The following is a 458,148-nucleotide window of genomic DNA, read 5'->3' as shown; positions in this document are numbered from 1 at the left end:
CGACATGATCAAGGCCGTCGACCGCGGCGCCGTCATCACCGGGATCCGCGTCCTGGCGAAAGAGGGCGGCAGGAGCGGCTCGTGGAGCCGGTCGTGAGCCGCACCGCGGTCGCGGTGGTCGCCTCCACCCGCGCCGCCTCGGGCGTCTACGAGGACCGCACCGGTCCGGCGCTGCTGACCTGGTTCGAGAGCCGCGGCTGGAGCGGCCGCGTGGTCGTCGTCGCCGACGGCGACGCGGTGGGCGAGGCGATCTCCGACGCCCTCTCGGCCGGCATCGACGTCGTGATCACCACCGGCGGCACGGGTGTCGCACCGAGCGACGTCACTCCGGAGCAGACCGCGCCGCTGCTCGAGCGCGAGCTGCCCGGACTCGCCGAGGCGATTCGCGCGCGCGGGGCCGGCCACGTGCCCACCGCGGTGCTCAGCCGCGGGCGCGCCGGGGTCAGCGGCCGGAGCGTCATCGTGAACCTGCCCGGCTCTCCCGGCGGCGTCCGCGACGGCATCGAGGTGCTCGAGCCGATCATCGGCCACGTGCTGGACCAGCTGGGCGGGGGCGATCATGTCCGCTGATCCCGTCGCCCTGGCCCGGATCGCCCGCGACCCCGTCACCGTCGACGAGTGCGAGCACGCCGTCGAGTCGCCGACCCACGGCGCCGTCGTCACCTTCGCCGGGATCGTCCGCGACCACGACGAGGGCCGCGGGGTGCTGCGCCTCTCCTACGAGGCGCACCCCGAGGCGCCTGCCGCCCTGCTCGCCTCGGCCCGGCGGATCGCCGAGCGGTTCCCGGAGGTGCGCGTCGCCGCGGTGCACCGCGTCGGCGACCTCGTGGTCGGCGACCTCGCGCTCGCCTGCGCCGTCGCCTCCGCCCATCGCGCCGCGGCCTTCGAGGCCTGCGCGGCGCTGGTCGACGACATCAAGGCGACCGTGCCGATCTGGAAGGAGCAGTCGTTCGTCGACGGCAGCTCGGAGTGGGTCGCGTCGCTCGGCTGAGCCTCCGCGGCGGGCTCGGAAACACGAGCGTCACACGTCTGGGGTTCACTGGACGGAGCGCGCCGTCGGCGCACGGAGCGGAGGGCGCGGCATGGACCTGAACACGATCCAGCGCGTGCGCGTCGTCCGCGAGCGCGCCGAGCTGGCCGGGATGGGTCCGCGCACCGCGGTGATCGGCGGCGGCTCCTGGGTGTTCTCGCTCCCGCACGACCACCTCGACGAGCTGCTCGACCTGCAGGGCTTCGGCTGGGAGCCGTACCGCGAGACGGCCGAGGGCCTGTCGATCGCGGCGACCTGCACGCTCGCCGAGCTGTCGGCCATGCCGGACGGCGGTCGGCCCGCGCACCCGCTCTTCTTCCAGTGCTGCACGGCACTGCTGGGCTCGTTCAAGATCTGGAACGTCGCGACGGTCGGCGGCAACATCGCCAACGCACTCCCGGCCGGGCCGATCATCAGCCTCGCCGCGGCGCTCGACGCCGAGGCCCTGGTCTGGCGCGCGGACGGCTCCGACGCTCTCGTGCCGGTGGCCGAGCTGGTGACCGGCAACATGACGACCGCGCTCGGGCACGGCGACGTGATCCGGTCGGTCGAGTTCCCGCGCCGGGCGCTGGCGGCGCGGACCGCGTACCGCAAGATCGCGCTGTCGCCGCTCGGGCGCTCCGGAGCGCTCGTCATCGGCCGGGTGGACGCCGACGGTGGGTTCGTGCTCACGGTGACGGCCGCGACGATCCGGCCCGAGGTGCTGCGATGGGCCGAGCTCCCGACGTCCGAGGAGCTCGACGCCGCGCTCGGCGCGATCGCGACCTGGTTCACCGATCCGCACGGCGCGGCCGACTGGCGGCGCGCGGTGGTGGGCGTGCTGGCCGAGGAGATCCGCGGTGAGCTGGACGGAACGGGCGAACCGGCGACGAGCGGCGAGACCAACCCGACCGCGGGAGGCGCCGCATGAGATTCACCGTCAACGGCGAGCCGGTCGACGCGTCGCCCCGCCCCGGCCAGGTGCTGCGGACGCTGCTGCGCGACCACGAGCACTTCGAGGTCAAGAAGGGCTGCGACGCCGGCGACTGCGGCGCCTGCTCGGTGCTCGTCGACGGCACGCCCTTCCACTCCTGCCTCTACCCCGCGCACCGCATGGAGGGGCGCGAGGTCACCACCGCCGCGGGACTCGGCACTCCGGAGGAGCCCGGTGCGGTGCAGCAGTCGTTCGTCGACCACGCCGCCTTCCAGTGCGGCTTCTGCACGGCGGGCATGGTCGTCACCGCGAGCGCCCTCGAGGGGGCGCGCGAGGAGGACCTCCCGCGGCTGATGAAGGGGAACCTCTGCCGCTGCACCGGCTACCGGCCGATCCGCGAGGCGGTGTCCGAGCACGTCTGCGAGCCGCCCACCGGGCTGACCCCCGTGCGCCGCACCGGGCGCACCTCCGCCGACGAGTCACGGGTGGGCCGCTCGCTCGGCGCCCCGGCCGGCCGCCGCATCGTCTCCGGCCAGGAGCCGTACACGCTCGACGTCGCCGTGCCCGGGCTGCTGCACCTCAAGGTGCTGCAGAGCCCGCACGCGCACGCCCGCATCCTCTCGATGGACACCGCGGTCGCCGCGACGATGCCCGGCGTCGTCGCCGTGCTGACGGCCGCGGACGTGCCGGACATCCTCTACTCCACCGCGCGGCACGAGTCGCGACTGGACGACCCGGACGACACCCGGATGCTCGACACCGTTGTGCGCTTCCGCGGCCAGCGGGTCGCTGTCGTCGTCGCCGAGTCGGTCGGAGTGGCCGAGGCCGCCTGCCGGGCGATCGAGGTCGAGTACGAGCTGCTGCCCGCGGTCTTCGACCCGGAGGAGGCGCGCGCACCGGGCGCCCCGCTCCTGCACGCGGACAAGGACCCGATCGCCTCGCGCATCGCCGACCCCGGCTCGAACGTGGTCGCCGAGCTGCACGGCGAGTACGGCGACGTCGCCGCCGGCCTCGCCGAGGCGGACGTCGTCGTCGAGGGCCGGTGGACCACCTCCCGCGTCGCGCACACCGCGCTGGAGACCCACGGCACGATCGGCTGGCTCGAGGGCGACGAGCTGGTGCTGCGCACCTCCACCCAGGTGCCGTTCCTCGTCCGCGACGAGATCGCGCGGATCTTCGACCGCGACCCCGCGAGCGTGCGGGTGTTCACCGCGCGGGTCGGCGGCGGCTTCGGCGGCAAGCAGGAGATCCTCACCGAGGACGTCGTCGCGCTGGCTGTGCTGGCGACCGGGAGGCCGGTGCAGTTCGAGTTCACCCGCTCCGACGAGTTCACGATGGCGCCCTGCCGGCATCCGATGCGGGTCGACGTGACCCTCGGCGCGCGCAGCGACGGGCGGCTGACCGCGCTGAGCGTCGACGTGCTCTCCGACACCGGCGCCTACGGCAACCACGGCCCCGGCGTGATGTTCCACGGCACCTCGGAGTCGGTCGCGACCTACACGGCGCCGAACAAGCGCGTCGACGCGCAGGCCGTCTACACGAACAACCTGCCCTCGGGCGCGTTCCGCGGCTACGGACTCGGCCAGGTGATCTTCGGCATCGAGTCGGCGATGGACGAGCTCGCCGGCGAGCTGGGCATCGACCCGTTCGAGCTGCGGCGGATCAACGCGGTGAAGCCCGGCGAGCCGCTCGTGGTGACCCACGTAGAGGGCGACGACATCGGCTTCGCCTCCTACGGGCTCGACCAGTGCCTCGATCTCGCGGAGGCGGCGCTCGACCGCGCGACGGGGGCCGCTGCCCCCGAGGGACCGGGCTGGAGCACGGGGCGCGGCATGGCGGTGGCGATGATCGCGACGCTGCCTCCGCGCGGCCACTTCTCGGAGGCGACCGTCTCGGTCGACCCCGACGGCGTGCTCACCATCGGAGTCGGCACCGCGGAGTTCGGCAACGGGACGACGACCGTGCACACGCAGCTCGTCGCGAGTGCGTTCGGGGCTTCGGCGGACCGGGTGCGGATCCGTCAGTCGGACACGGCTGCGGCGCGGTACGACACTGGCGCGTTCGGTTCGGCGGGGACGGTGGTGGCCGGCAAGGCCGTGTACAGCGCGGCGCTGCGGCTCCTCGCCGACCTGCGCTCGCTGGCGAAGCGGCTCACCGGTCACGACGGGAGCGAGTTCGAGCCGGACGACGAGGGGCTCCTCGCCGCCGACGGCACCCGGGTGAGCTACGCGGACCTGGTGCTCGCGGCCGGCGGACCGGTGTCGGCGACCGGCAGCGAGGACGGCGCGCAGCGGTCGCTCGCGTTCAACGTGCAGGGCTTCCGCGTCGCGGTGCACGCGCCGACCGGCGAGGTGCGGATCCTGCAGTCGGTGCAGGCGGTGGACGCGGGCTTCGTGATCAATCCGGCGCAGCTCCGCGGGCAGGTCGAGGGCGGCGTCGCCCAGGCGATCGGCTCGGCGCTGTACGAGGAGGTGATCCTCGACGGCGAGGGCACCGTGACCACGGCGATCCTGCGGAACTACCACATCCCGCAGATGGCCGACGTGCCGCCGACCGAGGTCTACTTCGCGGATACGGCGGACGACCTGGGCCCGTTCGGCGCGAAATCGATGAGCGAGGCGCCCTACAACCCGGTGGCCCCCGCCCTCGCCAGCGCCGTTCGCGACGCCGTCGGCGTCCGGCCGCACGCCCTGCCGATCTCCCGCGACCGCGTCTGGCGCCTGCTCCACCCCGACGCGGCCCCCGTGCCGACGGTCGACGCGGGCGCACCCCCCGGCTGACCCCGCACGCGCCTCGCGCCGACCGCGGCCGCGGCCGCGGCCTCGGCGAACCATGCTGGTCGAGTAGCCCCGCAGGGGCGTATCGAGACCCACCACCGCCAGAACGCGGTGTCTGCAGACCGCCCCACGAACGGGCGTGGCTCTCGATACGCCCGCTCCGCGGCCTACTCGATCAGCATGCGCACCCATGCGGGTCGAGTAGCCGCGGAGCGGCGTATCGAGACCCGCCGTCCTCAGCACACCGCGCCGAGGCGTCAGACGCGCGACGCCAGCTCCGCGCTCGCGAGGGCGACCTCGCGGGCGATCGCGTCCTCGTCCGCGGTGACGAGGCGGCTGTCTGCGACCACGGGCCGCCCGTTGACGAGCAGCAGGGTCAGCGGCGGCTGCGCACCGAGCGCGAGCGCCGCGACCGGGTCGGCGATGCCGGCGTGCTCGACCCCGTCGATCCGCCAGAGCGCCAGGTCGGCGAGCTTGCCCACCTCGATCGAGCCGATCTCGTCCTGGCGCCCGAGCACCCGGGCACCGCCGATCGTCGCGATCGAGAGCGCCTGCCGGGCGCTCATCCGGTCGGCGCCCGCGCGCAGCCGGTTCATCAGCACCGCCGCGCGGATCTCGGAGCCGAGCTGCCCGGACTCGTTCGACGCTGCCCCGTCCACGCCGAGCCCGACCGAAGCCCCGGCCGCCAGCAGCTGCGGGATCGGCGCGATGCCCGCCGCGAGCCGCGCGTTCGAGGACGGGCAGTGCGCGACTCCGGTGCCCGTAGCCGCGAACTTCGCGATCGCGTCGTCGTCGAGGTGCACGCCGTGCGCCATCCAGACGTCGTCGCCGAGCCAGCCGAGCGACTCCAGGTAGTCCGTGGGCGACATCCCGAAGGCCTCGCGGGTGTAGGCGTCCTCCTCGACCGTCTCGGAGCCGTGCGTGTGCAGGCGCACGCCGAGCTGCCGGGCGAGGACCGCCGACTCGCGCAGCAGGTCCGGCGTCACCGAGAACGGCGAGCACGGCGCGATCGCGACGCGCACCATCGCGTCGAACGAGGTGTCGTGGTACCGCTCGACGGCTTCGCCGCTGGCCTGCAGTGCCGCCGCGGTGGTCTCGACCGCGAAGTCCGGCGGCAGCCCGCCCTGAGACTCGCCGAGGTCCATCGAGCCGCGCGTCGCGTGCAGCCGCAGACCCAGGGTCGTGGCGGCGTCGACGATCCCGCCGACGATGTCGCCGGAGCCGCGCGGGAAGACGTATTGGTGGTCGCCCACGGTGCTGCAGCCCGAGCGGGCGAGCACCCCCATCGCACCGAGTGAGGCGGACCGGGTCAGATCCGCGTCGATCCGCGACCAGGCGGGGTACAGCGCGACGAGCCAGTCGAAGAGGATCGAGTCCTGCGCCCAGCCGCGGGTCAGCCACTGGTACAGGTGGTGGTGAGTGTTGACGAGTCCGGGGGTCAGCAGGTGGCCCCGGCCGTCGACCCGGGTGAGCACGACCGGCTCCGCGGACGGGAGCCCGGTCGGCGCGCGGCCGTCCAGGGCCCAGGCGGGCGGCTCCCCCGCGCCGACGGCGACGATCCGCCGGTCGTCGACGACCACGTGGCCGCCGGGGTGCTCGGCCCCGGCGGCGTCGACGGTGGCGACGTGGGCTCCGGTGATGACATGACGCTGCATTCCCCGAGCATGGCAGCGCGGTGTTTCGCGGTGGTTTCCGTGGGCCGGCGCGCCCCGGGTCGAGCGGCCGCTCAGCGGGTGAAGAGGTACGCCGGGAAGGGCGGAGCCTGCCAGGAGCGCGTCGGGGTGCGGACGGTCATCCGCCGATCGGAGCGGGCGGGCGAGGAGGACGGAGAGACACGAGGCCTCCTGGGTGACGAACGCCGGGGCTACCGGCTGCTGGAAGGGATGGGCAGATGGAAGGTGAACGTCGGTGAGACGTACCAGCCCGTCGGTGTCCGGGGCGCCCACGCACGCGAGGAGGTCACGTATCCCCGCTCGAGGTCCTCCGCGTCGACGGTGCGTCCCCTGCTGACGAACTCGTAGGACCAGCCGACCTCCAGGTGCTCGTGGCCCGGACCGACGTCGTCGAGCGGGACGTTCCCGGTGTTCGTGAATCGGTAGGTGAAGACGACAGGGGTGCCGACGGTGACCGATCGACCCGGCCGGACCTCGAAGGCTCCCGTGGTCACGACGTTCAGAGCGGGGCGCTCCTCGACGGCGGCCGAGCTCGTGGCGACATCGCTCCGCACGGCCGGGGCGCGGCCCTCCGCATGAGCGGTCGGGGCGATGCAGCTGACCAGACCTGCGGTCAGAGCGAGGGACGCGGCGACGGCCGGAAGGCTCGTTCGCCGGACGCTAGCGCGGGCAGGATCGGGACGGCGCGGTGACATGAGGACTCCTTGATGGTCGTGCGGAAGGGCTGAACGAAGAGGCGGTCGGGAGGACCCGGCCGGCCGGGGCAGCGGAGCGGAGCGGAGCGATGACAGCATCGAACCGCGCACCGCTCCCTGTCCATTTCCTGGCGGGATCCGATCGGGCCGTCAGGATCACTGCCCGACGAGCGCCTCCTGCAGGCCGGGCACGCAGTGGAACGCGGCCTTCCCGGCCGGTGCCGACCGCCCGATCGCCGCGGCACCGCCGGGAGTGGACGATCGGGCGGGCGCCGACGGCGGTCGCTAGTCGAGCGTCCCGGGGAGGGGGATGCTCTCGATGCTGGTCGGCGTGGTGTAGGAGCCCGTCGGCGTCCGCACCGTCCACGAGCTCGACAGCGTCACGACGCCGGACCGGAGGTCGTCCGCGGTGACCACGCGGCCCGTCACGAAGGCGGCCCGGCTCTCCTGGACGTCCAGCCGGACCCGATCGGGACCGACCTCGTCCAGCGGGACGGTCCCCGTGTTCGTGAACGTGTAGGCGACGGTGATCGGCGTGCCGAGCCCGACTGCTCCGTAGGGTGCGACATCGAAACGGGCCCGGGTCGTCACCGTCAGCCCGGGGCCGGCGGTCGCCTCCCCGGAAGCGCCGGAGTCGGGGCCCGCGGCAGCACTCGACGGAGCCGGTGCGCCCGCCTTCGCCGACGCGGCCGGATCGACGCCGCCGCCGGTGCCCGTGACGTCGAAGCTCTTCGCCGGGCCCGTCAGGGCGAAGGCGTCGACGGCCGGGCCTCCGAGAGCGGACTGCACCGCGCTCGTCAGTGCGGGGACCTCGACGGCCGGATCGGCGAGCGCGGCGGGCGCGAGGCACCCCGCCAGACCGGCGGCGAGCGCGAGCGCCGCGGCGACGGACGGACGCCGCCTCCGGTCGCGGCGGGAGGAGGCGGAGGGGCGCGTGGCTGCGGACATGGGGACTCCTTGATCATCGTGCAGACAGGGTGGGCGGCGGAGCGCGATCATGGTCGCACCGCGGCCGCTCGGCACCGAGTCCCTGGCACGATCCGACTCCGGCGGCAGAGCCGCCGCCGTCATGGCAGCACTCGGCCCGACCCGGCAGGATGCGTGCCGTCCGTCAGCGCGAGGTGTGGATCGGCCCCGACCGCCCCGCGAGCGGCGCCCCGGACGCCCCGGCGCGCACCGCCAGCACCTCCGCGAGGATCGAGACCGCCGTCTCCTCCGGCGTCGACGCGCCGATGTCCAGGCCGATCGGCGAGTGCAGCCGGGCGAGCGACTCCTCCGCCACCCCGGCCTCGCGCAGCAGCCGCAGCCGCCGCTCGTGCGTGCGCCGGGAGCCCATCGCGCCGATGTAGGCGGCCGGCAGCGTCAGCGCCGTCTCGAGCAGCGGCACGTCGAACTTCTCGTCGTGGGTGAGCACCGCGATCACCGTGCGCTCGTCCACCTCCGTCGCCGCGAGGTAGTCGGACGGCCAGTCGACCACGACCTCGTCGGCGCCAGGGAACCGCTCCGCCGTCGCGAACACCGGCCGCGCATCGCAGACCGTCACCCGGTAGCCGAGCAGCGCCCCGGCCGCGCAGAGCGCCGCGGAGAAGTCGACGGCGCCGAAGATCAGCAGGCGCGGCTTCTCGGCGCTGACGACGTAGGTCACCTCGAGCTCGACGCCCTGGCAGGCGATCTCCACCGTCGCCGAGCGGCCCGAGGCCAGGCGCGCCGCCCGCTCGGCCAGGATCCGGCGCACCGTGTCCTCGTCCAGCGACGGCCCCACCACGTCCTGAGCGCGGGTCGCGCCGGTCAGCACCAGGCCGACGAGCGCGTCCGGCCCGCCGACGATCATCGCCAGTCCCGCCGGCCGCCCGGCCCGCGCTGCCCGCAGCTCGGCCAGCACGGCCCCCGAGCTCGCGTCGACGACGTGGCCGAAGACCCGCAGCTGCCCGCCGCAGGAGAGACCGGCTGCGAAGGCCGCCTCGTCGTCGAAGCCGAAGTGCTCGGAGCCGGAGCCGCCCGAGCCGAGAACCTCCTGCGCGAGCGCGTAGGCCTGGGCCTCGACGCAGCCGCCCGAGATCGAGCCGATGGCGCTGCCGGCCGCGTCGACCGCCATCGAGGAGCCGAGGGCGCGCGGCGCCGAGCCGAAGACGTGCGTGACAGTGACCACGGCGACGCTCTCGCCCGCCTCGACGCGCGCGAGGAGCGGTACGGCGAGTTCGAGCACGGCGGCCTCCGACGTCGACGGGCGGGAGGGCGCGGAGCCGGGTCGTGCGGCCGGCGGGCGCTCACACGCGGGAAACATGCCGAGTATATGGTCGAACCCATGCCCGACGACTCCCCCTCGCTCGACCTCGTGATCCGCTCCTCCGCCGTCCTCACCGAGAACGGGACGCGGCCCGCCAGCGTCGCCGTCGCGGGCGGTCTCATCGTCGCCGTCGGCGACATCGACGCCCCCTGGAAGACCCTCGAGGAGGTCGTCCTCCCCGCCGGCCAGGTGCTGCTGCCGGGGATCGTCGACACCCATGTGCACGTCAACGAGCCCGGCCGCACCGAGTGGGAGGGCTTCGCCTCCGCCACTCGTGCGGCAGCGGCCGGCGGCGTCACCACGATCATCGACATGCCGCTCAACTCGATCCCGCCGACGACCACCGTCACGGGGCTGGACGCCAAGAAGGCCGCGGCCGGGCCCCAGGCGCTCGTCGACGTCGGCTTCTGGGGCGGGGCGATCCCGGAGAACCTCGGCACCCTGCGCGAGCTGCACGACGCGGGCGTCTTCGGCTTCAAGTGCTTCCTCTCGCCCAGCGGTGTGGACGAGTTCCCGCACCTCAGCACCGAGCAGCTCTTCGCGGCGATGCGCGAGATCGCCGCGTTCGACGGCCTGCTGATCGTGCACGCCGAGGATCCGGACGAGCTCGAGGCGAGCGCGAACAGCGGCGGCACCTCCTACGACGACTTCGTCGACTCCCGGCCGCCCGCCTCGGAGAACTCGGCGATCGCCAGCGTGATCCAGGCCGTCCGCGAGACGGGCGGGCGCGCGCACATCCTGCACCTCTCCTCCGCCGAGGCGCTGCCGCTGCTGCGGGAGGCGAAGGCCGAGGGGCTGCGGATCACCGCGGAGACCTGCCCGCACTACCTCACCTTCGACGCCGAGACGATCCCCGACGGCGGCACGCAGTTCAAGTGCTGCCCGCCGATCCGGGACGAGCGCAACCGCGAGCTGCTCTGGAAGGGCCTGCTCGACGGAACGATCGACCTGATCGCCTCCGATCACTCCCCCGCCACCGCCGCGCTCAAGTTCGCGCACGACGGCGACTTCGGCCTCGCCTGGGGCGGGATCTCCGGGCTCGAGCTGAGCTTCCGCGCGGTCTGGACGGGCGCGCGCGAGCGCGGGATCCCGCTGGAGCAGGTCGTCGCCTGGATGTCGACGGCGACCGCCGCCTTCGCCGGGCTCGGGCAGAAGGGGCTCCTGCGGGCCGGAGCGGACGCCGACCTGGTCGCTTTCGAGCCGGAGGCGGCGTCGCCGGTGGACGTCGACGCGCTCTCGCACAAGAACAAGGTCTCCGCCTACGACGGCCGCGTGCTGCGCGGCGCCGTCGCGGCGACCTGGGTCGGCGGAGTCCGGGTCACGGGCGGCAGCGAGGCGCCGGTCGGCCGGCTGCTCGACCGGCCCTGACCCGTCACCGGAAGCGGAGTCGGAGCGACGGGGCCGGGCCGCGTGTTCCGGTCACGTTTCCGCCGTGTGAACTCCCGCGGTTCCGGGCGCGGTTCCGGGCGGATCGCACAAGACTCGGGTGACGCGGGCGCCGGACGCTGAGCGCTCCGCCGGTGCGACGGGCTCGCCGCGCGCGGCATCCTGGCAGACGGGCACCGCTCGGCCGCGCGACCGCGGCCCCCGCGGAGCCCCACGAACCACCGAACGCGAACAGGAGCGGACATGTCGATCATCCTCGGAGACCACCAGTACGGGAAGGCCGAGAACCGCGTCGTCCGGATCTACCGCGACAGCCCCCGGCACGAGATCCACGACGTGAACGTCTCGACCGCCCTGCGCGGCGACTTCGCGGCCGCGCACCTGACCGGCGACCAGTCCGCGGTCCTCCCCACCGACACCCAGAAGCAGACCGCCTACTCCTTCGCGAAGGAGAAGGGGCTGCGCTCGATCGAGGCGTACGGCCTCGAGCTGGCCCGGCACTTCGTCGACGGCACCGAGACCGTGCACGGCGCGCGGATCGAGATCGAGGAGTTCGCCTGGGAGCGCGTCCTGGTCGACGGCGCCGAGCACGACCACACCTGGGTCCGCAAGGGCCAGGAGGTGCGCACCGCCTCCGTCACCGTCGAGGGCACCGGCGACGCGCAGCAGGTCTGGATCACCGGCGGCTTCAAGGACCTGACGATCCTCAAGTCCACCGGCTCGGAGTTCCACGGCTTCCTCACCGACCCGTACACGGTGCTCCCGCCGACCCGGGACCGCGTGATGGCGACCTCGCTGGTCGCGAAGTGGCGCTTCGCCCTCAGCGACGAGGAGATCGCCGCGAGCGACTGGGAGGCCGTCTACGCCGGAGTGAAGGCGCTGATGATCAGCCGCTTCGCCACCGTGCACTCGCTCGCCCTGCAGCAGACGCTCTTCGAGATGGGCAAGGCGGTGCTGGAGGAGTTCCCGCAGATCGTCGAGGTGCGCCTCTCGGCCCCGAACAAGCACCACTTCCTCTACGACCTCTCGCCCTTCGGCGTCGAGAACGACAACGAGGTCTACCACGCCGCCGACCGGCCCTACGGGCTCATCCAGGCCGCCGTCACCCGCGACGACGCGCCGGACGCCGGGCCCGCCTGGTACGCGTACTCGGGACTGGTGTGAGCGGAGGGTCCGGTCAGGGCGCCGGCCGGCGCGGCGTGCACCGCGGCCACGTCCTGCACGTGGCCGGCCGGCCCACCGTCGAGACGGCCGCGGACGCGCTGGTGTCGATCCCGGACGGCGCGCTCGTCGTCGGCGACACCGGGACGATCCTCTGGGTCGGACCGCACGCCGCACTCCCCCGCGACTACGCGGACTGGCCGGTCACCGGCGACGCGGGCGCGTTCCTCCTGCCGGGCTTCGTCGACACGCACCTGCACTTCCCGCAGACGTACTCGACCGACGCGTTCGGCGGCGGGCAGCTGCTCGAGTGGCTCGACACCGCGATCTTCCCGGCGGAGTCGCGGCTGGCCGACGAGGAGTTCGCCGGCCGCATCGCGCGGGCCTTCACCCGGCGACGGGTGAGCGCCGGGACGACCGCGGCGATGGTCTTCGGCTCGGCGTTCCCGCACGCGCAGGACGCGCTGTTCGAGCGGAGTGTCGAGGCGGGGCTGCGCACGGTGTCCGGTCGCGGACTGCAGACGGTCGGGCCGCCGTCGGCCGCGGCGCTGCTGACCGGCGAGGACGAGGCGCTCGCGCTCGTCGCCGAGGAGATCGACCGCTGGCACGCGGTCGACACCGGTGACCCCTCGACGGCGCTGCAGCAGGTCGCGATCGTCCCCCGCTTCTCGCTGTCGGTGAGCCCGACGACGCTCGCCGGGCTCGGCGAGCTCTACGACGGCGTCCGCGACCGCGGCGTGTACGTGCACAGCCACCTCAACGAGAACGACCGGCCGGGCGACGGCGAGATAGCGGCGGTCCTCGCGAGCTTCGGCACCCGCAGCTACCTGGACACCTACGACGGGCTGTTCCTGCCCGGCTCGCGGCGCGGCGGGTCCTCGCTGCTCGGCCGGCGGACGATCCTCGCGCACGCCGTGCACTGCCAGGACGCGGAGCTGCACCGGATGGCCGCGACCGGCACCTCGATCGCGCACTGCCCGACCTCGCAGCAGTTCCTCGGCTCGGGGACGATGCCGTGGCGGCGCACCGCTGCGGCGGGCGTGACGATCGCGCTCGGCAGCGACATCGGCGCCGGCGACGAGTGGCTGCTCGCGCGGGTGGCGAACGACGCCTTCAAGGTGCACCTGTCGGAGGAGGGCGACGCGTCGATCGCGCTGCACCCGGCCCAGCTGCTCTTCACCGCGACGCTGGCCGGTGCGCGGGCGCTGGACATGGAGGAGCGCTTCGGCAACTTCGACCTCGGCAAGGACGCGGACTTCCTCCGCATCGAGCCCCACCGCTGGGAGCCGCTCGCGGAGGTCCTCGCCCTCGGCGTCCGCGCCGACGATCCGGAGGAGGCGACGGCCCAGCTGCTGTTCGCCCTGCTCCTGGGCCTGCGCGAGCCCGCCATCGCGGCGGTCCACGTGCAGGGCCGCCGCGTCGTCGCTCCGGCGGAGTGACGGGCCGTCGTCCCCGTCCACGCGGTCTCCGCTCGAGTCGTGATCCCGATGATCCTGTCCCCGGGCGGAGCAGCGCGCTAGCGTCGGGCCATGACCCGTCGACTCGCCCCGGTTCTCGCCTCCGCGCTGCTGGGCCTCGTGCTCGCCGGCTGCGCGTCGTCTCCGACACCGGCGTCGACGCCCGACGCGAGCGCCGCGCCCAGCGCCGGTGACCTGGTCGCGGCAGCCGTCGACGTCCGATTCACCGGCGACGCGATGCGCCTCTGCCCGTTCGACGGCGATCCCGGCTTCACCATGGGACCGTCCCCGTGCGAGGACGGGCTCTCCCTCACCGGGATCGCACCCGACGACCTCCGCTCGCAGAGCGCGGCGCAGGGGTTCCGGCCGCGGACCGAGGACGGCGTCGAGACGATCCCCGCCTACGTGGTCGGACGCCTCTCGGGACGCTCCTTCGACTTCGTCAGCGCCGACGGCGAGCGGTACGTCCCCGTGGGCAGCAGCACGCCGACCGCCGCGCCGACGCCGGCTCCGAGCTTCGCGACGGACGAGGAGAAGATCGCCTACTCCGACGCCCAGCCCGTCCCGCAGCCCGAGGGCTGCACCGCTCCGGCGGGCGGCTGGCGGTCGATGGCGGCGCTCGGGCTGCACGAGGCCGCCGCCTACCAGCAGGCGCACCCGCGCGCCGTGCTCGGCAACGCGCAGACGTTCGTCGACCACAGCACGCAGATCGCACTGCTGTCCGTCGCGGCGGACGCCGACCCCGCGGTCGTCGCGGCGGATCTCGCCACGGCCTACCCGGGCGCACTCTGCGTCCTGCAGACGGACATCACCGCCGACGACCTGGACCGCGCCCAGGTCGACCCGGTCCTCGCCGCAGCCGAGACCGTCCTGTCCTCGAGCCTCTGGCAGCCGAGCGAGACGAGCGGCGACGATCCCGACCCGGTCTTCACGGTCCGGATGACCGTCCTCACCGACGAGGCGATCGAACGCGCGGCCGAGTACCCGGACGGACTCGTCGAGCTGCAGGCCTGGTTCGAACCCGTCGTCGACCGCGACGCCTCCTGAGCAGGCCGGCTCAGCCGCAGCGCCTATACGTCGAGGACCCCCCGAGGGCGAGCCTCCATGCTGGTCGAGTAGCCCCGCCAGGGGCGTATCGAGACCCACGCGTGCAAACGCAGCGGATCTCGATACGCGCGCTGCGCGCGCTACTCGATCAGCAAGAAAGAGTGCACCCAGCAAGAAAGAGTGCACCGACGTCCGGATCCTCGCCCCTTTCATGCTGGTCGAGTAGCCCCGCCAGGGGCGTATCGAGACCCACGCGTGCAGACGCCGGCGGATCTCGATACGCGCGCTTCGCGCCCTACTCGATCAGCATGAGCAGGGACGCTCAGCGCAGCCGCAGCGCCAGGAAGAGGTCGGCGCGGTCCGACGTGTTCGAGAGGTCGCGCTGGGTCAGCTCCTCCACGCGGGCGATGCGGTAGCGGACCGTGTTGAGGTGCAGGTGCGTCTGCTCGGCCGCGCGCACCCAGGAGCCGCCGCAGTCGAGGAACGCCGAGAGCGTCGCCACCAGCTGCGAGTTGTAGCGCGCGTCGTGCTCGAGCAGCCGGCCGAGCACCAGCTCGACGAACACCGCGCGCAGGTGGTCGGGCACCGTGCTCAGCAGCTGCACGGCCGAGGTCACCTCGCCCGCCGTCCCGATCCGCACCGGCGACGCGTCGCCCGGCGCCGACGGCAGCCGCAGCGCGTACCGCGCCGACCGCAGCGCCCCACCGAGCGCGGCCAGCGGACTCGGCGCGCTCACTCCGACCCGCAGCACCGCTCCGTCGAGCGCCGCACCGGCCCGGCGCAGCGCCGCGGTCACGACGGCCAGGGCTTCGTCGTCCGCCACTGGGACCAGCGCCACCGCGCCGTCGGCATCGCGCCCCACCACGGCCCGGCCCAGGTGCGCCACCGCGTCCGTGATCACGGCTCGCGCGAGCTCGCCGTCGCCGTCCGCCGCCGCCGCCAGCACCGCGAAGCGCTCGACGCCGCCGAGGCCCAGCTGGCGGAGGTAGACCGCCGTCTCGGGCTGCTCGCTGTCCTCCTCGATCAGCTCGAGCAGCCGGTCGGCGAGCGCCGCGTCGGCGAGCAGGGCCGCTTCGCGCTGCAGCCGGTAGAGCCCGATGACGCCGGTCAGCTCGGTGATCGCGTCGAGCAGCGAGGGGTGCCACTCGTTCCAGTCACCGGCGACGACGACGAACCACGAGGCGGCGCGGTGCTCCTCCGCTCCCGCGACGGCGAGGATCGACAGCACTCCTCCGTGCGCGTCCGGCACCGTCACCGGGGTGCGGCGCGTGGTCAGCGCGGCGTGCACGACGCGGTCGACCTCGTCGCTGCTCAGCGGGTCCGCGGTCGCGGCGGCCGAGCGCCCGGTCGCGGTCAGCACCCGCACCGGCCGCCCGAGCTCGGTCGAGGTGCGGGCGATCAGCTCGTCGAGCAGCTGCCCGCGGTAGACCTCGGTCAGCAGCTGCCGCTGGCGCGCGAGCCCGGCGGTCAGCCGCGCGACCCGATCGCCCGCCAGCGCATTGGAGAGGTGCGCGGTGATCGAGGCGAAGGACACGTCGGCCGGCACGGCGAACAGCGCGACCCCGTGCGCGCGGCAGGCGGCGACAAGGTCGTCGGGCACGAAGCCCAGGAGCCCCTCGCCGGCCAGCAGCGCGACGGCGCCGGAGGAGGCGACCGCGGCCACGAAGGTCTCGCTGTCCTCGGCCGTGCGCCGCCACATCATGCCGGTGAGCACGAGCTGGTCGCGCGCGAGGTAGCGGCGCGGGTCGAGCAGATCGGTGGTGAAGGTCCAGTTCACCTCGCGCGCGAGCGCCTCCTCGGTGGTGTGCACGGCGCGGATCCGCAGCGTCGGTGCGTCGAGGAGCTCCCGGAGCTGCACGCTCAGCTCCCCCGGTAGGTCGAGTAGGCGAACGGGCTGAGCAGCAGCGGGATGTGGAAGTGCGCGGCCGTGTCCTCGAGGTGGAACGCGACGACGACCTCGGGGTAGAACGACTCGGTGCCCGAGCGCTCGAAGTACGCGGCGGTGTCGAAGACGACGCGGTAGATCCCCGCGGGCAGCTCGGCAGGTCCGAACTCGGCCACGCGGCCGTCGGCGTCCGTCCGCGCGCTCGCGACCGGCTCCCAGCCGGATCCTCGTCGCGCCTGGAGCGCGACCGGCACGTCCTGCGCCGGCCGGCCGAGCACGGCGTCGAGCACGTGCGTCGTGACGTGACTGCGGTGCGCGCTCATCGACCCGCCTCCACGACGGCGCCGGTCTCCGGGCCGAGCGCCCGCACCCGCAGCACCGTGATCTCGCGCAGCTGGTCGGCGACGATCCCGCGCTCGGTCTCCTCGTCGAGGGCGAGCCGGCGCTCCAGCTCGGCGACGATCTCCGATCGGTCGCGTCCGGCTGCGCGGATGAGGAACACCCGCCCGAACCGCTCCTCGTAGGCCCGGTTGCCGGCCAGCAGCCGCTCGGCCAGCGCCTCATCCGGCGAGAGGCTCGACGCCTGCTCGGCGGCGGAGAAGTCGGAGGAGCGTCCGGTCCCCGCGTGCTTCTCGCCGATCCGGGGGTGGTCGGCCAGCGCCGCCTCCACCTCGTCGGCGGTCAGCGTGCGCGCGCTCGCGTCGGCCGCGTCGGAGAGAGCCTCGGTCGAGGCGTAGGGCGCGCCCGCGGCGACCTCGTCGGCCCAGCGCGGGACGGCGAGGCACGCCAGCAGCGCGTCGCGGAGGGTGGTGGGGTCGGTCATGCGGTCTCCTCGTCGGGCCGGGCGTGCGGCACGATGGTCGGATGGACGTGGTGGGGGTGGTGCTCGCCGCGGGCGCCGGCCGCCGGGCGGGCGGACCGAAGGCGCTGCGGGTCGATGCGGAGGGCGTGAGCTGGGTCGAGCGTGCGGTGGCGCGCCTCGGGGCCGCGGGCTGCGGGAGCGTGCTCGTGGTGCTCGGCGCCGGGGCCGAGGAGGCGCGGCCCCTGGTCCCGGAGCGCGCCGGCGTCGTCGTCGCGGAGGACTGGGCCGAGGGGCTGTCGGCCTCCCTGCGCACCGGGCTGCGGGCCGCGCACGGCGACGCCGCCCTGGTGACGCTCGTCGATCTGCCGGACGAACCCGCCGCGGTCGGCGAGCGCGTCCTCCGGGACTCCCCCGTCGGTCCGGCGGTGCTCGCGCGGGCGACCTACCGCGGTCGCCCCGGTCATCCGGTGCTGCTGGGCAGCGCGCACTGGCGGCCGCTCGCGGCAACGCTCACCGGCGACTCCGGCGCCCGCGACTACCTCGCGCGGCACGGCGCCGTCGCGTTGGAGTGCGGCGATCTCTTCTCGGGAGCCGACCGCGACGGACCCGGCTGACGCGGTCATCCGAGCCCGCTCTCGTCGAGCGCGTCGCGCAGGGCGCGCCAAGCGAGCGTGGCGCAGACCGAGCGCACCGGGTTCGCGGCGACCAGCAGCAGCGCCGCCTCGTCGCCGAGCGGCCCGTCCGCGACCGATTCCGCCCCGCGTCCGGACACCGCGTCGTGCGCCGCCATCGCGTCGAGGAAGGCGGTGACGCGCCCGCGGACCGTCACCGCGTCGAGCCCGTCGAGCTCGTCCGCGAGCAGCGACGCGGAGCCCTGCGACACCTCGCAGCCGCGCCCGCTCCAGCTGATCGCCAGCGCCGCCGCATCTCCAGAGACCCGGACCTCGATCCGGTCGCCGCAGGTCGGGGTGAGCAGCTCGGCGCGGCCGAGCACCTCCGCCGGCATCGCGTCGTCGCGCCCGACCGGATGCCGCGCGTGCGCCCGGATCAGCTCGGCCGCCTCGGCGCTCACGGCCGCTCCTCGAGCTCCGCCAGCTCGGCGTAGAGCGTGCTGATGCCCGCTATCCGCTCGCGCGACTCCCGCGGCACTGCGCCGAGCACCCCGGCGGCCAGCACGGCGACCGCGCTCATCGCCGCTGCGTAGCTGTCGAAGGCCGCCTCGCTGTCGACGGGGCACTCCAGCCAGACGGCGCAGCGATCCGCGAAGCGCCGTGCGTGAGCGTCGGCGAGCAGCACGACGGGCACCCCGTGCGCGGCCAGCACCTCGACGACGGCCGCGAAGGAGGCGGGCCGCCGCCGGAAGCCGACCAGCACCACCGCGTCCTCCGCGCCGAGCCCGGCGATCTCCTCGCCGAGCGACTGCCCGGGCTGCGGCGCGATCCGCACCCGGGCGCGCGCCTGGGCGAGCTGCTGGCGCAGGTGCAGCGCGACCGGGTAGCTGTTGCGCAGGCCGATCACGACGACCTCGCGGGCGCCCGAGAGCAGTCGGACGGACTCCTCGAGCCGCCCGTCGGCGAAGGTCGTGGCGAGGCGGCGGAGGTTCGCGTGCTCGCTCTCGAGGTGCGCGGCCAGCGCGTCGGCGGGGGCACCGGCCGAGGCCGGGCCGACCGGCACCCCGGAGCTGCGCAGCGCGCGGGCGTGCTCGCGCACCTCCTGCGAGTTGGAGAAGCCCAGCCGGCGGAAGAGCCGCGAGACCGTGGCCTTCGAGACTCCGCTGTGCTGCGCGAGCTCGGTGGCGGTGTAGCTGGCGAGGTCGCCGAGGTGGTCGAGGATGAAGTCGGCCGCGCGCTGCTCCTGCCGCGAGAGCGAGGCGTAGCCCGCGTCGATCCGGTGTCCGATGCTCGGTGCGGAGGCGTCGGTGCGGTGCTCGGCGATCGGCGCCGAGGCGGTCACACCCGTCCTGCCCGCGCCTCGGCGAACGCGTGCACCGCCGCCTCGAAGGCGTCCAGCGCGGTCGCGACATCGGCCTCGGTCACGTTCTCCTCGGGGTGGTGGCTGACGCCGCCCTCGCAGCGGACGAAGAGCATCGCGTACTCGGTGAGGTCGGCGATCGCCATCGCGTCGTGCCCGGCCTTGGAGAACAGCACCATCGGCTCCGCGTCGCCGGTCGCGCGGATTCCGGTGCGGACGACGTCCTGCAGCCAGTCGGCCGCGACGACGGCGGGCGCTCCGTGCGTCTCCTCGACGGTCAGCGCGAGTCGGCGGCGGCGGGCCGTCTCCGACATCGCGTGCTCGATCCCGTCCCAGACGGTGTCGCGGACGTCGTCGAACTCGGCCCGCAGATCGAGCGAGAACTCGACCCGGCCCGGGATGACGTTGACCGCGCCGGGGAACGCCTCGAGGCGACCGACGGTGGCGATCGCCCCGTGCTCGCGGGCGATGCGCTCGACGGCGAGCACGGCCTCGGCGGCCCCGGTCAGCGCGTCGCGGCGGCGGTCGAACGGCACGCCGCCCGCGTGCCCGGCCTTGCCGGTGAGGGTCAGCGCGAAGCGGCGGGCCCCGGCGATGGAGGAGACGACGCCGAGGGCGCGGTCCGCCTCCTCCAGGTACGGGCCCTGCTCGATGTGCGTCTCGAGGTAGGCGAGGACGTCGGCCGCGTCGCGCGCCGCGGTCGAGATGCGCGAGGGGTCGAGACCGAACTCGTGGAACGCCTCGACGAGGGTCGTGCCGTGCGCGTCCTCCAGCTCCCACCAGTGCTCGTCCCAGGTGCCGGCGACCGCGCGGGAGCCGAGCAGGGCCGTGCCGAAGCGGGTGCCCTCCTCGTCGCCGAACGCGACGACCTCGACGGCGAACGGCAGGCGCGTGCCCGCGGCGTTCAGCCGGGAGACGACGGCGATCGCGAGCATCACGCCGAGGATCCCGTCGTAGCGCCCCGCATCGGGCACGGTGTCCAGGTGCGAACCGAGCAGCAGCGCGGGCAGCCCGGGCGTCGCGCCCTCGTAGCGGCCGCACTGGTTGCCGGCCGCGTCCTGCCAGGTGCGCATGCCGGCGTCCTCCATCCAGCGCGCGGCCATCGCGTTGACGCGGGCGTGCTCGGGAGAGAGGTAGACGCGCTCGATCGCACCGCGGGTGCTCGACACCGCGGCGAGCTCGTCGCAGCGCGCCATGATCGCGGCGGCGTCGACGACGCTCACGCCGCGCCTCCCCGTGCCGAGTCGTAGACGCCGTACGCGCCCGCGACGCCGCCGCCCGGAGCGACGGTCGCGCCCGCGCGCCGCAGGACCGCCTCGAGCGCGGCGAGAGTGGTCAGCACCGTGTCCTGGCGGGCGTTGTAGCCCATGGTGCCGATCCGCCAGACCTTGCCGTGCAGCGGCCCGAAGGAGGTGCCGATCTCGATGCCGAAGTCCTCCAGCATCGCGCCGCGCACCGCATCGCCGTTCACGCCGTCCGGGATGTGCACCGCGACGACGTTGTTCATCTTGTGCGCGAGGTCGCCGAACACGCGGAGGCCGAGCCCCTGGACGCCGGCGAGCATCGCCGCACCGTGCAGCTCGTGCCGCGCGATGGTGGTGTCGAGGCCCTCCTCGACGATCAGCCGGGCGCACTCGCGCGCGCCGTAGAGCATCGTCGTGGCCTCGGTGTGGTGGTTGAGCCGGCGCGGGCCCCAGTAGTCGAAGACCATGCCGAGGTCGAAGTAGTTGGAGCGGACCGGGTGCGCGCTGACCGCGTCGCCCTCGTCGCGGATCCCGGCCTCGATGCTCTTGCGCGCCTCGATCACGGCGACGGCGCGCTCGGAGAAGGTGACGGGAGCGGAGCCGGAGGGCCCGCCGAGGCACTTCTGCAGGCCGGCCGAGACGGCGTCGAGGCCGAGCTCGTCGGCGCCGAACGCGTTGCCCGCGAGCGACGCGGTGACGTCGGTGTAGAACAGCACGCCGTGATTCTCGCAGACCGCGCCGAGCTCCTCGAGCGGCTGCGCCATCGTCGTCGAGGTGTCGCCGTGCACGACCGCGAGCACCTTCGGGCGCACGCGCTCGATCGCCTCGGTGATGACCGAGACCGGGAACACCTGGCCCCACTCCGCCTCGATCACGTGCACCTCGGCGCCGCAGCGCTCGGCGATCTCGCGGAGGAGATGTCCGAAGCGGCCGAAGACGGGCACGAGCACTCTGTCGCCCGGCTCGAGCATCGAGACGAGCGCGGCCTCGATGCCGGCGCGGCTGGTGCCGTCGACCAGCATCGTCTTCTCGTTCGAGGTGGCGAAGACGCGGCGGTAGAGCTCCTGCGTCTCGTTCATCATCGAGGTCATGAACGGGTCGTACTGGCCCACCAGCTGCGCGGACATCGCGCGGAGCACGCGCGGGTCGGCGTTGATCGGGCCGGGGCCCATCAGCAGCCGGGGCGGCGGGTCGATGGGGAGGAACGTCGAGATCGCGGGCGCGGTCGGAATGGGAGCCACCTTCTTCGCAGTCGGACGTGCAGAAACACCTGTTTCAGGTTCCGACCTTACTGCAACACACGTTTCGCCCATGTTTCGGCGTCGGTAGGTCTCGATACGGCGCCTGCGGCGCCTACTCGACCAGCATGAGCTGCCCTTCATGCTGGTCGAGTAGCCCGCATCGCGGGCGTATCGAGACCCGCCTACCTCGAGAGTCCCGCCGCCAGCTCCAGCAGCGCCCGATCCGCCCCGCGCGGACCGACCAGGCACAGCCCCACCGGTCGCCCGCCGACGCTCAGCCGCGGCGCCGACAGCGCCGGATACCCGCCGATCCCCGCGAGACAGGTCAACCCGAGAGTCGCCGTCCGAGCCGCATCGATCACCTCGGCCGACGCGTCGAGCGCCGGCGCGACCGACGACGCCGACGGCAGCAGCAGCACCCGTCCGCCGAGCGCCTCGTCGAGCCGCTCGCGGAACACCGCGACCCGCTCCCGCGCCGCCGCCTCGGTCTCCGCGTCGATCCGCGCCGCCGCATCGAACCGCGCCTGCACGTCCGGCGCCAGCACGCCCGGGTGCGCGGTGACCCAGGCACCGTCCGACGCCCACGCCTCCGCCGCCTGCACGAGCCGGAACGCCTCGAACATCTCCGCCAGCGGCGGCAGCTCGATCCGCTCGGCCCCGAGCCCGTCGACCACCGCCGAGAACGCGGCCGCGACCGGCGCGTCGACCCGCTCGAGCAGCGCGTCGCAGACGACGAACCCATCCGCGGGCGACTCCGCGGGCCCGGTCAGCGCGACCGCGGCGACCTTCCGCAGCGTCCCGAGATCCCGCGCCAGCCACCCCACCGTGTCGAAGCTCGGCGCGAGCGGCAGCAGCCCCTCGACCGGCACCGCTCCGTGCGTCGTCCGCAGCCCCCAGAGCCCCTGGTACGACGCGGGCACGCGGATCGACCCCGCCGTGTCCGTCGCGAGCCCGACCGCCGCCTGCCCGAGCGACACCGCGGTCGCGGGTCCGCTCGAGGAGCCACCGGGGATCGCCCCCGGCACCGCCGGGTTCGGCGGCGTCCCGTAGCCGGAGTTCCGGCCCGCGATGCTGTACGCGAACTCGTCGGTCTGCGCGATCCCGCGCACCGACGCTCCCGCGGCCAGCAGCATCGCGACAGCGGGCGCGGTCGACCGCTCCACGGAGGCCTCCGTCAGGCGCACGGGGATCCCCGCGCCGATCCGCTGCCCCTCGATCGCGAACAGGTCCTTCACCGCCACGTCCAGCCCGTCGAGCGGCCCCGACGCGGAGGCGGGCACGAGCGGCGCCCCGACCGCCCGCCACACCCGCGCATCGAGCGCCGGCGCGGGCGCCTGCACCTGCGCGGCGCGCACCCGCCAGGTTCCGGAGTCACGTGTCCACAGCTGCGTCACCAGCCCGCGCCCGCCACGGGCCGGCAGGTTCACCGTCACGACCAGCGCGTCGTCCGCCCCGAGGGCCCGCACGTGCAGCTCGGCGAGCGCCCGCGGAGGCGTCCCACCGCGCCGCCCGCGGAACCCCGTGATCGCCTCGTGCCCCACGAGCAGCCCGGAGGCGTCGCCGCGCAGCGTCGTCGGCTCGCGGACGAAGGCGTCGGCGAGCGCCGGCACGTCGTCGGCCGCCAGCGCGGCCTCGTAGGCGAGCACCGCGTCGACGAGCCCGTCGGGCAGCTCGCCTTCCAGCGTCGTGACGCGCGGATCAGGGCCGTGCTGCTCAGTCATCGAAGTCCGCCGTCCGCACGCGGGCGTGCACGCCCTTCACCAGGTCGACGACCTGCGAGATGTTGAAGTCCGTCGCGGCACTGAGGTACGCGTAGGCGAGACTCGCGTCCATCCCGTAGCGGGCCTGGAGCAGCGCGATCGCCGCGCGCACGCAGTTCTGCACCGCGACGTCGAGGTCCTCGTCCATCCCGGTCGGCACCAGGAACTCGGCCGTCTCGCCGAGCGGCCCGGCGATCTCGCCGAACGCGGCGAGCGCCTCCGCCCGCGGGATCACCTCGAAGCGCACCCGCACCCGCAGGCTCGCCTCCATCGCGGTCAGCGCGACCTCGCCGTCGCCCTGCGCGAAGTGCGGGTCCCCGACGTAGGCGAGGGCCTCCGGCACCTGCACCGGCAGATAGACGCTCGTGCCCGCCGTCAGCAGCGAGATGTCGATGTTGCCGCCGTGCGCACCCGGGGGCACCGAGTGCGGCCGCTCGTCGCCCGCCACCGCGACGCCCATGATCCCGAGGAACGGGTGCAGCTCGAACCGCGCCGAGCGCTCACCGCCCGGAGTCAGCGGCAGCACGCCCCGGCGAATGCCGTCGGCGCCCTCCTCCACCCGAGCGAAGGCGCTGAACGGGCCGGCAGCGAGCGGGTACTCCCCCGGCAGCGCGCCGCGCCCGTGCCGGTTCGAGATCACGCCGTACGGGACGCGCGGCTCGGCCTCGAGCAGCGTCATCCGGAGCAGATCGCCGGGCTGCGCGCCGCGCACCGCGATCGGACCGGTCACCACGTGCGGCCCGTCGACGGCGGTGTCGCGGAAGGGCCCGGCCGCGGCGAGCTCGGTCGCGTCGCGCAGCACCCCCTCGGGAGCCACACCGTGCGCCCCGAAGAACGCGACGGGATCCCGCCCCTGATCCTCCAGGACCCCCTCGTGGCTCAGCGTGTCGATGACGACCTCCGCACCGGAGTCCACGGTGAGCACCGCCCGGTCGCTCCCGCAGGGCAGCCGCCCCCACAGCACCGATCCCGGACCGGCCGGCAGGTACTCGACCCCCTCCGGAAGTCCCTCCCCGGGCTGCACCGCCCGCACCGCCGACTGCTCCTGCGCAGGCCGCTCCTGCGCGTCCCGCCTCTGCACGTCCTGCACGATGGCCGCCTCTCCGCGCGGGCCCGCCCCGCACTCCGTCCGACAGTAGCGGCGCCGTGTTGCGCCCTCGTGTCCCGGCCGCCCGCCGCATCCATGGCAGTATCGGCCCCGCACCACCCTCGCTCCCTCCCGCGAGATGCCACTTGTGCACGCGACACGCCGACGGAGGCGCTCACAAGTGGCATCTCACGGTGCCCGCCCACCCCTCCGACGACAGGACCCCCGTGTTCCGACGCCTGCGCACGCGCACCGACAACGTCCACCTCGGCCTCATGCTCGCCCTGACCTTCTCGACCGGCATCATCGACGCCGTCGGCTACCTCGGCCTCGACCGGGTCTTCACCGGCAACATGACCGGCAACGTGGTCATCCTCGGCATGGCGCTCGCCGGCGCCGACGACCTCCCGATCGTCGGCCCGATCATCGCCCTCGCCGGCTTCATGCTCGGCGCCGCGATCGGCGGCCGCGTCCTGCGCCCGGTGAAGGCCGGCTGGACCACCCGCTCCTCCTGGCTCTTCACCGTCGTCGGCCTGCTGATGGCCGTGCTCGCCGTCGTCCTCGGCGTCGTCCCCGAGCACCCCGAGCCCCTGGCCCTGACCGTCACCGGCGTGCTGGGCCTCGCGATGGGCCTCCAGGCCGCGACCGCCCGCCACATCGCGGTCAAGGACGTCACCACGGTCGTCGTCACCTCGACCATCACCGGCCTCGCCGCCGACTCCCGCCTCGGTGGCGGCAAGGGCCAGCCCTGGTTCCGCCGCGCGACCGCCGTCGTCCTGATCGCCGCCGGCGCCGGAGTCGGCGCCCTGGCACTCAACGTCGGCCTCTGGCTCGGCCTCGCCATCGCCGCCGCGATCACCCTGATCGCCTCGCTCCTCGGCCACCTCATCGCCCACGTGAAGCACGCGACCCCCGCGGAGGAGAAGGCCGCGGCCTGACCCGGCTCCGCCGCGTCAGGCCGCGGCCTGACCTCGCCGGGTCCTGCCTTCCTTTCCCCAGTTATGCATACGTTCCTTTGCACACCACAGCGTTGTGCGTAGTATTCCGACCATAGCGTTGGAGGAACAGGATGCCCGGCTACCGAATCGACTCGCAGCTCGCAGAGCTCGGTGAGAACGTACGCGGCTGGCGCATGGTGCTGGGCCTGACCGCTCAGCAGGTCGCGGAGCGCGCCGGCATCACTCGCGCGACAGTGCACAAGATCGAGGCGGGTGACCCCGGTGTGCGCTTCGGAAGCGTCGCTCAGGTCCTCCGAGCCCTCGGAGTGCTCGATCAGACCATCGCCGCTACCGACCCCCTCGCCAGCGACATCGGCCGACTGCGCGCCGGCCGTCTGACGAAGAAACGTGCCCGATGACCACCGTGGACGTTCTGGTCGACGAGAACGGCCGCTCCCGGCCGGTCGGTCGAGCGCACTTCACCCGCACGCGAGGCGAGGTCTCCACGACCTTCCTCTACGACGCCGACTACCTCACAAGCGGAGGTACGAGCATCGACCCTGTGCTGCCACTCGTGAGCGGCTCGCAACATCAGACCGGCCTCGTCCGCGCCTTCTCCGACAGCGCCCCCGACCGCTGGGGACGCAACCTCGTCGAGAAGGCCGAGCGGATCCGCGCGCGCGAGGAGAACCGCGCACCCCGCCGCCTCGACGACGTCGACTTCCTTCTCGGCGTGAGTGACGACACCCGGCAGGGCGCACTCCGCTACCGCCTTCCCGGCAGCGCAGCGTTCAGCGGGGAGCCCTCGACGGTCCCCCCGTTGCTGTCCCTGCCGACGCTCCTGCGTGCCGCGGACGACGTCTCCGCGGACGAGGACCCCAGCCGCGCGGTCAAGCAGCTTCTCGACACGGGGACGACCGGTCTGGGCGGGGCGCGACCGAAGGCGTCGGTGCGCCTCGAGGACGGCTCGCTGGCGATCGCGAAGTTCCCCCATGGAAGCGACGAATGGGACGTCATGGCCTGGGAATCGACCGCCCTGGACCTGCTGGATCGCGCGGGTCTTCGAACGCCCCACCGGAGACTCAGCCGCGTAGGCGAACGCAGCGTGCTGATCCTGCGCCGGTTCGACCGCACGGAGGACGGCCGGCGGATCGGCTACATCAGCGCGATGACCGCTCTCAGCGGTTCCGACGGCGAACACCGGGACTACGCCGAACTCTCCGACGCCATCCGCGATCTCTCCTTCTCGCCGCGCGCAGACCATCACGAGCTCTTCGACCGCATCGTCGCGAGCGTGGCACTCGGAAACACGGACGACCACCTGCGGAATCACGGCTTCCTCGCTGAGCGCGGCGCGTGGAGGCTGAGCCCGGCGTTCGACGTGAATCCGAACCCTGATCCGTGGCGTGCTCGTTCCACCTCGATCATGGGAGCCGACGCACCGCCTGACGAGGCGGAGGCGCTGATCGCGCTGGCTGAAGGATTCAGTCTCTCGGCGAGGGAAGGCCGTGAGCGGATGGTCCGGATCGCCGAGTCGCTGGCGCCCTGGCAGGAGTCCGCCCGGGCCAACGGCATCGCTCAACGAGAGATCAGCATGATGGCCGAGTCGGTTCGGCCGCGACTCGAGGCGGTCGTCACCGCTGCTCGCTGAAGGCGAGCGAGGACGCACGTTCTTCGGTTCTTCCCGATTCTCGGCCCCTGAGCCGCTCAGCGCGGCGGCCGCTGGCAGTGCGGGCAGAGGTGCGACGAGCGGTTCATGAACGGCACGCGCACGATCGGCTCGCCGCAGCGCGGGCAGGGCTTGCCGGTCTGCCCGTAGGCGTTGAGGCTGTGCGAGAAGTAGCCGGAGGCGCCGTTCACGTTGACGTACTGGGCGTCGAAGCTGGTGCCGCCCTCGGCCAGCGCGCGCTCGAGCACCGAGCGGACTTCGGCGAACAGGCGGCGGATCCGCGCCTCGGTCAGCGTCGAGCTCGGCGTCTCGGGGTGCAGCTCGGCCGCCCACAGCGATTCGTCCGCGTAGATGTTGCCGATGCCGCTGACCAGCGTCTGATCGAGCAGGGAGCGCTTGATGCCGCTGTTCCGGCGGGCCAGCACGGCGAGGACGGCCGAGAGGTCGAAGAACGGGTCGAGTGGATCGCGGGCGATGTGCGCGACCTGAGAGGGCACTGCCCGCAGCCAGTCGCCGTCGACCGCGTCGTCGCCGGCGTAGCCGCCAGGAGCGCCGTCCGCGGTGGGAGCCAGCGAGTCGATCGCCATCGAGCCGAAGATCCGCTGGTCCACGAAGTGCAGGGCCAGCTCGCCGTGCTCCGGATGCTCGATGCCGATCCGGATGCGGGTCAGCTTCGCGAGCGCGGCGTCGGCCGTCTGCAGCAGCACCTGCCCGCTCATCCCGAGGTGCACGAGCAGCGCCTCGTCGCGACCGGCCGGCAGCCAGAGGAACTTGCCGCGTCGCACCGCGCCGCGCAGCCGCCGCCCGACGAGCAGCCCCTCGAACGAGCCGAGCGGGTGCACATGGCGCTTGAGCGAGCGCTCGTCGACGATCTCGACGCTCGTCACCAGTGAGCCGGTGACGGCGGGAGCGAGCCCGGCCCGCACCACCTCGACCTCGGGCAGCTCGGGCACGGTCAACCCTCGATCGGAGCGGCGGGCGCGACCGGCTCACCGGGTGCCGTCGCCGAGAGGCGCGTCCAGGCGTCGAGAGCGGCGGCCATCTCGGCCGCCTTCTTGCTCGTCCCCTCGCCGCGCGCGGTGACCAGCCCGCCGACGATGACGGTGGCGACGAAGACCTTGCTGTGGTCCGGCCCGGTCGCCGCGATCTCGTAGCGGGGCGCGGGCGCGCCGCGCTCGGCCGCCGCCTCCTGGAGGCTCGTCTTCGGATCCATCGAGACGCCGAAGCGCAGCGGATCCGCGGTCAGCGGGGCGATCAGCCGCAGCACGAGGTCGCGGGCCGCGTCCGGACCGGTGCCGAGGTAGACCGCGCCGATGATCGCCTCGACGGTGTCCGCGAGGATCGACGACTTGTCGCGGCCGCCGGTCATCTCCTCGCCGCGGCCGAGGCGGAGGTGCTCGCCGAGGCCGATGCCGCGGGCGATCTCGGCGAGAGCCACGGTCGAGACCAGGCTCGCCCGGCGCTTGGCCAGGTCGCCCTCGCTCAGCGCGGGGTACTCGGTGTAGAGCATCACGGTCACGGCCTGCCCGAGGATCGAGTCGCCGAGGAACTCGAGGCGCTCGTTGTGCGGGAGGCCGCCGTGCTCGAAAGCGAACGACCGGTGCGTCAGGGCGAGCTCGAAGAGCTCACCGTCGAGGCTCACGCCGAGCGTGGCCTCCAGACGCGACCGGTCGTCGCTGGAGGGTGAGGCAGAGGTCTGGTTCACCATGGACCGCACGGCTCGTGTCGCGGGGCGACGCGGAGCCGAAGGGACTGGATCAGACGTTCGCGACCTTGCGGCCCTTGTACTCGAGGAACAGCGCGGTGCCCGCGGAGTCCTCGACGACCTTGGCGCGGTGCGGGAGGCTGTAGACGGTCTTGCCGTTCTCGACGGTCTTCACCAGGGGCGGGACCTCCGCCTTCCACTGCGAACGACGAGCGTGGGTGTTCGCGCGGGACTTCTTCCTCTTGGGAACAGCCATGATTCTCTCTTCTCTAGCTCGGTCGGATCAGGCGGGGCTGATCAGGTTCGGTCGTCTTCGGTGCGCGGCTCGGCGCCGGCACCACTGTCTGCGGAAGCTCCGGGCGCTGCGGCCCCACCGGTCCCCGACTCGCCCAACCCGGCGAGCGCGGCCCACCTGGAGTCGCGCGGAGCCTCGGGCTCGGACACGGAGGACTCGGCCAGCCGCTCCCCCGTGACAGGGTCGAGGCCCGGACAATCCGGCCGGCAGACCGGCTGGAACGGCAGCGACAGCACCACCGCATCCCTGACCAGAGGTTCAAGATCCACGTGGTCGTCGTGAACCTCATAGTCGAAAGCTTCGTCAGAAGAGTACGCGAAAAGTTCCTGGAACTCGACATCGACAGGCAGGGAGATGTCAGTGAGGCAGCGGCTGCACTCGCCGACGGCCTCCGCGGACACCTGGACGCTGGCCAGAATGCCCTCGTGCACCGACTCGATCCGGACGTCGAGATCGAGCGGCGCGCCCTGGCGGACGGCGACGATGCCCTCGCCGAAGGCCTCGGGCGCCTCGAGGTCGAGACGGTGCTCGCGCATCTCCCCCGGGCGGTTCACGATGTCGCGCACGTTCACGGTGAACGGCGTCTTCTTGAAAGTAGTCACGAGGATCGAGCCTAGTCCCCCGCGCCACGCCCGGGCGGAGGTCCGGCGGATCCCGCCGACGCCCCGCACCCCCACTCCTCAAAAGTTGCGGTAGTCGCGATCGACTACCGCAACTGCCGCGGAGTCGCAGAGTCCCGCTTCCGCCGCCGCGGCGAAGCAGAGAGTCAACACGCAAAAGTTGCGGTAGCCGGGATCGACTACCGCAACTTCTCCGGAATGGAGAGGGTGGTCAGTGGAAGGGGGCGCGTCAGGCGCCGCCCTCCTCCAGGGTCACCTCGATCGGCTCGTAGTCGGCGCCGCTGGTGTCGACGCCCTCGTCCGCGAGCTCGGCGAGCGCCTTCTCGACGTACTCGTTCGAGTAGGCCGTCTCCGGCGGGTCGTCGCTGATGATGGTCGCGCCGGTCTCGTTCTCCGTCGTCTTGGCGATGTCGACCGTCTGGTCCCAGGCCGCCTGATCGATCATGCCGACGCCGTTGGTCGAGGGCCAGATCAGCTTGTTCACCTCGTTGGTCATCCAGAGCTGGTGGCTCGTGCCGAGCGTGGAGCCGGCCGCGGTGACGATGTCCGCCGCCTCCTGCGGGTTGTCCTTCGCGTAGATCCAGCCCTTGATCGACGCCTTGATGAAGGCGACGGTCTGCTCGGCGTAGGCGTCGTCGCTCGAGAGCTTGTCCGCGTCGGCCCAGATCGCGTCCTGCAGCATCGCCGTGCCGACGTCGTTCCAGCTGATCACGTTGAGGTCGTCGGGCGTGTACAGCTCGCCCGTGGCCGGATTCGTCGACTCGAGGACCTGCGCGTACTCGTTGTAGGTCATCGCCTGCGCCGCGTCGATGTCGCCCGCGAGGAAGCCGTTCATGTCGAACTGCTGCTGCACGAGCGAGATGTCGTCGAGCGCGACCCCGTCCTTCTGCATGCCGGCGAAGAGCTCCCACTCGTTGCCGTAGCCCCAGCTGCCGACCTGCTTGCCCGCGAGGTCGGCGGGCGAGGTGATGCCCTTGTCCTTGAAGGAGATCTGCGTGGTGGCGCTGCGCTCGAAGATCTGCGCGACATCGGTGATGTTCGCGCCGTTCTCGATCGAGCCGAGCACCTTCGGAACCCAGGAGATCGCGTAGTCGGCGTCTCCGGAGGCGAGGACGTCCTGCGGGACGATGTCGCCGCCGCCCTCGGCGATGGTGACGTCGAGGCCCTCGTCCTCGTAGTAGCCCTGGTCGACGGCGGCGTAGTAGCCGGCGAACTGGGCCTGGGCGACCCACTGGAGCTGCAGGGTCACGGGCGTGAGATCGCCCGAGTCCCCCGAGGCTCCGGAGCCGGTGTCACTGGTTGCGCTGCAGCCGGTGAGCGCGAGGCCGACGGCGGCGAGTCCCGCCGTGGTCGTCATCGCGATGCGCGTGCGTCTGTTCACTGTTCCTCCTGGTGCGGTGCGGTGCGGGATGCGGCCCGGGCGGGCCGTCAGTGCCGTGGTGCGGATGGAGCCGTGGAGCGGATGGAGCGGTGGAGCGGATGGAGCGAGTGCCGTGGTGCGGATGGTGCGCGTGCAGTGTGCGGGTGGTGCGTTCGGGTGGTGCCGAAGTGCCCGTCCGGCGGGAGCCGGCGGGAGTGGAGGGACGCGCCTCAGCGCGCGTGGCTGCGCCGCAGCGCGAGCGCCTCGAGGCCCGCGGTGACGCAGTAGAACACGAGGCCCACGAGCACGGCCCCGAGCACGTAGGCGTAGGCGAGCGCGTAGTCACTGCCGGACGCCGCCGAGGTGATCGACTTGCCCAGGCCCCCGATCGGCCCGCCGAAGTACTCGGCGACCAGCGCCGAGATCACGGCGAGCGAGGAGGCGATCCGCAGCCCCGTGAAGAAGAACGGCACCGCCCCGGGCAGCGTGATCGTCCGCGCTGTCTGCCACGGCGAGGCGGCGTACGCGCGCATCAGATCGCGGTGCACGGGAGCGGCCTGCCGGAGCCCGCGCAGGGTGTTGACGTACACCGGCACGAAGACCGCGAGCGCCGCCACGAGCTGCCGGGCCGTCTCGACGTTGGCGCCGAACATCGTGTAGAGCACGGGAGCGAGCGCCACGATCGGCACGACGGCCGCGGCGGCGACGATCGCCGCCACCAGCCCGTCGAAGACCCGCACCAGCGCGGACACCCCGGCGACGAGCACCGCGAGCACCGCCCCGGCGACGAGCCCGATCAGCGCGTTGCCGCCGGTCACCCGGCTCCCGGCCAGGACCGAGCCCGCGTTCTGCGCGAACTCCGCCCCGATCGCGAGCGGCGACGGCAGCACGAACGGCTGCACGTCGAGCGCCGTGACGCCGACCTGCCAGAGCAGCAGCGCCGCGACGCCGAGCACGAGCGGCGCGACGACCGCCCGGGCGAGCGCGGGGCTGCTCACCGGTTCTCCACCCCGCGCGGCACCGCGGCGGCGTCGCCGTGCAGCAGCTCGCGCACGGCCCCGACGTCCGAGAAGAACGCCGCGTCCTCGCGCACCCCCGCCTCGCGCTCGGAGGAGTCGGGCAGCGCGATCCGCAGCACGTCCCGGATCCGTCCGGGCCGCGGCGACATCACGACGACGCGATCCGAGAGGAACACCGCCTCCGGGATCGAGTGCGTCACGAAGACCACGGCGGCCCCCGTCTCGCTCCGGATGCGCAGCAGCTCGGTCTGCATCCGCTCGCGCGTCATCTCGTCCAGCGCGCCGAAGGGCTCGTCCATCAGCAGCAGCCGCGGGCTCTCCGCGAGGGCGCGCGCGATTGCCACCCGCTGCTGCATCCCGCCGGAGAGCTGGTCGGGATAGGAGTCGGCGAAGTCGCCGAGTCCCACGAGCGCCAGCAGCTCGTCGACCCGCGACCGGCGGGCCGTGGCGCCGACGCCGTGCAGCTCGAGCGGCAGCGCGATGTTCGCGCGGATGCTCCGCCAGGGCAGCAGCCCCGCCTGCTGGAACGCGATCCCGTACTCCTGGTCGAGCCGCGCCTGCCGCGCCGTCTTGCCGAACACCGAGATCGTGCCCGAGGTCGGCTCGTCGAGGTCGGCGATCAGCCGCAGCAGCGTCGACTTGCCGCAGCCGGAGGGCCCGATCAGCGACACGAACTCCCCCGCGGCGATCTCGAGCGAGACGGTGTCGAGCGCGGTGACGCTCGTGCTCTTCTTCGTGGTGAACGTCTTCGTGACGGAGTCGACGACGACGGCCGGTTCGGCAGCGCTCATGCGGGCTGCTCCCCTCTGCGGAACGGACGGAGGGCGGTGCCGATCAGGCCGACGGCACCGGCGGCCGCGAGGCCCACCAGAACCGCGCCCAGGATCGGCGCCCAGGGCTTGGCGGGGTCTCCCCCGGCGGAGGAGGCGAACTCGATGATCATCCGGCCGATGCCACCGCGCAGGCCGATCGAGACCTCGGCGACGACGGTGCCGATCACGGCGCTGACGGCACCGAGCCGCAGCGCCGGGAGGAGGAACGGCACGCTCGCGGGGAGGCGCAGCCGCAGCAGCGTCTTCCACCAGCCGACGCCGTAGACGCGCATCAGCTCGACCTGGTGCGCCGACGGCGCGTTCAGTCCGCGCAGCGCGCCGATCGAGACCGGGAAGAAGGCGAGGTAGGAGGCGATCAGCGCCACCGACATCCAGTTCTCCCAGGTGAAGGCGCCGAGCTCGAGCTGCGAGCCCCAGCGGCGCACCAGCGGTGCGATCGCGATCAGCGGCACCGTCTGGCTCAGCACGATCCACGGCAGCACCGCGGACTCGGCCGTGCGGAAGCGCTGCATCAGCACCGCGAGCAGCAGCCCGACGACCACGCCGACGACCCAGCCCACGGCCGCGACCCCGAGCGAGAAGGCGCTGGCCTGCAGCACCGCGAGCCAGAGCACCGGGGCGTCGCGGGCGCCGGTGATCGGCTCCGCGAGCCGGCCGGCGATCTCCCAGAGGTGCGGCATCGCGATGGCGCTGGTGCGCGGGAGCACGGTGACGCCCTGGATCACGACGCCGGTCTCCGGCCCGAGGGCCTTGTAGACCTCCCAGAGCACCGCGAGCAGGAGCAGCCCGGCCGCGCCGAGCAGGACCCCGCGCGTCGCGGCCGGCGACCTCATGCCTTCGCCACGATGTGCGGGCCGAGGGCCGGGATGACGCGCTCGCCGTACACGCGCAGCGTCTCCTCCTTGTTGTCGTGCTGGAGGTAGCCGGCGAACTGCGTGACGCCGATCTCGGCGAGCGCCGTCAGCTTCGCGATGTGCTCGTCGGCGGTGCCGAGGACGCAGAAGCGCTCGACGATCTCGTCGGGCACGAACGCGGTGTGCGAGTTGCCGGCCCGCCCGTGCTCGTTGTAGTCGTAGCCCTCGCGCCCGGCGATGTAGTCGGTGAGCGCCTGCGGGACGGCGCCCGACGTGCCGTAGCGGCCGACGATGTCGGCGACGTGGTTGCCGACCATCCCGCCGAACCAGCGGCACTGGTCGTACATGTGCGCGCGGTCGGTCCCGATGTACATCGGCGCCGCGACGCAGAACTGCAGCGACTCCGGGTCGCGGCCGACGTTCGCCGCCGCGTCCTTCACGGTCTGGATCATCCAGCGCGCGATGTCGAGGTCGGCGAGCTGCAGGATGAACCCGTCGCCCGTCTCCCCCGCCAGCTTGAGCGCAAGCGGTCCGTAGGCGGCGACCCACATCTCCAGCGAGGAGCCGCGGCTCCACGGGAACTGCAGGGTCGAGCCGTTGTACTCGACCGAGCGGCTGTTGGCGAGCTCGCGGATGACGTGGATCGACTCCCGCAGCGTCTTCAGCGTGGTGGGAGCACCGCCGGTGACGCGGACGGCGGAGTCGCCGCGGCCGATGCCGCAGACGGTGCGGTTGCCGTACATCTCGTTGAGGGTCGCGTGCAGCGAGGCGATGACGGTCCAGTCGCGGGTCGCCGGGTTGGTGACCATCGGGCCGACGGTGATCCGGTGGGTCTTCTCGAGGATCTGCGAGTAGATGACGTACGGCTCCTGCCAGAGCAGGTGCGAGTCGAACGTCCACGCGTAGTCGAAGCCGTAGGTCTCGGCGAGGACGGCGAGCGCGACGGTGCGCGAGGCGGGCGGGTTGGTCTGGAGGACGACTCCGAAGTCCATGGGGCTTCCTTCGTTGCGGTGGGAAAAAGAGGACTTCAGGTCAGATCAGATACTGCGAGAGACCTCGCTTGATGTATTTGCCGTCGCCCTTGGTGCCGATGTAGTCGCCGGAGTCGACGACGACCTTGCCGCGGGAGATCACGGTGTCGACGTGACCGTCGATCTCGAAGCCCTCCCAGGCGGAGTAGTCCATGTTCATGTGGTGGCTGCGGCCCTCGCCGATGCCGATCGAGGTGTGCCCGTTCGGGTCGTAGACGACCACGTCGCCGTCGGCCCCGGGCTGGATCACGCCCTTCTTCCCGTACATCCCGAACATCCGCGCCGGAGTGGTCGAGGTCAGCTCGACCCAGCGGGGCAGCGAGATCTGTCCCGAGACGACGCCCTGGTACATCAGGTCCATCCGGTGCTCGACCGAGCCGATGCCGTTGGGGATCTTCGAGAAGTCGCCGATGCCCATGTCCTTCTGGCCCTTCATGCAGAAGGGGCAGTGGTCGGTGGAGACCATCTGGATGTCGTTGGTGCGCAGCGACTGCCACATGTGGTGCTGGTGCCCCTCCGCCTTCGAGCGCAGCGGCGTCGAGCACACCCACTTCGCGCCCTCGAAGCCCGGTGCGCCGAGCTGCTCCTCGAGCGAGAGGTAGAGGTACTGCGGGCAGGTCTCGCCGAAGACGTTCATCCCGCGGTCGCGGGCCTGCGCGATCTGCTCGACCGCCTGCTTCGCCGACACGTGCACCACGTAGAGCGGCGCGCCGGTGAGGTCCGCGATCATGATCGCCCGGTGCGTCGCCTCCTCCTCCGCCTGCCACGGCCGCGAGGTCCCGTGGAAGTACGGCGAGGTGTTGCCGGCGGCGAGCGACTGCTTCACCAGCTCGTCGATGATCGCGCCGTTCTCGGCGTGCATCATCATCATCGCGCCGTTCGAGGCGCCCTTCTGGAACGCCCGCAGGATCTGCCCGTCGTCCGAGAGGAACACGCCCTTGTAGGCCATGAACAGCTTGAAGCTGGTCACGCCCTCGTCCATCAGCTCGTCCATCGCCACCAGTGACGAGTCCTGCACGTCGGAGAGGATCTGGTGGAAGCCGTAGTCGATCGCGCAGTTCCCGGCCGCCTTCTCCTGCCAGGCCTGGTAGCGGTCGACCACGCTCTCGCCCGGGTACTGCACGACGAAGTCGACGATCGACGTGGTCCCGCCCCAGGCGGCGGCCCGGGTGCCGGTCTCGAAGGTGTCCGAGGCGAAGGTGCCGCCGAACGGCATCTCCATGTGCGTGTGCGCGTCGATCCCGCCCGGGATGACGTACTTGCCGGCCGCATCGATCACGCGGTCGACGTTCGCCGCGAGGTCGAAGCCCAGCAGCGTCGAGCCGGGCGCGAGCACCGCGGCGATGGTCTCGCCGTCGATCAGGACGTCGGCGGTGGCGGTGCCGGTCGCGTTGACGACCGTGCCGTTCGTGATGAGGGTCTTCATCGATGCTCCTCGGTGGTTCCGGTGCTGCGGCGGTCGCGCGGTCAGGACGTCGGCGGTCAGGGCTTCGGGATGCTCGTGTACGAGTCCGGACGGCGGTCCCGGTAGAACTGCCAGTCGTCGCGCATCTGCTGCACCATGTCGAGGTCGAGATCGCGGATCAGGATCTCCTCGCTGTCGCCCGAGCCGCGCTCGCCGACGGAGTTGCCGCGTGGGTCGATCACCTGGCTGGTGCCGTAGAAGTCGACGGCCAGCTCGCCGTACTCGTTGTCCTCGCGGCCGACCCGGTTGGGCTGGAGCACGAAGTAGCCGTTCGCCACGGCGGCGCACGGGCCCTCCACCTCCCACAGGCGGTTCGAGAGGCCCGGCTTGGTCGCGTTCGGGTTGAACACCATGTGCGCGCCGTTCAGGCCCAGCTCGCGCCAGCCCTCGGGGAAGTGCCGGTCGTAGCAGATGTAGACGCCGACCTTGCCGACCGCGGTGTCGAAGACCGGGTAGCCGAGGTTGCCGGGACGGAAGTAGAACTTCTCCCAGAAGCGGTCGAGGTGCGGGATGTGGTGCTTGCGGTACTTGCCGAGGATCGTGCCGTCGGCGTCGACGACCACGGCGGTGTTGTAGTAGACGCCGGTGATGTCCTCCTCGTAGATCGGCAGGATCATCACCGTGCCGAGCTCCTTCGCCAGCGCGGCGAAGCGCTGCACGATCGGGCCGTCGGCCGGCTCGGCGTAGCGGTAGTACTTCTTGTCCTCGGTGATGCCGAAGTACGGGCCGTAGAACAGCTCCTGGAAGCAGACGATCTGCGCTCCCTGGGCGGCGGCGTCGCGGGCGAACTGCTCGTGCTTGTCGAGCATCGACTCCTTGTCGCCGGTCCACGTGGTCTGGGTGATCGCTGCGCGGACGATGGTCATCGGTACCTCCATGCTTCGGTCGGCCCGGTCGAGGCTCCGCCGAGGTCCCGCGAGACGCGGGAGGCGGGGCCGAGGGGCCGTGGTCTCACTGTGGTCCGCGCGAGGGTCGAAGGCAATGACCGCTTCCGCTCCGTGCGCCGGACAGGGGTTCATCGTCGTCCTCCGACGTTTCCCGGGTGTTTCCGGCGCGGATCCGCAGCATTAAGGCGCCGGTCCTTCGGAATCCGCGGTGTCCGCGGTCCGCGGTAGCGTCGACGGATGCGCATCACGATCCTGGCCGGCGGCGTCGGCGGCGCCCGCTTCACCTCCGCGGTGCGCGAGCACCTCCGCGACCTCGAGGCGGCCGGCGGCGGTCCCTCCGAGATCACGGTCGTCGCCAACACCGGCGACGACATGTGGCTCACCGGCCTGAAGGTCTGCCCCGACCTCGACTCGCTCACCTACGCGCTGGCCGGTGTCAACGACACCGAGCGCGGCTGGGGCCGGGCCGGCGAGAGCGAGCGCGTCTCGGCCGAGCTGACCGCGTTCGGCGTCGGCTGGCCGTGGTTCACCCTCGGCGACCTCGACATCGGCACGCACCTCGCCCGCACCTCGATGCTGCGCGACGGGCTCACCCTCTCCGAGGCCACCGAGCGGATCACCGCGCGCTGGCCGCTGGGCGTCCGCCTGCTGCCGATGTCCGACTCCGACGTCGAGACCCACGTCGAGGTCGACCTGCCCGGCGAGGGCGTCCGGCTGCTGCACTTCGAGGAGTGGTGGGTGCGGCTGCGCGCGTCGGTGCCCGCCCGCCGCTTCGTCCAGCGGGGCGTCGAGGAGGCGCGTCCCGCCCCGGGCGTGCTCGAGGCGATCGCCGACACCGACGCGGTCCTGATCGCCCCGTCCAACCCGGTGGTGTCGATCGGGACGATCCTCGGCGTTCCCGGCATCGCGGAGGCCGTGCGGACCACCTCGGCCCCGGTCGTCGGCGTCTCGCCGATCATCGGCGGCGCGGTGGTGCGCGGCATGGCCGACCACTGCCTGCCCGCCATCGGCGTCGAGACCTCGGCGGAGGCGGTGGGCCGGCACTACGGCGCGCGCTCCACCGGTGGCCTGCTCGACGCCTGGCTGGTCGGCGAGGAGGACGCGGCGGCCGTCGGTGCCCTCGACGGCACCGGTCTGCGCGTGCACTCGGTCCCGCTCTGGCTCCGCGACCGGGACAGCTCGACGCGGCTCGCGGCCGACGCGATCGCCGCGGCGCGCGCCTGACCGGCGCCGGACACGCGCCACCGGCCGGCGCCTCCCAGCCTCGGGGGCCAGGCTGGCAGCACCCCTCACCGCACCATCGAAAGGACCACCCATGCCCGGAGCCCTCGTCCTCGCCGGAGGCGGCCTCGCCGGAATCGCCTGGGAGCTCGGCATCGTCCGCGGCCTCAGCGACGCCTCGCCCGAGGCGGCCCGCCTCCTCCTCGACCCCTCGACGACCCTGATCGGCACCTCGGCCGGCTCCGCCGTCGCCTCGCAGCTGAGCACCTCCGTCGGCCTCGACGAGGCCTACGCGTCGCAGCTGCGCGAGGAGTCCGCCGAGATCGGCGCCGTCGTCGACGTCGAGCGCCTGCAGGCGAGCTACGCCGCCGCGATCGAGGGCGCGACCTCGCCGGAGGACGCCCGGCGCCGCATCGGCGTGCTCGCCCTCGAGACCGCGACCCTGTCCGAGGAGTCCCGCCGCGACGTCATCGCCGCGCGGATCGCCGACGCCGACTGGCCCGAGCAGCGCCTCCTGATCACCGCGATCGACACCGCCACCGGGGCGCTCGCCGTCTTCGACCGCACGAGCGGCGTCGGCCTCGTCGACGCCATCGCCGCCAGCTGCGCGGTGCCCGGTGTCTGGCCGCCGGTCAGCATCGACGGCGTCCGCTACATGGACGGCGGCGTGCGCTCCGGCAGCAACGCCGACCTCGCCGCGGGTGCCGACTGGGTGGTCGTCATCACGCCGATGTCCGGCATCGGCTCGCCCGGTGTCGGCACGCTGCCCACCGCCGAGCTCGAGGCACTGTCGGGCTCGCGGGTCGAGGTCGTCTACGCGGACGAGGCGTCGATCGCCGCCTTCGGCCCGAACTCGCTCGACCCCGAGGTCCGTCCCGCCGCCGCGCAGGCCGGCCGGGCGCAGGGCGCGCGGATCGCCGCCCGGATCGCCGCACTGGTCGGCGCGGACGAGCCGGCCCGCGCCTGACCGGCGCCCGCGTCGCTCCTCCTCAGCGCTTCACGCCGTAGCGGAGGAACACCGTTCCGTCCGCGAAGCTGCGCTGCTGCCGGAGCTCGAGGCGGCTGCGGAAGCCGTGCGGGAGGAACGGCGTTCCGCCGCCCACCGCGATCGGCGCCACGTACCAGCGGATCTCGTCGACCACGCCGGCCAGGAGCGCCTGCGCCCCGAGGGTCGCACCGCCGACGGAGACGTCGTGCGGCTTCGAGCGCACCTCCTGCGCCACGCCCACCGGATCGAACGTCCGCTCGAGCCGGGTGCGGCGGGTGCGCACGGCGGGCAGGGTCGTCGAGTAGACGACCTTGTCCGCCGCGCGCCACATCTCCTGGAAGTCGTGGATGAAGGCGAACTGCTCGGCGAGCTCGTAGCCCGCGTCCCAGCCGCGCATGGTCTCGTAGATCCGGTGGCCGTAGAGGTACGTGCCCACTCCGGTCTCGGTCTCGTTGATGAAGCGGTGCACCTCGGGGCGGGGCGTGGCCCAGCTGAAATCCCCGGTCTCGTCGACGGTGTAGCCGTCGATCGAGGCGACACCGCTGTAGACGAGCGCGCCCACATCGGCCTCCTCTGCAGCCGGCTTCGGGTTCCGACCACGCCCGCGAGGGTAGGCGTGAGAGCGCTCCAGCGCAACGGCTGTGGGAGAACAGTCGCCGAACGACGGCCGAGCGGCGGCGGCGCCCCGCGATGAACTCAGTGCCTGCTGCTGAGCAGCGCCAGCACGTCGGCGTGGCGCCCCTCGGCCTCGGCGTCGCGGAGGAAGCGCACCCGGTCGACGAGCACCTCCTCCACCTCCGGCTGCATGGCGAGGATCCGCACCGTCTCGTCGAGGAACTCGTCCAGCGGCATCGCGCTCGGGTCGTCCTGCTGCCCCATCAGCGTCGTCTGCACGGCCGGCGGCACCAGCTCGATCACCTGCACCGGAGTCTCCGCGAGCTGCGCCCGCAGGCTCTGCGTGTAGGAGTGCACCGCGGCCTTGGTCGCGCTGTAGGTCGGGGTCGCCGGCAGCGGCACGAACGCGAGCCCCGAGGACACGGTCATCAGCACGCCGTCCGGCTTCGCGGCGATCCACGGCGTGAACGCGGTCAGCGTGCGGATCGTGCCGAGCAGGTTCGTCTCGACGATGGCCGCGGCGGTGTCGAGGTGCCCCGAGTCCTGCAGGTCCTCCGGCAGCATGATGCCGGCCATCGTGACGACGACGTCGAGGTCGGGGTGCTCCCGAGTGACCGTCTCGACCGCGGCGGCGATCGACTCCGGGTCGGTGACGTCGATCACGACCGAGTGCGAGCCGGGGTGGGCCGCCGTGAACTCGTCCAGCAGCTCGCTGCGGCGACCGCCCAGGATCACCGTGCTCCCCGCGTCGAGGAAGCGCTCGGCGAGGCCCCGGCCGATGCCCGAGGTCGCGCCGGTGATCAGGATGGTGCTGCCCGTGGTCTTCATGTGGTCTCCTCCGTGTCCCGGGCTGTCCCGCCCGGCTGACCCCAGCGTCGCCCTGCGCCGCACGGGCCGGAAGGGCTGGACGATCCAGGGATCGGCGGTCCCTGGTCCGCGATGCGCGCGGACCGGCAGGATGAGCGCATGGACCGACCTGCGCTCGCCGAGTTCCTCCGCGGCCGACGCGAGCGGCTGCAGCCGTCCGACGTCGGCATGCCGCCCGGAGCGCGCCGCCGCACCGCGGGCCTGCGCCGGGAGGAGATCGCCGCCGCCGTCGGCATGTCCGCCGACTACTGGTCGCGGCTGGAGCAGCAGCGCGGACCGCAGCCGTCCGAGCAGATGCTCACCGCGATCGCCCGCGGGCTGCGCCTGGACCTCGACGAGCGCGACCACCTCTTCCGGCTCGCCGGCCAGACTCCGCCCACCCGGCACCGGCGCGACGAGCACGTCTCCCCCGGTCTCCTCCGTGTGCTGGACCGGCTGGACGACACTCCCGCGCTGGTCATCACCGAGCTCGGCGAGACCCTCGTGCAGAACCGCCTGGCCCGCGCCCTCTTCGGCGACGGCGCCGCCTGGACCGGCCTGGACCGCAGCGGCATCCACCGCTGGTTCGCGCACCCCGACGAGGCCCGCCGCAGCTACCCCGAGCGCGAGCACGAGCACCAGGGGCGGATGCAGACCGCCCAGCTGCGCTTCGCCGCCGCGGCACCCGACGCCGACCCGCTGGCCGCCCGGATCATCGAGTCGCTGCTCGCGCGGAGCGAGGAGTTCCGCCGCTACTGGGAGCTGCAGGAGGTCACGGCCCGCTTCGAGGACCACAAGACCCTGCGCCACCCCGAGGTCGGCGAGATCGACGTCGACTGCCAGGCCCTCTTCACCGAGAACCAGGCGCAGGTGCTGCTGGTGCTCACGCCGCGCGCCGGCTCGCCCGCCTCCGCGGAGGCCCTCCGGCTGCTCGGCGTCGTCGGCGACCAGCGGCTGACGCCGTCGGCGTAGGGCCGGTGTCGACCGGGCGGTGTCCGCGAGGGTCCGTCCGCGCCGGGGCGCGTGTCCGCCGCGCGCCGGGGTCCGCCTAGGGTGGAGGCGGTCGCAGCGAGCGGCCGCGAAGGGTTCCTCATGAAGATCAGCCAGCTGCGTCACTTCGTGGCCGTCGCCGAGGAGCTCCACTTCGTGCGCGCCGCCGAGAAGCTCGGCATCTCCCGCGCGAAGCTCGACTCGTCCGTCGCCGCCGTCGAGCTCGACCTCGGCCGCCCGCTCTTCGAGCCGGGCGCCGCTGCCACGACCCTCACCGCCGCCGGCCGCCAGCGCCTCGCCTCGGCCCGCGAGGAGCTCGCCGCCCTCGGCGACGAGCCGGAGGAGGCCCCCAAGTCCGGCGGCAAGGCCAAGGCCTCGAAGGGCACCGGCCGCGCCCCCGTCGTCAAGGGCCAGCCCAAGCCCTACAAGCGCCGCCAGTCCCGCTGAGGCGCGGTCTCGCGAGGTTCTCCTGTGGGCCCTACCGGGCTCGAACCGATGACATCCACGGTGTAAACGTGGCGCTCTACCAACTGAGCTAAAGGCCCCCGTCGCGGCCGGGCCGCGGACGATCGGGATCGATCCTACGACACGGCTCGCACCGCTACTCTCGGCGCATGGCGGACACGGACGACACCCGCGCGAGGCGCCGGGCCGAGAGCCGCTGGCCGGCCTCCGCCGCGATCCTCGTGGCCGTCGCGCTCAACCTCGTCGGGCACGATCCCGGCACCTCGGTCGTCCGGATCGCCGCGGCGGTCCTGACGCTGGCGCTGCTGATCCCGCTGTTCGTCGTCAACCCGCGGCGGCTGGACACCGAGACCCGCTGGTCCCGCGGAGTGTCGATCGCCCTCGCGGTCGTGCTCGCCGCGGCGAACCAGATCAACGTCGTCCGGGTCGTCATCGACCTCGTCGACGGATCGGCCGACGGCCCGCTGCTGCTGCTCACCGCTCTGCAGGTCTGGGTGACCAACGTCGTCGCCTACGCGCTGATCTACTGGGAGCTCGACCGCGGCGGCCCCGTCTCCCGCGGCACGCTCGAGCGCTCGCAGCTGCCGCCCGCCGACTTCGCCTTCCCGCAGGACACCTACCGCGACACCGTCAGCGAGGTCGCGGTCGGCTCCTCCGAGAAGGCCGACTGGCGCCCGGGCTTCGTCGACTACCTCTACGTCTCGACGACGAACACGATGGCGTTCAGCCCCACCGACACGATGCCGCTGTCCAGCCGGGTGAAGCTCCTGATGGCCCTCGAGGGCTTCACCGGCTTCGTCCTGCTGGCCCTGGTCATCTCCCGAGCGGTGAACATCCTCAACTGACGCCCTGGCGTGTGCACCCCTGCACCCCTCCCGCGAGATGCCACTTGTGCACGCGACACGCCGTGAAAAGCGGTCACAAGTGGCATCTCGCGGAGAGCGTCAGGCGTGGGCCGGGGTGAGCGCGTCGATCGCGGCGCGGTAGTCGTCCATCGAGCGGGCCTCGCCGGGGGCGGTGATGAAGGTGTCGCGGATGACGCCCTCCTTGTCGATGAGGAAGGTCGCGCGCGTCGCGTAGCCCTTGCCCTCGAGGAAGACGCCGTACTGCTTGGCGACGTCGCCGTGCGGCCAGAAGTCGGAGAGCAGCGTGAAGTCGTAGCCCTGCTTCTCGCCCCAGGCGCGCAGGGTGTGCTTGGAGTCGACCGAGATGCCGATCAGCTCGACGTCCGCGTGCTCGAAGAGCGAGAGGTTCTCGCGCAGCGCGCAGAACTCGCCGGTGCAGGTGCCGGAGAAGGCGAGCGGGAAGAAGACGAGGGCGACGTTGCGCCGCCCGTGGAAGTCGCCGAGCTGGATGCGCTCGCCGTACTGGTTCGCGAGTTCGAAGTCGGGAGCCAGCGTGAGCTTCTCGAGAGCCATCGGACGATGTCCTTCCATGCGCACGAATGTCGCGCGAGCACGAGGGGCAATGCTAGACCCGCTCCGCCGATGAACCAAGGGACCGCGACGATCGGCCGCTCGACGCGCTCCGGCTGGAGAAATCCCACAGTGCCCTGTGCGGTTCCGTCGTGGATCGCCACACATGACCGGAATCGCTAGGCTTGCACGGGTGCCCGCGCGCTCCTCGTCATCCGAGGGTCCTGCGCGCGGATCCGCACCGCTTCATGAGAGTGATGTCTCGGGCACGATCTGCCCCCAGAGAGAGGTCGAGGGTGACTGTTAACGATCAGGACCCGTATTCCGTCGGACACGTCGACTCGGATCCCGAGGAAACGTCGGAGTGGAACGAGTCGCTGGACGCGCTCGTCGAGGAGCGGGGTGCCGGTCGCGGACGCGACGTCATGCTCAGCCTCCTCAAGCGCTCCAAGGAGCTGCACCTCGGCGTTCCGATGGTGCCGACGACGGACTACATCAACACCATCGCGGCCGAGAACGAGCCCGACTTCCCCGGCGACGAGGACGTCGAGCGCCGCTACCGCGCCTGGATCCGCTGGAACGCGGCCATCCTCGTGCACCGCGCGCAGCGCCCCGGCATCGGCGTCGGCGGCCACATCTCGACCTACGCGTCGAGCGCCTCGCTCTACGAGGTCGGCTTCAACCACTTCTTCCGCGGCCAGGACCACCCGGGCGGCGGCGACCAGATCTTCATCCAGGGGCACGCCTCCCCCGGCCCCTACGCCCGCGCCTTCCTCGAGGGACGCCTGAGCGAGCACCAGCTCGACGGCTTCCGCCAGGAGAAGTCGCACCAGGGGGGCGGGCTCTCCAGCTACCCGCACCCGCGCCTCATGCCGGAGTTCTGGCAGTTCCCGACCGTGTCGATGGGCCTCGGCCCGATCAACGCGATCTACCAGGCGCAGGCGAACAAGTACCTCACCAACCGCGGTATCAAGGACGCTTCCGACCAGCAGGTCTGGGCGTTCCTCGGCGACGGCGAGATGGACGAGGTCGAGTCGCGCGGTCAGCTCCAGGTCGCCGCGAACGACGGCCTCGACAACCTCAACTTCATCATCAACTGCAACCTGCAGCGCCTCGACGGCCCGGTCCGCGGCAACGGCAAGATCGTCCAGGAGCTGGAGTCGTTCTTCCGCGGCGCCGGCTGGAACGTCATCAAGCTCATCTGGGGCCGCGAGTGGGACGACCTGCTCGCCCGCGACACCGAGGGCGCGCTGCTCGACCTGATGAACAAGACGCCCGACGGCGACTTCCAGACCTTCAAGACCGAGGACGGCGCCTACGTCCGCGAGAACTTCTTCGGCCGCGACGAGCGCGCGAAGAAGCTCGTCGAGGACTACAGCGACGAGCAGATCTGGGGCCTGCGCCGCGGTGGTCACGACTACCGCAAGATCTACGCCGCCATGAAGGCCGCGACGGAGCACAAGGGCCAGCCGACCGTCATCCTCGCGCACACCATCAAGGGCTACGGTCTCGGCCGCAGCTTCGAGGGCCGCAACGCGACCCACCAGATGAAGAAGATGACGCTCGACAACCTGAAGGGCTTCCGCGACACCATGCGGATCCCGATCACGGATGCGCAGCTCGAGGAGAACCCCTACCTCCCGCCGTACTACCACCCCGGTCAGGGCGACGAGGCGATCGAGTACATGCAGGAGCGCCGCCGCGCGCTCGGCGGCTACCTGCCCGAGCGCCGGTCGAAGTACACGCAGCTCTCGCTGCCGGACGACTCGGCCTACAAGATCGGCAAGAAGGGCTCCGGGACGCAGGAGATCGCCACCACCATGGCGTTCGTCCGCATCCTGAAGGACATCCTGCGCTCGAAGGACTTCGGCAACCGCGTCGTCCCGATCATCCCCGACGAGGCCCGCACCTTCGGCATGGACGCGTTCTTCCCGAACGCGAAGATCTACAACCCGCGCGGCCAGCACTACACGTCGGTCGACCGCGAGCTGCTCCTGGCCTACAAGGAGAGCCCGCAGGGTCAGATCCTGCACGTCGGCATCAACGAGGCGGGCGCCCTCGCGGCGTTCACCGCGGTCGGCACGTCCTACTCGACGCAGGGCGAGCCGCTCATCCCGGTCTACGTCTTCTACTCGATGTTCGGCTTCCAGCGCACGGCCGACGCGATCTGGGCGGCGGGCGACATGATGGCCCGCGGCTTCATGATCGCGGCGACCGCCGGTCGCACCACGCTGACCGGTGAGGGCCTCCAGCACGCGGACGGCCACTCGCCGATCCTCGCCGCCACCAACCCGGCCGTCGTCAGCTACGACCCGGCGTACAGCTACGAGATCGCGCACATCGTGCAGTCCGGTCTCGAGCGGATGTACGGCGGGAAGCACCCGGAGCCGAACGTCATGTACTACGTGACGGTCTACAACGAGCCGATCGTGCACCCGAAGGAGCCCGAGGACGTGGACGTGGACGGCATCGTCCGCGGCATCCACCGCGTCTCCTGGGGTCAGTGGGACGGCCCGAAGGCCCAGCTGCTCGCGTCCGGCGTCGCCGTGCCGTGGGCGATCGAGGCGCAGAAGCTCCTCGCCGAGGACTGGGGTGTGTCGGCCGACGTCTGGTCGGTCACCTCGTGGAACGAGCTGCGGCGCGACGGCATCAACGCCGAGCACCACAACTTCCTCTACCCCGAGGACGAGGCGCAGGTGCCCTACGTCACGCAGAAGCTCGCCGACGCGAAGGGCCCCTTCGTCGCCGTCTCGGACTTCTCGCACCAGGTCCCCGACCAGCTGCGCCAGTTCATCCCGGGCGACTTCGCGACGCTCGGAGCGGACGACTTCGGCTTCTCGGACACCCGCGCCGCCGCGCGTCGCCACTTCAAGATCGACGGACCGTCGGTCGTGGTGCGGACGCTGCAGCTGCTCGCCAAGCGCGGCGAGGTCGACCCCTCGCTCTCCGCCCAGGCGATCCAGAAGTACAGCCTCCACGACGTGAACGCCGGCACCACCGGCAACGCGGGCGGCGAGAGCTGACGGACGGCTCGGTGCTCTCCTCCGACGACGCGCAGTCGACGCGGGGCACTGCCTCTTCCGCGGAGCGTCCGGCCACCCGGCCGGGCGCTCCGCGCACGAAGGAGCAGACCCTCGCGTGGCTCCGGACCCTCTCGGGCGAGCTGTCCACGCAGACCATCAAGAAGCTCGAGGACACGCTGCCCTGGTACGGCAGCATGCCGCCGGGCCGCCGCTCCGCAGTGGGCATGGTCGCGCAGGCCGGCATCACCTCGTTCATCTCCTGGTTCGACGACCCCTCGGCGACGCCGTGGATCGCCGCCGACGTCTTCGGAGCGGCTCCCCGCGAGCTGCTCCGCTCCGTCTCGCTGACGCAGACCCTCCAGCTGATCAAGGTCACCGTCGAGGTCGTCGAGGAGCGGATCACCAACCGCGGCGAGGACCTGCGCGAGGCGATCCTGCTCTACTCGCGCGAGATCGCCTTCGCCGCGGCCGACGTCTACGCCCGGGCCGCCGAGGCGCGCGGCCTCTGGGACGCCCGTCTCGAGGCCCTCGTCGTCGACTCGATCCTCACCGGCGAGGCCGACGACGAGCTGCCGAGCCGCATCGCGGCCCTCGGCTGGCACGGCCACGGCGAGGTCGCGGTGCTCGTGGGCACCGCGCCCAAGATGCTCGACGTCGACCAGCTCCGCCGCACCGCCCGGCACATGAGCGCCGACGTGCTGATCGGGGTGCAGGGCAGCCGGCTGGTGCTCGTCATCGGTCGCGCCGAGCCGAGCGAGAACGCGACGGAGGAGACCGGCCCGCCGGTCGCCTTCCTCGAGATCGCGAACGCACTGGAGCCGGGCTTCGGCTCCGGTCATCTCGTGCTCGGCCACGAGGTGCCGACGCTCGTCGAGGCCTCGCGCAGCGCCCGCGCCGCCCTGGCCGGCTTCGCGGTCGCGCGCTCCTGGCGCAACGCCCCGCGGCCGGTGAACGCCGACGATCTGCTGCCCGAGCGGGCCCTGGCCGGCGATCCCCTCGCCCGGCAGAGCCTGATCACCCAGATCTACAAGCCTCTGCAGAAGCACTCGACCGAGCTGCTCACCACGCTGTGGGCGTACCTCGACAACGGCCGCTCGCTCGAGGCGACGGCCCGCGAGCTCTTCGTGCACCCCAACACCGTCCGCTACCGCCTGAAGCGCGTGGCGGAGGTGATCGGCTGGGACGCGACGGGCGCCCGCGAGGCGCTCATCCTCCAGTCGGCCCTCATCCTCGGCTCGATGAGCGACCCGGACGGAGCGGTCCGCCGCCGTCCGACGCGCAAGTGAGCCGCACCCCTCCTCGCACCCCGTTGTAGAACCGCCACAAGCTCTTTGTGGTTTGTCAGTACCTCAGAGCGCCGCACGAACCGGCGCGGATCGGAAGACTGAAAGCGTGATCGTCGTCGTCGCCCCGGGTCAGGGCTCCCAGACCCCCGGATTCCTCGAGCCGTGGCTCGCCGTCCCCTCGGTGGCCGAGCAGGTCGCCGCGCACTCGGAGGCGGTCGGCATCGACCTCGCCGCCCACGGCACCGTCTCGGACGCGGACACGATCCGCGACACCGCGGTCGCCCAGCCGCTGATCGTCTCCGCCGGGCTGGTCAGCCTGGCCGCGCTGCTCGAGGGCGGCCGCCGCGAGCGCATCGCGGGCATCGCCGGCCACTCGGTCGGCGAGATCACCGCCGCGGCAGGAGCGGGAGTCCTCTCCGAGCCCGACGCCCTCGTCTTCGTCCGCGAGCGCGCCCGCGCCATGGCCGCCGCGGCCGCCGCGACGCCCACCGCGATGAGCGCCGTCCTCGGCGGCGACGAGGAGGCGCTCCTCGCCCGCCTCGACGAGCTCGGTCTCGAGCCGGCCAACTACAACGGCGGCGGCCAGATCGTCGTCGCCGGTGCGGTCGACGCCCTGCAGGCGCTGAAGGACGAGCCCCTCCGCGGCACCCGCGTCGTTCCGCTCCAGGTCGCCGGCGCCTTCCACACCCGCTACATGGCGCCCGCCCGCGACTCCCTCGCCGACGTCGCCGCCTCGATCACCCCGGCCGACCCGACGCTGCGCCTCTGGACGAACAACGACGGCTCCGTCGTCGACAGCGGCGCCCGCTTCCTGGAGCTGCTCGTCGGCCAGGTCGCCTCCCCCGTCCGCTGGGACCTCTGCATGGCCGCCTTCGCCGAGGCGGGCGTGACCGGCCTGATCGAGCTGGCCCCCGCCGGCGCCCTCGTCGGCCTCGCCAAGCGCGGCCTCAAGGGCCTCCCGACCCTCGCGATCAAGACCCCCGACGACCTCGACGCCGCCCGCGCCTTCATCGACGAGCACGCCGCCTAGCAGGAGAGACCCATGACGACCCCTTCCCTCACCCAGTCCAGCGGCAGCCAGTACACCCGCATCCTCGGCATCGGCGCGGCCCGCGGCGACCTCGTCGTCCCCAACGACGACCTCGTCGGTCCGATCAACTCCTCCGACGAGTGGATCCGCCAGCGCACCGGCATCGTCGAGCGCCGCCGCGCCTCCTCCGAGATCCAGGCCGTCGACCTCGCGACGACCGCTTCGCTCGAGGCGATCGAGAAGGCCGGGATCCGCGCCGATCAGATCGGCCTCGTGCTGGTCTCCACGATCAGCAACACCGTGCAGACCCCGTCGCTGGCGGCGCTCCTCGCCGACCGGATCGGCGCGAACCCGGCCCCCGCCTACGACATCTCCGCCGCCTGCGCCGGCTACACCTACGGCATCGCCCAGGCCGACTCGTTCGTCCGCTCCGGCCTCGCCGAGTACGTCCTCGTCGTCGGCGCCGAGAAGCTCTCCGACATCGTGAAGTCGACCGACCGCAGCATCTCCTTCCTCCTCGGCGACGGCGCCGGCGCCGCGATCGTCGGCCCGAGCGACACCGCCGGCATCTCGAAGACCGTCTGGGGCTCCGACGGCTCCAAGTGGGACACCGTCGGGATGGACAACCCGCTCGCCGCCTACCGCGACGGCGTCGCCGAGTGGCCGACGCTGCGCCAGGACGGCCCCTCCGTCTTCCGCTGGGCGGTCTGGGAGATGGCCAAGGTCGCCAAGCAGGCGCTGGCCGAGGCGGGCGTCGCGCCCGAGGACCTCGCCGCCTTCATCCCGCACCAGGCGAACATGCGCATCATCGACGAGCTCGCGAAGCAGCTGAAGCTGCCCGAGACCGTGACCATCGGCCGCGACATCGAGACGACCGGCAACACCTCGGCCGCCTCCATCCCGCTCGCGACCCACCGCCTGCTCGAGGAGCACCCCGAGCTCAGCGGCGGACTCGCCCTGCAGATCGGCTTCGGCGCCGGACTCGTCTTCGGCGCGCAGGTCGTGGTGCTCCCGTAGGGGGCGCAGGCCCACCCCTAAACTGACCTACGGTCACACGACGAACACCCCGATCTCGACGAACACCGAGTTCGAGAACACTCTGATCGAACACCCCTCAAGGAGAGAACCATGGCACTGTCCAACGAAGAAGTCCTCGCCGGCCTGGCCGAACTGGTCAACGACGAGACCGGCATCGCGACCGATTCCGTCGAGATGGAGAAGTCGTTCACCGACGACCTCGACATCGACTCCATCTCGATGATGACCATCGTGGTCAACGCCGAGGAGAAGTTCGACGTGAAGATCCCGGACGACGAGGTCAAGAACCTCAAGACGGTCGGCGACGCGGTCACCTTCATCGTCAAGGCCTCCGCGTAACCAGCGCCCCGCGCACCCCGTCCACGCGGCGGACACCCCGGCCAGGGCTCCGAGCCCGGCCGGGGTGCGCCCGGCACCCACCCGTCACGGAACAGAGATCGTCGTCATGAGTCCCAAGAAAATCGTCGTCACCGGCATCGGAGCCAGCACGCCCCTCGGCGGCACCGCTCGCGAGTCCTGGAACGCCCTTCTCGCGGGCGAGTCCGGCGTCAGCACGATCCAGGCCGACTGGGTGACCGAGCTCGAGCTCCCCGTCACCTTCGCCGCCCAGGCCAAGGTGCGCCCCGAGGAGGTCCTCCCCCGGCCCGAGGCCAAGCGCCTCGACCCCTCCAGCCAGTTCGCCCTGATCTCCGCCCGCGAGGCCTGGGCCGACTCCGGCATCACCGACGTCGACCCGCTGCGCGTCGGCGTCGACTACTCCACCGGCATCGGCGGACTCTGGACCCTCATCGACGCGTGGGACACCCTCCGCGAGCGCGGTCCCCGCCGCGTCCTCCCGATGACCATCCCCATGCTCATGCCCAACGCCGCCGCGGCCGCGATCAGCATGTCGATCCCCTCCCGCGCCTACGCCCGCACCGACGTGTCGGCCTGCGCGTCGAGCACCGAGGCGATCGCCAATGCCTACGAGCACCTCCAGCGCGGCCTCGCCGACGTCGTCATCGCCGGCGGCACCGAGTCGGTCGTCCACCCGCTCCCCCTCGCCGCCTTCGCGTCGATGCAGGCCCTCTCGCGCCGCAACGACGATCCGGCCACCGCCTCCCGCCCCTACGACGTCTCCCGCGACGGCTTCGTCCTCGGCGAGGGCGCCGCCACTCTCGTCCTCGAGACCGAGGAGCACGCCCTCGCCCGCGGCGCCCGCATCTACGCCGAGCTCGCCGGCGGCGCCGTCACCAGCGACTCGTACCACATCACCGCCCCGGACCCCGAGGGCTCCGCCGCCGCCCGCGCCATGATCGAGGCCCTCGAGCAGGCCGGCGCCGCCCGCACCGACGTCACCCACGTCAACGCCCACGCGACCAGCACCCCCGTCGGCGACATCGCCGAGTACCGCGCCCTCGCCCGCGTGTTCGGCGACCACCTCCCGAACATCGCCGTCTCCGCCACCAAGGCCGCCACCGGTCACCTCCTCGGCGGCACCGGCGCCCTCGAGGCGATCTTCACCGTCCTCGCCCTGCACGAGCGCACCGCCCCGCCCACCATCAACCTCACCGAGCAGGACCCGCAGATCCCGCTCGACGTCGTCACCAGCCCGCGCGACCTCGGAGCAGGGCCCCTCGTCGCCCTCTCCAACTCGTTCGGGTTCGGGGGGCACAATGCTGTTGCCGCGTTCCGGTCGGTGTAACGGGGCGTAGCCCCGTCACTCCGAGCGGACGCGCCTGCGCCGCGCATCGCGCGGCGCAGGCGCGTCCGCTCCCTGCGGGGTCGCGTTCGCAGGGCCGGTGCGGGTCGGCGACGGCGATCCGCTGGAACGCGGATCGCCGGATGCGCCTCGTGCCGCGAGGGTGGTCGTTCACCGCAAGCCATCCCCCGCAGTCCTGGGAACCAGGACCGCATCGCCTTCGGCTCGCTCCGTCCGACACCTCCGCAGGGCCCGGTCATGCTGGTCGAGTAGCCCCGCAGGGGCGTATCGAGACCCACCGTCCTCAAGAGGGCGGTCTGCAGACTCCTCCTTCAGGCGGTGGTGGATCTCGATACGCCCGCTCCGCGGGCTACTCGATCACCATGACGAGCTTGCTGGTCGAGCAGCCCCGAAGGGGCGTACCGAGACCGCCGTCCCCAGCACGGCGGACCAGCAGCCGGATCCCGCCGCTCCGACGAGCCGAAGACGCGCCCACCCGTCAGAGAGTCGCGCGCACCGTATCGCCGCGCGCCACGAGGCGCATCCGGCGATTCGCGTGCCAGCGAATCGCCGTCGCCGTTCGCACCCCGCTCTGCAGAACGCGACCACCTCCCCGAGCCGACCGCGCTGCGCCGCGCAGGGAGCGGCGCAGAAACAGGCCCAGCCCGCTCAGCCGACGCTGTGCATCCAGATGACCCGCGCGAAGTCGCTGGCGGCGCGGAACGGCTCGAGCTCGTCCTCCCAGGCCTGCCCGAGGGCGAGGCGCAGCTCGCGGTGCAGCTCGATGGGGTCGGCGCCGGCGCTCTCCATGGCGGAGCGGATGCGGTCCTCGGGGACGACGGTGTTGCCGGCGCTGTCCGTCTGCGCGTAGAAGACGCCCAGCTCGGGAGTGTGCATCCAGCGGCCGCCGTCGACGCCCGGCGACGGGTCCTCGGTGACCTCGTAGCGGACGTCGGCCCAGCCGCGGAGCGCGGAGGCGATCGCCGCACCGGTGCCGACCGGTCCCTCCCAGGCGAACTCGGTGCGCTGGGCGCCGCGCTGCACCGGCTGCTCGATCCAGTCGAAGTTCACGGCACGACCGAGAGCGCGACCCGCTCCCCATTCCAGATGGGGGCAGAGCGCGCGGGGGGCGGAGTGCACGAAGAGCACACCCCGAGTCTGTTGCGTCACCACGCTGTCCTCCGTCCTGGTGCGTCTTCCCCAACGACCTGGACCACGAGCGACGTGCAGTGCCTTCTTGTGCGGTGGACGAGCCACCAGACGAGATTATGCAGGACCCTCCGCGCCACGACAAGGCGCCTCGCCGCTCCCGCCGCCGGGTCGCGCAGATCCCCTGCCTATACTCGGGAAAGTCCGCCCGAACCGCGGCGTCGCCCGGCTCCGGGCCCGCGACCCGCTCGAGAGGAGCCCCGTGTCGGTCCGCGACGGTCTGCTCGCTCTTCTCACCCTCGGTCCCGCCTACGGGCTGCAGCTGCACGCCGAGCTGCTCGATCGGGCGGCCCACCGCCGACGGGTCAACGTCGGGCAGATCTACTCCACACTCGACCGGCTGCGCGAGCGCGGCCTCGTCGCGGCGGCGGGATCGACGGAGGACGGACTCCCCCTGCACGCGCTCACCGACGAGGGCCGGGCCGAGGCGCTCGCCTGGCTGAGCGGCGAGGGCGCCTCCGCCGAGGAGGACTGGGACGACGTGCTCGATCGCATCCTCCTCGCCTCGAGCCTCTCCGACGCCGACCTCGACGCGGTCCTCGACGCCTACGCGAGCACGCTCCCCGAGGAGCAGGAGGCGCTGGACGAGCACCCGCAGCGCCGCCTCGCCGCGCGCGCCGTGCAGGTGCGCGACGACGCGCTGCACCGGCTCCTCGACGCCGCCCGGGAGGAGCTCGTCGGAGCCGTGGACGGAGCGGCCGTCCGCGGGTACGCCCTCGAGCGCCCGCGGCGCGGACGCAAGGCGGCGGCGCGGGACGACGCCGCGACCGAGGAGCCGATGAGCGCACAGAACGACCGGCACGAGACAGGCGCGGGCGCCGTCGCCTAGGGTGGGGCCTATGATCCGTTCGCCTCTCGGCCTCCGCGTGTCCACCTCCGCGCGCCGACGGCTCGTCGCAGCCGGAGCGGGCACGGTCCTCGTCCTCTGCGCCGCCCTGGCCGCACCGATGGCGGCCTCCGCCTACGACCCGGCCGACTACCCGTCCTGGTCGGACGTCGAGGCCGCGAAGTCGAGCGAGACCGCGACCGCCGCCGAGGTCGACCGCATCACCGCGATCCTCGCCGACCTGCGCGATCAGGCCGCCGCCCTCACCGACGCCGCCATCTCCCGCGCGTCCGAGGCCGACGCCGCTCAGAGCGCGCTCGACGAGGCCACCCAGCGGGTGACCGCCCTCGAGGAGCGCGCCGCCGCCGCCCGTGCCGACGCGGACGCCGCGAAGGAGCAGGCCGGCCGGCTCGCCGCCCAGCTGTACCGCAACGGCGGAACCGACGCCACGCTGAACCTCCTGGTCGGCGGCGATCAGTCCGACAAGCTGCTCTACCGTCTCGGCACCATGAGCCAGCTCACCCTGCAGACCAGCCGTCTCCAGAGCGACGCCGAGTCGACCGAGAACGCCGCCGCCTCCCTCGCCGACCAGGCGGAGCAGGCGCGCACGGAGCGGCTCTCCCTCGTCAGCGCCGCGCAGGACGCGCTCGCGACGGCGCAGGCCGCGCAGTCCGAGGCCGACGCGAAGGTCGCCGACCAGGAGCAGTACAGCGCCGGGCTCTACGAGCAGCTCGCCTCGCTCAAGAACACCACGGCCGCGCTCGAGGAGGAGTTCGCCACCGGTCAGGAGGCGAAGGCCGCGTTCGAGGAGCAGGAGCGCCTCTCCCGCCTCGCCGCCGAGGCGGAGGCCCGGCGTCAGCAGGCCGCGAAGGCGCCATCCGCACCCTCCGCCCCCGCACCGGCTGCGCCCGCGGCCCCGTCGACAGGCGGAGGCGGCGGCCCGGTCGAGCTCGGCAACGACGACGCATCCGGCAAGGACAGCAGCGCGAAGACCATCGCCGCGCTCGGCACCTACGCCGGCCGGACCGACGGCATGTCGCCGGCGCAGGCGCAGAACTACGCGCGCTCCGTCATGGGTGTGCACGGCTGGGGCCAGGACCAGGCCGACAGCTGCCTCATCCCGCTCTGGAACGGCGAGTCGGGCTGGCGCTGGAACGCGCTGAACCGCTCCTCGGGCGCCTACGGCATCCCGCAGGCGCTGCCGGCGAGCAAGATGGCGACCTACGGCGCGGACTACCAGACCAACGCCGCGACCCAGATCGACTGGGGTCTGGCCTACATCTCCGACCGCTACGGCTCGCCGTGCGCGGCCTGGTCGGCCTGGAACAACCGCTCGCCGCACTGGTACTGAACCACCGCACCGCAGCCTCGATCGGGCAGTCGCCTCACTTCGCCTCGTCGTAGGCGTCGACGATCGCGACGGTGACCGGGAAGTCGATGTCCTGATCGCCGAACAGCGCCCGCCCCGCGCGCACCGCGGCCTCGCGCACGACCGCGGCGACCCGCTCCGCCTCCTCCGCGGGCGCGTGCACGATCACCTCGTCGTGCAGGAAGTACACGAGGTGCGCGAGCGCGCCCTCCGCGCGCAGCCGGGCTCGGAGCTCGCCCATCCAGCAGAGCGCCCACTCGGCAGCCGTGCCCTGCACGACGAAGTTGCGGGTGAAGCGCCCCCAGTCGCGGGCGCGCTGACCACCGGCGTCGACGTCGCCGGGCGGTGAGCTGCGCCCGAGCCGCGTCGACACCCGCTCGCCCCGCTCGCCGGCGCGGGCGGCCGCCTCGACGTGCGCGACGGAGAGCGGGTACGCGCGCGTGAGTCGCGGGAGCAGCCGCCCGGCCTCGCCGCTGGTCGCCCCGTACATCGCGCCGAGCATCGCCACCTTGGCCCGCGGTCGGTCCGGGACGACTCCCGCGTCGACGATGCCCTGGTAGAGGTCCTTGCCCCGACCCGCGGCGGCCATCACGGAGTCGCCCGCCAGCGCGGCGAGGATGCGCGGCTCCAGCTGTGCCGCATCGGCGACCACCAGCTTCCAGCCCGCGTCGGCGGTCACTGCGGCGCGGATCTGCCGCGGCAGCTGCAGCGCTCCCCCGCCCGACGTCGCCCAGCGGCCGGTGACGACGCCGCCGACGACGTACTCGGGCCGGAAGCGCCCGTCGTGCACCCAGGCGTCGAGCCAGGCCCAGCCGTTGGCGGTCAGCAGGCGCGAGAGCTTCTTGTACTCCAGCAGCGGCGGGATCACCGGATGCTCGATCGAGGTCAGCTCCCAGGAGCGGGTCGACTCGACCGCGAGTCCGGCGCGGCGGAGCGCGCGCAGGAGGTCCGCCGGCGAGTCGGGGTTCAGCTCGGGCGCGTCCAGCTCGCGGCGGATGTCGTCGGCCAGGGCCTCGAGGCGGGCCGGCCGACCGCCGAAGCGCGGACGCGGGCCGAGCAGGTCGGTGAGGACGCGGTCGTGGACGTCGGCGCGCCACGGCAGCCCGGCCGCGGCGATCTCGCGGGCGATCAGCGCGCCGACCGACTCCGCGGCGAGCAGGAGCCGCAGGCGCCCGCCCTGCGCGGCCGCCGCCAGCGCCTCCTCCTGCCGGGCGAGCTCGACCAGCGGGTCCAGCTCGTCCGTCTCCGCGGGCGCCTCCTCGAAGCCGAGCAGCGTGTCGCCGGCGACCGGGGCGGCGGCCCCGGCGTCCCAGGCGTCGGGAGCCGAGCGGGCGAGCGGCGAGCGCGCCGTCTGCTCCGAACGGCGGAGGATCGCCCGGGCGAGGCGGAGATCGTGGCAGCGCGCGATGTGCACGCCCTCGGCCAGGAGCGCCGGGTACCAGCGGGCGGTGTCGTCCCAGACCCAGCGCGGACGCTCCGCCTCCCGCTTCCGGACGAAGGCGGCCAGCTCGACCGGACCGCGCCCGCCGCCCACCTCGGCCCCCGAGCCGTCCGCGACGACAGCCCGCCACTCCCCCGTGGGGCCACCGGTGAGCGCGAGGAGCATCCGGCCATTCTCCACCGCGGCGGCGCGAGCTCGGACGACGGCCTCGGCCGCCGGACTCACGGCGCGGGCGCCCCGGCCGGCCTCGACGCCGGGTAGCCCGGGAACGGCTTCTCCTGCGCGGTCAGCGGCTGATGTGCCCACAGCGTGGCCGCGATGGTCTCCATCGACCGCGAGTAGCCCACCAGCGTCCGCTTGCCCGGCTCCGCGGCCCAGGTGACCGCCCGGAACCAGCTCTCGCGGTAGGGCCCCGTCTCGATTCTGCGGATCAGCCCGATCCGCCCGGTCCGCATCGCGTCCACCATGACCCACTCGTCGGGCCCGCTGCTGCGCAGCATCTGGAGGGGACTCCACTCGATCATCTCGCCTCCTGCCCGGTCGATCCGCTGCCGTGGCGAGCACGGGCGCCGCGGCGTACACTCGCAGACTATCGAACACATGTTCGAACGGCCAGTCGAGTCCGGCGGGTCGAGAGGAGCAGGCGGGAGCACCCACGATGGCGGTGATCGACGAGACGGCGATGGTCGCGACCGACGGCGACGGAGTGCCCGTCGCGCTCGAATGGCGCGGCGCCAGCTATCGGGTGAGCGACCGGCCGACGGTCTGGACGCGCACCAGCGACTGGTGGGCGCCGCTCGACGGCTTCCCGCCGACGTTCGGCGGCGTGCCGGTCAGCATCGGCGGCTGGCGCTTCCAGGCGACCGATCTCGAGACGGGCGGAGCGTTCGTGCTCGACGTCGTCGCCTCGACGGATCCGTGCTGGAGCGTGGTGCGGTGCTACGAGTGAGGGCGGGCGGGTGCGACCCCGGACCCCTCTCCTTGCTGTCGGACCGCTACTTGCTGTCGGACCAGGGCGCCTTCGTCATGGCGACCAGAGCCGCGACTCCGGAGACGAGGCCGACACCGGCGATGGCGGCTACGACGAGCCAGAGCACGAGTTCCATAGGGCCAGTCTACCGAGTGCGTCGAGCCCCCGTTCCATCGCCCGGCTCTGCAATAGCGTGAGCGGAATGACCGACTCCCCCACGCGCGCGAGCGTCGGACTGCGCTCCGAGCGCGGTCCGATCCTCCTGGCGCTGATGATCTCGACCGCACTGGTCGCCCTCGACGCGACCATCCTCTCGACCGCGGTGCCCTCGATCGTCGCGGACCTCGGCGGCTTCGAGCAGTTCCCCTGGCTGTTCTCCATCTATCTCCTCGCCCAGGCGGTCTCCGTCCCCCTCTACGGCAAGCTCTCCGACGTGATCGGGCGGAAGCCCATCATGCTGATCGGGATCGGCCTCTTCCTCGTCGGCTCGCTGCTCTGCGGCCTGGCCTGGAGCATGCCCGCGCTTATCGCCTTCCGCGCCCTGCAGGGCCTCGGCGCCGGGGCCATCCAGCCGATGGGCATCACCATCGCCGGCGACATCTACACGGTCGCCGAGCGGGCGAAGACCCAGGGCTACCTCGCCAGCGTCTGGGGCATCTCCTCGGTCGTCGGCCCCACTCTCGGCGGCGTGCTCTCGGACCTGGGCGCCTGGCGCTGGATCTTCCTGGTCAACATCCCGCTCTGCCTGCTCGCGGCCTTCCTGCTGATCCGCAGCTTCCGCGAGACCACCCGCGGCGAGCGCACTCCGCTCGACCTCGCCGGCGCGTCGGTGCTCGCCCTCGGCACGGCGCTGCTGATCCTCGGCCTGCTCGAGGGCGGCAACGCCTGGCCCTGGCTCTCGCCCGCGGGCGTCGGCGTCTTCGTCGTCGCGGCGCTCGCCTTCGCCGGCTTCGTCGCCATCGAGCGCCGGGCGGTCGCCCCGGTGCTGCCGCTCTGGGTGCTCACGCGGCGGGTGCTGCTCTCGACGAGTCTCGTCTCGGTGACGGTCGGCGCGATCACGCTCGGCGTCACCTCCTACTTCCCGACCTTCGCGCAGGGCGTCCTCGGCAGCTCCGCCCTCGGCGCCGGCTTCGCGGTCGCCGCGATGACGATCGGCTGGCCGGTCGCGGCGAGCCTCTCCGGCAGGCTCTACCTGCGGATCGGCTTCCGCCGCACGGCCTTCCTCGGCGCGGCGCTGGTCACCGTCGGCACCGGGCTGACGATCCTCCTCGGCGCCTCGTCGAGCCTGTGGGAGATCGCGGGCTTCTGCGTGCTGATCGGCGCCGGGATGGGCCTGGTCGCCACGCCGACCCTCATCCGCGCGCAGGCGAGCGTCGAGTGGAACGAGCGCGGCGTCGTGTCCTCGACGAACTTCTTCGCCCGGAACATCGGCAGCGCGATCGCCGTCGCGGTGTTCGGCGCGATCGTCAACGCCCAGGCCGGTGGCGGCGATCCGACGCCCGAGGGCCTCGCGAACGGCACCCGCTTCGTCTGCATCGCGCTGACGGTGCTCGCCGTCGGCATGCTCTTCGCCGTCCGCGCGATGCCGAAGGACGACCCGCGACCGGCCGAGGCTCCGGCCGCGACCCCCGCGGAGTCCTAGCGCGGAGCGCGGCGGGCGGCGGAGAGGGCTCTCAGCCGCTCGACGTGCCGGCGCCGCGTGCGGTGGATCCAGCGCTGCACCGGGTCGCCGAGCCCGGGGTGCCGGCGCAGCGTGTGCAGGGCGCGGTCGAGGCGCCGCACCATGTCGGCCGCGGCGCCGAACGGTCGCGCCGAGATGCCGACCTCCAGGTGGCGGTCGTAGACGATCCGGTGGCGCAGCCCCAGATGCACGCTGATCTCGACGTCGTCGTGCACGTAGGGATCGTCGCGGTGCATCTCCCCCGCGATCTCCTGCCAGGCCGAGCGGCGGACGGCGCAGTTCGAGCCGAAGAGCGGCCAGTTGGCCAGCGCGGAGCCCATCAGCACGAAGTACGCGTCCATGTAGACGATCCGGGCGAGGGTCCGCGCGACCGGGCCGAGCTCGACGAACCGGCCGGGGCCGGTCACCGCGCCGACGTCCGGGTCGGCGAAGTGCGCGGCGATCCGCGCGAGCCAGTGCCGGTCGGGCTGCGAGTCGGCGTCCAGCCGGGCGAGCACGTCGCCCTCCGCCTCGTCGAAGCCGTGCGCCGTGCTGGCCGGGATGCCGGTCCCGCCGTGCACGATCACCCGGGCGCCCGCCGCGCGGGCGATGTCCGCGCTGTCGTCGGTGCTGCCGTCGTCGACGACGACGATCTCGAAGGGGGCGAGGGTCTGCTCGGCCAGGAGGGCGAGCAGCCGCTCGAGGTGCCGGGCGTCGTCCTTGACGGGGACGACGACGGAGATGCGTCGGGAGTCCATCAGGACAGTCAACTCGATCCGGGCCCCCGCCCGGACATCCGCCACGCCCGCGACCGCGGCGGTCGGCGTGTCAAGCGTCTGCCGGCCGGGCGACGCCGGTGCTGGGATCGGGATCGAGGAGGCGCGCCGCGCCTCGGAACAGGAGACGTCATGACCCAGGGACCCCGCGACTTCCGCCCCACCCGCGCCGTCGTCACGGCCTCGGACTCCGGCATCGGCCGAGCCGCCGCCGTCGCCCTCGCGGAGGCCGGCATGGACGTCGGCATCACCTGGCACAGCGACGAGCAGGGCGCCCTTGAGACCGCGGACGAGGTGCGCTCGCACGGCCGCCGCGCCGAGGTCGCCCGCCTCGACGCGACCGAGCTCGACCGGGTCGGCGACGTGGTCGAGGACCTGGCTCGCCGCCTCGGCGGACTCGACGTCTTCGTCAACAACGCGGGCGGGGGCGGCGGCGAGCCCTTCCTCGAGCAGAGCCTGACGAGCTGGCGCGAGGTCATCGCGCTGAACCTCGACGGAGCGTTCGTCGGCCTCCAGCGCGCCGCCCGCATCATGGTCGAGCAGGGCACCGGCGGCCGCCTCATCGGCGTCACCAGCGTGCACGAGCACCAGCCCCGCGTCGGCGCGAGCGCCTACGTCGCCGCCAAGCACGGACTCGGCGGACTGCTGAAGGTCGCCGCCCTCGAGCTCGGCCGCTACGGCATCACCGCCAATGCGGTGGCACCGGGTGAGATCGCGACCCCGATGAACGACGCGGAGGACGTGGATCCGCACGGCATCGACCGCCCGGGCATCCCGCTCGGCCGCCCCGGCGACGCGCGCGAGATCGCGGCCGTGATCGCCCTCCTCGCCTCACCCGCGGGCGCCTACATCACCGGAGCGTCCTACGCCGTCGACGGCGGCATGCTGCAGATGGGGCCGCAGGCCGGCTCGCACCTGCTGCAGGACGACTGGCGGGACGCCTGACCGGCCGACCATCGCGCCCGCCCGACCGGTACTCTCGAAGAGGTGCTCCGGCGGGCGGGGCGCTCGAACCGAGGGTGCAGGTGACGCGCGTGTGGTTCCGCCGTCGACGCAGGTTCAAGATGGAGCCGTACGACCCGGACGAGAACCCGTCGCGCGAGCCCGTCTCGGTCGAGGAGGCCGCGGAGGAGGGTCTGCTGCTCGCCCAGTACGCGAGCCGGATGGCCGTGAAGAACCGCGTGCTGATGGACGGCCTGGCCGAGGGCGTCCCCTTCGACGTCCGGCACTACTCCGTCATCGCCGCCGCCGAGCTGGAGAAGCTCGCCGACGAGTCGGAGGCGGCGGCCGAGCGCCTGCGCGCCATCGCCGCGGACGCGACCCTGGTCGGCGGCCGCTCCGACCACGTGCACGACTACCGCTCCGCCGACATCGACAACCTCGACCACCGCGAGCGGCTCTCGCTCGCGGTCGCCGACTCCCTGCGCCACCGCGCGCGGGACGAGCAGTACCTGGCCTCGCTCGTCGACGACGCTCGGCAGGACGCCTGGCGGGAGCTGTCGCAGTCGATCGAGGAGACCCTCGACCGCGCGCCGCTGATCGACGCGGACGACGAGGAGTACCAGCGAGACCGCTCGGTGCGGATGGCACTCGTCGTCGTCGACGACCTGGCGAAGCTCGCGGCCGAGCGCGGAGTCGCGCTCGAGGAGTGAGGCGGGCTCTCGCGGTCGGCGCGAGTCACCGGATCAGCGGATGACGCCGGTCAGCACGAGGGGACGATCAGGCCCAGCCGGCCCGGAACGACTCGGTCGCCTCGGAGGAGCGCTCGCGCACGGACTCGAGCAGCTCCACCATCGAGGTGCTGCGCAGGAATGCGAGCCGGTCGAGCTCGGTCACCGGAGCGACTCCAGCGAGCTGCCAGGCGTGCGCGGCCGGGTCCTCGGCCAGCTCGACGACGGCGCCGTAGCGCTGCTCGACGAACTCGCTCGCAACCGCCAGCGCCGTCCGCACCGCGGACTCGGCGGAGCGCAGCAGCTCCTCGTGCTCGGGCGCCCACTCCAGCGGCGCGACGGGACGCACCTCGGCCTTCGGGTACGGATCGTCGTCGTACCAGCGGACGACCTCGAAGCGGTTCTCGCCGACGCTGTCGATGGTGACGAACGACTCGGCGCCGTCGATGTTCAGGATGCGCGCGACCGTGCCGATCGGGAAGCGCTGGTCGCCGCCGCCGACCTCCTGCCCGCGCTCGATGAGCACGACGCCGAACGAGAGCGTGTCGTCCTCGAGCACGTCGCCGAGCATCCGCAGATACCGCGGCTCGAACAGCCGGAGCGGGAGCGGCATGTGCGGCAGCAGCACGGAGCCGAGCGGGAACATCGGGAGGTCAGGCACGAGAACAGCGAACCACGTCGTGCGGAGAGCGGCCACTACGGGCTTCCGGGCGGCGGACGTGCTAGCGCCGACGCGGTCGACGCCGGCGGAACACCATCCGTTAACCAACGGGGAGGAAGATCCGCCCGTGACCGCTGAAGTGAACCTCGACCAGATCGTCTCCGAAGTGTCCGCGCGCCTGCGCACCCGCTTCCCCGACCGCTCCGCCGCCGAGGTGGAGTCGGCCGTCCAGAAGGAGCTCGACTCCCTCGCCGACCGCCCGGTCCAGGACTACCTGTCCGTCCTCACCGAGCGCGCCGCGAAGTCCCGCCTCAAGAAGTCCCGCCCGGACGCCTGACCGGCCGCCACTCCGCCCGCTCCGCAGAAGTCGTCGTACGCGACGCCCGAGTACGACAACTTTCGCGCACGCGCGACGGGGACCGACGGCGAGGTCGCGTCGAGTGCGCAGAAGTCGTCGTACTCAGCGCGCGAGTACGACAACTTCTGCGGAGTCGGGGCGCGGACCGGCGGCGCCACCGCGTCGGGACGGAAGTAGGGCGTACGGGACTTGAACCCGTGACCGACGGATTATGAGTCCGCTGCTCTGACCGGCTGAGCTAACGCCCCGCGGCGCCCGAGGCGAGCGGGGCGGGCCGTCAGGAGGCGGCTCGGCCTGCCGGAGCGGACGCTGCGTCGGCGGCCGGATCGGCCACCGGCTCCCCACGATACAGGCTCTCGAAAGTGCTGATCGTGCGGTTGATGTCGTGTGCGGCGACGATGCGGAGCGAGCTGCGCTTGAGGGCCTCGAGGCGCTCGGGGTCGGCCGTCAGGACGTCGGTGAGGCCGTCGGCGAGGGCCTGCGCGCTGCCGGGCTCGAAGAGGTGGCCGTTCTCGCCCTCGTGGACGAGGTGCGGGAGGGCCATCGCGTCGGCGGCGACCACGGGCAGGGCCGACGCCATCGCCTCCATGGTGGCGATGCTCTGCAGCTCGGCGATGGAGGGCATCGCGAAGACGGTCGCCCGGCTGTACGCCTGCTTCAGCTCGGCGTCGGAGACGTAGCCGGTGAAGTGGACGCGGTCGGCGATGCCGAGGGTGGTGGCGAGCTGCTGGAGGTTGCGCATCTGGTCGCCGCCGCCGACGATCTCGAGCTGCGCGTCCAGCGACGGGTCGAGCAGAGAGACCGCGCGGAGCAGGACGTCGATGTGCTTCTCGCCGGTGACGCGCCCCACGAAGAGGATCCGGTTGGCGGTGCGCGGGGTGAAGTCTGGCGTGTAGTTGTCGGCGTCGATGCCGCAGGAGATGGCGTGCACGCCCTGCAGCCCCGTGTACTTCTCGAGGAACTGCGCGGCCTTGCGGGTCGGCGTCGTGACGGCCTCCGCGCGGCCGAAGGTGCGGCGGGCGGCCCGCCAGGCCATCGCCACGGCCTTCGCCTGGGCGGCCTTGGGCAGGAGCGTGAACTCGAGCATGTTCTCGGGCATGAAGTGATTGGTGCCGATGATGCGGATGCCGCGCTTGGCCGCCTCCTGGCCGAGGCCGCGGCCGACGATGACGTGGGACTGGAAGTGCACGACGTCGGGCTTCACCTCGTCGAGGATCCGCGCGCTGTTCTGGCGGATGCGCCACGGCATCGCGAAGCGCAGCCAGTCGTGCGGGGGCCACCGGAGGCTGAAGAGGCGGTGCACGATGATCCGCTGACCCTCGTGGTCCTCGACGCGGGTGCCGCTCCAGCCGTCGGCGGACGGGGCGACGACGTGCACCTCGTGGCCGCGCGCCTGCAGGCCGGCGGCGAGGCGCTCGGCGAACTTGGCGGCTCCGTTGACGTCCGGCGCGAAGGTGTCGCAGCCGATCACGACGGTCAGCGGGCGGCGGGCGGCGTCCGCCGGAGCGGAGTCGCCGGTCGACGACTCGGGGCGTGACGCGTCGCGGGGATCTGACACGGAGTGGGTCCTAACGATGTCGTGTCGCTCGAGGGAGAGGAGCGATCGGCGTGGGTTCGGGCGGGTGCACGGCGTCTCGAAGCGGTCCCAGTGTAGGCGGGGAGGGCGCCGGATCCCGGGATTGCGGCGCCTCGCGTCGGGCGGCTCAGCGGGCCTGCGGGTGGTGCTTCGCGAGGAGGAAGACCCCCCAGATGGCGACCACTCCCGCCGCGATGAAGAGCGGGATCGCCCACGGCGCCGCGTACTGCGCCTCGCCGAGGACGATGATGCCGATCGCCACGGCGACCAGCGGGTCGACGACGGTCAGGCCGGCGACGACGAGGTCCGGCGGCCCGGAGGCGTAGGCGTTCTGCACGAAGTAGCCGCCCAGCGCGGTGGCGGCCAGGAGCGCCACGATGCAGACGACGGTCAGCGGGTCGAACTCGCCGAACTTGATCCGGTTGAGGACGACCTTCGCGAGGGTGGCGACGAAGCCGTAGACGACGCCGGCGCCGAGGATGTAGAAGATCGCGCGGGCCTTCTTGCGGAAGACGCGGAAGGCGATCACGAAGATCGTCAGCACGACCGCGAGGATCACCAGGATGGTGATCAGCTGCGAGGTCTGGATGGACTTGTCCACTGCATTGAACGCCGCGACGAGGACGAACAGGCCGACACCGCCGACGCAGAGGACGATCGCCCGGATCGAGGACGGGTTCAGCCGCACCTTGCTCACCCGGGCGTTCACGATCGCCGTGATGACGAGCGCGACCGCGCCCAGCGGCTGGACGACGATGAGCGGGGAGAAGCCGAGACTGGTGAGCTGGAAGACGATCGCGAGCGCCAGCATCAGCGTGCCGATCACCCACGACGGTCGCGAGAGCAGCGCGAAGAGCTGCCCGCCGCTGAGTCCGCTCGAGCCGGAGCGCTTCGAGAAGCGCTCGACCTTGACGACTCCGCGGTGCTGGAACTGCGCTCCGAGCGAGAGGAAGACCGCCCCGATCAGCGCGATCGGAATGCCGATGAACTGCGCGGGATCGAGGGTGAACTGATCCGCCAATTCAGTGAGATCAGTGGGCATGGGGACGACCCTACCCAGATTCGATCCGTGCATCCTCCGACGCACGGGGGACCTCGGCTAACCAGCGGATGACGATCAGGACGGCCCCCCGCAGGGCCCGCGATACCCTGATCCCCATGGCCGTCCTCCCCATCCGCATCGCCGGCGACCCCGTCCTGCACTCCCCCGCCGCCCCCGTCACCGAGTTCGACGACGCGCTCCGCACGCTCGTCGCGGACATGTTCGAGACGATGGACACGGCGCCCGGCGTCGGCCTGGCCGGACCGCAGGTCGGCGTGCCGCTGCGGCTCTTCGTCTACGACTACGAGGCCGACGACGGCACTCCCCGCCGCGGCGTCGCGATCAACCCCGAGCTGTTCGTCACCCCGACGCCGCTCGGCGAGGCCGACGAGGACACCGAGTCCGAGGGCTGCCTGTCGTTCCCCGGCGAGCGCTTCCCCCTGCGGCGCTCGGAGCGCGCGATCCTGCGCGCGGTCGACCTCGACGGCACGCCGTTCGAGATCGAGGCGGAGGGCTGGTTCGCCCGCGTCTTCCAGCACGAGTTCGACCACCTCGACGGCGTCCTCTACACGGACCGCCTCGAGCACGAGTACGCCAAGCCCGTCGCGAAGATCACCCGCAAGCGCGGCTGGGGCGTCCCCGGCGTCTCCTGGACCCCGGGCGTCGAGCACCTCGAGGACTGAGCGTCCGAGACACCCCGCCTCCGCTCCGATTCCGGGCCGGCGCTCCCTGGCCTAGGCCAGGTCGACGCCGTGCACGCCGTTGTGGTGGCGCACGGTCGGGAAGGACGCGGTGACGCTGCGCCCGACGCCGGGCGTGCGCTTCTCGACGACGTCGCCGCCGAACAGGCCGGCCCGCTCGCGCAGCTCCGAGAGCGCCGGGCTGTCGATCCGGTCGGTCAGCGCGCGCAGGTCCGCGTCGACAGCGCTCGCGTCGGACTCCGCGCCGGCGTGGCGCTCGCGGTCGTCGTCGACCTCGACGCGCAGGCCGGTGGCGGTCCAGCGGGAGGTGATCCGCAGCTCGGTGCCGGTGCCGCCGGACTCCAGGGCCTCGTCGAAGGCGTACTCGAGGACGCGCATCACGGCGACGTCCGCGCCGTCCTGCAGCGGGAACGGCTCGCCGAACGTCTCCTCCTGCACGACCAGGCCGCGCTCGCGGGCGCTCTCGATCAGGGCGTCCGTCCCGCCGGTCGCGGGGAGCTCGCGCGGATCGACCGCGGCGACCGTCGCGATGCGGCGCAGCTGGGCGAGCGACGCCTCCGCAGCGCTGACGGCCCGCCCAGCGGAGCGCGAGGCGGCGGCGGGATCGCGGTCGATGGTGAGGCGCACGCTCTCGGCCTCCTCCACGACCTTCGACGCGGCGCGGACGGCGAGCTGCTCGAGCTCGCCGACGATACGCAGCCGCGCCTCCTGCTCGCGGACGGACAGCTCGAGGGCGACGGCGCGCGCAGCCTCCTCGGCCCGGCTGTCGAGCGCGCGGCGCTCGGCGGCGGCGGAGCGGCGCCACAGGACGATCGCCCCCGCCGCGACGATCAGGGCGAGGACGAGGACGACTTCGAGCACGACGGCCTCCGGGGCATCAGGGAACGGCGCAGGGGGACGCCGGAGAGCGATGGTACCCGGCAGCGGGCGTCGGAGCCGGAGGCGCGGCGGGGGCTTGCGGTCGGCCAACCCGACTCGAGTGAGCGCTCAGCCCTCGCGACGGCTGCGCGCCACGGTGAACTTCGCGCTGCGCTCGATGATCTTGGTCGGCCCCACGGAGCGGCGCAGCTCGGCCGGGTGCGCGAGGTGCGAGTTGAACACCGTCCACAGCTCGCCGCCGGGGCGGAGGATGCGGCCGGCGGCCGCGATCATCCGGCGCGCGACGAGGTCGGTCACCGCGCCGTCGGAGTGGAACGGCGGGTTGCAGAGCACCACGTCGACCGAGCCGTCGGCGAGCGTGGAGGCGTTGTCGTCGCGGAGCAGTCGGATGCGGTCGCCCAGGCCGTTCGCCTCGGCGGTCAGGCCGGCGGACTCCACGGCCGCGCGGGAGCTGTCGGTGGCGATCACGTCGAGGTCCGGGCGGGCGAGCGCGAGCGACGCGGCGAGCACTCCGGAGCCGCAGCCGAGGTCGACCGCCACTCCCCCGGGCAGCGCGGCCGGGTCGAGCGCGGCGAGCAGCGCCCGCGTGCCGAGGTCGAGCTTGGCGCCGGCGAAGACGCCGGGCAGTGCGACGACGTCGAGCCGGTGCTCGGCCAGGCGGCGGCGCTCCGCTCCGGGGGCGGCGGGCTGCTCCGCCTTCGCCTCGCTCGCGAGCAGCGCCCGCGACTTCTGCCGCGCGAGGCTGACGTCGATCCGGTCGTAGCGGCGGGCCAGGACCTCGTTCATGCCGAGCGACATGTGCTTGATCCGCCCGGCGGCCATGAGCTGCGCGGCGGGATTCGCGAGCGCGACCTCGGCCGCGACGGCGGCCAGCGCGTCGAGCGAGCGCGGGAGGCGCAGCAGCACGATCTCGGCGCCCTCGACCGCCTCGGCGATCGAGTCGGCGATCGTGAAGGGCGCGAGCTCGATGCCGGCGGCGCGGACCGCCTCGGCGTTGGCGGCGAGGGCCCGCTCGGCGACGATCGAGTCCTGGGCGGAGGAGACCGCCACGCCGTCGGCGGCGAGGGCGAGCGTCAGCGCGCCGAAGGCGTCGCCGATGACGGCGACCCGGGAGTGCCCCGCGGCGAGGTCGAGGAGGAGGCGGTCGCTCGCGTCGACCGCGACGAGGTCGGGGGCCTCGACGTCGGGCCGGCGGCGGAGGAGGTCGAGGACGTCGTCGCGCATGGGGGCTCCGGTCGGGGTCGCGGCAGAGAGCACGGCGGACCGGTGAGCACGCAGGGAACGAGGCGCGGAGACCGGGCCCGGAGGACCGACTCGAGGGCACGAAAAAGGGCCCAGGAGTGGAGTCCCAGGCCCTTCGCTCCCCGACTTGGACTCGAACCAAGAACCTACCGGTTAACAGCCGATTGCTCTGCCAATTGAGCTATCGAGGATCATCCGCTCACCCGGAGGCGAACAGCGCGTGACTACTTTAGCAAAGTCTGCGCGAACTCCAAATCCTGGATCAGTAGCCGAGCGCCGGGTCGACGACGCCGAGCAGTTCGCGGCCCGCGGCGAAGGCGGCGACATTGGCACGGACGCGCTCGGCGAGCAGCGGTGTCGTCATCTCCGGGGTGTCCGCGGAGTGCGGGGTGATCAGGCAGCGCGGCTCGCTCCAGAGCGGGTGCCCGTCCGGCAGCGGCTCCGGGTCGGTGACGTCGAGGGCGGCTCCGGCGAGCCGTCCCTCCGCGAGGGCGGTCACGAGAGCGTCGGTGTCGACGAGGCTCCCCCGGGCGACGTTGACCAGCACGGCCTCGGCCGGCAGCCGCCGCAGGAGCGCGGCGTCGACCAGCCGGGCGGTGCCGTCGGTCGCGGCGGCCGCGAGCACGAGGACGTCGGCGTCGGCGACCACGTCGGGCAGCTGCTCCGCGGGGACCGTCCGGTCGGCTCCGGGCACCTCCGCGGCGGTCCGGCGGACCACGGTGACGTGGGCGTCGAAGACGCTCAGCAGCCGCAGGAGCTCGACGGCGATGCCGCCCGCGCCCACGACGACGACCCGCGCGCGGTGCAGGGTCCTGGCGCGCTTCGCTCCCCAGGAATCGGCACGGGCGCGCTCGGGCAGCGAGCGCAGCAGCGCGAGGGTCAGCGCGAGAGCGTGCTCGGCGACCGGCTCGGCGTAGGCGCCCTTCGCACTCGTCCAGCGCAGTCCCTCCCGCTCAGTGCCGCGCAGCACGGGCGCGAACACGTCGACCCCCGCCCACGGCAGCTGCACCCAGCGGATGGCCGGGTGCTCCGCGAGGACCGCGGCGAGCTCGTCGGTGCGGCCGTAGGAGAGCCAGAGCAGCGCCCCCGCGTCCTCGACGCCGACGACGGTCCCGCCGCCGGCCTCGATCGCGTCGGTGAAGATCTGCTTCGGCCGGGGCAGGACGGCGACGCGCGGCGCGCTCATCCGGCCTCCTCCGCGGGCGCCGTGCGCGCGGCGCGGGAGGCGTCGAAGCGCTCGAACTCGGCGAAGGCGGCACCGAGCTCGCGGACGTACGGGTGCCGGGAGTCGTTCAGCACCTCGAGCAGCGGTCCGTAGGCGACCACTTCGCCCTCGACCAGCACGGCGATCCGGTCGGTGGCCCGGCTGAGCACGTCGATGTCGTGGCTCACGACGACCGCGGCGAAGCCCTCCTGCCGGCGCAGATCCGTCAGCAGGTCCACGATCGACTCGCGGACGGTCGCGTCGATGCCGGAGGTCGGCTCGTCGGCGATCAGCACCTTCGGGCCGAGCACGAGCGCGCGGGCGATCGCGACGCGCTGACGCTGACCGCTGGAGAGCTCGTAGGGGAAGCGGTCGAGCAGGAACAGCGGCAGGTGCACGGAGTCGAGCAGCGTCGCCACCCGGACGGCCGCGCTCTTCGGGTCGTAGTGCCGGTCGCGGAGGAAGATCGGCTCGGCGATCAGCTCGGAGACGGTCAGCTCCGGGCGCAGCACCGCTCCGGCGTCCTGCGCGAGGTGCGCGACGTCGAAGGTGAAGCGCTTGATCTCGCGGGCTGGCATCCCGCGGAGGCGGTGGCCGGAGACGGTGGCCTCGCCGCCGATGATCACCGGCCGAGTGCGCGCGCCGGCGCCGGCCGGGCCGTCGAGACCCTCGCCGCCGAGGACGCGCGCCAGCGTCGACTTGCCGGAGCCGCTGCCGCCGAGGATGCCGAGCACCTCACCCGGCTCGACGCGCAGGCTGACCCCGCGCAGCGCGGTCCAGCGCCCGCTGATGCCGCGCGGCGGGTACTCGACGCTCAGGTCGTCGACGACGATGGGCGCCGAGGCGGCGGCGGCTCGGCTCACGCCTTCCGCTCCGCCTCGACGATGCTGCGCAGGAGCTCGCGGCGCTCGGCCTGCTCCCCCGGGTCCGGCACCGGCAGCGAGGCCAGCAGCCGCTGCGTGTACGGGTGCTTCGGCGCGGACAGCACCTCCTCGCCCGTGCCCTCCTCGACCAGCTCGCCGCGGTAGAGCACCGCGATCCGGTCGGCGAGCAGGTCGACGACGGCGAGGTCGTGGCTGATGAAGAGCGAGGCGAAGCCGAACTCGCGCTGCAGCTCCGCGAACAGCTCGAGCACGCGCGCCTGCACCGAGACATCGAGCGCCGAGGTCGGCTCGTCGGCGATCAGCAGCTTCGGCTCGAGGGCGAGCGAGCGCGCGAGGCTCGCGCGCTGGCGCTGGCCGCCGGAGAGCTCGTGCGGGTAGCGGTCGCCGTAGGAGCGCGGCAGCTGCACCGCCTCGAGCAGCTCGTCGACCCGCTTCCGGGCGGCACCGGCGTCGCGGGCGCGCCCGTGCACGATCAGCGGCTCGGCGACGCACTCGGCGATCGTCAGCAGCGGATTGAAGCTCGACGCCGGGTCCTGGAAGACGAAGCCGATGTCGCCGCGGACGGGACGGAAGGCGCGCTCGCGGATGCCGCGCATCTCCTTGCCGAGCACGCGCAGCGAGCCGCCGGTGACGGTGGTCAGTCCGGCGATCGCCCGGCCGATGGTCGTCTTGCCCGAGCCGCTCTCGCCGACCAGGCCGAGCACCTCCCCCGCGCGGATGCGGAAGGAGACGCCGTCGACGGCCACGAAGCCGGGGCGGCCGAGGCGGCCCGGGTACTGGATCCGCAGATCCTCGGCGAGCACGAGCGTCTCGGCCTCCGGGGCGCCGGCGCGCTCGATGGCGCGCTCCTTCGCCCGGGCGACGCCCTGGCCCACGTGCGGGACGGCGGCGAGCAGCTTGCGGGTGTACTCGGCCTTCGGAGCGGCGAACAGCTCGGCGACCGGCGCCTCCTCGACCAGCTCGCCCTGGTACATCACGGCGACGCGATCGGCGAGGTCGGCGACGACGCCCATGTTGTGGGTGATCAGGACGATCGAGGTGCCGAAGTCGTCGCGGCAGCGGCGGAGCAGGTCGAGGATCTCCGCCTGCACCGTCACGTCGAGGGCCGTGGTCGGCTCGTCGGCGACGATCAGCCCCGGGTCGAGCACGAGCGCCATCGCGATGACGACGCGCTGCTTCTGGCCGCCGGAGAACTGGTGCGGGTAGTAGTCGACCCGCTTCTCCGGCTCGGGGATGCCGACCGTGCGCAGGACGTCGATGGCGCGCTTCCGCGCGTCCTTGCGCGAGACGGAGGCGTGCGCGCGCAGCCCCTCCGCGATCTGCCAACCGACGGTGAAGACGGGGTTGAGGGCGGTGCCGGGCTCCTGGAAGACCATGGCGACGTCGGTGCCGCGGAGCTCGCGCAGGCGCCCCTTCGGGACGGACACGACGTCGGTCGACGAGCTGCCGTCCTTCTTCGAGAGCAGGATGACGCCGGAGGCCGTCGCCGTCTCGGGCAGGAGCCCGAGGATCGACTTGGCCGTGACGGTCTTGCCGCTGCCGGACTCGCCGACGATGGCGAGCACCTCGCCGCGCTCGACGCGGAGGCTGACGCCGGCCACCGCGCGGACCGCACCGCGATCGCTCGCGAAGGCGACCTCGAGGTCCTGGATGTCGACGATCGGGCGCGAGCCCGCGTCGGCGGGACGGCTGTCGGCGGGACGCTGGACGCTCATCGGGTCTTCTCCACTCCGGCGACGGGATCGTGTCCCGGCGTCTCCAGGCCGTCCGCGGGGAGCGCGCCGCCCGGGACGACGGACGTCGCGGCGACGTCGCCGGAACCGGCGGCCACCGCCCGCCGGCCGCGCAGGCGCGGGTCGGCGAGGTCGTTGAGGCTCTCGCCGACCAGCGTGATGCCGAGCACGACGAGGACGATGGCCAGGCCCGGGAAGACCGAGGTCCACCAGATGCCGCTGGTCACGTCGGACAGCGCCTTGTTGAGGTCGTAGCCCCACTCGGCGGCCGAGGTCGGCTCGATGCCGAAGCCGAGGAAGCCCAGGCCCGCGAGGGTGAGGATCGCCTCGGACGAGTTCAGCGTGAAGATCAGCGGCAGCGTGCGCGTGGCGTTGCGCAGCACATGCTTGAACATGATCCGCGGTGTCGAGGCGCCGATGACCTTCGCCGACTCGACGAAGGCGTCGCCCTTGATCCGCACCGTCTCGGCCCGGATCACGCGGAAGTACTGCGGGATGTAGACGACCGTGATCGAGACCGCGGCGGCGAAGATGCCCGACCACAGGTTCGACTGGCCGCCGGAGATCACGATCGACATCACGATCGCGAGCAGCAGGGTCGGGAAGGCGTAGATCGCGTCGCAGATCACGACGAGCACGCGGTCGAGCCAGCCGCCGAGGTAGCCGGAGACGAGACCGAGGAAGACGCCGAGGAAGATCGACAGCACGACGGCCACGACGATGACGAGGAACGCCGTCTGCGCGCCCCAGATCACGCGCGAGAGCACGTCGTAGCCGCCGACGGTGGTGCCGAGCAGGTGCTCGGCACTCGGCGGCTGCTGCGCGCCGAACGACTCGGTGCCGGTGCGCAGCTGCGAGTAGCCGTAGGGGGCGATCAGCGGCGCGAGGGCCGCGACGAGGAGGAACGCGCCGGTGATCACGAGACCGGTGACGAGCATCCCGCGCTGCAGGCCCACGCTCTGCCGGAGCTGGTGGACGACCGGCAGCCGGTCGACGAGGCGGCGGCGCGGGCGCGCCGGAGTGGTGGTGCTCATGGGTCAGTACCTCACTCGCGGGTCGATGAGCGCCGCGATGACGTCGACGATGAAGTTGGTCAGCGCCACGATCACGGCCAGCAGGGCGACGATGCCCTGCACGGCGACGAAGTCGCGCGCCTGGAGGTACTCGGCCAGCTGGAAGCCGAGGCCCTTCCACTCGAAGGTCGTCTCGGTGAGCACCGCGCCGCCCAGCAGCAGGGCGATCTGCAGGCCGATGACGGTGATGATCGGGATGAGCGCCGGACGGTAGGCGTGCGTGCGGACCAGGCGGAACTCGCTCACTCCGCGCGAGCGGGCGGCGTCGACGTAGTCGGTGCCGAGGGTCCCGATCACGTTGGTGCGCACGAGGCGGAGGAAGATGCCGGCGGTCAGCAGGCCGAGCGCGATCGCCGGGAGCACCGCGTGCGAGAGCACGTCGGCCACGGCGGCGGGGTCGCCGGTCTGGATCGCGTCGATCAGGTAGATGCCGGTCTTGTTCTCGAGGAACTGCAGCGAGAGCTCGGTGTTCGTGGTCGCGCGACCGGCGACCGGGAACCACTTGAGCCAGACCGAGAAGACGAGCTTGAGCAGCAGCCCCGCGAAGAAGACGGGGGTCGCGTAGCAGAGGATCGCGAAGATGCGCAGGACCGCGTCGGGCGTGCGGTCGCGGTGGTAGGCGGCGAGCATCCCGAGCGGGATGCCGACCAGGAACGCCACGATCAGGGCGTAGAAGGCGAGCTCGACGGTCGCGGCGCCGTAGGTGACCAGCACCTCGGTGACCGGGCGGTTGTCGCTCAGGGTGGTGCCGAAGTCGCCGCGCAGCAGGTTGCCGAGGTACTCGAGGTACTGCACGATCAGCGGGCGGTCGTAGCCGGCGGCGGCCACGCGCTCGGCCAGCTGGTCGGCGGTGAGCCGACCGCCCAGCGCCGCGGTGATCGGGTCGCCCGTCGAGCGCATGAGCAGGAACACCATCGTCACGAGGATGAAGACGGTCGGGATGATGAGCAGGAAGCGGACGAGCAGATAGCGCCCGAGTCCTCCTCCGGAGCCGCGCGGTCGCCGGGTGGGCGCCGTCGCCGCAGCCGTCGTGGCTGTCGTCACGTGATGCCTTTCGTGGAGAACGGCCGGCGCCTCCCGGGTGGGGAGGCGCCGGCCGGAGGGGTGGATCAGCCCTTGCTGAGCGCCGCGTAGCGGAACTTGAACGAGGCGTCGAGGGTGTCCTCGGCTCCGCTCACGGTGCTGCCGACGATCGCGACCTGCGAGCCCTGGAGGTAGGGCAGGGTCGACAGCTGCGCCGCGACCTTGTCCTGGATCTCCTCGATCAGCGCGGTGCGCGCATCGGCGTCGGTGGTGGAGACCTGCTCGGCGATCAGGCTCTGCACGTCGGCGTCGTCGAAGTGGTTCGCGAGGAAGTTCTCCTTGATGAAGAACGGCGACAGGTAGTTGTCGGCGTCGGAGTAGTCCGGGAACCAGCCGAGCTGGTACGCCGGGTAGACGTCGCTCGAGCGGTCCTTGGAGTACTGGACCCACTCGGTCGTCTGCAGGTTCACGGTGAACAGGCCGGTCGACTCGAGCTGGTCCTTGATCAGCGCGTACTCGTCGCCCGAGGACGGACCGTAGTGGTCGTTCGAGTACTGCAGGTTGAGGGTGACCGGGGTGGTGACGCCCGCGGCCTGGAGCGTGGCCGCCGCCTTGTCGGCGTCGACACCGCCCTGGCCGTCGCCGTAGAGGCCCTTGAGGGACTCGGTCGCGCCGGTGAGGCCCTGGGGGACGTAGGAGTACAGCGGGGTGTAGGTGCCCTTGTAGACCTGGTCGGCGATCTCCTGGCGGTCGATCAGATCGGCCGCGGCCTGGCGGACGGCGAGCGCCTTGGCCGCGTCGGCCTCGGCGGTCGTCGCGCCGAACGGCTGCGTGTCGAAGTTGAAGACGATGTAGCGGATCTCGCCGCCGGGACCGTCGACGACCTTGACCGCGTCGTTCCCGCGGAGGTCCTCGACGTCGGTCGCGGAGAGGCTCCGGTACGCGACGTCGATGTTGCCCTCCTGGATGTCCAGCTTGAGGTTCGAGCTGTCCGCGTAGTACTTGACGTTGACGGTGCCCGTCTTCGCCGCGCCGAGCACGCCCTGGTAGTCGTCGTAGGCCTTGTACTGGATGAGGTTGTTCACGTCGTAGTTCGCGATCGTGTACTGCCCGGCGAAGGCGTCGCCCGAGACGATGTCCGCGTCGGCGGTCAGCTCGTCGGCCGAGAAGACCTCCTCGTCCACGATCGGGCCCGCGGGGCTCGAGAGGATCTGCGGGAAGGTCTGGTCGTTCTCCGACTTCAGCGTGAAGACGACGGTGGTGTCGTCCGGCGCCGCGACGCTGTCGAGGTTAGCGAGGAGCGACGACGGGCCGTTCTCGGCCGCGATCGCTACCTGGCGGTCGAAGGAGAACTTGACGTCCGAGGAGGTCAGGTCGTGGCCGTTGGCCCACTTCAGGCCGTCCTTGAGCGTGACCGTGTACTCGGTCGGCGCCGTGAACTCGGCCGACTCGGCGATGTCGGGCTCGACGTCCGGGCTGCCGTAGGGGGTGTTCATCAGGAACGGGAACACCTGGTTCATCACGGCGAAGGAGCCGTTGTCGTACGAACCAGCGGGGTCGAGCGTGGTGATCTTGTCGGTGGTGCCGATGGTGAGCGTGCCGCCGGCCGCGCCGCCGGTCGAGTCCCCGCCGCCGGCGGAGCAGCCCGCCAGCACGAGCGCGACCGCGGCGAAGCCTGCTGCCGTGCCGAGTGCCCGCGAACCGCGAGTGAATCCGGATGTCATCTCCGTCTGCCTCTTCCTGTCAGAAATCGGATGCGGACCTCGGCGTGGAACGCGGTCCCGCGGCGCAGAGTCCGTCGCGCACGGGGTCCGTGCGGAGCGGTGTCGATCCGGCGCACTGTCCTTCAGGCGCACGGTGTTCTCTGGGCGCACGGGGGCCACGACGCTGAGCGCCCGCATTGCTGTTCCTCAGTGGTAACACATGCGGAAGCGCTCTCCGAACCGGCGCGGGCCGTCGAGCGCTTTCTTCACACGACTGCAACACGTCCCTCATCGAGGGCACGGGGCGCCCGCGGCGCCCTCATTCGGTGCGCAGGGCCCGCTTCTCGCGCTCCAGCTCGACCAGGCGGACCTGCACGGCGCGGGAGAGCACGGGGTCGGTCGAGGCGCGCTGCAGGGCGCCGCGCAGCTCGGCGATCTCCCGCAGGAGGTCGCGCTCGATCAGTGAGATCGCGACGTCCTTCGAGTAGCGGGCGAGCCCGGCCTCGTCGGCGGCCGGGATGGGCGCCACGGCGAGCTGGTGCACGAGCGAGGCGAACGGCCCGGGCACGTCGGCCGCCACGTGCTCGACCCAGTCGCGGTCCTGCGCGCGCTCGAGGTTGGCGACGACGGCGTCGCGGACGACGCGGAGGGTCTCGTTCGTGACGGCGGCGTGCGCGGCCCGGGCGAGCAGCGACTCCCCCATCACCTGGGGCAGCTGGAGCATGGCCATCAGCGCCTCGCGCTCGATCCGCGTGACGACGTCGACGGGGAGGTCGGCGATGCGCGCGCCGGCGGGCGCCTCGGGGGCGTCCTCCTGCGGGCGCTCGTCCCGGCCGCCCGGGGCGTTGCGCGCGCGCGAGCCGGCGGAGCGGACGGCGGAGTTGACCTCGGACATGTCCAGGCCGAGCATCCGGGCCAGCTCGCGGGAGTAGCCGGGGCGCAGCGCCGGGTCGCGGATCTCGGCGACGACCGGGGCGGCGGCGCGGAGGGCGGCGATCCGGCCCTCGACCGTGTCGAGGTCGTAGCGGGACAGCAGCTGCCGGATGACGAACTCGAACATCGGCTTCTTGTCGTCGATGAGCCGGCGGACGGCGTCGTCGCCGCGGTTGAGGCGCAGGTCGCACGGGTCGAGGCCCTCGGGCGCGACGGCGACGAAGGTCTGCGCGGCGAAGCGGTGCTCCTCCTGGAAGGCGCGCATCGCGGCCTTCTGGCCGGCGGCGTCCGGGTCGAAGGTGAAGACGACCTCGCCGACGCCGCTGTCGTCGCCGAGCACGCGGCGCAGGACCTTGATGTGGTCGACGCCGAAGGAGGTGCCGCAGGTGGCGACCGCGGTCGTGACGCCGGCGAGGTGGCAGGCCATCACGTCGGTGTAGCCCTCGACGACGACGACCCGGTGGCCGCGGGAGATGTCGCGCTTGGCCAGGTCGAGCCCGTAGAGGACCTGCGACTTGTGGTAGACGGGCGACTCGGGGGTGTTCAGGTACTTCGGACCCTTGTCCTCCTCGAGCAGGCGGCGGGCGCCGAAGCCGACGGTCTGGCCGGTGACGTCGCGGATCGGCCAGACGAGGCGGCCGCGGAAGCGGTCGTAGACGCCGCCGCGGTTGCTGCTGCTGACGAGGCCCGCCGTGGTGAGCTCCTCCTCGGAGAAGCCGCGGCGCTTGAGTGCGGTGGTCAGGCCGTCCCAGCCGTCGGGGGCGAAGCCGACGCCGAAGCGGTCGGCGGCGGCGCGGTCGAAGCCGCGCTCGCCGAGGAAGCGGCGGCCGACGTCGGCGCCGGGGGTCGCGAGCTGCTCGCGGAAGAACTCCTCGGCGGCGTTGTTCGCGGCGATGAGCCGGGCGCGTCCGCCGGTCTCGGGGGCCTGGCCGCCGCCCTCCTCGTACTGCAGCGGGAAGCCGATGCGGCCGGCGAGCCGCTCGACCGTCTCGCTGAACGAGGTGTGGTCCATCTTCATGACGAAGCTGTAGACGTCGCCCGACTCCTGGCAGCCGAAGCAGTGGTAGAAGCCGGCCTGGGGGCGCACGTGGAAGCTCGGGCTGCGCTCGTCGTGGAACGGGCAGAGCCCCTTCAGCGAGCCGACGCCCGCCGACTTCAGGGTGACGTACTCGCCGACCACGTCCGCGATGTTGACCCTGGCCTTGACCTCCTCGACATCCGTCTGTCGAATCCGAGGCATGCCCCCCATCGTAACCGCCGCCACCCGCCCCCCGGCCGAGTGCGCCGTTTCCGCCCCTCCCCTGCCGGCCGAGCAGCCGCGGAACCAGCAGGAAGGAGCGCCGACCGGCGCACCCGCCTCCTGCGCACATGCTGGTCGAGCAGCCGCGGAACGCGGCGTATCGAGACCCACCGTAATCAGCAGGACGGGTCTGCAGACTCGTCCTGCTGACGCTGGTGGATCTCGATACGCCCGCTCCGCGCCCTACTCGGCCAGCAGGGCTTCCCACCCCGCCGGACACGTCGGTCTCGATACGGCCGCTCCGCGCCCTACCCGACCAGCATGGCAATCAGCCTTCCGGCGGGCACGCCGCAGGGTGCAGCCGAACGCGTGATTCGCGTGCCAGCGAATCGCGCTAGGCGTCCGCGCCCCGCTCTGCGGAACGCACCACCCCGAGGAGCCGACCGCGCGGACGCCGGGCAGGGACCGGCGTCCGACGTGAGCGGGGCTGCGCCCCGCTCACGTCAGGAGCACAGCCTCTCGAACCAGCTCAGGGCGCTCTGGTCGGTGAGGTTGGCGACCTGGTCGACGACGACCCTGCGGCGGGCGTCGTCGGTGCCGGCGGCGTTCCAGTCCTCGGCGAAGCCGGCGTCGAGGGCGCCGGCGCCGCGTTCGAGGAGGGTGTCGGCGAGGCGGGTGAGGACCTCGCGCTGCTGGGCGTAGATGGGCTGGCGGGTGTTCCGCGACATCACGAAGGTGGCGACGATGCCCTTGAGCACGGCGATCTCGGCCTGCTGCTCGCGGGGCACGACGACGTGGCCGCCGAAGCGGACGAGGTCGGGGTGGGAGTAGGCCTCGCGGGTGGCCTCGGTGGCGGAGGCGGCGAAGCGGCCGATGAGCTGGCTGGTGAGGTTCTTCAGCCGGGCCTGGTCTCGGCGGGAGCCGTCCCAGGAGTCGACCCAGACGTCGAGGGAGTCGAGGCGGTCGAAGGCGGCGACGAGCTCGTCGTGGCCGATCTCGCCGCCGACCCAGGAGTGCATCGACTCGACGAGGTCGTCGTGGTCCACGCGGGAGCCGAGCGCGGCGACGTCGATGTAGCCGGAGAAGACGGCGTCCTCGAAGTCGTGCACCGAGTAGGCGATGTCGTCGGAGAGGTCCATCACCTCGGCCTCGATGCAGCGGACTCCCTCGGGGGCGCCCTCGCGCATCCAGGTGAAGGCCGGCTCGTCGTCGGCGTAGAAGCCGTACTTGGCGCGGCCGGACGGGTCGGCGACGGAGCGGGTGTCGGGCCACGGGTACTTGCAGCTGGCGTCGAGGCTCGAGCGGGTGAGGTTCAGGCCGTAGGGGCGGTCGTCCTCGCCGAACACCTTCGCCTCGAGCCGGGTCAGCAACCGGAAGGTCTGCGCGTTGCCCTCGAAGCCGCCGATCGACTCGGCCCAGGTGTTGAGGGCACGCTCGCCGTTGTGGCCGAAGGGCGGGTGGCCGATGTCGTGAGCGAGGCAGGCGGTGTCGACGACGTCGGGGTCGAGGTCGAGGCTCGTGGCGAGCTCGCGGCCGATCTGGGCGACCTCGAGCGAGTGGGTCAGCCGGTTGCGGGCGAAGTCGACGCCGGCGGTCGGGCTGAGCACCTGCGTCTTCGCCGCGAGGCGGCGGAGCGAGCTGGAGTGGAAGAGCCGGGCACGATCGCGGGCGAAGTCGGAGCGGCGGGTGCTGTGGTCCTCCGGCAGGAACCGCTCGACGTCGACGAGCGAGTACCCCCAGAGCGCGCGGTCATCCACCGCTGTGGTGGATCTCGGCGGCCGAGACGGCGTCGCGCTGGTCGGCGTTCAGCTCGCGGGACTCGAGCCAGCGGTCGGGCAGCGACGGCGTCTTCGGCGAGCCGGCGCGGCCGCGCTGGCCCTCGGCCGCCTCGCCCGGGTAGGGCACGTCCGGGTCGAGGGTGGCGAGCAGCTCGTCGAGCTCGGCGAGGGTGACCACGGAGGCCATCTTCGCGCGCAGGTCGCCGCCGACGGGGTAGCCCTTGAAGTACCAGGCGACGTGCTTGCGGATGTCGCGGCAGCCGCGCTCCTCGCTCTCGAAGAACTCGCAGATCAGCTGGGCGTGCCGGCGGAAGGCCGTGGCGACCTGGCCGAGGGTCGGTGTGAAGCGCTCGTCCGAGCCCGCGAAGGCGGCGGCGAGGTCGCCGAAGAGCCAGGGGCGGCCGAGGCAGCCGCGCCCGACGACGACGCCGTCGCAGCCGGTCTCGCTCATCATCCGCAGCGCGTCCTCGGCCGACCAGATGTCGCCGTTGCCGAGCACCGGGACGCTCGAGATCGCCTGCTTGAGGGTCGTGATCGCCGACCAGTCGGCCTGGCCGCTGTAGAACTCGGAGGCGGTGCGGGCGTGCAGCGCGATCGACGCGACTCCCGCGCCCTCCGCGGCCCGGCCGGCCTCGAGGTAGGTGAGGTGGTCGGAGTCGATGCCCTTGCGCATCTTGACCGTCAGCGGGACGTCGCCCGCGGCCCGCACCGCGCCCTCGACGATCTGACGGAACAGCGGGAGCTTCCACGGCAGGGCCGCTCCCCCGCCCTTGCGGGTGACCTTGGCGACGGGGCAGCCGAAGTTGAGGTCGATGTGGTCGGCGCGGTCCTCGGCGACGAGCATGGTGACGGCCTCGGCGACCGTCTTCGGGTCGACCCCGTAGAGCTGGATCGAGCGGACCTTCTCGCTGGGGTGGTGGCGGATGAGGCGCATCGACTCCGGGGTGCGCTCGACGAGCGCGCGGGAGGTGATCATCTCGCTGACGTAGAGCCCGTTGCCGAACTCGCGGCAGAGCCGGCGGAACGCGGTGTTGGTGATCCCGGCCATGGGCGCGAGGACGACGGGGGCGTCGAGTTCGAGGGGGCCGATCCGGAGCGCCGGCGCGGTGCGCGCGGGCGGTGCGGCCATGAGAGTGGAGGACATCGGTATCGATTCTCCCAGATCCTGTGTTGGGGAAGGCGAACGAGCGGAGAGGTGGGGACGGATGGACGGGAACGGCACTGTGGAGGACGACACCGTGGAGGACGGATCAGTGGAGGACGGCACCGTGGAGGACGGCCCGGCGCGGTTCGAGGCGGATGCGCGCGAGCGCGGACTCGACGTCGAGATCGTCGACCGCCCGGAGGCCGGCAGCCTGGCCGAGGCGGCCGAGCTGCTGGGCATCGAGCCGGGCTCGATCGTGAAGTCGCTGGTGGTGAAGCGCCACGACGGCGGCTTCCTCTTCGCGCTGGTGCCCGGCGGCCGGCAGATCTCCTGGCCGCTGCTGCGCGCGGTGGTCGGCGTGAACAAGCTCCGCCTGCCCGACGAGTCGGTGGCGCTGGAGGCGACGGGCTACCGCCGCGGCACGATCACGCCGATCGGCTCGACGACCGCCTGGCCCGTCGTCGCGGACGAGCGGATCGTCGGCCGCAGGATCGCGATGGGCGCCGGCACGAGCGGCCGGAGCGCCTTCGTCGACGCGGACGCGCTGATCGCCGCCTACGGCGCGACGGTCGCCGACATCACGATCGAGGAGCCTGCTCGCTGACAGCGGGAGCCGCGGACGCCGGGACCGCGCAGACACCGTCCTCGCAGACGGGCACGTCCGTCGCGCCGAGCATCTCGAACGGCCCGCTCGGCACTCGGTCACTCATGCGACGACCGCCCGCTGCGACAGCACGTGCTCGAGCACCTCGGTGAACGCCGTCGGCTCCTGCGCGCCGGAGACCCCGAAGCGGCCGTCGAGCACGAAGAACGGCACCCCGTTGATCCCGTACTCGCGCGCCTGCGCGATGTCGGACTGCACGTCGGCGAGGTGCCGCTGCTCGTCCAGAGCGCGCCGAGCCTCGTCGGCGTCGAGCCCGACCTCCGCGGAGAGGGCGGCCAGGACGTCGGTGTCCGCGAGGTCGCGCCCCTCGACGAAGTAGGCGCGGAGCAGCCGCTCCTTCAGCTCGAGCTGGAGCCCGTTCGCCTTCGCGTGGTGCAGCGCCTGGTGCGCCCGGACGGTCTTCACGTGCACGACCGACTCGAAGTGGTAGTCGAGGTCGACCCCCGCCGCGATCGCGGTGACGGAGTCGAGCATCTGCTGCGCCTGCTCCAGCGGGACGCCCTTGTGCTGGGCGAGGAACTCGGCCGTGCCGCCGCGGTAGTCCTCCGGCGTCTCCGGCGACAACTCGAAGCTGCGGTACTCGACCGCGACCTCCGGCGCGTCGGGGTGGGCGGCGCAGAACGCCGCCAGCCCGCGCTCGAACTTGCGCTTGCCGATGTAGCACCAGGGGCACGCGATGTCGGACCAGATGTCGACGGTGATGGGGGTCTGCGCTTCGCTCACTCCGAGGACAACCGCGGCGACGGGGAGCTATTCCCGCAGCACCCGGACGAGCTCGTCGACGTCGGACTCGTCGTTCCAGAGGTGGAAGGCGACGCGGAGGCGTCCGCCCCGGCCCGAGACGCGCAGCCCTGCGGCCTGCAGGCGCGCCAGATCGGCGCCGTCCTCGTCCGGCCAGGAGACGATCGCGCGGTGCTGCGGCGCGCGGTCGAGGCGCTCGCAGAGCTGATCGCCCAGCCCGGAGGCGCGCGCCCAGACCTGAGCGAGGTCGAGCGAGCGGAACAGCTCGAGCGACGCCTCCGCCCCGACGAACGCCTGCCAGGCGGGCGAGACGTCGAAGCGCCGGGCGTTCTCGGCGAGGTGCATCGCGGGCCCGTAGCAGGAGGACCAGACGTCCTCCCCCGAGTACCAGCCGGCCTGCACCGGCAGCAGCTCGGCCGCGTACTCGGGCGAGACGGTGAGGAAGGCCACGCCGCGCGGCGAGCAGAGCCATTTGTAGGCGTGCGTGAGGGTGGCGTCGAAGCGGGAGGCGTCCACCGGCAGCACGCCCGCGGCCTGGGTCAGATCGCAGGCGGTGCGCACGCCGTGGCGGGCGGCGGCCTCGACGACCGCGTCGAGATCGGCGAGCGCCCCGCTGCTGGACTGCACGGCCGAGAAGACGACGAGGTCGTCGGCGTCCTCGACCGACTCGGCGAGCGCCTCCAGCGGCACCGAGCGCACGACGACGCCGCGGTGGGCCTGGGCGAGGAAGGGGAAGACGATGGAGGAGAAGTCGCCGTCGACGCAGAGGACGTGCGCTCCGTCCGGGAGCGAGGCGGCGAGCACGGCGGCCATCGCCGAGGTCTGCGAGCCGATCGCGACCCGGTCGACCGGCACTCCGGCGATCTGCGCGAAGGAGGCTCGTGCGCGCTCGGCGACCGCCCCGTAGCCCGCTGCGGTACCGCCGCCGGCGGACCACTCGTCGAGGTCCGCGCGCAGGGCCTCGGCGGTCGACCGAGGCGGCAGCCCGAGCGTGCAGGCGTTGTGGTACCCGCGGGCGCCGGGGAAGAGCGCTCGGAGATCGGCGGGGGCCGGGGATGCGGTGCTCACCCTCCGAGGATCCCCCTCGACGCCCGGATCGCCAACCTCGCGGCAGTACCGGGCGCGTCGTGCGTCACCGCGTGGCGAGGGCGTGGGCCTGCTCGATCAGCGCGACCACTGCTCGAGCGTCCCGCACGTCGACGGGTGACGGAGCGCCGTCGAGCAGGGCGCGGGCGACTCCGGCGAGGAATGCCGCGTAGTGCCCGCGCTCGCTCGGCACGACCGTCGTGCCGTGCTCGTCGGTCAGCGCGCCCTCGGCACCCGCGGGCACGACTCCGAAGTCGTCGTCCAGCGGAGTCGCACTGCCGCCGCGCAGCGCGCCCTCCTGGGGATCGAGGCCGTCGACCGAGAACGCGGCCCGCGTGCCGAGCACCCGGAAGCGGGGCGCCGAGGCACGGGCGACCCGGCTCATCGTCAGGTGCGAGCGCACGCCGGACTCGTGCCGCAGCGAGACGAAGGCGTCGTCCTCGCTCGCGCCGCCCGCGTGCACGACGCGGGTCTCGGCGGCGGTGACGACGGCCGGGCCGAAAAGCACCAGGGCCTGATCGACGAGGTGGCTGCCGAGGTCGAAGAGGATGCCGCCGCCCTGCGCCGGCCCGATCGCGGTCTGCCAGCGCCCGGTCTTCGGGGCGCTCCAGCGCTCGAACGTCGACTCGAAGCGGATCACGTCGCCGAGCGCGCCCTCGTCCAGCAGCCGGCGCAGTGTGAGGAAGTCGGCGTCCCAGCGGCGGTTCTGGAAGACGAACACGGGCGCGCCGCCCGCCTCGGAGGCGGCGAGGATCGCGTCGACGTCGGCCGTGCTCGGCGCGAAGGGCTTGTCGATGACCACCGCGACACCGGCGGCGAGCACCTGCTCGGCCTGCTCGCGGTGCACGGAGGGCGGAGTGGCGAGGACGACCATGTCGGGTCGCTCCGCGAGCACGGCGTCGAGGCCGCCGACGATCCGGGCGCCGGGATGCGCGGACGCCGCCGCCGCCGCCCGCTCGGGATCGCTCGTCGAGATCGCGACCAGGTCGAAGTCGGAGTCCGCCTCGACGAACGGCGCGTGGAAGACGCGGCCGGCGAGTCCGTAGCCGACGAGCCCGACGCGGACGGTCCTCCCGCGGGTCATGACGACGCCCCCGGCACGTCCACGGCGCCGCCGAAGCGGCGGGTGCGGCCGGCGTAGTGCTCGATCGCGCCCCAGAGGTCCTCGCGGGTGAAGTCGGGCCAGAGCCGGTCGAGGAAGACCATCTCGGCGTAGGCGCTCTGCCAGAGCAGGAAGTTGCTGGTGCGCTGCTCGCCGGAGGAGCGCACGAAGAGGTCGACGTCCGGCATGTCGGGCAGGTAGAGCGCCTTGCCGATCGTCTTCTCGGTGATGCCGGACGGCTTCAGCCGGCCCGCGGCGACCTCGGCGGCGATCCGCTGCACCGCGTCGGCGATCTCGGTGCGGCCGCCGTAGTTGACGCACATGGTGAGCGTGAGGACGTCGTTGCCCTCGGTCAGCTTCTCGGCGTACTGCAGCTCGTTGATGACCGACGCCCAGAGCCGCGGCTTCCGGCCGGCCCAGCGCACGCGCACGCCCCACTCGTTGAGCTGGTCGCGGCGGCGGTGCAGCACGTCGCGGTTGAAGCCCATCAGGAAGCGCACCTCGTCGGGCGAGCGCTTCCAGTTCTCCGTCGAGAAGGCGTAGACGCTGAGGTGCTTGACGCCGATCTGGATGGCTCCCGCGACCACGTCGAGCAGCGACGCCTCGCCGCGCTTATGCCCCTCCACCCGGGTCAGCCCGCGGGAGTTGGCCCAGCGGCCGTTGCCGTCCATCACGATCGCGACGTGCTCGGGCACCGCCTTGCGCGGCAGCTCCGGCGGGTGCACACCGGTCCAGTCGAGGGGGCGGAACGGGACGGCGTCCCTGTGGGTGAACGGCTTCATCGGGTGACGTGCTCCAGAGATCTCAGTCCGCGCTCGAGGTGCCACTGGGTGTAGGCGGCGACCACGCCGCTCGCTCGGGAGCGGGTCGAGGGCTCCATCGTCTCGGCGTGCTCCCAGTCTCCCGTGAGCAGGGCGCCCAGGAGGACGACCACCTCCGGGGCGACGCGCGGGGCGCCGGGCGGCGTGCAGTCCTCGCAGACCACCCCGCCGAGCTGGACGACCACCGCGCCGTGCGGGCCGGGCGCGCCGCAGCGGGCGCAGTCCTCGAAGCTCGGCGCCCAGCCGGCGATCGAGAGCGCGCGAAGCAGGTAGGAGTCGAGCGTGAGCACCGGCTCGTGCTCGTGCTTCGAGAGCGAGCGCAGGGCGCCGACGAGCAGGAGGTACTGCTGCAGCGAGGCGTCGGCGTCGGTGAGGCGGTCGGCCGTCTCGACCATCGCGCTCGCCGCGGTGTAGCTGTCGTAGTCGGCCGCGATGATCGCGCCGTACGCGCCGAGCGACTCGGCCTGCGTGACGATGTCGAGGCTCCGGCCCTCGTAGAGCTGCAGGTCGGCGACCATGAACGGCTCGAGCCGCGAGCCGAACTTGGAGCCGGTCTTGCGCACGCCCTTCGCGACCGCACGGATCTTGCCGTGGCTGCGCGAGAGCAGCGTCACGATGCGGTCGGCCTCGCCCAGCTTGTGGGTGCGCAGCACGACGGCTTCGTCACGGTAGGTGGGCATGCGCTCGATTATCCTCCCCACCCCTGACAACCCCGCGGTGGACCGGCACCCGCCCGCTCCCGCCCGTGGAACGATGGCTCGGTGGCCGCCTCCCTCTTCGAGATCCCCGCCTGGGCCGACCTCCTCGCCATCGCGATCGGCTGCCTGCAGGGCGCGATGTTCGCGGGCGAGTTCCGCGACCGCCGGATCGACCTGCTCGGCGTCACGATCATCGGCACGGCGACGGGCCTCGGCGGCGGCGTGCTGCGCGATCTGCTGCTGCAGACCCCGCTCGTGGCGCTGCACACCAACGCCTACCTGCTCGTCGCGGTGACGGCCTCGCTCTTCGGCATGCTGCTGCAGCACGTGCTCAACCGGGTCGACGGCACGATCACGGCGCTCGACGCCCTCACGATCGGGCTCTTCGGCGCCATCGGCACGACGAAGGCGCTCTCGCTCGGCGTGCCGGAGGTGCCCGCGGTGTTCGTCGGCACCGTCTCGGCCGTCGGCGGCTCGGTGATCCGCGACATCCTGCTCAACCGTCCGATCGCGCTGATGCACGTGGGCTCGCTCTACGCGATCGCCGCGACCGCCGGCACAGTGGTGCTCGTGGTCGCGCTGCGGTTCGGGATGGTGATCGACTACGCGGCGCCGATCGCGGTGCTGGTCACGGCGGTCATCCGGCTGCTGGCGGTGCGCTACGGCTGGAGCCTGCCGGAGCAGCGGGCGCTGAGCCGGGTGCCGCGGCTGGGCTGGCGGAAGCGCGGCTGACGGCGGGGATGCACGTCCGGACGGCTCGCGGAAGCCCGCGCCCGTGTCGGAGGTCCGACCTAGGGTGGCGGCATGACCGCTGCGGGCACCACGACCGACCGACACGACGTGCTGATCATCGGCGGGGGGAACGCGGGGCTCTCGGTCGCCGGGCGCCTCCGCCGCTACGGGGTGGCGGACGTCGCGGTGATCGAGCCGCGCGAGACGCACCTCTACCAGCCGATGTTCTCCCACGTCGCCGGTGGCACCGCTCCCGCCTCGAAGGCGACCCGACCGCAGGGCTCGGTGACGCCGAAGGGAGTCACCTGGATCCGCGATCGGGTGGAGGCGATCGATCCCGCCGCGAAGACGGTCGTCCTCGCCTCCGGTCGGCGGGTCGGCTACGGCGACCTCGTCGTCTGCCCCGGCATCCAGAAGGACTGGGACGCGGTGCCCGGGCTGACGGAGGCGATGGCGTCGCCGGTCGGCGTCTCGAACTACGAGTTCGACTACGCGCGGAAGGCGTCGAGCGTGCTCCGCGGTGTCCGCTCCGGCACGGTCGTCTTCACCCAGCCGAGCGGCCCGGGCACCTGCTCGGGCGCCTCGCAGAAGCCGATGTACCTGGCCTGCGACTACTGGCGCGAGACCGGCGTGCTCGCCGACATCCGTGTCGTGCTCGTCGTGCCGACTCCCACGATGTTCGGCATGCCGCTGATCGACGCGGAGCTCGAGCGCAAGGTGGCGGAGTACGGGATCGACGTGCGCTACAGCCGCGAGCTGGTCGAGGTGGACGCCGAGAAGCGGACGGTCGTCATCGCGGGCGAGGACGGCCGCCGCGCGCAGCTGGGTGTCGACCACGACGGCGGGCACGTCGGCTCCGAGCAGCGGGAGACGCTCTCCTACGACGTCCTGCACGCGGTGCCGCCGCAGTCCGCGCCGGACTGGCTCGCGGGCACCGGACTCGTGGCGGAGGGGAGCACGGGCGGCTTCGTCGAGGTCGACCCGCTCACGCTGCGCCACCCCCGGCACCCCGAGGTCTGGGCGCTCGGCGACGCCGCGGCCACCACCAACTCGAAGTCGGGTGGCGCGCTCCGGCAGCAGACGAAGACCCTGGCGAAGAACCTCGTCGCCGCCCGCAAGGGGAAGCCGCTCCCCCAGGTCTACAACGGCTACTCGGTCTGCCCCTTCGTCGTCTCGCGCTCGACCGTCGTCTTCGCCGAGTTCGACGACCGCTACCGCCCGAAGCCGACCGTCCCCTTCTGGAAGGGTCTCGCCAAGGAGCGCCGCCTCACCTTCCTCGCCGACCGCTACCTGCTCCCCTGGGTCTACTGGAACCTCATCCTGCAGGGCCGCGCCTGAGACGAAGGTCCGCCTCGGCAGCGACCGCAGCAAGCCCGCAGCATGCTGGTCGAGTAGCCGCGGCACGCGGCGTATCGAGACCCACCACCGCAAGAACGGGGGTCTCGATACGCCCGCTCCGCGAGCTACTCGACCAGCATGAGAGGGACAGCGCCGCCTCCGCGGCGACCGCAGCAGCGCGCACAGCATGCTGGTCGAGCAGCCGCGGCACGCGGCATCCTCATGCTGGTCGAGTAGCCGCGGAACGCGGCGTATCGAGACCCACCACCGCATGAACGGGGGTCTCGACACACCCGCTGCGCGGGCTACTCGACCAGCGTGAGGGGGCACCTCCGCGGGCTGCTCGCCCGGCGAAGGAGGGTCAGGCCGAGGCCGTCGCCAGCTCGCGGTCCGGGGCCTCCTCGCGGAGGGCGCGGTTGACGGCCGAGACGATGGCCTTCAGGGAGGCGGTCGAGATGTCGGCGTCGACGCCCACGCCCCAGAGGGTGCGGCCGTTCACCGAGCACTCGACGTAGGAGGCGGCCAGCGCGTCGCCGCCGGCGCTGAGAGCGTGCTCGACGTAGTCGAAGACGCGGACCTCGACGCCGTGCTGGGCCAGCACCGCCTCGAAGGCGTTGATCGGGCCGTTGCCGGTCGCGCTCGCGGTGACCGTCTCGTCGCCGACTCGCAGCACGGCGTCGAGGGCGATCGAGCCGCCCAGGTCGCTCGAGGTGCTCGTGCGGGCCAGCTCGAAGCGGCCCCACTTGTCCTCGGCGCGGTGCGCGGGCGCAGGCAGGTACTCGTCCTGGAAGATCGTCCAGATCTGCTCGCTGGTGACCTCGCCGCCCTCGGCGTCCGTCTTGGCCTGCACGACCGCGGAGAACTCGATCTGCAGGCGGCGCGGCAGGTCCAGCGCGTGGTCGGTCTTCAGCAGGTACGCGACGCCGCCCTTGCCGGACTGCGAGTTGACGCGGATGACCGCCTCGTAGGAGCGGCCGAGGTCCTTCGGGTCCACCGGCAGGTACGGCACCGCCCAGGTCAGCTCGTCGCGGCTGACGCCGGTGCGCTCGGCCTCGGCCTCCATCGCCTCGAAGCCCTTCTTGATGGCGTCCTGGTGCGAGCCGCTGAACGCGGTGAAGACCAGGTCGCCGGCCCAGGGGCTGCGCTCGGGCACGGCCAGCTGGTTGCAGTACTCGGCCGTGCGCTTGATGCCGTCCATGTCGCTGAAGTCGATCTGCGGGTCGATGCCCTGGGTGAACAGGTTGACGCCCAGCGCGACCAGGTCGACGTTGCCGGTGCGCTCGCCGTTGCCGAAGAGGCAGCCCTCGATGCGGTCCGCGCCGGCCAGGTAGCCCAGCTCGGCCGCGGCGACTGCCGTGCCGCGGTCGTTGTGCGGGTGCAGCGAGACGATGATGTTCTCGCGCTGGGCGAGGTTCCGGCACATCCACTCGATCGAGTCGGCGTAGACGTTGGGCGTCGCCATCTCGACGGTGGCGGGCAGGTTGAGGATGACCTTGCGGTCCGGGGTCGGCTCGAAGACCTCGACCACGCGGTCGCAGATCTCGCGGGCGAAGTCGAGCTCGGTGCCGGTGTAGCTCTCGGGCGAGTACTCGTAGTACACGGCGGTGCCGGGGACGGACGCCTCCATCTCGCGGCACTTGCGCGCGCCGGCGAGGGCGATGTCGATGATGCCCTGGCGGTCCTTGCGGAAGACGACCTCGCGCTGCAGCACGCTGGTCGAGTTGTAGAGGTGCACGATCGCCTGGCGGGCGCCGCGGATCGACTCGTAGGTGCGCTCGATCAGATGGTCGCGGGCCTGAGTCAGCACCTGGATGGTGACGTCCTCCGGGATCGCGTCCTCCTCGATGAGGCTGCGGACGAAGTCGAAGTCGGTCTGGCTGGCGCTCGGGAAGCCGACCTCGATCTCCTTGTAGCCCATCCGGACCAGGAGATCGAACATGATCCGCTTGCGCTCGGGGCTCATCGGATCGATCAGCGCCTGGTTGCCGTCGCGGAGGTCGACGGCGCACCAGCGCGGCGCCGTGGTGATGCGCTTGGCCGGCCAGGTGCGGTCGGGCAGCTCCACGACGATCTGCTCGTGGAACGGCTTGTACTTGCCGATCGGCAGCGACGACGGCTTCTGGGTGTTCTTCATGAGGGTGCTCTCCCGGCGCGCGGACGCGCCTGTCTCTCGTCTCGCGGGGATCCGGATGCGGATCGAACCACGCGGGTGGTCTGTGGTGACGATGGGTCTGGTTCAGCCGACGACGGACTCCGCGACGAGGAGGGCCTGAGGATCAGATCTCGTCGCGGCGGCTAAGAAGGAGCAGACCGATGCGCACGCGACCACGGTAGCACTGCGCTCGCAGGTCGGCACCCCGGCGCGGCAGTGCGGCGCGCTGGCCGGCTCAGGCGACGAGCCCGTTCTCGTAGGCGTAGACGACCAGCTGCACCCGGTCGCGCAGCCCGAGCTTGCCGAGCGTGCGGCTGATGTGCGTCTTGACCGTGGCCTCGCTGAGGAACTCCGCCCGGGCGATCTCGGTGTTGCTGAGGCCGCGCGCGGCGAGGTGGAAGATCTCGCGCTCCCGGTCGGTCAGCGTGCCGAACGCGGCGGGAGTCTCGCGGCCGCTCCCCGGCGCGCCGAAGTGCTCGAAGAGCTCCCGCGTCGCGGAGGCGGCGACGACCGCGGTGCCGGCGTGCACGGTGCGGACGGAGGCGAGCAGGAAGCCCGGCTCCGTGTCCTTGAGCAGGAAGCCGCTCGCCCCGGCGCGGATCGCGCGGGCGGCCGCCTCGTCCAGGTCGAAGGTGGTGAGCACCAGGATGCGCGGCGGCTCCACGCCCTTCTCCGCGGCGTCGGCGAGGATCAGGCGCGTCGACTCGATGCCGTCGACCCCCGGCATCCGGATGTCCATCAGCACCACGTCCGGGGCCAGCCGGCCGACGAGCTCCGCGCCCTCCGCGCCGTCCGACGCCTCGCCGACCACCTCGAGGTCCGGCTGGGAGCTGAGCAGCATGCGGATGCCGGCGCGGAAGAGCGCCTGGTCGTCGACGAGGACGAGGCGGATGGTGTCGGTCATGCGGGGTGGCCTCCAGAGGCGACGGGCAGGGCGGTGGAAGAGGGGGCGGGCAGGCGCGCGTCGACTACGAAGTCGTCGCCGTCGGGGCCGGCGCGGAGGACGCCGCCGACGAGAGCGGCGCGCTCGCGCATCCCGACGAGCCCGTGCCCCTCCCCGGGCACGCGAGCGGCGGCCTCCGCGTCGGCGCAGCGCGCGTTGCGGACGGTGAGGACGATCTCGCCGGACTCCCGGCGGAGCGCGACGTCGAGCGGGGAGCCGGGCCGGCCGTGCCGGAGCGCGTTCGTCGTCGCCTCCTGCACGATGCGGTAGAGCGCGAGGCCGATGCCGCGCGGCACGGTCTCGAGGTCGACCTCGAGCTCGGACCGCAGCTGCGTCCCGGCTCGGGAGACGCTCTCGAGCAGCGCCGGCAGGTCGCGCGCCTCCGGCTGCGGTCCGTCGCTCTGGCTGTGCCGGAGCTGAGCCAGGAGGACGCGGACGTCGCCGAGCGCGTCGCGGGCGACCGAGGAGATGGTGAGCAGGGCGGCGTCCGTCTGCGCCGGGCTGGACGCACCGAGGTAGCGGGCGCCGTCCGCCTGCGCGATCACGACGGCGAGCGAGTGCGCGACGACGTCGTGCATGTCGCGGGCGATGCGGTTGCGCTCCTCGACCGTGTCCAGCTCGCGCTGCGCCGCCGCGCGCTCGCGCTCGGCCTCGGCGCGGAGGGTCTGCCCCTCGCGCGCTCGCCGCACCGAGCGGGAGAGCAGGCCGACCGTCCAGGAGAGGCCGAGCGTGGCGAGGATCCCGCCGAACACCGCTCCCCCGGTCAGGATCGGCGAGGGGATGGACTGGACGAGCCGGAAGACGATGATCAGGTAGACGACGGCCACGATCGCGCCGAGCACCGCGGAGACGGCCCCCGCCGCGCGCACCCGGCGCCGCTCGGACGCGCCGGTGCCGAAGAGCACCGCGAGGATCGCGAGGTCGGCCGGACCCGGTGCCAGCTGCAGACCCATCTGCAGGAGCGCCCCGCCCCAGGCGATCGTGAGGGAGAGCGCCGGCGCCCGGCGGTGCAGGACCAGCGCGACCGCCAGCACTCCGCCGACGACCGGCTGGAGCGAGCCGTCGGGCGCCGCGAACGGCACGGTCGAGATCAGCAGCAGGAGGAGCGCCTGCCAGCCCGCCGCTCCGACGGCGAAGCCGTCCTGCGGACCGGCGACCCGTACCACGAGGGCATCGATCCTGTCGTCGGGACCGACCGGCCGCCGCACCCCGGCGCGCCAGACGAGGACCTCCAGGCCGGCGAGGAGGGCGGCGACGACCAGCGCCGTGACGGCGCGGAAGAGCAGGACCTGGTCTGCGCTCGCCTCCTGCGGCAGCAGCTGCTCGGTCCCGCTCAGCGCGGCGACCAGCCCGGCGACGCCCGCGAGCAGGAGGGCGCCGACGAGGGTCAGCGTCCGCGTCCAGGGCCCGAGCCGGCGCGCCGTGGACCAGAGGACGAGCAGGCCCACGAGGACACCGTCCACCGGCACGCCGAGGAGCGGGATCCCGCCGCCGGTGACCATCCCGACAGCGACCAGGGACGGCGCGAGGGCCGGCAGGAAGGCCGCGAGGCCGAGGCCGAGCGCGATCAGCAGGCCGCCGCTGAGGTGCTCCGGCGCGATCAGGCCGGCCGCGCTCAGTCCGAGGTGGAGGACCCCGAGCAGGGCTCCCGCGATCGGGAGCGTCGCCGGACGATCCAGGAGCGCACGCATGGGCCCCACGCTACGCGGCGACGTCGCCGCGGGGCGTCGTCCGGGAGAGTGACTGCCGTCCCCCTCCCGATCCGGCGCCGCGCTCACCGGCTCAGAAGCCGAGGCGGCCGAGCAGCTTCGGGTCGCGCTGCCACTCCTTGGCGACCTTCACCCGGATGGAGAGGAACACGCGCCGGCCGAGTAGCCGCTCGATCTGCTCGCGCGACACGGCGCCCACCTCGCGCAGGCGCTGACCGCCCTTGCCGATGATGATGCCCTTCTGGCTGTCGCGCTCCACGAAGACGTTCGCGTAGATGTCGATGAAGGAGCCGTCCTCGCGCTCGACCATGTCGTCGAGGGTCACGGCGAGCGAGTGCGGCAGCTCGTCCGAGACGCCCTCGAGCGCGGCCTCGCGGATGAACTCCGCGATGCGCGAGCCGGTGTCCTCATCGGTCACGGCCTCCTCGGGGTAGAGCGCGGGCGAGACCGGCATGAGGCGCAGCAGCTCGACCGCGAGCACGTCGAGCTGCTCCGCGGTGACCGCGGAGATCGGCACGATGGTGTCCCACTCGCGCAGCTCGGAGACGGCGAGCAGCTGCTTCGCGACCGACTTCTTCGAGGAGAGGTCGACCTTGGAGACGATCGCGACCTTGCGGGCGCGCGGGAAGGCCTCGAGCTGCTCGTTGATGAAGCGGTCGCCGGGGCCGATCGGCTCGTCGGCCGGGAAGAGCATCCCGATCACGTCGACGTCGCCGAGGGTCGAGGTGACGAGGGAGTTCAGCCGCTCGCCGAGCAGGGTGCGCGGGCGGTGGATGCCCGGGGTGTCCACCACGATGAGCTGGCCGTCGGGGCGGTGCACGATGCCGCGGATGGCGCGCCGCGTGGTCTGCGGCTTGGAGCTGGTGATGGCGATCTTCTCGCCGACCAGCGCGTTGGTGAGCGTGGACTTGCCGACGTTCGGGCGGCCCACGAACGACACGAAGCCCGCCCGGTAGGGGGTCGTGGGAGTGCTGGGGTCGGTCATCGTGCGTCCTCGTCCTGGTGGTCTGTCTCGGCGACGATCGCGACCGGTCCGGTGCCGGTCTCGCCTGAGGGATCGTAGTCGGGATCGCGCCGCACGATGACGGTCGAGATGGTGCCGCGGCGGGGATCCGCCTGCTCGGCCTCGAGGATCACCCCGTCGATCCGGGCGGTCGCGCCCCGCTCGGGCAGGCGGCCGTAGGCCTTGGTGAGCAGTCCGCCGACCGAGTCGACGTCGTCGTCCTCGAGTTCGAGGTCGAACAGCTCGCCCAGCTCGTCGACGGGCAGCCGCGCCGAGACGCGGTAGACCCCCGGCTCGGTCTCCTCGAAGAGGTCGACCTCGCGGTCGTACTCGTCCGAGATGTCGCCGACGAGCTCCTCGATCAGGTCCTCGAGCGTGACCAGCCCGGCGATGCCGCCGTACTCGTCCACCACCATGGCGAGGTGGTTGGACTCGAGCTGCATCTGGCGCAGCAGCTCGTCGGCCTTCTTCGACTCCGGCACGAACAGCGCGGGGCGGGCGAGGTCGGCCGCCGAGTCGTCGTCGTCCGGGCGCTCGTAGGTGTGCCGGGCGACGTCGCGGAGGTAGAGCACGCCGAGCACGTCGTCGACGCCGTCGCCGATGACGGGCAGCCGGGAGATGCCGCGGCTGAGCAGGAGTCCCATGCCGGCGCCGACCGACGCCCCGGCCTCGATCGTCACCATGTCGGTCCGCGGCACCATCACCTCGCGCACCAGCGTGTCGTTGAACTCGAAGATCGAGTGGATGAGCTCGCGGTCGTCCTGCTCGAGGACCGACTGCTCGGTCGCCTCGTCGACCATGCTCAGCAGCTGCTCCTCGGAGGAGAAGCCGGCCGAGCGGCCGGTGCCCGGGGTGACCCGGTTGCCCAGCGCGACGAGGCCGTGCGCGATCGGGCCGAGCGCGACCCGCAGCACGTGCACGAGCGAGGCGCTGGAGCCGAGCACCGCGCGGGCGTGGGCGCGCCCGACGCTGCGCGGGCTGGAGCCGACGAGCACGAACGAGACGGCCGCCATGATCAGGATCGCGAGCAGGAGCGCCAGCCAGAGGGCGTCGACCACGACGACGAGCACGGTGGTGACGAAGACCGCGGCGGTGGTCTCGGCCGCGATCCGGGTGAAGTTGACGACGTTGACGTGCGCGCTCATGTCGCCGGCGATGGCCCGCAGGGCGCGGGAGCTGCGCGAGTGGTTCGCCATCTCGAGGACGTCGCTGCGCGAGAGCACACCGAGGGCGGCGTCGGTGGCGGCGAGCCAGCCGCCGAGGGCGACGAGGCCGAGGGCCGCGATGAGGAGCTGGACGGTGAGCACGCCGGGCCTAGCGGCGTCGCTCGCTGATGTGGAACCCGACGAGGATGTCGCGCTGGATGCCGAACATCTCGCGCTCCTCCTCGGGCTCCGCGTGGTCGAAGCCGAGCAGGTGCAGCAGCCCGTGGGCCGTGAGCAGCAGCAGCTCGTCGAGCACGGAGTGGCCGGCGGCCTCGGCCTGGCTCTGCGCCACCTGCGGGCAGAGCACGATGTCGCCGAGCAGGCCGGCAGGGGTCGGCTCGTCCTCGGTGCCGGGGCGCAGCTCGTCCATCGGGAAGCTCAGCACGTCGGTCGGGCCGGGCTCGTCCATCCACTGCACGTGCAGCTGCTCCATCGCGCCCTCGTCGACCAGCACGATCGCGAGCTCGGCGTCGGGGTGCACGTGCATCGAGTCGAGCGCATAGCCCGCGAGGCGCAGCAGGGTCGCCTCGTCCACGGGGATGCTCGACTCGTTGTTGATCTCGATGCTCACGGGGTGCGGTGTTCCTTCGATCGGGAGGGGCTCGGCGGGGCGGGAAGCGGTAGTAGGGCGCTCAGGCGCGCGGGCGCTTGGGCTGCGCGTCGCCGGTCGAGCGGGTGGCCGCCCGGCGCTCGGCGCGGGCCGCGAACTCGCGGGCCTGCTCGCGCTCGAAGCTCTGCGCCTGCTTCTGCTGGTCGTACTCGGTGTACGCGTCGACGATCCGGCCGACGAGGCTGTGACGGACCACGTCCTCGCTGGTCAGCCGGGCGAAGTGGATGTCCTCGATGTCGTCGAGCACCCGGGTCACCAGACGGAGTCCGCTGGAGCCGGCGGGGAGGTCGACCTGGGTGATGTCGCCCGTGATCACCATCTTCGAGCCGAAGCCGAGGCGGGTGAGGAACATCTTCATCTGCTCCGGCGTCGTGTTCTGCGCCTCGTCGAGCACGACGAACGAGGAGTTCAGCGTGCGGCCGCGCATGTAGGCGAGCGGCGCGACCTCGATCGTGCCCGCCGCGAGCAGCTTCGGCACGATCTCCGGGTCCATCATCTCGTTCAGCGCGTCGTAGAGCGGGCGCAGGTACGGGTCGATCTTGTCGGTGAGCGAGCCGGGCAGGTAGCCCAGCCGCTCCCCCGCCTCGACCGCGGGGCGAGTGAGGATGATCCGCTCGACCTCCTTGCGCTGCAGGGACTGCACCGCCTTGGCCATCGCGAGGTAGGTCTTTCCGGTGCCGGCCGGGCCGATGCCGAAGACGATCGTGTTCTGGTCGACGGCGTCGACGTACTCGCGCTGCCCCAGGGTCTTCGGGCGGATGCTCTTCCCGCGCGCCGTGAGGATGGCCTGGCCGAACGCGTCCGCGGGTCGCACCGGCCCGCCGTTCTCGAGGATGCGCGCGGACTCGCGCACGCCCTCCGGGTCGAGGTCGTGGCCGCCTGCCGTCATGAGCACCAGTTCTTCCACCAGGCGCGCCGCCGCGGCGACGGGGGCGCCCTCGCCGTCGAGGGTCACCTCGTTGCCGCGCACGTGCACCCGGACGTCGGGGAATCGCGATTCGACCGCCCGGATGAGGCGGTCCTGGGGTCCGAGGAGGCGCACCATGGCGATTCCGTCGACGGCGATGACGCGGTGCGTCCCGCCGGTGGTCCGGTCCGCGTCGCTCTGCGGGACCGTCGGCTCCGTCGAGCCGGTTCGAGTGGGGTTCTGGTCCGCGGAGCGATCGCCCGCGTGATCAACCGGTGGCAAGGGAGCCTTCCGTCAGGTGGCCGCCCAGGACGTGGGCGTGGACGTGGAACACGGTCTGACCGGCCTCTTCGCCGGAGTTGAAGACGAGGCGGAACTGGCCGTTGCTGTGCGCGTCGGCCAGGGTCTGCGCGACGACGGCCATCTCGGCGAGGAGCTCCGGATCGCCCGCGGCGAGCTCGGCGACGTTCGCGTACTCGGGGGTCTTCGGGAAGATCAGCAGGTGGACGGGCGCCTTCGGCGCGATGTCCTGGATCGCGAGGATCCGCTCGTTCTCGAACACCACGTCGGCGGGGATCTCGCCGCGGACGATGCGCGTGAAGACAGTGGGCTCGGTCATGCATCCATCTTAAACGGGGCGACGGCGACGACGGGGGCGCGTTCGCCCAGGGCGCGCGGATCGGCGGGGATCACCAGCGGCCGAGACGGGCCGAGAGCACGGCGATCGCGGCCGGGCCGGCGGTGGAGGTGCGCAGGACGGAGTCGCCGAGCGCGACGGCCTCGGCACCCGCGTCGGCGAGCGCGCGCAGCTCCTCCTCCGCGATGCCGCCCTCGGGTCCGACGACGAGCACGAGGTCGCGCCCGTCCGGCTCGATCGCGGTGAGCCGCTCCTCGGCCGAGGGCTCGAGCACGAGCACGCGCGCCGTCGCGGCCCGCTCCACCAGAGCACGCAGGCCGACGACCGCCGACACCTCCGGCACCCGGGCGCGGAGCGACTGCTTGCTCGCCTCGCGGACGATGCTGCGCCAGCGCTCGCGGCCCTTCTCCTCCTTGACGCCCGACCAGCGCGAGACGGAGCGGGCGGCCTGCCACGGCACGACCTCGTCCACGCCGAGCTCGGTCGCGGCCTGGATCGCCAGCTCGTCGCGGTCGCCCTTCGCGAGCGCCTGCACGAGCACGAGGCGCGGGCTCGGCGCGGGCACCTCCTCGACCGACTCGACCGCGAGGACGACCCGCGACGCCTCCGCGCTCTCGACGACGGCCACGGCGACCCGGCCTCGGCCGTCGCCGACGCGGACGCTCTCGCCCGCGCGGATCCGGCTCACGGTCGCGAGGTGGCGCGCCTCCGCGCCGGAGAGCTCCAGCCGGCCGCCGGCGACGAAGTCCCCGGAGTCGAGCGACTCGTCGATGTAGTGGTGCGCCACGCCGGATCCGGTCAGCCCAGGAAGCGGTCGCGGAGCTTGGAGAAGAGCCCCTGCTGGAAGTGCGTGAGGGCCGGCTTCTGTGGCTTGTAGTGCTTGGCGAACTCCTGCACCAGCTCGCGCTCGCGGTGCCCCAGCTTGGTGGGAGTGACGACCTGGATGCCGACGCGGAGGTCGCCGCGGCCGTTGCCGCGCAGCTTGGTGACGCCGCGGCCCTTGATCGTGACGATCTCGGTGCTCTGCGTGCCCGGCTTCACCTCGATCTCGATGTCGCCGTCGAGCGCCGCGAGGGTCGTCGTCGAGCCGAGGATCGCGTCCGTCATCTGCACCTCGAGGGTACAGAGCAGGTCGTCGCCGTTGCGGCTGAAGATGTCGTGGTGCTTGACCTTGATCTCGAGGTAGAGGTCGCCGCTCGGTCCGCCCGCCGGGCCGACCTCGCCGCTGCCGGGCATCTGCAGGCGGAGGCCCGTGTCGACACCCGCGGGGACGTCGACGGGGATGGTCCGGCGCGCGCGGACGCGGCCCTGGCCCTGGCAGGTGGAGCACGGGGTGGCGATGACGGTGCCGTAGCCGCGGCAGGTGCCGCAGGGGCTGGCCGTCATCACGTTGCCGAGCAGCGAGCGGACGGTGCGCTGGATCTGGCCCGAGCCGTGGCAGATGTCGCAGGTGACCGGCGAGGTGCCCGGCTGGCAGCACGAGCCCTGGCAGGTCTCGCAGAGCACGGCCGTGTCGACCTCGAGGTCGCGGTGGGTGCCGAAGATGACCTCGTCGAGCGAGACCTCGACGCGGAGCAGCGCGTCCTGGCCGCGCTCCCGGCGCGACCGCGGGCCGCGCGAGGAGCCCTGCGCGCCCTGGCCGAAGAACGTCTCGAAGATGTCGCCGAAGCCGCCGAAGCCCTGCCCGCCGCCGCCGGGGAAGCCGTCCTGCGGGCCGCGGTCGTACTGCTGGCGCTGCTGGGCGTCGCTCAGGACGTCGTAGGCGTGCGTGACGAGCTTGAAGCGCTCGGACGCGTCCGCGCTCGGGTTGACGTCGGGGTGCAGCTCGCGCGCGAGCCGGCGGTACGCCTTCTTGATCTCGTCGGCGGAGGCGTCTCGGTCGACGCCGAGGACTTCGTAGTGATCGGCCACAGGGGGCTTCGTCCTTCGTTCGTGGGTCGGTGCGCCGGGCACGGCGGACCTGTCGGGAGCCGGGGGTGTCCGGCGAGGGTCTGGGAGCGGGTCATTCCTCGCCGAGGAGGCGGGAGAGGTAGCGGGCGACGGCGCGGACCGCCGCGATGTTGCCGGAGTAGTCCATCCTGATCGGTCCGAGGACCCCCAGGCGCGAGACCTGGCCGCCGGCCGTGTTGTAGCCGCTGGTCAGCACGGAGGTCTCCTGGAGGCCGAACGGCGCGTTCTCGCGGCCGATGCGGACCGAGATGCCGCGCGGGTCCGGCGTCATCTCGGCGAAGAGGCGCAGCAGCTCGACCTGCTCCTCGATCGCCTCGAGAACGGGGTAGATGCTGCCGGAGAAGTCCTCCTCGGTGCGCACCAGGTTCGCGGCGCCCGCCATCACCAGGCGGTCCTGCCGGTTCGCGCCGACCTGCTCGAGCAGCGTCTGCACGACCGGGTCGACGACGTCGCGGCGCTCGGGGCTGAACTGCTCGGTCGCGCTCTGCAGCGTCTCCGCCGCAGCGGCGAGACCGAGCCCGAGAACGGCCGTGTTGAGCTTCGCCCGGATCTCGCCGAGCAGCAGCTCGTCGACGTCCTCGGGCGTCTCGAGCACGCGCTGGTCGACGCGGCCGGTGTCGGTGATCAGCACGGAGAGCAGCCGCCGCGGGGCGAGGGCGACCAGCTCGACGTGACGGATGCGCGCCGCGCCGAAGGAGGGGTACTGCACGAGCGCGACGCTGTTGGTGAGCTGCGAGAGCAGCCGCACCGTCCGCACGAGCACCTCGTCGAGGTCGGGGCTCTGGCCGAGGAAGGTCTCGATCGCCTGCCGCTGCGCCGCGGTCAGCGGGCGCAGGTCGGTCAGCTGGTCGACGAAGAGGCGGTAGCCCTTGTCGGTGGGGACGCGGCCGGAGGAGGTGTGCGGGGCCGCGATCAGCTCCTCCTCCTCGAGCTGCGCCATCTCGTTGCGGATGGTCGCCGCGGAGACGCCGAACGCGTGGCGCTCGACGATCGACTTGGAGCCCACCGGCTCGCGGTTCGCGACGTAGTCCTGCACGATCACGCGCAGGACCTGGAGACCGCGCTCCGTCACCATACGACCGACCTCCCGCCGGACTCCGGGTGCCTCGCGGCACGACCACCTCGGCGCCGTGGCGCCGCGCGGAGCTTGGCACTCCGCGAGATTGAGTGCCAATCATAACCGCGCAGGAGGAAGGAGGGCGGGGCTCGCCCAGGATCCGCCCCCGTCGCGACTCGCTCTCTGCCACGATGGACGCCGAGCGCCCGGGGTCGCCCGACGCGCCGATTCCTGAGACGGAGATCACCATGTCGGCCACCCCGCCCCCGCCGCCGCCCGCCTACTCGACGCCCGCCCCGCCGCTGAACCCGGCCGACGAGAAGACCTGGGCGATCGTCACCCACATCACGGGCATCTTCTTCAGCTTCATCCCGTCGCTGATCGTCTACCTCGTCTTCAAGGGCCGCGGGCCCTTCCTCGAGGCGCACGCGAAGACGGCGCTGAACTTCCACCTGACCACGCTGATCGCCTACGTCGCCGGGACGATCCTGAGCTTCGTGCTCGTCGGCTTCATCGTCTTCCTCGTCGTGCCGATCCTCGTGATCGTCTTCGCGATCATCGCCTCGGTGCGCGCCAGCGCCGGCGAGTACTACACGTACCCGCTGAGCATCCCCTTCTTCAAGTAGAGACGCCGCCTTCCATGCTGGTCGAGTAGCCGCCGCAGGCGGCGTATCGAGACCCACGCACATCGGACGGTGGATCTCGATACGCCCGCTCCGCGGGCTACTCGATCAACATGACCGAAAGCAGCCGCCGCAGGCGGGGCCACATGCTGGTCGAGTAGCCGCCGCAGGCGGCGTATCGAGACCCCCGTCCATCAGACGGAGGATCTCGATCCGCCCGCTCCGCGGGCCGCTCGATCAGCAGGGAGCGGTCCGGCTCAGCCGTCCGTCAGGCGGCGGACGACCGCGTCGGCCAGCAGCCGGCCGTGCAGGGTCAGCACGAGGCGCCCGCGGAGGGCGGCCCGGCCGTCGACGAGGCCGTCGGCGATCAGCCCCGCGACCTCGCGGCGCCGTTCCGGGTCGATCGCGTCGATCGGCAGCCCGTCCGCCAGGCGCGAGCGCAGCAGCACGTCCTCCACCCGGCGGGTCGCGGCGTCGAGGGTCTCCCGTCCGGCGGCCGGCGACGAGCCCGAGTGCAGCCGCTCGGCGTAGGCCGCCGGGTGCTTCACGTTCCACCAGCGCACCCCGCCGACGTGGCTGTGGGCACCGGGCCCGACGCCCCACCAGTCGTGCCCCAGCCAGTAGGACAGGTTGTGCCGCGACCGATGCGCGTCGTCGCGCGCCCAGTTGCTCACCTCGTACCAGGAGTAGCCGGCCGCGGCGAGCCGAGCATCCGCCAGCTCGTACATGTCGGCGGTCAGGTCGTCGTCCGGAGTCGCCACCTCGCCGCGGCGGATCTGCCGCGCGAGCTTCGTCCCGTCCTCCACGATCAGCGCGTACGCCGAGAGGTGGTCGGGCCGGTTGGCCAGCGCCGAGTCGAGCGAGCGCTCCCAGTCGACCAGCGACTCCCCCGGCGTGCCGTAGATCAGGTCGAGGCTGACCTGAAGCCCCGCCTCGCGCGCCCACTCGACGACGAGCGGCACGCGCTCGGGATCGTGGGTGCGCTCGAGCGTCGCGAGCACGTGCGGCACGGCCGACTGCATCCCGAAGCTGACCCGGGTGAACCCGGCGTCGGCCAGCTCGCGGAGGTAGGCGGCGTCGACCGAGTCCGGGTTCGCCTCCGTCGTGATCTCGGCGCCGTCGGCGACGCCGAAGTGCCGCCGGAGCCCGTCGAGCATGCGCACCAGATCGCGGGCGGGCAGCAGCGTCGGAGTCCCGCCGCCGAAGAACACGGTCGCCGCGGGACGCCTCGGCAGCCCGGCACTCGCGAGCACACCCTCGCCGAGCGCCATCTCGACGATCGCCTCGTCGGCGTAGTCCTGCTGCTTCGCGCCGCGCAGCTCGGTCGCGGTGTAGGTGTTGAAGTCGCAGTAGCCGCAGCGCACCCGGCAGAACGGGACGTGCACGTACAGCCCGAGGTCGCGGGTCTCCACGCCGTCGGCGACGGAGGCCGGCAGGAGTCCGTCGAGCGGCGCCGGGTCGGCGAGCGGGAGGGCGCTGCCCACGTCAGCTGACGCGCGCCGGCAGCAGCGCGCGCAGGTACTTCTTGACCTGCCGCTTCTGCACGACCCGCAGGACGGGGGTGCCGAGGCGGTAGAGGGCGGTGGAGGGCCGCGAGAAGACGCGGATGACGAGCCAGACCGAGTCGTCGGCGCGCTTCTCGACCACGAACGACTCCTCGCCGCTCTCCGGGTGGCCCTCGAGGGTGCCGTAGGCGAAGCCGACCTGGTCGGGCTCGTCCACGACGTAGACGACCCGCACGGGGGCGTTCACCGTCCGGCCGAGCAGCGTGATCTTGAGCACGGCCGTCACGCCGGCGGTGATGTAGGGCGTGCCGTCCGCCGAGAACTGCTCCTCGGTCGGGCGGCTGGCGAGGTCGATCGGGGTGCCGGCGGAGTCGAAGTTCACGCCGGTGTACTGCACGCCGCTGCCGGCGGTGATGTCGGTGACGGCGATGCCGCTGCCGCGCTGCACGCCCCACGTCATCAGCGACGCGGTCGTGATCGCGAAGCGCTCGGCGCCCGAGCCCAGGCGCGCCTCGAAGCGCTCGGCGGTGAAGCCGTCCGGCGGGTACTCGAGCAGATCCGGCGCGAGCGTGCCGCCGACCGCCGCGTAGGTGACCTGCGGCTGCCCCTCGAAGCTCGAGCGCCGGACGCTCACTTCTTGTCCTTCGTCTCGACGTCACCACTCAGGGCGGCGATGAACGCCTCCTGCGGGACCTCGACGCGGCCGACCATCTTCATGCGCTTCTTGCCCTCCTTCTGCTTCTCGAGCAGTTTGCGCTTGCGGGTGATGTCACCGCCATAGCACTTGGCGAGGACGTCCTTCCGCATCGCGCTGATCGACTCGCGCGCGATGATGCGAGCGCCGATCGCGGCCTGGATGGGCACCTCGAACTGCTGGCGCGGGATCAGCTTGCGCAGCCGTCCCGTCATCAGCACGCCGTAGGCGTAGGCCTTGTCGCGGTGGACGATCGCGCTGAACGCGTCGACCTGCTCGCCCTGCAGCAGGATGTCGACCTTCACCAGGTCGGCCTCCTGATCGCCGGCGGGCTCGTAGTCGAGCGAGGCGTAGCCGGCCGTCTTCGACTTGAGGTTGTCGAAGAAGTCGAAGACGATCTCGCCGAGGGGCATGTGGTAGCGGATCTCGACGCGGTCCTCGCCGAGGTACTCCATCCCGATCAGCGTGCCGCGACGGCTCTGGCAGAGCTCCATGATCGTGCCGACGTAGTCCTTCGGCGCGAGGATCGCGGCCCGGACGATCGGCTCGGTGACGCTGGCGATCTTGCCGACCGGGAACTCGCTCGGGTTGGTGACCGTGACGGTGCTCTTGTCGTCGGTGGTCACCTCGTAGATGACGGACGGCGCCGTGGTGATCAGGTCGAGGCCGAACTCGCGGTCGAGCCGCTCGGTGACGATCTCGAGGTGCAGCAGACCGAGGAAGCCGCAGCGGAAGCCGAAGCCGAGCGCGACCGAGGTCTCGGGCTCGTAGACGAGCGCCGCGTCGGAGAGCTTGAGCTTGTCCAGTGCCTCGCGGAGGTCGGGGTAGTCGCTGCCGTCGATCGGGTAGAGACCGGAGAACACCATCGGCAGCGGCTCGGTGTAGCCGGGCAGCGCCTCGGTGGCGGGCTTGGACGCGGTGGTGACGGTGTCGCCGACCTTCGACTGGCGGACGTCCTTCACGCCGGTGATCAGGTAGCCGACCTCGCCGACGCCGAGGCCCTTGGTGGAGACCGGCTCGGGGCTGGAGACGCCGATCTCGAGGATCTCGTGAGTGGCACGCGTCGACATCATCTGGATCTTCTCGCGCGGCGAGAGCTGACCGTCGATCATCCGGACGTAGGTGACGACGCCGCGGTAGGAGTCGTAGACGGAGTCGAAGATCATCGCGCGAGCGGGAGCGTTCTTGTCGCCGACCGGCGCGGGCACCAGCTCGGTGACGCGGTCGAGCAGAGCCTCGACGCCGACGCCGGTCTTGCCGGAGACGCGGAGGACGTCGGCCGGGTCGCCGCCGATGAGGCTCGCGAGCTCGGCCGCGTACTTCTCCGGGTCGGCGGCGGGGAGGTCGATCTTGTTGAGGACCGGGATGATCGCCAGGTCGTTCTCGAGCGCGAGGTAGAGGTTCGCGAGGGTCTGCGCCTCGATGCCCTGCGCGGCGTCGACCAGCAGGATCGCGCCCTCGCAAGCGGCGAGCGAGCGGCTGACCTCGTAGGAGAAGTCGACGTGACCGGGGGTGTCGATCATGTTGAGCGCGAAGGTCTGTCCGTCGCGCTCCCAGGGCATGCGCACGGCCTGCGACTTGATCGTGATGCCGCGCTCGCGCTCGATGTCCATCCGATCGAGGTACTGCGCGCGCATCGCGCGGTCCTCGACCACGCCCGTGATGCCGAGCATGCGATCGGCGAGCGTGGACTTGCCGTGATCGATGTGGGCGATGATGCAGAAGTTGCGGATGGACGCCGGATCGGTCGCGGCGGGCTCGAGCCCGAGGTGTGCACGTGGAGACATCGTGCGTCCAGTGTCCCACGGCCGGGGTGCGGCGGCGGGCGAGGGGCCGGGACCGGCCGGATGCGGTGCAGAACGTCAGCTGTGGAGGGGACTCGTCGCCGATGGGCGATGAGCGCGGTTCTCCGCTGATGTTCTGCGGCAGTCCTCGCTAGAGGTCGAGTCCGTAGGTGCGCGTGGGCTCGATCCTGGGCGGGTTCTCGCGCTCGGGGAGCCGGACGAAGCCCATGCTCTCGTAGAGGGCGTGCGCGGCGAGCATGTCGGTGCCGCTGTTCATGACCACGCGCTGGAGTCCCCGCTCGACGGCGAGCATCACCACGAACTCGGTGAGCAGGCGGCCCAGCCCGCGGCCGCGCGCCTCCGGAGCGACCGCCAGCAGCCGCCAGTCGAGCTCACCCGGGCGACCGAGGGAGTAGAGGTTGGCGCCGGGAGCCGCGGTGGTGACGGTCGCGAGGATCGCGCCGGCCTCCTCCGCGACCCAGACCTCGCCCTCGCGGTCGTGCCGGGCGACATCGGCGACGTCCGCCGCGTACTCCTCCCCCAGCTCGTAGTCGTGGGCATAGGCGGCGAGGCGCAGGCGGGAGACCTCGGCGTACTCCTCCGGGCGCACCCGGCGGACCAGGACGTCGTCGGCGCTCATGCGCTCGCCGCCGCGGTCGGGGCCGGCAGGGCGCGCAGCCCGTGCTCGAGGTCGGCGGGGTCGGCCGCGAGGCAGACGCGGATCCAGCCCTCACCGGTGCGCCCGAAGGCACTGCCCGGCGCGACGGCGACGAGGGTCTCGAGCAGGAACGCCTCGGCCCAGGAGGCGACGTCGCCGTCGCTCGCGTGCGAGACGTCGATCCAGAGGTAGAAGGCGCCCTCCGGCTCGCGGAAGCGGATGCCGCGCTCGTCGAGCAGCGCCGTCGCGAGCCGCAGGTTGGCGAGGTAGTGCGCGGAGGCGTCGGCGACCGCGTCCTGCGGCCCGGTCAGCGCCGCGAGGGCCGCGCGCTGGTCGGGCGTCGCGACGCAGCTGATCGACGCCTCCTGGACGGTGACCATCGTGGAGGTCAGGCCGGGCGGGGTGACCAGGTAGCCGACGCGGACGCCGGTCATCGCGTAGGTCTTCGAGAGCGAGAAGACGCTGAAGACGCGGTCGTCGTCGTGGCCGGCCTCTTGCGCGAGCGCGGCGAGGCTCACGTGCGGGCGGCCGTAGGTGAAGCACTCGTAGACCTCGTCGCTGATGATCCAGAGGTCGTGGCGGCGCGCGAAGTCCAGCAGCCGCTCGAGCATCGGCCGCGGCAGGACGATGCCGAGCGGGTTCGACGGGCTGTTCACGATGATCGCGCGGGTGCGATCGGTGACGATCCGCTCGAGCTCGTCGAGATCGGGGAGGAAGCCGTTCTCGGCGCGCAGCGTGTAGGGCACCGGGACGGCGCCGATCATCCGCGCGTTCATCGTGAAGGTGGTGTAGCCGGGGTCGGGCAGGAGCACCTCGTCGCCGGGGCCGAGCGTCAGCGTCATCGCCTGGTACAGCGCCTGCGTGGCGCCGACCGTGACCCAGACCTGCTCGACGTCGGCACGGAACCCGTTGTCGCGGGCGAGCTTGGCGACGATCGCGCGCCGCAGCTCCATCAGGCCGCCGTTCGGGCCGTAGCCGGTGTCGTCCGCGGCCCAGGCGGCACGGGCCGCCTCGATGATGTGCGGTGCGACGGCGACGTCGGGCTCCCCCACGGCGAGCAGCGTCACGCCGTCCAGGCGGAGGGCGATCTCGAACAGCCGGCGGATGCCCGAGGGCGGAACGGCGGGGATGTGATCGGCGAGTCGGGGCATCGCTGGTCAGGCTACTGGCGGGCTCCTCCCGCGAGATGCCACTTGCGTACGCCTCGCGCGGCGTGTCGCGTACGCAAGTGGCATCTCGCGGGAGGGGACGGGGCGTGGGCGGCGGGCGCGGCGCGGTTGAAGGGTGGCGGCGGGTGCGCTAAAGTTCCTTGTTGGCTTGCGCTCCACCATTGGCGTGTGTGGAGTGATTCAGAAGCCGGCGACCTCCAGTCGCACCGGGATGGCGTTTCCACGCCACCGGAAGGGGCACTCCGTCGAGTAGCCGGCTGCACACACATCCGAGAAGAAGGTAATAGACGTGGCAAACATCAAGTCGCAGATCAAGCGCAACCTCACCAACAAGAAGGCGAACGAGCGCAACAAGGCCGTCAAGAGCGAGCTGAAGACCGCCGTCCGCGCGGTGCACTCCGCCATCGCCGCCGGCGACACCGAGAAGGCCGCCACCGCGCTCGCCTTCGCCGCCAAGAAGCTCGACAAGGCCTCGAGCAAGGGCGTCATCCACAAGAACCAGGCCGCGAACCGCAAGTCGGCCATCGCGAAGCAGGTCGCCGCGCTGTAAGGCTGCGTCTCGCTGCAACGACGAAGGGTCCGGCGTCTGGCCGGGCCCTTCGTCGTTTCCGCTCGCCGTCGACGGACTCCTCGTTCCTCGTCGTCCGTCGCGCGGTCGGCTTCCCGAGAGGGTCGCGCTGAGTGGAGCGGGTCGCGTTCCGGCTACGACGATTCGCTGGCACGCGAATCGCCTGTTCGCCTGCGCGACGGCGGCTCCAGCACCACCGGCGCCAGCTCGCCAGGACACCGCGCAGCACGAGCCCGCACGACAACATGCTGGTCGAGTGGCCCCGAAGGGGCGTATCGAGACCGACCGTCGTCAGCACCAACGGCGCAAGCTCGCCAGAACATCGCGCAACACGAGCCCGTGCGACGACATGCTGGTCGAGTAGCCCCGCAGGGGCGTATCGAGACCCACCACCGCAAGGACGTCCGGTAGCGTCGCCGTGACGGACGACTCCCGCGGGGAGCTGCCCGGCGCGGGATCGGGGGATCATGACCAGCACGGAGACGGCGAAGCCGCTGAGCCAGGACAGGGCGATCCTCCTCGGACTGCTCGGGATGATCGTCGTGCCGACCGCGATCGTGGTCGGCACGAACTCCTGGACGGAGCCCCAAGCCGCGGACTGGGTCAGGATGGCCCTCGGCTCGGTGATCGCCGCGCTCGTCTCCGTCGTCGCAGCCTGGTGGCTCGCCTTCGACCGCCGTCGCGCGTACGCCCCCGGCCGCACCTGGTTCTGGGGCGTCGCCTGCGTGGTCACGCTCGTCGCCGTCTCGACGATCTCCTCCGCCGCGGATCGACTCACCCGGTTGATCGAGGCGGGCTGACGGTGGCCGCACCGCTCGACGCCACGACCTCTCCCGCCCGACCGCGGACCTCCGGACACCGGGCGCGGATCGGCTTCTGGACCATGGCCTGCCTCGGCGTCCCCGCCGCGCCCTTCTCCTGGTGCTGGTTCGGCTTCGCGATGGCCGAGGCGCAGTCGGAGCAGGGCAAGGCCCTCGCCGCGGGGACGACGATGGCGGGCTTCGGGGAGGCCGTCGGAGGAGTACCGGTCGCCGTCGCGCACGTCGTCGGGCTGATCGTGCTCCTCGTCCTCGCGCACAGGGCCTATCGGGGATCGGCGCTCGTCTTCGCGGGCACGGCGGTGGTCGTCGCGTCGGTCATCGGGCTCGGCGGCGCGCAGCTGCTCTTCGGCGGAGCCGTCTTCCACTTCGACCCGGAGAACCGGCAGACCTACGTCCCCTGAGACCGACGGTGCTGACGGGTCGGATCTCGATACGCCCGCTCCGCGGGCTACTCGATCACCATGGTTCTGGCACGCCCATCACGCGATGCGATACCCGCACGCTGATCGAGGAGCCCTGCACGGCAGGCCCGGCACATGCATGCCGGTCGGAGGAACCCCGCGTGGCGTGCCCCAGCACCCGAATGCTGGTCGAGGAACTCGGCCTGGCGGGCCCGGCACGTGCATGCTGGTCGAGTAGCCCCGCAGGGGCGTATCCAGACCCACCGCCCCCAGCAGGAGAAGCGCCGAACGTCAGACCCCGCGCGCCGAGATGACGGACACCATGCGCTCGAGCGCGAAGACCGGGTCGCGGGTCGCACCCTTCACGTTCGCGTCGGCCTCCGCGACGGTCAGGATCGCCGTTCCCAGGCCGTCACCGGTCCAGCCCGCCAGATCGCGGCGAGCGCGGTCCACCTGCCACGGCGCGAGTCCCAGCCGCGAGGCGATCTGGCCGGACCCCTCGCGCGACCCGGCGACCTTCGCCATCGTGCGCAGCTTGCTTGCGAACGCCGCGACGATCGGCACCGGATCCGCACCCGACGCGAGCGCGTGCCGGAGCCCCAGGAGAGCCTCCCCGTGCCGACCGGCGATCGCGGCATCAGCGACCGTGAACGCGGTGGTCTCGACCCGACCGCCGTAGTACTTCGCGACCGTCGCCTCGGTGATGTCACCGGTGACATCGGAGACGAGCTGCTGGCAGGCCGAGGCGAGCTCGTCCAGGTCGTCGGAGAACGCCGATACCAGCGCCCGCACCGCACCGGTGGTAGCCGTGCGCCCCGCGGTGCGGAACTCCGCGATCGCGAAGTCGACCTTGTCGCTCTCCCGCTTGAGCTCGGCGCAGACGATCTCGATGCCGCCGCCGGTGCCCGAGCGGATCGCGTCGAGCAGCTTCTTGCCGCGGTTCCCACCGCCGTGCCGCAGCACGACCGTCGCGCCGTCCGCGGGCTGGGCGAGGTACTCGATCATCTCGACGAGGAACGCGTCGGAGCACTTCTCGACGTTGGAGACGCGCAGCAGCCGCGGTTCGTCGAACAGCGACGGGCTCGCCAGCGTCAGCAGCTCCCCCGGCGCGTAGCCGCCGGCGTCGATGTCGTTGACCTCGAGACTCGGGTCCTCGGCGCGCAGGAACTCGCGGAGGAACCGCAGTGCCCGGTCGGCGAGGAACTGCTCGGGACCGGTGATCAGCACGATCGGAGCGGGTCGCGTCTGGTTCCACGCGAGCTGCGGGATCGCCGCCTTCGAGGGGGCCGCCTTGCCGCGCGCCGGGGCTCTGCCTGCCATGCCGTCGTCCTTCCGTGACCCTCGATTCTACGAGTCCGGAGACACCCGCTGGAGGAGCGAGGAGAGGTCGCGCCGTCAGGACGGACCGCGCCGTCGCTGCCTCTCCAGGTACTTCCGTCGGTACCTGCGGGAATCGGAGAAGGCGCCGATCCCCGTTCCGACCAGCGCGACCGCGGAGACGACGATCCACCACGGCGGCTGGTGGGGCACCGCGGCCAGGAACAGGAGGAGTGCCACGTGGGCGAACATGACCAGAGAGATCGAGACGCCGGGTTGATCCTTCCGGAGTTCGGGTCGTTCCTTCCGAGTCACGCCGACTCCTTCTCCTCGTCACGCCACGTCGATCCCGTATCCAAGCAGTCGGCGACGTCCGCGACCGATCCGCGGCGCCAGGCTGTCCACTCCGTCGCAAGACACCTGCGGATCGGGTTCTGGCAGCACCGTCCTCCCCGGCGACCGGCGACCCTCGGCCGAGCACAGGCGTGACCCCACCTCCCTGCTCGTCCAGAGCGGCCACCGGGGCGGCGGCGCCGCTCGTCCAGACGACGACCCCCTCGGGTCGCGAGGAGAGCAGCACCGTCCCCTCGAGGTCCGTCCGCAGGGCGCGGGTGCCGCGCTCGGCCAGCAGCGCGAGCAGCGACGGCGTCGGGTGGCCGTACGTGTTGTCCGCGCCGACCGAGACGAGGCCGATGCGGGCACCCAGCGCGTCGTAGAGGGCGGGCGACTGGTCGGCGGAGCCGTGGTGCGCCACTTTCACGACGTCGACGCGGCCCGGGTCCAGGCGTGCGAGCCGGCCCTGCTCCTCGGCGCCGAGGTCGCCGAGCATGGCCAGCGAGAGCGGCCCGCCGATCGCGTCCGCGGCGATGTCGATCCGCAGGGTCACGCTCGCCTCGTTGCCGCGGAGGGTGGTCCCCCGCTCCGGCCAGACGACTCGCCAGTGCAGCGAGCCGACCGAGCCGCTGTCGCCGCGCGCCGCCTCCCGCACCGCTGCCCCGCCGGACACGAGGTCGGCGCGATCGCGGGTGTCGCCCTCGTCCGCCACCGGGCCGACGAGCGCCTCGTCGACGCGGCCGACCACGGCCGCCAGGCCGCCGACGTGGTCGAGGTCGTAGTGGGTGAGCAGCAGCAGCGCGAGGCGGTCGATGCCGAGCAGGTCGAGGCACGCGTCGAGCCGCTCCGGCAGCGGCCCGGTGTCGACGAGGACCACTCCGGCGTCGCCGCGGATCAGCACCGCGTCGCCCTGCCCGATGTCGCACATCGCCACCCGCCAGTCCGGCGGGACGGCTCCGGAGCGCAGCAGCGGCGTCGCCACGCTCGACACTCCCCCGACGACCAGCGCCCCGGCGAGCACGGTCGCCGCGACCTGTCGCGCCCGCGCGAGACGACGCGAACGGGTGACGAGCAGCAGGGCGAGCACGGTCAGGACCGTGAGCGCCAGCATCCCGCCGAGCCCGGGCAGCCAGGCGATCCGCGGCGACGGCCAGGTGGCGACGGCGCGCGCGATCGAGGCGATCCACCGGGCCGGCACGGCGGCGAGGCGGATCGCGATGTCGGCGCCGCCCGGCCACCACGGCGCCAGGAGGCAGCCGATCAGCCCGAGTCCGGTGGCCACCGGGGCCGCCGGCTCGGCGAGCAGGTTCGCCAGCACCCCGTAGACCGGGATCGACGGGTCGATCAGCAGGACCGCGGGCTGGCAGGCCAGCTGGGCCGCCAGCGGAACCGCGACCACGAGCGCGAGCGGACGCGGCAGCACGTCGCCGAGCCGGTCCGCGATCGGCTCCGCCGCGAGCAGCAGCCCGCCCGTCGCCAGCACGGACAGCACGAAGCCGAGCCGCCCCGCGATCGCGGGATCGACGAGCATCAGCAGGACGACACTCGCCAGCAGCGCCGGGACCGCCGCGCCCGAGCGCCGCCCCAGTCGCGCGAGCAGCACGACGCTCGCCATCACCGCCGCACGGACGACGCTCGGCTCCGGAGTGACCAGCACGACGAACGCCGCGAGGACCGTCAGAGCCGAGACGGTGCGGAGCCTGCGGCCGGCGCCGAGCAGCGCGGCGACGAGCCAGCCCGCCGCGACCACGACCGCGCAGTTCGCGCCGGACACCGCGGTGAGGTGGGTGAGGGAGGCGGTCCGCATGTCGTCCTCCAGATCGGACGCCAGGGCGGAGGTGTCCCCGGTCGCGAGCCCGGGCAGCAGACCGGCAACGTCTCCCCCGAGCACCGCGGTCCGGGCGAGGAAGCCCGAGCGCAGGACCTCCGCGACCGCCGCCACCCCCACGGGCGGACGCCGCTCGAGCACGGCGCTCGCCGTCAGGAGCGTGCTCTCGCCGACGACGCCCGGCTCCTCGGCCCGAGCCCGCAGCACCACCTCGGAGCCGACCGGCAGCCGCCCTCCGGGCTCGGCGAGGAACACCCGGACCGGCGCGGACATCGGCTGATCCCCCAGCTGCAGTGCTGTGGCGTCGAACCACACCCCGCCGGTGACGAGCGGACGTGCGGACGTCTCGACCCGGACGAGCACGGCCTGAGCCGTTCGGGACTCCGCGGCTGCCCGCAGCTCAGGAGGATGCCGCTCGGGAGTCGTCACGACGACGGAGGTGACGGCCAGCGCTGCTGCCCCGAGCGCCACCGCGATACCGGCGAGGACGACGGCAACGCGCCGCCGACGAAGCAGTCCGAGAGCCAGGACGGCGACGAGGCACACGGACCACGCGACCGTGCAGAGCAGCACCCCGCCCCCGAGGACGGCGGTGACCGGCAGCAGCCCGGTCGCCGCGGCCGCCGCCCAGGCCGAGAGCGCGAGCGGCAGCAGCCGCAGGTCCTGCGCGCGGATCACGGCGCCACCTGCTCGCGGAACGCCTCGAGCGTCTTCTCGCCGACGCCCGGCACCTCCAGCAGCTGGTCCACCGAGGTGAACGGCCCGTGCTCCTCCCGGTAGGCGATGATCTTCGCCGCCATCGCAGGGCCGATCTCGGGCAGCTCCTCCAGCTGCGCAGCCGTGGCCGTGCTGAGGCTGACGATCCCGCCCGCGGCGGCAGCACCTCCGGCGGCCGGAGCCGTGCCGCCCGGTACGACCGCCGCACCCCGCTCCGGGACGAGGATCTGCTCGCCGTCCACGAGCCGGCGCGCGAGGTTCACGGCGGCCCGCTCGGCCGGCTCCGTGAAACCACCCGCCGCCGCGAGCGCATCGGCCACCCGCGCACCGGGATCGAGCAGATAGAGGCCGGGCGCGGTGACCGCTCCGGCGACGTGCACGTAGAGCACCTCACCGGGGCTGCTGCTCGCCGCGGGCGTCGCGTTCCCTTCCGTGGACGAGGGCGCTCCGGACGGACCCGCCGCAGCAGTGACACCACCGGCCGGCGCGAGCACCTCCGTCCGGCCGCTCGCCCGCGTCCCGGCGAGGAGCACCGCGACGACCGCCGCCGCGATCACCAGCACCATCGCCGCGCCGACCCCGATCCGCCAGCGCGACCGCGCTCGCCGCGGACGGCGCAGCAGCCCCGCGGGGTCGTCGGCCTGGCTCGTCTGCTGCATCCGACGACGCTAGAACGGCCCCGATCTGGCGATCAGCGACTCCTTCGGTTCAGTGGACGAAGCTCGAGATCCCGTCCTGTGGAGGACGCCCGCCCCGACCGCTCAGAGCAGTCGCAGCCGCCCGACGATCTTGTCCACGCGGTTCCTCGGCCCGATCAGACCGACCGCCAGGTACTCGACGAGCTCGGGCGGGGTCGCCCCGAGCGCCTCCCGGTACTCGTCGTACACCCGGGTGTCCTGCGCGGCAGCGGGCATGTCGGCGACGAACGTCCCCTCGTGCGCCTCCGCCTTCGCCCGGATGGTCCGCAGCGTCGCCGCGTCGGCCGCGAGCACGGTGCAGCCCGCCCACGGCAGCCCCGGGTGCTCGGAGCCCGAGGCGTCCTGCGCGGCGGGGCCGAGCAGCCCGGGCACCTGCGCACCGGTCGCCGCGGCGACGCAGACGGCGGCGTTCACCGCGCGCCCGATCGGCAGTGTCTCGTCGACCACGACCACCCACTTCAGCCGCGCCGATCGGGTCGGCGCCGCGGTGTCGATCTCGTCCTCGGCGTAGCCGACAGGTGCAGTGCTCATCGTCATCCCTCTCTGGTCGGTCCTCCCGACCGGCCGCGCTCACGATAGGCGGATGCGCGAGCATCCCGCAGGATGTCCGTATGAACGACCAGCAGAACCGCGATGGGGTGGTCCTCGACGCGCTCGACATCGCCATCCTCCGCCTCCTGCAGTCGGATGCGCGGATGTCCAATCGCGACATCGCGACCGCGGTCGGCGTCTCCCCCACCACCTCCCTCGATCGCATGCGGCGGCTGCGCACCCACGGCGTCATCCGAGGCGCCACCCTCGACGTCGACCTCGCCGCGATCGGCCGCGGCGTCCAGGCGCTGATCGCCGTGCGCATCCGGCCGCCGTCGCGCGAGGTGATCGAGTCGTTCCGCGACTGGGTCAGCGGCCTCGAGCAGACCCTCGGCGTCTTCGTCACCGCCGGCAACGAGGACTTCATCATCCACGTCGCCGTCCGCGACAACGACGACCTCTACGCCTTCGTCATCGACCGCCTCACCGAGCGCCGCGAGGTCGCCGACGTCCGCACCTCGGTCGTCTACCAGCACATCCGCAACGGAGCGGTGCCGCCCGCCTGACAGCGCGTCACAGGCGGAAACGTCGAAGGGCCCCTCCGCGATGGAGGAGCCCCTTCGAGGTGAGCCGGTGCTCGGGACGGCCTAGGCCGGCTTCGTCACCAGATTCACCAGGCGCGGTGCGCGGACGACGGCCGTGACCACCTCGCGGCCCAGCAGCGCCCGCGCGACACCGGTGGCCGCGCGCGCCTTCTGCTCGAGCTCGTCCGAGGAGATCTTCGGCGAGACCTCGATGCGGTCGCGGACCTTGCCGTCGACCTGGAGGATCGCGGTGACCTTCTCCTCCACCAGGAGCGTCGGGTCGGCCTTGCGCCAGAGCGCGTGCGCCACCGAGCCCTCGTAGCCGAGACGGTTCCACATGTCCTCGGCCGTGTACGGCGCGAAGAGGTTCAGCGCCATCGCGACGACCTCGGTCGCCTCGCGGACGGCGGGGTCGCCTGCGCCGGCGCCGGAGTCGATGACCTTGCGGGTCGCGTTGACCAGTTCCATCAGGCGCGCGACGACGACGTTGAACTTGAACGCCTCGATCAGCGAGGGCGACTCGGCGAGGAAGCGGTGCGTCTGCCGGCGCAGCGCCGCGTCGCCGTTCTTCCACTCCACGTCGGGCTTGGTCGTGACGTCCTTCGCCAGGCGCCAGGCGCGGGCGAGGAACTTCGCGCTGCCCGAGGGTGAGACGTCGGCCCAGTCGATGTCGTCCTCGGGCGGGCCTGCGAACGCCATCGTCAGGCGCACGGCATCGACGCCGAACTCGTCCAGCTGGTCCGACAGGCGGACGATGTTGCCCTTCGACTTCGACATCGCGGCGCCGTCCATCTGCACCATGCCCTGGTTGAGCAGCGCGGTGAACGGCTCGGTGAAGGAGACGTAGCCCAGGTCGAAGAGCACCTTGGTGATGAAGCGCGCGTAGAGCAGGTGCAGGATCGCGTGCGTCACGCCGCCGACGTACTGGTCGACGGGCGCCCACTTCTCGGCGAGCTTCGGATCGAACGCCTGGGTGTCGTCCTTCGGCGAGAGGAAGCGGAGGAAGTACCAGGAGGAGTCGACGAAGGTGTCCATCGTGTCCGGGTCGCGGCGCGCGGGGCTGCCGTCGTTCGGGTTGGCGACGTTCACCCAGTCCTCGGCCGCGCCCAGCGGCGAGGAGCCCTTCGGCTGCAGGTCCAGGCCGTCGGTCGAGGGCAGGCGCACGGGCAGCTGGTCCTCGGGGACCGGGATCAGCTCGCCGTTCTCGCCGTGGATGATCGGGATCGGCGTGCCCCAGTAGCGCTGGCGCGAGATCAGCCAGTCGCGCAGGCGGTAGTTCTTCGCCGAGCGGCCGCGACCGCGCTCCTCGAGCAGCTTGATCACGCGCTCGATCGCGGTGCGCTTCGACAATCCGTCGAGCGGGCCGGAGTTGATCAGGCGGCCGTCGCCGGTCAGCGCCTCGCCGGTGGTGGCCGGGTCGAGCGAGTACTCCTTCTCGAGCGCGGCGAGCTCCTCCGGGTCCTTGGGGATGACCGGGATCGCGCCGGTGACCGAGGCGGTCGTGTCGACGACGACCCGCACCGGCAGGTCGAAGGCGCGGGCGAAATCGAGGTCTCGCTGGTCGTGCGCGGGCACGGCCATGACCGCGCCGTGACCGTAGTCGGACAGCACGTAGTCGGCCGACCAGATCGGCAGGCGCTCGCCGTTGACGGGGTTGATCGCGTAGCGGCCGAGGAACACGCCGGTCTTCGGGCGGTCGACGGTGAGGCGCTCGATCTCGCTCGACTTCTGCACCTTCTCGAGGTAGCTGCGGAAGGCGGTCCGCAGCTCGGGCTCGGCGCCCTCGACCAGCTCCGCGGCCAGGTCGGAGTCGGGTGCGACGACCATGAAGGTCGCGCCGAAGAGGGTGTCGGGGCGCGTCGTGAAGACGGTGATCCGCTCCTCGCGGCCCTCGATCTCGAACTCGACGTCGGCGCCGATCGAGCGGCCGATCCAGTTGCGCTGCATGGCGATGACCTTCGACGGCCAGGAGCCCTCGAGCTGGTTGAGGTCGTCGAGCAGGCGGTCGGCGTAGTCGGTGATCTTGAAGTACCACTGCGTGAGCTTCTTCTTCACGACGACGGCGCCGGAGCGCTCCGAGGTGCCGTCGGCGAGGACCTGCTCGTTCGCCAGGACGGTCTGGTCCACCGGGTCCCAGTTGACCCAGCTGTCCTTGCGGTAGGCGAGGCCCTTCTCGTACATCTTGAGGAACAGCCACTGGTTCCACTTGTAGTACTCGGGGTCGGAGGTGTGCAGCACGCGGTCCCAGTCGAAGGACGCGGCGTAGCGCTTCATCGAGCGCTTCTGCTGCTCGATGTTGTCGTAGGTCCAGGTGACCGGGTTGAGGCCGCGCTTGATCGCCGCGTTCTCGGCGGGCAGGCCGAAGCTGTCCCAGCCGATCGGGTGCAGCACGTTGAAGCCCTGCTGGCGCCAGTAGCGCGCGATGACGTCGCCCAGCGCGTACGCCTCCGCGTGGCCCATGTGCAGGTCGCCGGAGGGGTAGGGGAACATGTCCAGCACGTACTTGCGCGGGCGCTTGTCGGTGGAGTCGCCGGTCGCGAACGGCCGGGTCTCCTCCCAGATCGGGAGCCACTTCTCCTGGAGCGCGCGGAAGTCGTAGCGCTCCTCGTCGGTCGGGCCGGTCTGCTGGGAGGTCTCTTCTGCCACAGGTGTGTCCTACTTCTGTGAGGGTGGGGGTGGGCGCGCGCTCGGAGGGCGCCTGCGTCCGACCAACAACCCTACTGGCCTCTAGTGGCCGGGCGACGACTCCGCCGTGACGAGCAGGTCGACTCCGAGCGCGGCCAGCAGCGCGCGGGCCTTGAGGCGGGTCTCCTCCACCTCCTCGTCGGGGATCGACAAGGTCGTGATGCCTCCGCCGGTGCCGATCCTGGCGCGGGCGCCGTCGAGCACGAGGGTGCGGATGGTCATCGCGAGATCGAGCGAGCCGTCGCCGCCGAGGCGGCCGAACGCGCCGGCGTAGAGACCGCGCGGCCCGGCCTCCCACTCGCGCAGGAGCTCGATCGCGCGTCGCTTCGGCGCTCCCGTCATCGAGCCGGCGGGGAAGGTCGCGGCGAGCAGCTCGGCCGGTCCGACAGCGGGCGCGAGCTGCGCCGACACCTCGCTCACCAGCTGGTGCACGTGCGGGTAGGTCTCGATCTCGAGGAGGCGGTCCACCTGCACCGACACGGGAGCGGCGATGCGGGCCAGGTCGTTCCGCACGAGGTCGACGATCATCACGTTCTCGGCGCGCTCCTTGACGCTCGCGAGCAGCTCGGCCCGCAGCTCCGCGTCGACGACGGGGTCGGCGCTGCGCGTCCGGGTGCCTTTGATCGGATGCGTGGCGACGCGGCCCTCGGCCGTGACGTCGAGGAAGCGCTCGGGCGAGGCGCTGACGAGGGCGAGCCCGGCGACCCGGATCAGTCCGCCGTGGTGGCTGGGACTCGAGCGGCGCAGGCGCCGGTACGCCTCGACCGGATCGAACGCACCCTCGACCACCACCTCGTTGGTGAGGCAGAGCTGGTAGGCGTCACCCGCGCGGATCGCGGCCTGGCAGTGGGCGATCAGGGCTCGGTACCGCTCGGGACCGTGCCGCCACTCGGCGGGCCCGGACGGCTCCGCGTCGCGCGGCTCGCCGATATCGGCAGGGGTCTCGCCGAGCGCCGTCAGCGCTCGCTCCAGCCGCCGCGCCTCCTGCTCCCTCTCCGGGGAGGAGACGAGGTGCAGGGTCCGCCGGGCGTGGTCGAACTCGAGCACCGGGTCGCCGCGGATCAGCGCGAGCGCGGGCGGAGCGTCGGCGTCGACGGAGGCGGGCGGAAGGGCGACGAAGGGCGCACCCGCCTCGTAGGCGATCCAGCCGTACCGGCCGAGCGCCCGGTCGCCGGTGCGCTCCGTCTCTACGGCGGCGAGCGCCGCCGACACGTCCCCGCCGGGCCCGACCGTCAGCACGTCGTCCGAGGATCCGAGGAAGGAGAGGCCCTCGACGGCGTCGCGGCCGGAGTCGAGCCAGAAGGAGGCGTCCGCCGAGGCGAACAAGCCGAGGTATGCTCGCTCGGGATCGACCCAGGCCAGCTGCCGCCGGGCGGCGGAAACCTCGGGGAGCGCGGCCACTGGGCTAGCGTAGGCGGTCGTGGACGGCGAGCTGGCGCGGAAGTGGGACGGGCGGGAGCTCGGTCCCGCTGTGGACGACTCGGCCGGTGTCCTCCTCGCGGCCGACTCCTGGCTGGTGTCGGAGGGCCGCGTGCGCGGTCTCGAGCTGCACCGGGAGCGGTTCCTGGGCGCCGTCGCCGACGCCGGGTCGACTCCGGGCGTCGGTTCCGACGACACCGCGGCGTTCTTCGACGCCGCGATCGCGGCGCTCCCCCGCAGCGGCGACTCCTTCCCCCGCGTCGAGCTCACCGCAGAGGGTCTGCGCCTCCGGCTGCGCGATGCCCCGCCGCGGGGCCGCACCGTCGTCCTCTGGACCAGCCCCGTGGATCCGCGCCGCACCCCGGAGCGCAAGGGACCCGACATCGCACGGCTGGCGCTCCTGCGCTCCCGCGCTCTCGCCGCCGGTGCGGACGAGGCCGTGATCCTCGGTCCCGACGGCGCCGTAATCGACGGCGCCTCGAGCGCTGTGCTCTGGTGGCTCGGCGACGCGCTGGTCGTCCCGCCCGCGAGCAGCCGCCGGGTGCGGAGCGTGACCGCCCGCACGGTCTCCGTGCTGGCAGGAGCACTGGGCGTCGACGTCATCGAGGCGCCGGCTGAACCGGTCGACCTCGACGGCCGCGAGGTGTGGACGGCGAACGCCCTGCACGGCCTGCGCCTGGCCACGGGCTGGGTCGACGGACCGGCGCTCGCCGCGGTGCCGGGCCGGCTCGACGCCTGGCGCCGGCGCCTGGACGCCCTCCGCCGCCCCCTCCCCTGACGCGCGCGAGGCGCTGGAACGGACGGCGTGCCAAGGACCGGTCACCGCGCGCCGATCCCTCGTCGTGCGCACCCGCTCGCGCCAGGATCGAAGCAGTCCGCTCGTGATGCCGCCCTCACCCCGACGGCGCCCATCTCTCGAGAAGGAACTGCGATGACACCACAACCCCCCCGCCCGCTCGCCTCAGGTCTCGTCGCGCTGGTCGCGACCGGCGCCCTGCTCCTCAGCGCGACACCCGCCCTCGCTCAGGGCGGTCTCAGCACCGCGTCCTCGAGCGTCTCCGCCGCCGCCAGTGCGTCGGCCCCCGACGCACTGAACCCCGGCCAGCAGCTCCTCGCCGGTCAGTCCATCGCCTCGAGCCAGTCGGGAGGCGGCTACACCTTCCGGATGCAGGACGACGGCAACGCCGTCGTCTACGACGAGGTCGGCCACGCCCACTTCAGCACGGGCACCTCGGGGCGGAGCAACCGCCTCGTGATGCAGGAGGACGGCAACGTCGTGATCTACTCCTCCGACGGCCGTCCGCTCTGGAGCACCGGGACGGACAACGAGCCGAACGCCCACCTCGTCATGCAGTCGGACGGCAATCTCGTCCTCTACCGCGAGGACGACTCCCCGGCCTGGGCGAGCGACAGCAACAGCAGGATCCCCGAGCCGCCGTTCAGCACTCTCTAAGACGACGAGGTGCTGTACCGCGGCCACCAGCTCACGTCGCCGAACGGACTGTTCCGCGCCGTCATGCAGCGCGACGGCAACCTGGTCGGCTACGGCCCGGACGGCGTCGTCTGGAGCACCGGCACCTTCGGCACCGACAACCAGCTCCTCGTCTCCGACGACGGCTACGCCCTGATCATCGGCGCGGACGGGGGGATCAAGTGGGCGGCCGACACCGGGGGTGAGGCCACCTCCCTCACGCTCGACGACAGCGGTGTCCTGACCGCTCTCGACGAGGACGGCGCCGTCCTGTGGACGAGCCAGTCCGGGCTGCCCGGCGCGCAGCTGTACGCCCCCAACACCCTCGAGGTCGACGACCACCTCCGCTCCGATGACGGCGCCTACCGCGCCGTGATGCAGGCCGACGGCAACTTCGTCGTCTACGGCCCGACGGGAGCGATCTGGCAGACCGCCACCTCCGGAGTCGAGAGCTCGTTCCAGTTCTCGAAGGACGGCACGGCACAGGTCGTGGCCGGCAACGGCGCTGTCACCTGGGCGGCCACGCCCGCGGGCGGCGCCGCTCCGTTCCGCCTCGTGATGCAGAGCGACGGCAACCTCGTCGAGTACGACGCCCACCACCACGCGGTCTGGTCCAGCCGCTGACGGCTTCTGCAGTCCGGCTCCCGCAGTCGCGGTGACGCCTTCACTCGACGGCCCAGCCCGTGCTCCTCAGCACGAGCCGGGCCGTCGTCGTGCCCTCGGAGCAGCACGCGACGGGTGCGCGCACCGACCGCCGACGCCGTCCGGAGGGCCGGGAACCGGAACACGCGACAGAGAGCACGTGTCGAACGCCAACGGGCGACGGGCTCGAACGCAGGTGCTTCGGTGAGAGGGACGACCGCTCGGTGATACCGACCTCTCGCCCTCCACGACAACACCTCGAGAAAGAACTGCGATGACATCTCACACCTCCTCACGCCCACTCGCCTCCGGGCTCGTCGCGCTCGTCACGACCGGCGCCCTGCTCCTCGGCGCCGCGCCCGCCTCCGCTGAGGGCGCGCACGGCGCAGTCTCGGCACCCCGCTCCGAGACAGCACGCGCGGGCGACTCCGCGACCTCCAGCACCCTCGAGGCCTCCGCCCAGCTGTCGGCGGGACAGTCCATCGCCTCCGGCGGACCCGGGGGCGGTTACACCTTCCGGATGCAGGACGACGGGAACGCCGTGACGTACGACCAGGCCGGCCGAGCCGTCTTCAGCACCGGCACCTCGGGGCGCGGCAACCGCCTCGTGATGCAGGAGGACGGCAACGCGGTGATCTACTCCGCCGACGATCGCCCGCTCTGGAGCACCGGGACCGACATCGAGCCGGACTCGCACCTCGTCATCCAGGCGGACGGCAACCTCGTGCTCTACCGCGTCAACGGCTCTCCCGCCTGGGCCAGCAGCATCAACGGCCTGATCGCCGAGCCGCCGCTCAGCACCCTCCTCACCTTCGAGGTCCTGCACCGTGGTCACCAGCTCACCTCACCGAACGGACGGTTCCGCGCGGTGATGCAGCGGGACGGCAACCTCGTCGGCTACGGCCCCGACGGTGTCGTCTGGAACACGGGGACTCGCGGGACCGACAACTGGCTGGCCGTGAGGCCGGACAGCATCACGGTCGAGCGCGAGGACGGGACGCGGAAATGGGTGGCTGAAACGGGGGGCGGGGTCGACCACGTCACCCTCGACGACAGCGGCGTGCTGACCGTTCTCGACGAGGACGACGCCGTGCTCTGGACGAGCCAGTCCGGGCTGCCCGGCGCGCAGATGTACGCCCCCAACACCCTCGAGAGGGACGACCTCCTCCGCTCCGACGACGGCCGCTACCGTGCCGTGATGCAGGCCGACGGCAACTTCGTCGTCTACGGCCCGACCGGAGCGATCTGGCAGACCGCCACCGCCGGCGTCGAGAGCTCGTTCCAGTTCTCGAAGGACGGGACGGCGAAGGTCGTAGCCGGCAACGGCGCCGTCACCTGGGCCTCGCAGCCCGCCGCCGGCGGCGCCCCGTTCCGCCTGGTGATGCAGAGCGACGGCAACCTCGTCGAGTACGACGGACAGGGCCACGCGATCTGGTCCCTCCGCTGACCCCGCCGGGATCGATGCGTCGGCGGACGCGCTGACGTCACCTCCGACGGCCCGGCTCGTGCACACCCTGCACGCGCCGGGCCATCGGCGTCTTCGCGCGCGAGGTCCGGCCCTGCGCGACTCCCCCTCAGAGGTCAGAAGCGGGACGACGCGACAACGACCCTGCGCCCCGCGCCGGAACGCATCGACGTCCAGCAGCAGTGCTTCGGTGAGAGGGAAGACCGTTCGGCGATGCCGCCTCGTCGACGGCGGTGCCGATCTCTCGAGTAAGGAACTGCCATGACATCCACCTCACATCCACGCTCCCTCGCCTCCGGACTCGTCGCGCTCGTCGCGGCGGGAACCCTGCTCCTCGGCGCGACACCCGCCCTCGCCGAGAGCGCCGCCGGAGCAGCATCGTCGCCGAGCGGCGCTCCCGCCTGGTCCGCCGGCGCCGGGACGACCGCCGAACCGCCGCACGACACCCTCGGCACCGGCGGCACCCTCGCGCCGGGCGAGCAGCTGACCTCGAAGAACGGGCTGTTCCGCGCGGTCATGCAGACCGACGGGGACCTCGTCGGCTCCGGGCCCTCCGGCGTGATCTGGCGCACCGGCACCCACGGCGCGGGCAACCGCTTCGTCCTGCAGAACGACGGTGACGCCGTCGTCCTCGGCGCCGACGGCTCGGTGAAGTGGGCGACCGGCACCAGCGACGACACTCTCACCGTCCAGCTCGACGACAGCGGAGTGCTGAAGCTCGTCGACGACGAGGGCGACCTGGCGTGGGACAGCCAGTCCCAGCTGCCGGGGTCGGTCCTGTACGCCCCGAACTACCTCTCGACCGGTGACGTGCTGCGCTCGGACGACGGTCGGTACCTCACGGTGATGCAGTCGAACGGGGACCTCGTCGTCCACGGTCCGACGGGCACTGTCTGGCAGAGCGGGACCTCCGGGGTCGACAACGGGCTGTACGTCGCCGAGAACGGCGTCGCGTCGATCTACGACTGGCGCGACACCGTGGTCTGGACGAACGGTCCCGCCTCCGGTGCGGGCGGACCGTTCCGGTTCGTGATGCAGAACGACGGCGCCCTCGTCGAGTACGACGGCCAGGGCCACGTCGTCTGGTCCAGCCGCTGACGGCAGCGAACAGCGGGCTCCGCCGAGGCGGTCGGCCCTGCTCCGACGGCCCGGTCGTGCGCATCCCGCACGGACCGGGCCGCCGTCGTGAAGGCCCGAGGTCGGGGCGACGGGCGAGCGAGTGCCTCCGTGATGCCGGCGAGCGCTGGACCGGGACACGGCGTCCCGAGCGCACGCCCGATCCCGCCCCCGCATGCGAGCATTCGAGGATCCGCTCGGCGATGCCGACCTCTCGAGAAAGAACTGCGATGACGCCTCCCTCTTCCTCACGCTCCACCGGAGCCTCGCGCTCCACCGGGCCCTCCCGATTCGTCGGCTCCGGGCTCGTCGCGCTCGTCGCGACCGGGGCTCTGCTCTTCACGGCGACGCCGGCGTTCGCCGAGGAGGCGGTGCAGCAGACGCTCTCCACGTCCTCCGCCGACTCGGCGCCCGCACTCCGGACGAACGCCGACCCGCAGTCCCGCGTCGCCGGCGCGTACTACAACGCGCTGGAGGGCGGCGAGGAGCTCGCCCCCGGCGAGAGCATCGTCTCCGACAGCCCCGGACCCGCCTACGAGTTCGTGATGCAGACCGACGGCAACGCCGTCACCTACGGACCCGACGGCCGCGTCGTCTACGCGACCGGCACCGCCGGCCGCGGCGACCACCTCGTCATGCAGACCGACGGCAACGTCGTGATCTACTCCGCCGACGACCGGCCCGTCTGGAGCACCGGCACGAACGACGAGCCCGGTGCGTACCTGATCATCCAGCAGGACGGCAACCTCGTCGTGTCCCGCGAGAACGGCTCCCCCGCCTGGGCGAGCAGCGTCAACGGGAGGATCGCCGAGCCCGCGACCGACACCCTCTTCACCGGCGAGACCCTCCGCGGCGGGCACCGGCTGACCTCCGCCGACGGCCGCTTCCGCGCCGAGATGCAGACCGACGGCAACTTCGTCGGCTACGGCCCGCAGGGCGTCGTCTGGACCACCGGCACGCGCGGCGCCGGCAACCGGCTCGTGCTGCAGTCCGACGGCAACGCCGTGATCTACGGGCCGGACGGCTCGGTCCAGTGGTCCTCCGGCACCCGCGGCTCGGATCTGCGCCTCGGCATCAACAACGCGGGATCGCTGATCATCGTCGACCAGGTCGACACCGTGCTCTGGACCAGCCAGGCGCAGCTGCCCGGCTCGAGCCTCTACGCCGAGAACGGGCTCGCCGCCGGCAGCCTCCTCCGCTCGGCGAACGGCGTCTACCGCGCCGTCATGCAGGGCGACGGCAACTTCGTCGTCTCCGGCCGCTCCGGCCCGATCTGGTCGACGGTCACCTCGGGCGCCGGCAGCTCGTTCAACCTCTACGAGGACGGCTTCATGGCCGTCGTCCGCGGCGACGGCGCCGGGACCTGGACGGTGACGCCCCGCGCCGGCGCGGTCGCTCCGTTCCGCCTCGTCATGCAGGACGACGGCAACCTGGTCGAGTACGACGGCCGCAACCAGGCGGTGTGGGCGAGCCGCTGACCGCGGTCGACCCGACGCAGCTCCGATCGGGTCCCGCCCCGCGGCGGGCCCCTCCCGACGGCCCGGCTCGTGCCTCCCCGGCACGGGCCGGGCCGTCGGCGTCCCCGGGCGGCGCGACCCGCGGCCGAGGGCGGGCCGCCACCTCCGGCGCGCGGGCGCCGGCGGGGCACGGTTCGTCGCTGCTCCCCCGCGCGTCGCATGATGGAGGGGTGAGCGACGCCGGCGACTTCATCCGCACGGCGCTGGAGTACGAGGGCGACGTCTGGCGCGCGCAGGACGTGCGCGAGCGGCTCGGAGCGGGCCTCGATTCCACCGGCGCCTCGGTCGGCGCCGTGCGCGGGACCGTGCGGGACGCGCTGAAGAAGTTCCGCGGGCTCGAGCACGACGACGTCACCGCGCTGTCGTCGGAGCTATGGGAGCCGCGCGTCTTCGAGACGCGGCTCGCCGCGATCGTCCTGCTGCAGTCGCGGGCGGCGCTCCTGCGCGCCTCCGACCTGACCCGGCTCGAGGGATTCGTCCGCGATGCACGGGTCGAGGAGTTGACGGCGCCGTTGGCCCGCGACGTGATCCGTCCTCTGCTCGAGAGCAGCAGCGGATCCGCACGGGCTCGGGTCGACGGCGTGCTCGACCGATGGGCCGCCGAGGGCGGGACGCTCGCCGAGGCCGAACGACGGGTCCGGCCGGCGTCCTGATCCAGCCGGATCACCACTCGATCACGACCGCGCCCCCGCGGCGTGGCGCGGCGAGCGCCGTGGAAGCATTCGGGAGAACCGCCCACCGACTCCGCTCGAAGGACCCGCGATGACGCCTCTCCACCCCGCCCGCACTCTCTTCTCCGGGGCGGTGGTGCTCGTGACCGCGGGCGCCCTGCTGCTCGGCGCGACCCCTGCCCTCGCCGCCGGCCCCGGGCACGTCCCGACCACGGTCGCCACCGCCGCGAACGTCTTCACCGACGCGCTGGTCAGCGGAGAGCAGCTCGCGCCCGGCGAGAGCATCGCCTCGGTCGGCGGCGGCTACCGCTTCGTGCTGCAGACCGACGGCAACGCCGTCACCTACGACGCGAGCGGCCGGGCCACCTTCAGCACCGGCACCCAGGGCCGCGGCGACCGCCTCGTCATGCAGGCCGACGGCAACCTCGTGATCTACGCCGCGGACGGCCGACCCGTCTGGTTCACCGGCACCGACGGCGAAGCAGGTGCCGCCGTGCGGATCCAGAGCGACGGCAACCTGGTCGTCAGCCGCGCGAACGGCAGCCCCGCGTGGGCGAGCAGCATCGGCACGACGATCGCAGCGCCGCCCACCGACTTCCTCTACCCCATCGAATCCCTCCGGCCGGACGGACGCCTCACGTCGGGCGACGGCCGCTTCACCGCGGTGATGCAGGGCGACGGCAACTTCGTCGGCTACGGCCCGAACGGAGTGACCTGGAGCACCGGCACCTCGGGCGCCGGGAACCGGCTCGTGCTGCAGGAGGACGGCAACGCCGTGATCTACGGTGCGGACGGCTCGGCGAAGTGGGCCACCGGCACCAGCGGCTCCGGAGTGCGGATGAACCTCGACAACACCGGCAGGCTCGTCCTGTACAGCATCGAGGACACCGTGATCTGGAGCAGCCGGATCGCCTTCCCGAGCAGCACCCTGTTCGCTCCGGCCGCGCTGTACGCGGGCGAGGGCCTCCGGTCGGGCAACGGCGCCTACCGAGCGACGATGCAGGCCGACGGCAACTTCGTCGTCTCCGGCCGCACCGGTCCGGTCTGGTCCACCGGGACGTCCACGTCCGGCGACTTCCTCTCGATCGACGAGAGCGGATACCTGGCGGTCGCCGGCCAGGGCCGAGCGAGCTGGAGTGCCCTGCCGCGCTACTTCGTCGATGCCGGCCCCGCTGTGCCGCCGTTCCGCCTGGTGATGCAGGACGACGGCAACCTGGTGCAGTACGACGGGCGCGGTCGCGCGAGCTGGTCCAGCCGCTGATCGCCGCGCTCCCGCGCTGAGCGGATTGCCGGACCGTCCCCCCGGTCCGGGGATCCGCCGCGTCGGGAGTCAGCGGGCGGTTCGGTCCGCGACCGTGATCCGCCGGTCGAAGGCGAGGGTCGCGGGGACGCGGTGCGCGATCAGCACGACCGTGCGGCCCGAGGCGGCGTGCAGCAGGTCGGCGAGCAGCGCGTCGGCGACCGGCGCGTCCACCGAGGCGGTGGGCTCGTCGAGCACCAGCACGTCGAAGTCGGCCAGGAGGGCGCGGGCGAGCGCCAGGCGCTGCGCCTGACCGCCCGAGACCAGCGAGCCGCGCTCGCCGACCCGGGCGTCGAGACCGCCGCGGGCCGCGGTCCAGGAGGCGAGGCCGACCCGCTCGAGGACGGCGGTCAGCACCGCGTCGTCGGCCTCGGGCCGGGCGAAGAGCAGGTTCTGCCGGATCGTGTCGTCGAAGAGGTAGGGCTGCTGCTCGACGAGGCCGACCAGGCGCCGCAGCTCGGCCTGCGGAAGTGTCCGGGCCTCCACCCCGCCGATCCGGTAGGAGCCGGTGTGGTCGAGGAAGCGGACGAGCGCGTGCGCGAGCGTCGTCTTGCCCGAGCCGCTGCCGCCGGTGACGAGGATCCGCTCGCCCGCGCGCAGCTCCAGTGAGACGTCGCGGAGCGCGGGCGTCTCGGCTCCGGGCCAGGAGACGGAGAGGTCGCGGAGGACGATGTCGCGGCCGAGCGGGACGGCGGCCGACGGATCGATGTCGGCGTCGGTCGCCAGCGCCGGCGACGCGGCCTGCGCGTCGAGGTCCGCGAGCCGCTGCGCGCTCGAGAGCGCCGAGCGCGCGCTCTGCACCGCCAGCGGAGCGGCGGCCGCGACCTCGAAGACGGCCAGCGGTACCAGGGCGAGCACCCCGAGCGCCGGACCGCCGAGCTCGGCGACGGCCGGGATGCCGAGGGCGAGACCGGCCCAGACCGCGCCGCCGGAGCACAGCGCGAGGACGGCGGCGGCGAGCCCGGTCGACGCCGCGCGCCGGCGGGCGGCCCGGGTGAGCGCCGCCTCCGCCTGCGCGACGTCGGCGATCGCCGCGTCGGCCGCGTCGAAGGCGATCAGCACGTCGAGCCGGGTGACCAGCAGGTTCAGGCGCTCAGCCAGCTCGCCGCGCAGCGGCGCCAGCTCGCGGTCGGCGCGCGCCGAGACCAGCCCCGAGCCGAGGGCTCCGCCGACGAAGGCGAGTACGAGCAGACCGAGCAGCACGGCGCCCATCGCGGGCAGCAGGAGCCAGACTCCCACCACCGCGGCGGCGGAGACCACGGCGGAGACGACCAGCGGCTGCACGATCCGCAGCGGCACGTCCTGCTGGGCGTCGACGTCGGCGACCACCCGCGAGACGAGATCGCCGCGGCGCACCCGACCGAGGCCGTCCGGCGCCACGGGGACCAGCCGGTCGTAGACGCCGGCGCGCAGCTCGGCCAGCACGCGGAACGCCGCGTCGTGCCCGGAGAGGCGCTCGAGGTAGCGGAAGAGCGCCCGCGAGAGCGCGAAGGCGCGCACGCCGACGACGGCCATCGAGAGGAAGAGGATCGGCGGCTGCTCGGCCGCCCGCACGATCAGCCAGGCCGAGCAGGCGAGCAAAGCGACGACCGACGCGGACGACAGCAGCCCGAAGGACAGGCCGGGAAGGAAGCGCCGCGGCGCCGGCATCGCCGCGCGCAGCACATCGGCGCGGTTCACCGGAGCACCGCCTCGGCGGGGGCGAGCGCGAGGACGGCGTCGGCGGCGGCGATGGTCGCCGGACGGTGCGTGGCGACGAGCACGATCACGCCCTCGTCGGCGAGAGAGCGGAGCCCGGCGAGCAGCGCGCGCTCCGATTCCTCGTCGAGCGCGGCGGTCGGCTCGTCGAGAGCGAGCACGGCGCAGCCGCGCTCGAGGACGCGGTGCACGGCCCGGGCCACGGCGACGCGCGCCGCCTGCCCACCGGACAGTCCGGTGCCGTCCACGTCGATCCGCCGGCCGGGATCGAGGCTGGCACCCGCGACGGCCAGCGCCCGCAGGACGCGCTCCGGGTCGGGCGAGCGCGTGCCGAGCGCGACGTTCGAGCCGACGGTCCCGGGGAGCAGATCGGGCCGCTGCCCCGACCAAGCGAGCCAGTCGCGATCGGAGGAGCCGTCGACGGCCTCCCCTCCGAGGGCGATCGCGCCGGTCGCGGGAGCGAAGCCGGCGAGGGCGGCGAGAAGGGTCGACTTCCCGGATCCGCTGGGCCCCGTCAGCGCCGTGATCGAGCCGGCGGGCAGGACGGCGTCGACGGGCGCGAGCACGCGGCCCGCACCGTCGTCCACCGCGAGACCGCCCAGCTCGAGCGCTCCCGAGCGGCCGGGCACCGCGGTTCGCCCGGGGACGGTCGCCGCCGCCTCGATGATCGCGAAGGCCTCGTCCGCCGCCTGCACACCGTCCGCCGCCGCATGGAACTCCGCACCGACCTGCCGCACCGGCAGGAACACGTCCGGCGCCAGGACCAGCACGAAGAGCCCGATCGCGAGTCCGAGCGAGCCGTCGACCAGCCGCAGCCCGATCGACACCGCGACGAGCGCGACCGAGAGCGAGCCGGCCAGCTCCAGGACGAAGCTGCTGACGAAGGTCACCCGCAGCACCTTCATGGTGTGCACGCGGTAGTCCTCGGTCAGCGCGCGGATGCGGGCGCTCTGCCGCTCCGCCCGTCCGAAGATCTTCAGCGTGGCCAGTCCGCCGACCGTGTCGACGAAGCCGGAGGCCAGCGCCTGCAGGCGGCTCCACTGCCGCTTCTGCACCGCCTGGGTCGCCCAGCCGATCAGGATCATGAAGACCGGGATCAGCGGCAGGGTGACCACGAGGAAGAGCGCGCTGAGCGGATCCGCGAGGAAGACCACGAACGTCAGGATCGGCGTGGTGACCGCGGTCGCGATCAGCTGCGGCAGGTAGCGGGCGAAGTAGCCGTCGAGCGCGTCGAGCCCGCCGCCGAGCAGGGCGACGACGCCGCCCGAGCCACCCGTGCGGCCGGCCGGACCGAGTGCGACCAGCGCGGCGAGGACCGCCGACCGCAGCTGCGCCTTCGCGTCGGCGCCGCCCCGCGCGGCGTTCACTTCGACGGCCCAGGCCAGCAGCGCGCGCACCGCCACGACCCCCAGCAGCGCCGCGAGCGACGGCGCCAGGTCGGCGGCCGAGCGCCCGTCGACCGCCCCGGCGACGAGCTGCGCCACCAGCCACGCGAACGCGACCGCGGTCGCCGTACGGGCCAGCGCGAGCGCCCCGCCGAGCACGAGGAACAGCCGTGCGGAGCGGGCGTAGCGGAGCAGTCGGGGGTCGAGGGGCTTCACGGTCGCGATCGGTCAGTGCGCGTCGACCGGGATGTGGCTCCGGGTGATGCGCTTGCGGAAGATCCAGTAGGTCCAGGCCTGGTAGCCCACGATGAGCGGGACGAAGACCAGCGCCGTCCAGCTCATCACCGTCAGGGTATAGGGCGTGCTCGAGGCGTTCTCGATGGTCAGGCTGTTGGCGACGTCGTTCGAGGCGGGCATCACCGCCGGGAAGAGCGTGGTGAACAGCGCGAGCACCGCGAGGCCGATCGTGCCGGCCAGCAGGGCGAAGGCGCGGCCCTCCCGCCCGCGCACGTTGGCGACCCAGGCGAGCACCAGGGCGGTCGCCGCGGCGATCGACAGCAGCCAGGACGGGCCGCTCCCCTGCGCCAGGTTCGTCCAGCCGAGGAACACCGCGGCGACCGCGATGGTCACCAGTCCCGCCCGCGTCGCCAGCCGGCGCGCCCGCTCGCGGATCTCGCCGTCGGTCTTCAGCGAGACGAACACGACGCCGTGGGTGAAGAAGAGCAGGAGCGTCGTCGCGCCGCCGAGCAGCGCGTACGGGTTCAGCAGGTCGAAGACCGTCCCGATGTAGTTGTGGTCGGCGTCCAGCGGCACGCCCTGCACGATGTTCGCGAAGGCGACGCCCCAGAGGAACGCGGGCACGGCCGAGCCGACGACGATCATGGTGTCGAACCGCTTCTTCCAGGCGGCCTCCGGGCGCTGGTGCCGGTACTCGAAGGAGACGCCGCGGGCGATCAGCGCCAGCAGGATCAGCAGCAGCGGCAGGTAGAAGCCGCTGAAGAGCGTCGCGTACCACTCGGGGAACGCGGCGAACATCGCCGCTCCCGCGACGATGACCCAGGTCTCGTTGAGGTCCCAGACCGGCCCGATCGTGTTGATCAGGACGCGGCGGTCGGTGTCGTCGCGACCGAGGAACGGCAGCGACATCCCGACGCCGAAGTCGAAGCCGTCGAGGACGAAGTAGCCGATGAAGAAGACGGCGACGATCCAGAACCAGAGCGTGGCGAGATCGAGCGATCCGAGGTCCATGTGCGCAGTGCCCTTCTCAGTAGACGGTGCCGACGAGCTGCGGGCGACCGCTCTCCTCGTCGATCTCGGGGGCGTCGTCGGGGCCGGCCTGGGCCGCCCGCTTGATCAGCCGGAACTCGACGACCGCGAGGGTGCCGTAGATCGCGGTGAAGGCGATCAGCGAGATCAGCACCTCGAGGCCGCTGACCCCGGGCGAGACGCCGTCCGCGGTCTTCAGCAGGCCGAAGACCAGCCAGGGCTGACGGCCCATCTCGGTGAAGACCCAGCCGACGATCATCGCCATCAGCGGCAGCGGTGCCGCCCAGATCGCGATCTTCCACATCCACTGCTTCGGCTGCCGGCCCTTGCGGGTGAACCAGAGGCCGGCGGCCGCGACGCCGATGGCGAGGACGCCGAGCGCCATCATCCAGCGGAACGACCAGTAGGTGACCCAGATGATCGGCGTGTAGTCGCCCGGTCCGTAGACCGCGCTGTACTGCGCCTGCAGGTCGTTGATGCCCTCGACGGTGCCGGTGAAGGTGTGCGTCGAGAGGAAGGAGAGCAGGTAGGGGATGCGGATCGAGAAGAGCTCGCTCGAGCCGTCGGGGGTGCCCCAGGTGAAGACCGAGAACGAGGCGTCGACGCCGGTGGACGTCGTGTAGAGCGCCTCCGCGGCCGCCATCTTCATCGGCTGCGTGTCGACCATCGCGAGGCCGAGCGAGTCGCCGGTGAAGAGGGTGAGGCCACCGCTGATCAGCATCATCCAGGCGCCGAACTTCAGCGCCGGGCGCATCGTCTCGAGGTGCTGGTTCCGCGAGAGGTGGTACGCGGCGACGCTGACGATCACCGCGGCCGAGACCATGAAGCAGGCGAAGATCGTGTGCGGGAACGCGGCGAGCGCGACCTTGTTGGTGAGCAGGGCCCAGATGTCGGTGAGCTCGGCGCGGCCCTTGGCCTCGTTGATCCGGAAGCCGACCGGGTTCTGCATGAAGGCGTTCGCGGCGATGATGAAGTAGGCCGAGAGCGTCGTGCCGAGTGTGGTGAGCCAGATCGTCGCGAGGTGCAGCTTCGCCGGGAGCTTGTCCCAGCCGAAGATCCAGAGGCCGATGAACGTCGCCTCGAGGAAGAACGCGAGCAGGCCCTCGAAGGCGAGCGGGGCCCCGAAGACGTCGCCGACGAAGCGGGAGTAGTCGCTCCAGTTCATCCCGAACTGGAACTCCTGGACGATGCCGGTGACCACGCCCATCGCGAAGTTGATCAGGAAGATCTTCCCGAAGAACTTCGTCAGCTGCAGATAGTGCACGCGACCGGTGCGCACCCAGCAGGTCTGGAAGATCGCCACCGTGAGCGCCATGCCGATGGTGAGCGGCACGAAGAGGAAGTGGTAGATCGTCGTCAGGCCGAACTGCCAGCGCGACAGGAGGAGCGGGTCCAGGAGTTCGTTCACGGCTCCGAGCCTAGGTCGGCCGGAGGGGCTCGAAGCCCTCGGATCCCAGTACTGGGGCGGATGTGCGCCTCCCGCGAGGCCCCTGGCGACACCCTTCCGGGGCGGTCCGAGGCGCCCGCCGCCGGCCCGAGTGTCAGCGACGTCTCGACGTCGAGACAGAGCGTCTCCACGTCGAGAGATCTCCGCCCGTGGGTCCGGTCGAGCAGCGCCCGCGTCCGTCAGAGGGTCGGCGACGGACCTCTCGACGGCGAGCGATCACGTGCGCCGACGCTTCCTGCTGTCGAGCTCGCATCTTCACAGGTCTTTCCCAGCCGCCCCGGCGTCGCGCGTCCGCCGTGGGAGATCGTGCGCCGTCACCGCGCGACGCTCGCGGCTCCCGCTCGGCCGCGCCCCCTACGATCGAGGGATGCCGAGCAAGGGGAGCTACGCCAAGGGTGTCGCGAAGCGCGAGGAGATTCTGCAGACCGCCCTCGAGGTGTTCTCGCGGCAGGGGTACCGCAAGGCCTCGCTGCGCGAGATCTCGGAGGAGGTCGGCCTGACGCAGGCGGGGCTCCTGCACTACTTCGACTCGAAGGAGGAGCTCTTCGCCGAGGTCCTCCGCAAGCGCGACGACACCGACCGCGCCGTCTACGACCTCGAGCAGAAGGGCGACCGGGCGATCGAGCAGGTCGTCGAGCTGATCCGCCACAACAGCGAGGTGCCCGGTCTCGTCCACCTCTACGCGACGCTCTCCGCCGACGCGACCGACGAGTCGCACCCCGCGCACGAGTTCTTCGTCGAGCGCTACCGGACGGTCAACGAGGTCTTCGCCGCCCGCGTCCGCGAGGACCAGAGCGAGGGGCTCATCGCGGCCGACATCGACCCCGAGCTCGCGGCGAAGATGATCACCGCGCTCTCCGACGGACTGCAGGTGCAGTGGCTGCTCGACGACCGGGTCGACATGGGCTCGATCGTCGAGACCTTCTGGTCGCTGCTCAAGCGGGTCCGCTGAGATGCCGGAGCGCACGCGGCCGTGAACGACGCTCTGACCGGCATCCTCGCCTTCGTCGTGAGCGTGCCGCCCGTCTGGCGGACGCTGCTGGCCGGCCTCGCCGTCTTCTTCGAGACGACGATCCTCGCCGGGCTGATCGTGCCGGGCGACACCGTCGTGATCGTCAGCGCGACCGGCGTGACGTCCCCCCTGCAGTTCGTCGCCCTCGCGATCGCCGTGATCATCGGAGCGCTCTGCGGCGAATCGGTCGGCTTCTACCTCGGCCGCTGGTTCGGGCCGCGCATCCGCGGCTCTCGCCTCGGCCGCCGCCTCGGCGAGAAGAACTGGCTGCGGGCCGAGCGGTACCTCGCGCGCCGCGGCGGCATCGCCGTGTTCCTCTCGCGCTTTCTCCCGGTGCTGCACTCCCTGATCCCGCTGACCGTCGGGATGAGCGGCATGAGCTACCGGACCTTCATGGCCTGGACGACGCCCGCGTGCATCCTCTGGTCGTTCGCCTACGTCGGCGTCGGGGCCGCCGCGGCGGGCGGCTACCGCGAGCTGTCGGACAGCCTGCACTACGCGGGCTACCTCTTCGTCGGAGCGATCGTGGTCTTCGTGCTGGTCGTCATCGGAGTCAAAAAGCTCCTCTCACGCGCGGAGGCGCGTCACCTCGACGAGTGACGCGCCTCCGGGCGTGAGCGGGTCGGGTCAGCCGATCAGGCCGGCCGAGGTGAGCCACTCGGTCGCGATGGCCGCGGCCGACTTCTGCTCGTTGACGCTCTCGGAGTTCAGCGCGACGAGGTCGTCGGCGGTCAGCTTCGCGCTGACCCCGTTGATGATCTCGGCGGCGTCGTCGTCGACCTTGTCGGACACGATCGGCACCACGTTGTCCGCGACGAACAGGCCGTCGGGGTCGGCGAGGGGCAGCAGATCGTTCGACTCGATGTTCGGGTCGGCGGTGTAGATGTTCGCCATCTGGATCTGGTTGCTGGCCAGCGCGTCGACGGTCGTCGATCCGCCGCTGTCCTCGATCGCCTGGAACGTCGTGGCGATGCCGTACTTCGACTGGAGCGCGTCGGGCCCGTAGGGACGGGTCTGCAGCTCGGAGTTGCCGCCGAGCACGATCGGGTCGGTGACGTTCTTCAGCGAGGCGATGTCGGTCAGGTTCCACTGGTCGGCGAAGGCCTGGGTGACCGTGTAGGAGTTCTGGTCGCTCGCGTCCGCGGCGTCGAGCGCGCGCAGTCCGTCGGGCAGGGCGTCGGTGAGCGCCGAGTAGACGTCGTCGGCCGTGGTCGCGGTCGTGTCCGGCTCCAGCGCCTGCAGGAGGCTGCCGCCGTACTCGGGGAACACGTCGATCGAGCCGCTCTCGATCTCGGGCAGGTAGATCTCGCGCTGACCGATGCGGAAGTCGCGCTGCACGGTCATCCCCCCGTCCTCGAGGGCCTGCGCGTAGATCTCGGCGATGATCTCGTTCGAGTAGTAGTCCTGCGAGCCGATGACGATGGTGTCGCCGCCGGCGGTCGCTCCCGATCCTTCGTCGAGCGGATCGCTGGACGAGCACCCTGCCAGCGCCACCACGGCGCCGACCGCGAGTGCGCTGAGAACGACACGGCCCTTCTTGGTTGCTGTGAACATCTCTTATTTCCCTTCGTCGATGGGGATTCCCACCACCGCGCGGCGTCGGAGTGACGACGCGCGGAAACCTGAGCGCTCGGTCGTGGCGCGGCCGAGGCCGAGCACGACTCCGCGGGGCACGGCGATCCGCTGGAGGACCGCGAACAGCACCTCGCTGAGCAGCGTGAGCACGATCACGATGATCGAGCCCGCGAGCATCTGCGGGTAGTCGCCCGCCTTCACGCCCTGGAAGATGTAGCGGCCGAGACCGCCGGCGCCGATGTAGTCGGCGAGCGTCGCCGTGGCGATGATCTGCAGGGCCGCGACGCGCAGACCGCCGATCAGCAGCGGCAGACCGAGCGGGATTTCGACCTTCGCCAGGATCTGCCACTCCGTCATGCCGACGGAGCGCGCGGCGTCGACGGTGCGGCGGTCGACCGCCTCGAGCCCGGAGTAGGCGCCTGCGAGGATCGACGGGATCGCCAGGATCACCAGTGCGATCAGCGGCGCGCCCAGGCCGAGGCCGAGGCTCATCGCCGCGAGCACCAGCACGCCCAGCGTGGGCAGCGCGCGGAGGCCGCCGGCGACGGGCACGGCGATGCCCTTGCCCTTGCCGGTGTGCCCGATGAGGTAGCCGAGCGGGATGGCGATGGCCGCGGCGATGACCAGCACGATGAGGCTGATGCCGAGGTGCTGCGCGACGCGGGTCGGGACGCCGTAGATGCCCTCCCAGTGCGTCGGGTCGCCGATCCAGGCGAAGGCCTGGGCGATGAGGTTCACGCGGTCACCGCCTTCGCGCTCGCGGCGCTCCTGCGGCGGGAGCGGCTCCGGTCGAGGGTGGTCCACGGCATCAGCAGGCGCCCGAGCAGGACGAGGAGTCCGTCGAGCACGAGGGCCAGCACGATCGTGAGCACGATGCCGGTGATGATCTCGCCCTGGATGCCGCGCTGGAAGCCGTCGGTGAAGAGCAGGCCGAGGCTCTGGATGCCCAGCACCGCTCCGACCGTCACGAGGCTGACCGTGCTCACCGTGACCACGCGCAGGCCCGAGAGCAGGACGGGACCGGCGAGCGGGAACTCGACCTTCCAGAACCGCGCCCAGGCGGAGTAGCCCATCGCCGTCGCCGACTGGGTCACGTCCTCCGACACCGCGGAGAGCGCGTCGGAGGTGGTCCGCACCATCAGCGCGATGCCGTAGAGCGTCAGGCCGATGATGACGTTCGCGGTGGAGCGCAGCGGGATGCCGAGCAGCGCGGGCAGCAGGATGAACATCGCCAGCGACGGGATCGCGTAGAGCACGCCGAGCCCGGTGAGCAGCGTGCCGCGGCTCCAGCGGTAGCGGTTGGCGACCCAGCCGAACGGCAGCGAGATCACGAAGCTGAGCAGGATCGGCGGAACCGAGAGCGCGAGGTGCGCCAGCAGGTTCGCGAGGATCTGATCGGTGTTGTTGACGACCCAGTTCACGCGCCGACGCCGTCCTGCGCGCGCAGGACGCCGGTCGGCCGCCCGTCGCCGTCGACGACGATCCGGGCACCGTCGCGCTCCTCGATCGAGAGCGAGCGCTTGCCGCGGTCGGCGCCGACGAAGCCGGCGACGAACTCGCTGGCCGGGTTCGCGAGGATCTCGGCGGGCGAGCCCTTCTGCGCGATCCGGCCGCCCTTCTCGAGGATGACGACCTGGTCGCCGAGCAGGAACGCCTCGTCGATGTCGTGGGTGACGAAGACGACCGTCTTGTCGAGCTCGCGCTGCAGGCGGAGCGTCTCGCGCTGGAGGTCGGCGCGCACGAGCGGATCGACGGCGCCGAACGGCTCGTCCATCAGCAGGATGTTGGGGTCGACGGCGAGGCCGCGCGCGACGCCGACGCGCTGCTGCTGACCGCCGGAGAGCTGGCTCGGGTACCGGGTGGCGAGGGAGCGGTCGAGGCCGACGGTGTCCATCAGCTCGAGCGCGCGGTCGTGGGCGGGCTTCTTCGCGACGCCGTTCAGCCGCGGCACGGTCGCGATGTTGTCGATCACCCGCCGGTGCGGCAGGAGACCGGAGTTCTGCATCACGTAGCCGATGCGGCGGCGGAGGGAGACGGCCGGAAGCCGAGAGATGTCCTCGCCGTCGATCTCGATCGTGCCGCCGGTCGGCTCGATCATGCGGTTGATCATCCGCAGGATCGTCGTCTTGCCGCAGCCGGACGAGCCGACGAAGACGGTGGTCTGCCGGGAGGGCAGCACGAGCGAGAAGTCGTCCACCGCCCGCGTGCCGTCCGGATACTGCTTGCTCACTCCGCGGAATTCGATCACGGTCCTGCTCTTCCCTGTCCCGTGGTCCCGGTCAGAACCTGGCGATCAGCAAAACATCATTCGGAGACGCGTGCCAACCCGGATGGCGCAGTGTTGCACCGGAGCGTGGAAAGAGCTAGGCCGCCGGCGGCCGTCGCGGTCAGGCCTCGATCGGCCCGTAGTGCATCGAGAGGTAGTTGCGCAGCAGCACCCGGGCCTCGTCGATGAAGCGCTGGTCGCCGGCCGGGTCGATGAGGAAGGCGCGGGTGAGCATCGCGTCCGCGACCTCGATCACGACCTCGAGGCGGAACGACAGCTGGGCACCGCCGGGCAGGCCGTACTCGGAGGCGAGGATCTCGGCGAAGCGGCGGGCGAAGAAGCCGGCCTCGAACGCCTCCCCCGCGACCTCGGGGGCGTGGATCGTGTCGACGAAGCGGATCGAGCGGAAGCCGGCCTCGGTGCGGTGCATCTCGCAGAACGCGTCGACCGCGCAGTCGACGGCGCCCCACCAGTCCGCCGGGTGCTTCTCGCGGATGTCGGTGATGACCTTCTTGCGGAAGCGCTCGAGCGCGCGCTCGCGCAGGGCCTGGAGCACGGCGATGCGGTCGGGGAAGTAGCGGTAGACGGTGCCGATCGCGGCACCCGCGCGCTCGGCCACCATCGCGGTGGTCAGGCGGTCGAAGCCGACCTCGTCGACCACGGCCGCGGCGGCGTCGAGGAGGGAGGCCAGCCGGGCCGCGCTGCGGACCTGGACCGGCTCGTTGCGGACCTGAGGCGACTCTCCGAAAGGTCGATCGACGAGGTTTCCAAGCGGCACGGCGAAGCTCCTTCGGTATCGGTTTCTACAATCGTACGCACGCGGACGTGCCGTTCGCGTCGAATCACCGAATGTCTCTCGCTTTCTTCGCCCCGCGTAGGGTGGGCGCGCAGCGGCACCCCAGGAGGACCCATGTGCGGACGCTTCGTCCTCTCGCAGACCAGCGCCGACCTGGTCGCGCTCTTCGACATCGATGAGCCCGGCGCGGATCTTCCGGGCCCGTCCTGGAACATCGCACCGACGCAGCGGATCGCCGTCGTCGCGGAGTCGATGAAGGGCGTGGAGGAGGGCGAGCCGCCGCGCCGCCGCCTGGCCGGCGCGCGCTGGGGCCTGGTGCCCCGCTCGGCCGCGGATCCGTCCGGAGCGCCGCTCTTCAACGCGCGGATCGAGTCGGTCGCCGAGAAGCCCTCCTTCCGCGAGTCCTTCGCGGCGCGACGGGCGATCGTGCCGGCCTCCGGCTGGTACGAGTGGCGGGTCGGTGCCGACGGCGCGAAGGCGCCCGTCTTCGTCTCCCCGGGCGGTGGCGCGCTCGTGCTGTTCGCCGGGCTGTACGAGTGGTGGCGCTCGGCGGAGCCCGGCGCACCGTGGCTGCTGTCGGCGACGATCCTGACCCGCCCGTCCGCGGGAGCGGTGGCCGAGGTGCACGAGCGGATGCCCGTGCTGCTGCAGCCGGAGCTGATCGAGGACTGGCTGGACCCGCTCACGCCGGGTGACGGCTCGCTGCTGCGAGCGGCGTCCGACGGCGCGGCCGAGCTGGCCGAGGAGCTCGACGTGCACCGCGTCGGCGCCGCGGTCGGCACGGTGGGCAGCAACGGGCCGGAGCTGATCGAGCCCGTCGAGGACTGAGCCGGACCGGCGTCCCCCCACCGGCGCAGCGCGGCGCCCGCCGGACGGGGGCGTCCGGCTGTCGGGGCCGTCTGGCACACTGGGCGGATGCCGCTGACGCCTGAGAGCAAACCGATGAGCGCCGGGGCGGCCGAGGTCCTGCACCGCGCCGCACGGATCGAGGACCGGATCCACGCGCTGCGCATGCGCCGGGTGACGCGCAAGGGCTACGTGCCGCGGGTCATCCCCTACACCGGCTACGGCACCACCGAGCAGCTCCGCGTGCTCGCGCGCGTCCTCTACACCCGGCCCACCCCGCCCGGGGCGGAGGAGGTCCAGCCCGTGGAGAGCGTCCGCGGCTGGCGCAGCTTCACGAGCCTCTACATCAGCGGCGCGGTCGTCTCGGTCTCGGTGGACGGGCAGAGCCACCGGATGGTCGCGGACCGCGGCGGGGTGATCGACACCGACATCCCGATCACGCTCGAGCCGGGCTGGCACCGCATCACCCTCACGGTCGAGGGCGGTGCGCCGGTCGAGGCCCCCGTCTTCATCGTGCGGCCGGAGGCGAGGATCGGCGTCGTGTCCGACGTCGACGACACGGTCATGGTCACGGCGCTCCCCCGGCCCTTCGTCGCCGCCTGGAACACCTTCGTGCTCGACGAGCACGCGCGGATGCCCACGCCGGGGATGGCCGTCTTCCTCGACCGCTTCTCGCGGCAGAACCCGGGCTCGCCCGTCATCTACCTCTCCACCGGCGCCTGGAACGTGGCGCCGGCGCTGACGCGGTTCCTGTCGCGGCACCTCTACCCGGCGGGGGCGCTGCTCCTGACCGACTGGGGTCCGACGCACGACCGCTGGTTCCGCAGCGGCAAGCAGCACAAGGAGGAGAACCTCCGCCGCCTCGCGGTCGAGTTCCCCGACGTGCGCTGGCTGCTGGTCGGCGACGACGGGCAGCACGACGAGGAGATCTACTCCGACTTCGCGCACGAGCACCCGGAGAAGGTCGCGGCGATCGCGATCCGCCAGCTCTCCAACGGCGAGGCGGTGCTCGCCGGCGGCCGCTCGAAAGCGGCCGACCTCTCGGAGACGAGCGGCACCCCGTGGGTCTACGCCCCGGACGGCGCCGGCATCTCCGAGCAGCTGACCGAGCTCGGCATCCTCTAGCCCGGCCCCTCGTCGCCGTACTCAGCAGGACTGGTCTGCGGACTCGACTCCCGGCGACGGTGGATCTCGATACGCCCGCTCCGCGAGCTACTCGATCAGCATGAAGCCATGCTGGTCGAGTAGCCCCGCAGGGGCGAATCGAGACCCGCCGTCACCAGCAGTGCGGGACTGCAGACCCGCCGTCCGGCGACGGTGGATCTCGATACGCCCGCTGCGCGGGCTACTCGATCAGCATGGGCTCGATCAGCACGAGGTCGGTGCGCGAACGACCGAGGCCGCCCGCTCCCCGGAGGGGGAGGGGCGGCCTCGGTCGTGGGGGACGGACTACGCCTGGTGCGCGGCCTGGAGGTCGAGCGTGATGGTGACCTTCTCGCCGATGAGCACGCCACCGGTCTCGAGGGCGGCGTTGTAGGTGAGGCCGAAGTCGGTGCGGTCGATGGTCGCCTTGGCGGTCAGACCAGCCTTGTAGTTGCCGTAGGGGTCGGAGCCGAAGCCGCCGAACTCGACCTCGAAGGTCACGGGCTTGGTGACGTCCTTGATGGTGAGCTCGCCGTCGACGAGGAAGTCGTCGCCGTTCGCGCGGACCGCGGTCGACACGAAGTGGATCGAGGGGTACTTCTCGGCCTCGAAGAAGTCGCCGGTGCGGAGGTGTCCGTCGCGGTTGGGCTCGTTGGTGTTGATGGAGGCGACCTCGGCGGTGGCCTCGACCTTGGAGTCCAGCGGGTTCTCGCCGGTGGTGAAGGTGGCGGTGAAGCGCTCGAACTTGCCCTTGACCTTGCTGATCATCAGGTGGCGGACGCTGAAGCCGACCTCGCTGTGCGTGGGGTCGATGACCCAGGTGCCGGCGCGGTATCCGGGGATGGTGGTGGTGTCGCTCATGGTTTCTCCTCGAGAGTGTGAATCGCGCGGGAAGCTCGTCCCCGTCCGATGTATGCAAGCGCATCGACGGATCGAGTATTCCATGTAGCGACAACCTTTTTCGACAACGGACCCCTATCCGACGACTGATGGACACTTCCACGCCGCCTTCCACCCTCGGAAGGGGCACAGGCGGTCGACACGGCCCGGGTGAGTCCGTGCGGAGCACGACGAAGACTGAGGACGGCCCCGCAGCATCCGCGCGATCCCCGGCCAGAGCCGGCGCCCCTCCGGAGGCGCCCTTCGACAGGAGACACCGATGACCGACGCCCCCACCCCCGCCGACGCCCTCCGCCGCCGCACCGTGCTGGCCGGCGCCTGGGCCGCTCCCGTGGTCGGAGCCGCACTCGCCTCCCCCGGCGCCGCGGCCTCGACCACCGAGATCACCGGGACGATCGTCTTCACCCCCCGCCAGTACCGCGGGACCCGCGTCGGCGACCGGGTCGAGTTCCCGCCGCTGACCGGCACCGTCACCATCTCGCGCGGTCCGATGCCCTCGAAGGCCTTCGTGAACTTCTCGGACCCGAACGAGCGCGTCGACCTCCGCCGCGACGCGGGCCGGTTCACCCCGGTCGACCCGGTGACCGGCCGCTTCTCCTTCGACGGCGTCTACAACGCGATCGTCGACGGAGAGAACCCGTTCGGCTTCGCCTACGCCGGCATCGCGGAGGAGGACGCCGACGGCGCGATCTTCGGCTACGACGTCGCCGAGCTCGACGGCTGAGCCGTCCGTGGCTGCCTTCCTGTCAGCGCACGGCCGTCGGCTCCGCGTCGCGCACCGGGTTGCGGATGCCGAGCAGTGAGACCAGCCCGCCGAGGAAGAGCAGCACGGCGGTCGCGATCGCCGCGCGGCGGAAGCCCTCGGCGTCCAGGCTGTCGCCGACGATCAGGGAGGTGGCGGCGATCGCGACCAGCCCGGCGATCCGCGAGACCGCGTTGTTGATGGCGGAGCCGACTCCGCTGTGCCGGCTGTCGACCGCGCCGAGGATGGTCGAGGTCAGCGGGGCGACGGTGATCGCGAGGCCCAGCCCGAACAGCAGGATGCCGGGCAGCAGCTGGGTGGCGTAGCCAGCCGGCGGACGGACGCCTGCCAGCAGCAGGAAGCCGACGCCGGCCACCAGGGGTCCGACACCCATGAACAGCCGTGGCCCGAACCGCGCCGTCAGCGAGCCGGCGACCTGCGAGAGCAGCAGGAGCAGGATCGTCGGCGGGAGCGTGGCGAGGCCGGCGAGCGTGGCCGAGAAGCCCAGCCCCTGCTGCAGGTAGAGGCCCAGGGCGAAGAAGCCGAACGAGAGCGCCCCGTAGATGAACGCCGTCGAGACGTTGCCGACCGTGAAGTTGCGCGAGGCGAACAGCGAGAGCGGCAGCATCGGGTTCGGCGTCCGCCGCTCCCAGAGCACGAAGGCGACCAGGGCGGCCAGACCGCCGATCAGGGCCACGAGCACCAGCGGGTTCCCGAAGCCGAGCCGCTCCTGCTCGATCAGCGCGAAGACCGGCCCGCCGAGGCCGATCACGCCGAGCACCGCGCCGACGCCGTCGATCGGCACGCGGGTGCCGGAGTCGACGTGGCCGAGCCGGCGCAGGAGCAGCAGCGTCACCGCGATCGGAAGGATGTTGAGGGCGAAGACGTAGCGCCAGGAGCCGGCGTCCACGAGCAGCCCGCCGATCACCGGGCCCGCGATCGTCGCCGTGCCCGTCCACGCGGTCCACGCGCCGATGGTCTTCGCCTGCGCGGCGCCGTGGACGGTCGCGATGATCAGCGCGAGCGAGCTGGGCACGAGGATCGCCCCGGCGGCACCCTGGAGCATCCGCGCGACGATCAGCACCTCCGCCGTCGGCGCGAGCGCGCAGAGCAGCGAGGTGACGCCGAAGCCGATCAGACCGATCGTCATGCTGCGGGCGCGCCCGATCCGGTCGGCCAGCGAGCCGGCGACCAGGATCAGCGCGCCGAGGGTGATCAGGTAGCCGTCCACCACCCACTGCTGCACGGCGAGCCCGCCGCCGAGCTCGCGGGTGATCGCGGGCAGTGCCACGTTGACGACGGTGCCGTCGAGGAACGCCACGAAGGAGGCGAGGATCGCGACCACGAGGACCGCGCGCGGGCGGCTCGTCGCGGTGCCTGCGGAGGTGCTCATCGCTGCTGCCGGCTCATCCGCTCACCGTACTCCGAGCCGACGCGGCGCAGCGCGGCACCGCCGATACAGACTCGTCGCCTACTCTCTTAGCCATGTCTGCGCAAGGAACCGCCCGCAGCGGCGTGCTCGCCCGCGTCCTCGGTGTCGTCGGAGCGAGCCTGGCCGGAGGGCTGCTGATCACCGTCGGCGTCACTCCCGCCCTCGCCGTCACCGGGCTCGCCGCCAACAACCCGATCGGCCTCTTCGAGACCGTGCCCGAGTACCTCGAGCTGGGCCAGCTGGCGCAGAAGACCGAGATCTACGCGAAGAACGCCGACGGGACCGACGGTCTCCTCGCCTCCTTCTACGCGCAGAACCGCGAGGAGGTGGCCTTCGACCAGGTCAGCCAGTTCGTGAAGGACGCGGCCGTCTCCACCGAGGACCCGCGCTTCTACGAGCACGGCGGCGTCGACCTGCAGGGCACGATCCGCGCGGTGCTGAGCAACGTGGTCGGCGGCGATCTGCAGGGCGGGTCCTCGATCACCCAGCAGTACGTCAAGAACGTCCTCGTGCAGAAGGCCGAGGCGCTCAGCGACACCGACGCCGCCGCCTCGCAGGCCGCCTACGACGAGGCGACCGCCACGACGCCGGCGCGCAAGCTCAAGGAGATGAAGCTCGCCGTCGACCTCGAGAAGAAGTACAGCAAGGACGACATCCTGCTGGGCTACCTCAACATCGCCGGCTTCGGCGGGCAGGTCTACGGGATCCAGGCCGCGGCCGAGTACTACTTCTCCAGCACCGCGGCGACGCTCTCGCTCGCCCAGGCCGCCAGCCTGATCGCGACGGTGAACAACCCCAACGGCCTCCGGATCGACCAGCCGGAGAACATCCCCGAGAACAAGGTCCGGCGCGACTACGTCCTGGACCGGATGCTCGAGGAGGGGAAGATCTCCCAGGCCGACCACGACGCGGCGGTGGCCGAGGAGGTCGTCCCGGCGATCAAGGAGACGCCCACGGGCTGCCAGCAGGCCGGCAACGCCGCCTTCTTCTGCGACTACGTGACCCGCGTCATCCAGAACGACCCCGCGTTCGGCGACGACGAGAACACCCGCTTCGCCAACTTCCAGCGCGGCGGCTACAAGATCTACACGACGCTCGACCGCGAGCTCCAGGACGTCGCGACGGCGGCCACGAACGAGTGGGTGCCGAAGACCCCGATCGACGACGTCAACATCGGCAGCTCGACGCTCTCGATGGAGGTCGGCACCGGCCGGGTCCTGGCGATGGTGCAGAACAAGGACTACGACGCGGCCGGCTCGGTCAACGGCGAGAACTTCTCCGCGATCAACTTCAACGCCGACACCGCCTACGGCGGATCCGCCGGCTTCCAGGTCGGCTCGACCTACAAGATCTTCACGCTCGCGCAGTGGATCGCCAACGGCCACACCATCTACGAGACGGTGAACGGACGCGAGCGCACCTTCACCGAGTTCCCCTCCTCCTGCGAGCCGAGCGGAGAGTGGAACGGGAGCTTCGCCGTCGGCAACGACGAGGACGAGAACGGCACCTACAGCGTGCTGCAGGGCACGATGCGCTCGATCAACACCGTCTTCGTCGCGATGGCGCAGCAGCTCGACCTCTGCGCGATCCGCGACCAGGCCGCCGCCTTCGGCGTGAAGACCGCCTCCGGCGCTCCGCTGCAGCCGATCCCCTCGGCGATCCTCGGCTCGGCCGACCAGATCGCGCCGATCTCGATGGCGACCGCCTTCGCCGGCTTCGCCAACAACGGCACGGCCTGCACCGCGATCGCGATCGACGCGATCACCGATTCGACCGGGGTCGGCGTCCAGGCGCCCGTCTCGACCTGCACCCAGGCGCTCTCCCCCGAGCTCACCGCCGTGGCGAACGACGCACTCCAGGACGTCGTCACCGGCGGGACCGCCGCCGCCTCCGATCCGGAGGACGGCATCGAGCACATCGGCAAGACCGGAACGACGGACGACGCCGTGCACACCTGGATGGACGGCGCGTCCAGCCGCATCGCAACGGTGGTCTGGGTCGGCAACATCACGGGCGACGCGTCGATGCGCGGCGTGCTGGTCCGCAGCGCGGAGACGAACGCGCGCGCGTACGCGTCGAACATCCGCCACTACATCTGGAACAGGGTGATGACGGCCGCCGACGAGAAGTACGGCGGAGACGACTTCGCCGAGCCGAGCAGCGCGCTGCTGAACGGCCGGCAGATCGCCGTGCCGAACGTCGCCGGGCAGTCCGTCGACGACGCGACCGAGGTGCTCGAGGACCTCGGCTTCGACGTCGAGGAGGGCGCCACCGTCGACTCCGCGACGCCCGCCGGGACCGTCGCCGGCACCGACCCGGGCGCCGGGACGACGATCGCCCGCTACTCCAGCATCACGCTGCTCGTGAGCAACGGCGCCCTGGTGCCCGCGCCCGAGACGCAGGCGCCCGCTCCCACGGCGACCACGGCGCCGACCGCCACGGCCGAGCCCACCGCGGAGCCGACCGCGACTCCGACGCCGCTGCCGACCGCGACGCCCACCACCACCCCGACGGCGGAGGTCGACCAGTGAGCGGCTTCGATCCCGGCTTCCTCGGCGCCCCGCTCGCGGCGCCCCGTCCCTCCGGCGAGCGCGTGGTGCGGCAGCTGCCGTACACGCACTTCGAGGTGCTCCTCGACCCGGAGCGCCGGCTCGCGCTCTCGACCGCGGTGAACATCGACGGCGCGCGGCTGCTCGACCTCGGCCGCGGCGACGACTGGCACCTCGACGAGCGCGTGCCCGCGAGCGAGCAGACCGGGCCGGAGGTGTACGCGCGGAACGACTTCGACCGCGGCCACCTCGTCCGCCGTCGCGACCCCGTCTGGGGCGAGCCGGCCGAGGCGCGCGCCGGCAACGTCGACAGCTTCTGCTACACGAACGCGGCGCCGCAGGCGAGCGGCTTCAACCAGTCCAAGGAGCTGTGGCTCGGCCTCGAGGACCTCGTCCTCGAGTACGCGCAGGCGAACCGCGCCCGGATCGACGTCTTCACCGGACCGATGCTGGCCGAGGGCGACCCGGTCTACCGCGGCATCGGCGTCCCGCTGCGCTTCTGGAAGATCGCGGCCTGGAGCCCCGACGGCACGACCCTCGCGGCGAGCGCGTACCTGCTCGACCAGACCGCGCTGGTGCGGCGGATCGTCGACGGCGAGGACCGCGAGGGCCTCGCCCCGCTCGGTGCCTACCGGACCTTCCAGGTCGCGGTGTCGAGCCTGGCCGGGCCGACGGGTCTGGACCTCGACGCCCTCGCCGCCGTCGACGTCCTCGGCGCGGCCGGAGCGCGGGCGGAGCCGCCGCGCGAGCTGCTCACAGCCGAGGACGTGGCGCGCGGTCTGACCGCCCGCTGAGCCGCACGCCGAGCCGCCCGGCGGTCCAGGATGGGGGCATGACCTCCCCCGTCCTCGTCGAGATCGACGACTCCGGCACTCCCCTGCTCCGCGATCCCGGCGCCGGCCTCGTCCGCGTCGACGAGCCGGGCTATCTGCGCGGCGACGGCGTCTTCGAGACGCTGGCCGTGATCCGCGGCCGTGCCCGCGGGCAGGAGGAGCACCTGGCGCGCCTCGCGGCCTCCGCCGCGGCCGTCGGGCTCGAGATCCCGTCCGCCGAGGTGTGGTCCGCGGCGATCGCCCTCGCGGTCACCGAGCACGACGCGGTCGAGGACCTCAGCATCCGGCTGGTCGCGGGCTACCGGGACGCCACGACGGCGCGAGCGACGGTCCGCGCGGAGCCGACCGCCGACTCCTCGGAGCTGCGTGACCGGGGCGCCGCCGTCGCCGTGCTCGACCGCGGCTACCCGCACGGGGTGCAGGAGGAGGCCCCCTGGCTGCTCAGCGGCGTCAAGACGACCTCCGGCGCCGTCACCCGCGCCGCACTGCGCGAGGCGAAGCGGCGGGGCGCCGACGACGTGGTCTGGCGCACGAGCGACGGCCTCCTGCTCGAGGGCGCGACCTCGAGTCTCGTCCTGCTCGCGGACGGGGTGCTCGTGACGCCCGCAGCCGGCGCCGGGATCCTCGACGGGACGACGGTGGCGAGAGTGCTGGCGATCGGCGAGGGGTGCGGCCTGTCCTCCGCGCGGCGGGACCTGCCCGTCGCGGCGCTGGCCGGCGCCGACGCGGCCTGGCTGGTGTCGAGCACCCGGCGCGCCGTGCCGATCCGCGCGGCGGACGGACAGCCGCTGCCCGTGGACCGCGCACTGACCGCGGCGTTCGAGGAGGGACTGCTCGCCGACTGACGTGTCCCGGGCGCTCAGGCCGGGTCGGCGAGCTCGCGCGCCGTCCAGGCGCCGACCCCGACCGATTCCGCATGGCGCAGGTCGTCGACGGTGTCGACGTCCAGCCGCAGCGTCGAGGACTCGGGCAGCTCGAGCACGCGGTAGCCGGCAGCGACGTGCTTCTCCCGCGAGTCGAGGCCGAAGGCCGGCTCCGGGCCGGTCCCGCCGGGCAGGAGCAGCGCGGTCGTGCCGCTGCCGGCGCGGTCGCCGACCATCGCCGGGGTGTCGCCGGCGGCGGCGAGCGCGGCGTCGAGATCGGCGGCGGTGAGCGCGGGCAGGTCGGCGGTCAGCGCGATGACGGGCGAGCCGGGGCGGTGGTCCTGCGCCGCCGCGATGCCCGCGGCGACGGCGGGGTTGAGCTGCCCGGGATCGCCGACGACGTGCAGGCCGGGGTGCTCGAGCGCGGCCCGCTCCACCGCAGACATGTCGGAGGTGACGAGGACGACGGCGCCCACGGACTCCGCCGCGCCGACCGCGGCCAGGGTGTCGAGGAGGAACGCCTCGGCGAGGGCGGAGCGCGCCACGAGCTCGAGGCGGGTCTTCGAGGTGCCACGGCCCCGGTAGACGACGACGGCGGTCCAGGCGCCGCTCACGACGCGACCCGCCCGGCCGCTGCCGCGAGCCCGGCCGCGTGGCCCTCGGCGTAGCCCTCCGCGTGCGCCTCGTCGGCGCCGACGCGGAACATGTCGTCCGGACCGGTGCGGGTCAGCGTGCGGGCGCCCGGTGCGTCGAGACCGCTGACGAAGCGGTCGAGACCGCGGACGACAGCGACGGGGTGCCCGGTCGCCTTGCCCTTCACCAGGTCGCCGAGCGCGGCGATCTCGTCGGCGACCGCGGGCATGGTCACCGCGAGCGTCCGGCCGAGCGCGTCGACGGCGCCGCGCAGGTCGTCGATCACCAGCAGGCCGGCCGCGCCGATCGCCGCGTCGGTCTGCCCGACCCGCCAGGCACGGCCGAGCGTGTCGCTCACGACGACGCCGACGCGCGCTCCGAGCCGCTCGCGCAGACCTGCGCAGAGGGCGCGGGCCGAGGCGTCCGGATCCTCGGGCAGCAGCAGGACGGTGCCCTCGGCGACGTTGCTGGAGTCGACCCCCGCCGCGGCCTGGACGATGCCGAGGCGGTTCTCCACGATCCGGGTGACCCCGTGCGCGTGCGCGCGGGTGGCCACGACGCGGACCGTCTCGGCGGTGATGGCGTCCTCGCGGTCGTCGGCCGCGACGACCCGGCCCTCGGCCTTCGAGACCACCTTGCTGGTCACGACGAGGACGTCGCCGTCGACGGGACGGTCGGGTTCCGGAGCGGCCGCGACCGCCACGAGGATCAGCTCGAGCAGGTCGTCCCCCGGGACCACCTCGGGGATCCCCTCGAGGACCCAGGCCGCCACGCGCATCGCACTCATCCCGCCATTGTCCCAGGCGCCGGAGACGCGGAGCGCACGCCCCCCGGGCGCTTGCGGCCCGGGCCCGGAACGTGCGAGCGAGAGGTCAGGAGGCGAGGTACGCCGCGACGGCCGGCGGCACGTAGGGCGAGACGTCGCCGCCCAGTCCCGACACCTGGCGCACCAGCGAGGAGGAGACATGAGCGTGCGCGGGGTCCGGCAGGAGGAAGACGGTCTCGACGTGCGCGAGGTTGCGGTTCACGATCGCCATCGGCGTCTCGTAGGCCACGTCGACCTGCGAGCGGATGCCCTTCACCAGGATGCTCGCGCCGACGTCGGTGCAGTAGTCGACGAGCAGTCCCATGCTCCAGGAGGCGACGACGATCGACCCCTCGATGCCGGCCTCGGCGATCGACTGCTCGATCAGCGCCACGCGCTGCGCGATCGGCAGCAGCGCGGTCTTGGACGGGTTGTGCACGACGACGACGTGCAGCTCGTCGACGAGGCGCGCGGCGCGCTCGATGACGTCGAGATGCCCGAGGGTGACGGGGTCGAACGAGCCGGGGACGACGGCGATGCGGGCCATGCCCCCAGCGTATCGGGCACCCCGGCGGGCCGGCCGGGCCCCGGCCACCCCGTCGGGGGTCAGCTCTTGCCGAGGAACTCGCGGTCGCGCTCCTGCACACGGCGCTCGAGCGCGGCGCGCAGGCGGTCGTGCGTGGCGAGCACCGGATCGGTCTCGAGCAGCCGCTCGGCCAGCACCCGGGCCTCGAGGATGAGCCAGGAGTCCTGCACGACGCGCAGCAGGCGCAGGGAGGAGCGCCCGCCGGACTGCGAGTCGCCCAGCACATCGCCCTCGCGGCGCAGCTCGAGGTCGGCCTCGGCCAGCTCGAAGCCGTCCAGGGTCGCCGCGACGGTCTCGACCCGCTCGCGTGCGGTCGTGCCTGCCTCGGCCGCGGTGACGAAGAGGCAGACGCCGGGCACCCCGCCGCGCCCGATCCGGCCCCGCAGCTGGTGGAGCTGCGAGACGCCGAACCGCTCCGCGTCGAGGACGATCATCATCGACGCGTTCGGCACGTCGACGCCGACCTCGATGACCGTCGTCGAGACGAGGACGTCGATCTCGCCTGCCGCGAAGGCCCGCATGACGGCGTCCTTCTCCTCCGCCGTCATCCGGCCGTGCAGGGCGGCCGAGCGCCGCTTCCCGAGCAGGGCGTGCCCGTGGACGCCCTCGATCGTCTCCGACACCGTCGACAGCGGGGTGGCCGCGGGCTCGTCGTCACCGGCGAGCGGACCCTCCGCCGGCTCCCCGGGCTCGATCGCCGGGCAGACCAGGTAGACCTGATGGCCCTTCCGGATCTCCTCCTCGGCCCGCTCCCAGGCCCGGGCGATCCAGGCGGGGTGATCGGCCAGCGGCACCACGTGGCTGGTGATGCCCGGCCGGCCGGCCGGCAGCTCGCGGATCGTCGAGACGTCCAGGTCGCCGAAGACGGTCATCGCGACCGTCCGCGGGATGGGCGTCGCGGTCAGCACGAGCACGTGCGGCGGCTGCGCCCCCTTCCGCCGCAGCGCGTCGCGCTGGTCGACGCCGAAGCGGTGCTGCTCGTCGATCACCACGAGACCGAGGTCGTAGAACGAGACCTTGTCACCGAGCAGGGCGTGCGTGCCGACCACGATCTTCGCGGTGCCCGAGACGATCCTCAGCAGGGCCGCGCGCCGGGCCGCGGCGCCGAGGCCGCCGGTCAGGAGGGTCGGCGAGAGCTCCGCCGCCAGCTCGGGCCCGAGGGTGCGCACGATCGAGCGCAGGTGCTGACCGGCGAGCACCTCGGTGGGCGCGAGCAGCGCGGACTGCCCGCCGCTCTCGGCCGTCGCGAGCATGGCCCGCAGCGCGACCAGGGTCTTGCCCGAGCCGACCTCGCCCTGCACGAGCCGCGACATCGGCGACTCGGCCGCGAGGTCGCCGGCGATCTCCCGGCCGACCGTCCTCTGGTCGTCGGTCAGCGTGAACGGCAGCGCGGCGTCGAAGCGCTCGAGCAGACCGCCGGGCTCGGCGACCCGCCTGGTCCCCGGTGTCGAGCGGGCCGCCGCTCGCCGCTCGAGCAGAGCCAGCTGCAGCAGGAACGCCTCGTGGAAGCGCAGGGTGTCCCGCGCCGGGATCTCCTCGCCCTCGCGCTGCGGCCGGTGGATCAGCTCGAGCGCGGCGCCGAGGTCGAGCAGCTTGCGGTTCGCGCGCACCTCGGCGGGGATCGGGTCCTGCACGTACTTCAGGTCGTCGAGCACCACGTCGATCGCCGCCTGCAGCTGCCAGCTCGCGATCGTGCTGGTCGCGGGGTAGATCGGGATCGGCCGCTCGGTCCAGTCCTTCGTGAGCGCCGACTTCGCGATCGGGCCGTGCGCCGTCACCTCCTCGTCCTCGAAGAGGCGGTAGTCCGGATGGGTCAGCTGCTTGGTGTCGCGGAACATCGAGACGGTCCCGGCGAAGATGCCGCGCACGCCCCGGCGCAGCTGCGTGGCGCGCCAGGGCTGACCGAAGAACGTCAGCGAGAGGGTGCCGGTGCCGTCCGAGATGATCACCTCGAGCAGTCCCCCGCGGCGGTTCTTCATCTCGCGCGAGCGCACCTCGCGGACCTCGGCGACGATCGTCACGTTCTCGCCCACCGGCAGCCGCGACACGTCGGTCAGCTCGCCGCGCTTGGCGTAGCGGCGCGGGTAGTGGCCGAGGAGCTCGCCGACCGTGCGGTAGCCGAACGCCTTCTCGATCGGCTTGGCCGTGCGCGGGCCGATCAGCGGCGCGAGCGAGGCGTCGAGGGGGTCCGGGATCACCCGACGATCATAGGTCGGACCTCGGACGCCGGACCCGCGTGAGGCCCGGGAGGACCGATCGCGGCGCGACGGCCGCGCTCAGGCGGCGGCCGGTGCCGGCGGAGGAGCGCAGTCCGGCGACCACCGTCGTCGCCGCGCGCCAGCCCGCGGACTGCTCCGCGAGCACCGGCGCGTAGCGGACGCGCTCGACCCCCTGCCGGAGCTCCCGCAGCGCGGCCCGTGCGCCCTCGTCCTCACCGAGGGCATCGGCGATCAGAGCCTCCTGGGCTCGCGGCGACTCGCCGTCCTCGACCGGGACACCGAGGTCGCGCGCGCTCGCCACCAGCTCGGCCCAGGCCGGCTCGAGCGATCCGTCGGCCGCCCGGCGCCGGCGCACGGCGCGCTGGACGACGCGCAGGAGCCACGGCACGAGCAGCAGCAGGACCAGCAGCGACCAGAGCGTGACGACCGGGGCTGTGGACGTCGTGGAGCCGCCGAGGGCCCCGGGCGTCGCCGTCGCGGTCGACGCCGTGGGCGTCGGCGTCGCCGTCTCGCCGGGCTCCGCGCCGGGCGCGGCACTCGCGGCGGCTCCGGGGGTCGTCGACGGGGCGGAGGTCGTCGCGCTCGGCAGCGTGTACGAGGCCGGGGCGCCGCGGCTCGGCGTCGGCTCGAACGGCAGCCAGCCGACGCCCTCGAAGTACAGCTCCGGCCAGGCGTGCAGGTCGGACGACTGCACGCGGTAGCTGGTCAGCTCGGTGCCCGGCGAGGGCACGACCGAGCCGGGCTGGTAGCCGATGGCGAGCCGGGAGGGGATCCCCAGCTCCCGCGCCATCACGGCCATCGCCGAGGCGAAGTGCACGCAGTAGCCCTCGCGGACCTCGAGGAAGGAGGCGAGCACGCCGACGCCGTCGCCGTCGTAGCCCTCCTCGGCGGGGGTGTCCTCGGAGTAGCGGAACTCGGACGAGCGGAAGAAGGTCTGCAGCGCGCGGGCCCGGTCGTAGGCGGTGACCTCGTCCGCGGTGACCTCCGTCGCCGTGCTGCGGACGATCTCCGGCACGTCCTCCGGGAGCGAGAGGTAGCGCTCGAAGCCGGTGGGCACGGGCGCGTCGAGGAGCTGCTGGGGATCGGGCTCGAGGCGCAGCGCCTGCACCTGGTACTCGTCGCCCGCGCGGGTGGTGGCGTCGCCGCGGATCGAGCCGTCCTGCACGTCCTGCAGCCAGCCGTCGCCGACCCCGCTGAGCTCGGAGACCGGGTAGGGAACCGGCAGCCAGCGGCTCCGCAGGGTCTCGACCGAGACGTCGACCTCCTCGGTCTCGCGCGGAACGGCCTCGCCGAGACCGGCGGGCGCGATGGGAGCCGCGATGTCCGCCGTCTCCTCGGTGTCGCTCGGCGCCCAGTCCTCGCCCTCGAAGTCCGAGACGGTGAGCACGCGGAGGTAGACCGGCAGGTCGGAGTCGGTCGAGTAGCGCAGCACCGTCACCGGGTTGGGCCGGCGGAGGTCGGCGCCGAGGGCGACGACCGGGTCGATCGAGCCGTTGAAGAGCGTGCCCGAGACCCCGGACGGCGTGGAGACGCGGGTGAAGCCGCCCGCGGAGCCGGCGACGAGCCCCGCGGCGATCACGACGACCCCGGCCATCGCGATCGACGGCACGGCGGCGCCGAGCGAGCCCCCGCGCGGCGCACGGCGCTCGGGACGCGCGCTGACCGCGAGGATCCCGAGGTAGACCAGCGCCGTGAGCAGCAGGCTCGGCCAGGAGACGTCGGCCGGGTCGATGATCGCCGGCACCGCCAGCAGGGTGGCGGGGAAGAGACCGGCGAGCGCGGGCAGCCGCACCGAGAAGGCGAAGAGGTCGGCGGCCCAGGCCAGCACGACGACACCGCCGACGAGGAGGAAGGCGATGCCGTTGTCGGCGACCGCCGGCAGGCCCTGCTCGGCGATCGAGGTGAAGCCGGCCTGGGCGAGTGTCTGCGCGTCGGCGATCGCTCCCGGCGTCGGGACGAGGAAGAGCAGCGCCCGCCCGGGCACGAACATCGCGGTGAGCACGCCGACGGCGGCCAGGGTGCCGAGGATCGGCGGGACGACCGGGTGAGAGCGGACGGCGCGCGCGGCGGCCGGGACGGCGAGGACGACGCCGACCGCGACGGCCAGCTGGACGAGCCAGCCGATGCCCTCGAGGAGGCGGCCGATGCCGGAGGACGCGGTGACGAGCGAGAGCCAGAGCAGGACGGAGAGCAGGACCGAGCCCGAGCGGGCGTCGCGCCCGCGGCGGCTCACGCGACCACCCGGAGCGCGAGGGCCTGCGCCCACGCCTCCTCGACGGCGGTGCGCGGAGTGACCGGGACGGGGTACCAGCCCAGGGAGCCGAGCGCGGCCTCCTCCTCGGGCGTGCCGCCGACGAGGAAGGCGACGGCCGGGCGCGCGTGGGCGGCGAGGGAGGCGAGAGCGGCGAGGTCCTCCTCGTGCAGCCGGGAGAGGACGGCGAAGACCGGGCGGCTGCCGCCCGCATCGCGCATCTCGGCGGCGATGCGGCCGACCGCCTCGACCGACTCGGCGGCGGGGGCGAGCTCGGCCAGGCGCAGCAGCACGTCGTGCGCGGCCTCGCGCTCGTCCTCGGAGCGGACGGGCTGGTCGGGCGCGCCGGTCTCGATCAGGTGCGTCTCGAAGCCGCGCTCGAGCAGGTGCACCGCGAGCGAGGCGGTCATCGAGACCGCCCACTCCAGGCGGTCGTCGCCGCCGCGCTCGTCGAGGATGCGCGCGGCGCGCGTCTCCAGCAGGATCCAGGCGTGCGGGTCGGTGTTCTGCTCGTCCTGGCGGACCTTGAGCTCGCCCGAGCGGGCGCTGGCCCGCCAGTGCACGCGGCGCATGGCGTCGCCGGGCCGGTAGTCGCGCGGGATCACGTCGTCGGTCCCGGCCCCGGCGGTCGCGTGGGCGACCGGGCTGGAGCCGCCGGCGCCGTGGGCGTCGAGCACGTCGCTCTGCAGCGGGACGGCCCGCGGAGTGACCACGAAGGGCTGCGCCGCGCCGGCGATCGTCTCGCGCACGGCCAGGCCGAAGAGGTCGCCGCGGAGGAGCCGCAGCGGGCCGATGCGGTGGATGCCGCGCCGCCCCGCGGGGAGGCGGTAGCGCGCGCGGACCCGGCTCGAGCCGCTCCCCCGCTGCGCGACCGCCGGCAGGGTGAACGCGCCGCGGGCGACGGTGCGCCCGGAGACGAGACCGCGCTCGACGCGGTCGAGCCGGTCCTCCGCCCGGGCACCGGCCCGCAGGGCCGCGCCGCGGTTGTCGAGGACGACGTCGACGTCGACCACGTCGCCGACCGCGACGACCTGCGGGGCGAAGCGCCGCTGCACCTGCAGCACGGGCGTCACGGCGAGCAGCGCGAGGACGGCGGCGACGGGCAGGCCGAGGAGGACGATCCCCACGAAGAGCAGCTCGCGGAACTCGATGACCGGCGCGACGACGATCCCGAGCGCGCCGAGCACGACCAGTGCCCAGCCGCGCAGGGTGAGCGCGACCCCCCGGACGGCCGGGAGCGCGCCGATGCGCCGAGCCGGCCGCTCCGCACCGCGCCGCTGGGGCTCACGGGACCGGGGTGCGCCGGCGCGGGGACCGCGCGGCTCAGTCGGCACGGCCGCTGAACGGGACGGGGGTGGCGGCGACGATGCGCTGGACGATCTCGGTGACGGAGTGCGAGGCGCCGGTGCCGGAGCGGCCGGGGAGCCGGGTCGCCGGCAGCAGCCGGTGGCCGAGCACCGGCACCGCGAGCACGTCGATGTCGTCCGGGACGACGAAGTCGCGGTCGTTGATCGCGGCGAGCGCCTTCGCCGCGGCGATCAGCTGCAGGGTCGCGCGCGGGCTGCCGCCGAGGCGCAGCTCGGGATCGATGCGGGTCGCCTGCATGATCGCCACCACGTACTCCTGCACCGGCGGGGCGACGTAGATCGACTGGACGTAGTCCATCATCCGGGCGAGCTGATCGTGGCCGACCACCTGGCGCAGCTCCTCCAGCGGGCTCGCGGCGTCGCGGGTGCGGATCATCTCGAGCTCGGCGCGCTCGTCGGGGTAGCCGAGCGAGAGCCGCGCCATGAAGCGGTCGCGCTGCGCCTCGGGGAGGCTGTAGGTGCCCTCCATCTCGACCGGGTTCTGCGTCGCCACCACGGCGAACGGCCGCGGCAGGATGTGCGTCACGCCGTCGACCGAGACCTGGCGCTCCTCCATGCACTCCAGCAGCGCCGACTGGGTCTTGGGCGAGGCGCGGTTGATCTCGTCGCCGATCACCACGTTCGCGAACACCGGGCCGGGCTTGAACTCGAAGTCGCGCGTGGCCTGGTTGAAGACCGAGACCCCGGTGACGTCGGAGGGCAGGAGGTCCGGGGTGAACTGGATCCGCGAGACGGTGCCGCCGACGGAGGCCGCCAGCGACTTCGCCAGCACGGTCTTGCCGGTGCCGGGGACGTCCTCCATCAGCAGGTGGCCGCCCGCCAGGAACACGGTCAGGGCCATCGAGACCTCGGCGTCCTTGCCGTCGATCACGCTGCACAGGTTCTTCAGGATCGCGGCGCAGTGGGCGCTGAACTCCTCGCGGGTCATCGCCGACCCGGGAGCCGCACCGCGGTCCGATGCCGTGCCGACTGCGGAGCGGGTCTCATCGAGGGACGTCATAACTGGTGATTCTCGCAGTGCGAACCGGAAAACGGCTCAGGCTTCCGGGGGGCTCCCAGCCCTCGGCGCGAGTCCTATGCTCGGAACGGTGACCAGGATCATCGCCGGCTTCGCCGGATCGCTCACCCTGCGGGTCCCCCGCGCCGGCACGCGACCCACGAGCGACCGGGTGCGCGAGGCGATCTTCTCGGCGCTCGAGGCACGCGACGCCCTCGACGGCGCGACGGTCATCGACCTCTACGCGGGCTCCGGTGCGCTCGGCCTCGAATCGGCCAGCCGCGGCGCCGCGTCCGTGCTGCTGGTGGAGCGCGACCCGAAGGCCGCGAAGACCGCCGGCGAGAACGCCCGCGCGATCGCGACGGCCGCGGCCTCGAACAAGCGCCCGAAGCCCCGGATCGAGGTCGTGATCGCCTCCGTGCGCTCGTTCCTCGACGGCTCCCCCGCCGTCAACGCCGACACGGTCTTCCTCGACCCGCCCTACGACCTCCCCGAGGACGAGCTGGCCGCCGACCTCGCCGGTGTCCTCCCGCTGCTCGCCGAGCACTCCGTCGTCGTCGTCGAGCGGAGCTCGCGCAGCCCGGAGCCGCGCTGGCCCGCCGGGCTCGAGCGCGACCGGCGGAAGGACTACGGCGAGACGACGATCTGGTGGGCGTCGCCGGCGGCGGGCGAGTAGCCGACCCGCCCGCCGCCGCGGATCAGCCCGCGGCGCCGTCCCAGCCCAGGTAGGGGTCCCAGCCGCCGCGCTCGTCCAGCGCGACTCCGCCGAGCCGCACCTCCGGCGCGCCCTCGCGCACCGTGCCCAGGGGCGTGAAGCCGGGTGGCAGCGCCGCGCCCGGCGGGAAGCAGGCGAGCATCGCGTGGTCCTCGCCGCCGCCGAGAACGAGCGCGCGGGCGAGCGCCGCGTCGATCCCGTCCACGGCCGTCAGCGGCGCGGCGTGGGCGTCGACGGCATCAGGATCGAGATCGAGCACGACCCCGCTCGCCCGGGCCAGCCGCCGCGCGTCGAGGACGACGCCGTCGGAGACGTCCATCATCGCCGTGGCGACGCCGCCCGCCGCGATGCCGGCAGCGATCGGCGGCGTCGGCCGCAGCTGCGCGTCGAGCACCTCGGGATGCTCGGATCGGAGCGCACGGGCGAGGGCCGCATCGGGCTCGCCGGCCGTCCGGGCACGCTCGAAGAGCAGCCGGAGGCCGAGCCCGGAGACGCCGAGCGGCCCGGCGGTCGCGATCACGTCGCCCGGGCGCGCGCCGCTCCTCAGCACCGGCGGCCGGCCGTCGAGCGAGCCGAAGGCCGTGATCGCCAGGGTCAGCGTCGCGGAGGCGGACAGGTCGCCGCCTACCACGCCGCAGCCGGGGGCCATCGCCGCGCAGCCCGCGGCGAGACCGTCCGCGATCCCCTCGAGCACGTCGACCCCGAGACGCTGCGGCGCCGCGATGGCGACCACCAGCGCGGTCGGGCGGGCGCCCATCGCGGCGACGTCGGAGAGGTTGGAGGCGGCGGCCTTCCAGCCGAGATCGAACGGCGAGGACCAGGCGAGCCGGAAGTCCGGGCCGTGCACCATCATGTCGGTCGTGACGACGAAGCGGCCGTCCGGCGCCCGCAGGACCGCGGAGTCGTCGCCCGGCCCGACGAGCGTCTCGGCACCGCCGCCGAGCCTCGGCAGGATCCGTGCGAGGACCTCGCCCTCGCTGAGCTCGGCCAGGGTGGGGCTCGGATCCGGTGCCATGGTTCACACGCTAGCGTTGCCGTCGATGTCCTCCCGCCTCCTCCGCACCCCCCTCGTCGCCGCCGCCGCCGTCCTGCTCCTGAGCGGCTGCTCGGCCGCCGTGGCGCTGCAGCCGGCCGACGACGCGACGAACGAGGGCTGCGCCGAGGTCTCGGTGCGCCTGCCCGACGTCGTCGCCGAGCTGCCCGAGCGCGAGACGAACGCGCAGGGCACGGCGGCCTGGGGCACCCCCGCCGCCGTCATCCTGCACTGCGGTGTCACGCCCCCCGGTCCGACGACCGAGCTCTGCGTCTCGGTCAGCGGCGTCGACTGGATCATCGACGAGTCGCAGGCCGCCGACGACGTCTACACGCTGACCACCTACGGCCGCGATCCTGCCGTCGAGATCACCGTCGACCAGAGCCGCGCCTCCGGCACCTCGGCCGTCGTCGACCTCGCGAACGCCGTCTCCTACCTGCCGCAGGAGCGCGCCTGCACGAACGTGTCCGACACGGACACCCTCGACCCGCCGAGCACGCCCACGGGCTGAGCGCGTGTCAGACCGCGGTGCCGAGCGCCGCGGCCGCGACCTCGAGCGCCCGCTCCGGCGTCGCTCCGAGCGCCCGGGCCCGCGCCGCGTACGCGCCGGCCGCCAGCTGCAGCTCGTGCTCGACCGAGTCGACGCCACCGGACACGACCGTCCCGGCGCGTCCCCGCGTCTCCACGATCCCCGCGGCCTCGAGCTCCTTGTAGGCCCGCGCGACGGTCCCCGGAGCGACGCCCAGCTCCTCGGCGAGGGTCCGCACCGCGGGCAGCCGAGTGCCGACCAGGAGCGACCCGGCGGCGACCTGCGCGGTGATCCCCTCGCGGATCTGCTCGAACGGCGCCCGCGGACCCGGCTCGAGCCTGAGGCCGAGGCCCGCCTCGGTCATCGGACCGCGGCCGGGACGCGCTCGAGCGCCAGGTCGAGCAGCTCGCTGATCAGGTCGGGGTAGTCGACGCCGCTCGCGCCCCACATCCGCGGGAACATCGAGATCGGCGTGAAGCCGGGCATCGTGTTGATCTCGTTGATGACGAAGCCGTCGGCCGTGAGGAAGAAGTCGACGCGGGCGAGGCCCTCGGCCCCGATCGCGGTGAAGGCGCTGACCGCGAGGGCTCGCATCTCGGCGAGCTCGTCCTCGGTGAGCTCGGCCGGGCAGACCAGCTCGACGCCCTTCATGCCGAGGTACTTCGCCTCGAAGTCGTAGAAGCCGCCGCCGCTGACGACGACCTCGCCGGCCACGGACGCGCGCGGGGACTCTCCCCGGCGCGCTCCGAGCACGCCGATCTCGACCTCCCGGCCGACGATCGCGGACTCGATCAGCACCCGGGAGTCGTGCGAGAACGCCTCCTCGAGGGCCGCGTCCAGCTGCGAGCGCTCGTCGACCCGGCTCACGCCGACGCTCGACCCGGCACGGGCCGGCTTGACGAAGGCGGGCAGGCCGAGCTCGTCGAGGGCCGACGACGCGTCGCTCGGGTCCTCGCGCCACTCCGCCTCGGTCACGGTGTACCAGGGGGCGACCGCGATCCCCGCGGCGCGGAAGACGGTCTTGGTGAAGTGCTTGTCCATCCCGAGCGCGGACGCGAGCACGCCCGAGCCGACGTAGGGCAGACCGACCAGCTCGAGCATCCCCTGGACGGTGCCGTCCTCGCCCCACGGGCCGTGCAGGATCGGCAGGACGACGTCCACGTCGCCGAGCGAGCGGACGGAGCCGTCGGCCGCGGTGACGGTCAGCTCGCGGGAGAGCGCCGACTCCGGCCAGCGCACGCGCGTGCCGTTGTCCTCGACCCGCGGCAGGGCGCTCGCGTCGAGCGCGAACTTCTCCGGCCGGTCCTCCTCGAGCACGAACGCGCCGTCAGCGGTGATCCCGACGGGGATCACGTCGAAGCGGTCACGATCGATCGCCCGCAGCACCCCCGCCGCCGTTGCGCAGCTGATCGAGTGCTCGCTTGAACGCCCCCCGAACAGAACGGCCACTGCGAGCTTGCTGGTCATCGAGGTTCCTCTCACCCTGGGGCTCGTCCGAATCCGTGGTCAGGTGCGGCGCGATGTCCTTCGGATCGAGCGTACCGGCGAGCACCTGCGACACCTGCTCGACGATGGGCATGTCGACTCCGCGGGCCCGGGCGAGCTCGAGGATCGGCGCGACCGAGGAGAGCCCCTCCGCCGTCTGCTGCATCGACTTCACGACGTCGCCGAAGCTGTAGCCCTGGCCGAGCAGGCGCCCGGCCGTGTTGTTGCGCGAGAGCGACGAGCTCGACGTCGCGATGAGGTCGCCGAGGCCGGCCAGCCCGGACATCGTCTCGGGCCGCCCGCCGTAGGCGACGGCGAAGTCGGTCATCTCGGCGAGGCCGCGGGTGATGATCGACGCCTTGGTGTTCTCGCCGTAGCCGACGCCGTCGACGATGCCGATCGCGACGGCGATCAGGTTCTTCAGCACGCCGCCGAACTCGGTCCCGATCACGTCGGTGTTGACGTAGGAGCGGAAGTAGCGGTTGGTCGCGGCGAGCGCGACCTCCTGCGCGGTGACGAGGCTCTCCGAGGCGATGACCGCCGCGGTCGGCTGCTCCTTCGCGATCTCGAGCGCGAGGTTCGGCCCGGAGGCGACCGCGATCCGGCTCGGATCGATCGGCAGCACCTGCGAGATCACCTCGCTCATCCGCTGGCCGGTGCCCTTCTCGACGCCCTTCATCAGGCTGACCAGGACGGTCCGCTCGGTGAGGAACGGCGTGATCGCCTCGAGGTTCCCGCGCAGGGTCTGCGACGGGATGGAGAGGTAGACGTGGTCGGCGCCCTCGAGCGCCTCCTCGATCCGCGGGGTCGCCCGGATGTTGCGCGGCAGGTTGATGCCGGGGAGGTAGTCGCTGTTGCGCTTGGCCTCGGTGATCTCGCGGGCGAGCTCGGCCCGCCGCGCCCACATCACGACATCGGAGCCGCCGTCGGCGAGGATCTTGGCGAAGGTGGTCCCCCAGCTGCCGGCGCCGAGGACGGCGACGCGGCGCGGCACGGGGATCGGCGCCTTCTCGGTCCTACTGCCCCTGCTCAAAGCGTCCCGTGCCCTTCTGATTGTGCTCGGCCGGGTTCCAGCGCTTCTCGGGTGCCGTCTCGCCGCGGAGCTCCTCGAGCAGGCGGGTGATCGCGGCCATCACGACGGTCGACGCCTCGTTGAGGGTCGCGGAGTCGAGGCTGCGCCCGCGGAACGCCGACAGGTCGACGGGATCGCCGACCAGGACGTCGACGCGCTTGCGGCGGAAGAGGGTGATCTTCCTCGAGTAGCGGCCCATGACCTGCTGGGTGCCCCAGTGCGCGACGGGCACGACGGGCAGTCCGTACTGCAGTGCCATCCGCACAGCGCCGGTCTTGCCGCGCATCGGCCAGAGCTCGGGGTCGCGGGTGAGGGTGCCCTCAGGGTAGATCAGGACGGAGCCGCCCCGGTCGACGAGCTCCTTCGCCGCCTTCAGCGGCTCGCTGCCGCGCACGGAGCCGGCCCGCTCGACCGGGATCTGCCCCGAGGCGCGCAGGATCGCTCCGGCGACGGGGATCTTGAACAGCGACGCCTTCGCCAGGAAGCGCGGTGCGCGACCGGCCCGCCACAGCACCCAGCCCGTGATGAACGGGTCGATCTCGCTGTAGTGGTTCGGTGCGAACACGAACGCGCCCTTGCGCGGGATCTTGTCGATGTCGCGGACCCGGAGGTCCACGGAGGCGGTGAGCGTCGGGATCACCAACGCCGCGAGGAGCCAGAAGATGGACGGGCGGCTTCGTTCAGACACCCGCCCATCCTCGCACCCCGGCTTCGCCGCCCCCGCCGCCCACGCCAACGCGCGGCGCGGCTCCGTGTCTCGGCGATGAGGAGACGGCTGCAGCGCCGTGGGCTCATGCTGGTCGAGTAGCCCCAAAGGGGCGTATCGAGACCCACCGTCCCCCGGTGCGTGGATCTCGATACGCCCGCTCCGCGGGCTACTCGATCAGCATGAAGCGCCCTGCCGTGCTCGAGGGCGCGCATCGACCGGAGGAGACGCCCGCAGACCATGCTGGTCGAGCAGCCCCGCAGGGGCGTATCGAGACCCGCCGGAAGCGACTCCGGCTCGCAAGATCTGACTCGGCACGCGGGATCCAGCCGATCCGACGAGCCGGAGGCGATTCCGCGAGCCGGAGGTCGCGCCGACGAGCGGCGGCGGGATGTCCGGCACGCGGAAACGGCTCCGGCTCGCAGGATCGGGGGGATTCTGCGAGCCGGAGCCGTTCCAGCGTGCCGGAGGTAGTGCGGGACTACGCGTCGAGCGAGAAGTCGGCGCCGAGCAGCTCGAGCTTGGTGAGGAAGTTCTCGTAGCCGCGGCTGATGATGCCGACGTTCGAGACCGAGGAGGTGCCCTCGGCCGAGAGCGCCGCGATCAGGTGCGAGAAGCCGCCGCGCAGGTCGGGCACGACGATGTCGGCGCCGTGCAGCTTCGACGGGCCGGAGATGACCGCGGAGTGCATGAAGTTGCGCTGACCGAAGCGGCAGGCCTGGCCACCGAGGCACTCGCGGTGGATCTGGATGGTCGCGCCCATCTCGACCAGCGCGTCGACGAAGCCGAAGCGCTGCTCGTAGACGGTCTCGTGCACGATCGACACACCCTTGGCCTTGGTCAGCGCCACGACGAGCGGCTGCTGCCAGTCGGTCATGAAGCCGGGGTGCACGTCGGTCTCGATGATGACCGGCTTGAGCTCGCCACCGGGGTGGTAGAAGCGGATGCCGTCCTCGGCGATCTCGAACGCGCCGCCGACCTTGCGGAAGACGTTGAGGAAGGTCGTCATCTCCTGCTGGCGGGCGCCGCCGACGAAGATGTCGCCGTCGGTCGCGAGGGCCGCGGCGGCCCAGGACGCGGCCTCGTTGCGGTCGAAGAGCGCGCGGTGGGTGTAGCCCTCCAGGCGGTCGACGCCCTCGATGCGGATCACGCGGTCGGTGTCGACCGAGATGATCGCGCCCATCTTCTGCAGGATGTTGATGAGATCCATGATCTCCGGCTCGATCGCCGCACCCGACAGCTCGGTGATGCCCGACGCGCGGACGGCGGTGAGCAGCACCTGCTCGGTCGCGCCGACGCTCGGGTAGGGCAGCGACACCTTGGCGCCGTGCAGGCCCTCGGGCGCCGACATCCGGATGCCGGAGGGCAGCTTCTCGACGATGGCACCGAAGTTGCGGAGCACCTCGAGGTGGTAGTCGATCGGGCGGTCGCCGATGCGGCAGCCGCCGAGGTCGGGGATGAACGCCTCGCCGAGGCGGTGCAGCAGCGGTCCGCAGAACAGGATCGGGATGCGGCTGGAGCCGGCGTGGGCGTCGATATCGGCGAAGTGCGCGGACTCGACGTTGGAGGGGTCGAGGATCAGCTCGCCCACCTCGGGGCCCTGCTTCACCTTGACGCCGTGCACCTCGAGGAGGCCCTTGACCACGCGGACGTCGCTGATGTCCGGGACGTCGCGCAGGGTGGACGCGGTCTCGCCGAGGAGCGCGGCGACCATCGCCTTGGTGACGAGGTTCTTCGCGCCCTTGAGCTCGATCCGGCCCTTCAGCGGCCGCCCGCCGTGGATGGTGATCCGCTCGGTGGTCATCCCCACACGGGCTCCCGCCGCCTTCGCATCCTGTGCTCCCGCCGCCTTGGCGTCCTGAAGAAGTGTGTTCACGCTATTTCACCGGCAATGTCTTGGGCCGCCAGCTCGCGCGACGGGTCTCGAATTCGGAAATGAGCGCTTCGTCGCGCAGGGTCAGGCCGATGTCGTCCAGCCCTTCGATCAGGCGCCAACGAGTGTAGTCGTCGACCTCGAAAGGGAAGGTCTCGCCACCGGCGGTGACCGTACGACCAACCAGATCGACGGTCATTTCTATTCCCGGCGTCGCATCGATCAGCTCCCAGAGCCGGTCGATGTCGCTCTCCGCCAGGGCCGCCGCGAGCAGCCCCTGCTTGCCGGAGTTGCCGCGGAAGATGTCGCCGAAGCGGGAGGACAGCACGACGCGGAAGCCGAAGTCGCGCAGTGCCCAGACGGCGTGCTCGCGGCTGGAGCCGGTGCCGAAGTCGGGGCCCGCGACGAGGATCTGCGCACCCTGGAACGCCGGCTGGTTGAGCACGAACTCCGGGTCCTGGCGCCAGCCGTGGAAGAGCGCGTCCTCGAAGCCGGTCTTGGTGACCCGCTTGAGGAAGACGGCGGGGATGATCTGGTCGGTGTCGACGTTGCTGCGCTTCAGCGGCGCGGCGATGCCGGTGACGGTCTCGAACTTCTCCATGATCAGGCCTCCACCAGCTCGCGGACGGGCTCCAGATCCGACGGACTGGAGAGGGTGCCGCGCACGGCGGTCGCGGCGGCGACCAGCGGCGACACCAGGTGGGTGCGGCCGCCCTTGCCCTGCCTGCCCTCGAAGTTGCGGTTCGAGGTGGAGGCGCAGCGCTCCCCCGGGGCGAGCTGGTCCGGGTTCATGCCGAGGCACATCGAGCAGCCGGCGAAGCGCCACTCGGCGCCGAACGCGGTGATCACCTTGTCCAGGCCCTCGGCCTCGGCCTCGATGCGCACGCGGGCGGAGCCGGGGACGACCATCACCCGGACGCCGGGCGCCTTGGTGCGGCCGGCGATGATCGACGCGAAGGCGCGGAGGTCCTCGATGCGGGAGTTGGTGCAGGAGCCCATGAAGACCGCGTCGACCGGGATCTCCTTCATCGGGGTGCCGGCCTCGAGGTCCATGTACTCCAGCGCGCGGCGGGCGTTGGAGCGCTCGTTCGGGTCGGCGATCGCGTCGGGGTCGGGCACGGCCTGCGAGAGCGAGACGCCCTGGCCGGGATTGGTGCCCCAGGTGACGAACGGCTCGAGCGCGTCCGCGTCGAGGACGACCTCGGCGTCGAAGACGGCGCCCTCGTCGCTCGGCAGCGTCCGCCAGTAGGCGACCGCGTCCTCCCAGTCCTGCCCCTCGGGGGCGTGCGGGCGGCCCTCGAGATAGGCGAAGGTCGTCTCGTCGGGCGCGACCATGCCGGCGCGCGCGCCCGCCTCGATCGACATGTTGCAGATCGTCATCCGGCCCTCCATCGAGAGCGCGCGGATCGCCGAGCCGCGGTACTCGAGCACGTAGCCCTGACCGCCGCCGGTGCCGATCTTCGCGATCACGGCGAGGATGATGTCCTTCGCCGTGACGCCCTCGCGCAGCTCGCCCTCGACCGTGATCGCCATGGTCTTGAAGGGCTTGAGCGGCAGGGTCTGCGTGGCCATCACGTGCTCGACCTCGCTGGTGCCGATGCCGAACGCCATCGCGCCGAACGCGCCGTGGGTCGAGGTGTGCGAGTCGCCGCAGACGACGGTGATGCCGGGCATGGTCAGCCCGAGCTGCGGGCCGACGACGTGCACGATGCCCTGCTCGATGTCGCCGAGGGAGTGCAGGCGGACGCCGAACTCGGCGGCGTTGCGCCGCAGGGTCTCGATCTGGGTGCGGCTGGTGAGGTCGGCGATCGGCTTGTCGATGCCGACGGTCGGGGTGTTGTGGTCCTCGGTCGCGATCGTCAGATCGGGGCGGCGGACGGGTCGGCCGGCCTGGCGGAGGCCGTCGAAGGCCTGCGGGCTGGTCACCTCGTGCACCAGGTGCAGGTCGATGTAGATCAGGTCGGGCGTGCCGTCCTCGCCCTTGGCGACGAGGTGGTCGTCCCAGACCTTCTCGGCCAGGGTGCGCGGGCGCTCGGCGGCCGGGATCTCGGCGGCCGAGGGCGCGGCGGTGTCGGGGGAACTGTCGTTCATGACGGGTTTCTCTTCCTCAGGAATGGTGGTCAGCCCGCGAGAGACACCGCGACGAGGGAGGCCTGTCAGATCGAGGTCTCGTCGCGGCGGAGAAGAAGGAGCCGGCCGAACAGCATTGACCGAGGATAGCACCGCGCCGACGAGCGGCAGGGAGGCGCGGCCCGAGCGGATCGGGGCGGACCGGAGCGGCCGTCAGGGCGCGACGAGCATCGCGATGAGCACCGCGGGGACCACCAGCAGCGCGGCCGCACCGACCACGACGCCGCCGACGACGAAGACCGCGGCCACCGCCGCGCCGACCATCCCGACGAAGCCCGAGCGCCGCTTCACCGGCAGCGCCTCGTGCTCGAACCAGTCGCCGTCGAGCGGGTCGGGCGACTCTCGCTCGAAGCGCTCGGCCTCGTCGATGCGGGCCGGGAGCGCCGCGAGCATCATCGCCGCGTGCTTCGACTCGGCCGCGAGCTCGAGCGGGCGCACCAGGGCGCGCTCGGCGAACTCGAACGGGTCCTCGTCGGTGCGCACCAGCGCACGCTCGAAGGCCCGCCGCTCCTCGGGAGCGGCGCAGTTCTCGATCAGGTAGCCCCACCGGCCCGCCTCGATGAGGTCGCCGGACCTCCGGTAGAGCTCGGACAGGAGGACGCGGGGGTCGATCCAGGTGGGGTCGGCCTCGACGCAGCGCTCGAGCAGCGACACGGCTCCTCGGACGTCCCCCTCTGCGAAGCGCATCTTCGCGCGATCGAGAGCCTCGACGGTGTCCATCCCTCCAGTATGCCCATCGACAGCCCGGCTCTGCAGTCCGGAGCCGGAGTCGCTGCCACCTGTTCGAGGGGCACGACCAGTGGAGCCGGGTCGACGGTCTAGGCCCGGGGCACGAGCACGGCCTCCACGACGACGACCGTCACGTTGTCCCGTCCGCCCGCGTCGACCGCGGCGCGCACGAGCTCCTCGGCGACATCGGCTCCGTGCAGGTCCCCCGCGTCGCGGCGGGCGAAGAGCTCGGCGATGCGGGCGTCGGAGAGCTCCTTGGTGAGGCCGTCGGAGCAGAGCAGGTAGGTCGCCCGGGGCACGATCGGCAGAGTCCAGACGTCCGTCTCGACCTCGTCGTCGGCGCCGAGCGCCCGGGTGACGATGTTGCGGTCGGGGTGCGACTCCGCCGCCTCCCGGCTGAGCAGGCCGGCCGAGACCAGTTCCTGCACCGCCGAGTGGTCGACGGTCAGCTGCTGGATCCCTGCGCCGTCCCAGCGGTAGACCCGGGAGTCGCCGACGTTGAACAGGGCCCAGGAGGCCGGTCCGCCGCCCTCCGGCCGGACGAGCGTGAGGCCGGTGAGCGTCGTGCCGCAGAGGGCGCCGCCGACGTCGAGGTCGCGGACCGCGGCGTTCGCCGTCTCGACGACGGCGAAGACGTCCGACACCGGGCCGATCGCCTCGGCCGCGCTCGCCCGCAGGCTCTCGACGGCGGTCGAGCTGGCCAGGTCGCCGCGGGCGTGCCCGCCCATGCCGTCGGCGACGGCGACCAGCGTCGGCGCGACCAGGAGGGCGTCCTCGTTCACCCGGCGGACGGCGCCGACGTCGGTGCTGCTCGACACCGTCAGGTGCAGGACGCCCTGGGGCAGCTCGATGCTGGTCGTGCTCGTCGTCGCAGTCACGGGACCGGGCTCACTTCTTCTCGGCGCGGTCCTGCCCGTCGGCGTCGGCGACGACCTCCGGGTGGCCGTCGTGCAGCTCGATGTGGGAGTGCTCGCGGCGCATCTTGATCAGGCTGGCGACCGTGGCGACGGTCATGCTGACGACGATGACGGCGAGCGAGGTGATCGTGTCGATGTCCCAGACCGGCAGCGGCTCGCCGCCGTTGAGGAACGGAAGGTCGTTCTCGTGCAGGGCGTGCAGCACGAGCTTCACGCCGATGAAGGCGAGGATGAACGCGATGCCGTACTTGAGGTACTCGAGCTTGTCGATCAGACCGCCGAGCAGGAAGTAGAGCTGGCGCAGGCCCATCAGGGCGAAGATGTTCGCGGTGAAGACGATGAACGGGCTCTCGGTGATGCCGAAGATCGCCGGGATCGAGTCGAGCGCGAAGAGCAGGTCGGTGGAGCCGATCGCGAGGAACACGATCAGCATCGGGGTGAAGTACTTCTTGCCGTCCTTCACCGTGCGGATCTTCGAGCCGTCGAACTCGTCCGAGATCTTCACGCGCTTGCGCAGCAGGCGGATGAGGAGGTTGTCGGTGCCCTCGTTCTCGTCCTCCTTGCCGAACGCCTGGTTCCAGGCGGTGTAGACGAGGAAGGCGCCGAAGAGGTAGAAGATCCAGCTGAAGCTCTCGATCAGCTGCGCGCCGAGCAGGATGAACACCCCGCGGAAGATCAGCGCGATGATGATGCCCACCATCAGCACTTCCTGCTGGTACTTCGGCGGCACCGCGAAGCGGCCCATGATGATCACGAAGACGAACAGGTTGTCGATCGACAGGCTGTACTCGGTCAGCCAGCCCGCGACGAACTGGCCGGCGACCTCTCCCCCGCCCAGCAGCAGCATCACCAGGGCGAAGATGAGCGCGAGCGTGACGTAGAAGCCGACCCAGAGGCCGGACTCCTTCAGGCTCGGCACGTGCGGGCGCTTGTAGACCAGCAGCAGGTCCGCGGCCAGGATCAGGCTGAGGACGACGAACGAGCCGGTCACGAACCAGACGGGCAGCTCTTGCATGGGGACCTTCCGGGGGTGAGTGGATTCCGACGGTCTCTCCCCGGGGAGCGGGCCGTTAAACGAGAAGAACCCCCGGCCATGACCGGGGGTTCTGCTCGTGTTGCCGTGGTGACCCCAGCGGGATTTGAACCCGCGTTACCGCCGTGAGAGGGCGACGTCCTAGGCCGCTAAACGATGGGGCCGCGTTTTTGCAACTCGAAGAGTGTTGCACACGGATCCGCACCGGTGCAAATCGAGCGGGCGGACGGCGCGGTCCCCGAGGCCGTCTTGCACCGCGGCGGCCCCCGCGAGAGGCTCGGAGCATGCGACTGACCAAGCTCGAGCACGCCACCGTCCTCGTCGAGGAGGCGGGCTCGCGGCTCGTCCTCGACCCCGGCTCCTTCACCCGCCCCCTCGAGGGCACGGCCGGCACCGTCGCGGTCGTGATCACCCACGAGCACGCCGACCACTGGACCGCGGAGCAGCTGGAGCGGCTGCGCGCCGCGAACCCGGCGCTGCGCATCCTCGGCCCGGCCGGTGTCGGCGCGGCGGCCGAGGGCTTCGAGGTCGAGACGGTCGCCGAGGGCGACGTCGTCGAGGTCGGACCGTTCGAGCTGCGCTTCTTCGGCTCGCGGCACGCGGTGATCCACTCCTCGATTCCTGTGATCGACAACGTCGGGGTGCTGGTGAACGGCCGGTTCTACTACGCGGGCGACTCCTTCACCGTGCCGGCCGGCGTCGACGTCGAGGTGCTGGCGGCCCCCTCCGGTGCCCCCTGGATGAAGATCGCGGAGTCGATCGACTACGTCCTCGCGCTCGCGCCGCGGCACGCCTTCGCGACGCACGAGCGCGTGCTGTCCGAGGCGGGCCAGAAGCTCGGCCACGACCGCCTCGGCTGGGCGACCCGCGAGGGCGGCGGCGAGTACCACGCCCTCGAGCCGGGCGACGTGCTCGAGCTCTAGCCGGCCGTCGGGGTGGGCTTGGTCGTTCAGAGCACGCGGGCGTCGAGGATCTCGGCCTGATCGAGGTCGGTCCCCGCGGGCAGCACTCCGATCTGCACGAGGGCGCCCTCCGGCACAGTGCCGTCGGGCGTGATGATCGAGGCGCCGTCGATGTTCGACTTCGACGCGTACAGCGAGACGTCGTCGAGCACCTCGGCCCGGTAGACGCCGTCGACCCAGACCACGACCCGCTTCCCGGAGTTCACCAGCGCACGACTCATCGTCACCGCGACCCGGTCACCGGTCCGCTGGACGCTGTCGATGCCGTCGAGCGTCGACTGGAAGAGCAGGTCGGCCGCGGCGACGTCCACGCCGGAGGCCAGCTCGCCGACCTGGACGAGGTCGCCGTCCTTCACGGGAGTGGTGGGGACGATCTTCGTGCCGCCCGGGACGTCGTACTTCCACGCGTACCAGCCCCTGCCCTCGTTGTAGTCGCCCGCGTAGCGCCCGTTCACCCAGACCACGACGCGCTTCCCGGAGCGGACCAGCGCCTCGCTCATCGTCGCCTCCACGTACCCGCGGACGACCGAGACGTCCGTGATCCCGACCGCGTGGTCGGAGCTCACGTCCCTGGGGAAGCGGCCATGTGCTTGCAGCTCCTTGAGCTTCGCCACCACCGGCCCCACATCGGTGTAGCCCATCTTCTGGACCGATTCGTCCGGTTCGGTCGTGCCGTAGAACACGCCGACCAGGTTCCCGTTGACGATCAGGGGTCCACCCGAGTCCCCGGGTTGTCCGATCTGCTCGGTGCCGCCGTTGGTCGCCGTGGTGTGGATCCCGATGGCACCGTGCGCCATCGGCCCCACGTTCCGGATCCAGACCTTCTCCGTTCTCTGCAGAGCGAGCCAGCCCTCGCCCACCCCGTAGATGTTGCCGACAGAGCCGACCCGGTACCCGCCCGGTCGCAGCGTCGGGTAGCGCGGCAGCTCGTGCCTCTTGGAGAGCCGGACGAGCTTCATCTCCAGGGGGGCGAGCGAGATCGTCTCCGCTACCGCGACCTCCGCCCGCACCTCCTCGCCTCCCTCGCTCGGCGTGTACCGGTAGAAGACGTCGGTCGCTTCGCAGTGATCCGCCGTGAGCACCCAGTCCGCGGCGATCGCCGTCCCGGTGCAGGGAAGGCCGCCCTGGAGGCCGAACCGCGAGCCGTACACCTCCACCACCCAGGGCTCATTCGACCTCGTCCCCGAGGTCAGCGCTGCCGCGGGGGCCGCCGCCCCCACCCCGACTCCCAGCACGATCGCCAGGCAGACCACCCCCGCTGCGATGTGTCGCACGACTCGATCTCTCATCACCGTCACTTCTTCTCCCTTCAGGTCGGGTGTCCCGCCCGACTCTCTCTCAACTCAGAACGAACGTCTTACTGAGGCGCCTCGGCCGGCGGCGGGGCGGCCGCGGCCCGATTGCAGCCGCAGCGGGCCCGCGTCGGGCGGGAGACCCTCGGCATCCCGGCATCAGAGGACGCGGGCGTCGAGTATCTCGGCCTGATCGACGTCGGTGCCCGAGGGGAGCACTCCGATCGTGACGAGCGCACCCGCGCGCACCGTGCCGTCGGGCACGACCACGGAGCCGTGGGCGTCGTTCGACTTCGACGCGTAGTACGACACGTCGTCGATCACCTCGGCCCGGTAGACACCGTCGACCCAGACCACGACCCGCTTCCCGGAGTTCACCAGCGCGCGACTCATCGTCACCGCGACCCGGTCACCGGTCCGCTGGACGCTGTCGATGCCGTCGAGCGTCGACTGGAAGAGCAGGTCGGCCGCGGCGACGTCCACGCCCGAGGCCAGCTCGCCGACCTGGACGAGGTCGCCGTCCTTCACGGGAGTGGTGGGGACGATCTTCGTGCCGCCCGGGACGTCGTACTTCCACGCGTACCAGCCCCTGCCCTCGTTGTAGTCGCCCGCGTAGCGCCCGTTCACCCAGACCACGACGCGCTTCCCGGAGCGGACCAGCGCCTCGCTCATCGTCGCCTCCACGTACCCGCGGACGACCGAGACGTCCGTGATTCCCGATGCCTGCTCGGGACTCGTGTGCCGCGGGAAACGGCCGTGCTCCTGCAGCTCCTTCAGCTTCGCCACCGCCGGCCCCACGTCGCTGTAGTACATCTGCTGGACGCGCGCTCCGCCGACACTCGTACCGTGCAGCACGCCGACCAGCCGACCGCCGATCATCAGCGGTCCGCCCGAGTCCCCGGGCTCCCCGATCTGCTCGGCGCGATCCGTCATCGCCGTGCTGGTGAGCTCGAGGACGTCGTCATCGGTCTGCAGGACGTCGTGGACCCGCACCTTCTCGGTCCGCTGCAGGGCGAGCGGGCTCGCCCCCATCCCGTACACGTCGCCGACCGATCCTCTCCGGTATCCCTTCGGGAGCAGCGTCGGGTACTGCGGCAGAACGTGGTCGCGGGAGAGCCGCAGCAGCTTCATGTCAGCGGGGGCCAGGGAGATCGTCTCCGCGACGGGCACCGTGGCCAGGACCTCGTCCTCCGCGGGATCCAGTGAGTACCGGTAGTACACGTGGCTCGAGGGGCAGTGATCCGCGGTGAGCACCCAATCGGCGGCGATCGCCGTGCCGGTGCAGCTGCGCCCGTCCCGGCCGTCGAACGAGTCGTACAGCTGCACCACCCAGGGCTCGTTCGACCTCGTCCCCGACGTCAGCGCCGCCGCGGGCGCCGTCGTGAGCGCACCGATGCCCAGCACGGTCGCCAGCACGACCAGCGCAGCCGCCGTCCTCCGCAGGAAGCGAGTCCTCATCGCCGTCACCTCTTCCTCAGCGCGTGGGTCACCCGGGGCCGGGGTCCCTCTCCGCCCGAGAACGATCGACGGATCACCGAGGACGCGTCAAAGATCTGGCGCCGAAGAGTCCGGACGGCGGAATCAGGGCCGAGCGACGACGTGCTCGAGGTCGGCGCCGAACTCGAACGTCCGGTCGACCACGTCGCCGGAGTGCAGCACCGCGGGCAGCCAGAAGCGCGCGTCGTCCCACATCCGGCCGTAGGGGACCTCGTCGAGCGGGACGAAGGACGCGGCGAGCTCCCCCGACGCCACGACCTCGCCCGACCAGCGGCGGCAGACGAAGACGTGCGAGCGCTGGCTCCACGCGGGTCGGCGCGGGAAGAGGTAGTCGAGGGAACCGCGCGGCTCGAGGTCGGCCGGCTCCGCGCGCAGGCCGACCTCCTCCGCCAGCTCGCGGACGGCCGCCTCGACGGGCGACTCCCCCGGCTCGAGCTTCCCGCCGGGCGCGACGACGCGGCCCTCGCCCAGTCCGCGGAGCTTCCTGCCGAGCAGCACCTCGGTGCCGCGCGGCGACTCGCGGAGGACGTAGACCACGCAGACCTCGGGCAGCGGGTCGGTCGGCGGCCGCACGCCCATGCCGCACCTCCGCTCGCCGGGTCCGGGGGGTCGGGACCGCCGTCGTAGGCTAGCCCGGTGACGACGACCGCGCTCGAGCGCTTCCAGGCCCTGCTGCGGGTCGACACGGTGTCGCACTCCGACGAGTCCGACACCGACTGGAGCCGGTTCCGCGTCTTCCAGGAGCTGCTCGAGCAGTTCTACCCCGCGCTGCACAGCGCCCTCGAGCGCGAGACCGTGGCCGGCCACTCCCTGGTTTGGCGCTGGCGCGGCACCGAGGACGGCGAGCCGTCGGTCCTGATGGCGCACTACGACGTGGTCAGCGTCACCCCCGACGACTGGTCGATCGCGCCCTTCGCGGCCGACACGGTCCTCCGCCCGGACGGCCGCACCGCGATCGTGGGGCGCGGCGCGCTCGACGACAAGGGCTCCCTCGTCGCCCTGCTCGAGGCCGTCGAGGCGGCCGTCCTGCGCGGCGAGCGGCCCCGCCGCGACGTCTACCTGGTCTCCACGCACAACGAGGAGACGGCGGGGGACGGCGCGCCGTCGATCGTCGCGCTGCTCGGGGCGCGCGGCGTCCGCCCGCGCTTCGTGCTCGACGAGGGCGGCAACGTCCGCCGCGGCATCGTGCCCGGAGTGACCAAGCCGATCGCCGTCATCGGCGTCACCGAGCGCGGCATCATGAACCTCGAGCTGACCTGCCGCGACGCGGGCGGGCACGCCTCCGCCCCGCCGCCCCTGCCCGGCATGCTCGCCACCCAGCGGCTCGCGCGGGCGATCCACCGCCTCACCGAGAACCCGTTCCCCTCGACGCTCCCAGAGCCGATCGCCGAGCTGGTGCGCGCCGCCGCGCCCCGCGCCGACTCCGCGCACGCGGTCTGGTACGCGAAGCCGCACGAGCACCCGGACGCCGTCGTCGCGGCCCTGGCCGCGCACTCCAACCGCTCCGCCGCGATGCTGCGGACGACTGTGGCGATCACGCAGCTGCGCGGCAGCACCGGGGCGAACGTCCTCGCGTCGACCGCCAGCGCGGTCGCCAACGTGCGGATCAATCCGGGCGGGACCGTCGCGGGTGTCGTCGAGCGGATCCGCGCGGTGATCGACGACCCGGAGGTCGAGATCGAGGTGCGCGTCGCGCACGAGCCCTCCCCCGTCTCCCCCACCGGCGAGCCCGGCGACGGCGGTCCGTACGACGTGCTCCGCACCGTGGTGCAGGAGGTCTTCCCGGAGGCGATCGTCGCGCCCTACGTGCAGACCGGCGGCAGCGACGCCCGGCACTTCCACGCGATCAGCGACGGCGTCTACCGCTTCATCCCGTTCGAGATCAGCCCGCAGCAGCAGCTCGGCATCCACGGCGCCGACGAGTCGGTCGAGGTCGACCAGTTCGAGCGCGCCATCGCGTTCTACGCGCGGCTCCTGCTCGAGCTCTGACGACTCCCTCTGCAGAACCGATGCGCGGCGTGGGCGGTCGGTGTGCGGGGAGTGCGCACCCGGTGAGCGGTTCCTGAGGACGGAGTCGCTGTCCGGCGCTGAATCTGGGAAAACCGTTCGATGACGCGCCGGTCCTCGTTGGCCGTCCGTTCACCCCGCGATGATGGACTGAGCCTCGCGGGAGCAGTTCCCAGCCCGCGGACCAGCAGTACAGCACCATGCGACATCCCGTACCGACGCCGACTCGATCGAGCCGGCCCCACCGATCGTGGAACCCGAGGATCATGACTGTCCGCCAGGCCGAGTACCCCCGGCCGAACCACTTCATCCTTCACCTCAGCGACACCCACTTCATCGCCGGAGACGGCGGGCTGTACGGCTCCGACGTCGACAGCGAGGCCCAGCTCCGCCGCCTGTTCGACGAGCTGGAGGCCTCGGGCGGTCGCCCGGAGGCCGTGGTCATCACCGGCGATCTGGCGGACAAGGGCGAGCCCGAGGCGTACGCCAAGCTCCGCGCCGTCGTCGAGCCGGCCGCCGCCCGCCTCGGTGCCGAGGTGATCTGGGTGATGGGCAACCACGACGACCGCGGTGCCTTCCGCTCCGGGCTGCTCGACCAGCTGCCGACCACGCAGCCGATCGATCGGGTGCACGACGTGAACGGACTGCGCATCATCGCGCTGGACTCGACCGTCCCGGGCGCGCACTACGGCGAGATCTCGGACGCCCAGCTGGACTGGCTCGCGGAGGAGCTCGCCAGCCCCGCGCCGCACGGCACGATCCTGGCGCTGCACCACCCGCCGGTCCCGAGCGTCCTCGACCTCTCGGTGCTCGTCGAGCTCCGCGACCAGCCCGCGCTCGCGGAGGTGCTCGAGGGCTCGGACGTCCGCAGCATCATCGCCGGCCACCTGCACTACTCCTCGACCGCGACGTTCGCCGGCATCCCCGTCTCGGTCGCGTCGGCCACCTGCTACACGCAGGACCTCAACGTGCCGGTCGGCGGCACCCGCGCCCGCAACTCCGCGCAGGCCTTCAACCTCATCCACGTCTACGACGGCACGGTGCTGCACTCGGTGGTGCCGATCGGCGCCTCGACCGAGGTGTCCTACGTCTCGGCGAACGAGACCGAGCGGATCCTCGCCTCGCACGGCGTCGAGATCGCCCCGGCCACCGCCGCTCCGCTCGAGCAGGTCGAGGCGCTCTACCCACCCGTCGTGGAGCCCGTCGGCGTCAGCGCCTAGCGGCCGGCGTCCGGTCTGCAGGCGATCCGCGCCGAGGGGCGATCCCGTCCGCGGGACCGAGGCTCCGGAGCCGCGGATCGCCTGCGGAACAGACGTCAGCGCTGGGAACGACTGCGGTCGAGGGCGAACAGGTGCCCGGCGAAGGCGAGGGCCGCGCCGAGCGCGATGCCGACGCCGATGCCCGCGCCGATCCCGATGCCGGGGAAGACGAGCGCGCTGGCGAGCCCGAGCAGCAGCCCGAGGACTCCGCCGCCGATCGCCCAGGCCATGCTCAGTCCACCCGCTCCCAGGGCGCCGGGATCGGGTAGTACTCCTCGAGGAAGTCGATCACGGCGCGGGTGCGCACCTCCGCCGAGATCTCGGGGAAGCTGCCGTCGTTGAGGCAGAAGAAGTCGACGCCGCGGTTCTTCAGCAGCTTCTTCATGTCCTTGAGGCCCTGGTGCATCGTCGTGTCGACGTACTTCACCGAGGCGTTCTCCTGCACCACCGCGCGGCCGGTCATCAGCGCGTAGTAGTGGTAGAGCGAGTTGGTGACGGAGACGTCGCTCGCCGAGCGGAAGCGGCTGGCGGCGGTCGCGGTGAACTCCGGCTCGAACTCGGTCTCGAGCTCGGCCATCACGCTCTTGCGGAGCGGCGTGGCGGCGTGCTCGAGGTGCCGGGTCGTCATCGCGCCGAAGCGCTCGCGGAGCAGGCGGCGGTTGACGCGCGCCGCGTTCTCGAACCCGCTGCGGGAGGCGTTGGAGTCGCCCATCCCGATGCGGGTGGTCGCCTCGATGAACTTGGTGATCCCGCCGGGCGAGAAGAAGATCGACGGGTCGACGGGCCGGCCGAAGAACATGTCGTCGTTGGAGTAGAGGAAGTGCTCGGCCAGGCCCGGGATGCGGTGCAGCTGGCTCTCGACCGCGTGCGAGTTGTGCGTGGGCAGCACCGAGAGGTCGCGGAAGTGGTCCTCGCTGCGGACCAGCGTGACGTCGGGGTGCTCGTCGAGCCAGCGCGGGCGCGGCGAGTCGGTGACGATGTAGATGTGCCGGACCCACGGCGCGTACATGTAGACGCTGCGGAGGGCGTACTTGAGCTCGTCGATCTGGCGGAAGCGCGCGGGGGCGTCGTCGCCCTCGCCGACGACGTAGCTGGCCATCCGGGCGGCGCGGGCGCGCTGGAACTCCAGATCGGTGCCGTCCACCCAGGAGAAGACGATGTCGACGTCGAAGCGGATGTCGCTGACGAGCGGCTCGAACATGCCCTCGAAGGTCGGCCAGGTGCGGCCGTAGGCCTCGACGTGCGCGTCGATCGCCTCGGCGACCGGGAGGCTGCTGCGCATCAGCGCGTTCTCGGCGGGAGTGGTGATCTCCTCCTCGCCGACCTTCCAGAACTCGAGGCGGACGCCGCTGCGGGCGCCGTAGCGGAGCGAGCCGCTCGAGGAGACGCGGGGGCGGAAGAGCGAGAAGACCGCCGCGCGCGGATACGGGGCGATGGCCCCCTCCGCCAGGAGCAGCGGCGGGGTGCCGCGCTTGTCGAGCGTCTTCACGTAGAACGGCTCGGTCGCGAAGGCGCGCGCGAGCAGCGTGGCCAGCTCGGCGCCGAGCGAGCGGTCGATCGCGAGGAAGGGCGCGCCCTTCGTGCCGCGGATGAGACGGTAGGGGAACTCCGCCTCGTCGAGCACCTCGCCGAGCGCGATCAGGTCCTCAGTCCAGGCCGCCTGCGGGGTCGTACTCGAGTTGACCAGCGAGAACAGACCGGCATGGACGACCACGTCGTCACGGTCGAAATGGCGCGGACGCAGGAGGGCTGACGGCAGAGGACGGACGGAAGGCATGATTCACATTATCCGCCGCCCGTTTCGTGCGGATGACCGTCCTGCTCAGCTTGACAGGGAGTGCAGCCGCTCCAGGGCCGCGTCCCCGGCGCGCGCGGCCTCCCGGGCCCGGCTCTCCTGGCGGGCCGAGGCGACCCCGAGGGCGAACGCCGGCTCGCCGCGGCGGGCCGCGACGAGGGCGTGCCCGCGGAGCACGTCGCGGGCGGCGAGGGCGTCGCGCTCCTCCCCCAGCGCGTCGGCGACGGCCTTCGCCGCCTTGGCGATCCGATGCTGCGTCGCGCCGACGGCGTCCGGGACGACCGCGCTCCAGGCCTCGGTGACGTAGCGCAGGCGCTTCGCGGCCTTGCGCAGCTCGTGCCGGGCCTCGACGTCGTCTCCGCCCGTCCGGGCCGCGTCGACGCGCGAGACCTCCTTGGCGAGGGAGCGGCGGACGAGCTTCTTCGCGCTCGTGCCCGCCTTCGCGGTCCGCGGCGGGTCGGCCAGCAGGGCGTCGAGCGCGGCGAGCAGGGCGAGGTAGCGGGCGCCGCGCAGGGTCTTGGCGACCCGCTGCAGGGAGATCGTGTGCCGACGCTCGGTCGCGTCGAAGAGGGTGCTACCGGCGACGGCCTTCGCGGGCAGTCCCTCCCCCGCCTCGTCGACGGCGCTGCGAAGGCGGGCCGCGAGCACCTCCTCGTCGCGGGCGGCGCCGAGGACGCCGGCGAGCCAGCGCAGCTCGTCGCGCAGCGGATCGAGGGCCTCGCGCTCCAGCACGGAGCGGGAGGCGGCGAGAACGCTGCGCAGGCGCCGGGTGTGCAGGCGCATCCGGTGCAGTGCGTCGTCGGCCTCGAGGCGCACCCGCGGATCGACGGCGCGCAGGCCGGTGAGGAGCTCGCGGATCGCGGCGAGCGCCACCTCCCCGCCGTCCTGGGGTGCGGGGTGCGCGTCCTCGATCGGACCGCCGGTGGCCCGGGCCAGCTTCGAGGCGCTCTCAGCGGGGCGGGCGCCGGCGGCGAGCAGTCGCTCCTCGATCGCGTCGAGGACGGCCTCACCCTCGGGGCCGTGGACGTCGACGAGCTCGACCTCCCACTCCCGCCAGCGCCGCTCGAAGCCCGAGCGCTGGTCGTGCGCGATGACCAGGTCGTCGGCGATCTCGGCGAGGCGGCGGCCGGCGGAGTCGGCGACGCGGGTGATCGAGCGGACGGTCTCCAGGGTGGCGAGCGGCTCGAGCCGCGCGCGGCCGACGTGGCCGAGCACCGGCTCGCGGACCTCGGCCGGCACGGTGCGGGAGGCGGTCAGCGGGGCGTGGATCTCGGTGCGGCCGGCCGAGCCGGGCAGCTTGACGTGCCAGCCCTCGTCCTCGCCGCCCTCGCGGCGGCGGAGCGTGATCCGCCCGCGGGAGAGCGCGCGGTCCGCGGTGTCGAAGTACTGGGCGGACAGGCGGACGGGCTCCTCGGCGAGCGCCGTGGCGACGGTGCCCGCGCCGGTCAGCTCCGGCAGGGCGGTGTCGGCGTCGACGTCGTACTTCCGCTCCACCTCGGTCTGCACGCGCCGCGGCGCCTCCGCCTTCGTCCGGTCCGCACGCTGAGCCATGGTCCATTGTGCGCACGCGGACGGCGCTCCCGGCGGCAGGCCCGCGGCGGGGCGCGAGGTCGGCCTAGGCTGGAGCGATGACCGCGCCCGTCCCTCCCGTCGCCCGCCGTGTCCCGCTCGAACGCCGTCACCACGGCGATCTGGTGGTCGATCAGTACGAGTGGCTGCGGCAGAAGGAGGAGCCCGAGGTGATCGCGCACCTCGAGGCCGAGAACGCCTACACCGACGCGCTCCTCGCTCCCCTCGCCCCGCTCCGCGAGCGCCTCTTCGACGAGATCCGCTCGCGCACGAAGGAGACCGACCTCTCGGTCCCCGTCCGCGAGGGCGCCTGGTGGTACTTCTCCCGTTCCTACGAGGGCCGCCAGTACGGCGTGCACTGCCGCGCGCCGATCTCCGGCCCGGACGACTGGACCCCGCCCTCCATCGCCGAGGGCGGACCGCTCGAGGGCGAGCAGGTGGTGCTCGACGGCAACGTCGAGGCCGAGGGCCACGAGTTCTTCTCGCTCGGCAGCTTCGACGTCTCCGCCGACGGGCGCTACCTGCTCTTCGGCACCGACGTCGAGGGCGACGAGCGCTACACCCTGCGCATCCGCGACCTCAGCACCGGCGAGGACCTCCCCGACGTCGTCGAGGGCACCGGCGGCGGCGCGACCTTCGGCGCCGACGCCCGCTTCGTCTTCTACCCGACTGTCGACGAGTCCTGGCGGCCGGACACGATCTGGCGGCACGCCGTCGGCACCGAGTCGACCGCCGACGAGGTCGTCTTCTCCGAGCCCGACGAGCGCTACTGGATCGGCGTGGGCCTCACCCGCAGCCGCCGCTTCCTCGTCATCGAGATCGGCAGCAAGATCACCAGCGAGTGCCTGCTGCTCGACGCGGAGGACCCGACCGGCGAGTTCCGTTCGGTCTGGCCGCGCCGCGAGGGCGTCGAGTACGAGGTGGACCACGCCGTCGTCGACGGCCGCGACCGCCTGCTGATCGTGCACAACGACGGCGCGCTCGACTTCGAGATCGTCGAGGAGCCGGCCGACCTCGCGCTCTCCCCCGAGGAGCGGGCGGCCGAGCGCCGCGTCCTCGTCCCGCACACCCCGGGCCGCCGGATCGAGGGCGTCGACGCCTTCGCGCGGCACGTCGTCGTCTCCTACCGCGAGGCGGGGGCGACGCGCCTCGGCCTCCTGATCGACGGCGACGGCGGCGCGCGCCTGGACGAGATCGTCTTCGACGAGCCGCTGTACGACGCGGGTCTCGCCGGCAACCCGGAGTGGGAGCAGTCCGCGCTGCGGCTCGCCTACACCTCGTTCGTCACCCCCTCCACGGTGCTCACCCTCGACGTCGCGACCGGCGAGCGGACCGTGCTCAAGCAGCAGCCGGTGCTCGGCGACTACGACCCGGCGCGCTACGAGCAGCGCCGCGAGTGGGCGACCGCCGAGGACGGCACGCGCATCCCGCTGTCGCTGGTCTGGCGGAAGGACGCGGCGGCGCCCGACGAGGCCCCCGCGCCGCTCCTGCTCTACGGCTACGGCTCCTACGAGGCGAGCATCGACCCCGGCTTCTCGATCGCGCGGCTGTCGCTGCTCGACCGCGGCGTGGTCTTCGCCATCGCGCACGTCCGCGGCGGCGGCGAGATGGGGCGCTCCTGGTACGAGGAGGGCAAGACGCTCGCCAAGCGGACCACCTTCACCGACTTCGTCGACGCGGCGCGGCACCTCGTCGAGGCCGGCTTCACCACGCCGGAGCGCCTCGTCGCGCAGGGCGGCTCGGCCGGCGGCCTGCTGATGGGCGCGGTCGCGAACCTCGCCCCGGAGGCCTTCGCCGGGATCCTGGCGCAGGTGCCGTTCGTGGACGCGCTGACCTCGATCCTCGACCCGTCGCTGCCGCTGACCGTGATCGAGTGGGACGAGTGGGGCGACCCGCTGCACGACCCCGAGGTCTACGCGTACATGAAGTCGTACTCGCCGTACGAGAACGTGCGCGAGGGCGTCCGGTATCCGCGGATCCTCGCGACGACGAGCCTCAACGACACCCGCGTGCTCTACGTGGAGCCGGCCAAGTGGGTCGCCCGGCTGCGCGAGGTCGGCGCACCGGCGCTGCTCAAGATCGAGATGACGGCCGGGCACGGCGGCGTGAGCGGGCGCTACGAGCGCTGGCGCGAGGTGGCGTTCGAGTACGCCTGGATCCTGGACGTGCTCGGGCTGGCGGAGGAGACCCGCTCCTGAGCCGGGGATCCGGATCGGGCGGGCGCGCCGCAAGCCCCACCGGCGCGTCGATCGCGCCGCGTAAGGTTCGGGGTGCCGACCGAGGGGAAGTGCAGAGATGAGCGCAGGACTGTCGATCGACCGGGCCGCGGCCTGGGTCGCCGATCAGCGGTGGTACGCGAGCAAGGGGCGCCGCCCCGAGCTGGAGATCCGGGGCGAGTGGCGCCTGGAGCGCGGTGACGGCGACGTCGTCGTGCACCTCGTCATCGACCGGGCCGGCTCGAGCCCGGTGCTGTACCAGGTGCCGGTGACGGTGCGCTCGGCGCCCGTCGCGGGCCTCGAGGACGCGCTGATCGAGAGCGACGGCACCCGCTTCGTCTACGACGGACCCCGCGACCCGCTGTTCGCGCGGGCGCTCTTCGAGCTGATCGCCGACGGCGGCTCCTCCGACGCGGAGGGCGCCCTGGGCGGCGCCCGCGCCGAGGGACACCGCCAGCCCGGCGCCGTGATCGGCGCGTTCGCGTCGTCGCGGATCCTCAGCGGCGAGCAGTCGAACACCTCGATCATCGTGCAGACCACGGCGGAGGACGGCTCGGCCGGCACCCCCGTGATCGTCAAGGTCTTCCGCGCGCTGCACCACGGCGAGAACCCGGACGTCACCGTGCAGTCGGCGCTGAACGCGGCGGGCAGCACGCTCGTGCCGCCGGTGATCGGCAACGTCACCGGCGAGTGGGACGACCGCGGCGAGCCGACCGGCCGGGCCTTCGGGCACCTCGCCTTCGCGCAGGAGTTCCTGCCGGGCGTCGAGGACGCCTGGCGCGTCGCGCTCGAGGCCGTCGCCGGCGACACCGACTTCACCGGGCCGGCGCGCGAGCTGGGCCTGGCGACCGCGCAGGTGCACTCCACCCTCGCCGAGGTGATGCCGACCGAGGACGCGACGCCCGAGGTCGTGCAGCGGATGATCGCGACCATGCGCCGCCGGCTGCGGATCGCCTCCTCCGAGGTGCCCGTCATCGCCGAGGACGCCGACGCGATCGACGCGGTCTTCCAGGCGGCCGAGCAGGCCCCGTGGCCGCGGCTGCAGCGCATCCACGGCGACTACCACCTCGGCCAGGTGCTGGCCGTGCCCGGCCGCGGCTGGGTCCTGCTGGACTTCGAGGGCGAGCCGCTGCGGCCGATGCACGAGCGGCTGCTGCCGGACATCGCACTGCGCGACGTGGCCGGGATGCTCCGCTCCTTCGACTACGCGGCGGGCGCGCACGAGCAGGCGTCGCCGGGCGACTCCCGGGCCGCCTGGGCGCTGGCCAGCCGCCGCGCCTTCCTCGAGGGCTACACCGAGGAGGCGGGCGACGCGGTCACCGCGCACCGCGCCGTCCTGGACGCCTTCGAGCTCGACAAGGCCATCTACGAGGCGATCTACGAGGCGCGCAACCGCCCGGAGTGGCTGTCGATCCCGGTGACCGCGGTGCAGCGGCTCGTCGGACGCTCGTAGGGTGCAGGTATGACCGCACGCGACGAGACCAGCGACGCCCCCGACTCCGCCCGCCACGAGGACGGGCCGCTCGACCCGCTGAGCGACTTCAGCATCCCCGGCGACACCGACCTGCATGTGGACGGCGACGCCTCCGGCGCCGACGGCCGGAAGGTCGCGGAGCCCTCCGAGGACGACTCGGCCGAGTAGCTCGGCCGACGGCGGATCTCGATACGCCCGCTCCGCGGGCTGCTCGGTCACCATGTGGGCCCGCTTCGCGGACTGCTTCCTCGCACGATCACCCATGCTGGTCGAGCAGCCCCGCAGGGGCGTATCGAGACCCGCCATCACCAGCACTCCCGGCGACAGCGGATCTCGGCACGCCCGCTCCGCGGGCTGCTCGATCAACAGATGGGCCCGCTTCGCGGACTGCTTCCTCGCACGATCCCCCATGCTGGTCGAGTAGCCCCGCAGGGGCGTATCGAGACCCACCATCGCCTGCACTTCGGGCGACAGCGGATCTCGATACGCCCGCTCCGCGGGCCACTCGATCAGCAGGGGTGGCGGATGCGGGACGCCCTGCCGCAGAACGTCGGCGGAGAGGGGTCGTCGTCGCTCATCAGAGATGACCGCGGCTCCCAGCTGATGTTCTGCTCGGGCCGGGCGGCTCAGCGCACCGGCGCGAGCGGCGTGACTGCCGGGCCCTCCAGCACCGTGCCGTCGGCGGCGAAGCGCGAGCCGTGCAGGGGGCAGTCCCAGCTGCGCTCGGCGTCGTTCCAGGTGACGACGCCACCCAGGTGCGGGCAGACCGCCGAGACGGCGCAGCGGCGGCCCTCGACCGTCGAGACGGCGACCGGCTGGAGCCCGTCGCGGGCGAGCGCGCCGTGCCCCTCCTCCGGCACCACGTCCACCGACCGCGGCGCGCGCAGGGCCGACCAGTAGCCGTGGGCGTACCAGGCGCCGACCGCGGCGAGCGCTCCGGCCCCCTCCGCCATCACCCGGGGCAGCGTCGGGCGGCGGTGCAGGGTCTTCGCCCACGCCGGTGTCTCGCCCCTCGAGTCGCCGACGAGCGTCAGCGCCGCCTGCACCGCATTGGTCATCCCCCACTTGTCGTAGCCCGAGGCGAAGAAGATCCGCCCGCGGCCGCGCGGCAGCCAGCCGACGAACGGCACGCGGTGGAACGCCTCGTAGTCCTGCGCGCTCCACTGCGCGACCGGCTCGGCACCGGGGAAGGAGCGTCGGGTCCAGGCGATCAGGTCGTCGACGCTCTCCTGCGTCCGCGCCCTCCGGCCGACGACGTGGCCGTTGCCGCCGATCAGCAGCAGCCGCTCCCTGTCCCGGTCCACGTCGCGGATCGAGCGCGAGGGCCCGTCGACGGAGAGGTACATGCCGTCCGGGATCGTCTCCGCGCCACGGAACGCCACCGCGTAGGAGCGCAGCGCGACCTGCTTGGCGAAGTAGAGCCCGCGGTCCAGGATCGGGGTGCCGGTGAGCAGGTACGCCCGCTCGCCGGTCACCTCGCCGGCGCTGGTCCGCACGCGCACGGGCGAGGACGCGCGCATGCCGAGCGCGCGGACGCCCTGCACGAGCACGCCGCCCGCGGCCCGGAAGTCGGCGGCGAGCGCCGTCAGCACCGCCATCGGATCGAACTCGGCCTGGTCGTCGAGCGCCACGGCGGCGGTGCTCGGGAAAGGCGTGTCCAGCGCGCCGACGAGGCGGGTGGCCAGACCGAAGCGGCGGGCGGTCTCGTGCTCGCGCAGCACCGCGTCCACCCCGTCGGGGGTCTGGGCGTAGCTGTACGCGGTGCGGCGCTGCACGGGCACGCCGGCCTCGCGGAGGTAGTCGACGAGCCAGGTGAAGCCCGCGAGGTTGGCGGCGACGTAGGCCCGGGTGACCGCGGGGGTGTTGCGGGCCGCGATCTTCGAGAGGTGCGTCCCCTGCAGGAGGCTGAGCTTCGCCGTGCTGCTGCCGGTCGCGACCTCGCCGACCTCGCGGGCCTCGAGGACGAGGACGCGGCGGCCGCTGCGCTGGAGCAGGAGCGCCGTCACCAGCCCCGAGAGGCCGGCTCCGACGATCACGTCGTCGTAGTGCGCGCCCGGCACGAACGCGTCGCCCGGGATCGGCGCGGCGTCCTGCCGCCAGAGCGAGGTCCGCTCGATCGCCGGCACATCGATTCGCTTCATCGGGTCTCCCTGCACTCGGGCCGCGGAGGGCGGCTCGGACCGACGCTACGCGCGGCGGCCGGACCCGTCAGGGTGTTGACAGCGCGCGCGGCCGTCGGCGGCGGCTCAGAGCCAGCCCCAGCGCTTGAACAGCCGGTGCAGGACCACGCTCGAGGCGACCATCAGCCCGAGCGCCGCCGGGTAGCCCCAGGCGAGGTGCAGCTCGGGCATCGCGTCGAAGTTCATGCCGTAGACGCTGGAGATCATGGTCGGCGCGAAGAAGATGGCGGCCCAGGCGGAGATCCGCTTGACCTCGTCGTTCTGCTGGTTGCCCGCCTCCGCGAGCTTCTTCATGTCCTCGTTCTGGCGCTGCGCGACCAGCGTGGCGTTCACCGCGAGGATCTCGCGGAGCGTCGTCCGGAAGCCCTCGACGCGCTCGTCCACGACGGCGACGTGGTCGGCGACGTCGCGGAGGTAGCGGCGGAGCTCGACGTCCTCGCGGAAGACGTCGAAGTCGGTGACCAGCCGCCCGAGCATGCCGGTCAGCGGACGGGTCGCCCGCTGGAAGTCGAGCACCTCCTGGGACAGCTCGTAGATGCGCCGGGACACGGCGGGGTCCCCCTCGAAGACCTGCGCCTCGATCTCGTCGATGTCGTTCTCGAGGCCGGCGACGACCGGGGCGTACTGGTCGACGACCGCGTCGAGGATCGCGTAGAGGACCGCCACCGGGCCCTTGCGCAGCAGCTCGGGGTCGGCCTCCATCCGGCGCCGGACCAGGGAGAGGTCGGGCTTCTCGGAGTGGCGGACGGTGACGACGAAGTTCGGCCCGACGAAGAGGTGCAGCTCGCCGAAGTCGACCTCCTCGCGCTGGTCCGCGTAGCTCGCGGCCCGCAGCACCACGAACATGTCGCTGCCGTAGCGCTCGAGCTTGGGCCGCTGGTGCGCGCTGATCGCGTCCTCGATCGCGAGCGGGTGCATCGAGAACTCGTCCTCGAGGGCCGCCAGCTCGGCCTCGGTCGGACGATAGAGGCCGATCCAGGCCATCGCGTCCGGCAGCTTCTGCAGGGCGGCGAGCGCCTCCGGGATGCTGTGCGGCGAGACGACGCGCCGGCCGTCCTGGTAGATCGCGTTGTCGACGGTGCTCCGGCGGACCGGCTCCTCCTCGGGGCGGATCCGCTCGATCGGGCTGGTGTCCTCGGCGGCGGCGCGGGTGCGCGAGCCGAGACCGAGGAGGGTCGAGGGCACTCGGGGCAGCTTCACGCGGGGCCTCCTTCGATCGACCGACGACCCATTCTGCACCCGCGGGTGAACGGGAGGTGTCCGGCGCCGACGGCTCGGCCGGCGTCCGGTGTCGGAGCCGCTCAGTAGCCTGGAGGGGCACGACAGGGAGCGCCACCGCACACCCGCAGACCCCGCGAAAGGACGGTCGTGAAGCTCCTGCACACCTCCGACTGGCACATCGGCCGCACCTTCCACGGCCACTCGAGCGTCGCCGCGCTGGGCCTCGTGCTCGACGCACTGGTCGAGACGGTGCGCTCCGAGGCGGTCGACGTCGTCCTGATCGCGGGCGACGTCTTCGACTCCGCGGTGCCGGCGGCCGAGCACTACACCCTGCTCACCCGCACGCTCGAGGCGATCCGCGCGGCCGGCGCCGAGGTCGTGCTGACCAGCGGCAACCACGACTCCCCCGCCCGGCTGGGCTTCCAGGCCGGGCTGCTGCGCGGCTCCGGCGTGCACGTGCTCACCGATCCCGAGGCGTACGCGGAGCCGGTCGTCCTCCGCGACGGGCACGGGGTCGAGGTCGGCGTCTACGGCATCCCCTACCTCGAGCCGGCCCTCTACCGGCACCGGCACCCGGAGGAGTCGCTGCGCCGCCACGAGGACGTCCTCGCCTTCGCGATGCGCCGCATCCGCGCGCACGCCGAGGCGGCCGGGCGGCGCTGGGTGGTGCTCGCGCACTGCTTCGCCGTCGGCGCCCCGGCCGGCACGGTCGAGCGCGACATCACGGCCGGCGGGATCGACTACGTCTCGGTCGACCACTTCGCCGCGGCCGACTACGCGGCGCTCGGGCACATCCACGGGCGGGCGACCCTGCTGCCGAACGTGCGCTACTCCGGCGCTCCGCTGCACTACTCGTTCGGCGAGGCCTCGAAGCCGCGCGGCGGCTGGCTGGTCGAGCTCGGCGCCGACGGGCTCGGCGAGGTGTCCTGGTCGGCGCTGCCCGTGCCGCGGCGGCTGAGCGTGATCGAGGGTCGGCTGGACGAGCTGCTGAGCGACCCGTCGCTTGCCGAGTACGAGCCGGACTGGGTCTCGGCGGTGCTGACCGACGACGTCCGCCCGCTCGACGCGATGGCGCGGCTGCAGTCCCGCTTCCCCGGCTGCGCGACGCTCGAGCACCGGCCCCCGCACGCGGCGGTCGACGAGCGGCGCTACGCCGAGCGGATCCGCGGGCGCAGCGACGTCGAGGTGATCGACGACTTCCTCGCGCACGTCCGCGGCGGGCACGGCGCGAGCGAGACCGAGCGCGCGCTCGCGCTCGACGCGCTGGCGCAGGTCGACGCCGAGGCGCTGCGGTGAGGATCCGCCGCCTCTCCTTCGCCGGCCTCGGCCCCTTCCGCGCGGAGCAGGAGATCGACTTCGACCGCCTGGAGGACGTCGGGATCTACCTGATCGCCGGACGCACCGGCGCCGGCAAGTCGACGATCCTCGACGCGATCAGCTTCGCGCTCTACGGCTCGGTGCCGCGCTTCGACGGCACGGCCTCGCGGCTGCGCAGCGACCACAGCGCCCCCGAGGACGAGACCTTCGCCGAGCTCGACTTCGAGGCGGCCGGCCGGCTCTACCGGGTGCGCCGCTCACCGGAGTACGAGCGGCCGGCCAAGCGCGGCGGCGGCACCACCCGCCAGGCGGCGAAGGTCGCGCTGCTCGAGCACGTCGACGGCGAGTGGCGGGGGCTCTCCTCCAGCGCGCGGGAGACGGGGGCCGACATCGGCCGGATCGTCGGCCTGACCAAGGACCAGTTCCTCCAGGTCATCCTGCTGGCGCAGAACCGCTTCCACGAGTTCCTGCTCGCGAAGAACGACGACCGGCAGCGGCTGCTCCGCACCCTCTTCGCGACGGAGCGCTACGACCTGCTGCGCCGGCGGCTCGTCGAGCAGCGGCAGGAGAGCGGAGCGGCGCTCGAGGAGGAGCGCGCGGCTGTGACGGCGCTGGCCGACGAGGCGGTCCGGCTCACCGGTGACGAGGAGACGGCGCCGACACCGCCCGATGCGGAGTGGTTCCGCGCCCTGGTGACCCGGCTCGACGCTCCCCTCGCGCTCGCCCGCGACGAGGTGGCGGAGGCCGACGCCGCGTTCCGCGCGGCCGAGACCGCCCGGGACGAGACGCGGCTGGTGAAGCGGGCACAGGACCGCCGCCGGAGCGCGCTGATCGAGGCCGAGGAGCTCGCGGTCGCGGAGTCGCTGGTCGTGCAGCAGCGCGAGCGGATCGAGCGCGCGCGGCGGGCGGACGGGGTGCTGCCGCTGCTCAAGGGCGCGCGCACGGCCGCCGAGCGGGCCGTCGCCGCCTCCCGGAGCCGCGACAGCGCGGCCGAGGCGTTCACGGCCGCCTTCGACGAGCCCGCGGACCGAGCCGCGGCCACCCGGGCCGCGGAGCGCCTCGCCGGAACGCTCGGCGCGCTCGCCGATGCGCTCGCCGACGAGCGCGGCTTGCCCGAGGCGGTCCGCCGCGCCGAGCGGACCGTCACCGCACGGGAGCGGTCCGCCGCCGCGCTGGCCGTCCTCGAGCGCGAGCTGCGGGCGCTGCCCGCCCTTCTCGACGCGCTCTCGGCGGAGGAGGACGCGCTCGCGCCGGACGCGACGGCGCTGCCGGCCCGCACCGAGGAGCTGGCCGCGCTCGAGCGCCGGATCCGCGCCGCCGCCGAGCGTGCGAGTGCCGCGACCGTGCTTGATCGCCTCCGCTCCGCCCACGCCGAGGCGGCCCGGGCGCACGGCGTCCGCGCCGCAGAGCACGCCGAGCTGGTCGCCCGCCGCTTCGCGGGCTTCGCCGGCGAGCTGGCCGGAGCGCTCGTTCGCGGTGACCCGTGCCCGGTCTGCGGCTCCTGCGAGCACCCACAGCCCGCCGAGCACGGCGAGCTGCCGCCCGTCGGCACCGGCGAGATCGAGAAGGCGCGCACCGCCGTCGACCGCGCCGCCGCCGCGATGGACGCTGCCCGCGAGGCCGAGAGCGCCGGCGCGCTCGCCCTGGCGGCCCTCGAGGAGCGGGCCGGCGCCACGACCGCCGAGGAGCTGCAGACCGCCCGCGCCGAGGCCGAGATGCGGCTCGCCGCGTCCCGGAGCGCCGCGACGCGGCTCGAGGAGCTGCGGCGCGAGCGGTCGGACCTCCGTCTCCGCAGTGACGACCTCGCGGCGGCCCTCGACACCGCCCGCGCCGAGCACCAGCGCCTCAGCTCCGACGCCGCCCTCGCCGCCGAGGCGCTGCGCCTCCTGCGCGAGCGGATCGACGCCCACCGCGACGGCGCCGCCAGCATCGCCGACCGCGTCGCGGCCCTCACCGCGCAGCGCCGCCTGGCCGAGGCGCTCGTCGAGGCCGAGGACTCGGCGACCGCCCGCCGCGAGGCCGCCGAGAGCGCCGACGTCCAGCTCGCCGAGGTGGTCGCCGACCGCGGCTTCGCGAGCGCCGACGACGCCGAGTCCGCCGCCCTCACCTCGGGTGAGCGCGCCCGCGCCGAGGCCGTGGTCGCCGAGCACGAGCGCCGCCGCAGCGCCGTCGACTCGGTGCTGGCCGACCCCGAGCTCGCCGGCCTGCCGACCGCCCCCGTCGACCTCGCCGCCGCGGAGGAGGACGCGCGCGCCGCCTCCGCCCGCCGCGACGAGGCCCGCTCGCGGCACTCGGTGCTCGAGCACCGCGCCGCCCGGCTCGCCGAGCTGGCCGTCCGCGCCGAGGAGCGCCTGGGCAGCCTGGACGCGCGCCTGCGCCGGCACGAGGAGCTGCGCGCCCTCGCCGAGACGATCGACGGCCGCGGGCAGAACACCCGCCGGATGGACCTCGAGGCCTTCGCCCTGGCGGGCCGGCTCGAGGAGATCGTCGCCGCCGCGAACCTGCGGCTGAACGCGATGACCAGCGGCCGCTACGCGCTCGTGCACGACGACTCGCTCGCCTACCGCGGCGCCGCCTCCGGGCTCGGGATCGACGTGCTCGACGCCTTCACCGGCGCCCGCCGGCAGCCCGCGTCGCTCTCCGGCGGCGAGACGTTCCTCGCCTCGCTCGCCCTCGCCCTCGGCCTGGCCGACGTGGTCACCATGCAGTCCGGCGGCGTCTCGCTCGAGACGATGTTCATCGACGAGGGCTTCGGCTCGCTCGACGCCGAGACCCTCGAGACCGCGCTCGGCACCCTCGACGCGCTGCGCTCCGGCGGGCGCACGATCGGCCTGATCAGCCACGTCGACGCGATGCGCGAGCGGCTGCCCACCGGGCTGAAGGTCGTCGTCAGCGACCGCGGCGACAGCAGGATCCTCACGGCGTGACGGAGCGACCCGCTAGGGTCGTCGGCAGTGACACGGGGTGCCCACCAGGGCTGAGATGAGACCCGTCGAACCTGATCTAGTTCGTACTAGCGAAGGGATGTCGCGAATGAGCATTCGCACGCCTGCCCACCCGACCATCCTCGACGGCGCAGCCGTCGCCCGACACCTCGGCGAGCTGCGCCGCGCAGCGCCGCTCGTGCAGTGCATCACCAACGCGGTGGTCACCGGCTTCACCGCCAACAGCCTGCTGGCTCTCGGCGCGAGCCCCGCGATGTGCGATCTGCCCGGCGAGGCCGGCGTCTTCGCCGGCATCGCCTCCGCGACGCTGGTGAACCTCGGCACCCCGCACGCGGAGCAGCGCGACGGCGCCCGCGAGGCCGTCGCGGCGGCGAGCGCGGCCGGCACCCCCTGGGTGCTCGACCCGGTCGCCGTCGGCCCGCTGCCGGTGCGCACCGCGCTCGCGGCCGAGCTGCTCGAAGCGCGACCCGCGATCATCCGCGGCAACGCCTCCGAGATCCTCGCCCTCGCCGGCCTCGGCGCGGGCGGTCGCGGTGTCGACGCCGTCGACGGCCCGGAGGAGGCGCTGGAGGCCGCGAACGCACTCGCCCGCCGCTCAGGAGCCGTCGTCGCCGTCTCGGGAGCCGTCGACGTCGTCACCGACGGCGAGCGCGTGGTCCGCGTCACCGGCGGGCACCCGCTGCTCACCCGCGTCACCGGCGGCGGCTGCGCGCTGGGAGCCGTGATGGCCGCCTTCCTCGGCGCCGGCGGCTCCGACCCGCTCGGCGCCGCGGTCGCCGCGTCCGTCGTCTGGGGCCTCGCCGCCGAGCGCGCCGCCGAGACCGCCGCCGGCCCCGGCTCGTTCGCGGTCGGCCTCCTCGACGCTCTCGCCGCGCTCACCGCCGACGAGGTCGAGAGCGGGGCGCGGATCGCATGATCGACCTCTCGCTCCAGCTCGTCACCGACACCCGCCTCTGCGGCCCGCGCGGAGTCCCGGCCGTGGTCGCCGCGGCCGTCGCCGGCGGTGTCCGCGTCGTCCAGGTCCGCGACCACGAGGCGACCGCCGCCGAGCTCGTCGCCCTGACCTGCGCCGTCGCCGCCGTCCTCGACGAGCGCACGACCCTGCTGGTCGACGACCGCGTCGACGTCGTCCTCGCCGCCCGCCTGGCGGGAGCCCGCGTCGACGGCGTGCACGTCGGCCAGTCCGATCTCCCGGTCCTCGCCGCGCGCAGCATCCTCGGCGCCGGCGCGGTGATCGGCCTGACCGCGAACACCCCGGCCCACCTCGCCGCCGCGCACGCCCTGCCCACCGGCACCGTCGACTATCTCGGCGTCGGCGTGATCCGCGCGACGGCGACCAAGCCCGACCACCCGGTCCCGCTCGGCATCGACGGCTTCGCCGCCCTCGCCGCCGCGACGCCGCTCCCCTGCGTCGCCATCGGCGGCGTCACGGCCGGCGACGCCTCGGCCCTGCGCCGCGCCGGCGCGGCCGGGCTCGCGATCGTCTCGGCGATCTGCGCGGTGGACGATCCGGAGTCCGCGGCCCGCGCCTTCCGAGCGGAGTGGGACCGATGAGCGCCGCGCTCCCGCAGCCCCGGCCGATCCCCCGCGTCCTCAGCATCGCCGGCACCGACCCGACCGGCGGCGCCGGCATCCAGGCCGACCTCAAGTCGATCGGCGCGCTCGGCGGCTACGGGATGGCCGTGGTCACCGCCCTCGTCGCGCAGAACACCCGCGGCGTGCGCTCGATCCACCTGCCGCCCGCCGCCTTCCTCCGCGAGCAGCTCGACGCGGTCAGCGACGACGTCGAGATCGACGCCGTGAAGATCGGCATGATCGCGAACGCCGAGCTGGGCGGGATCATCGCCGCCTGGCTGGACGACGTCCGCCCGCCGCTGGTCGTCGTCGACCCGGTGATGGTCGCGACCAGCGGCCACCGCCTGCTCGACCCCGAGGCGGAGGAGGCGGTCCGCGCGCTCGTCCGCCGTGCCGGCCTCGTCACGCCCAACCTCCCCGAGCTGGCCGTGCTCGCCGGAGCCGAGCCGGCCGCCGACTGGTCCGCCGCGCTCGAGCAGGCCCGCTCCGTGGCCCGGGATCTCGGCACCGCGGTCCTGGTGAAGGGCGGGCACCTCGACGGCCCGGCGACGCCCGACGCGATCGTCACCCCGGACGGCGGCGTGCGCGAGGTGCCGGGCGAGCGTGTCGCCACCCGCAACACCCACGGCACCGGCTGCTCGCTCTCCTCCGCGATGGCGACGCTCCTCGCCGGCGGCGGGACGACTCCGGACACGCTCACGCAGGCGCTGACCGAGGCGAAGGACTGGCTGAACGGGGCGCTCCGCGGGGCCGACGGACTCCGGGTGGGCAGCGGCAACGGCCCGATCGACCACTTCCACCGCCTGCGCGCCCCGGCGTTCTGCGAGCGGATGTGGGCCGAGACGGAGCAGCTCCGCGCCGAGATCGACGCGCTTCCGTTCGTGACAGCGCTCGGCGACGGCTCCCTCACCCGCGACGACTTCGAGTGGTACCTCGAGCAGGACGCGCTCTACCTCACCGAGTACGCGCGGGTCCTCGCGATCGCCGCTCAGCGGGCGCCGAGCACCGCCGAGCAGGTCTTCTGGGCGGAGTCGTCGGCCTCGGCTCTGGCGGCGGAGGCGCAGCTGCACCGCGACCGCCTCGGCGAGCGCACCGCGACGGCCTCCCCCGTCACCCGCGGCTACGTCGACCACCTGCTCGCGGTCGGCACGAGAGGGAGCTACGGCGAGATCGTCGCCGCGCTGCTGCCCTGCTTCTGGCTCTACGCAGACATCGGCGAGCGCCTCGCCGCGGCGAACCGGCCCGGGCACCCCTACGCGGACTGGCTCGTCACCTACGCGGATCCTGCCTTCGCCGTCGCGACCGAGCGCGCGATCGCGATCACCGAGGCGGCCGCCGCCCGCGGCACGAACGCGGAACGCGCCGCCATGGGCGACGCGTTCCTGCGCTCGAGCGTGTTCGAGCGCGACTTCTTCGCGGCTCCGCTCAGCCGATCGCCTCGCGGAGGACGTGCATGAGCGCGTCCAGCTGAACCGTGTCGGCCGAGGCGACCTCGGCGTCCGCGCCGTCGAGCGCGCGGGCGGCGAGGCCGGCCTTCGCGTCGATCAGCTCGGCGATCTTGGCGTCGATCGTGTGCGCCGCGATGATGCGCCAGGCCGTGACCGGCTCCTCCTGGCCGATGCGGTGCACGCGGTCGATCGCCTGCGTCTGCTCGGCCGAGGTCCAGGACAGCTCGGCCAGGACGACGTTGGACGAGGCCTGCAGGTTGACGCCGACGCCCGCCGCGGTGAGCGAGCAGACCGCGACCGACACGTCGGGGTCCTCGTTGAACGCGTCGATCTGCGACTGGCGGAACGTCGCCGACTGGTCGCCGCGGATCGAGACGGAGGTGAGATCGCGCTTCTCGAAGGTCTCCTCCGCCTGGTCCATCACGTCGATGTGCTTGGCGAAGAAGACCACCTTGCCGACCGAGCGGGCCAGCTGCGAGGCGTAGTCGGCGGCGAGCGCCGCCTTGGCCTGGCCGATCCGGCGCACCATCGTGAAGACGTTCTCGCCGGTCTTGGCCGACTTCGACTCCTCGAGCTCGCTCTGCGCGACGATGCGGACGAAGCGCTCGCGCTCGTCGTCGTCGAGCTCGTGCGTGATCGACGCGGTGACGGCCTTGTAGCGCTGCAGCATCCGGGCGCCGAGCTCGCGCTCCGCCTTCTGGATCGAGCGGCCGAGGTCGTCGTCCAGCTCGACCGGCAGGTCGACGATCCGCTTCGAGGGCAGGTCCGCGGCGACGTCGATCTTCTTCCGCCGGACGATGCCGAGGTCGATGACCGCCTCGCGCGCCTCCGGGTAGAAGCCGGTGTCCGCGGGCGTGAGCCCGGTGTCCTCGAGCAGGCTCATCAGCTCGGGCCCGGGCTTGGTCTCGTCGATCCAGCCGAGGAAGCGCCAGATCGCGCGGAAGTCGTCCACGTCGTTGATCAGCGGCGTTCCCGTGAGGGCGATCATCAGCGGGTCGTGGCCCGGCGTCGTCTCGCGGATCTTCGCGGCCAGCGCCAGCACGCTCTGCGAGCGCTGCGAGCGGAGGTTCTTGATGAAGTGCGCCTCGTCGACGACCATGCCGCGGAAGCCGAGGCTGCCGAGCCAGCCGATGTGCCGGTCGAGGATGTCGTAGTTGACGATCACGACGTCGGCGAACGCGTCGAGCGTGCCGCCGTCGCCGTGGATGACGGTGGCGCGGCGCTGCGGCGTCCAGCGCTCGACCTCGCGCGCCCAGTTCATCTTCACGACGTTGGGCACGACGGCGAGCAGCGGGTACGAGCCGGTGACGGAGGCGGCGAGCAGGCTCTGCGCCGTCTTGCCGAGGCCCGGCTCGTCGGCGAGCAGGAAGCTGCGGTGCCCCTCGCGCGCGCCCTCGATGAAGCGCGCCTGGTGCGGCATCAGATCGCGACCGCGCGGCGTCACCCGGTCGATCTTCGGCGGCTCGGGCAGCTCCATGCTGGCGGCGCGGCCGCCGGCGCCGTACTCGAACGCCTTGAAGAGCGGACCGAGCAGCTCCCAGTCGTCGAGGCGACGGCGGGCGGGGGTGGGCGCGCTGGCGATCGAGAAGTCCGGCGGGAGGAAGGGGTTGGCGAGCTGTCGGGCGCGCACCGACGGCGGCACGACCTGGTTGACCGGCACCTCGGGCTTGGGCTCCGGCTCGGTCACGATCAGCAGCTCGTCGGGGCTCAGCTCGGCGCCGGCCTCCAGCAGCCAGTCGCGGCGCAGCTTCTGCGCGGCCGCGGTGATGCCGGCCTCCGACTCGAGCAGGGCGATCAGGCTGGTGTCGCGCGCCGCGGTCTTCGCGAGGATCGTCGCGATGCCGTCGAGGCGCTTCATCTCCTCCGCGCGCTGCGAGTCGCTCAGCTCGGTGTCGCTCTTCACCCGCTTGCGCTCCTCGCGCATCAGCAGGGCGATGACGAGGAACTTCGTGCGATTGGTGGGCCCGACCTTGCCGGTCTGGGCCTTCGCCTCGAGCTCGCGCACGCGACGGGCGAGGATCGGGATGATCCCGGAGTTGTCGACGCCGCGCGGGCGCGATCGGGGCCGAGTTCCCGGGCTCGCGCTCGTCGAACGACGCGACTGACCGGACTGACGCTGGCCGCTGCGAGCCATGCTCCTCCTCGACGTGGACGGGGGCGGAGGAGGGGTTCCCGCGCTCTACCGTCGCATTGCACTGTGCGTGTCTTGCGTGCTGTGCGTGTCTTGCCTGCACCGCGTGTGTTGCACTGGCCGCGTCACGCCGGGGACGAGACGGGCACCGATGCCCCCGGTGGCCGTCGGGAGCTCCGAGCAACGGGTCTGAGACCCGGTCGCAGCATCCCCGGCGTGCGGGTGCGCGACGAGTCTACTCCTCAGCGCCGGATCGGCCGCACCCCGGGCCTCCGGGCGCGTTCAGCGGCCGCGGGATCACTCGGCGACGCGCACCCGGATGATCAGGCCCGCGGCGACCACGACGCCGACCGCGGCGAGGTGGAGCGAGGACCAGACGGCGTCCGGGAACGAGAACGGGAAGACCGGGTTCCAGAGCACGACGATCGGTGCGAGCCCGATCAGCCAGTAGTAGGCCTTCGCCTGGATCGCGAACCAGCCGATGACGGCCGCGAGGATCGCCACCGGGTACCGGACGAAGTCGTAGGCGTCGCCGCCGACCAGCGCGAGCCCCGCGAGCAGGATGATCGCCTCGAGGATCCCCGGCGCCAGCGCCATCCGCGCGCTCGAGCGGGACGGGTAGCGGGCGGTCGTGCCACCGCGCGGGGGGCCGGACTTCTCAGCGTTCACCTGTCGATCGTACGGGGCGGAGATCGGCGGAGGCCTCGGACACCTCGATGCCGCATACCCCCGCCGGGTATCGCCACTCCCGGCGTAAACTGAGCGGGTGATCGAGGATCTGAAGAAGCGCTCCCTGCACCGCGCCCGCATCCTGGCGGGCCAGATGCGCGGCCTCGAGAAGGCCATCGAGAACGAGGACTACTGCGTCGACATCGTCACGCAGTCGCTCGCCATCCAGAAGTCGCTCGGCTCGCTGAACAAGCTGATCGTCGAGAACCACCTCCGCACCCACGTCACCGCGATGTTCGACGAGGGCGGCGACGCGCGCGAGGCCGCGATCGCCGAGCTCGTGAAGATCTTCGAGCTGTCGAACAACCGCTCGTGACCGCGCTCACCGCCGTCCGAGGCGACATCACCCGCGAGCAGGTCGACGTGATCGTCAACGCCGCCAACTCGTCGCTGCTCGGCGGCGGCGGGGTCGACGGGGCGATCCACCGCGCGGGCGGCCCCGAGATCCTCGAGGAGTGCCGGCGCCTCCGGGCCGGCGAGCTGCGCGACGGACTCCCCGCCGGCTCCGCGGTAGCGACCACCGCCGGCCGCCTCGCTGCCCGCTGGGTCGTGCACACCGTCGGCCCCGTCTACTCGCGGAGCGACGACCGCTCCGCCGTCCTCGCCTCCGCCTACACCGAGTCGATCCGCGTCGCCCGCTCCCTCGGCGCGCGGACCGTCGCCTTCCCGGCCGTCTCCGCCGGCGTCTACGGCTGGCCGATGGCCGGCGCGGCCCGCATCGCCGTCGACTCCGTCCGGCTCGCCGCCGCCGAGGACGGCCCGGGCACCCTCGACGAGGTCCGCTTCGTGCTCTTCTCGGACGACGCCCTCGCCGCCTTCCGCGAGGCGCTCGGCTAGCTCGCCGTCCCGCTCGCGGCGCCGCTGCTCGAGTCGGTCTCGGTGCCCGAATCCGTCCCGGTACCCAGGTCCGTCCCGGTGCCGCTCCCCTGATCGCCGAACGACCCGGGCCCGCCGCTGCCCGGGAAGCCGCCGTCCGACATCCCGCCCCGCTGCGACGGGTCGAACCCGCCGACGGCGGAGGACCCGACCGAGTTCCCGACGGCGTAGCCGATCCCGAAGCCGCCGCCCAGCAGCAGCAGACCGGCGAGGACGGCGAGCGCGATCCGCCGGACGCGGCGCCGTCGCCAGAGCGGCTGACGCGGCTGCGCGGGCTCCGACGCGCTCGGTGCCGCAGTCCCCACCGTCGGCGGCGGCCACTCCGCCGTCCCCGGTGCCTGGTTCTCGATCGTCCTGCTCATGCTGCGCCTCCGGCTCTCGTCCGCACCCGGCCGGGTGCACGATCGACAGTGCCGCCACCGCCTATGCCCCGGGCAAGAACCGCTGATCGATCCCCGAAGAGCTCCAGGGCCACCCCCGCCCGACCTGTTCGGAGCGGGCAACGACGAAGGGAGCCGGACCTCTCGGTCTCGGCTCCCCTCGGCTCGCGGCGCGTCGCCGCGCAGACGGCGCTACGCCGTCTTCGGCCGCGCGAACTCGTCGTACGGCAGGGTGATCGGCCGGGTGCGCGGGGGCATCCGCAGCACGGAGTCGAGGGCCGGGCCGAGGGTCTCGCGCCAGGCGCCGTAGCCGGCCTCGTTGAGGTGCAGGCCGTCGGGCGAGTACTGCTCGAGCAGGGCGCCGTCCTCGCCGGCGAGCACCGGCCAGAGGTCGAGGTAGCCGGCGTGCGCGGTGGGCGCGAACTGCCAGAGGTGGCGGTTGACCTCGCGGATCTGCGCGCCGAACTCGCGGGCGCGCGGCAGGATCGAGGTCACCAGGATCCGCACGTCCGGGAGGTCGCGGCGGAAGGTCGCGACGATGGTCTCGATGTTGCGCACGATGTGCTCGGTCGTGCGGTGGTAGGCCAGGTCGTTCGTCCCGACGAGCAGGACCACCGTGTCGGGCGCCCCCTCGACGAGCTCGGGCAGCCGCTCGACGACGTCGTCGCTGGTCGCTCCGCCGATGCCCTCGTCGACGACCGTCGACGCGGTCAACCACTCGTCCCAGGACCCGCCCTGGATGATGCTGTCGCCGATGAAGGCGACCTTTCCCAGCTGGAGATCGCGCCCCGCGTCCGTGTCCGATCGTTCGCTCATCGTGCTCCTCTCGTTCGCGTCCGAGGCGGCGTCGCCGCCCGCGGACCCCTCCATTGTCACCGCTGCGCCCCGCGCCCACCAGGGGAGCGCTCCTCGCCGGCGTCGGCGAGGTCGGTCGCGGTGGCCGTGATGCGGTTGGCCATCCCGTTGAAGATCACGCCGTGGAACGGCAGCACGGCGAACCAGTAGAGCCGGCCGCCGAGCCCCTGCGGGAAGAAGACGGCGCGCTGGGTGTACACGGATCCGCCGTCCTCGCCGGGCTCCGCGCGCATCTCCAGCCAGGCGCCGCCGGGCACCTTCATCTCGGCGCGCAGGCGCAGCAGCGTCGGCCGCTCGATCGCCTCGACGCGCCAGAAGTCCAGGGCGTCGCCCGCGTGCAGCCGCTCGGAGTCGCGGCGCCCGCGCTGCAGGCCCACTCCCCCGACGAGCTTGTCCATCCAGCCGCGGATCGCCCAGGCCAGCGGGAAGGAGTACCAGCCGTTGGTGCCGCCGATGCCCTCGATGACCCGCCAGAGCTTCGCCGGGTCGGCGTCAGTCCGGCGCACCTTGAGGTCGACGTAGACCGTGTGGCCGGCCCACTCCGGGTCGCTCGGCAGCGGGTCGCTGGGGGCGCCGACGACCTCGGCGTTCTGCCAGCTGGTCTCGATCTCGCCCGCCTGCATCTTGCCCAGCGCGAGCCGGACCGAGCGGCGGTACGGCGTCAGCCCGCCCTCGGGGTCCGGGATCAGCGCGCGGATGTCGTCCTCGCGCACCACGCAGTCGTACTGCAGCGACGCGATGATCGGCACCGCGAGCGAGCGCGGGATCGGCGTCACCAGGTTGACCCACTGCGAGGCGAGCCACGGCGTGAACACCGGCAGCGAGGCGATCGGCCGCTGCGCGAGCCCCGCCTCGACCGCGTAGCCGTTCATCATCTGGCCGTAGCGGAGCACGTCCGGCCCGCCGATGTCGAAGGTGCGGTTCAGCGTCGCGTCCTCGAGGGCGGCGGCGCCGAGCAGGTAGTGCAGCACGTCGCGGACGGCGATCGGCTGGATGAAGTTGCGGACCCACTGCGGCGCGGGCATGTACGGCAGCACGTCGGTGAGGTGGCGCACCATCTCGAACGAGGTGGAGCCGGAGCCGATGATGACGCCGGCCTGCAGCGCGATCGTCGGCACGCCGGACGCCATCAGGATGCGGCCGACCTCGGCCCGCGAGCGCAGGTGCGGCGAGAGCTTCTCCACGTCCGGGTGCAGGCCGCCGAGGTAGACGATCCGGTCGACACCGGCCGCGAGCGCGGCCTCGGCGACGTTCCTGGCGGCGCCGCTCTCCACCTGCTCGAAGCGCGCGTGGTCGGCGCCCGAGCCCATCGAGTGCACGAGGTAGTAGAGGACGTCGACGCTCTCGAACGCGGCCGCCAGCGACTCCGGGTCGCTGAGATCGCCCTGCGCCACCTCGACGTCCTCGGCCCACGGGACCTCGGCGAGCTTCCGCGGGTCGCGGACCAGCACGCGGACCCGGTAGCCGGCCTCGAGCAGGCGCGGGGTGAGGCGGCCGCCGATGTAGCCGGTCGCTCCGGTGACGAGCGCCAGCGGGCGCGACGGGTCCGAGGGGCGCGACGGGGCGGGTGAGGATTCGCTCATGCGAGCCACGGTACGCCGCCGCCCCTGGGCGCTCTCCCGCTGGTGCGCCGCTCCGGCCACTGCTAGGACCGCCGGAGCCGCCCCGGCGGAGTCCGGAGGCGTCAGTCGGCCGGTCGCTCCGCACCGAGGATCGTGCGGACCTTCTCGACGTCGTCGTTCATCTGCCGGATCAGCGGCTCGACGCCCTCGTAGGCCACCTGACCGCGGATGCGCGAGACGAAGGCCACGTCGACGACGCGGTCGTAGAGGTCGATCGTCTCGTCCAGAAGGTAGGCCTCGACCTGCTTGGGCGGCACGCCGACGAAGGTCGGGTTGCTGCCCACCGAGATCGCGGCCGGGTAGCTGCGGCCCTCGGTGACGAAGCGGCCGGCGTAGACGCCGTCGGCGGGGATCAGCCCCTGCGACTCGGGCGAGAGGTTCGCGGTCGGGAAGCCGAGTTCGCGGCCGCGCTTGGCGCCGTGCACGACGACCCCGCGCACCACCGGCTCGTGGCCGAGCAGCCAGGTCGCGTGCTCGACGTCGCCCTCGGCGAGCAGCTCGCGGATCCAGGTGGAGGACACCCGGCGGCCGTGCTCCGGCCGCACGTCGTCGATCAGCTCGACCTCGAAGCCGTGGGTCTCCCCCAGCTCCCGCAGCATCGCGACGTCGCCGGCGCCGTGGGCACCGAAGCGGAAGTCGGAGCCGACCAGCACCACGCGCGCCTCCAGGGCGTCGACGAGCACTTGCTGCACGAACTCCTCGGGGGTGAGCGCGCGGAACCGCTCGTCGAACGCCAGCAGCAGGGTCGCGTCGATCCCCGTCCCGGCCAGCAGCTCGAGCTTCTGCTCGTTGCCGACCAGCGCCGGCGGGCACTTCTCCGGAGCGATGACGCTGAGCGGATTGCGGTCGAAGGTGACGACGACCGCCGCGAGACCGCGCTCGCGGGCCCGCGCGTGCAGGGTGTCGATGACGGCCCGGTGGCCGGTGTGCACGCCGTCGAACTTGCCGATGGTGACCGCGGACGGGCCGATGCCGGTGAGGTCGGCCGGGCGCTGCTCGACGCGCATCAGGCCTGCTTCCCCGCGGAGGAGCGCCGGCCCTGCACCCGCAGCCACCAGAGCCCGAGCACCGGCAGCACGAGCGGGATGAGCAGGTAGCCCGCGCCGAACGCCGCCCAGACCGTCGACTGCCGGCCGAACGGATCCGCGCTCGAGAGCCCGAGCAGCTGCGGCACGAGCACGCTGATCGCGCCGACGACGAGCACGCCCACCAGCTCGAAGGTGATGGTCACGAAGGCGATGCGCTGCCAGATGCGACCGGGAGCCACGAGGGCGATCGTCGCGACGATGTAGACGACGGCGGAGAGCGCCGAGAGCGAGAACGCGAGCGGCGCCTCGTCGAAGCGGTCGATGATCTGGAAGACCGAGCGGCCCGTCGCGGCGAGCGCGAGGATGCCGTAGACGACCACGAGGAGGCTGCCGATCCCCCGGGACCGCGCCGAGCGGGCGGGGCGCTGATCGGGGTTCGGCAGAGCTGGGTCCTGGGCCGCCCGTCCGGGCGCATCGCTGGGTTGGTTCGACATCGCAGGGTCAATGGTAGGCGCTCGCTGCGCCCTCTCCCCCTCGGCCGGGGATCGGGGGCGTCAGGCGGCCTGGAAGAACCAGATCTGGTGCATCCGGTAGACCATCACGGCGATCGCGAGGCAGACGACGCCGAGGATGACCGTGCTCCACCGGCTGCGCTCGATCAGCGCCCAGAAGCCGGCGGCGAGCGGCAGGATCAGCGCCGAGACCAGGTAGATGTAGAACTCCGGCAGGCTGCCCGAGGGCCGGTTGCCGACCAGGGGCGAGACGATCGCGACGGCGAGCTGGACGATCAGCAGGAGCTCGACGATCGCGGTGGCGCCGACCGTGACGTCGGAGGGGCGCCGGCCGATCATCCCGAGCACGAGGCAGAGCAGGCCCGCCGCCACGGCGATGCCGACCTGGAGCGTGGTGAACCAGTCGATCACGATGCGCCCACCCGGAGCTCCTCGGTGGGGAAGTTGACGACGCTCTTCAGCGCGGCGCCGCGGCGCTCGGCGAGGCCGACCAGGCGCTCCCCCGGACCGACGGCGGCGAGCAGGCCCTTGGCTCCCGCGAACGCCTCGGGCACCGGGATCCGCTTGCCGTTCGCGAGGTCGACCGCCTCGCCGGCGTCCAGGTGCAGCAGTGGGAACAGCTCGCCCGCGACAGCGGTCGGCGTGAGCAGGGCGGCGGGGACGTCGAGCTCGTCGATGACGCCGGCCCCGGCGACCCGGAACGGGCCGACGGCGGTGCGGCGGAGCACGGTGAGGTGCCCGCCGACGCCGAGCGCGGCGCCGAGATCGCGCGCGAGTGCGCGGATGTAGGTGCCGGAGGAGCAGGTGACGCGGACGTCGAGGTCGAGGAAGCCGTCGGCCTCCCGGCGCTCGAGGACGTCGAAGGCGCTCACGGTGACGGGTCGCGCCGGAAGCACGACCTCCTCGCCGTCGCGGACGCGGGCGTAGGCGCGGCGACCGTCCACCTTGATCGCGCTGACGGCGCTCGGGATCTGCTCGATCGCGCCGGTGAGGGTCGCCACGACGGCGTCGACCGTCTCCGCGGTGAGGGCCGCCACGGCGCCGGGCTCGGCGGTCGTGAGCGTCTCGCCCTCGCGGTCGTCGGTGCTCGTCGCGGCGCCGAGGCGGATCGTCGCCTCGTACTCCTTGTCGAGGCCGACCAGGTAGGTGAGGAGCCGGGTCGAGGGGCCGAGGCCCAGGATCATCAGCCCGGTCGCCATCGGATCGAGCGTCCCCGCGTGTCCGACCTTGCGCGTCCCGGCGCGGCGGCGGGTCCGCGAGACGAGGTCGTGGCTGGTGATCCCGCCCGGCTTGTCCAGCAGGAGGATCCCGTTCGGAGCCGCCGCAGAAGGGCTGGGAGTCTCGAGCACGGGTGCGAGGATACACGCGCAGTTCGGGAGTCGGCCGCGCGGAGCCCGCGCCCGGCACGGCCGCCGCCCGCCGCGGTTCTAGGCTGTCCTGATGAGGATCGCCGTACTCGGAGCGGGCGCCGTCGGCGGCACCGTCGCCGCCCTCCTGGACCGCGCAGGACACGACGTCGAGGTGACCGCCCGCGGCGAGAACCTGACGGCGATCCGGCGGCAGGGCCTCCGCCTCGACGGCGCCTGGGGCGAGCACACCGCCTGGGTGCGCTGCGGCGAGACCCTCGACCTCGTCCCCGATCTCGCCGTGCTCTGCACGAAGGCGCAGGACGCCGAGGACGCGCTCCGCGCCAACCGCCGCACGGTCGACGGCACGCTCCTCGTCGTGGTGCAGAACGGGCTCGACGGCCTCGACGCCGCCGCCCGCCAGGTCCGCGACGCCCGCCTCGTCGGCGCGCTCGCCCTCTTCGCGGCCAGCCATCTCGAGCCCGGCCGCGTCACGGTGACCGCCCCGGCGACGACGACCCTCGGCGTCCCCGGACGCCCCGCCGACGACGACGTCCGCCGGGCCGCCGCGATCCTCGGCGAGGCGGTGCCCACGGCCACCACCGACGACTTCCTCGGGGCGCAGTGGACGAAGCTGCTGATCAACGAGGTCAACGCGCTGCCCGCGATCACCGGCCTCTCGGTCCAGGAGACGATCGCGCACCCGGGCCTGCGCCGGCTGCTCGCGCGGGCGATGCGGGAGGCGGCGCGGACCGGCCTGGCCGCCGGCGTCCGCTTCGGCGCGCTGCAGGGACTCTCCGACGCCCGGATCCGCGCGCTCGCCGCCGCGCCGCTGCCGGTCGTCGAGCTGCTGCCGCGGCGGATGGCGACCCGGATGGGCGACGTGCCGAACCCCGGGTCGACGCTGCAGAGCGTGCGGCGCGGAGTCCCGAGCGAGATCGACCATCTGGCCGGCGCCGTCGTCCGCACGGCGCACCGCCTCGGGCGCGAGGCGCCGGTCAACCAGCTGCTCGTCGAGCTCGTGCACGAGGTCGAGCGCTCGGGCGCGTTCCTGCCCGCGGACGACGTGGTCCGGCGGGCGTCCTCCGTCTAGCGGAGGAGACCGGGACGACTCAGCAGGAGTCGGCGAAGAGCCGGCGCGGGTGCTCCGGGTCTCGGACGTCCACCAGGATCCCCGCGATCCGCTTCGGATCCGTGCTCGCCCGGTAGGCCTCGTCGACGGGCGGCTCCTGGGTGTCGAGCCGGATCGACGTGCTCCACGCTCCGCGGAGCTCGGGGCGCAGAGCGAACGGCCCGTCGACGAGCAGCACGGCGTCGCGGCCGGCGGTGCGCCAGCGCGCCTGCCGCGCCTCGTCGCGCACGCCGTCGTAGCCTGCCAGGACGAAGCCGGTGCTCCCGCCCAGCTTGAACGGATCGAGCAGCACCCGGCGCAGCAGCTCGTAGTCGTAGCCCGCGAGGTAGGCGCGCTGCGCCTCCGGGATCGACGGATCCTCCCGCTCGGCCCGGGGACGGCGGAAGTCGGCGAGGTGCGCGACCACCGTGTCCCGGCCCGCCCGGCGCATCGCCTCGACCAGCGCGAGCGCGAACGCGCCGGACACCTCCGGGTCGTCGCCGTCGATCCCGACCGCCACGCGGCCGTGCCCGTAGTTGTGCAGCACCTCCGCCGCGAGAGCGTCGAGCACATCGGCCTTCTGCGGAGCCCACTTGGTCATTCGCCCACGATACGCGGGACGGCCTAGGGTGACCTGATGCCCACCGGATCGACGCCCGCCGCATCGATGCCCGCGCTGTCCGCCGCGATCGTCGACTGGTTCCGCGAGAACGCCCGCGACCTGCCCTGGCGCCGCGAGGGCTTCCCCGCCTGGGGCACCCTCGTCAGCGAGTTCATGCTCCAGCAGACGCCGGTCGTCCGGGTGATCCCGCGGCTCGCCGAGTGGCTCGAGCGCTGGCCGACCCCGGCCGATCTGGCAGCCGTTCCTCCTGGTGAGGCGGTGCGCGCCTGGCAGTCGCTCGGCTACCCGCGCCGCGCGCTGCGCCTGCACGCCTGCGCCGTCGCGATCACCGAGCAGCACGGCGGGGTCGTCCCGCACGACGTCGAGACGCTCCTCGCCCTCCCCGGCATCGGCGACTACACGGCGCGCGCGATCGCCGTCTTCTCCTTCGGCCACCGCCACCCCGTCGTCGACACCAATGTGCGGCGGGTGATCGCCCGCGCGATCGACGGCGCGGCCGAGCCCGGCCCGCCGCGCGCGAAGACCGACCTCGCCGCGATGGAGGCGCTCCTCCCCGAGGACCTCGCCGACGCCGCCGCCTTCAACGCGGGCGCGATGGAGCTCGGCGCGATCGTCTGCACTGCGCGCGCTCCCCGCTGCGACGCCTGCCCGATCCGGGACGCCTGCGCCTGGCGGGCCGCCGGCTACCCGGCCTACGACGGCCCGGTCAAGGCGCGGCAGAAGAAGTACGAGGGCTCCGACCGGCAGGTCCGCGGCCTGATCCTCGCCGAGCTGCGCGCCGCACACGGCCCGGTGACCGCGGCCGAGATCGCCACGCTCTGGCCGGAGGCCGAGCAGCGCGACCGCGCCCTCGCCGGCCTCCTCGCCGACGGCCTCGCCACGGGCACGCCGGACGACGGCTACCTCCTCCCCCACTCCTGAGCGGCGCTCCGGTGTCGGACGGGGCGGGTAGCGTGGCGCCGTGACCGGTCGCCGACTCCGACTCCCCCGCCCCGACGCCGAGCTCGACAGCGCGCTCGCCGCCGTCCGCACCGCGAACGACCTGCCGGGCGCCTTCCCACCCGAGGCCCTCGCCGAGGCCGAGCAGGCCGACCGCAAAGCCGACGACGCGGGCCGGATCGACCTCACGGGCGTCCCCTTCGTCACCATCGACCCGCCCGGCTCCCTCGACCTCGACCAGGCCGTGCACCTCGAGCGGCGGTCCTCCGGAGTCGTGCTCCGCTACGCCATCGCCGACGTGCCGGCCGTCGTCCGCCCCGGCGGCGCCCTCGACGCCGAGACCCGCCACCGCGGCCAGACCTACTACCTCCCCGACGGCCGCGTACCGCTGCACCCGCCCGTCCTCTCCGAGGGCACCGCCTCGCTCCTCCCCGACCTCGAGCGCCGCGCCCTGGTCTGGACCCTGGAGCTCGACGACGCCGCGGAGCCGCGCGCTGTCCGCCTCGAGCGCGCCCTCGTCCGCAGCACCGCCCGACTCGACTACGCCGGCGTCCAGCGCAGCGTCGACGCGGGCGACCCGCATCCCTCGATCGCGCTGCTCCCCTGGTTCGGCACCGAGCGCCAGGCCCGCGAGGCCGAGCGCGGCGGAGCGAGCCTCGCCCTCCCCGACGAGGAGATCGTCGCAATCGACGGCGGCTACCGGATCGAGCGCCGAGCACCCCTCGCGTCCGAGGGCTGGAACGCCCAGGTCTCGCTGCTCACCGGCATGGCGGCCGCGACGATGATGCTCGACGCGGGGGTCGGCATCCTCCGCACCATGCCCGCGGCCGACGAGGACACCGTCGCCGCCTTCCGCGCCCGCATCGGGGCCCTCGGCGTCCCCTGGGGCGCCGACGAGCCCTACGGCGCCTACCTCCGCCGCCTCGACACCGCCGACCCCGCCCAGCTCGCGATCATGTCGGCCGCGGCGACGCTCTTCCGCGGCGCCGGCTACACCGCTTTCGACGGCGCCGCCCCGGAGCAGCCCGAGCAGTCCGCTCTCGCCGCCCCGTACGCGCACGTCACGGCCCCGCTCCGCCGCCTGGTCGACCGCTTCGGCCTGGCCACCTGCCTCGCGATCTCGACCGGAGCGGAGCTCCCCGCCTGGCTCCGCACGGCCCTGCCCGAGCTGCCCGCCCTGATGACCGCGAGCGACCGCCGCTCCGGAGCCGCCTCCCGCGCCGCCACCGCCGTCGTCGAGGCCGCGATCCTCCGCGGCCGCGAGGGCTCCACCTTCGAGGGCGTCGTCGTCTCCTCCGCGAGGACCCGCTCGCAGGTCCAGCTGCTGGACCCCGAGATGACCGTCGACGTCCCGGTGCCGCAGACGCCGGGAGCCCGTGTCGTCGTCGTCCTCGAATCGGTCGACGTCGCCACGGGCTCCGCGATGTTCAGGCCTGCTGCCTAGTCCTCGTCCTCGTCCTCGCGCGGCTTCACATAGGGGTCCGCGTCGCCGGCGTAGTCCGCCTTCGCGGCGAGCGACTGCACCTGGGTATCCTGGTTGCGCGCCGTCGCGAGGAGGTCCTCGATGTGCTTCGCGTTCTCCGGGATCGCATCGAGGATGAACTCGAGCGACGGCGTCAGCCGCGCCGTGATGTTCTTGCCGACCTCCGTGCGGAGCATGCCGGTCGCCGCCTTCAGGGCGAGCGCCGAGTCGGCGCGCTCCTCGTCGGTGCCGTAGACCGTGTAGAACACGGAGGCGTGCTGCAGGTCACCGGTCACCTGCACGTCGGTGATGGTGACGAAGCCGAGTCGGGGGTCGCGGAGTCCGCGCTCGAGCCGCTTGGCGACGATCACCTGAATCCGTTCGGCGAGCTTCCTCGCCCGTGCCGGATCTGCCATGGCTGGTCCTCATCTCTCTCGACGAACCGTTCGGCTCGCCATCTAACCACTCCCCGGCAGTCCTGCCGGTCGTCTTGCTGGGGGCTTGCCCTCGCGACCTCACCCCGGGTCTTCGTGCTGGCTGCAGCGCGGCTGCGCCGGCGCGGATGGGGTGCCTCGCCGCGGCTCCTTCCCGCGCGGCTGCGCCGCGCCCGCCAGACCCGAGCCAGGAGCCGCGACGAGACACCCCACCCGCACCTCCCGTCCGTACAGGCGGAAGTCCGTACTCCCGGTCCCCCTCCCGCGCAGGCGCCCCACCCCACGTGCTGGTGCAGGTACCCGACGCGACACGCCTCGGAGACCGGGCCCCTCTGCACGTGCTGGCGACTCGATCCTCCCGCAGGGAGGGAGGCCACTCCTGCCCTCGCGCGACAGGCTCGGGTCTGGCGGGCGGGCCGCAGGCCCGCGGGAAGTCGCGCGAGGGCAGGAGTGGCCTCCCGATCCCCCGTCAGACCAGGGGCCGAAAGCCAAGGCCAAGGACCCCCTGGAACGCCGGAAGGCCCGGGCGGACCCGGGCCTTCCAGTGGGATTCAGGGTCAGCCTCGCGGCTTCTCCTTCATCTCGATCGTCTCGATCTCGTCGCCGATCTGGATGTCGTTGTACTTGCCGAGACCGATACCGGCCTCGTAGTCCGTACGGACCTCCGTGACGTCGTCCTTGAAGCGACGCAGCGACTCGATGGCGAGGTTGTCCCCGACGACGACGCCGTCGCGGATGACGCGCGCCTTCGAGTTGCGGGTGATCGTGCCGGACCGGACGATGACACCCGCGATGTTGCCGACCTTGGAGGAGCGGAACACCTCGCGGATCTCGGCGACACCGGACTGGACCTCCTCGTACTCGGGCTTGAGCATGCCCGTGAGCGAGTTCTCGACCTCTTCGATCGCGTTGTAGATGACCGAGTAGAAGCGGATGTCCACTCCCTCTCGAGCAGCGCGCTCGCGGGCCTTCGGGTCGGGGCGGACGTTGAAGCCCACGATGATCGCGTTGTCGATCGTCGCGAGGTTGACGTCCGACTCCGTGATCGCACCGACACCGCGGTGGATGATGCGCAGCTGCACCGAGTCGTCGACCTCGATCTTGACGAGCGACTCCTCCAGCGCCTCGACGGCACCGGACACGTCGCCCTTGATGATGAGGTTGAGCGACTCGACCTTGCCCTCCTCGAGAGCACGGGTGAAGTCCTCGAGCGAGATGCGCTTACGGGCCTTGGCCAGCAGGGCGTTGCGCTGAGCGGCTTCGCGCTTCTCGGCGATCTGGCGGGCGGTGCGGTCCTCCTCGGTGACGAGGAAGGTGTCGCCGGCGCGGGGCACGGACGAGAGTCCCTGCACCTGCACCGGTCGCGACGGCACGGCCTCGAGCACGGCGACGCCGTTCTCGTCGGCCATCGCACGGACACGGCCGTAGGCCGTTCCCGCGACGATCGCGTCGCCGACGCGCAGCGTTCCCGACTGGATGAGGACCGTCGCGACGGCACCGCGTCCCTTGTCGAGCTTGGCCTCGATCGCGACTCCGCGGGCCTCCTTGTCGGGGTTGGCGCGCAGGTCGAGACCGGCGTCCGCGGTGAGCAGCACGGCGTCCAGGAGGTCCTGGATTCCGGTGTTCGCGCGGGCCGACACGTCGACGAACATGACGTCTCCGCCGTACTCCTCGGCGACGAGGCCGAACTCGGTCAGCTGCTGGCGCACCTTGGCCGGGTTGGCGTCGGGCTTGTCCACCTTGTTGACCGCGACCACGATCGGCACGTTGGCCGCCTGGGCGTGGTTCAGCGCCTCGATGGTCTGCGGCATGATGCCGTCGTCCGCCGCGACCACGAGGATCGCGATGTCCGTGACCTGGGCACCGCGGGCTCGCATGGCGGTGAACGCCTCGTGACCCGGGGTGTCGATGAAGGTGATCGGGCGCTCGATGCCCTCGTGCTCCGCGACGACCTGGTACGCACCGATGTGCTGCGTGATGCCGCCCGCCTCGCCGGCGACGACGTTGGCGTTGCGGATCGCGTCGAGCAGGCGCGTCTTTCCGTGGTCGACGTGACCCATGACGGTGACGACGGGGGGACGGATCTGGAGGTCCTCGTCCGTCTCGTCCTCGAGCTCCTGCTCGAGGTCGAGGCCGAAGCCCTCGAGGAGCTCCTTGTCCTCGTCCTCGGGCGAGACGACCTGGATCTTGAAGCCGAGCTCACCGCCGAGCACCTCGAAGGTCGCCTCGTCGAGCGACTCGGTCGCCGTCGCCATCTCGCCGAGGGCGAAGAGGACGGTGACCAGGTTGCCGGGGGGCACCGGCACGCCGGTCATGGCCTCGATCTTGTCGGCGAAGTCCGAGATCGACGCGCCGCGGCGCAGACGGATGACCGTCTTGCCGTCGCCGCGGGGGACGCTGACGCCGCCGAGCGACGGGGCCTCCCTGAGCTCGAACTCCTGACGCTTCGTGCGCTTCGACTTGCGGGCCTTGCTCTTGCCGCCACCGCGACCGAAGGCACCAGCGGTGCCACCGCCGGGGCCGCGACCGCGACCGCCGCCGCCACCGGGACGAGGGGCGAAGCCGCCACCCGCTCCAGGGGCGCCGCCGGGACGCTGGAAGCCGCCGCCGGCCGGACGGCCGGGGCCGCCGGGACGACCGGCTCCGCCACCGGGACCGCCGGGACGCTGGCCAAAGCCGGCGGGGCGCTGGCCCATGCCGGGTCCACCGGGTCGGGGCGCACCGGGGCGGGGAGCCGCGGGACGGGGGATGTTGCTGGGCGTCGGGCGCGAGCCCATGCCCTGCGAGCTGGCGAACGGGTTGTTGCCCGGGCGCGGGGGCGTCGCGGGACGCTGGCCCATGCCCTGGTTGCTCGCGAAGGGGTTGTTGCCCGGACGCGGGGCGCCACCGGGACGGCTGGAGCCGCCGGGAGCGGAGCTGCTGCCGCCGGACTTCGGCGGGGCTGCCGCCGGGGCCGGACGCGGGGTCGCCGGCTTCGGTCCGCCGGGGGTGGCGGGCGAGGCGGCGGGGGTCGCTGCAGCGGGCTTCTCGGCCGCGGGCGCCGGAGCGGCGGCCTCGGTCGGAGCCGGAGCGGCGGGGGCGTTCGCAGCGGCCTGGGCGCGAGCCGCGGCCGCGGCCTCCTGGGCGGCCTGAGCGGCCGCCTGACGCTCGGCGACCGACATCGGCGGAGCCGGCGCCGGAGCGGGCGGCTTGGCCGGGCCGGGCATCGGCGCGGAGGGGCGGGCACCCGAGGGGCGGGGAGCCCCGGGCCGGGCGGTGCCGGCGGCGGGCGCCGACGGGGTCGACGATGCACCCGTGCTCGCGCTGCCCTGGAGGGCCTGGCGGAGCTTGCGGGCGACGGGGGGTTCGATGCTGGAGGACGGTCCCTTGACGAACTCGCCCAGTTCTTTCAACTTCGCAAGTGCGACCTTGCTGTCGACGCCGAGTTCGGCGGCGATCTCGTGCACGCGTGGTTTAGCCACTTCTCTCCTGTCTCGGACCTGCGCCCAAGACGGGGCAGGCCATCACAAACGGACGGATCTCATTTCGAGCCGCTCATCAGTCGTTGCTCATGATCAGTTCACGGGCCGTTCTGCCTGTTCTCTCTGCGGTGTGATCGTTCGCCTGGCCGGTTCCTCAGGGTGAGGAGCCGAGCCGGTCAGGTCACGGGTGACGTACTGCTCCACGGCGCTCGCGTCCACGCTCTCGCGCGTCCGGAACGCCCTGCTGAACGCGCGGCGCTTCACCGCGAGCTCGTAGCAGTCGTACGCGTCGTGCAGCCACGCTCCCCGCCCAGCACGGACACCCCGCGGGTCTACCACGAGGACGTTCGAGGGGAGGACGAGCCTCAGAAGTGAGGCCCTTGGGGCGCGCAGACGGCAGCCGACGCACGTTCTGACGGGTTCCACTGTACTCCCTCGTTCCCGGGAGCGCCTCCCCGCACCGCCGACAGCGGGGATCACTCCCCGTCCATCACCGAATCGGGCTGGATGTCGATCTTGGCGCCGGTGAGCTTGGCGGCGAGTCGGGCGTTCTGGCCCTCCTTGCCGATCGCGAGCGAGAGCTGGTAGTCCGGCACGAGGGCGCGGACGGCCTTGAGGCTCTGGTCGATCACGAAGGCGCTGGTCACCTTGGCGGGCGAGAGCGCGCTGGCGACGAAGGTCGGCAGGTCGGAGGAGTAGTCGACGATGTCGATCTTCTCGTTGTTCAGCTCCGCGGTCACCGCGCGCACGCGCTGGCCGAGCTCGCCGATGCACGCGCCCTTGGCGTTGACGCCCGGCTCGGTCGCCCGCACGGCGATCTTGGTGCGGTGGCCGGCCTCGCGGGCGAGCGAGACGATCTCGACGACGCCGGACGCGATCTCCGGGACCTCGAGGGCGAAGAGCTTGCGGACGAGCGACGGGTGCGTCCGCGAGACCTGGACCGAGGGACCCTTCGGGCCGCGGCTGACGCTCGTCACGTAGACGCGGATGCGGCGGCCGTGGCTGTAGTCCTCTCCGGGCACCTGCTCCTCGGGGGAGAGGATCGCCTCGATCGAGCCGAGGTCGACGTGGATCATCTTCGGGTTGGGGCCCTGCTGGATGACGCCGGCGACGATGTCGCCCTCGCGGCCCTTGAACTCGCCGAGGACCTTCTCGTCGCCGATGTCGCGCAGCCGCTGGTTGATGACCTGCTTGGCGGCGAAGGCCGCGATGCGGCCGAAGTCGCGCGGCGAGTCCTCGGACTCGCCGACGACGGCGCCCTCCTCGTCGATCTCGGGGACGAACACGCTGACGTGCCCGGTCTTGCGGTCGAGGTGCACGCGGGCGTCCACGGCGGTGGCCTTGTCGGCGTCGTCCGCCTGGCCGATGTGCTTGAGGTAGGCGGTGAGGATCGCCTGCTCGATGATCTGCACGAGTTCCTCGAAGGGGATCTCGCGCTCGCGCTCCAGCAGGCGCAGAACGCTCAGGTCGATGTCCATGGGCGGGCCTTTCTCTCTATTCACTTGGGGCGTGGCGGCGCAGCGCGACCACGTCGAAAAACGGTCCGACGCCGGCGGCGCCACGGCCGGAGCCGGGCCCGCGCGTCGGGACCATTGAGCATAACCGACCGCGCTGAGGGCGGACGGGACGGAGGGACCGGAGCCGCTCAGGCTCCGAGGCGGGCGAGCGCCTCGGCGGCGGGCAGCTGCTCACGCTCGCCGGTGCGCCGGTCCCAGAGCTCGACGATGCCGTCGGCGGCGCTTCGGCCGGCGATGACGATCAGCGGCACGCCGATCAGCTCGGCGTCGCCGAACTTGACGCCCGGCGAGACCTTGGGCCGGTCGTCGATCAGCACGTCGCGGCCCGCGGCCTCGAGCGAGGCGCCGACAGACTCCGCGAGCGCGAGCGCCGCCGGGTCCTTGCCGGTCGCGATCACGTGCACGTCGAACGGCGCGACGTTCTCGGGCCAGATCAGCCCGCGGTCGTCGTGGTTGCTCTCGGCGATGATCGCGAGGATCCGGGTCACGCCGATGCCGTAGGAGCCCATGGTGACCGTGACGAGCTTGCCGTTCTCGTCGAGGACCTTGAGGCCGAGGACGTCCGCGTACTTGCGGCCGAGCTGGAAGACGTGGCCGATCTCCATGCCGCGGGCGGTCTCGATCGGGCCGGAGCCGTCGGGAGCGGGGTCGCCGCTGCGGACGTCGGCCACCTCGACGACGCCGTCGCCGGAGAAGTCGCGGCCGGCGACGAGGTCGAGCACGTGCTTCCCGGCGATGTTCGCCCCGGTGATCCAGGAGGTGCCCTCGACGACGCGGGGGTCGAGCAGGAAGCGGATGCCGCTCGCGGACTCCTCCCCCAGGACGGCGCCCTCGGCCGACCACGGGCCGATGTAGCCCTTGACCAGCGCGGGGTGCTTCGCGAAGTCCTCCTCGGTCGCGGCCTCGACCTCGGCGGGGGCGAAGGCGACCTCGGCGCGCTTGAGGTCGACGTCCCGGTCGCCGGGCAGCCCGACGACGACGAGCTCGCGGGTCCCGTCGAGCGCGGTCAGCGCGAGGACGACGTTCTTGAGCGTGTCGCCGGCGGTCCAGGCGCGGCCGTCGGCGCGCGGCTCCTGGGCGTTGGCGAGGTCGACGAGCGACTGGATGGTCGGGGTGCCGGGCGAGTCGAAGACGCGCGCCTCGGCGAGTCCGTCCACGGGCAGCGCCTCGGGCACGGGCGTCCGGTACGCCTCGACGTTGGCCGCGTAGCCGCCGGCCGAGCGCACGAAGGTGTCCTCGCCGACCGGGGTCGGGTGCAGGAACTCCTCGCTGCGCGAGCCGCCCATCGCGCCGGCGTCCGCCTGCACGATCACGTACTCGAGGCCGAGGCGCGCGAAGATCCGCTCGTAGGCGTCGCGCTGCACCTGGTAGCTCGCGTCGAGACCGGCGTCGGTGTAGTCGAAGGAGTAGGCGTCCTTCATGGTGAACTCGCGGCCGCGCAGGAGGCCGGCGCGGGGGCGCGCCTCGTCGCGGTACTTGTCCTGGATCTGGTAGAGCGAGAGCGGCAGGTCCTTGTAGGACGAGTAGAGGTCCTTCACCAGGAGGGTGAAGAACTCCTCGTGCGTCGGCGCCAGCATGTAGTCCGCGTCCTTGCGGTCCTTCAGGCGGAAGACGCCGTCGCCGTACTCGGTCCAGCGGCCGGAGAGCTCGTAGGGCTCGCGGGGCAGCAGCCCGGGGAAGTGGACCTCCTGCGCACCGGCGGCCGCCATCTCGGCGTGGATGATCGCCTCGATGCGGCGCTTCACCTTCAGACCGAGGGGCAGCCAGGCGAAGACGCCGGGGGCCTGACGGCGGATGTAGCCGGCCCGGACCAGGAGGCGGTGGCTCGCGACCTCGGCGTCGGCCGGATCCTCTCGGAGGGTGCGGACGAACAGGTGCGAGAGACGGGTAACCACGAGGGACGATCCTATCCGGAGTCCGCGGCGGGCTGTCCCGCGCGGACCGGGGTGGCGGCGGACCGGGCGCGTGCCGGTCCGCCGCCCGCGGTCACTTCGAGACGACGACCACCGGGGAGCCGGTCGAGGTGTCGTCGGCGGGCATCTCGGCGGCCAGGCGGTTGGCCTCCTCGATGAGCGTCTTGACGATCTCGGACTCGGGGACGGTCTTGATGACCTCGCCCTTGACGAAGATCTGGCCCTTGCCGTTGCCGGAGGCGACGCCGAGGTCGGCCTCGCGGGCCTCGCCCGGTCCGTTGACGACGCAGCCCATGACGGCCACGCGGAGCGGGACGCTCATGCCCTCGAGGCCGGCGGTCACGTCGTTGGCGAGCGTGTAGACGTCGACCTGCGCGCGGCCGCAGCTCGGGCAGGAGACGATCTCGAGCTTGCGCTCGCGGAGGTTGAGCGACTGCAGGATCTGCAGGCCGACCTTGACCTCCTGCGCGGGCGGAGCGGAGAGCGAGACGCGGATGGTGTCGCCGATGCCCTCGCCGAGCAGGATGCCGAACGCCGTCGCCGACTTGATCGTGCCCTGGAACTCGGGGCCGGCCTCGGTGACGCCGAGGTGCAGCGGCCAGTCGCCGCGCTCGGCGAGCTGGCGGTAGGCCTGGACCATGATCACCGGGTCGTTGTGCTTGACCGAGATCTTGAAGTCGTGGAAGTCGTGCTCCTCGAAGAGGCTCGCCTCCCAGACGGCGCTCTCGACGAGCGCCTCAGGGGTGGCCTTGCCGTACTTCTGCAGCAGGCTGGGCTCGAGCGAGCCCGCGTTGACGCCGATGCGGATGGAGACGCCCGCGGCCTTCGCGGCGGCGGCGATCTTGCCGACCTGGTCGTCGAACTTGCGGATGTTGCCCGGGTTCACCCGGACGGCCGCGCAGCCCGCGTCGATCGCGGCGTAGACGTAGTTCGGCTGGAAGTGGATGTCCGCGATGACCGGGATCTGGCTCTTCTTCGCGATGATCGGCAGCGCCTCCGCGTCGTCGCGGCTCGGCACGGCGACGCGCACGATGTCGCAGCCGGAGGCGGTCAGCTCGGCGATCTGCTGGAGCGTCGCGTTGATGTTCGTGGTCGGGGTGGTGCACATCGACTGCACGCTGACCGGGGCGTCGCCGCCGACCAGCACCTTCCCGACCTTGATCTGACGGGTCTTCCGGCGAGGGGCGAGGGTCACGGGGACCTTGGGCAAACCCAGATTCACAGCAGGCACGAGCCCCATCGTACGCGCGCCGCGCGGCCGGACGCCGCCGCTCCCCCGGTTCCCAGGTCCCGCCGATCTCCGCCGTCCGCGCCACGCCTTCCTCGACCGGATTCCGGAACCGCCACCGTCCGATCTGCAGGAGATCCCCGGCAGATAGCGTGCGCACCCCCGTCCCCGCGAGCAGCCTCCGGCACATCTCCTGCACATCGAACCGAGCTCAGCCGGCCGGGCCGGAGTCTGCGCCACGTGGAAGGCGAACGCGCGAATCGCGTGCCAGCGATTCGCGATAGCCGTCCGCAACACGCTCCTCCCCACGCCACCCGTCGCAAAGCCGACTGCGGCGAGCCGGGCAGGGACCGGCGCCACCTCCAAGGCGAATGCGCGAATCGCGTGCCAGCGATTCGCGATAGCCGACCGCAACCCGCTCCTCCCAACACCACCCGTCGCGAAGCCGACTGCGGCGAGCCGGGCAGGGACCGGCTCGCAAGACAGCTCAGAACAGCTGGATCGGCTTGACGATGTCGGCGTAGATCAGCAGCGCGCTCATGCCGCCGAGGAGCAGGACGACCGCGTAGGTGAGCGGGAGGAGCTTGGCGATGTCGACGGGGCCGGGGTCGCGGCGGCCGAAGAGCTTGGCGATGCGGCGGCGCAGGCCCTCCCAGAGGGCGCCGGCGATGTGGCCGCCGTCCATCGGGAGGAGGGGGACGAGGTTGAAGACGAAGAGCGCGACGTTGAGGGAGGCGAGGACGCCGACCATCGTCTGCACCTTGGAGACGACGGGCAGCTGGTCGGAGGCGGCGATCTCGCCGGCGATGCGGCCGACGCCGACGACGCTGATCGGTCCGTTGGCGTCGCGGGCCTCGGTGCCGAAGGCGGCCTGCGCGACGTCGATGAGGCGCTGCGGCAGGTTGAGGATGACCCCCGCGACACTCCTGATGTTCTCGCCGACGGTGCCGGGGACCGCGGTGATCGGCTGCTGCACGAGGGCCTGGGTCGGCGAGATGCCGATGAAGCCGACGGTCTGCGTCTCGACCGCGCCGGAGGAGTCGAGCACCGCGTTGCCCGCGGCGTCGGTGACGGCCACCTCGTTCTCGGCCGGGGTGATCGTCAGGGTGAGGGGCTGGCCGTCGCGCTCGACGGCGACGCTGAGCGGCACGCCGGCGGACGCGCGGATGATCGGGGTGAGGTCGTTCCAGGAGGAGACGGGCGTGCCGTCGATCGCCGTGATCGTGTCGCCGGGGAGGATGCCGGCCGCGGCGCCGGGCGCGAGCGGGTCGTCGGCGGAGCAGCTCTCGGTGGTGGTGTCGCTCGCCGGGACCACGCACTGCGAGACGGTGGAGATGGTCGAGGTGTTCTGGGCGACGCCGATGCCGCAGAGCAGCACCGCGAAGAGGACGGTGGCGATCACGAGGTTCATGAACGGGCCGCCGAACATCACGATCACGCGCTTCCAGACCGCGAGCCGGTAGAAGGCGCGGTGGTCCTCGCCCTCGCCGATGGTCTCGGCGCTGGCGGCGCGGGCCTCGTCGATCATGGTCGCGTAGCCGCCACGGCGGGGCTCGGGGTCGGGCGCCGACTCGTTGCCGTTCAGCCCGTTGAAGAAGCCCGTGCTCGACTCGCCGACGCGGTCGCCCGGGTGCTTGGGCGGGTACATCCCGATCATCGCGATGTAGCCGCCGAGGGGCAGCGCCTTGACGCCGTACTCCGTCTCGCCGCGGCGGACGGAGAAGACCGTCCGGCCGAAGCCGATCATGTACTGCGTGACCTTGACCCCGAAGAGCTTCGCCGGAACGAGGTGCCCGACCTCGTGCAGCGCGATCGACAGGGCGACGCCCACGGCGATGATGACGACGCCGAGGACGAAGAGCAGCACGGATTCCACTCGGTCACTGTAGGCCGCGGGGTGACCCCTCGGCTGGAGAGGCGCTGGAGGATCGCGATGAGGGCGCGATCAGCCCGTCGCGCTCAGGCGGCGGCGATCCGCGCGTCGGCCGTGCGGCGCGCCCAGGCCTCGGCCTCGGCCAGCGACTCGCGGGTCAGCTCGCCGTCCACGGTGTGCGCGTCGACGACGGCCTCGACCGTCGCGAGGATGTCCAGGTAGCCGATCCGCCCCGCGTGGAACGCCTGCACGGCCTGCTCGTTCGCGGCGTTGAAGACGGCCGGGTACGACGCCCCCGCGACTCCGACCTTCTTCGCGAGCCGGACGGAGGGGAACGCCTCCTCGTCGAGCGGCTCGAACGTCCAGGACTGCGCGCGGGTCCAGTCCAGCGGCACGCCGACGCCGGCGACGCGGTGCGGCCAGTCGAGGCCGAGGGAGATGGGCAGTCGCATGTCGGGCGGCGAGGCCTGGGCGATCGTGGAGCCGTCGACGAACTCGACCATCGAGTGGACGATCGACTGCGGGTGCACGGTCACGTCGATCCGGTCGTACGGCACGTCGAAGAGCAGGTGCGCCTCGATCACCTCGAGGCCCTTGTTGACGAGCGTCGACGAGTTGGTGGTGACCACGAGGCCCATGTCCCAGGTCGGATGCGCGAGCGCCTCCGCCGGGGTGACGTCGCGGAGGGAGGCGCGGTCGCGCCCGCGGAAGGGACCGCCCGACGCGGTCAGCACCAGCCGGCGGACCTCGCGGTGCTCCCCCGCGAGCAGCGCCTGCGCGATAGCCGAGTGCTCGGAGTCGACGGGCACGATCTGGCCGGGAGCGGCGAGCGAGGTGACCAGCTCGCCGCCGACGATCAGCGACTCCTTGTTCGCGAGGGCGAGGGTGCGGCCCTCCTCGAGCGCCGCGAGCGTCGGGCCGAGGCCGACCGAGCCGGTGATGCCGTTCAGGACGACGTCCGCGTCGACCGAGCGGATCAGCTGCTCGGCCTCCGCGGCGCCGAAGGCGGTGTGCTCGACGCCGAAGTCTCGCGCCTGCTGGGCGACGACCTCTCGGTTGGAGCCGGCGCCCAGGCCGACCACCTCGAAGCGGTCGCGGTTCGCGCCGATGACGTCGAGGGCCTGCGTGCCGATGGACCCGGTCGAGCCGAGGATGATGACCCTGCGCATCCGCCCATCCTGGCACGGCGGCTCCCGGCCCTCCCGGGCCGACAGCCCCTCCGGGTCAGCTCACCGCGAGGATGTCCACCACGAAGACGAGGGTGTCCGTGCCGCTGATGCCCGCGTTCGCGTTGCCCGCCTCGCCGTAGCCCTTGTCCGGCGGGATGACCACGAGCACCTGCGAGCCGACGGTCTGGCCGACCACCGCCTCCTTGAAGCCCTCGATCACGTCGCCCGTGCCGAAGGACGCGGGCGTGCCCTTGCCCCAGCTCTGGTCGAAGACCTCGCCGGTGCCCCAGACCACGCCCTGGTACTGGACGATCAGCGAGTCGCCGTCCGCCACGGTCTGCCCGTCGCCCTTCTTGAGCACCTCGAGCTGCAGCTCGGCCGGCGGGTCGGTCGCGGGGATCGTCACGGTCGGGGCGCCGTCCTCGGCGAGCGCCACCGTCGGCAGCCCGTCGACCGGGGCCTGCGGCTCGCCGGTCGCGGCCGAGGGGACGATGCCCTCGACGTCGATGACCATCACGATGGAGTCGTCCGCGGCGATCCCGAGGTCGGTGCTGCCGGCGTCGCCGAACGCGTCGGCGGGCGGGACGACCGCGACGACGCGCGAGCCCACGGTGGCGCAGTTGACCGCCTTCACCAGGCCGGCCAGGTACTGCTCGGTGTCGACCTCGAAGGCCGCGCGGCCCCCGGAGGCGTAGCTGCTCGCCGAGAACTCCGCGCCGCTCGTGCCGTTGTACAGGGTGTAGTCGACGAGGACGGTGTCGCCCTCGGCGACCGTCTCGCCGGTGCCGTCGATGACGGTGGTGCCCTCGGTCGCGTCGACGCTCATCGGGGTGGGGAAGACGGTGACCGGCTTGGTCCCGAAGTCGCCGGCGGCGTCCACCGCCTCGGACGCGTCTCCGGAGGAGATGCAGGAGAGCGGAGTCGGGCTCGCACTCGGGGTCGCCTCGGGGGTACCGGGGGTGCCCGGCGTGCAGGCCGCGAGGCCGAGGGAGGCGCCGAGGACGGCGAGGATCGCGAGGGTTCTGCGCACGGGTGCACCTTTCCTGCCCGGCAGGGAGCGGGACGACGTCGGGGGGATCGGACCATCCTGGGGTCTGCGCCTCTGCCCCGGCTGAACGATCCCTCCACGGCGCCCACCCGGTCGCGCCGCCCCGGAGCGTCCCCGGCCCCCTCCCCGGGAGCCGCGCCTAGCATGGAGGAATGCGTGAATTCTCGGTCCCCCAGTCCCGCGCGCTCGTCACCGAGCTCCCCGGCCCCCGCTCGATCGCGCTGCAGGAGCGCCGCGTCGCCAGCGTCTCCCGCGGCGCCGGAACCCTCGCCAACATCTACATGGATCACGCCTCGGGCGCCGTCCTGGTCGACGTCGACGGCAACCGCCTGATCGACCTCGGCTGCGGCATCGGCGTCACCACCATCGGCCACGCGCACCCCGCGGTCGCCGCCGCCGCCGCCGCCCAGGCCGAGAAGCTGACCCACACCCTCTTCACCGTCACCCCGTACGAGAACTACGTGCGGGTCGCCGAGAAGCTCGCCGAGATCACCCCCGGCGACTTCGAGAAGCACTCGATCCTGGTCAACTCCGGCGCCGAAGCGGTCGAGAACGCCGTCAAGATCGCGCGCAAGCACACCGGCCGCCGCGCGATCGCCTCGCTCGACCACGCCTTCCACGGCCGCACCAACCTCACGATGGCGATGACCTACCGCCCCTGGCCCGAGCGCGCCGGCATGGGTCCGTTCCCCGGTGAGATCTACAGCCTCCCGATGAGCTACCCCTTCCGCGACCCCGAGGGCATGACGGGCGAGGAGGCGGCCGAGCGCTCGATCGACTACATCCGCACCCACATCGGCGCCGAGGAGCTCGCGGCGCTGTTCGTCGAGCCGATCCAGGGCGACGGCGGCATCATCATCCCGGCGGCCGGCTACTTCGAGCGGCTGTCGGAGTTCTGCACCGAGAACGGCATCGTCTTCGTCGCGGACGAGATCCAGGCCGGCATCGCCCGGACCGGCGCCTGGTACTCGATCGAGCACTTCGGCGTCGTCCCGGACCTCATCACCTCGGCCAAGGGCATCGCCGGCGGCTTCCCGCTCGCCGCAGTCACCGGGCGCGCCGAGATCATGGACGCCGTGCAGCCCGGCGGCATCGGCGGCACCTTCGGCGGCAACCCCGTCTCGACCGCGGCCGCGCTCGCCACCTTCGAGGCGATCGAGTCCGAGGGGCTCATCGCCGAGGCGCAGCGCGTCGAGCGCGCCCTGCAGGCCCGCATCGGCGACTGGGCCGAGCGCTTCGCCGTCGTCGGCGAGGTCCGCGGCAAGGGCGCGATGTTCGGCGTCGAGCTCGTGCACCCCGGCACGAAGAAGCAGAACCCGGAGGCGCTCTCCGCCGTCCTCAAGCACGTCACGACCAACGGCGTCATCGCCCTGGACGCCGGCAGCTGGGACAGCGTCCTGCGCATCATGCCGAGCGTGGTCATCAGCGAGGAGCTGATCGACGACGCGGCCGGTGTCATCGAGGAGGCGCTCGCCACCTTCGGCTGAGTCACTCCCTCTGCGTCGACCTGCGGGCCGCTCCTCGTCATGAGGGGCGGCCCGCGGTCGTCCGCCCCGGCCCGCGGGAGGGCCCCCGGTGGAGCGGTCGGCGGAGCATGACCCGAGCGGCATGCACCCGCCGGTAGCGTCGGGCGAATGCCGACCGACGACGCTCCCGCACCGCCGACACCCCCGGGGATCGGCGTCTCCGCGCGCGTGGCCCGCTTCACGATGAGCCGCCTCGGCCGGATGATCTACCGCCCGATCGTCGAGGGCCGCGACAACGTCCCGCGCACCGGCCGGGTCATCCTCGCCAGCAACCACCTGTCGTTCATCGACTCCCCCGTGCTGACGCTGCTGGCGCCCCGGCCCGTGCAGTTCCTCGCGAAGGCCGACTACTTCACCGGCACCGGCGCGCGCGGTGCCGCGTCGCGCTCGTTCTTCACGGCGGTCGGGGCGGTGCCCGTCGAGCGGGGCGCCGGCCAGGCCGCGCAGGAGGCCCTCGACCTCGGCCGCGCGATCCTCGAGCGCGACGAGGCGTTCGCCGTCTACCCCGAGGGCACGCGCTCGCGCGACGGCCGCCTCTACCGCGGGCGCACCGGAGTGGCGTGGCTCGCCCTCACCACCGGCGCACCGGTCGTGCCGGTCGGGCTGGTCGGCACGCAGGAGCTGCAGCCCGTCGGCTCGAGGATCCCCCGCCTGCACCGGATCACGGTGCGCTTCGGCGATCCGCTCGACCTCTCCCGGCACGGCTCGGCCGACTCGGGACGCGCGCGCCGGCACGCGACCGACGAGGTGATGACCGCGATCCACGCGCTCTCGGGCCAGGAGGCCGCGGGCGTCTACAACGAGTCGCCGCCGGTCACCACGGTCGAGAGGATCCGGCGGGCGCTGCCGCACGAGCGGCGCTGACCTCTCCGGTCGCGGCTGCCCGAGCCCGCCCGGATCAGTGCGCGTCGGCCGCCGAGGTCTGCGGCTCGTGTCCCACGGGGAAGTTCACCGAGTTCGCGATGAAGCACAGCCGGGAGGCCTCGTCGTGCAGCGACTGCGCGAGCTCGATCATCGACTCGTGCGCGACGCGGACCCGCGGCCGGAGGGTCACCGAGACGAAGCGCCCGCCCTCGCCCTCCTGCACCATCCGCCCGGCGGCGTCGTCGATGTACTCGGTCACGACGACGCCGTTCTTCACCGCGACGTGCAGGAACGAGAGCAGGTGGCACTGCGCGAGGGCGGCGAGCAGCAGCTGCTCGGGGTTCCAGCGGTCCGGGTCGCCGCGGAAGGGCTTGTCGGCCGAGGCGAGGATCGGCGGCGGGCCCTCGGCGACGAGGACGTTCTGGCGCCCGTAGTCCCGGTAGCCGCTGGTGCCGGTTCCGCGATTGCCCTCCCAGACGACGGATACGGCGTAATCGTGCTCCGCTTGCATCGGAATCCTCCTTCTCGGCCGTGGTTCAGGCCGGTCTCGACGGTCTGGACCCCTGCTCCTCCGAGGCCCGTGGGTACACTCGGGGGACCATGACAGACACGCTCGCTCCCCAGGTTCCCACGTCGGCCGTCCCCCAGGAGCGTCGCGTCGCGACCGAGATCCCGGGGCCGCGATCGAGGGCCCTGCACGAGCGCCGCCTCGCCGTCGTCCCCACCGGAGTCGGCACCGCGCTCCCCGTCTACATCGACCGCGCGCACGGCGCGATCCTCGTCGACGTCGACGGCAACCAGTTCATCGACCTGGGCGCCGGCATCGGCGTGACGACGATCGGCCACACCGACGACGCGGTCGTCGCCGCCGCCACCGCGCAGCTCGGCCGCCTCACCCACACGCTCTTCACCGTCACGCCCTACGAGCCGTACATCCGCGTCGCGGAGCTGCTCGGCGAGCACACCCCCGGCGACCATGCGAAGAAGACCGTGCTGGTCAACTCCGGCGCCGAGGCCGTCGAGAACGCGGTCAAGATCGCCCGCAAGCACACCGGCCGCCCCGGCGTCGCGGTGCTCGACCACGCCTACCACGGCCGCACGAACCTGACGATGGCGATGAACTTCAAGGCGCTCCCCTACGGACTCGGCTTCGGCCCGTTCGCGAGCGACGTCCACCGCGCGCCGAGCTCGTACCCTTACCACGACGGCCTCTCGGGCGCCGAGGCGGCCGAGCAGACGATCTCCTACCTCGAGAAGACGGTCGGAGTGTCCGCGCTGGCCTGCCTCGTCGTCGAGCCCGTCCAGGGCGAGGGCGGCTTCATGGTCCCGGCGCAGGGCTTCCTGCCCGCGCTGCAGAAGTGGTGCACCGCGAACGGCATCGTCTTCGTCGCCGACGAGATCCAGTCGGGCATGGCCCGCACCGGCGCCTGGTTCGCCAGCGAGCACTTCGGCCTCGTCCCGGATCTGGTGCTCTCGGCCAAGGGCATCGCGGGCGGCCTGCCGCTCGCCGGTGTCACCGGTCGCGCCGAGATCATGGACTCCGCGCAGGCCGGCGGCCTCGGCGGCACCTTCGGCGGCAACCCCGTCGCAGCGGCCGCGGCGGTCGCCGTCTTCGAGCGGATCGAGCAGGACGGCCTCCTCGCCGAGGCCGACCGGATCGGCGCCCGTCTCGGTGCCGCGCTGCACGCCCTGCAGGAGCGCTACGACATCATCGGCGACGTGCGCGGCATCGGCGCGATGATGGCGATCGAGCTCGTCGAGCCGGGGACCGCGCAGACGACCAAGCGGCCGAACACCGCGGCGGTCGGCGCGATCATCGACTACGCCGCGAAGCACGGCGTGCTCGTGCTCAGCGCCGGCACCTACGGCAACGTGGTGCGCTTCCTCCCCAGCCTCGCCCTCACGGACGAGCTGCTGGACGAGGCCGTGGCCGTCCTCGGCGAGGCGTTCGCGACCCTCTGAGCCCCGCTCGCACCGACGACGGCCCGGCCCCTCCGCTCAGGAGGCGCCGGGCCGTCGGGCAAGATGGGGGGATGTCCGCAGGTACCTTCACCCTCGCCGAGTCCGTCGAACTGGCGGTGGTCGAGCGCTCCGGCTTCGTCGAGTCGCGCCACGCCGGGTCGGCCGTGCTCCTCGACTCCGACGGCCGCGTGGCCCGCACCCTGGGCACCCCGACGGCGCCGGTCCTCCCCCGCTCCTGCCTGAAGCCCTTCCAGGCCCTCGCCGTGATGACCGCCGGCGTCGAGCTGAGCGGGGCGGAGGCGGTGATCGCGACCGCGAGCCACGCCGGCATCCCGCAGCACGTCGCCCTGGTGCAGAATCTGCTCTTCCGCGCGGGCCTCGACCACACCGCCCTGCAGTGCCCGGCCGACTGGCCGAGCGACTCGGCCTCGCGCACCAAGCTGCTGCGCGCCGGAGCCAGCGCGGACCCGCTCTACATGAACTGCTCCGGCAAGCACGCGGCGATGCTGCTCGCCTGCGTGCAGAACGGCTGGAGCACCGACGACTACCTCGAGCGCTCGCACCCGCTGCAGCAGCACATCGTGGACACGATCGAGCGCCTGACCGGCGAGCGGATCGCGGGCTCGGCCGTCGACGGCTGCGGCGCACCGGTGCACGCACTGCCGCTGACCGCGCTGGCGAAGGGGATCTCGCGGATCGTCTCCTCCTCCCCCGCCTCGCCGTTCGGGCTCTACCGGCAGGCGGGCGTGCTCACCGAGGCGATCCTCGAGAACGCGTGGGCGCTGGACGGCCCCGGCCGCGACAACACCGTCGTGATCGAGCGGCTCGGCCTGGTCGCCAAGCTCGGCGCGGAGGGAGTGCTCGTGATGGCCTCGCCCGACGGCACGACGGTCGCGCTCAAGATCCTCGACGGCAGCCTGCGCGCCGCCACGGTGGTCGCGCTCAAGCTGCTGGTGGAGGCGGGCACCGTGGACCGCACGGCGGCGAACGAGGTGCTGGTGCGGCTCAACCCGGTCGTCACCGGCGGCGGCAAGCCGGTCGGCGCGGTCCGCGCCTCCTACGTCTGAGGCGCCGGGGCGCCGCCGGAGCGGCCGGTCGCGCCGCTACTGCGTGCGCGCCAGCCGCTTCGCCCGGGCCGCCGCCGACACCTGCGTGACGACGACGATCAGGATCGCCAGCACGAACACCGCCGACGCGATCACGTTCGCCTCGGCGGGGATGCCGCGGGCCGCCGCGATGTAGATGTACTTCGGGAACGTGGTGACGGAGCCGGAGTTGAAGTTCGTGATGATGAAGTCGTCGAAGCTCAGCGCGAACGAGAGCAGGGCCGCCGCGAGGATGCCGGGCAGCAGCAGCGGGAAGGTGATCCGCCAGAAGACCTGGCCCGGTGAGGCGTAGAGGTCGCGCCCCGCCTCCTCGAGTCGCGGGTCGAGGCTCGCGACGCGCGCCTTCACCGTCACCACGACGAAGCTGATGCAGAACATCGTGTGCGCCAGGATGATCGTCACGAGGCCCTTCTCGGTGCCGACCGCGAGGAACTGGGCGGCCAGACCGGCGCCGAGCACCACCTCTGGCGTGGCCATCGGCAGGAACAGCAGCAGGCTGATCGCGGAGCGGAACCGGAAGCGGAACCGCACGAGTGCGATGGCGATCATCGTCCCGAGCGCGGTGGCCAGCACCGTCGCGACGACGCCGACCAGCAGGCTGTTGCCGAACGCCGTCATCACCTCCTCGCTCGTCCACGCCGACACCCACTTGTCGAAGGTGAAGCCCCGCCAGGCGAGGTTGCTCTTGCCCGAGTCGTTGAACGAGTAGACGAAGGTGTAGCCGATGGGGATCAGCAGGAAGATCAGGGCGAGGGCGGTGTAGATCCCGAGCCCGAGGCCCTTGAAGCGACGCGGGCCTCGCACCGGTGCGGGAGCGGGTGCCCCCAGCGCCTCCTGGGCGCTCGCGACGGGCCGGTCGGCGGTGGCGGTCACAGGAGGTCCTCCGTTCCACTGCGCTTCACGTAGAAGCCGACGATGACCAGGATCACGGCCATCAGGACGATCGACAGCGCGGCGGCGGCCGGGTAGTTCTCGAGGGTCAGGAAGTTCGCCTCGATCGCGTTGCCCACCATCGAGGTCTGCGACGAGCCGAGGAAGTCGCGGCTCGCGTTGATGTAGTCGCCCGCGGCCGGGATGAAGGTGAGCAGCGTCCCCGAGACGATGCCGGGCATCGAGAGCGGCACGGTGACCTTCCAGAAGACCGAGGCGGGGCGGGCGTAGAGGTCGGAGCCGGCCTCGAGCAGCCGGGTGTCCAGCCGCTCGAGCGTCGTGTAGAGCGGCAGCGTCATGAAGGGGATGAAGTTGTAGGTGATGCCGAAGACGACGGCGATCGGGGTCCCCGTGAGGTGGCCGTCGGAGGGCAGGATCGCGACGGTCTTGAGGGCCTGCACGAGCGGGCTCTCGTCGGCGAGGATCTGCTTCCAGGCCAGGGTGCGGAGCAGGAAGCTGATGAAGAACGGCGCGATCACCAGCGTCAGCAGCAGGTTCTGCAGCAGCGGCCACGGCCGTGCCTTGACGCCGATGAAGTAGGCGAGCGGGTAGCTGATGACGAGCGCGAGCACCGTGGCGATCAGCGCGTAGCCGAAGGAGCGGATCGCGTGCGGCCAGTAGTCGGCCATCACGACGAGGTAGTTCTGCCAGGCGAAGCCCGGCGCGTACTCGCCGATGTCGCCGTCCGGCACCTCGACCTGGAACGAGGTCAGCACGAGCGAGATCAGCGGCGTCAGGAAGAACAGCAGCATGTAGACGATGCCCGGCAGCAGGAGCACCAGGGCGATCGTCGACCGCCGGCGGACCGGCGGATCGAGCGTGTCGGCCGAGCCGGTCGCGAACGCGGCGAAGGCCATGCCTACGCCCCTCCGGAGCGACCGGCGAGCAGCCCGCGCTTCTGCAGGGCGATCGAGCGGGTGGAGTCGTCGGCGGCGAAGCGGGGCACGGTGCCCGGCTCGTCGGCCAGCCCGAAGCCGTGCTCGATGCTCCAGCTGACCCAGACCTGCGCGCCCTCGCCGACGACCGGCCCGAAGACCATGTTCTGCGCGAAGACGACGATCGAGCCGAGAGTCGGGATCTCGATCGTGTACTGCGTGCTGACGCCGCTGAAGGAGACGTCGACCACGCGGCCCGGCCCGAGCACGTTGCGGTCCGGAGTGTCGGCCGGCGCCTCGGTGAGCAGGAGGAGCTTCTCGGGGCGGACGCCGATGGTCATCTCCCCGGACTCGCGAGCGGCACGGGCGGTGGGCACGACGATCCGGGCGTCGCCGGCCGCGATCGTCAGCGCGGTGGCGGTCGAGCCGACGACCTCGCCGGTGAAGAGGTTCGACTGGCCGAGGAAGTTCGCGACGAAGACCGTCCGCGGGAGCTCGTAGAGCGCCTCGGGGGCGCCCATCTGCTCGATCCGGCCCTTGTTCATCACCGCGACCGTGTCGGCCATGGTCATGGCCTCCTCCTGGTCGTGCGTGACGTGCAGGAAGGTGAGGCCGACCTCCTCCTGGATCGACTTCAGCTCGAGCTGCATCTGGCGGCGGAGCTTGAGGTCGAGCGCGCCGAGCGGCTCGTCGAGGAGCAGGAGCGCGGGCCGGTTGACGATGGCCCGGGCGAGGGCGACCCGCTGCTGCTGCCCGCCCGAGAGCTGGGCCGGGCGGCGCTGGGCGAGGTGGTCGAGCTCGACCAGCCGGAGCGCCTCGTGCGCCTTGCCGACCGGCTCGTCGATCCGCCGGCGCTTGAGACCGAAGGCGACGTTCTCGAGGATCGACATGTGCGGGAACAGCGCGTACGACTGGAAGACCGTGTTGACCGGGCGCTGGAAGGTCTTGGTGGCCGTGACGTCCTTTCCGCCGATGAGGATCCGGCCGGCGCTGGGCTCCTCGAGGCCCGCGACGAGGCGCAGGGTAGTGGTCTTCCCGCAGCCCGAGGGTCCGAGCAGGGCGAAGAAGGAGCCCGCGGGGATCGTGAGATCCAGCGAGTCGATGGCGGTGAAGCCCGGGTACTGCTTGCTGATCCCGACCAGCTCGAGGTCGGCGCCGCGCTCGGCGAAGGTTCCCATCGCCATCAGATGCCCAGCAGCACTTTCTGGAACTCGGCCTGGTAGTCCTTCTCCTCGTCCGCGGTGAGCGTCCGGAAGATGTGGGACTGCGCGAGCGTGTCCTCGTCGGGGAAGATCAGCTGGTTCTCGGCCAGCTCCGGGTCGATGCTCTCCATGGCGTCCTTCGCTCCGTCGACGGGGGTGATGTAGTTGACCCAGGCGGCCACCTCGGCGGCGACCTCCGGCTCGTAGTAGTAGTTCATCAGCGCTTCCGCATTGGCCTTGCGCTGGGAGCCCATCGGCACGACGAAGGTGTCGTTCCACAGGGTGCCGCCGGAGTCGGGGAGCGCGAACTCCCACTTGTCGCCGGCCTCGGTGTTGATCAGCGTGATGTCGCCCGACCAGCAGATCGCCGCGAGGGTGTCCTCGTTCTGCAGATCGTTCAGGTACGCGTTGCCCTTGATGTTGCGGATCTGGCCCTCGTCGACCTGCTTCCGGAAGACGTCGATCGCGTTCATGAACTCGTCGTCCCCCCAGGAGCCGGCGATGTCGGTGCCCTGGGCGAGCATGATCAGCCCGATGGTGTCGCGCATCTCGCTGAGCACGCCGACCCGGCCGCGCAGTGCCGGGTCCCAGAGGTCCTCCACGCTCGCGAGTCCGTTCGGCAGCTTCTCCTTGTTCCAGCAGATCCCGGCGAAGCCGGCCTGGAACGGCAGGGAGCGGTGGCGGCCCGGATCGAAGTCCGGGTTCGCGAGCGAGGGGGTGAGGTTCGCGATGTTCGGGATGTTCGCGTGGTCGAGCTCCTGGATGTAGCCGCGCCGGGCCAGCCGCGAGACCATCCACTCGGTCAGGCAGACGGTGTCGGCGCCGATGTACTGGCCGAGCGCGAGCTGGTCCTTGACCTTGCCGTAGTAGGAGTTGTTGTCGTCGACCGCGACGTTGTAGGTGACGGAGATGCCGGACTGCTCCTCGAACGCCGTCAGAGTCGGGTAGCCGCCGTCGTCGTCCTCGTCGAGATAGGCGGGCCAGTTGTCCCAGACCAGTCTCGGATCGGAGGCGGACTCGTCGACCGCGGCGGTGGGGGCGGCGCGCGAGACCGGGGCGCAGCCGGCGAGCGCCAGCGCGCCGACGCCGAGCCCGAGACCGCCGAGGACCGCGCGCCGCGAGAGCATCGCGCGCCGCTCCCGCTCGCGGGATCGTGCGACGGCGATGGCCTCGCGGAGGACGGGGTCCCTCGGGAGAGGACGGGTCATGGCTGCGGCTCCTGACTGCGTCGGTGCTCGGGCCCACCGGCGTGAACGTGGGGAAATACTGGCACAGTGCTCGGACGTCTGTCGATGACGGACGGAGGAGATCGGTGATCTGGAAACATGATTGTCACGAAATCCGCGCTCCGAGGGCTCTCCGACCACGGATTCCTCCTGTTCGGCGCCGGTGGTCAGGACGCCGGGGCGTCCGGCCAGCGCGCACGACGGAGACGGTCGTCCACCAGGAGCAGCACCCTGTCGCCCGCGCAGAGAGGTGCCGGCGGGAGCGGACCCAGCACGACCCGCGCCTCGGCCGGGGGGAGGTCGAGCACGACGGGAGCGCTCGCGCGGAGGCGGGCGAGGAGCGCCCTCGCCACGGACCACTCCGCGACCGACCCGAGGATCGCCGCGCCGGCCGGAGGCAGCCCGTCCGCCACCGCCGGGACCGGGAGCGCGGGGACGCCGGCCGCGGTGAGCCTCGCCCTCAGCGCCCCCGCGCGATTCGTCAGGACCGCGAAGGGCTTCTCGCCCCTCGGCACGACCGGCACGGCCGCCGGACGCCTGCCCGGCGGCGACGGCGGCGACGCGAAGACCTGGATCCGCTCCCCGCGCCACCAGCCGCCGCCCGGGGGCAGGTCGCCGCGGTACGGCTCGCCGTGCAGCGCGAGCAGCTGGTGCTCCTGCCGGTGTGCGGCGCGCAGCAGCAGGACGTCGTCGAAGGCGTCCCGGAGGCCGGCGAGCCCGTCGGTCGCCCGGCGGGCGGTGGCGACGATCGGCTCCCCGCCGGAGCGGAGCGCCGTCTGCAGGGCGTCGAGGAGTCGCCGGCGCTCGTCCTCGGTGCAGCGCCGCAAGAGCAGATCCAGATCGTCGAGCAGGAGCGGACCGGACGGCCCCTCCTCGGCGACGACCGCGTCCCAGGCCTCCTCGACGTCGAGCGGGCCGACCGTGCGAGCGCCGCCGAGCTGCGCGGCGACCGTGCGGAGCGCGCCGCTGCGACCGGAGCCCGCTGCTCCGAGGACGAGGAGGGAGCGGTGATCGAGGTGGACGACGTCCTGGCGCTGCTCGGCCGGGCGGTCGACGACGCCGAGCGCGATCCGGCCCGTCCGCCGGCGCTCCGGCAGGGGGATCCGGTCGGGGAGCGGGTCGAGCCAGGGCCGGTGCGCCGGGGCAGACCCGGCGCCGCTCCGCCTCGCCCTGGCGATGTCGTCCTCCTGCGCGAGGGCCGCCTGGACCAGCTGCCCGCGGCCGCCGATCGACACCACGCACCGGCCCGCCGCGCGGTGCGGGATCCGCGCGGCGGCGTCCGAGCCGATCAGCGCTCGCGAGTCGGCGGCGTCGTGCACCCGGAGCGCGATCCGGAGGCCGCAGTTCGCCGCGACCGCGTCGCGGACGACGCCCACCGGCCGCTGGGTGCACAGCACGAGGTGGACGCCGAGCGAGCGCCCGCGCGCGGCGATGTCGGCGAAGGTGCGGTGCAGCTCCGGTGCGCGCTCCAGCACGACCGCGCACTCGTCGACGACGACGACCAGTCGCGCGAGCACTCCGGGTGCCAGCCGGGCGATGTCCGGGACGCCGCGCTCGGCGAGGACCACCTCGCGACGGCGCAGCTCGGCGGCGATGCTGGTGAAGGCGCGGAGAGCCCCCTCGGTGTCGAGATCGGTGATCACCCCGGTCACGTGCGGGAGGGGCCGGAGCGCGCTGAACCCCGCGCCGCCCTTGAAGTCCGCGAGCAGGAACGTCACGGCGGTCGGCGAGTGCCGGATCGCCAGCCCCACGACCCAGGCGATCAGGAGCTCGCTCTTGCCGCTCCCCGTCGTCCCGCCGACGACGGCGTGCGGCCCGTCGCGGACCAGATCGATCTCGATCGGGCCGCTCGGCGTCCGCCCCAGCAGCACCGGGAGGCCGGTGCCGTCGTCGGGTCCGTCCCGGGCACCGAGGTCGGAGAGCAGCACGGTCTCCGGGAGCTCCGCCGGTCCTGCGCCGCGGGCGGCGGCGAGCGACTCGGCGTAGCCGCGCGCCTGCTCCGCGGCCACGAAGTCGACGACCAGCGGCTCCGTCGTGCCGGGCCCTCTCCGGCCGACGACGCTCGCGACGCCGGCTCCGCCGAGCTGCACGATGCAGCGGCACCGCTTCGGCAGCTCGGCCGCTGTGCCGGCGAGGGCGAGGACGGCGTCCGCCTCGGTCGCCGCGTCCCTCTCCAGGACGGCGAGGGCGAGCGGCGCGCCGACCGACCGCGTGTGCGGAAGAGCGCGGAGGCAGCGCCAGCCGGTTCCGGACGGCAGCTCGATGCGGAGGGCTTCCGGCGCGACGAGCTCCGCGATCTGCACCAGGAGCCCCCGCACCAGCGCGCGGGTGAGGACGGCGGGGCCGACGACGCCGATCCCCGAGGACATCGCTGCCAGCAGCACCTCCCCGTCCTCTCGCGCCCCCTCCCCTGTTCCCCTCGCCCGACCGAGCACGACCTCGAGTCCCTCCGCCGGCCGACGCCAGCGGGCGTCCGCCGGGACGCGCTGCTCGAGGACGTCGAGCGGGAGCGGCGACGCGCGGCGGAGGGCGGCGAGCTCCTCCGCCCGCGCCTCCGCCGTCGCAACGGCGTGCTCCGCGAGCTCCCGGGAGTAGCGCTCCGCCTCCCGCCGCGCGGTGCGGCGGCGGAGACGGGCCGCGTCGAGGAAGGAGGCGAGCGCGACCACCGGTCCGAGAGCGGCGAGGGCCAGCGTGTACGGCGACGAGGTCAGCGCGTAGAGCACCAGGGACGACAGCACGGGGGTCAGCGCCGCGATCCACGGGAACGGCGGCCGCGGCGGCGTGCTCGGCGGAGTGGGCGGCAGGAGCCGTGCCCGGGGGTGCTGGATCGTCATCCGACCAGCGAAGCGGACGCCGGCCGCGCGCGGTGGGTCAGCGGGTGATCGGTGGACGGTTCGAGGCTGTGGAGGAGCCGTCGACCCGCTCCACCGCCATCTCGACCGCGGACAGCAGGAGCCTGCTGCCGATCTTCGCGCGGTAGCGGCGGCCCGCTTCGAGCGGGAGCGGGGCCTGCGTCGGGGCGACCAGCACGGTGCCGTTCGCGGACCATCGATCGCTGACCCACAGGCCGCCCTCGTCGAAGCCGAACTCGAGGTGCGTCTTCGACAGCGAGCGCGTCGGATCGGGGACCGCGAGGATGTGCCGGAAGGTCTCGCCCGCATCCGGCAGCGGCTGGCGGCCGATGAGACCGCTGCCGGTGACGATGGCGTGCTGCCCGGAGGCGAAGATCAGCTTCACGAGCCCCTGACTCGGGGGCGCCATGGGCGCTCCGGGAGCGGGCCGCCGGTGCCGGCCCGGTGCGAGACCGGGGAGCCAGGCACGGCGCGAGGGGTCGAGGACGGTGGTGTCGCCGCTCGACGCGGGGCGGGAGGCGCCGGGAGTCGCGTGCGAGGCCACCGAGGTGCCGCACTCTCCGCAGAGGATCGCCCCGGGATCGAGGGTGGAGCCACACGTGCTGCAGATCACCGAGACCACCCCTCCTCGACCCATGGTACCCGGGGCTCCGGCGGGCCTCCCGGATCCTCGATCAGTCGCTCTCGCCGGTGACGGCGAGCACGTCGACGACGATCACCGTCACGTTGTCGCGTCCGCCGTTGCCGAGCGCCGCCTCGACCAGTCCGTCGGCGGCGTCCTGGGCCGTCTCCGCGGTGGAGAGCACGTGCTCGAGGCCCGCGTCCGTGAGCTCCTTGGTCAGGCCGTCCGAGCAGATCAGCAGCCGCGACGGGGCGATGACGGGAACGAGACGGTAGTCGGGGACGGGCGGCTCGTGGAAGCCGACCGCCCGGGTGATCACGTTGCTGTGCGGGTGCACGTCGGCCTCGTCCCGGGTGATCAGGCCCGCATCGACGAGCTCCTGGACGATCGAGTGGTCGACCGTCAGCTGGACCAGGGCGCCCTGGACGCAGAGGTAGACGCGCGAGTCGCCGATGTTGAAGACGGACCAGTAGGGCTCGCCGCCCACGGCGGTCAGTGCCGCTCCGGTGACGGTGGTCCCGGTCCCGCCGTCGGCGGTCTGCGACTGGCGGGCGATGTCGTCCACGGCCTCACGGAGCGCGCGGTCGATCTCCTCCGATCCCACCGTGCTGCCGGTCGCGGCGAGGGAGAGCCGGGACACGACGGCGTCGCTCGCCACCTCTCCGGCCGCGTGGCCGCCCATCCCGTCGGCGACGGCGAAGAGCGGCGTCTTCGCGAGGTAGCTGTCCTCGTTGGCACTGCGCACCAGGCCGACCTCGGTGCGCGCCGCCCAGCCGAGGGTGACCTCCGCGGAGGGCGTGTCCGACGACCAGGCCGAGACGGGGACGGTCACCGACGCTCGGCTGCGGCCGATCTGCGTCATCGCGTCTCCTCGCCTCCGCCGGCTCCGCGCACGCGGGCCGATCCCTCCGATGCTAGCGGCTGTGCGAGCACCGGAGACGCCCGCTCAGCGGCGCTGCGCAGCGCCCCCGCGGAGGATCGGACCGACCGTCGCCCGCGTGGGCGAGAGCGCTTCCGCGACAGTGGATTCCGTCATCCGGGACGCCTCGCCGATGCGGATTCACTTGCCGGGCCCCGCCGAGGCTGCCAGGATCATCGCATGAGCCCCTCCCGCCCTCCTGCGCCGCGCCCGCTCCAGCTCGACGACGTGTCCAAGGCGATCATCGAGCAGCTGCAGGCCGACGGCCGGCGGTCCTACGCCGAGATCGGCAAGGCGGTCGGGCTCAGCGAGGCGGCCGTCCGCCAGCGGGTGCAGAAGCTGACCGAGTCGGGCGTGATGCAGATCGTCGCCGTGACCGACCCGATGCAGCTCGGCTTCTACCGGCAGGCGATGATCGGCGTCCGCGTCACCGGGGACACCAGGGTGGTCGCGGACAGCCTCGCGGCGATCCCCGCGGTGGACTACGTGGTGCTGACGGCCGGCACCTTCGACATCCTCGCCGAGGTCGTCTGCGAGAACGACGACGACCTGATCGCCCTGCTCAACCAGGAGATCCGTTCGCTCCCGGGGGTGCTCTCGACCGAGACCTTCGTCTATCTGAAACTCCACAAGCAGTTCTACAACTGGGGAACGCGGTAACCGATGACCACAGAGACAGCATTCTCGAGCCAGGGCCTCGCGTCCGGCGATCCGGTGAAGGGCGAGGACGCCCCGGCCGGCTTCGACGACGCGGCGCTGCAGAAGAAGGCCAAGGACCACCTCTGGATGCACTTCACCCGCCAGTCGGTGATGGACTCCGGCGCGGGGGTCCCCATCATCACCCGGGGCGAGGGCCATCACATCTGGGACAGCACCGGGCGCAAGTACCTCGACGGGCTCTCCGGGCTCTTCGTCGTCAACGCGGGCCACGGCCGGCGGCGGCTCGCGGAGGCCGCGGCCAAGCAGGCGGCCGAGCTCTCGTTCTTCCCGCTCTGGTCCTACGCGACGCCCTCGGCGATCGAGCTCGCCGATCGCCTCGCGGATCACGCACCGGGCGACCTCAACCGCGTGTTCTTCTCGACCGGTGGCGGTGAAGCCGTCGAGACGGCCTTCAAGCTGGCGAAGCACTTCTGGAAGCTCCAGGGCAAGCCGGGCAAGCACAAGGTGATCTCGCGCTCGGTCGCCTACCACGGCACTCCGCAGGGCGCGCTGGCGATCACCGGCATCCCGGCGATGAAGGCGATGTTCGAGCCGATCGTGCCCGGCGGCTTCCGCGTGCCGAACACCAACTTCTACCGCGCGCCCCAGCACGGCGACGATCTGGAGGCCTTCGGCGTCTGGGCGGCGGACCGCATCGAGGAGATGATCGAGTTCGAGGGCCCCGAGACGGTCGCCGCCGTCTTCCTCGAGCCGGTGCAGAACTCCGGTGGCTGCTTCCCCCCGCCGCCCGGCTACTTCCAGCGGGTGCGCGAGATCTGCGACCGGCACGACGTGCTCCTCGTCTCGGACGAGGTGATCTGCGCCTTCGGGCGGATCGGCCACATGTTCGCCTGCGACGAGTACGGCTACGTGCCGGACATGATCACCTGCGCGAAGGGCATGACCAGCGGCTACTCCCCCATCGGCGCCACCATCGTCAGCGACCGCATCTACGAGCCCTTCCGGCACGGCGAGGTCTCCTTCCCGCACGGCTACACCTTCGGCGGACACCCCGTCTCGGCCGCGGTCGCGCTGGAGAACCTCGACATCTTCGAGGAGGAGAAGCTCAACGAGAACGTGCGGGAGAACTCGCCGCTCTTCCGCTCCACGCTCGAGAAGCTGCTCGACCTGCCGATCGTCGGCGACGTCCGCGGCGCGGGCTACTTCTTCGGGATCGAGCTGGTCAAGGACAAGACGACCAAGGAGACCTTCGACGCCGAGGAGTCCGAGCGCCTGCTGCGCGGCTTCCTCTCGAAGGCGCTCTTCGACGCCGGCCTGTACTGCCGGGCGGACGACCGCGGCGACCCCGTCGTGCAGCTCGCGCCGCCGCTCACGATCGGTCCGAAGGAGTTCGACGAGATCGAGCAGATCCTCCGCTCGGTGCTGACGGAGGCCTGGGCACGACTCTGACGTGCTCGTGCGCGCCGCCGGATCGAGTGGCGGCGCGCACGAGCCCGCTGAGCACACCTCACGCGGCACGGCGCCCCTCGACGGCCCACGGGCACGGCTCGCCGCCCTCGAGCGCGGCTACGAGGATCCGCGAGTCGTGATCGTGCGGATCGAGCCGGACCGCCTCCCGCGCGAGGAGCGCCGCTGAGCGGGTCGACCCCGACGACCAGTGGAGCGTGGCGAGCAGGACCAGCAGCGGTCCCCGCTCCGTCCCCGGCGCCGCCGCGGCGGCGTGCCCGACGAGCCCGATGACGGACGGCGCAGCGGCGCGGTCGGGAGAGGCGACGAGTCGGATGATCCGCTCCCGCCCTTCCCGCCGTTGCGCGCCGACGATGAGCGCGGCGAGCGCGCGGGTCCGCGGCTGCCAGGGACGCCCCGCGGCCGCGCGCAGCAGAAGGGACTCGACGTCGGCCGTCACCGCCTCGGGGAGACGAGCGCGCGGGTGCCGGTCGAGCAGCGCGTCCACCTCCGCCGCGATAGCCAGCGCCTCCCCTCGGTCGACGGCGGGCAGCAGCTCCGCCGAGGGGGTCTCGCCGGACGTCCCGCGGACCGTCGTTCCGCTGCCCGGTCGGCTCGGGCGGCGCGGGCCGGCGGGGACGAGCACCTCCACGGCGATTCCGAGCTCCTGCGCTCGACTGCTCAGCGCGCCGATCAGCGCACCGGCGGACGGAACGCGTCGGCCGGAGGAGAACAGCACGATCACCAGGCACTCCACACGCCCGAAGCGCCCGAGGGCCCCGATCCAGACCCGAGCGGCTCGTGTCGGATCGCCGACAGCGAGGTCGAAGCGGAGGGCGCCGGTGGGCGTCCCACCCCTCACCGGGAGGAGGACGACGCTCTCGTGGGGCGGATACCCGACCAGGCGAGGGATCGCCGCGAGCACGGCGCTGTGATCGACGGGACGGACCGGAGGCGATGCAGTGGATGTCATGCGGCAACGGTGGCGGGCCCGGCGTCGCTGCGGGGCGGGACCCACGGCGACCGGAAGACAGATCGCCGGAACGCCACCTGTGGAGGACGCCCGCCGACCGCGCCCGGACGCGCGCCCACCTGCTGGTCGACCAGCCACAGCCCATCGCGCGCGAGGACATGCTGGTCGAGTAGCCGCCGCAGGCGGCGTATCGAGACCCACCGTCTCTCGGTGGGTGGATCTCGATACGCCCGCTCCGCGGGCTACTCGATCAGCATGAAGCGCTCGGCGCTGCAGACCTTCAGCTGGAAGCACCTCCTCCCTGCTGGTCGAGTAGCCCCGCAGGGGCGCATCGAGACCCGCCCACCGTCAGCACGGCGGGACTGCGAAGTCAGTGGATCTCGACGCGCCCGTTCCGTCCTCCACAGGTCGCTTAGCTGCGGAGCCGTCCACCGATGTCCGATTCCCGCCGGTCGGCCGAGGGTTCCGCGGATACTCTCGTGGCATGAGAACGACTCCCCTTCACGTGCGCCGCACCGTCAGCCCCCTCGGCCGGATCGAGGTCGGCAGCGACGGCGAGTCGATCGTCTCGCTCGCGATCGAGAACGGCGGAATCCTCCCGCACGACCACCTGCCCGACGGCTCGCTCCCCGTCCTCTGCAGCGCGGTGGATCAGCTCGACGCCTACTTCGCGGGTGAGCGGCGCACCTTCGACCTGCCGCTGCTGCTCCGCGGGACGCCCTTCCAGCTGGAGATCTGGGGAGCTCTCCAGGGGATCGGCTTCGGCGAGATCACCTCCTACGGTGCCCTCGGGCAGGCGACGGGACGGCTCCGCTCCGGCCGGCCCATCGGCGGCGCCGTCGGCGCGAATCCGATCCCGATCCTCGTCGGCTGCCACCGCGTGCTGGCCGGAGACGGCCGGATCACCGGCTTCAGCGCCGGCGAAGGCGTCGCCACGAAAGCCTGGCTGCTCGATCACGAGGGGATCGCGCACCGATGACGGTCGAGGACGGGCTTATCACCGACGCGGACGGGACCGTCCGCTGCGGCTGGAGCGGCGACGACGTCGAGTACCGCCGCTACCACGACGAGGAGTGGGGCGTCCCCCTGCACGGAGACCGTCCGCTCTTCGAGAAGATCTGCCTCGAGGGCTTCCAGGCGGGGCTCTCCTGGATCACCATCCTCCGCAAGCGGCCTCGGTTCCGCGAGGTCTTCCACGGCTTCGATCTCGACGTCGTCGCGGCGATGGACACGGACGACGTGGACCGGCTGATGGAGGACGCCGGCATCATCCGCAGCCGCCCCAAGATCCTCGCGACCATCGGCAACGCGCAGGCGGCCGTCGCCCTGCGCGAGCGCGACGGCGACGGCGCGCTCGACCGCCTGGTCTGGTCGTTCGAGGAGGACACGCCGTCCGACCGCGTCGTCCGCCCCGCCGATGTCCCCACCTCGACGCCGGCGTCCCTCGCGCTCTCGAAGGCGCTCCGGAAGGCCGGCTTCCGCTTCGTCGGTGCGACGACCATGTACGCCCTGCTGCAGTCGGCCGGCGTCGTCGACGACCACCTCACCGGCTGCTTCCGCGCCCGCTCCTGACGCTCAGGCCGACCGCACGACCAGATCCAGCTCGCCGCTGCCGGCGTTCGGCGCCAGCTCGAACCCGCGGGACGCCGCCCACTCGACCAGCTCGGCGAGGGAGTCGGTCTCGACGCCGTCCTCCGCGAGCGCGCGGACGAAGAGGCCCTTGCCCTGCTTGTTGAAGTGGTTGAGGTTGCGCAGCTGCCCCGACGCGTCGCGCGACCGCACCCGGACGAAGAAGCGCCCCTCCCCCGGCTGCAGCGGCCCGAGCGCCGCGTAGGACTCGCTGCGCAGGTCGAGGACGAGTCCCGGGAGCGCCGACAGCTCACGCCCCGCCCCGGCAGCCCACCAGCGCTTGAGCGGCATCCCGGGGATACGCGAGTCGTGCGACAGCCGGTACGCGGGGATGCCGTCGAGGCCCCGGACGGGACCCCAGAGCGCGGACTGCACCACGACGATCCGGCCGAGGACGCCGCGCGCCCCGGCCGAGAGCGACGCCGCCTCGAGCGCGTCGAACAGCACGCCGTCGAACCGGTCCACAGCGGGCATCGCCGGCGCGGTCGGCAGGGCCGCGTTGCGCTCGATCTCGCCGAGCTGGCGGGGACCGAGCTTCAGTGCGCGGGCAGCCGCATCCCGGTCGCCGGCGAGCGCGACCAGCGCATCGCGCAGGGCGACTCGACGCTCGGTCAGCCCCGGGAACGACAGCGCCTCGACCCGGAACTCGGCCGATCCGCCGTCGCGCTTGGTCTCGGACGGGGGAAGCAGGACGTGCACGGGACTCCTCGGGAGGACGGCGTGCGAGAGCGCACGCGGGGAATGCGGCGAGGGGACGCCGCGCACGACGGAGGGGCCGGGCGATCGCGATGATCACCCGGCCCCTCCGGTCGCCGCTCGAGGCGGCGGGTCGTCAGACCAGCGCGGCCTCGCGGGCCACGACGGTGACGACGTCGTTCTCGACGGACAGGAAGCCGTCGTCCGCCTGCGCGGTGATCCGGCTGCCGTCGGCGGCCGTGACGCGCACCTCACCGGAGGCGAGGATCGCGAGCATCGGCTCGTGACCGACCAGGATGCCGATCTCGCCCTCGACGGTGCGGGCCGAGATCTGCTTGGCCTCACCCGCCCAGACCTCCGCGTTCGCGGAGACGACGCTGACCTTCAGGAACGCGGCCATGATCAGCCGTTCTCCTTCTGGATCTGGGCCCACTTCTCCTCGACGTCCGTGATCGGGCCGACGTTGAAGAACGCCTGCTCCGCCACGTGGTCGAACTCGCCGCGGGCGATCGCGTCGAACGACTCGATGGTGTCCTTCAGCGGGACGGTCGAGCCCTCCACGCCGGTGAACTTCTTCGCCATGTACGTGTTCTGCGAGAGGAACTGCTGGATCCGGCGCGCACGCGACACCGTGATCTTGTCCTCCTCGGAGAGCTCGTCGACACCGAGGATCGCGATGATCTCCTGCAGCTCCTTGTTCTTCTGCAGGATCTGCTTGACGTTCGTGGCCACGCGGTAGTGGTCGGCACCCAGGTAGCGGGGGTCGAGAATGCGCGAGGTCGAGGTCAGCGGGTCGACGGCCGGGTAGAGGCCCTTCGACGCGATCTCACGGGAGAGCTCGGTCGTCGCGTCGAGGTGCGCGAACGTCGTGGCCGGCGCCGGGTCGGTGTAGTCGTCGGCGGGGACGTAGATCGCCTGCAGCGAGGTGATCGAGTGTCCGCGCGTCGAGGTGATGCGCTCCTGGAGCACACCCATCTCGTCAGCGAGGTTCGGCTGGTAGCCCACCGCGGAGGGCATGCGGCCCAGGAGGGTCGACACCTCCGAGCCGGCCTGGGTGAAGCGGAAGATGTTGTCGATGAAGAGCAGCACGTCCTGCTTCTGCACGTCGCGGAAGTACTCCGCCATCGTCAGCGCGGAGAGCGCGACGCGGAGGCGGGTTCCCGGCGGCTCGTCCATCTGGCCGAAGACCAGGGCCGTCTTGTCGAAGACGCCCGCCTCCTCCATCTCGGCGATGAGGTCGTTGCCCTCACGGGTGCGCTCGCCGACGCCGGCGAACACGGACACTCCACCGTGGTCCTGCGCGACGCGCTGGATCATCTCCTGGATGAGGACGGTCTTGCCGACGCCCGCTCCGCCGAACAGGCCGATCTTGCCGCCCTGCACGTACGGGGTGAGGAGGTCGATGACCTTGATGCCGGTTTCGAAGAGCTCGGTCTTCGACTCGAGCTGGTCGAACGCCGGGGGCTTGCGGTGGATCGGCCAGCGCTCGGTGATCTCGAACGACTGTCCGTTGATCGTGCCGTCGGCGTCAGCGTTGAGCACCTCGCCGATCACGTTGAAGACCTTGCCCTTGGTCACGTCGCCGACCGGGACCGAGATCGGCAGGCCGGTGTCGTGGACCTCCTGGCCGCGGACGAGTCCGTCGGTCGGGTTGAGCGAGATGGCGCGGACGAGGTCGTCGCCCAGGTGCTGCGCGACCTCGAAGGTCAGCTTGGACGAGACGCCCTCGACCTCGACGTGCGTGTAGAGCGCGTTGTAGACCTCGGGGATCGCGTCGTGGGGGAACTCGATGTCAACGACGGGGCCGGTGACGCGGGCGATACGGCCGACGGCCCCGCCCGGAGTCCCGGTCGCCGCCTCAGGTGCGGTCAGTGTCATTGCTTCTTCCTTCTGTGGTCTCACCGCACCCGGAGGGCGGAGGCTTCGTGTCGGGGAGGTGCGCCGTCTACTTCGAGGACGACAGGGCGTCGGCGCCGCCGACGATCTCGGCGATCTGCTGCGTGATCTCGGTCTGGCGCGCGTTGTTCGCGAGCCGGGTGTACGTCTTGATGAGGGTGTCGGCGTTGTCGCTCGCCGACTTCATCGCCTTCTGGCGCGCCGCGTGCTCGGAGGCCGCCGACTGCAGCATCGCGTTGAAGATGCGGCTCTCGACGTAGACCGGCAGGAGGCGGTCGAGGACCGTCTCGGGGTCGGGCTCGAACTCGTAGAGCGGGTACAGATCGGTGTTCTGATCCTCGGCGCCCTCGACGACCTCGAGCGGCAGGAGCCGGACGACGGTCGGCTGCTGGGTGACCATGCTGACGAAGCGGTTGTACACGAGGTGGATCTCGTCCACTCCGCCCTCTTCGTCATCGAGGTTGTAGGAGTCGACGACCGCGTCGGCGATCTCCTTCGCCGTCTCGAACACCGGCTGGTCGGTGCCGCCCGTCCAGATGCGGACGCTCGGACGCCGGCGGAACGAGAAGTACGCGTTCGCCTTGCGGCCGACCAGGTAGAAGACGACCTCCTTGCCCTCGCTGCGCAGCAGCGAGGCCAGCTCCTCCGCCTCCTTGAGCACGCTCGAGGAGAACGCGCCGGCGAGGCCGCGGTCGGAGGTGAAGATCACGATCGCGGCCGTATCGAGCTTCTCGCGCTCGGTCGTGAGCGGGTGCTCGACGTTCGAGTAGGTCGCGACGGCCGACACGGCGCGCGTGATGGCGTTCGAGTACGGCGCCGCGGCGGCGACGCGGTTCTGCGCCTTCTGGATGCGCGAGGCCGAGATCAGCTCCATGGCGCGGGTGATCTTCTTGGTCGTCTGGGCCGAGCGGATCTTCGACCGGTAGACCCGGAGTTGCGCTCCCATGTGTCTCCTGTAGTCCTTCTCTGAATCGTCAGGGGGCCGCTGTTAGCGACGGCCCTTGACGATCTTCTCCTGGCCGACCTCGTCGGCCGAGATCGCCTTGTGCTCCTCGCGCCCGACCGAGGCGAGCGGCTTGCCCTCACCGGTCTGGAACTCGAGCTTGAAGCCGTCGACGGCACGGTGCAGCTCGGCGACGGTGTCGTCGGAGAGCACGTTGGTGTCGCGCAGCGTGGAGAGGACCTGCGTGTTGCGGCCCAGGTAGTCGAGCAGCTCGCGCTCGAAGCGCAGCACGTCTGGGACGGGCACCTCGTCGAGCTTGCCGTTCGTTCCGGCCCAGATCGAGACGACCTGCTCCTCGACGGGGTACGGCGAGTACTGCGGCTGCTTGAGCAGCTCAGTGAGGCGGGCGCCACGGGCGAGCTGACGGCGCGAGGCGGCGTCGAGGTCCGAGGCGAACATCGCGAAGGCTTCGAGCGAGCGGTACTGCGCCAGCTCGAGCTTCAGCGTTCCGGAGACCTTCTTGATCGACTTGACCTGGGCGTCACCGCCGACTCGCGAGACCGAGATGCCCACGTCGACCGCCGGACGCTGGTTGGCGTTGAAGAGGTCGGACTGGAGGAAGATCTGGCCGTCGGTGATCGAGATCACGTTGGTCGGGATGTACGCCGAGACGTCGTTCGCCTTGGTCTCGATGATCGGGAGACCCGTCATCGAGCCGGCGCCGAGCTCGTCGGACAGCTTCGCGCAGCGCTCCAGCAGGCGGGAGTGCAGGTAGAAGACGTCGCCGGGGTACGCCTCGCGTCCCGGCGGACGGCGCAGAAGGAGCGACACGGCGCGGTAGGCCTCGGCCTGCTTCGACAGGTCGTCGAAGATGATCAGCACGTGCTTGCCGCCGTACATCCAGTGCTGGCCGATGGCCGAGCCGGTGTAGGGGGCGAGGTACTTGAAGCCGGCGGGGTCCGAGGCGGGGGACGCGACGATCGTCGTGTACTCCATCGCTCCGGCGTCCTCGAGCGCGCCCTTCACCGAGGCGATGGTCGAGCCCTTCTGGCCGATGGCGACGTAGATGCAGCGGACCTGCTTGTTCGTGTCGCCGGACTCCCAGTTGGCCTTCTGGTTGATGATCGTGTCGATCGCGATGGCCGTCTTGCCGGTCTGGCGGTCGCCGATGATGAGCTGGCGCTGGCCGCGGCCGACGGGGATCATCGCGTCGATGGCCTTGATGCCGGTCTGCAGCGGCTCGTGGACCGACTTGCGCGACATGACGCCGGGGGCCTGGAGCTCGAGGGCGCGGCGGCCCTCGGAGGCGATGTCGCCGAGTCCGTCGATCGGGTTGCCGAGCGGGTCGACGACGCGGCCGAGGTAGCCGTCGCCGACGGGGACGGAGAGGACCTCGCCGGTGCGGGTGACCTCCATGCCCTCCTCGATGCCGGAGAACTCGCCGAGGACGACGACGCCGATCTCGTTCTCGTCGAGGTTCTGGGCGAGGCCCAGCACGCCGTTGGAGAAGCGGATCAGCTCGTTCGCCATGACGCCGGGGAGTCCCTCGACGTGGGCGATGCCGTCGGCGGCGTCGATGACGTAGCCGACCTCGGTGGTGGACGCCTTGCCCGGCTCGTACGACGAGACGAAGTCCTTCAGCGCGTCGCGGATCTCATCCGGGCTGATGGTGATATCTGCCATGGGAATTCCTATTCGTTGGGTCCGTGCGAGCCGAAGCGGTCGTCGGGGCCTGACCTGGGTGGTGCGGAGGTCGGAGGCGGCGCGAGCCGCTCCCTGAGGATACGTGCGTCCGTCAGGACGCGAGCTGGAGCTTCAGGTCGGACAGCCGCGCCGAGACGGTGCCGTCGATGACCTCGTCGCCGACGTGCAGTCGCATGCCGCCCAGGAGGGAGGGGTCGACCAGGACGTTGACGGAGACCGGGCGGCCGTACTGGCGCGTGAGCGCCGAGCGGAGCCGGTCGAGCTGCTCGGGGTGCAGCGGAGCCGCGACCGAGACCGTGGCGATGGTGAAGCCGCCCTGGTCCGCGACGACGCCCGCCGCGAAGCGGACGAGCTCGGGGATGCGGCGACCGCGCGGGTGCGCGATCAGCTGGCGGAGGATGGCGAGGGTCTCCGCGGAGGCCTTGCCCTCGAGGAGGCGCTGCACGAGCGCGACCTTCGAGTCCGCCGCGGCGAGCTTGCTGCCGAGCGCGAGCTCGAGCTGAGCATCCGACGCCACGACGGCGCCGAAGGTCTGCAGCTCGGTCTCGAGCGAGACGCCCTCCGGGGTGGCGGACGCGATCGCACGGACCCCGACCTCCTCGATCCCGGCGATCAGATCGCTCGGGCTCGACCAGCGGTGGCCGACGACGACGGTGAGCAGGCGCTTGGCCGGCTCGCCGAAGGGTGCGAACACCCGGGCGACGAGGGCCTGCCTGCTGCCCGCGTCGGTGCTCGGGTCGGAGAGGACCGTGCGCAGCTGCGCCTGCCCGTCGATGACCCGGGCCGCCTCGAAGAGCTGCTGGGCCGTGTCGAGGGACGCCTGGCCGCCGAGGGCGGAGAGCTCCGCCTTCGCCGACGCGAGTGCCTGCCTGGACGCGCTGCCCATCAGCTGTTCGCCTTCTCCGAGGCCTCGAGGTCGGCGAGGAAGCGGTCCACGATCGCGGACGCCTTCGCGTCGTCGTTGAGGCTCTCGCCGATGACGCCGGAGGCGAGATCGATGGCGAGGGTTCCGACTTCGGAGCGCAGAGCGACGACGGCCGACTGGCGGTCCGCCTCGATCTGGGCGTGCGCGTTCTGGAGGATGCGCTCGGCCTCGACCTGCGCCTGCTCCTTCTTCGCCGCCACGATCGCGTTGCCGTCGGCGTTCGCCTTCTCGCGGATCACTCCGGCCTCGGCGCGGGCCTCGGCCAGCTGAGCGGTGTACTTCTCGAGTGCGATCTCAGCCTGTCGCTGGGCCTCGTCGGCCTTCGCGATGTTCCCCTCGATCGCGGCGGAGCGCGCGTCGAGCATCGTCTGGATGCGCGGCAGGACCAGCCTCCAGAAGAAGAACAGCAGGATGAGGAAGATCACCCCCGACCAGAAGAAGTCGTAGAACTCCGGGATCAGAATGACCGCGGGGACGTCACCTTCTTCCGCAGCGATGTTCACAGCGGTGCTGAACACGACTACGCCGCGAAGATGAAGTAGGTGGCGAGACCGATGAGCGCGAGCACCTCGGTGAACGCGATGCCGAGGAACATCGTGGTCTGGAGGCGGCCGGCCATCTCGGGCTGGCGCGCCATGGCCTCGACGGTCTTGCCCGCGACGATGCCGACACCGATGCCGGGGCCGATCGCTGCGAGGCCGTAACCGACCGTCGCGATGTTGCCGGTGAGTTCGGCGAGAACGGTGACTGAGTCCACGAGTGGGTCCTTTCAGTGGGGTGATCGTGTGAACGGGCGGGAGCCCGTGAGTAGTGGGGTCAGTGCTCCTCGGCGACGGCCAACTGGATGTAGACCGCAGCGAGGAGAGTGAAGATGTAGGCCTGCAGCACCGCGACCAGCAGCTCGAAGAGCGTGAAGGCGCCGCCGAAGGCGAAGGTCACGACACCGAAGAGCTTGAAGCCCGGGTCGATCTGCGAGCTGAAGAGGAAGAACTGCGTGGCCGAGAAGCAGAGCACCAGGAGGAGGTGCCCGACGATCATGTTCATCACGAGCCGCAGCGCGAGCGAGAGCGGACGGATGATGAACGTCTGCAGCAGCTCGATCGGCGTGAGGATGAAGTAGATCAGGAACGGGGCTCCGGGCGGGAAGAGGGCGTTCTTGAAGAAGCCCATCCCCCGGTCCTTGATGCCGGCGTAGATGAAGGTCACGTACGCGACCAGGCCGAGGAAGAGGGGCATGCCCACGACCGACGTTCCCGCGATGTTCAGGAACGGGACGATGCCGGTGAGGTTCATCGCGATGATCGCGAAGAAGATCGTCACCAGGATCGGCAGGAAGCGGCGCGCGTCCTTCTCGCCGAGGATGTCCTTCGCGATCGTCACGCGGACGAAGTCGAAGGCCATCTCCACGACGCTCTGGAAGCGGCCCGGGACGATGCGCATCTTGCGCGTCCCGAGGTAGAAGAACAGCATCAGGGCGATGACCGCGATGAAGCGGACCAGCATGACGCGGTTGATCTCGAAAGGGGTTCCCTCGAAGAGGAAACCGGGCGGGAAGAACTCGGAGATCGACGGGGTGTGGAAGTCACTCTCACCGGTCGAGGACGAGACCAACAGGGTCACAGCGTTAGCAAACAGCGCTAGCTCCTGGAATTCGGGGCGTGGCACGTGGCAGACGAACGACGTGAATCGTTCGGACGCAACGCTCTCGCGACGACGAAAGGTGGGGTATTCCGCTCGGACGGCGTTCGCACTCGGCGGTCGACATCAACGATGAGACGACCTGAGGACGGGCACACGTCGCCTGCGGGGATTGGACCCTACTGTAGCAACAGAACGGCCTGAGAGCCGAATCGTGATCCTCTCAGACGCCACTCGGGGCGCGCTCATCGGGCGATGTCGCTGACGTTCGCCATGCGCGAGCGCGAGACGACGAGCACGTCGATGACGAGCGAGCCGAGCACCGCCGCGATGATCGTGACGAACATCGCGGTGCTGTTCAGCCACGGCTGGTCGCGCAGAACGAGGGCCGCGATCACGAAGAGGACGAACTTGGCGAGCCAGGTGCCGAGCACCACGGCGAAGAACCCGCCGATGTCCATCCGGTTGGCGACGAGGATGCTGGCGGCGGTGAGCGCCACCATGACCCCGCCGACGACGGCGCCGATCAGGGCGCCGACGGCGCCCTCCCCGCCGGCGGCGAGGAATCCGACGATCGCGCCGACGACGGCCAGAGCGAGGACGAAGACGCCGCCCACGGCGAGCGTGCGCCGCAGGACGGGCACCGAGGCGGGCTGGGGACGGGGGGCGGCCGGGGAGGCTCCGGTCATGATGCTTCTTTCCGCGCCTGATGCGGCGCTGTCGTGTCGCGACCGAGCGGCAGGCCGATCGGCGAACGGCTCGTGTCCGTCTCGGACGCGCGGTCGAGGGGGTCGAGGACGGGGGACGCCTCCGCCGACTGCGCCGCCGCCTCGAGCCGCTTGCGGCGGCTGAGCGGGAGGAGCGTGACGACGGTGCAGGCGAGCAGCCCGATCGCGAGGAAGGCGAGCGGCACCCAGAGCACGTCGACGACGAACATCAGCAGGCAGCTGAAGGCGACGACGGCCGTCCAGGCGTAGAAGATCAGCACGGCGTGCAGGTGCGAGTGCCCCATGTCGAGCAGCCGGTGGTGCAGGTGCTTGCGGTCGGCGCTGAACGGCGACTTGCCCGCGCGCAGCCGCCGGATCACCGCGAGGCCGAAGTCCATCAGCGGGACGACGAGGATGGCGAACGGCAGGATGATCGGGATGAACGCGGGCAGCAGCTCCTTCGCCGCGAGCTGCGAGGGGTCGATCTGCCCCGTGACGGCGATGGCCGACGTCGCCATCAGCATGCCGACGAGCAGCGCTCCCCCGTCGCCCATGAACATCTTCGCCGGGCGCCAGTTGATCGGCAGGAAGCCCGCGCAGGCGCCGACGAGGACGACCGCGATCAGCGAGGCGAGGTTGAAGTAGTCGGTCGGCGACGTCTGCTGCACGAGCAGGTAGCTGTAGAGGAAGAACACGCCGTTGGCGATCAGCGCGACGCCGGCGACGAGGCCGTCGAGGCCGTCGATGAAGTTCAGCGCGTTGGTCACGAGCACGATCGCCAGCACGGTGATGATCAGCGACATCCAGGGCGAGCCGACGGTGAGGCCGCCGATCGGCAGCGAGACGATCTGCACGCCCTTCCAGGCGATCAGGCCCGCGGCGATCATCTGCCCGGCGAGCTTCGTCGTCCAGTCGAGGTCCCAGATGTCGTCGGCGACGCCGATGAGGACGATCAGGAGGCTCGCGCCGAGGATCGCGAGGATCGGCTCGGGATTGGCGAACACCAGCCGGAAGTAGGGCAGCTGCGAGGCGATGCCGAAGCCGACGAGGATCCCGAGGAACATGGCGATGCCGCCGAGGCGCGGGGTCGGCCTGGTGTGCATGTCGCGCACCCGGATCGCCGGGTAGAGCCGGTACCGCAGGCTGAGCTTCCAGATGACCCACGACAGCCCGCAGGTCACGACCGCGACCGCGAGCGAGACCAGGACGAAGGTGATCATCGGCTACTCACCCGGGGTGGAGTCGGGGCGCGCGGTGCCGCTCGCCGCCGGCTCGTCCTGCACCTGAGCGCGCGACGCCCAGTCCGGTCGCGCCGTGGGAGCGGGCTGCTCCTCGGCGGCGACGGGCTCGTCGTCCTCGACGGTCGGGTCGCTGAGCTCGGTGGAGGCGTCGTAGGACGCGACCGGCGCGGGGGCCTCGGGCTCCTCGGCCGTGGCGACGCCGTCGAGCAGCAGGTCGCCGACGACCTCGCGGATGCTCTCGGCCGAGACGACGCCCTGGCGGAGGATGCGCAGGGTGCCGCCCTCGAAGCTGAGCGCGGTCGCGTCGACGATGGTGGAGGACTCGCTCGCGCCCGCCGGTCGGTCGCTGTAGCGGCTCCCGGCGGTGCCCGCGTCGAGGTAGACGTCGACGGAGTCGCCGAGCTGGTCGAGCGCCTCCTGGGCGGTGGTGGCGGACGGGCGGCCGGTGCGGTTGGCCGAGGAGACCGCGAGCGGCCCCGTCTCGGCGAGGAGCTCGAGGGTGACCGGGTTGTCGGGCATCCGGAGGGCGACGGTGCCCCGAGTCTCGCCCAGGTCCCAGACGAGGGAGGGCTGCGCGTGCAGCACGATCGTGAGCCCACCCGGCCAGAAGGCCTTCGCCAGCTCGCGGACGGCCTCGGGCACGTTCTCCGCGAGTGCGTCGAGCGCGGCCACGTCGCCGATCAGCACGGGTGGCGGCGACTGGCGGGTGCGCCCCTTCGCGTCGAGCAGGCGCTGCACCGCCGCGGCGTCGAAGGCGTTGGCCGCGATCCCGTAGACCGTGTCGGTCGGCAGGACGACGAGCTCGCCCCGGCCGATCGCGGTGCGCGCGAGACGGGTGCCGGTCAGGAGGTCCGTGTCGACGGAGCAGTCGTAGATGCGTGACATAACGCCGCAATGATACGGGACCACCGGTGGCGACCACCCGGAGGGCGCGCGCCGCTCCGGCAGACGGCTCCTGCACCGAGGAACCGCGCCGAGAGGGGGCCCGCTGCACGCGACCAGGCGATCCGCGCCCCGGGACGCGCCAGTCGAGGCGAGGTGGAACGGGGGCGTCCTACCGTGTCCCGGCGGCTCGCCTGCCGTCGTGATCCCCGACCGGGAGGCTCCCTCGATGGACCGGACGTCCTGCCGCGCGCTGGAGTCCGGGGCTCTCCGCCCCGGAGCTCGATGATCCTCCGCGTCGCCGCACTGCTGCGCTCTCCGACAGCGCGGAGCTCCTCGAACGCCGCCCTCGAACGGCTCGTCTCCCGCGGCACGAGCGCGGTCGTCGGCCTCGTCGTCGCCGTCCACGTGTCACCCGCGGAAGCGGGTGTCTATGCGATGGCGTTCCTCGCGCTCTCCCTCCTGCAGGAGATCGGGGAGAACACGGTGCGCCCGCTCGGCGTCGCGATGTGGCGGAGGGAGGGGGGCGCGCGCCAGCTCCGGCGCGCCGCCGCCGTCGTCTCCGTCGGCGGGGCGACGGCGATGGCGGTCGCGATCGGTCTGCTCTGGGCCCTGTCGGCGGCGTCCGCCGCGCAGGCCGTCGCCCTCCTGCCGTTCGTCGCCGTCGCGGCGCTCCACGGAGCGATCCTGCCCGCACTGACCCGGGCGCAGTACGAGGGACGCTGGGCCTCGATCGCGCGGGGCCAGGCCCTCGGCAGCATCGCCTCGATCGTCGTCTGCGTCCCACTCGCTCCCGTGCTCGGCATCGCGGCCGGATCGCTCCAGACCGGGGTGACCGAGGGGATGCTCCTCCTCCTGCTCTCGAGACGGGGGACGCTGCCGACTCCCGACCTGCCAGGTCGGCCGATGCTCAGGGACTACGTGATCCCCACCCTGCAGAGCAACGTCTTCGGCTGGTTGCAGGGCCAGTCCGAGCGGATCGTCCTCTCCGCTCTCGGCGGAGCCACGACACTCGGGCTCTACTCGATCGCGAGTCAGATCGCGCGCGCCGTCTCGGACGCCGTCGTCCTCGGACTCACCAACGTCCTCCGCGCCCGGGTGGCCAACTCCCGGACGGACGAGGAGCGGCGCGCAGTGCTCCGCTCCGTGATGCTGCAGGCAGCGGTCGGCGCCCTGGTCGTCCAGGCGACGATGGTCGCCCTGGATCTCCTCGTCCTCGGCCGCGTCCTCGACTCCTCCTGGCATCCCGCCCTGCTGATCGTGCCGATCCTCTCCATCTCCTCCGCGCCGATCGCCTGCATGTGGTGCGCCTCCTCGTTCCTGATCGTGCAGGGCCGCGCGAGCGTGCTCGTGCCGTGGCACTGGATCGGCGTCGCTCTCAGCGTCGGAGCCGGATTCGCCGTCGCCGCCGATCTGCTCGCGGGCGCGTGCGCCGCCGTCCTCCGCGACGCCGTCGCCCTCGCCGGTCGCCTGCCGCACGTCGGGCAGGACCTCGGCCGCGCCGGCCTCCTGCGCGTCTCCGGCTGCCTCGCGGCCGGCGTGCTCATCGGTATCGCAGGCTTCTGCGCCGCGCTCCTCCCCTACAGCTGACCACCCGTGCCCCGACCCCCCGATCTCTGAGGCGACCCGCCATGACACCACCTCCCACCGGCTCGCACCGGCGTTCGCTCGCGCGGTCTCCACGACGACTGCCGCCACCGCCCGGTCAGCCGGAGTCCGCGCGCCCGAGCCCAGCGCCCGCGCAGCGCTCGAACGCCGTCTGGCTTCCCGCCCTGGCGGTCCTCCTGCTCGGCGCCGCGGTGGTCGCGGTCGTGACCGGCGAGCTCCGGATCCCGGCGCTCGCCGCTGCGGCGGCCTGCGTGCTGATCGTCGCCCGGCTGCTCCCGCCGGCCGCAGCCCTGACGCTCGTCCTCGTCCTCTACGCGGTCGTCCCGTTCGACTACCTGGCGCTGCCCGCGCCGTTCCAGATCCTCAGTCCGATCATCGTCCTCGCGGCACTGCTGGCGGTCGCCACCGGAGCTCCACCACCGCCCTGGCTCCGCAGGACCCGGCTGGTGGCGCCGGCCGCGTTCACGGTCTACGCACTCGTCATCCCCGTCCTCCGGCCGCAGGGGCAGATCGAGACGATCGCCTCCTGGACGGCCGTCGTCGTCATCGCGCTGATCGCCCTTCCGCTGTGGATGAGCGACCCCTCGGTCTTCCGGCCGCTGACCACCGCCCTCCTCCTGGTTTCGATCGCCCTCGCGATCGTCGGGACGGTCGAGTCCACGACCCGGTCGAACCTCTACGCCGAGATCTTCGCCTCCGCCCCGTTCCCGCTCACGCAGGAGTGGAGCGTGTACCGGATCCTGACGACGCTCGGGCACCCGCTGGTGAACGGCACCTTCTTCGCCTCGGTCGGGTCCCTCGCGTTCGGGCTGTTCCTCAAGGGCAGACGACCGGGTGCCCTCCTCGGCTTCGCGGCCTGCTGCGCAGGGGTGCTGCTCTCCGGCTCGCGCAGCGCCGTGATCGCGATCGCGGTCGGCGTCCTGGTGGCGGGCGGCGTGACCCTCTTCCGCCTCACGGGGAGCCGCCTCATCAGACTGATCCTCGCGTTCGCCCCTCTCCTCGTGATCGTGTCGACCGTGGGCGCTCAGGCCTTCGACTCCCGCTCCGAGACGGAGGAGGGCGAACGGTCCGCAGACGTCCGCGACCTGGTCCTCCGGATCGGTCTGAAGGTGCTGCCGACGGAGTCGGGCGTCTTCGGCTCCGGCGGAGGACTGTCGGGCGTCGTCTTCGCGCAGAACGGCGGGGGGACCTACGTCCTCGAGAGCAGCCTGTGGCAGACGGTCTTCAGCTACGGGCTCATCGGCACGACGCTTCTGCTGGCCCACCTCCTGATCGTCCTGATCTGCTCGATCGCCCGGGGTGCGGTGGCCGGTCCCGCGATGCTGGTCGCCTACCTGGTGGCGGCGTCGGCCTTCAACCTCCTCGAGTCGGCGCCGGCCGCTCTGATCATCCCGGCACTCGCCCTGCTGCTGACCATCGCGGAGGCCCGGTCGGAACCGGCACCGCCGCGCGCACTCCCACCCGTCCCTCTGCGCCGCGTCAGCCCCGACGAGCGCTCCTCGAGCAGCACGCCCCCACGCCGTTCCAGCAGCGCAGGACAGGCGCCTCGGAGCAGCCGGACCGGCGACGATCGGGTCGTTCCGGCCGCTCCGCGCCAGGAGCACCGGAGACCGCGCCGCACGCCGCAGCCGCGGCGAGCGTCTTGGTAGCGTCCCCCGAGCCGCTGGACACCCCGCCCCCGGCGGACACCGAGGAGTGCTGATGACATCGACGCGCCGCTGGCTGGTCGCCACGACGGAGTACGCGGGGCTGACGCCCTACACCGGCGGAATCGGGCGCGGTTTCGCCTCGCTGCTGCCGGCGCTCGTGAGAGCAGGCGTCGAGGTCGACCTCGTCGTCCTCTCCTGCGACCCGCCGCTCGACGGCTTCGATCCCGAGGGCGTGCGGATCCTCGAGTACGTCCGCCTGCGCCGCCGGCCCGCCATCGGCCGGCTCCTGCAGCGGGCGCTCCACCTGCGCGCGCTCGTCCGCCGCACCCGCTACGACGCGATCTTCCTCGCCGAGTGGGAAGGCCTGGGCGCGCTGCTCCCGCGGCACGCCCCGCTCGTGACGAACCTCGCGACCGGCTACCGCATCGCGGACTGGATCGCGGGCGGGTCGGCGAGAGGGCGCACCCTCCGCACGCGCCTGCTGATCGGGCTCCAGAAACGCCTCGAGACCCGCCAGATGAGACGGTCACGCGGACTCGTCCCGATCTCCCGCGCGGTCCGGGACTGGTACTCGACGCGGATCCCCGAGCTTCCGCCCTCGGTCGTCGTCCGCAACTGCATCGACGTGCCGACGGTGCAGCGGAGCGCGCGGTCCGGCGACCTCCCGGACGGCTGGCCGCCGGGCCCGGGTCCCGTGGTGCTCTTCCTCAGCCGCATCGAGCGGCGCAAGGGCGTCGAGACCGCGGTGCACGCCTTCGAGGCACTGGCCCGGACCCGTCCGGACGTCTCCTTCGTCTTCGCGGGAGCCTTCTGCTTCCTCGAGCCGACGGAGGCCGAGCTCCTCGGCATGGTCGCCGACGAGCACCGCGAGAGGTTCACGTTCCTCGGCCACGTCGGCGGTGACGAGGTGTTCGCCGCGATCAGGGCCGCCACCGTGGTCACCTGTCCCTCGCGCTGGGAGGGCTTCGGGAACGCGGCGCTCGAGGTCAAGGCGGTGGGAACCCCGCTCGTCGCCACCACCGGCAGCGGCTTCGACGACTTCTGCGAGGACGGCGTGGATGCGCTGATGGTGCCTCGGGACGACCGCTCGGCGCTCAGCGAGGCGATCGGACGACTGCTCGATGAGCCGGAGCTCAGGGAGCGCCTCACCGATCGCGCTGCGCGCGGGATCCACGCCTTCACCGCGGACGCGGTGGCACCGGACCTGCTCGCGGCCGCCCAGCAGCTGCTCGAGGGCAACGGCCGGGCGATCGGCGGGGCGATCGGCGGGGCGATGGCCTCGAGCGAGCATCGATGACCTGCCCGAGCGCGGCGCGTCCCCGCTCGGTCACGATCGGCGTCCCGGTCTACGGGGTCTCCGCGTACGTCGAGCGCTGCCTCTCCTCGCTCTGGGCGCTCGCGCTGCCGCCCGGATGCGCGGTGGAGGTGATCATCGTGGACGACGCGAGCCCCGACGACTCGATGGTGAAGGTCCGCGCGTCGATCGCGGACGCGCCTGGGTCGTTCTCGGTGCTGGTGGTGACGCACGAGTCGAATCGCGGCCTCGCCGAGGTGCGGAACACGATCCTCGAGCACGCCACCGGAGACGCGCTCTGGTTCGTCGACTCCGACGACCACGTCCACCGGGACATGCTCGCTGCGATGGTCGACGCGATGTCCGGCGAGGTCGACGTCGTCGTGACCGGCCTGATCGCCGTCGGCGAGTCGGGCGAGCGGCTGCCCGTCGGAGCGATGCCGTACACCGGGGACCGCCTCTGGAGGGGATGCGACGCCGCGGTCGAGCTCTTCGAGTTCCGGCTCTGGGCCTTCCTCTGGAACAAGCTCGTCCGACGCGAGCTCTACGACGGCCTCCGCTTCCCCGCCTCCCGCTCCTACGAGGACACGGCGCTGATGGCCGTCCTGCTCGCCCGTGCGCGCACGGTCTCCTTCGTCGATCGAGAGCTCTACGTCTACTCCGTCCGCCCCGGCGCGATCACGGACGGCCTGCGGGTCGACCTCCTGGACCTCTCGAGGAACGTCCGCCACGTCGTGCGCCTGCTCGAGGCGGACTTCCCCCGACTCGCCGCGCACCCCTCGGTCAGCTCCTACACGGCGCGGGTCGCCCACCTGTCGGCGCTGCACCACGTCGCCGAGCACCCGTCCGCCGGCGACGTCGGCCGCACGATCGAGCGGGAGGTCTCGGCCGACGTCCGAGCGAGCGACGTCCTCCGCACCGTCCGCGACGGGCACCTCGCCGTCGCGGGCGCACTCGCCCTCATCGCCGTGTCGCCGAGCACCTATGTCGGTCTGCGCCGCCGGTCGACGACGTGCGTCCTGCGCCACCTGCATCGATTCCGGCGCGTCTGACGCGGTCCGAGCGGCGCAGCGCGCCAGTTCCCCGACGAACACGTCCCTACGGGTCGACGCTCGGTCCCGCGCGAATAGCGTCCCCGCCATGCCAAAATCCCTCGCCGTCATCGGCACGCGCGGCTACCCCAGCTACTACGGCGGCTTCGAGACCGCGGTCCGTCGGCTCGCCCCCCACCTCGTCGACGCGGGCTGGGACGTCACCGTCTACGGGCGCCCCGGAGCGACCGTCGACGACGCCGAGAGCCGGGACCCGCGCGTGCGCACCGTCGTCACCTCCGGCTGGGACTCCCGGTCGCTGAGCACGCTGAGCCACGGGCTGAGCGCGACCCGCGACGCGGTGCGACGCGCCCCCGATGTCGCCCTCGTCATGAACGCTGCGAACGGCCTCTTCCTCCCGCTGCTCGAGCGAGCCGGCATCCCCACCCTCGTCAACGTGGACGGCATGGAGTGGGAGCGGGAGAAGTGGGGGCCTCTCGCGCGATCCGTCTTCCGAAGGGGCGCGCGGATGACCGCGGCGCACGGCACCGAGCTCGCCTTCGACTCGCACGAGATCGCCCGGCGCTGGGGCACCGACTTCCAGCGCGACGGCGTCTTCCTGCCCTACGGCGGCGACGTCCCGCCGGCCCTGCCCGTTGAGCCCGGGCTCCGGCACCGGTCGTACGCCCTCCTCGTCTCGCGGTTCGTTCCCGAGAACACCGTCGAGGAGTTCTTCGCCGCCGCTCCCGCGATCGCGCGCACCCACGACGTCGTCATCGTCGGCTCCACCGGCTGCGGCGGCGCACTGGATCAGCGGGCCGCTCGCCTCGCGGCGTCCCACGAGCGCATCCATCACCTCGGTCACCTCCGCGACGACGCCCGGCTCTTCTCGCTCTGGCAGCACGCCGGCGCCTACTTCCACGGTCACAGCGTCGGCGGCACCAACCCCGCGCTGGTCCAGGCCATGGCGTGCGGTGCTCCGACCGTCGCCCGCGACACCGTCTACAACCGGGAGGTGCTCGGGGACGCCGGCGTGTTCGTCGCACCGGACGCCCCGTCGATCGCCGCGGCGGTCCGGCGGATGCTCCTCTCCCCCGACGAGCAGTGCGCCGCGAGCGACGCGGCCCGCGAGCGCGCCCGCGAGCACTACACCTGGAAGGCGGTCTGCTCCGCCTACGAGGAGACCCTCGCCGGGCTGGTGGACGACGCGTCGGGACGGTCGCCGCGTCCGCGCGGCCTCCGCCACCCGCTGGTGAGCCGGTGAGCGGGTCCGTCGGCCGGCGACGCCGACCCCGCCCTCCGGCGGCGGCGTCCAGCCCGCGGACGATCCTGTTCCTCCATCCCTCCGACGAGACCTACGGCGCCGATCGGGTCCTCCTCGAGGCGCTGCGAGCGGTCCCCGAGGACGTGACGGCCGAAGTCTGGCTCCCGGACGACCTGGACTACCCGGCTCGCCCCCTCACCCGCCTGCTCGAGGAACGCGGTGTCACGGTGCGCCGCATGCCGCTGCCCGTGCTCCGGCGCGCCTACCTCCGCACGCGCCACCTCCTCTCCTTCCTGCGGCGGACCGCAGCGACCGGCCGGGCGATCCGCGAGCTCGATCCGGCGCTCGTCTACGTGAACACCGCCGCGCTCGCGCTCGTGCTGCCCGTCGCCCGCCTCCTCGGTGCACCGACCCTCCTGCATCTGCACGAGCACAGTCGAGGGATCGAGCGGTGGGTCCTCTGCCTGCTGTTCCGCTCGGCGGACCGCCTCGTCGTCGTGAGCCGAGCGGTCGCGGACACGCTGACCGCCTCGAACCGGAGACGGTCGACCGTCGTCCACAACGGATTCGAGAGCACACCGCCGGTCCCGCTCCCGCAGGGAGACGAACTCGTCTTCGTCCTGGCGAGCCGGTGGAACGCGTGGAAGGGCCACGAGCACTTCCTCCGGGTGTGGAGCCGCCTCGAGCGCCGGGACGTGCGGCTGATCGTCCTCGGCGGGCCTCCGGTCTGCGGGACCGGAGTGGACGTCCCCGGCATCGTGGCGGGCATGCGGAACGGCGAGTCCGTCGAGGTGCGCGGCGAGTGCGAGGACGTGCGGCGAGTGCTCGACGCGGCTCACGTCGTCGTCGTGCCGAGCACGTCGCCGGATCCCCTGCCGACGATCGCCCTGGAGGCCGCCGCAGCTGGACGAGCAGCCCTCGTCAGCCGCTCCGGCGGGCTCCCCGAGATCGTGCTGGACGGAGTGACCGGGCGCACTCTCGCTCCCGGCGCGGTGGAGGAGTGGGTCGCGGTCCTCGAGGGCCTGGATCGCGCCGCCGTGGAGTCGTTCGGCCGGGCCGCGCACGAGCACTCCAGGGCGGCGTTCTCCCGGACCGAGTTCGTGCGCCGCATCGGCGAGGAGCTCCGAGTGATGCTGCGATGACGCCGCCGAGACGTGCACTCGTCGTCGCGAGCCCGTACTCCGAGGGGGCGGCCAGGGCCCTGATCACCGGCGCCGCGTCCCGCGGGGCCATGGCCGCGGAGATCCTTCCGCGCACGAGGCTCGTCGCTCTCGCCGCGTCGCTCCCTCTCCCCTCCGCTGCAGCCCGCACGACCTTCGGGCGGCGGATGCGCGTCCTCCGGGACGGGTACGCCGCAACTCGTCCCCACCGGGTCGAGCGGGTGTCGCATCTGGCCGAGATGGTGCTCCGCGCGGGTCTCCGGCTGCCCTGTCCCGGTCTCGCGCTGCGGGCGTCCTACCTCTCCAAGGTCCTCTTCGACCGGGCGGCGGCGGCTGTCGAGCTCCCCGAGGTCGCGGTCGTGCTGGGCTTCCCGGGCGCCTGCCTCGCGCTCTTCCGCGCCCACCCCGACGCCCGGCGGGTCCTCCACGCCGTCGACGCGCATCCGCGAGCGCACAACGGCGAGCTCCTCCGGCACTTCTCCCGCCGCCGGACCTGGGACGAGCGCTACCCCGGGCGCCTCGTGCGCCGGATCGAGAAGGAGCTCAGGCTCGCCGACATCGTCCTCACCCCCTCGGCGCTCGTCTCGGAGCAGATGGCCCGGTACGGCGTCGATCGCGCGAAGATCGTGCAGATCCCCTACGGCGTGAGCCTGACGGGCTTCACCCCCGACGGGCCGACCGTCGACCGCGACCCCGAGCGGCGGCGACTCGTCTGCGCGGCCCACCTCTCGCATCGCAAAGGGATCCCCCAGCTCCTGGACGCCGTTCGAGGGCTGCCGGTCGACCTCGTCCTTGCCGGCGGGGTCTTCGACCGGCGCCTCCTGCGCGGCGCCCCGCCGAACGTGATCATCACCGGCCCGCTCTCCGCGGAGGACCTCGCGCGGGAGTTCCGGGCCGCCGACGCCTTCGTCCTCCCGACGCTGGAGGACGCCTGCTCCCTGGTCGTCGCCGAAGCCGCGGCCTCCGGGCTCCCGGTCATCACGACCGACGCCAACGGTGCCTCCGCCCTTCTCGACCCGCGGCACAGCACGGTCCTGCCCGCGGGTGACGTCCGGGCGCTCCGGGACGCGCTCGGCCGGGTGCAGCCGCTCGATCGGGCGACCCGGCGGGCGATCGCGGACTCGGCGCGCACCGCGGCGACGTCGATCACCGACTGGACCACCTATGCGGAGCGGGTGCTCGACGTCGTCCTCGCCGAAGAGGGGAGACAGGGGACGGATGCTCGGGCGGGCAGCGGTCCGCGACGCGAGCGGAACTGAGAGAATCTCTCGCAATAGCGAGCACACCTCATTTTCTCGTGTACGGTGCTGTTCCTGTCCTCCTGGCTCGAGGCGGCGCCGCTCTCGGCGCCCGCCTCCCGCTCCCGCCCCTCATCGAAGAAGAGACCACCGCCATGCTCCGACGCCTCGACGGCACCGAACCCCTTGTCATCGCCGTGACCGTGACCACCGGAAAGCGCACGACGACACTCGCCCGCGTCGTCGAGGCGGCTCTGCAGGCCGGCGCCGACTCGGTGCACGTCGTCTTCAGCGGCAACGGCGGCCAGGAACGCGTGCTGCGCCGACTGCTCCCGGCGGGCCTCGACGCCCGAGTGAGCTCCACGGTCCTTCCGAACGATCTCGGCACCGCCGGCGGCTTCCGGGCCGCGATCGAGCACTGTCGCACGCAGGAGCTGGACTACGCCTGGCTCCTCGAGGACGACACCGCGCCGCGGCCGGACGCGCTCGCGGTGCTGCTGGCCTCTCCCCTGGCGCTCGATCCGCGGGCCTGCCACGCGAGTCTGCGCGAGACCGACTTCTACCAGTCCCAGCTCGTCACGGGTCGGCCCGCCGCCGAAGTGTTCCCGAGCCCCGGCCGGTTCCTGGACACCGACCTGCGCCGGCTGCTGAAGCGCGGAGCCGGTGGCCGGTGCGGGGCGCGCCCGCAGGAGCCGATCGTGGTTCCGATCGCGCCCTACGGCGGCTTGCTGGTCTCCCGGGCCGCGCTCGTCGAGGTGGAGCCGCCGCGTCAGGAGTTCGTGCTCCAGGGCGACGACCGGGAGTGGACGCGGCGGATCACGCGGGCCGGCTTCACGATCACTCTCCACCCCCTCAGCCGGATCGACGATCTCGACCGGTGCCGGAGCGCGGCCGAGCGCGCGTCGGCGACCGACGTGCTCCTGCACTCCTCGAACTCCCGCGAGCTCTATCTCGCCGTCCGGAACCGGACCGCCCTCGACCTCGAGCTGGCCCGGACGGAGGGGCGCCGCGGCGGCAGCGTCTTCGCGCTGAACCGCGGAATCTACTGCGCCGCGCTGGCGGCCTGCGGCCTTCGGTGGGGCCGGGCCGCGACGGCCGGCACGATCCTCCGCGGCGTCGTCGCGGGCAGCCGGGGGCGCTTCCTCTCCGTGCGCTGAGTCGTCGCCGGACCTCCGGGGCGGGCCGTCGATCCCCGGGGCGGGCCGTCGGCTCCCCGGGCCGGGTCGCCGGGCCCGGGTCAGGCCGCCAGGAGGCCGAGCTCGACGAGCTCGTCGAGGAGCTGCTCGATCTCCGCCCGACGGCCGTCGTCGAGCACGTCGCCGAGGTCGTCCGCGGCGTGGACGACCTCGGCGGCCCCTGCCCTCGAGTGCGCGTCCTGAGCGGAGAACCGCTCCCAGAGCAGCCGAGCCGACCCCTTCAGCACGACCGGCTGCGCCTCCGCGGCTGCACCGAGGGGCAAGAGGTAGAGGCCCTGCGGAGTCGCCATCGCCGCCACGTGGGACCCCGTCGCGGACGGCCTGCAGGACGTCCGCGCGCCGTCGACGACGGTCTTCGCCGCCGGAGCCGTCCGCTCGGTGACGGGCACCGGCGCGGGAGCTCCGCCGGCGGGAGCGGTCCTCCCGGGCGCGAGTCGCGGAGCAGCGATCGGGTCGGCTCCCAGCGGAGAGGCGCGGCGCACGGCCACGAGGTCCTGGATCGCGGGCAGGAGCGCACGCATCGCGGCGACGAAGCGCCGGGCACGCATCGCCAAGCGGGCGGAGGCGGTCGGCGGGAGCAGAGGGTGGTCGATCACGAGGTCCCGGCCGGTGGGGTGGAGCGCTCGCCGGAGCACGACGAGACGCTCCGCGAGTGTCGGCGCCTGGACGATCGCCAGCAGCCAGTCGGCCGTCCTGCTCGGCCGGCGCGTGCGCAGCCGCCAGAGCGCGTACTGGCGACTCGGCCGGGCGGGCAGGGCGACGGTCCTGCCGATCCGCGCGAGGAAGGGGGCGATCGGCTCCAGGCAGCCGAGCTCCGCGGCTCGAGCGACCACCGACTCCTCCCGGCCCTGTGCCGCCACCACGGCGACGAGCTCCTCGAACTCCTCCTCGCTGCGCTGCTGATACGGCGAGCGCAGGCTGTGCAGGGCGGAGACCACGACGGACGTGTCGAAGCCGATCGCCCGCACCGGAACGCCGGCGACGACGATCTCGCAGCGGGTCCGCCAGAGCACCTCGAAGGCGAGCTGCGGATCGACGAAGAAGCCGGGCCAGCTGGTGTGCACGTCGATGTCGCAGGGCCAGGAGGGGTGGAGGAGGGTGATCGAGTGGGTCACGAACGCCCGGTGCGCAGCGGATCCCGGCCGGACCGACCAGCCGCGCTCTCCGAGCAGGGTCAGCAGCCGGTCCGCGTCGCCCGGGGCGACGAGGACGTCCGCGTCGCTGGAGGGATGGGGACGGCGGATCCGGTGCGCGTCGGCGATCGGGCCCTTCAGGAACAGGGCGCGGATGCCCGCGCCGCGGGCGAGGTCGTCCACCAGAGCGTGGACCAGGCCGACGGCGGCGGCGAGCGGGAGGTCGGCGAGGGGTCGCATGGTGACTGCCGCCCCTCTCCGTCGGTGGCGCGAATCCGCACCGCAGAACACCGTAGGAGCCGTTGGTCGGAGAATTCCGCCTCGGCGCATTAAGCGGTCAATTGTGGTCGCGGAACATCACCCGGACGGGGGGAAACCACCTTCTCGGGAGCGTACGGGACCGTCCGACAGCCCGCTCGGCGTGCGGTAACGTCCCAAAGGGAAGCCCCTGTCCCCCCTTTTCTCCCCACTCACAACAGGAGCACTCGTGCGAATTCTCGTCACCGGCGGAGCCGGCTTCATCGGCTGCAACTTCGTCCACCTGACTCTCCGGGAGCGCCCTGACGCGCAGATCACCGTGCTGGACAAGCTGACCTACGCGGGCAATCGCGCCTCCCTCGCCCCGGTCGCCGACCGCATCACGTTCGTCGAGGGCGACATCGCCGACGCCGAGCTGGTCGACCGACTGGTCGCCGACGCGGACCTGGTCGTGCACTTCGCCGCGGAGTCGCACAACGACAACTCGCTGAACGACCCGACGCCGTTCCTCGAGACCAACATCATCGGCACCTTCACCCTGCTGCAGGCGGTGCGCAAGCACGACGTCCGCTACCACCACATCTCGACCGACGAGGTCTACGGCGACCTCGAGCTCGACGACCCGGCGAAGTTCACGGAGCAGACGCCGTACAACCCCTCCAGCCCGTACTCCTCGACGAAGGCCGGCAGCGACCTGCTGGTGCGCGCGTGGGTCCGCTCCTTCGGCGTGAAGGCGACGATCTCGAACTGCTCGAACAACTACGGGCCGTACCAGCACGTCGAGAAGTTCATCCCCCGGCAGATCACGAACGTCATCGACGGCGTCCGGCCGAAGCTCTACGGCGCCGGCGAGAACGTCCGCGACTGGATCCACGTCGACGACCACAACAGCGGCGTCTGGGCGATCATCGAGCGCGGGGCGCTCGGCGAGACCTACCTGATCGGCGCGGACGGCGAGAAGAACAACCTCGAGGTCGTGACCCTGATCCTCGAGGAGTTCGGCCAGGGCGCGGACGCCTTCGACCACGTGACTGACCGGCCCGGCCACGACCTCCGCTACGCGATCGACTCGACTCGCCTGCGCACCGAGCTGGGCTGGGAGCCGCGCTACACCGACTTCGAGTCCGGCCTCGCCGCGACGGTGCAGTGGTATCGCGAGAACGAGGACTGGTGGCGGCCGCAGAAGGCGGCGACCGAGGCGAAGTACTCGGCACAGACCACAGAGCACTGACATCACCGAGAGAGGTACGGGGCGAGTGAGCCGTTGACTGCAAGAACTCGAGTATGGAGGAAAGTGGAGTCGATCGCCGTCGTCGAGGAGACCGAGCGAGTCACCGTTCTCGACCTCGTGCACGACGACGCCCGTCCGATCGTTCTGACGGGCTCCGCTCTCGCTGTGTGGAACGAGATCGACGGAGAGTCTGACCAGTCGGAGATCACCCGCCGGCTCGCCTCGACCTTCGATCAGGACGCCGCAGGAATGCTCGAGGACGTCGCTGCCTTTCTCCGCCACCTGGAATCCGCGCACGTGATCAGGTCCTTCGAGATTTCACGGGCCGAGCAGGAACGGAGGGCATCATGAGCGGGGCGACTGCGCTCGACCTCGGCACAGCCGTGCAACTGGCCCATGCCCTCACCGCTCATGTCGCCGAGGAAATCGGCGTGCGGTCGCTCTGTGTCAAAGGGCCGGTGCTGCATGAGCAGGAGCTCCGCGCTGCCCGCGTGTCGAGCGATGCTGATGTGCTTGTGGAACCTGACCGGCTCGACGACCTCGTATCTGCTCTACAGCGGCGCGGTTGGCAGGAGCGCTTCGTCGCCGATGTGCCGCGGATCCTGAGCAATCACGCCGTCACTCTCTTCCACCAGGAATGGCCGTGCGACATCGACGTCCACCATGGCTTCCTCGGGTTCCTTGCGCCTGAGCGGGATGTCTTCGAGACGATCTGGGCGCGTCGCAGTTCCACTCGAATTGCGGGGACGGAGGTGGTCTGCGCGGATCCCGTCGCGAATTCGGCGATGCTCGCTCTGCACTGCCTCCGTGAGATGCACGACAGCCGAAATCGCACCGAGCTCGCCGGGCTGGTCTCGGTATGGACAGCCGATCGCCGTGAGCTCGACGCCGATGACCTGCTCGATTTCGCCAATGCGACCGGATCGATGGAGACCCTTCGTCCGTTCTTGGAGCAGATCGACGTCGACGCTCCTGTGGGGCCGTTCGACTCCCGCGCCCTCGCTGCGTGGAATCTACACACCTCCTCTGTCGGGGCAGGGCGAGCTGCGGCTTGGTTGGCCGCGATCACGGCGGCACCCTGGCGAGAGCGGCCGCGGCTCCTGGCTCACGCCGTGCTCCCACCGGAGAGCGAGTATCGGCTCGAGCACCCAGAGATCGGGCCGGGGCGGAGGGACTTCGCGGCAGCGATCCGCCGACGCATCGTCAATGGTGCGCGAACACTCCCCCCGGCCGCGGTGCAGATCGCTCGGGCCCGCCGACTCGTCGCCACAGCGAGTACCGCGGAAGACATGAGCGTCGCGGCACGACCGCCCGTGAACACGATCCATTCACCGAGCACTTCATCGAGAGGCGGAGACGACATGTCGAAGTCCGTTGCCATCATCGGGACCCGCGGGTACCCGAGCTACTACGGAGGCTTCGAGACGGCTGTACGGAGGATCGCGCCCTACCTCGCCGAACGGGGCTGGGATGTCACGGTCTACGGCCGCGACGGCTCCACCAAGGACGACGACGCGAATCGCGACCCTCGAGTGAAGACGAGGGTGACCCGCGGAATCGAGTCCAAGTCGTTGAGCACGCTCACTTACGGGCTCAGCGCCTGCGTGGACGCAGTTCGGCGCAAGCCCGATGTCGCCCTCGTGATGAACGTCGCTAACGGGTTCTGGCTGCCGCTCCTCCGAGGCCGCGGCATCCCGACCGCGGTGAACGTCGACGGGATCGAGTGGGACAGAGCCAAGTGGGGAAAGATCGCAAAGAACGTCTTCCGCAGCGGCGCGAAAGCGACCGCGCTGTTCGGTGACGAACTCATCTACGACGCTGTCGAGATCTCACGGCGCTGGAAGAAGGACTTCAAGCGCGATGGGACCTTCATTCCCTACGGGGGTGACGACCCGGGACCGCTGCCCGAGGTCGAGGGATTCCCACACAGGGGCTACATCCTGATCGTTGCGCGCTTCGTCCCGGAGAACACGATCGTCGAGTTCCTGGATGCTGCGGAGATCCTCGGCGAACGTTGGCCCGTCGTGATCGTCGGCTCATCCGGATATGGAGGAGAGCTCGATGAGCGTGCTCGTAGTCTCGCTGCCGAGAAGAAGCACATCTCCTGGCTGGGCCATGTGAGTGACGATCGCAAGCTCTTCGCTTTGTGGCAGCATGCTGGCGCATATTTCCACGGCCACAGCGTCGGCGGAACAAATCCCGCATTGGTTCAAGCGATGTCATGCGGAGCACCGACCGTGGCTCGAGACACCGTGTACAACCGGGAGGTCCTCGATGACTGCGCTATCTTCGCTCAGCCCGACTCCGCGTCGATCGTCGCGGCAATCTCGCAGCTGATGAGTGACCCTGATCGCCAAGAGGAGCTGAGCGTCGGGGCCCACGCGAGGGGCCGTTCGCACTACTCGTGGGACGTCGTATGCGCCGGATATGAGGCTGTAATCGAGCAGCAGCTGGCCCGGCGGAAAGAGCGCGTGAGGTGACCGCTCGTCGGTCCGACCCGGCTCGATCGATCCGGCTGGTCCCCGAACTCCGTGCGGTTCATCTCGAGCGGTACCCGCGAACGACCCCTGCGTCAATGCTGTACTTCGAAGAGAATTACGATCTCGCGGGCATTCCTCTTCCGGCCGAGATCCGGCAGGTTCGTCTGCGATCTCTCGTCGCCGAGTTCTGGTCGTCGAAGGCCGAGATCCTCGAAATGCCCGAGCCGCTGTGGGTGAGGTTTCTCCCGCGGGGAGCAGCGATTGCGGTGCTTTTCAAAGCGACGGGGGCGGTGAGACGTCGTCGTCGGCTGATCGGCACCTATGCGATGGAGAACAACTCGCTTCCACGCCTCATCGGAGGTGAGGGGCGGGTACCGGCGCCGATCGTCCGCATCTTCGCCCTGGGACTTGGCTTGTACATGCGGCTTTTCGTCGACCGTATCGCCTTCGCCAGCACTGGAGCCGAGCACCTTTACACCGCCCTCCCGTTCGTCGGTGGCATCGACCGGAAGTTGGTCGAAGAGCTGCCTTCGGCACTCGCGGCAGAAGATACGGCCGTCGATGGCGGCTCGGCGCTCTTTGTCGGTGTGCTCGAACCGCGCAAGGGCGTCCGCGAGCTCATGTCTGCGTGGGAGCAGGTGGAGCGCTCCGAGCAGCGGGCGACGCTCACCCTTGTCGGGCCAGGGCCACTAGCGGAGGAAGTGCGGGATTGGGTCGCGCAGCGTCCTTCTTCTCGGTGCTATCTCGGTCAGAGGCCGCGACAAGAGGTGCTCGCGTTACTGCGCAAGAGTCAGTTGCTGGTCGCGCCGTCGATCCCTTACGGCCGTTGGCGCGAGCAGATCGGGCTTCCGATCAAAGAAGCCCTCTCCGTGGGCGTCACAGTGGTGACCACGCGGCAGACGGGCCTCGTCGACTGGCTGGAGGAGCACGGCCATCTGATCGTCGATCCGCCGGCGGGCAGGGCCGGGATCGATGCGCTGGCGGCTGCCATCACCCGCGCGTTCGCCGCTCCCCTCGGAAGAACGACCGTTCGTGCCAGTCTCCCCGAGGTGGAGGGGCGAGTCGTGTCCGACCTCTGGCTACACCGGGCGGCACTGTGAGTGACTCGTCGAACCCGCGAAGAACTCGGATCGTAGTGGTGAACCCCCTGGGCGGGACGCTGCTGCATTACGCGGAGGCATTGAATCAGCTACTCGTGGTGGCCGGACGCGATGTCGAGGTGATCTCGTTCGAGGAGCCGTCTGCATCCGGAGATTCCCGACACGGGTGGCTCGTCAAATACCTCCAGGCACTTGGAACCGGCGTCCGACGAGCAGGTCGACGCGGTCGACTGATCATCACATGGCCCGTACTGGGCTACTGGGACTTCTTGTTCCTCGCTGTTGTTCGAGCGTTCGGGGTGCGGCCTTCAGTGATCCTCCACGACCCTGAGCCGCTCGTGCACGCCGTCGGCTATTCCTCATCCGCACGGAGGATCGCCCGTCTCCTCTCGCCACGATCCGGGCTACTTGTGCACAGCAGATCAGCGCTCACAGTCGTCGAGACGCACGCGATGGGCCGCATGACGACCGTTCTCCCTCATCCCATCCGCAACGTCAGCCCTCCGCAGGAGGACTTGGAACGCGGAAGCGCCGTCCGTGTCCTCGGCCAGTTCAAGCCGGATCGAGACACAGCATTGCTCGAGGCGATCGCCGCCGCCGGGCCGAAGGGCGCCGCCCTCGAAGTTTGGGGTCGCGGCTGGCCGAAGATCACGGGGTGGGATGTCCACGATGGATATGTCTCAGAAGAGCGCTTGGATGAGCTGATTCGCACGGCCGGCGCGATCCTCATTCCTTATCGGCGCTTCTACCAGAGCGGTATCGCGATGCGGGCCCTCGAATGCCGAGTACCGTTCGTCGGGCCCAGCGAGAGCAGCCTTGCCGACCTCTACGGTCCTGCGTCACCACTGCTCGTCGCCCCTGGCGATGCCCAGAACGTGTCCGCCTGGTGGGACGCGATCCGTGCGGCCGGAGCCGCGTCGCCGGATGAACTGGATGCTGCCGCCCATGTCGCGTCGCGCCAGGTCGCTCGTGCTTGGGAGTCTTGGCTTGACCAGTCCCGCCCGACGGGCAAGAGGAGAACCCGATGAACCAGCTCATCTTCTGGATCGGCTTGAGCCTGGTGCTCTCGTTGTTCCTCGCTTCGCGACTCCGCCTCCTCATCGCCGTATCGGTCGGTCTCTATGTCCTTTTGCCGACCATCGCGGCCTCCCTCGTCGTGGGTAATCCCGCGGGAGTGCCGGGCATACATCCGGCCAGTTGGCTCGCACTGGTCGGCATTGCCGTCCAGGCTCTCCTCCACCTCGAGGAAACGGTGCGAGTCGCCCTTCGATACAAGCTCCTGATTGCCGCCGGCTCGATCATGACCGTTGCCGCGGTTCTCTTCACCTTCAACGCCTCCGGAGACGGCGGCCTCGGGCTGATCGTCAATCAGATCGTCGCGCCGTTCGCGCTTTTCATCCTCGTCAGGATCGAGCTCAGCCGACGGGTTTCATCTGGGCTGTTTCTTGCCCGGACGGTCGTGGCCCTCGGCGCCATCGAAGCGATGACGGCGATCGCCGTCCGGCTCGGGTTGATCACACAGCCCTTCGACATGCAGCTGTCGGGCTACAGCTGGTACGAAGTACCCTTCGTCCGAGCGCTCGGTACGCTCGACCATCCGCTCGCCCTGTCACTCCTCATGACGATGTGCATCGCGCTTCTTCCCAGCGTGCGTTCCTCGATCGCGCAAGTCTCCCTCGGCATCGCCTTCCTGGCGACCATCTTCCTCACGGAGTCACGGACCGGACTTCTTCTCGGCGCTGTCGGTCTCCTTCTCGTCATGGTCAGGAGAGGCGCCTCTCTCGGTGCGCGTCTGGCAGCACTGGGCGCCATGGCCGGTGCGCTGCTCGTCTATCTGAACTCGACGTTCGCAACGGGGCTCGCAGAGAAGCTCGTCGACGACACCGGCTCCGCGAATGCCAGGACACTGGCGGTTCAAGCCATCCTCGGCGACTGGGCTGAGTACGGCGTGGTCGGCACCGGCTCGGGAAGCAGCTTCGACGTCGCGCGATCTCTCGGGCTGCGGACGAGTTTCGAGAACCCGTTCCTCATGTACATGGTCGACTTCGGCCTCCTGTCCACCTTCGTGTACTTCGGAGCAATGACGTTAGCCGTTCTGTGGCGGGGAGCGCGCGTGACTCCTGGGGGTCAGGTCGCAGGCGTCCTCGTCCTCCTGGCGGTGCAGACCTACAGCAGCGTCGCATCGAACACGAGCGCCGGAGCCTTGCTGTGGCTGGCAGTGGCGTTCGCTGCTCGCGACATGATCACGACGCGTCCGACAGAGAACATCGTGGACACCCCGCTCTCGTCACGTCGACTTGGCCCCGGCCGACCAGCCGGGAGAAGTGGATCCGCGGCCCGCGTCCCACCGACGCCGGCTCGCGGCGGCGCGAAGTCAGCCCGAGCGGGATGGACGCGGTGACGACGTCGGGCGCTGACGAGAGCGGACGTATGGGTCGAAACGTCGCGCTCGCGACGCTCGGCAACGCATTCGCCCCGCTCGCTGCCCTCGCGACCGCGCCGATCATGGCGCAAAGCCTCGGTGTGGCCGGGCGTGGCGACGTGGCAGCTGCGACCGCACCGCTCTTCCTGGCAACGACTGCCGCAACTTTCGGCATTCCTGCTGCAGTGAACTACTCGATCGCACGTCACCCTCGCCTGATGCGATCGCTCGCGCTACGGGGCACCGTGCTGATCGCCTTCGCCGGTGTGATCGCTTCAACGGCAGTGTTCCTTGCTGCAGGCTTCCTCAGTGGTGGTGATCCCGACTTACGGGGTCTGATCGTGCTCGCTGCATCCGCCATCATCCCGGGCCTGTGCGTAGCCCTCCTGCAGGCTGTCGCGGCGGGAAGCCACCAGTGGGGGCTGGTGGCTCGAGAACGGTTCCTCACCGCGGCTACCCGGCTCGCCGCCTTCATCGCCTTCGCCGCAACGGGTCACCTCACCGTGTTCTGGGGTGTCGTCATCCTCGCTCTCTCACCAGTCCTCGGCGGATTCGCTTATTTTGGGCTGAAGCCCGCAAGCAGTACTGCGGAATCAGACGCTCGGACCGTCGTCACGATGCACTCCCTCCTCGGCTACGGGGTGCGCGTATGGATTGGATCCATCTCGGGGGTCCTGCTCACTCGGCTCGATCAGACGTTGATGACCCCGCTCGCTGGATCCTTCGCCCTCGGCCTCTACGTGGTCGCAGTCAGTATCAGCGAGTTACCGCTGATCGTGAACAACGCTGTCCGTGAAGTCACGTTCTCCGCGGATGCCGCTGAGAACAGCGACTCCCGACTCGGACTGTCGTCACGACTCTCCACCCTCGCAGCTCTCGCTGCCGCGATCACCATCGGGGCAACGCTCTGGTGGTGGCTCCCGCCAGTCTTCGGCGACGAGTTTCTCCCCGCGATACCTGTGACAGTCATCCTGCTCGGCGCTGTCGTACTAGGAAACCCAGGCTCCATCGCCGGGATCGGCTTGAGTTCGAGAGGACGCCCAGGGACTCGAAGCATGTCGCTCTTGATCTCCTGCGTCGTCAACGCGGCGATGCTGATCCTGCTCGCACCCGTCTTGGGAGCCGTCGGAGCCGCGCTTGCGACCCTTATCGGCAATGTTCTCGCGAGCAACCTCAACATCTTCTTCCTTTGGAAGCACTTCGGGGTGTCGCCGGCCGACTTCTACTTGATTCGCAGGTCGGACTTCGGAGTCCTCGCAATTGTCTTTAGGAAGCTGATGTCGCGGTTCCACCGGGGTTGATCAGCCGTCAGCTGCCGGATCGCAGAGGACGACCGGCCACGAGAAGACCTTCGACAAGCGAATCGATCTTCGGTGAAACGTCCTCGATGTCCTGCCTAGCACGCTCGATCTCGACCACTGCGAGGGAGCGATCTATGAAGGTGGACCAGGAGGAGATGCGGGCGTCCAGCCCGACCGAATCGTGGTAGTCGAGGTATTTGAAAGCAGGCTTCGCCGGAACCTCGTCTGCAAAGCTGATGAGTGAGGCCGGCGTCCTGAGGCTGTGAGACAGAATCACACCGTGCATTCCGGAACTCACGACGCTTTCGGCAGAGCGAATGAGGTCGATCATTTTTTCCGGCTCCAATGTGGGTTCTGCAACGCTATACCCGGCGGCGACCAGTTCCGAGATCCTCCTCCGTCCTGCCGCGGATCGGTAGACGGTGAAGTGCGGGATCAGCACCTTGCCCTCTCGCCGGCCTGTGACGGGCCGCAACGACCGAACCACCAGCCCTGGATCGCCGAGCTGCATCTGCTCGTCGAGCCCCAGAGCCGCTCGCGTCCTAGGCCCACGGACCGCAAGGAATCGATCGCGAACCTCTGCCGCTCGTTCAGGCGAGACGACAGGCTGGTTGAGACCACTCCCCCAGATCAATCCTCGTCCGCCGGAGGCGAAATACGGCACCAGAATCGACCCGATCGCCGCGACGTCCTCGCGCCCCAAGGGCGACCACCGCACCCGGCGCCCGAAGGTCTCCGACAGCACCAGTTCGGTCAGTTCATCGCCGTAGTTGGTGAAGGCGCGATCGAGGGGATGGAGAAGGCGCCCCCATGCGCCACCATGCGCGCGCACCTCAGCAGCGAGGACTCTGGGTGAGCGTCGGGGTGACCACCAGTAGGCAGCGAGGTCCTTCGTCACGGGTGACGTCCTTTCAAGGGTGGAGAAGCACGGATTCGACCGTTTCGGAAGTGCGGGTAGCGCTTGTGATTACCCCCACTACGGAGGACTGCTACCCCCATTCCGGAGGGCGGAGTGGAAGACTCAGCGCAGCCACCATCAGCGTATAGCTCTCCGCTACCGCACTTCTCCGTACTGTCACGCGGTCGTCACATCGCCATGCCAGACTGATTCGACTCCCCGAGGCCGACCGCTTGTCCGGGTACGAGAGACGACTGCTGGAGGAGGACGGATGACGATTCGGCGTGAAGTCACCCCGAAGCTCTCTCTCGCAAAGATGACGGCCACCGGCTCGTTCAGGCACGACATCCAGGGACTCCGGGCGGTCGCTGTAGCGCTCGTGATCGCAGACCACGTCGACCTCCCTCCGTTCCACGGCGGGTACATCGGGGTGGACGTGTTCTTCGTCATCTCGGGCTTCCTCATCACCAGCCATCTGATGTCGCGGTTACGGTCAACGGGACGAATCGGCTTCGCCGACTTCTACGCACGGCGCATGAGGCGCATCCTCCCGGCCGCCCTCCTCGTAGCTGGAGTCTCACTGGTGGCCGCGCTGCTGTTCATGCCGCCGCTCACCGCAGGCGGGCTGACCCGGATGGCGATCGCCACGGCCCTTTATGTGCCCAACCTGGAACTGGCCCTGTCGGGGACGAACTACCTCGCGGAGCGCGCACCGTCTCCCTTCCAGCACTACTGGTCGCTCGGGGTCGAGGAGCAGTTCTACATTGTCTGGCCGCTCGTCCTACTGGCGCTCTTCGTCGTTCTTCGGCGATCACCCCGTGCCATCGCGGCCGGCCTCGCCGTTCTGGTACTCGCCTCTTTCGTGCTCTGCGTCCTGCTCACCGAGCGCTCTCAGCCTTGGGCATTCTTCTCGTCGGCTACGCGCGCGTGGGAGCTGGGAACAGGCGGCCTCGTCGCCTGCTTGGTCTCCAGCGGCTGGCTGAAACAGGTACGGGACCGCGTTCCCGCTCTACTGCCAGCCCTCGGCTGGGTGGGCCTCAGCGGCACAGTCCTGGCAGCCGTCATGTATTCGGACAGCACACTGTTCCCAAGCTCCTCCGCCGCGCTTCCAGTCATGTCGACGGCCCTGGTGATCTTGGGCGGATCGAGCCTCACCGGGGCAGGCCCGGTTCGTCTTCTCCGATGGGCGCCGTTCCAGGCCGGAGGGCGCATCTCCTACTCGCTCTACCTCTGGCACTGGCCCCTGCTGGTGATCCCGCAGGCCGCGGTGGGGCTTTCGACACCACTTCCCCTCTGGCTGAAGGGCGCGCTGATGCTCCTCGCCATTGGACTGGCCGAGCTCACATACCGCTTCGTGGAGGCGCCCTCCCGGAACGCCCCGATGCTGGTTCAGGGTGGACCGAGAAGATCTCTCTGGGTCGGCGGCGCCGCGTCAGTCGCCCTCGTTCTGCTGGCGATGGCAGCCGTTCCGCTCTCCGCAGCGCGGCCGCTCTCGTCCACGAGGATCAACGCAACGGAGGCGCCAAGCGATCCTCCGCGTTTCTCACCGGTCGTCCCCGCCAACCTTTCACCAGGGCTCAGCTACGCGGACGAGTCGACATCGGAGGTGCACCGCAATGGCTGCCACATTCCCGACTCGGCCACCACGACGGTCAACGACTGTGTACTCGGAGACGCTTCGGGGACGGTGGAACTCGCGCTCTTCGGTGACTCACACGCCGCACACTGGTTCGGCGGTCTGAGTGCCTGGGCGGAGGGCGAGAGCATCTCGCTCCGGTCCTATACGAAAGTGGGGTGCCCCTCCGTGCCGGTCCTGGTGCTCGACGCATCGACCCCGTACACGGCGTGCACGCAGTGGCGCGATGCCGTGATCCAGCGACTGGTCGCCGATCCTCCCGACGTCATTCTGTTGTCCAACACCGACCGTCTGCCCTTTGCGGCCGGCGAACCGCGCAGCGACGTCTGGACTCGAGCGATCGGGGACCTCGCGCTCCGGCTCCCGGCGTCGGCCCGTGTCCTGATGATCGCCGACACTCCCAAATTCCCAGAGGAGGCACCCCGCTGCCTCTCCGCGCATCTCGAGGACGCTGCGGACTGCGGTATTCCACGTTCGGAGGCGCTCGACCAGGCCTGGATCGATTCGGAGCGCGGCGCGGCCCATTCAGCAGGAATGCGCTACGCAGACTTGAACGACTTCTTCTGCACCGCCACCCGCTGCGAGGAGATCGTGGGGAACACACTTCTCTATCGCGACACCAGCCACCTCACTGAGACGTGGTCGGTGGCCATGCGGAACGAGCTCGCGGCTGCAATCACCCCCTCTCTGGCCGGCTAATCACCGCCCCGCCCGATCACCCACTCCATGAACGAGGAAGACCATATGCCCCTCATTCCCCGTCTCGCCCGCCTGCCGCTCATCTCCGCCTCCCGGAACAATGCGAGGATCGCGACGTCCATGCTTGCATTGACCGTCGTCAACCTCGTGTCACGTGCGCCGTTGACGTCTTCCGAAGGACCCGTCGTCAGCCTGACCAGCTACAGCAAACGGGTCGACCAGGTTCACCTCGCCATTGAGAGCATTGGGCGAGGCACCCAGAAGCCGTCGCGCCTCATCCTGTGGCTCGACGAGCCCGAACGACTTGCAGACCCGCCGCGCGCCCTGCGTCGTCTCGTCAGGCGAGGGCTCGAGATCCGGGAGACGCCGAACTACGGGCCCCACAAGAAGTACTACCCCTACGTCGCGGGTATCGAGCACCACTCAGTGCCGATGGTCACGTCCGACGACGACACGATGTATCCGCGGCAATGGCTCGAGACTCTTATCCGAGCCCATCGGAAGGACCCCGATCTCGTCGTCGCTCACCGCGTGAATAAGATCGAGGTTCGCGATCGGACCATAGCGCCGTACGCGTCATGGAAACGCGCGACGTCGCCGACACTGAGTCCACGAAACTTCGCCGTCGGGGTACGAGGGATTCTTTATCCCCCGGCTTTCCTCGACGTCCTTCGTTCACAAGGGACCGGGTTCGAGGCCGTTGCACCGCGCGCGGACGACGTCTGGCTCCACATGAACCTGATCCGCAGCGGCGGCAGGGTGCGGCCTGTCTTCGATCTGGCTGCGGAGGACTTCCTCCCTGTTCGGGGCGGTGGCAAGGTCGCCGGACTCTGGGCTTCGAACATCGAAGCCGGCGGGAACGACGAGCAGATCAAGAACACCTACGGGACCGCAGAGGTGACCGTAATCATCGAAGGCTGAAATCGGCTCGTGTTCGGGTCATTCCGATCACACTGCCGGGCGAAGGACGATCTCGAGGGTGGGCTTCTGAGTGCTCTCCATCGAGTCGATCTTCACGACGAGCCCGACCCCGGACGCGATATCCGGCTGATCGATTCCGACGCTCATCATCGACCGCGGGCTGTCCGCCACGAAGGCAGTCACGTCGAGTTCGCGCGCCGACTTCACCGAGTCCACTCCGACGACACCGAGTTCCTCGCCCATCGCGGGCCGGTTGGTCCAGTTCATCGATGCCGCCGCCCACGAACCGGCAACGCGTCGTACCGTGAGATCCATCGAGCTGCCCCGAGTGTCGTCGACGACCGCGGAGAAACGCAAGGTGGCGGAGACGATCGTTCCGACCGGCACCCTCGACAGGTCAAATGCCATGTAGGCGACCCGGTCGTTCGCTGGATACTGGGTCAGGTGCCGCACTTGAAGCGGGTTGTCGCGCCCATAGGTCACGGATGGTGCCGAACCGGTGACCCAGGTGTCCGCCGACGGCGTGAGAGTAGTCGTCGTCGTCGCGTCGGAGGTGGGCGTGACCGCAACGCACGTCGAGACCGGTGAGCCACGACCCGCGACCGCGGCGGCTGCGACGACGTTCTGACCGATCTGAAGAGCACCAGTGACTGTCCAGCGCGCCGACCCGTCGCTTCCCGCAGTGACCGTCGTGGAACCGACAGGGGTGCCCGCCGCACGCGTGGCGCCGCAGGTGCCGGGGCTCTGCGAATAGACGTCGACGACGACCGTCTCCCCGGGTGCCGCCGATGTGACCCCGATTGCACTCCCGGCCCCTGCGTAGTCCGCGGTGGCCGAGGTGATCGTCGGCGCGCTCGGGAGCACAGTCGCTGTATCGTGAAATGTCAGTTCGATCGACGGCTTCGCGGCGATCGACTCCAGTGAATCGATCTGGACGATGAGGCCGACCCCGCTCGGTCGATCCGGCTGAGTCAGACCGATGTTCGCCTCACCACCGGCTTTGAGGCGCACATAGTCGGTGATGTCGATCCGCCGGACGGTCCGTGTGGCATCGACGTTCGTAGATCCCACGCGATATGTCATGGCCGGTCGAGTGTCGTAGCTCACCGTCGCTGGGTCCCATGGTCCCGAGGTCTCCCACGCCTCCACATCGATGTCGGTCCCGCCCGAGTCGACCACTGCCGCGCTGAACGTCAGTGTTGCGGTCGCGATGGCCTTCGGATCGATGCCGCCGAGATCGAACCTCAGGTATGCGAGCCGATCGAACTGCGGGTAGAGCGCATGATGGCGAACCGTGAGCGTGGCGGTCCGGTTGTAATTCGTCGTCGTACCACCTTGCACCCAGGTGTCGGACTCGGCCACGACAGCAGCCCTCGCCGAATCCGTCACAGTGATCGTCTTCGTCGCGTAGACGTAGTCGTACCCGGAGTCGACGACTGCACTCACCCGCACCGATCCATGGCTGAGTCCGGTCACTTGTCCACTCTCCGTGACCGATGCGACGGCTGGATCGGAGGTGACGTACCGCACTGCACCGGCGGCCGGAGCTCCCGCGGGCGCAGCCACCTGAGCGGCAATGGTCGTCGTCCCTCCGACCTCGATATTCTCGGAATCGACCGAGGCGGTAATTGAGTAGTGGGGCGTTTTCGGTGAATTCGCCAGGCGGGCATCGTTATCTCCGAAAACCTCCACTTCGTCGATGACTGCGACCTTGTCCAGCGCTGTGTCGCCGTGAGTCACGATTCTGACGTAGCGTCCGGTCCGAGGGCCGGTCTGGAAAGAGGCCCAATGCCTCTGTTCGATCGCCTTCGCCTGACCAGTGTAAACGGTCGTCCACGTCGACTTGTCCGCGGACAACTGAACCTCGAAGAACTGCCCTTTGGTGGGCAGGTAAAGCCAGATGATCTCGAGGTGATTGACTATCTGTGAGTAGCCGAGATCGTACTGCAGATAAGAATCCGTTGAAGTCGACCAGCGCGTGTAGGGCTGTCCGTCGACAGTCCTCCCCGCTTGCCCCGCATTATCGGAGGCTGTCGCGGTCAAGACTTGAATCGGACCGCGATTGATGTACACGCGATAGATCGCCTCGGCAGATCCTGATCGCTTGACGCGGATGACAGCGACTCCAGGAACCGACGTGGCCTGCGTGACCGACGCCGTCGCTCCAGCTTGCGCGTACGCCTCGACCACAGGAGGAGTTGACCGGACCGAACCCGTTACGTCGTAGGTGCGGGTCTGCGGCGAGAACGACGACAGAGGCTTGCCCGTCATCGCAAGATACTTCAGCGCAGGGGAACCGGTCTCGCTCGACGTCGCGCCCCAGCCTGCGAGTGGCGTGATTGGCCGAGGTCTTTCGATTTCCTGCGCCGGGCGGAGCGGGGTGAAGTCGACGGCGAGAGTGTAGGACGTCGCGCCGGAAAGCTGGATCGCGAGTTTCGAGACTCCGAGGTTCGCGGTCTGTCCGGCCGGGGCAGGCGAGGCAGGGAGGGGTGCGGCCGCTCTAAAGCTGAAGGTCGAGGAGTTGGGCGACACGATTCGCACCAGCAGCTGCTTTCCCTCGAGCGACAGGACAGCCGACCGGCCGTCATCGGCGATAGCGATATCGGCCCGGGTGTGCGCGAACCACCACGCGTCGCCGGTCACCCCGCTGACCTCGTCCTGCACCAAAGCTCGCGAGCGCCCATCGGTCAGGGCGACGCCGCGCTTCCATGTCGCAACACCCGCACTCGCACTCGAGAGATCAGCGACAGTGGCCGCCCGATCCGCTGTTGATGCCACGATCTGCTGCGATGCGGTCGGGCTCGTTGCTGCATCAGGACCCGGCCCGCTCCCGAAGACCATCGTGTTGCTGCCCTCCGCGCGCTTCCGGTAGTAGTTCCAACGTTCCTCGCTCGCGACGGTGAAGTATCCCGGAAGGCTGTAGGAGTCGGTCCCGAGCTCCCCGAACCAGTTGACGCCCTGAGCATCGAGGACGAACGAGCCGTTGTCGAGATCCGAATGGCCGGTGATGGGCCCACTGGTCGCGCGAAGACCGGCCCAAAGCGCGTCGGTCTGATCCCAGCCCGACCGGAGGGTCGTCACGCCCGCGCTGCGGAAGGCTGAGTCGAGCGATGGCGGTGCAACCGCGGTCGTCGGCGCTGGTCGATACCACAGGAGCGGTCGCGCGCTCACGACGTCGGCGTCGAAGCCGTCCCTGCCGACGATTGATCGGGACCGAAACGAGAAATCCTGGTAAAGGTATTCGAGCCCCATCAGCGGCACGGTCAGCGCCTCGTTCACCCACGCGTCTCCGAAATTGAATTGACGGCCGCTGGGCCCAGTCAGAGCGTTCGCCCACTGAGCCGATTCCTGGAGGCCAGGAGTCGCCAGGAGTCCACGGTCACTCCCCGTCGCTATTTCGAGCGACGCGATGTAGCTAGTGAGATAGCTGGTGGAGTAGGCCCAGTAGGTGAGGCCCTCCGCGAAGCCTCCATCGGGCCCGTATGACGGGAGACCGTACCGCAAGCTCGAGGTCACGGCATCAAGAGCGCTTTGCGCGATCTGCGGATCGGTGTCAGCGACAACAAGAGCCGCCATTCCTATTCCGCTTCCCGAGACGATGTTCCAATTGCTCGCCTGCTTCGTCCATGCGTATTTCGCAGCTGTGCTCGAATACGCTGAGAGCGCCGGAGTCAGTGCCTTCTCGACAAGCGCGGATCGAATACTGTTCCGTTGCGCGGGCGAGAGAGCAGAGTAGACCCAATCATATCCGACCGCAACGGCGTGAGCCATCTCCGCTGTATCGAGAAAATTGTCAGGGTTCCAGTTCGGAAAGGAGGACGCCGCTTGGAGTTCGGCCGCGAGACGCTCGGCGTAGACGGCCTTCCCGGTCTTGCGGTAGGCGAATCCCAGAGCGTAAGCGCGGTTCATCACTGTCCGACTCGTCTCGAGCATTGTTCCCGAGGAGAGTTGATAGGTGACAGGCGAGGTCGAGAGATACGCATCCGCCTCCTTTTGCACCGAGCCACCCCACGCACGCGCAGTATTGTCAGAGTTGATGAGCCCGAACGTCGTGGCAAAGTCCGAAGCCGAGGCAATGAGACGAGGATGAGCGGACGTGACCGTCGAGACCGGAACTGCCGATGGATCTGCCTGCGCAACAGGCGCCACGATCACTCCCGCCAGCACGAAGAGCGAAGCGAAGACTGCGACAAGGGCTCGGGAGCGCTTCGCGAGTGACCCCCGCGGCGACACTCGATAGGAGCTCATAGGCTGAGTCGACAGTGAACCTCGCATGATGATCCTCGTCCATGCCTGAGACGGTGAGGTCCGCCAGTCCGTCATACTCGTTCAAGGCGAAGAGTTTTTTACGGGGCTGACGGATCGCCGTGCTTCTGGAGTTGTAGGGGTCAGGCTACAAACGGCCCTCCGGAGCCTTGAACCCCCCATGGGGGGATTAGCGTGTAAGTCTGATTCAGTTGTAGCTGCGATCCCCCGGCGAGGAGATTCGACTCGCCTTCGACGAAGCATGATGCTGGGAGGAGCCGCCGTGGGGACAGCGAAGCTGACGCCGTCCCGACGAGTGCGCGTCGCGCTGATTCTGCTGTATTCGATCCTCCTCGTCGGCGTCGTTCTCTGGCCCGAGCCTGTAGACGCAGGCCTCCACGATGAGATCGCCCGCTGGATCTGGCGGCTCAACGCCGCGGGAGTCGATCAAATCACCTACGCTGACATCGAATCCATCAGCAATGTTCTCCTCTTCGTGCCTTTCGGCGTCCTCGTCGCTTTGCTCATCGCCCCACGCAAGGAGTGGATCGCCATCGTGATCGGAGTCGCCGCAAGCACCGGAGCGGAAACACTCCAGTGGCTCCTTCTGCCTGACCGCTTCGCAACGGTCAGTGACGTCATCGCGAACGGGATCGGCGCCGCGCTCGGAGCGTTTTCGGTCGCCGTGCTGCGGGTCGCGGCAGGACGACGTGCTCGCAGGGCGGCCTCGGATCGAGCGGACTGACCGGAATCGTTCACGATTCCTACGAGGTGCGACGCCATGATCGCACCAGTAATCGGGCCGAGAACCAGCTCAGCGCACCGCCACCGTCGACCGATCGCGCCCGGTCAGATCCCGCTGCGTCGTCGCCCCGCGCCAGCCGTCCGCCGTCAGCAGCGCGCGGATCTCCGCTCCCTGCAGCTCGCCGTGCTCCATCACGAGGACTCCCCCGGCCCGGAGCAGCCGGAGCGCCGTCCGCGAGAGCGAGCGCACGACATCGAGCCCGTCCTCGCCGCCGTAGAGCGCGGCCGGCGGGTCGTAGCGCTGCACCTCGATGTCGCGCGGGATCGCCGCCGACGGGATGTACGGCGGGTTGGAGACGACGACCGAGACCGTGCCGTCGAGCTCGGGCAGCGCGTCCGCGAGGTCGACGAAGACGATGCGGGCGTTCTCGAGGCCCAGGCGGTCGCGGTTGCCGCGGGCCCAGAGGAAGGCGTCGACGGAGTTCTCGACGCCGATCACCTGGGCGTGCGGGACCTCGTGCGCGAGTGCGAGCGCCAGCGCGCCGCTGCCGGTGCCGAGGTCGACGGCGATCGGCGACTCGTCGGCCACGGCGCGGAGGGCGTCGATGGCGAGCTGCGCCACTCCCTCCGTCTCGGGCCGGGGCACGAAGACGCCGGGGCCGACGGCGAGCTCGAGCGAGCGGAACGGCGCGACGCCGGTGATGTGCTGGAGCGGCTCGCGCGAGGCCCGGCGCTCGATCGCGTGGTCGTAGGCGTCGCGGGTCGTCTCGTCGAGCGGGAGTCCGGTGATCAGCCGCGCCTGGAGCGACCCGCGGCCGAGGCCGAGCAGGTGGCCGAGCAGCAGCTCGGCGTCGACGTCCGGGGTGGGCACGCGCGCCGCGGTCAGCCGGGCGACGGCGTCCGCGAGGAGCGCACGCGCGTCGAGGTCCATCGTCACCGTGCTCACGACTCGTCGGAGCCGATGTCGGCCAGGCGGGCCTCCTCGTCGAACTGGATCGCGCTCTCGACCACGGGGTCGAGCGCTCCGTTCATCACGCCGTCGAGGTTGTAGGCCTTGTAGCCGGTGCGGTGGTCCGCGATGCGGTTCTCGGGGAAGTTGTAGGTGCGGATCCGCTCGGAGCGGTCCATCGTGCGGATCTGCGTCTTGCGCGCATCCGAGGCGGCAGCGGCGATCTCCTCCTGCTGGCGGGCGAGGATGCGGGCGCGCAGGACGCGCATGCCGGCCTCGCGGTTCTGCAGCTGGCTCTTCTCGTTCTGCATCGAGACGACGATGCCGGTCGGGAGGTGGGTGATCCGCACCGCGGAGTCGGTGGTGTTGACCGACTGGCCGCCGGGGCCGGAGGAGCGGTAGACGTCGATCTTGAGGTCGTTCTGGTTGATCGCGACCTCCTCCGGGGCGTCGACCTCGGGGAAGACGAGCACGCCGGTCGTCGAGGTGTGGATGCGGCCCTGCGACTCCGTCACGGGGACGCGCTGCACGCGGTGCACACCGCCCTCGTACTTCAGGTGCGCCCAGACGCCCTGCGACGGGTCGGTCGCGTTGCTCTTGATGGCGACCTGGACGTTCTTGTAGCCGCCGAGGTCGGACTCGTCGCGGTCGAGGATCTCGGTCTTCCAGCCCTTCGCCTCGGCGTAGTGCAGGTACATCCGGAGCAGGTCCGCCGCGAACAGCGCGCTCTCGGCGCCGCCCTCGCCGCCCTTGATCTCCATGATCACGTCGCGGCCGTCGTCCGGGTCGCGCGGGATGAGCAGGCGGCGCAGCTTCTCCTGCGCGACGCGCAGGGACTCCTCCAGCTCCGGCACCTCCTCGGCGAAGGCGTCGTCCTCGCGGGCGAGCTCGCGCGCGGCCTCGAGGTCCTCGCCGGCCTGGATCCAGGCGGCGTGCGCCGACTTGATCTGGTTCAGCTCGGCGTAGCGGCGGTTGACCTTCTTCGCGCGCGCGGCGTCCGCGTGCAGGGCGGGGTCGGACAGCTGCGTCTGGAGGTCCTCGTGCTCGGCGAGGAGGACGCTGACGGATTCGAACATGGGGTTCCTGGTTTCCGGGTGGTGGTGGAGGGGTGGGCAGCACATGCTGGTCGAGGAGGTGCCGCAGGCGCCGTATCGAGACCGACGTGCTCAGCGGGGTGGGTCTCGATACGCCCGCTCCGCGGGCTACTCGACCAGCATGGAGCGGCCCGCTGCGCGGCTGCTTCGCGAACAGGGCGGCCCGCTGCGCGGGGTGCTCGAACGGGATGAGCGCGCCGCAGGTGCCGTGGGACGCGAAAACGCCCGCGGCCGCCCCCGGAGGGGCGACCGCGGACGTCGGGGCAGCTAGTGGTGGCCGTTGCCGTGGTTCCCGGTGGTCGGGCCGACGGCGGACTTCGAGACCTGCATCAGGAACTCGACGTTCGAGGACGTCTCCTTGAGGCGGGACAGGATGATCTCGAGCGCCTGCTGCTGGTCGAGCCCGGCGAGGGCGCGGCGCAGCTTCCAGGTGATCTTGACCTCGTCCGAGCTGAGGAGCATCTCCTCGCGGCGGGTGCCCGACGCGTTCACGTCGACGGCGGGGAAGATCCGCTTGTCGGCGAGGTGGCGCGAGAGACGGAGCTCCATGTTGCCGGTGCCCTTGAACTCCTCGAAGATCACCTCGTCCATCTTCGAGCCGGTCTCGATGAGCGCCGTCGCGAGGATGGTGAGCGAGCCGCCGTTCTCGATGTTGCGCGCCGCTCCGAAGAACTTCTTCGGCGGGTACAGCGCCGACGCATCGACGCCACCCGAGAGCACGCGGCCCGAGGGAGCGGCGGTCACGTTGTAGGCGCGGCCGAGGCGGGTGATCGAGTCGAGCAGCACGACGACGTCGTGGCCCAGCTCGACGAGGCGCTTGGCGCGCTCGATCGCGAGCTCGGCGACCGTGGTGTGGTCCTCGGCCGGGCGGTCGAACGTGGAGGCGACGACCTCGCCGCGCACGGTGCGCTGCATGTCGGTGACCTCCTCGGGACGCTCATCGACGAGCACGACCATGAGGTGGACCTCGGGGTTGTTCTGCACGATCGCGTTGGCGATCTGCTGCAGGACGATCGTCTTGCCCGCCTTGGGCGGCGCGACGATGAGGCCGCGCTGGCCCTTGCCGATCGGGGCGACCAGGTCGATGATCCGCTGGGTCAGCTTGCCCGGCTCCGTCTCGAGGCGCAGGCGCTCGGTCGGGTACAGCGGCGTGAGATCGTGGAACTCGACGCGCGCGGCGGCCTCGTCGACGGTCTGGCCGTTGATCGAGTCGACGCGGACGATCGCGTTGTACTTCTGGCGGCCGCCGCCCTCGCCCTCGCGGGGCTGGCGGATCGCGCCGACGACGGCGTCGCCCTTGCGCAGGTTGTACTTCTTGACCTGGCCGAGCGAGACGTAGACGTCGCTGACACCGGGCAGGTAGCCCGTGGTGCGCACGAAGGCGTAGTTGTCGAGGACGTCGAGGATGCCGGCGACCGGGATGAGGACGTCGTCCTCGCTGATCTCGGGCTCGAAGTCGTCGCCGACCGCTCCCCCGCGGCGCTTGCGGTCGCGGTAGCGGCTGCGGCGGCCGTCCTCGCCGTCGGCCTGCTGGCCGTTCTGCGCGGAGCCCTGGGCGTTCTGGCCGTTGCCGCCCTGCGGCTGGCCACCCTGGTTGCCCTGGTTGCCGCCCTGGTTGGACGGCGCCTGGCCGTTGCCGTTCTGCGCGGCGCCGTTCTGGCCGCCGCCGTTCTGGCCGTTGCTCTGGCCGCCGTTGCTCTGGGCGCTGCCGCCCTGGCCGTTCTGCTGGCCGTCGTTCGCCTGGCGGTCCTCGCCGCGGCGGTTGCGGTTGCGGCGGTTGCGGCCGCGGCCGGTGCCCTGCTGGTCGCCGCCGTTCTGCTGGCCGTCGTTCTGCTGGTCGCCGGAGTTCTGCTGGTCGTCCTGGCGGTCGCCGGAGTCCGGCTCGTCGCCGGCGTCCTGCGCGGAGGACTCGACGGCGTCGGTGGTCTCGGGCTGCTCGCTCTGCTCGGCGCTGCCGCCGCGGCTGCGACGGCGTCCGCGACGCTCGCGCTGACCGCCCTCGCGGGAGGAGTCGTCCGACTCCGGCCCGTTGGGCAGCTCGATCTCGATGACCGGACGCGGCGCCTGCTCGGCGTCGGGGGCCTGCTCGAGGACGGGCGGGAGCTCGGGGATGAGCGACTCGACGCCGCTGCCGGCCGGCACGTTCAGGTGCTCGCCGGCGGCGACGGTGCCACTGGAGGCGCGACGCGAGCCGCGGCGACGGGGCGCGCGCTCGGCGGCGGGCTCGGCCACCGGCTCGGCGGCGACGGGGAGCTCGAGCTCGACCGGGGCGGCCTCGGCGGCGGCGGGCGCCGGCTCCTCGACCGTGGTGGCGGCCTGCTCGAGGACGTCGGCGGTGTCCGCCTCCGTGCTCTCGGCGGGCGCGGTCGACTCGACGGGCGTCTCGAGCGCCGGGGCGCTCTGCTCGGCGACGTCGGCGGGCTCTGCCTCGACGCTCGTGCCGTCCACGACGGGCTCGGCCTCGGCCGGCTCGGCGAAGGACTGCTCGGCGACCGAGGGCTCGGCGGGCGCCTGCTCCTCGGCGGGAGCGGCGGGCTCGGCGCCCTCGGAGTCCGCACCGGCGCGGAGGTCCGAGATGGCCGAGACGAGCTCGCCCTTGCGGAGCTTGGAGGCTCCGCCGATGCCGAGGCTCGTCGCGAGGGCCTGGAGCTCCGCGACGCGGAGGCCGATGAGATCGGCGTTGGTGTCCGCGGCGGTACCGCGGGTGTTGACATCTGTCACTGGAGAGGGGTTCCTTCCCCCCGGGAGCGATCGCTCACCGGGAGAGCACATCAGCCGTGCGGGTCCATCGCGAGTTCTGATCCACGCGATGCTCTCGGTCGCCGGCTCGACCTGCCTCGGGAAGCGCAGAGAGGGCACGAGCGACCAGGCGCTGATCTGCACGAGAAGCAGGGGCGCCCTTCACACGATGTGATGGCCGTGATTATCGGGACGATCCGTCGGACAGATTCCGCTCGTTACGCGGCTCCTCGGGATGCGATCCCCACTGTAGCACCCTTGAAGTCGACGGCCAGCATGTGCGCCCGCCACGGCGTGTGCGCCTCCTTCGCCACCAGATCCGCGGCGGCGAGGCGCTGCGCGGGGTCGCTGCAGAGCACGAGGACGCTCGGTCCGGCGCCGGAGACGACGGCCGCGTAGCCGTGCGAGCGCAGCAGCGCGATCAGCTCGGAGGTCTGCGGCATCGCGGCCGCCCGGTAGTTCTGGTGGAGCTTGTCCTCGGTCGCCGCGAACAGCAGCTCGGGGCTCTGGATGAGGGCCGCGATCAGCAGCGACGAGCGCGACACGTTGAAGACCGCGTCCTCGTGCGGGACGCTGATCGGCTGCAGCGAGCGCGCCAGCCGCGTCGACATGGTGTGCTCGGGCACGAAGACGACCGGCGAGACGCCGCGGTGCACCATCAGCTTCTTGGAGCGCGGCCGCAGCGGCGCCTCCGGCCCGCCCTCGGCACCGGGCTCCACCCAGGCGATGGTGAGACCGCCGAAGAGCGCCGGCGCGACGTTGTCGGGGTGCCCCTCCATCTCGGTCGCGATCCGGAGCAGGTCGTCGGAGTCGAGCTCGACGATGCCGTCGAGCAGACCCTTGGCCGCCATGATCCCGGAGACGATCGCCGCTCCCGAGGAGCCCATGCCGCGGCCGTGCGGGATGATGTTGCGCGCCGTCACCTCGATGCCGGGCATCTCCTGCCGCTGGTCGGCGAAGGTGTAGGCGATGGCCTGGACGACGAGGTTCGTCTCGTCGGTCGGCACCTCGCCCTCGCCCACACCGTGCACCGCGACCCGGGCGCCCGTCGCCGTGACGGCCGTGACCTCGAGCTCGTCGTACGCCGAGAGCGCGAGGCCGAGCGTGTCGAACCCGGGGCCGAGGTTCGCCGAGGTCGCGGGGACCTTGACGTGCACGGAGCGGCCGACGGGAACCGCCGAGGTCATGCGCCGGCCAGCCCCAGCACGTCGGCGATCGCCGCGGTATCCACGGGCACGACGGTCGGCGTGATGTCCTCGCCGTCCGCGGTGCGGAGGGCCCACTGCGGGTCCTTCAGGCCGTGGCCGGTGACGGTCAGCACGACGGTGGCGTCCTTGGGGATCGCTCCCGCCTCGGCGCGCTCGAGCAGGCCGGCGACGCTGATCGCGGAGGCGGGCTCGACGAAGACGCCGACCTCGCCCGCGAGGATGCGGTACGCCTCGAGGATCTTCTCGTCGCTGATCGCGCCGAAGTAGCCGTCGCTGACACTGCGCGCGTTGAGCGCGAGCTCCCAGGAGGCCGGGTTGCCGATCCGGATCGCGCTGGCGATGGTCTCGGGGTGGCGGACGGGGGCGCCGTGCACGATCGGCGCGGAGCCCTCGGCCTGGAAGCCGAACATCCGCGGCAGCTTCGTCGACTCGCCGCGCTCGAGCTCCTCGGAGTAGCCGCGGAAGTAGGCGGTGTAGTTGCCGGCGTTGCCGACCGGGACGATGTGGAAGTCCGGCGCGTCGCCGAGGACCTCGACGACCTCGAAGGCGGCGGTCTTCTGACCGGCGATGCGGTCCGGGTTCACCGAGTTGACCAGGTGCACCGGGTAGTTCTTCGCGAGGTCGCGGGCGATGTCGAGGCAGTCGTCGAAGTTGCCCTGGACCTGCAGCAGCTGCGCGTTGTGCGCGATCGCCTGGCTGAGCTTGCCGAGCGCGATCTTGCCCTCGGGCACGAGCACCGCGGCGGTGATGCCGGCGTGCGTCGCGTAGGCCGCGGCCGAGGCGGAGGTGTTGCCGGTCGAGGCGCAGATCACGGCCTTCGCGCCGTGCTCGACGGCCTTCGAGATCGCCATGGTCATGCCGCGGTCCTTGAAGGAGCCGGTGGGGTTCATGCCCTCGTACTTGACCCAGACCTTCGCGCCCGTGCGGGCCGAGAGAGCCGCCGCCGGGATGAGCGGGGTGCCGCCCTCGCCGAGCGTGATGACGGGGGTCGCCTCGGTGACATCGAGGCGGTCCGCGTACTCGTGCAGGACTCCGCGCCACTGCTTGGCCATCTCAGGCTCCTTCAACTCGTAGAACGGACGTCACGGCGCCGACGAACCCGTGGGATTGGAGAGCGGTGACGGTGGCCGCCAGATCGGACTCTGCCGCGGCGTGCGTGCCGATGACCAGGGTAGCGGTCGGCTCGCGCCGCTCCGCACCGGTGTCGGCGAGGGGGTCGAGCACGGGCGGCGTCTGCACGAGCGTCTCGACGGAGACCCCGTGCTCGGCGAAGACGCCGGCGATCTGGGCGAGCACGCCGGGGCGGTCGAGCACCTCGAGCGTCACCTGGTAGCGGGTGGTGACGTGCCCGATCGGCAGCACCGGCAGTCCGGAGCTGGCGCTGGTGACGAGGCCGGGGCCGCCGACGACGTGGCGACGGGCGGCCGAGACGACGTCGCCGAGCACGGCCGAGGCGGTCTCGACGCCGCCCGCTCCCGCGCCGTAGAACATCAGGCTGCCGGCGGCCTCCGCCTCGACGAAGACGGCGTTGTTCGCGCCGTGCACGGCGGCGAGCGGGTGCGTGCGGTGCACGAGCGCGGGGTAGACCCGCGCCGAGACGCCCTCCTCCCCCGTCTTCGCGTCGACGAGGCGCTCGCAGATCGCGAGCAGCTTGATGACGTAGCCGGAGGCGCGGGCCTGCTCGACCTGCTGCTGGGTGACGCCGGTGATGCCCTCGCGGTGCACCAGGGAGACCGGGACGTCGGTGTGGAAGGCGAGCCGGGCGAGGATCGCCGCCTTCTGCGCGGCGTCGTAGCCCTCGATGTCGGCGGTCGGGTCGGCCTCGGCGTAGCCGAGCTCGGTGGCGAGCGCGAGCGCCTCCTCGAGGGTGGCGTGCTCGGTGTCCATCCGGTCGAGGATGAAGTTGGTGGTGCCGTTCACGATGCCGAGGATCCGGTGCACCCGGTCGCCGGCGAGGCTGTCGCGCAGCGGGCGGATGATCGGGATCGCCCCGGCCACCGCGGCCTCGTAGTTGAGCTGCGCGCCCACCTGGTCGGCGGCCTCGAACAGCTCGTTGCCGTGCGCGGCGAGCAGCGCCTTGTTGGCGGTGATCACGTCGGCACCGGAGGAGATCGCCTTGAGGATGTAGCTGCGCGCCGGCTCGAGGCCGCCGATCAGCTCGACGACGATGTCGGCGCCGAGGATCAGCGCCTCGGCGTCGGTGGTGAGGTACTCCCTCGGGATGTCCGCGGTGCGCGGTGCGTCGAGGTCCCGGACGGCCACGCCGGCGAGCTCCAGCGGCGCCCCCACGCGCTGGGCGAGCTCGTCGCCGTGGTCGAGCAGGAGGCGCGCCACCTGGGCACCGACGGACCCGGCGCCCAGCAGGGCGACGCGGAGGCTGCGGTACTCGATCATCGGAGGATGGCCTTTCGTTCGATGCCGGCATCGCGGCGGAGGAGGTCGTCCTCGGTCTCGCCGTGCACGATGACGCGCGCGACTCCGTCCCGGACGGCGACGACCGGGGGGCGGCCGAGGTGGTTGTAGTTGCTCGAGAGCGACCAGCAGTAGGCGCCGGTCGCGGCGACGGCGAGCAGGTCGCCCGGCTGCACGTCGGCGGGGAGGAAGTCGTCGTGGACGACGATGTCGCCCGACTCGCAGTGCTTCCCGGCCACGCGCACGAGGGCGGGCTCGGCGTCGGAGACGCGGTTGGCGATCCGCGCCGTGTAGTCCGCGCCGTAGAGGGCGGGCCGTGCGTTGTCGCTCATCCCGCCGTCGACGCTGACGTAGCGGCGCACGCCGTCCGTGCCGACCGCGACGTCCTTGATGGTGCCGACCTCGTAGAGGGTCAGCCCGGCGGGCCCGATCAGCGAGCGGCCCGGCTCGATGGCGATGTGCGGCACCGGGATCCCGCGGGTCGCGCACTGCTCGCCGACCGCGTCCGCGATCGCCGCGGCGATCTCGCCGATCGGGGTCGGGTCGTCGGCGCTCGTGTAGGCGATGCCGAAGCCGCCGCCGAGGTTCAGCTGCGGGACCGGGCCGTCGGCGAGGAGCCCCGCGTGCACCGCGAGCAGCCGCGAGGCCGACTCGGCGAAGCCGGCCGAGCCGAAGATCTGCGAGCCGATGTGGCAGTGCAGGCCGAGGAAGCGCAGGCTCCCGTGCGAGCGGATCCGCGCGACGGCGTCCGGGCAGTCCTCGAGGGTGATGCCGAACTTCTGGTCCTCGTGCGCGGTGGCCAGGAAGCTGTGGGTGTGCGCGTGCACGCCGCTGTTCACCCGCAGCCGCACCGGCTGGACGCGGCCGTGTCGCTCGGCCGCCGCGGCGACCCGCTCGATCTCGAGCACGCTGTCCAGGACGATGGCGCCGACGCCGGCCTCGACCGCCCGGTCGATCTCGGCGAGCGACTTGTTGTTGCCGTGCAGGCCCATGTGCTCGGGCTCGACGCCGGCGGCGAGCGCGACGGCGAGCTCTCCCCCGCTGCAGGTGTCGATGTTCAGGCCCTCGGCCCGCATCCAGCGCGCGACCTCGGTGGAGAGGAACGCCTTGCCGGCGTAGTAGACGGTGACGCCGGTGCCGATCCGGCCGAGCTCGCGCTCGAAGGCCTCGCGCGTCGCGACGGCGCGGCGGCGGGCGTCGTCCTCGTCGACGACGTAGAGCGGGGTGCCGAAGCGGGCGGCCAGCTCGGTGGCCGCGACGCCGGCGATCTCGAGACCGCCGTCCGCCGAGCGGAGCGTGCCGCCGGACCAGACGCCGTCGGCGAGGGCGTTCGCGTCCTCGGGGCGGTGCAGCCAGTCCGGAGCGAGGGGATGACGGGGGGCGCGGACGGGTGCGTCGGCGTGTGCCACGGGTGAGACCTCACAGGAGAGAGTGGGAGCGTCACTGCGTGGCGAGCGAGTCCGGATTGACCCCTGAAGCCAGCAAGATCCTTGAGAGTGCTGTCGGTGGCAGTGCTCTCGGTGCTCGCACTGCCGCCGTTCGGCCCGCGGGACACGCGGGCACAGGGCTCCGATCCTACCGGTCGGGCGCTGCGCGTCCGTCGCGGGTCAGGAGCAGACGCCGGTCTCCTGCTGCGCCGGGTCGCTGAGGAACGTTGGAGAGAGGTCGAAGGAGGCGTCCAGCGAGTCGGCCGTCACGGCGACGTCGGTGAGCGCGAGCCCCTGCGGCACGGCATCGGCGATGCAGACGGAGCGCGCGGCGAGCAGCCCCTCGGCCACGGCGCCGAAGCGGTCCTCGACGTCGGCGGCGCTGATCGTGGTGCCGCCCGCCGTCACCTCGGACGGCGTCAGCTCGATCGCGCCGTCGGCCGCGCCGAGCTCGATGCCGACGCCCGCGGCGAGGGTGAGCCCGAGCACGTCCACCGAGGTGTTCACGCGCACCAGCGGCGGGTCGAGCGTCACCCCGTCGATCGGCACCTGGCTCCGCGCGGCGACGAGCGTGCTCACCGAGTCGGGATCGAGGGCCACGGTCGCGCGCCCCGCCTCGAGCGGACCGTCGCCGCTCGCGGGGACGCCCTCGAGAGTCGCGTCGACATCGCCGTTCAGGTCGCCGAACGCGACGTCCTCGCTGCGGATGTCGAGCCGGTCGAGCGAGCCGGCGATCAGCTGCGGCAGCACGGCCCAGCCGGCGACCTCGACATCGACGGGGTGGTCCGCGGGGAGCGAGAGCGCCTCCCGGATGCTCGACGCCGCGGTGTCGGCGACCGCGCGGCGGGCGAGCACGTCGCCGACGACGGCGGCCACCGCCAGCAGCACGATCACGATCACGGCGACGATCGCGATCCGGCGGCCGCGGCGCGGCGCACCGGCGTCGGCGGCGGTCACATCCGGTCCGGAGCGGTCACGCCGAGCAGCGAGAGCCCGTTGCGCAGGACCTGCGCGGTCGCGTCGTTCAGGCGCAGGCGGGTGGAGTGCACGGCCTCGATCGGGTCGTCGCCCTGCGGGACCACGCGGCAGTTGTCGTACCAGCGGTGATACAGACCGGCGATCTCCTCGAGGTAGCGGGCCACCCGGTGCGGCTCGCGCAGCTCGGCGGCGAGGGCCACGATGCGCGGGAACTCCTGCAGCCCGCCCAGCAGCGCCGACTCGCTCGGGTGCACCAACGTCTCGGGAGCGAACGGCTCGCGCGGCACGCCCGACGCCTCCGCCTTGGCCGCCACCTGGCGGGTGCGGGCGTGCGCGTACTGCACGTAGTAGACGGGGTTGTCGTTGCTGCGCTTGGTGAGCAGGTCGAGGTCGATGTCGAGCGAGGAGTCGGCCGACGAGCGCACCAGGGAGTAGCGCGCGGCGTCGACGCCCACGGCCTCGACCAGGTCCTCCATCGTCACCACGGTGCCCGCGCGCTTGGACATCCGGACCGCCTGCCCGTCGCGGAGCAGGTTGACGAGCTGGCCGATCAGGATCTCGAGGTTGACGCCCGGGGTGTCGCCGAAGGCCGCGCACATCGCCATCATCCGGCCGATGTAGCCGTGGTGGTCGGCGCCGAGCATGATGATCGCCCGGTCGAAGCCGCGCTCGCGCTTGTCGAGGTAGTAGGCGAGGTCGCCGGCGATGTAGGCCGCCTCCCCGTCGCTCTTGATGATGACGCGGTCGCGGTCGTCGCCGAAGTCCGTGGTGCGCAGCCACGTCGCTCCGTCGGCCTCGAAGATGTGGCCGAGCTCGCGGAGACGCCCGATGGCCCGCTCGACGGCGCGCGACTCGTGCAGGGAGTTCTCGTGGAAGTAGACGTCGAAGTCGACGCCGAACTCGTGCAGGCTCTGCTTGATCTCGCCGAACATCAGGTCGACGCCGATCGAGCGGAAGGTCTCGTTCAGCTCCGCCTCGGGCAGGACCGAGAGGTCGCCCGGGTAGGCGGCGACGACGCGATCGGCGATGTCGGCGATGTAGGCGCCGCCGTAGCCGTCCTCCGGGGTCGGCTCGCCGCGGTAGGCGGCGAGGACGCTCCGGGTGAAGCGGTCGATCTGCGCGCCGTGGTCGTTGAAGTAGTACTCGCGGGTCACCTCGGCGCCCTGCGCGATCAGCACTCGGGCCAGGCTGTCGCCGACGGCCGCCCAGCGGGTCCCGCCGATGTGGATCGGGCCGGTGGGGTTCGCGGAGACGAACTCGAGGTTCATCTTCAGACCGGAGTAGGCGGAACCGGTGCCGTAGGCCTCGCCCGCGTCGACGATCGCGCCGGCGAGCGCGCCCGCGGCGGCGGCGTCGAGCCGCACGTTGAGGAACCCGGGGCCGGCGACCTCGACCGAGGCCACGCCGTCGACCGCGCCGAGGCCCTCGGCGAGCTCGGTCGCGAGCTCGCGCGGGTTCGCCCCGGCCTTCTTCGCGATCTTCATCGCGATGTTCGAGGCCCAGTCGCCGTGGTCGCGGTTCTTCGGCCGCTCGAGCACGACGTCGCCGAGCGCGACCTCGGCGTCGCTCCCTCGTCGCTGCACGGCGTCGAGGACGAGGGCGTGCAGGGAGGCGGCGAGCTGTTCGGGAGTCACGGGGCACGATTCTACCGGCCGGTCCGCCACCCCCTCCTTCCCGCCGATCGCCCCGCCTGCTGACGGGGTCGGGTCTCGATACGCCCCTCCGGGGCTACTCGACCAGCAAGAAGGAGCCGAGCCCACTCGGCGCCCACTCCCCATCGATCGAGCACTCGCCCTCCTCGCCGTCGAATCGAGCAGCCCCGTTTCATGCTGATCGAGTAGCCGGCGCAGCCGGCGTATCGAGATCCGCCGTCACCGAGAGCCCACCTGCCGGACCCCGCCCGCCCGCGCCCCGGCGCCCCGACCGCCGCGATTGCTAGGGTGCAGCGCATGCGCCGACCCGCCGCCCTCGCTCTCCTCGTCGCCGTCGCGGCCCTCGCCGGCTGCGCGCCGGCCGCGGATCCGGCGCCGAGCGCGAGCGACGCGGTCACCGGCACTCCGATTCCCGTCACCTGCGAGCAGCTGGTGCCCGCCTCCACCCTGACCGGACTCTGGGCGGGCTTCTCCCCCAGCGACGCGGTGGAGCCGACTGCGGTCTCCGCCGAGATCGCCGGCTACGACGGCCTGGTCTGCGGCTGGGCCGACTCCGAGGGCGCCGACTTCCAGGTCGCGGTCGCCCGGCTCGACCCGGCCGTCATCGAGGCCCTCAAGAACGAGTTCTTCACCACGAGCGAGGCCGTCCCGACCTACGGCCGGCCGCCGGAGATCGAGGGCTACTACGAGGTCGCCGACAGCCGCGGCATCGCGGACGCCTTCATCGGCGACCACTGGCTCGAGGCGTCGAGCGCGTCGTTCGTCGAGCCGGGCGACCCGGAGCCGCTCGTCCGCGCGGCGCTGGACGCCCTCGCCGGCTGACCGCCCGGGTCCGAGGGGGTCGGCTCAGCCCAGGCGCACCGGCGAGACGTGGTCGTCCTCGACGACCTCGTCGCAGGTCGCCTCGACGTTCATCGTCTCGAGCCGCAGGTCGGTGAGGTAGCTGCTGAGGAAGGCCGTGTCGGCGGTGTCGCGGCCGGAGGAGATCCGGAGCATCGACGGCCGCGGAGCAAGCCGGGTCGCGTCGACCACGTGCCAGGCCCCGTCGACCCAGGCCTCCGACACCGCGTGGAAGTCGCGCGGCTCGAGCCCAGGAGCGTAGACGGCGGTCACCCGCGCCGGGATGTCGAGCGCGCGCAGCAGCCCCACGACGGTGTGCGCGAAGTCGCGGCAGACGCCCTGCCCGCTCTCGATCACCTGCGCGGCTCCCCCGGTCGCGACCGTCGAGCCGTAGACGTAGGAGAGGTGCGCGTGCACCCACTCCTCGACCGCGGCGAGCGCCTCGAAGCCCCGGGCCCGGCCGAATTCGCGCCGGGCGATGCCGCCGAGCGCGTCCGTCTCGGCGTAGCGGCTCGGCCGCAGGTACTCGACCAGCTCGAGCTCGCTCGGCTCGTCCGGCACGCCGCGCCCGGAGACGCGGCCGCGGTACTCCACCTGCATCGCCCCGGCGTTCGCCGCGACGCGGTGCACCCGCGCGCCGTGCCGCGCCGGGAACTCCCGCACCGGGACGGGCTCGCCGTCCAGCGTGACGGTGAACGAGTCCTCGAACCCGTCTCCGGTCGGCGTCGCCGCCAGGAGGAAGATCAGGTCGGTCGGCCCGTTCAGTCGCAGGCCCAGCGAGGCGGAGACGGTGCGCAGCATGCCCCCATCGTGGCACGACCGCACGGCCCGCCACGGCGTCCAGCGGCGCCCACCCCGGGTGCTAATGTTGACAGGCACTCCTGGCCCCCATAGCTCAGGGGATAGAGCACTGCCCTCCGGAGGCAGGGGCGTAGGTTCGAATCCTACTGGGGGCACCACTCTCGAAGGCCCGGAATCGCGCGGAAAGCAGCGCGAACCGGGCCTTCTTCGTTCCCGCCCGCTTTCTCAAACGGCCGCCTCGACCAGGTCAGGGTCCTCGGCTGATCAGCTGCCACCTGTGGCCGCGCGCCGCGGTCGCCGGAGACGCTCGACGACGCCGAGCACCCGGGCGCGCACGGCCTCGGTCCTCCGCTCCGTGAGCGCGCCGAAGGCCCAGCCCACGGCGCACGCGAAGAGCGCGAGGGCGAGGACGCCCGCCCAGCTCGCCGCGGACGGCGGCCACCAGGCCGACGGCGGCGGGAACAGCACCGCGTGGAGCAGCATCAGCACGGGCACGTGCGTCGCGTAGAGCGAGAACGAGAAGCCCGAGACCCAGGTGCCGCCGCAAAGCAGACGGTCGAGACCCTTGCCGGGGATCCCCTCGGAGCGGCACAGCACGACGACGAGGGCCACCGCCGCGATCGTCGTCGCCCACGTCGTCCAGCCGAGATCATCCGGGCCGGCTTTCGCGAGGCGATCGACCGACATCGCCGAGATCACGAGCAGGAGTACGGCGACGATCGAGGCGGCGGTGCCCTTCGGCCCGAGTCGGGAGAGGAACCGCGTGGCCGCCGCTCCCCTCCAGGCGACCGCCGCGCCGGCGAGCCACGCCAGGAAGAGGCCCGTGCCCGCCGGCCCGAGAACACAGACGACCACGACGGCTGCGGTGGCGCACAGCGTCCTCCGCCGCAGGGAGCCGCGCGTGAGCCCGACGAGGAGCAGCGGGAACAGGAGGTAGTACCCGGCCTCGTAGCCGATCGACCAGAGCGGCTGGTCGGTGCCGAAGGGCCGGACCAGGTGCGGCTGGAGGAAGACGACGTTGCCCAGTGCCCCGAGGACGTTGCCGTCGACCTGGGCGGAACCGCCCGGCGCGTACTGCGGCCGGTCCGCGAGGAAGGCGACGCCGACGGCGTCGAGGACGGCCGTGAGCACGAGGGCCGGGATCAGGACGAGCCACAGCCGGGTCAGGCGGGAGGTGAGGTACTTCGTCCAGCTGAAGGCGCCGCGGGCGAGACCGCTGCGGACGGAGCCGCCGACGAAGAAGCCGCTCAGGACGAAGAAGACGATGACGGCACCGTGACCGAGGGACGTCAGCGCGTAGAGCGCGCTGTCGACGGGGCCGAGCCGCGTCTCAGCAGCTGGGACCAGGAAGGCCTGCCGCACGTGAGCGACGAGGACGAGCAGTGCGGCGCAGGCCCGGACGGAATCGAGGGCTCGGTAGGTCATCGCGGCCGCTCCGTCCCGTCACCCGGACGCGGCGGAGCTCGCAGCGATCGCAGCGGGGGACGTCAGCAGGCTGCCGCATCGGCGGCGGCCCTCGTCCTCAGGGCGCTGCCGACGGCGGAACTGGCGCGGGACGGCGCGTCCGCCAATCTGCGCGACGCCTACAGGGGCTCAAATCGAATCTCGCTGCTAGCGAAGAACTTCGCGCCGCAGGTGACGGCCTCGATATGGCGGCGAACGAGGATCGAATACATACGCGTCACATAAATAATGGCAACAGTTTTCACGGTCGCGAACCAATAGCGGCAGCGAGTCAATCGGCAATCATTTTTTGGCGTTGCGCCTGCGGCGCGCCGATCAATAGTGGCGAGAGGCGAGTGAATCGAATTCCGCTCCCGACCACCCACGGAATGACGAGGGCTAACAGGAAGTCGAAAGCAGTTCCGTTCGGCGGGGTACTCAGAGCCCAGAGGACGACGGGGTGCGCGAAGACCACGAAGAGCCCGCCGCTCGAAAGAAACACGATCACCCGACCGCTTAGATCGCCGAATAGTCGGACGATTCGCTCGGCAAGCACGATGAGCGCCGCGCTGATCGCAATAGCGACTGCAGCACTGAGAAGTGGCGTTCCGACGTCAGCGCGCTTGAGGTCGAGTGGTGCGGAGACGCCAGTCGAAATGAGCGCTACCGCGCCGGAGAGTGCACTCACTGCGATGACGAACTCGGCGCGGATCGACTGACGGTAGTGCGCGAAAGTGGTGCCCGCAACGACGAAGACGAGCCCTGCGAGTCCAGTGCCGATGCCCAACGGCAGGAGGGAGAAAGCTTTCGGCGCGACGCCCGCGGCGAGAAGCAACGTCACGGCGATCACCCAGTGAGCCTTGAGAGGCAGCCCCTGCAGCACCCGATAGAAGAGCGCGACGAAGAGCAGCGCCGAGACGAACCAGAGGATGGAGAACGGACGGCCGACGAAGTTCCCGCCTGCGATGGGCCGCCAGATGTCTTCGAGCTCGAGGTCACCGATGACGATCTGCTGCACGAGCCAGACGGGCAGGAGGATCGCGAGCCAGGCGAGGTAGGGAACGGCGAGCGTCAGAAGGCGCTTGTGCGCTTCAACCCGGAGCGGTCGCCAGCGTGTCCAGAGGTAGCCACTAAGGAAGAAGAACAAGGGCACATTCCATGTGAAAAGCGCTCTTCGTGACCAGTCGGGGGCAGTCCAGACGTGGCAAGCGACTACTGCGACGATGCCCAGGATGCGGACAACATCGATCGCAACCGAGCGAGGTGCAGAGATCATGACTCACGGTAGCTCGCGGTGGAGCGAGCCTCATCTGTCGACTGCTGACCGACGGAACGGGCAATTTCACCCGACATGACCACTACTGATATTGCCTTACGAAGGCAGCCCTACCGTGATAATCACAACTTAATCAAAGCGATTCGATGCAACGTGCATGTCTCCCGAAGGCCTTCGGCTCCCACCGGGGCGGCACTCTTCAAGGACCGTCAAATCCGATTAGGTGTAATTTGATCCGCGCGACTCCTGTACAGGTACACCCTCGAGAATCAGTGCACGATCCGAGTAGCGGCGAGCGGAGGATTCGAGGCGACTTCCTTAAACTATGCAGGGCAACAATCGTCTAATCACTCCGAGAACCCTCGCTGGGCCACGATCGTCCGCTGACCGCCGCTTCGACCTGCGGCCGAGTAAATCGAGACGATGTTCGACGCAATCAGGTGTACAGGTAGTTGGTCGCGGCGCAGTTGTCGTCACAGAAACCATCTCGCCGCGCCGGTCGGGCGCCGCAGGCGATGCACTGCAGAGAGGTGGAGCTCCTGCGCGAAAATACGAACATCGCCGGGAGGTTTCGACGCTGCGAACGCTCAGGCGCCGACGCATTGACGCTCGACTCGACAGGGTGTCGATCGAGCGCGCCGAGAATTCTGGCGACGATCGAGGGCGGTCGAGAAATTTTCATGAGCATCGTTAGCTCCGTATCTACGCGACTTTCGGGTCGTCGCGTTTTGACGCATCCTACGCCCCCCGTAGGGGTACGGGCAGAGTGGAATTCCGTGCAAGACCTGGAAAGTCGGGGCCTCACAGCCTCGTCCGTTCGCGACAGCAGTGGCGCGCCGTCCCGAGCGAGCGTCGACGCACCTCGGCTGCGGTGCGCGCTCCTCCACCCGCGCCGCCGAAACGCGCTCGGCACACACCGCGTTCCTGAGAGCGGCGTCGTAGGGTGAGCGCGTGAAGATCCTTGTCGTCGAAGACGATCCAGCCATGGGCGAAGCACTCGTGGGCGGCCTAGAAGACGCCGGCTACGAAGCGGAGCTGACGACGAACGGCATCGACGCGCTCGTCGCGTTCAGCAACGCCGAGTTCTCGGCCGCCATCGTCGACGTGATGCTCCCCGCGATGTCGGGCTTCGAGATCTGCCGGCGCATCCGCGAGTTGGGCCGCTCCACGCCGATCCTGCTGCTCACCGCCCGCGACTCCGTGGAGGACCGCGTCTTCGGCCTGGACGCCGGCGCGGACGACTACCTGACGAAGCCGTTCGCGTTCACCGAGCTCAACGCGCGGCTGCGGGCGCTGCTGCGGCGGAGCCCCTCGCTGATGTCCACCTCGATCGAGGTCGGCCGCATCACCGTGGACGGCTCCAGCATCCGCCGCACCGCCGACAACACGCGCATCCACGTCAGCCCGAAGGAGCTCGAGCTGCTGAAGCTGCTCATCTCGCCGGTCGGCTCGGTCGTCACCCGCCAGCGCATCCTCTCCGAGATCTGGGGCGGCGGCGAGATCGTCGACAACAACATCGTCGACCAGTACGTCAGCTACCTCCGCAAGAAGCTGCCCGCCGAGGACACCGGGGTCAGCATCGTCACGGTGCGCGGCAAGGGCTACTTCCTCCGCCCGGTCGAGTAGCCGCATGGCCGCTCCGAGCCCGCTCGCCGCGGCGCGTGCCGCGAGGCGGCGCTCGGGAGCCCTGTCGATCCGCGCCAGGATCACGGTCGGCTCCGTCGCCGTCGCGACCGTGCTCTTCGCCCTCGCGGCGATGCTCTTCTACCAGGTCGTCACCGGGATCGTCGAGCGCAGCGAGCGGACGATCCTCGTCTCGATCGAGGACGAGATCCGCCGCGACATCGCGGCCGGCGACGTCCCTCGGGTCCGGGACTCCTCCACGGGACAGCTCTACCTCGCGATCACCCCGGACGGCGCGGTCGACGCGACCACCATGCCGACCGAGGTGCGCCGCTCGGTGCAGGCGGAGCTGCGCGACCGCGCGGCCGACGCGGTGCCGCGCTACACCGAGGTCGCCACCGCCACCACGCGCTACCTGGTGCGCATCACCGCGGTGGAGGGCGAGGACGGCACCTGGAGCGTCGCCACCGCACGCGACCAGGCCGCGTCGCAGCTGGTGCTCGACGACTTCGCGCACGTGCTGGTGTACGCGGCGATCTTCCTCGTCGTCACCTTCGGGCTCGCCTCCTGGATCCTCACCGGAGCGGCACTGGCACCGGTGCGCCGGATGCGCGCGCGCGCCGACCAGATCGCCGCCGACCCCACTCCCGGCGATCAGCTGCCGGTCGTCGGCACCCGCGACGAGATCGACGAGCTCGCCGAGACGCTCAACGCGTTCCTCGCCAAGCAGACGGCCTCCCTGGCGCGGGAGAAGCAGATGGTCTCGGACGCCAGCCACGAGCTGAGGACGCCGCTCGCCGCGCTCTCGGCCCAGCTCGAGATCGCACACCACCGCGTGGAGGACCCGGTCGCCGTCGACCGCGTGATCCTCGACGCGCAGAAGAGCGTCGACCGCCTGGTCCGCCTCGCCTCCGCACTGCTGGACATCTCCCGGATCGAGAGCCGATCGGCCCGACCCGCGTCGCCCTTCGCCGAGCTGGTCGACGAGCTGGTCGGTGCGGTCGACCGCACCCGGCTGCTCGCGGCCGAGTCGGACGTCGAGATCGACTACGAGATCGACGAGCGCGAGCCCGCCCGGCTCTACGCCGTCGCCACCCAGGACTTCGGCCGGGTGATCGACAATCTCGTCCGCAACGCGATCCAGGCGATCGGCCACGGCGGGACGATCGTCGCGGCGCTCGCGCAGAAGGACGGCCGGCTGCTGCTGACGGTCTCCGACGACGGACCGGGCATGCCGGCGAAGTTCATCCCGGTCGCCTTCGACCGCTTCTCCCGCCCCGACGACTCGCGCACGATCGCCTCGGGCGGCAGCGGCCTGGGTCTCGCTCTCGTGCACACCACGGTGCTCTCCGGCGGCGGGACGGTCGCGCTCTCCAACAGGGAGCCGCACGGCCTCGCGGTCGACATCGTCCTGCCTCCGGTGGGCTCCGCCGCCCGCTGAGGCGACGGCCCGGCGCACGGGCCGTCCGATCAGGACGGTCCGGTCACCATGGCCCGGACGCGAAGAAGGCCCCCGGATCGCTCCGGGGGCCTTCGAGGCGGGTCAGCGCCGCTCGTCCTCCGGACGGATCGGCACCGGCTCCGCGTCCGCGGGAGGCGGCGACCAGACCGGCGCCGTCGACTCGGCGGGGGTGCCGTCGAGCAGGTTGCGCGCGCGATTGACCACCTCGGGGTCGACGATCACCGAGTAGCTGGTGGCGATGACCTGCATCGTCGAGGTGAAGTCGCGGCGGCGGCGGTTGACCGCGTAGGAGGCGAGGCCGAAGAGCATGCCGAAGCCGGCACCGAGCAGCACGGCCGCGATGAGGAAGGAGAACTCGGTGGTCGGCGAGAAGATGATCAGCAGCAGGCCGAGGAAGACACCGAGCCAGGCGCCGGAGGCGGCGCCGGCGAGAGCGACGCGGCCCCAGGTGAGCTTGCCGGTGACGCGCTCCACGCTCTTGAGGTCGTTGCCGAGGATGGCCAGCTGCTTGACCGGGAAGTCGGCCCGCGCGAGGACGTCGACGGCCTGCTGCGCCTTCTCGTAGGTATCGAAGGTGGCGAGGATCTCGCCGCGCGGGATCGTCGGGGAGGCGGCGCCCCGGCGGTTGTTCATGGGCATCTGCTGAGTCACCTGCTCAGACTGTCACAGAGGACTTGGAGCATTCTGGACACGGATCGGGAGCTTCCCGAGCGCGCGGTGGGAGCGGCGGGACCCCGCGCTCGGCTTCCGCAGGGGCGCCCGGGTCTAGGTTGGTAGCCGTGAGTTCCGCCAGAGTCTTCGTAGCGCGCTTGGCCGGCTGCAGCGTGTTCGACCCGGCGGGCGATCGCGTCGGCAAGGTCCGCGACGTGCTGCTCGTGCACCGTCAGAACGACGCGCCCCGCGTGGTCGGCCTCGTCGTCGAGATCCCCGGCCGCCGCCGGGTGTTCGTCTCGATCGGGCGGGTCACCAGCATCGGCAGCGGGCAGATCATCACGACCGGTCTGATCAACGTGCGCCGCTTCGAGCAGCGCGGCGGCGAGGTCCGCGTCATCGCCGAGCTGCTCGGCAGGAGGATGACCTTCGTCGACGGCTCGGGCGACGCGATCGTCGAGGACGTCGCGATCGAGGAGGTCGGGCCGGGCGAGTGGGAGCTCGCGCAGCTCTTCGTCCGCCGCCCGAAGACCAGCCCCTCCCCCTTCGCCAAGGGCGCCACGACGTTCGCCGGCTGGCGCGAGGTCCGCGAGAGCGTGTCCACCGAGGCGCAGTCGGCCGAGCAGTACGTGGCGAGCCTCTCCGAGCTCAAGCCCGCCGACCTCGCCAGCACCCTCCTCGACCTGCCGCAGCAGCGGATGCTCGAGGTCGCGGGCGAGCTCTCCGACGACCGGCTCGCCGACGTCCTCGAGGAGATGCCCGAGAGCGAGCAGGTCGAGATCCTCGGCCGGCTCGACGACGACCGCGCGGCCGACGTCCTCGACCAGATGCAGCCGGACGATGCGGCCGACCTGATCGCGCAGCTCTCGGACGAGCGCGGCGAGGCGCTCCTCGAGCTGATGGAGCCGGAGGAGGCGGACGACGTCCGCATGCTGCTCTCCTACGCGCCCGAGTCGGCCGGTGGACTGATGACGACCGAGCCGATCATCGTCTCGTCCGAGGCGACCGTGGCCGAGGGCCTCGCGATGATCCGCCGCCACGAGCTGGCCCCGGCGCTCGGCGCCGCGGTCTGCGTGACCCTGCCGCCGTACGAGCCGCCGACCGGCCGCTTCCTCGGCGTGGTGCACTTCCAGCGGATGCTCCGCTACCCGCCGCACGAGCGCCTCGGCACGCTGCTCGACCAGAGCCTCGACCCGATCACGCCCGACACCTCCGCGGCCGAGGTCGCCCGCATCCTCGCGAGCTACAACCTCGTCTCGGTGCCGGTCGTGGACGAGTCGCACCGCCTGGTCGGCGTCGTCACGATCGACGACGTGCTCGACTACCTCCTCCCCGACGACTGGCGCAGCCACGACGGCGACGAAGAACCGCGCGTGCCGGTGAGCACGACGACCCAGGGCATACCGATCCCGGCACCGGTGGCGGCGGCGGGCAGGTTCAAGGCAGGACGACGAGGACGGAGGGGTGCGCGTGGCTAGGGACACCAGGCAGGATCGACGGCTCGACGCCCCGAAGGGCCTGCGCACGCGGGTGCTCCCCCGGCGCAACCGCCAGAGCAGCGACCGCTTCGGCCGCCTGACCGAGTCGTTCGCCCGCGGTATGGGCACGCCGTGGTTCCTGGTCGGCATGACGATCTTCTGCGTGTTCTGGCTGCTGTTCAACACCTACGGCCCGGAGGAGTCGCGCTTCGACTCCCAGGCCCTCGGCTTCACGGTGCTCACGCTGATCCTGTCACTGCAGGCCTCCTACGCCGCTCCCCTGCTGCTGCTCGCGCAGAACCGCCAGGACGACCGCGACCGCGTGCAGATCGAGCAGGACCGCCAGCGCGCCGAGCGCAACCTCGCCGACACGGAGTACCTGGCCCGCGAGGTCGTCGCGCTCCGCCTGGCGATCCGCGACATGGCGAGCAAGGACTTCATCCGCTCCGAGCTGCGCAGCCTCGTCGAGGAGCTCGAGAAGGACCGGGCGGAGTCGATCGCGAGCGAGCGGCGCGATGCCTGACGCCGCCGTGACCGGTCCGGCGGATTCCGCCGCCCTCGAGAGCGCGGTGCTCGCGGCACTCGCCCGGGTCATCGATCCGGAGATCCGGAAGCCCATCACCGAGCTCGACATGGTCGACGCGGTGAGGGTGGGCGAGGACGGCGCGGTGACCGTCGCCATCCGGCTGACGATCGTCGGCTGCCCGGCCGCGTCCGCGATCGAGCGCGATGTCCGCGCGGCGGCGGAGTCGGCGGCCGGCTCCGCCGCGGTGCGGGTCGAGGTCGGCGTGATGACGCCCGCGCAGCGCACGGCTCTGACCGAGCGGCTGCGCGGCGGGCGGCGCGAGATGCCGTTCGGCCCGGACTCGCTGACGCGGGTCTACGCGGTGACGAGCGGCAAGGGCGGGGTCGGCAAGTCGACCGTCACCGCGAATCTGGCGGTGGCCCTGGCCCGGCGCGGGCTCGCGGTCGGGCTGGTCGACGCTGACGTGCACGGCTTCTCCATCCCGGGGCTGCTCGGGCTGATGCACGACGGCCGCGTCGCCGGGCCGACGCGGGTCGGCGAGCTGATGCTCCCCCCGGTCGCGCACGGCGTGAAGGTGATCTCGATCGGGATGTTCCTCGAGGGCGACACCCGCGGAGCGGCCGTCTCCTGGCGCGGACCGATGCTGCACCGCACCATCTCGCAGTTCCTCACCGACGTGTACTTCGGCGACCTGGACGTGCTGCTGCTCGACCTGCCGCCGGGCACGGGCGACGTCGCCATCTCGATCGGGCAGCTCCTGCCGCACGCGGAGGTGCTGATCGTGACGACTCCGCAGCCGGCCGCCGCCGACGTGGCGGAGCGCAGCGGTGCGCTCGCCCGGCAGTCGGGGCAGCGCATCGTCGGCGTTGTCGAGAACATGTCCGGGCTGCCGCAGCCCGACGGGTCCGTCCTCGAGCTCTTCGGCAGCGGCGGCGGGGCCGAGGTGGCCCGCCGGCTCAGTGCGAGCGGAGAGGACGTGCCGCTGCTCGCGACGCTGCCGATCAGCGTGGCGCTGCGGGCGGGCGGCGACGACGGACTTCCGGTCGTCATCGGCGATCCCGAGGACCCGGCCGCCGTCGCGATCACGGAGCTGGCCCGGACCCTCGCCTCGCGGCCGCGCGGGCTGACGGGGCGACGCCTCCCGATGTCGGTCGGCTGAGGCCTTCGCCGCAGGCGCTGGTTCGGGTGGGTCTCGATACGCCCGCTCCGCGGGCTACTCGACCAGCATGCAGGGAAAGCCTCAGCGCGTGCAGCATGATCGCCCCATCCATGCTGGTCGAGTAGCCCCGGAGGGGTGTATCGAGACCTACCGTCGTCGGCGCGTGCGGCTGACGGAGGGTGGGTCTCGATACGCCCGCTGCCGCGGGCTACTCGACCAGCATGAGGACCGCTCGTCGGGCTGCTCGGCCCGTGGTCGCGTCAGGTGGCTTCGAGGTCGATGGGCGGGGGTGCCACCGTCGAGAGCTCGCCGGCTCCGGCCGAGCGCTTCATCGTCGTGTAGTAGCTGTCCGCCGTGGAGGCGCCGCCGCCCGCGGTGACGGGCGCGGAGACCGCCGAGGGCGGCTTGACCGTGGGGGCCGGCTCGTCCTCGAGCAGGGCGTCGCGGATGATGCGCCGCGGGTCGTACTGCCGCGGATCGAGCTTGCGCCAGTCGACCTCGTCGAACTCGTCGCCCATCTCGTCCTTCACGCGCTCGCGCGCCTGCGTGGCGAATCCGCGGACCTTCCGCACCAGCGCAGCGAGCTGCGAGGCGTAGTAGGGGAGGCGGTCAGGGCCCAGCACGAAGACGGCGATGACTCCGATGATGAGGAGCTTGTCGAACGTCAAACCGAACACGGGACCACCCTAGTCCGCCGCGCCTGCGCCGACGACCGCGCGGACCCCCGTACCCTGGCGATGCGCAGGCGCGATCCGCCCGCCGCGACCACCACCAGAGGAGCCCACCCGTGTCCGACAAGGATGCCAACTGGAAGTACGCCGAGGACGCCGTCGTCGAGCCCGAGGCGATCGCCTCCGCCCGGCGGCTCGCCGTCGAGCTGGGCATCGATGCGATCGCGCCCTCGATCGGCGCGCAGTCCGCCCTCGTCGCGGCGGCCGCCCGGGCGACGTCGATCATCGAGATCGGCACCGGCACCGGCGTGAGCGGACTCTGGCTGCTCGACGGCGCCCCGGAGGCGATGCTCACCTCGATCGACTCGGAGGCGGTGCACCAGCAGCACGCCCGAGCCCAGTTCCACGAGGCCGGCATCTCGCCGAACCGGCTGCGCCTCATACCCGGCCGCGCTCTCGAGGTGCTCCCGCGGATGAACGAGAACTCCTACGACATCGTCTTCGTCGACGGCGACCCACTGCAGGTCATCGAGAACGTGGAGCACGCGCTGCGCCTGGTCCGCGTCGGCGGCACCGTCCTCGTGCCGCACGCGCTCTGGCGCGGCCGCGTCTCGAACCCCGCGCAGCGGGACGAGATCGCCTCCGCCTTCCGCACGCTGGTCGCCGAGGTCTGCGGCTCCCCCGCCGTGGTCAGCGTGCTGTCGCCGATCGGCGACGGGCTGCTCCAGGCGAACAAGCGCCGCGCGTAGCACGGGCCCGACCCCGGGAACGAGGGAACGCCCGTCGCATCGGATGCGGCGGGCGTTCTCGACGGTGCTGGTGGGTCAGGCTGGAGTCACCACCGACGCGAGAGCGTCGTGGAGTTCCTTCGCCTCTGCATCGTTGACTGAGACGACGAGGCGTCCGCCGCCTTCGAGCGGAACGCGCACGACGATGAGTCGCCCCTCCTTAACAGCCTCCATCGGTCCGTCTCCGGTCCTCGGCTTCATGGCCGCCATAGAGTTCCCCTTTCGTGACGTATCCGTCTATTATCGTGCATCCGCGCCAGGGACGAAATCGGCGGCCTTCCGCGGAAACACGGCGTCGATCACGGCGGCGTCCAGTCGTAGCCGTCGACGGCCCAGCCGATGGTGATCCAGCCGATCTGGCCGGCGATCGAGACGAGCACCAGCGCGCTCCGGAACAGGGGCGAGCGCGGCACCGCGAGCGCTCCGACCAGCGGGAACATCGGGCCCAGCAGGCGGAACGTGCTCGACTGCGGGAAGAAGAAGGCGAAGAGGTAGACGCCGTAGCCCGCGACCCACGCGCGGCTGAAGAGGTCCAGCCGCCGCATCCAGGGCGAGGCCAGGACGCCGACGAACAGCAGCACGAGGACGACGACCAGAGCGATGCCGAGCATCGGCGCGCCGAACCACCAGCCGCCCCACCACGCGCCGCCCTGGAACCAGGAGGTGAAGGGGAACAGCTCCTGGTAGCCGATGTAGGAGGCCCGCCAGGCCAGCTCGGTGTCGGTGTAGGCCGTCGGCGAGCCGGTGACCGCCCAGGCGACCGCCGGCCACAGGAAGCCGACCACGAGGCCCCAGACCGTGAGCGCGACGGCGGGCACGGCGTCGGCCCGCGGGAACGGCTCCTTCGCGCGCCGGACGAGCCGGTAGACGACGTAGAGGCCCATCGCCGCGGCGAAGGCCAGCCCGCTCGGGCGCGTCAGCCCGAGCGCGAGCACGACCGGGAAGACCCAGGCGTACCGGCGCCGGACGAGCAGCAGCAGCACGATCGCGGTCAGCATCATCGCCATCGACTCGGCGTAGGCGATCTGCAGCATCGGCGAGGTCGGCGCGACGCAGAAGAACAGCACGGCGACGAGCGACTGCGACTCGCTCAGCGAGTGCCGCATCAGCCGGTAGAGCACCAGGCAGGCGACGGCCGCGCAGATCACCGAGACGGCGACGCCCGCGGTCGCCCAGCCGAGCCCGGTCAGCACCATCAGCAGGCGCACGACGACCGGGTAGAGCGGCATGAACGCCCAGGCGTTCTCGCCGATCTCCCCCGCCTCGGTCACGGGCAGCTCGGTCGGATAGCCGGCGGTCGCGATGATCTCGTACCAGCGGCCGTCCCACATCGTCGCGAAGTCGACGTAGGCCGGCGATGGACCGGTCCACGAGTTCGCCTGCTGGTTCGCGGCGAACTGCAGCATGATCACGGTCGTCACGATGCGGGTGAGGACGAAGACCGCGAGGACGCGCGCCCACCAGGGGACGAGGCGCAGCTGCGCGCGGCGGCGGACCGGGAGCCCGGTGAGGACGGCGCTCACGCGGAGCCGCTCAGCCAGCGGCGGAGGCCCTCGGTGCAGTCGGTGATCTCGTGCACGGCGACGTGCTCGTCGTCGGCGTGCGCCTTGAGCGGGTCGCCGGGGCCGTAGTTGACGGCGGGGATGCCCATCGCCGAGAAGCGGGCGACGTCGGTCCAGCCGTACTTGGGCTTGGCCTCGGCGCCGACCGCGGCGATGAAGGCCTGCGCGAGCGGCGCGTCGAGCCCGGGGCGCGCGCCCTCCGCCAGATCGACGACCTCGACCTCGAAGCCCTCGAACAGCTCACGGAGGTGCGCGACCGCCTCCTCGCCGGAGCGGTTCGGCGCGAAGCGGTAGTTGACGTGCACCGTGCAGAGGTCGGGGATCACGTTGCCCGCCACTCCCCCGCTGATACGGACCGCGTTGACGCCCTCGCGGTAGACGAGGCCCTCGACCTCGACCTCGCGCGGCTCGTAGTCGGCGAGGCGGTCCAGGATCGGGGCGGCGGCGTGGATCGCGTTCTCGCCGACCCAGCTCCGGGCGGAGTGCGCGCGGCGGCCGTGCGTCGTCACGTCGACGCGGAGGGTGCCGTTGCAGCCCCCCTCGACCTCGCCCCGCGTCGGCTCGCCGAGGACGGCGAAGTCGGTGGCGAAGACGTCCGGGCGGTGGCGGGAGAGGCGGCCGAGGCCGTTGAGGTCGGAGGCGACCTCCTCGTTGTCGTACCAGATCCAGGTGACGTCGACGACCGGATCGGTCAGCTCGGCGGCGAGGACCAGCTGCACCGCGACGCCCGCCTTCATGTCGGTGGTGCCGCGGCCGACGAGGTGCTCGACGCCGTCGATCGTCTCGGCGCGCACCGGGAGGTTCTCGTTGATCGGCACCGTGTCGAGGTGGCCGGCGATGACGACGCGCTGCTCGCGACCGAGGTTCGTCCGGGCGACGACGGTGTGGCCGTCGCGGATCACCTCGAGGTGCGGGTACTGCTCGAGGGCCAGCTGGACCGCGTCGGCCAGCGCCAGCTCGTCCCCGGAGACGGAGGGGATGTCGCAGATCACCCGGGTCAGGGCGATCGGATCGGAGCGCAGATCGAGGGGCGCGACGGGCGCCGGGGCGGAGGTCGGTACGGCCATGCGCCCCAGGGTACCGGCCGGATCGTGCGCGCTACCCTGGGCGACATGAGCCTCCAGAACGCCGCTGACTCCGCCGTGCCCGCGCCCGCCTCCGCCTGGGGCTACGGGCTGGCGACGATCGCCTCGGACGGGACCGTCCTCGACACCTGGTTCCCGGAGCCGCGGCTGGGCACCATCCCGGCGGGACGCGACCCGTGGATCGTGCCCGCCGAGTTCGAGGCCCTCGCCGGTGAGGACGCGCGGCGCGAGGTGCGGATCGACGTGGTGACGCTGCAGATCGACCTGCAGAACGCGCCGGCCTCGACCTCCGACGCGTACCTGCGGCTGCACCTGCTCTCGCACCTGCTCGTCCAGCCGAACACCGTGAACCTCGACGGGATCTTCGCGCACCTGCCGAACGTGGTCTGGACGAACGCGGGGCCGGTCGCTCCGGACTCGTTCACCCGGCTGCGTCCGTCGCTGCGGCGTCACGGGATCCAGGCCGCGGGGATCGACAAGTTCCCGCGACTGACGGACTACGTCACGCCGGCGAAGGTGCGCATCGCGGACACGTCGCGGGTGCGCCTGGGAGCGCACCTCGCTCCCGGGACGACGGTCATGCACGAGGGGTTCGTCAACTTCAACGCCGGGACGCTCGGCAGCTCGATGGTCGAGGGCCGCATCTCACAGGGAGTCGTCGTCGGCGACGGCTCGGACATCGGCGGCGGCGCCTCGATCATGGGGACGCTCTCCGGCGGTGGCGTGCAGCGGGTGTCGATCGGCGCGCGGGCGCTGCTCGGCGCGAACTCCGGCATCGGCATCTCGATCGGCGACGACACCGTCGTCGAGGCCGGGCTCTACGTCACGGCGGGCACGAAGGTCGTCGTCGTCGGCGGCGCCCCGCGCGCGGACGGGCGGCCGCAGACGGTCAAGGCCGTCGAGCTGTCGGGCGTGCCGAACCTGCTCTTCCGCCGCAACTCGCTCACCGGCGCGGTCGAGGTGCTCCCGCGCACCGGAGCCGGCATCGAGCTGAACACGGCCCTGCACGCCTGACGCGGGGCTTCGACGCGGCCGTGACCGGCCCATGCTGGTCGGCAGCCGCGGGGCGCGGCGCATCGAGACCCGCCCCTCGGCGGACGTCGGGTCTCGATACGCCCGCTGCGCGGGCTACTCGACCAGCATGAGGGGCCCGCTGCGCGGGCTGCTCGACCAGCATGGTGGGCCCGCTGCGCGGCCTGCTCCACCAGCAGGCAACGGCGCACCGCTGAACGCTGCGCGGTACATGCTGGTCGAGTAGCCGCGGGACGCGGCGTATCGAGACCCACCCGTCGAAGGACGCCGGGTCTCGATACGCCCGCAAGCGGGCTACTCGACCAGCATGAAGCGCCCGTAGCCCGGGTCAGCGGTCGGTGGGCCAGTGGCGCTCGGGGGCTCCCGTGTAGAGCTGCTGGGGGCGGCCGATCTTGGTCTGCTTGTCGGTGTTCATCTCGCGCCAGTGGGCGATCCAGCCGGGCAGGCGGCCGATGGCGAACAGGACGGTGAACATCCGGGTCGGGAAGCCCATCGCCTTGTAGATGACGCCGGTGTAGAAGTCGACGTTCGGGTAGAGGCGGCGCTCCTTGAAGTAGTCGTCCTCCAGCGCGAGGGCCTCGAGCTCCATCGCGATGTCGAGCAGCGGGTCCTTGACGCCGAGCGCCTGCAGCACCTCGGAGGCGCTCTCCTTGACGAGCTTCGCGCGCGGGTCGTAGTTCTTGTAGACCCGGTGGCCGAAGCCCATCAGGCGGACGCCCTCCTCCTTGTTCTTCACCCGCTCGACGAAGGTCTGCACGCTCTCGCCCGACTCGCGGATGCGGCCGAGCATCGTCAGCACGGCCTCGTTCGCGCCGCCGTGCAGCGGGCCGAACAGGGCGTTGATGCCGGCAGAGACCGACGCGTACAGGTTCGCCTCGGTCGAGCCGACCAGGCGGACGGTGGAGGTCGACGCGTTCTGCTCGTGGTCCTCGTGCAGGATCAGCAGGCGGTCGAGCGCCTTCGAGAGCACCGGGTCCACCTCGAACGGCTCGGCCATGGTGCCGAAGTTCAGGCGGAGGAAGTTGTCGACGAAGCTCAGCGAGTTGTCCGGGTACAGGAACGCCTGGCCGATCGCCTTCTTGTGCGCGTAGGCCGCCATCACCGGCAGCTTCGCGAGCAGGCGGATGGTGGTCAGTTCGACCGCCTCCGGGTCCTTCGGGTTCGAGCTGTCCTCGTAGTAGGTCGACAGCGCCGAGACACCGGCCGAGAGGACCGACATCGGGTGCGCGCTGTGCGGCAGCGCGTCGAAGAAGCGCTTGAGGTCCTCGTGCAGCAGCGTGTGCCGGCGGATGCGGTCGTCGAAGCCGGCGAGCTCGTCCGCGGTGGGCAGCTCGCCGTAGATCAGCAGCCAGGCCACCTCGAGGTACGTCGCGTTCGTCGCGACCTCCTCGATCGGGTAGCCGCGGTAGCGCAGGATCCCCTCGTCGCCGTCGATGTAGGTGATGCTCGACTTGGTGGCGGCCGTGTTGACGAAGCCGTAGTCGAGCGACATCAGACCGGTCTGCTTCGACAGGGTCGAGAAGTCGATGCTCGAGGAGCCGTCGACGCTGCGCAGGACCGGGAACTCCGCGGTGCGATCACCGAACGTGAGCGTCACCTTCTCGGGCAGGACCTCGGCCGCGGCCGGCGCACTCTCCGTGGCGGGCTCGGGTGTCTCCACCGTCGCGGTTCCGTCGCTCTGCGTGCCGGATTCGGTCACAACGCCTCCCAGGTCATCGGTCGCACCCGGGTGCGCTCGCGCGGAGCGGGCGGCGCCGGGGGCTGGAACTGTCCGGAACCAGGGCCGTTTGTGGCGACGCTGACCGAACCCCATACAGCCTATGGGCAAAGCGGCGGCACTGTGACACCGCCCAGTGCTCGCCCCCGTCCGTTGTGGGGATCCTTCAGGATCGCGGTGAGCCGAGGGTCAGAGACCGCCCGCCAGCCGCTCGGCGGCGGCCGCGATCCGCTCGTCGGTGGCCGTCAGCGAGAGGCGGACGTGCTCGGTGAAGTGGTCGCCGTAGAAGACGCCGGGGCCGGCGAGGATCCCCAGGCGCGCGAGCCGGTCGATCGACTCCCAGGCGGGTCGTCCCTCGGTCGCCCAGAGGTAGAGGCCGGCCTCGCTGCGGTCGACGCGGAAGCCCGCGGCCTCGAGCGCCGGGCGCAGGAGGTCGCGCCGGGAGCGGTAGCGCTCCTTCTGCTCCGCCACGTGCCCGTCGTCGGCGAGAGCGACGACCATCGCCTCCTGCAGCGGTGCGGGGACGATCATCCCGGCGTGCTTGCGGACGGTGACGAGCCGAGCGATCAGCTCGCGGTCGCCCGCGACGAAGGCGGCGCGGTAGCCGGCCAGGTTGGACTGCTTGCTGAGGGAGTAGACGCCGAGCACGCCGCGGCGGTCCTCGCCCGCCACGCGGGGGTCGAGGACGCTCGGGATCGGCTCGTCGGCCCAGCGGCCGTCCCAGCCGAGCTCGGCGTAGCACTCGTCGCCCGCGACGACGGCGCCCAGCTCGCGCGCCCGGTCGACCGCGCGCTTCAGGGCGTCGACGCCGAGCACGGCGCCGTCGGGGTTGCCGGGCGAGTTCAGCCAGACCAGGCGCGTCTCGGCCGGCCACTCGTCGGGGTCGTCGGAGGCGAGCACCGAGGCGCCGGCGATCGCGGCGCCCATCGCGTAGGTCGGGTAGGCGGCGCGCGGGTGGACGACGACGTCGCCCTCACCGAGGCCGAGCAGGAACGGCAGCCAGGCGACGAGCTCCTTCGAGCCGATCGTCGGCAGCACCTCGTCGAGGCCGAGCCCCGGAACGCCCCGGCGCCGGGCGTACCAGGCGGCGATCGCCTCGCGCAGGGCGGGCGTGCCGACCGTGGTCGGGTAGGCGTGCGCGTCGGTCGCCCGGGCGAGCGCCTCGCGGATCGGCTCCGGCGTCGGGTCGACGGGCGAGCCGATCGAGAGATCGACGAGGCCGCCGGGGTGCGCGGAGGCGACCCGGGTGGCGGGACCCATCAGGTCCCAGGGGTAGTCCGGCAGCGGTCCGAGTGCCACGGACGCGCGCTCAGTGGCTCTGCGGCGGGAGGACGGCGATGACCGGGTGGTCCTTCGCGATCACTCCGACCTTCGCGGCGCCGCCGGGCGAGCCGATCTCGTCGAAGAACTCGACGTTGGCCTTGTAGTAGTCGGACCACTCCTCGGGGAGGTCGTCCTCGTAGTAGATGGCCTCGACGGGGCACACCGGCTCGCACGCCCCGCAGTCGACGCACTCGTCGGGGTGGATGTAGAGCGAGCGCTCGCCTTCGTAGATGCAGTCGACCGGGCATTCGTCGATGCAGGCGCGGTCTTTGACATCGACGCACGGAAGTGCGATCACGTAGGTCACGGTCGTGGACGTCCCTTCGAACAGTGTTCTCTATCGTACGGGGAGCGGCGGGGCGGTGCTGTCGGCCGCCGGTTCCGCCGGAGCGGGGCGGGACGGCGGGCGGACCCGCGGCCAGGCGATCACCACGAGGGCGATCAGCGCGGGGGCGAAGGTCCAGACCACGCCGAGGCCGTTGGCCGGCACGAGGACCGAGCCGCCGGTGCTGCGCAGCGCCAGCAGCCCGATCGCGCCGAGCAGGCCCATCGCGGTGCAGAAGGCGACGAAGCGGTCCACCATCACGAGACGGAGTCCGAGCAGCAGGAGCAGCACGGCGGCCAGCGACACGGCGAGGCCGACCGGGAGCTCCGCGTCGCCGACGGTCACGGTGCTCTGGTGCGCGACGGTCGTGATCGCGCCGACCACGGCGCCGGTCAGCACCGAGAGCAGGCCCGAGACGATGCGGGTGCCGAGATCGGGCCGCTCCTCGGCGACCGGCTCCGGCGGGGTCGGAGCACCCTCGGGGCGGAAGCGCTCGAGGCGGCCGATCGGGAACGCCGGGCCGCTCGAGAGCCGCAGCTCGTCGCCGCCGACGACGAGCTGGGTGCGGTGCGCCTCGAGCGCCGCGCGCTTGCGGGCGTAGTCGGTGTCGTCGAGCTCGATCGCGACGTCACCGGGCTGCTCGGGGACGGCCTCGGGCAGGACGGCCAGGTAGCGCAGTCCGAGCCGCTCGGCGGCCGTCGAGGCGATCAGGGCGGCGCGGATGTGGTCGGGATGGCCGTAGCCGCCGCCGACGTCGTAGGAGAGCACGAGGGTCGCGCCGGTCTGCACGAGGACGGCGACGAGGTCGGCGATCGCCTCCTCCTCCGGCGCGGAGGTGAAGGAGCGCGGGTCGACGGGCTCGAGCGGGACGGGCACGCGGCCCGGGCCCCACTGCATGCCGGAGTCGCGGTAGACCCGCGGGGCGAGACCTGCGGCGCGGGCGGCCGGGTCGCCGAGGAAGCGGTGATCGGCCACGCCGAGGGCGGTCAGGGCGACGACCAGCTCGGTGGTGCGGTGCGCGGCGAGCTCGTCCGAGCCCTCGAGGTGCGCGAGATCGGCCGGGATGACCTCGCCGCACTCGCCGCGCGTCGCGGTGACGACGGTGACCGCGGCGCCGTCCGCGACGAGTCGCGCGAGGGTCCCGCCCATCGTGATGGTCTCGTCGTCGGGATGGGCGTGCACCGCCACGACCCGCTCGCCTGCGCCGTCTCGACTCGCGTCCACTCTCCGCCTCTCGTCCGTCCTGTGCTCTCGTTCCGCCGCGCGGCCCCGCCCGGAGAGTCTCCGACCGGCTGCTCTGCGCCGCACATCGCACGCCCGGCGTCATGTGTGGACACACGACCGGATGGCCACTACAGTCATCCACGGGTTAGCAAGGCTTACCTGAGGATGCGGCCCGGGGGTGGGCTTCGCACCGTCCTCCCGTGCAGACGACGAAGAGAACACACGTGCTCGCAAACTACCTCATCGGCCTCCGTGAAGGCCTCGAAGCCGGGCTCGTCGTCGGCATCCTCGTCGCCTACCTGACCAAGCTGCAGCGGCGCGACGTCCTCCCCCGGCTCTGGACGGGCATCGCCGCCGCGGTCGTCCTCTCGCTCGTCACCGGCGCGATCCTCACCTGGGGCCCCTACGGCCTCAGCTTCACCGCGCAGGAGCTCCTCGGCGGCGGCCTCTCGCTGCTCGCCGTCGGCCTCGTCACCTGGATGATCTTCTGGATGGGCGCGAACGCCCGCAGCCTCAAGGGCGAGCTCGAGTCCAAGCTGGACGCGGCGGTCAGCGGCTCCGCCCTCGGGATCGTCGTGCTCGGCTTCGTCAGCGTCGGCCGCGAGGGCATCGAGACCGCCCTGTTCGTCTGGGCGAGCGTCTCCTCGAGCAGCGCCTCCTCCGCCTCCAACGCCTGGGTCGGCACGATCGGCGCGTTCCTCGGCATCCTCAGCGCGGTCGTCGCCTCCTACCTGATCTTCCGCGGCTTCGTCCGGATCGACCTCGGCCGCTTCTTCACCTGGACCGGCGGCTTCCTCATCGTCGTCGCGGCCGGTGTGCTGCTCTACGGCGTCGGCGACCTGCAGGAGGCGGCGCTGCTGCCCGGCTGGGGCACTCCGCTGTTCGACCTCGGCCCGATCCTGCCGGCCACGGTCGCCGCGGTCCTCGGCGGACTCTTCAACTACACGCCCGAGCCGACGGCGCTGCAGTTCTCCGCCTGGCTGCTCTACCTCGTCGTCGTCGGGTCCCTCTTCGTCCGCCAGGTCCGCTCCCGCCGGCCGCGACGGGGCAGCGCGGCCCCGGTCACCGCTCCCGTCGCCACCTCCGTCTGATCCCGCCCCGGCACCGCCGGAACGACCTCCCACCACCAGGAGAACCATGCCCCTGCGCACTCGACCCCGCCTCCCCCGCGTCGCCACCGGCCTCGCCGGCGCCGGCGCTCTCGCCCTGCTCCTCACCGGCTGCGTGCCGAACACCCCGGCCGCCTCCTCCGCCGCGGCCCTCGACGTCGCGATCGACGACGGCGCCTGCGCGGTGTCGGCCGCGACGGCCGAGGCGGGTGCGGTGACCTTCGCGCTCGAGAACACCGGATCGGACGTCAACGAGTTCGAGATCCTCGCCGAGGACAAGCTGCGCATCGTGGGCGAGAAGGAGAACGTCACTCCCGGTCAGAGCGTCTCCTACGTCGCCCAGCTCGAGCCCGGCACCTACTACACGGCCTGCAAGTTCCAGCAGGTCGGCGCTCCCGTCGGGCTCGCCGAGTTCACCGTGACCGGCGAGGCGACCGAGCAGTCGGCCGACGAGCAGGCCGCGACCGAGGCCGCCGTCACCAACTACGTCTCCTACGTGCAGTCGCAGTCCGGCGAGCTGCTGCCCGCCGTGACGGCCTTCGCCGAGGCGTACGCGGCGGGCGACGACGAGAAGGCGCGCAGCCTCTTCGCCGCGACCCGCGTCTTCTACGAGCGCATCGAGCCGACCGCGGAGGCGTTCGGCGACCTCGACCCGAAGATCGACTACCGCGAGGTCGACGCCGTCGCCGAGGGCCTGGACTGGACCGGCTTCCACCGCATCGAGAAGGACCTCTGGGTCCCCGCCGCCGACGCGCTGAACTCCGACGGCACGAGCGCCTGGCTCGACTGGGCGCCGTCCACTCCCGAGCAGCGCACCGCGTTCGCCGACGGGCTCGTCTCCGACGTGCAGGACCTCTACGACCTCGTCGCCGCGCCCGACTTCACCGTCTCGGTCGGCGACATCTCGAACGGCGCGATCGGCCTGCTCGACGAGGTCGCCGCGGGCAAGATCACCGGCGAGGAGGACTGGTGGTCGGGCACCGACCTGACCGACTTCGCCGCGAACGTGCAGGGCGCGGAGGTGGCCTTCGGCAACGTCGAGCCCATCGCGACCGCCTCCGGCGAGGACGGCGCGGCGCTGACCGCCGAGATCGGCCAGCGCTTCGCCGAGCTCGACGCGATGCTCGCGCAGTACGGCTCGCTCGACTCCGGCTTCGTCGCCTACTCGAGCGTCACCGCCGAGCAGAAGAAGGAGCTCTCCGACCAGGTGAACGCCCTGTCCGAGCCGCTCTCGCAGCTCACGCACACGGTGCTCGGCGTCGAGGAGCCCGCGGAGTAGTGGAGCCCGAGCAGAACGCCGCCGGCCCCGGCACCGAGTCGGGCCCGACCGCCGAGCAGCCCCGCCGCCTCTCGCGGCGCGGGCTGCTCGGCCTCGTCTCGGCCGGGACCGCGGGCCTCGCGGCGGGGATCGGCGGGACCGTCGCCGTCACCTCGGCGACCAGCGCGAGCGCCTCCTCCGCCGCGACGCGGGTCGTGCCGTTCTTCGGCGCGAACCAGGCCGGGATCACTACGGCGGCGCAGGACCGGCTGCACTTCGCGGCCTTCGACCTGGCCTCCAGCGCCACCCGCGACGACCTGATCGAGCTGCTCCAGGACTGGACCCTCGCGGCCGCCCGCCTCACGCAGGGCCTCGACGTCAGCGAGGAGGGCGCCGTCGGCGGCCCGGACACGGCGCCGCCGGACGACACCGGCGAGGCGCTCGGCCTCGACGCGTCCTCGCTCACCCTGACCTTCGGCTTCGGGCCGACGCTCTTCACGGACGAGTCGGGCGCCGACCGCTTCGGCCTCGCCGACCGCCGGCCGGCCGAGCTCGCGGCGCTCCCCCGGTTCCGCGGCGACGCGCTGGTGCCGACCGCGGGCGGCGGCGACCTCTGCATCCAGGCCTGCGCCGACGATCCGCAGGTCGCGGTGCACGCGATCCGCAACCTCAGCCGTATCGCCTTCGGCCGCGCGTCGCTGCGCTGGTCGCAGCTCGGCTTCGGCCGCACCTCCTCCACCTCGACGGCGCAGGCGACTCCGCGGAACCTCTTCGGCTTCAAGGACGGCACCGCCAACATCAAGTCCGAGGAGCCGGACGCCGTGCAGGAGCACGTCTGGGTGCAGGACGCCGACGGCCCGGCCTGGCTCGCGGGCGGCAGCTACCTGGTGGCGCGCAAGATCCGGATGATCATCGAGACCTGGGACCGCAGCCAGCTCGGCGAGCAGGAGCGCGTGATCGGCCGGAGCAAGGGTTCCGGCGCCCCGCTCTCCGGCGGCGGCGAGTTCACCGAGCCCGACTTCGAGGCGGCAGGAGCGACCGGCGTGCCGCTGGTCGACCAGGAGTCGCACGTGCGGCTCGCGCACCCGACCGTGAACAGCGGCGTCCGGCTGCTGCGCCGCGGCTACAACTTCGTCGACGGGAACGACGAGCTCGGGCGGCTGAACGCGGGGCTCTTCTTCCTCTCGTTCCAGCGGTCGCCGGAGCAGTTCATCACCGTGCAGAGGAACCTCGCGACCGATGCGCTCAACGAGTACATCAAGCACGTGGGCTCCGCGGTCTTCGCCGTCCCGCCGGGCGTCCGCGACGAGAGCGACTTCGTGGGGTCGGGGCTCTTCGCCTGAGCCGCTCGCTTTCCTGAGGGAATCTCCATCCCGGCACAGGTCGTCGGCGGCTGCCTCTCCGAGTGCGGCAAGGTCGGCTCCCTAGCGTCGACGGCGATGTCCGGGAACAGTGCGAAGAACCAGCCGACCAAGCGCGAGCGCCAGGAGCTCGCCCGCCTCGAGGCGAAGGAGCGGCGCGAGCAGGAGCGGCGCCGGAAGCGGCGGAACCGGCTGCTCGGGCAGAGCGGTGCGGTGGTCGGCGTGCTCGCCGTGGTGGCGCTCGTCGCCTGGAACGTCTGGTCGCAGCAGGAGATCGCGAGCACCGGGCCGGCGAACATGCTGAGCGACGGCATCGTGCTCGCGGGGGCGGAGTCGGCGGTCACTCCGGTGACGACCGCTCCCCTCGAAGCGGGCGAGGAGCCGGTGCCGACCGACGAGGCCGCCACGCGTGCGGGCGGCGTCGTCACCGTCGACCTGTACGTGGACTACCTCTGCCCGTACTGCGGGCAGTTCGAGACGGCGAACACGGCCGATCTGCAGTCGTGGCTGACGCAGCGGGCGATCACGCTCGAGATCCATCCGGTCGCGATCCTCGACTCCTCCTCGGCGGGGTCGGAGTACTCGAGCCGCGCGGCGAACGCGGCGGCGTGCGTGGCGGACGAGGATCCGGACCGCTTCCTCGCCGTGCACGAGGCGCTGTTCGCGAAACAGCCGGCGGAGGGGACGACCGGGCTGAGCGACGACGAGCTGCGGGCACTGGTGACCGGGGCGGGCTTTACGGACGACGACGTGCTGGCGTGCATCACGAGCGGCGAGTTCCGGCCGTGGGTCGCGGCGGCCACGAAGCGGGCGACGACCGGACCCCTGGCGAACTCCTCGGTCGCGAAGCTGAGCTCGACGCCGACCGTGCTCGTGAACGGCGAACAGTACACGGGGAAGCCGGACGACGCCGACGCGTTCGTCGCCTTCATCACGGCCACGCTCGAGGCGGAGGGCGCGACCGCGTCGCCGACGCCGACGCCGGCGGGCTGACGGCCGGGTCTCGATACGCCGCTGCGCGGCTACTCGACCAGCATGCTGCAGCCCATGCCGGTCGAGCAGCCCTCGCAGAGGGCGTATCGAGACCCACCCTCTGCCGGACCTCGGTCTCGATACGCCGCTCCGCGGCTACTCGACCAGCATGTAGGGCCGGAACGACGAACGACCGGCGGAGCGGGGCTCCGGCCGGTCGTGCGTCGTGGGGGGCGCCGCTGGGGCGCCCGGGATCAGGCCTGCTTCTTGAGGCGGCTGGTCGCGCGGGCGCGGGCGTTCGCGTCCAGCTCGACCTTGCGGATGCGCACGATCTCGGGGGTGACCTCGACGCACTCGTCCTCGCGGGCGAACTCGAGGCACTCCTCGAGCGTCAGCTGGCGCGAAGGCGTCATCGACTCGAACGTGTCGGAGGTGGACTGACGCATGTTGGTCAGCTTCTTCTCCTTGGTGATGTTCACGTCCATGTCGTCGTTGCGCGAGTTCTCGCCGATGACCATGCCCTCGTAGACCTCCTCGGTGGGGTTCACGAAGAAGGTCATTCGCTCCTGGAGCGCGATGATCGCGAACGGCGTCACGACGCCGGTGCGGTCGGCGACGATCGAGCCGTTGTTGCGGGTGACGATGGCGCCGGCCCACTGCTCGTAGCCGTGCAGGATCGCGTTCGCGATGCCGGTGCCGCGGGTGGTGGTGAGGAACTCGGTGCGGAAGCCGATCAGGCCGCGCGAGGGGACGATGAACTCCATGCGGACCCAGCCGGTGCCGTGGTTCGCCATGTTCTCCATGCGGCCCTTGCGGGCGGCGAGGAGCTGCGTGATCGCGCCGAGGTACTCCTCCGGAGCGTCGATGGTGAGGTGCTCGAAGGGCTCGTGCACCTTGCCGTCGACCTGGCGGGTGACCACCTGGGGCTTGCCGACCGTGAGCTCGAAGCCCTCGCGGCGCATCTGCTCGACGAGGATGGCCAGCGCGAGCTCGCCGCGGCCCTGGACCTCCCACGAGTCGGGGCGGCCGATGTCGAGGACCTTGAGCGACACGTTTCCGATGAGCTCGCGGTCGAGGCGGTCCTTGACCATGCGCGCGGTGAGCTTGTGGCCCTTGACCTTGCCGACCAGCGGCGAGGTGTTGGTGCCGATGGTCATCGAGATCGCCGGGTCGTCGACCGTGATGGCCGGCAGCGGGCGGATGTCCTCCGGGTCGGCGATGGTCTCGCCGATGGTGATCTCGGGGAAGCCCGCGATCGCGACGATGTCGCCGGGGCCGGCGGTCTCGGCCGGGTAGCGGTCGAGCGCCTTGGTGATCAGCAGCTCGGTGATGCGCGCGTTGGTGTGCGAGCCGTCGTGGTGGACCCAGGCGACGGTCTGGCCCTTCTTGATCGTGCCGTTGAAGACGCGGAGGAGGGCGAGGCGGCCGAGGAACGGCGACGCGTCGAGGTTGGTGACGTGGGCCTGGAGGGGCGCCTCGTCGTCGAAGGTCGGCGCGGGGATGTGCTTGAGGATCGCCTCGAACAGCGGCTCGAGGTCCTCGGCGTCGGGCAGCGTGCCGTCCTCCGGCTTGTTCGCGGAGGCGCGGCCGGCCTTGCCGGACGCGTAGACGACGGGGACGTCGAGGATGGCGTCGAGGTCGAGGTCGGGGACGTCGTCCGCCATGTCGGAGGCGAGGCCGAGGAGCAGGTCCTGGCTCTCGGCGACGACCTCGTCGATGCGGGCATCGGGGCGGTCGGTCTTGTTGACCAGCAGGATGACGGGGAGCTTCGCCTCGAGCGCCTTGCGCAGCACGAAGCGGGTCTGCGGGAGGGGGCCCTCCGACGCGTCGACGAGGAGGCAGACGCCGTCGACCATCGACAGGCCGCGCTCGACCTCGCCGCCGAAGTCGGCGTGGCCGGGGGTGTCGATCACGTTGATGGTGATGGGGCCGTCGACCGCGTGCTTGCCGCTGTAGGACACAGCGGTGTTCTTCGCGAGGATCGTGATGCCCTTCTCGCGCTCGAGCTCGTTCGAGTCCATCGCGCGCTCGTCCACGTGGGCGTGCGCGTCGAAGGAGTTCGTCTGCTTGAGCATGGCGTCCACCAGGGTGGTCTTGCCATGGTCGACGTGGGCGACGATCGCGACGTTGCGCAGGTCGGAGCGGGTGGCACTTGCCATGTGAACGGACTCGTCTCGTGTTCTCGTGCAGTAAGGGGGACCCTCCATCGTACCGCAGGCTCGCGCCGAGACGGCGGAGGGCCCCGTTCCGGGCCGGCGACCCGATGAACATCGGGTGTCGCCGGGCCGGAACGGGGCCCTCGTGGAGTGGATCCGGCGGACTAGACCGCGAACTCGATCCCGGCGCCGGGGATGGCGGCGAGCAGCTCGCGGGTGTACTCCTGCTGCGGCGACTCGAACACGGTGTCGGTCGACGCGTGCTCGACGATCCTGCCCTTCTGCATCACGCAGACGTCATCGGCGATCACGCGGACCACGGCGAGGTCGTGCGTGATGAACAGATACGTCAGCCCCAGCTCGGCCTGCAGGTCGGCCAGGAGGCGGAGGATCTGCGCCTGGACGAGCACGTCCAGGGCCGACACCGCCTCGTCGAGCACCACGATCTCGGGCTTGAGCGCGAGCGCGCGGGCGATCGCCACGCGCTGGCGCTGGCCGCCGGAGAGCTCGTTCGGGTAGCGGCTCGCGATGACCCGCGGGAGGGACACCTGGTCGAGCAGCTCGAGCACCCGCTCGCGCTGCGAGGTGCGGTCGCCGACCTTGTGCACCCGCAGCGGCTCGGAGATGGTGTTGCCGATGTTGTGCAGCGGGTCGAGCGAGCCGTACGGGTCCTGGAACACCGGCTGCATCGAGCGCCGCAGCGCCAGCATCTCCTTGCCGCGGAGCTTCTCGGTCCGACGGCCGTCGATCGAGATCGCGCCGGACGTCGCCGTCTCGAGACCGAGCACGAGGCGGGCGATCGTCGACTTGCCCGAGCCCGACTCCCCCACGAGCGCCGTGGTGGTGCCCTTGGGGATCGAGAACGACACGTCGTCGACCGCCGTGAAGTCCTCGGCCTTCAGCCCGCCGCGGCGGATCTTGAAGACCTTGGTGAGCCCGTCGAGCTCGATCATCGGCCGCGCGGTGGTTGTCGCTGCACCGTGGTGGGCGCCGGCCGCGCCGACCAGGTCGACCTCGCGGACGGCCTCGGACTCGCCGGGCACCGCCTCGGTGGCCTTCCCGGCGGTCGACTGGATGCGGCGCGAGGCGAGGCTCGGCGCCGCGGCGATCAGGCGCTGCGTGTAGGGGTGCTGCGGGTTCTGCAGCACCTCCACCGAGGCGCCCGACTCCACGATCCGGCCCTTGTACATCACGATGAGCTTCTCGGCGCGCTCGGCGGCGAGCCCCAGGTCGTGCGTGATGAAGAGCAGCGCGGTGCCGTCGGTCCTCGTCAGGGTCTCGAGGTGGTCGAGGATGCGCCGCTGCACGGTCACGTCGAGCGCCGAGGTGGGCTCGTCCGCGATCAGCAGCTGCGGCGACGCGGCCAGGCCGATGCCGATCAGCACCCGCTGGCGCATGCCGCCGGAGAACTGGTGCGGGAACTGCTTGAGCCGCTTCTCGGCGTCCGCGAGCCCGGCGTTCTGCAGGACCTCGATCGCCTTGGCGCGGACCTCCTTGCGGCCGGAGGCGAGGCCGTTGGCCTTGATCGTCTCCTCGACCTGGAAGCCGACCGACCAGACCGGGTTGAGGTTGGACATCGGGTCCTGCGGCACGTAGCCGATCCGGCGGCCGCGGATGTCCTCCAGCTCGGTCCTGGTCGCCTTCGCGAGGTCCTTGCCGTCGAACAGCACGGAGCCGCCGGTGACCGTGCCGGTGCCGGGGAGCAGGCCGATGATCGCCGCGGCGGTCGTCGACTTGCCGGAGCCGGACTCGCCGACGATCGCGACGGTCTGGCCGTGCTCGATCGTCAGGCTGACGCCGCGGAGTGCGGGGACCAGTCCGCTGCCGGTCTGGAAGCCGACCTCGAGGTCGGTGACCTGGAGCAGCGGCCCCTGCGGGGTGCTCGGTGTCGTGGACGTCATCGGAGGGCCCTCGCCTTCGGGTCGAGCGCGTCGCGGAGCGACTCGCCCAGGAGGATGAAGCTCAGCACCGTCACCGTCAGCGCGATCGACGGGTAGATCAGCGTCTGCGGGTTGGTGCGCAGGTCGCGCTGCGCCTGGCTGATGTCGTTGCCCCAGGACATCACCGAGCCGGGCAGGCCGACGCCGAGGAACGACAGCGTCGCCTCCGCGGTGATGGCGGCGCCGAGCGAGATGGTCGTGACGACGATGACGGGGGCGATCGAGTTCGGCAGCACGTGCCGGAAGAGGATCGCCATCTTGGACAGGCCCGTCGCGGTGGCGGCGCCGACGAAGTCGGACTGCTTGACGCGGAGGACCTCGGAGCGCAGCACGCGCGCCGTCGTGGGCCAGGCGAACGCTCCGATCGCCAGGGCGATGACGAAGACGTTCCGGTAGGCCGAGAAGACCGACATGATGACGACCGCGGCGAGGATGTAGGGGATCGAGAAGAAGATGTCGCCGAGGCGCATGATCACGGTGTCGACCCAGCCGCCGAAGAAGCCGGCCAGCGCGCCGCCGATGACGCCGGAGACGGTCGTGATGACGATCACGATCAGACCGACGGTCAGCGACGTGGACGTGCCGTGGATGATGCGCGAGAAGACGTCGCAGCCCTGCTTGGTGTAGCCGAGCAGGCTGCCGCCGCCCGGGCCCTGGTTGCTGAACGAGAGCGCGCACTGCCGCGGGTCCACCGAGGTGAACAGGCCGGGGAGCAGGGCGACCGCGATGATCAGGACGATCATCACGCCGGAGATCCAGAACATCGGGCGCTTGCGCAGGTCGCGCCAGGCGTCGGTCCAGAGGTTGCTGGGCTTCTCGTCGAGGCTGACCGCGTCGACGGACGCGATCGGCGTCTCCTCGAGCGGGGCGACGAAGTGGTCGATGCGGCGGGCCTTCTGCGCGCCGCCGGAGAACTCATTTGGCATAGCGGATCCTCGGGTCGAGTACGGCGTAGAGCAGGTCGACGAGGATGTTCACCACGAGGTAGAACAGCACCATGACCGTGACGAAGGAGACGACGGTCGGTCGCTCCCCTCGGATGATCGCCTGGTAGAGCGTGTTCCCGACGCCGGGAACGTTGAAGATGCCCTCGGTCACGGTGGCACCGACGATCAGGAGGCCGAAGTCGGCTCCGAACTGCGTGGTGACCGGGATCAGCGAGTTGCGCAGGACGTGCACCGGGATGACGCGACGACGCGAGAGTCCCTTGCTGTACGCGGTGCGCACGAAGTCCGAGCCGGCGGTCTCGATGACCGAGCCGCGGGTCAGGCGGATCGCCGAGGCGACCACGAACAGCGCGAGCACGATCGCCGGGAGCAGGAGCCTCTGGAACGACGCGTCGGCACCGACCGTCGGAGGGAACCAGCCCAGCTGGATCGCGAAGAACGACTGCGCGATGAAGCAGAGCACGAAGATCGGCACCGAGACGAGCAGGAGGCTGACGACCAGGGCGCTCGCGTCGAAGAAGCTGCCCTTGCGCAGTCCGCTGATGAGGCCGATGGTCAGCGCCACGACGATCTCGATGATGATCGCCATCATCGCGAGGGTCAGGGTCACCGGGAAGGTGCGGGCGAGGATCTCGTTGACCGACTGGCCCGAGAACGAGATGCCGAAGTCGCCGCGGACGACGCCTCCCAGGTAGTACAGGTACTGGACGATGAACGGCTCGTTCAGGTGGTACTGCTCCTCGAGGCGGGCGAGGAGCGCGGGGCTCGGCGTCTTGTCGCCGAAGAGCGACAGGAGCGGGTTCCCCGGCATGGAGAAGACCATGAAGTAGATGAGGAACGTGGTGCCGATGAGCACGGGGACGGCTTGCAGGATGCGTCGGACGATGTAGGCGAGCATGTCAGCCCAGCCGGTTCCGGAGTCGCATGGATGGGGACCTCATTCGATTGTGACCGAAACAGGGCGCTCCGCCCGTGCCGTGACCTGGTGGCCGGCGGCACGGGCGAAGCGCCCCAGTGGTTCGAGCTTAGTTCTTGGTGATCTCGTAGTAGAGCGGCACCGAGTTCCAGCCGAACTCGACGTTCGACACGCCCTCGCCGTAGCCGCCGGTCACGTTCGCGTACCAGAGCGGCAGCGCCGGGAGGTCGGTGAGGAGGGTCTCCTGCGCCTGCTGGAACGTGGTGTTCGCAGCGTCGGTGTCGGCGTCGGAGAGGCCCGAGGCGACGAGAGCGTCGAACTCGGGGTTCGTGTAGTCGCCGTCGTTCGACGAGGCGCCGGTCACGTAGAGCGGTCCGAGGAAGTTGTAGAGGCTCGGGTAGTCGGCCTGCCAACCGGTGCGGAACGCCGTCTCGATCGAGCGGTCGACGATCTTGGTGCGCGCCTCGGCGAAGGTCGGGTAGGCGTCGCCCTCGGCCTCGATGCCCAGCGTGTTCTTGATCGAGTTGGTCACCGCGTCGACCCAGCCCTGGTGGCCGCCGTCCGCGTTGTAGGCGATCTTGAAGGTGCCGTCCCAGGGGCTGATCGCGTCGGCCTGAGCCCACAGCGCCTTGGCCTCGTCGGGGTTGTACTCGAGCACGTCGGCGCCCTCGAGGGAGTCGCTGTAGCCGTCGATCACCGGGGAGGTGAAGTCGGAGGCGGGGGTGCGGGTGCCCTCGAAGATCACGTCGGTGATCTCCTTGCGGTCGAAGGCCATCGAGATGGCCTGACGGCGCAGCTGGCCCTCCTCACCGCTGAAGTGCGCGAGGCGCTCCGGGATGGTGAAGGACTGGAAGATCGCGGCGGGCTGGTTGACGGCCCGGTCGCCGAGGTCGCTCTCGAAGGTGCCGAAGGCGGAGTCCGGGATCTGGTCGACCACGTCGACGTTGCCGCCGAGGAGGTCGGCGTAGGACGCGTCCTGGGTGGCGTAGAAGACGATCTTCAGACCGCCGTTCTGCGCCTCGCGGGGACCGGAGTAGTCCTCGTTCTTGACCAGGTCGATCTGGACGTCGTGCTGCCACGCGTCGTCGCCGGCCAGCTTGTACGGGCCGTTGCCGATCGGGTTCTCGCCGAACGCGGCCATGTCGTCGAACGCGACGGCGGGCAGCGGGTAGTACGCCGAGTAGCCGAGGCTGATCGGGAAGTCCGACTGCGGGGACTTGAGCGCCACGGTGAAGGTGGTGTCGTCCACGGCCTTGAGGCCGGTGAGCTCGCTGTCCTCGGTGTCGCTGTAGCCCTCGAAGTTCGCGAAGAACGACGAGCTGAGCTGGTTGTTCGAGAGCTTCGCGCCGTAGTTCCAGGCGTCGATGAAGGAGCTCGAGGTCACCGGGTCGCCGTTCGTGAACGTCAGGCCGTCCTTGATGGTGATGGTGTAGTTCTGCGCGTCGTCCGACTCGATCGACTCGGCGACGTCGTTGTTCGGCGCCCCCTCGGCGTCGTAGTAGACCAGGCCCGCGAAGATCTCGTCGAGGATCTTGCCGCCGCCCACCTCGTTGGTGTTGGTCGGGACCAGCGGGTTCTGCGGCTCCGAGCCGTTGGTGGAGATGATCGCGGCGGTGTCGCCGCTCGCGTCTCCCCCGCCCGAGTCGTTCGAGCTGCTGCAGCCGGCCAGGACCAGCGTGCTCGCGGCGACGAGCGCCAGAGCTCCGAGGCCGTAACGTCTGATTTTCACAATTCCTCCAGTGGTGTGGGGGCGCGCGAGAAGTGGTTTCCCTGACGCGTGGAGTGCCGTGCGCGTGGCGACGACGTCGGCGCGCGAGACTGGTGGCCACCGCGCGAATGCCTCCGTCGAGACTATGTATCGACTGCCTATCGCCACAAAACGATGAGGAAACCGTTACACAGCGGTAACCAGGAGGTGGAATCCTTGCGCGGATTCGCACGAAACGTGCGTCTGCGCGTCGTTCCGCGCACACCAGCGAATCCGAGGAAGGGGCCCGCGTGTCCACCGCTCCCCCAGCGTCCGCACAGTCCCGGGGCCGGATCGGGGCGGAGATCCTCCTGGTCCTCGGGCTCTCCCTCGGGGCGTCGGCGGTCTACTCCGTCGTCTCGATCGCCAACAAGCTCACCCGCTCGGTCTCGCTCGGGCAGCAGTCGACGACGATCAACGGGGCGCTCAGCGACCGGCCGGCCTTCGACCTGATCTACCAGCTGCTCGCGCTGCTCTTCGACCTCGTGCCGGTGCTGCTCTGCGTCTTCCTGCTCTGGCAGGGCGGCCGGCGTCCGCTCGGGCGGCTCGGGCTCGACCTGCGCCGGCCGCTCCCCGACCTCGGCACGGGAGTCGTGCTCGCGGTGGCGATCGGCGCCCCCGGCATCGGTCTCTACGCGCTCGGGCGAGCGCTCGGGATCACGGTCGCGGTGGTCGCATCGCCGCTGGACGCGTACTGGTGGACGGTGCCCGTGCTGGTGCTCTCGGCGATCCGGGCGGGGGTGCAGGAGGAGGTGATCATGATCGGCTACCTCTTCGCGCGCCTCGGCGACCTCGGCTGGGGGCGGTGGAGGATCCTGTTCGCGAGCGCCCTGCTGCGGGGCAGCTACCACCTGTACCAGGGCATCGGGCCGTTCATCGGCAACGTGATCATGGGCGTGGTCTTCGGGCTGTTCTACCAGCGCTTCGGGCGCACGCTGCCGCTGGTGATCGCGCACTCGATCATCGACATCGTGTCGTTCGTGGGCTACCCGCTGGCGGTCGCCCTCTGGCCGGAGCTCTTCGCGGCGCCTGCGCCGCAGCCGACGCCCTCCGTCACTCCGACGCCCTGACGCCCCTCGTCGTCCGACACCGAGACGATCCGTCACGGACGGTCGTGTCGAGCGAGCGGACACGACCGTCCGCGACGGCTCGTCGGCGGGCGTCAGGCGCTGATCAGGCGAAGGCCTCGATCGGCGGGCAGGCGCAGACGAGGTTGCGGTCGCCGTAGGCCTGGTCGACGCGGCGGACCGGTGGCCAGTACTTGCCGCGCACCAGCGAGCGGACCGGGTAGACGGCCTCCTCGCGGCTGTACGGGTGCGACCACTCGGCGTCGACGAGGCACTCCGCGGTGTGCGGGGCGCCCCGCAGCGGGTTGTCGTCCACGGGCCACTCCCCCGCGCCGACGCGGTCGGCCTCGGCCTTGATGCCGATCATCGCGTCGATGAAGCGGTCGATCTCGGCGAGGTCCTCGCTCTCGGTCGGCTCGACCATCAGCGTGCCCGCGACGGGGAAGCTCATCGTCGGCGCGTGGAAGCCGTAGTCGACGAGGCGCTTGGCGACGTCGTCCACGGTCACTCCGGTGGCCGCGGTGAGCGGGCGGATGTCGAGGATGCACTCGTGCGCGACGAGGCCGCTGCCGCCGGTGTAGAGCACCGGGTAGTGCTCGCGCAGGCGGGCGGCGACGTAGTTCGCCGACAGGACGGCCGCACCGGTGGCGGCGCGCAGTCCCTCCTCGCCCATCATCCTGGCGTAGGCCCAGGAGATCGGCAGGATGCCGGGGCTGCCGTACGGGGCCGCCGAGACGGGCGCGCCGCCGTGGACGACGGTCTCGCCGTGCTGGCCGACGGAGTGCTCGAGCCGCTGCGCGAGCGGGTGGCCCGGCAGGAACGGCGCGAGGTGCGCCTTCGCGGCGACGGGGCCGACGCCGGGGCCGCCGCCGCCGTGCGGGATGCAGAACGTCTTGTGCAGGTTGAGGTGCGAGACGTCGCCGCCGAAGTCGCCGAAGCGGGCGAAGCCCAGCAGCGCGTTGAGGTTCGCGCCGTCGACGTAGACCTGGCCGCCGGCCTCGTGCACGAGCCGGCAGATCTCGGCGACCTCGTGCTCGTAGACGCCGTGGGTGGACGGGTAGGTGATCATCAGGGCGGCGAGGCCCTCGGCGTGCTCCGCGATCTTCGCGCGGAGGTCGTCGAGGTCGACGTTGCCGAGCTCGTCGCAGGCGACGACCACGACGCGCATGCCGGCGAGGACCGCGCTGGCCGCGTTCGTCCCGTGGGCGCTCGAGGGGATGAGGCAGACGGTGCGCGCCTCGTCGCCGCGCGAGCGGTGGTAGCCGCGGATCGCGAGGAGCCCGGCGAGCTCGCCCTGCGAGCCGGCGTTCGGCTGCAGCGAGACGGAGTCGTAGCCGGTGAGGTGCGCGAGCCAGCGCTCGAGCTGGTCGACCAGGGCGAGGGAGCCCTCGACGTCGGCCTCGGGCGCGAAGGGGTGCAGACCGGCGAACTCGGGCCAGCTGACCGCCTCCATCTCGGCGGCGGCGTTGAGCTTCATCGTGCAGGAGCCCAGGGGGATCATGCCGCGGTCCAGCGCGTAGTCGGCGTCGGCGAGGCGCTTGAGGTAGCGCATCATCGAGGTCTCGCTCCGGTGCGTGTTGAAGACGGGGTGCACCAGGAACGGCGTGGTCCGCTCCAGCGCGCCGGGGATGCTGCGCGCGGCGCCGGCGAGGACGCCGTGCCGGGCGTCGAGGTCGCCGATCGCGACGGCGACCGCCACGACCTCCTCCGGGGTCACCGTCTCGTCGAGGGCGACCGCGACGGTGTCCGCGTCGACGAGGCGCAGGTCGAAGCCGGCCTCGCGGGCGCGGGCGACGGCCGCCTCCGCACCCTGCGGGACGACGACCGCGACGGTGTCGAAGAAGTCGGCGTGCCGGAGCGCGTGACCGCGGTCGAGCAGGAGCCGCGCCAGCAGCGCGGCACGGGAGTGCACCTGCTCGGCGATCCGGGCGAGGCCGTCCGGACCGTGGTAGACCGCGTACATCGCGGCCATCACGGCGAGCAGGACCTGCGCGGTGCAGATGTTCGAGGTCGCCTTCTCGCGGCGGATGTGCTGCTCGCGCGCCTGCAGCGAGAGCCGGTACGCGGGGTTGCCCGCCGCGTCCTGGCTGACGCCGACGAGGCGGCCGGGGAGCTGGCGCTCGAGGCCCTTGCGGACGGCGAGGTAGCCGGCGTGCGGTCCGCCGAAGCCCATCGGGACGCCGAAGCGCTGGGTGGTGCCCACGGCGACGTCGGCACCGAGCTCGCCCGGCGAGCGGACGAGGGTGAGCGCGAGGAGGTCGGCCGCGACGATCGCGAGACCGCCGTGCGCCTTGACCGCGCCGAGGACGGCGGACGGGTCCCAGAGGTGCCCGGAGGCACCGGGGTACTGGACGAGGGCGCCGAAGGACTCGGGCACGTCGTCCGTGTCGGTGCGCGAGAGCGGCAGCTCGACGATGCGGATGCCCACCGCCTCCGCCCGGCCGCGCAGCAGCGCGAGGGTCTGCGGCAGCGCGTCGGAGTCGACGACGAAGACGTCGGTCTTCGCCTTCGAGGCGCGGCGGGCCAGCAGCATCGCCTCGACGACGGCGGTGCCCTCGTCCAGCATCGACGCGCCGGCGGTGTCGAGGCCGGTGAGGTCGGCGACCATCGTTTGGAAGTTGATCAGCGCCTCGAGCCGGCCCTGCGAGATCTCGGGCTGGTACGGCGTGTAGGCCGTGTACCAGCTCGGGTTCTCGAGGACGTTGCGCTTGATCACGGCCGGGGTGAGCGTGCCGTGGTAGCCGAGGCCGATCAGCGGGCGGCGGAGGGTGTTGCGCGCGGCGAGGGCGCGCAGCTCGGCCAGCGCCTCGGCCTCGGTGGCCGGCGCGGGGAGCACCGGCGCGAGGTCGCGGACGTGGATCGACTCGGGGACGGCGGCCTCGACCAGCGCGTCGACGGAGTCGTAGCCGAGGGCGGCGAGCATGGTGCGCTGGGCGTCGGCGTCGGTCCCGATGTGGCGGGACTCGAACTCTCCGGGGGTGCGGGCCGCCATCTACTCGCCCACCAGCTCGTCGTAGGCGGCGGCGTCGAGCAGGCCGTCGGGCAGCGCGTCGAAGCGCACCTTGATCAGCCAGCCGTCGCCGAAGGGGTCGGCGTTGACCAGCTCGGGGCTGTCGACGACCGCGGTGTTGGTCTCGAGGACCTCGCCGTCGACGGGCGCGAACAGCTCGCCGACCGACTTGGTCGACTCGATCTCGCCGACGACGGAGCCGCCCTCGACCCGCGTGCCCGCCTCGGGCAGCTCGACGAAGACGACGTCGCCTAGCTTGTCGGCGGCGTAGGCGGTGATGCCGACGGTCGCGGTCTCGCCCTCGACCAGGATCCACTCGTGGTCGGAGGTGTACTGGAGCTCGGTGGGAACGGCCATGGTCAGTTCTTCTTTCTGGAGTAGAAGGGGAGCTCCGTGACGGTCATCGGGAGCCGGCTGCCGCGGATGTCGACGGAGACGACGCTGCCGGGCTGCGCGGAGGCCGGCGCGACATAGGCCATCGCGATCGGCACGCCGAGGGTGGGCGAGAGGACGCCGCTCGTGACGACGCCGATGACGTCGTCGTCGGGGCCGTGGACGCTGTACTCGGCGCGAGCGGCGCGGCGGCCCTCGCCGATCAGGCCGACCAGCACGGGGGCGTCGCCGGACGGGCCCTCCTCGCTGGCCGCGCGGCCGACGAAGTCGATCGGCTTGCCGAGGGCGACGACGCGGCCGAGGCCGGCCTGCGCGGGGAAGACGTCGCGGGAGAGCTCGTGGCCGTAGAGGGGCATGCCCGCCTCGAGGCGGAGGGTGTCGCGCGCGGCGAGCCCGGCGGGGACGAGGCCCGCGCCGGCGCCGGTCTCGGCGAGCGCCTCCCAGAGCGCGGGGGCGGTGTCGGGGGCGACGTAGATCTCGAAGCCGTCCTCGCCGGTGTAGCCGGTGCGGGCGATCAGGATCGGGTGCGCCTCGAAGCTGGCGGGCACGGCGCGGTAGTAGCGCAGCTCCTCGAGCAGGCGGGCGGCGTCGTCGGTGTCGAGCACCGACCCCTCGCCGCGGTCGACCTCGATCGCGAGGCCCTGCACGTTCTGCAGGATCTCCAGCGAGCGCGGGCCCTGGATCGCGATCAGGGCGACGTCGTCGCTCTCGTCGTAGAGCTCGCACTCGAACATCGCGGTGCGGTCGCGCAGCTGCTCGGCGACCACGTGGCGGTTGGCGGCGTTCGAGACGACCATGAAGCGGTCCTCGCCGGTGCGGTAGACGACGAGGTCGTCGATCACGCCGCCGGTGCGGTCGAGCAGGAGGGTGTACTTCGCGCGGCCGACGGCGACGGCGGAGAGGTCGCTCGCAAGCGCGTAGTCGAGGGCGTCCACCGCCTCGGGTCCGACGACGAGGATCTCGCCCATGTGGGAGAGGTCGAAGAGGCCCGCCGCGGTGCGGACCGCGTGGTGCTCGGCGAGGTCGCCGGAGTAGCGGACGGGCATCCACCAGCCGGCGAAGTCGGTGAAGGAGGCGCCGGCGGCGACGTGCACGTCGTGCAGCGGCGAGCGGCGGGGCTCGGTGCTCGGCGCGGTGGCGTCGGGCGAGTCGATCTCGATGCCGCCGGTCTCGGGGGCGCCGGACTCGGCGGGGGTCGTCGGGGCAGAGGTGCCTTCGACAGCGTTCTCGTCGACGGAGTTTTCTTCGGACATGTGGGAGTTCTCCAATTCGTCGCAGTGCTGCGCACGCGCCCGCACAGGTCGGTGATGCGTGGCACAGCAGTGCCGTGGGAACTCCCCCTCTGTCGTGGTGCCTGAGAGATTCACGCCGCCCCTCGCGGGGCGATCGCTTTCACCATCGGCGGATCCTCTGCGGATCGCTTTCCAGAGTGGCCAGTTCGACGCGGTACAAGACCTGAGAGATTGGCGGGGAGGCTTGCTCCTTCGGTGCCGACCGGAGTCGGCTCTCCCGCGTCGCGTATGCGGCCCGGTATTCGGTTGTCCGCTCACCCTAGCGGGCGGGTGCGCGCGCTGTCCCTCCCCCTCGCGAGATGCCACTTGTGCACGCTTCTCGCGGCGTGTCGCGTGCACAAGTGGCATCTCGCGGCGGGGAGCAGGACGGGTGCCGGGTTGGTGTTCGGGTCGGGGTGACACTAAGCTCGTGGGAGTCGTTAGGGTCAGGGTGACCTTTAGGGGGGTCTCATGGAGGTAGCAGTGCCGCAGCTCGCGGTGTCGACCGTGATCTTCGCGCTGCGCCCGCATCCCGAGACCGGGGCCGCCGCCGTGTGGATCCCCGTCGTCCGCCGGCTCCGCGATCCCTATCAGGGGCTCTGGGCGCTGCCCGGCGGCCCTCTCCGGCCCGACGAGGACCTCGCCGAGGCGGCGCGCCGCACCCTCCGCGAGACGACCGGCCTCGCCCCGCGCTACCTCGAGCAGCTCTACGCCGTCGGCGGCACCGAGCGCTCCCGCGGCGAGCGCCGCGTGGTGTCGATCGTCTACTGGGCGCTGGTGCGCACCTCCGAGGCCGACGCGGCGATCGTGGACGAGAACGTCGCCTGGCTCTGCACCGATCTGCTGCCCGAGCTGGCCTTCGATCACGGGCTGATCGTCGACTACGCCCTCTGGCGCCTGCGCAACAAGATGGAGTACTCCCGGATCGCGCAGGCCTTCCTCGGCGAGACGTTCACGCTCGCCCAGCTGCGCGAGGTGCACGAGGCCGTCCTGCAGAAGCCCCTCGACCCGGCGAACTTCCGCCGGACGATCGAGGCCTCCAAGACCGTGGTGCCGACCGAGCAGCGGCTGACGGGCACCCGTCACCGCCCGCCCCGGCTGTACCGCTACGACGGGTCCGTGGCACTCGTCGACAACGGGCCCCTGCCGGTCTAGCACCGGCCGCCGCCCGCACCAGGCCGCCGCCGGCCCCGCACCGGCCGCCGCCCCCGTCCGAACCGCACCATCGAGGAGACACCGTGACATCGGTCGACAGCACCATCCAGCTCATCGAGCGGGGAGCCGCCCCCGGCGCGACCTGCGCACCCGAGCTCGCCGAGGCGCCCTGGGCGTTCGACCTCGGCCTCCCGGCCTACGGACCCGGCGCCTCGCAGGCGGACCCGATCCCGGCGGCGTCGCCCGTGCAGGGCCGGCTGCCCGACGAGTACACCGCGGCGAGCGCCGACGAGCTGCACCGCCGCATCCTCGCGGCGAAGGAGACGCTGGGCGAGCGGGTCGTCGTGCTCGGCCACTTCTACCAGCGCGACGAGGTGGTGCAGTACGCGGACTTCGTCGGCGACTCCTTCCAGCTCGCGAAGGCGGTGGCGAACCGGCCCGACGCCGAGGCGATCGTCTTCTGCGGAGTGCACTTCATGGCCGAGACGGCGGACATCCTCTCCCGGCCGGACCAGGCGGTCATCCTGCCGAACCTCGCCGCAGGCTGCTCGATGGCGGACATGGCCGACATCGACTCGGTCGAGGACGCGTGGGCCGAGCTGACCGAGCTCTACGGCACCGAGCCGGACGCCGACGGCCGGGTGCCGCTGATCCCGGTGACCTACATGAACTCCTCCGCGGCACTCAAGGCGTTCTGCGGGCGCAACGGCGGCGTGGTCTGCACCTCGTCGAACGCGACCACCGTGCTCGAGGACGCGTTCGCGCGCGGGCAGCGGGTCCTCTTCTTCCCCGACCAGCACCTCGGCCGCAACACCGCGAAGGCGATGGGCGTTCCGCTCGAGCGGATGCCGATGTGGAACCCGCGGAAGCCGGGCGGCGGCTCGGACGAGGCGACGCTGCTCGACGCGCAGGTCATCCTCTGGCACGGCTTCTGCTCGGTGCACAAGCGCTTCACCGTCGCGCAGATCGAGCGCGCACGCCTCCAGCACCCGGACGTCCGCGTGATCGTGCACCCGGAGTGCCCGATGGCGGTCGTCGACGCGGCGGACGAGTACGGCTCGACCGATTACATCGTCAAGGCGATCCAGGCCGCGCCGGCGGGCAGCACCTTCGCGATCGGCACCGAGATCAACCTCGTGCAGCGCCTCGCGGTGCAGTACCCGCAGCACACCATCTTCTGCCTCGACGACGTGGTCTGCCCATGCTCGACGATGTACCGGATCCACCCGGGGTACCTCGCCTGGGTGCTGGAGGGACTGGTCGCGGGGACGGTGCACAACCGGATCTCGGTCGACGACTCCGTGCAGGACCAGGCGCGCGTGGCACTCGAGCGGATGCTCGCCGCGGTGCCGCCGGCCGCGCCGACCGCTCCCGCTCCTGCTCCTGCTCCCGTCGCGGGGGTGTGACATGGCCCGCGTCGTCGTGGTCGGCAGCGGGATCGCCGGCCTGGTCGTCGCCCTGCTGGCCTCGCGCCGGCACGAGGTCGTCCTCGTCACCAAGGGTGCGCTCGCGGAGTCGAGCACGCGCGCCGCGCAGGGCGGGATCGCCGCCGTCACCGCGGCGGGAGACTCCGTCGCGCTGCACGTCGAGGACACCCTGACCGCGGGCGCCGGGCTCTGCTCGCGCTCGGCCGTCGAGGTGCTCTGCGCCGAGGGCCCGGCGGCGGTCGCCGCGCTGCAGGCCTGGGGCGTCGGCTTCGACCGCGACGGCGACGAGCTCGCCCGCGGTCTGGAGGGGGCGCACTCGCGGCCGCGCATCCTGCACGCCGGCGGCGACGCGACCGGCTCCGCGATCGAGGAGGCGCTCGTCGCCGCGGTGCGCGCCGCCGCCGTTACGGTACTCGAGGAGACGGTGCTGGTCGACCTGGTGCGGCCGGGACCCGCCGTGACCGGCGTGGACGTGCTGCGGGACGGCCGGGTCGAGCGGATCGACGCCGACGCGGTCGTCCTCGCGACCGGCGGGGCCGGGCAGCTCTACCGGCACACCACGAACCCCGCGGTCGCAACCGGCGACGGCCTGGCCGCGGCGCTCCGGGCCGGTGCCCAGACGGCCGACCTGGAGTTCTACCAGTTCCACCCCACCTGGCTCGCGCTGGCCGGCGGGTTCCTGGTCTCGGAGGCGGTCCGCGGCGAGGGCGCGGTGCTGCGCGACGCCGCGGGTGAGCGATTCCTGGTCGGGGTGCACCCGGACGCCGAGCTGGCGCCCCGCGATGTGGTCGCCCGTGCGATCGCCGAGCGGATGCTGCTCCAGGCCGGACTGCCGGTGCACCTCGACGCGCGGGCGATCCCCGCGGACGTGCTCGCGCACCGCTTCCCCACCATCTCCGCCGCCTGCCGCGCGGGCGGGCTCTCGCTCGCCGACGACCTCATCCCCGTGACTCCGGCCGCGCACTACTGGATGGGCGGGATAGCGACCGACCTCGACGGGCGGACCAGCCTCCCCGGGCTCCTCGCCGTGGGCGAGGTCGCCTGCACCGGCGTCCACGGCGCGAACCGGCTGGCGTCGAACAGCCTGCTCGAGGGTGTCGTGTTCGCGCGGCGGGTCGCGGCGGCGCTCGACGGACCGCCCGCGGTGCCCTCGTCCGAGGCGCCGGAGCCCTCCGCCCTCGTGCCGCTCGCGCTCGACCGCGCGCAGCTGCAGGAGACGCTCTGGACGGGCGCGGGACTCTCGCGCGACGCCGCCGGCCTCGAGACGGCACGGACCTCTCTGGCCGCCGCCGGCTCCCCCGCCGCGCTGTCCCGGGCGACCCTCGAGGACGCGAACCTCCGCGCCTGCGGCCTCGCCCTGATCGACGCCGCCCTCGCCCGCGCCGAATCGCGTGGCGCCCACCACCGCACCGACCACCCCCACCCCTCGGCGAGCGCCTACCGCGTCGCCGGTACGAGAAAGGTCGCCGTCCCGTGCTGACCCGTCAGAGCATCGAGCGCATCGTCACCCTGGCCCTGGAGGAGGACGCCCCCTGGGGCGACCTCACCTCCGACACCCTGCTGCCCGCGGACGCGACGGCCTCCGCGGCGCTCGTCGCGCGCGAGCCCGGCGTCTTCAGCGGCGGCGCGGTGCTGCTCGGCACCTTCCTGCAGGCCGACTCGCGGATCCGCGTGCAGGACGTCGCCGCGGACGGCACGGTCTTCGCGGCCGGCGACGTCCTCGCGCGGATCGACGGCCCGGCCGGCGGGGTGCTGCGCGGCGAGCGCGTGGCGCTCAACCTCGTGCAGCGGATGAGCGGCATCGCGACGCTGACCGCGCGCTACGTCGAGGTGGTGGCGGGCACCCGTGCGCGCATCGTCGACACCCGGAAGACCACGCCGGGGCTGCGCGCCCTCGAGCGGCACGCGGTGCGCAGCGGCGGCGGGCACAACCACCGCTTCTCACTCTCGGACGCGATCCTGGCGAAGGACAACCACCTCGCGATCCTCGCCCAGCGCGGTCTCGACCTGACGGAGGCGCTGCTCGCTGCGCGCGCAGCTGTCTCGCACACGACGCACATCGAGGTCGAGGTCGACCGGCTCGAGCAGATCGGCGCGGCCCTCGCCGGCGGCGCCGACACGATCATGCTCGACAACTTCACGCCCGAGCAGCTGGCGCAGGGCGTCGCCCTGATCGGCGGCCGGGCCGTGGTCGAGGCGAGCGGCGGGGTGAACCTCGACACGGTCCGCGCCATCGCCGAGGCCGGCGTCGACGTGATCTCCGTCGGCGCGCTCACGCACAGCGTCCGCTCGCTCGACCTCGGCCTCGACATCGCGATCGAGGCTCCGGCCGCGTGATCTACCTCGACCACGCGGCGACCTCGCCCGTTCGCCGCGAGGTGCTCGAGGCGATGTGGCCGTACCTCACCGGCGAGTACGGCAACCCCTCGAGCAGCCACGCGCTCGGCGCGTCGGCGGCGCGCGCACTGGAGGAGGCGCGGCGGCACGTGGCGCGCTTCCTCGGCGGGCGCGGCTCGGAGGTCCTCTTCACCTCGGGCGGGACGGAGTCGATCAACACGGCGGTCAAGGGCATCGCGCTCGGCGGTCTCGCCGCGGGACGCGGCCGGCACGTCGTGATCTCGGCGATCGAGCACGAGGCGACGGTGGAGTCGGCCGATCATCTGCGGCGGCTGCACGGCTTCGAGGTGTCGGTCGCGCCGGTGGACGGCGCGGGGCGGCTCGACTTGGCGACGCTCGCCGCACTGCTGAGACCGGACACGGCGCTGGTCTCGGTGCTGGCGGCGAGCAACGAGATCGGCACGCTGCAGGACGTGCCGGCGATCGCGGCGCTCTGCCGGCCGCACCGGATCCCGCTGCACGTGGACGCGGTGCAGGCGGCGGGGTGGATCGACCTGGTCGGACTCGGCGCGGACGCGGTGTCGATCTCGGGGCACAAGCTCGGGGCGCCGAAGGGCGTGGGGGCGCTGCTGCTGCGCAGTCGCGTGCCGTTCGAGCCGCTCGTGCACGGCGGCGGGCAGGAGCGGGCGCGGCGCTCGGGGACCGAGAACGTGGCGTTCGCGGTGGCGCTCGGAGCGGCGGTGCAGCTCGTGGATCCCGCGCGGGGGGCCCGCGTCTCGGCGGTGCGCGACGCGTTCGCGGCGCGGGTGGCGGCGGAGGTGCCGCGGGCCGTGCCGCTCGGGGCGGCGGAGCAGCGGCTCCCCTCGATCGCGTCGTTCGTCGTGCCGGGACGCAGCGGCGAGTCGATCCTGCTCGCGCTGGAGGAGCGCGGCGTCGTGGTGTCCAGCGGCTCGGCCTGCGCGGCCGGACGCGACGAGCCGTCGCCGACGCTTCTGGCGCTCGGGCTCGAGCCGGCCGTCGCCCAGACGGCGGTGCGGTTCAGCTTCGGGGCGGAGTCGACGCCCGCGGACGCGGACGCGGCGGCAGACGCGTTCGCGGCGGTGCTCGCGCGGGCGTAGGGCGCGGCGCGAGTGCACCTCCTCCCTGCTGGTGAGGAGTGGAGCAGGCACACCTCCTCCCTGCTGATCGAGTAGCCCGCGCTGCGGGCGTATCGAGATCCACCACCGTCAGGAGCAGGGCCCTCAGCGCTCACCTACCGACGGGGCAGGACTCGAGACGCCCCTGCGAGGCTGCTCGACCAGCATGTGCGTGCGGCCCGACCCGCTGACCAGACGTCGTGCGCCGATGTCCTCGAGTTCTTGCGCCGGGAAGGCTCTGGCTGTCGATCGTGCCTAGGGTCCTCCACGGACCAGGACGACGACGATCCTGCAGAAGAACGATCGGTCGGTATGCAGATGAGGAGTCGCGAGCGGACGCAGGCGCCCTCCCGAAGCGGCGCCAGGGCGGCGACCGTCCTCGCGGTCGTGACCGCCGTCCTCAGCGGCTGCGCACTCGGACTGCCGCCGATCGACGGATCCGCACCGCCGTCGCCCGCTCCGAGCGCCGTCCCGAGCGTCGACGGACCCGGTCCGGCCGTGCCTCTCGATCTCGAGGAGTTCGATGCGATCAACAGCGCGACGGTCGCGTCGATCGGCGACCCGAGCGGCGCGGATCTGACGCGGGCGCTGATCGCCGGTGGCGTGGACCGGGCCGGTCTCGAGGTCACGGCCGACATCACGACCGCCGACAAGAGGGCCGATGCGGTCTTCGTCGCGGTGAGGGTCGGCGACTCCTGCCTCGTGGGTCAGTACCGGCACAAGGCCTCGGGCGAGGACGGCGACCGGAGGTACCTCGGGGCGGTCGTCGCGCCGCTCGCGACCGGTCGGTGCCTGATCGGGGATCCGGCTCCTGGCGAGTGACGATCAGTCGAGCGTCATGTTGATCGAGTAGCGGCCGCAGGCCGCGTATCGGGATCCACCGGCGTCGAAGGAGAGGTTGCAGACCTGCCCTGCTGGGGACGGTGGGTCTCGATACGCCCCTGCGGGGCTACTCGACCAGCATGCAGTCGCGACAGGCCCTGCGGGACTGCTCGACCCGCATGCGGTACGCCCCTGCGGGGCTAGTCGACCAGCGTGCAGAACGGCGGCGGCGGTGCGCCGTCGCGCCACCGCTCGCCTCGCGGCCGACACGCCGGATGTGCGACGGATGTCGGCCGATCGGGAATGTCGGAGGCGCCTGGCAGTGTTCTGAGTCTCGTACCACCCGTCGCATCGACGTCACCCTGGCGATGCGCCCCCTCACGACGATCCCCTTCACGACCGGAGACGCACCTGTGACCGAGCGCACCCTTCCCGAGACGCGGCCCGCCGCCGCGACCGACACGCCCTCGACGGCGCTCGATCCGCGCAGCCGCCTGGTGATCAGCCTGCTGCTGGTCTCGGCCTTCGTCGTCATCCTCAACGAGACGATCATGAGCGTGGCGCTGCCCGACCTCATGCGCGACTTCGGTGTCGAAGCTCACGTGGGCCAGTGGCTGTCCACCGCGTTCATGCTGACGATGGCGGTCGTCATCCCGATCACCGGCTACCTGATCCAGCGGCTGCACACCCGCACGCTCTTCGCCGCCGCGATGACCCTCTTCAGCCTCGGCACGCTCAGCGCCGCGCTCGCGCCGACCTTCGAGGTCCTGCTGGCCGCGCGCGTCGTGCAGGCCGGCGGCACGGCGATCATGATGCCGCTGCTGATGACCACCGTGATGACCCTCGTGCCGCCGGCGATCCGCGGCCGGATGATGGGCAACATCTCGATCGTCATCTCGGTCGCACCCGCCGTCGGGCCGACGATCTCGGGCGTCATCCTCAACTTCCTCAGCTGGCGCTGGATGTTCTGGATCGTGCTGCCGATCGCCGTCGGCGCGCTCATCCTGGGCCTCCGCAAGGTCGAGAACGTCACCGAGCCGCGGAAGATCCCGATCGACTCGCTCTCCGTCGTCCTCTCAGTCTTCGGCTTCGGCGGCCTGGTCTACGGCCTGAGCAGCCTCGGCGAGGGCGGCGAGGCGATCGTCGCTCCCTGGGTGCCCTTCGTCGTCGCCGGTGTCGCGCTCGCCGCCTTCATCGTCCGCCAGCTGCTGCTGCAGAAGACGGACCGCGCACTGCTGGACCTCCGCACCTTCTCCTCCGGAAACTTCACCGTGGTCATCGTGATGATGGCGGTGAGCATGTCCGCGCTCTTCGGCACGCTGATCCTGCTCCCGCTCTACACGCAGAACGTGCTCGGCCTCACCCCGCTCGAGACCGGCCTGCTGCTGCTCCCCGGTGGGCTGCTGATGGGTCTGCTCGCGCCGTTCGTCGGCCGCGGCTACGACCGCTTCGGCCCGCGGGTGCTGCTGGTGCCCGGCTCGATCATCGTGGCCGGTGCGCTCTGGGGCTACACGACGCTCGACGAGAACTCGGTCTCCTGGTTCATCCTCTCCCTGCACGTGGTGCTGAGCCTCGGCCTCGCGCTGGTCTTCACTCCGCTGTTCACCGCGGGCCTCGGCTCGGTGCGCCCCGCGCTCTACTCGCACGGCAGCGCGATCATCGGCACGGTCCAGCAGCTCGGCGGCGCGGCCGGCACGGCTCTGTTCGTCACGGTGCTCTCGGTGCAGTCGGCCGCGCTCGCCCGCGAGGGCGTCGACGAGGTCGTCGCCACGGCGGGCGGCATCCACTCCGCATTCGTCTGGGGTGCCTCGATCGCGACCGCCGCGATCGTCGCCGCCTTCTTCGTGAAGCGCCCCGCCGAGACGGACGGCCCGCGCCCGGTCGTCGCGCACTAGGTCGACCGCCGGTGCTCCGCGTCCGCGCGGGGCACCGGCTGTTCACCTCCGCGACACCGGGTGCCCCTACCGTGGCGCCCCGGCCGACCCGCTCCCGGACGCGCGGCCGGAACGGAGAGCACTCGTGAGCACGGACGCGCATCCTCAGGACCTCCTCGACGCCGGCGCCCTCGCCCCGGCACCGCGCACCCTGATCGACGTCCTCCGCGACACCGCCGAGCGCCACCCCGACGCCTCCGCGCTCGAGGATCCCGCCGGCGCCCTCAGCTACCGGGAGCTGCTCGCCCGCGTCGTCTCCGCCGCCGCCGAGCTGACCGCCGCCGGGGTGCGCCGCGGCGACCGGGTGGGCGTGCGGATGGCGAGTGGCTCGCGCGAGCTCTACCTCGCGATCCTCAGCATCCTCGCCGCCGGTGCCGCCTACGTCCCGGTCGACGCCGACGACCCCGAGGAGCGGGCGCGACTGGTCTTCGGCGAGGCCGCCGTCCGCGGTGTCGTCACCGGCTCCGGACGCTTCGAGCGCGCCGACGCGGAGCCGGCGCGACTGTTCACCGGGTCGGCACCGCACCCCAGCACCGCCTCGATCCCGCTGCTGCAGCCGCCGACCCTCGAGGACGACGCCTGGATCATCTTCACCTCGGGCTCGACCGGCACGCCGAAGGGCGTTGCCGTCAGCCACCGCTCGGCCGCGGCCTTCGTCGACGCCGAGGCGCGCGTCTTCCTCCAGGCCGAGCCCCTCGGGCCCGGCGACCGGGTGCTCGCGGGCCTCTCGGTCGCCTTCGACGCCTCCTGCGAGGAGATGTGGCTGGCCTGGCGGCACGGCGCCTGCCTCGTGCCCGCGCCGCGCTCGCTCGTGCGCAGCGGGATGGACCTCGGCCCCTGGCTGACGACGCACGGCATCACCGTCGTCTCGACCGTGCCCACCCTCGCCGCGCTCTGGCCCGCCGAGTCGCTCGAGAACGTCCGCCTGCTCATCTTCGGCGGCGAGGCCTGCCCGCCCGAGCTCGGCCAGCGCCTGGCCGTCGACGGCCGCGAGGTCTGGAACACCTACGGCCCCACCGAGGCGACCGTCGTCGCCTGCGCCGCTCCGCTCGGCGGGCCCGGCCCGGTGCGGATCGGCCTGCCGCTGGACGGCTGGCGGCTCGCCGTCGTCGATCCCGAGGGCCGCCGCGTCGGCGAGGGCGAGGTCGGCGAGCTGATCATCGGCGGCGTCGGCCTGGCCCGCTACCTCGACCCGGCGAAGGACGCCGAGAAGTACGCCCCCGCGCCGACGCTGGGCTGGGAGCGCGCCTACCGCTCCGGCGACCTCGTGCGCTTCGAGAGCGCCGGGCTGGTCTTCCAGGGCCGTGCCGACGACCAGGTCAAGCTCGGCGGCCGGCGGATCGAGCTCGGCGAGGTCGAGGCGGCGCTACAGGGCCTGCCAGGAGTCTCCGGCGCCGCGGCCGCCGTCCGCACCACCGGCGCGGGGATCCAGGTGCTCGTCGGCTACCTCGCCCTCGCCGGCGGCCGTGAGCTCGACCGCGACGCGGCGCTGACGCGGCTGCGCGAGGAGCTGCCGGCCGCCCTGGTCCCGCTGCTCGCGGTGGTCGACGAGCTGCCGACGCGCGTGTCGGGCAAGGTCGACCGGGCCGCTCTGCCCTGGCCGCTGCCCGAGAGCACTGCGGCCGACCCCGGGCTCGACGCCGGGACCGCCTGGCTCGCCGGACTCTGGCGCGAGGTCCTCGGCGTCCCGGTCGACGAGAGGGCGAACTTCTTCGACCTCGGCGGCGGGTCGCTCGCCGCCGCCCAGCTCGTCGCCCGGATCCGCGAGCAGGACCCCGAGTTCACCGTCGCCGACGTCTACGCGCACCCCCGGCTCGCGGCGATGTCGGCCGAGATCGCAAGTCGCGCGACCGGCGCCGGCGAGGTCTCGAGCCACCGGATCGCCCCGGTCCCGCGCCGGATGCAGGTGCTGCAGACCTTCCTCGGCGCGCCGCTCCTGGTGCTGAGCGGCGCCCGCTGGACGACGGTCGTGCTCACGGTCTGCGCCCTGCTCGACCTGCTGCCCGGCTTCGGCTGGCTGCCGACCGTGCCGCTGCCCGGGCTCGTCGTCGCGTTCGCGCTCTTCTGCACCCCGTTCGGCCGGATGGGCCTCACCGTCCTCGCCGCCCGCGCACTGCTGCGCGGGGTGCGCGCCGGCGACCACCCGCGCGGCGGCGGGGTGCACCTGCGGCTGTGGCTCGCCGAGCGGATCGCCCACCAGCTCGGTGCCGTCAGCCTCGCCGGAGCACCCTGGGTCGCGCACTACGCCCGTGCGCTCGGCGCCCGGATCGCCGACGACGTCGACCTGCACTCGCTCCCGCCGCTCACCGGGATGCTGACCCTCGGCCGCGGCGCGGCGATCGAGCCCGAGGTCGACCTCTCCGGCTACTGGATCGACGGCGACGTCCTGCGGGTCGGCGCGGTCCGCGTCGGCGCCGGCAGCACGGTCGGCGCCCGCAGCACCCTCCTGCCCGGCACCCGCATCGGCAAGAACGCGCAGATCGAGCCCGGCTCCGCGGTCTTCGGCCGGGTGCCGGCCGGCCAGCGCTGGGGCGGCTCGCCGGCGCAGCGCCTCGGCAAGGCGAGCGCGGGCTTTCCCGCCGAGCGCCCGCCGCGTGCGACGCCGTGGGTCTGGGCCTACGCGGTCTCGGCGGTCGGCCTCGCCGCCGTGCCGGTCGTCTCCTTCGCGGCGGGACTCGGCGTGCTCGCCCTCGCCGTGCAGGGCGCAGCGGATCTCGCTGAGGCGCTCCCCCGCGCCGTCGCCGCCCTCGTCCCCGCGGTCGCCGTCACCGGCGTCGTGCTGGCGGGCCTGGTCGTCGTGCTCGTGCGCCTGCTCGGCCGCGGCGTCGAGGCCGGCACGCATCCCGTCCGCGGCCGGATCGGCTGGCAGGTCTGGTCCACGGAGCGCCTGCTCGACCACGCCCGGGCCCTCCTCTTCCCGCTCTACTCGGGCCTGTTCACGCCGGTGTGGCTGCGGCTGCTCGGCGCGAAGGTCGGCCGCGACGTCGAGGCCTCGACCGTGCTGCTGCTGCCCGCGATGACCACCATCCGGGACGGCGCCTTCCTCGCCGACGACACCCTCGTCGCCTCCTACGCCCTCGGCGGCGGCTGGATGCGGCTGGCCCGCGCGGAGATCGGCGAGCGCGCCTTCCTCGGCAACTCCGGGATGGCGGCGCCCGGCCACACGGTGCCGGCGGGCGGACTGGTCGCGGTGCTCTCCTCCGCCCCCCGGAAGTCGAAGGCGGGCTCGTCCTGGCTCGGCTCGCCACCGGTGCGGCTGCGGCGCACGGTGGTCGAGGCGGAGTCGGCGCGCACGTTCCGGCCGGCCGCGCGCCTCCGCGCCGCCCGGATCGTCTGGGAGCTGCTGCGCTTCGTGCCGGTCGTCGTCTCGATGGCGATCGGACTCGGCGTCGTCGCGGCCCTGCTGGCACTGGTGCCGGTGATCGGGGCGATCGCGACAGCGGTCGCAGGCGGCATCGTCCTCCTCGCCGCCGGTGCGGTCGCCGCCGGTGTCTCGACCGGGGCGAAGTGGCTCCTGATCCAGCGCGTGCGGCCGAGCGAGCAGCCGCTGTGGTCCTCCTTCGTCTGGCGCAGCGAGCTCGCCGACACCTTCACCGAGATGGTGGCGGCGCCGTGGTTCGCGCACGCCGCGGCCGGAACGCCCGCCCTCGTCTGGTGGCTGCGGAGCCTCGGCGCGCGGGTCGGCCGCGGAGTCTGGTGCGACAGCTACTGGCTCCCGGAGGCCGATCTGGTCGATCTGGGCGACGGAGCGACCGTCAACCGGGGCTGCGTCGTGCAGACCCACCTGTTCCATGATCGAATCATGAGCATGGATCTCGTGAGTCTCGACGCCGGCGCGACCCTCGGCCCGCACAGCGTGATCCTCCCCGCCGCGACGATCGCGGCGCACGGCACGGTCGGCCCCGCCTCCCTCGTCATGCGCGGCGAGCTCGTGCCCGCGGGCAGCCGCTGGAGCGGCAACCCGATCGGCCCGTGGCGCGAGGTCCGCGTCGGCGACTACCACGCGCCCGTCGCGTGAGCGACGCGCAGACCGGCCTGGAGACGGCGGGCGACCCGTACCTCCCCGGCATCGGCAACACCGGCTACCGCGTCGAGTCCTACGATCTCGACCTGGACTACCGGGTCTCGAGCAACCGGCTCGCCGGCCGCGCGACCCTGCGGATCGTCGCGCTGCAGCCGCTGCGCCGCTTCTCGCTCGATCTCAGCCGCCTCCGGGCGACGCGGGTGCGGGTCGCCGGACGCAAGGCGCGCAGCGACCAGGCGTCGCACAAGCTCCGGATCACCCCCGCCGAGCCGCTCGAGGCCGGCGCGAGCGCCGTCGTCGAGATCGAGTACGGCGGGCACCCCGGGCCGCGCGCCAGCCACTGGGGCGAGCTCGGTTGGGAGGAGCTGACCGACGGCGTGCTCGTCGCCTCGCAGCCCTCCGGCGCGTCGACCTGGTACCCCTGCAACGACGACGTCGCCGACAAGGCGACCTACCGGATCCGGGTGAGCGCGGAGGAGGGCTACTCCGTGCTCGCGAACGGCGTGCTGCTCGAGACGAGCGAGCGCTCGGGCCGGCGCACCTGGCTCTACGAGCAGCTGGAGCCGACCGCGAGCTACCTCGCGTCGGTGCAGATCGGCCGCTACGTGCTCGAGGACCGCCTGCTCTCCGGAGTGGCCGTCACGCTCGCGCGCCCGGCCGCGCTGGCCGCGCGCGTCGCCCGCGACTTCGCACCGCTCAGCGCCATGCTCGCGTTCTTCTCCCGGGTCTTCGGCCCGTACCCGTTCCGCCAGTACACCGTCGTGGTCACCGCGGACGAGCTGGAGATCCCGCTCGAGGCGCAGGGCATGGCCGTGTTCGGCGCGAACCACGTCGACGGCCGCGGCGGCTCGGAGCGGCTGATCGCCCACGAGCTCGCGCACCAGTGGTTCGGCAACAGCGTCGGCCTCGCCCGCTGGCAGCACATCTGGCTGAACGAGGGCTTCGCCTGCTACGCCGAGTGGCTGTGGTCGGAGGAGTCGGGCGGACTCAGCGTCGACGCCCAGGCCCGCCGGCACCACGCGCTCCTGCGGTTCCAGCGCCAGGACCTCGTGCTGGGCGACCCAGGACCGGTGGACCTCTTCGACGACCGCGTCTACAAGCGGGGCGCGCTGACGCTGCACGCGCTGCGGCTCCGGCTCGGCGACGAGGCGTTCTTCCGGCTCCTGCGCACCTGGACCGCGCGGCACGCGTCCGCCACCGCGAGCGAGGACGACTTCCGCGCGCTCTGCGCCGAGGTCGCCGGCGGCTCGGCGATCTCGGGCGGCACGGCCGTCACGGCGGTCGAGTCGCTGCTCGACGCCTGGCTCGTCGACGTGCGGCTGCCGCCGCTACCGGCCGCCCGCTGAGACCAGCGAGTCCTCGAGCGCGTCGCCGTGCTCGCGGCGCCAGCCGATGATCGGACCGGCACCGCCGACGGAGTCGCCCAGCGCGACGCTGACCCGGAGCGACGGGTCGAGGTGCGGCTCGGCGAGCCGGAAGCGCGAGGTGTCGATCCGGGCCTCCGCGGCGAAGCGCGACTCGTGGATCCGGACGCGCCGCGGGTCGACGTCCAGCCCGCGGCCGTCGGCCTTCAGCGCGGCCTCGATGCGGGTCCAGTGCAGGATCGGGTCGGCCGCGCGGAACCCGCCCGTGGCGAAAGGAGCGCCGGCGATCCGCGTGATCGCGACGCCGCGCTCGGGCGGACCCGCGACCGGCTCGACGTCGACTCCGACGACGCCCGCGCTGCTGGCCGCGACGACGACCGCGCCCGGGCAGTGCGCGATGCTGACGGAGAGGTGCTCGGCGCCCTCGATCCAGGGGCGCCCGTGCGGACCGCCGCAGCGGGAGCAGCGGGCGGTGACCCGGACCATCGAGGCGGACAGCCCCAGGAGCTCGCCCGCGAGCATGCGCAGCAGGACGCGGCCGAAGACGAAGCGCTCCGCCACCGCCGCCGACCCCGTCGCGCGGTAGCGCTCCCGCTCCGCCGTGCCGAGCAGCGGCAGCAGCCGCTCGGCGTCGAGGCGCTGCTCGTCGAGCGCGAGCCAGCGCAGGTGCACCCCCGGCAGATCACGCACGCCGTCGTCGTTCCTCATCCCGTCCCCCACGGTCGTGTCCCCCATGATCCCGTCCCCCGGTCCGGCGCTACTCGGCGGCCCGAGCGGTCGCCGCGTGCTCGCCGCGCTCGTAGACGTCCGCCGCCGAGCCGACGATCAGCGGGTCCGGCCCGAGCGGCGACACGACCTCGTCGTCCCGCCCGTCGTAGTCGTACAGGCTCAGCACGTAGCGCATCGCCTCGAGCCGGGCCCGCTTCTTGTCGTTGCTCTTGACGATGGTCCACGGCGCGTCGGCGGTGTCGGTCGCCGCCATCATCTCCTCCTTGGCCGCGGTGTAGTCGTCCCACTTGTCCAGCGAGGCGAGGTCCATCGGCGAGAGCTTCCACTGCCGGACCGGGTCGATCATCCGGATGGTGAACCGGGTGCGCTGCTCCTCGGCCGAGACCGAGAACCAGAGCTTGACCAGGTCGATGCCCTCGCCGACGAGCATGCTCTCGAACAGCGGCGTCTGCCGGACGAACTCGTCGTACTGCTCCGGAGTGCAGAAGCCCATCACGCGCTCGACCCCCGCCCGGTTGTACCAGGAGCGGTCGAACAGCACGATCTCGCCCGCGGCGGGCAGGTGCGAGACGTAGCGCTGGAAGTACCACTGCGTGCCCTCCCGCTCGGTCGGCTTCTCGAGCGCGACGACCCGGGCGCCGCGCGGGTTGAGGTGCTCGGTGAAGCGCTTGATGGTGCCGCCCTTGCCCGCGGCGTCGCGCCCCTCGAAGACGACGACCAGGCGCCGGCCGTGCTTCTTGATCCAGTTCTGGAGCTTGAGGAGCTCGATCTGCAGCAGCCGCTTGCCGGCCTCGTACTCCTCGCGCGACATTCGCTCGTCGTAGGGGTAGCCCTCGCGCCAGGTGTCGATCTGCGTGCCGTCGCGGCGCAGCAGCACCGGATCGTCGTCGTCCTCGTCGAGCACGACGAGATCGCGGGCGTCCTCGGGCGTGAGCGAGCGGAGCAGCTCGGGCGTCGGCACGAGGGCGCCGCGGGGAGCCGCATCGGGAGCGGCGTCGGGAGCGGCATCGAGGACGGCGTCGGAGCTGAGGGAGCGATCGGAGACGGAGGGCACGGAGCGACGCTAGGGGCACCGAGCGACGCCGGGGTGAACGGCGGGTGTCCGCCCTCTCGCGCCGGCCGGTCCGGGCGAGGCACGCGCTAGCCGATCAGGTAGACGAAGCCGCGACCCGACCGCGCGATCCGGGACGCGAAGTCCACGGCGCGGTCCAGGTACTGCCCGAGCTGCTCCCCCTCGGGGTGCTGCGACAGGCCCTCCTCGAGCTCCTGCCGGAGCGCGAGGAGATCGTCGGCGATCTCGGGGACCTCGCCCGGGAGAACGGCGCGCGTTCACGGGTCCCAGCACATCCCCCGCAGCGAGACCCGGCCCTCCAGCATCCGGTGCGCCGGCCGCGGCGGCTGCCCCGGCGAGCGCGGAGCGGTCAGCGCCTGCAACCCGGACCACGCCCGGTCGAGGCAGAGCATGTCGTCCTCCGGCACCGGCTGCGGCAGGTCGGCGGCCTCGATCGCGGCGCCGTGCGGTATCCCCCAGGCGCCGGCCAGTGCGGTCTCGCCGATCACGCTCCGAGGGTCGGCGAGCGCGCGCTCGGTCAGATCGGCATCGAAGGCGTAAGCGTAATAACGGATTCCCATGCGTCGATGGTGGCGAGGGCCGCGCTCGCTCCGGCGCCGGATCCCGAGATCTGGGGAGGGCCGGGCGATCCCGCGGCTGTGGAGGGACGAGCGACCGCTTCTGTTCCCGGACTCGTCTAGGCGTCGAAGGCCGCCGGCGGCAGGTCCGTCTCGCCGTCCTCGACGGCGCGGACGATGCGCGCCGCGACCGACTCCGGCGAGTGCCCTGCGCCGAAACGCGGAGCCGTGCCCGCCAGCGGGTGCTGCGACAGCGCGGTCTCCGTGTGGCCGGGCCGCGCGTCGAGCAGGAGGACGCCCGCCTTCCGATACTCCCGGGCCGATGCCCGGACGAACGAGTACAGGGCCGCCTTGGAGGCGGAGTACGCCGCGAGACCGGCGGTCGGTGCCTCGGCGACCACCCCGCTGATCGTGACCGCGAAGGGCCGATTCCCGGAGGCGGACAGGGCGGCGAACGACGCCGTGAGCACGCGGATCGGCGCCAGGGCGTTCACGTCGACGAGCTCCTCGAGTACCGCCGGATCGAGTTCGGCCGAGGGGCCGAAGGCCACGACGCCGGCCGCGACGATGACGCCGTCGAGGCGCCCGTGTCGGCGGAGGACCTCGACCACCAGGCGCTGCGGGGCGTCCTCGCCGAGCAGATCGGCGACGAGCGGCGCGTCGCCGAGGTCGGCGCCGCGGCGCCCGGAGCGGACCACGGTCGCGCCGCGCTGCTCCAGCTCGTCCGCGATCAGCCGCCCGAGCCCGCCGGAGGCACCGAGGACGAGGACGACGGAGCCTTCGAATCGAGTCATGTCCGAAGCGTAGACGGGGGGTCTGGCGCGAATCGCCTCTACCGGGCGGCGAGGGCCGTCAATACGGTGGATCGCATGTCGCGTCCGGACACCTGCGCCGTGCTCCACCGACTGGTGGAGGTCCTCGAGGACCCCGCGCCGATCAACCCGGGGCACGCCCGGCACGTGAGCGGACTGCTCGCCGGCGCCCTCGACTCCGCCCCGGCCCTCCGCGACTGCGCCGGCGCCCCGGCTCAACTCGTCGCCTTCGCGACGGAGGACCCGGCGGACGAGAACCCGGCCCTCTGAGCGCACCGGCCGCCACCGCGGCACCCGGCACTTCGCCGCCTCCCCCACTCCTCCGAAGTCGCGGTAGTCGAGCGCGAGCACCGCGACTTCTGCGGACTCCGAGGTGCTTCCGCCTCCCGGCCTCGCTCCACTCCCCGAGAGTTGCGGTAGTCGGGCGCGACTACCGCGACTTCTGCGGAGTCGCGGCCTCCCCCGCCTAGCGGAGGGACGCCGCAGGCCCCTCGTAGACTCGACGGGCCGAGAGAACGGGGACCCGGTGGACGACGAACGCGCCGCACCTGCGGGCTGGTACCGCGATGACGCCCACCCGGGGTCGATGCGCTGGTGGGACGGCACCGCCTGGACCGACGCCCGCCGCTCCGCGGAGGACTCGGCGCCCGGCGACCCGGACGAGCAGGAGAAGCGCAGGCTGCCGGACACCGCGCCCGAGCACGTCGAGTACCGCCTCCCCCACTCCGCCGGCACCCCCACGGTCGACGCCGTCGACGAGGCGGAGCGGATCGAGGAGATCGCCGCCGTCGTCGGCCGCCCGCTGCGCGTGGGCGAGATCTCGGATCAGATCCTCGACGTCGTCCTCGTGCCCGAGCCGGACCACCCCACCGGCACTCCCGCCGTCTCGGTCCGCGCCGGCGGACGCGTGATCGGCTACCTCCCCGACGCCTACCGTCGCTCCCCCGCGCTTCCCGGGCTCTCCCGCGTGGTCGCGAGTCGCGCCGCCCCCAGCACCACCGCCCGGCTCCGCGCCGAGCGGACGGAGGAGGGACTGCGCGCCTCCGTCACGGTCGCCCTCGTCGCCCCCGAGCTGCTGATCCCGCTCAACGCTCCGCCCCAGGAGCGCTACTCGATCCTGCCCTGGGGCCGTGCCGTGCAGGTGCAGCGCGAGGACGAGCACTTCGTCCGTCTGGCCGGCGTGGTCCCCGAGGGCGGCCGCGGGCTCCTCCTCGTGACGCTCCACCCCGTCGGCGGCCTCGTGGAGATCCGCCTCGACGGCGACCGCGTGGGCGAGCTGACCGCGGCGATGTCCGAGCAGTTCGCGCCCACCCTCCGTCACCTCGCCGGCCTCGGCCTCACCGCCGTCGCCTACTGCTCGCTCCAGGGCTCGCCGCTCAGAGCCGAGCTGACGCTGCAGGCCGCCCGCGCCGCCGAGCTGCCCGCGGACTGGGTCGACGGCCGCCCGGCGACCCTCCCCCGGCTGGTCCCCGGCGCCACGGAGGCGCCGCCCGCCTACGTAGCGCCGCTGCGCCCGACCCCGCGCACCTCGGAGGCCGTGGCCCGGTCCACCCGCCGCACCGTCGCCTGGGTCGTCGTCGGCGTCTGCACACTGGTCGGCCTCTCCAGCTGGATCATCGGCGACATCCTCAACTGAGGCTCGGCACGTCGGCCGACGCGGCCCTCCGGCACGCGGAAACACCTCCGGCTCGCCGGATCATCTAGATCCTGCGAGCCGGAGGCCGTTCCGCGAGCCGGAGCCCGGCGAAGCGTCAGACGTTGAAGCGGAACTCCACCACGTCGCCGTCCTGCATCACGTAGTCCTTGCCCTCGATGCGGGCCTTGCCCTTCGCGCGCGCCTCGGCGATGGAGCCGGTCTCGACGAGGTCGTCGAACGAGATGATCTCGGCCTTGATGAAGCCCTTCTGGAAGTCGGTGTGGATCACGCCGGCCGCCTGCGGGGCGGTCCAGCCCTTGCCGATCGTCCAGGCCCGCGTCTCCTTCGGGCCCGCCGTCAGGTAGGTCTGCAGGCCGAGGGTGTCGAAGCCGATGGACGCGAGCTGGTTGAGGCCCGACTCGGTCTGGCCGGTGGACTCGAGCATCTCGGCAGCGTCGGCCTCGTCGAGGTCGATCAGCTCGGACTCGATCTTGGCGTCGAGGAAGATCGCATGCGCGGGGGCGACCAGCGCGGCCAGCTCGGCCTTGCGCGCCTCGTCGGTCAGCACGGCCTCGTCGACGTTGAAGACGTAGATGAAGGGCTTCGCGGTCAGCAGGCCCAGCTCGCGGATCGGCTCGAGCTCGATCGAGGACGCCGAGAGCGGCTTGCCGGTGTCGAGGAACTCACGGGCTTTCTTCGCCGTCTCGAGGACGATGGGCTCGATCTTCTTCCCCTTCAGCTCCTTCTCGTAGCGCGCCTCGGCCTTTTCGAGGGTCTGCAGGTCGGCGAGGACGAGCTCGGTGTTGATCGTCTCCATGTCGCTCGCGGCGTCGACCTTGCCGTCGACGTGCACGACGTCGGCGTCCTCGAAGCCGCGGATGACCTGGGCGATCGCGTCCGCCTCGCGGATGTTGGCGAGGAACTTGTTGCCCAGGCCCTCGCCCTCCGAGGCGCCGCGGACGATGCCGGCGATATCGACGAACGACACGGGCGCGGGGAGGATGCGCTCGGAGCCGAAGATGCCGGCGAGCACCTCGAGGCGGGAGTCGGGCAGGTTCACGACTCCGACGTTGGGCTCGATCGTCGCGAACGGGTAGTTCGCGGCGAGCACCGTGTTCTTGGTCAGCGCGTTGAAGAGCGTCGACTTGCCGACGTTGGGGAGTCCGACGATTGCGATAGTGAGAGCCACGGGCATCCATCCTACGGCGTGGTCGCGGGGGCGCCGCGTGCCGGTCCCGGCGGCGTCGGAGGTGCGTGAGAGGGTGAAGTCGTGCCCATCGACTTCACCGCCATCGACTTCGAGACCGCCAATTCGCACGGAGCGTCCGCCTGCTCGGTCGGGCTGGTGAAGGTCCGCGACGGCCGCGTCGTCGACCGCGCAGGCTGGCTCATCCGCCCGCCCTACGGCTACGACGACTTCCTCGAGTGGAACACCCGCATCCACGGCATCCGCAAGCACGACGTGCACGGCGCGGCCTCCTGGGTCGAGCAGTTCGCCGACCTCGTCGCCTTCGCCGGCGAGGACGTCTTCGTGGCCCACAACGCCGGCTTCGACATGAGCGTCATCCGCGCCGCCTGCGCCGCGACCGCGCTCGAGCTCCCCGCCTACGACTACCTCTGCTCGCTCCAGCTCGCCCGCAGGACCTACCAGCTCGAGTCCTACCGCCTGCCGTCCGTCGCGTTCGCCGCCGGCTACGACGACTTCCGCCATCACGACGCCTCGGCCGACGCCGAGGCCTGCGCCGCGATCGTCGTACACGCCGCCCGCCGGCACGGGGCCGGGAGCCTGGCCGAGCTCGGCGAGCTGGCCGGAGTCTCGGTCAAGCGCCTGCGGCCGAAGGCGCCGGTCGCCGCCTGACGCCCGGGCCGGCGATCCGAGAGCCCCTGCGAGTCACTCCCCCGCGCGCGGGTCGCCGAACCAGTTGCTGAAGATGCGCCAGAAGTTGCGGTTGCCGTAGGCCGAGCATGCGTCGCCCGAGCCGTAGAGGTTCGCCAGCGCCGCGGCGTTCGGCTGATACGGCGTGTAGTAGTAGAGCCCCGCCGTCGCCGCGTTCTCGATCCGCACCGGAGCGGTCCCGCACGCGGCATCGGGCGAGTACTGGATCTCGCTGGTCTCGCCGACCGGGTACCAGTCGAAGCTGCTGTCGGGGTTCCGGTAGCGCTGGAACTGCCAGGCCGCACCGTAGACCTGGCCGAAGAAGCCGAAGTAGTCGCTGTCGCAGTCGGCCGTGTCCGGGCAGCCGTAGCCGGTGGCGCTGCGGAACTGCCGCTCGCTCGGCGCACTGTCGGTGACGAGCGACTGCTCCTTCTGCAGCAGTGTCAGCAGCACGGCGGGGCTGACGTCGCAGGCGCCCGCGACCGCGCTGACGATCTCCGCGGCGGAGACGTCCTGCCCGCCGAGATACGCGTCGCACTGCTCGTCGGCGGCGACGTCGCCGGTGTCCTCGGCGTAGTCGCGCAGGCAGGGGACGTCGGTTCCGGCGCAGGAGGGCACCCGCGCGTTCAGGAACGCCTGAACGGTCAGCGGGCCGAGCGCGCCGCCGTCGAAGAAGACCTCGTCCGAGACGATGTCGCCCGGGTCGAAGCCGGACTCGTCCACGCCGCCGGCCAGGTCCGTCCACATCCGGATGCCGGGCACCTCGGTCGCGGGAGCGGCCGCGGCGCTCAGGTCCGAGGCTCCGGTGAGCAGCAGCACGACCGCGAGGGCGGCGAGGGCCGCCGTCCCTCCGCGGCGCCGTCGGACGGCGGACGGGGAGGCGGCGGCCGGTGAGGGATCGGCCGGGCTCATCCCTCCACGCTAGCGGCCGGGCGCAGGACGATCCGCCGCAGGGCGCGAGCTGCGCGGCAGCGTCCGATCGCGTGTCCGGCGGCCCGCGAACCGGTGGAGGACACTCCGTCGAGCACATCTCCCGGGGCGCAGGGCGGCGCTCCGGAGCGCCGCCGCGCGGATGTCGGAGGTCCGTGGTCTCCTCGGCGCATGGAACTCAGCTTCGTCCTCGGCCTCGCGGTCGGCGCGCTCCTCGCCGCCGTCGTCGCCGTGCTCCTCGCCCGCGCCCGCACTCCCGACACCGCGCTCGCCCTCGAGCTGGCCACCGCGCAGGCGCGGGCCGAGGGGCTCGAGGAGCGGCACGAGTCCGTCGTCGAGCAGCACCGCGAGCACCTCGGCTCCGCCCGCGACCAGATCCGCGAGCTGCAGGAGCAGCTGCGGGTCGTCGCCGAGCGCGAGCGCCACGACGCGCGGATCCTGCAGACGCTCTCCCCCGTCGCCGAGAGCCTGCGCGGGATGCAGGAGTCGGTGCGCCGCCTCGAGAGCGAGCGCGCCGCGCAGTTCGGCGCCATCACCGAGCAGCTGGAGGGGCAGCGGCTCGCCGGGGAGCGGCTCCGCTCGACCACCGAGACGCTCGCCTCGGCGCTGCGCTCGAGCGCCAGCCGCGGTGCGTGGGGCGAGACGCAGCTGCGCAACGTGGTGGAGGCGGCCGGGCTGACGCAGCGGGTCGACTTCGACGTGCAGTTCGGCCTGGAAGGCGAGGGCGGGAAGGGCCGCGCCGACATGGTCGTGCGCCTCCCCGGCGGCAAGGCGATCGCCGTGGACGCGAAGGTGCCGTTCGACGCCTACCTCGAGGCGAGCGCGATCCCCGCGGGGACGGGTGCCGAGGAGGAGGCGCGGCGCACCGGGCTGCTGCGCGCGCACGTGCGCGCCCTCCGCGGGCACATCGACGCCCTCGCCGGCCGCGCCTACTGGACCGGGCTGCCGGCGAGCCCGGAGTTCGTCATCGCCTTCATCCCCAGCGAGCCGCTGCTCGCCAGCGCGCTCGACGCCGACCCGACGCTGCTGGAGTACGCGTTCCGCAAGCGGGTCGCCCTCGCCTCGCCGGTGACGCTCTGGTCGGTGCTGAAGACCGTCGCGTACACCTGGCAGCAGGACGTCCTGACCGACGACGCGAAGCGGCTGCTCGACCTCGGAAAGACGCTCTACGCCCGCCTCGCCACCCTCGCCGACCACGCCGAGGGGCTGCGCCGCTCGATCGAGAAGACGGTCGACTCCTACAACGCCTTCGCAGGCTCGCTCGAGACCCGCGTCCTCGTCACCGCGCGCCAGTTCGACACCCTCGACGAGTCCCGCGTGATCGCGCCGGCCGGCGGCGTCACGACGTCCCCGCGCCGCCTGACGGCCGTCGAGCTCCTCGCCCCGGACGAGCGCACGGCCTGAGCCGCGGGGTCTCGATACGCCGCTGCGCGGCTACTCGACCAGCATGGAACGTGTCGACGTCGTACGACCGCACGCGCCGTGCATGCAGCGGCCGAGCGCGCCGTCCATGCTGATCGAGTAGCGCCCCCGGGGCGCGTATCGAGATCCACCCACGCATGAACGCGGGTCTCGATACGCCGCTGCGCGGCTACTCGACCAGCATGTGGGCGCCACTCCGCGGCGGCTCGACCGTCGGACAGGGCGCGCGCCATCATGCTGATCGAGTAGCGCCCACAGGGCGCGTATCGAGATCCACCGTCCGATGGAGGCGGGGTCTCGATACGCCGCTCCGCGGCTACTCGACCAGCATGGGTGCGCCGCTCCGCGGCTACTCGACCAGCGTGTGGGCGCCGCTGCGCGGCTACTCGACCAGCAGGTGGCGGGGTCGGCGGCCTAGACCCACTTCTCCGCAAGGTGCTGGGCCGTCACGCGGCGGATCGTGCCCGAGCGCGAGCGCAGGACGATCGACTCGGTGGTGATGATGTGGCCCTCCTTGCGGACGCCCTTCACCAGACCGCCGTTGGTCACGCCGGTGGCGACGAAGTAGGTGTTGTCGCTGCGGACCAGGTCGTTCGCGTGCAGGACGCGGTCGAGGTCGTGGCCGGCGTCGATCGCGCGCTGGCGCTCGTCGTCGTCCTTGGGGCGGAGGATGCCCTGGATCACGCCGCCGAGCGCGCGGATCGCGCACGCGGTGATGATGCCCTCGGGCGTCCCACCGGTGCCGACGCACATGTCGACCCGCGAGTCGTGCCGAGCGGCGTTGATGCCGCCCGCGACGTCGCCGTCGAGCAGCAGCCGCGTGCCGGCACCGGCGGCGCGGATGTCGTCGATCAGCTGCGCGTGCCGCGGGCGGTCGAGCACCGCGATCCGCATCTCGTCGACGGGCTTGCGCTTGGCCCGCGCGAGCGCGCGGATGTTCTCGCCGATCGGGCGCTGGATGTCGATGATCCCCACGCCCTCGGGCCCGGTGACGATCTTCTCCATGTAGAAGACGGCGGACGGGTCGAACATCGCCCCGCGGTCGGCGACGGCGATCATCGACAGCGCGTTCTGCCGGCCCGCCGCGGTCAGCGAGGTGCCGTCGATCGGGTCGACGGCGATGTCGGCGGCCGGCCCGGAGCCGTTGCCGACGTGCTCGCCGTTGTAGAGCATCGGCGCGTTGTCCTTCTCGCCCTCGCCGATGACGACGACCCCGTCGAAGTTGACGGTGCCGAGGAAGGTGCGCATCGCGTCGACGGCGGCGCCGTCGGCGGCGTTCTTGTCGCCCTTGCCGATGAAGGGGACGGCGCGGATCGCCGCCGCCTCGGTGGCTCGGACGAGCTCCATGCCGAGGTTGCGGTCCGGGTGGAGGTAGAGCGAGTCGTGGTCGATTTCGGTCACAGCGCGGAGTCCTTCGCGTTCGAGTTCGTGCAGACGGCGTCGTCGCAGGACCCGCGGAGCGGATCCCCATCCCAGGGCGAAGCCTATCGGAGGCGTGCCCCGCGCCCGGGGGATGCCCCGCAGCCGCCTCGCTAGACTCGACGCCGACGCGGGCCTCGCCCGACCCCCTCCCGTTCATCCGTCAAAGGAGATGCCATGCCCGTCGCTACCCCGGACCAGTACGCAGAGATGCTCGACAAGGCGAAGAAGGGCGGCTTCGCGTACCCCGCGTTCAACGTCTCCTCCTCGCAGACCATCAACTCGGTGCTGCAGGGCCTGTCCGAGGCCGGCTCGGACGGCATCATCCAGGTCACGACCGGAGGCGCCGACTACTTCGCCGGCCACACGGTCAAGAACCGCGCCGCCGGTGCGATCGCCTTCGCGAAGTTCGCCACCGAGGTCGCCAAGAACTACCCGGTCACGGTCGCGCTGCACACCGACCACTGCCCGCAGAACGCGCTCGAGGGCTTCGTCTATCCGCTGATCGCCGCCTCCGAGGAGGAGGTCAAGGCCGGTCGCGAGCCGCTCTTCCAGTCGCACATGTGGGACGGCTCGGCCGTGCCCCTCGACGAGAACCTGAAGATCGCCCAGGAGATCCTGCCGCGCGTGAAGGCGATCAACGCGATCCTCGAGGTCGAGATCGGCGTCGTCGGCGGCGAGGAGGACGGCGTCTCGCACGACATCAACGAGCACCTCTACACCACGCTCGACGACGCGATCGCGACCGTCGAGGCCCTCGGCTTCGGCGAGCAGGGCCGCTACATGGCCGCGCTGACCTTCGGCAACGTCCACGGCGTCTACAAGCCCGGCAACGTGCGACTGCGCCCCGAGCTGCTCCGCGAGATCCAGGACGGCCTGCAGAAGAAGTACGGCACCGAGGCCCTCCCGCTCGACCTCGTCTTCCACGGCGGCTCCGGCTCGACCGACGAGGAGATCGCCGAGGCGGTCCGCAACGGCGTCGTGAAGATGAACATCGACACCGACACCCAGTACGCCTTCAGCCGCTCGGTCGCCGACACGGTGCTGAAGAACTACGACGGCTTCCTCAAGGTCGACGGCGAGGTCGGCAACAAGAAGGTCTACGACCCGCGCTCGTGGGGCAAGATCGCCGAGTCCGCCATGGCCGTCCGCGTCGCCGAGGCGACCCGCCAGCTCGGCTCCGCCGGCCACTCCGGGAAGTAGGGCACCGCTCCGTGACGAACGCACACGACCAGCCGAGCGGCTCCCCGCGCCCGGAACCGCAGTACGGCGAGTACGCGCCGCCCGGCTGGTCGTGGACGCCTCCGGAGGACGCCGTCGTCGTCCCCGACCCGCGAGGGTCCGAGACCGATCCGCGGCCCGCCACCGCGCCGTCGGCGAGGACCGTCGCGCACCCCGTCGACCGGCTGATCACGATCATCCTGCTGGCGCTCGGCGTCTTCTTCGCCGTGCCGACGCTGCTCGACCCGTCGAGCTTCGCCACCACGCTCTCCGAGCTCTACACGAGCCAGGGCATCGGCACCTACGCCTCCCCCGATCTCGCCCGCACCCTCGGGCTGGTCGTGGCGCTCGCGCAGGCGCTGATCGTCGCGTTCGCGGTCTGGATCTCGATCCGCCGGCTGCGGGCCGGCAAGCGCGCCGTGCTGGTGCCGATCCTGGGGATCGTCGCGACGGTCGTGCTCTCGCTGACGGTCGCGGCCATCGCCATCCTCGGCGATCCGACCTTCGCCGACTACGTCTCGCGGATGTCCGCCGGGACCGGCACGGACGTCTAGCGCCCGGACCCGCTCACGCGAGAAGGCCGCCCCTCCCTCGGGAGCGGCGGCCTTCTCGGCGTTCTGCGTGCGGTGCGTCAGGCGCTGACGGAGGCGCTCACGCGTCCGCCGGCCCCGCGGGCGTCGCGCTTTCCGGCGACGTCCTTGCGGAGCTCCTTGGGGAGCGAGAACATCAGGTCCTCCTCGGCCGTCTTGACCTCCTCGACGTCGCCGTAGCCGGCGGCGGCGAGGTCGTCGAGCACCTCGCGCACGAGGACCTCGGGCACCGAGGCGCCGCTGGTGACGCCGACGGTGCGGATGCCGTCGAGCCACTCCTGCTTGATCTCGCTGGCGTAGTCGATCCGGTACGCGGCCTTCGCGCCGTACTCGAGCGCGACCTCGACGAGGCGGACCGAGTTCGAGGAGTTGGCCGAGCCGACCACGATGACCAGCTCGGCGTGCTCGGCGACCTTCTTGATCGCGACCTGGCGGTTCTGGGTGGCGTAGCAGATGTCGTCGCTCGGCGGGTTCTGCAGATTGGGGAAGCGCTCGCGGAGGCGGCGCACCGTCTCCATCGTCTCGTCGACCGAGAGCGTGGTCTGCGAGAGCCAGACGACCTTGTCCGGGTCCTTCACCACGATGTTCGGGACGTCGTCGGGGCTGCCGACCAGGGTCACGTGATCGGGGGCCTCGCCCGCGGTGCCCTCGACCTCCTCGTGCCCCTCGTGGCCGATCAGGAGGATCTCGAAGTCGTCGCGCGCGAAGCGGACGGCCTCGCGGTGCACCTTGGTGACCAGGGGGCAGGTCGCGTCGATCGCCTGGAGGCCCCGGTCGGCCGCGCCCTGCACGACCGCCGGCGAGACGCCGTGCGCGCTGAAGACGATGTGCGAGCCCTCGGGGACCTCGTCGACCTCCTCGACGAAGATCGCGCCCTGGCTCTCGAGCGTGGAGACGACGTGCACGTTGTGCACGATCTGCTTGCGCACGTAGACGGGGGCGCCGTAGTGCTCGATGGCCTTCTCGACGGCGACGACCGCGCGGTCGACGCCGGCGCAGTAGCCGCGCGGGGCGGCGAGGAGCACCCGCTTGGCGCCGTCGACGGGCTCGTCGCGCAGGCGCCCGGTAGCGCGGGGCATGCGCGGCATGGGCAGGCTGATCGGGGCTTCACTCACCCCGCGATTCTACGCGGTGCATCCTGTGCTCCCCGCGGAAGGGCCGGATCCGCTGACCGGCGCCCGGACGGGCGGCCCCGCGCCCGTCCAGGCGACGCGGCCACCGAGGTGTCGGAGGCATCCCGTACCGTGGTCGTCGCGGGTCCGCCGCCCGCTCCCCCGCCCGCCCGCTCCAGCGAAGGCACCGATGACAGACGCCCCTCCCACCGCCGATGCTCCCTGGCCGGTCGGTCTGCTCGCGAGCAAGATCAAGGGCTGGATCGAGCGCCTCGGCACCGCGTGGGTCGAGGGTGAGATCACGCAGTGGGGCGTCTCCGGCGGCAACGTCTACGGCAAGCTGAAGGACCTCTCCGGCGACGCCACCGTCGGCTTCACGGTCTGGTCCTCCGTCCGGGCCCGCCTCCCGGCGGACCTCAAGCAGGGCGACCGGGTGATCGCCCTGGTCAAGCCGAACTACTGGGTCAAGGGCGGCACGCTCTCGATGCAGGTGTTCGAGATGCGGCACGTCGGACTCGGCGATCTGCTCGAGAAGCTCGAGCGACTGCGCCGGCAGCTCGCCTCGGAGGGGCTGTTCGAGCCCGCGCGCAAGCAGCGGCTGCCCTTCCTCCCGCACGGGATCGGCCTGATCACCGGCAAGGACTCCGACGCCGAGAAGGACGTCCTCCGCAACGCGCAGCTGCGCTGGCCGGCCGTCCGCTTCCGCGTCGTGCACGCCGCCGTGCAGGGCGAGCGCACGGTGTCCGAGGTGACCTCCGCCCTGCGCACCCTCGACGCCGACGCGAGCATCGACGTGATCGTCATCGCCCGCGGCGGCGGCGACTTCCAGAACCTGCTCGGCTTCAGCGACGAGTCCCTCGTGCGGGCGGTCGCGGCCTGCACCACCCCCGTGGTCAGCGCGATCGGGCACGAGGCGGACCGCCCGCTGCTCGACGACGTCGCGGACCTCCGCGCCTCCACCCCGACCGACGCGGCGAAGCGGGTCGTCCCGGACGTCTCCGACGAGCTGCTCCGGGTGCAGCAGGCGCGGCTGCGGATGACCACCCGCGTCAGCGGCCTCGTCTCGCACGAGATCGACCGCCTGTCGCAGCTGCGCTCCCGGCCGGTCCTCGCGCAGCCCCGGGTCCTCGTCGACCAGCGCTCGGAGGAGCTGACCCGCTGGGTCGCCCGCGGTGCCGAGCTGGTCGAGCGGCGGATCGAGCGGGCCCACCTCGAGGTCGAGCGCCTGCACGGGCAGCTCCGCGCGCTCTCGCCGCAGCACACCCTCGACCGCGGCTACGCGATCGTGCAGAACGGCAGCGGTCACGTGGTCCGCACCCCGCAGGACGCGGCCGAGGGCGAGGCGCTCGTGCTCACCCTCGCCGAGGGCGCCGTCGCCGCCCGCTCGACCGGGCCCGCGGCCGACCCCGCCGGCCGCGGCTGACCCGTCCCGCTCCCACCCGCCCGCGCCCTCCTCGCAGCCCCGATCGATAGGATCACCCCCATGGCCGACGCCCGCACCGACTCCCCCGCCGTGCCGTCGAGCGACCCCGTCCCTTCCGGCGAGACCGACGTCTCCGGCTTCAGCTACGAGCAGGCGCGCGACGAGCTCGTCCGCGTCGTCTCCGAGCTCGAGCAGGGCAGCTCCACCCTCGAGCGCTCGCTCGCCCTCTGGGAGCGCGGCGAGGCCCTCGCCGCCCGCTGCGAGGAGTGGCTGATCGGCGCCCGCGCCCGGCTCGACGCCGCCCGCTCGGGCGGATCGGCCGCCGGCGGATCGAGCGCCGGATGAGCCGCGAGAAGCCGCCGCGCGTCGTCGCCGAGCTCGGCCGGCCCGAGACGGCCGCCGAGACCGCGGCCCGCAAGGCCGAGAACTCCCGGCTCTACCGCCAGCGCAAGACCGTCAACAACCTCGTCTTCTCGCTGCTCGCGACCGTCGGCGCCGTGGCGCTGATCGTGCTGATCGTCCCGCGCGGCGAGGGCACCGTCCGCGATCCCGTCGACGTGCCGGCGGTCGCCGCCCAGTTCCAGCTCGGCGAGAGCGAGACGCTCGCCGCGCCCGACATGCCCGACTCCTGGTCCTCGAACGCGGCCGAGCTGCGCGAGGACGGCGGGGTCGAGTACTGGTACGTCGGCCTGATCACGCCCAAGAGCGGCTACATCGGCGTCAGCCAGGGCTTCGACGCCGACGAGCGCTGGGTCTCCGGCCAGCTCGACAGCGCCGCCGCGACCGGCGTCGAGCAGATCGACGGCCGCGAGTGGACGGTCTACGACCACCGCGACGGTGCCGGCGAGACCGGCAACAGCCCCTACGCTCTCGAGACGACGGCCGGTGGCAGCACCTACCTCGTCTACGGCACGGCGCCGACGGACGAGATCCGCCAGGTCGTCGACGCCATCACCCCGCAGATCGGCCAGGAGGAGTCCCGTTGAGCTTCGATCCGTCGAGTCCCCAGCACGAGGTCCCGCAGAGCATCGCCGTCGCGCGCGAATCGCGCCCGCCGTCGTGGGTCTGGAAGGAGATGCTGCGCGGCAACCAGCGCTTCGTCGCCGGTGAGCCCCGCCACCCCCGCCAGGACGTCGAGCGCCGCAACGAGCTCGCCGCCGAGCAGAAGCCGCTCGCCGCGCTCTTCGGCTGCAGCGACTCGCGCCTTGCGGCCGAGATCATCTTCGACCTCGGCCTCGGCGACCTCTTCGTGGTCCGCAACGCCGGCCAGGTCATCGCCGACTCGATCATCGGCTCGCTCGAGTACGGCGTCGCCGTGCTCGGCGTGAAGCTGATCCTCGTCCTCGGCCACGACGAGTGCGGAGCGGTCAAGGCCGCGATCCAGTCGCAGGCTCCCGGCGCCGAGCGGCTGCCCCCGCACATCGAGCACCTGATCGAGCCGATCATCCCCGCGGTCCGCCGCATCGTCGGCCCGCAGCCCGACGGCCGCGTCCTCGTCGACCCCTCGACCACCGACACCCTCGCCGTCGGCCGCGAGCACCTCCGCGACACGGTCGCCGAGCTGCTGCAGCGCTCGCCGCTCATCGCCGACGCGGTCGCCGCGGGAGAGCTCGCCGTCGTCGGCGCCAACTACCGCCTCTCCGACGGCACCGTGGACTCCGACGTGGTCCTCGGCATCGACCCGCCGCAGATGAGCCCCTACCGCTCCGAGCAGGAGCGCACCTCCAGCCCCCTCCAGAGCGTCTCGAGCCCCGACGCGACCGCGCCGGCCGCCGAGTAGCCGGCCGCGGACGACGCACCAGACCTCACCGAACCCATGAACCGAACAGAACAGGACGAACACAGCGTGGTGGACACCTCCCCGACCGACTCCGGCGCCGACGACGCCTTCCGCATCGAGCACGACACGATGGGCGAGGTCCGCGTCCCGCGCGACGCGCTCTACGCCGCGCAGACGCAGCGCGCGGTCGAGAACTTCCCGATCTCCGGCGCCGGCCTCGAGCCCGCCCAGATCGCGGCCCTCGCCCGGATCAAGAAGGCCGCGGCCCTCGTCAACGCCGACCTCGGCGTGCTCGACGGCGAGATCGCCCGCTCCATCGCCGACGCGGCCGACCTCGTGGTCGGCGGCGGCTACGGCGAGCACTTCCCGATCGACGTCTACCAGACCGGCTCCGGCACGTCGTCGAACATGAACATGAACGAGGTGCTCGCCACCCTCGCGACGACCGCGCTCGGCCGCCCGGTGCACCCGAACGACCACGTCAACGCCTCGCAGTCCTCGAACGACGTCTTCCCGACCTCGGTGCACGTCGCCGTGACCGGCGCGCTGATCCAGGACCTGGTGCCCTCCCTCGAGCACCTGGCCGAGGCGCTCGAGACCAAGGCCGAGCTGTGGGCCGAGGTCGTCAAGGCCGGCCGCACCCACCTGATGGACGCGACGCCGGTCACCCTCGGGCAGGAGTTCGGCGGCTACGCGGCGCAGATCCGCCTCGGCATCGAGCGCGTGCAGTCCGCCCTCCCCCGGGTCGCGGAGGTCCCGCTCGGCGGCACCGCCGTCGGCACCGGCATCAACACGCCCGCCGGCTTCCCGGCGAAGGTCATCGCCCGCCTCGCGGAGGAGACCGGCCTGCCCGTCACCGAGGCCCGCAACCACTTCGAGGCGCAGGGCGCCCGCGACTCGCTCGTCGAGGCGTCCGGCGCGCTCCGCGTGCTCGCGGTCAGCCTCACCAAGATCAACAACGACCTGCGCTGGATGGGCTCCGGCCCGAACACCGGTCTCGGCGAGCTCAGCATCCCGGACCTCCAGCCCGGCTCGTCGATCATGCCCGGCAAGGTGAACCCGGTGATCCCGGAGGCGGTCCTGATGGTCTGCGCGCGGGTCATCGGCAACGACGCGACGATCGCCTGGGCCGGAGCCTCCGGTGCGTTCGAGCTGAACGTCGCCATCCCGGTGATGGGCACGGCGCTGCTGGAGTCGATCCGCCTGCTCACCGCCTCGGCCACGCTGCTCGCCGACAAGACCATCGACGGCCTCGAGGCGAACGTCGAGCACGCGCGCGCCCTCGCCGAGTCCTCGCCCTCGATCGTCACGCCGCTGAACAAGGTGATCGGCTACGAGGCCGCCGCCAAGGTCGCGAAGAACTCGGTCGCGAAGGGCATCACCGTCCGCGAGTCCGTCGTCGACCTCGGCTTCGTCGAGCGCGGCGAGGTGACGGAGGCGCAGCTCGACAGCGCCCTCGACGTCATGTCGATGACCCACCCGGGCTGAATCCCGCCCTCCCATGCTGGTCGGGTAGCGCCGGAGGCGCGTACCGAGACCCACCACTTCAGAAGACGGTGGATCTCGATACGCCCGCTCCGCGGGCTACTCGATCAGCATGCACAGCAGCCCACCCCGCGGCATGCGATGGTCGGCCGCTCCGCGATGAGCGCCGCCTGCATGCTGGTCGAGTAGCGCCGGAGGCGCGTATCGAGACCCACCGTGCTCAGCAGGACGTGAGTCTGCAGACTCACGTCCTGACGCTGGTGGATCTCGATACGCCCGCTCCGCGGGCTACTCGATCAACATGAACCGGGCCGCCGCCATGGGACGGGCGCCCACACCATGCTGGTCGAGTAGCGCCGCAGGCGCGTATCGAGACCCACCGCGGCCGGGACGTCGAGCGTCAGCGCCCGGCCGGCCGCCGCGCCCACGACGGCGCGCGCTCGGGTCGGGGACCGATGCCGACCAGTGCCGCCGGCACGACGGCGAGCCCGGGCAGCAGCCGGAGCAGCGCCGCGAGCGCGGGCGGCGGCCCTGAGAGCCGCCCGGCCAGCGCCGGCAGGATCAGGCGCGCGTGCAGCACCCGCTGCAGCGACTGGATCAGCACGGCGGGCAGCGCGCGCCGGCGCTGCACCCGCGCGAGGACGCGCTCGCCGGATGCCGTCCGCAGCACCCCGCGGCGCAGCGGCCCGGCCAGCAGCCGCGCCGCCGCCACCGCGTCCTGCACCGCCAGGTTGATGCCGACTCCGCCCACCGGCGACATCGCGTGCGCCGCGTCGCCGAGGCAGAGCACCCCCGGAGCGTGCCAGCGCGGCAGCCGCTCGAGCCGGACGTCGAGGTGCTTCACGTCGTCCATCGACGCGATCCCCGCCACGTCCTCGGCGACCTCGGGGAGCAGCTCGGCCGCCTCCGCCCGGAACGCCTCGATCCCCCGCTCCCGCACCGCCGCGTCGGTCCCCTTGGTCCCCAGCCGCGCGATCTGCAGGTAGCCGTCGCGCGGGATCGCGATCGACACCCGCCCGCGCCCGATCCGCGGCAGGAGCGACTCGCCCACGGCCCGCGCGGTCGGCAGGCGGTACCACCAGACGTCGAAGCCGACCGGCAGCGACCGCACCCGCAGCCCGACCGCCCGGCGCACGGCCGACCAGCGCCCGTCGCAGGCGACGGTCAGATCGGCGAGCAGGCGCCCCTCCCCGTCCGGCGACCGGTACTCGACACCGACGACCCGTCCGCCCTCGCGGACGACGTCGGTCACCTCGTGCTCGGTGAGGAGTGTGAAGCCGCGCTCGGCCTGCGCCGCCTCGGCGACCAGGGCCAGCAGGTCCCACTGCGGCACCATCGCGACGTACGGGTGGCGCACCGGCAGCCGCGTGAAGTCCGCGATCACCACGTCGCGCCCGTCGTGGCCGGGGATCGTCACCCGCTCCACCCTCGAGTGCCGGATCGCCTCGAACCGGTCGAGGAGCCCGAGGTCCTCGAGCAGCCCCAGCGTCGTCGGATGCACCGTGTCGCCGCGGAAGTCGCGGAGGAAGTCGGCGTGCTTCTCCAGCACCGTCACCGCGACGCCGGCCCGCGCCAGCAGCAGACCGAGCACCAGGCCCGCCGGGCCGCCGCCCACGATCGCGCAGGTCGTCCGCCGCTCCCGCACCGTGCTTCCGCCGTCCACCCCGTCGTCCCCGTCGCCGTCCGCCACGTCGGCCTCCTCGCTCGGCACCCGGTCTACACCTCCGCGACCGTGCGGACCAGCGTCCGAGGCTCGCCCGTCACGCCCCGGCGATGACGAGCCAGAACGCGGCGAGCTGGAAGGGTCCGAACGGGATCCGCTCGCCCCCGCCCCGGAGCGCCGACGGCAGGCTCCACACCCCGGCGAGGACGAACGCCAGCACCGGCGCCAGGAGGGCGAGCACCGGATCGACCGCCGCGAGCGGCAGCGCGAGCCCCGTCCCCAGCTTCACGTCGCCCCGGCCGAGCCCGCCCGCGAGGTTCAGCACTCCGAGCGCGAGAGCCGTGGCGAGCACGACGGGCAGCTCCCCCGGCGTCCGGCCCGCGACGACCCCGCCGACCGTCGACGCGAGTCCCGCCAGCAGGATCGGCACCGTCATTGCGTTCGGCAGCCGCCGCTCGCGCACGTCCGCGACCACGAGCGGCACGGTCGCCATGGCGACGACGAGGACGACGATCGCCGCCCGCCCCTCGACCCGCACGAGCCCGATCGCGCCGAGCAGTACCGCGCCGACGAGCGCTGCCGAGAGGTCCTGGAGCCGGTGCATCCGGAGACTGTAGGGCCGATCGCCCCGCGCGCGCCGGAGTTGTCCACAGGCGATGCCGGACGTCCACTGCTCACTCCCGCGGCGGCACCGGCCCGAGCAGCGCGTTCGCGAAGAGCCCGTGCGCGGACTCGTCGTCGGAGGGGTGGAAGAGCCCGGCGAGCACGTCGCGGTAGAGCCGGGAGAGCTCGGAGTCGCGGCGGTAGGACGAGCCGCCCGAGACGCGGACCGCGCTCTCGACGATGCGCAGCGCCGCCTCGGTGGTACGGATCTTCACACCGACGAGCGACGGGAACCAGCCCGCCCCGCGGTCCACGAGCGCGTCGACGTCGGCCGCCGCGCTCGCGAGCGGTGCGCGGAGCCCGTCGAGCAGGATCGCGGCGTCGGCGAGGCGCCAGCGGATGTCCGGGTCCTCGGAGAGCGGCCGCCCGCCGGCCCGGAGCGACGTCCGCTTCCGCGCCGACGCCACGCCGAGCTCGAGGGCGCGCTGGGCGACTCCGAGGTAGACCGAGGCGATCAGCAGTTCGAAGTCGGCGAAGATCGCGAAGACCAGTGGGTCGGCGGTCGGGCCGACGGGCAGCGAGCGGAACATCCGCGCTGCCGGCACCTCGACGCCGTCGAGCACCGTGGTCCGGCTCTGCGTGGCGCGCATGCCGAGGGTGTCCCAGTCGTCGTGCACGGTGAGCCCCGGCACCGGCGCGTCCGGCGACGGCCGGTCGACGAAGCCGTGCACGAGCCGCGGCTCCGGCCCGCTGTCGTCGCGGCCGAAGACGCCGAGCCGGGTCCAGGCGGGCGAGAGCGAGGTGAAGATCTTGGTGCCGGTGAAGCGGTAGCCGCCGTCGCCGAGGGGCTCCGCGCGGGTGAGCGAGTCGGAGAGCACGAGGTCGTTGCCGGGCTCGCTGTTGCCGAAGGCGAAGACGTGCCCGGCCGCCGCGTCGACGAGGACGTGCTCGAGCGAGGCGTCGCCGCGGGCGCGCAGGGCCTTCGCGATCCCGGTCCAGACCAGGTGCATCGTGGTCGCGAGCGCGGTCGCGGGAGCGGCCGTCGCCAGCCGGGTGTGCTCGGCCGTGGCCTGCTCGAGTCCGAGGCCGCCGCCGCCGAGCTCCGCCGGGACGAGCATCGTCAGATACCCGGCGGCCTTCAGCTCCTCGAGGTCCTCGCTGAAGAAGACGTTGCGCGCGTCGTAGTCGGCCGCGCGGAGGCGGAAGCGCTCGAGGAGCGCGTCGTCGAGGATGCTCACCCGCCCCACGCTACGCGCCGCAGCACCGGATCACTCCCGTCGCGGAGCACCTCCGGCACGCGGAACGACCTCCGGCTCGCGAGAACCAGCCATTCCGGCGAGCCGGAACCTGTTCCGCGAGCCGGAGGCCGCCAGACGCAAGCCTCAGGCAGGGAGGATCAGGCCGACTCGTTCGACTCCAGCATCTCGGTGACCAGTGCCGCGATCGCCGAGCGCTCGGACCGCGTCAGCGTCACGTGCGCGAACAGCGGGTGCCCCTTCAGCGTCTCGATCACCGAGGCGACGCCGTCGTAGCGGCCGACCCGCAGGTTGTCGCGCTGCGCGACGTCGTGCGTGAGCACCACCCGCGAGTTCTGGCCGACCCGGGACAGCACCGTCAGCAGCACGTTGCGCTCGAGCGACTGCGCCTCGTCCACGATCACGAAGGCGTCGTGCAGCGAGCGCCCGCGGATGTGCGTCAGCGGCAGCACCTCGAGCATCCCGCGCTCGATCACCTCGTCGAGCACGTTCTGCGAGACCAGCGCACCGAGGGTGTCGAAGACCGCCTGCGCCCAGGGGTTCATCTTCTCGGCGGCGTCGCCGGGCAGGAAGCCGAGGTCCTGGCCGCCGACCGCGTAGAGCGGCCGGAAGACCATGATCTTCTTGTGCTGGCGCTTCTCCAGCACCGCCTCGAGCCCCGCGCAGAGTGCGAGCGCCGACTTGCCGGTGCCGGCCCGGCCGCCGAGCGAGACGATCCCCACCTCCTGGTCGAGCAGCAGGTCGATCGCGAGCCGCTGCTCCGCGGAGCGGCCGTGCAGCCCGAAGACGTCCTTGTCGCCGCGCACCAGCGTGATCTGGCGCTTGCCGGTCACCCGGGCGAGCGCGGAGCCGCGATCCGAGTGCACGACCAGGCCGGTGTTGATCGGGATGTCGGCGACCTCGTCGGTGAAGAGCCGCTCGCGGTCGTAGAGCTCGCTCATCTGGTCGCCCCGGAGGGTGACGTCGTCCATGCCCGTCCAGCCCGACTCGGGGGCGAGCTCGGCGAGGTACTCCTCCGCGGCGAGGCCGATCGAGGCGGCCTTGACGCGCATCGGCATGTCCTTGGACACGACGGTGACGAGGGCGCCCTCGCTCTGCAGGTTCATCGCCACGGCGAGGATCCGCGAGTCGTTGTCGCCGAGCTGCAGCCCGCTGGGCAGCACCGACATGTTCGAGTGGTTCAGCTCGACGCGGAGGGTCCCGCCCCGGCCGACCCGGATCGGGAAGTCCAGCCGCTCGTGCTTGACCCGCAGCTCGTCGAGGTGCCGCAGCGCCTGGCGGGCGAAGTAGCCGATCTCGGGGTCGTTGCGCTTGCCCTCGAGCTCGCTGATCACGACGATCGGCAGGACGACGGCGTGCTCCGCGAAGCGGAACATCGAGGAGGGATCCGACAGCAGCACCGAGGTGTCGAGGACGTAGGTGCGCTGGAGCTGCTCGGTGCGATCCGAGGAGCCGTGCTGCGCGCGGCGGTGGACCGCGCCCTGCGTGCCGTTCTGCGGATCCGTACCCTGGGGAACTGTCACGTCGACTCTCCACATTCCGGGGGCCGGAGCCCCCGACTCACTTCAGAGGATTCGAGTCGGCCGGTGGTGCGTCTCGGCACCGCGCAGTTCCTTCACTGGCAGTCATCGAGTCGTACTTGTGTGGCCGACTCGACCAGGTGCGTCACCTGATGATCCGAACCTAATCCCGGAAATGACAGCCGTGTGGTTCTTGCCGAGACGAACGTGTAACGGCTATGTGAACAGCGCGCGCGGGAGCCCAGCTCAGCTGCCGAAGCGGCGGTGCCGGCCGGCGTAGTCGCGCAGCGCCCGGAGGAAGTCGACCTCGCGGATGTCGGGGCCGAGCGCCTCCATGAAGTAGAACTCGCTGTGCGCGCTCTGCCAGAGCATGAAGTCGGAGAGGCGCTGCTCGCCCGAGGTGCGGATGACGAGGTCCGGGTCGGGCTGACCGCTGGTGTAGAGGTGCTCGCCGATCAGCTCGGGCGTGAGCAGGCCCGCGACGTCCTCGATCGAGGAGCCGCGCTTGCCGTGCTCGTCGAGGATGCTGCGGACCGCCTGCGCGATCTCGTGGCGGCCGCCGTAGCCGACCGCGAGATTGATGTGCAGGCCGGTGTGCGCGGCGGTGCGCTCCTCCGCGCGGTCGAGCGCCGAGACGAGCGACTCCGGCAGCCCGTCGTCCGAGCCCACGTGCTGCACCCGCCACTCGGGCTGCTGCGAGACCTCCTCGGCGAGGTCGGCGATGATCGCGATCAGCTCGGTGAGCTCGGAGCTCTCCCGGCCGACCAGATTGTCCTGCGAGAGCAGGTAGAGGGTGACGTGCCGGATGCCGAGCTCGTCGCACCACTGCAGGAACTCGTGCACCTTCGCCGCGCCCGCGCGGTGGCCGTGCGCGGCCGTCTCCAGCGCGCGCTGGCGAGCCCAGCGGCGGTTGCCGTCGATGATCATCGCGACGTGGTTCGGCAGCGCGGCGCCCTCGAGACTCGAGCGCAGCCGCTTCTTGTAGACGCCGTAGAGCAGGTCGCTCCCCACGGGCAGTCTCGGCTTCGGCACGGTGCCACGGTAGTCGAAACCGCGGCCCGGTACCGGACCACCGCTGTTCCCCCGTTCGAGCGGGCTCTCCCGGTCGCCCTGCGGCGGCGGGTCGTATCCTCGTCCGTATGAGCCACCGGCCGACCTCCCCCACGCCCGATCCGGATGCGCGCGCCCTGGCGGAGGACGACGCGGCCGGCCCCTCGCTCCCCGCCCTCCCGCTCGTCGAGGACGAGATCGAGCACGGCCCGGCGACGGAGGCGCGGCCGACCTGGCGCGGCTGGATCCACGCCGGACTGTTCCCGGTCGCGATCGTCGCCGGCATCGTCCTGGTCAGCGTCGCGGACGGCGCACCGGCGAAGTGGGCGGCGACCGTGTTCGCCGTCTCGTCGCTGCTGCTCTTCGGCAACTCCGCGCTCTACCACCGCTTCGACTGGTCGCCGCGGACCAAGATGATCCTCAAGCGGATCGACCACGCGAACATCTTCCTGCTGATCGCCGGCACCTACACGCCGCTCGCCGCGCTCGCCCTGCCGCCCGCGCAGGGCTCGCTGCTGCTCGTGCTGGTCTGGGCGGGGGCGCTGCTCGGGATCGGCTTCCGGGTGTTCTGGATCTCCGCGCCGCGCTGGCTCTACGTGCCGCTCTACCTGCTGCTGGGCTGGGCGGCGGTGATGTACCTCGGCCCGCTGTTCGAGGCGAGCGCGGCGATGATGGTGCTCGTGCTGGTCGGCGGCCTCTGCTACTCCGTCGGCGCGGTGATCTACGGGATCAAGCGGCCGAACCCGGTGCCCGGGGTCTTCGGCTTCCACGAGATCTTCCACGCGCTGACCGCGGTGGCGTTCCTCTGCCACTGGACGGCGGCGCTGATCGTCTGCCTGCACCCGACCTACAACGTCGGCTGAGCGCCGGGCGCCGTCAGCGCAGGGCGCGTCAGCGCCCGGGTGTCAGCGTCCGGACGGGGCGTCCTCGGCGCGCTCGCGCTCCTCGGAGTCGAGCTGCTCGTTAACCTGGGCGCGATAGGTCGTCCGGCGGACCCGGCGGACCATGTCGAGTGCGAGGAACACGGCGGCGAGCGCGATCACGAACATCGTGATGAAGCCGAACAGGCCGGGCGTCACCGTGTCCTCGTTGAACTCCGGCGCGGTCGTCGGCACCGGCGTCGCCTCGGCGGCGCGGATCAGGGCGACGTGGGCGGCCTCGAGGACGGTCGCGGCGATCATGCGGGCTGCTCCTCGGGGACGGTGGTGGCGGCCGGGCCGGCGTCACCCGGCAGCGCGACGTCGATCCCGGCGAAGAGGTCGGTCTCCGGCGTCGGCGCGTCGACCCGGCTCTGCACGAGCTGGAAGTCGTCGGTCGGCCACGCGGCGTCGATCGCGGAGTGCGGGAGGAAGAAGAACTTGTTGTCGGGAGCGACCTGGCTCGCGTGCGCGAGCAGGGCCGCGTCGCGGCGGTCGTGGAAGCCGGAGACGACGATCTTCGTGGTGGCGAGGTAGGGCGTCTCCTCGTTCCAGCGCTTCATCTCCTCGAAGGAGGCGAGCAGCGGATCCTCCGGGTCGATCGAGCGGATGTGCTCGGCGATGGCCCGCAGCTTCTGCGAGGAGAACACGCGGTCGTAGTAGAGCTTCGAGACGGACCAGGCGGCGCCGGTGCCGGGGTACTCGTCGGCCTCGCCCGCGGCGCGGAACGCCTCGACCGCGACCTGGTGCGCGCGGATGTGGTCCGGGTGCGGGTAGCCGCCGTTCTCGTCGTAGCTGATGATCACGTGCGGGCGGAACCGGCGGACGAGGCGCACCAGCGGTGCCGAGGCGGTCGGCAGCGGCAGGCCGGCGAAGGAGTCCGCGGCGACGGCGCCGTCCTCGGGCATCCCGGAGTCGACGAAGCCCAGCCAGGCGTGCTCGATGCCGAGCGCCCGCTGAGCGGCGGCCATCTCGTAGCGGCGCAGGCCGCCCATGTCGCGCTCGGCGTGCGCGCGGGCGCCGAGCGCCTCGTTCAGAACGGAGCCGGCCTCGCCGCCGGTGCAGGAGACGACCATGACCTCGGCGCCGCGATCGGCGTAGGAGGCGAGGGTCGCGGCGCCCTTGCTGGACTCGTCGTCCGGGTGGGCGTGCACGGCGAGCAGGCGCGGGATCTCGCGCGGCGCCACAGCTGCACGCGCCTCTGAATCTGCGGAGACCTGGACGGCCTGGGACACGATCGCTCGATTCCTCGGGGTTTAATGGGGGGCGTCGCTCGGTTCTCACCGGCGCACGTCACCCGCCAGAATAGTCGCTTCACCCAGGGAGTTCCGTGGCCGCCCGAACGTCCGAGAGCGACGAGCGCGCGAGCGACCCCGCCCTCGACCCGGACGCCGTCCGCGCCGCCGGACCCCTCGCCTCCCGCTACGGGCGGACGCCGCGCAGCCGCCGCGGCGACCGCCGGCTCTTCGCCCTCGTCGCCGTCGCCTTCGTCGCGGTCTTCGCCGCCTGGGTGATCTGGGCCGGCCTCGACGGCGCCCGCGACGGCGTCGACGTGCAGGACACCGCGCACCAGGTCGTCGACGACCGCACCGTCCAGGTGTCCTTCGACCTCACCGTCCCGACCGGGCGCGACGCGGCCTGCGCCGTCCAGGCGCTCAACGAGCAGTCCGCCGTGGTCGGCTGGCTCGTCGTCGAGTACCCCGCGTCGACCGAGCGCTTCCGCTCCTACACCGAGACGGTGCGCACCACGGAGCTCGCCACGACAGGTTTGATCTCCTCCTGCTGGCTCCCGTAGGGTGTCGGGGTGCCCTGACGGACTCGTCGGGGCCTTGTCTTTTCCCCCGCCGCACGCCCTCGGTCGATCCGCTCGACGGGCCAGGCGCCCGACAGCACCGTCGGTCGCGCGCGGCCGTCATGTGAGGAGCCCACCATGGCCGACCAGCCTCAGGTCACCTGGATGACCCAGGAGTCGTACGACCGCCTCCAGGCGGAGCACACCGAGCTGTCCACCAACGGACGCCTCGAGATCGCCAAGCGCATCGAGGTCGCACGCGAGGAGGGCGACCTCAAGGAGAACGGCGGCTACCACGCCGCCAAGGACGAGCAGGGCAAGATCGAGGCGCGCATCCGCCAGCTGACCGCGCTGCTGCGCGAGGCCGAGATCGGCACGCCGCCCGAGAGCCACGGGGTCGTCGAGGCCGGCACGATCATCACCGCCGAGATCGCCGGCGACGAGTCGCGCTTCCTCCTCGGCAACCGCGAGATGGCGGGCGAGAGCGACCTCGACGTCTACAGCCCGCAGAGCCCGCTCGGCGGCGCGATCATGGGCCTGAAGGTCGGCGACTCCACCACCTTCGAGGCCCCCAACGGCCGCAACATCACCGTCAAGGTCACGAACGTCGAGACCTGGAACGGCCACTGACCCTCAGCGCTGGTCCACTCCGCGAGATGCCACTTGTGCGCTCGACACGCCGTGTCGGGCCGTCACAAGTGGCATCTCGCGTATCCGGCGGACTAGCCGCGGGAGAGGCGCGGGCTGTAGCCGGCGTCGCGGAGGACCTGGAGGACGCGGTCGGCGTGCTCGGGGCCGCGCGTCTCGACGCTGATCTCGAGCTCGACCTCGCTGATCTGCAGGCCGCGGCCGTGCCGGGTGTGCAGCACCTCGACGACGTTGGCGTTCGCCTCCGAGATCAGGTCGGCGATCCGCGCGAGCTGACCCGGCCGGTCCGGCAGGCCGATGCTCATCTTGAGGTAGCGCTCGGAGGCGGCGAGCCCCCGGCTGATCACCCGCTCCATCATCAGCGGATCGATGTTGCCGCCGGAGAGGATGACCGCGGTGCGGCCCGCGTTCCGGATCTTGCCGGTGAGGATCGCGGCGATGCCGACCGCTCCGGCCGGCTCGACGACGAGCTTCGCGCGCTCGAGCAGCACGAGCAGCGCCCGGGCGGTGTCGTCGTCCTCGACGGTGACGACCTCGTCGACGACCTCGCGGATGATCTCGAAGTTCAGCTGGCCGGGCTTCGCGACCGCGATGCCGTCGGCGATGGTGGGCGAGATCGTGATGGCGATCGGCTCGCCGGCCGCGAGCGAGAGCGGGTAGGGCGCGGCGTTCGCCGCCTGGACGCCGATCACGCGCAGCGTGCGGCCCTCCTGGGCGGCCTTCTGCTTCGCGGCCGACGCGACACCGGCGATGAGCCCGCCGCCGCCGATGGGCACGACGAGCGTCTCGACACCCGGAGCCTGCTCGAGGATCTCCAGGCCGATGGTTCCCTGACCCGTGATCACGTCGGGGTGGTCGTAGGGCGGGATGAACACGGCGCCGGTGCTCTCGGCGAACTCGGCCGCCGCGGCGAGCGCCTCGTTGAAGATGTGCCCGCTGAGCACCACCTCCGCGCCGTAGTCGCGGGTCGCCGCGAGCTTGGGCAGCGCGACGCCGATCGGCATGAAGATGGTCGCCTTGATGCCGAGCTCGCGCGCGGCGAAGGCGACACCCTGGGCGTGGTTGCCGGCCGAGGCGGCGACGACGCCGCGCTCCCGCTCCTCGGGGGTGAGGTGCGAGAGCCGGAACACGGCGCCGCGGATCTTGTACGACCCGGTGCGCTGCAGGTTCTCGCACTTGAGGAAGACGGGCGAGCCGAGCACCTCGGCGAGGAACGTGCTCGTCTCCATCGGGGTGTTCGCGATGACAGGGGCGAGGACGGTTCGGGCCGCCTCGAACTCGCTCAGGGTCGGTCCGACGACGCGGCTAGTCTGCATGCTCTTCGGCAACTCTCTCGGGGGTTCGGGTCGGCGAGCGCCAGGCTCCGCTCGCGACGTAGTTGACCATGACGTTGAGGGTCGCGACCACGGGGACCGCGAAGAACGCGCCCGCGATGCCCGCGACGATCGAGCCGCCGGCGACCGCGAGGACGACGGCGAGCGGGTGCACCTTGACGGCGGAGCCCATGATCAGGGGCTGGAGGATGTGCCCCTCGAGCTGCTGCACGCCGAGGACGACGATCAGCAGGATCAGCGCGATGACCGGTCCGTTGTAGACCAGAGCGATGAAGACGGCCAGCGCGCCGGTGACGACCGCGCCGATCACGGGCACGAAGGAGCCGAGGAAGACCAGCACGCCGATCGGGATCGCGAGCGGGACGCCGAGCAGGAACGAGCCGAGCCCGATGCCCACCGCGTCGACGAAGGCGACCAGGATCTGCACCTTCACGAAGTTGGTCAGCGTGATCCAGCCCGCGCGGCCGGCCCCGTCGACGGCGCTCCGGGCGCGGTGCGGGAAGAGCCGCACGACCCAGCGCCAGATGTTCGGACCGTCGATCAGGATGAAGAGGGTCGAGAACAGGGTCAGCAGCACGCCGGTGAGCACGTGCCCGACCGTCGAGCCGACGCTCAGCGCGCCGCTGACGAGCATCCCCGAGTCCTGCTGCACGGCGGCGAGCGCCTGCTGCGCGTACTGGTTGATGTCGGTCTCGGTCAGGTGCAGCGGCCCCTCGAGCAGCCACGACTTCAGGGCGTCGTAGGACTGCACGGTCTGGCGACTGAGGTCGTCGAAGCCGGAGGTGACCTGGGTGACGACGAGGAAGAGCAGGCCGCCGATCACGAGGACGATGCCGAGCTCGGCCACCACGATCGCGAGCCACTTGGGCCAGTGGTGCCGCTGCAGGAACGTCGAGAACGGCACGAGCAGCGCCGCGATGACGATCGCGAGCAGGAGCGGGATGACGATCAGCCGCAGCTCGATCACCAGCAGGCCGATCACGGCGAGGGCGCCTGCGACCACGAGGATCCGCCAGGCCCAGGCGCCGGCGATGCGCATCCCGGTGCTGACGAAGGCGGCGTCCGGGTCGAGCGGGCGGGGCTGCGGAGCCCGCTCGGGAGCCGCGGCGGCGCGGACGGCGTCGCGGGCGCCGGACGTGCGGCGGGACCGGCCGAGTCTCATCCGCCCAGACTAATCCCCGCCGCATTCCGCGGGCGGAATCCGCGACAGCTCACGAGGCCGCGCGGACGGCCACCGGCCGCCGCGCGAGCGCGAGGCCGACCCGCTCCCCCGGCTCGAGCCGGATCCCGGCCGCGTGCTGGACGACGAGCTCGTCCCCCTGCTCGGTGCGGACCGTGGAGCGGCGCACCGGTCCGAGGAAGCTGGTCGCGAGGACCACGGCAGGCAGATCGCCCGGAGCGCCGCCCGGCACGATCTCGATGTCCTCGGGCCGGAGGAACGCCGAGACGGCGCCGTCGACGGCCGCGCCGTCCACCAGGGGCAGGCGCGCGCCGAGCACGGAGACGGCCCCGCTCGAGACGACCCCCGGCACGACGTTCGAGAGCCCGACGAAGTGGGCGACGAACGGCGACGACGGCCGGGCGTAGAGGTCCTCCGGCGCGCCGAGCTGCTCGATCCGTCCCGCGTTCATCACCGCGACCCGGTCGGCGACGGCGAGCGCCTCCTCCTGGTCGTGGGTGACGAAGAAGGTGGTGATGCCGATCTCGGACTGCAGCCGCTTGATCTCGTCGCGCAGCTGCACGCGGACCTTCGCGTCCAGCGCGGAGAGCGGCTCGTCCAGGAGCAGCACCCGGGGGCGGGTGACGAGCGCCCGCGCCAGCGCCACCCGCTGCTGCTGCCCGCCGGAGAGCTGGTGCGCGTAGCGGTCGCCCAGGGCGCCGAGGCCGACCAGGTCGAGCGCGTCCTGGGCGGCCGTCCGCCGCTCCTTCGCCGCGACACCGCGGGTGCGCAGGCCGAACTCCACGTTCTCGCGGGCGCGCAGGTGCGGGAAGAGCGAGTAGGACTGGAAGACCATGCCCATGTCGCGGCGGGCGACCGGCAGATCGGCGACGTCGCGCTCGTCGACCAGGATGCGGCCGGAGTCGATCCGCTCGAGCCCGCTGAGGGCGCGGAGAGCGGTGGTCTTGCCGCAGCCCGAGGGGCCGAGCAGGGCGATGAACTCCCCCGGCGCCACGTCGAACGAGACGCCGTCGAGGGCTCTGGCCGCGCCGAAGTGCCGGGCGACGTCGAGGAAGCGGACGCGGGCGCCCGGGGAGAGGGGCGCGGTCACGAGGTGCCTTTCGAGGCGCGGCGCCCGGTGGCGACGAGGCCGATCCGCGCGAGGCGGCCGATCCCGAGCAGCAGGGCGAAGGCGAACAGGAGGGAGAGGAGGGAGAAGATCACGGCGACGTAGGCGTCCTGCTTCGACACCTGCACGAGACCGGTCTGCAGGGTGGTCCGGCTGAGCAGCGAGGCGATGGTGTACTCGCCGAGGACCACGGCGACCGTGATCAGCGCGGCGGCGACGAGACCGCGGCGCAGGTTCGGCAGCAGCACCCGGACGAGCACGCCGACCGGGCCGGCGCCCAGCGAGCGGGCGGCCTCCGAGAGCGTGATCGCGTCGAGCCCGGCGAGGTCCGCGGCGATCGCGCGGTAGGCGTAGGGCAGCACGAGCACGCCGTAGGCGAGCGCGAGCGTCCAGGGGGCCGAGCCGACGAGCCGGGTGATCACCGAGTAGACCGGGGCCAGCCCGACGACCAGCACGATCGCGGGGACGGTCAGCGGCAGCAGGCAGACCAGCTCGAGCGCCCGGCGCAGGCGCGGCAGGCGGATCTCTACGAGGAGCATCGTCGGCACCAGCAGCACGAGCACGATCAGGGCGGTGACGACCGCGAGGATCAGCGAGTTGCCGATGCCCTGGAAGAGCGCGCGGTAGCCGCGCTCGTTCTGCGGGTCGAGGATCGCGGTCCAGTGCGAGAGGTCGTAGCCGCCGGCGCCGCGGAGGGTGAACTCCGCCATCGCGATCAGCGGTACCGCGAAGGCGAGGCCGGTGACGACCAGGACGATGCGGGAGAGAGCGCGGGTCACCGCTGCCACCGACGGGCCCGGCGCTGCAGCAGCGCGTAGCCGGACATCAGCACGATCATCACGAGGAGCATCCCGAGCGCGAGCGCACCGGCGAGGTTCTCCCGGCCGAGGACCGTCTCGCTGACGAGCGCCGCGCGGATCTGCAGCGGCACGATCTGCGCGCCCTGGCTGATCAGCGCCGCGGCCGTGGCGAACGAGGAGAACGCGTTGGCGAACAGCAGCAGCACCGAGCCGAGGAAGGAGGGCGCGAGCACGGGGACCGCCACGCGCCACCAGTAGCTCACCGCTCCCCCGCCGAGCACGGCGTTCGCCTCGGCCCACTCGGGGCGCAGACCCTCGAGCGCGGGCAGGAAGGTCAGCACCATCAGCGGCACCTGGAAGTAGAGGTAGGGCAGGATCAGCCCGGGCAGCTGGTACAGCCAGACGCCGTCGGCGTAGAGGTCGACGCCGGCGCCGGCCAGGAGGGTCGTGACCAGCCCCTGCACGCCGATCGTCGCGATGAAGGCGAAGGCGAGCATCACGCCGCCGAACTGGGCGAGGACGCTCGCGGCGGCGTCGACGATCGTGCGCAGCGGACCGCCCGGATCGGCGCCGAGCAGGGCGAGGCAGACGATGCCGCCGAGGACCGCGCCGACGACGGCGGTGAGCGCCGACAGCCCGAGCGAGGCGCCGAAGGCGGACAGGACGACCGGGTCGCCCAGCGCCGCGACGTTCGCGAGCGTCGGCCGGCCGTCGCCGTCCACGAAGCCCGTGCCGACCGCGAGGACGGTCGGCACGGCGAGGAAGAGCAGGACGTACACCGCGAACGGAGCGACGCCGAGCGCTGCGGGGAGACCGCGCCGTCCCCGGGGCGCACGGGCCCCGGGAACGGCCCGGACGGCGGCGGTCGTCACTGGATCGCCGCGCCCCACTTCTCGGCCAGCAGGGCCGAGGCGGCCTCGGTCTGCTCGGAGGTGAACTGGACGAGGTCCTCCGGAGCGGCGCCGACGGCGTCGAGGGCGTCCTTGTCCACCGTGCCGGCGTCGACCATGGCCGCCAGGCGCACCGGGTAGGCGCCGGCCGCGAGGTAGAGGTTCTGCGCGGCGTCGGAGTAGAGGTACTCCTGCCAGAGGCGCGCGGCGGCCGGGTGCGGCGCGTCGGCGTTGATCGCCTGGTTGTAGTAGCTGCCGACCGCGGTGCCGGGCAGCACCGTCGTCGTCCACTCGCGAGTGCCCTCGTTCGCCTTCGCGGCGGCGAGGTTGTTGTAGCTCCAGTCGAAGACGACCGGGGTCTCGCCGGAGGCGACGGTCGCGTCGGTCGGATCCAGCGGCAGGAAGTTGCCCGCGTCGTTCAGCTTCTCGAAGAAGTCGATGCCGGGCTGGACGTCGTCGGCCGAGCCGCCCGACTGCAGGGCGGCGAGCTGCACGGCGGCCGCCGCGGCACCGGCCTGGGTCGGGTCGCCGTTGATCGCGACGGAGCCGCGGTAGTCGGCGCCGAGCAGGTCGTCGAGCGACTCGGGCGCGGGCACGGCGTCGGCGTCGTAGCCGATCGACATCAGGCCGGTGTAGTCGTTCACCCAGAGGCCGGTGTCCTCGCGGTTGCCCTCGGGGATGTCGTCCCAGGTCTCGACCTTGTACGGCGCGAAGAGGTCGGTGTTGGCGAGGGCCACGGCGGCACCGAGGTCGAAGACGTCCGGCGCGGTGTCCTGGCCGGCCAGGTTCTGCGCGGTGCTGATCTCCTCGGCGGAGGAGACGTCCGGGTCGGCCGAGTTGACGGTGATGCCGTACTCGTCCTCGAAGCCCGAGATGAGCTCGCCGTAGTTGGCCCAGTTGTCGGGCAGCGCGATCACGTTGAGCTCGCCCTCGGCCTTCGCAGCCTCGACCAGGGCGTCGAGCCCGCCGAGGTCGGCGGCGGAGGTCGCGGTCGAGGCGTCGACGGACGCGTCGCCGGACGAGGCGCCGGCGTCGCCGGAGCAGGCGGTCAGGGTGAGAGCGAGAGCGGCGGTCGCGGCGGCGAGCACGCCGGCGCGGGGGAAGCGCTGGGTCGTCAAGAGTCCTCCAGGAGTCGGGTGGGTGGGCCCCTGCGGGCGCCTCGGGAAACGTAGGGGCGGCCCCTGACATCCCGGGGCCGCCCGGATGAACCGGACGGGAACACTCGGCGCCGGGGCGGGATCGGCCGATGTCGGCGGCCTTCGCTAGCGTGGGGGCACCATGACCGAGCAGCTCAGCCCCGCGCTCGCGCGCCGCATCGCCCTGGCCGCCCAGGGCTTCGGTGCCGCGCCGCCGCCGCGGGTCGGCACGCGGCAGATCCTCGGCGTGATCGACCGGATCCGCCCGCTGCAGCTCGACTCGGTCAACGTCTTCGAGCGGAGCCACTACCTCCCCGTCCTCGCCCGGCTCGGCCCCTACGACCGCGCCCTCCTCGACGCGGTGGCGTTCTCGCCGAAGGGCCACTACCTCGAGTACTGGGCGCACGAGGCGGCGCTGATCCGCCGCGCCGACCTCCCGCTCTACCGCTGGCGGATGGAGCACTACCGCCGCGTCCGCCTGCCCGAGCACGAGGGCTGGGCGGCCGAGAACCGGTCCACGCTCGACTGGCTGCGCGCGGCCCTCGCCGACGGCCCGCTCCGCGCGTCGGAGATCGAGCACGAGGCCAACACCCGGACCGGTCCGTGGTGGGGCTGGTCCGACATGAAGCGCGGGCTCGAGGTGCTCTTCCGCTGGGGCGAGGTGGTGACCGCCGGGCGCACGCGCTTCGAGCGCTCCTACGCGCTCGCCGAGCAGGTGCTGCCCCGCGAGGTGCTCGACGCCCAGGTCTCCACCGAGGACGCGGTCCGCGAGCTGGTGCGCCGCTCCGCCCTCGCACTCGGCGTCGGGACGCTCGGCGATCTGGCCGACTACCACCGGCTGCTGAAGGCGCCGACCCTGGCGGCCGTGCACGATCTGGTCGACGCGGGCGAGCTGGTGCCGGTCGAGGTCCGCGGCTGGGAGCGCTCGGGGCGCCCGCTGCCCCTCTGGCGGCACACGGCGGCGCGGCGACCGCGCGAGCTGCGGGCCGACGCACTGCTCTCGCCCTTCGACCCCGTGGTCTGGCACCGCCCGCGCGCTGAGCTCTTCTTCGACTTCCACTACCGGATCGAGATCTACACCCCCGCGGCGCAGCGCGTGCACGGCTACTACGTGCTGCCCGTGCTGCTCGACGACGTGATCGCGGCGCGCGTGGACCTCAAGAGCGACCGGCAGAACGGCGTGCTGCGGGTGCAGGCGGCCTGGCGCGAGCCCGGAGCGCCGCCGGACACGGCCGAGCGCCTCGCTGCGCTGCTCGTCGCCGCCGCGCACTGGCAGGGGCTCGACAGCGTCGACGTCGTCGGGCGGGGCACTCTCGCGCCCGAGCTCCTCGTCGCCCTCACCACCGGCCACCGGGAGGTCCTCGCATGAGCGGTCCGCAGGAGCGACAGGGCACCATCGCGCTCGCCCTGTCCGAGAAGTGCGTCGCCCTGCTGCTCGAGCGCGGGACCACCAAGGGCGTCAGCTCGATCGACCTGGCGCACGCCGCCGGCATCTCGCTGCGCACCTTCCACCGCTACCTCGGCGGCAAGGAGGACTGCGTGCGGCCCGTGCTCTACGCGGCCATCGCGGCGATGGCGCGGGAGCTCGTCGCGCGGCCGGAGTCGGAGTCGCTCAACACCGCGCTGGGCGCCGCGTTCGCCGCGGCCGCGTCCGGCCCGCAGCTCGAGCGGACGCTGCGGCTGATGCCGCTGCTCACCGAGACGCCCGGCATGCGGGCGGTCTGGGCGCAGTCGCTGCACGACGGCGAGGCCGCGCTCACCCCGAGCATCGCGCAGCGGATGGGTCTCCCCGCGGCGGACGAGCCGCGCGCTGCCGTGCTCGCGACGGTCGTGCTCGCGCTGGTGCGGCGCGCCCTCGTGGACGCCGTCGCGACGGGCATCGACCCGTCCCCCGTCTTCGACGAGTACCTCACGACGCTCGACGGCGGCCCGCTCGCGGCGGGAGCCCCGGCAGCGCCCTGACGCCGGGTCGAGCAGCACATGCTGATCGAGTAGCCCGCGCAGCGGGCGTATCGAGATCCACCACCGTCGGAAGTCGAGTCTGCAGACCCGGCGTGTTGATGACGGTGGGTCTCGATACGCCCCTGCGGGGCTACTCGACCAGCATGTGGGGGCGCCAGTGCGGGGCTGCTCGACCAGCATGAGGGGGTGCCGCTCCGCGGCCCCTCGACCGGCAGTGCGGCGCCGCCGCGGCCTCGCGGTGGTGGCGTCAGAACTGGACGCGGGGCGGCTCCGAGATGGCGGCGAGGTCGCCGACCTCGAAGAACTCGCGCTCGGAGAAGCCGAGGCGGCGGGAGAAGAGCGTGTTGGGGAAGACGGTGACCTTGGTGTTCATCTCGCGCACGCCGCCGTTGTAGAAGCGGCGGGCCGACTGGATCCTGTCCTCCGAGTCGACCAGCTCGCCCTGCAGCTGCAGGAAGTTCTGGCTGGCCTGCAGCTGCGGGTACGCCTCGGCGACGGCGAAGATCGACTTCAGCGCCTTCTGCATGTGGTCCTCGGCGGCCGACGCCTCGGCCGGCCCCTGCGCGGAGAGCGTCTCGGCCCGGGCGCGGGTCACCGACTCGAACACCTGCCGCTCGTGCGAGGCGTAGCCCTTCACCGAGTCGATGACGTTCGGGATCAGATCCGCCCGCCGCTTCAGCTGGACGGTGATGTCGCTCCAGGCCTCGTCGACGCGGACGTTCAGCGTGACGAGGGAGTTGTAGGTGGCCCAGAGGTAGATCCCGAGGATCACGACGAGCACGACGACGACGATGAGCGGGACGAGCCATTCCATGCCGACAAGTGTAGGGAAGGACCCCGCTCCGTTCCCCGCAGTCCGGCGCATTCGCAGAGACGCCGGTGGCGCTACTTGAGCGTCTTCTGCATCAGCACGGTGCTCAGCCAGCGCTCGAACTTGAAGCCGACGCGGCCCATCCGGCCCACCTCGACGAAGCCGTACTTCGCGTGCATCGTCAGCGACGCCTCCGCCCCCTTGTCCGCGATGACGGCCATGACCTGGCGGATGCCGACGGCCTTCGCGCGCTCGAGCAGCTCGGTCATCAGCGCCTTGCCGAGGCCCTTGCCGGTCGAGGCGGCGCGCAGGTAGATCGAGTTCTCGACGGTGAAGCGGTAGGCGCGCTTGGACGACCACGGCGACACCATCGCGTAGCCCAGGATCTGCCCCGACGGCGACACGGCGACGATGAACGGCAGCCCGAGCTTCTGATTGCGCGCGAACTTCGAGCGCCACTCCTTCAGCGTCGAGTCGTCCTCGTCGAAGGTCACCACGGTGTTCCGGACGTAGTGGTTGTAGATCTCCTGGATGTCCGGCAGATCCGCGCTGCGCGCCTCGCGGATCTCGAAGGAGAACTCCGGCTCGGGGGCGGGCGCCCGGCGCAGGTGCGGCGGGAGGACCCGGCGCTGCTCGTACTCTTCCTCGAGCATCTCGCTCCTTCTCGGCGGTGGTGGTCGGCGTCGCTGATCCCGGGCGGCGGCCGCGATCCGGGCCAGCGTAGCCGGGGTGGCGGAGCACCGCACGCGCGGCGGGCCGGGGTGTCGGGCCCCGAGGCTCAGGGCAGGAGCGCCCAGTCGACGGGCTCGGCCCCGCGCTCGGCGAGCAGCTCGTTCGCGCGGCTGAACGGGCGCGAGCCGAAGAAGCCGCGGGAGGCGGACAGCGGGCTGGGATGAACGCTCTCGACGATCCCGGAGTCGCCCAGCAGCGGCCGGAGGTTCGCCGCGTCGCGCCCCCAGAGGATCGCGACGAGCGGCTGCTCGCGGGCGACGAGCGTGCGGATCGCGTGCTCGGTGACCCGCTCCCAGCCCTTGCCGCGGTGCGAGGCGGGTGCGCCCGGCGCGACGGTCAGCACGCGGTTGAGCAGCAGCACGCCGCTGCGCGTCCAGCCGCTGAGGTCGCCGTGCTCGGGCGGGGAGACACCGAGGTCGCCGCGGAGCTCGCGGTAGATGTTCTGCAGACTGCGCGGCAGCGGCCGGACGTGCCGGTCCACGGCGAAGGACAGCCCGATCGGATGCCCGGGTGTCGGATACGGGTCCTGCCCGACGATCAGGACGCGGACGTCCTCCAGCGGCGCGGCGAACGCGCGGAGCACCTGCGCCCCGGCGGGGAGGTAGGGCCGCCCTGCCGCCACCTCCGCGCGGAGGAAGTCGCCCATCGCCGCGATGTCGCCGGCGACCGGGGCGAGCGCCTCGGCCCAGGCGCGGTCGATCAGGCCGGCACCCGCCAGCTCCTGCAGGTCCACGCTCAGCTCGCGGCAAGGGTGGCGACCGACACTCCGGCCTCGCCCGCGCTCGCGCGCCAGACCGAGCCGGCGCCGCGGACGCGCAGGGCGCCCGTGCCGACGGTGAGGACCGTCGACTCGTCGATCGCGACGCCGCCGTCCACCAGTCCGGCCTCGACGGCCGCGACCAGGCGGCCGAGGGTGCCCCACTGCGCGGCGTGCACGTCGATCGAGACGTCGACGAGGCCGATGCCCTCGAGCACCGTCACCTCGTCCAGCTCCTCGGCCGCGTGCTCCGGTGCCACGGCGACTCCGCCGATGCGGTCGCCGCCGACGATCGCCCGGTCGGCGGCGACCGCGGCGCCCGCCGAGTAGCCGGCGTACGGCACTCCGGAGGAGACGAGGTCGCGCAGGCGCGGGAAGGACGCCTCGAGCGCGTCGCGGTAGGCGGGGGTGAGTCCGCCGCCGACGAAGATCCCGTCGACGTCGTCGAAGACCGCGGGGTCGATCCGGCCGCCCTCGGGCTTCATGACCGCGAACGGGAGGAGCTTGCCGACCGTGGCGAGCGTCGCGGCCCAGCCCGCGTAGACCTCGGGGCCGAGGCCGTCGTGCACGACGACGATCGCGATCCGCGGGCCCTCGATGCGGCCGGCGTCGACGGCGCGGTCGTGCGCCTCCGCCAGGAACGCTCCGTAGAGCTGCGGGTCGTGCTCCGCTCCGCCGCCGCCGCCGATCAGGTGGACGCTCACTCGTCGTCCTCCGCGAGGGCGCCGGCCACCGGGGGCAGCGCCGACCAGGGGAAGACGATCCAGCGCGGCGTGCGCCGCCAGAAGAAGTCGGGCTCGAGCACCGTGCGGGGCTTGGTGTAGAGCGTGACGGTCTGCACCTCGGCGCCCATCGCGCGGATCAGGTCGACCGAGAGGGCGAGGGTGTGGCCGGAGTCGGAGACGTCGTCGACCAGGAGGACGCGCTTCCCGCGCACCGACGCCTCGTCCAGCAGCGGCGGCAGGACGACGGGGGCGGCCAGCCGCGCCTCGACGCCGGTGTAGAACTCGACGTTCAGCGCACCGCAGCTCTTGATGCCCAGCGCGTAGGCGACCGCGCCCGCGAGCAGCAGACCGCCGCGCGCGATGGCCACGACCAGCTCCGGACGATAGCCGGAGGCGACGACGTCGTCGGCGAGATGGCGAGCGGCGTCACCGAACTCGAGCCAGCCGAGGACCTCCTTCTCCGTGGCGGCGAGGAGGGCGGCGGAGTCGTCGGCGTCGGAAACCATGAGGGACAGGCTAGAGCGTCGCGAGGCCCCGCGTCACATCACGGGGCCCCGCGACGGGCACCTGTCACGCCTTCGGGGTGAGCGCGCCCTTGATCACCTTGTGCGGGGCGGCCTGCGCCACCGGCTTGATGGTCACCAGATCGAGGTTGACGTGCGGCGGCAGCTCGACGGAGGACACGATCGCCGCGGCGACGTCCTCGGCGACCAGCGGGGCCGGGACCTCGGCGTAGACCTTGTCGGCGCGCTCCCGGTCGCCGCCGAAGCGGACCAGGGAGAACTCCTCGGTGTGCACCATGCCGGGCGCGATCTCGATCACGCGGATCGGCTCGCCGGCGAGCTCGAGGCGGAGGACCGCGACGAGCGCGTGCGCGGCGAACTTCGCGGCGTTGTAGCCGCCGCCGCCCTCGTAGGCGACGTGGCCGGCGATCGAGGTGACGGTGACGATGTCGGCCGAGCCCTCGGAGCCCTCGTCGGCGATGCCCGCCCGGAGCAGCGGGAGCAGAGCGCTCGTGACGAGCTTGACCGAGAGGACGTTGATCTCGAACATCCGGGTCCAGTCGGCGGGGTCGGACGCCTCGACCGAGTCGAGGCCGAGTGCGCCGCCGGCGTTGTTGACGAGGGCGTGCACGGGGCCGGTCTCCGCGAGGTGGTCGCGCAGCGCGTCGACCTGCGCCGCGTCGGTGAGATCGGCGACGAACAGGCCCGCCCCGGTCTCCGCGGCGAGCGCCTCGAGCCGCTCCCGGCGACGGGCGACCGCCACCACGTCCCAGCCGTGCTCGCGGAACAGGCGGACCGTCGCCGCACCGATCCCCGAACTCGCTCCTGTCACCACGACGCGTCGAACCACGCTCGTCCTCTTTCCGTCAAGCCTCGGACACCATCGACTCCGTCGTCGGAGCCAACGCTAGCCTGGCCGCATGCAGCCCGCCGACCCGGCTCCCGCCACCGCCGGGTCGCCCACCGCCCCCAAGCGCCGCGTGCCCCTCTGGGACAACGCCCGCTTCGTCTGCGTCGCGCTCGTGGTGATCGGCCACGGCATCCAGCGGCTGACCGCCAACTCGGACACGTCGCTCGTCGTGTACCTGACGATCTACGCCTTCCACATGCCGGCCTTCGCGATCATCTCCGGCTACTTCTCCAAGGGCGGAGCGCCGAACGCCCGCGCGATGCGCCGGGTGCTCACCGACATCCTGCTGCCCTACCTGATCATGGAGACGATCTGGACGCTGGTGCAGTTCGCGGTCGAGGGCAAGCAGGAGTTCAACCCGACCAAGCCGAGCTGGACGCTGTGGTTCCTGCTCGCGCTCGGGATCTTCCGACTGGTCCTCCCCTACCTCGCGCTGCTGCGCTGGCCGCTGCTGATCAGCGTGGTCCTCGCTGTCGGCGTCAGCTACTACGACAACATCGACTCGACCTTCTCGCTCGCGCGGGCGATCGGGATCCTGCCGTTCTTCGTCTTCGGCTGGCGGCTGCGCGGCTGGAAGGCCGGCTCGCGGCTGCTGGTGGACCGCTGGCTCGACCTGACGCCGCGGCAGATCCTGCTCTCCCGGGTGATCGCCGTCGCGCTCTTCGCGGCGACGGTCGTCGTGATGACAGTCAACATCGACGCCTTCCGCGCGGCGGATCTGCGCTACTGGTTCTTCTACGACCGGCCGTACGACGCGCTCGGCGAGACCGCCTGGTGGGCGGGCCTCGTCCGCCTGGCGCTGATGGCGACGGCGGTCGTGCTCTCGCTCGCGCTGTTCAGCCTGATCCCGCGCCGACGCACCGCGATGACGGCCTGGGGGCAGTCGACGATGTACGTCTACCTGCTGCACAGCTTCGTCCTCTACCCGCTGCGCGAGTCCGGGCTGCTGTCCGCGACCGAGAGCACGGTCGCGCTGATCCTGATGATCGTCTTCTGCATCGCGGTCGCGATCGCGCTCTCGCTGGGCTGGACGCGCACCGTCTTCCACAAGATCGTCGAGCCGAGGGCGGCGTGGCTCTTCGCGCCGGTCGTCGACGAGCGGCCCGAGCGCCCGAACCGGGCCGACCCGACCGGGTCCAAGCGCGACCCGCATCCGATCTCCGGGATCCGCACCGGCCGCTGATCCGTCGCGGTTACCCCGTGTGTCGGGCGCCCTGGCCGCGCCGGGGACCCGCACCTAGGCTCGTGGCGACGGGGAACGGCCTTCCGTTCCGAACCGACGATGCGATGGGATGCACCATGACCGACTCCGAGAAGTGGCAGTTCGAGACCAAGCAGATCCACTCCGGAGCCGCGCCCGATCCCGTCACCAAGGCGCGCGCGACCCCGATCTACCAGACCACCTCCTACGTCTTCGACAACGCCGAGCACGCGAAGAACCTCTTCTCGCTCGCGGAGTTCGGCAACATCTACACCCGCATCCAGAACCCGACGCAGGCCGTCGTCGAGGAGCGCCTCGCCGCGCTCGAGGGCGGCTCCGGGGCGCTCCTGCTCGCGTCCGGCCAGGCGGCCGAGACCGCGGCGGTGCTCAACATCGCGCAGGCGGGCGACCACCTCGTCTCGTCGTCGTCGATCTACGGCGGCACCTACAACCTCTTCAAGTACACGCTGGCCAAGCTCGGCATCGAGACGACCTTCGTCGAGAACCAGGACGACCAGGAGGAGTGGCGCCGCGCGGTCCGCCCGAACACGAAGCTCTTCTTCGCCGAGACAATCGGCAACCCGAAGATCAACATCCTCGACATCCGCGCCGTGGCCGAGGTCGCGCACGCGGCGGGCGTCCCGCTGATCGTCGACAACACCATCGCGACGCCGTACCTGATCCGCCCGTTCGAGCACGGCGCGGACATCATCGTGCACTCGGCGACGAAGTTCCTCGGTGGTCACGGCACGGTGATCGGCGGCGCGATCGTCGACGGCGGCACCTTCTCCTGGACCGCGAACGCGGCGAAGTTCCCCGGGCTGACCACGCCCGATCACTCGTACCACGGCGCCGTGTACACGGACGCGGTCGGCGACTCCCTCGCCTACATCATCAAGGCCCGCGTGCAGCTGCTGCGCGACCTCGGCGCCTCGATCGCCCCGGCGAGCGCCTGGCAGCTGATCCAGGGCATCGAGACGCTGTCGCTGCGGATCGAGCGCCACGTGCAGAACGCGCAGGAGATCGCGGAGTACCTGGAGAACCACTCCGACATCGCGACGGTCAACTACTCGGGACTGCCCACCTCGCCCTGGTACGCGGCGGCGAACCACTATGCGCCGAAGGGCGTGGGCGCGGTGCTCTCGTTCGAGCTCAAGGGCGGGGTGGACGCGGGACGCGCGTTCGTCGACTCGCTCGTGCTGTTCTCGCACCTGGCGAACATCGGCGACGTCCGCTCGCTGGTGATCCACCCGGCGTCGACCACGCACTCGCAGCTCACCCCGGAGCAGCAGCTCACCGCCGGCGTCACCCCCGGGCTCGTCCGCCTCTCGGTCGGCCTCGAGAACATCGACGACCTCCGCGCCGACCTCGCCCAGGCCCTGCAGGCCGCCCGCAGCGTCGTCGAGGCCTCCCGCGCCAACGCCTGACGGCCCCGTCATGCTGGTCGAGTAGCCGCGCAGCGGCGTATCGAGACCCACCGTGCTGAGAACGGCGGATCTCGATACGGCCGCTCCGCGGCCTACTCGATCAGCAGGGGTGGGCGGCCGCTCCGCGGCCTACTCGATCAGCAAGGCGGGCGTCACCCCCGCGTAACAAAGGCCGGGCGCTCGCCGCGCTCTGCCACGATGGACACCGCTATGGACTGGCAGCAGACACTCGAGGACACCGTCCCTTCGGCGTTCGTCACCGAGCGCCAGCTCCGCTCGGTGATCGGCAAGCCGCCCGCCACCGGCGCCTGGCGCGAGGGCGACCACCCCGGCGGGCGGCGCTTCGTCGAGATCGGCCCGTTCGCCTTCGAGGCGGGCGGTCGCCTCCCCCACGTCCGGGTGGCCTACGAGAGCTGGGGCGAGCTCTCCCCCGCGCGCGACAACGCGATCCTCGTCCTGCACGCGCTGACCGGCGACTCGCACCTCAGCGGCCGCGGCGACCCGGGTCACGCGACCGACGGCTGGTGGTCCGGGCTCGTCGGCCCCGGCCTCGTGATCGACACCGACCGCTACTTCGTCGTCGCTCCGAACATGCTCGGCGGCTGCCAGGGCTCGACCGGCCCCGCCTCCCTCGCACCGGACGGGCACGAGTGGGGCGCGCGCTTCCCGTACACGACGATCCGCGACCAGGTCGCCGTGCAGGCGCTCTTCGCCGACCGGCTCGGCATCGACCGCTGGCACACCGTCATCGGCGGCTCGATGGGCGGGATGCAGGCCCTGGAGTGGGGCATCGACCACCCCGAGCGAGTCGCCCGGCTCGCCGTCCTCGCCGCTCCTCCGCGCGCCACCTCCGACCAGATCGCGCTCAACTTCGTCCAGCTCGAGGCGATCCGCAACGACGCCGCCTTCGCGGGCGGCGCCTACTACGACGCCGGCGACGGCAAGGGCCCGTACCACGGCCTCGCGCTGGCCCGCCGGATGGCGCTGCTCAACTACCGCAGCCCGTCCGAGCTCAACGACCGCTTCGAGCGGAGCTGGCAGTCCGGCCTCAGCCCCCTGGGCGGCGGCGGCCGGTTCGCGGTCGAGTCCTACCTCGACTTCCACGGCAACAAGTTCACCCGGCGCTTCGACGCCAACAGCTACATCACCCTCGTCGAGGCGATGAACTCGCACGACGTGGGGCGCGGGCGCGGCGGCGAGGCGGAGGCGCTCGAGCGGATCACCAGCCCGACGCTCGTGCTCGGGATCGACAGCGACCGGCTGTTCCCGGTGGACGGGCAGCGGATCATCGCCGCCCACGCCCGCGGCAACATCGACGGCGACGAGGTCGCGGTGATCAGCTCGACGTTCGGGCACGACGCCTTCCTCATCGAGGACGACGCGGTCGGCGGCCACCTCGCGAGGCTCCTCGCGGTCTGACCCGATCCCGGCCGTCCCGCGGGCCGACCGCCGGTCTGTGACTATCGTGAGACGGGGGTCCGCCCCGCGCCGCCCACCGGAAGGAGCGTGCCCGTGCCGTTGGTCCGCAGCGCTCGCGAGCGCGACCGCCTCCTCCGCCAGTCCGCGTGCGGCATCGGCCTCCTGATCGACGCCACGGCCATCGCCCTGGTCCTCGGCCCCGGGGCGCTGGCGGCCGACGCCGTGCCGTTCGCGGTGGCGCTGCTCCTCGGACTCGCCGTCCTCCACCTGCAGCTCGGCCGCAGCGGACGCACGCTCTGGGTGCTCCTGCTCGCCGTCGGCGGCCTCGCGCTGAGCATCGGGCTCGCGAGCGCCATCGGCGTGAGCAGCGGCTTCGAGGGATACGTGCTCGTCGGCACCGCCAACGCCGTCACCAGCACCGTCGCCGTCGTCGTCACCACCTCCGTCCGCCGGCTGCTGCTGCTCCTGCCCGTCCTGGTGCCGAGTGTGATCGTCTCCGTGCTGGTCGCCGAGGAGGCGATGCTGTCCAACGCGCTCGTGCAGAGCCTGCTGCCGTGGGGCACGCTCGCCGGCTTCGCGCTCTGGATCAGCACGGCCGTCCCGCGGGTCGTCCGGCGCATCGACAGCATCGGCAACGCCCACCGTGTCGAGCGACAGGCCAGCGAGACGGAGGCGCAGCGCCGCCAGGGAGCGCGGCTCCTGCACGACACGGTGCTCGCGACGCTCACCCTGCTCGCCCACTCCGGCCGCGGCGTCTCCGAGGACGCGCTGCGCCGCCAGGCCGCGCAGGACGCGCAGCTCCTGCGCCAGCTGCGCCTCGGCGGGACGCCGACGCCGAGCGCGTCCGGCTCGTACCAGCTGACCAGCGTCACGGCGTCGCCCGCCGCGACCTCGCTCGAGGACGTCCGGGACCGGTTCGGCCGGCTGGGCCTCGAGGTCGTCCTGCACGGCTCCGGCGAGGTCGTCCTCGAGGGCGCCGCGCTCGACTCCTTCCTGCTCGCCCTCGCCGAGTGCCTCGAGAACGTGCGGCGGCACTCCGGTGTCGAGTCCGCCGACGTCACCATCACCGAGGACGAGCAGACCGTCCGCGCGATGGTGACGGACGCCGGTGCCGGCTTCGACATCGCCACGGTGCCCGCGACGAAGCTCGGCTTCAAGGAGTCGGTCGTCGCGAGGCTCGCGGACGTCGGCGGCCGCACCCGGCTCTTCAGCTCGCCCGGCTCCGGCACGACCGTGGTGCTGGAGGTGCCCAAGTGAGCGCCGGCACCGAGCGGGCCTCCCCCCTCCTCGGCGGACCCGGTGCCGCTCCTCGCCGGCCCGACGGCTCGCCCCGCTCCGCCCGCGCGCGGAAGGGACAGCAGGAGACCCTGGGCACCAGCTACCTCGGCAGCGGCCTCACCGGCATCGCGGCGGCGCTGATGGCCTACGAGCTCCTGGTCTTCCTCGCCACCGTCGACGACTACGCGCGGCCGGGGCTGGTCGTCGTCGCCTGGCTCCTCCTCGTCGCCTCCTTCACGGCGACCGTGGTCGCCATCCACGTCTGCGGGCAGCGGCTGCCCACCGCCGCCTACATCGGCCTGCTCGTCGGGATCACCGGGGCCGTGGCACTGGACCTGATCGCCGTCGCCGGTCACGGTCCTTCCGCCGCCGTCCCGACCGCCGCGGTCGCCGCCGCGGTCGCCCACGCCGCGATGATCGTGCACCGCCGCAGCATCGAGGTCCTCGCCGTCGCCTTCGCCATCGCGGTCGCCGAGCTCGTCGCCTACAGCGCCATGGGCTCGGGCGACGAGACCTCGTTCTCGGTGCGGATCAGCGCGATGGCCGTGACCCTCGCTCCCGCCGTCGTGGCGGTCGTGATGATGCGCGGCTTCCGCCGGATGGTCCAGCTCGAGATCGACCGCGCCCTCGTGCAGAGCACCACCCTCGGACCGCGCTACGCGGTCGGCATGCTCGCCTCGGAGGAGCTCGCCCGCCTCGACCTCGCGGCCGAGCGCCTGCTCGCCGAGGTCGGCGACGGCACGACCGTCCTGCCGCTCGATCCGCACCGCGCCGCGCACGCCGCCGCGCTCGCGACCAGCCTCCGGCTGCACCTCATCGAGGGGCGTCGCGAGACCTGGCTGCACCACGCGATCCAGGAGTCCGAGCTGCTGGCCCCGCTCGTCGATCTGCACGACCCCGACGGCACCGCCGGCCTCCTCGGCCACCAGCAGCGGGACGGCCTGCTCTCCGCCATCTGGCTCATCCTCGACGGCGCCTCCGGGCTCACCGTCGTGCTGCACGTGGAGGCGGGCGCACCGCGCGAACCGGAGGCCGACGCCCCGCCGCGCTCCCTGCTGGTGCCGCTCACTCTGCAGTCCGAGGGCGTGCCCGTGCGCGGAGTCGATCCCGCGACGTGGGAGGCTATCGCACAGGTCGGTGCGTTCCGCGACACGTCCCACGACGACGCGCTCCGGATCGAGATCGACTGCTACGTCGAGAATCCGGCCGATCGCTGAGCAGAGACGACCGCCCCGCCCTCCCGCCGAGCCGAAGGACACCGATGACCTCCACCGCAGAACCGAAGATCACGCTCGCCGTGGTCGACGATCACAAGATGCTCCTCGGTGCCCTCACGGAGTGGATCCGCGGCGCCGCGTCGGACATCCAGCTGGTCGCCGCGGTCGCCTCCTGGCCGGAGCTGCTCACCCACCCCGAGTTCCCCGTCGACGTCGTGCTGCTCGACCTGGACCTCAAGGACAACATCCCGATCTCGGTCAAGCTCTCCACCCTGAAGACCACCGGCGTGAAGACCGTGCTGATGAGCACCTACTCCGAGCCGGCCGTGGTCCGTGAGGCGCTCGCCTCGGGCGCGCTGGGCTACCTGGTCAAGACGGAGGACGCCGACATGATCGTCGAGGCGATCCGCGCGGCCAAGGACGGCCACTCCTACATCTCGCACGAGCTCGACATGGCGCTCTCCACCGGCGACTCCGACGGCGCACCCAAGCTCAGCGCGCAGGAGCGCCGCGTGATGGCGCTCTACGGCGGCGGCGAGCCCGTCAAGTCCGTCGCCTTCGAGCTCGGCATCTCCGAGGAGACCGCGAAGTCCTACCTCAAGCGCATCCGCGAGAAGTACCGCGTGGTCGGCATCGACGTCGGCACCAAGGTCGCGCTGCGCAAACGCGCCATCCACGACGGCATCTTGATCGAAACGGATTGAATTCGTCGCGCCGCGCGGCGCGACGAATTGAATCCGTTGGCGGGGGCGGTCCCCGCCCGCCCCCGCCGCAGTCGGCTCCACGAAGTGGGCGCGTTCCGCAGAGCGTCTCGCCGCGGCTGCGGAAATCCGCTGGCACGCGGATTTCCGTCTGCGCCGCTCCGTGGCTGGCTCGTCTGCAGGCAAGAACCACCGAGTAGTGCTTCATTCCATGCTGGTCGAGTAGCCCCGCAGGGGCGTATCGAGACCCACCGACGTCAGCAGGGCGGCCTGCAGACTTCCGTCCGGTGCTGGCGGATCTCGATACGCCCGCTCCGCGGGCTACTCGATCAGCATGCGCGGTCCTCAGTCGCAGAAGATCCGTGCCCGCTCTCATGCTGGTCGAGTAGCCCCGCGGGGGCGTATCGAGACCCACCGGCGTCAGCAGGGCGGCCTGCAAAGCCCCCGTCCGGTGCCGGCGGGTGCCGCAGCGGCGGCCCTACAGGGCGTTGACCGGGACGCTGCCTGTGGCGGGGCGGGTGGGGTCGCGCGGCGCGACGACGGTGCCGCGGGCCCGGTCGATGGCGATGCTGGCGAACGCGAGCAGGATGCCGGCCGCGGTGAGGACCACGCCGACCCAGATCGGCGACAGGTAGCCGAGGCCGGCGGCGATCGTGACCCCGCCGAGCGCGGCGCCGACGGAGTTGCCGATGTTGAGTGCGGAGTGGTTGAGCGCGGCGGCGATGGTCTGGCTGTCGCGGGCGACGTCCATCAGCCGGGTCTGGATGGCCGGCGACGCCCCCGCCGAGAAGCCCGCCGCGAGGAACGTGAACACGACCAGGCCCACGACCGACGTCGCAGTCAGTGCCAGGCCGATCAGCGACACGAGCACCCCGAGGAACAGCACCACGAGCGCGAGCCGCACGTTCCGGTCGGCCGCCCAGCCGCCCGCCAGGTTGCCGACCGTCATGCCCAGGCCGATCACCACGAGGATCCACGGCACCGCGCCGAGCGGCAGCCCGGTCACTTCCGTCGACAGCGGCGTGATGTAGCTGTACATCGCGAAGAGCCCGCCGAAGCCGATCGCGCCGATCAGCAGGGTCATCCAGACCTGCAGCCGGCCGAACGCCTTCAGCTCGTTGCGCATGGTCGCGCCCGGGTTCCCCCGCTGGAACGGCACGAGCAGCCACACGGCCACCACGGTCACCGCGAAGATCGCCGCGACGACGAGGTACGCGCTGCGCCAGCCCGCGTTCTGCCCCACCCAGGTGATGGCGGGGACTCCGACGACGTTCGCGATCGTGAGCCCCGACAGCACGAAGGCGACGCCCTTGCCGCGCTTGCCCGGCCCCATCAGGTCGGCGGCGACGAGCGAGGCGATGCCGAAGTAGGCGCCGTGCGGCAGCGCCGCGACGAAGCGGGCGGCGAGCACGAGCGGGAAGGTCGGCAGCAGCGCCGAGGCGACGGTCCCGATCGTGAACGCGGCCAGCAGGATCAGCAGCAGGCGCTTGCGCGGCCAGCGGGCGGCGGCCGCGGCGATCGTCGGAGCACCGACGACGACGCCGAGCGCGTAGGCGGAGATCAGCAGTCCGGCCTGCGAGTTCGCCTGCTCGGAGCTCGCGGCGTAGACGTCCGGGAGCAGGTCGGCGGCGAGCTGCGGCAGCAGCCCCATCGCGACGAACTCGGTCGAGCCGATGCCGAAGCCCCCCATCGCGAGGGCGAGCAGGGCGAGGCGGGTCCGGGCCGGGGAGAGGGTCACCGGACCACGATAGCGAGGATCGGAAGCGGATCGAAACGATTCGAGTCGGAGAGCGCTTTCGCGTGCCTCACTCCTCGAGCGCGCGGCCGAGCCGCTCGATCTTCGCGTCGATCTCGCCCGAGTAGCCGGGCCGGATGTCGGCCTTCAGCACCAGCGAGACCCGCGACCCGTAGGCGCCGACCGCCTCGGTGGCGCGCTTGATCACGTCGAAGACCTCGTCCCACTCGCCCTCGATCTCGGTGAACATCGAGGTCGTGCGATTCGGCAGGCCGGAGTCGCGGACGATGCGGACGGCGGCGGCGACGGCGTCGTGGACGGAGGCGTCGGGGCCCTCACCGCCGGACGGAGCGACGGAGAATGCGACCAGCACGAGGGACCTCCCAGCGGACCCGACCACCGGACCCGCCGTCCAGCCTAGGCGCGCGGACCGCCGACGGCGCCGTCGGTCACCACGGCCTGCGCGAGCGGCGACCGCACCCCCGAGGCCTCCGGCGAGACGTCCTTCGCGCGGCTCCCCGTCCGCCACAGCTCGCGGAGCACCCAGCCGAGCAGCACGAGCAGCAGGACGTTGCGCACGGTCAGCGCCAGCACCATGCCCGCGTTCGAGTACAGCAGGAAGAGGTAGAGGTACGGGTAGACGATCTGCGTGAACACCGCGATCGCGAGGGTCAGCTTCGCCGGCGTCGCGAAGTCGCGACCGGCCACGACGAGCCCGACGATGACCGGCGGCGCCAGCCAGACGATGTACTGCGGCGAGAGCACCTTGTTGATGTCGATCAGCACCAGCACGAGCCCGAGGCTCAGCAGCGGCAGCAGCCGCACCGGCGACGCCTTCGCGCGCAGCGCCCGGAGACCGAGCAGCACCGTGCCGATCACCGCGAGCGCGAGCGCCGGGTTCATCAGCTCGGCGGCGACATCGGTGAACGGGCCGTGCATCTCGAAGGTGTTGATGTCGGCGGCGTACCAGACGTAGCTGCCGGCCCAGCCGCCGATCGAGAGCCACATCCAGAGCGTGCTGACGGGCGCCTCGATCTGCAGACCGCGCGTGGTCTGGTCGGTGACGAAGCTGAAGACGTACTCGCCGCCGCCGAGCGCGTACACGCCGGCGATGATCGCGACGGAGAGCCCGGCGCCGACGGCCACCAGCCGCCAGCGGCCGCGCAGCACCAGGACGGCGGCGCCCAGCAGGGCCGCGGGCCAGACCTTGATCCAGGTGGCGACGGTGAGCGCGAGCGCCGCGATCACCGGGCGGCTCGAGGCCCAGAGCAGCCCGGCGATGGCGAGCGGAACGGTGAAGGCGTCGATCCGGCCGACGGCGATCGGCCCGAGGAGCACCAGGAAGAGCAGCCACCAGCGCGCCGCTGCGAGCCGGGCGGGGACGCCTCGGTGCAGGAGGAGCGCGAAGGCCGCCGCGTCGACGGCGAGCACGCCGGCCAGCCAGGTCAGGTCGTAGCCCGCCTCGCCGAAGAGCCAGGCGGCGCTGATCGGAACCAGGGCGAGGATCGGGTAGACCCAGCCCGTGTCGAAGCCGACGAGTCCACCGCCCTCGACAGCGGTCCGCATCCAGCCCTTGTAGACGATGCTGACGTCCCCCATCGGCAGGCCCGGAGCGAACAGCGCGAGCAGCGAGAGCAGGACGTGCACGAGCGCGAAGCCGCTCCAGAGCACGGCGGCGGAGTCGCGGTTCTCGCGCAGCCACGCGATCGGGCGCGAGGAGGCCCGGGGGGCGGCGGTCTCTGAGGCGGCAGGGGTCGGCACCGCGTCAGTGTAGACGGCGCCCTCATCGGACCCCTGAACGGCCCCGGGAACCCCTCCCTGAGCGGCCACCGGCCGCATCAGTAGCCGGCGAAGGCGTCGGTGCGGACCTTCTTCGCACCGGCCGAGCGGAGGGCGCCGCGGACGGAGTCGACGAACGCGGGCGAGCCGGAGACGAAGCCGACGCGGCGTGGCGCGTCGGGCACGGCGTCCGCGAGGCGCTCCGCCGTGATCCGGCCGGCGACGTGCGACCAGCCCTCGGGCAGCCGATCCGGCGCCTCGGGCGAGACCAGCACGACGCGGGCCCCGGAGGCGCGGAGGAGCTCGCGGTACGCCACGTCCTCCAGCCGGGCGGCCGCGTAGACGACGACCACGTCGCGCTCCGGTCCGGCCGCGATCGCCTTCAGCTGGCTCGCGAACGGGGTGATGCCGATCCCGCCCGCGACCAGGAGCAGCGGTGTCGCCGGGTCGGCCGGCAGCACGAAGTCGCCGCCGACGCTCGTGGCGCGGACCACCGCGCCTGGCTCGAGACCGGCGAGCGCCCGCTTGAAGCTGCTCGCCTTCTCGGGCAGCCGCATGGCCACGGCGATCTCGCCGTCGGCGGGAGCGGAGGCGATGGAGAAGGTGCGGCGGCTCCCCCGGCCGTCGGAGCGGTGCGGCACGTCGAGCTCGAGCCACTGGCCCGCCTCGAAGCGCACCGGCGTCCGCGGGGCGAAGCGGTACTCCGTGATGCCCGGCGCGATGACGCTCGAGGAGCGCAGCTCCAGCGACAGCCGCCGGCGCTGGCCGAAGAAGAACGCGATCGCGTTGCCCGCGACCAGGCCGAGCTCCGGGCTGGCGTGCAGCGGTCCGAGCGAGAACGGGACCGTCGTGAGCAGAGCCGCGACGACGGCCACGATCAGCTGCTGGGAGCGGCGCGGGGCGAGGGTCAGCGGCTCGGTCAGCATGAAGGCGCCGGCGAAGACGAACGGGTACGCGGTGAGGACCAGCGACAGCGCGGCTCCGGGCTCCTGGCCGTTCATCACCGAGTTGAGCACGGAGACGGCGCCGGCGACCGCGATGAAGACGACGACGATCGCCCAGCGGCGCACCCGCGCGACGACGACGAGCGCGCCGAGCAGCACCCACGGCCAGAGCGCGCCGGTGGGCAGCGCCCAGGCCGCGGCGGTCAGCGAGCCCGCGAACGGGGTGTCCTGCAGCAGGCCCTGCGCGATGCCGACGATCAGCACCGCGACGGCGGCCGGGTTGAAGAGGTGGCGACCGCGCCAGACCAGGACGTACTTCGAGGCGGCCGCGATCACGCCGATCAGCGCCACGACGAGGAGGGCGCGCGGCTCCGAGGTCGGGAAGAGCAGGAACGCGATCAGCAGTCCGGTCACCAGCGACGACTCGAGGTGGGCGGGTGAGCCCACCAGCCGGGCGATCAGCCAGGTCGCCCCGGTCGTCGAGACGATCGCCACGACCGCCGTCGCCGCGATCTCGATCGGTGTGAAGAAGATCAGCCCGGCGGCGGAGTAGCCGAGCGCGACCACGAGGAGCGCGGCGAGCGTCAGCCAGACCAGCCGGTACATGGTGATGCGACCGAGGGCGCGATCGAGGGTGCCGATCATCAGAAGACCTCTCCGGGGAAGCGGGGCGAGTAGTGCAGGCCGCCGGCGCTGAGGACGCGGACGAACTCGAAGTCGAAGCGCTCGGCGAGCACCTCGGGCGGGCAGACGAAGAGGGCGGTCGCGAGACCGTCGGCGACGAGGGTGCTGTCGGCGACGACCCAGGTGGCGATGACGGTGTCGACCGGGCGGCCGGTGCGGCCGTCGAGGACGTGGTGCAGCCCGTCGCCCCAGGCCCGGCGGTTGCCGGCCGAGGCGCAGAGCGCGCGCTCGCCCGGCTCGGCGACGCCGATCGCGCGGCTCGCGTCGAAGGGGTGCTCGAGGCCGACGCGGTAGGCGCCGACCCCGCGGGCGCGCAGGTCGCCGCTCGCGTCGACGACGGCGCGCTCGACGCCGGCGCTCGCGAGCTCGTCCAGGACGAGGTCGACGAGCTGACCCTTGCCGGCCGCGCCGACGTCGAGCACGACTCCGGCCGCGGTGCGAAGCGTCGCTCCCCCGCCGCCGCGGGCCGCGGCCCAGGACGGAGCGGGCGCGACGGGGCCGCGCGGCACCAGGGAGTAGGCCGGGTCGTAGCCGAGCTGCTCGAGGGCGACGCCGACGAACGGCGTGACGCCGCCCCCGGTCAGCGCGAAGAGCTCGTCGTAGAGGGCGAACAGCTCGACCGCCTCCGCTGGGAAGACGTGCTCGCCGGGCTCGGTCCGAAGGCGCGAGGCGGCGGAGTCGTCGCGGAACCGCGACCAGGTCCGGTCGTAGGCCTCGATGCGCGCGCGGAGCCGCTCGCGCACGAGCGCGTCCAGCGGCGCGTCCGTGTCGATCTGCCAGGTGGTGCCGATCGCCTCGAACCGCCAGGCGCTCTCGAGGACGCGCCGGGTCGCGGCCGGCGCGGCGTCAGGGTGCAGAGGTTCAGGCCGCGGCATCGGCCTTGATCGTCTCGACGGCGTCGTTGAAGCCGCCGGAGGTGAGCGAGGAGCCGGAGACCTTGGTCACGTCGAGCTCGTCGAGGCTCTTGCCGACGACCTCGCCCGAGATGCCGCTGGCGAAGCGGGTCTGGTACTCCTGGCCGGTCGGGTTCTCCGACTCGGGGGTCACCGTGACGGCGGTGACGACGCCCGACTCGAGGGTCAGCTCGACGCCGACCGACTCGTTGCCGCCGGGCGAGGTGTAGGAGCCGTCGGCCTCGTAGGTGCCGTCGGCGTAGGCGCCGGTCGCGGCGGAGCCGGTCGACGCGGAATCGGTCGACTCGGGTGCGGCGCTGGACGTCGCGGCGGGCGCGCTGGTCGCGGCGGCGCTCGAGCCGGCGTCCTCGGTCCCGGCGGTGGCGGTGCTCGAGCAGGCGGCGAGGGCCGCGAGGGTGCCGGCGCCGGCGAGGAGGGTGAGGGCGTAGCGGACGGGAGTCGTGGTCTTCGCGGTCATGTCTGTTCTCCTGTATGGGGGGCGGACGCGGCTGTCGTCTCCGACGCTAGGGCCGGGAGCTCGGGGGTTCCGATGAGGCGGCTGTGCGGCTCCGATGTCCGGGTCGCGGGGGAAGGCCTTCTCTCCTGTGTCAACGGGCCGAGGACGCGATCGGTTCAGTGCGGCAGGCGATGCCGGCGATTCAGTTCAGCAGCCGCGCGACGACGCCGGGGAGCTGCTCGGCGATGTCGAGGGCCGCGATCGGCCCGCCTCCGGACGCCGCCGCGCCGGCCTGCGCGTGCAGGACGGCCGCGGCGGCGGCGACCGCCGCGAGATCCTCGTCCCCGAGCGTCGTTCCCCGGCTCTCCGCGTCCGCGGCCCGGCCGGCCAGCAGCGCGCCGAGCACTCCGCCGAGGACGTCCCCGCTGCCCGCCGTGGCGAGCCAGGGCGTCGAGCCGCTGACCTCGTGTGCGGTGCTCCCGGAGACCACGTGCGTGGTGCTGCCCTTGAGCAGCACGCAGACCCCGAAGCGCTCGGCGGTGCGCCGCGCCCAGCCGCTCGCGTCGGCGGCGATCGCGGCCGCGTCGACGTCCACCCCGGCGCGCGAGAGCAGGCCGGCGAGCTCGCGGTAGTGCGGAGTGATGACCACCGGCCCGCGGGCCTCGCCGATCAGGTCGAGCGCGCCCGCGTCGAGCACCACGGGGATCCCCGAGTGCAGCTGCTCGAGCAGGGCGGCGCGCTCGTCCTCGGACCGGTCGTCCGCGCTCGTCCCGGAGCCGAGGAGCCAGGCCTGCACCCGCCCGGGAGAGGTCACGACCTCGGGGCGACGCGCCAGCACGAGGGCGGACGGCCGCTCCGGCCCGAGGTAGCGCACCATGCCGAGCCCGGTGCGCACCGCCGCCTCGACCCCGAGCACCGCCGCCCCCGGGTAGCGCTCGGACCCGGTCGCGATCCCGAGCACCCCGCGGCTGTACTTGTCGTCGTCGGCGCGCGGCACCCGCACGGCCGACGCCGCCTCCGCGAGCCCGAACTCCCTCTGCCCATCCGTCATCCCGCCAGCCTAGGTCGCACCCCCGACGCCGCCCTCTGCGAGACCCACCCGCAGCAGAACCCCGGCAGCCGTGCGCCTGATGACGGTGGGTCTCGATACGCCCTGCGGGCTACTCGACCAGCATGGAGGCGCGCTGGCGAACACGGGTGCCCCACCATGCTGATCGAGTAGCCCGCGAAGCGGGCGTATCGAGATCCACCACCGTCAGCACCTGAGTCTGCAGTCCCGCCCTGCTGGAGACGGTGGGTCTCGATACGCCCCTGCGGGGCTACTCGACCAGCATGAAGGGCCGCCGCTGCTGCACCCGCAGCCAGCGATGCTGCCGCCGTGAAGCCCAGTCGGCGAAGCCGCTGCCCACCGCAGCCGGCGAAGCCGCTGCCACCCCACCGCAGTCGGCGAAGCCGCTGCCACCGCAGTCGGCGAAGCCGCTGCCACCGCAGCCGGCGACGCCGCTGCCACCCAGCCTCGAGTCGAGGCGCGGGTCGGGGAGGTGGTGATCGCAAGGCGGAGGAGGGAGCGATACCGGCGGTATCGCGACCGACGACAACGCCGCGAGCGCCGCCTCCCCGGCCCGCGCCGCGAGCGCCGCCTCCCCGGCCCGCGCCTCAGCGGCGGGTGGCGTCGTCGACTTCGCCGACCAACTCCTCGATGATGTCCTCGAGGAAGAGGACGCCCGTGGCGCGGCCCTGCTCGTCGAAGGCGCGGGCGAGATGGGCGCCGGTCCGGCGCATGATCGCGAGGGCGTCCTCGAGGTCGGTGGCCTCGAAGATCGAGGCGAGCTGGCGGATCCGCTTGGCCGGGATGGGCAGGCGGAACTTGGGCCCCTCGGTGTCGCCGTCCAGGTCGAGGACGTCCTTGAGGTGGATGTAGCCCTCGGGCTGCCCGTCCTCGCCGAGCACGACGTAGCGCGAGAAGCCGTGCTTCGCGACGGCGCGCTCGACGTCGGCGGGTGAGGCTCCGGCGGGGAGGCTGACGATGCCGTCGAGCGGCAGCGCCACGTCGTGCACCTTCTTCTCGGTGAACTCGAACGCGGCGAGGAGGGTGCCGTTGCTGCGCAGGGTGCCCTCACGGGTCGACTGGTCGACGATCGTCTGCACCTCCTCGAGCGTGAAGGTGCTGTTCGCCTCGTCCTTCGGCTCGACCCGGAAGAGCCGCAGCACCCCGTTCGAGATCGCGTTGAGCGCGACGATGATCGGGCTGATCACGCGGGCGATCGCGACGAGCGGCGGCGCGAGCAGCAGCACGGCGCGGTCCGGCATCGAGAACGAGATGTTCTTCGGCACCATCTCGCCGAGCACCACGTGCAGGAACGAGACGATCACCAGGGTGATCACGAAGGCGACCGTGCCCGAGAACTCGTCCGGGATGCCGACCGCGTGCAGCGGCACCTCGAGAAGGTGGTGGATCGCCGGCTCGCTGACGTTGAGGATCAGCAGCGAGCAGACGGTGATGCCCAGCTGCGTCGTCGCCAGCATCAGGGTGGCGTGCTCCATCGCGGCGAGCGCGGTGATCGCGCTGCGGCGTCCGCTCTCGGCGAGGGGCTCGATCTGGGAGCGGCGCGCGGAGATGACCGCGAACTCCGCTCCGACGAAGAAGGCGTTCGCGGCGAGCAGCACCACGAGCCAGGCGATTCCTGCCCAGTCACTCATGGTCGGCCTCCTGGCGTCCTCGGTGCGGCCGGCCCACGTCGGCGAGCGGGTCGGGGATGCCCTCGCCCGCCGCGTCGGGGTCCGGGGTGAAGCGGAGCCGGTCGATGCGCCGGCCGTCGAGCCGCTCGACGCGGAGCGAGCCGCCCTCGACGGGCACCTCGTCGCCGACGGCGGGCAGGCGGCCGAGCTCGCTCATCACGAACCCGGCGACCGTCTCGTACGGCCCCTCCTCGGGGATGACGACTCCGGCGCGGTCGCGCACCTCGTCGGGCCGCAGCATGCCGGGGAAGGTGGTCGAGCCGGGCAGCTTCACGACGTCGGGGCGCGAGCGGTCGTGCTCGTCCGCCACCTCGCCGACGAGCTCCTCGACGAGGTCCTCGAGCGTCGCGACGCCCGCCGTTCCGCCGTACTCGTCGACGACGACGGCGAGCTGGAAGCCGCGGCCGCGCAGCTCGGTGAGCAGCACGTCGAGCTTCATCGTCTCGGGGACGCGGAGCGGATCCGAGCGCAGCGCGGTGACGGGCACCTCGGAGCGCTTGCCGCGCGGCACCGCGACCGCCTGCTTGACGTGCACGACGCCGACGATGTCGTCGATGTCGTCGTCCGTGATCGGGAAGCGCGAGAGGCCGGTGGTCCGCGCGAGGTCGAGGACGTCCTGCGCGGTGCTGGAGCGCTCGAGCGTGGACAGCCGCAGCCGCGGCGTCATCACGTCGCCCGCGGAGAGCGCGGAGAAGCGGAGGGTGCGCCCGAGCAGGTCGGCCGTGTCCTCCTCGAGCAGTCCGGCGCTCGCGGAGTGGCGCACCAGGCTCGAGAGCTCCTCGGCGCTGCGGGCGCCCGAGAGCTCCTCCTTCGGCTCGATGCCGGCCAGGCGGAGCAGGGCGTTGGCGCTGCCGTTGAGCAGTGCGACGGCGGGGCGGAAGACGGTGGTGAACGCGGTCTGGATCGGCACGACCAGCTTCGCCGTCGCCCGCGGCAGCGCCAGCGCGAAGTTCTTCGGCACCAGCTCGCCGAGGATCATCGACAGCAGCGTCGCGATGACGATGGCGAGCACCGTCATGATCGGCGTCAGCACCTCGTCCGGGATGCCGAGGCCGCCGAACGGCACCCGCAGCAGCGACGACAGCGCCGGCTCCATCGTGTAGCCGGTGAGCAGCGTCGTCAGCGTGATGCCGAGCTGCGCGCTGGAGAGGTGCGTCGAGGTGACGCGGAGGGCGGCGATCGTCATGCCGAGGCGGGTCTCGCCGCGGTCGCGGCGGGCCTCGAGATCGGCGCGGTCGAGGTTGACCAGCGCGAACTCGCTGGCGACGAACACGCCGGTGCCGAGCGTCAGCAGCAGGCCGACGCCGAGCAGGAGCCACTCAGTGCCCACGGGGGTCACCCCCGGTCAGCGGAAGCGGGAGCGGCTGCAGGGCCGAGCCCGAGGGGATCGGGGGGATCCGGACGAGCCGGTGCGAGGGCGGATGCGCAGAAGGGGGGTCGTCCATTGTGGCGTCGAGTCTAGCGGCAGCCCGGCGCCGGCAGGGCCGCTCTCAGAGCCACTTCTTGCGCTTGAACACGGCGTAGAGCACGAAGCCGAAGACCAGCATCAGCCCGATCGCCCACGGGTAGCCGAGCCGCCAGTGCAGCTCCGGCATGTCGTCGAAGTTCATGCCGTAGATGCCCGCGACGAGCGTCGGCGCGAACAGGATCGCGGCCCAGGACGAGATCTTCCGCACCACGTCGTTCTGGGCCAGCCCGGTCTCGGTCTGCCGCCGCGAGACCAGCGTCGAGTGCACGGTCAGCGCCTTGTCCAGGATCGCCCGAAGCGCGTCGACCGCCTCGGTCACCCGGATGGTGTGGTCGAGCACGTCGCGGAGCGAGCGGTGCAGCTCGACGTGGTCGAGCGTCGCGTCGGCGCCCGGGGCCGCGTCCGGCGCCTCGGCGAGCTCGTGCAGCAGCGCCGTCAGCGGCTGCACCGAGCGCTGGAAGTGGATGACCTCGCGGGAGAGCCGGTAGATGCGCTCCGAGAGCCCGTCGTCCGAGCCGTCGCCGAAGAGCTGGTCCTCGATCTCGTCGACGTCGCCCTGGACGCCGTGCACCACCGGCGCGTACTCGTCGACGACCTGGTCGAGGATCGCGTAGAGCACCGCCTCCGGTCCGCGGGAGAGCAGCGACGGGTCCCCCTCGAGCCGCTTGCGCACCGCCGCCAGGTCCGGCGAGTCGGCGTGCCGGATGGTGACCACGAAGTCCGGGCCCACGAACACGTGCAGCTCGCCGAAGACGACCGTCTCGGCCGAGTCCACGTAGCGCGCCGGACGGAGCACGACGAAGAGCCCGTCGTCGTAGCGCTCGAGCTTCGCCCGCTGGTGGCCGCTCAGCGCGTCCTCGACGGCGAGCGGGTGCAGCCCGAACTCCTGGGCGACCGCCTCGACCTCCTCGCGGCTCGGGCGGTAGAGCCCGATCCAGGCCATGCCGTGCTCGTCGCGCATCAGCTCGAAGGTGTCCTCGAGCGAGTCGGGGTTCCGGATGCGGTGACCGCCGACGTACACGGCGTTGTCGACGATCGTCATGGGCTCGGTTCTAGCACGCGCGCGCCGGGCACCGGCTGACGGTCACCGGCCGGCCGGACTCCGGCTGACGGTCACCAGCTGACCGGCAGCGCCTTGCCCTCCTCGTAGCCGGCCGCCGACTGCAGGCCGACCAGCGCGCGCTCGTGGAACTCGGCGACGCTGCGCGCCCCGGCGTAGGTGAAGGAGGAGCGCACGCCCGAGGTGATCATGTCGAGCAGGTCCTCGAGCGAGGGGCGCAGCGGGTCGAGGTAGATCTTCGACGAGGAGATGCCCTCGGCGAAGAGCCGCTTGCGGGCGAGCTCGTAGGGGTCGAGGCGGTCGAAGCGCTCCTGCACCGCCTTGGCCGAGGCCATCCCCCAGCTCTCCTTGTAGATCCGGCCGGCCGCGTCGCTGCGCAGCTCGCCCGGCGCCTCGATCGTGCCGGCGAACCAGGAGCCGATCATCACGGAGGCCGCACCGGCCGCGAGCGCGAGCGCCACGTCGCGCGGGTAGCGAACGCCGCCGTCGGCCCAGACGTGCGCGCCGAGCTCGCGGGCCCGCTCCGCCGTCTCGAGCACAGCGGAGAACTGCGGCCGCCCGACAGCGGTCATCATCCGCGTGGTGCACATCGCGCCCGGGCCGACGCCGACCTTGAGGATGTCCGCGCCCGCGTCGACGAGGTCGTGCACCGCGTCGGCGGTGACGATGTTGCCGGCGGCGATCGGCACGCCGAGCTTCAGCGCCGAGACGGTGCGCAGCGCGCGCAGCATCCCCTCCTGGTGGCCGTGCGCCGTGTCGAGCACGAGCACGTCGACGCCCGCGGCGACGAGGGCGCGCGCCTTGGCCGCGACGTCGCCGTTGATGCCGACCGCCGCGGCGATCCGGAGCCGCCCGTCGGCGTCCAGCGCGGGGTCGTAGATGGTCGAGCGCAGCGCGCCGGTGCGCGAGAGCGTGCCCACGAGCGCGCCGTGGTGCAGCACCGGGGCGAAGTCGAGATCGGCCGCGACCATCAGGTCGAAGGCGGCGCGCGCGGTGGTGACGTCGTCGGCGTCGATCGAGGCGGAGGCGCCGTGCACGAGGTCGCCGAGCCTGGCGTCCTCCAGGGCCGTGGCGAGCCGCGCGGCCGGGACGCAGCCGAGGATCGTGCCGTCCTCCTCCTGCACCACGAAGCCGTGGCCCGCGACGGCCGGGAGGATCGCGAGTGCCTCCTCGACGGTCGTCGACGGCGAGGCGGTGAGCGCGCCGGAGAAGGCGACCGGCTGGTCCTTCACCCAGCGGATGGCCGCGTCGAGCTGCTGCAGCGGCATGTCCTGCGGCAGGACGCCGAGGCCGCCGCGCCGGGCGAGCGTCGCCGCGAGCCGGGGCCCGGTGACCGAGTTCATGTTCGAGGAGACGATCGGGATGCTGGCTCCGGTGCCGTCACCGGGAGCGAGCGACACGTCGAGCCGGCTGGTCACGGAGGACCGGCCGGGAACGAGGAAGACGTCCGAGTAGGTGAGGTCGCCGGAGGGTGTTCCACCGTAGAAGCGCATGGAGACGACGCTACTCCGGCCCGGCTGGGGACCTTCGCCGGAGGATCCGGGCTAGGCTTGACGACCGGGACGGGACCGGGCGACGACGCCCAGATGCGTGTCGGATGCGACGGTGCCGTCCGGATGATCGAGAACGAATCAACGGAGAGAGTGGGCGATCGGCTGTGTCGAGCCAGTTGACCGGAGCGGGAACAGATCAGGGCTCGGAGGACTTCGGGGCCAACGAGTGGCTGGTGGAGGAGCTGTACGAGCAGTACAGCGCCGACAAGGCCTCGGTGGACGAGTCCTGGTGGCCGATCCTCGAGCGCTACGGCAAGCAGCTCGGCGGTGCCGCCCCCGCCGGCGCGGAGGCCCCCGCGGCCGCCGCCCCCGCCGCCCCGGCGAAGGCGCCCGTCGCCGAGCGCGTGTCGACGAGCGCGGGCGGAGCGGTGAGCCACCCGGCCACCTCGGCGACCAGCACGGCGAAGACCACCTCGAAGCAGCCGAAGGCGCAGCCCATCCCGGCCGACGCGCCCGTGAGCAAGCCGGCCGAGCCGGCCGCCGCCGTGGAGGAGGACGTCGTCTCGCCCCTGCGCGGCATGGCCAAGAGCCTCGCCACGAACATGGACGCGAGCCTGTCGATCCCGACGGCGACGAGCGTGCGCACCATCCCGGCGAAGCTGATGATCGACAACCGCATCGTCATCAACAACCACCTGCGGCGCACCCGCGGCGGCAAGGTGTCCTTCACCCACCTGATCGGCTGGGCGCTGATCCGCGCGCTGAAGGACTTCCCGAGCCAGAACGTGTACTACGACGAGCCGGACGGCAAGCCCTCGGTGGTCGCCCCCGCGCACATCAACCTCGGCATCGCGATCGACATGCCCAAGCCCGACGGCACCCGCGCCCTGCTCGTCCCGAGCATCAAGCGCGCCGACACGCTGAGCTTCACCGCCTACCTCGCCGCCTACGAGGACCTCGTCAAGCGCGCCCGCGGCAACAAGCTCGCGGCCGGCGACTTCGCCGGGACCACCCTCTCGCTGACCAACCCGGGCGGCATCGGCACCGTGCACTCCGTGCCCCGCCTGATGAGGGGCCAGGGCTGCATCATCGGCGCCGGCGCCCTCGAGTACCCGGCCGAGTTCCAGGGCGCGTCCGAGAAGACCCTCGTCGAGCTCGGCATCGGCAAGACGATCACGCTGACCTCGACCTACGACCACCGCGTCATCCAGGGCGCCGGCTCGGGCGAGTTCCTCAAGATCGTGCACGAGCTGCTGCTCGGCCAGCGCGGCTTCTACGAGGACATCTTCTCCGCGCTGCGCATCCCCTACGACCCGATCCACTGGTCGACCGACATCGCCGTCGACCTCGCGGAGCGCGTCTCGAAGACCTCGCGGGTGCAGGAGCTGATCAACTCCTTCCGCGTCCGCGGCCACCTGATGGCCGACGTCGACCCGCTGGAGTACGTCCAGCGCTCGCACCCCGACCTCGCCATCGAGAGCCACGGCCTCACCTTCTGGGACCTCGACCGCGAGTTCGTCACCGACGGCTTCGGCGGCTCCCGCCAGCTGAAGCTGCGCGACATCCTCGGCATCCTGCGCGACTCCTACTGCCGCACCGTCGGCGTGGAGTACATGCACATCCAGGACCCGGAGCAGCGCGCCTGGATGCAGCAGAAGCTCGAGCGCGGCTACGAGAAGCCGGGCCACGACGAGCAGCTGCGGATCCTCGGCCGCCTCAACGAGGCCGAGGCGTTCGAGACCTTCCTGCAGACCAAGTACGTCGGCCAGAAGCGCTTCTCGCTCGAGGGCGGCGAGTCGCTGATCGCGCTGCTGGACGCCGTCCTGCAGGGCGCGGCGGACGCGGACCTCGACGAGGTCGCCATCGGCATGGCCCACCGTGGCCGCCTCAACGTGCTGACCAACATCGCCGGCAAGACCTACGGCCAGATCTTCCGCGAGTTCGAGGGTACCCAGGACCCCAAGACGGTCCAGGGCTCGGGCGACGTGAAGTACCACCTCGGCACCGAGGGCACTTTCCGCGGCGCCGGCGGCGAGGAGATCCCCGTCTACCTGGCGGCGAACCCCTCGCACCTCGAGGCCGTCAACGGCGTGCTCGAGGGCATCGTCCGCGCCAAGCAGGACCGCAAGCCGATCGGCACCTTCACCACCCTGCCGATCCTCGTCCACGGCGACGCCGCGATGGCGGGCCAGGGCGTGGTCGTCGAGGGGCTGCAGATGTCCCAGCTGCGGGCCTACCGCACCGGCGGCACGATCCACATCAACATCAACAACCAGGTCGGCTTCACGACCCCGCCGCACGAGGCGCGCACCTCGATCTACTCGACCGACATGGCGAAGACGATCCAGGCGCCGATCTTCCACGTGAACGGCGACGACCCCGAGGCCGTCGTGCACGTCGGCCAGCTCGCGTTCGAGTACCGCCAGCGGTTCAACCGCGACGTGGTCATCGACCTGATCTGCTACCGCCGCCGCGGCCACAACGAGGGCGACGACCCCTCGATGACCCAGCCGCTGATGTACAGCCTGATCGAGGCCAAGCGCTCGGTGCGCAAGCTCTACACCGAGGCGCTCGTCGGTCGCGGCGACATCACCGAGGAGGAGTACGACCGGGCGCACCAGGACTTCCAGGACCGCCTCGAGCGCGCCTTCGCCGAGACGCACGCCGCGCAGACCGGCGCGATCCCGGTGATCAGCGCCGACGGCGACTCCGTGGCCGACCTCGAGCTGCCGGACGCCCAGCAGGGCGAGGACTACCCCGGCGAGCCCGAGGTGACCGGCGTCAAGGCCGAGGTGGTCACCCGCATCGGCGACGCGTTCACCTCGCCGCCTGAGGGCTTCACCGTGCACCCGAAGCTGCAGCAGCTCCTCACCAAGCGACAGGAGATGAGCCGCTCCGGCTCGATCGACTGGGCGTTCGGCGAGCTGCTCGCGCTGGGCTCGCTGCTGCTCGAGGACACCCCGGTGCGCCTCGTCGGCCAGGACACCCGCCGCGGCACGTTCGTCCAGCGCCATGCGGTGCTGCACGACCGCGAGAACGGCCAGGAGTGGCTGCCGCTGATGAACCTGTCGGACTCGCAGGCCCGCCTGTGGATCTACGACTCGCTGCTCTCGGAGTACGCCGCGATGGCGTTCGAGTACGGCTACTCGGTCGAGCGGCCCGACTCGCTCGTGCTCTGGGAGGCGCAGTTCGGCGACTTCGCGAACGGCGCCCAGATCGTCATCGACGAGTTCATCTCCTCCGCCGAGCAGAAGTGGGGCCAGCGCTCGTCGCTCGTGCTCCTGCTCCCGCACGGCTACGAGGGCCAGGGCCCGGACCACTCCTCCGCACGCATCGAGCGCTACCTGCAGATGTGCGCGGAGCGGAACATGACCGTCGCGCGTCCGTCGACCCCGGCGTCGTACTTCCACCTGCTGCGCCGCCAGGCGTACTCGCGGCCGCGCCGCCCGCTGGTGGTCTTCACGCCGAAGGCCATGCTGCGCCTGCGCGGGGCGTCGAGCCCGGTCGAGGACTTCACCTCGGGTCGCTTCGAGCCCGTGATCGACGACGCCCGCATCCAGGACGCGTCGGCCGTGACCCGGGTGCTCCTGCACGCCGGCAAGGTGCACTACGACCTCAAGGCCGAGCTGGAGAAGAAGCCGGACGACGGCATCGCCCTGGTGCGCGTCGAGCAGTACTACCCGGCGCCGATCGAGGAGCTGCGTGCGATCGCCGCGCGCTACCCCGACGCGGAGTTCGTCTGGGTGCAGGACGAGCCCGAGAACCAGGGCGCCTGGCCGTTCATCGCGCTGAACGTCGCTCCGCAGCTGGACCGGCCGATCCGCGTCGTCTCGCGCCCGGCCGCGGCCTCCCCCGCCGCGGGCTCGGCGAAGCGGCACGCCTCCGAGCAGGCCGACCTGCTGGGCCGGGCGCTGCAGCGCTGACCGCCCGACCGGAGCCGCCCCCCTCGGCGGCGGCTCCGGCTCGCAGAATCGAGTTCGGCTCGTCGGAATCCTCGGATCCGGCGAGCCGAACGTCGTTCTGCGAGCCGGACCTCGGCGACTCCTCGCCTCATGGGCGTCCGGCACGCGAAAAGACCTCCGGCTCGCCGGAACGGACGGCTCCTGCGAGCCGGGCACGTTCCGACGAGCCGGAGGTCGTCGAGCGGGGAGTGCGGAGCGCTAGACCCGCGCCGGAGCCGCCGCGTGGCTCGCCTGCGCATCGCGCAGCATGCCGAGCACCTGGGCGCGGAGGTCCTCCGGCGCCGTCTCCTTGCACGCGCGCTGCACGGCGACGGTCAGCACGACACCGACCTTCGCCTCACCGGAGCAGTCGGGGCAGTTCGCCATGTGCTCGCGGATGTCGGCGGCGTCCTCCTTGCACAGCTCGTTGTGGAGGTACTCCTCGAGCTCGGCCTTCGCCTTCGTGCAGCCGCAGTCGGTCATTTCGTGCTCCCGGTGGTGAAAGCGGCGCGGATCCCGCGCTCGCGTGCGTAGTCGGTGAGTCGTTCGCGCAGCATGCGCCGGCCGCGGTGCAGCCGGCTCATCACGGTCCCGACGGGGGTCTTCATGATGTCGGCGATCTCCTGGTACGAGAAGCCCTCGACATCGGCGAAGTAGACGGCGAGCCGGAAGTCCTCCGGGATCGCCTGCAGGGCCTCCTTGACGGCGGTGTCGGGGAGGTGGTCGATCGCCTCGGCCTCGGCCGAGCGGCTCGACGTGGCGGTGGTCGACTCGGCGCCGCCCAGCTGCCAGTCCTCGAGCTCGTCGATCGCGCTCTGGTACGGCTCGCGCTGCTTCTTGCGGTACGAGTTGATGAAGGTGTTGGTGAGGATGCGGTAGAGCCACGCCTTGAGGTTCGTGCCCTGCTCGAACTGCTTGAACGCGCCGAACGCCTTCGCGAAGGTCTCCTGGACGAGGTCCTGGGCGTCGGAGGGGTTCTTCGTCATCCGCAGGCCGGCCGCGTAGAGCTGGTCGATGAAGGGCAGCGCCTGCTGCTCGAACAGCGCGCGGAGATCGACCGGAGCGTCGGGAGCGGCGTCGTCGAGAGCCTCCTCGACGGTCTCCTCGATCGTCTCGGTCTCCTCGGTCGCCTGCGCCTCGTCGGCGGTGCTGGGGCGTGTGCTGTCGTCGCGAGTCATCACACGCGATTCTAGGCCGCGGCGCCGGGAGGCGGCCTGCCGGGCCGGCCGGGGTCGCACGAGGTCGATCGTCGCCGTCATGCCTCGCCTCCCGCCTGATCCTGCTGTCGGTCCGTTCGCCGACTACTCTGACAACCGATGGTCTTCTCGCGTTATTCCGCTCCCGAGTTCGATCCGTACGGCGACGCCCGCGCGCTCCCCGGCGAGGAGGACTGGTCCGCGCCGTCCGCCGCCGGCGCCCTCGACGCCGTGGTCGAGCTGCCCGGCTCCAAGTCGCTGACGAACCGCGAGCTCGTCCTCGCCGCTCTGGCCGACGCTCCGTCCGTGCTGCGCGCGCCGCTGCACTCGCGCGACAGCGCCCTGATGATCGAGGGCCTGCGCTCGCTCGGCACGACGATCCGCGAGGAGGGCGCCACCGGCTCCTTCGGCGCCGATCTCGTCGTCGAGCCGGCCGAGGAGCTCTTCGGCTCCACGACGATCGACTGCGGACTGGCCGGCACGGTGATGCGCTTCCTGCCGCCCCTGGCCGGGCTGGCGCTCGGGCCCACCACCTTCGACGGCGACGCCTACGCCTACAAGCGGCCGATGGGCGCGACCATCGCCTCCCTCCGCTCGCTCGGCGTCGACGTGGCGGACGACGGGCGCGGCTCGCTCCCCTTCACCGTGCACGGCTCCGGCTCGATCCGCGGCGGCGACGCCGTGGTCGACGCCACCCGCTCGAGCCAGTTCGTCTCGGCCCTGCTCCTCGCCGGCGCCCGGTTCGACGAGGGCCTGCGCCTGACCCACAAGGGCGGCGCCCTGCCGAGCCAGCCGCACATCGACATGACGATCGCCGCCCTCGCGGCCCGCGGCGTGAGCGTCGACGCCTCGATCCCCGGCACCTGGACGATCGCACCGCAGCGGATCGCCGGTGCCGAGGTCCTGATCGAGCCCGACCTCTCCAACGCCGCGCCGTTCCTGGCCGCCGCACTCGTCACCGGCGGCACCGTCCGCCTCCGGCACTGGCCGGCCGAGACCACCCAGGTCGGCGCGCACCTCGAGCGGATCCTGCCGATGTTCGGCGCGAGCGTCGAGCGCGACGGCGAGGACCTCGTCGTCCGCGGCGGGGACGAGATCCTCGGCGTCGAGCTCGACCTCTCGGAGGGCGGCGAGCTCGCCCCCGCCCTCGCGGCCCTCGCCGCGCTCGCGAGCGGCCCGAGCACGCTGACCGGCATCGGCCACATCCGCCACCACGAGACCGACCGCCTCGCCGCCCTCGCCGCCGAGATCAACGGCCTCGGCGGCTCCGTCACCGAGCTCGAGGACGGCCTGCGGATCGAGCCCGCCCCGCTGCACGGCGGCCGCTGGCGCACCTACTCCGATCACCGCATGGCCCACGCCGGTGCGCTGATCGGCCTGGTCGTCCCCGGCGTCGCGATCGAGGACATCGCGACGACCTCGAAGACCCTGCCGCAGTTCCCCGAGCTCTGGACCGCACTCGCGGGCGGGGTCTGACCCGTGTCGTGGTGGACGGACAGCGGCCTCGACGCCGACGGAGTGCTCGACGACTTCGACGGCTACGACGAGTCGGACGCGCGAGTGCGGCCGAACCCCAAGGGCACCAAGCCGCGGACGAAGAACCGGCCGGCCTACGAGGACGCCGAGATCGCGATGGTCCTCGGCGTCGACCGCGGCCGCTACACGGTGATGATCGGCGACGGCACCCCGGAGGAGCACGAGTTCACGGCGGCGCGGGCCCGCGAGCTGCGCAAGCAGGCGATCGTCCCCGGTGACCGCGTCGACGTGGTCGGCGACTCCAGCGGCGACGAGGGCACGCTCGCCCGCATCGTGCGGATCCGCGAGCGCTCGACCCTGCTGCGCCGCAGCGCCGACGACACCGATGCGATCGAGCGGGTGATCGTCGCCAACGCCGACCAGATGGTCTGCGTGGTGGCCGCCGCCGACCCGGAGCCGCGCACCCGACTGGTCGACCGCTACCTGGTCGCCGCCTTCGACGCCGGGATCACGCCGATGCTCTGCATCACCAAGACCGACCTGGCGGACCCGGCGCCGTTCCTGCGCAACTTCGAGGGCCTCGACCTCCGCGTCTTCCTCTCCAGCCAGGACGAGCCGCCCGTCGACGAGATCGCCGAGGCGCTGCTCGGCCACGAGACCGTCGTGGTCGGCCACTCCGGAGTCGGCAAGTCGACGCTCGTGAACAAGCTCGTCCCCGACGCGCACCGGGCGATCGGCCGGGTGAACACGGTGACCGGGCGCGGCCGCCACACCTCCTCCTCCACCGTCTCGCTGCGCGTCGAGCGCGGCGACCGGCACGGCTGGGTGATCGACACCCCGGGCGTGCGCTCCTTCGGCCTCGGCCACGTGAACACCGACAACATCCTCGGCGCCTTCACGACGCTCGCCGTGCTCGCCGAGGACTGCCCGCGCGGCTGCACGCACCTCCCCGACTCCCCCGACTGCGCGATCATCGAGGCCGTCGAGGGCGGGCTGCTCGGCGCGAGCGGGCCGGAGCGCCTCGACTCGCTCCAGCGCCTCCTGACCACCTTCGCCACCACCGACGGAAGCAGACGATGACCGACACCGCCCTCCCCCCGATCCCCGTCGACGAGCGCCTCGCCGCGGGCGACACCGCCCCGGACTTCACGCTGCCCGACCAGGACGGCCGGCCCGTCGCCCTCGAGGACCTGCGCGGGCGCCGCGTCATCCTGTTCTTCTACCCGCAGGCCGACACCCCCGGCTGCACGACCGAGGCGTGCGACTTCCGCGACAGCACCACGGCCCTGCAGGCGGCCGGCTACGAGGTGCTCGGCGTCTCGCGGGACACCCCGGAGGCGCTGCGCCGCTGGGCCGACGAGCACGGCCTCGCGTACCCGCTGCTGAGCGACCCGGACATGGCCGTGCACCGCGCCTACGGCGTCTGGGGCGAGAAGAACAGCTACGGCAAGACGGTCGTCGGCGTCCTCCGCTCGACCTTCGTCGTCGGCCCCGAGGGCGCCCTCGAGTTCGCGCAGTACAACGTGCGCGCCACCGGCCACGTGCAGGCGCTGCGCAAGAAGCTCAAGCTGGCCTGACCCGCCGACGCACGCCGGTGACCGGCGGAATCAACTCCGTCGGTCGCCGCTCGCGGACGGCGTGGGAGACGGCGATGCCGGTGCGGGCTCGGGACTGACGACGTATCGGCCGGTCACCGCACTACGACGCACGGCGCCGACCCGATAGACCCCGTTGCCCAGGCTCTGGTACGACGACCGCTTCACGTTCTTCGCCATCAGTCCTCCTCGTCGACAGTCTCGATGGTAGTCGCCGCCTCGGCGAACACCGGTCTGGTCAGGCGTGAACTCCACGCGTCACCGACCCGCGCCAGCGTCTCCCCCCAGAGCAGCTTCGATCCTTCGTACCGGGCTGCAGCCTCGGGCAGCCCGATGGTGAGGACCCCGGCGGTCGCCGTCGGGAGGACCGGATGGGGTGCGGGCAGAGGGAGAGCGAGCACCGACGTCCAGCGGTGGACACCGTCCCGCGGGAGATCCTTGTGCAGCAGGGTGTCGGAGCCGAGGGCCTGCCCGGCGATCCACGGGCTGTCGAAGCCGGTCTCCACCCTCCGAAGACCGTGCCGGTCGAGGAACACCCTGTCCTGCGCCGCCCAGCGCGCGAGCATGCCGCGACCGTCCGACAACCACAGACTGAGGTTGAGCACGTCGACGTCGAACGCTGACCTGAGGTCGTCAGCATCGACCCGCAACTGCTCGACGTACTCCTGCTGAAGAGGCAGGAACCCCTCGAGGTGGTGGTCCCAGATCTGCGCGATCCGCTCCTGTGGAGCGCGGTAGCCCGGGGAATCGACGTGTCGGAGTTCACGTATCACCTGCGCTGCGTCCGAGAAGTCGTCGAGGAGCACCGGTCGGAGGCCGATGGCGGTCCACTGTCCGCTCAGCGCCTTCGCGAGTTCCGCGAACTGCGCCTTCGTGACGTCGAAACCCTGCCGAGCGAGCAGAACGACGGCGGCGTGCTCCCGCGGCGCCTCGGCGAGGGCGGCATGGAGCCATTGGCGCACGTCCGGGTCGCGATAGGACGTCCCGGCGATGATCAGGGCGCCCCGGCCGACAGCCTGCCGCAGGAAGACCGACTGCCAGGAGTCGCGCTCGGCGACCAGATCGAGGAAGTCGGTCAGGGTGAGGACGACGTCTCTCGTCTGCGTCGGACTGACGATCCCGTGGAGATGCCGGACGACGTAGGTCGGGAGACCAGGAGGCGCGTCCTCGCCGGTCGCGGCGATGACCGGGTACTCGGTCTCGGCGCGGAGGGCGTGTTCCAGAAGCGTGTCGAAATTGAGCGTCGCCAGACTCGTCTCGGCCGGGTCACCGCCGAGCGCGTGAGCAACGGCGGCGTAGTGCAGGGGCGAGATCTCGACGGAGGGGATCCCGTCGTAGAGGGCCGCGCGGAGCTTCCGATCCCACGCCGCACCGTACGCTTCGCGCGCCGCTGCGACGGCGATCAGCGGATCCTGCCTGCTCACGACGAGAGCACCCGCCTCGCCGTCCGGCACGACTCCGCTGTCGACGAGGAGACGGACGACGAGTTCGTCCCAGCCGGGAAGTCCTGACGTGGTCGAGGCTCCGGCGCCGAGAAGAAGGGTCGTGTGCTTCTCGGCACCGCAGCCTCGGAGCGAGGCCATGACGGCAGCAGTCAGGTCGGGTGCGCTCATCCGGCCATGCTGGCAGCGTGACGAGCTCGGCCGACGCCTGGCGCGGCCGCGGCCGCCGGACGGCGGCTAGAAGCCCTCGTTGAAGCGCGGGGCGTAGTCGGCGCCGAGGGCGTCAAGCTCGTCGGCCGTCAGCTCGAGGTCGACGGAGGCGACCGCGTCCTCGAGGTGCTGCATCTTCGTCGCGCCGACGATCGGGGCGATCACCGCCTCCTGCTGGCGCACCCAGGCGAGGGCGACCTGCGCGCGCGGGACGCCGCGCTCGGCAGCGATCCGCTCGACGGTGCCCGCCGTCCGGCGGTCGGCCTCCTCCTGCTGGTGGTAGAGCGTCTTCCCGTAGAGATCGGTCTCGGTGCGCGACGTGGTCGCGTCCCAGTCGCGGGTGAGGCGCCCGCGGGCGAGCGGCGACCACGGGATGACTCCGACGCCCTGGTCGAGGCAGAACGGGTGCAGCTCGCGCTCGTCCTCGCGCTGGATCAGGTTGTACTGGTCCTGCATCGAGACGAAGCGCGTCCAGCCGCCGAGGTCCGCGGTGTACTGCGCCTTCGCGAACTGCCACGCCCACATGCTCGACGCGCCGATGTAGCGGGCCTTGCCGGAGCGGACGACGTCGTGCAGGGTCTCCATCGTCTCCTCGATCGGGACCTGCGGGTCCCAGCGGTGGATCTGGTAGAGGTCGACGTAGTCGGTGCCGAGGCGGCGGAGGCTGTCGTCGATCGCGCTGAGGATGTGGCGGCGCGAGAGCCCGCCGCCGTTGGCTCCGGGACGCATCGTGCCGTGCACCTTGGTCGCGATGACGACCTCCTCGCGGACGGCGAAGTCCGCCAGCGCCCGGCCGACGAACTCCTCGCTCGTGCCGTCGGAGTAGACGTCGGCGGTGTCGAAGGTGGTGATGCCGAGCTCGAGCGCCCGGCGGAGGAAGGGCCGCGACTCCTCCTCCCCCATGCTCCAGCCGTGCGCGCCGCGGTCGGGGGCGCCGAAGCTCATGCAGCCGAGGATGATCGGGGAGACCTGGAGGCCGCTGAGGCCGAGTCGGGTGGAGTCCATCCTCCGACGCTAGCCCAGAGACGCCGGCCCGGGGCGGCCGGCTCGGTGACGCTAGCCCAGCCCGGGATCGCGGCGGGTGGCGGCGACCGTGCTCGGCAGGAAGAGCAGCACCACGGCCAGCAGGGCCGGGGCCAGCAGCGCCCAGCCGATGTCCGGCACGGCGTACTGCCCCTGGAACGCGCCGAGGGCGACGGCCATCATCACCAGCTGGATGGTCAGGGCGGAGGCGCGGATCCAGCTGCGGCGCCGGGCGGTGCCCACGGTCGTCGCGGCGACCCAGGCCAGGGCGATGAAGGAGAGCACGACGATCGCGATCCCGCCGCCGATCGAGCCGGCCCGGGTGGTGAGGAGCTCGATCACGAGCCACCCCGTGACGCACGCCACGGCAGCGGTCTCCAGCGCCAGAACGGCGACCAGGAGGAGCAGGCCGAGGGGCCGCCGGCCGCTTCCCGGCCTGGTCGGAGGCCGGTTCCCGTCCATGATCACAGCTGCATCCCATCCAGCACTCTTGATTCGAGCCTGCCTCCGTGACAGGCTAGTGCAGTTCGTTTCACCGCTCACAGGGTCGTGGGTTACCGCCGACGTGAACACCCCGATCCTGCCGTGCCGAGAGGTATGCGTGCGAGCGGGGCGATCTGTCGGGAAGAACCGAGCACCGTCCGGTCCCGCACCCGAACCGCCCTGCGCAGCTGCGCAGGGTCTCGTGGCGTGCGCCGGTTCGGGCGCCCGGTGCATACCGATGGTCCAGGCCGTCGGTGTGACTCGATCATCCCACCCGAACACTGCGTGGTTCCTCCACGCACGCTGTCACACAAGGAGCACCCGCATGGACTGGCGCGACAAGGCCGCTTGCCTCACCGCTGACCCCGAGCTTTTCTTCCCGGTCGGCAACACCGGACCCGCGGTCGACCAGATCGAGAAGGCGAAGACCGTCTGCGGTCGCTGCACCGTCACCGAGGTCTGCCTGCAGTACGCCCTCGAGACCGGTCAGGACTCGGGCGTCTGGGGCGGCCTCAGCGAGGACGAGCGCCGCGCCCTCAAGCGCCGCGCCGCCCGCGCCCGCCGCGCCTCGTAGCACCGGGACCGCCCGGCACCGCACGACCCCGACCCCCGCTCGCCCTCCGGCAGCGGGGGTCGCGCCGTTCCCGGGGACGCCCGGCGGGAGCCGGGGCCGCGCGGCGCGGAGCGGTCCGGCTCGCACCGGTCCGGCTCAGACCCGCGGGCCCTTCAGCCAGCGCAGCGGCACCTCGATGGTCACCTCGGTGCCGCGGCCGACCAGCGTGTGCCAGTCGATCGTGCCGCCGAGCTCGCCCTGGATCAGGGTGCGCACGATCTGCGTGCCCAGACCCGAGCCGACCTTGCCCTCGGGCAGTCCGACGCCGGTGTCGCGCACCTTGACCGTGAGCTCGTCGTCGCCGCGGGTCGCGACGATCTCGACGTCGCCCTCCCGGCCGGCGAGCCCGTGCTCGACCGCGTTGGTGACCAGCTCGGTCAGCGCGAGGGCGAGCGGAGTGGCGTACTCGCTCGGCAGGTCGCCGAAGCTGCCGGTGAACGTGGGGTGCACGGTGGTGTTGTGCGTCGAGGCGACCTCGGCGATCAGCAGCAGCACCCGGTCGAACACCGCGTCGAAGTCGACGTTCTGCGCGAGCCCCTCGGAGAGCGTGTCGTGCACGACCGCGATCGCCGCGACGCGCCGCATGGCCTGCGTCAGCGCCTCGCGGGCGAGGTCGGAGTGGGTGCGCCGGGCCTGGATCCGCAGCAGCGACGCGACGGTCTGCAGGTTGTTCTTCACCCGGTGGTGGATCTCCCGGATCGTCGCGTCCTTGGTGATCAGCTCCCGCTCCTGGTGGCGCAGCTCGGTCACGTCGCGGCAGAGCACGACGGCGCCGACACGCTCCCCGCGGTCGCGGATCGGGATCGCGCGCAGCGAGACGGTGACGCCGCGGGCCTCGATGTCGGTGCGCCAGGGCGCGCGGCCGGTCACGACCAGCGGCAGAGACTCGTCGATGACGACCTTGCCGGCGACCAGGCCCGTGGTGACCTCGGCGAGCGACTCGCCCTCGAGCTCGTCCGCGAAGCCGATGCGGTTGAACGCCGACAGCGCGTTCGGGCTGGCGAAGGTCGTGATCCCGTCGACGTCGAGGCGGATCAGGCCGTCGGAGGCGCGCGGGGCACCGCGCCGGGGCCCGGTCGGCGCGCCCAGGTCGGGGAAGTCGCCCGAGGCGATCATCGAGAAGAGGTCGTTCGCGCAGTCGTTGAAGGTCAGCTCCTGGCGGCTGGGCGTGCGCGTCTCGCTGAGGTTGGTGTGCCGGGTGACGACCGCGATCGGCTGATCCATGGTCGCGCTGTCGGAGCCGCCGAGGCGCCGGATGACCGGCACGGCGCGAACCCGGGTGGGCGTCTCCTCGAACCAGTCCGGGGCCGAGGTGTCGACGATGCGGGCGCTCTCGAAGGCCTCGGCGACCTGGGCGCGCCACTCCGCCTTGATCTTCTGCCCGACGAAGTCGCGGTAGAAGAGCGTCGCCGCGCTCGAGGGCCGGGCGTGCGCGACGGCGACGAAGCCACCCTCGGCGGTCGGCACCCAGAGCACGATGTCGGCGAAGGCGAGGTCGGCGAGGAGCTGGAGGTCGCCGACGAGGAGGTGCAGCCATTCGACGTCCGCGTCCGTGGAGCGGCCGTGGGAGAGAACGAGATCACTGAGGGTCGACACCCGACAAGCCTAGGTCCCGTCATCGCGCGCACCGCACCTGCGGTGCCCCGCGCCCGGTTATCCACAGTCCGGCGCTGAGCCTGACGTGAGCATCGCTCGGCTGCTTCGATGAGGGCACCCCGTCGCGCTCGTCCTGCTGCGGCACGCACCGCCCGAGCCGAGAGGAGATCCGAACCGTGAGTCGCTCGTCCTGCCTTTGGAGCACGCCGCATGATCCACCCCACCAACGCGTTCGACTACCGCACCCTGCCGCTCGACGCCGACGCGGCGGCCCCCGCGACGTCGACCGCCGCGTTCTTCGCCCCGCAGCCGGCCACGCGGGCGGAGCTGCCCGATCCCGAGCCGATCCTCGCCTGCCTGACGCTGCAGGTGGTCGAGGTTCTGGCCGGCTCCCGCGAGATCGACCAGCTGGCCCGCTGGCTGAGCGACGACGTCTACCGGCATCTGCAGAAGCGGGTGGTGATGGCCGCCCGCGCCCGCAGCCTCAAGGGGCGGTCGACGCAGCGCCTCCCGTCCACCGTCGGCCGGGTCGTCGTCACGGAGCCGCGGGACGGGATCGTCGAGGCGGTCGTCCTCGTGCACAACCGGGTCCGCACCCGAGCGGTCGCCATCCGGCTGGAGGGCACCGACGCCCGCTGGCGCGCGACCGCGATCAACGTGCTCTGAGACCGGCCGGCGCTCGCGGCTCGGCGCTCGCACGCCGGCACTCCCGGGTCAGCGCTCGCGGACGGGAGCCACCGGCGGCAGCACCACCTGGACGCCCTTCTCGCGCAGCGCCTCCTCGAGCTCCGGCGGCGGCGGCGCGTCGGTGACGAGGTAGTCGGCCCGGCCGAGCTCCGCCACCTGGGCGAAGAGGGTGCGGCCGAACTTGGTCTGGTCGGCCAGGATCGCCACGCGCTCGCAGCGGGCGATCATCTCGCTCATCATCACGCCCTCCGCCAGGTTGCTGGTCGAGTAGCCGTTCTCGGCGGACACGGCGCCGACGGAGATCAGGCCGATGTCGCAGTGCAGGTCGACGGCGCCGCCCGGCTCCGCGGCGGCGAAGCCCACCGGCCCGACCGTCGACTGGCCGCCGAGGCGGACGGCGCCGCCGAAGACGAAGAGGTCGCGGCAGGTCTTCGAGCCGATCTCGGCGGGGACGCGCAGGTTGTTCGTCGCGATGGTCAGCTCGCGGTGGTCGTTGAGGTGCCGGACGACCGCCAGCGAGGTGGTGCCCGCGTTCAGCATCACCACCGCCCCGTTCTCGACGAGGCCGGCGGCGAGCGCGCCGATCTTCTCCTTCGCGCCGCGCTGGATGCCCAGGCGCACGTCCAGGCGCTTCTCGGTCGCGGGCATCACCGAGAGGCTCACCGCGCCGCCGTGCGTGCGGACGAGGTAGCCGTCGGCGTCGAGCTGGTCGAGATCGCGGCGCACGGTGTCGGCCGAGACCGCGAAGCGGCGGGCGAGCGTGGTGACCGTGACCTCGCCCGCCTCGGCGACGTAGGCGGCCAGATCGGCCTTCCGGCCGGCCGGCAGACGGAGCGGGACGTCGTTCGCGGCGGGGGCGTCGTCGGTGTCGGGCATGTGCGTTGTCTAACACCGCCGTGCCGGATCCTGCAACTTGTCGCACTCGGATCGCGGTGAATCCTGCGGTCTGGTCCTCGTTTGTCGCACATCTCGGCAATTTCCTGCCGGTTCTTGCACGACCACGCATCGCCAGGTACATTCGCAGAACACAAGCGCAAGAATGCGCACACAACAGCAGATAACTGCAGAGTTGCAGGGAGTGACATGAGCAAAGGTGCTCGCATCAAGAGAGCCGTCGTCTTCACCGTCAGCGCGGCGTTCGCCGCGACGATGCTGACCGGCTGCAGCCAGGGTGGCGGCGACTCCGCGGCAGGCGGAGACGTCACCCTCGAATTCGCGCAGTGGTGGGAGCCCGAGCTCTCGGACGGCGCCCTCCGCGGACTGATGGACGACTTCGAGGCCGCGAACCCCGGCATCACGGTCGACCTGCTCAGCGGCCCGTACGCCTCGACCAAGGAGCAGCTCTTCGCCGGCGCCGCGGCCGGCACGATGTCCGACGTCGTCGGACTGGACGGCGCCTGGATCAGCGACTTCGCCAAGCAGGGCGCGCTGGCCGACCTCGCCCCGCTGCTCTCGGACGCGGGCTTCGACGAGAGCCAGCTCTCCTCGACGGTCGTCGTCGACGGCAAGACCGCCATGGTCCCGGTCGTCAACTTCGTCTACCCGCTCTTCACCAACGACGCCCTGCTCTCCGAGGCGGGCGTCAGCGCTCCGCCCTCGACCCGCAGCGAGTTCGAGTCCGCGGCCAAGGCGATCACGGCGCTGGGCGACAACACCAGCGGCTGGGTGCTCCCGCTCTCGAGCGACGCCCCCAACGGGATCCAGAACGACGTCATGTCCTGGGTCTGGGCCTCCGGCGGCAGCATGCTCGACGACGGCAAGCCGGACCTCACCAACGACGCCGTCACCAGCGCGGTCGACTACATCGCGCAGCTCGACGCCGACGGCGTGATCGCCCCCGGCGCCGCGACGATGAAGGAGCAGGACAAGGTCGAGGAGTTCACCAACGGCCGGGTCGGCATGATGATCGACTCCCTGTCGCACATCGCCACCATCCGCGAGTCCAACCCCGACCTGAAGTTCAGCATCTCGGCCATCCCGGCCGAGGACGGCTTCAGCGGCGAGCGCGGCATCCCCTTCGCCTCCTGGGGCATCGGGGTCTCGGCCAGCAGCGAGCACCCGGCCGAGGCCGCGAAGCTCGTGTCGTTCCTGATGAGCGCCGACACCAACTCCAAGCTGTCCACGCTGGCGAACGCCTTCCCCGGCAACACCGCCTCCACGCCGGACTTCTCGGACAGCGACCCGCTGTACCAGGAGGCCTTCGACATCTACTCGGCCGGCTACCCGGCGAACGAGTTCGTCGGCCTGCCCGTCGCGGAGCAGCTGATGCGCGACTTCGACGAGCAGCTGCAGGCCGCCCTCAACGGCGACCAGAGCGTCGACGAGGCGCTGGAGAAGTCCCAGGAAGCCTGGCTCGGCGAGTTCTGAGCCGTGACCCGTCCGTCCCCGATCGCGCCGCGGGAGTCCTCTCCCGCGGCGCGGTCCCCCCTCACCCCGTCCCCGATCGAAGGAGGAGCGCCGTGGTCTCCCTGCTGAGCGCCCCCCAGCGTCCCGCCTCCGGGACGCCCGCCCCCGCCCCCGCGGGCCGCCGGAGGCGCCGCGACCTCGCGCCCTACCTCTACCTCTCCCCCACGGCGATCGTGATGCTCGTCCTGATGCTCGTGCCGGTGCTGCTGGTGATCGGGTACTCGTTCTTCGACAACGTCATCACGAACCCGAAGCCCGCCTTCGTCGGACTCGCCAACTACCTCGAGGTCCTCGGCGATCCGAAGTTCCGCACGGCCACCGGCAACACGATCGTCTTCGTCGGCGTCAGCGTCGCCGCCCACCTGGTGCTCGGCCTCGGCTTCGCGATGCTGCTCAACTCGCCGCTCGTGCCGACCGTCGCCAAGTCGCTCTTCCGCGTGGTCTACGTCCTGCCGTGGCTGTTCACCGTCGCGATCATCGCGGTGCTCTGGCGGCTGCTGCTGAACCCCAACGGCGTGATCAACTACGCGCTGATCTCGCTCGGGCTGACCGACAAGGGCATCGAGTGGCTCGCCTCCCCCGCGACCGCGCTGCTCTCAGTGACCTTCATCAACATCTGGGCGGGCTACTCGTTCTACATGATCACGCTGCTGGCGGGTCTGCAGGGCATCCCGCACGACCTCTACGAGGCGGCGAAGGTCGACGGGGCGACCGCCTGGCAGCGGTTCTGGAACGTCACGATCCCGCAGCTCAAGCCGATCATCATCAGCATGTCGGTGCTCGACATCATCTGGACCTCGCAGCAGTTCGCGCTGATCTGGATGACGACCGGCGGCGGCCCGATCGACGCGACCGAGATGCTCAGCACCTACACCTACAAGCTCGCGTTCAGCCGCTACGAGTTCTCGGTGGCCTCGGCGAGCGCCGTCCTGATCCTCCTCCTCACCATGGTCCTCGCGTTCTTCTACGTGCGGAACCAGAAAGCCAGGGACTGACGTGACCGCCACCGCCACCCGCCCGGCCGTCCGCACGCCGCGGCTCCTCGCCGCGAAGGCCGGGGTCTGGGTCCTTCTCCTGATCGGCGCCGCCTTCGCGGGCCTGCCGATCGTCTGGATGGCCGCCAGCTCGTTCAAGTCGAACACCGAGATCTTCGAGTACCCGCCCCGGCTGATCACCGACACGTTCTCGTTCTCGGCCTACGCCGGGATCCTGGGCGACCCGACGAAGGTCCGCTTCTTCATCAACAGCTACGTCGTCGCCCTCGCGGTCGTCGCGCTGACGCTGGTCGTCGCGATCCTCGCGTCCTACGCGTTCAGCCGCTACGAGTTCCGCTTCAAGCGGCCGATCAACATCATCATCGTCAGCGTGCAGGCGGTGCCGCCGATCACCCTGCTGATCCCGTTCTTCGGGCTGATGGTGACGCTGCGGCTCTACAACACCTATCAGGGGCTGATCCTCACCTATCTGGTCTTCACGCTGCCCTACGCGATCATCATGCTGACCGGCTACTTCAACACCCTCCCCCGCGATCTCGACGAGGCGGCGCGGATGGACGGGGCCGGCCCGATGACGGTGCTCTGGCGGATCCTGGTGCCGATCGCGATCCCCGGGATCGTCTCGGTCGGCGTCTACACCTTCATGATCGCGTGGAACGAGTACCTCTTCGCGCTCACCCTGACCCGCACCGACGACATGCGCACGGTGCCGATCGGCATCCAGCTGCTGATGGGCCAGAACTCCTACGAGTGGAACGAGATGATGGCGATGAGCATCCTCGGATGCGTTCCCGTCCTCCTCCTCTTCCTCTTCTTCCAGCGGTACTTCATCGGCGGCATGACCGCCGGGGCCGTCAAGAGCTGAGGCGCGCGTCCGCGCGTCCGGAACACCACCACCACCACGAGAAGGACAGTCAGAGAATGCTTGTTTCCGGAAAAGACCTGCTGGACGTCGCCAATGCGAACGGCTTCGCCGTCCCGGCGTTCAACGTCAGCGACTACGCCATGATGAACGGCCTGTTCGAGATCAGCGAGGAGAAGGCCTCCCCGCTGCTCATCGCGATCCACCCCGACGAGCTGAGCCACACCGGAGTGGACATCCTGCACGCGATCATCGCCCGCGCCCACCGCTCCAGCGTCCCGGTGACCATCCACCTCGACCACGGCGCCACCTACGAGCAGGTCCTGCTCGCGATCAAGTCCGGCTTCACCTCGGTGATGATCGACGGCTCGATGCTCCCCTACGACGAGAACGTCGCGATCACCAAGCGCGTCGTCGACGCGGCGCACGCCGTCGGCGTCTCGGTCGAGGGCGAGCTGGGCACGATCGGCAAGACCGACAACGAGGCCGAGGACGGCGCCGCGAACATCATCTACACCGAGCCCGACGAGGCGGTCGACTTCGTCGCCTCGACCGGGGTCGACAGCCTCGCGATCGCCATCGGCACCAGCCACGGCCTCTACCCGGCGTCCATGAAGCCCGCCCTCAAGCTGGACCTGCTCGCCGAGATCAAGAAGCGCGTCGCCGTGCCGCTCGTCCTGCACGGCGGCTCGAACAACCCCGACGCCGAGATCGCGGAGTCGGTGAAGCGCGGGGTCAACAAGATCAACATCTCCAGCGACATCAAGGCCGCGTACCACAAGAAGATGCGCGAGGTGCTGGCCGACCCCTCCGTCCGCGAGCCGAACACGATCCAGCCGCCCTCCATCGCCGCGATGAAGGAGACGGCCGCCGAGAAGATCGACCTGTTCGGCTCCGCCGGCAAGGCCGAGCTCTACTAGGCCCGGCGAGACGCAGGAGAGCAGCGCGGTGAACGAGAGGATCGTGCTCGGACTGGGCGGGACCGTCGACTACGAGATCGACTGGGACGACGACGTCGTCCAGGCGCTCGCGGAGGAGTACGGGATCCGCGCGGACGAGCTGACGAGGACGGCGCCGGTCACTACCGAGCGCGACCTCGTCGTGGCGCTCCTCGCGTTCCTCGCCGACGGTGCGGGAGGGGAGAGATTCGCCTCCTCCTCCCGCATCGTCGAGGAGTTCGCGCAGCGCTTCCCCCGGCGCATCACCCTCGGCGGCACGGGAGTGCGCGCGGGCTACGCGCTCGCCGTGCACGGCCTCGCCGCGGTGCAGCACCTGGTGAGCATCGACGACCACGTCCGCCGGCTCCTGCCCGTGGGCACCGAGTACGTCTCGAGCGCGACCGCCGACAGCACCGACCCGCACCTGATCGTGCAGTTCCCGCGGGGCGCCCGGGTGCTCCTCGGCGACCGCGTGCTGGTGGCGCCGCACCCGAACCGGGTGATCTTCGCGAACGACCCGCCCAACCGCGAGCTGCTGCTGGCGGAGGGACTCGGCGGCGTGCTGGCCGACGCGGGCGTCTTCCTGGTCTCCGGCTTCAACAGCATCCAGGACGGGGCGGTGCTGACGGACCGGCTGGAGACGCTGCAGCGCCACCTCGCGGCGCTGCCCGCCTCCGCGGACGTGATCTACGAGGACGCCGGGTTCCACCTGCCCGCCCTGCAGGACCGGGCCCGCTCCGCCCTGCTCGGCTGCGTCGACGTCGTCAGCATGAACGAGGACGAGCTGCAGGCGCTGCTCGGGCACCGGCTCGACCTGCTCGACCCGGACGCCGTGGTCGAGGCGCTGGGCGCGGCCTCGGCGCTGCTCCCCGGCCCGGTGCTCGTCGTGCACACCCGGCACTGGTCGGCGGCCGTCGGAGCGGAGGCCGAGCGCTACCGCGCGGCGCTCCTGGGCGGAGTGACGATGGCGAGCACCCGCTACCTGCTCGGCGACGGCATCACCGCCGCGGACTACGACCGCGTCGCGCAGCTGCCGGCGCAGCCCGGCGGACTCGCGGTCTGCACCGCGGTCACGGCTCGGCTGCAGGCCGTCTGCACGCCCGGCCTCGTGCTCGAGACCGACCGCCCCACCACGATCGGCCTCGGCGACACCTTCGCCGGCGGCTTCGTCTCGGCGCTGGTGCGGCACCGCGTCTGACCTGACGCGGCCGACGGCGAAGGCCCCGCACCCCGCGTGAGCAGGGCCGGAGCCGGGGCCTTCGTCGTGCCGGTCGGCAGGGCCGGGGTCAGCGGCGCTTGGTCTGCGCGCGGCGCTCCTGGCGGTTGTTCGGCGTCTCGTCGGAGCCGCCGGTCTGCTGGCCGAAGGCGCCGGTGGTCGCGGCGTCCTCCGCGTCGTCCGGGCGCGCCTCGCGGGCCGCCGCGGCGCTGGCCTTGGCCGTCGCCGCCTGCTGCACACGACCGCGCTGGTCGCGGACCTCGACGCCACCCGAGTCGCTCGGCGCGGAGTAGCTGAGCTTCTCGACCGGAGCGACCGGCTCGGAGAGGCCCTTCGCGGCGACGCCGGCGACCTCGCCCTGCTTCTGGGTGACCTCGACCTCGAGGTTGAAGAGGAAGCCGACGGTCTCCTCGCGGATCTGGCCCATCATCTGCTGGAACAGGGTGAAGCCCTCGCGCTGGTACTCGACCAGCGGGTCGCGCTGGGCCATCGCGCGCAGGCCGATGCCGTCCTTCAGGTAGTCCATCTCGTAGAGGTGGTCGCGCCAGCGGCGGTCGATCACCGAGAGGACGACGCGGCGCTCGAGCTCGCGCATGGCGGGGGCGCCGAGCTGCTCCTCGCGGCCCTGGTAGGCGAGCTTCGCGTCCGAGAGGATCTCGCGGCGCATGAACTCCTTGTTGATCCGGCCGCGGCTGCCGGCCTCCTGGACGACCTCGTCGATCGACAGGCTGACCGGGTAGAGGGTCTTCAGCTCGGTCCAGAGCGCGTCGAAGTCCCAGTCGTCGCCGTTGCCCTCGCCGGTGTGCACCTCGAGGATCTCGTCGATCACGTCGACGAGGAACTTCTGGGTTCGCTCGTGCAGGTCGTCACCCTCGAGGATGTGGCGGCGGTCGGAGTAGATCGCCTCGCGCTGGCGGTTGAGGACGTCGTCGTACTTGAGGACGTTCTTCCGGATCTCGGCGTTGCGCGCCTCGACCTGCGACTGCGCACTGCGGATGGCGCGCGAGACGACCTTCGACTCGATCGCCATGTCGTCCGGCACGTTGCCGCGGCCCATCAGGGCCTCGGCCGCACCGGAGTTGAACAGGCGCATCAGGTCGTCGGTGAGCGAGAGGTAGAAGCGGCTCTCGCCCGGGTCGCCCTGGCGACCGGAGCGGCCGCGGAGCTGGTTGTCGATGCGGCGCGACTCGTGGCGCTCGGTGCCGAGCACGTAGAGACCGCCGGCGGCCTGGACCTTCTCGGCCTCCTCGGCGACCTTGGCCTTGACGCCCGCGAAGACGTCGTCCCACGCGGACTCGTACTCCTCGGGGGTGTCGACGGGGCTGAGGCCCTTGGTCGACATCTCGGTGACCGCGAGGAACTCGGCGTTGCCGCCGAGCATGATGTCGGTGCCGCGGCCGGCCATGTTGGTCGCGACGGTGACGGCGCCGAGGCGGCCGGCCTGGGCGACGATCGCGGCCTCGCGCGCGTGGTTCTTGGCGTTCAGCACCTCGTGCCGCACGCCCTTCTTGGCGAGCAGGCGGGAGAGGTACTCGCTCTTCTCGACGCTCGTCGTGCCGACCAGGACGGGCTGGCCCGCCGCGTGGCGCTCGACGATGTCCTCGACGACCTGCTCGAACTTGACCTGCTCGTTCTTGTAGACGAGGTCGGCGTTGTCGATGCGCTGCATCTTGCGGTTGGTCGGGATGGAGACCACGCCGAGCTTGTAGGTCGACATGAACTCGGCGGCCTCGGTCTCGGCCGTTCCGGTCATGCCGGAGAGCTTGCCGTAGAGGCGGAAGTAGTTCTGCAGCGTGACGGTGGCGAGGGTCTGGTTCTCGGCCTTGACCTGCACGCCCTCCTTCGCCTCGATCGCCTGGTGGATGCCCTCGTTGTAGCGGCGGCCGGCCAGGATGCGGCCGGTGTGCTCGTCGACGATCATCACCTCGCCGTTGAGGACGACGTAGTCCTTGTCCTTCTTGAACAGGGCGCGGGCCTTGATCGAGTTGTTGAGGAAGGAGATCAGCGGGGTGTTCGCGGACTCGTAGAGGTTGTCGATGCCGAGGTAGTCCTCGACCTTCTCGATGCCGGGCTCGAGCACGCCGACGGTGCGCTTCTTCTCGTCGACCTCGTAGTCCTCGCCCTCGATGAGGCGCGTGGCGAGGCCGGCGAACTCGGCGAACCAGCGGTTCGCCTCGCCCGAGGCGGGGCCGGAGATGATCAGCGGGGTGCGCGCCTCGTCGATGAGGATCGAGTCGACCTCGTCGACCACGGCGAAGAAGTGGCCGCGCTGGACCATGTCCTGCGCCTGCCAGGCCATGTTGTCGCGGAGGTAGTCGAAGCCGAACTCGTTGTTCGTGCCGTAGGTGATGTCGGCCGCGTACTGCTCGCGGCGCTGCTCGGGCGTCTGGCCGGAGAGGATCACGCCGGTCGTCATGCCGAGGGCGCGGAACACGCGGCCCATCAGCTCGGACTGGTAGTTCGCGAGGAAGTCGTTCACCGTGACGATGTGCACGCCGCGGCTCGCGATGGCGTTGAGGTACGCCGGCAGGGTCGCGACGAGGGTCTTGCCCTCACCGGTCTTCATCTCGGCGATGTTGCCGAGGTGCAGCGCCGCGCCGCCCATCAGCTGGACGTCGAAGTGGCGGAGGCCGAGCGTGCGGCGCGACGCCTCGCGGACGGCCGCGAAGGCCTCCGGCAGCAGGTCGTCGAGCGACTCGCCGTTCGAGTAGCGCTCGCGCAGCTCGACGGTCTCGTTCTTCAGCTCCTCGTCGCTGAGGTGCGTGAAGTCCTCTTCGAGGGCGTTGACGGCTTTCGCGTAGTTCTCGAGGCGGCGGAGGACCCGGCCCTCCCCGACGCGAAGGACCTTTTCGAGAACTGAGGCCACGGGGTACTCCAAAACGTAGAAGACAGGTGCCCGACGGCACGGCGCGGACGGAACCACACTAGCCGGGGCGGGCTGTGCGCGGTCCGACAGGGCGCGAAGAACCCCCCGGAGGCGGACCTCCGGGGGGCTCCCGGGTCAGACCGCGGCGGCCTCGGGCTGCGCGTCCGACTCGTCGCCGAGGCCGATCACGCCGTAGTCCCAGCCCTTGCGGCGGTAGACGACGCTCGGGCGGTCGGTGTCCGCGTCGATGAAGAGGTAGAAGTCGTGGCCGACCAGCTCCATGTAGTCGACGGCGTCGTCGACGCTCATCGAGACGGAGGGGAAGACCTTCTTGCGGATGACGACGGGGCAGTACGGCTCCTCCGCGTCGTCCTCGTCCGCGGCGACCGGCTCCGGGGCCGGCTCCTCCTGCACGGGGATCACGCCCGTGCTCAGGCGCTCGAGCACCTCGGCGTCCGCCGGCTGGATCGCGACGACGCTGAAGTCGTCGGCCGCCGCGTCGCGCAGCGAGGTCGGCCGATGCTGACCGCGATGCACCTTCTTGCGGTCCTTGGCTCGACGGACCCGTTCGAGCAGGCGCCCGAGGGCGACGTCGAAGGCCGCGTACTTGTCGGCTCCGCTCGCCTCGGCCCGCACCACGGGCCCCTTGCCGATGAGCGTGAGCTCGACCCGGTCGCCGCCGGCGGCGCCCTTGCCCTCGCTGTGACGGCTCGCCTTGATCTCGAGCGCGAGCGCCCGGTCGGCGAGGTGGGCGATCTTCTCCGACTTCTCCGTCGCGTAGGCGCGGAAGCGATCGGTGATGCCCATGTTGCGGCCTGTGATGTCGATGTCCATGACAACCTCCCAGTCGAGTACGGCGTGCCGCCTTTCTCCGGGCGGACCGTTCACGCCGTCCCCCGAGCGTAGACCCGTGGTCACCGGATCGTCCCCGGGAGTTCATCAGGAAGTCGCGCTGCGGCCGCCGGGGGTCCCCGCGAGCGCGACCGCCCCCGCCACGTCTCCCCCGCCCGCGCGGACGGCCCGGCGCAGCTCGAGCAGGGTCGCCCCCGAGGTGACCACGTCGTCCACCAGCAGGATCCGCTCGCCGTCGAGCGGACGCCTGGCGCGGAACGCGCCGTCGAGGTTCGCGCGCCGCTCCGCCCGGGCGAGGCCGACCTGGTCGAGCGCGAGCCGGGTCCTCGTGAGCGGCCGGGCGAGGCGCCCGCCGGCCGCGCGCACCAGCAGGTCGACGGGGTCGAAGCCGCGCCGCAGGTGCCGCAGGCGCGAGCCGGGCGGTGCGACCAGCAGCGCCGGAGCGCCGTCGAGCGCCTGGAGCAGCACGGGTCGCAGCAGCGCGCCGAGCGGTCGCGCCGCGGCCACCCGCCCCTCCGCCTTCAGCGCGAGGACGAGCCGCCGCACCGTCCCGGCGTACTCCGCGCCGACGCGCACCTCGAGCGGGTCGTCGGCGGACCCCAGGCGGCGGACGTCCGGTCGCGCCTGGGCGGCGAGCGCCGCTGCGCAGTCCGGGCAGGGCACCCGCGTCGCCGGCCGGCCGCAGGCCGGGCAGTCGACCGGCAGCAGAACGGCGAGGGCGTCGAGGAGGTGATCGCGCAGCATCGGGCGAGTGTGCCCGGGTTCAGGACCCCATGCCGGTCTGCGTCGCGAGGAGCTCGATGCCTGTCGCGACCGTCTGCCACGCCGAGCCGCGCTGCTGGCGCAGCTCGCCGCCCTCGGCGAGGATGCGGATCTGCGTCGAGGCGTTGCCGGCCGCGATCTGCACGGTCCCGGTGGTCGTCCCCAGCGGGGTGTCCCCTCCGCCGAGCTGGTTCATCGTCACGGTGTCCTCGCCGGTGGAGCCGCGGACGACCGAGACGACGTCGAGCTCGTCCGTCCAGGCGGCGGCGACCGCCGTGCCGAGGGTCGAGCGCAGCACGACCGGCTCGCCGACCGCGATCGGGTCGCCGTTGGCCGAGCGGGTGACTCCGGCGACGAGCACGGTCGCCTGCTGCCCGTCCTGCGCGAGGGCGAGCATCCGCGTGCCGTCCCGGGACAGCGCGAACGAGGCGATCGACTCGATCTCCGGCCAGGCGGTCGCGACCTGCAGCGACCGGGAGCCGTCGGAGGAGTAGGCGACCAGCTGGCCCGGCGCCGCTGTGGGCACCGACCAGACGTAGCCGAAGGGGTCCATGCCGGGGGCCGCGAGGCCGCTCCGGGCGTCGAGCAGCACGTCGTCGACGCCGGGGGTGAGCAGCGAGACGCCGGCCGAGGTGAGGACGGCCGCCGAGGCGCTCGAGTCGGCGCCCCGCTGCTCGCCCAGGACCGCGGCCCGCGGCGAGAGGGCCGCGATCCGGTCGGAGACGGCGGTCTCGGCGAGTCCCGAGGAGCCGAGGAAGCCGAAGTCGCCGTCGGTCAGCACCAGCGGCCGGGTGTCCACCCGCGGCGAGGTCGGCAGCCCGGTCACCTCGGTCGGGATCTCGATCGGGTTCTGCTGCACCGAGAGCGAGACCCCGGTGACGTTCGAGACGTTGGCCAGGCTCCTGCCGAGCTGCAGCGCCATCCGGCGCCACTGCCGCTCGTCGGCCTCGAGCGCCGCGGAGTTCAGGTCGACGACGGCCCGCTGCGCCTCGACCGGCACCGTCTCGGCGGCGAGCGCCGTCCCGGTCGGGAAGGCCGAGACGACGGCGGACGAGTCGCGGAGCCACGGCGTCGGCCCGCGCAGCAGCTCGGTGACGATCGTGGTGCTGGTCGAGCTGTCCGCGCGCGAGGCGAACCAGCGCAGATCCGGCACCAGGTAGGAGTAGCTCGGGTCGAAGAAGTAGAGCGCGTAGGTGGAGAAGACCTGCTCGAAGGTGGTCCGGTCGATGACGACGCCGCTGGGCGGTGAGCTGATCCGCCATTCTCCGTTCTCCTGGACGAAGCCGTAGTCCAGCTCCAGCGCGGTGGTCGTCGCGACCTCGGAGTAGACGCCGGTGGCGTCGACCTCGGCCACGGGGGTGATGGTGAGCGAGAGCGTCGACGCGCCGGGCTGGGTCGAGGAGCGCTGGCCCTCGTCGACGGTGACGTGCTCGCCCGGCGTCCAGTCGGCTCCGGTGGAGAGGAACTCGCGGGCGATCTTGTAGTTGTTCTGCGGGCTCGACGCCGCGTCGATGAAGCCGGTGAGGATCTCGAACTGGTCGGCGCCCTCGGCGGGGCCGGAGGGGAGGAAGTCGTACTGCAGGTCCTGCGGCGCCGTGTCCGGGCGGCCGACGCCGACGTCGCCGCCGCGCGGGATGCCCGCGCAGCCGGCGAGGGCGGCCAGCAGCAGCACGGCGGCGACCGCGGAGCGCAGGCGCTTCACTGGACGACCCCGTGCTCGGGCACGCCGCCGAGCGGCAGCGGCGGCAGGACGATGGGGCCGGAGTAGGCCTGCTCGCCCGCGTCCACGGGCGGCAGCGGCAGCGGCGAGGCGTCGATCCGCTCGCCGCGCCGGCGCGGGACGGTGAGCCGGAAGCACGCGCCGCGGCCGGGCATCGACCAGACCTGCAGCCAGCCGTGGTGCAGCGCGGTGTCCTCCTGGGCGATGGAGAGGCCGAGGCCGGTGCCGCCGAGGGTGCGGCGGCGGGACGGATCGGCGCGCCAGAAGCGGTCGAAGACGCGGACCACCTCCTCGGAGCTCATGCCGTGACCGTAGTCGCGGACGGCGAGCGCCACCGCGGTGGCGTTGCTGTCGACCGTGACCACGATCTCGCGGCCGTCGCCGTGCTCGACCGCGTTGCCGAGCAGGTTGCGCACGATGCGGCGGATGCGGCGGGCGTCCATCTCGGCGTCGAAGTAGCCGCCGGGGGCGGAGAGCGTGAGCCGCGAGCCGTTCGCCTCGGCGATCCCGCGCATCCCCTCGATCTCCTCGCCGGCCAGCCGCACCAGGTTCACCGGCTCCAGCTCGAGCTCGGCCGAGCCGGCGTCGTGGCGGGAGATCTCCAGCAGATCGGCGAGGAGGCTCTCGAAGCGGCCGATCTGGCCGTGCAGCAGCTCGACGGTGCGCTCGGCGACCGGCGGGAAGCCCTCGCGCTGGTCGTAGAGCACGTCGCCGGCGAGCTTCATCGTGGTCAGCGGGGTGCGCAGCTCGTGCGAGACGTCGGAGACGAAGCGCTGCTGCACCCGGCTGAGCGTGGCGAGCTCGCTGATCTGCTCCTGGAGGCTGTCGGCCATCCCGTTGAACGAGCGGGCGAGGGTGGCGATCACGTCCTGTCCCCTCTCCGGGATGCGCACGTCGAAGTCGCCCGCGGCGAGGCGCTGGCTGGTCTCCGCCGCCACCCGCACGGGCGCGACCACGATCCGGACGACGACCCAGCTGACCGCGCCGATCAGGAGGATCAGCAGGATGCCGGCGATGTTGAGGACCTGCTGCACGAACTGCAGCGTGCGCTCCGCGTCCGCGAGCGAGTAGCCGATGTAGAGCTCGTAGCGCCCCGCGGAGCTCGGCAGCTCGATCGTCGAGCCGACGACGATGCCCGGGAGCTGCTGGCCCGAGGCGCCGAGGCTCACCGACTGCCAGTACTGGCCGTCGGCGCCGGCCTGCACCCGCGCGCGCAGGTCGTCGCTGATGACGCCGTTCTGCAGCTCGCGGTTGTAGCTGTCCTGCGGTGCGAGCGAGGACGCCTCCTGATCGGGCGCGCGCACGACCGCGATCAGGGCGGAGGAGGAGGCGTCGCGCACCGCGGTGCGCACCGAGTTCATGACCTCCTCCATGTCCTGCCGGGTCGAGACGGTCGCCGCGTCGAGGTAGCCCTGCGCGGCGCGGGTCGCGCGCGAGGTGTCGCCGGTGACCTGGTCGAGCCGCGACTGGAACAGGTTGTCGCTGATGCTGTAGGAGAGGTACGCGCCCGTCGAGCCGATCGCGATGCCGCTGAGCAGCACGGTGATGGCGACGGCGCGGAACTGCAGCGAGCTCCGCCAGGCCCGGAGCACCCTCCGCGGCCAGCGCCGCAGCGCCGGCGCCCGGAAGCGGCGCGCGAGGCTCACGTCAGCTCGGCAGCACGGAGCCGGCGCGGTAGCCGACGCCGCGCACGGTCATCACGATGCGCGGATCGTCCGGGTCCTTCTCGACCTTCGCGCGCAGGCGCTGCACGTGGACGTTCACGAGCCGGGTGTCGGCCTTGTAGTGGTAGCCCCAGACCTGCTCCAGCAGCATCTCGCGGGTGAACACCTGCTGCGGCTTGGAGGCGAGGGCGAGGAGGAGGTCGAACTCGAGCGGAGTCAGGCCGATGCGGGTCTCGCCGCGGCGGACCTCGTGCCCGGCGACGTCGAGGCTGAGGTCGCCGACCTGCAGGACGGCGTTGGCGGCGACCTGGGAGGGGCGCAGGCGCGTCTTGATCCGCGCGACCAGCTCCTTCGGGTCGAACGGCTTGACCATGTAGTCGTCCGCGCCGGACTCGAGGCCCTGCACCACGTCGGAGGTGTCGGACTTGGCGGTCAGCATGATGATCGGGACGCCGGACTCGGCGCGGATCCGGCGGCAGACCTCGATGCCGTCGATCCCGGGCAGCATCAGGTCGAGCAGGACGAGGTCCGGCCGGGCCCGCCGGAAGGCCTCGAGGGCGCCCGTGCCGTCGGCGCAGAAGGAGACGTCCCAGTCCTCCGCGCGCAGGACGATGCCGATCATCTCGGCCAGGGCCGCATCGTCGTCGACCACCAGGATTCGCGCGCTCATGGGGTCAGGCTAACCGACGCGAGTGGGAGCACGGCCGCGCCCGACCGCGAGCGCCGAGCGCGGCTGTGACAGCATGGGAGGGATGACCGACGCAGCTCAGTGGCCACCGCCCGCCGGGGCTCCGGAGGGCGGCGACGCACGGCCGCGCGTCGCGCCCGTCGCACCGGTGGCGCCCGTGTCCTGGTCTCCGACCGCGGGTCCCGCCGGCCCGCCCCCGCCGCAGGGCTGGACGCCCCCGCCCAAGCCCGGGCTGATCCCGCTGCGGCCGCTCGGCTTCGGCACCCTGCTCGGCGCGCCCTTCGCGGTCCTCCGCCGCAGCCCGCGCACCACCCTCGGCGTCGCGCTGCTCGTGCAGGGCCTCGGCTCGCTGCTCGCCCTCGTGCTCTACGGCGCCGTCGCGCTTCTCGCGGTCGGCCGGATCACCCAGGCCGAGGTCGCCGATCGGGACGCCGTCGCGTCCGGGTCGCTGGCGATCGTCGTGCTCGCGGCGCTGATCCCGCTCGCCGTCACCCTGGCCACCGGCGCGCTCGTGCAGGGCGTCGTCGTGCTCGAGGTGTCGCGCGCCGTCCTCGGCGAGCGGCCGACGCTGCGCGCGCTGCTCCGGCGGCTCCGCGGCCGCTTCTGGGCGCTGGTGGGCTGGACCGTGCTGCAGGGCGTCGGCGTCCTGGTGCTGGTGGTCGCCGCGGCGGCGCTCTCGGTGCCGCTCTTCCTCCTCGGCGCCCAGGACGCGGGGGCCAGTGCCGTCGTCGGCGGGATCCTGGTGCTCGTGCTGGCCGGCCTCGCCGCGACCGCGGTGGGCGTCTGGCTCGCGACGAAGCTCGCGCTGGTGCCGAGCCTCCTGGTGCTCGAGCGGCTCCCGCTGCGCCGGGCGGTCGCGCGCTCCTGGCGGCTCGTCACCGGCGGGTTCTGGCGGACGTTCGGCGCGCTCGCGCTGATGGCGGTCATCATCCAGGCGGCCGGGCAGGTCGTCTCGACGCCGTTCAGCCTGCTGATCCCGATCGGCGGGGCGCTGGTCGCGCCGACCGATCCGAACGCGCAGGTCGTCGCGTCCATCGTCGTGGCGCTGCTCTCGGTCGCCGTCGGCCTCGTCGTCGGCGCGGTCGGCACGGTGCTGCAGTCGGCGGTCACCGGGCTCGTCTACCTCGATCGCCGGATCCGGCGCGAGGGCTTCGACCTCGTGCTGATGCGGCACGTCGAGGAGCGCGCGGCCGGGCGCGAGTCCGCCGATCCCTTCCCCGCTCCGGAGCGGACCGCGCCGTGATCCGCCTCGCGCTCGTCACGGCGCCGCTCGACCCCGATGCGCAGGAGGCCCGCCGGCTGCTCCTCGAGGAGCTCGCCGACCCGCGCTACCGCGCCGCCGAGCCGAACTGGTTCGACCGCCTGGTGCAGGCCGTGCGCGACTGGTTCACCTCGCTCACCCTGCCGGGCGACGGGGTCGGCGTGCCGCTCGCGGCGCTGATCGGCGTGCTCGTGCTGGTGGTGCTCGTCGTGGTCGCCCTCGTCATCGCGGGACGGCCGCGACTGCGGCAGCGCAGTCGCGTGACCGGGGCGGTCCTCGCCGACGACGACGGCCGCTCGGCCGCGGAGCTGCGCGCCCTCGCCGAGGCGGCCGCCGCCCGCGGCGACTGGGACGAGGCGCTGGTGGAGCGGTTCCGCGCCCTGGTGCGCGCCCTGGACGAGCGCACGATCCTCACCGTCTCGCCCGGCACCACCGCGCACGGCTTCTCCCGCCGGGCCGCCGCCGTCTTCCCCGCCTCGGCCGACGCGCTCCGGCGCTCGGCGGACGCGTTCGACCGGGTCCGCTACCTCGGCCTGCCCTGCGGGCGCGAGGACTGCGAGCGCGTCGCCGAGCTCGACCGCGCGCTCGCGGCCGCGCCGGTCCCGCTCGAGGCGCTGCGATGACGGCGCCTGCTGCCTCGACCGCGTCGGACGCTCCCGTCGACACCGTCTCCTCCCCCACCCTCGGCGCGCTGCTGCGCCGGGGCCGGATCTGGGCGCTCCTCGCGGCGATGGTCGCCGTCGGCACGGTCCTGCTGACCGTGGCGACCGGCTCCCCGGTGCCGGCCGCCGACCTCGACGTCGACAGCGCGGCACCGGACGGCGCCCGCGCGGTCGCCCAGGTCCTGCGCGAGCAGGGCATCGACGTCGTCCGCGCCGACTCCCTCGACGAGGCCCTGCGCGCGGTCGGTCCGGGCAGCACGCTGCTGCTCGACGATCCGGGCTCGGCCCTGGACGAGGAGCAGTACGCCCGGCTCGCCGAGGACCCCGCCGCGGTCGTCCTCGTCGAGCCGTCCGGCGCCGCCCTCGACGCGCTGCTGCCCGGCGTCGCCTTCGCCGGCGCGCCGCAGGAGGACGGCGTGCTCGCCGCCTCCTGCGCGCTGCCCGCCGCGGAGCGCGCCGAGGGGATCCCCGCGGGCGGCAGCACCTTCCGCGTCCTCGAGGGCGGGGCCGTGGGCTGCTTCCCGTCCGGTGACGACGCCTTCGCGCTCGTCGCCGACTCCCCGGCCGGCGGCCCCGACGTGGTCGCCGTCGGCGACGCCGACCTCCTGCGCAACGGCACCGTCGCCGAGGAGGGACGAGCCGCCCTCGCGCTGGGCCTCCTCGGCGGCGAGGACCGCCTGGTCTGGTACCGCGCCGGCGCGGCCGACGCGACCTCCGCCGCCGTCGACCCGGCCGATCTCGCGCCGGGCTGGGTCACTCCGGCGCTGCTGCTGCTCGTCGGGGTGTTCGTCGCCTCCGCCGTCTGGCGCGGGCGGCGCTTCGGCCCGCTCGCCGTCGAGCCGCTGCCCGTCGTCGTGCACGCGAGCGAGACCGCCCGCGGCCGGGCCCGCCTCTACGCCCACGGCGCCACCCGGGTGCGCGCGCTGGACGCCCTGCGGATCGGCACGCTGCACCGCTCCGCCGCCCTGCTCGGCCTGGCCCCGTCGAGCGGAGTGGACGAGGTCGTCGCGGCGGCCGCGGCCCTGCTCGAGCGCGATCCGCGCGCCGTGCGCCGGCTCCTCGTCGACGACGAGCCGGCGAACGACGCCGCTCTCGTGGCCGCCTCCGACGAGCTCCTGCGCTTCGAGAGCGCGCTCCGCGCCGCCCGCGCACCACGGACGGGCACCGCCGCGGCCGGCACCGCAGGACCCGGCGCCGCAGGACCGGGCACCGCCGGACCGGGCACCGCTCGACCCGCGCACGACCGCCTCGACCACGATCAGCCCGACCACGAACGACCGGAAGGCCCCCTCCGATGAGCGACTCCTCCCTCCCCCCGATCGCGGACGACGAGCTCCGCCGCGAGCTCGACCGCGTCCGCTCCGAGGTCGGCCGCGCCGTCGTCGGCCAGGACGGCGCCGTCTCCGGGCTGCTGATCGCCCTGCTGGCCGGCGGGCACGTGCTGCTCGAGGGCGTGCCGGGCGTCGCGAAGACGCTGCTCGTCCGCGCACTCTCGGTCTCGCTGGGCCTGGACACCCGGCGCGTGCAGTTCACCCCCGATCTGATGCCCGGCGACATCACCGGCTCGCTGGTCTACGACGCCTCCACCTCGGGCTTCGCCTTCCGCGAGGGCCCGGTCTTCACGAACCTGCTGCTCGCGGACGAGATCAACCGCACCCCGCCGAAGACGCAGGCCGCCCTGCTCGAGGCGATGGAGGAGCGCCAGGTCAGCGTCGACGGCCGCACGCTCCGCCTCCCCGACCCGTTCCTCGTCGCGGCGACGCAGAACCCGGTCGAGTACGAGGGGACCTACCTGCTCCCCGAGGCGCAGCTCGACCGCTTCCTGCTGAAGCTGGTGCTGGACGTGCCGCCGCGGGACGTCGAGGTCGAGGTGCTCTCCCGGCACGCGGCCGGCTTCGATCCGCGCGACCTCGCCGCCGCGGGGGTCCACCCAGTGCTGGACGCGGGGCGGCTGCGCGCGGCCCAGGCCTCCGTCCGCCGCGTCGGCGCCGGCCCGGACGTGCTCGGCTACATCGTCGACCTCGCGCGCGCGACCCGCGAGAGCCCGAGCGTGAAGCTCGGCGTCAGCCCGCGCGGATCGACGGCCCTGCTCGCCGCGAGCCGCGCCTGGGCCTGGCTGAACGGCTACGGCTCGATCACCCCGGACCACGTCCAGGCGATGGTGCTGCCCGTGCTGCGGCACCGGATGCAGCTGCAGCCCGAGGCGGAGCTCGAGGGCGTGCGCACGGAGGCCGTCCTCGGCGGCATCCTGCAGCAGGTCCGCGTCCCGGTCTGAGCCGTGCACCTCACCGGACGCTCCGTCCTCGTCCTCATCGTCGGCCTCGTGCCGGTCGTCCTGCTCGGACGCCGGGCCGAGGTCGCCTTCGCCGTGCTCGGGCTCTGGCTGCTGGTCTGGCTGATCCTGGTGGGCGTCGACCTCGCGGTGGCCGGCTCCGCGCGCGCGGTCGTGCTCGAGCGGCGGACCCCCGACCGGGTCCGCCTCGGCGAGCGCGCGGAGGCGACGCTGCTGATCACGAACACGGGACGGCGCCGCATCACCGGCATCGTCCGCGACGCGTGGGAGCCCTCCGCCGGGGCGCTCGCGACCCGCTCGCCGCTGCGCCTGCCGCCCGGTGAGCGCCGCGCCGTCCGCACGGTCCTCGAGCCGCGCCGCCGCGGAGAGCGCCGGGCGCTGCACGCGACGATCCGCTCGAACGGCGTCCTCGGGCTGGCCGGCCGGCAGGCGACCCTCGCCGCGCCCGCGGTCGTCCGGGTGCTGCCGCCGTTCCGCTCCCGCCGCCACCTGCCCTCCCGCCTCGCGCGCCTCCGCGAGCTGGAGGGGCGCACCAGCGTGATGATCCGCGGTCAGGGCACCGAGTTCGACAGCCTGCGCGAGTACGTCCGCGGCGACGACGTCCGCTCGCTCGACTGGCGCGCCACCGCCCGGCGCCGCGAGCCCGTCGTCCGCACCTGGCGGCCCGAGCGCGACCGGCGGGTGGTGCTCGTGCTCGACACCGGCCGCACCTCCGCCGCCCGGATCGACGACGAGCCGCGCCTGGACACGGCGATCGAGGCGTCGCTGCTGCTGTCGGCGCTGGCCGCCTCGGCCGGCGACCGCATCGACGTCCTCGCCTTCGACCGCACCCGGCGCGCCCGCGTGCACGGCGCGACCGGCACGGAGGTGCTGAGCCGCGTCGTCGACGCGCTCGCCCCCGTGCAGCCGCAGCTGATCGAGACCGACTGGTCGGCCGTGCCGGGCCAGGTGCGCACCCTGGTCTCGCAGCGCTCGCTCGTCGTCCTGCTCACGGCGCTCGACTCCGTCGGCGCGGCGGAGGGGCTGCTCGCGGTGCTCCCGCAGCTCACGAGGCGGCACACCGTGGTCGTCGCCTGCGCGATCGACCCCGAGCTGGCCCGGATGGCCGCCGACCGCGGCGACCGCAGCGCGGTCTACGCGGCCGCGGCGGCGGAGCGCTCCCTCGCCGACGCGGACCGGCTCGCGGCCGCGGTCCGGCGGCTCGGCGGCGACGTGGTGCTCGCCTCGCCGGAGAAGCTGCCGCCCGCCCTCGCCGACCGCTACCTCGCGCTGAAGGCCACCGGCCGGCTCTGAGCCCGGACCTCGCGCTCAGCCCTCGCTGATGCTCCGCGAGCCGGCGTCGAAGCGGCCGAGATCGCCCGTCTCCCCCGCCCGCACGGCCCGGCCGCCGAGCACCAGGAAGTAGGCGATGAAGCCGCCGAGCGCGAGCGCGCCGATGCCGATCTTCAGCCACCACGGCCACGGCGCCGGCGTCACGAAGCCCTCGATCACGCCCGAGACGAGCAGCACGAAGACCAGCCCGATCGCGACCGTGAACAGGCTCCGCGCGTCCTCCGCGAGCGCCTGCCCCCGGGTGCGCGGCCCGGGCGCGATCCAGGCCCAGAAGATCCGCAGGCCGGCCGCCGCGGCGACGAAGACCGCCGTCAGCTCGAGCAGGCCGTGCGGGAGGATGTAGAGGAAGAAGGTGTCGCCCTCGCCGACGTGGAACATCACGGCGACCGACGTGCCGAGGTTCTGCGCGTTCTGCAGCAGGATGTACGGCACGTAGACGCCGACGATGCCGAAGGCGACGCACTGCGCCGCGATCCAGGCGTTGTTGGTCCACACCTGACCGGCGAAGGACGCGGCCGGGTTCTCGGAGTAGTAGTCGACGAAGTCCTCCTGCGCGAAGCGGCGCAGCTGCTCGTCGTCGCCGAGCGCGGCGAGCAGGCGCGGGTCGCCGAGGATCCAGACCGCGAAGAGGCCGGCGACCAGCACGGTCGCCAGCGCGACGGCCAGGGTCAGCCAGCGGATCCGGTACAGCGCGGCGGGGAACGAGACGACGGCGAAGCGGGCGACCGCGGCGAGCGGATCCCCGCGCGTCCCGGTCAGGCGGCCCCGCGCTCGCGAGAGCGAGACGGCCAGGCGCGTGCCCACGGCGGTCGACCCCGCGGTCGAGGAGATCGCGGCGAGATCGGCGGAGGCGGACTGGTAGCGCTCCACGAGCTCGTCGGCCTCGCCGCCGGTCAGCCGGCGCTTGCGCGCGAGCTCGTCCAGGCGGGTCCACTGGCCGCCGCGCGCGGCCGAGAGAGCATCGATGTCCATCTGCTGAGATGATAGCCGGGGCCGACGATCGAGGGAGCTGCTGCATGTCCGACGACCGCGACGACGTCCGCCTCGACAGCGCCGGCTTCGACACGGCGGGCCTGGTCACCGGCGAGGCGATCGCCCTCGAGATCCCCGTCACCTCGTTCGTCCTGCGGGCCGCCGGCGCGATCATCGACCTCGTCGCGGAGTTCCTGCTCGCCCTCGGTCTCTTCTACCTGGTCTTCGTCCTGGCCGGGGACGGCGGACTCGACCCCGCCGCCACGGCCGCCGTCGCGATCGCCGCACTCGTCCTCTCGATCGTGCTCGTGCCCGTCGCCGTCGAGACCGCGACGCGGGGGCGCTCGCTCGGCAAGCTCGCCGTCGGCGCCCGGGTCGTCCGCGACGACGGCGGCGCGATCGGCTTCCGCCACGCCCTCGTCCGGGGTCTCACCGGCGTGCTCGAGATCGTGATGACGGCCGGCGGGCTGGCCGCGGTGGTGGGTCTGCTGTCGCGCCGCTCGCGCCGGCTCGGCGACGTGCTCGCCGGCACGCACAGCCAGCTCGAGCGGGTGCCCGCCGCGCCCCCGCTCGTCGTCGAGGTCCCGGCGCCGCTCGCCGGCTGGGCGACGACCGCCGACGTGGCGCGGCTGCCCGACGCCCTGGCGCGCCGGCTCGCGCAGTTCCTCCGCCAGCGCTCCGGGATGACCGAGCCCTCGCGCTCGCAGCTCGCCCGCTCGCTGGCGCAGGAGGCCGCCGCGTTCGTCTCGCCGCTGCCGGCCGCGCCCGCCGAGGACTTCCTGCTCGCGGTCGCCGCGCTGCGCCGCCGCCGCGAGGAGCGGGCGCTGGAGCTCGTCGACCGGCGGATGAGCCGGCTCGCACCGGTGCTCGCGGACGCGCCGCGCGGCTTCCCGGTGCGCGAGGCGCCTCGGGCTCCGCGGGGCGCTCCGGCTGCACCGGGCGCTCCGGCTCCGCAGGACGCTCAGGCCGACGGCGGCTCGAGGTAGCGCACGGTCTCCCAGCCCCGGGGCACCAGCAGCCGCCGGTCGTGCTCGGCGCACAGGTCGTAGCCGTGCGGATCGGGCTGCGGGCTGAGCGGCCCGACCGCCACGAGCGAGTCCCGGTAGTCGTAGGTGAGCGTCACGACCGCGGGGAGGCTGCACCCGGTGCGCGAGCACTGCCGTCGGTCCATCGCGCCACAGTAGCAAGAGGCTCCGGGGCAATAAGCTGGTCCAATGCCCCGCGCACGCCGTTCCACCGCTCGTCAGTCGAGCTCGGTGCGCGGCGGCTCGCGCGACCGGCACGGCCGGGGCATCCGCGGCGCCGTGACCGGCCCGCACCTGCCGCCGCTGCAGACCCGCGCCGACTTCTTCGAGACCACCATCGGCTCCGCCTTCGACTACCTCCGCGACGCCTGGCCGGACGAGCTCGCGGGGATCCGGGTGGAGCTCGCCTCCACGCCCGACGTCGATCCTGCCCGGCTCGAGGGCACGGGCATCGCCCGCTGGCGAGTCGACCACGCCGCGCGACGGATCACGCTGTACCGCGTGCCGATCGAGCGGCTGGCGAAGCTGCACCGCCGCGATGAGTGGCACCAGCGGATGATGATCGAGAGCTACGTCTTCCGCGCGGTCGCCGAGCTCCTCGGCCGCGATCCGTGGGACATCTCCCCGGACCGGTTCCGGCACCACTGAGCGTCCGGCCCCATTGAGCCGGGCGGTGCCTCCCGGGCGCCGCCGGCCGCTCAGTGCGAGTAGACGGTGACCGGGGAGGACAGCGGTCCGGGCGGCACGATCGCGTAGCCCGCGATGCGCCCCTCGTTCGCGATCGAGACGGACGCCTGCACCGGCTGGTCGCTGGTGACGACCACGGGGTCGACGCCGAGCTCGGCGGACACCGAGGCGAACGGGCCGATGTCGAGGGTGCGGGTCCCGGTCTCGGACTCGAGCTGCACCGACGCCGAGGAGTCGCTGCCGTTCGCGAGGTGCAGCACGGCTCCGGTCTCGCGGGTGTTGCCGACGCCGAAGGGCACGTCGGTCGCCGTCCCCGACACGAACCAGGCGAAGTCGGTCCCGGCGGTGCCGGTCGACGTCGTGCGGCCGGCCGCGACGACGGGCTGGTCGGAGGTGAGCGTGACGCGGTAGGAGCCGTCCGCGAGGCCGGAGAGGGGGACCTCGCCGACGCGGCCGGCCGGGACGACGACCTGGGTCGAGGTGCCGATGCCGCTCGGGTCCTCGTTCGCGACCTCGATCGAGACCGTGCTGTCCGCCTCGCCGGGGGCGAGGATGCGCAGGACGGGGGTGCCGTCGCCTCCGGTGCCGTCGTCGCCCGCCGTGTCGGCCGGGGGCGACGCGACGGTGAAGCCGGAGATGACGGCGAGCGTGGACGGCGCGGCTGCGGGGCCGGTCGTCTCGACACCCTGCGGAGTCAGGCCGGAGATGACGCTGCTCTGGATGCTCGCCGCGATCTCGCCGCCGCGCGCGGTCATCCGGACGACCGGCTGGAGCACGTCGGGGGCGAGCCCGGCCAGCGGGAGGGCTCGGACGGTGCCGGCGGGGACGACGATGCCGGTCGCCCCGGTCGCCGGGACGACGCCGTTCTCGCCGTAGAGGGCGAGGTCGACCGTCGCCGCCACCTCGCTGGCGTTCGCGAGGACGAGGGTCGAGGTCCGGCCGACGTCGGTCGATCCGGCGACGAGCCAGCTGTCGGCGGACGGCTCGGCGCAGCCGAGAGCCGAGAGGCCGAACAGCTCCTCCGTCGCGATGGACTGGGTCGTCACGCCGCCGGGCGTCGGATCGGACTCGGCGGGGACGTCGACCCGGGTGATCCCGGTGCCCGGGGAGGCCACGTCGGCCTCCTCGAGTGCCGAGGCGTCGCCCGTCGCGTCCTGCGGCCAGAGCGAGCTGCCCGACTCGCCGAGCGCGCTGAGCTCCTCGGGGTCGCTCGCGTCGATCAGGTCGCCCGCGCAGACGAGCGCTCCGTCGGCCGCCACGGGGGTGACCACGACGCCGTCGGCGGCCCGGCTCGCGAGCGGCCCGGGGAGGATCTGGGGCAGGACGACGGCGGCGCCGGCGAGGGCGAGCCCCGCGACGCCGGCGGCGGTGCGGAGCGCGGTCCGGCGGCGCCGAGCGGCCGAGACGGTCCGGTCGCGCTTCGGGGCGGCCGCGGGGGCGTCCCTGCCGGGCTTCGCGGCGGAGCGCTCGGCACGCCGCTCGGCACGCGAGGGGCGGGGCGGGGTCGGCGTCATGCGCTTCTCCTGGTCGGCGGGATCAGGCTCGGGGCGGCCGGGCGCGGACGACTCGGCCGCGGGGCGAGCGGGCACCGCGGGATCGGGCACGGAGCGATCGGGCACGTCGGGATCAGGCACGGAGCGATCGGGGACGGACGGATCGGGCACGGACGGATCAGGCATCGTCGGTCCCGTCGTCGAACTGGCCGGTGGCCTCGCCCGGCTCGTCGTCGATCCCCGCGACCGCGGCTCCCGAGCGGGAGCGCTCGAGCGAGAGGCCGGTGGGGACGGCCAGCAGGAACGCGACCAGGAAGACGATGAGCAGCGCGATCGTGTAGGCCACGCCGAACGGGCCGACGACGCCCTGCGGCGCCGCGTCGATCCGGGTGCCCTCGGTGTCGACGGCGGTCCAGAGCAGGCCGTACTGGGTGTCGCCGACGGCGGAGAACGCGGCGTTCCCGTCCAGCGAGACGGCGGCGCGGGCGCTGACGGCCGAGGCCGCGTCGCCGGCGTCGGCGCTGGCCGGTGGAGCGAGCACGACGAAGCGCACGCCGAGGTCCTGCAGCGCCGTTCCGACCTCGTAGCCGGTGCGCGAGACGAGGTTGCCCGCGAGCTCGTCGATCTCGTCGGTCTGCTCGGTGCCGGTGGCGGCGAGGGTCGACTGCTGATCGAGGGTCGCTCCCGCGCCGCGCTCGAGCCGCGCGAGGATGCCGCCGTCCGACTGCGGGACGAGCACGATCGTGCCCACCCGCGGCTCGTTCTGCGCCTCCGCCGCGACGTACGCGGGCAGCGAGCGATCGGAGCCGGCGGTCGTCACGGTCCCGCCGCCCATCGGGAACAGCACCGCCAGCGGAGCGACCGCCACGACCGCGGCGGCCGTGACGACCAGAGCCGGGACGACCCGGTAGGACGGCAGCGCGGCGACCGAGAGCGAGAAGCCGACGACCAGGCCGAGCCAGTACAGGCTGAGGCCCGTGCCGCTCCAGACGGCGACCGCCTCGGACCCGGTGGTCACCACCTGGACGTCCTGCGCGAGCGCGGCGGTCAGCAGACCGGCGGCGGCCACGCCCACACCGCCGAGGGCGGAGAGGTTGTTCGGCAGCAGCAGCGCCGCGAGCGCCGAGATGACCAGCGGCAACACGAGCACCGCGGTCGCGAGACCGGCTGCCGACGCGGGGACGCCCAGACCGCCGAGGAGGTCCAGCCAGCCGGTCGTGAAGCCCGAGGGGAAGCCGGCGACGAGCGAGAAGAAGTCGACCCGGCCGGTCGGCAGCGGCACGCCCGGGTCGGCGAGGATCGCGAACCAGTCGCCCCGCTGGGCGTGCGCGACGATGATCGGGAAGAGCAGCGCGAGAGCCGGGATCGGCAGTCCGGCGAAGCGGCCGATCCGGCGACCGGACGTGGCGAGCACGACGATCCAGATCACCGCGAGCGGGATCGCGAGCACCGGCGCGCAGGCGACGACCGCCGCCGCCAGGATCGAGGCGGTCGCCGAGGACGACCAGGAGCGGTAGGCGCCGAATCCGGCGAAGAAGAGCCAGGGCAGCAGGACGTGCACCAGGATCGCGGCCGGGCGGCCCTCGGACTGCGCGGCGAAGAAGGCCGGCGCGAGCAGGTAGACGAAGGCGCCGGCGCCGCGGGCGATCGGCCGCGCGGTGAGGCGGGCGATCATCATCCACGCGCCCATCGTCGCGAGCGGCAGAGCGGTGAGGTAGAGGAGGACGATGGAGAAGCTCGGCGCCCAGAACGTGAGCGAGCCGAGCACGGCGAGCACGGCGGCGAACGGGTCCGCGGCGCCGATGAAGCCGGAGCCGAGGTCGCGCCAGCCGTACGCGGCGTTCCGCCACAGCTCGCCGACCGACGGCGAGAGGGTGAGCAGACCGCCGCCGCCCATGGCGGTGGCCGCGAGCAGGCGCGCGTAGACGATCAGCCCGGCGATCGCGGCGACCAGGACGATCCAGACGCCGCCGCCCTGGAAGAAGTGCAGCGGGTGGCGCTCGCGGCTGGCCTGCACCCGGACGGCGTCGTGCCGGACCGAGCGGAGCTGGCGGACCACGTCGAGCGGGATGCGCAGCGGCGCGATGGCCTTCCAGCCGACGTTCTTCGACGAGCGGAGCACGCGCCTGGCGTGGAAGACCTTGGTGCCGCCGAACGCGACGACGAAGGCCGCGAGCAGCTCGCCGCCGACGAGGCCGGGCTGCTTGCGCAGGAGCCGGACGGCCGCGCGGCCGACGGCGAGCGGCACCAGCGAGAGCCAGTGCACGACGAGCAGCGCTACCGGCGCGTAGGCGAGGCGGCGGTGCAGCTGCGCGGTGCGGTGCTGGCGGGCGCGCCGCCGCTCCCCGCTGTCGATCCGGCGGCCGTCCGGACGCTGCAGGCCGATGCGCGCGGTGGTGACCCGGGCGTCGGGGACGCGGCTTACCCGGTGGCCGGCGAGGCGGGTGCGGATCGAGAAGTCGAGGGCATCGTCGACCACGGGCAGCCCGGGGTCGAAGCCGCCGAGCTCCTCCCAGAGCGCGTGCCGCACCAGCATGCCGCCGGCGGCGACGGCGAGCACGTCGGGCGTGGCGTCGTGCTGGCCCTGGTCGAGCTCGTCCTCGACGAGGTGGACGGTGGTGCCGTAGTTGGTGATCGACTCGCCGTAGCTGCGGATGTAGCCGGAGCGGGTCCAGTCCATGACCTTCGGCCCGGCGACCGCGACGGAGGGCGCGACCTCGACCGCGCCGAGGAGCGCGGCGAGCGCACCCGGCTCAGGGGCGGAGTCGGCGGCGAGCAGCCACAGCCACTCGTCCTCCCCCGTCGGCGCCTGCATGACGCGCACGGCGCGGGCGACGGCCTGGCCGAACGGGAGGTTCTCGGCGACCTGGACGAACTGCGTCGGACCCCAGCCGGAGAGGAGCTCCCCGGTCGCGTCCTTCGAGCCGCCGTCGACGAACACGGTCGCATCGGGCTGCCGGGTCTGGGCCCGCAGAGCCGCGAGGGTGCGTTCCAGGTAGGCCGCGCCGTTGTGGGCGACCAGGACGGCGGTTACTCGGGGATACATCGCGGACCACCCTAAGCGATGGGCGCGCGGCGCCCCGCGGCGGCTCGCCGCCCCCGGTGAGCGGCGGTCGTCACGCCCGACGGCGCAGCTTGCGGCGCTCGCGCTCGGAGAGGCCGCCCCAGATGCCGAAGCGCTCGTCGTTCTCGAGCGCGTACTCGAGGCACTGCGCCCGGACCTCGCACGAGGTGCAGATCTTCTTCGCGTCGCGCGTGGATCCGCCCTTCTCGGGGAAGAACGCCTCCGGATCGGTCTGCGCGCAGAGCGAGTCGACCTGCCAGGAGAGGGCGCCGCCGGGCGCCTCGCTGCCCGAGTCGACGCCCTGGCGGACGCCGGGGACACCGAGGCGAACGGGATCGACGAACCAGTCCTCGGGGACCGCGCTCATGCCGGAGGCCCGGTCGCTGCCGGGGCCTGCGTCGTCTCCGAAGCCTCTGTCGCTTCCGAAGCCTCTGTCGCTGCCAGAGACGCTGTCGGGAATCGCCATACCGTCTCCTACCCCGCCCGCGAACATGATCGGCGACCGGCTCCTCCCGGAGGGTGGGCCGCCTCAGTAATTACACCGGTGTCATTCGCTGAGGTCAAGTCGCGGACCATAAACCCTCAACCCGCCGTGGAGGGTTCACGACACACCGGCGTGTCGCGACCGTGTCGAAGCTCCCGGCCGGCGTCAGGACCCCGCGGCGCTCCGGGCGCGCCAGGCGCTCTCCACCATCTCGGCGACGGTGTGGCGCATCTCCCAGCCGAGGTCGCGGGCCGCGGTCTCGCCCGAGGCGACGATGCGGGGCGGGTCGCCCGGGCGGCGCGGCGCGACCTCCGGGGTGAAGGCGATGCCGGTGCTGTCGGCGATCGCGGTCATGATCTCGCCGACCGAGGCGCCGGTTCCGCTGCCCAGGTTGTAGACGGGGTCGATCGGCTCGCCGGCGGCCAGGCGGCGGGCCGCCGCGACGTGGGCGAGCGCGAGATCGGCGACGTGGATGTAGTCGCGGACGCAGGTGCCGTCCGGAGTGGGGTAGTCGTCGCCGTTGATGCGCGGCGTGCGGCCGGCCAGCAGCGCCTCGAAGACGAGCGGGAAGAGGTTGTGCGGGCTGGTGTCGTAGACGTCCGGGTAGCCGGAGCCGACGACGTTGAAGTAGCGGAGCGACACGTGGCGCACCCCGTGCGCGCGGCCGGCATCGGCGAGCAGCCACTCGCCGATCAGCTTCGACTCGCCGTAGGGCGACTCGGGGCTCTTCGGGGTGCTCTCGGTGACGAGCTCGACGTCGACCGCGCCGTACACCGCGGCGCTGGAGGAGAAGACGATCGAGCGGACGCCGGCGCGCTCCATCGCGGCGAGCACGCGCATCGTGCCGATGACGTTCTGCTCGTAGGTGTGCAGCGGGCGCTGCACCGAGACTCCCGCGTACTTGAAGCCGGCGACGTGCACGACGCCCTCGATGTCGTGCTGCGCGAAGACCTCGTCCAGCAGCGCCTCGTCGAGGATCGAGCCGCGGTGGAACGGCACGCCCTCGGGGACGAAGCCCTCGTGGCCGGACGACAGATCGTCGAGGACGACGGGGTCGATGCCCTGCTCGGCGAACGCGCGCACCACGTGCGCTCCGATGTACCCGGCTCCCCCGGTGACCAGCCATGCCATGTGGATCCTCCTCGATGACGGGCGCCGCGCGCGCACCGACGCAACCCTAGCGGCGGGGCGGCGCGGGCCAGGTGGCGGGATCTCGTGGTGTCGCGATATCCTGCCGTCGTGCTCCGCTCCGCCGCCGTCCTCGCCCTGCCCGGGGTCGCCCCGTTCGAGTTCGGCGTGGTCTGCGAGGTGTTCGGGATCGACCGGCGCGACCACGGCGGGCCGGTGTTCGACTTCCGGATCGCGACCGTGGATCCGGGGCCGGTGCGCACCTCGCTCGGCTTCGAGCTGATGATCGCCGACGGCCTCGAGGCGGCCGAGGACGCCGACCTGATCGCGGTGCCGGCGCACCCGATCGGCCCCGCCGACGAGCGCGTGCTCGCCCTGCTGCGCCGCGCCCACGAGCGCGGGGCGTGGATCGTGAGCGTCTGCAGCGGTGCCTTCGTGCTGGCCGAGGCGGGACTGCTCGACGGGCGGCGGGCGACGACGCACTGGATGCACGCCGACGAGCTCGCCCGGCGCCACCCGGCGGTCGAGGTCGACCCGGACGTCCTGTTCGTGCAGGAGGGCCGGATCGTCACGGGCGCCGGGACCGCGGCCGGGATCGACGCGTGCCTGCACATCGTCCGCGAGGAGCTCGGCGCCGCGGCCGCGAACGTCGTCGCGCGCCGCATGGTGGTGCCGCCGCAGCGCCACGGCGGCCAGGCGCAGTTCATCCCGACGCCGATCCCGGAGGCGCGCGCGGACTCGCTCGCCGACGTCACCGAGTGGATGCTGCACCACCTCGACGAGGAGCTCAGCGTCGACGTCCTCGCGCGTCGAGCGCTGATGTCGCCGCGCACCTTCGCCCGCCGCTTCCGCGCCGACCTGGGCACCACGCCGCTGGCCTGGCTCAACCGCCAGCGGCTGCTCCGCGCCCAGCAGCTGCTGGAGGAGTCCGACCTGACCCTCGAGGCGATCGCCGCCCGCGTCGGCTTCGGCACCGCCGCCGTCCTCCGCCACCACTTCGCCCGCGTGCTGCAGACGACGCCCGCCGCCTACCGCCGCACCTTCGCGACGGCGGCCGCGGCCGCCTCCTGAGCCCCGCCCGCGAGGACGACGGACCGGAGGGCCCCCGGTCAGACGGTGGCGACGAAGAGGGTGCCGCGGCCGGTGACCGAGAGGGCGCGCTCCGACGGCGTCACGTAGACGCTGCCGCCGCGCTCGACCTCGACCGAGCCCTCCGCGCCGTGGACGGTGAAGGACCCGGCGGTGGCGATCGCGATGGCCGGACCGTCGAGCTCGACGCGCACCGGCTCGTCCGAGGTCGGCTCGACGACGGCGAGCAGGAAGTCCGGCACGTCCGGCCGGTAGACGCGCAGCCCGGGCGCGGGCTCCTCGGCCGGCAGGTACGGCACCGGCAGCGGCGAGAACTCGAGAACGCTGACCAGCTCGGGCACGTCGATGTGCTTCGGCGTCAGCCCGCCGCGCAGCACGTTGTCGGAGGCGGCCATCAGCTCGACCCCCGTGCCCGCGAGGTAGGCGTGGATGTTGCCGGCGGGCAGGTAGAGCACCTCGCCGCGGGCGAGCCGCACGCGGTTGAGCAGCAGCGAGAGCACGACGCCCGGGTCGCCCGGGTAGGCCTCGGCGAGCGAGCGCACCGTCGCCGTCTCGAGGCGGTCGTCGCCCGCCGACGCGGCCACGACCGCCGCGATCAGGGCCGCGACCTCCGCGCGGTCGCCGTCGGCGAGCAGCCACGAGACCGCCCGCCGCAGGACGACCGACGGCTCGCCCTCGAGCTCGCCGGCGAAGCGCGCGATCGACTCCGCCCCCTCCCCCGCGGCACGGCTGGCCAGCTCGGCCAGCAGCGCCCGGGTGCCGTCGAGCTCGCGGAAGCCGCAGAGCGCGTCGAAGCTCTCGGTGAGCGCGTAGATCAGCTCGGGCTTGTGGAACGGATCCTTGTAGTTGCGCTCGGCCGCGTCGCGCGGGACACCGGCCTCGTCCTCCTCGACGAAGCGGCGCTGCGCCGTCGCGGACGACGGGTGCGCCTGCAGCGACAGCGGCGCGCCCGCCGCGAGGATCTTGAGCAGGAACGGCAGCCGCGGCGCGCCGGACACGGGGTCGACCGAGCCGGCGACTCCGGCGAGCGCCGTCTCCGGCTCGCGGGCGATCCACTCGGCGAGGGTCGACGCGCCGACGGAGACGGGGTCGAGGATGCGGGCCGGCGAGCCCGGGTGCGCCCCCAGCCAGAGCTCCGCCTCGGGTCGGCCGGACGGCGCGGTGCCGAGGGCGTCCGAGATGCCGGTGAGCGAGCCCCAGGCGTAGTCGCGGGGGGTGTTGCCGATCGGGATGAACACGGCGGAGGCCTTCCGTTCCGGGGCGGGCTGCGAGGCGGGATGCGGGGCTGCGCCGTCCGGACCCTGCCGGGGCGGCCCGGGCCCGACGCTAGCAGGATCTACAAGAGCGGCCCCGGAGGACCGGCCGCCGCTTGGCGCCGATCACCAGCGTCCGCGCCGGCCGTCCGCCCCCTTCGTACGCTGGGAGGAGCCGCACCGCCGCCGCTCCTGCGGGCCGAGTCGCTGCGCGCCCGAGCGATGGAGCGATGAACCATGGACAGCACGACCTTCGAACTGCTCACCGCCGACTTCTACGGCTTCGAGTCGCGGCTCACCCCCGCCGAGAAGGAGCTCCTCGTGGGCGTCCGCGCATTCCTCGAGGAGCAGGTCCGCCCGATCGCCGACGAGTACTGGGAGCGCGCCGAGTTCCCGCGCCAGCTCATCCCCGGGATCCACGCCACCGGCGTGATCGGCCTCTCCTGGCCCGAGACGCGCACGATCGAGAACTCGTCGGTGTTCCGCGGCTGGGTCGCCCTCGAGTTCGGCCGGGTCGACGCGAGCATCGCCACCTACGTCGGCGTGCAGAACGGCCTGGTGATGGGGACGGTCGGCGTCGCCGGCTCCGAGGAGCAGCGGGCCGAGTGGCTGCCGAAGCTCGCCTCGGGCGAGGTGATCGGCGCCTTCGGCCTCACCGAGCCGCACTCCGGCTCCGACTCCGCGCAGGGCCTGCGCACCACCGCCCGCCGCGAGGGCGACACCTGGATCCTCGACGGCGAGAAGCGCTGGATCGGGAACGCGACCTTCAGCGACGTCACCGTGATCTGGGCGAAGGACGTCGCCGACGGCCAGGTGAAGGGCTTCCTCGTCCCGACGAGCACCCCGGGCTACCGCGCCACGGCCATCGCCCGCAAGCAGAGCCTGCGCACCGTGCAGAACGCCGACATCGTGCTCGAGGGCGTCCGCGTGCCGGAGTCGCTGCGCCTGCAGGGCGCGAACTCGTTCCGCGACACGGCGAAGGTCCTCCGCCTCACCCGCGCCGAGGTCGCCTGGCAGGCCATCGGCGTCGCGATCGGCGCCTACGACGCCGCCCTGCGCTACGCCCGCGAGCGCGTGCAGTTCGGCAAGCCGCTGGTCGGGCACCAGCTGGTGCAGGACCTGCTGGTGAAGAGCATCGGCAACATCACCGCGAGCATCGCCCTGGCCACCCGGGTCTCCGAGATGCTCGACGCGGGCGAGCAGCGCGACGAGCACTCCGCACTCGCGAAGGCGTACACGACGGCGCGGATGCGCGAGACGGTCGCCTGGTGCCGCGAGGTGATGGGCGGCAACGGCATCGTCCTCGACTACGGGGTCGCCCGGTTCTTCGCCGATGCCGAGGCCCTCTACTCCTACGAGGGCACCCGGGAGATGAACACGCTCATCGTCGGCCGCGCGATCACGGGCAGCGCGGCGTTCGTCTGAGGCGCAGCCCGCCCGCTCGCCGGCCGCCCGCTCCCTAGACTGTTCGCCATGATCCGACGCGCCGCGCCCGCCGCTCCCCGAGCGCTCGCGGTGGCCGTGCTCACGGTGATGCTCGGCGGCCAGGCACTGCGGAACCTCGCGGGCTGGTGGGGCTGGGGTGTCGTCGTCGCGGCGCTGCTGGTCGGCGTCGTCGTGCTGCTGGTCCGGGTGCGGCCGCGCCTGCGCTGGAGCCGGACGCCGAAGGCGCTCGTCGCCTTCCTCGCCCTCGCCGTGCTCTCGCTGCTCTGGTCGGCGTACCCCGGGGCGAGCGCGATCGGCGTCGTCGCGCAGCTCGCCACCTCGCTCGGGGCGGTCGCCCTCGCCCTGACGCTCAGCACGGCGCAGTTCGTCACCGCCCTCGGCCGCGCGCTGCGGATCACCGTCGGCGCCTCGCTCCTGTTCGAGCTCGTCGTGGCGGTCGTCGTCCGCGCGCCCGTGCTGCCGTTCGTCATCGACCTGCCGGCCGGCCGGATTCCGGACGCCTTCTACTGGTCGCAGGCCGCGCTGTTCACCGGCGAGCCGATCCAGGGGCTCGTCGGCAACCGCAACCTGCTCGGCTTCCTCGCGCTGCTCGGCCTGATCGTCGTGCTGATCGAGCTGGCCGCGCGCAGCCTCCGTCCCCGCTGGGGCGTCGTCTGGATCGTCCTGTTCGCCGCGACGCTCCTGCTCACCCGCTCCGCCACCGTGCTGCTCTGCGTCGTCGCCGTCGCGGCGGCCGCGGGCTTCGCGCTCTGGGCGCGGCGCCGCGGCGAGTCGGAGCGGCGGCCCGTCTACGTCACGGCCGCCGCGACCGCCGTCGTGCTCGCGGTCGGCGCGATCGCCGGCTGGGGCACCCTGCTGGGCCTGCTCGGCAAGAGCGAGGACGCGACCGGCCGGCTCGACATCTGGCGCTCGGTCTGGGCGCTCGCCGCCGAGCGCCCCGTCCTCGGCTGGGGCTGGGTCAGCTACTGGGCGCCCTGGGCCGCCCCGTTCGACACCCTCGCCGAGCGCAAGGGCGTCCTCTACCTGCAGGCGCACGACGCCTGGCTCGACGTCTGGTTCCAGCTCGGCCTCGTCGGGCTGGTGCTCTTCACCGCCCTCGTCGTCTCCACCCTCTGGCGCGCCTGGTTCCGCGCCGTCGACCGGCCGCGCCGCAGCGCGACGACGGCGCTGCCCTACTCGGCCGTGTCGCTCGCGCCGCTGCTGCTGCTCGCCGCCCTCCTCGCGCAGGCGCTGTTCGAGAGCCGGCTCCTGATCGAGAGCGGCTGGCTCCTGCTGGCCGCCCTGGCGGTCCTGACCAAGCAGCCCGCGAACGAGGAGGAGGACGCGCTCACCGCCGAGCCGATCCCCCTCGCCGGCCAGCGCGCCGTCCGATGAGGGGCGGACGGCCGTCGGCGCTGCCGGCCGCCCTCGCGGACGCCCTGGCGTCGCCGCAGTTCGCGGCGGCCCTCGCGCAGACCTCCCTCGTCGTCGTGCTCTGCGCGCCGGCCGTGCGCGGGATGATCGGCTGGCCCGGCTACATCGCGGCGATCGCGACGCTCACCGCCCTCGCGGCCGTCATGCTCGTGCTGCGGCGCGAGCTGCTCGACTGGGAGGGGCTGCTGCCGACCAGCATCCTGGTCTTCCTCGGCTGGATCGCCCTCAGCACGCTGTGGAGCGGCTATCAGTGGGCCACCGCCTCGAGCGTGCTCTACCAGCTCGCCCTCGCCTTCCTCGCGATCGCGATCGGCCTCACCCGCGACATCATCCAGGTGATCCGCGCGGTCGGCGACGTGATGCGGTTCGTGCTGATCGGCTCGCTGGCCGTCGAGGTGCTCTCCGGCGCCCTGATCGACCGGCCGCTGCGCTTCCTCGGCGTCGAGGGCCTCCTGGCCGCCGGCGGCCCGATCCAGGGGCTGGTCGGCACCCGCAACCAGCTCGGGCTGGTCTGCCTGCTGGCGGTCGTCACCTTCTCGGTCGAGCTGATGACCCGGTCCGTGGCGCGCGGCCCGGCCCTCGCCTCCCTCGCTCTCGCCGCGGTCACCCTGGTGCTCACCCGCTCGGCGGTCAGCGCCGGAGTGCTCGTCGTCGCCGCGGTCGTCGCCCTGATCCTGCGCTGGGTGCGCCGCGCCACCGGCGAGCAGCGCCGACGGCGGCAGTACACGACGCTCGCGGTGCTCGTGGCGTCCGCGCTCACCGCCGGGCTCTTCCGCTTCCGGATCGTCGACCTGCTCAACGCGGGCAGCGAGTTCGAGTTCCGGGTCACCCTCTGGCAGCAGGTCTGGCGCTTCACCGACCTGGCGCCGATCATCGGCTGGGGCTGGGTGGGCTACTGGCGCACCGATCTGTACCCGTTCAACGCGATCGACTTCCTCTCCGGCCGGCCGCACTCCTCCAGCCTGAACGCGGTGTTCGACCTGGCGCTGCAGGTGGGCGTCGTCGGGGTCGCGCTCTTCCTCGTGCTGGTCGGCCTCGCGCTCTGGCGCTCGTGGATCATCGCCTCCGAGCGCAAGGCGGTCGTGCACGTCTGGCCGGTGCTGGTGCTCAGCGTCCTCGTCGTCACCTCGCTCGCGGAGAGCTCGCTCCTGGTCGACGCCGGCTGGCTGCTGCTGGTGATCTGCGCGATGCGCGCCGCGCAGGGGCTCAGCTGGCGGCGGCTCCTGCACCCCGGCGACCGGCCCGGCGGGCTGCCGCGACAGCCCATAGCACCGCCAGGTGCTCCTCCCGGCAGCGCTCCCAGCTGAACCGGGCCGCGCGCTCGACGCCCTTCGCGCCGAGTTCGGCGGAGCGCTCGATCGCCTCGAGGATCCCGTCCGCGATCGAGCGCGGCTCGAGCGGATCGACGAGCACCGCCGCGTCGCCGCAGATCTCGGGCAGCGATCCGGAGTCGGCGGCCGCGACCGGGCAGCCGGAGGCCATCGCCTCGATCGGCGGGAAGCCGAAGCCCTCGTAGAGGCTCGGGAAGGCGAGGACGGCGGCGCGCCGGTAGAGCTCCGCCAGCTCCTCGGTGCCCACGTGCCCGCGCCACTCGACGAAGTCGGGCAGCGGGCCGAGCTTCTCCAGGTCGCCTCCGGTGAGCACGAGCCGCAGGTCGTGGCCCTCGGCGCGGAGCAGGCGCATCGCCTCGAACAGCCGCGCGTGGTTCTTGTGCGGCCAGGCGCGCGCCGGGTAGAAGACGAAGTCCTCGCGCGCGCCCAGGTGCGGGCGGAAGCGCTCGGTGTCCACCCCGAGGTGGGAGACGTGGATCCGCTCCTCCGGGATGCCGAGCAGCTCGACGATCCGCCCCTTGGTGAACGCGCTGATGGTGATGATCGCGTCGGCCCGGCGCGCGGTGGCCTCGTAGGCGATCCGCCGGAAGACGCGCTCGACGCGCGGGAAGAGCTGCGGGAGGTCCCGGTGCTGGAGGTCGAAGAGCATCTGCACGTGCCCCTGCCGCCGCGACGGCCAGGGCAGCGGGACGGTGAAGGGGAAGTAGAGGATCTCGTCCGGCCCGAGCAGGCGCCGGAGCCGGACGGTGCGCAGCAGCGCCTGCAGCATGCCCGTCGCCCGGCGCCGGTGGCCGGCCCCGCTGACGACGCCCTCGGCGACGATCTCGGGAACGCCCTCGCTGAAGCCGCGGGCGTTCTCGGGGACGAGCGCCTGCACGCGCAGCCCCTCCTCCCCCGGCCGCGTCACGAGGAGGCGGGTGAGCGCGCGGGCGTAGGTCTCGCCGCCGCCCATCCCGCCGGGGTCGACGGTGAGCACGGCGAGCGTGACGGGGAGGCGTTCCGGCATGGCGTCCGATCGGATCGAGGCTCCCTCGTGGTGAGGGCCGGGTCAGACTACCCGCGCCCGCCCTCGGCGCCGCGGAGCGCCCCCGGCGGGTGCTCCGCGGCGCGGCGGAGGCCGGTGGGTAGTATGTAGCCCGCTGTCACCGACCCCGACGAAACGGACCACCACGTGCCCCGCGCTTTGATCACCGGAATCACCGGCCAGGACGGCCTCTACCTCGCCGAGCTGCTGCTCGAGAAGGGCTACGAGGTCTTCGGGCTCGTCCGAGGGCAGAACAACCCCAAGTACGAGCTCGTCCGCCGCACCGTCCCCGAGGTGACGCTGCTCACCGGTGACCTCACCGACGTGTCGAGCCTCGTGCGCGTGCTCGCCGCCTCGCAGCCCGACGAGGTCTACAACCTCGGCGCGATCTCGTTCGTCGCCTACTCGTGGGAGAACGCGTCGCTCACGACCGACGTGACGGGCAAGGGCGTGCTCAACATCCTCGAGGCCGTGCGCCTCTACGCCGGCGACGACATGTCGCGCGTGAAGTTCTACCAGGCGTCCTCGTCCGAGATGTTCGGCAAGGTCCAGCAGGTCCCCCAGAGCGAGGAGACCCTCCTCTGGCCGCGCTCGCCCTACGGCGTCGCCAAGGTCTTCGGTCACTACATGACCATCAACTACCGCGAGTCCTACGGCATGCACGCCTCGTCGGGCATCCTCTTCAACCACGAGTCGCCCCGCCGCGGCCCGGAGTTCGTCACCCGCAAGATCAGCCTCGCGGTGGCCCGCATCAAGCTCGGCCTCCAGGAGACGCTGGAGCTCGGCAACCTCGACGCCAAGCGCGACTGGGGCTTCGCCGGCGACTACGTCGACGCGATGTGGCGGATGCTGCAGCAGCCCGAGGGCGACGACTACGTGGTCGCCACCGGCGAGACCCACGAGATCCGCGAGTACCTCGACATCGCCTTCAACCACGTCGGCATCGAGGACTGGACCCCCTACGTCACGCAGAACCCCGCGTTCATGCGCCCGGCCGAGGTCGACCTGCTCATCGGCGACCCGGCGAAGGCGCGCGACGTGCTCGACTGGCAGCCGAAGGTCTCCTTCCCGGAGCTGGTCTCGATGATGGTCGAGAACGACCTCGCCGAGCAGTCCGCGCTGATCAAGTAGCCGCCGTGCCCGCAGCGTTCGTCACCGGGGCGAGCGGACAGGACGGGGGCTACCTCGTCGAGCGTCTGCTCGCCGACGGCTGGGAGGTCTCCGCGCTCGTGCGCGACGAGGACGCCTCCCTGCCCGCGTCCGTCCGCCCCTTCCAGGGCGATCTCCGCGACCCCGCCGGCCTCGGCCGCGTGGTCGCCCAGGCGCGGCCCGACACGGTCTTCCACCTCGCCGGGATCTCCTCGGTGGCGCAGTCCTGGCAGGAGCCGGTGCTGACCGCCGAGGTGACCGGCACCGCGGTCGCCGCCCTGCTCGAGGCGTCGCTGGCCCTGCAGGACTCCGCGGGCCGCGAGGTCCGCTTCGTGCAGGCGTCCTCCTCGGAGATCTTCGGCGCGGCCACGGAGAACCCGCAGACGGAGTCGACGCCGATCCGCCCCGTGTCGCCGTACGGCGCCGCGAAGGCGTTCGCGCACCTCCTCGTCGGCGTCTACCGCGGCCGCGGCTTGCACGCGTCCTCCGCGATCCTCTACAACCACGAGTCGCCGCGCCGTCCCGAGAGCTTCGTCACCCGGAAGATCACGGCCGGTGTCGCCGCGATCGCCGCCGGGACCGCGACCGAGCTCTCGCTCGGCAACCTCGACGCCCGCCGCGACTGGGGCTGGGCGCCCGACTACGTCGACGCGCTCGTCCGCGCCTCGCGCGCCGAGGCGGCCGGCGACTACGTCGTCGCGACCGGCGTCGCGCACTCCGTCCGCGAGT

Annotated in this window: 408 protein-coding genes, 5 tRNA genes, 1 pseudogene and 3 riboswitches (2 of these 417 only partly in view); of the genes and pseudogenes, 169 read left to right on the top strand and 245 right to left on the bottom strand. The window is 72.3% G+C overall.

The features are described 5' to 3' along the window. The 5 genes from moaC to C1I64_RS04465 all read left to right on the top strand — a co-directional run. A protein-coding gene (gene moaC, locus C1I64_RS04485) for a cyclic pyranopterin monophosphate synthase MoaC (protein ID WP_127886331.1) crosses the window boundary here: on the top strand, positions 1 to 97 show its final stretch. It extends 419 nt beyond the left edge of the window; only the last 97 of its 516 coding nucleotides appear in the window; the start codon falls outside the window, past its left edge; the stop codon is at positions 95 to 97. Continuing rightward, complete coding sequence (locus C1I64_RS04480) at positions 94 to 570, top strand: MogA/MoaB family molybdenum cofactor biosynthesis protein (protein WP_123704769.1); 477 nt, start codon at positions 94 to 96, stop codon at positions 568 to 570. Before moaC ends, C1I64_RS04480 begins: the two co-directional genes overlap by 4 nt. Continuing rightward, entirely contained in the window at positions 560 to 991 is a 432-nt protein-coding gene (locus tag C1I64_RS04475; protein WP_123703271.1) for a molybdenum cofactor biosynthesis protein MoaE, read from the top strand. Before C1I64_RS04480 ends, C1I64_RS04475 begins: the two co-directional genes overlap by 11 nt. Positions 992 to 1,082: 91 nt before the next feature. Next, positions 1,083 to 1,940 carry an FAD binding domain-containing protein gene (locus C1I64_RS04470; RefSeq protein WP_127886330.1) on the top strand — a complete coding sequence of 286 codons (858 nt, stop codon included), beginning with the start codon at positions 1,083 to 1,085 and terminating at the stop codon, positions 1,938 to 1,940. Further along, a complete protein-coding gene (locus C1I64_RS04465) occupies positions 1,937 to 4,723 on the top strand; it encodes a molybdopterin-dependent oxidoreductase (protein ID WP_127886329.1) in 2,787 nt (928 codons plus the stop codon). Before C1I64_RS04470 ends, C1I64_RS04465 begins: the two co-directional genes overlap by 4 nt. Before the next feature lie 254 nt (positions 4,724 to 4,977). Here C1I64_RS04465 and C1I64_RS04460 read toward each other — a convergent pair whose 3' ends face one another. The 4 genes from C1I64_RS04460 to C1I64_RS04445 form a co-directional block, all read right to left on the bottom strand. Next, positions 4,978 to 6,375 carry an 8-oxoguanine deaminase gene (locus C1I64_RS04460; protein WP_127886328.1) on the bottom strand — a complete coding sequence of 466 codons (1,398 nt, stop codon included), beginning with the start codon at positions 6,373 to 6,375 and terminating at the stop codon, positions 4,978 to 4,980. Between the two features lie 209 nt (positions 6,376 to 6,584). After that, the gene (locus tag C1I64_RS04455) at positions 6,585 to 6,947 is read right to left on the bottom strand and encodes a hypothetical protein (protein WP_127886327.1); all 363 of its coding nucleotides are present in this window, start codon (positions 6,945 to 6,947) and stop codon (positions 6,585 to 6,587) included. 426 nt (positions 6,948 to 7,373) lie between these two features. Beyond that, on the bottom strand, positions 7,374 to 8,036 hold the full coding sequence (locus C1I64_RS04450) for a hypothetical protein (protein WP_127886326.1): 663 nt from the start codon (positions 8,034 to 8,036) through the stop codon (positions 7,374 to 7,376). Positions 8,037 to 8,199: 163 nt separating this feature from the next. Further along, on the bottom strand, positions 8,200 to 9,294 hold the full coding sequence (locus C1I64_RS04445) for an XdhC family protein (RefSeq protein ID WP_127886325.1): 1,095 nt from the start codon (positions 9,292 to 9,294) through the stop codon (positions 8,200 to 8,202). Positions 9,295 to 9,393: 99 nt separating this feature from the next. On the opposite strand from C1I64_RS04445, the gene allB reads away from it, so the two are divergent. From allB to C1I64_RS04425, 4 genes are all read left to right on the top strand, one after another. Then, positions 9,394 to 10,743 carry an allantoinase AllB gene (gene allB / locus C1I64_RS04440; RefSeq protein WP_127886324.1) on the top strand — a complete coding sequence of 450 codons (1,350 nt, stop codon included), beginning with the start codon at positions 9,394 to 9,396 and terminating at the stop codon, positions 10,741 to 10,743. Positions 10,744 to 11,004: 261 nt separating this feature from the next. Next, positions 11,005 to 11,925: a factor-independent urate hydroxylase gene (gene pucL / locus C1I64_RS04435; protein WP_127886323.1), complete on the top strand. Its 921-nt coding sequence runs from the start codon at positions 11,005 to 11,007 to the stop codon at positions 11,923 to 11,925. Then, on the top strand, positions 11,922 to 13,361 hold the full coding sequence (locus tag C1I64_RS04430) for an amidohydrolase family protein (protein ID WP_208645083.1): 1,440 nt from the start codon (positions 11,922 to 11,924) through the stop codon (positions 13,359 to 13,361). Before pucL ends, C1I64_RS04430 begins: the two co-directional genes overlap by 4 nt. Before the next feature lie 90 nt (positions 13,362 to 13,451). Continuing rightward, positions 13,452 to 14,426, top strand: a complete 975-nt coding sequence (locus C1I64_RS04425; RefSeq protein WP_127886322.1) for a hypothetical protein — start codon at positions 13,452 to 13,454, stop codon at positions 14,424 to 14,426. A gap of 322 nt (positions 14,427 to 14,748) precedes the next feature. Here C1I64_RS04425 and C1I64_RS04420 read toward each other — a convergent pair whose 3' ends face one another. Genes C1I64_RS04420 through uraD form a run of 3 tightly spaced genes read right to left on the bottom strand, consistent with a single transcriptional unit; the run spans position 14,749 to position 17,134 of the window. Further along, positions 14,749 to 16,284, bottom strand: coding sequence for a helix-turn-helix domain-containing protein (locus C1I64_RS04420; protein ID WP_164874438.1), 1,536 nt, complete (start codon positions 16,282 to 16,284; stop codon positions 14,749 to 14,751). Positions 16,285 to 16,286: 2 nt separating this feature from the next. Beyond that, positions 16,287 to 16,634, bottom strand: a complete 348-nt coding sequence (uraH, locus tag C1I64_RS19970) for a hydroxyisourate hydrolase (protein ID WP_164874437.1) — start codon at positions 16,632 to 16,634, stop codon at positions 16,287 to 16,289. Further along, positions 16,631 to 17,134 carry a 2-oxo-4-hydroxy-4-carboxy-5-ureidoimidazoline decarboxylase gene (gene uraD / locus C1I64_RS04415; protein WP_127886320.1) on the bottom strand — a complete coding sequence of 168 codons (504 nt, stop codon included), beginning with the start codon at positions 17,132 to 17,134 and terminating at the stop codon, positions 16,631 to 16,633. The genes uraH and uraD overlap by 4 nt, the downstream gene beginning before the upstream one ends. A 41-nt stretch (positions 17,135 to 17,175) precedes the next feature. Between uraD and C1I64_RS04410 the strand changes: the two genes are divergently transcribed. Further along, positions 17,176 to 17,727 carry a nucleotidyltransferase family protein gene (locus C1I64_RS04410; protein ID WP_127886319.1) on the top strand — a complete coding sequence of 184 codons (552 nt, stop codon included), beginning with the start codon at positions 17,176 to 17,178 and terminating at the stop codon, positions 17,725 to 17,727. 5 nt (positions 17,728 to 17,732) lie between these two features. On the opposite strand, the gene C1I64_RS19965 is transcribed toward C1I64_RS04410, so the two are convergent. The 6 genes from C1I64_RS19965 to C1I64_RS04385 all read right to left on the bottom strand — a co-directional run bounded on the left by C1I64_RS19965 (position 17,733) and on the right by C1I64_RS04385 (position 24,410). After that, positions 17,733 to 18,185: an iron-sulfur cluster assembly scaffold protein gene (locus C1I64_RS19965; protein WP_164874436.1), complete on the bottom strand. Its 453-nt coding sequence runs from the start codon at positions 18,183 to 18,185 to the stop codon at positions 17,733 to 17,735. Further along, complete coding sequence (locus C1I64_RS04405; RefSeq protein ID WP_243586622.1) at positions 18,182 to 19,066, bottom strand: MurR/RpiR family transcriptional regulator; 885 nt, start codon at positions 19,064 to 19,066, stop codon at positions 18,182 to 18,184. Before C1I64_RS04405 ends, C1I64_RS19965 begins: the two co-directional genes overlap by 4 nt. Further along, positions 19,063 to 20,307, bottom strand: a complete 1,245-nt coding sequence (locus C1I64_RS04400) for an allantoate amidohydrolase (protein ID WP_243586621.1) — start codon at positions 20,305 to 20,307, stop codon at positions 19,063 to 19,065. Before C1I64_RS04400 ends, C1I64_RS04405 begins: the two co-directional genes overlap by 4 nt. Then, on the bottom strand, positions 20,304 to 21,500 hold the full coding sequence (locus C1I64_RS04395) for a pyridoxal-phosphate-dependent aminotransferase family protein (protein ID WP_127888454.1): 1,197 nt from the start codon (positions 21,498 to 21,500) through the stop codon (positions 20,304 to 20,306). The genes C1I64_RS04400 and C1I64_RS04395 overlap by 4 nt, the downstream gene beginning before the upstream one ends. Positions 21,501 to 21,751: 251 nt before the next feature. Further along, on the bottom strand, positions 21,752 to 23,290 hold the full coding sequence (locus C1I64_RS04390) for an AtzH-like domain-containing protein (RefSeq protein WP_127886318.1): 1,539 nt from the start codon (positions 23,288 to 23,290) through the stop codon (positions 21,752 to 21,754). After that, positions 23,283 to 24,410, bottom strand: a complete 1,128-nt coding sequence (locus C1I64_RS04385; protein WP_167492510.1) for an acetamidase/formamidase family protein — start codon at positions 24,408 to 24,410, stop codon at positions 23,283 to 23,285. Before C1I64_RS04385 ends, C1I64_RS04390 begins: the two co-directional genes overlap by 8 nt. A gap of 233 nt (positions 24,411 to 24,643) precedes the next feature. Between C1I64_RS04385 and C1I64_RS04380 the strand changes: the two genes are divergently transcribed. The 3 genes from C1I64_RS04380 (at position 24,644) to C1I64_RS04370 (ending at position 27,005) form a co-directional block, all read left to right on the top strand. Next, the gene (locus C1I64_RS04380; RefSeq protein ID WP_311316352.1) at positions 24,644 to 25,354 is read left to right on the top strand and encodes a YoaK family protein; all 711 of its coding nucleotides are present in this window, start codon (positions 24,644 to 24,646) and stop codon (positions 25,352 to 25,354) included. Between the two features lie 131 nt (positions 25,355 to 25,485). Further along, entirely contained in the window at positions 25,486 to 25,773 is a 288-nt protein-coding gene (locus C1I64_RS04375) for a helix-turn-helix domain-containing protein (RefSeq protein WP_123735501.1), read from the top strand. Next, positions 25,770 to 27,005, top strand: coding sequence for a type II toxin-antitoxin system HipA family toxin (locus tag C1I64_RS04370; RefSeq protein ID WP_127886317.1), 1,236 nt, complete (start codon positions 25,770 to 25,772; stop codon positions 27,003 to 27,005). The genes C1I64_RS04375 and C1I64_RS04370 overlap by 4 nt, the downstream gene beginning before the upstream one ends. Before the next feature lie 56 nt (positions 27,006 to 27,061). Here the strand turns inward: C1I64_RS04370 and mutM are convergent, their stop codons facing one another. The 11 genes from mutM to C1I64_RS04315 form a co-directional block, all read right to left on the bottom strand. Next, complete coding sequence (mutM, locus tag C1I64_RS04365) at positions 27,062 to 27,976, bottom strand: bifunctional DNA-formamidopyrimidine glycosylase/DNA-(apurinic or apyrimidinic site) lyase (RefSeq protein ID WP_127888451.1); 915 nt, start codon at positions 27,974 to 27,976, stop codon at positions 27,062 to 27,064. 2 nt (positions 27,977 to 27,978) lie between these two features. Beyond that, complete coding sequence (gene rnc / locus C1I64_RS04360) at positions 27,979 to 28,731, bottom strand: ribonuclease III (protein WP_127886316.1); 753 nt, start codon at positions 28,729 to 28,731, stop codon at positions 27,979 to 27,981. Positions 28,732 to 28,780: 49 nt separating this feature from the next. Beyond that, positions 28,781 to 28,984 carry a 50S ribosomal protein L32 gene (gene rpmF / locus C1I64_RS04355; protein WP_123445680.1) on the bottom strand — a complete coding sequence of 68 codons (204 nt, stop codon included), beginning with the start codon at positions 28,982 to 28,984 and terminating at the stop codon, positions 28,781 to 28,783. A 41-nt stretch (positions 28,985 to 29,025) separates the two neighbouring features. Further along, positions 29,026 to 29,625 carry a YceD family protein gene (locus tag C1I64_RS04350; protein WP_372487848.1) on the bottom strand — a complete coding sequence of 200 codons (600 nt, stop codon included), beginning with the start codon at positions 29,623 to 29,625 and terminating at the stop codon, positions 29,026 to 29,028. A gap of 247 nt (positions 29,626 to 29,872) precedes the next feature. Then, complete coding sequence (locus tag C1I64_RS04345; RefSeq protein WP_244209400.1) at positions 29,873 to 31,024, bottom strand: ABC transporter substrate-binding protein; 1,152 nt, start codon at positions 31,022 to 31,024, stop codon at positions 29,873 to 29,875. Between the two features lie 209 nt (positions 31,025 to 31,233). Continuing rightward, on the bottom strand, positions 31,234 to 32,001 hold the full coding sequence (locus C1I64_RS04340) for an ABC transporter permease (protein WP_127886315.1): 768 nt from the start codon (positions 31,999 to 32,001) through the stop codon (positions 31,234 to 31,236). Beyond that, positions 31,998 to 32,813, bottom strand: coding sequence for an ABC transporter ATP-binding protein (locus C1I64_RS04335; RefSeq protein ID WP_123445677.1), 816 nt, complete (start codon positions 32,811 to 32,813; stop codon positions 31,998 to 32,000). Before C1I64_RS04335 ends, C1I64_RS04340 begins: the two co-directional genes overlap by 4 nt. Beyond that, positions 32,810 to 33,688 (bottom strand): ABC transporter permease, encoded by an 879-nt coding sequence (locus C1I64_RS04330; RefSeq protein WP_127886314.1) that lies wholly within the window; start codon positions 33,686 to 33,688, stop codon positions 32,810 to 32,812. The genes C1I64_RS04335 and C1I64_RS04330 overlap by 4 nt, the downstream gene beginning before the upstream one ends. After that, a complete protein-coding gene (locus C1I64_RS04325) occupies positions 33,685 to 34,701 on the bottom strand; it encodes a TIGR03842 family LLM class F420-dependent oxidoreductase (RefSeq protein WP_123735494.1) in 1,017 nt (338 codons plus the stop codon). Before C1I64_RS04325 ends, C1I64_RS04330 begins: the two co-directional genes overlap by 4 nt. Positions 34,702 to 34,741: 40 nt before the next feature. Continuing rightward, a complete protein-coding gene (gene hydA, locus C1I64_RS04320) occupies positions 34,742 to 36,166 on the bottom strand; it encodes a dihydropyrimidinase (RefSeq protein ID WP_127886313.1) in 1,425 nt (474 codons plus the stop codon). Between the two features lie 56 nt (positions 36,167 to 36,222). Beyond that, positions 36,223 to 37,071, bottom strand: a complete 849-nt coding sequence (locus C1I64_RS04315) for a nitrilase-related carbon-nitrogen hydrolase (RefSeq protein WP_127886312.1) — start codon at positions 37,069 to 37,071, stop codon at positions 36,223 to 36,225. 258 nt (positions 37,072 to 37,329) lie between these two features. Here C1I64_RS04315 and cofD point away from each other — a divergent pair, with 258 nt between their 5' ends. Together cofD and C1I64_RS04305 are read left to right on the top strand one after the other, a co-directional pair. Continuing rightward, positions 37,330 to 38,316, top strand: a complete 987-nt coding sequence (gene cofD / locus C1I64_RS04310) for a 2-phospho-L-lactate transferase (RefSeq protein ID WP_127886311.1) — start codon at positions 37,330 to 37,332, stop codon at positions 38,314 to 38,316. Between the two features lie 91 nt (positions 38,317 to 38,407). Next, positions 38,408 to 39,280 (top strand): patatin-like phospholipase family protein, encoded by an 873-nt coding sequence (locus tag C1I64_RS04305; protein ID WP_123445671.1) that lies wholly within the window; start codon positions 38,408 to 38,410, stop codon positions 39,278 to 39,280. A gap of 22 nt (positions 39,281 to 39,302) precedes the next feature. On the opposite strand, the gene C1I64_RS04300 is transcribed toward C1I64_RS04305, so the two are convergent. Both C1I64_RS04300 and C1I64_RS04295 read right to left on the bottom strand, forming a co-directional pair. Further along, the gene (locus C1I64_RS04300; protein WP_123732139.1) at positions 39,303 to 39,863 is read right to left on the bottom strand and encodes a dihydrofolate reductase family protein; all 561 of its coding nucleotides are present in this window, start codon (positions 39,861 to 39,863) and stop codon (positions 39,303 to 39,305) included. A 134-nt stretch (positions 39,864 to 39,997) separates the two neighbouring features. Further along, positions 39,998 to 40,744 carry an SDR family oxidoreductase gene (locus C1I64_RS04295; protein ID WP_127886310.1) on the bottom strand — a complete coding sequence of 249 codons (747 nt, stop codon included), beginning with the start codon at positions 40,742 to 40,744 and terminating at the stop codon, positions 39,998 to 40,000. 138 nt (positions 40,745 to 40,882) lie between these two features. On the opposite strand from C1I64_RS04295, the gene C1I64_RS04290 reads away from it, so the two are divergent. After that, positions 40,883 to 41,734, top strand: a complete 852-nt coding sequence (locus C1I64_RS04290) for a helix-turn-helix transcriptional regulator (protein ID WP_127886309.1) — start codon at positions 40,883 to 40,885, stop codon at positions 41,732 to 41,734. A 120-nt stretch (positions 41,735 to 41,854) separates the two neighbouring features. Beyond that, a complete protein-coding gene (locus C1I64_RS04285) occupies positions 41,855 to 42,199 on the top strand; it encodes a helix-turn-helix domain-containing protein (RefSeq protein WP_123445667.1) in 345 nt (114 codons plus the stop codon). A 25-nt stretch (positions 42,200 to 42,224) separates the two neighbouring features. Here the strand turns inward: C1I64_RS04285 and C1I64_RS04280 are convergent. Continuing rightward, positions 42,225 to 42,297 (bottom strand) — tRNA-Val (locus tag C1I64_RS04280). Between the two features lie 69 nt (positions 42,298 to 42,366). Here C1I64_RS04280 and C1I64_RS04275 point away from each other — a divergent pair. Beyond that, positions 42,367 to 43,062, top strand: a complete 696-nt coding sequence (locus C1I64_RS04275; protein WP_127886308.1) for a DUF1345 domain-containing protein — start codon at positions 42,367 to 42,369, stop codon at positions 43,060 to 43,062. A gap of 99 nt (positions 43,063 to 43,161) precedes the next feature. On the opposite strand, the gene C1I64_RS04270 is transcribed toward C1I64_RS04275, so the two are convergent. After that, the gene (locus tag C1I64_RS04270; RefSeq protein WP_127886307.1) at positions 43,162 to 43,635 is read right to left on the bottom strand and encodes a peroxiredoxin; all 474 of its coding nucleotides are present in this window, start codon (positions 43,633 to 43,635) and stop codon (positions 43,162 to 43,164) included. Between the two features lie 293 nt (positions 43,636 to 43,928). Between C1I64_RS04270 and aceE the strand changes: the two genes are divergently transcribed. From aceE to C1I64_RS04240, 6 genes are all read left to right on the top strand, one after another. Then, positions 43,929 to 46,655, top strand: coding sequence for a pyruvate dehydrogenase (acetyl-transferring), homodimeric type (gene aceE / locus C1I64_RS04265; RefSeq protein WP_123445664.1), 2,727 nt, complete (start codon positions 43,929 to 43,931; stop codon positions 46,653 to 46,655). A 140-nt stretch (positions 46,656 to 46,795) separates the two neighbouring features. Then, positions 46,796 to 47,941: a PucR family transcriptional regulator gene (locus tag C1I64_RS04260; protein WP_243587289.1), complete on the top strand. Its 1,146-nt coding sequence runs from the start codon at positions 46,796 to 46,798 to the stop codon at positions 47,939 to 47,941. Between the two features lie 106 nt (positions 47,942 to 48,047). Further along, the gene (locus C1I64_RS04255) at positions 48,048 to 48,971 is read left to right on the top strand and encodes an ACP S-malonyltransferase (RefSeq protein ID WP_127886305.1); all 924 of its coding nucleotides are present in this window, start codon (positions 48,048 to 48,050) and stop codon (positions 48,969 to 48,971) included. A 12-nt stretch (positions 48,972 to 48,983) separates the two neighbouring features. After that, positions 48,984 to 49,988: a beta-ketoacyl-ACP synthase III gene (locus tag C1I64_RS04250; protein WP_123445661.1), complete on the top strand. Its 1,005-nt coding sequence runs from the start codon at positions 48,984 to 48,986 to the stop codon at positions 49,986 to 49,988. Positions 49,989 to 50,099: 111 nt separating this feature from the next. Further along, positions 50,100 to 50,348 (top strand): acyl carrier protein, encoded by a 249-nt coding sequence (locus tag C1I64_RS04245; RefSeq protein WP_123445660.1) that lies wholly within the window; start codon positions 50,100 to 50,102, stop codon positions 50,346 to 50,348. A gap of 106 nt (positions 50,349 to 50,454) precedes the next feature. Then, complete coding sequence (locus C1I64_RS04240; RefSeq protein WP_123732131.1) at positions 50,455 to 51,693, top strand: beta-ketoacyl-[acyl-carrier-protein] synthase family protein; 1,239 nt, start codon at positions 50,455 to 50,457, stop codon at positions 51,691 to 51,693. 666 nt (positions 51,694 to 52,359) lie between these two features. On the opposite strand, the gene C1I64_RS04235 is transcribed toward C1I64_RS04240, so the two are convergent. Continuing rightward, positions 52,360 to 52,839 (bottom strand): DUF3145 domain-containing protein, encoded by a 480-nt coding sequence (locus C1I64_RS04235; RefSeq protein ID WP_127886304.1) that lies wholly within the window; start codon positions 52,837 to 52,839, stop codon positions 52,360 to 52,362. A gap of 262 nt (positions 52,840 to 53,101) precedes the next feature. On the opposite strand from C1I64_RS04235, the gene C1I64_RS19960 reads away from it, so the two are divergent. Together C1I64_RS19960 and C1I64_RS04225 are read left to right on the top strand one after the other, a co-directional pair. Next, positions 53,102 to 53,728 carry a PadR family transcriptional regulator gene (locus C1I64_RS19960; protein WP_159423057.1) on the top strand — a complete coding sequence of 209 codons (627 nt, stop codon included), beginning with the start codon at positions 53,102 to 53,104 and terminating at the stop codon, positions 53,726 to 53,728. Between the two features lie 10 nt (positions 53,729 to 53,738). Next, positions 53,739 to 55,076: a coiled-coil domain-containing protein gene (locus C1I64_RS04225; protein WP_127886302.1), complete on the top strand. Its 1,338-nt coding sequence runs from the start codon at positions 53,739 to 53,741 to the stop codon at positions 55,074 to 55,076. 34 nt (positions 55,077 to 55,110) lie between these two features. On the opposite strand, the gene C1I64_RS04220 is transcribed toward C1I64_RS04225, so the two are convergent. Further along, on the bottom strand, positions 55,111 to 56,700 hold the full coding sequence (locus tag C1I64_RS04220) for a bifunctional 3'-5' exonuclease/DNA polymerase (RefSeq protein ID WP_127886301.1): 1,590 nt from the start codon (positions 56,698 to 56,700) through the stop codon (positions 55,111 to 55,113). 56 nt (positions 56,701 to 56,756) lie between these two features. Beyond that, positions 56,757 to 57,059, bottom strand: coding sequence for a hypothetical protein (locus C1I64_RS04215; protein ID WP_123445655.1), 303 nt, complete (start codon positions 57,057 to 57,059; stop codon positions 56,757 to 56,759). Between the two features lie 134 nt (positions 57,060 to 57,193). Here C1I64_RS04215 and C1I64_RS04210 point away from each other — a divergent pair, with 134 nt between their 5' ends. Next, a complete protein-coding gene (locus tag C1I64_RS04210; RefSeq protein WP_123445654.1) occupies positions 57,194 to 57,484 on the top strand; it encodes a hypothetical protein in 291 nt (96 codons plus the stop codon). Between the two features lie 223 nt (positions 57,485 to 57,707). Beyond that, on the top strand, positions 57,708 to 59,147 hold the full coding sequence (locus tag C1I64_RS04205; protein ID WP_127886300.1) for an MDR family MFS transporter: 1,440 nt from the start codon (positions 57,708 to 57,710) through the stop codon (positions 59,145 to 59,147). Here C1I64_RS04205 and C1I64_RS04200 read toward each other — a convergent pair. Next, on the bottom strand, positions 59,144 to 59,923 hold the full coding sequence (locus C1I64_RS04200) for a glycosyltransferase family 2 protein (RefSeq protein ID WP_127886299.1): 780 nt from the start codon (positions 59,921 to 59,923) through the stop codon (positions 59,144 to 59,146). The two genes, C1I64_RS04205 and C1I64_RS04200, sit on opposite strands and share 4 nt — an antisense overlap. 150 nt (positions 59,924 to 60,073) lie before the next feature. Here C1I64_RS04200 and C1I64_RS04195 point away from each other — a divergent pair, with 150 nt between their 5' ends. Together C1I64_RS04195 and C1I64_RS04190 are read left to right on the top strand one after the other, a co-directional pair. Next, entirely contained in the window at positions 60,074 to 60,886 is an 813-nt protein-coding gene (locus tag C1I64_RS04195; RefSeq protein WP_127886298.1) for an SDR family oxidoreductase, read from the top strand. 119 nt (positions 60,887 to 61,005) lie between these two features. Then, on the top strand, positions 61,006 to 61,593 hold the full coding sequence (locus tag C1I64_RS04190; RefSeq protein ID WP_123445650.1) for a hypothetical protein: 588 nt from the start codon (positions 61,006 to 61,008) through the stop codon (positions 61,591 to 61,593). 67 nt (positions 61,594 to 61,660) lie between these two features. Here the strand turns inward: C1I64_RS04190 and C1I64_RS04185 are convergent, their stop codons facing one another. Next, the gene (locus C1I64_RS04185) at positions 61,661 to 62,272 is read right to left on the bottom strand and encodes an LON peptidase substrate-binding domain-containing protein (RefSeq protein ID WP_243732802.1); all 612 of its coding nucleotides are present in this window, start codon (positions 62,270 to 62,272) and stop codon (positions 61,661 to 61,663) included. Positions 62,273 to 62,399: 127 nt separating this feature from the next. Here C1I64_RS04185 and C1I64_RS04180 point away from each other — a divergent pair, with 127 nt between their 5' ends. Next, entirely contained in the window at positions 62,400 to 62,609 is a 210-nt protein-coding gene (locus C1I64_RS04180; protein WP_127886297.1) for a three-helix bundle dimerization domain-containing protein, read from the top strand. A 195-nt stretch (positions 62,610 to 62,804) separates the two neighbouring features. On the opposite strand, the gene C1I64_RS04175 is transcribed toward C1I64_RS04180, so the two are convergent. The 3 genes from C1I64_RS04175 to C1I64_RS04165 form a co-directional block, all read right to left on the bottom strand. Next, positions 62,805 to 62,878 (bottom strand) — tRNA-Ile (locus C1I64_RS04175). A gap of 29 nt (positions 62,879 to 62,907) precedes the next feature. Continuing rightward, a complete protein-coding gene (locus C1I64_RS04170; RefSeq protein WP_374206629.1) occupies positions 62,908 to 64,188 on the bottom strand; it encodes a glycosyltransferase in 1,281 nt (426 codons plus the stop codon). Between the two features lie 145 nt (positions 64,189 to 64,333). Further along, positions 64,334 to 65,248 (bottom strand): DMT family transporter, encoded by a 915-nt coding sequence (locus C1I64_RS04165; RefSeq protein ID WP_123703142.1) that lies wholly within the window; start codon positions 65,246 to 65,248, stop codon positions 64,334 to 64,336. 116 nt (positions 65,249 to 65,364) lie between these two features. On the opposite strand from C1I64_RS04165, the gene def reads away from it, so the two are divergent. Continuing rightward, complete coding sequence (def, locus tag C1I64_RS04160; RefSeq protein ID WP_127886296.1) at positions 65,365 to 65,931, top strand: peptide deformylase; 567 nt, start codon at positions 65,365 to 65,367, stop codon at positions 65,929 to 65,931. A gap of 51 nt (positions 65,932 to 65,982) precedes the next feature. Here def and C1I64_RS04155 read toward each other — a convergent pair whose 3' ends face one another. From C1I64_RS04155 to dusB, 12 genes are all read right to left on the bottom strand, one after another. Further along, positions 65,983 to 66,810, bottom strand: coding sequence for a sensor histidine kinase (locus C1I64_RS04155; protein WP_123445645.1), 828 nt, complete (start codon positions 66,808 to 66,810; stop codon positions 65,983 to 65,985). Positions 66,811 to 66,936: 126 nt separating this feature from the next. After that, on the bottom strand, positions 66,937 to 68,052 hold the full coding sequence (locus C1I64_RS04150; protein ID WP_127886295.1) for a class I SAM-dependent methyltransferase: 1,116 nt from the start codon (positions 68,050 to 68,052) through the stop codon (positions 66,937 to 66,939). A gap of 136 nt (positions 68,053 to 68,188) precedes the next feature. Next, positions 68,189 to 68,261: transfer RNA gene (locus C1I64_RS04145), tRNA-Asn, on the bottom strand. 71 nt (positions 68,262 to 68,332) lie between these two features. Continuing rightward, the gene (locus C1I64_RS04140) at positions 68,333 to 69,256 is read right to left on the bottom strand and encodes a D-isomer specific 2-hydroxyacid dehydrogenase family protein (RefSeq protein ID WP_127886294.1); all 924 of its coding nucleotides are present in this window, start codon (positions 69,254 to 69,256) and stop codon (positions 68,333 to 68,335) included. Beyond that, a complete protein-coding gene (locus C1I64_RS04135; RefSeq protein ID WP_243646352.1) occupies positions 69,253 to 70,137 on the bottom strand; it encodes an ATP-binding cassette domain-containing protein in 885 nt (294 codons plus the stop codon). The genes C1I64_RS04140 and C1I64_RS04135 overlap by 4 nt, the downstream gene beginning before the upstream one ends. Beyond that, positions 70,134 to 71,873, bottom strand: coding sequence for an ABC transporter ATP-binding protein (locus C1I64_RS04130; RefSeq protein WP_127886293.1), 1,740 nt, complete (start codon positions 71,871 to 71,873; stop codon positions 70,134 to 70,136). Before C1I64_RS04130 ends, C1I64_RS04135 begins: the two co-directional genes overlap by 4 nt. Beyond that, positions 71,870 to 72,925, bottom strand: coding sequence for an ABC transporter permease (locus C1I64_RS04125; protein ID WP_123732121.1), 1,056 nt, complete (start codon positions 72,923 to 72,925; stop codon positions 71,870 to 71,872). Before C1I64_RS04125 ends, C1I64_RS04130 begins: the two co-directional genes overlap by 4 nt. Positions 72,926 to 72,928: 3 nt before the next feature. After that, positions 72,929 to 74,008, bottom strand: coding sequence for an ABC transporter permease (locus tag C1I64_RS04120; RefSeq protein ID WP_123735467.1), 1,080 nt, complete (start codon positions 74,006 to 74,008; stop codon positions 72,929 to 72,931). Positions 74,009 to 74,073: 65 nt separating this feature from the next. Beyond that, positions 74,074 to 75,711 (bottom strand): ABC transporter substrate-binding protein, encoded by a 1,638-nt coding sequence (locus C1I64_RS04115; RefSeq protein ID WP_127886292.1) that lies wholly within the window; start codon positions 75,709 to 75,711, stop codon positions 74,074 to 74,076. A 298-nt stretch (positions 75,712 to 76,009) separates the two neighbouring features. Next, on the bottom strand, positions 76,010 to 77,863 hold the full coding sequence (dnaG, locus tag C1I64_RS04110) for a DNA primase (RefSeq protein ID WP_123735465.1): 1,854 nt from the start codon (positions 77,861 to 77,863) through the stop codon (positions 76,010 to 76,012). A gap of 503 nt (positions 77,864 to 78,366) precedes the next feature. Beyond that, positions 78,367 to 79,620 (bottom strand): deoxyguanosinetriphosphate triphosphohydrolase, encoded by a 1,254-nt coding sequence (locus C1I64_RS04105; protein ID WP_127886291.1) that lies wholly within the window; start codon positions 79,618 to 79,620, stop codon positions 78,367 to 78,369. Then, positions 79,613 to 80,785: a tRNA dihydrouridine synthase DusB gene (gene dusB, locus C1I64_RS04100; RefSeq protein WP_185020371.1), complete on the bottom strand. Its 1,173-nt coding sequence runs from the start codon at positions 80,783 to 80,785 to the stop codon at positions 79,613 to 79,615. The genes C1I64_RS04105 and dusB overlap by 8 nt, the downstream gene beginning before the upstream one ends. 61 nt (positions 80,786 to 80,846) lie before the next feature. Between dusB and C1I64_RS04095 the strand changes: the two genes are divergently transcribed. Continuing rightward, positions 80,847 to 81,389, top strand: a complete 543-nt coding sequence (locus tag C1I64_RS04095; protein WP_127886290.1) for an aminoacyl-tRNA deacylase — start codon at positions 80,847 to 80,849, stop codon at positions 81,387 to 81,389. Positions 81,390 to 81,491: 102 nt separating this feature from the next. Here the strand turns inward: C1I64_RS04095 and C1I64_RS04090 are convergent, their stop codons facing one another. The 5 genes from C1I64_RS04090 to recO form a co-directional block, all read right to left on the bottom strand. Further along, positions 81,492 to 82,172 (bottom strand): DsbA family oxidoreductase, encoded by a 681-nt coding sequence (locus tag C1I64_RS04090; protein ID WP_127886289.1) that lies wholly within the window; start codon positions 82,170 to 82,172, stop codon positions 81,492 to 81,494. A gap of 27 nt (positions 82,173 to 82,199) precedes the next feature. Next, positions 82,200 to 83,258 carry an aminotransferase class V-fold PLP-dependent enzyme gene (locus C1I64_RS04085; RefSeq protein ID WP_127886288.1) on the bottom strand — a complete coding sequence of 353 codons (1,059 nt, stop codon included), beginning with the start codon at positions 83,256 to 83,258 and terminating at the stop codon, positions 82,200 to 82,202. Between the two features lie 64 nt (positions 83,259 to 83,322). After that, a complete protein-coding gene (locus tag C1I64_RS04080; RefSeq protein WP_127886287.1) occupies positions 83,323 to 84,360 on the bottom strand; it encodes a Gfo/Idh/MocA family protein in 1,038 nt (345 codons plus the stop codon). Then, positions 84,357 to 85,160 carry an isoprenyl transferase gene (locus tag C1I64_RS04075; RefSeq protein ID WP_123703114.1) on the bottom strand — a complete coding sequence of 268 codons (804 nt, stop codon included), beginning with the start codon at positions 85,158 to 85,160 and terminating at the stop codon, positions 84,357 to 84,359. Before C1I64_RS04075 ends, C1I64_RS04080 begins: the two co-directional genes overlap by 4 nt. Further along, positions 85,157 to 85,879, bottom strand: coding sequence for a DNA repair protein RecO (gene recO / locus C1I64_RS04070; RefSeq protein ID WP_127886286.1), 723 nt, complete (start codon positions 85,877 to 85,879; stop codon positions 85,157 to 85,159). Before recO ends, C1I64_RS04075 begins: the two co-directional genes overlap by 4 nt. 81 nt (positions 85,880 to 85,960) lie before the next feature. Between recO and C1I64_RS04065 the strand changes: the two genes are divergently transcribed. Continuing rightward, positions 85,961 to 86,629 carry a trimeric intracellular cation channel family protein gene (locus C1I64_RS04065; RefSeq protein ID WP_243586590.1) on the top strand — a complete coding sequence of 223 codons (669 nt, stop codon included), beginning with the start codon at positions 85,961 to 85,963 and terminating at the stop codon, positions 86,627 to 86,629. Between the two features lie 72 nt (positions 86,630 to 86,701). Further along, positions 86,702 to 87,967 carry an NAD(P)/FAD-dependent oxidoreductase gene (locus C1I64_RS04060; protein WP_127886285.1) on the top strand — a complete coding sequence of 422 codons (1,266 nt, stop codon included), beginning with the start codon at positions 86,702 to 86,704 and terminating at the stop codon, positions 87,965 to 87,967. A gap of 361 nt (positions 87,968 to 88,328) precedes the next feature. Here C1I64_RS04060 and leuA read toward each other — a convergent pair whose 3' ends face one another. The 11 genes from leuA to hrcA form a co-directional block, all read right to left on the bottom strand. After that, on the bottom strand, positions 88,329 to 90,101 hold the full coding sequence (gene leuA, locus C1I64_RS04055) for a 2-isopropylmalate synthase (protein WP_127886284.1): 1,773 nt from the start codon (positions 90,099 to 90,101) through the stop codon (positions 88,329 to 88,331). 253 nt (positions 90,102 to 90,354) lie between these two features. Continuing rightward, on the bottom strand, positions 90,355 to 91,023 hold the full coding sequence (locus C1I64_RS04050; RefSeq protein WP_127886283.1) for a response regulator: 669 nt from the start codon (positions 91,021 to 91,023) through the stop codon (positions 90,355 to 90,357). After that, complete coding sequence (locus C1I64_RS04045) at positions 91,020 to 92,753, bottom strand: sensor histidine kinase (protein WP_127886282.1); 1,734 nt, start codon at positions 92,751 to 92,753, stop codon at positions 91,020 to 91,022. Before C1I64_RS04045 ends, C1I64_RS04050 begins: the two co-directional genes overlap by 4 nt. A 91-nt stretch (positions 92,754 to 92,844) precedes the next feature. Beyond that, positions 92,845 to 93,756, bottom strand: a complete 912-nt coding sequence (gene era, locus C1I64_RS04040; protein WP_123445624.1) for a GTPase Era — start codon at positions 93,754 to 93,756, stop codon at positions 92,845 to 92,847. After that, positions 93,753 to 95,081, bottom strand: a complete 1,329-nt coding sequence (locus C1I64_RS04035) for a hemolysin family protein (RefSeq protein ID WP_127886281.1) — start codon at positions 95,079 to 95,081, stop codon at positions 93,753 to 93,755. The genes era and C1I64_RS04035 overlap by 4 nt, the downstream gene beginning before the upstream one ends. Before the next feature lie 7 nt (positions 95,082 to 95,088). Continuing rightward, entirely contained in the window at positions 95,089 to 95,550 is a 462-nt protein-coding gene (gene ybeY / locus C1I64_RS04030) for an rRNA maturation RNase YbeY (protein WP_123445622.1), read from the bottom strand. A 61-nt stretch (positions 95,551 to 95,611) separates the two neighbouring features. Further along, a complete protein-coding gene (locus C1I64_RS04025; RefSeq protein WP_127888448.1) occupies positions 95,612 to 96,634 on the bottom strand; it encodes a PhoH family protein in 1,023 nt (340 codons plus the stop codon). A 130-nt stretch (positions 96,635 to 96,764) separates the two neighbouring features. Further along, a complete protein-coding gene (locus C1I64_RS04020) occupies positions 96,765 to 97,115 on the bottom strand; it encodes a histidine triad nucleotide-binding protein (protein ID WP_123445621.1) in 351 nt (116 codons plus the stop codon). 70 nt (positions 97,116 to 97,185) lie between these two features. Beyond that, positions 97,186 to 97,920 (bottom strand): 16S rRNA (uracil(1498)-N(3))-methyltransferase, encoded by a 735-nt coding sequence (locus C1I64_RS04015; protein ID WP_127886280.1) that lies wholly within the window; start codon positions 97,918 to 97,920, stop codon positions 97,186 to 97,188. Positions 97,921 to 97,931: 11 nt separating this feature from the next. Continuing rightward, positions 97,932 to 99,044 (bottom strand): molecular chaperone DnaJ, encoded by a 1,113-nt coding sequence (gene dnaJ, locus C1I64_RS04010; protein WP_123445619.1) that lies wholly within the window; start codon positions 99,042 to 99,044, stop codon positions 97,932 to 97,934. Between the two features lie 91 nt (positions 99,045 to 99,135). Next, a complete protein-coding gene (gene hrcA / locus C1I64_RS04005) occupies positions 99,136 to 100,158 on the bottom strand; it encodes a heat-inducible transcriptional repressor HrcA (RefSeq protein WP_127886279.1) in 1,023 nt (340 codons plus the stop codon). 230 nt (positions 100,159 to 100,388) lie between these two features. Here hrcA and C1I64_RS04000 point away from each other — a divergent pair, with 230 nt between their 5' ends. Then, positions 100,389 to 100,766 carry a DUF4870 domain-containing protein gene (locus C1I64_RS04000; RefSeq protein ID WP_127886278.1) on the top strand — a complete coding sequence of 126 codons (378 nt, stop codon included), beginning with the start codon at positions 100,389 to 100,391 and terminating at the stop codon, positions 100,764 to 100,766. A gap of 254 nt (positions 100,767 to 101,020) precedes the next feature. Here C1I64_RS04000 and hemW read toward each other — a convergent pair whose 3' ends face one another. From hemW to C1I64_RS03975, 5 genes are all read right to left on the bottom strand, one after another. Further along, positions 101,021 to 102,247, bottom strand: a complete 1,227-nt coding sequence (hemW, locus tag C1I64_RS03995) for a radical SAM family heme chaperone HemW (protein WP_127886277.1) — start codon at positions 102,245 to 102,247, stop codon at positions 101,021 to 101,023. 1 nt (position 102,248) lies between these two features. After that, the gene (locus C1I64_RS03990) at positions 102,249 to 102,902 is read right to left on the bottom strand and encodes a DUF1990 family protein (protein ID WP_123445616.1); all 654 of its coding nucleotides are present in this window, start codon (positions 102,900 to 102,902) and stop codon (positions 102,249 to 102,251) included. Further along, positions 102,899 to 104,749 carry a translation elongation factor 4 gene (gene lepA, locus C1I64_RS03985; RefSeq protein WP_123445615.1) on the bottom strand — a complete coding sequence of 617 codons (1,851 nt, stop codon included), beginning with the start codon at positions 104,747 to 104,749 and terminating at the stop codon, positions 102,899 to 102,901. The genes C1I64_RS03990 and lepA overlap by 4 nt, the downstream gene beginning before the upstream one ends. A 148-nt stretch (positions 104,750 to 104,897) precedes the next feature. Continuing rightward, positions 104,898 to 105,386: a GNAT family N-acetyltransferase gene (locus tag C1I64_RS03980; RefSeq protein WP_127886276.1), complete on the bottom strand. Its 489-nt coding sequence runs from the start codon at positions 105,384 to 105,386 to the stop codon at positions 104,898 to 104,900. After that, entirely contained in the window at positions 105,383 to 106,555 is a 1,173-nt protein-coding gene (locus C1I64_RS03975) for a pyridoxal phosphate-dependent aminotransferase (RefSeq protein ID WP_127886275.1), read from the bottom strand. Before C1I64_RS03975 ends, C1I64_RS03980 begins: the two co-directional genes overlap by 4 nt. A 307-nt stretch (positions 106,556 to 106,862) precedes the next feature. On the opposite strand from C1I64_RS03975, the gene rpsT reads away from it, so the two are divergent. The 3 genes from rpsT (at position 106,863) to C1I64_RS03960 (ending at position 108,363) form a co-directional block, all read left to right on the top strand. Continuing rightward, positions 106,863 to 107,123 carry a 30S ribosomal protein S20 gene (gene rpsT, locus C1I64_RS03970; RefSeq protein ID WP_123445612.1) on the top strand — a complete coding sequence of 87 codons (261 nt, stop codon included), beginning with the start codon at positions 106,863 to 106,865 and terminating at the stop codon, positions 107,121 to 107,123. 485 nt (positions 107,124 to 107,608) lie between these two features. Further along, entirely contained in the window at positions 107,609 to 107,941 is a 333-nt protein-coding gene (locus C1I64_RS03965; protein WP_127886274.1) for a hypothetical protein, read from the top strand. Between the two features lie 2 nt (positions 107,942 to 107,943). Next, the gene (locus tag C1I64_RS03960; RefSeq protein WP_244209399.1) at positions 107,944 to 108,363 is read left to right on the top strand and encodes a hypothetical protein; all 420 of its coding nucleotides are present in this window, start codon (positions 107,944 to 107,946) and stop codon (positions 108,361 to 108,363) included. A gap of 291 nt (positions 108,364 to 108,654) precedes the next feature. Here C1I64_RS03960 and holA read toward each other — a convergent pair whose 3' ends face one another. From holA to C1I64_RS03935, 5 genes and pseudogenes are all read right to left on the bottom strand, one after another. Next, the gene (gene holA / locus C1I64_RS03955) at positions 108,655 to 109,683 is read right to left on the bottom strand and encodes a DNA polymerase III subunit delta (protein ID WP_123735445.1); all 1,029 of its coding nucleotides are present in this window, start codon (positions 109,681 to 109,683) and stop codon (positions 108,655 to 108,657) included. A gap of 75 nt (positions 109,684 to 109,758) precedes the next feature. Beyond that, positions 109,759 to 109,995 carry a hypothetical protein gene (locus C1I64_RS03950; protein ID WP_127886273.1) on the bottom strand — a complete coding sequence of 79 codons (237 nt, stop codon included), beginning with the start codon at positions 109,993 to 109,995 and terminating at the stop codon, positions 109,759 to 109,761. 748 nt (positions 109,996 to 110,743) lie between these two features. Continuing rightward, positions 110,744 to 111,820: pseudogene (locus C1I64_RS20860) on the bottom strand (ComEC/Rec2 family competence protein); the annotation flags it as partial. Between the two features lie 695 nt (positions 111,821 to 112,515). Further along, on the bottom strand, positions 112,516 to 113,217 hold the full coding sequence (locus C1I64_RS03940) for a ComEA family DNA-binding protein (RefSeq protein ID WP_127886272.1): 702 nt from the start codon (positions 113,215 to 113,217) through the stop codon (positions 112,516 to 112,518). A 102-nt stretch (positions 113,218 to 113,319) separates the two neighbouring features. Beyond that, entirely contained in the window at positions 113,320 to 113,787 is a 468-nt protein-coding gene (locus tag C1I64_RS03935; RefSeq protein WP_127886271.1) for a DUF2000 domain-containing protein, read from the bottom strand. An 80-nt stretch (positions 113,788 to 113,867) separates the two neighbouring features. On the opposite strand from C1I64_RS03935, the gene C1I64_RS03930 reads away from it, so the two are divergent. Beyond that, a complete protein-coding gene (locus C1I64_RS03930; protein WP_127886270.1) occupies positions 113,868 to 114,353 on the top strand; it encodes an Lrp/AsnC family transcriptional regulator in 486 nt (161 codons plus the stop codon). A gap of 81 nt (positions 114,354 to 114,434) precedes the next feature. Here the strand turns inward: C1I64_RS03930 and leuS are convergent, their stop codons facing one another. After that, the gene (gene leuS / locus C1I64_RS03925; RefSeq protein WP_127886269.1) at positions 114,435 to 117,017 is read right to left on the bottom strand and encodes a leucine--tRNA ligase; all 2,583 of its coding nucleotides are present in this window, start codon (positions 117,015 to 117,017) and stop codon (positions 114,435 to 114,437) included. A gap of 81 nt (positions 117,018 to 117,098) precedes the next feature. Beyond that, complete coding sequence (locus C1I64_RS03920; protein ID WP_244209397.1) at positions 117,099 to 118,457, bottom strand: anthranilate synthase component I family protein; 1,359 nt, start codon at positions 118,455 to 118,457, stop codon at positions 117,099 to 117,101. Between the two features lie 19 nt (positions 118,458 to 118,476). On the opposite strand from C1I64_RS03920, the gene C1I64_RS20485 reads away from it, so the two are divergent. The 8 genes from C1I64_RS20485 (at position 118,477) to C1I64_RS03880 (ending at position 126,618) form a co-directional block, all read left to right on the top strand. Next, positions 118,477 to 119,253 (top strand): aminotransferase class IV, encoded by a 777-nt coding sequence (locus tag C1I64_RS20485; protein WP_127888446.1) that lies wholly within the window; start codon positions 118,477 to 118,479, stop codon positions 119,251 to 119,253. 153 nt (positions 119,254 to 119,406) lie between these two features. After that, a complete protein-coding gene (locus C1I64_RS03910) occupies positions 119,407 to 119,928 on the top strand; it encodes a hypothetical protein (RefSeq protein WP_127886267.1) in 522 nt (173 codons plus the stop codon). 9 nt (positions 119,929 to 119,937) lie between these two features. Then, complete coding sequence (locus C1I64_RS03905; RefSeq protein ID WP_127886266.1) at positions 119,938 to 120,570, top strand: hypothetical protein; 633 nt, start codon at positions 119,938 to 119,940, stop codon at positions 120,568 to 120,570. A 292-nt stretch (positions 120,571 to 120,862) separates the two neighbouring features. Beyond that, positions 120,863 to 122,035 (top strand): hypothetical protein, encoded by a 1,173-nt coding sequence (locus C1I64_RS03900; protein WP_127886265.1) that lies wholly within the window; start codon positions 120,863 to 120,865, stop codon positions 122,033 to 122,035. A 279-nt stretch (positions 122,036 to 122,314) separates the two neighbouring features. Next, the gene (locus C1I64_RS03895; RefSeq protein ID WP_127886264.1) at positions 122,315 to 123,151 is read left to right on the top strand and encodes a hypothetical protein; all 837 of its coding nucleotides are present in this window, start codon (positions 122,315 to 122,317) and stop codon (positions 123,149 to 123,151) included. A 248-nt stretch (positions 123,152 to 123,399) separates the two neighbouring features. Next, positions 123,400 to 124,647: a hypothetical protein gene (locus C1I64_RS03890; protein ID WP_164874435.1), complete on the top strand. Its 1,248-nt coding sequence runs from the start codon at positions 123,400 to 123,402 to the stop codon at positions 124,645 to 124,647. 209 nt (positions 124,648 to 124,856) lie between these two features. Then, the gene (locus C1I64_RS03885) at positions 124,857 to 125,339 is read left to right on the top strand and encodes a DNA alkylation repair protein (protein WP_127886262.1); all 483 of its coding nucleotides are present in this window, start codon (positions 124,857 to 124,859) and stop codon (positions 125,337 to 125,339) included. Between the two features lie 109 nt (positions 125,340 to 125,448). Further along, positions 125,449 to 126,618, top strand: coding sequence for a hypothetical protein (locus C1I64_RS03880; protein WP_127886261.1), 1,170 nt, complete (start codon positions 125,449 to 125,451; stop codon positions 126,616 to 126,618). Between the two features lie 69 nt (positions 126,619 to 126,687). Here the strand turns inward: C1I64_RS03880 and cydC are convergent, their stop codons facing one another. From cydC to C1I64_RS03860, 4 genes are read right to left on the bottom strand one after another with little or no spacing between them, the layout of a single operon-like run. After that, a complete protein-coding gene (cydC, locus tag C1I64_RS03875; RefSeq protein ID WP_279630152.1) occupies positions 126,688 to 128,337 on the bottom strand; it encodes a thiol reductant ABC exporter subunit CydC in 1,650 nt (549 codons plus the stop codon). Further along, positions 128,334 to 129,956, bottom strand: a complete 1,623-nt coding sequence (gene cydD / locus C1I64_RS03870; protein WP_127886260.1) for a thiol reductant ABC exporter subunit CydD — start codon at positions 129,954 to 129,956, stop codon at positions 128,334 to 128,336. The genes cydC and cydD overlap by 4 nt, the downstream gene beginning before the upstream one ends. 12 nt (positions 129,957 to 129,968) lie before the next feature. After that, complete coding sequence (gene cydB / locus C1I64_RS03865) at positions 129,969 to 130,988, bottom strand: cytochrome d ubiquinol oxidase subunit II (RefSeq protein WP_123703059.1); 1,020 nt, start codon at positions 130,986 to 130,988, stop codon at positions 129,969 to 129,971. 16 nt (positions 130,989 to 131,004) lie between these two features. After that, entirely contained in the window at positions 131,005 to 132,414 is a 1,410-nt protein-coding gene (locus C1I64_RS03860) for a cytochrome ubiquinol oxidase subunit I (RefSeq protein ID WP_127886259.1), read from the bottom strand. Positions 132,415 to 132,820: 406 nt separating this feature from the next. On the opposite strand from C1I64_RS03860, the gene C1I64_RS03855 reads away from it, so the two are divergent. Next, positions 132,821 to 133,405: a TetR/AcrR family transcriptional regulator gene (locus C1I64_RS03855; RefSeq protein WP_123445594.1), complete on the top strand. Its 585-nt coding sequence runs from the start codon at positions 132,821 to 132,823 to the stop codon at positions 133,403 to 133,405. Between the two features lie 21 nt (positions 133,406 to 133,426). After that, the gene (locus C1I64_RS03850; RefSeq protein ID WP_123445593.1) at positions 133,427 to 134,065 is read left to right on the top strand and encodes a DedA family protein; all 639 of its coding nucleotides are present in this window, start codon (positions 133,427 to 133,429) and stop codon (positions 134,063 to 134,065) included. Positions 134,066 to 134,092: 27 nt separating this feature from the next. Here C1I64_RS03850 and C1I64_RS03845 read toward each other — a convergent pair whose 3' ends face one another. The 5 genes from C1I64_RS03845 to C1I64_RS03825 form a co-directional block, all read right to left on the bottom strand. Then, on the bottom strand, positions 134,093 to 135,019 hold the full coding sequence (locus tag C1I64_RS03845; protein ID WP_123735425.1) for an ABC transporter substrate-binding protein: 927 nt from the start codon (positions 135,017 to 135,019) through the stop codon (positions 134,093 to 134,095). Positions 135,020 to 135,022: 3 nt separating this feature from the next. Then, positions 135,023 to 135,778: an ABC transporter permease gene (locus C1I64_RS03840; protein ID WP_123735424.1), complete on the bottom strand. Its 756-nt coding sequence runs from the start codon at positions 135,776 to 135,778 to the stop codon at positions 135,023 to 135,025. Continuing rightward, positions 135,775 to 136,461: an ABC transporter permease gene (locus C1I64_RS03835; protein WP_123445590.1), complete on the bottom strand. Its 687-nt coding sequence runs from the start codon at positions 136,459 to 136,461 to the stop codon at positions 135,775 to 135,777. Before C1I64_RS03835 ends, C1I64_RS03840 begins: the two co-directional genes overlap by 4 nt. Beyond that, a complete protein-coding gene (locus tag C1I64_RS03830; RefSeq protein WP_123445589.1) occupies positions 136,458 to 137,288 on the bottom strand; it encodes an ABC transporter ATP-binding protein in 831 nt (276 codons plus the stop codon). The genes C1I64_RS03835 and C1I64_RS03830 overlap by 4 nt, the downstream gene beginning before the upstream one ends. Before the next feature lie 139 nt (positions 137,289 to 137,427). Continuing rightward, positions 137,428 to 138,084: a TetR family transcriptional regulator gene (locus C1I64_RS03825; RefSeq protein WP_123445588.1), complete on the bottom strand. Its 657-nt coding sequence runs from the start codon at positions 138,082 to 138,084 to the stop codon at positions 137,428 to 137,430. Between the two features lie 132 nt (positions 138,085 to 138,216). Here C1I64_RS03825 and C1I64_RS03820 point away from each other — a divergent pair, with 132 nt between their 5' ends. Further along, the gene (locus C1I64_RS03820; protein ID WP_127886258.1) at positions 138,217 to 138,930 is read left to right on the top strand and encodes an SOS response-associated peptidase; all 714 of its coding nucleotides are present in this window, start codon (positions 138,217 to 138,219) and stop codon (positions 138,928 to 138,930) included. An 87-nt stretch (positions 138,931 to 139,017) separates the two neighbouring features. Then, on the top strand, positions 139,018 to 140,073 hold the full coding sequence (locus C1I64_RS03815; RefSeq protein ID WP_127886257.1) for an App1 family protein: 1,056 nt from the start codon (positions 139,018 to 139,020) through the stop codon (positions 140,071 to 140,073). 324 nt (positions 140,074 to 140,397) lie between these two features. On the opposite strand, the gene C1I64_RS03810 is transcribed toward C1I64_RS03815, so the two are convergent. Then, entirely contained in the window at positions 140,398 to 140,952 is a 555-nt protein-coding gene (locus C1I64_RS03810) for a YceI family protein (protein ID WP_123445585.1), read from the bottom strand. A 298-nt stretch (positions 140,953 to 141,250) separates the two neighbouring features. Between C1I64_RS03810 and C1I64_RS03805 the strand changes: the two genes are divergently transcribed. Continuing rightward, complete coding sequence (locus C1I64_RS03805) at positions 141,251 to 141,715, top strand: hypothetical protein (RefSeq protein ID WP_123445584.1); 465 nt, start codon at positions 141,251 to 141,253, stop codon at positions 141,713 to 141,715. A 22-nt stretch (positions 141,716 to 141,737) separates the two neighbouring features. Here C1I64_RS03805 and C1I64_RS03800 read toward each other — a convergent pair whose 3' ends face one another. Next, on the bottom strand, positions 141,738 to 143,126 hold the full coding sequence (locus C1I64_RS03800; protein WP_127886256.1) for a DHA2 family efflux MFS transporter permease subunit: 1,389 nt from the start codon (positions 143,124 to 143,126) through the stop codon (positions 141,738 to 141,740). Between the two features lie 92 nt (positions 143,127 to 143,218). Between C1I64_RS03800 and C1I64_RS03795 the strand changes: the two genes are divergently transcribed. From C1I64_RS03795 to C1I64_RS03785, 3 genes are read left to right on the top strand one after another with little or no spacing between them, the layout of a single operon-like run. Then, on the top strand, positions 143,219 to 145,696 hold the full coding sequence (locus C1I64_RS03795) for a transglycosylase domain-containing protein (protein WP_127886255.1): 2,478 nt from the start codon (positions 143,219 to 143,221) through the stop codon (positions 145,694 to 145,696). Continuing rightward, positions 145,693 to 146,508, top strand: coding sequence for a DNA/RNA non-specific endonuclease (locus C1I64_RS03790; RefSeq protein ID WP_127886254.1), 816 nt, complete (start codon positions 145,693 to 145,695; stop codon positions 146,506 to 146,508). The genes C1I64_RS03795 and C1I64_RS03790 overlap by 4 nt, the downstream gene beginning before the upstream one ends. 38 nt (positions 146,509 to 146,546) lie before the next feature. Continuing rightward, the gene (locus C1I64_RS03785; protein ID WP_127886253.1) at positions 146,547 to 147,392 is read left to right on the top strand and encodes an aminotransferase class IV; all 846 of its coding nucleotides are present in this window, start codon (positions 146,547 to 146,549) and stop codon (positions 147,390 to 147,392) included. Between the two features lie 14 nt (positions 147,393 to 147,406). Here the strand turns inward: C1I64_RS03785 and cofC are convergent, their stop codons facing one another. The 7 genes from cofC to C1I64_RS03750 form a co-directional block, all read right to left on the bottom strand. Beyond that, positions 147,407 to 148,024 carry a 2-phospho-L-lactate guanylyltransferase gene (cofC, locus tag C1I64_RS03780; protein WP_127886252.1) on the bottom strand — a complete coding sequence of 206 codons (618 nt, stop codon included), beginning with the start codon at positions 148,022 to 148,024 and terminating at the stop codon, positions 147,407 to 147,409. After that, positions 148,021 to 148,830 (bottom strand): coenzyme F420-0:L-glutamate ligase, encoded by an 810-nt coding sequence (gene cofE, locus C1I64_RS03775; RefSeq protein WP_425272893.1) that lies wholly within the window; start codon positions 148,828 to 148,830, stop codon positions 148,021 to 148,023. The genes cofC and cofE overlap by 4 nt, the downstream gene beginning before the upstream one ends. Before the next feature lie 85 nt (positions 148,831 to 148,915). Next, positions 148,916 to 149,395: a pantetheine-phosphate adenylyltransferase gene (gene coaD / locus C1I64_RS03770; RefSeq protein ID WP_123445577.1), complete on the bottom strand. Its 480-nt coding sequence runs from the start codon at positions 149,393 to 149,395 to the stop codon at positions 148,916 to 148,918. Between the two features lie 59 nt (positions 149,396 to 149,454). Further along, positions 149,455 to 151,632, bottom strand: coding sequence for an ATP-dependent DNA helicase RecG (locus tag C1I64_RS03765; RefSeq protein ID WP_244209396.1), 2,178 nt, complete (start codon positions 151,630 to 151,632; stop codon positions 149,455 to 149,457). A 7-nt stretch (positions 151,633 to 151,639) separates the two neighbouring features. Then, positions 151,640 to 153,886 carry a transglutaminase TgpA family protein gene (locus tag C1I64_RS03760; RefSeq protein ID WP_127886251.1) on the bottom strand — a complete coding sequence of 749 codons (2,247 nt, stop codon included), beginning with the start codon at positions 153,884 to 153,886 and terminating at the stop codon, positions 151,640 to 151,642. Further along, positions 153,883 to 155,238 (bottom strand): DUF58 domain-containing protein, encoded by a 1,356-nt coding sequence (locus C1I64_RS03755; RefSeq protein WP_127886250.1) that lies wholly within the window; start codon positions 155,236 to 155,238, stop codon positions 153,883 to 153,885. The genes C1I64_RS03760 and C1I64_RS03755 overlap by 4 nt, the downstream gene beginning before the upstream one ends. Continuing rightward, on the bottom strand, positions 155,228 to 156,199 hold the full coding sequence (locus C1I64_RS03750; protein ID WP_208110582.1) for an AAA family ATPase: 972 nt from the start codon (positions 156,197 to 156,199) through the stop codon (positions 155,228 to 155,230). The genes C1I64_RS03755 and C1I64_RS03750 overlap by 11 nt, the downstream gene beginning before the upstream one ends. 160 nt (positions 156,200 to 156,359) lie before the next feature. On the opposite strand from C1I64_RS03750, the gene C1I64_RS03745 reads away from it, so the two are divergent. Further along, positions 156,360 to 156,944: an RsmD family RNA methyltransferase gene (locus C1I64_RS03745; RefSeq protein WP_123445992.1), complete on the top strand. Its 585-nt coding sequence runs from the start codon at positions 156,360 to 156,362 to the stop codon at positions 156,942 to 156,944. A gap of 22 nt (positions 156,945 to 156,966) precedes the next feature. Here C1I64_RS03745 and thiL read toward each other — a convergent pair whose 3' ends face one another. Further along, a complete protein-coding gene (gene thiL / locus C1I64_RS03740; protein WP_127886249.1) occupies positions 156,967 to 157,998 on the bottom strand; it encodes a thiamine-phosphate kinase in 1,032 nt (343 codons plus the stop codon). 25 nt (positions 157,999 to 158,023) lie between these two features. Between thiL and C1I64_RS03735 the strand changes: the two genes are divergently transcribed. Continuing rightward, on the top strand, positions 158,024 to 158,527 hold the full coding sequence (locus C1I64_RS03735; RefSeq protein WP_127886248.1) for a DUF3515 domain-containing protein: 504 nt from the start codon (positions 158,024 to 158,026) through the stop codon (positions 158,525 to 158,527). A 7-nt stretch (positions 158,528 to 158,534) separates the two neighbouring features. Here C1I64_RS03735 and C1I64_RS03730 read toward each other — a convergent pair whose 3' ends face one another. The 11 genes from C1I64_RS03730 to C1I64_RS03680 all read right to left on the bottom strand — a co-directional run bounded on the left by C1I64_RS03730 (position 158,535) and on the right by C1I64_RS03680 (position 168,654). Beyond that, a complete protein-coding gene (locus C1I64_RS03730) occupies positions 158,535 to 158,909 on the bottom strand; it encodes a GntR family transcriptional regulator (protein ID WP_127886247.1) in 375 nt (124 codons plus the stop codon). Further along, complete coding sequence (locus C1I64_RS03725; protein WP_123445570.1) at positions 158,906 to 160,012, bottom strand: D-alanine--D-alanine ligase family protein; 1,107 nt, start codon at positions 160,010 to 160,012, stop codon at positions 158,906 to 158,908. The genes C1I64_RS03730 and C1I64_RS03725 overlap by 4 nt, the downstream gene beginning before the upstream one ends. Next, positions 159,909 to 161,024: an NAD(P)H-dependent glycerol-3-phosphate dehydrogenase gene (locus tag C1I64_RS03720; protein ID WP_173286025.1), complete on the bottom strand. Its 1,116-nt coding sequence runs from the start codon at positions 161,022 to 161,024 to the stop codon at positions 159,909 to 159,911. The genes C1I64_RS03725 and C1I64_RS03720 overlap by 104 nt, the downstream gene beginning before the upstream one ends. A 22-nt stretch (positions 161,025 to 161,046) precedes the next feature. Beyond that, entirely contained in the window at positions 161,047 to 161,790 is a 744-nt protein-coding gene (locus C1I64_RS03715; protein ID WP_244209395.1) for a lysophospholipid acyltransferase family protein, read from the bottom strand. A gap of 499 nt (positions 161,791 to 162,289) precedes the next feature. After that, positions 162,290 to 163,612, bottom strand: coding sequence for a UDP-N-acetylglucosamine 1-carboxyvinyltransferase (murA, locus tag C1I64_RS03710; protein ID WP_164874434.1), 1,323 nt, complete (start codon positions 163,610 to 163,612; stop codon positions 162,290 to 162,292). 73 nt (positions 163,613 to 163,685) lie between these two features. Then, positions 163,686 to 164,282: a 3-isopropylmalate dehydratase small subunit gene (gene leuD, locus C1I64_RS03705; RefSeq protein WP_123703009.1), complete on the bottom strand. Its 597-nt coding sequence runs from the start codon at positions 164,280 to 164,282 to the stop codon at positions 163,686 to 163,688. 2 nt (positions 164,283 to 164,284) lie between these two features. After that, positions 164,285 to 165,772 (bottom strand): 3-isopropylmalate dehydratase large subunit, encoded by a 1,488-nt coding sequence (gene leuC, locus C1I64_RS03700; RefSeq protein WP_127886244.1) that lies wholly within the window; start codon positions 165,770 to 165,772, stop codon positions 164,285 to 164,287. 192 nt (positions 165,773 to 165,964) lie between these two features. After that, positions 165,965 to 166,531: a DUF6584 family protein gene (locus C1I64_RS03695; RefSeq protein WP_123445562.1), complete on the bottom strand. Its 567-nt coding sequence runs from the start codon at positions 166,529 to 166,531 to the stop codon at positions 165,965 to 165,967. Positions 166,532 to 166,629: 98 nt separating this feature from the next. Beyond that, the gene (locus C1I64_RS03690) at positions 166,630 to 167,418 is read right to left on the bottom strand and encodes a PP2C family protein-serine/threonine phosphatase (RefSeq protein ID WP_244209394.1); all 789 of its coding nucleotides are present in this window, start codon (positions 167,416 to 167,418) and stop codon (positions 166,630 to 166,632) included. Between the two features lie 10 nt (positions 167,419 to 167,428). Continuing rightward, a complete protein-coding gene (locus C1I64_RS03685) occupies positions 167,429 to 168,472 on the bottom strand; it encodes a TerC family protein (protein WP_123445561.1) in 1,044 nt (347 codons plus the stop codon). A gap of 106 nt (positions 168,473 to 168,578) precedes the next feature. Further along, positions 168,579 to 168,654: transfer RNA gene (locus C1I64_RS03680), tRNA-Glu, on the bottom strand. Between the two features lie 120 nt (positions 168,655 to 168,774). Here C1I64_RS03680 and C1I64_RS03675 point away from each other — a divergent pair. Then, positions 168,775 to 169,413 carry an MBL fold metallo-hydrolase gene (locus tag C1I64_RS03675; RefSeq protein ID WP_127886243.1) on the top strand — a complete coding sequence of 213 codons (639 nt, stop codon included), beginning with the start codon at positions 168,775 to 168,777 and terminating at the stop codon, positions 169,411 to 169,413. A 26-nt stretch (positions 169,414 to 169,439) separates the two neighbouring features. On the opposite strand, the gene C1I64_RS03670 is transcribed toward C1I64_RS03675, so the two are convergent. The 3 genes from C1I64_RS03670 to C1I64_RS03660 form a co-directional block, all read right to left on the bottom strand. Then, positions 169,440 to 170,726 carry a trypsin-like serine protease gene (locus tag C1I64_RS03670; protein ID WP_208645081.1) on the bottom strand — a complete coding sequence of 429 codons (1,287 nt, stop codon included), beginning with the start codon at positions 170,724 to 170,726 and terminating at the stop codon, positions 169,440 to 169,442. A 177-nt stretch (positions 170,727 to 170,903) separates the two neighbouring features. Beyond that, positions 170,904 to 172,202: a trypsin-like serine protease gene (locus C1I64_RS03665; protein WP_127886241.1), complete on the bottom strand. Its 1,299-nt coding sequence runs from the start codon at positions 172,200 to 172,202 to the stop codon at positions 170,904 to 170,906. 123 nt (positions 172,203 to 172,325) lie between these two features. Further along, complete coding sequence (locus C1I64_RS03660; RefSeq protein ID WP_127886240.1) at positions 172,326 to 172,820, bottom strand: 8-oxo-dGTP diphosphatase; 495 nt, start codon at positions 172,818 to 172,820, stop codon at positions 172,326 to 172,328. A 57-nt stretch (positions 172,821 to 172,877) separates the two neighbouring features. Between C1I64_RS03660 and C1I64_RS03655 the strand changes: the two genes are divergently transcribed. Beyond that, positions 172,878 to 174,230 carry a M20/M25/M40 family metallo-hydrolase gene (locus C1I64_RS03655; protein ID WP_127886239.1) on the top strand — a complete coding sequence of 451 codons (1,353 nt, stop codon included), beginning with the start codon at positions 172,878 to 172,880 and terminating at the stop codon, positions 174,228 to 174,230. 284 nt (positions 174,231 to 174,514) lie between these two features. Then, complete coding sequence (locus C1I64_RS03650) at positions 174,515 to 175,468, top strand: phosphodiesterase (protein ID WP_127886238.1); 954 nt, start codon at positions 174,515 to 174,517, stop codon at positions 175,466 to 175,468. 95 nt (positions 175,469 to 175,563) lie between these two features. Here C1I64_RS03650 and C1I64_RS19955 read toward each other — a convergent pair whose 3' ends face one another. From C1I64_RS19955 to C1I64_RS03640, 3 genes are all read right to left on the bottom strand, one after another. Further along, complete coding sequence (locus C1I64_RS19955) at positions 175,564 to 175,737, bottom strand: hypothetical protein (protein WP_164874432.1); 174 nt, start codon at positions 175,735 to 175,737, stop codon at positions 175,564 to 175,566. Positions 175,738 to 175,739: 2 nt separating this feature from the next. Continuing rightward, on the bottom strand, positions 175,740 to 177,221 hold the full coding sequence (locus C1I64_RS03645) for a stealth family protein (RefSeq protein WP_243581813.1): 1,482 nt from the start codon (positions 177,219 to 177,221) through the stop codon (positions 175,740 to 175,742). A gap of 108 nt (positions 177,222 to 177,329) precedes the next feature. Further along, positions 177,330 to 178,853, bottom strand: a complete 1,524-nt coding sequence (locus C1I64_RS03640) for a CYTH and CHAD domain-containing protein (protein WP_127886237.1) — start codon at positions 178,851 to 178,853, stop codon at positions 177,330 to 177,332. A 77-nt stretch (positions 178,854 to 178,930) separates the two neighbouring features. Between C1I64_RS03640 and C1I64_RS03635 the strand changes: the two genes are divergently transcribed. The 3 genes from C1I64_RS03635 (at position 178,931) to C1I64_RS03625 (ending at position 182,729) form a co-directional block, all read left to right on the top strand. Further along, positions 178,931 to 181,069 (top strand): S9 family peptidase, encoded by a 2,139-nt coding sequence (locus tag C1I64_RS03635; protein ID WP_127886236.1) that lies wholly within the window; start codon positions 178,931 to 178,933, stop codon positions 181,067 to 181,069. 97 nt (positions 181,070 to 181,166) lie between these two features. Next, positions 181,167 to 182,540 carry a maltokinase N-terminal cap-like domain-containing protein gene (locus tag C1I64_RS03630; protein WP_127886235.1) on the top strand — a complete coding sequence of 458 codons (1,374 nt, stop codon included), beginning with the start codon at positions 181,167 to 181,169 and terminating at the stop codon, positions 182,538 to 182,540. A 9-nt stretch (positions 182,541 to 182,549) separates the two neighbouring features. After that, the gene (locus tag C1I64_RS03625) at positions 182,550 to 182,729 is read left to right on the top strand and encodes a hypothetical protein (protein WP_127886234.1); all 180 of its coding nucleotides are present in this window, start codon (positions 182,550 to 182,552) and stop codon (positions 182,727 to 182,729) included. A gap of 458 nt (positions 182,730 to 183,187) precedes the next feature. On the opposite strand, the gene C1I64_RS03620 is transcribed toward C1I64_RS03625, so the two are convergent. After that, complete coding sequence (locus C1I64_RS03620; RefSeq protein ID WP_127886233.1) at positions 183,188 to 184,702, bottom strand: FAD-dependent oxidoreductase; 1,515 nt, start codon at positions 184,700 to 184,702, stop codon at positions 183,188 to 183,190. Between the two features lie 105 nt (positions 184,703 to 184,807). Next, entirely contained in the window at positions 184,808 to 185,941 is a 1,134-nt protein-coding gene (locus C1I64_RS03615; RefSeq protein ID WP_123702982.1) for a magnesium and cobalt transport protein CorA, read from the bottom strand. A gap of 168 nt (positions 185,942 to 186,109) precedes the next feature. Here C1I64_RS03615 and C1I64_RS03610 point away from each other — a divergent pair, with 168 nt between their 5' ends. The 5 genes from C1I64_RS03610 to thiD all read left to right on the top strand — a co-directional run bounded on the left by C1I64_RS03610 (position 186,110) and on the right by thiD (position 193,256). Beyond that, positions 186,110 to 187,258, top strand: coding sequence for an exonuclease SbcCD subunit D (locus C1I64_RS03610; protein WP_127886232.1), 1,149 nt, complete (start codon positions 186,110 to 186,112; stop codon positions 187,256 to 187,258). After that, positions 187,255 to 190,206, top strand: a complete 2,952-nt coding sequence (locus C1I64_RS03605; protein WP_127886231.1) for an AAA family ATPase — start codon at positions 187,255 to 187,257, stop codon at positions 190,204 to 190,206. Before C1I64_RS03610 ends, C1I64_RS03605 begins: the two co-directional genes overlap by 4 nt. 23 nt (positions 190,207 to 190,229) lie before the next feature. Continuing rightward, a riboswitch (TPP riboswitch) is annotated at positions 190,230 to 190,321 on the top strand. Then, positions 190,313 to 191,140 (top strand): hydroxyethylthiazole kinase, encoded by an 828-nt coding sequence (thiM, locus tag C1I64_RS03600; RefSeq protein WP_127886230.1) that lies wholly within the window; start codon positions 190,313 to 190,315, stop codon positions 191,138 to 191,140. (Overlaps the previous riboswitch by 9 nt.) Next, entirely contained in the window at positions 191,137 to 191,778 is a 642-nt protein-coding gene (gene thiE / locus C1I64_RS03595) for a thiamine phosphate synthase (protein ID WP_127886229.1), read from the top strand. Before thiM ends, thiE begins: the two co-directional genes overlap by 4 nt. Then, positions 191,775 to 193,256: a bifunctional hydroxymethylpyrimidine kinase/phosphomethylpyrimidine kinase gene (gene thiD, locus C1I64_RS03590; protein WP_127886228.1), complete on the top strand. Its 1,482-nt coding sequence runs from the start codon at positions 191,775 to 191,777 to the stop codon at positions 193,254 to 193,256. The genes thiE and thiD overlap by 4 nt, the downstream gene beginning before the upstream one ends. Here the strand turns inward: thiD and C1I64_RS03585 are convergent. Both C1I64_RS03585 and C1I64_RS03580 read right to left on the bottom strand, forming a co-directional pair. Then, entirely contained in the window at positions 193,225 to 195,381 is a 2,157-nt protein-coding gene (locus C1I64_RS03585; protein ID WP_127886227.1) for a DEAD/DEAH box helicase, read from the bottom strand. The genes thiD and C1I64_RS03585 overlap by 32 nt on opposite strands. 294 nt (positions 195,382 to 195,675) lie before the next feature. Beyond that, on the bottom strand, positions 195,676 to 196,047 hold the full coding sequence (locus C1I64_RS03580) for a DUF6804 family protein (RefSeq protein ID WP_243586532.1): 372 nt from the start codon (positions 196,045 to 196,047) through the stop codon (positions 195,676 to 195,678). A gap of 97 nt (positions 196,048 to 196,144) precedes the next feature. Here C1I64_RS03580 and C1I64_RS03575 point away from each other — a divergent pair, with 97 nt between their 5' ends. Both C1I64_RS03575 and C1I64_RS03570 read left to right on the top strand, forming a co-directional pair. Next, positions 196,145 to 196,423, top strand: coding sequence for a metal-sensitive transcriptional regulator (locus C1I64_RS03575; protein ID WP_123445545.1), 279 nt, complete (start codon positions 196,145 to 196,147; stop codon positions 196,421 to 196,423). After that, a complete protein-coding gene (locus C1I64_RS03570) occupies positions 196,420 to 196,944 on the top strand; it encodes an O-acetyl-ADP-ribose deacetylase (RefSeq protein ID WP_127886226.1) in 525 nt (174 codons plus the stop codon). Before C1I64_RS03575 ends, C1I64_RS03570 begins: the two co-directional genes overlap by 4 nt. On the opposite strand, the gene C1I64_RS03565 is transcribed toward C1I64_RS03570, so the two are convergent. The 7 genes from C1I64_RS03565 to truB all read right to left on the bottom strand — a co-directional run bounded on the left by C1I64_RS03565 (position 196,941) and on the right by truB (position 202,729). Then, complete coding sequence (locus C1I64_RS03565; protein ID WP_127886225.1) at positions 196,941 to 197,345, bottom strand: hypothetical protein; 405 nt, start codon at positions 197,343 to 197,345, stop codon at positions 196,941 to 196,943. The two genes, C1I64_RS03570 and C1I64_RS03565, sit on opposite strands and share 4 nt — an antisense overlap. Positions 197,346 to 197,555: 210 nt before the next feature. After that, positions 197,556 to 198,179 (bottom strand): GDSL-type esterase/lipase family protein, encoded by a 624-nt coding sequence (locus tag C1I64_RS03560; protein WP_127886224.1) that lies wholly within the window; start codon positions 198,177 to 198,179, stop codon positions 197,556 to 197,558. A 56-nt stretch (positions 198,180 to 198,235) separates the two neighbouring features. Beyond that, positions 198,236 to 199,801 carry an SDR family oxidoreductase gene (locus C1I64_RS03555; protein WP_127886223.1) on the bottom strand — a complete coding sequence of 522 codons (1,566 nt, stop codon included), beginning with the start codon at positions 199,799 to 199,801 and terminating at the stop codon, positions 198,236 to 198,238. Positions 199,802 to 199,902: 101 nt separating this feature from the next. Then, positions 199,903 to 200,847 (bottom strand): bifunctional riboflavin kinase/FAD synthetase, encoded by a 945-nt coding sequence (locus tag C1I64_RS03550; protein WP_127886222.1) that lies wholly within the window; start codon positions 200,845 to 200,847, stop codon positions 199,903 to 199,905. Further along, positions 200,847 to 201,362 carry a hypothetical protein gene (locus tag C1I64_RS03545; RefSeq protein WP_243732793.1) on the bottom strand — a complete coding sequence of 172 codons (516 nt, stop codon included), beginning with the start codon at positions 201,360 to 201,362 and terminating at the stop codon, positions 200,847 to 200,849. Before C1I64_RS03545 ends, C1I64_RS03550 begins: the two co-directional genes overlap by 1 nt. Positions 201,363 to 201,422: 60 nt before the next feature. Next, positions 201,423 to 201,791: a hypothetical protein gene (locus C1I64_RS03540; protein ID WP_123735382.1), complete on the bottom strand. Its 369-nt coding sequence runs from the start codon at positions 201,789 to 201,791 to the stop codon at positions 201,423 to 201,425. Next, entirely contained in the window at positions 201,788 to 202,729 is a 942-nt protein-coding gene (gene truB / locus C1I64_RS03535) for a tRNA pseudouridine(55) synthase TruB (RefSeq protein WP_127886221.1), read from the bottom strand. The genes C1I64_RS03540 and truB overlap by 4 nt, the downstream gene beginning before the upstream one ends. A 91-nt stretch (positions 202,730 to 202,820) precedes the next feature. On the opposite strand from truB, the gene C1I64_RS03530 reads away from it, so the two are divergent. Beyond that, a complete protein-coding gene (locus C1I64_RS03530) occupies positions 202,821 to 203,819 on the top strand; it encodes a ketopantoate reductase family protein (RefSeq protein WP_127886220.1) in 999 nt (332 codons plus the stop codon). A 19-nt stretch (positions 203,820 to 203,838) separates the two neighbouring features. Here the strand turns inward: C1I64_RS03530 and C1I64_RS03525 are convergent, their stop codons facing one another. Further along, the gene (locus C1I64_RS03525) at positions 203,839 to 204,438 is read right to left on the bottom strand and encodes a nucleoside/nucleotide kinase family protein (RefSeq protein WP_127886219.1); all 600 of its coding nucleotides are present in this window, start codon (positions 204,436 to 204,438) and stop codon (positions 203,839 to 203,841) included. A gap of 66 nt (positions 204,439 to 204,504) precedes the next feature. On the opposite strand from C1I64_RS03525, the gene C1I64_RS03520 reads away from it, so the two are divergent. Together C1I64_RS03520 and C1I64_RS03515 are read left to right on the top strand one after the other, a co-directional pair. Next, the gene (locus tag C1I64_RS03520; RefSeq protein WP_127888441.1) at positions 204,505 to 205,380 is read left to right on the top strand and encodes an HhH-GPD family protein; all 876 of its coding nucleotides are present in this window, start codon (positions 204,505 to 204,507) and stop codon (positions 205,378 to 205,380) included. 40 nt (positions 205,381 to 205,420) lie between these two features. Further along, positions 205,421 to 206,842, top strand: a complete 1,422-nt coding sequence (locus C1I64_RS03515) for a ribonuclease catalytic domain-containing protein (protein ID WP_127886218.1) — start codon at positions 205,421 to 205,423, stop codon at positions 206,840 to 206,842. Here the strand turns inward: C1I64_RS03515 and rbfA are convergent. From rbfA to C1I64_RS03470, 9 genes are all read right to left on the bottom strand, one after another. Next, positions 206,839 to 207,276 (bottom strand): 30S ribosome-binding factor RbfA, encoded by a 438-nt coding sequence (rbfA, locus tag C1I64_RS03510; protein ID WP_123445535.1) that lies wholly within the window; start codon positions 207,274 to 207,276, stop codon positions 206,839 to 206,841. The genes C1I64_RS03515 and rbfA overlap by 4 nt on opposite strands. Before the next feature lie 575 nt (positions 207,277 to 207,851). Then, entirely contained in the window at positions 207,852 to 210,755 is a 2,904-nt protein-coding gene (infB, locus tag C1I64_RS03505; RefSeq protein ID WP_127886217.1) for a translation initiation factor IF-2, read from the bottom strand. A 93-nt stretch (positions 210,756 to 210,848) separates the two neighbouring features. Beyond that, positions 210,849 to 211,181, bottom strand: coding sequence for a YlxR family protein (locus C1I64_RS03500; protein WP_123702952.1), 333 nt, complete (start codon positions 211,179 to 211,181; stop codon positions 210,849 to 210,851). Positions 211,182 to 211,231: 50 nt separating this feature from the next. Next, positions 211,232 to 212,233, bottom strand: a complete 1,002-nt coding sequence (nusA, locus tag C1I64_RS03495; protein WP_123445531.1) for a transcription termination factor NusA — start codon at positions 212,231 to 212,233, stop codon at positions 211,232 to 211,234. Positions 212,234 to 212,400: 167 nt separating this feature from the next. Next, positions 212,401 to 214,167 (bottom strand): proline--tRNA ligase, encoded by a 1,767-nt coding sequence (locus C1I64_RS03490; RefSeq protein ID WP_127886216.1) that lies wholly within the window; start codon positions 214,165 to 214,167, stop codon positions 212,401 to 212,403. Between the two features lie 91 nt (positions 214,168 to 214,258). Further along, positions 214,259 to 215,416: a flavodoxin-dependent (E)-4-hydroxy-3-methylbut-2-enyl-diphosphate synthase gene (ispG, locus tag C1I64_RS03485; RefSeq protein WP_123445529.1), complete on the bottom strand. Its 1,158-nt coding sequence runs from the start codon at positions 215,414 to 215,416 to the stop codon at positions 214,259 to 214,261. A 484-nt stretch (positions 215,417 to 215,900) separates the two neighbouring features. Then, complete coding sequence (locus C1I64_RS03480; RefSeq protein ID WP_164874431.1) at positions 215,901 to 217,289, bottom strand: M50 family metallopeptidase; 1,389 nt, start codon at positions 217,287 to 217,289, stop codon at positions 215,901 to 215,903. 83 nt (positions 217,290 to 217,372) lie between these two features. Then, complete coding sequence (locus C1I64_RS03475; RefSeq protein WP_123445527.1) at positions 217,373 to 218,455, bottom strand: 1-deoxy-D-xylulose-5-phosphate reductoisomerase; 1,083 nt, start codon at positions 218,453 to 218,455, stop codon at positions 217,373 to 217,375. Between the two features lie 55 nt (positions 218,456 to 218,510). After that, a complete protein-coding gene (locus C1I64_RS03470; protein ID WP_123445526.1) occupies positions 218,511 to 219,485 on the bottom strand; it encodes an FKBP-type peptidyl-prolyl cis-trans isomerase in 975 nt (324 codons plus the stop codon). A 170-nt stretch (positions 219,486 to 219,655) separates the two neighbouring features. Here C1I64_RS03470 and C1I64_RS03465 point away from each other — a divergent pair, with 170 nt between their 5' ends. After that, on the top strand, positions 219,656 to 220,990 hold the full coding sequence (locus C1I64_RS03465) for an aminotransferase class III-fold pyridoxal phosphate-dependent enzyme (protein ID WP_123445525.1): 1,335 nt from the start codon (positions 219,656 to 219,658) through the stop codon (positions 220,988 to 220,990). A gap of 147 nt (positions 220,991 to 221,137) precedes the next feature. Beyond that, positions 221,138 to 221,893, top strand: coding sequence for a lysophospholipid acyltransferase family protein (locus tag C1I64_RS03460; RefSeq protein WP_123445524.1), 756 nt, complete (start codon positions 221,138 to 221,140; stop codon positions 221,891 to 221,893). A 34-nt stretch (positions 221,894 to 221,927) separates the two neighbouring features. Here C1I64_RS03460 and C1I64_RS03455 read toward each other — a convergent pair whose 3' ends face one another. Continuing rightward, the gene (locus C1I64_RS03455) at positions 221,928 to 222,404 is read right to left on the bottom strand and encodes an OsmC family protein (RefSeq protein ID WP_127886215.1); all 477 of its coding nucleotides are present in this window, start codon (positions 222,402 to 222,404) and stop codon (positions 221,928 to 221,930) included. Between the two features lie 89 nt (positions 222,405 to 222,493). On the opposite strand from C1I64_RS03455, the gene gabT reads away from it, so the two are divergent. Continuing rightward, positions 222,494 to 223,855, top strand: a complete 1,362-nt coding sequence (gene gabT / locus C1I64_RS03450; protein WP_127886214.1) for a 4-aminobutyrate--2-oxoglutarate transaminase — start codon at positions 222,494 to 222,496, stop codon at positions 223,853 to 223,855. Between the two features lie 71 nt (positions 223,856 to 223,926). Next, the gene (locus C1I64_RS03445; protein WP_123702932.1) at positions 223,927 to 224,922 is read left to right on the top strand and encodes an asparaginase; all 996 of its coding nucleotides are present in this window, start codon (positions 223,927 to 223,929) and stop codon (positions 224,920 to 224,922) included. Between the two features lie 36 nt (positions 224,923 to 224,958). Here the strand turns inward: C1I64_RS03445 and C1I64_RS03440 are convergent, their stop codons facing one another. The 7 genes from C1I64_RS03440 to C1I64_RS03410 form a co-directional block, all read right to left on the bottom strand. Further along, entirely contained in the window at positions 224,959 to 225,726 is a 768-nt protein-coding gene (locus C1I64_RS03440; RefSeq protein WP_243587282.1) for an ABC transporter permease, read from the bottom strand. Between the two features lie 104 nt (positions 225,727 to 225,830). Beyond that, positions 225,831 to 226,748 carry an ABC transporter permease gene (locus tag C1I64_RS03435; protein WP_123445520.1) on the bottom strand — a complete coding sequence of 306 codons (918 nt, stop codon included), beginning with the start codon at positions 226,746 to 226,748 and terminating at the stop codon, positions 225,831 to 225,833. A 2-nt stretch (positions 226,749 to 226,750) separates the two neighbouring features. Further along, on the bottom strand, positions 226,751 to 227,950 hold the full coding sequence (locus C1I64_RS03430) for an ABC transporter ATP-binding protein (protein WP_127886213.1): 1,200 nt from the start codon (positions 227,948 to 227,950) through the stop codon (positions 226,751 to 226,753). Then, entirely contained in the window at positions 227,950 to 229,176 is a 1,227-nt protein-coding gene (locus tag C1I64_RS03425; protein ID WP_123445518.1) for an ABC transporter substrate-binding protein, read from the bottom strand. The genes C1I64_RS03430 and C1I64_RS03425 overlap by 1 nt, the downstream gene beginning before the upstream one ends. A gap of 185 nt (positions 229,177 to 229,361) precedes the next feature. Beyond that, positions 229,362 to 232,028, bottom strand: coding sequence for an FtsK/SpoIIIE domain-containing protein (locus C1I64_RS03420; protein WP_127886212.1), 2,667 nt, complete (start codon positions 232,026 to 232,028; stop codon positions 229,362 to 229,364). Between the two features lie 37 nt (positions 232,029 to 232,065). Continuing rightward, positions 232,066 to 232,455, bottom strand: coding sequence for an FHA domain-containing protein (locus C1I64_RS03415; protein WP_133961659.1), 390 nt, complete (start codon positions 232,453 to 232,455; stop codon positions 232,066 to 232,068). Between the two features lie 265 nt (positions 232,456 to 232,720). After that, positions 232,721 to 233,530, bottom strand: coding sequence for a PP2C family protein-serine/threonine phosphatase (locus tag C1I64_RS03410; protein ID WP_127886210.1), 810 nt, complete (start codon positions 233,528 to 233,530; stop codon positions 232,721 to 232,723). A 237-nt stretch (positions 233,531 to 233,767) separates the two neighbouring features. Here C1I64_RS03410 and C1I64_RS03405 point away from each other — a divergent pair, with 237 nt between their 5' ends. Together C1I64_RS03405 and C1I64_RS03400 are read left to right on the top strand one after the other, a co-directional pair. Beyond that, positions 233,768 to 234,247, top strand: coding sequence for an Lrp/AsnC family transcriptional regulator (locus tag C1I64_RS03405; RefSeq protein ID WP_123445514.1), 480 nt, complete (start codon positions 233,768 to 233,770; stop codon positions 234,245 to 234,247). A gap of 126 nt (positions 234,248 to 234,373) precedes the next feature. Next, the gene (locus C1I64_RS03400) at positions 234,374 to 235,696 is read left to right on the top strand and encodes an aspartate aminotransferase family protein (RefSeq protein ID WP_244209562.1); all 1,323 of its coding nucleotides are present in this window, start codon (positions 234,374 to 234,376) and stop codon (positions 235,694 to 235,696) included. A gap of 58 nt (positions 235,697 to 235,754) precedes the next feature. Here the strand turns inward: C1I64_RS03400 and C1I64_RS03395 are convergent, their stop codons facing one another. Continuing rightward, a complete protein-coding gene (locus C1I64_RS03395) occupies positions 235,755 to 236,666 on the bottom strand; it encodes a DUF4192 family protein (RefSeq protein WP_127886208.1) in 912 nt (303 codons plus the stop codon). Positions 236,667 to 237,150: 484 nt separating this feature from the next. On the opposite strand from C1I64_RS03395, the gene C1I64_RS03390 reads away from it, so the two are divergent. After that, positions 237,151 to 237,645, top strand: coding sequence for a methylated-DNA--[protein]-cysteine S-methyltransferase (locus C1I64_RS03390; RefSeq protein ID WP_127886207.1), 495 nt, complete (start codon positions 237,151 to 237,153; stop codon positions 237,643 to 237,645). Further along, complete coding sequence (locus C1I64_RS03385; RefSeq protein ID WP_127886206.1) at positions 237,642 to 238,238, top strand: DNA-3-methyladenine glycosylase I; 597 nt, start codon at positions 237,642 to 237,644, stop codon at positions 238,236 to 238,238. The genes C1I64_RS03390 and C1I64_RS03385 overlap by 4 nt, the downstream gene beginning before the upstream one ends. A 3-nt stretch (positions 238,239 to 238,241) precedes the next feature. On the opposite strand, the gene C1I64_RS03380 is transcribed toward C1I64_RS03385, so the two are convergent. The 12 genes from C1I64_RS03380 to C1I64_RS03325 form a co-directional block, all read right to left on the bottom strand. Beyond that, on the bottom strand, positions 238,242 to 238,994 hold the full coding sequence (locus C1I64_RS03380) for a YaaA family protein (RefSeq protein ID WP_127886205.1): 753 nt from the start codon (positions 238,992 to 238,994) through the stop codon (positions 238,242 to 238,244). Between the two features lie 133 nt (positions 238,995 to 239,127). Next, a complete protein-coding gene (locus C1I64_RS03375; protein WP_123732037.1) occupies positions 239,128 to 239,391 on the bottom strand; it encodes a F0F1 ATP synthase subunit epsilon in 264 nt (87 codons plus the stop codon). A gap of 2 nt (positions 239,392 to 239,393) precedes the next feature. Continuing rightward, the gene (gene atpD, locus C1I64_RS03370) at positions 239,394 to 240,869 is read right to left on the bottom strand and encodes a F0F1 ATP synthase subunit beta (RefSeq protein WP_123445507.1); all 1,476 of its coding nucleotides are present in this window, start codon (positions 240,867 to 240,869) and stop codon (positions 239,394 to 239,396) included. A 67-nt stretch (positions 240,870 to 240,936) separates the two neighbouring features. Then, positions 240,937 to 241,833, bottom strand: coding sequence for a F0F1 ATP synthase subunit gamma (locus C1I64_RS03365; protein WP_123445506.1), 897 nt, complete (start codon positions 241,831 to 241,833; stop codon positions 240,937 to 240,939). A gap of 42 nt (positions 241,834 to 241,875) precedes the next feature. Continuing rightward, complete coding sequence (gene atpA / locus C1I64_RS03360; protein WP_123702905.1) at positions 241,876 to 243,513, bottom strand: F0F1 ATP synthase subunit alpha; 1,638 nt, start codon at positions 243,511 to 243,513, stop codon at positions 241,876 to 241,878. Between the two features lie 112 nt (positions 243,514 to 243,625). Next, a complete protein-coding gene (locus C1I64_RS03355; RefSeq protein WP_127886204.1) occupies positions 243,626 to 244,420 on the bottom strand; it encodes a F0F1 ATP synthase subunit delta in 795 nt (264 codons plus the stop codon). Further along, a complete protein-coding gene (locus C1I64_RS03350) occupies positions 244,420 to 244,977 on the bottom strand; it encodes a F0F1 ATP synthase subunit B (RefSeq protein ID WP_243582674.1) in 558 nt (185 codons plus the stop codon). Before C1I64_RS03350 ends, C1I64_RS03355 begins: the two co-directional genes overlap by 1 nt. Positions 244,978 to 244,979: 2 nt before the next feature. Further along, positions 244,980 to 245,216, bottom strand: a complete 237-nt coding sequence (locus C1I64_RS03345; protein ID WP_055794702.1) for an ATP synthase F0 subunit C — start codon at positions 245,214 to 245,216, stop codon at positions 244,980 to 244,982. Positions 245,217 to 245,275: 59 nt separating this feature from the next. Then, complete coding sequence (atpB, locus tag C1I64_RS03340) at positions 245,276 to 246,079, bottom strand: F0F1 ATP synthase subunit A (protein WP_123445503.1); 804 nt, start codon at positions 246,077 to 246,079, stop codon at positions 245,276 to 245,278. Between the two features lie 263 nt (positions 246,080 to 246,342). Further along, positions 246,343 to 246,786 carry a Cg1360 family ATP-synthase-associated protein gene (locus C1I64_RS03335; protein ID WP_123445502.1) on the bottom strand — a complete coding sequence of 148 codons (444 nt, stop codon included), beginning with the start codon at positions 246,784 to 246,786 and terminating at the stop codon, positions 246,343 to 246,345. Next, a complete protein-coding gene (locus C1I64_RS03330) occupies positions 246,783 to 248,024 on the bottom strand; it encodes an MraY family glycosyltransferase (protein ID WP_123702899.1) in 1,242 nt (413 codons plus the stop codon). Before C1I64_RS03330 ends, C1I64_RS03335 begins: the two co-directional genes overlap by 4 nt. Positions 248,025 to 248,027: 3 nt before the next feature. Then, positions 248,028 to 248,930, bottom strand: a complete 903-nt coding sequence (locus tag C1I64_RS03325) for an L-threonylcarbamoyladenylate synthase (RefSeq protein WP_127886203.1) — start codon at positions 248,928 to 248,930, stop codon at positions 248,028 to 248,030. A 282-nt stretch (positions 248,931 to 249,212) separates the two neighbouring features. Between C1I64_RS03325 and C1I64_RS03320 the strand changes: the two genes are divergently transcribed. The 8 genes from C1I64_RS03320 to C1I64_RS03285 all read left to right on the top strand — a co-directional run bounded on the left by C1I64_RS03320 (position 249,213) and on the right by C1I64_RS03285 (position 259,328). Then, positions 249,213 to 250,517, top strand: coding sequence for an oligosaccharide flippase family protein (locus C1I64_RS03320; protein ID WP_164874430.1), 1,305 nt, complete (start codon positions 249,213 to 249,215; stop codon positions 250,515 to 250,517). A 41-nt stretch (positions 250,518 to 250,558) separates the two neighbouring features. Beyond that, positions 250,559 to 252,184, top strand: coding sequence for an O-antigen ligase family protein (locus C1I64_RS03315; protein ID WP_127886201.1), 1,626 nt, complete (start codon positions 250,559 to 250,561; stop codon positions 252,182 to 252,184). A 52-nt stretch (positions 252,185 to 252,236) separates the two neighbouring features. Then, positions 252,237 to 253,481 carry a glycosyltransferase family 4 protein gene (locus tag C1I64_RS03310; RefSeq protein ID WP_127886200.1) on the top strand — a complete coding sequence of 415 codons (1,245 nt, stop codon included), beginning with the start codon at positions 252,237 to 252,239 and terminating at the stop codon, positions 253,479 to 253,481. Beyond that, the gene (locus C1I64_RS03305) at positions 253,478 to 254,530 is read left to right on the top strand and encodes a glycosyltransferase family 2 protein (RefSeq protein ID WP_127886199.1); all 1,053 of its coding nucleotides are present in this window, start codon (positions 253,478 to 253,480) and stop codon (positions 254,528 to 254,530) included. The genes C1I64_RS03310 and C1I64_RS03305 overlap by 4 nt, the downstream gene beginning before the upstream one ends. A gap of 88 nt (positions 254,531 to 254,618) precedes the next feature. Next, positions 254,619 to 255,773: a glycosyltransferase gene (locus tag C1I64_RS03300; RefSeq protein ID WP_127886198.1), complete on the top strand. Its 1,155-nt coding sequence runs from the start codon at positions 254,619 to 254,621 to the stop codon at positions 255,771 to 255,773. Next, entirely contained in the window at positions 255,770 to 256,915 is a 1,146-nt protein-coding gene (locus C1I64_RS03295) for a glycosyltransferase family 4 protein (RefSeq protein ID WP_164874429.1), read from the top strand. Before C1I64_RS03300 ends, C1I64_RS03295 begins: the two co-directional genes overlap by 4 nt. Further along, positions 256,912 to 258,192, top strand: a complete 1,281-nt coding sequence (locus tag C1I64_RS03290; protein ID WP_127886196.1) for a glycosyltransferase family 4 protein — start codon at positions 256,912 to 256,914, stop codon at positions 258,190 to 258,192. Before C1I64_RS03295 ends, C1I64_RS03290 begins: the two co-directional genes overlap by 4 nt. A 134-nt stretch (positions 258,193 to 258,326) precedes the next feature. Further along, complete coding sequence (locus tag C1I64_RS03285) at positions 258,327 to 259,328, top strand: glycosyltransferase family protein (protein WP_127886195.1); 1,002 nt, start codon at positions 258,327 to 258,329, stop codon at positions 259,326 to 259,328. An 80-nt stretch (positions 259,329 to 259,408) separates the two neighbouring features. Here the strand turns inward: C1I64_RS03285 and C1I64_RS03280 are convergent, their stop codons facing one another. Beyond that, complete coding sequence (locus C1I64_RS03280; protein ID WP_164874428.1) at positions 259,409 to 260,740, bottom strand: nucleotidyltransferase family protein; 1,332 nt, start codon at positions 260,738 to 260,740, stop codon at positions 259,409 to 259,411. Positions 260,741 to 260,987: 247 nt separating this feature from the next. Here C1I64_RS03280 and rfbB point away from each other — a divergent pair, with 247 nt between their 5' ends. From rfbB to C1I64_RS03245, 7 genes are all read left to right on the top strand, one after another. Continuing rightward, positions 260,988 to 261,989 (top strand): dTDP-glucose 4,6-dehydratase, encoded by a 1,002-nt coding sequence (gene rfbB / locus C1I64_RS03275; protein WP_127886193.1) that lies wholly within the window; start codon positions 260,988 to 260,990, stop codon positions 261,987 to 261,989. Positions 261,990 to 262,052: 63 nt separating this feature from the next. Beyond that, positions 262,053 to 262,340, top strand: a complete 288-nt coding sequence (locus C1I64_RS03270; RefSeq protein WP_164874427.1) for a PqqD family protein — start codon at positions 262,053 to 262,055, stop codon at positions 262,338 to 262,340. Continuing rightward, complete coding sequence (locus tag C1I64_RS03265) at positions 262,337 to 264,469, top strand: glycosyltransferase (protein ID WP_127886191.1); 2,133 nt, start codon at positions 262,337 to 262,339, stop codon at positions 264,467 to 264,469. The genes C1I64_RS03270 and C1I64_RS03265 overlap by 4 nt, the downstream gene beginning before the upstream one ends. Before the next feature lie 95 nt (positions 264,470 to 264,564). Beyond that, positions 264,565 to 265,569, top strand: coding sequence for a glycosyltransferase (locus tag C1I64_RS03260; RefSeq protein WP_127886190.1), 1,005 nt, complete (start codon positions 264,565 to 264,567; stop codon positions 265,567 to 265,569). Positions 265,570 to 265,604: 35 nt separating this feature from the next. Next, positions 265,605 to 266,597: a CgeB family protein gene (locus C1I64_RS03255; protein ID WP_127886189.1), complete on the top strand. Its 993-nt coding sequence runs from the start codon at positions 265,605 to 265,607 to the stop codon at positions 266,595 to 266,597. Beyond that, complete coding sequence (locus C1I64_RS03250) at positions 266,594 to 267,970, top strand: hypothetical protein (RefSeq protein ID WP_127886188.1); 1,377 nt, start codon at positions 266,594 to 266,596, stop codon at positions 267,968 to 267,970. The genes C1I64_RS03255 and C1I64_RS03250 overlap by 4 nt, the downstream gene beginning before the upstream one ends. Continuing rightward, on the top strand, positions 267,967 to 269,292 hold the full coding sequence (locus C1I64_RS03245) for an oligosaccharide flippase family protein (RefSeq protein ID WP_164874426.1): 1,326 nt from the start codon (positions 267,967 to 267,969) through the stop codon (positions 269,290 to 269,292). Before C1I64_RS03250 ends, C1I64_RS03245 begins: the two co-directional genes overlap by 4 nt. 7 nt (positions 269,293 to 269,299) lie before the next feature. Here C1I64_RS03245 and C1I64_RS03240 read toward each other — a convergent pair whose 3' ends face one another. Next, on the bottom strand, positions 269,300 to 270,190 hold the full coding sequence (locus tag C1I64_RS03240; protein ID WP_127886186.1) for a polysaccharide pyruvyl transferase family protein: 891 nt from the start codon (positions 270,188 to 270,190) through the stop codon (positions 269,300 to 269,302). Positions 270,191 to 270,461: 271 nt separating this feature from the next. Here C1I64_RS03240 and C1I64_RS03235 point away from each other — a divergent pair, with 271 nt between their 5' ends. Then, positions 270,462 to 272,525, top strand: a complete 2,064-nt coding sequence (locus tag C1I64_RS03235) for an SGNH hydrolase domain-containing protein (RefSeq protein ID WP_127886185.1) — start codon at positions 270,462 to 270,464, stop codon at positions 272,523 to 272,525. Positions 272,526 to 272,552: 27 nt separating this feature from the next. Then, complete coding sequence (locus C1I64_RS03230) at positions 272,553 to 273,446, top strand: hypothetical protein (RefSeq protein ID WP_127886184.1); 894 nt, start codon at positions 272,553 to 272,555, stop codon at positions 273,444 to 273,446. A 27-nt stretch (positions 273,447 to 273,473) separates the two neighbouring features. On the opposite strand, the gene C1I64_RS03225 is transcribed toward C1I64_RS03230, so the two are convergent. After that, positions 273,474 to 277,694, bottom strand: coding sequence for a CBM96 family carbohydrate-binding protein (locus C1I64_RS03225; protein ID WP_164874425.1), 4,221 nt, complete (start codon positions 277,692 to 277,694; stop codon positions 273,474 to 273,476). A gap of 280 nt (positions 277,695 to 277,974) precedes the next feature. On the opposite strand from C1I64_RS03225, the gene C1I64_RS03220 reads away from it, so the two are divergent. Further along, on the top strand, positions 277,975 to 278,436 hold the full coding sequence (locus tag C1I64_RS03220) for a VanZ family protein (RefSeq protein ID WP_164874424.1): 462 nt from the start codon (positions 277,975 to 277,977) through the stop codon (positions 278,434 to 278,436). 69 nt (positions 278,437 to 278,505) lie between these two features. Here the strand turns inward: C1I64_RS03220 and prmC are convergent, their stop codons facing one another. The 9 genes from prmC to argS form a co-directional block, all read right to left on the bottom strand. Next, positions 278,506 to 279,366 (bottom strand): peptide chain release factor N(5)-glutamine methyltransferase, encoded by an 861-nt coding sequence (gene prmC / locus C1I64_RS03215; protein WP_127888440.1) that lies wholly within the window; start codon positions 279,364 to 279,366, stop codon positions 278,506 to 278,508. Between the two features lie 11 nt (positions 279,367 to 279,377). Then, positions 279,378 to 280,460: a peptide chain release factor 1 gene (gene prfA / locus C1I64_RS03210; protein ID WP_123445476.1), complete on the bottom strand. Its 1,083-nt coding sequence runs from the start codon at positions 280,458 to 280,460 to the stop codon at positions 279,378 to 279,380. Between the two features lie 285 nt (positions 280,461 to 280,745). Further along, positions 280,746 to 283,199: a transcription termination factor Rho gene (rho, locus tag C1I64_RS03205; RefSeq protein WP_244209393.1), complete on the bottom strand. Its 2,454-nt coding sequence runs from the start codon at positions 283,197 to 283,199 to the stop codon at positions 280,746 to 280,748. Positions 283,200 to 283,435: 236 nt separating this feature from the next. Continuing rightward, the gene (thrB, locus tag C1I64_RS03200; RefSeq protein ID WP_123445474.1) at positions 283,436 to 284,404 is read right to left on the bottom strand and encodes a homoserine kinase; all 969 of its coding nucleotides are present in this window, start codon (positions 284,402 to 284,404) and stop codon (positions 283,436 to 283,438) included. Then, a complete protein-coding gene (gene thrC, locus C1I64_RS03195; RefSeq protein ID WP_123445473.1) occupies positions 284,401 to 285,477 on the bottom strand; it encodes a threonine synthase in 1,077 nt (358 codons plus the stop codon). The genes thrB and thrC overlap by 4 nt, the downstream gene beginning before the upstream one ends. 1 nt (position 285,478) lies before the next feature. Next, the gene (locus C1I64_RS03190; RefSeq protein WP_123445472.1) at positions 285,479 to 286,819 is read right to left on the bottom strand and encodes a homoserine dehydrogenase; all 1,341 of its coding nucleotides are present in this window, start codon (positions 286,817 to 286,819) and stop codon (positions 285,479 to 285,481) included. After that, positions 286,816 to 288,246, bottom strand: coding sequence for a diaminopimelate decarboxylase (lysA, locus tag C1I64_RS03185; RefSeq protein ID WP_127886180.1), 1,431 nt, complete (start codon positions 288,244 to 288,246; stop codon positions 286,816 to 286,818). The genes C1I64_RS03190 and lysA overlap by 4 nt, the downstream gene beginning before the upstream one ends. 198 nt (positions 288,247 to 288,444) lie before the next feature. Then, complete coding sequence (locus tag C1I64_RS03180) at positions 288,445 to 289,221, bottom strand: LmeA family phospholipid-binding protein (protein WP_127886179.1); 777 nt, start codon at positions 289,219 to 289,221, stop codon at positions 288,445 to 288,447. Beyond that, the gene (gene argS / locus C1I64_RS03175; protein ID WP_208645080.1) at positions 289,218 to 290,876 is read right to left on the bottom strand and encodes an arginine--tRNA ligase; all 1,659 of its coding nucleotides are present in this window, start codon (positions 290,874 to 290,876) and stop codon (positions 289,218 to 289,220) included. The genes C1I64_RS03180 and argS overlap by 4 nt, the downstream gene beginning before the upstream one ends. Before the next feature lie 315 nt (positions 290,877 to 291,191). Between argS and C1I64_RS03170 the strand changes: the two genes are divergently transcribed. Then, complete coding sequence (locus C1I64_RS03170) at positions 291,192 to 291,716, top strand: hypothetical protein (RefSeq protein ID WP_127886177.1); 525 nt, start codon at positions 291,192 to 291,194, stop codon at positions 291,714 to 291,716. Positions 291,717 to 291,740: 24 nt separating this feature from the next. Here C1I64_RS03170 and C1I64_RS03165 read toward each other — a convergent pair whose 3' ends face one another. After that, positions 291,741 to 292,535 (bottom strand): transglutaminase-like domain-containing protein, encoded by a 795-nt coding sequence (locus C1I64_RS03165; protein WP_127886176.1) that lies wholly within the window; start codon positions 292,533 to 292,535, stop codon positions 291,741 to 291,743. A gap of 83 nt (positions 292,536 to 292,618) precedes the next feature. Here C1I64_RS03165 and C1I64_RS03160 point away from each other — a divergent pair. Further along, positions 292,619 to 292,693 (top strand) — tRNA-Arg (locus C1I64_RS03160). A 106-nt stretch (positions 292,694 to 292,799) separates the two neighbouring features. Here the strand turns inward: C1I64_RS03160 and C1I64_RS03155 are convergent. Together C1I64_RS03155 and C1I64_RS03150 are read right to left on the bottom strand one after the other, a co-directional pair. After that, positions 292,800 to 293,960 carry an acyltransferase family protein gene (locus C1I64_RS03155; RefSeq protein ID WP_127886175.1) on the bottom strand — a complete coding sequence of 387 codons (1,161 nt, stop codon included), beginning with the start codon at positions 293,958 to 293,960 and terminating at the stop codon, positions 292,800 to 292,802. Positions 293,961 to 294,270: 310 nt separating this feature from the next. Then, complete coding sequence (locus C1I64_RS03150; RefSeq protein ID WP_127886174.1) at positions 294,271 to 295,254, bottom strand: acyltransferase family protein; 984 nt, start codon at positions 295,252 to 295,254, stop codon at positions 294,271 to 294,273. A gap of 951 nt (positions 295,255 to 296,205) precedes the next feature. On the opposite strand from C1I64_RS03150, the gene C1I64_RS03145 reads away from it, so the two are divergent. Both C1I64_RS03145 and C1I64_RS03140 read left to right on the top strand, forming a co-directional pair. Beyond that, positions 296,206 to 296,880, top strand: a complete 675-nt coding sequence (locus tag C1I64_RS03145) for a response regulator transcription factor (RefSeq protein WP_260300519.1) — start codon at positions 296,206 to 296,208, stop codon at positions 296,878 to 296,880. A gap of 4 nt (positions 296,881 to 296,884) precedes the next feature. After that, complete coding sequence (locus tag C1I64_RS03140; protein WP_127886173.1) at positions 296,885 to 298,318, top strand: sensor histidine kinase; 1,434 nt, start codon at positions 296,885 to 296,887, stop codon at positions 298,316 to 298,318. 102 nt (positions 298,319 to 298,420) lie between these two features. Here C1I64_RS03140 and C1I64_RS03135 read toward each other — a convergent pair whose 3' ends face one another. After that, a complete protein-coding gene (locus C1I64_RS03135) occupies positions 298,421 to 298,972 on the bottom strand; it encodes a YflT domain-containing protein (RefSeq protein ID WP_208645079.1) in 552 nt (183 codons plus the stop codon). Between the two features lie 146 nt (positions 298,973 to 299,118). On the opposite strand from C1I64_RS03135, the gene C1I64_RS03130 reads away from it, so the two are divergent. From C1I64_RS03130 to C1I64_RS03120, 3 genes are read left to right on the top strand one after another with little or no spacing between them, the layout of a single operon-like run. Then, complete coding sequence (locus tag C1I64_RS03130; RefSeq protein ID WP_127886171.1) at positions 299,119 to 300,468, top strand: magnesium transporter MgtE N-terminal domain-containing protein; 1,350 nt, start codon at positions 299,119 to 299,121, stop codon at positions 300,466 to 300,468. Further along, a complete protein-coding gene (locus C1I64_RS03125) occupies positions 300,461 to 300,991 on the top strand; it encodes a DUF1003 domain-containing protein (RefSeq protein ID WP_127886170.1) in 531 nt (176 codons plus the stop codon). The genes C1I64_RS03130 and C1I64_RS03125 overlap by 8 nt, the downstream gene beginning before the upstream one ends. Beyond that, a complete protein-coding gene (locus C1I64_RS03120) occupies positions 300,984 to 302,153 on the top strand; it encodes an Mrp/NBP35 family ATP-binding protein (RefSeq protein WP_127886169.1) in 1,170 nt (389 codons plus the stop codon). Before C1I64_RS03125 ends, C1I64_RS03120 begins: the two co-directional genes overlap by 8 nt. 260 nt (positions 302,154 to 302,413) lie before the next feature. Here the strand turns inward: C1I64_RS03120 and C1I64_RS03115 are convergent, their stop codons facing one another. Continuing rightward, positions 302,414 to 302,830 carry a twin-arginine translocase TatA/TatE family subunit gene (locus C1I64_RS03115; RefSeq protein ID WP_123445460.1) on the bottom strand — a complete coding sequence of 139 codons (417 nt, stop codon included), beginning with the start codon at positions 302,828 to 302,830 and terminating at the stop codon, positions 302,414 to 302,416. Positions 302,831 to 302,940: 110 nt separating this feature from the next. Between C1I64_RS03115 and C1I64_RS03110 the strand changes: the two genes are divergently transcribed. After that, the gene (locus C1I64_RS03110) at positions 302,941 to 303,573 is read left to right on the top strand and encodes an O-methyltransferase (protein WP_123702830.1); all 633 of its coding nucleotides are present in this window, start codon (positions 302,941 to 302,943) and stop codon (positions 303,571 to 303,573) included. Between the two features lie 75 nt (positions 303,574 to 303,648). On the opposite strand, the gene C1I64_RS03105 is transcribed toward C1I64_RS03110, so the two are convergent. From C1I64_RS03105 to dapE, 3 genes are all read right to left on the bottom strand, one after another. Continuing rightward, entirely contained in the window at positions 303,649 to 303,822 is a 174-nt protein-coding gene (locus C1I64_RS03105) for a DUF3117 domain-containing protein (RefSeq protein ID WP_077221916.1), read from the bottom strand. A gap of 89 nt (positions 303,823 to 303,911) precedes the next feature. Continuing rightward, positions 303,912 to 305,135 carry a hypothetical protein gene (locus tag C1I64_RS03100; RefSeq protein ID WP_127886168.1) on the bottom strand — a complete coding sequence of 408 codons (1,224 nt, stop codon included), beginning with the start codon at positions 305,133 to 305,135 and terminating at the stop codon, positions 303,912 to 303,914. After that, positions 305,132 to 306,241 (bottom strand): succinyl-diaminopimelate desuccinylase, encoded by a 1,110-nt coding sequence (gene dapE, locus C1I64_RS03095; RefSeq protein ID WP_127886167.1) that lies wholly within the window; start codon positions 306,239 to 306,241, stop codon positions 305,132 to 305,134. The genes C1I64_RS03100 and dapE overlap by 4 nt, the downstream gene beginning before the upstream one ends. A 45-nt stretch (positions 306,242 to 306,286) precedes the next feature. Between dapE and dapD the strand changes: the two genes are divergently transcribed. After that, positions 306,287 to 307,273 (top strand): 2,3,4,5-tetrahydropyridine-2,6-dicarboxylate N-succinyltransferase, encoded by a 987-nt coding sequence (gene dapD, locus C1I64_RS03090; RefSeq protein WP_123445455.1) that lies wholly within the window; start codon positions 306,287 to 306,289, stop codon positions 307,271 to 307,273. A gap of 346 nt (positions 307,274 to 307,619) precedes the next feature. Here the strand turns inward: dapD and C1I64_RS03085 are convergent, their stop codons facing one another. From C1I64_RS03085 to C1I64_RS03070, 4 genes are all read right to left on the bottom strand, one after another. Next, positions 307,620 to 308,900: a citrate synthase gene (locus tag C1I64_RS03085; RefSeq protein ID WP_123445980.1), complete on the bottom strand. Its 1,281-nt coding sequence runs from the start codon at positions 308,898 to 308,900 to the stop codon at positions 307,620 to 307,622. 297 nt (positions 308,901 to 309,197) lie between these two features. Continuing rightward, positions 309,198 to 310,307 (bottom strand): succinyldiaminopimelate transaminase, encoded by a 1,110-nt coding sequence (gene dapC, locus C1I64_RS03080; RefSeq protein ID WP_127886166.1) that lies wholly within the window; start codon positions 310,305 to 310,307, stop codon positions 309,198 to 309,200. A gap of 10 nt (positions 310,308 to 310,317) precedes the next feature. Beyond that, on the bottom strand, positions 310,318 to 310,638 hold the full coding sequence (gene fdxA, locus C1I64_RS03075) for a ferredoxin (RefSeq protein ID WP_085475430.1): 321 nt from the start codon (positions 310,636 to 310,638) through the stop codon (positions 310,318 to 310,320). A 30-nt stretch (positions 310,639 to 310,668) separates the two neighbouring features. Further along, on the bottom strand, positions 310,669 to 311,880 hold the full coding sequence (locus tag C1I64_RS03070) for a PIG-L family deacetylase (RefSeq protein WP_127886165.1): 1,212 nt from the start codon (positions 311,878 to 311,880) through the stop codon (positions 310,669 to 310,671). 200 nt (positions 311,881 to 312,080) lie between these two features. Here C1I64_RS03070 and efeU point away from each other — a divergent pair, with 200 nt between their 5' ends. The 4 genes from efeU (at position 312,081) to C1I64_RS03050 (ending at position 316,601) form a co-directional block, all read left to right on the top strand. Beyond that, positions 312,081 to 312,971, top strand: coding sequence for an iron uptake transporter permease EfeU (efeU, locus tag C1I64_RS03065; RefSeq protein WP_244209392.1), 891 nt, complete (start codon positions 312,081 to 312,083; stop codon positions 312,969 to 312,971). Between the two features lie 46 nt (positions 312,972 to 313,017). Further along, complete coding sequence (gene efeO, locus C1I64_RS03060; protein ID WP_127886164.1) at positions 313,018 to 314,268, top strand: iron uptake system protein EfeO; 1,251 nt, start codon at positions 313,018 to 313,020, stop codon at positions 314,266 to 314,268. Further along, a complete protein-coding gene (gene efeB / locus C1I64_RS03055) occupies positions 314,268 to 315,590 on the top strand; it encodes an iron uptake transporter deferrochelatase/peroxidase subunit (RefSeq protein ID WP_127886163.1) in 1,323 nt (440 codons plus the stop codon). The genes efeO and efeB overlap by 1 nt, the downstream gene beginning before the upstream one ends. A gap of 96 nt (positions 315,591 to 315,686) precedes the next feature. Next, on the top strand, positions 315,687 to 316,601 hold the full coding sequence (locus C1I64_RS03050; RefSeq protein WP_127886162.1) for a DsbA family protein: 915 nt from the start codon (positions 315,687 to 315,689) through the stop codon (positions 316,599 to 316,601). Positions 316,602 to 316,834: 233 nt separating this feature from the next. Here the strand turns inward: C1I64_RS03050 and typA are convergent, their stop codons facing one another. The 5 genes from typA to C1I64_RS03025 form a co-directional block, all read right to left on the bottom strand. Beyond that, entirely contained in the window at positions 316,835 to 318,739 is a 1,905-nt protein-coding gene (gene typA / locus C1I64_RS03045) for a translational GTPase TypA (RefSeq protein ID WP_127886161.1), read from the bottom strand. Between the two features lie 161 nt (positions 318,740 to 318,900). Then, on the bottom strand, positions 318,901 to 320,637 hold the full coding sequence (locus C1I64_RS03040; RefSeq protein ID WP_123445447.1) for a dipeptide ABC transporter ATP-binding protein: 1,737 nt from the start codon (positions 320,635 to 320,637) through the stop codon (positions 318,901 to 318,903). Continuing rightward, positions 320,634 to 321,602, bottom strand: coding sequence for an ABC transporter permease (locus C1I64_RS03035; protein ID WP_127886160.1), 969 nt, complete (start codon positions 321,600 to 321,602; stop codon positions 320,634 to 320,636). Before C1I64_RS03035 ends, C1I64_RS03040 begins: the two co-directional genes overlap by 4 nt. Then, positions 321,592 to 322,521, bottom strand: a complete 930-nt coding sequence (locus C1I64_RS03030) for an ABC transporter permease (RefSeq protein WP_123445445.1) — start codon at positions 322,519 to 322,521, stop codon at positions 321,592 to 321,594. The genes C1I64_RS03035 and C1I64_RS03030 overlap by 11 nt, the downstream gene beginning before the upstream one ends. Positions 322,522 to 322,648: 127 nt before the next feature. Continuing rightward, positions 322,649 to 324,268, bottom strand: a complete 1,620-nt coding sequence (locus tag C1I64_RS03025) for a peptide ABC transporter substrate-binding protein (protein WP_123702811.1) — start codon at positions 324,266 to 324,268, stop codon at positions 322,649 to 322,651. Positions 324,269 to 324,537: 269 nt separating this feature from the next. Here C1I64_RS03025 and C1I64_RS03020 point away from each other — a divergent pair, with 269 nt between their 5' ends. After that, positions 324,538 to 325,356 carry a CPBP family intramembrane glutamic endopeptidase gene (locus C1I64_RS03020; RefSeq protein ID WP_127886159.1) on the top strand — a complete coding sequence of 273 codons (819 nt, stop codon included), beginning with the start codon at positions 324,538 to 324,540 and terminating at the stop codon, positions 325,354 to 325,356. A 103-nt stretch (positions 325,357 to 325,459) separates the two neighbouring features. Here C1I64_RS03020 and gcvP read toward each other — a convergent pair whose 3' ends face one another. Genes gcvP through gcvT form a run of 3 tightly spaced genes read right to left on the bottom strand, consistent with a single transcriptional unit; the run spans position 325,460 to position 330,009 of the window. Further along, positions 325,460 to 328,345, bottom strand: coding sequence for an aminomethyl-transferring glycine dehydrogenase (gene gcvP, locus C1I64_RS03015; protein WP_127886158.1), 2,886 nt, complete (start codon positions 328,343 to 328,345; stop codon positions 325,460 to 325,462). After that, positions 328,346 to 328,720, bottom strand: a complete 375-nt coding sequence (gene gcvH, locus C1I64_RS03010) for a glycine cleavage system protein GcvH (protein WP_123445441.1) — start codon at positions 328,718 to 328,720, stop codon at positions 328,346 to 328,348. A 2-nt stretch (positions 328,721 to 328,722) separates the two neighbouring features. Further along, positions 328,723 to 330,009: a glycine cleavage system aminomethyltransferase GcvT gene (gene gcvT, locus C1I64_RS03005; RefSeq protein WP_127886157.1), complete on the bottom strand. Its 1,287-nt coding sequence runs from the start codon at positions 330,007 to 330,009 to the stop codon at positions 328,723 to 328,725. Positions 330,010 to 330,091: 82 nt separating this feature from the next. Continuing rightward, positions 330,092 to 330,189, bottom strand: a riboswitch (glycine riboswitch). Position 330,190: 1 nt separating this feature from the next. Then, positions 330,191 to 330,278, bottom strand: a riboswitch (glycine riboswitch). Between the two features lie 220 nt (positions 330,279 to 330,498). On the opposite strand from gcvT, the gene C1I64_RS03000 reads away from it, so the two are divergent. The 9 genes from C1I64_RS03000 (at position 330,499) to C1I64_RS02960 (ending at position 344,208) form a co-directional block, all read left to right on the top strand. Beyond that, positions 330,499 to 331,182 carry an NUDIX hydrolase gene (locus tag C1I64_RS03000; protein WP_127886156.1) on the top strand — a complete coding sequence of 228 codons (684 nt, stop codon included), beginning with the start codon at positions 330,499 to 330,501 and terminating at the stop codon, positions 331,180 to 331,182. An 83-nt stretch (positions 331,183 to 331,265) separates the two neighbouring features. Then, on the top strand, positions 331,266 to 332,588 hold the full coding sequence (nadA, locus tag C1I64_RS02995; protein ID WP_127886155.1) for a quinolinate synthase NadA: 1,323 nt from the start codon (positions 331,266 to 331,268) through the stop codon (positions 332,586 to 332,588). Position 332,589: 1 nt separating this feature from the next. Next, positions 332,590 to 334,089 carry an L-aspartate oxidase gene (gene nadB, locus C1I64_RS02990; RefSeq protein WP_127886154.1) on the top strand — a complete coding sequence of 500 codons (1,500 nt, stop codon included), beginning with the start codon at positions 332,590 to 332,592 and terminating at the stop codon, positions 334,087 to 334,089. Next, the gene (gene nadC, locus C1I64_RS02985; protein WP_127886153.1) at positions 334,083 to 334,946 is read left to right on the top strand and encodes a carboxylating nicotinate-nucleotide diphosphorylase; all 864 of its coding nucleotides are present in this window, start codon (positions 334,083 to 334,085) and stop codon (positions 334,944 to 334,946) included. Before nadB ends, nadC begins: the two co-directional genes overlap by 7 nt. Next, the gene (locus tag C1I64_RS02980) at positions 334,943 to 336,064 is read left to right on the top strand and encodes a cysteine desulfurase family protein (protein ID WP_127886152.1); all 1,122 of its coding nucleotides are present in this window, start codon (positions 334,943 to 334,945) and stop codon (positions 336,062 to 336,064) included. The genes nadC and C1I64_RS02980 overlap by 4 nt, the downstream gene beginning before the upstream one ends. A gap of 405 nt (positions 336,065 to 336,469) precedes the next feature. Beyond that, positions 336,470 to 336,904 (top strand): DUF6993 domain-containing protein, encoded by a 435-nt coding sequence (locus tag C1I64_RS02975; RefSeq protein ID WP_127886151.1) that lies wholly within the window; start codon positions 336,470 to 336,472, stop codon positions 336,902 to 336,904. Between the two features lie 368 nt (positions 336,905 to 337,272). Next, complete coding sequence (locus C1I64_RS02970; RefSeq protein ID WP_127886150.1) at positions 337,273 to 338,799, top strand: DHA2 family efflux MFS transporter permease subunit; 1,527 nt, start codon at positions 337,273 to 337,275, stop codon at positions 338,797 to 338,799. A 124-nt stretch (positions 338,800 to 338,923) separates the two neighbouring features. Continuing rightward, positions 338,924 to 342,856: a Pls/PosA family non-ribosomal peptide synthetase gene (locus C1I64_RS02965; RefSeq protein WP_127886149.1), complete on the top strand. Its 3,933-nt coding sequence runs from the start codon at positions 338,924 to 338,926 to the stop codon at positions 342,854 to 342,856. After that, entirely contained in the window at positions 342,853 to 344,208 is a 1,356-nt protein-coding gene (locus C1I64_RS02960; RefSeq protein ID WP_244209391.1) for a M1 family metallopeptidase, read from the top strand. Before C1I64_RS02965 ends, C1I64_RS02960 begins: the two co-directional genes overlap by 4 nt. Here the strand turns inward: C1I64_RS02960 and C1I64_RS02955 are convergent. From C1I64_RS02955 to C1I64_RS02940, 4 genes are all read right to left on the bottom strand, one after another. Beyond that, entirely contained in the window at positions 344,191 to 344,934 is a 744-nt protein-coding gene (locus tag C1I64_RS02955; protein WP_164874423.1) for a 4'-phosphopantetheinyl transferase family protein, read from the bottom strand. The two genes, C1I64_RS02960 and C1I64_RS02955, sit on opposite strands and share 18 nt — an antisense overlap. A gap of 49 nt (positions 344,935 to 344,983) precedes the next feature. Then, positions 344,984 to 345,901, bottom strand: a complete 918-nt coding sequence (gene ppk2 / locus C1I64_RS02950) for a polyphosphate kinase 2 (RefSeq protein ID WP_425272931.1) — start codon at positions 345,899 to 345,901, stop codon at positions 344,984 to 344,986. A gap of 383 nt (positions 345,902 to 346,284) precedes the next feature. Continuing rightward, a complete protein-coding gene (locus C1I64_RS02945) occupies positions 346,285 to 346,587 on the bottom strand; it encodes a hypothetical protein (protein WP_127886147.1) in 303 nt (100 codons plus the stop codon). A 116-nt stretch (positions 346,588 to 346,703) separates the two neighbouring features. Beyond that, positions 346,704 to 347,378 carry an SDR family NAD(P)-dependent oxidoreductase gene (locus C1I64_RS02940; protein WP_127886146.1) on the bottom strand — a complete coding sequence of 225 codons (675 nt, stop codon included), beginning with the start codon at positions 347,376 to 347,378 and terminating at the stop codon, positions 346,704 to 346,706. A gap of 75 nt (positions 347,379 to 347,453) precedes the next feature. Here C1I64_RS02940 and C1I64_RS02935 point away from each other — a divergent pair, with 75 nt between their 5' ends. Together C1I64_RS02935 and C1I64_RS20305 are read left to right on the top strand one after the other, a co-directional pair. After that, positions 347,454 to 347,666, top strand: a complete 213-nt coding sequence (locus C1I64_RS02935; protein WP_123445428.1) for a hypothetical protein — start codon at positions 347,454 to 347,456, stop codon at positions 347,664 to 347,666. A gap of 256 nt (positions 347,667 to 347,922) precedes the next feature. After that, positions 347,923 to 349,032 carry a DUF2510 domain-containing protein gene (locus C1I64_RS20305; RefSeq protein WP_208645078.1) on the top strand — a complete coding sequence of 370 codons (1,110 nt, stop codon included), beginning with the start codon at positions 347,923 to 347,925 and terminating at the stop codon, positions 349,030 to 349,032. Positions 349,033 to 349,147: 115 nt separating this feature from the next. Here the strand turns inward: C1I64_RS20305 and ychF are convergent, their stop codons facing one another. Further along, a complete protein-coding gene (gene ychF / locus C1I64_RS02925) occupies positions 349,148 to 350,221 on the bottom strand; it encodes a redox-regulated ATPase YchF (protein ID WP_127886145.1) in 1,074 nt (357 codons plus the stop codon). An 81-nt stretch (positions 350,222 to 350,302) separates the two neighbouring features. On the opposite strand from ychF, the gene C1I64_RS02920 reads away from it, so the two are divergent. After that, positions 350,303 to 350,890, top strand: a complete 588-nt coding sequence (locus tag C1I64_RS02920; RefSeq protein ID WP_123445426.1) for an exonuclease domain-containing protein — start codon at positions 350,303 to 350,305, stop codon at positions 350,888 to 350,890. A 33-nt stretch (positions 350,891 to 350,923) separates the two neighbouring features. Here C1I64_RS02920 and C1I64_RS02915 read toward each other — a convergent pair whose 3' ends face one another. Continuing rightward, positions 350,924 to 351,820: a hemagglutinin gene (locus tag C1I64_RS02915; protein ID WP_127886144.1), complete on the bottom strand. Its 897-nt coding sequence runs from the start codon at positions 351,818 to 351,820 to the stop codon at positions 350,924 to 350,926. 189 nt (positions 351,821 to 352,009) lie between these two features. Between C1I64_RS02915 and C1I64_RS02910 the strand changes: the two genes are divergently transcribed. Further along, positions 352,010 to 353,242, top strand: a complete 1,233-nt coding sequence (locus C1I64_RS02910; protein WP_127886143.1) for a DNA recombination protein RmuC — start codon at positions 352,010 to 352,012, stop codon at positions 353,240 to 353,242. A 432-nt stretch (positions 353,243 to 353,674) separates the two neighbouring features. Here the strand turns inward: C1I64_RS02910 and glpX are convergent, their stop codons facing one another. After that, positions 353,675 to 354,607, bottom strand: coding sequence for a class II fructose-bisphosphatase (gene glpX / locus C1I64_RS02905; protein WP_123704712.1), 933 nt, complete (start codon positions 354,605 to 354,607; stop codon positions 353,675 to 353,677). 249 nt (positions 354,608 to 354,856) lie between these two features. Here glpX and fbaA point away from each other — a divergent pair, with 249 nt between their 5' ends. Together fbaA and C1I64_RS02895 are read left to right on the top strand one after the other, a co-directional pair. After that, positions 354,857 to 355,882 carry a class II fructose-bisphosphate aldolase gene (fbaA, locus tag C1I64_RS02900; RefSeq protein ID WP_123445424.1) on the top strand — a complete coding sequence of 342 codons (1,026 nt, stop codon included), beginning with the start codon at positions 354,857 to 354,859 and terminating at the stop codon, positions 355,880 to 355,882. Between the two features lie 11 nt (positions 355,883 to 355,893). After that, on the top strand, positions 355,894 to 356,454 hold the full coding sequence (locus C1I64_RS02895; protein ID WP_127886142.1) for a DUF6264 family protein: 561 nt from the start codon (positions 355,894 to 355,896) through the stop codon (positions 356,452 to 356,454). A 77-nt stretch (positions 356,455 to 356,531) separates the two neighbouring features. Here the strand turns inward: C1I64_RS02895 and C1I64_RS02890 are convergent, their stop codons facing one another. After that, a complete protein-coding gene (locus C1I64_RS02890) occupies positions 356,532 to 357,578 on the bottom strand; it encodes a 4-hydroxy-3-methylbut-2-enyl diphosphate reductase (protein ID WP_123445422.1) in 1,047 nt (348 codons plus the stop codon). Positions 357,579 to 357,792: 214 nt separating this feature from the next. Between C1I64_RS02890 and xseA the strand changes: the two genes are divergently transcribed. The 5 genes from xseA (at position 357,793) to C1I64_RS02865 (ending at position 362,293) form a co-directional block, all read left to right on the top strand. Beyond that, positions 357,793 to 359,025 (top strand): exodeoxyribonuclease VII large subunit, encoded by a 1,233-nt coding sequence (xseA, locus tag C1I64_RS02885; RefSeq protein ID WP_127886141.1) that lies wholly within the window; start codon positions 357,793 to 357,795, stop codon positions 359,023 to 359,025. A gap of 60 nt (positions 359,026 to 359,085) precedes the next feature. Then, positions 359,086 to 359,370 carry an exodeoxyribonuclease VII small subunit gene (locus C1I64_RS02880; RefSeq protein ID WP_244209390.1) on the top strand — a complete coding sequence of 95 codons (285 nt, stop codon included), beginning with the start codon at positions 359,086 to 359,088 and terminating at the stop codon, positions 359,368 to 359,370. After that, a complete protein-coding gene (locus C1I64_RS02875; RefSeq protein WP_127886140.1) occupies positions 359,367 to 360,011 on the top strand; it encodes a DUF4245 domain-containing protein in 645 nt (214 codons plus the stop codon). Before C1I64_RS02880 ends, C1I64_RS02875 begins: the two co-directional genes overlap by 4 nt. An 89-nt stretch (positions 360,012 to 360,100) precedes the next feature. Next, positions 360,101 to 360,805 carry a carbonic anhydrase gene (locus C1I64_RS02870; protein ID WP_127888435.1) on the top strand — a complete coding sequence of 235 codons (705 nt, stop codon included), beginning with the start codon at positions 360,101 to 360,103 and terminating at the stop codon, positions 360,803 to 360,805. A 66-nt stretch (positions 360,806 to 360,871) separates the two neighbouring features. Beyond that, entirely contained in the window at positions 360,872 to 362,293 is a 1,422-nt protein-coding gene (locus C1I64_RS02865; protein ID WP_243732790.1) for a class II fumarate hydratase, read from the top strand. Between the two features lie 397 nt (positions 362,294 to 362,690). Here the strand turns inward: C1I64_RS02865 and C1I64_RS02860 are convergent, their stop codons facing one another. The 5 genes from C1I64_RS02860 to C1I64_RS02840 all read right to left on the bottom strand — a co-directional run bounded on the left by C1I64_RS02860 (position 362,691) and on the right by C1I64_RS02840 (position 368,364). After that, on the bottom strand, positions 362,691 to 363,980 hold the full coding sequence (locus C1I64_RS02860) for an FAD-dependent oxidoreductase (RefSeq protein WP_244209389.1): 1,290 nt from the start codon (positions 363,978 to 363,980) through the stop codon (positions 362,691 to 362,693). Positions 363,981 to 364,050: 70 nt separating this feature from the next. Further along, the gene (locus tag C1I64_RS02855) at positions 364,051 to 364,557 is read right to left on the bottom strand and encodes a prepilin peptidase (RefSeq protein ID WP_127886139.1); all 507 of its coding nucleotides are present in this window, start codon (positions 364,555 to 364,557) and stop codon (positions 364,051 to 364,053) included. A 70-nt stretch (positions 364,558 to 364,627) separates the two neighbouring features. Continuing rightward, positions 364,628 to 365,803 carry an acyl-CoA dehydrogenase family protein gene (locus tag C1I64_RS02850; protein ID WP_127886138.1) on the bottom strand — a complete coding sequence of 392 codons (1,176 nt, stop codon included), beginning with the start codon at positions 365,801 to 365,803 and terminating at the stop codon, positions 364,628 to 364,630. A gap of 149 nt (positions 365,804 to 365,952) precedes the next feature. Then, a complete protein-coding gene (gene phoH2 / locus C1I64_RS02845) occupies positions 365,953 to 367,350 on the bottom strand; it encodes an RNA 5'-3' helicase PhoH2 (protein WP_123445416.1) in 1,398 nt (465 codons plus the stop codon). 228 nt (positions 367,351 to 367,578) lie between these two features. Beyond that, positions 367,579 to 368,364: an isoprenyl transferase gene (locus C1I64_RS02840; protein ID WP_123445415.1), complete on the bottom strand. Its 786-nt coding sequence runs from the start codon at positions 368,362 to 368,364 to the stop codon at positions 367,579 to 367,581. 107 nt (positions 368,365 to 368,471) lie between these two features. On the opposite strand from C1I64_RS02840, the gene trhA reads away from it, so the two are divergent. Continuing rightward, positions 368,472 to 369,245 carry a PAQR family membrane homeostasis protein TrhA gene (trhA, locus tag C1I64_RS02835; protein WP_127886137.1) on the top strand — a complete coding sequence of 258 codons (774 nt, stop codon included), beginning with the start codon at positions 368,472 to 368,474 and terminating at the stop codon, positions 369,243 to 369,245. 42 nt (positions 369,246 to 369,287) lie between these two features. Here trhA and C1I64_RS02830 read toward each other — a convergent pair whose 3' ends face one another. Then, positions 369,288 to 369,563 carry a hypothetical protein gene (locus tag C1I64_RS02830; protein ID WP_123735280.1) on the bottom strand — a complete coding sequence of 92 codons (276 nt, stop codon included), beginning with the start codon at positions 369,561 to 369,563 and terminating at the stop codon, positions 369,288 to 369,290. Continuing rightward, complete coding sequence (mca, locus tag C1I64_RS02825) at positions 369,560 to 370,486, bottom strand: mycothiol conjugate amidase Mca (protein WP_244209388.1); 927 nt, start codon at positions 370,484 to 370,486, stop codon at positions 369,560 to 369,562. The genes C1I64_RS02830 and mca overlap by 4 nt, the downstream gene beginning before the upstream one ends. 143 nt (positions 370,487 to 370,629) lie before the next feature. On the opposite strand from mca, the gene C1I64_RS02820 reads away from it, so the two are divergent. Together C1I64_RS02820 and greA are read left to right on the top strand one after the other, a co-directional pair. Continuing rightward, entirely contained in the window at positions 370,630 to 371,094 is a 465-nt protein-coding gene (locus tag C1I64_RS02820) for a DUF4307 domain-containing protein (RefSeq protein WP_127886136.1), read from the top strand. Positions 371,095 to 371,229: 135 nt separating this feature from the next. Then, entirely contained in the window at positions 371,230 to 371,721 is a 492-nt protein-coding gene (greA, locus tag C1I64_RS02815) for a transcription elongation factor GreA (RefSeq protein ID WP_123702741.1), read from the top strand. Positions 371,722 to 371,813: 92 nt separating this feature from the next. Here greA and ilvA read toward each other — a convergent pair whose 3' ends face one another. The 6 genes from ilvA to C1I64_RS02785 are packed head-to-tail and all read right to left on the bottom strand — an operon-like array spanning position 371,814 to position 378,169. Then, positions 371,814 to 373,055: a threonine ammonia-lyase gene (gene ilvA, locus C1I64_RS02810; RefSeq protein ID WP_123445410.1), complete on the bottom strand. Its 1,242-nt coding sequence runs from the start codon at positions 373,053 to 373,055 to the stop codon at positions 371,814 to 371,816. Further along, entirely contained in the window at positions 373,045 to 374,235 is a 1,191-nt protein-coding gene (locus C1I64_RS02805; RefSeq protein ID WP_123702736.1) for an AI-2E family transporter, read from the bottom strand. The genes ilvA and C1I64_RS02805 overlap by 11 nt, the downstream gene beginning before the upstream one ends. Before the next feature lie 49 nt (positions 374,236 to 374,284). Continuing rightward, positions 374,285 to 375,343, bottom strand: coding sequence for an ABC transporter ATP-binding protein (locus C1I64_RS02800; RefSeq protein WP_127886135.1), 1,059 nt, complete (start codon positions 375,341 to 375,343; stop codon positions 374,285 to 374,287). Beyond that, a complete protein-coding gene (locus C1I64_RS02795; protein ID WP_244209387.1) occupies positions 375,340 to 376,140 on the bottom strand; it encodes an ABC transporter permease in 801 nt (266 codons plus the stop codon). The genes C1I64_RS02800 and C1I64_RS02795 overlap by 4 nt, the downstream gene beginning before the upstream one ends. Continuing rightward, a complete protein-coding gene (locus C1I64_RS02790; RefSeq protein WP_127886134.1) occupies positions 376,137 to 377,033 on the bottom strand; it encodes an ABC transporter permease in 897 nt (298 codons plus the stop codon). The genes C1I64_RS02795 and C1I64_RS02790 overlap by 4 nt, the downstream gene beginning before the upstream one ends. Continuing rightward, entirely contained in the window at positions 377,030 to 378,169 is a 1,140-nt protein-coding gene (locus tag C1I64_RS02785; RefSeq protein ID WP_208645077.1) for an ABC transporter substrate-binding protein, read from the bottom strand. The genes C1I64_RS02790 and C1I64_RS02785 overlap by 4 nt, the downstream gene beginning before the upstream one ends. Positions 378,170 to 378,329: 160 nt before the next feature. Between C1I64_RS02785 and C1I64_RS02780 the strand changes: the two genes are divergently transcribed. Continuing rightward, positions 378,330 to 379,556: a winged helix-turn-helix domain-containing protein gene (locus tag C1I64_RS02780; protein ID WP_127886133.1), complete on the top strand. Its 1,227-nt coding sequence runs from the start codon at positions 378,330 to 378,332 to the stop codon at positions 379,554 to 379,556. Continuing rightward, positions 379,553 to 380,149 carry a TetR/AcrR family transcriptional regulator gene (locus C1I64_RS02775; protein WP_127886132.1) on the top strand — a complete coding sequence of 199 codons (597 nt, stop codon included), beginning with the start codon at positions 379,553 to 379,555 and terminating at the stop codon, positions 380,147 to 380,149. Before C1I64_RS02780 ends, C1I64_RS02775 begins: the two co-directional genes overlap by 4 nt. 247 nt (positions 380,150 to 380,396) lie before the next feature. Here the strand turns inward: C1I64_RS02775 and C1I64_RS02770 are convergent, their stop codons facing one another. The 6 genes from C1I64_RS02770 to C1I64_RS02745 all read right to left on the bottom strand — a co-directional run bounded on the left by C1I64_RS02770 (position 380,397) and on the right by C1I64_RS02745 (position 384,527). After that, positions 380,397 to 380,963 (bottom strand): LemA family protein, encoded by a 567-nt coding sequence (locus C1I64_RS02770; RefSeq protein ID WP_127886131.1) that lies wholly within the window; start codon positions 380,961 to 380,963, stop codon positions 380,397 to 380,399. Positions 380,964 to 381,034: 71 nt separating this feature from the next. After that, entirely contained in the window at positions 381,035 to 381,613 is a 579-nt protein-coding gene (locus C1I64_RS02765) for a GNAT family N-acetyltransferase (RefSeq protein WP_123702722.1), read from the bottom strand. A gap of 125 nt (positions 381,614 to 381,738) precedes the next feature. After that, on the bottom strand, positions 381,739 to 382,425 hold the full coding sequence (locus tag C1I64_RS02760) for a uracil-DNA glycosylase (protein WP_425272892.1): 687 nt from the start codon (positions 382,423 to 382,425) through the stop codon (positions 381,739 to 381,741). Positions 382,426 to 382,427: 2 nt separating this feature from the next. After that, positions 382,428 to 383,153, bottom strand: coding sequence for a Type 1 glutamine amidotransferase-like domain-containing protein (locus tag C1I64_RS02755; protein ID WP_123445401.1), 726 nt, complete (start codon positions 383,151 to 383,153; stop codon positions 382,428 to 382,430). Beyond that, a complete protein-coding gene (locus tag C1I64_RS02750; RefSeq protein WP_127886130.1) occupies positions 383,150 to 383,680 on the bottom strand; it encodes a phosphoribosyltransferase in 531 nt (176 codons plus the stop codon). The genes C1I64_RS02755 and C1I64_RS02750 overlap by 4 nt, the downstream gene beginning before the upstream one ends. A gap of 64 nt (positions 383,681 to 383,744) precedes the next feature. Beyond that, on the bottom strand, positions 383,745 to 384,527 hold the full coding sequence (locus tag C1I64_RS02745) for an SDR family oxidoreductase (RefSeq protein WP_244209386.1): 783 nt from the start codon (positions 384,525 to 384,527) through the stop codon (positions 383,745 to 383,747). 70 nt (positions 384,528 to 384,597) lie between these two features. Between C1I64_RS02745 and C1I64_RS02740 the strand changes: the two genes are divergently transcribed. The 6 genes from C1I64_RS02740 (at position 384,598) to C1I64_RS02715 (ending at position 391,833) form a co-directional block, all read left to right on the top strand. After that, on the top strand, positions 384,598 to 385,770 hold the full coding sequence (locus C1I64_RS02740; RefSeq protein ID WP_127886129.1) for an acyltransferase family protein: 1,173 nt from the start codon (positions 384,598 to 384,600) through the stop codon (positions 385,768 to 385,770). A gap of 116 nt (positions 385,771 to 385,886) precedes the next feature. Continuing rightward, complete coding sequence (locus C1I64_RS02735; RefSeq protein ID WP_127886128.1) at positions 385,887 to 387,215, top strand: bifunctional o-acetylhomoserine/o-acetylserine sulfhydrylase; 1,329 nt, start codon at positions 385,887 to 385,889, stop codon at positions 387,213 to 387,215. Positions 387,216 to 387,425: 210 nt separating this feature from the next. Then, positions 387,426 to 388,634 (top strand): homoserine O-acetyltransferase MetX, encoded by a 1,209-nt coding sequence (gene metX / locus C1I64_RS02730; RefSeq protein WP_127886127.1) that lies wholly within the window; start codon positions 387,426 to 387,428, stop codon positions 388,632 to 388,634. Between the two features lie 93 nt (positions 388,635 to 388,727). After that, a complete protein-coding gene (locus tag C1I64_RS02725) occupies positions 388,728 to 389,891 on the top strand; it encodes a sensor histidine kinase (RefSeq protein WP_243598880.1) in 1,164 nt (387 codons plus the stop codon). Beyond that, complete coding sequence (locus C1I64_RS02720) at positions 389,888 to 391,129, top strand: hypothetical protein (protein WP_127886126.1); 1,242 nt, start codon at positions 389,888 to 389,890, stop codon at positions 391,127 to 391,129. Before C1I64_RS02725 ends, C1I64_RS02720 begins: the two co-directional genes overlap by 4 nt. A gap of 44 nt (positions 391,130 to 391,173) precedes the next feature. Next, positions 391,174 to 391,833: a response regulator gene (locus tag C1I64_RS02715; protein ID WP_123445394.1), complete on the top strand. Its 660-nt coding sequence runs from the start codon at positions 391,174 to 391,176 to the stop codon at positions 391,831 to 391,833. A gap of 475 nt (positions 391,834 to 392,308) precedes the next feature. Here the strand turns inward: C1I64_RS02715 and C1I64_RS02710 are convergent, their stop codons facing one another. From C1I64_RS02710 to guaB1, 11 genes are all read right to left on the bottom strand, one after another. Continuing rightward, entirely contained in the window at positions 392,309 to 393,520 is a 1,212-nt protein-coding gene (locus tag C1I64_RS02710; protein WP_127888427.1) for an MFS transporter, read from the bottom strand. Positions 393,521 to 393,635: 115 nt separating this feature from the next. Then, complete coding sequence (locus tag C1I64_RS02705; RefSeq protein ID WP_123702710.1) at positions 393,636 to 393,938, bottom strand: thiamine-binding protein; 303 nt, start codon at positions 393,936 to 393,938, stop codon at positions 393,636 to 393,638. A 44-nt stretch (positions 393,939 to 393,982) separates the two neighbouring features. Then, the gene (locus tag C1I64_RS02700) at positions 393,983 to 395,326 is read right to left on the bottom strand and encodes a glycosyltransferase family 87 protein (RefSeq protein WP_164874422.1); all 1,344 of its coding nucleotides are present in this window, start codon (positions 395,324 to 395,326) and stop codon (positions 393,983 to 393,985) included. Positions 395,327 to 395,403: 77 nt separating this feature from the next. Beyond that, positions 395,404 to 396,933 carry an RnfABCDGE type electron transport complex subunit D gene (locus tag C1I64_RS02695; RefSeq protein WP_127886124.1) on the bottom strand — a complete coding sequence of 510 codons (1,530 nt, stop codon included), beginning with the start codon at positions 396,931 to 396,933 and terminating at the stop codon, positions 395,404 to 395,406. Beyond that, complete coding sequence (locus tag C1I64_RS02690) at positions 396,933 to 397,847, bottom strand: FAD:protein FMN transferase (RefSeq protein WP_127886123.1); 915 nt, start codon at positions 397,845 to 397,847, stop codon at positions 396,933 to 396,935. Before C1I64_RS02690 ends, C1I64_RS02695 begins: the two co-directional genes overlap by 1 nt. Continuing rightward, complete coding sequence (locus C1I64_RS02685; RefSeq protein WP_127886122.1) at positions 397,834 to 398,343, bottom strand: FMN-binding protein; 510 nt, start codon at positions 398,341 to 398,343, stop codon at positions 397,834 to 397,836. Before C1I64_RS02685 ends, C1I64_RS02690 begins: the two co-directional genes overlap by 14 nt. Positions 398,344 to 398,524: 181 nt before the next feature. After that, on the bottom strand, positions 398,525 to 399,373 hold the full coding sequence (locus C1I64_RS02680) for an ADP-dependent NAD(P)H-hydrate dehydratase (protein ID WP_127886121.1): 849 nt from the start codon (positions 399,371 to 399,373) through the stop codon (positions 398,525 to 398,527). 605 nt (positions 399,374 to 399,978) lie between these two features. Next, on the bottom strand, positions 399,979 to 401,022 hold the full coding sequence (locus C1I64_RS02675) for a hemolysin family protein (protein ID WP_123444413.1): 1,044 nt from the start codon (positions 401,020 to 401,022) through the stop codon (positions 399,979 to 399,981). Next, complete coding sequence (locus C1I64_RS02670) at positions 401,015 to 402,400, bottom strand: hemolysin family protein (RefSeq protein WP_127886120.1); 1,386 nt, start codon at positions 402,398 to 402,400, stop codon at positions 401,015 to 401,017. The genes C1I64_RS02675 and C1I64_RS02670 overlap by 8 nt, the downstream gene beginning before the upstream one ends. Before the next feature lie 151 nt (positions 402,401 to 402,551). Continuing rightward, positions 402,552 to 403,571, bottom strand: coding sequence for a magnesium/cobalt transporter CorA (corA, locus tag C1I64_RS02665; protein WP_123702694.1), 1,020 nt, complete (start codon positions 403,569 to 403,571; stop codon positions 402,552 to 402,554). A 71-nt stretch (positions 403,572 to 403,642) separates the two neighbouring features. Next, on the bottom strand, positions 403,643 to 405,082 hold the full coding sequence (guaB1, locus tag C1I64_RS02660) for a GMP reductase (protein WP_123444410.1): 1,440 nt from the start codon (positions 405,080 to 405,082) through the stop codon (positions 403,643 to 403,645). 164 nt (positions 405,083 to 405,246) lie between these two features. On the opposite strand from guaB1, the gene C1I64_RS02655 reads away from it, so the two are divergent. Further along, the gene (locus C1I64_RS02655) at positions 405,247 to 409,005 is read left to right on the top strand and encodes a multifunctional oxoglutarate decarboxylase/oxoglutarate dehydrogenase thiamine pyrophosphate-binding subunit/dihydrolipoyllysine-residue succinyltransferase subunit (protein WP_208645076.1); all 3,759 of its coding nucleotides are present in this window, start codon (positions 405,247 to 405,249) and stop codon (positions 409,003 to 409,005) included. 237 nt (positions 409,006 to 409,242) lie between these two features. On the opposite strand, the gene C1I64_RS02650 is transcribed toward C1I64_RS02655, so the two are convergent. Both C1I64_RS02650 and C1I64_RS02645 read right to left on the bottom strand, forming a co-directional pair. Further along, entirely contained in the window at positions 409,243 to 409,506 is a 264-nt protein-coding gene (locus C1I64_RS02650) for a zf-HC2 domain-containing protein (protein ID WP_123444408.1), read from the bottom strand. Then, positions 409,503 to 410,201: a sigma-70 family RNA polymerase sigma factor gene (locus C1I64_RS02645; protein ID WP_123444430.1), complete on the bottom strand. Its 699-nt coding sequence runs from the start codon at positions 410,199 to 410,201 to the stop codon at positions 409,503 to 409,505. Before C1I64_RS02645 ends, C1I64_RS02650 begins: the two co-directional genes overlap by 4 nt. 138 nt (positions 410,202 to 410,339) lie before the next feature. Here C1I64_RS02645 and aroA point away from each other — a divergent pair, with 138 nt between their 5' ends. The 3 genes from aroA to bcp are packed head-to-tail and all read left to right on the top strand — an operon-like array spanning position 410,340 to position 413,272. Further along, positions 410,340 to 411,695 (top strand): 3-phosphoshikimate 1-carboxyvinyltransferase, encoded by a 1,356-nt coding sequence (gene aroA, locus C1I64_RS02640; RefSeq protein WP_127886118.1) that lies wholly within the window; start codon positions 410,340 to 410,342, stop codon positions 411,693 to 411,695. A gap of 3 nt (positions 411,696 to 411,698) precedes the next feature. Next, the gene (gene rsgA / locus C1I64_RS02635; protein WP_173250401.1) at positions 411,699 to 412,775 is read left to right on the top strand and encodes a ribosome small subunit-dependent GTPase A; all 1,077 of its coding nucleotides are present in this window, start codon (positions 411,699 to 411,701) and stop codon (positions 412,773 to 412,775) included. Beyond that, positions 412,772 to 413,272, top strand: a complete 501-nt coding sequence (bcp, locus tag C1I64_RS02630) for a thioredoxin-dependent thiol peroxidase (RefSeq protein WP_127886117.1) — start codon at positions 412,772 to 412,774, stop codon at positions 413,270 to 413,272. Before rsgA ends, bcp begins: the two co-directional genes overlap by 4 nt. A gap of 197 nt (positions 413,273 to 413,469) precedes the next feature. On the opposite strand, the gene C1I64_RS02625 is transcribed toward bcp, so the two are convergent. The 3 genes from C1I64_RS02625 to C1I64_RS02615 all read right to left on the bottom strand — a co-directional run bounded on the left by C1I64_RS02625 (position 413,470) and on the right by C1I64_RS02615 (position 416,307). Further along, positions 413,470 to 414,744 carry an SIR2 family protein gene (locus tag C1I64_RS02625; RefSeq protein ID WP_244209385.1) on the bottom strand — a complete coding sequence of 425 codons (1,275 nt, stop codon included), beginning with the start codon at positions 414,742 to 414,744 and terminating at the stop codon, positions 413,470 to 413,472. A gap of 225 nt (positions 414,745 to 414,969) precedes the next feature. Continuing rightward, positions 414,970 to 415,947, bottom strand: a complete 978-nt coding sequence (locus C1I64_RS02620; RefSeq protein ID WP_127886115.1) for an aldo/keto reductase — start codon at positions 415,945 to 415,947, stop codon at positions 414,970 to 414,972. A 51-nt stretch (positions 415,948 to 415,998) separates the two neighbouring features. Next, positions 415,999 to 416,307 (bottom strand): hypothetical protein, encoded by a 309-nt coding sequence (locus tag C1I64_RS02615; protein WP_243586432.1) that lies wholly within the window; start codon positions 416,305 to 416,307, stop codon positions 415,999 to 416,001. A 466-nt stretch (positions 416,308 to 416,773) separates the two neighbouring features. On the opposite strand from C1I64_RS02615, the gene C1I64_RS02610 reads away from it, so the two are divergent. Next, entirely contained in the window at positions 416,774 to 417,022 is a 249-nt protein-coding gene (locus tag C1I64_RS02610) for a WhiB family transcriptional regulator (RefSeq protein WP_056045195.1), read from the top strand. 135 nt (positions 417,023 to 417,157) lie between these two features. On the opposite strand, the gene C1I64_RS02605 is transcribed toward C1I64_RS02610, so the two are convergent. Next, the gene (locus C1I64_RS02605; RefSeq protein WP_123444403.1) at positions 417,158 to 418,657 is read right to left on the bottom strand and encodes a sensor histidine kinase; all 1,500 of its coding nucleotides are present in this window, start codon (positions 418,655 to 418,657) and stop codon (positions 417,158 to 417,160) included. 210 nt (positions 418,658 to 418,867) lie between these two features. Here C1I64_RS02605 and C1I64_RS02600 point away from each other — a divergent pair, with 210 nt between their 5' ends. After that, a complete protein-coding gene (locus C1I64_RS02600) occupies positions 418,868 to 419,323 on the top strand; it encodes an Rv3235 family protein (RefSeq protein ID WP_244209384.1) in 456 nt (151 codons plus the stop codon). 48 nt (positions 419,324 to 419,371) lie between these two features. Here the strand turns inward: C1I64_RS02600 and C1I64_RS02595 are convergent, their stop codons facing one another. After that, entirely contained in the window at positions 419,372 to 420,220 is an 849-nt protein-coding gene (locus C1I64_RS02595) for a DeoR/GlpR family DNA-binding transcription regulator (protein ID WP_123444402.1), read from the bottom strand. A gap of 207 nt (positions 420,221 to 420,427) precedes the next feature. Between C1I64_RS02595 and C1I64_RS02590 the strand changes: the two genes are divergently transcribed. From C1I64_RS02590 to C1I64_RS02570, 5 genes are all read left to right on the top strand, one after another. Continuing rightward, complete coding sequence (locus C1I64_RS02590) at positions 420,428 to 421,711, top strand: ABC transporter substrate-binding protein (protein WP_127886113.1); 1,284 nt, start codon at positions 420,428 to 420,430, stop codon at positions 421,709 to 421,711. Positions 421,712 to 421,803: 92 nt separating this feature from the next. Beyond that, on the top strand, positions 421,804 to 422,745 hold the full coding sequence (locus C1I64_RS02585) for a carbohydrate ABC transporter permease (protein WP_244209383.1): 942 nt from the start codon (positions 421,804 to 421,806) through the stop codon (positions 422,743 to 422,745). 1 nt (position 422,746) lies between these two features. Further along, positions 422,747 to 423,610: a carbohydrate ABC transporter permease gene (locus tag C1I64_RS02580; protein WP_207901631.1), complete on the top strand. Its 864-nt coding sequence runs from the start codon at positions 422,747 to 422,749 to the stop codon at positions 423,608 to 423,610. 56 nt (positions 423,611 to 423,666) lie between these two features. Then, positions 423,667 to 424,527, top strand: a complete 861-nt coding sequence (locus tag C1I64_RS02575) for a ketose-bisphosphate aldolase (RefSeq protein ID WP_123444400.1) — start codon at positions 423,667 to 423,669, stop codon at positions 424,525 to 424,527. Positions 424,528 to 424,555: 28 nt separating this feature from the next. Then, the gene (locus C1I64_RS02570) at positions 424,556 to 425,743 is read left to right on the top strand and encodes an ADP-dependent glucokinase/phosphofructokinase (protein ID WP_127886112.1); all 1,188 of its coding nucleotides are present in this window, start codon (positions 424,556 to 424,558) and stop codon (positions 425,741 to 425,743) included. A gap of 88 nt (positions 425,744 to 425,831) precedes the next feature. Here C1I64_RS02570 and secA read toward each other — a convergent pair whose 3' ends face one another. The 6 genes from secA to mtrA all read right to left on the bottom strand — a co-directional run bounded on the left by secA (position 425,832) and on the right by mtrA (position 434,295). Next, entirely contained in the window at positions 425,832 to 428,627 is a 2,796-nt protein-coding gene (gene secA, locus C1I64_RS02565) for a preprotein translocase subunit SecA (protein WP_127886111.1), read from the bottom strand. 135 nt (positions 428,628 to 428,762) lie between these two features. Beyond that, positions 428,763 to 429,461: a ribosome hibernation-promoting factor, HPF/YfiA family gene (hpf, locus tag C1I64_RS02560; protein ID WP_127886110.1), complete on the bottom strand. Its 699-nt coding sequence runs from the start codon at positions 429,459 to 429,461 to the stop codon at positions 428,763 to 428,765. A 105-nt stretch (positions 429,462 to 429,566) separates the two neighbouring features. Beyond that, a complete protein-coding gene (locus C1I64_RS02555) occupies positions 429,567 to 430,223 on the bottom strand; it encodes a ComF family protein (RefSeq protein WP_127886109.1) in 657 nt (218 codons plus the stop codon). Positions 430,224 to 430,242: 19 nt separating this feature from the next. Then, on the bottom strand, positions 430,243 to 431,943 hold the full coding sequence (locus C1I64_RS02550) for an LpqB family beta-propeller domain-containing protein (RefSeq protein ID WP_127886108.1): 1,701 nt from the start codon (positions 431,941 to 431,943) through the stop codon (positions 430,243 to 430,245). Beyond that, complete coding sequence (gene mtrB / locus C1I64_RS02545; RefSeq protein WP_132435837.1) at positions 431,940 to 433,607, bottom strand: MtrAB system histidine kinase MtrB; 1,668 nt, start codon at positions 433,605 to 433,607, stop codon at positions 431,940 to 431,942. Before mtrB ends, C1I64_RS02550 begins: the two co-directional genes overlap by 4 nt. Position 433,608: 1 nt before the next feature. Further along, complete coding sequence (gene mtrA, locus C1I64_RS02540; protein ID WP_123444394.1) at positions 433,609 to 434,295, bottom strand: MtrAB system response regulator MtrA; 687 nt, start codon at positions 434,293 to 434,295, stop codon at positions 433,609 to 433,611. Between the two features lie 82 nt (positions 434,296 to 434,377). Here mtrA and C1I64_RS02535 point away from each other — a divergent pair, with 82 nt between their 5' ends. The 5 genes from C1I64_RS02535 to C1I64_RS02515 are packed head-to-tail and all read left to right on the top strand — an operon-like array spanning position 434,378 to position 439,822. Then, a complete protein-coding gene (locus C1I64_RS02535; RefSeq protein ID WP_127886107.1) occupies positions 434,378 to 435,556 on the top strand; it encodes a hypothetical protein in 1,179 nt (392 codons plus the stop codon). Further along, on the top strand, positions 435,553 to 436,197 hold the full coding sequence (locus tag C1I64_RS02530; RefSeq protein ID WP_123444392.1) for a DUF4129 domain-containing protein: 645 nt from the start codon (positions 435,553 to 435,555) through the stop codon (positions 436,195 to 436,197). Before C1I64_RS02535 ends, C1I64_RS02530 begins: the two co-directional genes overlap by 4 nt. Then, positions 436,194 to 437,534 carry a DUF4350 domain-containing protein gene (locus C1I64_RS02525; RefSeq protein WP_127886106.1) on the top strand — a complete coding sequence of 447 codons (1,341 nt, stop codon included), beginning with the start codon at positions 436,194 to 436,196 and terminating at the stop codon, positions 437,532 to 437,534. Before C1I64_RS02530 ends, C1I64_RS02525 begins: the two co-directional genes overlap by 4 nt. Further along, positions 437,531 to 438,511, top strand: coding sequence for an AAA family ATPase (locus C1I64_RS02520; protein ID WP_123735248.1), 981 nt, complete (start codon positions 437,531 to 437,533; stop codon positions 438,509 to 438,511). The genes C1I64_RS02525 and C1I64_RS02520 overlap by 4 nt, the downstream gene beginning before the upstream one ends. Before the next feature lie 3 nt (positions 438,512 to 438,514). After that, the gene (locus C1I64_RS02515; RefSeq protein ID WP_127886105.1) at positions 438,515 to 439,822 is read left to right on the top strand and encodes a DUF58 domain-containing protein; all 1,308 of its coding nucleotides are present in this window, start codon (positions 438,515 to 438,517) and stop codon (positions 439,820 to 439,822) included. Positions 439,823 to 439,837: 15 nt separating this feature from the next. Here C1I64_RS02515 and C1I64_RS02510 read toward each other — a convergent pair whose 3' ends face one another. Further along, complete coding sequence (locus C1I64_RS02510; protein WP_127886104.1) at positions 439,838 to 440,833, bottom strand: stage II sporulation protein M; 996 nt, start codon at positions 440,831 to 440,833, stop codon at positions 439,838 to 439,840. Positions 440,834 to 440,877: 44 nt separating this feature from the next. Here C1I64_RS02510 and C1I64_RS02505 point away from each other — a divergent pair, with 44 nt between their 5' ends. Next, positions 440,878 to 441,819, top strand: a complete 942-nt coding sequence (locus tag C1I64_RS02505; protein ID WP_127886103.1) for an RDD family protein — start codon at positions 440,878 to 440,880, stop codon at positions 441,817 to 441,819. Here C1I64_RS02505 and C1I64_RS02500 read toward each other — a convergent pair. Next, positions 441,795 to 442,004 (bottom strand): DUF3499 family protein, encoded by a 210-nt coding sequence (locus C1I64_RS02500; protein ID WP_123444386.1) that lies wholly within the window; start codon positions 442,002 to 442,004, stop codon positions 441,795 to 441,797. The two genes, C1I64_RS02505 and C1I64_RS02500, sit on opposite strands and share 25 nt — an antisense overlap. A 43-nt stretch (positions 442,005 to 442,047) precedes the next feature. Here C1I64_RS02500 and C1I64_RS02495 point away from each other — a divergent pair, with 43 nt between their 5' ends. After that, positions 442,048 to 442,506 (top strand): metallopeptidase family protein, encoded by a 459-nt coding sequence (locus C1I64_RS02495; RefSeq protein ID WP_123734335.1) that lies wholly within the window; start codon positions 442,048 to 442,050, stop codon positions 442,504 to 442,506. Positions 442,507 to 442,556: 50 nt separating this feature from the next. On the opposite strand, the gene C1I64_RS02490 is transcribed toward C1I64_RS02495, so the two are convergent. The 4 genes from C1I64_RS02490 to galE all read right to left on the bottom strand — a co-directional run bounded on the left by C1I64_RS02490 (position 442,557) and on the right by galE (position 448,717). Then, positions 442,557 to 444,059 carry a DUF5719 family protein gene (locus C1I64_RS02490; protein ID WP_127886102.1) on the bottom strand — a complete coding sequence of 501 codons (1,503 nt, stop codon included), beginning with the start codon at positions 444,057 to 444,059 and terminating at the stop codon, positions 442,557 to 442,559. Between the two features lie 157 nt (positions 444,060 to 444,216). Beyond that, a complete protein-coding gene (locus C1I64_RS02485) occupies positions 444,217 to 447,084 on the bottom strand; it encodes a glycosyltransferase family 2 protein (RefSeq protein WP_127886101.1) in 2,868 nt (955 codons plus the stop codon). A 70-nt stretch (positions 447,085 to 447,154) separates the two neighbouring features. Then, a complete protein-coding gene (locus C1I64_RS02480; RefSeq protein ID WP_127886100.1) occupies positions 447,155 to 447,469 on the bottom strand; it encodes a WhiB family transcriptional regulator in 315 nt (104 codons plus the stop codon). A 282-nt stretch (positions 447,470 to 447,751) separates the two neighbouring features. Beyond that, positions 447,752 to 448,717: a UDP-glucose 4-epimerase GalE gene (gene galE, locus C1I64_RS02475; RefSeq protein ID WP_127886099.1), complete on the bottom strand. Its 966-nt coding sequence runs from the start codon at positions 448,715 to 448,717 to the stop codon at positions 447,752 to 447,754. 108 nt (positions 448,718 to 448,825) lie between these two features. Here galE and C1I64_RS02470 point away from each other — a divergent pair, with 108 nt between their 5' ends. Beyond that, positions 448,826 to 449,785, top strand: a complete 960-nt coding sequence (locus C1I64_RS02470) for a GlxA family transcriptional regulator (protein ID WP_127886098.1) — start codon at positions 448,826 to 448,828, stop codon at positions 449,783 to 449,785. Between the two features lie 38 nt (positions 449,786 to 449,823). Here the strand turns inward: C1I64_RS02470 and manA are convergent, their stop codons facing one another. Then, positions 449,824 to 451,041, bottom strand: a complete 1,218-nt coding sequence (gene manA, locus C1I64_RS02465; protein WP_127886097.1) for a mannose-6-phosphate isomerase, class I — start codon at positions 451,039 to 451,041, stop codon at positions 449,824 to 449,826. 252 nt (positions 451,042 to 451,293) lie between these two features. Between manA and C1I64_RS02460 the strand changes: the two genes are divergently transcribed. From C1I64_RS02460 to C1I64_RS02450, 3 genes are read left to right on the top strand one after another with little or no spacing between them, the layout of a single operon-like run. Further along, entirely contained in the window at positions 451,294 to 452,481 is a 1,188-nt protein-coding gene (locus C1I64_RS02460) for an acyl-CoA dehydrogenase family protein (RefSeq protein WP_127886096.1), read from the top strand. A 48-nt stretch (positions 452,482 to 452,529) separates the two neighbouring features. Further along, complete coding sequence (locus tag C1I64_RS02455; protein ID WP_127886095.1) at positions 452,530 to 453,876, top strand: O-antigen ligase family protein; 1,347 nt, start codon at positions 452,530 to 452,532, stop codon at positions 453,874 to 453,876. After that, positions 453,873 to 455,222: an O-antigen ligase family protein gene (locus C1I64_RS02450; RefSeq protein ID WP_127886094.1), complete on the top strand. Its 1,350-nt coding sequence runs from the start codon at positions 453,873 to 453,875 to the stop codon at positions 455,220 to 455,222. The genes C1I64_RS02455 and C1I64_RS02450 overlap by 4 nt, the downstream gene beginning before the upstream one ends. Here the strand turns inward: C1I64_RS02450 and C1I64_RS02445 are convergent. After that, positions 455,122 to 456,252 (bottom strand): glycosyltransferase family 4 protein, encoded by a 1,131-nt coding sequence (locus tag C1I64_RS02445; protein ID WP_123444376.1) that lies wholly within the window; start codon positions 456,250 to 456,252, stop codon positions 455,122 to 455,124. The two genes, C1I64_RS02450 and C1I64_RS02445, sit on opposite strands and share 101 nt — an antisense overlap. 165 nt (positions 456,253 to 456,417) lie before the next feature. On the opposite strand from C1I64_RS02445, the gene C1I64_RS02440 reads away from it, so the two are divergent. Both C1I64_RS02440 and C1I64_RS02435 read left to right on the top strand, forming a co-directional pair. Then, complete coding sequence (locus C1I64_RS02440; RefSeq protein ID WP_123444375.1) at positions 456,418 to 457,401, top strand: GDP-mannose 4,6-dehydratase; 984 nt, start codon at positions 456,418 to 456,420, stop codon at positions 457,399 to 457,401. 5 nt (positions 457,402 to 457,406) lie between these two features. Further along, positions 457,407 to 458,148 carry the 5' portion of a GDP-mannose 4,6-dehydratase gene (locus C1I64_RS02435; RefSeq protein WP_127886093.1) on the top strand. Its footprint extends 215 nt past the window's final position, so the window shows 742 of its 957 coding nt (coding positions 1–742); the start codon lies at positions 457,407 to 457,409; the stop codon falls past the right edge of the window.

The sequence above is a fragment of the Rathayibacter festucae DSM 15932 genome (assembly GCF_004011135.1).
GTDB classification, from domain to species: domain Bacteria; phylum Actinomycetota; class Actinomycetes; order Actinomycetales; family Microbacteriaceae; genus Rathayibacter; species Rathayibacter festucae.
Note: the sequence above shows the minus strand (reverse complement) of the source record. Positions and strands in the feature narration are given on the sequence as shown.

Bases quoted from the DNA above. Each gene is read 5' to 3' on its own strand.
- gcvT (WP_127886157.1), bottom strand. From the start codon at position 330,009: ATGTCCGAAGAAAACTCCGTCGACGAGAACGCTGTCGAAGGCACCTCT.
- cofD (WP_127886311.1), top strand. From the start codon at position 37,330: ATGCGCATCACGATCCTGGCCGGCGGCGTCGGCGGCGCCCGCTTCACC.
- C1I64_RS02535 (WP_127886107.1), top strand. From the start codon at position 434,378: ATGACCGACGCAGCTCAGTGGCCACCGCCCGCCGGGGCTCCGGAGGGC.
- C1I64_RS04025 (WP_127888448.1), bottom strand. From the start codon at position 96,634: ATGGTGCGCCTCCTCGGACCCCAGGACCGCCTCATCCGGGCGGTCGAA.
- C1I64_RS04305 (WP_123445671.1), top strand. From the start codon at position 38,408: ATGCCCGGAGCCCTCGTCCTCGCCGGAGGCGGCCTCGCCGGAATCGCC.
- C1I64_RS03405 (WP_123445514.1), top strand. From the start codon at position 233,768: ATGAGCCCCTCCCGCCCTCCTGCGCCGCGCCCGCTCCAGCTCGACGAC.
- C1I64_RS02695 (WP_127886124.1), bottom strand. From the start codon at position 396,933: ATGATCGGCACCCTCGATCGCGCCCTCGGTCGCATCACCATGTACCGG.
- C1I64_RS03940 (WP_127886272.1), bottom strand. From the start codon at position 113,217: ATGCAGCAGACGAGCCAGGCCGACGACCCCGCGGGGCTGCTGCGCCGT.
- C1I64_RS03525 (WP_127886219.1), bottom strand. From the start codon at position 204,438: ATGACCAAGTGGGCTCCGCAGAAGGCCGATGTGCTCGACGCTCTCGCG.
- C1I64_RS03165 (WP_127886176.1), bottom strand. From the start codon at position 292,535: ATGCTGCGCACCGTCTCCGCCTCGCTGGGCCTGCGACTGAACGGGCCG.
- holA (WP_123735445.1), bottom strand. From the start codon at position 109,683: ATGGCAGGCAGAGCCCCGGCGCGCGGCAAGGCGGCCCCCTCGAAGGCG.
- C1I64_RS03685 (WP_123445561.1), bottom strand. From the start codon at position 168,472: ATGCAAGAGCTGCCCGTCTGGTTCGTGACCGGCTCGTTCGTCGTCCTC.
- glpX (WP_123704712.1), bottom strand. From the start codon at position 354,607: ATGGAGCTCGTCCGAGCCACCGAGGCGGCGGCGATCCGCGCCGTCCCC.
- C1I64_RS03455 (WP_127886215.1), bottom strand. From the start codon at position 222,404: ATGCAAGCGGAGCACGATTACGCCGTATCCGTCGTCTGGGAGGGCAAT.
- C1I64_RS02575 (WP_123444400.1), top strand. From the start codon at position 423,667: ATGCTTGTTTCCGGAAAAGACCTGCTGGACGTCGCCAATGCGAACGGC.
- C1I64_RS02870 (WP_127888435.1), top strand. From the start codon at position 360,101: ATGCTGCGCGGCAACCAGCGCTTCGTCGCCGGTGAGCCCCGCCACCCC.
- C1I64_RS04285 (WP_123445667.1), top strand. From the start codon at position 41,855: ATGAAGATCAGCCAGCTGCGTCACTTCGTGGCCGTCGCCGAGGAGCTC.
- C1I64_RS04220 (WP_127886301.1), bottom strand. From the start codon at position 56,700: ATGCTCCTCGCGCTCACCGGTGGCCCCACGGGGGAGTGGCGGGCTGTC.
- C1I64_RS04370 (WP_127886317.1), top strand. From the start codon at position 25,770: ATGACCACCGTGGACGTTCTGGTCGACGAGAACGGCCGCTCCCGGCCG.
- C1I64_RS04045 (WP_127886282.1), bottom strand. From the start codon at position 92,753: ATGCGTGCGCTCCTGGATCGTCCGGCGACGCTCCCGATCGCGGGAGCC.
- C1I64_RS03555 (WP_127886223.1), bottom strand. From the start codon at position 199,801: ATGAGCGAATCCTCACCCGCCCCGTCGCGCCCCTCGGACCCGTCGCGC.
- dapD (WP_123445455.1), top strand. From the start codon at position 306,287: ATGAGCCTCCAGAACGCCGCTGACTCCGCCGTGCCCGCGCCCGCCTCC.
- C1I64_RS02780 (WP_127886133.1), top strand. From the start codon at position 378,330: ATGACCGAGCAGCTCAGCCCCGCGCTCGCGCGCCGCATCGCCCTGGCC.
- hrcA (WP_127886279.1), bottom strand. From the start codon at position 100,158: ATGGTGACGGAGCGCGGTCTCCAGGTCCTGCGCGTGATCGTGCAGGAC.
- C1I64_RS02460 (WP_127886096.1), top strand. From the start codon at position 451,294: ATGGACAGCACGACCTTCGAACTGCTCACCGCCGACTTCTACGGCTTC.
- C1I64_RS03230 (WP_127886184.1), top strand. From the start codon at position 272,553: ATGAACGAGGAAGACCATATGCCCCTCATTCCCCGTCTCGCCCGCCTG.
- C1I64_RS03155 (WP_127886175.1), bottom strand. From the start codon at position 293,960: ATGACCTACCGAGCCCTCGATTCCGTCCGGGCCTGCGCCGCACTGCTC.
- C1I64_RS03140 (WP_127886173.1), top strand. From the start codon at position 296,885: ATGGCCGCTCCGAGCCCGCTCGCCGCGGCGCGTGCCGCGAGGCGGCGC.
- C1I64_RS02935 (WP_123445428.1), top strand. From the start codon at position 347,454: ATGTCGCGTCCGGACACCTGCGCCGTGCTCCACCGACTGGTGGAGGTC.
- C1I64_RS03565 (WP_127886225.1), bottom strand. From the start codon at position 197,345: ATGAGCAGGACGATCGAGAACCAGGCACCGGGGACGGCGGAGTGGCCG.
- C1I64_RS03285 (WP_127886195.1), top strand. From the start codon at position 258,327: ATGCTCCGACGCCTCGACGGCACCGAACCCCTTGTCATCGCCGTGACC.
- C1I64_RS04130 (WP_127886293.1), bottom strand. From the start codon at position 71,873: ATGAGCGTCCAGCGTCCCGCCGACAGCCGTCCCGCCGACGCGGGCTCG.
- C1I64_RS04190 (WP_123445650.1), top strand. From the start codon at position 61,006: ATGGAGCCGTACGACCCGGACGAGAACCCGTCGCGCGAGCCCGTCTCG.
- atpD (WP_123445507.1), bottom strand. From the start codon at position 240,869: ATGACACTGACCGCACCTGAGGCGGCGACCGGGACTCCGGGCGGGGCC.
- pucL (WP_127886323.1), top strand. From the start codon at position 11,005: ATGTCGATCATCCTCGGAGACCACCAGTACGGGAAGGCCGAGAACCGC.
- C1I64_RS04375 (WP_123735501.1), top strand. From the start codon at position 25,486: ATGCCCGGCTACCGAATCGACTCGCAGCTCGCAGAGCTCGGTGAGAAC.
- trhA (WP_127886137.1), top strand. From the start codon at position 368,472: ATGAGCCACCGGCCGACCTCCCCCACGCCCGATCCGGATGCGCGCGCC.
- C1I64_RS04465 (WP_127886329.1), top strand. From the start codon at position 1,937: ATGAGATTCACCGTCAACGGCGAGCCGGTCGACGCGTCGCCCCGCCCC.
- C1I64_RS03695 (WP_123445562.1), bottom strand. From the start codon at position 166,531: ATGGACACCGTCGAGGCTCTCGATCGCGCGAAGATGCGCTTCGCAGAG.
- C1I64_RS04390 (WP_127886318.1), bottom strand. From the start codon at position 23,290: ATGACTGAGCAGCACGGCCCTGATCCGCGCGTCACGACGCTGGAAGGC.
- C1I64_RS04325 (WP_123735494.1), bottom strand. From the start codon at position 34,701: ATGGACTTCGGAGTCGTCCTCCAGACCAACCCGCCCGCCTCGCGCACC.
- allB (WP_127886324.1), top strand. From the start codon at position 9,394: ATGCCCGACGACTCCCCCTCGCTCGACCTCGTGATCCGCTCCTCCGCC.
- C1I64_RS03980 (WP_127886276.1), bottom strand. From the start codon at position 105,386: ATGAGCGCCGACGACGTCCTGGTCCGCCGGGTGCGCCCGGAGGAGTAC.
- C1I64_RS03620 (WP_127886233.1), bottom strand. From the start codon at position 184,702: ATGAAGCGAATCGATGTGCCGGCGATCGAGCGGACCTCGCTCTGGCGG.
- gcvH (WP_123445441.1), bottom strand. From the start codon at position 328,720: ATGGCCGTTCCCACCGAGCTCCAGTACACCTCCGACCACGAGTGGATC.
- C1I64_RS04315 (WP_127886312.1), bottom strand. From the start codon at position 37,071: ATGACCATCGTCCGCGCAGCGATCACCCAGACCACGTGGACCGGCGAC.
- ilvA (WP_123445410.1), bottom strand. From the start codon at position 373,055: ATGCAGACTAGCCGCGTCGTCGGACCGACCCTGAGCGAGTTCGAGGCG.
- C1I64_RS03675 (WP_127886243.1), top strand. From the start codon at position 168,775: ATGCGACTGACCAAGCTCGAGCACGCCACCGTCCTCGTCGAGGAGGCG.
- C1I64_RS03310 (WP_127886200.1), top strand. From the start codon at position 252,237: ATGACATCGACGCGCCGCTGGCTGGTCGCCACGACGGAGTACGCGGGG.
- C1I64_RS03815 (WP_127886257.1), top strand. From the start codon at position 139,018: ATGCCGCTGACGCCTGAGAGCAAACCGATGAGCGCCGGGGCGGCCGAG.
- C1I64_RS02915 (WP_127886144.1), bottom strand. From the start codon at position 351,820: ATGAGCCCGGCCGATCCCTCACCGGCCGCCGCCTCCCCGTCCGCCGTC.
- gcvP (WP_127886158.1), bottom strand. From the start codon at position 328,345: ATGGCGGCCCGCACCCCCGGAGAGTTCGAGTCCCGCCACATCGGGACC.
- C1I64_RS03550 (WP_127886222.1), bottom strand. From the start codon at position 200,847: ATGCGCGTCGAGCAGCGCCCGGCCGACCTCACCGGCATCGGCCCGTCC.
- xseA (WP_127886141.1), top strand. From the start codon at position 357,793: ATGACAGACGCCCCTCCCACCGCCGATGCTCCCTGGCCGGTCGGTCTG.
- C1I64_RS03785 (WP_127886253.1), top strand. From the start codon at position 146,547: ATGACCTCCCCCGTCCTCGTCGAGATCGACGACTCCGGCACTCCCCTG.
- C1I64_RS03000 (WP_127886156.1), top strand. From the start codon at position 330,499: ATGGAGGTAGCAGTGCCGCAGCTCGCGGTGTCGACCGTGATCTTCGCG.
- C1I64_RS02520 (WP_123735248.1), top strand. From the start codon at position 437,531: ATGAGCGACTCCTCCCTCCCCCCGATCGCGGACGACGAGCTCCGCCGC.
- C1I64_RS03465 (WP_123445525.1), top strand. From the start codon at position 219,656: ATGCGTGAATTCTCGGTCCCCCAGTCCCGCGCGCTCGTCACCGAGCTC.
- C1I64_RS03235 (WP_127886185.1), top strand. From the start codon at position 270,462: ATGACGATTCGGCGTGAAGTCACCCCGAAGCTCTCTCTCGCAAAGATG.
- C1I64_RS03795 (WP_127886255.1), top strand. From the start codon at position 143,219: ATGTCTGCGCAAGGAACCGCCCGCAGCGGCGTGCTCGCCCGCGTCCTC.
- C1I64_RS02455 (WP_127886095.1), top strand. From the start codon at position 452,530: ATGATCCGACGCGCCGCGCCCGCCGCTCCCCGAGCGCTCGCGGTGGCC.
- thrC (WP_123445473.1), bottom strand. From the start codon at position 285,477: ATGGCCAAGCAGTGGCGCGGAGTCCTGCACGAGTACGCGGACCGCCTC.
- C1I64_RS03805 (WP_123445584.1), top strand. From the start codon at position 141,251: ATGACCGACGCCCCCACCCCCGCCGACGCCCTCCGCCGCCGCACCGTG.
- C1I64_RS03410 (WP_127886210.1), bottom strand. From the start codon at position 233,530: ATGACGCAGATCGGCCGCAGCCGAGCGTCGGTGACCGTCCCCGTCTCG.
- era (WP_123445624.1), bottom strand. From the start codon at position 93,756: ATGACCGACCCCAGCACTCCCACGACCCCCTACCGGGCGGGCTTCGTG.
- C1I64_RS03170 (WP_127886177.1), top strand. From the start codon at position 291,192: ATGCGCCGACCCGCCGCCCTCGCTCTCCTCGTCGCCGTCGCGGCCCTC.
- C1I64_RS02490 (WP_127886102.1), bottom strand. From the start codon at position 444,059: ATGACGCCGACCCCGCCCCGCCCCTCGCGTGCCGAGCGGCGTGCCGAG.
- C1I64_RS02485 (WP_127886101.1), bottom strand. From the start codon at position 447,084: ATGTATCCCCGAGTAACCGCCGTCCTGGTCGCCCACAACGGCGCGGCC.
- C1I64_RS04165 (WP_123703142.1), bottom strand. From the start codon at position 65,248: ATGCCCACTGATCTCACTGAATTGGCGGATCAGTTCACCCTCGATCCC.
- C1I64_RS04245 (WP_123445660.1), top strand. From the start codon at position 50,100: ATGGCACTGTCCAACGAAGAAGTCCTCGCCGGCCTGGCCGAACTGGTC.
- phoH2 (WP_123445416.1), bottom strand. From the start codon at position 367,350: ATGTGGAGAGTCGACGTGACAGTTCCCCAGGGTACGGATCCGCAGAAC.
- C1I64_RS02830 (WP_123735280.1), bottom strand. From the start codon at position 369,563: ATGATCGCCGCGACCGTCCTCGAGGCCGCCCACGTCGCCCTGATCCGC.
- C1I64_RS03305 (WP_127886199.1), top strand. From the start codon at position 253,478: ATGACCTGCCCGAGCGCGGCGCGTCCCCGCTCGGTCACGATCGGCGTC.
- C1I64_RS02875 (WP_127886140.1), top strand. From the start codon at position 359,367: ATGAGCCGCGAGAAGCCGCCGCGCGTCGTCGCCGAGCTCGGCCGGCCC.
- C1I64_RS03845 (WP_123735425.1), bottom strand. From the start codon at position 135,019: ATGTTCACAGCAACCAAGAAGGGCCGTGTCGTTCTCAGCGCACTCGCG.
- thiD (WP_127886228.1), top strand. From the start codon at position 191,775: ATGAGCGCCGCGCTCCCGCAGCCCCGGCCGATCCCCCGCGTCCTCAGC.
- C1I64_RS04140 (WP_127886294.1), bottom strand. From the start codon at position 69,256: ATGAGCGCGCCGCGCGTCGCCGTCCTGCCCCGGCCGAAGCAGATCTTC.
- C1I64_RS03520 (WP_127888441.1), top strand. From the start codon at position 204,505: ATGCCCGCGCTGTCCGCCGCGATCGTCGACTGGTTCCGCGAGAACGCC.
- C1I64_RS03415 (WP_133961659.1), bottom strand. From the start codon at position 232,455: ATGGCGCCCCCGAGTCAGGGGCTCGTGAAGCTGATCTTCGCCTCCGGG.
- C1I64_RS04075 (WP_123703114.1), bottom strand. From the start codon at position 85,160: ATGAAGCCGTTCACCCACAGGGACGCCGTCCCGTTCCGCCCCCTCGAC.
- recO (WP_127886286.1), bottom strand. From the start codon at position 85,879: ATGCCCACCTACCGTGACGAAGCCGTCGTGCTGCGCACCCACAAGCTG.
- C1I64_RS03895 (WP_127886264.1), top strand. From the start codon at position 122,315: ATGACATCCACCTCACATCCACGCTCCCTCGCCTCCGGACTCGTCGCG.
- C1I64_RS04205 (WP_127886300.1), top strand. From the start codon at position 57,708: ATGACCGACTCCCCCACGCGCGCGAGCGTCGGACTGCGCTCCGAGCGC.
- C1I64_RS02735 (WP_127886128.1), top strand. From the start codon at position 385,887: ATGACCGACTCCGAGAAGTGGCAGTTCGAGACCAAGCAGATCCACTCC.
- C1I64_RS04195 (WP_127886298.1), top strand. From the start codon at position 60,074: ATGACCCAGGGACCCCGCGACTTCCGCCCCACCCGCGCCGTCGTCACG.
- C1I64_RS02890 (WP_123445422.1), bottom strand. From the start codon at position 357,578: ATGCCGCGCATGCCCCGCGCTACCGGGCGCCTGCGCGACGAGCCCGTC.
- C1I64_RS02445 (WP_123444376.1), bottom strand. From the start codon at position 456,252: ATGCCGGAACGCCTCCCCGTCACGCTCGCCGTGCTCACCGTCGACCCC.
- C1I64_RS04215 (WP_123445655.1), bottom strand. From the start codon at position 57,059: ATGATCGAGTGGAGTCCCCTCCAGATGCTGCGCAGCAGCGGGCCCGAC.
- C1I64_RS02450 (WP_127886094.1), top strand. From the start codon at position 453,873: ATGAGGGGCGGACGGCCGTCGGCGCTGCCGGCCGCCCTCGCGGACGCC.
- C1I64_RS04000 (WP_127886278.1), top strand. From the start codon at position 100,389: ATGTCGGCCACCCCGCCCCCGCCGCCGCCCGCCTACTCGACGCCCGCC.
- C1I64_RS04060 (WP_127886285.1), top strand. From the start codon at position 86,702: ATGACCGCTGCGGGCACCACGACCGACCGACACGACGTGCTGATCATC.
- leuA (WP_127886284.1), bottom strand. From the start codon at position 90,101: ATGAAGAACACCCAGAAGCCGTCGTCGCTGCCGATCGGCAAGTACAAG.
- dnaG (WP_123735465.1), bottom strand. From the start codon at position 77,863: ATGCCTCGGATTCGACAGACGGATGTCGAGGAGGTCAAGGCCAGGGTC.
- C1I64_RS04460 (WP_127886328.1), bottom strand. From the start codon at position 6,375: ATGCAGCGTCATGTCATCACCGGAGCCCACGTCGCCACCGTCGACGCC.
- C1I64_RS03810 (WP_123445585.1), bottom strand. From the start codon at position 140,952: ATGAGCGACACCACCACCATCCCCGGATACCGCGCCGGCACCTGGGTC.
- C1I64_RS03930 (WP_127886270.1), top strand. From the start codon at position 113,868: ATGAACGACCAGCAGAACCGCGATGGGGTGGTCCTCGACGCGCTCGAC.
- C1I64_RS03665 (WP_127886241.1), bottom strand. From the start codon at position 172,202: ATGAGGACTCGCTTCCTGCGGAGGACGGCGGCTGCGCTGGTCGTGCTG.
- greA (WP_123702741.1), top strand. From the start codon at position 371,230: ATGGCCGACCAGCCTCAGGTCACCTGGATGACCCAGGAGTCGTACGAC.
- C1I64_RS02620 (WP_127886115.1), bottom strand. From the start codon at position 415,947: ATGGACTCCACCCGACTCGGCCTCAGCGGCCTCCAGGTCTCCCCGATC.
- C1I64_RS03660 (WP_127886240.1), bottom strand. From the start codon at position 172,820: ATGGGCGTGCGGCCGCCGACCGACCCGCTGCCCGAGGTCTGCGTGGTC.
- C1I64_RS04225 (WP_127886302.1), top strand. From the start codon at position 53,739: ATGATCCGTTCGCCTCTCGGCCTCCGCGTGTCCACCTCCGCGCGCCGA.
- C1I64_RS04250 (WP_123445661.1), top strand. From the start codon at position 48,984: ATGACGACCCCTTCCCTCACCCAGTCCAGCGGCAGCCAGTACACCCGC.
- mtrA (WP_123444394.1), bottom strand. From the start codon at position 434,295: ATGAGCGCGCGAATCCTGGTGGTCGACGACGATGCGGCCCTGGCCGAG.
- C1I64_RS04410 (WP_127886319.1), top strand. From the start codon at position 17,176: ATGGACGTGGTGGGGGTGGTGCTCGCCGCGGGCGCCGGCCGCCGGGCG.
- rbfA (WP_123445535.1), bottom strand. From the start codon at position 207,276: ATGGCAGATCCGGCACGGGCGAGGAAGCTCGCCGAACGGATTCAGGTG.
- C1I64_RS03880 (WP_127886261.1), top strand. From the start codon at position 125,449: ATGACGCCTCTCCACCCCGCCCGCACTCTCTTCTCCGGGGCGGTGGTG.
- C1I64_RS02645 (WP_123444430.1), bottom strand. From the start codon at position 410,201: ATGACTCGCGACGACAGCACACGCCCCAGCACCGCCGACGAGGCGCAG.
- C1I64_RS02510 (WP_127886104.1), bottom strand. From the start codon at position 440,833: ATGGACATCGATGCTCTCTCGGCCGCGCGCGGCGGCCAGTGGACCCGC.
- C1I64_RS03050 (WP_127886162.1), top strand. From the start codon at position 315,687: ATGTCCGGGAACAGTGCGAAGAACCAGCCGACCAAGCGCGAGCGCCAG.
- galE (WP_127886099.1), bottom strand. From the start codon at position 448,717: ATGGCATGGCTGGTCACCGGGGGAGCCGGGTACATCGGAGCGCACGTG.
- C1I64_RS02500 (WP_123444386.1), bottom strand. From the start codon at position 442,004: ATGGACCGACGGCAGTGCTCGCGCACCGGGTGCAGCCTCCCCGCGGTC.
- C1I64_RS03730 (WP_127886247.1), bottom strand. From the start codon at position 158,909: ATGACCGAGGCGGGCCTCGGCCTCAGGCTCGAGCCGGGTCCGCGGGCG.
- C1I64_RS02945 (WP_127886147.1), bottom strand. From the start codon at position 346,587: ATGGGAATCCGTTATTACGCTTACGCCTTCGATGCCGATCTGACCGAG.
- C1I64_RS03435 (WP_123445520.1), bottom strand. From the start codon at position 226,748: ATGGCCTTCGCCGCGTTCGCGACCGGCTCGGCCGACACGCTCGATCCG.
- cofE (WP_425272893.1), bottom strand. From the start codon at position 148,830: ATGAGTGCGATGCGCGTGGCGGCCTGGGTCCTCGAGGGGATCCCCGAG.
- C1I64_RS02610 (WP_056045195.1), top strand. From the start codon at position 416,774: ATGGACTGGCGCGACAAGGCCGCTTGCCTCACCGCTGACCCCGAGCTT.
- dapE (WP_127886167.1), bottom strand. From the start codon at position 306,241: ATGGCCGTACCGACCTCCGCCCCGGCGCCCGTCGCGCCCCTCGATCTG.
- coaD (WP_123445577.1), bottom strand. From the start codon at position 149,395: ATGGCCCGCATCGCCGTCGTCCCCGGCTCGTTCGACCCCGTCACCCTC.
- uraH (WP_164874437.1), bottom strand. From the start codon at position 16,634: ATGAGCGCGCACCGCAGTCACGTCACGACGCACGTGCTCGACGCCGTG.
- C1I64_RS03640 (WP_127886237.1), bottom strand. From the start codon at position 178,853: ATGGCTCAGCGTGCGGACCGGACGAAGGCGGAGGCGCCGCGGCGCGTG.
- C1I64_RS03030 (WP_123445445.1), bottom strand. From the start codon at position 322,521: ATGCTCGCCTACATCGTCCGACGCATCCTGCAAGCCGTCCCCGTGCTC.
- aroA (WP_127886118.1), top strand. From the start codon at position 410,340: ATGGTCTTCTCGCGTTATTCCGCTCCCGAGTTCGATCCGTACGGCGAC.
- leuC (WP_127886244.1), bottom strand. From the start codon at position 165,772: ATGAACGACAGTTCCCCCGACACCGCCGCGCCCTCGGCCGCCGAGATC.
- C1I64_RS04200 (WP_127886299.1), bottom strand. From the start codon at position 59,923: ATGGACTCCCGACGCATCTCCGTCGTCGTCCCCGTCAAGGACGACGCC.
- C1I64_RS03400 (WP_244209562.1), top strand. From the start codon at position 234,374: ATGCACTTCACCCGCCAGTCGGTGATGGACTCCGGCGCGGGGGTCCCC.
- C1I64_RS03475 (WP_123445527.1), bottom strand. From the start codon at position 218,455: ATGCGCAGGGTCATCATCCTCGGCTCGACCGGGTCCATCGGCACGCAG.
- C1I64_RS04335 (WP_123445677.1), bottom strand. From the start codon at position 32,813: ATGAGCGCTGCCGAACCGGCCGTCGTCGTCGACTCCGTCACGAAGACG.
- C1I64_RS03420 (WP_127886212.1), bottom strand. From the start codon at position 232,028: ATGACGATCCAGCACCCCCGGGCACGGCTCCTGCCGCCCACTCCGCCG.
- C1I64_RS02770 (WP_127886131.1), bottom strand. From the start codon at position 380,963: ATGGAATGGCTCGTCCCGCTCATCGTCGTCGTCGTGCTCGTCGTGATC.
- C1I64_RS04330 (WP_127886314.1), bottom strand. From the start codon at position 33,688: ATGAGGTCGCCGGCCGCGACGCGCGGGGTCCTGCTCGGCGCGGCCGGG.
- hydA (WP_127886313.1), bottom strand. From the start codon at position 36,166: ATGAAGACCCTCATCACGAACGGCACGGTCGTCAACGCGACCGGCACC.
- C1I64_RS03035 (WP_127886160.1), bottom strand. From the start codon at position 321,602: ATGCCAAATGAGTTCTCCGGCGGCGCGCAGAAGGCCCGCCGCATCGAC.
- C1I64_RS19955 (WP_164874432.1), bottom strand. From the start codon at position 175,737: ATGGCCTGGGCGATCGGCGGCGGAGTCCTCGGGCTGCTGCTCGGGCTC.
- C1I64_RS03150 (WP_127886174.1), bottom strand. From the start codon at position 295,254: ATGATCTCTGCACCTCGCTCGGTTGCGATCGATGTTGTCCGCATCCTG.
- C1I64_RS04470 (WP_127886330.1), top strand. From the start codon at position 1,083: ATGGACCTGAACACGATCCAGCGCGTGCGCGTCGTCCGCGAGCGCGCC.
- C1I64_RS02775 (WP_127886132.1), top strand. From the start codon at position 379,553: ATGAGCGGTCCGCAGGAGCGACAGGGCACCATCGCGCTCGCCCTGTCC.
- C1I64_RS04050 (WP_127886283.1), bottom strand. From the start codon at position 91,023: ATGACCGACACCATCCGCCTCGTCCTCGTCGACGACCAGGCGCTCTTC.
- C1I64_RS02970 (WP_127886150.1), top strand. From the start codon at position 337,273: ATGCGCCCCCTCACGACGATCCCCTTCACGACCGGAGACGCACCTGTG.
- C1I64_RS02480 (WP_127886100.1), bottom strand. From the start codon at position 447,469: ATGAGCGCGGTCCCCGAGGACTGGTTCGTCGATCCCGTTCGCCTCGGT.
- C1I64_RS03625 (WP_127886234.1), top strand. From the start codon at position 182,550: ATGACCGCACGCGACGAGACCAGCGACGCCCCCGACTCCGCCCGCCAC.
- C1I64_RS03460 (WP_123445524.1), top strand. From the start codon at position 221,138: ATGCCGACCGACGACGCTCCCGCACCGCCGACACCCCCGGGGATCGGC.
- C1I64_RS04150 (WP_127886295.1), bottom strand. From the start codon at position 68,052: ATGCGCGACGACGTCCTCGACCTCCTCCGCCGCCGGCCCGACGTCGAG.
- C1I64_RS03390 (WP_127886207.1), top strand. From the start codon at position 237,151: ATGAGAACGACTCCCCTTCACGTGCGCCGCACCGTCAGCCCCCTCGGC.
- atpA (WP_123702905.1), bottom strand. From the start codon at position 243,513: ATGGCAGATATCACCATCAGCCCGGATGAGATCCGCGACGCGCTGAAG.
- lepA (WP_123445615.1), bottom strand. From the start codon at position 104,749: ATGTCTCCACGTGCACACCTCGGGCTCGAGCCCGCCGCGACCGATCCG.
- C1I64_RS03385 (WP_127886206.1), top strand. From the start codon at position 237,642: ATGACGGTCGAGGACGGGCTTATCACCGACGCGGACGGGACCGTCCGC.
- C1I64_RS03935 (WP_127886271.1), bottom strand. From the start codon at position 113,787: ATGAGCACTGCACCTGTCGGCTACGCCGAGGACGAGATCGACACCGCG.
- C1I64_RS03425 (WP_123445518.1), bottom strand. From the start codon at position 229,176: ATGACCCGTCCTCTCCCGAGGGACCCCGTCCTCCGCGAGGCCATCGCC.
- C1I64_RS04125 (WP_123732121.1), bottom strand. From the start codon at position 72,925: ATGAGCACCACCACTCCGGCGCGCCCGCGCCGCCGCCTCGTCGACCGG.
- C1I64_RS03750 (WP_208110582.1), bottom strand. From the start codon at position 156,199: ATGACCCGCGAGGAGTTCAGCGCCCACTGCGCCGCGATCCTGAAGAAC.
- C1I64_RS03105 (WP_077221916.1), bottom strand. From the start codon at position 303,822: ATGGCGGCCATGAAGCCGAGGACCGGAGACGGACCGATGGAGGCTGTT.
- fbaA (WP_123445424.1), top strand. From the start codon at position 354,857: ATGCCCGTCGCTACCCCGGACCAGTACGCAGAGATGCTCGACAAGGCG.
- C1I64_RS02765 (WP_123702722.1), bottom strand. From the start codon at position 381,613: ATGCTCGAGGAAGAGTACGAGCAGCGCCGGGTCCTCCCGCCGCACCTG.
- C1I64_RS02750 (WP_127886130.1), bottom strand. From the start codon at position 383,680: ATGGTTTCCGACGCCGACGACTCCGCCGCCCTCCTCGCCGCCACGGAG.
- murA (WP_164874434.1), bottom strand. From the start codon at position 163,612: ATGACCACCGAGCGGATCACCATCCACGGCGGGCGGCCGCTGAAGGGC.
- C1I64_RS03735 (WP_127886248.1), top strand. From the start codon at position 158,024: ATGTCCTCCCGCCTCCTCCGCACCCCCCTCGTCGCCGCCGCCGCCGTC.
- C1I64_RS04115 (WP_127886292.1), bottom strand. From the start codon at position 75,711: ATGACATCCGGATTCACTCGCGGTTCGCGGGCACTCGGCACGGCAGCA.
- C1I64_RS03530 (WP_127886220.1), top strand. From the start codon at position 202,821: ATGAGGATCGCCGTACTCGGAGCGGGCGCCGTCGGCGGCACCGTCGCC.
- nusA (WP_123445531.1), bottom strand. From the start codon at position 212,233: ATGGACATCGACCTGAGCGTTCTGCGCCTGCTGGAGCGCGAGCGCGAG.
- C1I64_RS02740 (WP_127886129.1), top strand. From the start codon at position 384,598: ATGCAGCCCGCCGACCCGGCTCCCGCCACCGCCGGGTCGCCCACCGCC.
- C1I64_RS03325 (WP_127886203.1), bottom strand. From the start codon at position 248,930: ATGTCACGCATCTACGACTGCTCCGTCGACACGGACCTCCTGACCGGC.
- rpmF (WP_123445680.1), bottom strand. From the start codon at position 28,984: ATGGCTGTTCCCAAGAGGAAGAAGTCCCGCGCGAACACCCACGCTCGT.
- C1I64_RS03560 (WP_127886224.1), bottom strand. From the start codon at position 198,179: ATGAGCGAACGATCGGACACGGACGCGGGGCGCGATCTCCAGCTGGGA.
- nadB (WP_127886154.1), top strand. From the start codon at position 332,590: ATGGCCCGCGTCGTCGTGGTCGGCAGCGGGATCGCCGGCCTGGTCGTC.
- C1I64_RS03225 (WP_164874425.1), bottom strand. From the start codon at position 277,694: ATGAGCTCCTATCGAGTGTCGCCGCGGGGGTCACTCGCGAAGCGCTCC.
- C1I64_RS02910 (WP_127886143.1), top strand. From the start codon at position 352,010: ATGGAACTCAGCTTCGTCCTCGGCCTCGCGGTCGGCGCGCTCCTCGCC.
- C1I64_RS02675 (WP_123444413.1), bottom strand. From the start codon at position 401,022: ATGAGTGACTGGGCAGGAATCGCCTGGCTCGTGGTGCTGCTCGCCGCG.
- C1I64_RS03975 (WP_127886275.1), bottom strand. From the start codon at position 106,555: ATGCCCCGACTCGCCGATCACATCCCCGCCGTTCCGCCCTCGGGCATC.
- thiE (WP_127886229.1), top strand. From the start codon at position 191,137: ATGATCGACCTCTCGCTCCAGCTCGTCACCGACACCCGCCTCTGCGGC.
- C1I64_RS03135 (WP_208645079.1), bottom strand. From the start codon at position 298,972: ATGAACAACCGCCGGGGCGCCGCCTCCCCGACGATCCCGCGCGGCGAG.
- C1I64_RS02880 (WP_244209390.1), top strand. From the start codon at position 359,086: ATGGCCGACGCCCGCACCGACTCCCCCGCCGTGCCGTCGAGCGACCCC.
- prmC (WP_127888440.1), bottom strand. From the start codon at position 279,366: ATGGACCTCGACGCGCGTGCGCTCCTCGCGGACGCCGTCGCCCGGCTG.
- C1I64_RS02855 (WP_127886139.1), bottom strand. From the start codon at position 364,557: ATGCACCGGCTCCAGGACCTCTCGGCAGCGCTCGTCGGCGCGGTACTG.
- C1I64_RS02940 (WP_127886146.1), bottom strand. From the start codon at position 347,378: ATGACTCGATTCGAAGGCTCCGTCGTCCTCGTCCTCGGTGCCTCCGGC.
- C1I64_RS02710 (WP_127888427.1), bottom strand. From the start codon at position 393,520: ATGGGGGGCTTCGGCATCGGCTCGACCGAGTTCGTCGCGATGGGGCTG.
- C1I64_RS03250 (WP_127886188.1), top strand. From the start codon at position 266,594: ATGAACCAGCTCATCTTCTGGATCGGCTTGAGCCTGGTGCTCTCGTTG.
- C1I64_RS03040 (WP_123445447.1), bottom strand. From the start codon at position 320,637: ATGACGTCCACGACACCGAGCACCCCGCAGGGGCCGCTGCTCCAGGTC.
- typA (WP_127886161.1), bottom strand. From the start codon at position 318,739: ATGGCAAGTGCCACCCGCTCCGACCTGCGCAACGTCGCGATCGTCGCC.
- C1I64_RS04425 (WP_127886322.1), top strand. From the start codon at position 13,452: ATGACCCGTCGACTCGCCCCGGTTCTCGCCTCCGCGCTGCTGGGCCTC.
- C1I64_RS04270 (WP_127886307.1), bottom strand. From the start codon at position 43,635: ATGGCTCTCGAGAAGCTCACGCTGGCTCCCGACTTCGAACTCGCGAAC.
- C1I64_RS03445 (WP_123702932.1), top strand. From the start codon at position 223,927: ATGTCCGCAGGTACCTTCACCCTCGCCGAGTCCGTCGAACTGGCGGTG.
- bcp (WP_127886117.1), top strand. From the start codon at position 412,772: ATGACCGACACCGCCCTCCCCCCGATCCCCGTCGACGAGCGCCTCGCC.
- thrB (WP_123445474.1), bottom strand. From the start codon at position 284,404: ATGACCTCGGCGGTTCCCGTCGGCCGCTCCGTGCACGTCAAGGTCCCC.
- C1I64_RS04210 (WP_123445654.1), top strand. From the start codon at position 57,194: ATGGCGGTGATCGACGAGACGGCGATGGTCGCGACCGACGGCGACGGA.
- C1I64_RS03800 (WP_127886256.1), bottom strand. From the start codon at position 143,126: ATGAGCACCTCCGCAGGCACCGCGACGAGCCGCCCGCGCGCGGTCCTC.
- C1I64_RS03890 (WP_164874435.1), top strand. From the start codon at position 123,400: ATGACGCCTCCCTCTTCCTCACGCTCCACCGGAGCCTCGCGCTCCACC.
- C1I64_RS03855 (WP_123445594.1), top strand. From the start codon at position 132,821: ATGCCGAGCAAGGGGAGCTACGCCAAGGGTGTCGCGAAGCGCGAGGAG.
- C1I64_RS03315 (WP_127886201.1), top strand. From the start codon at position 250,559: ATGACACCACCTCCCACCGGCTCGCACCGGCGTTCGCTCGCGCGGTCT.
- C1I64_RS03355 (WP_127886204.1), bottom strand. From the start codon at position 244,420: ATGGGCAGCGCGTCCAGGCAGGCACTCGCGTCGGCGAAGGCGGAGCTC.
- C1I64_RS02955 (WP_164874423.1), bottom strand. From the start codon at position 344,934: ATGAGGAACGACGACGGCGTGCGTGATCTGCCGGGGGTGCACCTGCGC.
- C1I64_RS02685 (WP_127886122.1), bottom strand. From the start codon at position 398,343: ATGACCGCGAAGACCACGACTCCCGTCCGCTACGCCCTCACCCTCCTC.
- efeO (WP_127886164.1), top strand. From the start codon at position 313,018: ATGCCCCTGCGCACTCGACCCCGCCTCCCCCGCGTCGCCACCGGCCTC.
- C1I64_RS02680 (WP_127886121.1), bottom strand. From the start codon at position 399,373: ATGACGGATGGGCAGAGGGAGTTCGGGCTCGCGGAGGCGGCGTCGGCC.
- C1I64_RS02495 (WP_123734335.1), top strand. From the start codon at position 442,048: ATGCCCCGCGCACGCCGTTCCACCGCTCGTCAGTCGAGCTCGGTGCGC.
- C1I64_RS03320 (WP_164874430.1), top strand. From the start codon at position 249,213: ATGATCCTCCGCGTCGCCGCACTGCTGCGCTCTCCGACAGCGCGGAGC.
- C1I64_RS03430 (WP_127886213.1), bottom strand. From the start codon at position 227,950: ATGGCGATGGGAACCTTCGCCGAGCGCGGCGCCGACCTCGAGCTGGTC.
- C1I64_RS03635 (WP_127886236.1), top strand. From the start codon at position 178,931: ATGACCGCGCCCGTCCCTCCCGTCGCCCGCCGTGTCCCGCTCGAACGC.
- C1I64_RS03585 (WP_127886227.1), bottom strand. From the start codon at position 195,381: ATGGCTCGCAGCGGCCAGCGTCAGTCCGGTCAGTCGCGTCGTTCGACG.
- C1I64_RS03330 (WP_123702899.1), bottom strand. From the start codon at position 248,024: ATGATCACCTTCGTCCTGGTCTCGCTCGCGGTCGCGGTCGTGACCTGC.
- C1I64_RS02555 (WP_127886109.1), bottom strand. From the start codon at position 430,223: ATGCTGCGCGATCACCTCCTCGACGCCCTCGCCGTTCTGCTGCCGGTC.
- C1I64_RS04095 (WP_127886290.1), top strand. From the start codon at position 80,847: ATGGACGGGAACGGCACTGTGGAGGACGACACCGTGGAGGACGGATCA.
- C1I64_RS03630 (WP_127886235.1), top strand. From the start codon at position 181,167: ATGAGCGCAGGACTGTCGATCGACCGGGCCGCGGCCTGGGTCGCCGAT.
- C1I64_RS03120 (WP_127886169.1), top strand. From the start codon at position 300,984: ATGCCTGACGCCGCCGTGACCGGTCCGGCGGATTCCGCCGCCCTCGAG.
- corA (WP_123702694.1), bottom strand. From the start codon at position 403,571: ATGACGATCGTCGACAACGCCGTGTACGTCGGCGGTCACCGCATCCGG.
- metX (WP_127886127.1), top strand. From the start codon at position 387,426: ATGGACTGGCAGCAGACACTCGAGGACACCGTCCCTTCGGCGTTCGTC.
- dusB (WP_185020371.1), bottom strand. From the start codon at position 80,785: ATGTCCTCCACTCTCATGGCCGCACCGCCCGCGCGCACCGCGCCGGCG.
- C1I64_RS03910 (WP_127886267.1), top strand. From the start codon at position 119,407: ATGACACCACAACCCCCCCGCCCGCTCGCCTCAGGTCTCGTCGCGCTG.
- C1I64_RS02715 (WP_123445394.1), top strand. From the start codon at position 391,174: ATGACCTCCACCGCAGAACCGAAGATCACGCTCGCCGTGGTCGACGAT.
- C1I64_RS02650 (WP_123444408.1), bottom strand. From the start codon at position 409,506: ATGACCGACTGCGGCTGCACGAAGGCGAAGGCCGAGCTCGAGGAGTAC.
- C1I64_RS02525 (WP_127886106.1), top strand. From the start codon at position 436,194: ATGACGGCGCCTGCTGCCTCGACCGCGTCGGACGCTCCCGTCGACACC.
- C1I64_RS04295 (WP_127886310.1), bottom strand. From the start codon at position 40,744: ATGAAGACCACGGGCAGCACCATCCTGATCACCGGCGCGACCTCGGGC.
- C1I64_RS03280 (WP_164874428.1), bottom strand. From the start codon at position 260,740: ATGCGACCCCTCGCCGACCTCCCGCTCGCCGCCGCCGTCGGCCTGGTC.
- C1I64_RS03395 (WP_127886208.1), bottom strand. From the start codon at position 236,666: ATGACATCCACTGCATCGCCTCCGGTCCGTCCCGTCGATCACAGCGCC.
- C1I64_RS04290 (WP_127886309.1), top strand. From the start codon at position 40,883: ATGGACCGACCTGCGCTCGCCGAGTTCCTCCGCGGCCGACGCGAGCGG.
- C1I64_RS02805 (WP_123702736.1), bottom strand. From the start codon at position 374,235: ATGAGACTCGGCCGGTCCCGCCGCACGTCCGGCGCCCGCGACGCCGTC.
- rnc (WP_127886316.1), bottom strand. From the start codon at position 28,731: ATGGTGAACCAGACCTCTGCCTCACCCTCCAGCGACGACCGGTCGCGT.
- C1I64_RS02590 (WP_127886113.1), top strand. From the start codon at position 420,428: ATGAGCAAAGGTGCTCGCATCAAGAGAGCCGTCGTCTTCACCGTCAGC.
- C1I64_RS04450 (WP_127886326.1), bottom strand. From the start codon at position 8,036: ATGTCCGCAGCCACGCGCCCCTCCGCCTCCTCCCGCCGCGACCGGAGG.
- C1I64_RS03190 (WP_123445472.1), bottom strand. From the start codon at position 286,819: ATGATCGAGTACCGCAGCCTCCGCGTCGCCCTGCTGGGCGCCGGGTCC.
- leuD (WP_123703009.1), bottom strand. From the start codon at position 164,282: ATGGAGAAGTTCGAGACCGTCACCGGCATCGCCGCGCCGCTGAAGCGC.
- C1I64_RS02505 (WP_127886103.1), top strand. From the start codon at position 440,878: ATGTCCGACGACCGCGACGACGTCCGCCTCGACAGCGCCGGCTTCGAC.
- thiL (WP_127886249.1), bottom strand. From the start codon at position 157,998: ATGGCACCGGATCCGAGCCCCACCCTGGCCGAGCTCAGCGAGGGCGAG.
- prfA (WP_123445476.1), bottom strand. From the start codon at position 280,460: ATGTTCGAATCCGTCAGCGTCCTCCTCGCCGAGCACGAGGACCTCCAG.
- C1I64_RS03900 (WP_127886265.1), top strand. From the start codon at position 120,863: ATGACATCTCACACCTCCTCACGCCCACTCGCCTCCGGGCTCGTCGCG.
- uraD (WP_127886320.1), bottom strand. From the start codon at position 17,134: ATGACCGACCCCACCACCCTCCGCGACGCGCTGCTGGCGTGCCTCGCC.
- C1I64_RS03820 (WP_127886258.1), top strand. From the start codon at position 138,217: ATGTGCGGACGCTTCGTCCTCTCGCAGACCAGCGCCGACCTGGTCGCG.
- C1I64_RS04395 (WP_127888454.1), bottom strand. From the start codon at position 21,500: ATGGGCCCCGGCCCGATCAACGCCGACCCGCGCGTGCTCCGCGCGATG.
- C1I64_RS02690 (WP_127886123.1), bottom strand. From the start codon at position 397,847: ATGCCGCGGCCTGAACCTCTGCACCCTGACGCCGCGCCGGCCGCGACC.
- thiM (WP_127886230.1), top strand. From the start codon at position 190,313: ATGAGCATTCGCACGCCTGCCCACCCGACCATCCTCGACGGCGCAGCC.
- C1I64_RS03365 (WP_123445506.1), bottom strand. From the start codon at position 241,833: ATGGGAGCGCAACTCCGGGTCTACCGGTCGAAGATCCGCTCGGCCCAG.
- C1I64_RS03725 (WP_123445570.1), bottom strand. From the start codon at position 160,012: ATGACCAGCAAGCTCGCAGTGGCCGTTCTGTTCGGGGGGCGTTCAAGC.
- C1I64_RS02600 (WP_244209384.1), top strand. From the start codon at position 418,868: ATGATCCACCCCACCAACGCGTTCGACTACCGCACCCTGCCGCTCGAC.
- C1I64_RS03650 (WP_127886238.1), top strand. From the start codon at position 174,515: ATGACTGTCCGCCAGGCCGAGTACCCCCGGCCGAACCACTTCATCCTT.
- C1I64_RS04475 (WP_123703271.1), top strand. From the start codon at position 560: ATGTCCGCTGATCCCGTCGCCCTGGCCCGGATCGCCCGCGACCCCGTC.
- C1I64_RS03290 (WP_127886196.1), top strand. From the start codon at position 256,912: ATGACGCCGCCGAGACGTGCACTCGTCGTCGCGAGCCCGTACTCCGAG.
- C1I64_RS03965 (WP_127886274.1), top strand. From the start codon at position 107,609: ATGACCAGCACGGAGACGGCGAAGCCGCTGAGCCAGGACAGGGCGATC.
- C1I64_RS04275 (WP_127886308.1), top strand. From the start codon at position 42,367: ATGGCGGACACGGACGACACCCGCGCGAGGCGCCGGGCCGAGAGCCGC.
- C1I64_RS04080 (WP_127886287.1), bottom strand. From the start codon at position 84,360: ATGACCCGCGGGAGGACCGTCCGCGTCGGGCTCGTCGGCTACGGACTC.
- C1I64_RS04020 (WP_123445621.1), bottom strand. From the start codon at position 97,115: ATGACCGAGCCCACTGTCTTCACGCGCATCGTCCGCGGCGAGATCCCC.
- gabT (WP_127886214.1), top strand. From the start codon at position 222,494: ATGACAGACACGCTCGCTCCCCAGGTTCCCACGTCGGCCGTCCCCCAG.
- def (WP_127886296.1), top strand. From the start codon at position 65,365: ATGGCCGTCCTCCCCATCCGCATCGCCGGCGACCCCGTCCTGCACTCC.
- C1I64_RS03375 (WP_123732037.1), bottom strand. From the start codon at position 239,391: ATGGCCGCGTTCCTGAAGGTCAGCGTCGTCTCCGCGAACGCGGAGGTC.
- C1I64_RS03545 (WP_243732793.1), bottom strand. From the start codon at position 201,362: ATGTCGAACCAACCCAGCGATGCGCCCGGACGGGCGGCCCAGGACCCA.
- hpf (WP_127886110.1), bottom strand. From the start codon at position 429,461: ATGGACATCGACATCACAGGCCGCAACATGGGCATCACCGATCGCTTC.
- C1I64_RS03335 (WP_123445502.1), bottom strand. From the start codon at position 246,786: ATGACCGGAGCCTCCCCGGCCGCCCCCCGTCCCCAGCCCGCCTCGGTG.
- C1I64_RS03260 (WP_127886190.1), top strand. From the start codon at position 264,565: ATGCTGTACTTCGAAGAGAATTACGATCTCGCGGGCATTCCTCTTCCG.
- C1I64_RS04240 (WP_123732131.1), top strand. From the start codon at position 50,455: ATGAGTCCCAAGAAAATCGTCGTCACCGGCATCGGAGCCAGCACGCCC.
- C1I64_RS02595 (WP_123444402.1), bottom strand. From the start codon at position 420,220: ATGCCCGACACCGACGACGCCCCCGCCGCGAACGACGTCCCGCTCCGT.
- guaB1 (WP_123444410.1), bottom strand. From the start codon at position 405,082: ATGCGCTTCTACGGTGGAACACCCTCCGGCGACCTCACCTACTCGGAC.
- C1I64_RS03300 (WP_127886198.1), top strand. From the start codon at position 254,619: ATGCCAAAATCCCTCGCCGTCATCGGCACGCGCGGCTACCCCAGCTAC.
- C1I64_RS03265 (WP_127886191.1), top strand. From the start codon at position 262,337: ATGAGCGGGGCGACTGCGCTCGACCTCGGCACAGCCGTGCAACTGGCC.
- cydB (WP_123703059.1), bottom strand. From the start codon at position 130,988: ATGGACCTCGGATCGCTCGATCTCGCCACGCTCTGGTTCTGGATCGTC.